At 58.2% G+C, this 461373-nt stretch carries 427 protein-coding genes, 1 tRNA gene, 5 pseudogenes and 1 riboswitch (2 of these 434 running past the window's edge); of the genes and pseudogenes, 243 read left to right on the top strand and 190 right to left on the bottom strand.

All coding sequences use genetic code 11. The annotated features are described in order from the left end of the window. The 3 genes from CLH62_RS10425 to CLH62_RS10415 form a co-directional block, all read left to right on the top strand. On the top strand, positions 1-715 hold the 3' portion of the coding sequence (locus CLH62_RS10425; protein ID WP_099618095.1) for a methionine ABC transporter ATP-binding protein. The gene continues 293 nt to the left of window position 1, outside the view; 715 of the gene's 1008 nt are visible here — the last part of the coding sequence; its start codon lies beyond the left edge, outside the window; its stop codon occupies positions 713-715. Further along, complete coding sequence (locus CLH62_RS10420) at positions 715-1380, top strand: methionine ABC transporter permease (RefSeq protein ID WP_099618094.1); 666 nt, start codon at positions 715-717, stop codon at positions 1378-1380. The genes CLH62_RS10425 and CLH62_RS10420 overlap by 1 nt, the downstream gene beginning before the upstream one ends. A gap of 181 nt (positions 1381-1561) precedes the next feature. After that, positions 1562-2344, top strand: coding sequence for a MetQ/NlpA family ABC transporter substrate-binding protein (locus CLH62_RS10415; RefSeq protein WP_099618093.1), 783 nt, complete (start codon positions 1562-1564; stop codon positions 2342-2344). A 160-nt stretch (positions 2345-2504) separates the two neighbouring features. On the opposite strand, the gene CLH62_RS10410 is transcribed toward CLH62_RS10415, so the two are convergent. Next, entirely contained in the window at positions 2505-3158 is a 654-nt protein-coding gene (locus CLH62_RS10410) for a peroxiredoxin (protein ID WP_099618092.1), read from the bottom strand. A gap of 125 nt (positions 3159-3283) precedes the next feature. Further along, entirely contained in the window at positions 3284-4645 is a 1362-nt protein-coding gene (locus CLH62_RS10405) for an alanine/glycine:cation symporter family protein (protein ID WP_099618091.1), read from the bottom strand. Positions 4646-4827: 182 nt separating this feature from the next. Between CLH62_RS10405 and CLH62_RS10400 the strand changes: the two genes are divergently transcribed. Together CLH62_RS10400 and fghA are read left to right on the top strand one after the other, a co-directional pair. Next, positions 4828-5259 (top strand): CBS domain-containing protein, encoded by a 432-nt coding sequence (locus CLH62_RS10400; protein ID WP_099618090.1) that lies wholly within the window; start codon positions 4828-4830, stop codon positions 5257-5259. 29 nt (positions 5260-5288) lie between these two features. Further along, positions 5289-6131 (top strand): S-formylglutathione hydrolase, encoded by an 843-nt coding sequence (gene fghA, locus CLH62_RS10395; protein WP_099618089.1) that lies wholly within the window; start codon positions 5289-5291, stop codon positions 6129-6131. Here the strand turns inward: fghA and CLH62_RS10390 are convergent. The 10 genes from CLH62_RS10390 to CLH62_RS10345 form a co-directional block, all read right to left on the bottom strand. Further along, positions 6126-7250 carry an HD-GYP domain-containing protein gene (locus CLH62_RS10390; protein ID WP_099618088.1) on the bottom strand — a complete coding sequence of 375 codons (1125 nt, stop codon included), beginning with the start codon at positions 7248-7250 and terminating at the stop codon, positions 6126-6128. The genes fghA and CLH62_RS10390 overlap by 6 nt on opposite strands. A 96-nt stretch (positions 7251-7346) precedes the next feature. Further along, entirely contained in the window at positions 7347-10211 is a 2865-nt protein-coding gene (locus CLH62_RS10385) for an EAL domain-containing protein (protein WP_099618087.1), read from the bottom strand. Continuing rightward, positions 10204-10671 (bottom strand): response regulator, encoded by a 468-nt coding sequence (locus tag CLH62_RS10380; protein WP_099618086.1) that lies wholly within the window; start codon positions 10669-10671, stop codon positions 10204-10206. The genes CLH62_RS10385 and CLH62_RS10380 overlap by 8 nt, the downstream gene beginning before the upstream one ends. After that, positions 10628-14305: a PAS domain S-box protein gene (locus CLH62_RS10375; protein ID WP_099618085.1), complete on the bottom strand. Its 3678-nt coding sequence runs from the start codon at positions 14303-14305 to the stop codon at positions 10628-10630. The genes CLH62_RS10380 and CLH62_RS10375 overlap by 44 nt, the downstream gene beginning before the upstream one ends. Next, on the bottom strand, positions 14298-16544 hold the full coding sequence (locus tag CLH62_RS10370) for an ATPase, T2SS/T4P/T4SS family (RefSeq protein WP_099618084.1): 2247 nt from the start codon (positions 16542-16544) through the stop codon (positions 14298-14300). The genes CLH62_RS10375 and CLH62_RS10370 overlap by 8 nt, the downstream gene beginning before the upstream one ends. A gap of 9 nt (positions 16545-16553) precedes the next feature. Then, positions 16554-17705, bottom strand: a complete 1152-nt coding sequence (locus CLH62_RS10365) for a sensor histidine kinase (RefSeq protein ID WP_099618083.1) — start codon at positions 17703-17705, stop codon at positions 16554-16556. After that, positions 17692-18366: a GTP-binding protein gene (locus tag CLH62_RS10360; protein WP_099618082.1), complete on the bottom strand. Its 675-nt coding sequence runs from the start codon at positions 18364-18366 to the stop codon at positions 17692-17694. The genes CLH62_RS10365 and CLH62_RS10360 overlap by 14 nt, the downstream gene beginning before the upstream one ends. A 14-nt stretch (positions 18367-18380) precedes the next feature. Further along, a complete protein-coding gene (locus CLH62_RS10355) occupies positions 18381-18908 on the bottom strand; it encodes a response regulator (protein WP_099618081.1) in 528 nt (175 codons plus the stop codon). Then, positions 18905-20278 (bottom strand): response regulator c-di-GMP phosphodiesterase, NosR family, encoded by a 1374-nt coding sequence (locus CLH62_RS10350; RefSeq protein ID WP_099618080.1) that lies wholly within the window; start codon positions 20276-20278, stop codon positions 18905-18907. Before CLH62_RS10350 ends, CLH62_RS10355 begins: the two co-directional genes overlap by 4 nt. Positions 20279-20280: 2 nt before the next feature. Next, positions 20281-21132, bottom strand: a complete 852-nt coding sequence (locus tag CLH62_RS10345) for an ATP-binding protein (protein ID WP_228152823.1) — start codon at positions 21130-21132, stop codon at positions 20281-20283. Positions 21133-21393: 261 nt separating this feature from the next. Between CLH62_RS10345 and CLH62_RS10340 the strand changes: the two genes are divergently transcribed. Continuing rightward, positions 21394-22098, top strand: coding sequence for a DUF6901 family protein (locus tag CLH62_RS10340; protein ID WP_211285728.1), 705 nt, complete (start codon positions 21394-21396; stop codon positions 22096-22098). Positions 22099-22203: 105 nt separating this feature from the next. Further along, on the top strand, positions 22204-23232 hold the full coding sequence (locus tag CLH62_RS10335) for a GGDEF domain-containing protein (RefSeq protein WP_099618078.1): 1029 nt from the start codon (positions 22204-22206) through the stop codon (positions 23230-23232). On the opposite strand, the gene CLH62_RS10330 is transcribed toward CLH62_RS10335, so the two are convergent. Further along, complete coding sequence (locus tag CLH62_RS10330; protein ID WP_099618077.1) at positions 23178-24599, bottom strand: MATE family efflux transporter; 1422 nt, start codon at positions 24597-24599, stop codon at positions 23178-23180. The genes CLH62_RS10335 and CLH62_RS10330 overlap by 55 nt on opposite strands. Positions 24600-24778: 179 nt before the next feature. Here CLH62_RS10330 and CLH62_RS10325 point away from each other — a divergent pair, with 179 nt between their 5' ends. From CLH62_RS10325 to CLH62_RS10315, 3 genes are all read left to right on the top strand, one after another. Beyond that, positions 24779-25651 carry a DMT family transporter gene (locus CLH62_RS10325; RefSeq protein WP_099618076.1) on the top strand — a complete coding sequence of 291 codons (873 nt, stop codon included), beginning with the start codon at positions 24779-24781 and terminating at the stop codon, positions 25649-25651. 154 nt (positions 25652-25805) lie between these two features. After that, on the top strand, positions 25806-27380 hold the full coding sequence (locus tag CLH62_RS10320) for a methyl-accepting chemotaxis protein (protein WP_099618075.1): 1575 nt from the start codon (positions 25806-25808) through the stop codon (positions 27378-27380). Positions 27381-27547: 167 nt separating this feature from the next. Beyond that, positions 27548-28945 carry a sodium-dependent transporter gene (locus tag CLH62_RS10315; protein ID WP_099618074.1) on the top strand — a complete coding sequence of 466 codons (1398 nt, stop codon included), beginning with the start codon at positions 27548-27550 and terminating at the stop codon, positions 28943-28945. Positions 28946-29034: 89 nt separating this feature from the next. Here the strand turns inward: CLH62_RS10315 and CLH62_RS10310 are convergent, their stop codons facing one another. The 6 genes from CLH62_RS10310 to CLH62_RS10285 all read right to left on the bottom strand — a co-directional run bounded on the left by CLH62_RS10310 (position 29035) and on the right by CLH62_RS10285 (position 36355). Further along, positions 29035-30609, bottom strand: a complete 1575-nt coding sequence (locus CLH62_RS10310; protein WP_099618073.1) for a methyl-accepting chemotaxis protein — start codon at positions 30607-30609, stop codon at positions 29035-29037. A 223-nt stretch (positions 30610-30832) separates the two neighbouring features. Further along, a complete protein-coding gene (locus CLH62_RS10305; RefSeq protein WP_099618072.1) occupies positions 30833-31423 on the bottom strand; it encodes a hypothetical protein in 591 nt (196 codons plus the stop codon). Positions 31424-31527: 104 nt separating this feature from the next. Beyond that, complete coding sequence (locus CLH62_RS10300; protein WP_099618071.1) at positions 31528-32838, bottom strand: TRAP transporter large permease; 1311 nt, start codon at positions 32836-32838, stop codon at positions 31528-31530. Beyond that, the gene (locus tag CLH62_RS10295) at positions 32835-33389 is read right to left on the bottom strand and encodes a TRAP transporter small permease subunit (RefSeq protein WP_099618070.1); all 555 of its coding nucleotides are present in this window, start codon (positions 33387-33389) and stop codon (positions 32835-32837) included. The genes CLH62_RS10300 and CLH62_RS10295 overlap by 4 nt, the downstream gene beginning before the upstream one ends. An 81-nt stretch (positions 33390-33470) precedes the next feature. After that, entirely contained in the window at positions 33471-34517 is a 1047-nt protein-coding gene (gene dctP / locus CLH62_RS10290; protein WP_099618069.1) for a TRAP transporter substrate-binding protein DctP, read from the bottom strand. 242 nt (positions 34518-34759) lie between these two features. After that, the gene (locus CLH62_RS10285) at positions 34760-36355 is read right to left on the bottom strand and encodes a class I adenylate-forming enzyme family protein (RefSeq protein ID WP_099618068.1); all 1596 of its coding nucleotides are present in this window, start codon (positions 36353-36355) and stop codon (positions 34760-34762) included. Positions 36356-36501: 146 nt separating this feature from the next. Between CLH62_RS10285 and CLH62_RS10280 the strand changes: the two genes are divergently transcribed. From CLH62_RS10280 to CLH62_RS10250, 7 genes are all read left to right on the top strand, one after another. After that, positions 36502-37302: an SDR family NAD(P)-dependent oxidoreductase gene (locus tag CLH62_RS10280; RefSeq protein WP_099618067.1), complete on the top strand. Its 801-nt coding sequence runs from the start codon at positions 36502-36504 to the stop codon at positions 37300-37302. Then, positions 37302-37742, top strand: coding sequence for a PaaI family thioesterase (locus tag CLH62_RS10275; protein ID WP_099618066.1), 441 nt, complete (start codon positions 37302-37304; stop codon positions 37740-37742). The genes CLH62_RS10280 and CLH62_RS10275 overlap by 1 nt, the downstream gene beginning before the upstream one ends. Before the next feature lie 47 nt (positions 37743-37789). Next, positions 37790-38992, top strand: a complete 1203-nt coding sequence (locus tag CLH62_RS10270) for an acyl-CoA dehydrogenase family protein (RefSeq protein WP_099618065.1) — start codon at positions 37790-37792, stop codon at positions 38990-38992. Positions 38993-39238: 246 nt separating this feature from the next. Further along, the gene (locus tag CLH62_RS10265; protein ID WP_099618064.1) at positions 39239-40006 is read left to right on the top strand and encodes an SDR family NAD(P)-dependent oxidoreductase; all 768 of its coding nucleotides are present in this window, start codon (positions 39239-39241) and stop codon (positions 40004-40006) included. 168 nt (positions 40007-40174) lie between these two features. Then, entirely contained in the window at positions 40175-41239 is a 1065-nt protein-coding gene (locus CLH62_RS10260) for a phosphotransferase (RefSeq protein ID WP_099618835.1), read from the top strand. Positions 41240-41253: 14 nt separating this feature from the next. Continuing rightward, on the top strand, positions 41254-42033 hold the full coding sequence (gene surE, locus CLH62_RS10255) for a 5'/3'-nucleotidase SurE (protein ID WP_099618834.1): 780 nt from the start codon (positions 41254-41256) through the stop codon (positions 42031-42033). A 22-nt stretch (positions 42034-42055) separates the two neighbouring features. Next, positions 42056-43723, top strand: coding sequence for a long-chain fatty acid--CoA ligase (locus CLH62_RS10250; RefSeq protein ID WP_099618063.1), 1668 nt, complete (start codon positions 42056-42058; stop codon positions 43721-43723). A 5-nt stretch (positions 43724-43728) separates the two neighbouring features. Here CLH62_RS10250 and CLH62_RS10245 read toward each other — a convergent pair whose 3' ends face one another. The 5 genes from CLH62_RS10245 to CLH62_RS10225 are packed head-to-tail and all read right to left on the bottom strand — an operon-like array spanning position 43729 to position 48553. Next, positions 43729-44187, bottom strand: coding sequence for a MaoC family dehydratase (locus tag CLH62_RS10245; protein WP_099618062.1), 459 nt, complete (start codon positions 44185-44187; stop codon positions 43729-43731). 22 nt (positions 44188-44209) lie between these two features. Beyond that, positions 44210-44968 (bottom strand): class II aldolase/adducin family protein, encoded by a 759-nt coding sequence (locus tag CLH62_RS10240; protein ID WP_099618061.1) that lies wholly within the window; start codon positions 44966-44968, stop codon positions 44210-44212. Between the two features lie 40 nt (positions 44969-45008). Beyond that, a complete protein-coding gene (locus CLH62_RS10235) occupies positions 45009-46145 on the bottom strand; it encodes an acyl-CoA dehydrogenase family protein (RefSeq protein ID WP_099618060.1) in 1137 nt (378 codons plus the stop codon). A gap of 10 nt (positions 46146-46155) precedes the next feature. Then, entirely contained in the window at positions 46156-47352 is a 1197-nt protein-coding gene (locus CLH62_RS10230) for an acyl-CoA dehydrogenase family protein (RefSeq protein WP_099618059.1), read from the bottom strand. A gap of 31 nt (positions 47353-47383) precedes the next feature. Beyond that, complete coding sequence (locus tag CLH62_RS10225) at positions 47384-48553, bottom strand: acyl-CoA dehydrogenase (protein ID WP_099618058.1); 1170 nt, start codon at positions 48551-48553, stop codon at positions 47384-47386. 183 nt (positions 48554-48736) lie between these two features. Between CLH62_RS10225 and CLH62_RS10220 the strand changes: the two genes are divergently transcribed. Further along, on the top strand, positions 48737-50098 hold the full coding sequence (locus tag CLH62_RS10220; protein WP_099618057.1) for a hypothetical protein: 1362 nt from the start codon (positions 48737-48739) through the stop codon (positions 50096-50098). Positions 50099-50150: 52 nt separating this feature from the next. Here CLH62_RS10220 and CLH62_RS10215 read toward each other — a convergent pair whose 3' ends face one another. Beyond that, positions 50151-51080 carry a 2-hydroxyacid dehydrogenase gene (locus tag CLH62_RS10215; protein WP_099618056.1) on the bottom strand — a complete coding sequence of 310 codons (930 nt, stop codon included), beginning with the start codon at positions 51078-51080 and terminating at the stop codon, positions 50151-50153. A 274-nt stretch (positions 51081-51354) separates the two neighbouring features. On the opposite strand from CLH62_RS10215, the gene CLH62_RS10210 reads away from it, so the two are divergent. The 5 genes from CLH62_RS10210 to CLH62_RS10190 all read left to right on the top strand — a co-directional run bounded on the left by CLH62_RS10210 (position 51355) and on the right by CLH62_RS10190 (position 58540). Next, positions 51355-52179 (top strand): IclR family transcriptional regulator, encoded by an 825-nt coding sequence (locus CLH62_RS10210; RefSeq protein ID WP_099618055.1) that lies wholly within the window; start codon positions 51355-51357, stop codon positions 52177-52179. Between the two features lie 372 nt (positions 52180-52551). Then, entirely contained in the window at positions 52552-54645 is a 2094-nt protein-coding gene (locus CLH62_RS10205; protein WP_099618054.1) for a 3-hydroxyacyl-CoA dehydrogenase NAD-binding domain-containing protein, read from the top strand. Between the two features lie 121 nt (positions 54646-54766). Then, positions 54767-55951 carry an acetyl-CoA C-acyltransferase gene (locus CLH62_RS10200; protein WP_099618053.1) on the top strand — a complete coding sequence of 395 codons (1185 nt, stop codon included), beginning with the start codon at positions 54767-54769 and terminating at the stop codon, positions 55949-55951. Between the two features lie 56 nt (positions 55952-56007). Then, a complete protein-coding gene (locus CLH62_RS10195) occupies positions 56008-57114 on the top strand; it encodes a zinc-binding dehydrogenase (protein WP_099618052.1) in 1107 nt (368 codons plus the stop codon). Positions 57115-57124: 10 nt separating this feature from the next. Next, positions 57125-58540 (top strand): aldehyde dehydrogenase family protein, encoded by a 1416-nt coding sequence (locus tag CLH62_RS10190; protein WP_099618051.1) that lies wholly within the window; start codon positions 57125-57127, stop codon positions 58538-58540. Positions 58541-58726: 186 nt separating this feature from the next. Here CLH62_RS10190 and CLH62_RS10185 read toward each other — a convergent pair whose 3' ends face one another. Next, positions 58727-59314, bottom strand: a complete 588-nt coding sequence (locus CLH62_RS10185; protein WP_099618050.1) for a QsdR family transcriptional regulator — start codon at positions 59312-59314, stop codon at positions 58727-58729. A gap of 160 nt (positions 59315-59474) precedes the next feature. Between CLH62_RS10185 and CLH62_RS10180 the strand changes: the two genes are divergently transcribed. The 3 genes from CLH62_RS10180 to msrB all read left to right on the top strand — a co-directional run bounded on the left by CLH62_RS10180 (position 59475) and on the right by msrB (position 62927). Beyond that, on the top strand, positions 59475-60176 hold the full coding sequence (locus CLH62_RS10180) for a response regulator transcription factor (RefSeq protein WP_099618049.1): 702 nt from the start codon (positions 59475-59477) through the stop codon (positions 60174-60176). Positions 60177-60178: 2 nt separating this feature from the next. Further along, positions 60179-61663 carry a sensor histidine kinase gene (locus CLH62_RS10175; protein ID WP_099618048.1) on the top strand — a complete coding sequence of 495 codons (1485 nt, stop codon included), beginning with the start codon at positions 60179-60181 and terminating at the stop codon, positions 61661-61663. Between the two features lie 94 nt (positions 61664-61757). Then, positions 61758-62927 carry a peptide-methionine (R)-S-oxide reductase MsrB gene (gene msrB / locus CLH62_RS10170; RefSeq protein ID WP_099618047.1) on the top strand — a complete coding sequence of 390 codons (1170 nt, stop codon included), beginning with the start codon at positions 61758-61760 and terminating at the stop codon, positions 62925-62927. Positions 62928-62965: 38 nt separating this feature from the next. Here msrB and CLH62_RS10165 read toward each other — a convergent pair whose 3' ends face one another. After that, complete coding sequence (locus CLH62_RS10165) at positions 62966-63694, bottom strand: 3'-5' exonuclease (protein WP_099618046.1); 729 nt, start codon at positions 63692-63694, stop codon at positions 62966-62968. After that, the gene (locus tag CLH62_RS10160) at positions 63687-65561 is read right to left on the bottom strand and encodes a DUF294 nucleotidyltransferase-like domain-containing protein (protein ID WP_099618045.1); all 1875 of its coding nucleotides are present in this window, start codon (positions 65559-65561) and stop codon (positions 63687-63689) included. The genes CLH62_RS10165 and CLH62_RS10160 overlap by 8 nt, the downstream gene beginning before the upstream one ends. Positions 65562-65681: 120 nt before the next feature. Then, positions 65682-65905, top strand: a riboswitch (cobalamin riboswitch). 137 nt (positions 65906-66042) lie between these two features. On the opposite strand from CLH62_RS10160, the gene CLH62_RS10155 reads away from it, so the two are divergent. The 7 genes and pseudogenes from CLH62_RS10155 (at position 66043) to CLH62_RS21110 (ending at position 72859) form a co-directional block, all read left to right on the top strand. After that, positions 66043-67884: a TonB-dependent receptor plug domain-containing protein gene (locus CLH62_RS10155; protein ID WP_099618044.1), complete on the top strand. Its 1842-nt coding sequence runs from the start codon at positions 66043-66045 to the stop codon at positions 67882-67884. A gap of 29 nt (positions 67885-67913) precedes the next feature. Continuing rightward, entirely contained in the window at positions 67914-68798 is an 885-nt protein-coding gene (locus CLH62_RS10150; protein WP_099618043.1) for a cobalamin-binding protein, read from the top strand. After that, the gene (locus CLH62_RS10145) at positions 68785-69759 is read left to right on the top strand and encodes a FecCD family ABC transporter permease (RefSeq protein WP_099618042.1); all 975 of its coding nucleotides are present in this window, start codon (positions 68785-68787) and stop codon (positions 69757-69759) included. Before CLH62_RS10150 ends, CLH62_RS10145 begins: the two co-directional genes overlap by 14 nt. After that, positions 69759-70522: pseudogene (locus CLH62_RS10140) on the top strand (ABC transporter ATP-binding protein). Before CLH62_RS10145 ends, CLH62_RS10140 begins: the two are co-directional and overlap by 1 nt. 108 nt (positions 70523-70630) lie before the next feature. Continuing rightward, positions 70631-72196: a mechanosensitive ion channel family protein gene (locus tag CLH62_RS10135; protein ID WP_211285726.1), complete on the top strand. Its 1566-nt coding sequence runs from the start codon at positions 70631-70633 to the stop codon at positions 72194-72196. A gap of 89 nt (positions 72197-72285) precedes the next feature. Beyond that, positions 72286-72495 (top strand): hypothetical protein, encoded by a 210-nt coding sequence (locus tag CLH62_RS10130; protein ID WP_099618040.1) that lies wholly within the window; start codon positions 72286-72288, stop codon positions 72493-72495. 202 nt (positions 72496-72697) lie between these two features. Then, on the top strand, positions 72698-72859 hold the full coding sequence (locus CLH62_RS21110; RefSeq protein ID WP_170005785.1) for a hypothetical protein: 162 nt from the start codon (positions 72698-72700) through the stop codon (positions 72857-72859). A gap of 132 nt (positions 72860-72991) precedes the next feature. On the opposite strand, the gene CLH62_RS10125 is transcribed toward CLH62_RS21110, so the two are convergent. Together CLH62_RS10125 and CLH62_RS10120 are read right to left on the bottom strand one after the other, a co-directional pair. Further along, positions 72992-73516 carry a cytochrome b gene (locus tag CLH62_RS10125; protein ID WP_099618039.1) on the bottom strand — a complete coding sequence of 175 codons (525 nt, stop codon included), beginning with the start codon at positions 73514-73516 and terminating at the stop codon, positions 72992-72994. A gap of 63 nt (positions 73517-73579) precedes the next feature. Continuing rightward, positions 73580-73924 (bottom strand): hypothetical protein, encoded by a 345-nt coding sequence (locus CLH62_RS10120; protein ID WP_099618038.1) that lies wholly within the window; start codon positions 73922-73924, stop codon positions 73580-73582. 218 nt (positions 73925-74142) lie between these two features. Here CLH62_RS10120 and CLH62_RS10115 point away from each other — a divergent pair, with 218 nt between their 5' ends. Together CLH62_RS10115 and CLH62_RS10110 are read left to right on the top strand one after the other, a co-directional pair. After that, positions 74143-74868 (top strand): response regulator, encoded by a 726-nt coding sequence (locus CLH62_RS10115; protein WP_099618037.1) that lies wholly within the window; start codon positions 74143-74145, stop codon positions 74866-74868. Next, positions 74865-76271, top strand: coding sequence for an ATP-binding protein (locus tag CLH62_RS10110; protein WP_099618036.1), 1407 nt, complete (start codon positions 74865-74867; stop codon positions 76269-76271). The genes CLH62_RS10115 and CLH62_RS10110 overlap by 4 nt, the downstream gene beginning before the upstream one ends. Positions 76272-76297: 26 nt before the next feature. Here the strand turns inward: CLH62_RS10110 and CLH62_RS10105 are convergent, their stop codons facing one another. The 12 genes from CLH62_RS10105 to CLH62_RS10050 all read right to left on the bottom strand — a co-directional run bounded on the left by CLH62_RS10105 (position 76298) and on the right by CLH62_RS10050 (position 87742). After that, a complete protein-coding gene (locus CLH62_RS10105; RefSeq protein ID WP_099618833.1) occupies positions 76298-76990 on the bottom strand; it encodes a VIT1/CCC1 transporter family protein in 693 nt (230 codons plus the stop codon). 50 nt (positions 76991-77040) lie between these two features. After that, positions 77041-77598, bottom strand: a complete 558-nt coding sequence (locus CLH62_RS10100; protein ID WP_099618035.1) for a DUF2231 domain-containing protein — start codon at positions 77596-77598, stop codon at positions 77041-77043. Next, positions 77595-78989, bottom strand: a complete 1395-nt coding sequence (locus CLH62_RS10095; protein ID WP_099618034.1) for an ethylbenzene dehydrogenase-related protein — start codon at positions 78987-78989, stop codon at positions 77595-77597. Before CLH62_RS10095 ends, CLH62_RS10100 begins: the two co-directional genes overlap by 4 nt. Before the next feature lie 126 nt (positions 78990-79115). Continuing rightward, positions 79116-79346, bottom strand: a complete 231-nt coding sequence (locus CLH62_RS10090; protein WP_099618033.1) for a hypothetical protein — start codon at positions 79344-79346, stop codon at positions 79116-79118. Between the two features lie 48 nt (positions 79347-79394). Then, entirely contained in the window at positions 79395-81143 is a 1749-nt protein-coding gene (locus CLH62_RS10085) for an ArnT family glycosyltransferase (RefSeq protein ID WP_099618032.1), read from the bottom strand. A 9-nt stretch (positions 81144-81152) separates the two neighbouring features. Next, positions 81153-81821 carry a TVP38/TMEM64 family protein gene (locus CLH62_RS10080; RefSeq protein WP_099618031.1) on the bottom strand — a complete coding sequence of 223 codons (669 nt, stop codon included), beginning with the start codon at positions 81819-81821 and terminating at the stop codon, positions 81153-81155. Position 81822: 1 nt separating this feature from the next. Continuing rightward, positions 81823-82605 (bottom strand): glycosyltransferase family 2 protein, encoded by a 783-nt coding sequence (locus CLH62_RS10075; protein ID WP_099618030.1) that lies wholly within the window; start codon positions 82603-82605, stop codon positions 81823-81825. 96 nt (positions 82606-82701) lie between these two features. Beyond that, positions 82702-84114 (bottom strand): ATP-binding protein, encoded by a 1413-nt coding sequence (locus CLH62_RS10070; RefSeq protein WP_099618029.1) that lies wholly within the window; start codon positions 84112-84114, stop codon positions 82702-82704. Next, entirely contained in the window at positions 84111-84797 is a 687-nt protein-coding gene (locus tag CLH62_RS10065; protein ID WP_099618028.1) for a response regulator transcription factor, read from the bottom strand. The genes CLH62_RS10070 and CLH62_RS10065 overlap by 4 nt, the downstream gene beginning before the upstream one ends. Positions 84798-84848: 51 nt before the next feature. Continuing rightward, the gene (locus tag CLH62_RS10060; RefSeq protein ID WP_099618027.1) at positions 84849-86366 is read right to left on the bottom strand and encodes an ArnT family glycosyltransferase; all 1518 of its coding nucleotides are present in this window, start codon (positions 86364-86366) and stop codon (positions 84849-84851) included. Next, entirely contained in the window at positions 86350-87342 is a 993-nt protein-coding gene (locus tag CLH62_RS10055) for a glycosyltransferase family 2 protein (protein ID WP_228152822.1), read from the bottom strand. Before CLH62_RS10055 ends, CLH62_RS10060 begins: the two co-directional genes overlap by 17 nt. Further along, the gene (locus CLH62_RS10050) at positions 87329-87742 is read right to left on the bottom strand and encodes a GtrA family protein (RefSeq protein ID WP_099618026.1); all 414 of its coding nucleotides are present in this window, start codon (positions 87740-87742) and stop codon (positions 87329-87331) included. The genes CLH62_RS10055 and CLH62_RS10050 overlap by 14 nt, the downstream gene beginning before the upstream one ends. Positions 87743-87969: 227 nt before the next feature. On the opposite strand from CLH62_RS10050, the gene CLH62_RS10045 reads away from it, so the two are divergent. The 8 genes from CLH62_RS10045 to CLH62_RS10010 all read left to right on the top strand — a co-directional run bounded on the left by CLH62_RS10045 (position 87970) and on the right by CLH62_RS10010 (position 97282). After that, positions 87970-88680 carry a thermostable hemolysin gene (locus tag CLH62_RS10045; RefSeq protein WP_211285724.1) on the top strand — a complete coding sequence of 237 codons (711 nt, stop codon included), beginning with the start codon at positions 87970-87972 and terminating at the stop codon, positions 88678-88680. Next, positions 88664-90850 carry an AMP-binding protein gene (locus tag CLH62_RS10040; RefSeq protein ID WP_099618024.1) on the top strand — a complete coding sequence of 729 codons (2187 nt, stop codon included), beginning with the start codon at positions 88664-88666 and terminating at the stop codon, positions 90848-90850. The genes CLH62_RS10045 and CLH62_RS10040 overlap by 17 nt, the downstream gene beginning before the upstream one ends. Further along, positions 90837-91619, top strand: coding sequence for an SDR family oxidoreductase (locus CLH62_RS10035; protein WP_099618023.1), 783 nt, complete (start codon positions 90837-90839; stop codon positions 91617-91619). Before CLH62_RS10040 ends, CLH62_RS10035 begins: the two co-directional genes overlap by 14 nt. Beyond that, the gene (locus CLH62_RS10030) at positions 91616-92236 is read left to right on the top strand and encodes a tetratricopeptide repeat protein (protein ID WP_099618022.1); all 621 of its coding nucleotides are present in this window, start codon (positions 91616-91618) and stop codon (positions 92234-92236) included. The genes CLH62_RS10035 and CLH62_RS10030 overlap by 4 nt, the downstream gene beginning before the upstream one ends. A 96-nt stretch (positions 92237-92332) precedes the next feature. Continuing rightward, the gene (locus CLH62_RS10025) at positions 92333-93847 is read left to right on the top strand and encodes a diguanylate cyclase (protein ID WP_099618021.1); all 1515 of its coding nucleotides are present in this window, start codon (positions 92333-92335) and stop codon (positions 93845-93847) included. 85 nt (positions 93848-93932) lie between these two features. After that, positions 93933-94799, top strand: a complete 867-nt coding sequence (locus tag CLH62_RS10020) for an MBL fold metallo-hydrolase (protein ID WP_099618020.1) — start codon at positions 93933-93935, stop codon at positions 94797-94799. Positions 94800-94807: 8 nt separating this feature from the next. After that, the gene (locus CLH62_RS10015) at positions 94808-96541 is read left to right on the top strand and encodes a SulP family inorganic anion transporter (RefSeq protein WP_099618019.1); all 1734 of its coding nucleotides are present in this window, start codon (positions 94808-94810) and stop codon (positions 96539-96541) included. Positions 96542-96622: 81 nt separating this feature from the next. Beyond that, complete coding sequence (locus tag CLH62_RS10010; RefSeq protein WP_099618018.1) at positions 96623-97282, top strand: energy-coupling factor ABC transporter permease; 660 nt, start codon at positions 96623-96625, stop codon at positions 97280-97282. Positions 97283-97294: 12 nt separating this feature from the next. Here the strand turns inward: CLH62_RS10010 and CLH62_RS10005 are convergent, their stop codons facing one another. The 5 genes from CLH62_RS10005 to gdhA all read right to left on the bottom strand — a co-directional run bounded on the left by CLH62_RS10005 (position 97295) and on the right by gdhA (position 105481). Next, positions 97295-99427: a GGDEF and EAL domain-containing protein gene (locus CLH62_RS10005; protein WP_099618017.1), complete on the bottom strand. Its 2133-nt coding sequence runs from the start codon at positions 99425-99427 to the stop codon at positions 97295-97297. A 255-nt stretch (positions 99428-99682) separates the two neighbouring features. Then, positions 99683-100216, bottom strand: coding sequence for a response regulator transcription factor (locus CLH62_RS10000; protein WP_099618016.1), 534 nt, complete (start codon positions 100214-100216; stop codon positions 99683-99685). Then, positions 100213-101484 (bottom strand): sensor histidine kinase, encoded by a 1272-nt coding sequence (locus CLH62_RS09995; protein ID WP_099618015.1) that lies wholly within the window; start codon positions 101482-101484, stop codon positions 100213-100215. Before CLH62_RS09995 ends, CLH62_RS10000 begins: the two co-directional genes overlap by 4 nt. A gap of 63 nt (positions 101485-101547) precedes the next feature. Beyond that, a complete protein-coding gene (locus tag CLH62_RS09990) occupies positions 101548-104124 on the bottom strand; it encodes a PEP/pyruvate-binding domain-containing protein (RefSeq protein ID WP_099618014.1) in 2577 nt (858 codons plus the stop codon). Between the two features lie 7 nt (positions 104125-104131). Continuing rightward, complete coding sequence (gdhA, locus tag CLH62_RS09985) at positions 104132-105481, bottom strand: NADP-specific glutamate dehydrogenase (RefSeq protein ID WP_099618013.1); 1350 nt, start codon at positions 105479-105481, stop codon at positions 104132-104134. A 231-nt stretch (positions 105482-105712) separates the two neighbouring features. On the opposite strand from gdhA, the gene CLH62_RS09980 reads away from it, so the two are divergent. The 16 genes from CLH62_RS09980 to CLH62_RS09905 all read left to right on the top strand — a co-directional run bounded on the left by CLH62_RS09980 (position 105713) and on the right by CLH62_RS09905 (position 123582). Continuing rightward, entirely contained in the window at positions 105713-107725 is a 2013-nt protein-coding gene (locus tag CLH62_RS09980) for a TonB-dependent receptor domain-containing protein (protein ID WP_170005784.1), read from the top strand. Positions 107726-107991: 266 nt separating this feature from the next. Beyond that, complete coding sequence (locus tag CLH62_RS09975) at positions 107992-109449, top strand: YfcC family protein (protein WP_099618012.1); 1458 nt, start codon at positions 107992-107994, stop codon at positions 109447-109449. Between the two features lie 36 nt (positions 109450-109485). Beyond that, positions 109486-110715 (top strand): arginine deiminase, encoded by a 1230-nt coding sequence (locus CLH62_RS09970; RefSeq protein WP_099618011.1) that lies wholly within the window; start codon positions 109486-109488, stop codon positions 110713-110715. Between the two features lie 18 nt (positions 110716-110733). Beyond that, the gene (locus CLH62_RS09965; RefSeq protein ID WP_099618010.1) at positions 110734-111735 is read left to right on the top strand and encodes an ornithine carbamoyltransferase; all 1002 of its coding nucleotides are present in this window, start codon (positions 110734-110736) and stop codon (positions 111733-111735) included. A gap of 1 nt (position 111736) precedes the next feature. Then, a complete protein-coding gene (arcC, locus tag CLH62_RS09960; protein ID WP_099618009.1) occupies positions 111737-112645 on the top strand; it encodes a carbamate kinase in 909 nt (302 codons plus the stop codon). A gap of 12 nt (positions 112646-112657) precedes the next feature. Beyond that, positions 112658-114046 carry a F0F1 ATP synthase subunit beta gene (gene atpD, locus CLH62_RS09955; RefSeq protein WP_099618008.1) on the top strand — a complete coding sequence of 463 codons (1389 nt, stop codon included), beginning with the start codon at positions 112658-112660 and terminating at the stop codon, positions 114044-114046. Next, positions 114043-114453, top strand: a complete 411-nt coding sequence (locus tag CLH62_RS09950; protein WP_099618007.1) for an ATPase — start codon at positions 114043-114045, stop codon at positions 114451-114453. The genes atpD and CLH62_RS09950 overlap by 4 nt, the downstream gene beginning before the upstream one ends. Further along, the gene (locus CLH62_RS09945) at positions 114450-114755 is read left to right on the top strand and encodes an AtpZ/AtpI family protein (RefSeq protein ID WP_099618006.1); all 306 of its coding nucleotides are present in this window, start codon (positions 114450-114452) and stop codon (positions 114753-114755) included. The genes CLH62_RS09950 and CLH62_RS09945 overlap by 4 nt, the downstream gene beginning before the upstream one ends. After that, positions 114742-115044: an N-ATPase subunit AtpR gene (locus CLH62_RS09940; protein ID WP_228152821.1), complete on the top strand. Its 303-nt coding sequence runs from the start codon at positions 114742-114744 to the stop codon at positions 115042-115044. Before CLH62_RS09945 ends, CLH62_RS09940 begins: the two co-directional genes overlap by 14 nt. Continuing rightward, positions 115044-115739 (top strand): F0F1 ATP synthase subunit A, encoded by a 696-nt coding sequence (locus CLH62_RS09935; protein ID WP_099618004.1) that lies wholly within the window; start codon positions 115044-115046, stop codon positions 115737-115739. Before CLH62_RS09940 ends, CLH62_RS09935 begins: the two co-directional genes overlap by 1 nt. Beyond that, a complete protein-coding gene (locus tag CLH62_RS09930) occupies positions 115736-116023 on the top strand; it encodes a F0F1 ATP synthase subunit C (protein ID WP_099618003.1) in 288 nt (95 codons plus the stop codon). The genes CLH62_RS09935 and CLH62_RS09930 overlap by 4 nt, the downstream gene beginning before the upstream one ends. Positions 116024-116026: 3 nt before the next feature. Continuing rightward, the gene (locus tag CLH62_RS09925; RefSeq protein ID WP_099618002.1) at positions 116027-116794 is read left to right on the top strand and encodes a F0F1 ATP synthase subunit B family protein; all 768 of its coding nucleotides are present in this window, start codon (positions 116027-116029) and stop codon (positions 116792-116794) included. Further along, positions 116787-118322, top strand: a complete 1536-nt coding sequence (locus CLH62_RS09920; protein ID WP_099618001.1) for a F0F1 ATP synthase subunit alpha — start codon at positions 116787-116789, stop codon at positions 118320-118322. Before CLH62_RS09925 ends, CLH62_RS09920 begins: the two co-directional genes overlap by 8 nt. Beyond that, positions 118306-119196 (top strand): F0F1 ATP synthase subunit gamma, encoded by an 891-nt coding sequence (locus CLH62_RS09915; protein WP_099618000.1) that lies wholly within the window; start codon positions 118306-118308, stop codon positions 119194-119196. The genes CLH62_RS09920 and CLH62_RS09915 overlap by 17 nt, the downstream gene beginning before the upstream one ends. 85 nt (positions 119197-119281) lie before the next feature. After that, the gene (locus tag CLH62_RS09910) at positions 119282-120355 is read left to right on the top strand and encodes an efflux RND transporter periplasmic adaptor subunit (RefSeq protein ID WP_099617999.1); all 1074 of its coding nucleotides are present in this window, start codon (positions 119282-119284) and stop codon (positions 120353-120355) included. Beyond that, positions 120352-123582, top strand: a complete 3231-nt coding sequence (locus CLH62_RS09905; protein ID WP_099617998.1) for an efflux RND transporter permease subunit — start codon at positions 120352-120354, stop codon at positions 123580-123582. Before CLH62_RS09910 ends, CLH62_RS09905 begins: the two co-directional genes overlap by 4 nt. Here the strand turns inward: CLH62_RS09905 and CLH62_RS09900 are convergent. After that, positions 123579-124028 (bottom strand): potassium channel family protein, encoded by a 450-nt coding sequence (locus tag CLH62_RS09900; protein ID WP_099617997.1) that lies wholly within the window; start codon positions 124026-124028, stop codon positions 123579-123581. The two genes, CLH62_RS09905 and CLH62_RS09900, sit on opposite strands and share 4 nt — an antisense overlap. A 153-nt stretch (positions 124029-124181) precedes the next feature. Between CLH62_RS09900 and CLH62_RS09895 the strand changes: the two genes are divergently transcribed. The 5 genes from CLH62_RS09895 to CLH62_RS09875 are packed head-to-tail and all read left to right on the top strand — an operon-like array spanning position 124182 to position 132652. Continuing rightward, positions 124182-125420, top strand: coding sequence for an efflux RND transporter periplasmic adaptor subunit (locus CLH62_RS09895; protein WP_099617996.1), 1239 nt, complete (start codon positions 124182-124184; stop codon positions 125418-125420). After that, entirely contained in the window at positions 125417-128584 is a 3168-nt protein-coding gene (locus CLH62_RS09890) for an efflux RND transporter permease subunit (protein ID WP_099617995.1), read from the top strand. The genes CLH62_RS09895 and CLH62_RS09890 overlap by 4 nt, the downstream gene beginning before the upstream one ends. A gap of 15 nt (positions 128585-128599) precedes the next feature. Next, positions 128600-129283, top strand: a complete 684-nt coding sequence (locus CLH62_RS09885; RefSeq protein WP_099617994.1) for an ABC transporter ATP-binding protein — start codon at positions 128600-128602, stop codon at positions 129281-129283. 7 nt (positions 129284-129290) lie between these two features. Beyond that, positions 129291-131576, top strand: a complete 2286-nt coding sequence (locus CLH62_RS09880; protein WP_099617993.1) for an FtsX-like permease family protein — start codon at positions 129291-129293, stop codon at positions 131574-131576. Beyond that, positions 131573-132652, top strand: coding sequence for a lipocalin-like domain-containing protein (locus tag CLH62_RS09875; RefSeq protein ID WP_099617992.1), 1080 nt, complete (start codon positions 131573-131575; stop codon positions 132650-132652). The genes CLH62_RS09880 and CLH62_RS09875 overlap by 4 nt, the downstream gene beginning before the upstream one ends. A gap of 12 nt (positions 132653-132664) precedes the next feature. On the opposite strand, the gene CLH62_RS09870 is transcribed toward CLH62_RS09875, so the two are convergent. The 11 genes from CLH62_RS09870 to CLH62_RS09820 all read right to left on the bottom strand — a co-directional run bounded on the left by CLH62_RS09870 (position 132665) and on the right by CLH62_RS09820 (position 143916). Beyond that, complete coding sequence (locus CLH62_RS09870) at positions 132665-133396, bottom strand: proteasome-type protease (protein ID WP_099617991.1); 732 nt, start codon at positions 133394-133396, stop codon at positions 132665-132667. A gap of 95 nt (positions 133397-133491) precedes the next feature. After that, positions 133492-134277: a transglutaminase family protein gene (locus CLH62_RS09865; RefSeq protein WP_099617990.1), complete on the bottom strand. Its 786-nt coding sequence runs from the start codon at positions 134275-134277 to the stop codon at positions 133492-133494. Beyond that, on the bottom strand, positions 134274-135212 hold the full coding sequence (locus CLH62_RS09860) for an alpha-E domain-containing protein (RefSeq protein ID WP_099617989.1): 939 nt from the start codon (positions 135210-135212) through the stop codon (positions 134274-134276). The genes CLH62_RS09865 and CLH62_RS09860 overlap by 4 nt, the downstream gene beginning before the upstream one ends. Beyond that, a complete protein-coding gene (locus tag CLH62_RS09855) occupies positions 135206-136639 on the bottom strand; it encodes a circularly permuted type 2 ATP-grasp protein (protein WP_099617988.1) in 1434 nt (477 codons plus the stop codon). Before CLH62_RS09855 ends, CLH62_RS09860 begins: the two co-directional genes overlap by 7 nt. A 93-nt stretch (positions 136640-136732) precedes the next feature. After that, positions 136733-137941, bottom strand: a complete 1209-nt coding sequence (locus CLH62_RS09850; RefSeq protein WP_099617987.1) for an ammonium transporter — start codon at positions 137939-137941, stop codon at positions 136733-136735. A 236-nt stretch (positions 137942-138177) separates the two neighbouring features. Beyond that, complete coding sequence (locus CLH62_RS09845) at positions 138178-139095, bottom strand: flagellar motor protein MotB (protein WP_099617986.1); 918 nt, start codon at positions 139093-139095, stop codon at positions 138178-138180. 2 nt (positions 139096-139097) lie between these two features. Next, complete coding sequence (pomA, locus tag CLH62_RS09840) at positions 139098-139868, bottom strand: flagellar motor protein PomA (RefSeq protein WP_099617985.1); 771 nt, start codon at positions 139866-139868, stop codon at positions 139098-139100. A 67-nt stretch (positions 139869-139935) separates the two neighbouring features. Further along, positions 139936-140355, bottom strand: coding sequence for a YkvA family protein (locus CLH62_RS09835; RefSeq protein WP_099617984.1), 420 nt, complete (start codon positions 140353-140355; stop codon positions 139936-139938). Positions 140356-140430: 75 nt separating this feature from the next. Beyond that, complete coding sequence (locus CLH62_RS09830) at positions 140431-142077, bottom strand: phytoene desaturase family protein (RefSeq protein WP_099617983.1); 1647 nt, start codon at positions 142075-142077, stop codon at positions 140431-140433. Beyond that, complete coding sequence (locus tag CLH62_RS09825) at positions 142068-142565, bottom strand: DUF6231 family protein (protein WP_228152820.1); 498 nt, start codon at positions 142563-142565, stop codon at positions 142068-142070. Before CLH62_RS09825 ends, CLH62_RS09830 begins: the two co-directional genes overlap by 10 nt. Positions 142566-142590: 25 nt before the next feature. Continuing rightward, on the bottom strand, positions 142591-143916 hold the full coding sequence (locus tag CLH62_RS09820) for a DASH family cryptochrome (RefSeq protein ID WP_099617981.1): 1326 nt from the start codon (positions 143914-143916) through the stop codon (positions 142591-142593). 168 nt (positions 143917-144084) lie between these two features. Between CLH62_RS09820 and CLH62_RS21660 the strand changes: the two are divergent. Then, positions 144085-144852 (top strand): annotated as a pseudogene (locus CLH62_RS21660) (PAS domain-containing protein); the annotation flags it as partial. A 6-nt stretch (positions 144853-144858) separates the two neighbouring features. Continuing rightward, a complete protein-coding gene (locus CLH62_RS21655; RefSeq protein WP_228152853.1) occupies positions 144859-145392 on the top strand; it encodes a methyl-accepting chemotaxis protein in 534 nt (177 codons plus the stop codon). A gap of 61 nt (positions 145393-145453) precedes the next feature. On the opposite strand, the gene CLH62_RS09810 is transcribed toward CLH62_RS21655, so the two are convergent. The 3 genes from CLH62_RS09810 to CLH62_RS09800 form a co-directional block, all read right to left on the bottom strand. Further along, positions 145454-146203 carry an SDR family oxidoreductase gene (locus CLH62_RS09810; protein WP_099617980.1) on the bottom strand — a complete coding sequence of 250 codons (750 nt, stop codon included), beginning with the start codon at positions 146201-146203 and terminating at the stop codon, positions 145454-145456. Between the two features lie 32 nt (positions 146204-146235). Continuing rightward, positions 146236-147357 carry an alkene reductase gene (locus CLH62_RS09805; RefSeq protein ID WP_099617979.1) on the bottom strand — a complete coding sequence of 374 codons (1122 nt, stop codon included), beginning with the start codon at positions 147355-147357 and terminating at the stop codon, positions 146236-146238. Positions 147358-147426: 69 nt separating this feature from the next. Further along, positions 147427-148014: a TetR/AcrR family transcriptional regulator gene (locus CLH62_RS09800; RefSeq protein WP_099617978.1), complete on the bottom strand. Its 588-nt coding sequence runs from the start codon at positions 148012-148014 to the stop codon at positions 147427-147429. 91 nt (positions 148015-148105) lie between these two features. Here CLH62_RS09800 and CLH62_RS09795 point away from each other — a divergent pair, with 91 nt between their 5' ends. Next, positions 148106-149218: an S-(hydroxymethyl)glutathione dehydrogenase/class III alcohol dehydrogenase gene (locus CLH62_RS09795; protein ID WP_099617977.1), complete on the top strand. Its 1113-nt coding sequence runs from the start codon at positions 148106-148108 to the stop codon at positions 149216-149218. A gap of 47 nt (positions 149219-149265) precedes the next feature. On the opposite strand, the gene CLH62_RS09790 is transcribed toward CLH62_RS09795, so the two are convergent. Next, a complete protein-coding gene (locus CLH62_RS09790) occupies positions 149266-150177 on the bottom strand; it encodes a LysR family transcriptional regulator (protein ID WP_099617976.1) in 912 nt (303 codons plus the stop codon). 129 nt (positions 150178-150306) lie between these two features. Here CLH62_RS09790 and CLH62_RS09785 point away from each other — a divergent pair, with 129 nt between their 5' ends. The 23 genes from CLH62_RS09785 to CLH62_RS09675 all read left to right on the top strand — a co-directional run bounded on the left by CLH62_RS09785 (position 150307) and on the right by CLH62_RS09675 (position 174749). Continuing rightward, a complete protein-coding gene (locus CLH62_RS09785; RefSeq protein ID WP_228152819.1) occupies positions 150307-151137 on the top strand; it encodes an SDR family NAD(P)-dependent oxidoreductase in 831 nt (276 codons plus the stop codon). Between the two features lie 11 nt (positions 151138-151148). Continuing rightward, positions 151149-151562, top strand: a complete 414-nt coding sequence (locus CLH62_RS09780; RefSeq protein ID WP_099617975.1) for a tautomerase family protein — start codon at positions 151149-151151, stop codon at positions 151560-151562. A gap of 34 nt (positions 151563-151596) precedes the next feature. Then, the gene (locus CLH62_RS09775; RefSeq protein WP_143752369.1) at positions 151597-153084 is read left to right on the top strand and encodes a methyl-accepting chemotaxis protein; all 1488 of its coding nucleotides are present in this window, start codon (positions 151597-151599) and stop codon (positions 153082-153084) included. A 270-nt stretch (positions 153085-153354) separates the two neighbouring features. Further along, complete coding sequence (locus CLH62_RS09770; protein WP_407657781.1) at positions 153355-154977, top strand: DUF1302 domain-containing protein; 1623 nt, start codon at positions 153355-153357, stop codon at positions 154975-154977. A gap of 36 nt (positions 154978-155013) precedes the next feature. Then, the gene (locus tag CLH62_RS09765; RefSeq protein ID WP_099617973.1) at positions 155014-156366 is read left to right on the top strand and encodes a DUF1329 domain-containing protein; all 1353 of its coding nucleotides are present in this window, start codon (positions 155014-155016) and stop codon (positions 156364-156366) included. A 179-nt stretch (positions 156367-156545) separates the two neighbouring features. After that, positions 156546-157535: a WD40/YVTN/BNR-like repeat-containing protein gene (locus tag CLH62_RS09760; protein WP_170005783.1), complete on the top strand. Its 990-nt coding sequence runs from the start codon at positions 156546-156548 to the stop codon at positions 157533-157535. A 4-nt stretch (positions 157536-157539) separates the two neighbouring features. Further along, on the top strand, positions 157540-159942 hold the full coding sequence (locus CLH62_RS09755) for an efflux RND transporter permease subunit (RefSeq protein ID WP_099617971.1): 2403 nt from the start codon (positions 157540-157542) through the stop codon (positions 159940-159942). Between the two features lie 142 nt (positions 159943-160084). After that, a complete protein-coding gene (locus CLH62_RS09750) occupies positions 160085-161758 on the top strand; it encodes a sigma-54-dependent Fis family transcriptional regulator (protein ID WP_099617970.1) in 1674 nt (557 codons plus the stop codon). A 514-nt stretch (positions 161759-162272) separates the two neighbouring features. Further along, a complete protein-coding gene (locus tag CLH62_RS09745) occupies positions 162273-162560 on the top strand; it encodes a phenol hydroxylase subunit (protein ID WP_099618827.1) in 288 nt (95 codons plus the stop codon). Between the two features lie 46 nt (positions 162561-162606). Next, entirely contained in the window at positions 162607-163599 is a 993-nt protein-coding gene (locus tag CLH62_RS09740) for an aromatic/alkene monooxygenase hydroxylase subunit beta (protein WP_099617969.1), read from the top strand. Between the two features lie 9 nt (positions 163600-163608). Further along, entirely contained in the window at positions 163609-163875 is a 267-nt protein-coding gene (locus CLH62_RS09735; protein ID WP_099617968.1) for an MmoB/DmpM family protein, read from the top strand. Positions 163876-163891: 16 nt separating this feature from the next. Continuing rightward, positions 163892-165409, top strand: a complete 1518-nt coding sequence (locus CLH62_RS09730; RefSeq protein WP_099617967.1) for a YHS domain-containing protein — start codon at positions 163892-163894, stop codon at positions 165407-165409. A gap of 73 nt (positions 165410-165482) precedes the next feature. Further along, positions 165483-165833 carry a phenol hydroxylase subunit P4 gene (locus CLH62_RS09725; RefSeq protein WP_099617966.1) on the top strand — a complete coding sequence of 117 codons (351 nt, stop codon included), beginning with the start codon at positions 165483-165485 and terminating at the stop codon, positions 165831-165833. 15 nt (positions 165834-165848) lie between these two features. After that, positions 165849-166910, top strand: coding sequence for an NADH:ubiquinone reductase (Na(+)-transporting) subunit F (locus CLH62_RS09720; protein ID WP_099617965.1), 1062 nt, complete (start codon positions 165849-165851; stop codon positions 166908-166910). A gap of 35 nt (positions 166911-166945) precedes the next feature. Next, positions 166946-167875, top strand: a complete 930-nt coding sequence (locus CLH62_RS09715) for a catechol 2,3-dioxygenase (protein WP_099617964.1) — start codon at positions 166946-166948, stop codon at positions 167873-167875. Between the two features lie 189 nt (positions 167876-168064). Beyond that, positions 168065-169525, top strand: coding sequence for a 2-hydroxymuconic semialdehyde dehydrogenase (locus CLH62_RS09710; RefSeq protein WP_099617963.1), 1461 nt, complete (start codon positions 168065-168067; stop codon positions 169523-169525). 7 nt (positions 169526-169532) lie between these two features. After that, positions 169533-170330: a 2-oxopent-4-enoate hydratase gene (gene dmpE, locus CLH62_RS09705; protein ID WP_099617962.1), complete on the top strand. Its 798-nt coding sequence runs from the start codon at positions 169533-169535 to the stop codon at positions 170328-170330. Further along, entirely contained in the window at positions 170327-171124 is a 798-nt protein-coding gene (gene dmpH / locus CLH62_RS09700) for a 2-oxo-3-hexenedioate decarboxylase (protein WP_099617961.1), read from the top strand. The genes dmpE (CLH62_RS09705) and dmpH (CLH62_RS09700) overlap by 4 nt, the downstream gene beginning before the upstream one ends. Before the next feature lie 15 nt (positions 171125-171139). After that, entirely contained in the window at positions 171140-171370 is a 231-nt protein-coding gene (locus CLH62_RS09695) for a tautomerase family protein (RefSeq protein WP_265734809.1), read from the top strand. Positions 171371-171373: 3 nt separating this feature from the next. Continuing rightward, positions 171374-172288 (top strand): acetaldehyde dehydrogenase (acetylating), encoded by a 915-nt coding sequence (locus CLH62_RS09690; protein ID WP_099617959.1) that lies wholly within the window; start codon positions 171374-171376, stop codon positions 172286-172288. After that, the gene (dmpG, locus tag CLH62_RS09685) at positions 172288-173352 is read left to right on the top strand and encodes a 4-hydroxy-2-oxovalerate aldolase (protein ID WP_228152818.1); all 1065 of its coding nucleotides are present in this window, start codon (positions 172288-172290) and stop codon (positions 173350-173352) included. The genes CLH62_RS09690 and dmpG (CLH62_RS09685) overlap by 1 nt, the downstream gene beginning before the upstream one ends. A gap of 68 nt (positions 173353-173420) precedes the next feature. After that, entirely contained in the window at positions 173421-174356 is a 936-nt protein-coding gene (locus CLH62_RS09680; protein WP_099617958.1) for a catechol 2,3-dioxygenase, read from the top strand. A gap of 81 nt (positions 174357-174437) precedes the next feature. Continuing rightward, positions 174438-174749 (top strand): 2Fe-2S iron-sulfur cluster-binding protein, encoded by a 312-nt coding sequence (locus CLH62_RS09675; RefSeq protein ID WP_099617957.1) that lies wholly within the window; start codon positions 174438-174440, stop codon positions 174747-174749. 151 nt (positions 174750-174900) lie between these two features. On the opposite strand, the gene CLH62_RS09670 is transcribed toward CLH62_RS09675, so the two are convergent. The 6 genes from CLH62_RS09670 to CLH62_RS09645 all read right to left on the bottom strand — a co-directional run bounded on the left by CLH62_RS09670 (position 174901) and on the right by CLH62_RS09645 (position 184311). Beyond that, positions 174901-175497, bottom strand: a complete 597-nt coding sequence (locus tag CLH62_RS09670; protein ID WP_099617956.1) for an antibiotic biosynthesis monooxygenase — start codon at positions 175495-175497, stop codon at positions 174901-174903. A gap of 75 nt (positions 175498-175572) precedes the next feature. After that, positions 175573-176901 (bottom strand): DUF1329 domain-containing protein, encoded by a 1329-nt coding sequence (locus tag CLH62_RS09665; protein WP_099617955.1) that lies wholly within the window; start codon positions 176899-176901, stop codon positions 175573-175575. A 15-nt stretch (positions 176902-176916) separates the two neighbouring features. After that, complete coding sequence (locus tag CLH62_RS09660; RefSeq protein ID WP_099617954.1) at positions 176917-178830, bottom strand: DUF1302 family protein; 1914 nt, start codon at positions 178828-178830, stop codon at positions 176917-176919. A 43-nt stretch (positions 178831-178873) separates the two neighbouring features. Further along, a complete protein-coding gene (locus tag CLH62_RS09655; RefSeq protein WP_099617953.1) occupies positions 178874-181339 on the bottom strand; it encodes an efflux RND transporter permease subunit in 2466 nt (821 codons plus the stop codon). 11 nt (positions 181340-181350) lie between these two features. Then, positions 181351-182343, bottom strand: a complete 993-nt coding sequence (locus CLH62_RS09650; protein ID WP_099617952.1) for a WD40/YVTN/BNR-like repeat-containing protein — start codon at positions 182341-182343, stop codon at positions 181351-181353. A gap of 261 nt (positions 182344-182604) precedes the next feature. After that, positions 182605-184311, bottom strand: coding sequence for a sigma-54-dependent Fis family transcriptional regulator (locus CLH62_RS09645; RefSeq protein ID WP_099617951.1), 1707 nt, complete (start codon positions 184309-184311; stop codon positions 182605-182607). A 384-nt stretch (positions 184312-184695) separates the two neighbouring features. On the opposite strand from CLH62_RS09645, the gene CLH62_RS09640 reads away from it, so the two are divergent. The 17 genes from CLH62_RS09640 to CLH62_RS09560 all read left to right on the top strand — a co-directional run bounded on the left by CLH62_RS09640 (position 184696) and on the right by CLH62_RS09560 (position 198499). Beyond that, positions 184696-184956 (top strand): phenol hydroxylase subunit, encoded by a 261-nt coding sequence (locus CLH62_RS09640; protein WP_099617950.1) that lies wholly within the window; start codon positions 184696-184698, stop codon positions 184954-184956. Between the two features lie 50 nt (positions 184957-185006). Continuing rightward, positions 185007-186008, top strand: coding sequence for an aromatic/alkene monooxygenase hydroxylase subunit beta (locus tag CLH62_RS09635; RefSeq protein ID WP_099617949.1), 1002 nt, complete (start codon positions 185007-185009; stop codon positions 186006-186008). Then, positions 186005-186274, top strand: a complete 270-nt coding sequence (locus CLH62_RS09630) for an MmoB/DmpM family protein (RefSeq protein WP_099617948.1) — start codon at positions 186005-186007, stop codon at positions 186272-186274. The genes CLH62_RS09635 and CLH62_RS09630 overlap by 4 nt, the downstream gene beginning before the upstream one ends. Positions 186275-186288: 14 nt before the next feature. Then, entirely contained in the window at positions 186289-187836 is a 1548-nt protein-coding gene (locus CLH62_RS09625) for an aromatic/alkene/methane monooxygenase hydroxylase/oxygenase subunit alpha (RefSeq protein WP_099617947.1), read from the top strand. A gap of 65 nt (positions 187837-187901) precedes the next feature. Beyond that, positions 187902-188261, top strand: coding sequence for a phenol hydroxylase subunit P4 (locus tag CLH62_RS09620; protein ID WP_099617946.1), 360 nt, complete (start codon positions 187902-187904; stop codon positions 188259-188261). A 10-nt stretch (positions 188262-188271) separates the two neighbouring features. Continuing rightward, a complete protein-coding gene (locus tag CLH62_RS09615) occupies positions 188272-189333 on the top strand; it encodes an NADH:ubiquinone reductase (Na(+)-transporting) subunit F (RefSeq protein ID WP_099617945.1) in 1062 nt (353 codons plus the stop codon). A 13-nt stretch (positions 189334-189346) separates the two neighbouring features. Then, positions 189347-189682: a 2Fe-2S iron-sulfur cluster-binding protein gene (locus CLH62_RS09610; protein ID WP_099617944.1), complete on the top strand. Its 336-nt coding sequence runs from the start codon at positions 189347-189349 to the stop codon at positions 189680-189682. 5 nt (positions 189683-189687) lie between these two features. Continuing rightward, positions 189688-190611, top strand: a complete 924-nt coding sequence (locus CLH62_RS09605) for a catechol 2,3-dioxygenase (RefSeq protein ID WP_099617943.1) — start codon at positions 189688-189690, stop codon at positions 190609-190611. A 31-nt stretch (positions 190612-190642) separates the two neighbouring features. Beyond that, the gene (locus tag CLH62_RS09600; protein WP_099617942.1) at positions 190643-192103 is read left to right on the top strand and encodes a 2-hydroxymuconic semialdehyde dehydrogenase; all 1461 of its coding nucleotides are present in this window, start codon (positions 190643-190645) and stop codon (positions 192101-192103) included. A gap of 7 nt (positions 192104-192110) precedes the next feature. Continuing rightward, positions 192111-192971 (top strand): alpha/beta fold hydrolase, encoded by an 861-nt coding sequence (locus CLH62_RS09595; protein ID WP_099617941.1) that lies wholly within the window; start codon positions 192111-192113, stop codon positions 192969-192971. Next, positions 192971-193756 (top strand): 2-oxopent-4-enoate hydratase, encoded by a 786-nt coding sequence (gene dmpE / locus CLH62_RS09590; RefSeq protein WP_099617940.1) that lies wholly within the window; start codon positions 192971-192973, stop codon positions 193754-193756. Before CLH62_RS09595 ends, dmpE (CLH62_RS09590) begins: the two co-directional genes overlap by 1 nt. Positions 193757-193782: 26 nt before the next feature. Next, on the top strand, positions 193783-194718 hold the full coding sequence (locus CLH62_RS09585; RefSeq protein ID WP_099617939.1) for an acetaldehyde dehydrogenase (acetylating): 936 nt from the start codon (positions 193783-193785) through the stop codon (positions 194716-194718). Positions 194719-194731: 13 nt separating this feature from the next. Then, a complete protein-coding gene (gene dmpG, locus CLH62_RS09580) occupies positions 194732-195769 on the top strand; it encodes a 4-hydroxy-2-oxovalerate aldolase (protein ID WP_099617938.1) in 1038 nt (345 codons plus the stop codon). Then, a complete protein-coding gene (gene dmpH / locus CLH62_RS09575) occupies positions 195766-196560 on the top strand; it encodes a 2-oxo-3-hexenedioate decarboxylase (RefSeq protein ID WP_099617937.1) in 795 nt (264 codons plus the stop codon). Before dmpG (CLH62_RS09580) ends, dmpH (CLH62_RS09575) begins: the two co-directional genes overlap by 4 nt. 9 nt (positions 196561-196569) lie before the next feature. Further along, a complete protein-coding gene (locus tag CLH62_RS09570; protein WP_099617936.1) occupies positions 196570-196761 on the top strand; it encodes a 2-hydroxymuconate tautomerase in 192 nt (63 codons plus the stop codon). Between the two features lie 255 nt (positions 196762-197016). After that, positions 197017-197511 (top strand): class III extradiol ring-cleavage dioxygenase family protein, encoded by a 495-nt coding sequence (locus CLH62_RS09565; protein ID WP_228152817.1) that lies wholly within the window; start codon positions 197017-197019, stop codon positions 197509-197511. Between the two features lie 28 nt (positions 197512-197539). Then, positions 197540-198499 carry a ketopantoate reductase family protein gene (locus CLH62_RS09560; protein WP_099617935.1) on the top strand — a complete coding sequence of 320 codons (960 nt, stop codon included), beginning with the start codon at positions 197540-197542 and terminating at the stop codon, positions 198497-198499. On the opposite strand, the gene CLH62_RS09555 is transcribed toward CLH62_RS09560, so the two are convergent. The 3 genes from CLH62_RS09555 to CLH62_RS09545 all read right to left on the bottom strand — a co-directional run bounded on the left by CLH62_RS09555 (position 198480) and on the right by CLH62_RS09545 (position 201029). Continuing rightward, positions 198480-199505 carry a peptidoglycan -binding protein gene (locus tag CLH62_RS09555; protein WP_099617934.1) on the bottom strand — a complete coding sequence of 342 codons (1026 nt, stop codon included), beginning with the start codon at positions 199503-199505 and terminating at the stop codon, positions 198480-198482. The two genes, CLH62_RS09560 and CLH62_RS09555, sit on opposite strands and share 20 nt — an antisense overlap. Continuing rightward, positions 199502-200230: a MotA/TolQ/ExbB proton channel family protein gene (locus CLH62_RS09550; RefSeq protein ID WP_099617933.1), complete on the bottom strand. Its 729-nt coding sequence runs from the start codon at positions 200228-200230 to the stop codon at positions 199502-199504. The genes CLH62_RS09555 and CLH62_RS09550 overlap by 4 nt, the downstream gene beginning before the upstream one ends. 115 nt (positions 200231-200345) lie before the next feature. Further along, positions 200346-201029, bottom strand: coding sequence for a type 1 glutamine amidotransferase domain-containing protein (locus tag CLH62_RS09545; protein ID WP_099617932.1), 684 nt, complete (start codon positions 201027-201029; stop codon positions 200346-200348). A 190-nt stretch (positions 201030-201219) separates the two neighbouring features. On the opposite strand from CLH62_RS09545, the gene CLH62_RS09540 reads away from it, so the two are divergent. The 4 genes from CLH62_RS09540 to CLH62_RS09525 all read left to right on the top strand — a co-directional run bounded on the left by CLH62_RS09540 (position 201220) and on the right by CLH62_RS09525 (position 204680). Then, positions 201220-201972 (top strand): substrate-binding periplasmic protein, encoded by a 753-nt coding sequence (locus CLH62_RS09540; protein WP_099617931.1) that lies wholly within the window; start codon positions 201220-201222, stop codon positions 201970-201972. Beyond that, positions 201969-203351, top strand: a complete 1383-nt coding sequence (locus tag CLH62_RS09535) for a ribonuclease J (RefSeq protein ID WP_099617930.1) — start codon at positions 201969-201971, stop codon at positions 203349-203351. Before CLH62_RS09540 ends, CLH62_RS09535 begins: the two co-directional genes overlap by 4 nt. A 4-nt stretch (positions 203352-203355) precedes the next feature. Beyond that, entirely contained in the window at positions 203356-204156 is an 801-nt protein-coding gene (locus CLH62_RS09530) for a substrate-binding periplasmic protein (RefSeq protein ID WP_099617929.1), read from the top strand. Between the two features lie 98 nt (positions 204157-204254). After that, complete coding sequence (locus CLH62_RS09525; RefSeq protein ID WP_099617928.1) at positions 204255-204680, top strand: hotdog fold thioesterase; 426 nt, start codon at positions 204255-204257, stop codon at positions 204678-204680. Between the two features lie 20 nt (positions 204681-204700). Here the strand turns inward: CLH62_RS09525 and CLH62_RS09520 are convergent, their stop codons facing one another. Next, positions 204701-205654, bottom strand: a complete 954-nt coding sequence (locus CLH62_RS09520; protein WP_099617927.1) for a GGDEF domain-containing protein — start codon at positions 205652-205654, stop codon at positions 204701-204703. Between the two features lie 76 nt (positions 205655-205730). Continuing rightward, positions 205731-207065 (bottom strand): cyclic di-GMP phosphodiesterase, encoded by a 1335-nt coding sequence (locus tag CLH62_RS09515; RefSeq protein WP_099617926.1) that lies wholly within the window; start codon positions 207063-207065, stop codon positions 205731-205733. Positions 207066-207227: 162 nt separating this feature from the next. Between CLH62_RS09515 and CLH62_RS09510 the strand changes: the two genes are divergently transcribed. Next, a complete protein-coding gene (locus CLH62_RS09510; protein ID WP_099617925.1) occupies positions 207228-207905 on the top strand; it encodes a hypothetical protein in 678 nt (225 codons plus the stop codon). Between the two features lie 4 nt (positions 207906-207909). On the opposite strand, the gene CLH62_RS09505 is transcribed toward CLH62_RS09510, so the two are convergent. Then, positions 207910-208641, bottom strand: coding sequence for a sulfite exporter TauE/SafE family protein (locus tag CLH62_RS09505; protein WP_099617924.1), 732 nt, complete (start codon positions 208639-208641; stop codon positions 207910-207912). Between the two features lie 98 nt (positions 208642-208739). Here CLH62_RS09505 and CLH62_RS09500 point away from each other — a divergent pair, with 98 nt between their 5' ends. Further along, positions 208740-209198, top strand: coding sequence for a YchJ family protein (locus tag CLH62_RS09500; RefSeq protein ID WP_099617923.1), 459 nt, complete (start codon positions 208740-208742; stop codon positions 209196-209198). Between the two features lie 7 nt (positions 209199-209205). Here the strand turns inward: CLH62_RS09500 and CLH62_RS09495 are convergent, their stop codons facing one another. Continuing rightward, a complete protein-coding gene (locus CLH62_RS09495; protein ID WP_099617922.1) occupies positions 209206-209586 on the bottom strand; it encodes a rhodanese-like domain-containing protein in 381 nt (126 codons plus the stop codon). Between the two features lie 337 nt (positions 209587-209923). Here CLH62_RS09495 and CLH62_RS09490 point away from each other — a divergent pair, with 337 nt between their 5' ends. The 3 genes from CLH62_RS09490 to CLH62_RS09480 all read left to right on the top strand — a co-directional run bounded on the left by CLH62_RS09490 (position 209924) and on the right by CLH62_RS09480 (position 212237). Next, positions 209924-210133, top strand: coding sequence for a DUF3565 domain-containing protein (locus CLH62_RS09490; protein WP_099617921.1), 210 nt, complete (start codon positions 209924-209926; stop codon positions 210131-210133). A gap of 49 nt (positions 210134-210182) precedes the next feature. Beyond that, a complete protein-coding gene (locus CLH62_RS09485) occupies positions 210183-211196 on the top strand; it encodes a DUF2235 domain-containing protein (protein ID WP_099617920.1) in 1014 nt (337 codons plus the stop codon). 102 nt (positions 211197-211298) lie between these two features. Beyond that, positions 211299-212237 (top strand): DMT family transporter, encoded by a 939-nt coding sequence (locus tag CLH62_RS09480; protein ID WP_099617919.1) that lies wholly within the window; start codon positions 211299-211301, stop codon positions 212235-212237. 5 nt (positions 212238-212242) lie between these two features. Here CLH62_RS09480 and CLH62_RS09475 read toward each other — a convergent pair whose 3' ends face one another. Further along, the gene (locus CLH62_RS09475) at positions 212243-212650 is read right to left on the bottom strand and encodes a thiol-disulfide oxidoreductase DCC family protein (RefSeq protein ID WP_099617918.1); all 408 of its coding nucleotides are present in this window, start codon (positions 212648-212650) and stop codon (positions 212243-212245) included. Then, positions 212634-213986 (bottom strand): CHAD domain-containing protein, encoded by a 1353-nt coding sequence (locus CLH62_RS09470; protein ID WP_099617917.1) that lies wholly within the window; start codon positions 213984-213986, stop codon positions 212634-212636. Before CLH62_RS09470 ends, CLH62_RS09475 begins: the two co-directional genes overlap by 17 nt. Positions 213987-214209: 223 nt before the next feature. Here CLH62_RS09470 and CLH62_RS09465 point away from each other — a divergent pair, with 223 nt between their 5' ends. The 13 genes and pseudogenes from CLH62_RS09465 to CLH62_RS09410 all read left to right on the top strand — a co-directional run bounded on the left by CLH62_RS09465 (position 214210) and on the right by CLH62_RS09410 (position 228145). After that, positions 214210-215886 carry a methyl-accepting chemotaxis protein gene (locus tag CLH62_RS09465; RefSeq protein WP_099618824.1) on the top strand — a complete coding sequence of 559 codons (1677 nt, stop codon included), beginning with the start codon at positions 214210-214212 and terminating at the stop codon, positions 215884-215886. A gap of 123 nt (positions 215887-216009) precedes the next feature. Continuing rightward, the gene (locus tag CLH62_RS09460; protein ID WP_211285719.1) at positions 216010-217077 is read left to right on the top strand and encodes a TRAP transporter substrate-binding protein; all 1068 of its coding nucleotides are present in this window, start codon (positions 216010-216012) and stop codon (positions 217075-217077) included. 136 nt (positions 217078-217213) lie between these two features. Then, positions 217214-218338 (top strand): spermidine/putrescine ABC transporter ATP-binding protein PotA, encoded by a 1125-nt coding sequence (potA, locus tag CLH62_RS09455; RefSeq protein WP_099617916.1) that lies wholly within the window; start codon positions 217214-217216, stop codon positions 218336-218338. Then, a complete protein-coding gene (gene potB, locus CLH62_RS09450; RefSeq protein ID WP_099617915.1) occupies positions 218331-219191 on the top strand; it encodes a spermidine/putrescine ABC transporter permease PotB in 861 nt (286 codons plus the stop codon). Before potA ends, potB begins: the two co-directional genes overlap by 8 nt. Continuing rightward, positions 219188-219958, top strand: a complete 771-nt coding sequence (potC, locus tag CLH62_RS09445; protein WP_099617914.1) for a spermidine/putrescine ABC transporter permease PotC — start codon at positions 219188-219190, stop codon at positions 219956-219958. Before potB ends, potC begins: the two co-directional genes overlap by 4 nt. Continuing rightward, positions 219955-220995 carry an extracellular solute-binding protein gene (locus CLH62_RS09440; RefSeq protein ID WP_099617913.1) on the top strand — a complete coding sequence of 347 codons (1041 nt, stop codon included), beginning with the start codon at positions 219955-219957 and terminating at the stop codon, positions 220993-220995. Before potC ends, CLH62_RS09440 begins: the two co-directional genes overlap by 4 nt. A 152-nt stretch (positions 220996-221147) precedes the next feature. Further along, positions 221148-222233 carry an extracellular solute-binding protein gene (locus CLH62_RS09435; protein ID WP_099617912.1) on the top strand — a complete coding sequence of 362 codons (1086 nt, stop codon included), beginning with the start codon at positions 221148-221150 and terminating at the stop codon, positions 222231-222233. 5 nt (positions 222234-222238) lie between these two features. Continuing rightward, positions 222239-223333 (top strand): ABC transporter ATP-binding protein, encoded by a 1095-nt coding sequence (locus CLH62_RS09430; protein WP_099617911.1) that lies wholly within the window; start codon positions 222239-222241, stop codon positions 223331-223333. Continuing rightward, positions 223330-224190 (top strand): ABC transporter permease, encoded by an 861-nt coding sequence (locus CLH62_RS09425; RefSeq protein WP_099617910.1) that lies wholly within the window; start codon positions 223330-223332, stop codon positions 224188-224190. Before CLH62_RS09430 ends, CLH62_RS09425 begins: the two co-directional genes overlap by 4 nt. 4 nt (positions 224191-224194) lie before the next feature. Then, complete coding sequence (locus CLH62_RS09420) at positions 224195-225064, top strand: ABC transporter permease (RefSeq protein WP_099617909.1); 870 nt, start codon at positions 224195-224197, stop codon at positions 225062-225064. A 63-nt stretch (positions 225065-225127) separates the two neighbouring features. Further along, positions 225128-225433: pseudogene (locus CLH62_RS21235) on the top strand (antibiotic biosynthesis monooxygenase family protein); the annotation flags it as partial. Next, the gene (locus tag CLH62_RS21230; protein ID WP_322868564.1) at positions 225425-225808 is read left to right on the top strand and encodes a thiol-disulfide oxidoreductase DCC family protein; all 384 of its coding nucleotides are present in this window, start codon (positions 225425-225427) and stop codon (positions 225806-225808) included. The pseudogene CLH62_RS21235 and the gene CLH62_RS21230, both read left to right, overlap by 9 nt. Before the next feature lie 75 nt (positions 225809-225883). Further along, on the top strand, positions 225884-228145 hold the full coding sequence (locus tag CLH62_RS09410) for a sensor domain-containing diguanylate cyclase (protein ID WP_099617907.1): 2262 nt from the start codon (positions 225884-225886) through the stop codon (positions 228143-228145). A gap of 4 nt (positions 228146-228149) precedes the next feature. Here CLH62_RS09410 and CLH62_RS09405 read toward each other — a convergent pair whose 3' ends face one another. The 7 genes from CLH62_RS09405 to CLH62_RS09375 all read right to left on the bottom strand — a co-directional run bounded on the left by CLH62_RS09405 (position 228150) and on the right by CLH62_RS09375 (position 234090). Beyond that, positions 228150-228590 (bottom strand): universal stress protein, encoded by a 441-nt coding sequence (locus CLH62_RS09405; protein WP_099617906.1) that lies wholly within the window; start codon positions 228588-228590, stop codon positions 228150-228152. 38 nt (positions 228591-228628) lie between these two features. Further along, positions 228629-229912, bottom strand: coding sequence for a TRAP transporter large permease (locus tag CLH62_RS09400; protein WP_099617905.1), 1284 nt, complete (start codon positions 229910-229912; stop codon positions 228629-228631). Between the two features lie 34 nt (positions 229913-229946). Then, positions 229947-230540, bottom strand: a complete 594-nt coding sequence (locus CLH62_RS09395) for a TRAP transporter small permease (protein WP_099617904.1) — start codon at positions 230538-230540, stop codon at positions 229947-229949. 108 nt (positions 230541-230648) lie between these two features. After that, complete coding sequence (locus tag CLH62_RS09390) at positions 230649-231677, bottom strand: TRAP transporter substrate-binding protein (protein WP_099617903.1); 1029 nt, start codon at positions 231675-231677, stop codon at positions 230649-230651. Positions 231678-231818: 141 nt separating this feature from the next. Beyond that, the gene (locus CLH62_RS09385; RefSeq protein WP_099617902.1) at positions 231819-232358 is read right to left on the bottom strand and encodes a YqiA/YcfP family alpha/beta fold hydrolase; all 540 of its coding nucleotides are present in this window, start codon (positions 232356-232358) and stop codon (positions 231819-231821) included. A gap of 19 nt (positions 232359-232377) precedes the next feature. Next, positions 232378-233376: an LLM class flavin-dependent oxidoreductase gene (locus tag CLH62_RS09380; RefSeq protein WP_099617901.1), complete on the bottom strand. Its 999-nt coding sequence runs from the start codon at positions 233374-233376 to the stop codon at positions 232378-232380. 84 nt (positions 233377-233460) lie between these two features. Continuing rightward, positions 233461-234090: a metallophosphatase domain-containing protein gene (locus CLH62_RS09375; protein WP_099618822.1), complete on the bottom strand. Its 630-nt coding sequence runs from the start codon at positions 234088-234090 to the stop codon at positions 233461-233463. Positions 234091-234279: 189 nt separating this feature from the next. On the opposite strand from CLH62_RS09375, the gene CLH62_RS09370 reads away from it, so the two are divergent. The 4 genes from CLH62_RS09370 to CLH62_RS09355 all read left to right on the top strand — a co-directional run bounded on the left by CLH62_RS09370 (position 234280) and on the right by CLH62_RS09355 (position 238258). Next, the gene (locus tag CLH62_RS09370) at positions 234280-235701 is read left to right on the top strand and encodes an ethanolamine ammonia-lyase subunit EutB (protein WP_228152816.1); all 1422 of its coding nucleotides are present in this window, start codon (positions 234280-234282) and stop codon (positions 235699-235701) included. Continuing rightward, entirely contained in the window at positions 235694-236515 is an 822-nt protein-coding gene (gene eutC / locus CLH62_RS09365) for an ethanolamine ammonia-lyase subunit EutC (RefSeq protein ID WP_099618821.1), read from the top strand. The genes CLH62_RS09370 and eutC overlap by 8 nt, the downstream gene beginning before the upstream one ends. A gap of 39 nt (positions 236516-236554) precedes the next feature. Continuing rightward, positions 236555-237310 carry a putative 4-mercaptohistidine N1-methyltransferase gene (locus tag CLH62_RS09360; protein ID WP_099617899.1) on the top strand — a complete coding sequence of 252 codons (756 nt, stop codon included), beginning with the start codon at positions 236555-236557 and terminating at the stop codon, positions 237308-237310. Between the two features lie 207 nt (positions 237311-237517). Continuing rightward, positions 237518-238258 (top strand): ParA family protein, encoded by a 741-nt coding sequence (locus tag CLH62_RS09355; RefSeq protein ID WP_099617898.1) that lies wholly within the window; start codon positions 237518-237520, stop codon positions 238256-238258. A gap of 2 nt (positions 238259-238260) precedes the next feature. Here the strand turns inward: CLH62_RS09355 and CLH62_RS09350 are convergent, their stop codons facing one another. Next, on the bottom strand, positions 238261-239037 hold the full coding sequence (locus tag CLH62_RS09350; protein WP_099617897.1) for a GntR family transcriptional regulator: 777 nt from the start codon (positions 239035-239037) through the stop codon (positions 238261-238263). A 225-nt stretch (positions 239038-239262) separates the two neighbouring features. Here CLH62_RS09350 and CLH62_RS09345 point away from each other — a divergent pair, with 225 nt between their 5' ends. Genes CLH62_RS09345 through CLH62_RS09330 form a run of 4 tightly spaced genes read left to right on the top strand, consistent with a single transcriptional unit; the run spans position 239263 to position 245031 of the window. After that, positions 239263-240102: a (Fe-S)-binding protein gene (locus CLH62_RS09345; protein ID WP_099617896.1), complete on the top strand. Its 840-nt coding sequence runs from the start codon at positions 239263-239265 to the stop codon at positions 240100-240102. Next, complete coding sequence (locus CLH62_RS09340; protein WP_099617895.1) at positions 240099-241550, top strand: LutB/LldF family L-lactate oxidation iron-sulfur protein; 1452 nt, start codon at positions 240099-240101, stop codon at positions 241548-241550. The genes CLH62_RS09345 and CLH62_RS09340 overlap by 4 nt, the downstream gene beginning before the upstream one ends. After that, positions 241547-242218, top strand: a complete 672-nt coding sequence (locus tag CLH62_RS09335; protein ID WP_099617894.1) for a LutC/YkgG family protein — start codon at positions 241547-241549, stop codon at positions 242216-242218. The genes CLH62_RS09340 and CLH62_RS09335 overlap by 4 nt, the downstream gene beginning before the upstream one ends. Beyond that, positions 242215-245031 (top strand): FAD-binding and (Fe-S)-binding domain-containing protein, encoded by a 2817-nt coding sequence (locus tag CLH62_RS09330; RefSeq protein WP_099617893.1) that lies wholly within the window; start codon positions 242215-242217, stop codon positions 245029-245031. Before CLH62_RS09335 ends, CLH62_RS09330 begins: the two co-directional genes overlap by 4 nt. A gap of 3 nt (positions 245032-245034) precedes the next feature. Here the strand turns inward: CLH62_RS09330 and nfsA are convergent, their stop codons facing one another. After that, positions 245035-245772, bottom strand: coding sequence for an oxygen-insensitive NADPH nitroreductase (gene nfsA, locus CLH62_RS09325; protein WP_099617892.1), 738 nt, complete (start codon positions 245770-245772; stop codon positions 245035-245037). A gap of 162 nt (positions 245773-245934) precedes the next feature. Between nfsA and CLH62_RS09320 the strand changes: the two genes are divergently transcribed. The 13 genes from CLH62_RS09320 (at position 245935) to CLH62_RS09260 (ending at position 259198) form a co-directional block, all read left to right on the top strand. Then, positions 245935-246735 carry an SDR family NAD(P)-dependent oxidoreductase gene (locus tag CLH62_RS09320; protein WP_099617891.1) on the top strand — a complete coding sequence of 267 codons (801 nt, stop codon included), beginning with the start codon at positions 245935-245937 and terminating at the stop codon, positions 246733-246735. Between the two features lie 10 nt (positions 246736-246745). Continuing rightward, positions 246746-247951 (top strand): acyl-CoA dehydrogenase family protein, encoded by a 1206-nt coding sequence (locus tag CLH62_RS09315; protein ID WP_099617890.1) that lies wholly within the window; start codon positions 246746-246748, stop codon positions 247949-247951. Next, positions 247951-248976, top strand: a complete 1026-nt coding sequence (locus tag CLH62_RS09310) for a phosphotransferase family protein (RefSeq protein ID WP_099617889.1) — start codon at positions 247951-247953, stop codon at positions 248974-248976. The genes CLH62_RS09315 and CLH62_RS09310 overlap by 1 nt, the downstream gene beginning before the upstream one ends. Next, entirely contained in the window at positions 248973-249338 is a 366-nt protein-coding gene (locus tag CLH62_RS09305) for a DUF6285 domain-containing protein (protein ID WP_099617888.1), read from the top strand. The genes CLH62_RS09310 and CLH62_RS09305 overlap by 4 nt, the downstream gene beginning before the upstream one ends. A gap of 3 nt (positions 249339-249341) precedes the next feature. After that, entirely contained in the window at positions 249342-250955 is a 1614-nt protein-coding gene (locus CLH62_RS09300) for a long-chain-fatty-acid--CoA ligase (protein ID WP_099617887.1), read from the top strand. A gap of 147 nt (positions 250956-251102) precedes the next feature. Continuing rightward, positions 251103-252326 (top strand): ABC transporter substrate-binding protein, encoded by a 1224-nt coding sequence (locus tag CLH62_RS09295; RefSeq protein ID WP_099617886.1) that lies wholly within the window; start codon positions 251103-251105, stop codon positions 252324-252326. 76 nt (positions 252327-252402) lie between these two features. Beyond that, positions 252403-253272, top strand: coding sequence for a branched-chain amino acid ABC transporter permease (locus tag CLH62_RS09290; protein WP_099617885.1), 870 nt, complete (start codon positions 252403-252405; stop codon positions 253270-253272). Beyond that, complete coding sequence (locus CLH62_RS09285; RefSeq protein WP_099617884.1) at positions 253269-254216, top strand: branched-chain amino acid ABC transporter permease; 948 nt, start codon at positions 253269-253271, stop codon at positions 254214-254216. The genes CLH62_RS09290 and CLH62_RS09285 overlap by 4 nt, the downstream gene beginning before the upstream one ends. Continuing rightward, the gene (locus CLH62_RS09280; protein WP_099617883.1) at positions 254213-254995 is read left to right on the top strand and encodes an ABC transporter ATP-binding protein; all 783 of its coding nucleotides are present in this window, start codon (positions 254213-254215) and stop codon (positions 254993-254995) included. Before CLH62_RS09285 ends, CLH62_RS09280 begins: the two co-directional genes overlap by 4 nt. After that, positions 254992-255696, top strand: coding sequence for an ABC transporter ATP-binding protein (locus CLH62_RS09275; RefSeq protein ID WP_099617882.1), 705 nt, complete (start codon positions 254992-254994; stop codon positions 255694-255696). Before CLH62_RS09280 ends, CLH62_RS09275 begins: the two co-directional genes overlap by 4 nt. Before the next feature lie 61 nt (positions 255697-255757). Continuing rightward, on the top strand, positions 255758-256441 hold the full coding sequence (locus CLH62_RS09270) for a TetR/AcrR family transcriptional regulator (protein WP_099617881.1): 684 nt from the start codon (positions 255758-255760) through the stop codon (positions 256439-256441). Between the two features lie 45 nt (positions 256442-256486). Next, positions 256487-257950 carry an NAD-dependent succinate-semialdehyde dehydrogenase gene (locus tag CLH62_RS09265; protein WP_099618820.1) on the top strand — a complete coding sequence of 488 codons (1464 nt, stop codon included), beginning with the start codon at positions 256487-256489 and terminating at the stop codon, positions 257948-257950. A gap of 24 nt (positions 257951-257974) precedes the next feature. Beyond that, entirely contained in the window at positions 257975-259198 is a 1224-nt protein-coding gene (locus CLH62_RS09260) for a CaiB/BaiF CoA transferase family protein (protein WP_099617880.1), read from the top strand. A 42-nt stretch (positions 259199-259240) separates the two neighbouring features. Here the strand turns inward: CLH62_RS09260 and CLH62_RS09255 are convergent, their stop codons facing one another. After that, on the bottom strand, positions 259241-260035 hold the full coding sequence (locus tag CLH62_RS09255; protein WP_099617879.1) for an enoyl-CoA hydratase/isomerase family protein: 795 nt from the start codon (positions 260033-260035) through the stop codon (positions 259241-259243). A gap of 251 nt (positions 260036-260286) precedes the next feature. On the opposite strand from CLH62_RS09255, the gene CLH62_RS09250 reads away from it, so the two are divergent. The 6 genes from CLH62_RS09250 to CLH62_RS09225 all read left to right on the top strand — a co-directional run bounded on the left by CLH62_RS09250 (position 260287) and on the right by CLH62_RS09225 (position 266922). After that, a complete protein-coding gene (locus tag CLH62_RS09250) occupies positions 260287-261102 on the top strand; it encodes an ABC transporter ATP-binding protein (RefSeq protein ID WP_099617878.1) in 816 nt (271 codons plus the stop codon). Further along, positions 261102-261980 (top strand): branched-chain amino acid ABC transporter permease, encoded by an 879-nt coding sequence (locus CLH62_RS09245; protein ID WP_099617877.1) that lies wholly within the window; start codon positions 261102-261104, stop codon positions 261978-261980. Before CLH62_RS09250 ends, CLH62_RS09245 begins: the two co-directional genes overlap by 1 nt. A gap of 1 nt (position 261981) precedes the next feature. Further along, a complete protein-coding gene (locus tag CLH62_RS09240) occupies positions 261982-263025 on the top strand; it encodes a branched-chain amino acid ABC transporter permease (protein ID WP_099617876.1) in 1044 nt (347 codons plus the stop codon). A gap of 71 nt (positions 263026-263096) precedes the next feature. Next, positions 263097-264305 carry an ABC transporter substrate-binding protein gene (locus CLH62_RS09235; protein ID WP_099617875.1) on the top strand — a complete coding sequence of 403 codons (1209 nt, stop codon included), beginning with the start codon at positions 263097-263099 and terminating at the stop codon, positions 264303-264305. An 8-nt stretch (positions 264306-264313) separates the two neighbouring features. Further along, entirely contained in the window at positions 264314-265123 is an 810-nt protein-coding gene (locus CLH62_RS09230; protein WP_099617874.1) for an ABC transporter ATP-binding protein, read from the top strand. Continuing rightward, positions 265120-266922 (top strand): AMP-dependent synthetase/ligase, encoded by a 1803-nt coding sequence (locus CLH62_RS09225; RefSeq protein ID WP_099617873.1) that lies wholly within the window; start codon positions 265120-265122, stop codon positions 266920-266922. The genes CLH62_RS09230 and CLH62_RS09225 overlap by 4 nt, the downstream gene beginning before the upstream one ends. On the opposite strand, the gene CLH62_RS09220 is transcribed toward CLH62_RS09225, so the two are convergent. From CLH62_RS09220 to CLH62_RS09205, 3 genes are all read right to left on the bottom strand, one after another. Beyond that, positions 266919-267239 (bottom strand): hypothetical protein, encoded by a 321-nt coding sequence (locus CLH62_RS09220; protein WP_099617872.1) that lies wholly within the window; start codon positions 267237-267239, stop codon positions 266919-266921. The genes CLH62_RS09225 and CLH62_RS09220 overlap by 4 nt on opposite strands. Before the next feature lie 257 nt (positions 267240-267496). Next, a complete protein-coding gene (locus tag CLH62_RS09210; protein ID WP_099617871.1) occupies positions 267497-268600 on the bottom strand; it encodes a PilT/PilU family type 4a pilus ATPase in 1104 nt (367 codons plus the stop codon). A 23-nt stretch (positions 268601-268623) separates the two neighbouring features. Beyond that, a complete protein-coding gene (locus CLH62_RS09205; protein ID WP_099617870.1) occupies positions 268624-270840 on the bottom strand; it encodes a GspE/PulE family protein in 2217 nt (738 codons plus the stop codon). A gap of 217 nt (positions 270841-271057) precedes the next feature. Here CLH62_RS09205 and CLH62_RS09200 point away from each other — a divergent pair, with 217 nt between their 5' ends. Next, positions 271058-273649 carry a bifunctional diguanylate cyclase/phosphodiesterase gene (locus CLH62_RS09200; protein ID WP_228152815.1) on the top strand — a complete coding sequence of 864 codons (2592 nt, stop codon included), beginning with the start codon at positions 271058-271060 and terminating at the stop codon, positions 273647-273649. A gap of 60 nt (positions 273650-273709) precedes the next feature. Here CLH62_RS09200 and CLH62_RS21650 read toward each other — a convergent pair whose 3' ends face one another. From CLH62_RS21650 to phnP, 17 genes are all read right to left on the bottom strand, one after another. Further along, positions 273710-274045, bottom strand: coding sequence for an amidohydrolase family protein (locus tag CLH62_RS21650; RefSeq protein WP_228152814.1), 336 nt, complete (start codon positions 274043-274045; stop codon positions 273710-273712). Then, positions 273981-274817, bottom strand: a complete 837-nt coding sequence (locus tag CLH62_RS21375; RefSeq protein ID WP_099617868.1) for a transglutaminase domain-containing protein — start codon at positions 274815-274817, stop codon at positions 273981-273983. Before CLH62_RS21375 ends, CLH62_RS21650 begins: the two co-directional genes overlap by 65 nt. After that, on the bottom strand, positions 274814-275239 hold the full coding sequence (locus tag CLH62_RS09185) for a hypothetical protein (protein ID WP_099617867.1): 426 nt from the start codon (positions 275237-275239) through the stop codon (positions 274814-274816). The genes CLH62_RS21375 and CLH62_RS09185 overlap by 4 nt, the downstream gene beginning before the upstream one ends. Positions 275240-275325: 86 nt before the next feature. Then, positions 275326-275952, bottom strand: coding sequence for a ribose 1,5-bisphosphokinase (gene phnN, locus CLH62_RS09180; RefSeq protein WP_099617866.1), 627 nt, complete (start codon positions 275950-275952; stop codon positions 275326-275328). 10 nt (positions 275953-275962) lie between these two features. Then, positions 275963-277150 carry an alpha-D-ribose 1-methylphosphonate 5-triphosphate diphosphatase gene (locus CLH62_RS09175; protein ID WP_099617865.1) on the bottom strand — a complete coding sequence of 396 codons (1188 nt, stop codon included), beginning with the start codon at positions 277148-277150 and terminating at the stop codon, positions 275963-275965. Then, the gene (phnL, locus tag CLH62_RS09170; RefSeq protein WP_099617864.1) at positions 277147-277851 is read right to left on the bottom strand and encodes a phosphonate C-P lyase system protein PhnL; all 705 of its coding nucleotides are present in this window, start codon (positions 277849-277851) and stop codon (positions 277147-277149) included. Before phnL ends, CLH62_RS09175 begins: the two co-directional genes overlap by 4 nt. A 31-nt stretch (positions 277852-277882) precedes the next feature. Continuing rightward, on the bottom strand, positions 277883-278692 hold the full coding sequence (gene phnK, locus CLH62_RS09165; protein ID WP_099617863.1) for a phosphonate C-P lyase system protein PhnK: 810 nt from the start codon (positions 278690-278692) through the stop codon (positions 277883-277885). Beyond that, positions 278689-279579 (bottom strand): alpha-D-ribose 1-methylphosphonate 5-phosphate C-P-lyase PhnJ, encoded by an 891-nt coding sequence (locus tag CLH62_RS09160; protein WP_099617862.1) that lies wholly within the window; start codon positions 279577-279579, stop codon positions 278689-278691. Before CLH62_RS09160 ends, phnK begins: the two co-directional genes overlap by 4 nt. Further along, positions 279576-280775, bottom strand: coding sequence for a carbon-phosphorus lyase complex subunit (locus CLH62_RS09155; protein WP_099617861.1), 1200 nt, complete (start codon positions 280773-280775; stop codon positions 279576-279578). The genes CLH62_RS09160 and CLH62_RS09155 overlap by 4 nt, the downstream gene beginning before the upstream one ends. A 2-nt stretch (positions 280776-280777) precedes the next feature. Beyond that, the gene (gene phnH / locus CLH62_RS09150; protein WP_099617860.1) at positions 280778-281407 is read right to left on the bottom strand and encodes a phosphonate C-P lyase system protein PhnH; all 630 of its coding nucleotides are present in this window, start codon (positions 281405-281407) and stop codon (positions 280778-280780) included. A gap of 3 nt (positions 281408-281410) precedes the next feature. Next, positions 281411-281887: a phosphonate C-P lyase system protein PhnG gene (phnG, locus tag CLH62_RS09145; RefSeq protein ID WP_099617859.1), complete on the bottom strand. Its 477-nt coding sequence runs from the start codon at positions 281885-281887 to the stop codon at positions 281411-281413. Continuing rightward, positions 281884-282615 (bottom strand): phosphonate metabolism transcriptional regulator PhnF, encoded by a 732-nt coding sequence (phnF, locus tag CLH62_RS09140; protein WP_099617858.1) that lies wholly within the window; start codon positions 282613-282615, stop codon positions 281884-281886. Before phnF ends, phnG begins: the two co-directional genes overlap by 4 nt. Before the next feature lie 93 nt (positions 282616-282708). Further along, positions 282709-283515, bottom strand: a complete 807-nt coding sequence (gene phnE, locus CLH62_RS09135; protein WP_099617857.1) for a phosphonate ABC transporter, permease protein PhnE — start codon at positions 283513-283515, stop codon at positions 282709-282711. Positions 283516-283606: 91 nt separating this feature from the next. Next, positions 283607-284617, bottom strand: coding sequence for a phosphonate ABC transporter substrate-binding protein (gene phnD, locus CLH62_RS09130; protein WP_099617856.1), 1011 nt, complete (start codon positions 284615-284617; stop codon positions 283607-283609). A gap of 54 nt (positions 284618-284671) precedes the next feature. Further along, entirely contained in the window at positions 284672-285520 is an 849-nt protein-coding gene (phnC, locus tag CLH62_RS09125; RefSeq protein ID WP_099617855.1) for a phosphonate ABC transporter ATP-binding protein, read from the bottom strand. A gap of 162 nt (positions 285521-285682) precedes the next feature. Beyond that, positions 285683-286537 carry an EamA family transporter gene (locus tag CLH62_RS09120; RefSeq protein ID WP_099617854.1) on the bottom strand — a complete coding sequence of 285 codons (855 nt, stop codon included), beginning with the start codon at positions 286535-286537 and terminating at the stop codon, positions 285683-285685. Continuing rightward, on the bottom strand, positions 286530-287312 hold the full coding sequence (gene phnP, locus CLH62_RS09115) for a phosphonate metabolism protein PhnP (RefSeq protein WP_099617853.1): 783 nt from the start codon (positions 287310-287312) through the stop codon (positions 286530-286532). Before phnP ends, CLH62_RS09120 begins: the two co-directional genes overlap by 8 nt. 110 nt (positions 287313-287422) lie before the next feature. Here phnP and CLH62_RS21645 point away from each other — a divergent pair. After that, positions 287423-287512 (top strand): annotated as a pseudogene (locus CLH62_RS21645) (DUF3565 domain-containing protein); the annotation flags it as partial. Between the two features lie 347 nt (positions 287513-287859). Continuing rightward, the gene (locus CLH62_RS09110; protein ID WP_099617852.1) at positions 287860-288399 is read left to right on the top strand and encodes a cytochrome b; all 540 of its coding nucleotides are present in this window, start codon (positions 287860-287862) and stop codon (positions 288397-288399) included. Between the two features lie 42 nt (positions 288400-288441). Here CLH62_RS09110 and CLH62_RS09105 read toward each other — a convergent pair whose 3' ends face one another. From CLH62_RS09105 to CLH62_RS09070, 9 genes are all read right to left on the bottom strand, one after another. Next, positions 288442-288663 (bottom strand): sulfurtransferase TusA family protein, encoded by a 222-nt coding sequence (locus tag CLH62_RS09105; protein WP_228152852.1) that lies wholly within the window; start codon positions 288661-288663, stop codon positions 288442-288444. 10 nt (positions 288664-288673) lie between these two features. Beyond that, positions 288674-288799: a hypothetical protein gene (locus CLH62_RS21530; RefSeq protein ID WP_265734811.1), complete on the bottom strand. Its 126-nt coding sequence runs from the start codon at positions 288797-288799 to the stop codon at positions 288674-288676. Beyond that, entirely contained in the window at positions 288796-289968 is a 1173-nt protein-coding gene (locus CLH62_RS09100; protein WP_099617850.1) for a formate dehydrogenase subunit gamma, read from the bottom strand. Before CLH62_RS09100 ends, CLH62_RS21530 begins: the two co-directional genes overlap by 4 nt. An 86-nt stretch (positions 289969-290054) precedes the next feature. After that, positions 290055-290663, bottom strand: a complete 609-nt coding sequence (gene fdh3B, locus CLH62_RS09095) for a formate dehydrogenase FDH3 subunit beta (RefSeq protein ID WP_099617849.1) — start codon at positions 290661-290663, stop codon at positions 290055-290057. Positions 290664-290678: 15 nt separating this feature from the next. Next, complete coding sequence (locus CLH62_RS09090; RefSeq protein WP_099617848.1) at positions 290679-293564, bottom strand: molybdopterin-dependent oxidoreductase; 2886 nt, start codon at positions 293562-293564, stop codon at positions 290679-290681. Positions 293565-293654: 90 nt separating this feature from the next. Beyond that, a complete protein-coding gene (locus CLH62_RS09085) occupies positions 293655-293846 on the bottom strand; it encodes a twin-arginine translocation signal domain-containing protein (RefSeq protein WP_008177284.1) in 192 nt (63 codons plus the stop codon). 41 nt (positions 293847-293887) lie between these two features. After that, complete coding sequence (locus CLH62_RS09080; protein ID WP_099617847.1) at positions 293888-294499, bottom strand: TorD/DmsD family molecular chaperone; 612 nt, start codon at positions 294497-294499, stop codon at positions 293888-293890. 107 nt (positions 294500-294606) lie between these two features. Further along, positions 294607-295233: a DUF3306 domain-containing protein gene (locus CLH62_RS09075; RefSeq protein WP_099617846.1), complete on the bottom strand. Its 627-nt coding sequence runs from the start codon at positions 295231-295233 to the stop codon at positions 294607-294609. Beyond that, positions 295233-295811 (bottom strand): DUF3305 domain-containing protein, encoded by a 579-nt coding sequence (locus CLH62_RS09070; RefSeq protein ID WP_099617845.1) that lies wholly within the window; start codon positions 295809-295811, stop codon positions 295233-295235. Before CLH62_RS09070 ends, CLH62_RS09075 begins: the two co-directional genes overlap by 1 nt. A 143-nt stretch (positions 295812-295954) precedes the next feature. Here CLH62_RS09070 and CLH62_RS09065 point away from each other — a divergent pair, with 143 nt between their 5' ends. From CLH62_RS09065 to CLH62_RS09050, 4 genes are read left to right on the top strand one after another with little or no spacing between them, the layout of a single operon-like run. Then, on the top strand, positions 295955-297934 hold the full coding sequence (locus CLH62_RS09065; RefSeq protein ID WP_099617844.1) for a 4Fe-4S binding protein: 1980 nt from the start codon (positions 295955-295957) through the stop codon (positions 297932-297934). Positions 297935-297951: 17 nt separating this feature from the next. Next, positions 297952-298800 carry an Mrp/NBP35 family ATP-binding protein gene (locus CLH62_RS09060; RefSeq protein ID WP_099617843.1) on the top strand — a complete coding sequence of 283 codons (849 nt, stop codon included), beginning with the start codon at positions 297952-297954 and terminating at the stop codon, positions 298798-298800. Further along, a complete protein-coding gene (locus CLH62_RS09055; RefSeq protein WP_099617842.1) occupies positions 298797-299501 on the top strand; it encodes a biotin/lipoate--protein ligase family protein in 705 nt (234 codons plus the stop codon). The genes CLH62_RS09060 and CLH62_RS09055 overlap by 4 nt, the downstream gene beginning before the upstream one ends. Further along, on the top strand, positions 299498-299974 hold the full coding sequence (locus tag CLH62_RS09050) for a DUF6505 family protein (RefSeq protein ID WP_099617841.1): 477 nt from the start codon (positions 299498-299500) through the stop codon (positions 299972-299974). Before CLH62_RS09055 ends, CLH62_RS09050 begins: the two co-directional genes overlap by 4 nt. Here the strand turns inward: CLH62_RS09050 and CLH62_RS09045 are convergent, their stop codons facing one another. The 7 genes from CLH62_RS09045 to CLH62_RS09015 all read right to left on the bottom strand — a co-directional run bounded on the left by CLH62_RS09045 (position 299975) and on the right by CLH62_RS09015 (position 305634). Beyond that, positions 299975-301222, bottom strand: coding sequence for a molybdopterin-binding protein (locus CLH62_RS09045; protein ID WP_099617840.1), 1248 nt, complete (start codon positions 301220-301222; stop codon positions 299975-299977). Then, complete coding sequence (gene mobB, locus CLH62_RS09040; RefSeq protein WP_099617839.1) at positions 301219-301725, bottom strand: molybdopterin-guanine dinucleotide biosynthesis protein B; 507 nt, start codon at positions 301723-301725, stop codon at positions 301219-301221. The genes CLH62_RS09045 and mobB overlap by 4 nt, the downstream gene beginning before the upstream one ends. Then, complete coding sequence (gene mobA / locus CLH62_RS09035) at positions 301722-302309, bottom strand: molybdenum cofactor guanylyltransferase MobA (protein WP_099617838.1); 588 nt, start codon at positions 302307-302309, stop codon at positions 301722-301724. Before mobA ends, mobB begins: the two co-directional genes overlap by 4 nt. Beyond that, positions 302302-303186 carry a formate dehydrogenase accessory sulfurtransferase FdhD gene (locus tag CLH62_RS09030; RefSeq protein WP_228152813.1) on the bottom strand — a complete coding sequence of 295 codons (885 nt, stop codon included), beginning with the start codon at positions 303184-303186 and terminating at the stop codon, positions 302302-302304. The genes mobA and CLH62_RS09030 overlap by 8 nt, the downstream gene beginning before the upstream one ends. 170 nt (positions 303187-303356) lie before the next feature. After that, positions 303357-304163 carry an ABC transporter substrate-binding protein gene (locus tag CLH62_RS09025; protein ID WP_099617837.1) on the bottom strand — a complete coding sequence of 269 codons (807 nt, stop codon included), beginning with the start codon at positions 304161-304163 and terminating at the stop codon, positions 303357-303359. A 32-nt stretch (positions 304164-304195) separates the two neighbouring features. Beyond that, positions 304196-304939 (bottom strand): ATP-binding cassette domain-containing protein, encoded by a 744-nt coding sequence (locus CLH62_RS09020; RefSeq protein ID WP_099617836.1) that lies wholly within the window; start codon positions 304937-304939, stop codon positions 304196-304198. Further along, positions 304936-305634, bottom strand: coding sequence for an ABC transporter permease (locus CLH62_RS09015; protein ID WP_099617835.1), 699 nt, complete (start codon positions 305632-305634; stop codon positions 304936-304938). The genes CLH62_RS09020 and CLH62_RS09015 overlap by 4 nt, the downstream gene beginning before the upstream one ends. Before the next feature lie 115 nt (positions 305635-305749). Here CLH62_RS09015 and CLH62_RS09010 point away from each other — a divergent pair, with 115 nt between their 5' ends. From CLH62_RS09010 to hppD, 3 genes are all read left to right on the top strand, one after another. Continuing rightward, the gene (locus tag CLH62_RS09010) at positions 305750-306634 is read left to right on the top strand and encodes a helix-turn-helix transcriptional regulator (RefSeq protein ID WP_099617834.1); all 885 of its coding nucleotides are present in this window, start codon (positions 305750-305752) and stop codon (positions 306632-306634) included. 38 nt (positions 306635-306672) lie between these two features. Next, positions 306673-307797, top strand: a complete 1125-nt coding sequence (locus CLH62_RS09005) for a molybdate transporter family protein (protein ID WP_099617833.1) — start codon at positions 306673-306675, stop codon at positions 307795-307797. Between the two features lie 357 nt (positions 307798-308154). Further along, complete coding sequence (gene hppD, locus CLH62_RS09000) at positions 308155-309228, top strand: 4-hydroxyphenylpyruvate dioxygenase (RefSeq protein WP_099617832.1); 1074 nt, start codon at positions 308155-308157, stop codon at positions 309226-309228. 82 nt (positions 309229-309310) lie between these two features. Here the strand turns inward: hppD and maiA are convergent, their stop codons facing one another. The 4 genes from maiA to CLH62_RS08980 form a co-directional block, all read right to left on the bottom strand. Next, the gene (maiA, locus tag CLH62_RS08995) at positions 309311-309952 is read right to left on the bottom strand and encodes a maleylacetoacetate isomerase (protein WP_099617831.1); all 642 of its coding nucleotides are present in this window, start codon (positions 309950-309952) and stop codon (positions 309311-309313) included. Then, positions 309949-310974, bottom strand: a complete 1026-nt coding sequence (locus tag CLH62_RS08990) for a fumarylacetoacetate hydrolase family protein (protein ID WP_099617830.1) — start codon at positions 310972-310974, stop codon at positions 309949-309951. Before CLH62_RS08990 ends, maiA begins: the two co-directional genes overlap by 4 nt. Positions 310975-310995: 21 nt before the next feature. After that, a complete protein-coding gene (hmgA, locus tag CLH62_RS08985; RefSeq protein ID WP_099617829.1) occupies positions 310996-312300 on the bottom strand; it encodes a homogentisate 1,2-dioxygenase in 1305 nt (434 codons plus the stop codon). Between the two features lie 165 nt (positions 312301-312465). Further along, entirely contained in the window at positions 312466-313140 is a 675-nt protein-coding gene (locus CLH62_RS08980; protein WP_099617828.1) for an IclR family transcriptional regulator, read from the bottom strand. Between the two features lie 100 nt (positions 313141-313240). On the opposite strand from CLH62_RS08980, the gene CLH62_RS08975 reads away from it, so the two are divergent. The 4 genes from CLH62_RS08975 to CLH62_RS08960 are packed head-to-tail and all read left to right on the top strand — an operon-like array spanning position 313241 to position 318483. Next, entirely contained in the window at positions 313241-315580 is a 2340-nt protein-coding gene (locus tag CLH62_RS08975; RefSeq protein ID WP_211285717.1) for a cytochrome P450/oxidoreductase, read from the top strand. Positions 315581-315622: 42 nt separating this feature from the next. Further along, positions 315623-316642, top strand: coding sequence for a TRAP transporter substrate-binding protein (locus tag CLH62_RS08970; protein ID WP_099617826.1), 1020 nt, complete (start codon positions 315623-315625; stop codon positions 316640-316642). Between the two features lie 58 nt (positions 316643-316700). Beyond that, on the top strand, positions 316701-317168 hold the full coding sequence (locus tag CLH62_RS08965) for a TRAP transporter small permease (RefSeq protein WP_170005780.1): 468 nt from the start codon (positions 316701-316703) through the stop codon (positions 317166-317168). Between the two features lie 13 nt (positions 317169-317181). Continuing rightward, the gene (locus tag CLH62_RS08960) at positions 317182-318483 is read left to right on the top strand and encodes a TRAP transporter large permease (RefSeq protein ID WP_099617824.1); all 1302 of its coding nucleotides are present in this window, start codon (positions 317182-317184) and stop codon (positions 318481-318483) included. A gap of 75 nt (positions 318484-318558) precedes the next feature. Here CLH62_RS08960 and CLH62_RS08955 read toward each other — a convergent pair whose 3' ends face one another. The 3 genes from CLH62_RS08955 to CLH62_RS08945 all read right to left on the bottom strand — a co-directional run bounded on the left by CLH62_RS08955 (position 318559) and on the right by CLH62_RS08945 (position 321193). Then, positions 318559-319308 (bottom strand): SDR family NAD(P)-dependent oxidoreductase, encoded by a 750-nt coding sequence (locus CLH62_RS08955; RefSeq protein WP_228152851.1) that lies wholly within the window; start codon positions 319306-319308, stop codon positions 318559-318561. 304 nt (positions 319309-319612) lie between these two features. Then, the gene (locus CLH62_RS21370; protein ID WP_228152850.1) at positions 319613-319756 is read right to left on the bottom strand and encodes a LysR substrate-binding domain-containing protein; all 144 of its coding nucleotides are present in this window, start codon (positions 319754-319756) and stop codon (positions 319613-319615) included. 525 nt (positions 319757-320281) lie between these two features. Then, on the bottom strand, positions 320282-321193 hold the full coding sequence (locus tag CLH62_RS08945) for a LysR family transcriptional regulator (protein WP_099617822.1): 912 nt from the start codon (positions 321191-321193) through the stop codon (positions 320282-320284). Positions 321194-321522: 329 nt separating this feature from the next. On the opposite strand from CLH62_RS08945, the gene torT reads away from it, so the two are divergent. The 9 genes and pseudogenes from torT to CLH62_RS20965 form a co-directional block, all read left to right on the top strand. Next, positions 321523-322596 carry a TMAO reductase system periplasmic protein TorT gene (gene torT / locus CLH62_RS08940; protein WP_099617821.1) on the top strand — a complete coding sequence of 358 codons (1074 nt, stop codon included), beginning with the start codon at positions 321523-321525 and terminating at the stop codon, positions 322594-322596. 3 nt (positions 322597-322599) lie between these two features. Then, positions 322600-324153, top strand: coding sequence for a sugar ABC transporter ATP-binding protein (locus CLH62_RS08935; protein ID WP_099617820.1), 1554 nt, complete (start codon positions 322600-322602; stop codon positions 324151-324153). Continuing rightward, complete coding sequence (locus CLH62_RS08930) at positions 324153-325187, top strand: ABC transporter permease (protein ID WP_099617819.1); 1035 nt, start codon at positions 324153-324155, stop codon at positions 325185-325187. Before CLH62_RS08935 ends, CLH62_RS08930 begins: the two co-directional genes overlap by 1 nt. 12 nt (positions 325188-325199) lie before the next feature. Beyond that, positions 325200-325919, top strand: a complete 720-nt coding sequence (locus tag CLH62_RS08925) for a LamB/YcsF family protein (RefSeq protein WP_099617818.1) — start codon at positions 325200-325202, stop codon at positions 325917-325919. 47 nt (positions 325920-325966) lie between these two features. Then, positions 325967-326206 carry an acetyl-CoA carboxylase gene (locus CLH62_RS08920; protein ID WP_099617817.1) on the top strand — a complete coding sequence of 80 codons (240 nt, stop codon included), beginning with the start codon at positions 325967-325969 and terminating at the stop codon, positions 326204-326206. Between the two features lie 7 nt (positions 326207-326213). Further along, on the top strand, positions 326214-327611 hold the full coding sequence (locus CLH62_RS08915; protein ID WP_099617816.1) for an acetyl-CoA carboxylase biotin carboxylase subunit: 1398 nt from the start codon (positions 326214-326216) through the stop codon (positions 327609-327611). Next, the gene (locus CLH62_RS08910; protein WP_099617815.1) at positions 327604-328479 is read left to right on the top strand and encodes a 5-oxoprolinase subunit B family protein; all 876 of its coding nucleotides are present in this window, start codon (positions 327604-327606) and stop codon (positions 328477-328479) included. Before CLH62_RS08915 ends, CLH62_RS08910 begins: the two co-directional genes overlap by 8 nt. Then, positions 328469-329443: a 5-oxoprolinase subunit C family protein gene (locus CLH62_RS08905; RefSeq protein ID WP_099617814.1), complete on the top strand. Its 975-nt coding sequence runs from the start codon at positions 328469-328471 to the stop codon at positions 329441-329443. Before CLH62_RS08910 ends, CLH62_RS08905 begins: the two co-directional genes overlap by 11 nt. Positions 329444-329679: 236 nt before the next feature. Beyond that, positions 329680-329792 (top strand): annotated as a pseudogene (locus tag CLH62_RS20965) (aldehyde dehydrogenase family protein); the annotation flags it as partial. A gap of 270 nt (positions 329793-330062) precedes the next feature. Here the strand turns inward: CLH62_RS20965 and CLH62_RS08900 are convergent. Continuing rightward, on the bottom strand, positions 330063-331649 hold the full coding sequence (locus CLH62_RS08900; RefSeq protein WP_099617813.1) for an OmpA family protein: 1587 nt from the start codon (positions 331647-331649) through the stop codon (positions 330063-330065). 350 nt (positions 331650-331999) lie between these two features. Between CLH62_RS08900 and CLH62_RS08895 the strand changes: the two genes are divergently transcribed. The 4 genes from CLH62_RS08895 to CLH62_RS21365 all read left to right on the top strand — a co-directional run bounded on the left by CLH62_RS08895 (position 332000) and on the right by CLH62_RS21365 (position 333940). After that, positions 332000-332242 (top strand): hypothetical protein, encoded by a 243-nt coding sequence (locus tag CLH62_RS08895; RefSeq protein WP_099617812.1) that lies wholly within the window; start codon positions 332000-332002, stop codon positions 332240-332242. A 192-nt stretch (positions 332243-332434) separates the two neighbouring features. Next, positions 332435-332692, top strand: coding sequence for a hypothetical protein (locus CLH62_RS08890; protein WP_099617811.1), 258 nt, complete (start codon positions 332435-332437; stop codon positions 332690-332692). A gap of 209 nt (positions 332693-332901) precedes the next feature. After that, positions 332902-333375: a hypothetical protein gene (locus CLH62_RS08885; protein ID WP_099617810.1), complete on the top strand. Its 474-nt coding sequence runs from the start codon at positions 332902-332904 to the stop codon at positions 333373-333375. Between the two features lie 424 nt (positions 333376-333799). After that, positions 333800-333940: a hypothetical protein gene (locus CLH62_RS21365; RefSeq protein ID WP_228152812.1), complete on the top strand. Its 141-nt coding sequence runs from the start codon at positions 333800-333802 to the stop codon at positions 333938-333940. 101 nt (positions 333941-334041) lie between these two features. Here CLH62_RS21365 and phbB read toward each other — a convergent pair whose 3' ends face one another. From phbB to CLH62_RS08865, 3 genes are all read right to left on the bottom strand, one after another. Continuing rightward, positions 334042-334800, bottom strand: a complete 759-nt coding sequence (gene phbB / locus CLH62_RS08875) for an acetoacetyl-CoA reductase (RefSeq protein ID WP_099617808.1) — start codon at positions 334798-334800, stop codon at positions 334042-334044. A gap of 52 nt (positions 334801-334852) precedes the next feature. Further along, entirely contained in the window at positions 334853-336181 is a 1329-nt protein-coding gene (locus CLH62_RS08870; protein ID WP_099617807.1) for an acetyl-CoA hydrolase/transferase family protein, read from the bottom strand. A gap of 84 nt (positions 336182-336265) precedes the next feature. After that, complete coding sequence (locus CLH62_RS08865; RefSeq protein WP_099617806.1) at positions 336266-338149, bottom strand: pyruvate kinase; 1884 nt, start codon at positions 338147-338149, stop codon at positions 336266-336268. 424 nt (positions 338150-338573) lie between these two features. On the opposite strand from CLH62_RS08865, the gene CLH62_RS08860 reads away from it, so the two are divergent. From CLH62_RS08860 to CLH62_RS08850, 3 genes are all read left to right on the top strand, one after another. After that, positions 338574-339911, top strand: a complete 1338-nt coding sequence (locus CLH62_RS08860) for a hypothetical protein (RefSeq protein ID WP_143752367.1) — start codon at positions 338574-338576, stop codon at positions 339909-339911. A gap of 73 nt (positions 339912-339984) precedes the next feature. After that, entirely contained in the window at positions 339985-340575 is a 591-nt protein-coding gene (locus CLH62_RS08855; protein ID WP_099617804.1) for a DUF6988 family protein, read from the top strand. A 128-nt stretch (positions 340576-340703) separates the two neighbouring features. Further along, positions 340704-342083, top strand: a complete 1380-nt coding sequence (locus CLH62_RS08850; RefSeq protein WP_170005779.1) for an AlbA family DNA-binding domain-containing protein — start codon at positions 340704-340706, stop codon at positions 342081-342083. 423 nt (positions 342084-342506) lie between these two features. Here the strand turns inward: CLH62_RS08850 and CLH62_RS08845 are convergent. The 6 genes from CLH62_RS08845 to CLH62_RS08820 all read right to left on the bottom strand — a co-directional run bounded on the left by CLH62_RS08845 (position 342507) and on the right by CLH62_RS08820 (position 349055). Further along, a tRNA-Arg gene (locus CLH62_RS08845) sits at positions 342507-342583 on the bottom strand. 100 nt (positions 342584-342683) lie between these two features. Further along, on the bottom strand, positions 342684-344528 hold the full coding sequence (locus tag CLH62_RS08840; protein ID WP_099617802.1) for a protein kinase domain-containing protein: 1845 nt from the start codon (positions 344526-344528) through the stop codon (positions 342684-342686). Positions 344529-344537: 9 nt separating this feature from the next. Further along, positions 344538-346142 carry a dihydrolipoyllysine-residue acetyltransferase gene (locus tag CLH62_RS08835; protein WP_099617801.1) on the bottom strand — a complete coding sequence of 535 codons (1605 nt, stop codon included), beginning with the start codon at positions 346140-346142 and terminating at the stop codon, positions 344538-344540. A gap of 26 nt (positions 346143-346168) precedes the next feature. Beyond that, positions 346169-347146: an alpha-ketoacid dehydrogenase subunit beta gene (locus CLH62_RS08830; RefSeq protein ID WP_099617800.1), complete on the bottom strand. Its 978-nt coding sequence runs from the start codon at positions 347144-347146 to the stop codon at positions 346169-346171. Next, a complete protein-coding gene (locus CLH62_RS08825) occupies positions 347143-348345 on the bottom strand; it encodes a thiamine pyrophosphate-dependent dehydrogenase E1 component subunit alpha (RefSeq protein WP_099617799.1) in 1203 nt (400 codons plus the stop codon). The genes CLH62_RS08830 and CLH62_RS08825 overlap by 4 nt, the downstream gene beginning before the upstream one ends. A gap of 167 nt (positions 348346-348512) precedes the next feature. Next, entirely contained in the window at positions 348513-349055 is a 543-nt protein-coding gene (locus CLH62_RS08820; protein WP_099617798.1) for a YaeQ family protein, read from the bottom strand. A 75-nt stretch (positions 349056-349130) separates the two neighbouring features. Between CLH62_RS08820 and CLH62_RS08815 the strand changes: the two genes are divergently transcribed. The 12 genes from CLH62_RS08815 (at position 349131) to CLH62_RS08760 (ending at position 360552) form a co-directional block, all read left to right on the top strand. Continuing rightward, positions 349131-349490 carry a CidA/LrgA family protein gene (locus CLH62_RS08815; protein ID WP_099617797.1) on the top strand — a complete coding sequence of 120 codons (360 nt, stop codon included), beginning with the start codon at positions 349131-349133 and terminating at the stop codon, positions 349488-349490. Next, positions 349480-350205: an LrgB family protein gene (locus CLH62_RS08810; protein ID WP_099617796.1), complete on the top strand. Its 726-nt coding sequence runs from the start codon at positions 349480-349482 to the stop codon at positions 350203-350205. Before CLH62_RS08815 ends, CLH62_RS08810 begins: the two co-directional genes overlap by 11 nt. A 156-nt stretch (positions 350206-350361) precedes the next feature. Next, positions 350362-351924: an ABC transporter substrate-binding protein gene (locus CLH62_RS08805; RefSeq protein ID WP_099617795.1), complete on the top strand. Its 1563-nt coding sequence runs from the start codon at positions 350362-350364 to the stop codon at positions 351922-351924. Between the two features lie 94 nt (positions 351925-352018). After that, positions 352019-353068 (top strand): ABC transporter permease, encoded by a 1050-nt coding sequence (locus CLH62_RS08800; RefSeq protein ID WP_099617794.1) that lies wholly within the window; start codon positions 352019-352021, stop codon positions 353066-353068. Continuing rightward, the gene (locus tag CLH62_RS08795) at positions 353065-353997 is read left to right on the top strand and encodes an ABC transporter permease (RefSeq protein WP_099617793.1); all 933 of its coding nucleotides are present in this window, start codon (positions 353065-353067) and stop codon (positions 353995-353997) included. The genes CLH62_RS08800 and CLH62_RS08795 overlap by 4 nt, the downstream gene beginning before the upstream one ends. Positions 353998-354001: 4 nt before the next feature. Then, positions 354002-355000 carry an ABC transporter ATP-binding protein gene (locus CLH62_RS08790; RefSeq protein ID WP_099617792.1) on the top strand — a complete coding sequence of 333 codons (999 nt, stop codon included), beginning with the start codon at positions 354002-354004 and terminating at the stop codon, positions 354998-355000. After that, the gene (locus CLH62_RS08785; protein ID WP_099617791.1) at positions 354997-356007 is read left to right on the top strand and encodes an ABC transporter ATP-binding protein; all 1011 of its coding nucleotides are present in this window, start codon (positions 354997-354999) and stop codon (positions 356005-356007) included. The genes CLH62_RS08790 and CLH62_RS08785 overlap by 4 nt, the downstream gene beginning before the upstream one ends. Before the next feature lie 88 nt (positions 356008-356095). Continuing rightward, positions 356096-357001, top strand: coding sequence for a LysR family transcriptional regulator (locus CLH62_RS08780; RefSeq protein WP_099617790.1), 906 nt, complete (start codon positions 356096-356098; stop codon positions 356999-357001). Position 357002: 1 nt separating this feature from the next. Further along, positions 357003-358289 (top strand): Xaa-Pro dipeptidase, encoded by a 1287-nt coding sequence (pepQ, locus tag CLH62_RS08775; protein ID WP_099617789.1) that lies wholly within the window; start codon positions 357003-357005, stop codon positions 358287-358289. A gap of 123 nt (positions 358290-358412) precedes the next feature. After that, positions 358413-358619 carry a bacterioferritin-associated ferredoxin gene (locus CLH62_RS08770; protein ID WP_099617788.1) on the top strand — a complete coding sequence of 69 codons (207 nt, stop codon included), beginning with the start codon at positions 358413-358415 and terminating at the stop codon, positions 358617-358619. 89 nt (positions 358620-358708) lie between these two features. Then, positions 358709-359185: a bacterioferritin gene (gene bfr, locus CLH62_RS08765; RefSeq protein WP_099617787.1), complete on the top strand. Its 477-nt coding sequence runs from the start codon at positions 358709-358711 to the stop codon at positions 359183-359185. Between the two features lie 8 nt (positions 359186-359193). After that, positions 359194-360552 (top strand): phosphohexomutase domain-containing protein, encoded by a 1359-nt coding sequence (locus tag CLH62_RS08760; protein ID WP_099617786.1) that lies wholly within the window; start codon positions 359194-359196, stop codon positions 360550-360552. 156 nt (positions 360553-360708) lie between these two features. Here the strand turns inward: CLH62_RS08760 and CLH62_RS08755 are convergent, their stop codons facing one another. Next, positions 360709-361824: a phospholipase A gene (locus tag CLH62_RS08755; protein ID WP_099617785.1), complete on the bottom strand. Its 1116-nt coding sequence runs from the start codon at positions 361822-361824 to the stop codon at positions 360709-360711. 14 nt (positions 361825-361838) lie between these two features. Then, positions 361839-362177, bottom strand: coding sequence for a hypothetical protein (locus tag CLH62_RS08750; RefSeq protein WP_099617784.1), 339 nt, complete (start codon positions 362175-362177; stop codon positions 361839-361841). A 202-nt stretch (positions 362178-362379) separates the two neighbouring features. On the opposite strand from CLH62_RS08750, the gene CLH62_RS08745 reads away from it, so the two are divergent. Beyond that, positions 362380-362793, top strand: coding sequence for a c-type cytochrome (locus CLH62_RS08745; RefSeq protein ID WP_099617783.1), 414 nt, complete (start codon positions 362380-362382; stop codon positions 362791-362793). Positions 362794-362858: 65 nt separating this feature from the next. Here CLH62_RS08745 and rep read toward each other — a convergent pair whose 3' ends face one another. Further along, positions 362859-364877 carry a DNA helicase Rep gene (gene rep, locus CLH62_RS08740; RefSeq protein WP_099617782.1) on the bottom strand — a complete coding sequence of 673 codons (2019 nt, stop codon included), beginning with the start codon at positions 364875-364877 and terminating at the stop codon, positions 362859-362861. A gap of 143 nt (positions 364878-365020) precedes the next feature. Here rep and CLH62_RS08735 point away from each other — a divergent pair, with 143 nt between their 5' ends. The 4 genes from CLH62_RS08735 (at position 365021) to rmf (ending at position 371107) form a co-directional block, all read left to right on the top strand. Further along, complete coding sequence (locus tag CLH62_RS08735) at positions 365021-366757, top strand: putative bifunctional diguanylate cyclase/phosphodiesterase (RefSeq protein ID WP_099617781.1); 1737 nt, start codon at positions 365021-365023, stop codon at positions 366755-366757. A 49-nt stretch (positions 366758-366806) separates the two neighbouring features. Continuing rightward, a complete protein-coding gene (locus CLH62_RS08730; RefSeq protein ID WP_099617780.1) occupies positions 366807-369149 on the top strand; it encodes a Tex family protein in 2343 nt (780 codons plus the stop codon). Positions 369150-369217: 68 nt separating this feature from the next. Beyond that, complete coding sequence (gene gshA / locus CLH62_RS08725) at positions 369218-370771, top strand: glutamate--cysteine ligase (RefSeq protein WP_099617779.1); 1554 nt, start codon at positions 369218-369220, stop codon at positions 370769-370771. A 120-nt stretch (positions 370772-370891) separates the two neighbouring features. Continuing rightward, a complete protein-coding gene (gene rmf, locus CLH62_RS08720; protein ID WP_099617778.1) occupies positions 370892-371107 on the top strand; it encodes a ribosome modulation factor in 216 nt (71 codons plus the stop codon). Between the two features lie 21 nt (positions 371108-371128). Here the strand turns inward: rmf and CLH62_RS08715 are convergent, their stop codons facing one another. Next, positions 371129-371578, bottom strand: a complete 450-nt coding sequence (locus CLH62_RS08715) for a flagellar basal body-associated FliL family protein (protein ID WP_099617777.1) — start codon at positions 371576-371578, stop codon at positions 371129-371131. Between the two features lie 122 nt (positions 371579-371700). On the opposite strand from CLH62_RS08715, the gene CLH62_RS08710 reads away from it, so the two are divergent. Together CLH62_RS08710 and rsd are read left to right on the top strand one after the other, a co-directional pair. Further along, a complete protein-coding gene (locus tag CLH62_RS08710; protein WP_211285715.1) occupies positions 371701-372207 on the top strand; it encodes a disulfide bond formation protein B in 507 nt (168 codons plus the stop codon). A 102-nt stretch (positions 372208-372309) separates the two neighbouring features. After that, entirely contained in the window at positions 372310-372789 is a 480-nt protein-coding gene (gene rsd, locus CLH62_RS08705) for a sigma D regulator (protein ID WP_099617775.1), read from the top strand. A 92-nt stretch (positions 372790-372881) separates the two neighbouring features. Here rsd and CLH62_RS08700 read toward each other — a convergent pair whose 3' ends face one another. From CLH62_RS08700 to CLH62_RS08690, 3 genes are all read right to left on the bottom strand, one after another. Continuing rightward, positions 372882-373598 carry a BamJ family beta-barrel-assembly machinery protein gene (locus CLH62_RS08700; RefSeq protein WP_099617774.1) on the bottom strand — a complete coding sequence of 239 codons (717 nt, stop codon included), beginning with the start codon at positions 373596-373598 and terminating at the stop codon, positions 372882-372884. A gap of 124 nt (positions 373599-373722) precedes the next feature. Beyond that, on the bottom strand, positions 373723-374109 hold the full coding sequence (locus CLH62_RS08695) for a DUF4124 domain-containing protein (RefSeq protein ID WP_099617773.1): 387 nt from the start codon (positions 374107-374109) through the stop codon (positions 373723-373725). Further along, a complete protein-coding gene (locus tag CLH62_RS08690) occupies positions 374106-374663 on the bottom strand; it encodes a TIGR02444 family protein (protein ID WP_099617772.1) in 558 nt (185 codons plus the stop codon). The genes CLH62_RS08695 and CLH62_RS08690 overlap by 4 nt, the downstream gene beginning before the upstream one ends. 46 nt (positions 374664-374709) lie before the next feature. On the opposite strand from CLH62_RS08690, the gene CLH62_RS08685 reads away from it, so the two are divergent. Further along, positions 374710-376653: an ATP-binding cassette domain-containing protein gene (locus CLH62_RS08685; RefSeq protein ID WP_170005778.1), complete on the top strand. Its 1944-nt coding sequence runs from the start codon at positions 374710-374712 to the stop codon at positions 376651-376653. A 6-nt stretch (positions 376654-376659) separates the two neighbouring features. On the opposite strand, the gene ppx is transcribed toward CLH62_RS08685, so the two are convergent. After that, on the bottom strand, positions 376660-378189 hold the full coding sequence (ppx, locus tag CLH62_RS08680) for an exopolyphosphatase (protein ID WP_099617771.1): 1530 nt from the start codon (positions 378187-378189) through the stop codon (positions 376660-376662). 307 nt (positions 378190-378496) lie between these two features. Between ppx and trxA the strand changes: the two genes are divergently transcribed. Beyond that, a complete protein-coding gene (gene trxA, locus CLH62_RS08675; RefSeq protein ID WP_008169901.1) occupies positions 378497-378823 on the top strand; it encodes a thioredoxin TrxA in 327 nt (108 codons plus the stop codon). 66 nt (positions 378824-378889) lie between these two features. Here trxA and CLH62_RS08670 read toward each other — a convergent pair whose 3' ends face one another. Genes CLH62_RS08670 through moaB form a run of 4 tightly spaced genes read right to left on the bottom strand, consistent with a single transcriptional unit; the run spans position 378890 to position 381422 of the window. Continuing rightward, a complete protein-coding gene (locus CLH62_RS08670; RefSeq protein WP_099617770.1) occupies positions 378890-379336 on the bottom strand; it encodes a molybdenum cofactor biosynthesis protein MoaE in 447 nt (148 codons plus the stop codon). Position 379337: 1 nt separating this feature from the next. After that, complete coding sequence (locus CLH62_RS08665) at positions 379338-379598, bottom strand: MoaD/ThiS family protein (protein WP_099617769.1); 261 nt, start codon at positions 379596-379598, stop codon at positions 379338-379340. Between the two features lie 2 nt (positions 379599-379600). Beyond that, a complete protein-coding gene (locus CLH62_RS08660; RefSeq protein ID WP_099617768.1) occupies positions 379601-380815 on the bottom strand; it encodes a molybdopterin molybdotransferase MoeA in 1215 nt (404 codons plus the stop codon). Between the two features lie 34 nt (positions 380816-380849). Further along, a complete protein-coding gene (moaB, locus tag CLH62_RS08655) occupies positions 380850-381422 on the bottom strand; it encodes a molybdenum cofactor biosynthesis protein B (RefSeq protein WP_099617767.1) in 573 nt (190 codons plus the stop codon). 361 nt (positions 381423-381783) lie between these two features. Between moaB and rho the strand changes: the two genes are divergently transcribed. The 3 genes from rho to CLH62_RS08640 all read left to right on the top strand — a co-directional run bounded on the left by rho (position 381784) and on the right by CLH62_RS08640 (position 385974). Further along, positions 381784-383046, top strand: coding sequence for a transcription termination factor Rho (gene rho / locus CLH62_RS08650; protein WP_099617766.1), 1263 nt, complete (start codon positions 381784-381786; stop codon positions 383044-383046). A 434-nt stretch (positions 383047-383480) separates the two neighbouring features. Beyond that, positions 383481-384968, top strand: a complete 1488-nt coding sequence (ubiD, locus tag CLH62_RS08645; RefSeq protein WP_099617765.1) for a 4-hydroxy-3-polyprenylbenzoate decarboxylase — start codon at positions 383481-383483, stop codon at positions 384966-384968. A 1-nt stretch (position 384969) separates the two neighbouring features. Beyond that, on the top strand, positions 384970-385974 hold the full coding sequence (locus CLH62_RS08640; RefSeq protein WP_099617764.1) for a 2Fe-2S iron-sulfur cluster-binding protein: 1005 nt from the start codon (positions 384970-384972) through the stop codon (positions 385972-385974). A 45-nt stretch (positions 385975-386019) separates the two neighbouring features. On the opposite strand, the gene CLH62_RS08635 is transcribed toward CLH62_RS08640, so the two are convergent. From CLH62_RS08635 to CLH62_RS08610, 6 genes are all read right to left on the bottom strand, one after another. Next, positions 386020-387261, bottom strand: coding sequence for a heme biosynthesis HemY N-terminal domain-containing protein (locus tag CLH62_RS08635; RefSeq protein ID WP_099617763.1), 1242 nt, complete (start codon positions 387259-387261; stop codon positions 386020-386022). Continuing rightward, positions 387258-388382 carry a uroporphyrinogen-III C-methyltransferase gene (locus CLH62_RS08630; RefSeq protein WP_099617762.1) on the bottom strand — a complete coding sequence of 375 codons (1125 nt, stop codon included), beginning with the start codon at positions 388380-388382 and terminating at the stop codon, positions 387258-387260. The genes CLH62_RS08635 and CLH62_RS08630 overlap by 4 nt, the downstream gene beginning before the upstream one ends. An 8-nt stretch (positions 388383-388390) precedes the next feature. Beyond that, positions 388391-389200, bottom strand: a complete 810-nt coding sequence (locus tag CLH62_RS08625) for a uroporphyrinogen-III synthase (protein ID WP_099617761.1) — start codon at positions 389198-389200, stop codon at positions 388391-388393. Continuing rightward, positions 389181-390122, bottom strand: coding sequence for a hydroxymethylbilane synthase (gene hemC, locus CLH62_RS08620; RefSeq protein ID WP_099617760.1), 942 nt, complete (start codon positions 390120-390122; stop codon positions 389181-389183). The genes CLH62_RS08625 and hemC overlap by 20 nt, the downstream gene beginning before the upstream one ends. Before the next feature lie 92 nt (positions 390123-390214). Continuing rightward, complete coding sequence (locus CLH62_RS08615; RefSeq protein WP_099617759.1) at positions 390215-390964, bottom strand: LytR/AlgR family response regulator transcription factor; 750 nt, start codon at positions 390962-390964, stop codon at positions 390215-390217. Beyond that, a complete protein-coding gene (locus CLH62_RS08610; RefSeq protein WP_099617758.1) occupies positions 390961-392034 on the bottom strand; it encodes a sensor histidine kinase in 1074 nt (357 codons plus the stop codon). The genes CLH62_RS08615 and CLH62_RS08610 overlap by 4 nt, the downstream gene beginning before the upstream one ends. A 119-nt stretch (positions 392035-392153) precedes the next feature. Between CLH62_RS08610 and argH the strand changes: the two genes are divergently transcribed. Continuing rightward, positions 392154-393566 (top strand): argininosuccinate lyase, encoded by a 1413-nt coding sequence (argH, locus tag CLH62_RS08605; RefSeq protein ID WP_099617757.1) that lies wholly within the window; start codon positions 392154-392156, stop codon positions 393564-393566. Positions 393567-393595: 29 nt separating this feature from the next. Here argH and CLH62_RS08600 read toward each other — a convergent pair whose 3' ends face one another. Continuing rightward, a complete protein-coding gene (locus CLH62_RS08600) occupies positions 393596-396040 on the bottom strand; it encodes an EAL domain-containing protein (RefSeq protein WP_099617756.1) in 2445 nt (814 codons plus the stop codon). A gap of 110 nt (positions 396041-396150) precedes the next feature. On the opposite strand from CLH62_RS08600, the gene CLH62_RS08595 reads away from it, so the two are divergent. The 7 genes from CLH62_RS08595 to CLH62_RS08565 all read left to right on the top strand — a co-directional run bounded on the left by CLH62_RS08595 (position 396151) and on the right by CLH62_RS08565 (position 404710). After that, complete coding sequence (locus CLH62_RS08595; RefSeq protein ID WP_099617755.1) at positions 396151-399009, top strand: class I adenylate cyclase; 2859 nt, start codon at positions 396151-396153, stop codon at positions 399007-399009. A gap of 62 nt (positions 399010-399071) precedes the next feature. Further along, positions 399072-399218: an LPS translocon maturation chaperone LptM gene (gene lptM / locus CLH62_RS08590; RefSeq protein ID WP_228152811.1), complete on the top strand. Its 147-nt coding sequence runs from the start codon at positions 399072-399074 to the stop codon at positions 399216-399218. Positions 399219-399259: 41 nt separating this feature from the next. Further along, positions 399260-400510 carry a diaminopimelate decarboxylase gene (gene lysA / locus CLH62_RS08585; protein ID WP_099617754.1) on the top strand — a complete coding sequence of 417 codons (1251 nt, stop codon included), beginning with the start codon at positions 399260-399262 and terminating at the stop codon, positions 400508-400510. 14 nt (positions 400511-400524) lie between these two features. Next, complete coding sequence (gene dapF / locus CLH62_RS08580; RefSeq protein WP_099618816.1) at positions 400525-401442, top strand: diaminopimelate epimerase; 918 nt, start codon at positions 400525-400527, stop codon at positions 401440-401442. Positions 401443-401458: 16 nt separating this feature from the next. After that, positions 401459-402205, top strand: a complete 747-nt coding sequence (locus CLH62_RS08575) for a DUF484 family protein (protein ID WP_099617753.1) — start codon at positions 401459-401461, stop codon at positions 402203-402205. A 40-nt stretch (positions 402206-402245) separates the two neighbouring features. After that, the gene (xerC, locus tag CLH62_RS08570) at positions 402246-403175 is read left to right on the top strand and encodes a tyrosine recombinase XerC (protein WP_407657780.1); all 930 of its coding nucleotides are present in this window, start codon (positions 402246-402248) and stop codon (positions 403173-403175) included. Between the two features lie 59 nt (positions 403176-403234). Beyond that, positions 403235-404710, top strand: coding sequence for a GGDEF domain-containing protein (locus tag CLH62_RS08565; RefSeq protein WP_099617752.1), 1476 nt, complete (start codon positions 403235-403237; stop codon positions 404708-404710). Here CLH62_RS08565 and CLH62_RS08560 read toward each other — a convergent pair. Then, positions 404707-404940, bottom strand: coding sequence for a DUF2789 domain-containing protein (locus CLH62_RS08560; protein WP_099618814.1), 234 nt, complete (start codon positions 404938-404940; stop codon positions 404707-404709). The genes CLH62_RS08565 and CLH62_RS08560 overlap by 4 nt on opposite strands. Before the next feature lie 96 nt (positions 404941-405036). Here CLH62_RS08560 and CLH62_RS08555 point away from each other — a divergent pair, with 96 nt between their 5' ends. Further along, complete coding sequence (locus CLH62_RS08555) at positions 405037-407838, top strand: ATP-binding protein (protein ID WP_099617751.1); 2802 nt, start codon at positions 405037-405039, stop codon at positions 407836-407838. Positions 407839-407855: 17 nt separating this feature from the next. On the opposite strand, the gene CLH62_RS08550 is transcribed toward CLH62_RS08555, so the two are convergent. Further along, positions 407856-408221 (bottom strand): hypothetical protein, encoded by a 366-nt coding sequence (locus CLH62_RS08550; RefSeq protein ID WP_099617750.1) that lies wholly within the window; start codon positions 408219-408221, stop codon positions 407856-407858. Positions 408222-408447: 226 nt separating this feature from the next. On the opposite strand from CLH62_RS08550, the gene CLH62_RS08545 reads away from it, so the two are divergent. Together CLH62_RS08545 and CLH62_RS08540 are read left to right on the top strand one after the other, a co-directional pair. Further along, a complete protein-coding gene (locus tag CLH62_RS08545) occupies positions 408448-409053 on the top strand; it encodes a hypothetical protein (RefSeq protein WP_099617749.1) in 606 nt (201 codons plus the stop codon). A gap of 142 nt (positions 409054-409195) precedes the next feature. Continuing rightward, positions 409196-411277 (top strand): patatin-like phospholipase family protein, encoded by a 2082-nt coding sequence (locus CLH62_RS08540; protein ID WP_407657779.1) that lies wholly within the window; start codon positions 409196-409198, stop codon positions 411275-411277. 6 nt (positions 411278-411283) lie between these two features. Here CLH62_RS08540 and CLH62_RS08535 read toward each other — a convergent pair whose 3' ends face one another. From CLH62_RS08535 to CLH62_RS08525, 3 genes are all read right to left on the bottom strand, one after another. Next, the gene (locus CLH62_RS08535) at positions 411284-411961 is read right to left on the bottom strand and encodes a GntR family transcriptional regulator (RefSeq protein WP_099617747.1); all 678 of its coding nucleotides are present in this window, start codon (positions 411959-411961) and stop codon (positions 411284-411286) included. Between the two features lie 85 nt (positions 411962-412046). Then, on the bottom strand, positions 412047-413477 hold the full coding sequence (gene cls, locus CLH62_RS08530; RefSeq protein WP_099617746.1) for a cardiolipin synthase: 1431 nt from the start codon (positions 413475-413477) through the stop codon (positions 412047-412049). Continuing rightward, a complete protein-coding gene (locus CLH62_RS08525; protein ID WP_099617745.1) occupies positions 413477-414559 on the bottom strand; it encodes an AraC family transcriptional regulator in 1083 nt (360 codons plus the stop codon). The genes cls and CLH62_RS08525 overlap by 1 nt, the downstream gene beginning before the upstream one ends. A 398-nt stretch (positions 414560-414957) precedes the next feature. On the opposite strand from CLH62_RS08525, the gene CLH62_RS08520 reads away from it, so the two are divergent. The 4 genes from CLH62_RS08520 (at position 414958) to CLH62_RS08505 (ending at position 418468) form a co-directional block, all read left to right on the top strand. Then, a complete protein-coding gene (locus CLH62_RS08520) occupies positions 414958-415755 on the top strand; it encodes an alpha/beta fold hydrolase (protein WP_099617744.1) in 798 nt (265 codons plus the stop codon). A 101-nt stretch (positions 415756-415856) separates the two neighbouring features. Then, positions 415857-416942 carry an SMP-30/gluconolactonase/LRE family protein gene (locus CLH62_RS08515; protein ID WP_099617743.1) on the top strand — a complete coding sequence of 362 codons (1086 nt, stop codon included), beginning with the start codon at positions 415857-415859 and terminating at the stop codon, positions 416940-416942. Then, complete coding sequence (locus tag CLH62_RS08510) at positions 416942-417403, top strand: acyl-CoA thioesterase (protein ID WP_099617742.1); 462 nt, start codon at positions 416942-416944, stop codon at positions 417401-417403. The genes CLH62_RS08515 and CLH62_RS08510 overlap by 1 nt, the downstream gene beginning before the upstream one ends. Positions 417404-417484: 81 nt before the next feature. After that, complete coding sequence (locus CLH62_RS08505) at positions 417485-418468, top strand: NADP-dependent oxidoreductase (protein ID WP_099617741.1); 984 nt, start codon at positions 417485-417487, stop codon at positions 418466-418468. On the opposite strand, the gene CLH62_RS08500 is transcribed toward CLH62_RS08505, so the two are convergent. The 3 genes from CLH62_RS08500 to CLH62_RS08490 form a co-directional block, all read right to left on the bottom strand. After that, a complete protein-coding gene (locus CLH62_RS08500) occupies positions 418454-420328 on the bottom strand; it encodes a cation:proton antiporter (RefSeq protein ID WP_099617740.1) in 1875 nt (624 codons plus the stop codon). The two genes, CLH62_RS08505 and CLH62_RS08500, sit on opposite strands and share 15 nt — an antisense overlap. A 21-nt stretch (positions 420329-420349) precedes the next feature. Next, positions 420350-421141 carry a tRNA cyclic N6-threonylcarbamoyladenosine(37) synthase TcdA gene (tcdA, locus tag CLH62_RS08495; RefSeq protein ID WP_211285713.1) on the bottom strand — a complete coding sequence of 264 codons (792 nt, stop codon included), beginning with the start codon at positions 421139-421141 and terminating at the stop codon, positions 420350-420352. Between the two features lie 277 nt (positions 421142-421418). Next, positions 421419-423194 carry an acyl-CoA dehydrogenase C-terminal domain-containing protein gene (locus CLH62_RS08490; protein WP_099617739.1) on the bottom strand — a complete coding sequence of 592 codons (1776 nt, stop codon included), beginning with the start codon at positions 423192-423194 and terminating at the stop codon, positions 421419-421421. A gap of 172 nt (positions 423195-423366) precedes the next feature. Between CLH62_RS08490 and CLH62_RS08485 the strand changes: the two genes are divergently transcribed. Further along, a complete protein-coding gene (locus CLH62_RS08485; protein WP_099617738.1) occupies positions 423367-424110 on the top strand; it encodes an SDR family oxidoreductase in 744 nt (247 codons plus the stop codon). Positions 424111-424189: 79 nt separating this feature from the next. On the opposite strand, the gene CLH62_RS08480 is transcribed toward CLH62_RS08485, so the two are convergent. Next, entirely contained in the window at positions 424190-424828 is a 639-nt protein-coding gene (locus CLH62_RS08480; RefSeq protein ID WP_099617737.1) for a ChrR family anti-sigma-E factor, read from the bottom strand. Next, a complete protein-coding gene (locus CLH62_RS08475; protein ID WP_099617736.1) occupies positions 424825-425424 on the bottom strand; it encodes a sigma-70 family RNA polymerase sigma factor in 600 nt (199 codons plus the stop codon). The genes CLH62_RS08480 and CLH62_RS08475 overlap by 4 nt, the downstream gene beginning before the upstream one ends. A 10-nt stretch (positions 425425-425434) precedes the next feature. On the opposite strand from CLH62_RS08475, the gene CLH62_RS20960 reads away from it, so the two are divergent. Together CLH62_RS20960 and CLH62_RS08470 are read left to right on the top strand one after the other, a co-directional pair. Continuing rightward, positions 425435-425623 (top strand): hypothetical protein, encoded by a 189-nt coding sequence (locus CLH62_RS20960; protein WP_143752366.1) that lies wholly within the window; start codon positions 425435-425437, stop codon positions 425621-425623. A gap of 18 nt (positions 425624-425641) precedes the next feature. After that, on the top strand, positions 425642-426706 hold the full coding sequence (locus CLH62_RS08470; RefSeq protein WP_228152809.1) for an AraC family transcriptional regulator: 1065 nt from the start codon (positions 425642-425644) through the stop codon (positions 426704-426706). Here CLH62_RS08470 and speA read toward each other — a convergent pair whose 3' ends face one another. Then, positions 426707-428617 (bottom strand): biosynthetic arginine decarboxylase, encoded by a 1911-nt coding sequence (gene speA / locus CLH62_RS08465; protein ID WP_099617735.1) that lies wholly within the window; start codon positions 428615-428617, stop codon positions 426707-426709. Positions 428618-428828: 211 nt separating this feature from the next. On the opposite strand from speA, the gene speE reads away from it, so the two are divergent. Continuing rightward, entirely contained in the window at positions 428829-429710 is an 882-nt protein-coding gene (gene speE / locus CLH62_RS08460) for a polyamine aminopropyltransferase (RefSeq protein ID WP_099617734.1), read from the top strand. Between the two features lie 69 nt (positions 429711-429779). Here the strand turns inward: speE and CLH62_RS08455 are convergent, their stop codons facing one another. Both CLH62_RS08455 and glnK read right to left on the bottom strand, forming a co-directional pair. After that, positions 429780-431051 (bottom strand): ammonium transporter, encoded by a 1272-nt coding sequence (locus tag CLH62_RS08455; RefSeq protein ID WP_099617733.1) that lies wholly within the window; start codon positions 431049-431051, stop codon positions 429780-429782. A gap of 73 nt (positions 431052-431124) precedes the next feature. After that, the gene (gene glnK / locus CLH62_RS08450) at positions 431125-431463 is read right to left on the bottom strand and encodes a P-II family nitrogen regulator (protein ID WP_004578958.1); all 339 of its coding nucleotides are present in this window, start codon (positions 431461-431463) and stop codon (positions 431125-431127) included. A gap of 381 nt (positions 431464-431844) precedes the next feature. Between glnK and CLH62_RS08445 the strand changes: the two genes are divergently transcribed. The 3 genes from CLH62_RS08445 to trmB all read left to right on the top strand — a co-directional run bounded on the left by CLH62_RS08445 (position 431845) and on the right by trmB (position 434499). Next, entirely contained in the window at positions 431845-432099 is a 255-nt protein-coding gene (locus tag CLH62_RS08445; protein ID WP_099617732.1) for an accessory factor UbiK family protein, read from the top strand. Positions 432100-432159: 60 nt separating this feature from the next. After that, complete coding sequence (locus CLH62_RS08440) at positions 432160-433692, top strand: YifB family Mg chelatase-like AAA ATPase (protein ID WP_099618811.1); 1533 nt, start codon at positions 432160-432162, stop codon at positions 433690-433692. 72 nt (positions 433693-433764) lie between these two features. Next, positions 433765-434499, top strand: coding sequence for a tRNA (guanosine(46)-N7)-methyltransferase TrmB (gene trmB, locus CLH62_RS08435; protein ID WP_099617731.1), 735 nt, complete (start codon positions 433765-433767; stop codon positions 434497-434499). Positions 434500-434526: 27 nt separating this feature from the next. On the opposite strand, the gene CLH62_RS08430 is transcribed toward trmB, so the two are convergent. From CLH62_RS08430 to CLH62_RS08380, 10 genes are all read right to left on the bottom strand, one after another. After that, the gene (locus CLH62_RS08430) at positions 434527-435060 is read right to left on the bottom strand and encodes a hypothetical protein (RefSeq protein WP_099617730.1); all 534 of its coding nucleotides are present in this window, start codon (positions 435058-435060) and stop codon (positions 434527-434529) included. Next, positions 435060-436226, bottom strand: a complete 1167-nt coding sequence (hemW, locus tag CLH62_RS08425; RefSeq protein ID WP_099617729.1) for a radical SAM family heme chaperone HemW — start codon at positions 436224-436226, stop codon at positions 435060-435062. The genes CLH62_RS08430 and hemW overlap by 1 nt, the downstream gene beginning before the upstream one ends. A 4-nt stretch (positions 436227-436230) precedes the next feature. After that, a complete protein-coding gene (gene rdgB / locus CLH62_RS08420) occupies positions 436231-436830 on the bottom strand; it encodes an RdgB/HAM1 family non-canonical purine NTP pyrophosphatase (protein WP_099617728.1) in 600 nt (199 codons plus the stop codon). A gap of 7 nt (positions 436831-436837) precedes the next feature. Next, on the bottom strand, positions 436838-437293 hold the full coding sequence (locus tag CLH62_RS08415; protein WP_099617727.1) for a DUF4426 domain-containing protein: 456 nt from the start codon (positions 437291-437293) through the stop codon (positions 436838-436840). Continuing rightward, a complete protein-coding gene (gene metW / locus CLH62_RS08410) occupies positions 437290-437895 on the bottom strand; it encodes a methionine biosynthesis protein MetW (protein ID WP_099617726.1) in 606 nt (201 codons plus the stop codon). The genes CLH62_RS08415 and metW overlap by 4 nt, the downstream gene beginning before the upstream one ends. Then, positions 437892-439040 (bottom strand): homoserine O-succinyltransferase MetX, encoded by a 1149-nt coding sequence (gene metX, locus CLH62_RS08405; RefSeq protein ID WP_099617725.1) that lies wholly within the window; start codon positions 439038-439040, stop codon positions 437892-437894. The genes metW and metX overlap by 4 nt, the downstream gene beginning before the upstream one ends. A 127-nt stretch (positions 439041-439167) precedes the next feature. Then, positions 439168-441132 (bottom strand): dynamin family protein, encoded by a 1965-nt coding sequence (locus tag CLH62_RS08400; RefSeq protein WP_099617724.1) that lies wholly within the window; start codon positions 441130-441132, stop codon positions 439168-439170. Positions 441133-441376: 244 nt separating this feature from the next. Next, positions 441377-441961, bottom strand: a complete 585-nt coding sequence (locus CLH62_RS08395; protein WP_099617723.1) for a YggT family protein — start codon at positions 441959-441961, stop codon at positions 441377-441379. A 22-nt stretch (positions 441962-441983) separates the two neighbouring features. Continuing rightward, entirely contained in the window at positions 441984-442817 is an 834-nt protein-coding gene (proC, locus tag CLH62_RS08390) for a pyrroline-5-carboxylate reductase (protein WP_099617722.1), read from the bottom strand. Between the two features lie 61 nt (positions 442818-442878). After that, positions 442879-443583 carry a YggS family pyridoxal phosphate-dependent enzyme gene (locus CLH62_RS08380; RefSeq protein WP_099617721.1) on the bottom strand — a complete coding sequence of 235 codons (705 nt, stop codon included), beginning with the start codon at positions 443581-443583 and terminating at the stop codon, positions 442879-442881. A gap of 140 nt (positions 443584-443723) precedes the next feature. On the opposite strand from CLH62_RS08380, the gene CLH62_RS08375 reads away from it, so the two are divergent. The 3 genes from CLH62_RS08375 (at position 443724) to CLH62_RS08365 (ending at position 447611) form a co-directional block, all read left to right on the top strand. Next, entirely contained in the window at positions 443724-444758 is a 1035-nt protein-coding gene (locus tag CLH62_RS08375) for a type IV pilus twitching motility protein PilT (protein ID WP_099617720.1), read from the top strand. A gap of 196 nt (positions 444759-444954) precedes the next feature. Beyond that, positions 444955-446076 carry a PilT/PilU family type 4a pilus ATPase gene (locus CLH62_RS08370; protein ID WP_099617719.1) on the top strand — a complete coding sequence of 374 codons (1122 nt, stop codon included), beginning with the start codon at positions 444955-444957 and terminating at the stop codon, positions 446074-446076. Positions 446077-446195: 119 nt separating this feature from the next. Beyond that, a complete protein-coding gene (locus CLH62_RS08365) occupies positions 446196-447611 on the top strand; it encodes an OmpP1/FadL family transporter (RefSeq protein WP_099617718.1) in 1416 nt (471 codons plus the stop codon). A 37-nt stretch (positions 447612-447648) separates the two neighbouring features. On the opposite strand, the gene CLH62_RS08360 is transcribed toward CLH62_RS08365, so the two are convergent. Together CLH62_RS08360 and polA are read right to left on the bottom strand one after the other, a co-directional pair. Then, a complete protein-coding gene (locus CLH62_RS08360; RefSeq protein ID WP_099618809.1) occupies positions 447649-448020 on the bottom strand; it encodes a hypothetical protein in 372 nt (123 codons plus the stop codon). Between the two features lie 237 nt (positions 448021-448257). Then, positions 448258-450987, bottom strand: coding sequence for a DNA polymerase I (polA, locus tag CLH62_RS08355; protein WP_099617717.1), 2730 nt, complete (start codon positions 450985-450987; stop codon positions 448258-448260). A gap of 87 nt (positions 450988-451074) precedes the next feature. Between polA and CLH62_RS08350 the strand changes: the two genes are divergently transcribed. Both CLH62_RS08350 and CLH62_RS08345 read left to right on the top strand, forming a co-directional pair. Next, the gene (locus CLH62_RS08350; protein ID WP_099618808.1) at positions 451075-451413 is read left to right on the top strand and encodes a DUF2782 domain-containing protein; all 339 of its coding nucleotides are present in this window, start codon (positions 451075-451077) and stop codon (positions 451411-451413) included. A gap of 151 nt (positions 451414-451564) precedes the next feature. Next, the gene (locus CLH62_RS08345) at positions 451565-452038 is read left to right on the top strand and encodes a hypothetical protein (protein WP_099617716.1); all 474 of its coding nucleotides are present in this window, start codon (positions 451565-451567) and stop codon (positions 452036-452038) included. A 106-nt stretch (positions 452039-452144) separates the two neighbouring features. On the opposite strand, the gene CLH62_RS08340 is transcribed toward CLH62_RS08345, so the two are convergent. Then, positions 452145-452798 (bottom strand): DUF4124 domain-containing protein, encoded by a 654-nt coding sequence (locus CLH62_RS08340; protein ID WP_099617715.1) that lies wholly within the window; start codon positions 452796-452798, stop codon positions 452145-452147. Positions 452799-452801: 3 nt separating this feature from the next. Continuing rightward, positions 452802-453440 (bottom strand): orotate phosphoribosyltransferase, encoded by a 639-nt coding sequence (gene pyrE / locus CLH62_RS08335; protein ID WP_099617714.1) that lies wholly within the window; start codon positions 453438-453440, stop codon positions 452802-452804. 81 nt (positions 453441-453521) lie between these two features. On the opposite strand from pyrE, the gene CLH62_RS08330 reads away from it, so the two are divergent. Next, complete coding sequence (locus CLH62_RS08330) at positions 453522-454328, top strand: exodeoxyribonuclease III (RefSeq protein WP_099617713.1); 807 nt, start codon at positions 453522-453524, stop codon at positions 454326-454328. A gap of 218 nt (positions 454329-454546) precedes the next feature. Here the strand turns inward: CLH62_RS08330 and rph are convergent, their stop codons facing one another. After that, on the bottom strand, positions 454547-455263 hold the full coding sequence (gene rph / locus CLH62_RS08325; RefSeq protein WP_099617712.1) for a ribonuclease PH: 717 nt from the start codon (positions 455261-455263) through the stop codon (positions 454547-454549). A 169-nt stretch (positions 455264-455432) separates the two neighbouring features. On the opposite strand from rph, the gene CLH62_RS08320 reads away from it, so the two are divergent. Further along, on the top strand, positions 455433-456299 hold the full coding sequence (locus CLH62_RS08320; protein WP_099617711.1) for a YicC/YloC family endoribonuclease: 867 nt from the start codon (positions 455433-455435) through the stop codon (positions 456297-456299). A gap of 7 nt (positions 456300-456306) precedes the next feature. Here CLH62_RS08320 and CLH62_RS08315 read toward each other — a convergent pair whose 3' ends face one another. Continuing rightward, positions 456307-457125: an RluA family pseudouridine synthase gene (locus CLH62_RS08315; RefSeq protein ID WP_099617710.1), complete on the bottom strand. Its 819-nt coding sequence runs from the start codon at positions 457123-457125 to the stop codon at positions 456307-456309. Positions 457126-457275: 150 nt separating this feature from the next. On the opposite strand from CLH62_RS08315, the gene gmk reads away from it, so the two are divergent. The 4 genes from gmk (at position 457276) to CLH62_RS08295 (ending at position 460987) form a co-directional block, all read left to right on the top strand. Next, on the top strand, positions 457276-457908 hold the full coding sequence (gene gmk / locus CLH62_RS08310) for a guanylate kinase (protein ID WP_099617709.1): 633 nt from the start codon (positions 457276-457278) through the stop codon (positions 457906-457908). Between the two features lie 86 nt (positions 457909-457994). Further along, a complete protein-coding gene (gene rpoZ, locus CLH62_RS08305) occupies positions 457995-458207 on the top strand; it encodes a DNA-directed RNA polymerase subunit omega (RefSeq protein ID WP_099617708.1) in 213 nt (70 codons plus the stop codon). 173 nt (positions 458208-458380) lie between these two features. Then, positions 458381-460522 carry a RelA/SpoT family protein gene (locus tag CLH62_RS08300; RefSeq protein WP_099617707.1) on the top strand — a complete coding sequence of 714 codons (2142 nt, stop codon included), beginning with the start codon at positions 458381-458383 and terminating at the stop codon, positions 460520-460522. 78 nt (positions 460523-460600) lie between these two features. Next, positions 460601-460987: a RidA family protein gene (locus CLH62_RS08295; protein WP_099617706.1), complete on the top strand. Its 387-nt coding sequence runs from the start codon at positions 460601-460603 to the stop codon at positions 460985-460987. A 65-nt stretch (positions 460988-461052) separates the two neighbouring features. Here the strand turns inward: CLH62_RS08295 and CLH62_RS08290 are convergent, their stop codons facing one another. After that, a protein-coding gene (locus CLH62_RS08290; RefSeq protein ID WP_099617705.1) for an NAD-dependent epimerase/dehydratase family protein crosses the window boundary here: on the bottom strand, positions 461053-461373 show its 3' end. The gene runs 546 nt beyond the window's last position; only the last 321 of its 867 coding nucleotides appear in the window; the start codon falls outside the window, past its right edge — the gene reads right to left on this strand; it ends in the stop codon at positions 461053-461055.

Raw genomic sequence — 461373 nt, 5'->3', positions numbered from 1 at the left:
CGTGGCGGACAACATTGCCTTTCCCATGAAGCTGGCGGGTATCTACTCGAAAACCGAGATCCGGGAGCGGGTTCAGGAGTTGTTGGCACGGGTGAGCCTGGTCGACCAGGCGAGCAAATACCCGTCGCAGCTTTCCGGCGGCCAGAAGCAGCGAGTGGGCATTGCCCGGGCTCTGGCTTGCCGCCCCACTATCTTGCTGTGCGACGAAGCCACCAGTGCCCTGGACCCGCAAACCACCCAGTCGGTACTGAAACTGCTGGCCGACATCAACCGGGAGCTGGGCCTGACCATTGTGCTGATTACCCATGAAATGGACGTGGTGCGCCGGGTCTGCGACCGGGTGGCTGTGATGGACGCCGGCCGGGTAGTGGAAATGGGCCCGGTCAGCGACGTGTTCCTGCATCCGAAGCACCCGACCACCCGGGATTTCGTGTTTGAGAGCGAGAGCATCGACAGCCAGGAATTGCAGGAAGACCTGCAGAGGGCAAATGGCCGGATTTTGCGCCTTACCTTCAAGGGGGATTCCACTTATAAACCTCTGCTCGGCAGTGTTGCCCGGGAATCCGGTGTCGACTTCAGTATCCTCTCCGGTCGCATTGATCACATCAAGGACACGCCCTACGGCCAGCTGACCCTGTCCCTGGTGGGCGGCGATCTGGACATTGCCATGGGGGCGTTTGAGGCGGCCGATGTTCATGTGGAGGTGCTGCGCTGATGGAAGCCCTGTTGAGCAATGTAGACTGGACTGAGATTGGCTGGGCAAGCTGGGATACCCTGATAATGGTGGGTCTGTCCCTCCTGTTCAGCGTGCTGATTGGTCTTCCCGTAGGTGTGCTGCTGTTCCTCTTTGGCAAACGCCAGCTACTCGAGCAACCGGTGGCCTACGCGGTGCTGTCGTTCGTGGTAAACGTGCTGCGTTCGGTACCGTTTATCATCCTGCTGATCGTGATGATCCCGTTCACCGTCATGCTGATCGGAACGTCCCTCGGCGTTGCCGGTGCGATTCCTCCACTGGTAGCCGGTGGTGCTCCGTTCTTCGCCCGTTTGGTGGAAACCTCCCTCCGGGAAGTCGACAGGGGCATCATCGAAGCCACCCAGGCCATGGGTGCCAGCGTGAGGCAGATCATTCTGGGTGCCTTGTTACCCGAGGCACTTCCCGGAATTATCGCCGGCATCACGGTTACTGCCATTACGCTGGTGTCCTACGCGGCTATGTCTGGCGTTATCGGTGGCGGGGGTCTCGGTGACCTGGCCATCCGCTTCGGTTATCAACGATTCCAGACCGATGTGATGGTCATTACAGTCGCGTTACTGGTTATTTTTGTCCAAGTCCTACAAATGGTTGGCGACCGCTTAGTTCTGTATTTCAGCCGAAAGTAAACAAAGCCCGGTATAGGCACGCGGTCGGAAACCCCTTCCGAAAACGTGGAGCGCCAGGGATGGCGCGACCGAGCCCTACAGGGACGTATTTACGGGCGTTTTTCGGAAGGGGTTTCCGACCGTGGGCCGTACTCCCAAACTGAATTCACTCGTTCGAGATGTTTAACAGGAGAATCGATTTATGAATCTGAAGAAAACATTCGTGGCACTGGCTGCCGCAGCCACTTTCTCAGGCGCCGTTGCGGCCGAAGAGCTGTCGGTTGCCGCTACTCCCGTACCTCATGCAGAGATCCTGGAATTCGTGAAGCCGAAGCTGGCCGAGCAGGGTGTTGAGCTGGACGTTAAGGTATTCACCGACTACATCCAGCCAAACATTCAGGTTGACCAGAAGCGAATGGATGCGAACTTCTTCCAGCACAAGCCGTACCTGGAGTCGTTCAACGAGGGCCGGGGTACCAACCTGGTCACCGTTACCGGTGTTCACGTTGAGCCGTTTGGCGCCTATTCCAGCAAGATTGATTCGCTGGACGAGCTGAAGGACGGTGCCGTGGTCGCTATTCCGAACGACCCGACCAACGGTGGCAGGGCGTTGCTGCTTCTGCAAAAGGCCGGTCTGATTACCCTGAAGGATGACAGCAAGATTACTGCGACACCTCGTGATATCGCAGACAATCCGAAAAACCTGGACTTCAAGGAACTGGAGGCAGCAACGCTGCCGCGGATTCTCAACCAGGTGGACCTGGCGCTGATCAATACCAACTACGCGCTGGAGGCGGGCCTGAACCCGACTGAGGACGCGCTTCTGATCGAAGGCTCTGACTCGCCCTATGTGAATATCCTGGTCTCACGCCCGGACAACAAGGACAGCGACGCCATGCAGAAGCTGGCTGACGCGCTTACCTCCGAGGAAGTGAAGAACTTCATCATGAAAAAGTATGAAGGTGCCGTGGTTCCGGCATTCTGATGTTCGGGATTTCCGGGACAGACCTCCGGGGTCAGATGAAAGCTTTCATCTGACCCCGTCCTCACAAAAAAGCCGGACAGCGTTAACTGTCCGGCTTTTTTGAATCTAATTTCCGGGGTCGGAAGAACGCCTTCTTCTGCCCCCAACTTCAGTTATCTGATCAATCACCGCTCCAATTGGCTTTCGGGTCCGGTGTCATACGGAGGTAAGACTTCACCGCCTTGTAACCCTTCGGGAAGCGCTGCTTGATCTCGTCCTCATCCTGCAGGGATGGAACGATAACCACATCGCCGCCACGCTCCCAGTTACCCGGGGTCGCGACCTTGTGCTCATCGGTCAGCTGCAGCGAGTCGATAACCCGCAGAACTTCGTTGAAGTTACGACCGGTGCTGGCCGGATAGGTGATGATCAGGCGTACCTTCTTGTTCGGGTCGATCACGAACAGGGAGCGTACGGTCAGGCTGCTGTCGGCATTGGGGTGAATCATGTCGTACAGCTCGGACACCTTGCGATCCTGGTCTGCGATGATCGGGAAATTTACCGCGCAGCCCTGGGTTTCGTTGATGTCCTTGATCCACTCCTGGTGGGAGTCCACCGGGTCCACACTCAGGGCGATAGCCTTGACGTTGCGCTTGGCGAATTCGTCCTTGAGCTTGGCGGTCAGGCCCAGTTCGGTGGTGCAGACCGGGGTAAAGTCGGCCGGGTGCGAGAACAATATGCCCCAACTGTCGCCCAGCCAGTCATGAAACGAAATTTTTCCTTCACTGGAATCCTGCTCGAAATCGGGTGCGGTATCTCCGAGACGTAAGCTCATGTGTACTCTCCTTTGATCATGGTTGTGACAATTTCGCTTGTTATTCCGGCCCGAAAATCGCCGGGACTGTTCTCTGAGTGTATACAACAAACTGTGGTGCCGGGTGGAGCAAATACAAGGGGGCCTCAGACCCCCATGGCCTTCTCTTTCTCAAAGTGCTCCCGGGTCAGCTTGAACACCACAGGGCTGAGCAACAACAGGGCGATCAGGTTGGGCAGCGCCATCATGGCATTCAGCGTGTCTGCCACCAGCCACACGAAGCCCAGGTTCAGGGTAGCCCCCACCGGAATGGCGAGAATCCAGGCGACCCGGTATGGAACGATGGCCTTTACGCCAAATAGAAATTCAATGCAGCGTTCACCATAGAACGACCAGCCCAGGATGGTGGTGAAGGCGAAGACCGCGAGCGCAATGGCCACAAGGTAGTTGCCAACGCCTGGCAGCGCGTCCTCGAATGCCATGGAGGTGAGGGCTGCGCCGGATTCCCCGGAAGTCCAGGTGCCCGATGTGATGATAACCAGGCCGGTGATGGTGCAGATGATGATGGTATCGATGAAGGTGCCAAGCATGGCTACCATGCCCTGGTTGATCGGGTTCCGGGTTTGCGCGGCAGCGTGGGCAATGGGGGCTGAGCCCAGACCGGCTTCGTTGGAGAAAATTCCCCGGGCAACACCGAACCGGAGTGCGGCCCAGACCGCAGCACCGGCAAAACCACCCTCTGCGGCTATGGGGCTGAAGGCATGTTTGAACACCAGGCCAAACGCTGCCGGAATATCAGTCGCGTTGATGGCCAACACCACAAGTCCCGCAATCAGGTAGGAAACCGCCATCAACGGCACCAGGGCACTGGCGACATGGCCAATCCGGCGGATACCGCCGATAAGCACCATGCCCACCAGAACCATCAGGATGAGTCCGGTGACCCAGTGTGGCAGGCCGAAACTCGTCTGCATGACATCGGCCACCGAGTTGGCCTGCACGGTATTGCCGATACCGAATCCGGCAATCGCCGCAAAAATGGCAAACAGTACGCCAAGCCAGGCCCATTTACTGCCCAGCCCGTTGCGGATGTAATACATGGGGCCGCCAACATGGTCGCCGCGCTCGTCCACTTCCCGGTAACGGACCGCCAGGACCGCCTCGGAGTATTTGGTGGCCATGCCCACCAGGGCAGTGAGCCACATCCAGAACAGGGCGCCCGGGCCGCCCAGGAACACGGCAGTGGCAACGCCGGCAATGTTGCCGGTGCCAACGGTAGCGGACAGCGCGGTCATCAGGGCCTGGAACGGGGGAATTTCACCCTCCGATTCGGCGCCTGCGGCGGTGCGGCCTTTCCACATCAGCTTGAAGCCGGCACCGAGTTTCAGTACCGGCATCAGCTTGAGACCGAGGCTGAGGAACAGCCCGACACCCAGAATCATGACCAGCATGGGTGCACCCCAGACCAGTCCGTTTATATCACCGATAACTTGTTCAATGGCTTCCATGGGGTCTCCCTGTGCGTGCCATGGATTGGTTTCAATAGTTGACCCTGAAAGGGTATAACTAATTGAGTTTAGTCAGATATTTTCCTGTGTAAACTGGTAGGGTGGTAAAAGTGGTGGATTCGGGTGTGATTGCCTATGCTCATATCAAAGGCGTCCATCCACAAACGAGAGGGATTGTGCCCATGCGTTCACTTAAAGTTTCAGATGTCATGTGGAATCACATCGAGCCGATCCGGTATGGTACGCCGCTCACCAAAGTGGTGAAAACCCTGCTGCACAATCACGTGACCGGACTACCGGTGGTTGATGAGCACCGCCATGTGCTCGGCTTTATTTCCGAGCAGGATTGCATTCACGCCCTGCTGGTCAGCAGTTATCACTGCGAAGGCGACCCGATTGTGGACGATGTCATGTTCCGTAAGCCTCTGACGATATCCCCCGAGATGTCGGTGGTTGATCTCGCCCAGAACCTCGGCGCGGGCAAGCCCAAGGTGTACCCTGTAGTAGACCACGGCAAACTGCTTGGTATCGTTACGCGTACAGCCATCCTGGCGGAACTGGCGCGCACCGGTTGTGGGCTTGAGTTGCCCCGGTACGCCAGCGCCGAAGACTGATTCACTTTCTTTTAAAGATTGAGGCCACTATGGAACTCTTATCCACGAACGTCAGTTTCGAAGGAGAGCACCGCCGTTACCGGCATACCTCGGCCACCCTCGAATGCGACATGGAGTTCGCGGTTTATCTGCCGCCTGCGGCGGTGGGCTCCAACCCGAAAAAAGTGCCGGTCCTGTATTGGCTCTCCGGGTTGACCTGTACCGACCAGAACTTCATGCAGAAAGCCGGCGCCCAGAAGCGGGCCGCGAAACTGGGCATGGCAATTGTATGCCCCGATACCAGTCCGCGCGGGCTGAACCTGCCCGGAGAAGACGACAGCTACGACTTTGGCTCCGGGGCCGGCTTTTACATCAATGCCACCCAGCAGCCCTGGGCGCCCCATTACCGGATGTACGACTACGTGGTAAAGGAATTGCCCCAGCTGGTCGAGAATGAGCTTCCGGTAACCGACAAGCGTTCCATCAGTGGTCATTCCATGGGTGGCCACGGCGCGCTGATCGCTGCCCTGAAAAACCCGGGCCGCTATGCCTCGGTGTCGGCTTTTGCGCCGATCGCCAACCCCACCGAATGTCCATGGGGCCAGAAGGCCTTCAAAGGGTATCTCGGTGAGGATACCCGCAGCTGGGAGGAATGGGATGCGACTCTGCTGATCCCGACGGCCCGGGAACGCTTGCCGTTACTGGTTGATCAAGGTACTTCTGATGAGTTTCTCGATAGCCAGCTGAACCCGGATGCCCTCGCAGATGCCTGTGAGAAGTTCCACCACCACATCAACCTGCGCATGCACAGGGGATACGACCACAGCTACTTCTTCATTGCCTCGTTCATCGATGACCACCTGGATCATCATGCCGAAGCATTGGGGTTATGAGCGGAATCCCCACATCAGGCTGAAGTCCATGGAGGGCATGACTTCGGGCTCCTCAAGGGCCCGGATGTTGAACTCCAGAATACTGGTGTCCCGCTCGAAGGTGCCGGTGTAACGATTACCCCGGGGTCCGAATATGGCCTTTACGAAGGGCCCTCGGGCCCTTACCGGGCGGCCGGAGACTACCCCAACCTCGTTGTTGTCCAGGCGTACAAGAATGCCCGGTGGAAATTCTCCCAGAACCTGCAGCAGGGCTTTCGGTATCGCCGGCCTAAACTTGCCATCGGCCAGATTGGCAATCAGTTTTCGGGCATCGACAATGTTCATACGCTGGCGGTAGGCCCGCCTGGTGATCATCGCCACGTATCGCTCGGCCAGGGCCAGAATCTCCGCTTCCGGGCGTATTTCGGTGCCACTCAGGCCTTTGGGGTAACCACTGCCGTCGGCCTGCTCATGATGCTGGGCAATGATGGTCAGCAGCAGTTTGTTGTTGATACCCGCCGCCTGCAGTGCCTGTATGCTGCGCTCCGGATGTTTGCGAATCACGCCTCGCTGTTCATTGCTCAGAATCTTGTTTGACGCGTTCAGTTTGTCTGCAATGGGCACCAACGCCAGGTTGGCGGTAAGCGCAGCAGCCGTGAGCACACTGATTCGTTTTTCTTCCAGACCGAACTGTCGGGCGACGAACTGGCACAGGATGGCGTAAAAAATGATCTGTTCGTGAATGGTCGGGCCGATGGAATACAGGTGTACCAGCGCCAGGCTGGCATCGGGCGACTCCGTGCAGGTGCGCTCGATCATCCGGGCGAGGCCGAGCACGCGCTTCTGCGCCGACGGGTCGGAGTCCGTGATGGCCTTCAGTGTTGCTTCGAGGGTGTGGAGCAGGTCCGGGTAGTCCGCAAACGGATTGCGTTCCCGGTTGTCCTCGAACACTTCTTCCTGGGGGCGCTCAATCTTGCGGGGCTTGAACCGGCCTCGCTCGAACAGCTGTTCCAGTTGGGAGTTGGTCTGAATCACATAACCCTGGCGCAGGAGTACATTGCCGTCCGAATCGTAGACGTTCCAGGGTAGGGGCCGGCCAATGGTCAGCGCGCCGGGTGCGATTCGAACAAGATCGGTCAAAACAAAGCTTCCTGAATACTGCTTATGATCGCGACAGTCTACCTCTGAATCCGGATTCAACTCCAGTTGAAGCAGTGGTTTACGTGAAGCCTTCCATCAACTCTGCATGGCTGCGTGGTAATGGAAGGCTTTTTGAATCTGCTCGCGAATCTGCTGGTCATCCCAGGGCTTGGTCAGAAACTTGTAGATTGCCCCTTCGTTGATGGCATCGGTAACGGATTTCAGGTCCGTGTAGCCGGACAGTACGATACGGACGGTCTCCGGGTGGATGGCTTTGACCTGACTGAAAAACTCGGTGCCGGACATTTCGGGCATTCTCTGGTCCGATATGATGACCTGAACCTCGTTTCCAGCCAGCAGTTCGAAAGCCTCGCTGATGCTGGTCGTCGAAAGTATCCGATAGCCATCCCGGCGAAAAACCCGTGTCAGGGCTCGAAGGATATTCTCTTCATCGTCAAGCAGTAACAGGGTTTTCCGGTTGGTCGTTTCGGTTTCGTTCCTGGTTGTTGCGCAGGCACCGTGGGTGTTCATGTAGTTTTTGATATCCTCGAAGGGCATCGGCCGGGCAAACACGAATCCCTGCAGCAGATCACACTGGTGCTTTCTCAGGAAGGCCGCATGTGCTTCTGTTTCCACGCCTTCGGCGACGACCTCCAGACCAAGGTGGTGCGCCATGGAAATAACCCCCTGGGTAATGGCGGCATCGCTGCGGTTCTGAATGACATCTTTGATAAAAGACCGATCGATCTTGATCTTGTTGGCCGGCATGAGCTTGATGTAGCTGAGGCTCGAGAAACCTGTGCCAAAGTCGTCGATTGCAAGGCGGACACCCAATTCCCGGAGCTCGTGAAGTGTCTTGATCACCTGGTCGGTGTCATTAAGAATCGCCGACTCAACCACTTCAAGCTCCAACGCTTCCGGCGGCAGGCCTGAGCTGGCCAAGGCCTCCTGAACGGTTCTGATAAAATCGTCCTTGCGAACCTGAATAGGGGACACATTCACCGCCACCGAGCACTCCCGGAATCCTGCCGCGTGCAGCTTGACCATATCCCTGCAGGCTTTGTTCAGTACCTGTTTGCCGAGAGCAATGATCTGGCCGGTGTCCTCCGCCAGCGGGATGAAGTCGCCAGGGGAAATCAGCCCTCTGGAGGGGTGCTCCCAGCGTACAAGGGCTTCGACAGAACGAGCGCGACCGGTTCTGGAATCAATGACGGGCTGGTAATAGACGGTGAGGCTGTCGTCTTCAATCGCATCCTGCAACTCATTGCGCAGCTTCACCCGGTAGTTTGCAGAGGTATTGAGCTCCTCTGAAAACCATTGATAGGTGTTGCGTCCTTGCTGTTTGGCGCTGAACATGGCCAGGTCCGCCTGCTGGATCAGTTCCATCGGATTCTCGATAGAACCATCTGTCAGGGAAATACCAATACTTGCCGTGAGGTGGAGGTTTTGCTCTGTCAGCCGGTAGGGCATGGAAAGCTCGGAGATGGCTTTCTCTACAATCATGATGATGTCGTTGGCGTGGGCCAGATCGGGCAGAACCAGGACAAATTCATCGCCACTCATTCTGGCGACCGTGTCTCCGGACCGAACCATCGCCTTTAGTCGGCGAGCCACCTCGATGAGTACCTGGTCACCCACTCTGTGGCCAAGGGAGTCATTTATCAGTTTGAAACCGTCCAGGTCGATGAACAACAGGCCGACGAGCCTTCCGTAGCGATGGGCAAATTGACTTGCCTGAATCAGCCGGTCTTCCAGAAGCGCCCGGTTGGGAAGACGGGTGAGAACATCGTGGCTGGTGTTATAGGCCAGTTCGCTCTCAACGGATTTGCGCTCGGAAATGTCGTTCTGTATTCCGACAAAGTGGGTAATCTGGTTCTTGTCGTTTCTGATCGGTGAGAGATAGAGATCGTTCCAGAACGGTGTCCCGTCTTTTCGGTGGTTTCTCAGAACCGCAGAGACATCGCGGCCATTTTTGAGAGCTTCCCGAATTTCGGATAATGCCTGTTTATTGTCCGAATCGTTTTCTTCGCTCTGAAGAAACCGGCAGTTGTGCCCCAGGGCCTCTTCCTTGGTATACCCGGTAACGCGCTCAAATGTCGGATTCACGTACACTATGGGCAGGTCAGGCTGCTGGGCATCACAAACTACAATGCCGTTGGAGCTGGATTCAATGCATCTCTGGAACAACCGGAGTTTTCGGTTGCTGGCAATCTGCGCTGTCATGTCCGTCAACATTCGCAGAATCATATTGTTATGATTGATAACGATTGATTCCGACAGGACTTCGATGAACAGATCGCGGCCATCCCGGCTCTGGTGGTGCTCTAGCGAACTGCCGTCCCGCAGAATAAGACCTTCGAGCGAGACTGATGGACTCTGAGTCTGTTTTTGCAGGCTTGCCCAGCTACGATTTATAAGCTCTCTCTCGGAGTATCCATACAGATTCTGAGCCGCGCGATTCATGGACTGTATATCGCCGCTCTCAGGGTTAACCAGGCACATGGGCGCGGGATTGTTCTCGTACAGAAGCCGGTAATGGGCTTCGCTGTTTGCCAGACTTTCCGTGGCCACTGCCCGATCAATGGCATACCGGATACTGCGTATCAGGGTATGGCTGTCGATATCCCCCTTGGTGAGATAGTCGGTCGCACCCAGCTCTACCGCCCGGGTATCCAGTTCATCATCCCCCTGGCCGGTGAGAAGAATGAAAGGGGTTGTGATGCCCCTATCCCGGGCTTGCTGAATCAGATCCAGGCCGGAATCCGGCCCGAGCCGAAGATCAATCAGTGCAACATCCACCTGAAGGCTTTGCAGCGCCTGGATACCGGCGTCAAAACTGTCTCGCCAGTTCAGTTGGGTTGCTACCGGACTCGCGTCTGACAGGAGGTCGCGGGTAATCAGATAATCGTCTTCATCATCCTCAACCAGAAGAATGCGAAGAATCGGGTCGGTATTACTCATAATCATCCGGTTTGTGCAATGAATCGGTGTTTTGTGTGAAGTAGGGCTTCAGAGACTCGACGACGTCGAGCAGCTCCATGTACCGGGAGGGTTTGACGATGTAAGAGTTCGCGCCATTCTGCTGGCAGAACAGCCTGTCCTCGTCGTTCTCGGATGTTGTCATGACAACGATTGGCATGGCAACGTAGAGCGGATTCGCCCTGACTTCAGCGAGCGCCTCGCGGCCATCCTTGAGCGGCATATTCAGGTCCAGCAGGAGGAGATCGGGAATCAGGCCGGTCCCGGATTGGTCTGTGCCTGGACGTTCTCCGGAAAGGAACTTCATCAGTTCCTCGCCATCCTGGACGAAATGAAGCCGACAATGGGGGCAACGCTCCCCGAAGGCTTCCTGAATCATCATGCGGTCATCCGGATCGTCATCGGCGATCAGTATGAAGGGTGCGGGACTGACTCTGTCCATGCTTTGCCTCACTATCCGGCTCTTCGTTCCTGAAACGGATTCGGAATGTGGTTCCTTCGCCCGGTGCACTCTCCGTGCGGATATCGGCGCCATGGCGATCAAGGATCTTCTTCACAATCGCCATTCCTATGCCCGTGCCGGCGTAGGTCTCGCGTTTGTGCAGGCGCTGGAACGGGTGGAAAACCTTTTCTGCGTATTTGAGATCGAAGCCAATTCCATTGTCGCTGACAACCAGTGTCCATGATCCTGGCGTTATATCTTCAGGGTAGATCATTATCGTCGGTGTTTGGTCCGGGTCATGGAATTTGATGGCATTGCTGATCAGGTTCTGGAATACCTGCCGCAGCTGGGTCGCATCCCCTTTCACCGGGGGAAGAGGGGTCAGTTCAATGTTTGCCTTCTCGGCGGTGATGGATGTTTCCATGTCTTGCAGCACATCGAGAACAATGCTCTGGGTATCGCAGGATTCTAAAGGCTTTGCCCGGGTGGTCACCCGGGAATAGGAGAGCAGGTCTTTAATCAGTGATTGCATCCTGGCAGCAGCGGACTGCATGCGGTTCAGATAGTCTTTTTCCTCAGGGCCGAACTGGTGGGACTTAACCAGCAGTCGGTCGGAAAAAGCCTGGATCTTCCGCAGAGGCTCCTGGAGGTCGTGAGAGGCGACAAACGCAAAGTCCTGAAGCTCTCTGTTGCTTCTCTCCAGCTCTTCCATGGTCGCTTCGAGCTTCCACTGAGCTTCCTTTCGTTCGCGGATGCTGCGGTAATAAACGGCCAGCCCCTCGTCAGACGGGTAAGCGCTCACCTCCAGCCACTCATTCAGGGGCGCGTAATAGGCCTCAAAGGAAACCGACTCGCCGGTTGTCATGGCGAGCCCATACATTTCATCAAATTCGCTTCCGATGGTGGCCGGAAACATCTCCCAGAGACTGTGGCCCAGCAACTCGTCCCGGGACCTGCGAAGAAGTTCCTCGGACCGGCGGTTCACATAGGTAAATCGCCATTCCCGGTCGACCGTGAAAAAGGCATCGGTAATGCTTTCGAAAATGGTCGCCTGTCGTTCGGCAAAGCGCTTGATCTGCTCCATGGCCTGACGAGAAACAGTGATGTCCTGGAAACCGCCTTGTAGCCCTATGATGTCCCCTTCATCGTTTTTGACGGCATGACCGATGACTCTTGCCCACCGAAGCCTCCTGTTGGCGGTTCGGAACTGAACATCCTCATCGAACGGAATTCCGGTTTCGCTACAGAGCTCAATCGCATCAGTCAGTATTTGACGGGATTCGTCTGTATAGAAGTTGAGGGCATTGTCCAGATCAGGCACTTCACCGGCTGGCAGTTCGAAGATATCAAACATGACGGCAGTCCAGGCAGTTTTGCCAGATGGAATCTCAACGGTCCAGCCACCGATCATGGCGGTTTGTTCCGCGATCCGGAGCAGGGTTTCGCTATGTTTTAATCGTTCCTGGGTCTTGAGGGCTTCGGTGATGTCCCGGGCGACAACGTAGATCAGGTCGTCCGCACTTAAAATTGCGTTGATCTGCAGCCAGTGTTCGTTCCCGGCTGTATCCAGAGCCCTGACGAACAGGTTCTGAACCTCCCCGCCATCCGTCAGGGTCTGCACCGCTTCAACAACTTTATCCTGGTCGTCGGAATGGAGCAGACCCATGTAGGAGGTGCCCAGCAGTTGCTCGCGCGTGTAGCCCAGCGTTTCAACAAATGTGTTGTTCACCTCGAAGAAGTGACTGTTCAGATCGACAATGCAGAACATGTCCGGCGAGAGCGAGAAGAACTGGTCGCGCTCCCGGGTCAGGGTTTCGGCGACCAGTTCACCACTGATGTCGCGGCCAACGCAAAACAGCGCGTTATCGTCCCGTGACCACTCCGCTGTCCAGGAAACCGTCACCGTGTGGCCATCCTTGTGGCGGAGTCGGTTTCGGAAGCCGGAGGTCTTGTCACTCTGACCGGTGGCAAGCTTGCGAACCTCCTCGGCGGTGGAGCCCCGGTCCTCTGGTAGTACAAGAATGTCATAGGGTTGGCCTTTCAGTTCTCCCGGGGCGTAGCCAAGAACTACTTCACTGGCGGGGCTTACGGTCAGGAATCGTCCGGAGGGGCTGATTGAGCAGAGAATATCCCGGGAAAACTCCATGATCTTTTCATTGATGTGTCGAAGCCCCCGCTCTTCCTCGAGATGGAAGTTCAGCACGTCATTGAATTCACCGAGAACCCTGGAGCGGCGTTCCGACTCGCGCCAGAAAAGGTGTGTCAGCATGACCAGAAAGCTGAGTCCCAGGCCAGTGAAAAGTATCATAGGGGGCAGGTACAGCTCGCCCGAGGGCAGGGAACCACGAGGCATGTAGACATCCATACGCCACTCACTGTCGTGATGGGCTTCAACAGTGGCGGTTGCGAGCAGAACCTTTTCAGATGCATCGAGTTCCGGTGACGTATCAAAGATCTTTTGAGCTTGGTGAAATACTGCCAGGTCCAGTGCCCCATCGTAATGCTGAATAAGGCCCTCATATACGCTCTGTAGATCAACCACCGCGATGACAGGCCAGGACAGCCCGGGTTCGGGTGTCACGGGCACGGCGATGACCGCATGGGCACGACCTTCCCGATCTGGCATTGGCTCGCTGAGGTGCGATGCCCTGGCGTCGATAATGTGTTGGAGCCAGGCTCCGGTATTATCGCTTTCCAGGAACCTGTCCAGCCAGGAACGATAGTCCAGAGTTCGTGATTCAACGCGCACTGGCCGCATGTCACGGTCGAGAATGGCGATCAGTCGCAGCTCGGGAAAATCTCGCAGGTAGCTGCTGACTTCCTGCTCCCAGAACAGGTTTGAGGGCAGGTCGTTCAAAAGTTCCCAGCGTTCAGCGAGTCGCCTGATCAAGGCCAGTTTGACGCTGTAGGCCGATGCGCTGGTGGCGGCCAGCTGGGTTGCCAGCGCCTCGGCCCGTCCAGTCAGGTTGTCACTGTACTGCAGGCGTATGATGTGCCAGCTGATGGTTGTCAACAGGATACCGAGTACGCCAACCAGGATGAGACTCCGGGAGTACACAGGAATATCCCGGTGATAAATCCTGTACAGGAAGGGCAGGGTCAGGCTGATCAGGATCAGCAGTGGGCTGACCACGATCGTGGACTCGGCAATACTGCCAACGCCGGCCATTTCAAAAGCGGGGTACCAGTGGGACAGCAGGGATAACAGACCTGTTGTGAACACGACAGGCGTGGCAATCCTGCCCACTACCCAGCCCCGCGACAGGTGTATGGCGGCAAGGGCGCTCAGGACAATGAATGCTATGGCCAGGAACAGAACAGGTTTGATTGCCAGGATCTGGAAACCGGCTCCCAACGGAAGAATCGGGACGGCCGCAAAGACTGTTGCCGTCACAAGAACCGACAGGCCAATCCCTGTGGCCAGTTTCTGCAGCTGAAACAACAGGGCAAGGAACATACAGCTGAGCAGGATGGCAAGGATGCCGCCGCCCGGGTGGAGGGAGATCCGCCCCGGAGTTTCCCCACCGCCAATGCAAAAATCATAGAGGATCACGCCACCCACAGATGCCAGCGAAATTGCCAGCGCCAGAGTGAGGCAAAACCAGAAAATTTCCCGATTCCGAGTGCTAACCATTCAGCACCTGTGGCCCAAGAAGCCTTAGCACTTCTTCCGCAGTGGTGACGCCTTCCCTGAGTTTCTCCAAGGCATCGTCCAGCAGAATCCTCATGCCCTGTTCCCGGGCTATGGTTTCGATCTGCATCGCGCTGGCTCCCTCCGTGATTGCGGTTCTGAGATCCTCGTTCATGGTCAGCACTTCATGAATGGCTGCTCTGCCTTTATAGCCTTTGTGGCATTTTTCGCAGCCTTTCCCCCGGTAAAAGGCAAACGGCGCTTCCAGGAACTGTGGACCCAGCTGGGCAAGAGCGTCGGCGGGACGTGAGATTTCCTCTCGGCAGTGGTTACATATTCGCCTGACCAGCCGCTGGGCGATAATGGCTTCCAGGGCCGATGCCAGCACAAAAGGCTTCAGGCCAAGATCCAGCAGACGGGCGACCGTGGCTGCTGCCGAGCTGGTGTGCAGGGTGGAATACACCAGGTGCCCTGTCATGGCGGCGTGGAAGGCAACGTCTGCGGTTTCCTCGTCCCGGATCTCGCCAAGCAGGATGACGTCCGGGTCCTGACGAAGGATGGCCCTGAGGACACTGGCGAAGCTCAGGCCGATGCGCTCTTTTACGGGCACCTGCCCGGCCATGTCGACATGGAACTCGACCGGATCTTCAATGGTGACGTAGTTTCGTTCCGACGAGGCGTTGTGTTGCAGCAGGGCATAAAGAGTGGTGGTCTTGCCGCTGCCGGTGGGGCCGGTTGCCAGAATAATGCCCTGGGGCTTTGCGACAACGTGCATGAGGCGTTTCATGTTGTGCTCGGAAAGCCCCATGTCAGCCAGGGACTGGGCCGAGGATTGGCGTTCGAGCACCCGCATCACGACTTTTTCACCATTGATGGTCGGCAGGGTGGAAATCCGAAGGTCCACGATGCGCATGGGCGTTTTCACGGTAATGCGGCCATCCTGGGGTTTGCGCCGTTCGGTAATATCCAGTTCGGCCATCACCTTGATGCGGGAAACCACCGACATCAAGAGGTTGGTGGGGATGTGAATCTTGTCCTGGAGCACGCCATCAATACGGTAACGAACAACCAGTGATTTTGTACGGGGGTGGACGTGGATGTCACTGGCGCCAAGCCTTAGTGCCTCCAGAATAATGGCATTCACCAGGCGGATGGCAGGTGGTTCCTCAGAGCTGCCCAGCAGCTGCTCCAGGGATTCCTGGTCTGACTCGTCGTCGAGTACGATTTCGATGCCCTCATAAGGGTCATCAGTACCGACACGGGTGGTAATGTCATCCAGATCGTTGGTTTCACCAAAAATCTCTGTCAGTTTCGCCTGCATCTGCGAGGTTTCGCACAGCAACGGATGAATGGTGTAGCCGGTCATGAACCCGAGTTCGTCGATCAGGTTGATGTCCATGGGGTCTACCATGGCAAGACGCAGGCGCTGACCACTGGCACGCAATGGCAGGACCAGCTGGCGGGTACAGATCTTCTGGGGTACCAGTGACAGCAGACTGGGATCCGGCTGGAATTCCCGCAGATCAATCTCTTCGAACAGCATGTCATCCCGGAGCATCTCGAACACCTTGCGGAAATCCACCCATTCGTGTTTCAGGAGCTGGCGGACTACCGGTGTTTTCTGGCTCTGCATTTCCCGGTGCAGCTGTTGAATCTGCTGTGGATTGAGCCAGCCTTTCTTGTGCAGCAGGATAGCGAGCTGGCTGCGGTTGGTGGCGGTCAGCTTGCTGATGGTTTCCAGATCACGGCTCTGCTTTTTGGTTTGCTGTTCCAGGGTACGGGTACGCTGGATGAGTTCATACTGTTCCAGTGCAAGAGCAATAGTCAGGCGGATATCATCATCGTTCCAGGGCTTCAGAATGAACCGGTAAACCGCGCCGTCTTTGATCGAACCCATAACCGCATCTGTGTTGGCGTGGCCGGTCAGCATTATGCGGATGGTCCGGGGCCACCGCTCGCGCACCTCCCGGAGCAGCTCGCTGCCGTTCATGCCTGGCATCATGAAATCGGTCATGATCAGCTCTACCGGCTGTTTCTCCAGAATGCGCAGGGCCTCTTCACCGTTGCGGGCAAACAGCAGTTCATAATTCTCGCGCTGAAAAACGCGACGCAGCGAAGCCAGGATGTTGGGCTCGTCGTCCACCAGCAGGAGTTTGTAGGGGGCCTTCTTTGCCTCCGGAGCTTCTTCCGGCTGGCTCCCTGACTCCTCACCGTGGAATAGTGATGCGTAGCGTTTTGCCATAGTGGGTCCCTAAGAGCCTTTTACCGGCAGGGTGAGTGTCACTCGGGTGCCTGTCCTCGGGTGGCTGTCGATCGTCACGTTGCCGTTGTGGGCTCGAACAGTATCTCGGGCCACGGTGAGCCCGAGTCCAGTGCCGGATCCAACGGGCCGCGTGGTAAAAAATGCGTCAAAAATCCGGGCGCGGCTTGCCTCGGGTATGCCGCAACCGTTGTCCTGGATAACGATCCGGACGGTGTCTCCCTGCACCTGTGACTGCACCAGAATGCGTCCGCTGGCATCGTCCGCTGCCTCATCCCTGAGCGCCTGGGCGGCATTGTCCAGGAGATTGAAAAAGGTCTGGGACAGCCGGGAAGGATGCCCGGAAACCTGCGGAAGTTCGTTCAGCCGCTCAATGATCTGCAGGCTGTGACTGTACTCCGTCTGGACCAGGTGGACGGCACTTTGCAACAGATCATTGACGTTGCATAGGGAGTAGTCTGCCTGGTCAATGCTGGAAAAGGTTTTCAGGTCAGCCACAATACTGGCAATCCGGCTGGTCCCGTCTATGGATTCGGTGAGCAGTTCCTGGAAGTCCTGGAGCAGATCCCGGTTGGCAGGCGTGTCGGGAGCGATCTCCTTCAGGTCTTCCACGTAATCCCGCGCCACTCGCAGGTTGCTGCTGATAAACCCGATGGGGTTATTGATTTCGTGGGCGACGCCAGCCGCCAGTTGGCCGACTGACCTAAGCCGGGCACTCTCGAACAGCTCCTGCTGGGTTTGCCGAATCACGTCAACCTGTTCGTCCACCGTCTGCTGAAGCTTCCCGGACAGTTCCCGGAAACGGGTTTCGGACGCCTTCAGCGCCTCGTTCTGGCGCTGGAGCTCAGCGTAGCTTGCTTCGGTTGTGTCGTGATGCAGGTTGGCGGCGAGCCGGTATTTGGCGACAAACATCATCAGAAACGACACCAGCTCTGCCGCTGCCAGCTGTTCGTCCCGGGAACCGCCGCCAGATAACCAGCCGACCCTCTCCAGGTTGAACTCCACGGGGACCGAATCACCGGCCTTGTGTTCGCTGAGGGTGACCGGCTCCTTGCACAGGCCGCTGAGGGCCCGGTTCAGTCGTTGGAGCTGGTCTGCACTGAGCAGTTCCTGCAGGGTGGGGTCATCCTCAAAGCTTCGCATGCTCAGCCTCATGACTGGCACTGAGGCCATCGATGAAAATGTGCCGGCTTATACCGTGTTGCTGCTCCAGGGTAAACTCTTCGTTGATGACTGTGTACAGGCGGTCAAGGAGTGTCCGGAAACTCTCGATAACCCCTCTGCCCTGAAGCGCTGACGCCATCACGAGCGGTGCCCATGGTGTGGAGGCCCAGCGATGTTGCAGCTCCTGTTCATCGACAACGCCGGGAATGTCGCGTTTGTTGAACTGAACGACCATGGGCAGGGTATCGATGTCGAGGCCCACTTTCTCAAGGTTTTCCTCAAGGTTTCCGAACGCTGTCGCGTTGTTGTCCTGCTGTGAGGGCTGGGAATCGGCCACGAATACCACGCCATCGGCCCTTGAAAGCACTGCCTTGCGGGTGCTGTCATGCTGCACCTGGCCGGGAACGGTATAAAGCTTCAAGCGCAGATCAAGACCCGAATTGCCGCGCAAGCCGATGGGCAGCATGTCGAAGAACAGGGTGCGGTCGTCCCGGGTTTCAAGCACCATCAACTCCCCCTTCCGCTCCGGATTCAGCAGGGAATGAAGCTGCATGAGGTTGGTGGTCTTGCCGCTGAGGGCGGGGCCGTAAAACACAACCTTCAGCGTCAGCTTGTTATCGTCTGCTTGGAAATCAGGCATTGGCGTTAACTTTTTCAGTCGTTGTTGGAAATCAACACCGATCCGTCGGCATCTCGCTGAACCCTGGTAATGCCGGGGTTTTCAGCTTCGAGTCTCAGCAGTTCCTGCTCCCGGGCCCTGAGCATGGCTTTCTGTGTGTCCACCTCGTTCTGCAATTGCCGGTTTTCCACCTTCAACTGGTACAGGTCGATAGCCGACTTGATGGTCGCAACCACTTCGTAGTCATTCCAGGGCTTTGACAGGTAACGGTAAACCTCGGCCTGGTTGATGGCCTTGATCATGGAGGTCCGGTCGCCGTGGGCACTCAAAACCAGACGCATGGCATCAGGCTGGCGTTGCTTGGCAAATTGCAGATAAGTTACGCCGTCTGCTGTGGGCATCTGGTAATCCGAAACAATAACGGCGTAGTTGTGTTCAAGCAGCCCACCCAGGGCAGATTCCACGTTGTCATACGTGTGCACTTCCCAGCCCTGGGGTTTCAGCAGTCGCCGCAGGGAACTGAGGATGTTGGGCTCATCGTCCACCAACTGGATTTTTATCATGGGTTTGTCTCCGTTGCCTCTTCAGGGCGGTGTACATACAAGGTGTAGCGGTGCCCATCCGGTTCGCCTTTTTCAAAGGCTGCGAGCTTGTCGATCAGAATTGATGTCAGTGCCTTGCCTTCATTCAGTAGCAGCATGCCAGAGGCGGCATACAGATTGCGGGCCAGTACCATGCCCGGTTCGAGGCGCAGGGTGTCCAGTACCAGAACGTCCGGGTCTTCATGGTCGATATCCGGCGCGACTTCGATCACCATTTCCAGAAACTGGTCGGCGATTTCCGGGTCGTACAACCGTTCCCGGTAGCGCTTGATCAGCTTGATGGCGTTATCTCTCGGTACTCTGCGTTCCAGAATCAGGCCGAACTGAAGTTCAATGAAGTCTACCGCCAGCCGAAGAATGCGCGCGCCAAGGGGAATGTCCTTGCCTTCCAGCCGGTCAGGAACGCCGTAGCCGTTCCACTTTTCTTGGTGGTGGCGGATGATTTTCGCGGTGTCTTTCAACGGCTCCAGAGCCATCAACAGTTGCTCGCCAGCTACCGGATACTTCATGTATTCCAGTCGCTGGTCCTTGCTGAGCAGATCCGAGGGCGCGGTAAACAGCTCATCCGGCCAACTGAGCTTGCCCAGATTGTAGAGGGCGGCCGCCATGGCGAGATTGCGGGCCAGCTCCTCATCCAGCTCATGGTAGTCGGCAAAGGCTTTGACCAGAGCGATCACCTTGGCGTTTGGCTGGCGATTGGCAGGCAGGCGCTTGTCAATCAGGGAAGAAAAAACCTCGGTTGTGGTCACATAGCTCTGGCGCAATTCCTGGTAGGCCAGGTCCAGCATATCCGTGGTTTCCCGGAGTTCTTCAGTGCGGGTGCGGACCTTCTGTTCCAGGGTTGCATTCAGCTCCTGAAGTTCCCGGTTCTGCTTGCGCGTCAGTTTTTCAAGTGCCAGCCGGCGACGTTCCGAGTGCTGAAAGGCCAGGGCCTGTCGAAGAACCAGGCGCAGTTCATCATCGTCCCAGGGTTTGCTGATGTAGCGGTAAATCTGGCCATCATTGATGGCGGAAATTGTCGAGTTGATGTCGGCATACCCCGTTAACAGGATCCGGATACACCAGGGGTAGCGTTTCTTGATGGTTGCCAGCAGGGTGGGTCCATCCATGCCCGGCATCCGGGCGTCGGAGATGACCAGATCAAAACGCCGGTCTTCCATCAACTGGATCGCTTCGTCGCCGGAGGTGGCCGTGGTCAGCTCATAGGGCTCCTTGCGCAGGACCCTTTTCAAGCTGCGCAGGATGTTCTCCTCATCATCCACCAGCAGCAGTCTCGCGCTCGTCGGAAGGGGTTCTTTGGTCGCCTCGGGTTGGGAAACAGAATCGCTCATGATCAACTGTCTTCAGGGGCCCGAGGCTGTTTGGCCGGGAGCGCGATTCGGAAGCAGGTGCCTTTGCCGAGGGCGCTCTCCACGTCAATACGGCCGTTATGCTTTTCAATGATGTTAAACGATAGCGACAGGCCGAGGCCGGTGCCTTTGCCTATGGGTTTGGTGGTGAAGAAAGGCTCGAAGATGCGGTTGATGTTGTCCTGTGAGATGCCCCGCCCCGTGTCTTCAATTTCAATGATAACCGTGTCGCCAGCTTCACGAGTCCGTATACGGATTTCACCGAAATCATCAATGGCGTGGGCAGCGTTGACCAGCAGGTTCATAACCACCTGATTGATCTGGGAGATAATGCATTCCACAGGCGGCAGATCGCCAAACTCCCGGGTTACTTCCGCTTTGTATTTGAGTTCGTTGTTTACAACATTGAGTGTGCTTTCAATGCCCCGCTGGATATCAGCCGGTTTGAATTCCTCCTCTTCAATGTGGGAGAAATCCTTCATGGCCGAGATGATGGTTTTTACCCTCTCAATACCTTCCCGGGATTCCGCCAGCAGGTCCTTGAGATCATGCCGGACAAACTCGTAATCAATGTTCTGTTTGATTGCCTTGAGACTGTCCAGGGAGTCCGCGGAGTCCACCGCATCGGTTAGCCGGAACAGGTCGGTCAGATAACTTTCGAGGCTCTGGAGGTTGGAGTAGACATAACCCACCGGGTTGTTAATCTCGTGGGCGACGCCAGCCGCCAGCTGGCCGATGGCGGCCAGCTTTTCCGATTGCAGTAGCTGCCGCCTGGCCTGCTCAAGCCGGGCGTTCATCATTTCCTGTTCTGACTGCGGGATAGCTGCCTTGGACATGGGCAATGCCTGCCTCGTCTCGATTGTATTGGTTAGCCGCGAAGCCTGCGGGTCATTTAAATTCATCCGCTATGAATTTTTATAGTTTTTGATCTGGCTCAAGTATAACGACTATGAAATTCTTGACTCGTTAACATTTGTATATTTGATAAGGAGTTAAGTTATGCAATACCTGCTGGCTATTGGAGCGTGGTTGCGTTAAAACAACCAGATTTGAGGTGTTCAGCCTGACATAGAACAATAAAATAAGGTTTATTCAGAATGAATCAATCAACGGTTGAGTATCATTTTCAGTTCCAGGACGGTACAACCTGGGCCTACCACATTGATGTGGAAGGCAAAGACCTGGTGCCGGAATTGCCGAAGACCGGGCCGGACTGGGCTCGCCTCGATTTCCACCGGTGCAGCCATTGCCCGCTCGCTGGCTCCGGGAAAACATACTGCCCTTATGCGCTCGCTCTCGTGGAGCCGGCGAGGAAAACTTCCCGGCTAGCCTCGCACGAACCTGTTGAGCTTACGGTTGTTAGCCGAGGCCGGCGTACCCAGGCCCAGACAACGCTTCAGCGCGCCATGAGCTCTCTGCTGGGGTTGATTGGCCCCTTTTCCGGCTGTCCGGTGACGGCCATTTTGCGGCCCATGGCTCGTTACCACCTGCCACTGAGCAGTGCTGATGAAACTCTCGCCCGGGTGTTCGGGACGTTTTTGGTTGGCCAGTATCTGAGAGGCCAGCACGGAAAAACGCCAGACTGGAACATGGACGGCCTACAGGGCATTTATCGTGATCTCCGGATCCTGAATCGTGCGATGAGCCAGCGTTTACAGGCGGGGCAGGACGAAGATGCGGGGGTAAACAGTTTTGTCTTGCTGGACGTGCTTGCTTCCGATGTTGGAGCGGTTCTTGAACAGTATGAGGGCGACTTGGATGAAGCTTTTCAGGAGTTTTTGGACCGGGAAGGCCAAACTTAGCCAACTATTTAAATATTGTAAAAAATCGTAGTTCCATAGCGACCATTCAAAATTCTTCAGCTACTCTGGGATCCTGAATGCCACTTTGTCGGACGATCACTCTGCATGCTCCATCGCCTCAAGACTGACTTTAGATTGTCGATTATTACCTTGCTAGGTGTCAGTGCGATCCTGGGCATTACTCCCTTCGCGGTGATGCGGTATTTTCAGGGTAACCTGCTGGCAGGGCTGGTCGACACGACGATTCTTTTGGGTATCACGGTAGTGCTGGTTTACGCTTGGGTAACCGGAGATACCCGCCGGAGCGGTCTGGTGCTTGCGTTCATTGCCTGCACCGGCGCGGTGGTGGTTGGTACTGTGGTAGGCGAGCCCGGGCTTTTCTGGCTCTATCCGTGCCTTGTGACGACATTCTTCCTGGCCAATCCCCGCATAGCCGTGTTCCTGAACGTCGCTTCGGTCGTTGCCCTGATGGTGCATGGTGGCGCCTTTCGGTCTGAGATCCAGATGTGGTCTTTCGCATCAACAGCCTTCGTGGTCAGCGCCTGCGCTTACGTGTTTGCACACAGGAACCATGACCAGCGGGAGCGTCTGGAACATCTGGCAACGATAGATCCGCTGACCGGCATCAAGAACCGGCGCTCAATGGATCAGGAGCTGGATCTGGCGGCGGCAAATGCCGAGCGGACAGGGTTGCCTTATGCCCTGGTGCTGCTGGATATCGATCATTTCAAGAAAATCAATGATGAGCACGGCCATGGTGTCGGCGATGACGTGCTCATTGAGATGGTTGAGCTGCTGCTGAAAAACACCCGAAAGTCAGACCAGTTGTTCCGTTTTGGCGGTGAGGAATTTGTACTGCTGTTGCCGGGGGTTGATGGCATCGGCCTGAAAGCGGTGATGAACAATCTTCAGCAGGTGCTGCGCAAGTATATGAAGCATCCCGGTGGTTCAGTGACCGCCTCATTTGGCGTGGCGCTACTTGAACATGGTGAGAGTGTCGACAGCTGGCTGGCCCGGGCGGATGCCGCGCTCTACGAGGCCAAGGAAACCGGCCGTGACCGGATCGTTTTTGCGGACCATCAGCGGGCGCCGGAATTGGCCGCAGCCACTGCCGGATCACCCTCTGGCGTGTAGAGGAACAGCCGCCAGCCGAGCAGGATACTTGCAGATATCAGTCCGCCGGTGAGACCTACCCAGAAGCCAGCCGCCCCCATCGCCGGTACCAGCCAGTTCGTGAAAGTCAGCAGGTAGCCCAGGGGCAGGCCCACGCCCCAGAATGAAAACAGCATGATGAACATCGGGAGGCGGGTATCCTTGTAGCCGCGCAAGGCGCTGATGCAGGTCACCTGAATGACATCGGCGATCTGGAAGATTGCGGCGAACACCAGCAGTCTTACGGTAACCGCCTGCACCTCCCTGTCGCTGGTATAAAGAGCGGAGATTTCCCGGGAAAATACGAACAGCAGAACCGCGAACACCAGCGCCGTTGCTGCCGCCAGAATCAGCGAACTTCTGGCAATCAGGCGTGCGGTATCCGGAGCATGGGCGCCCATCAGAAAACTGACCCGCAATGTCAGCGCCATGCCGATACTCAAGGGCAGCATGAACAATAGCGACACCACGTTCAGGGCAATCTGATGGCCCGCCACCACCACCGGGCCGAGCGGGGCCAGGAACAGGGCAATCACTGCGAACATGCTGGCCTCGACAAAAATAGTGAAGCCAATCGGAATGCCAATGCCCAGAATGTAGCGAATGCCCGCCAGGTCCGGTTTCACCCAGTCTGAAATCAGATGGAAATGCCGGTACACACGGCTGCGGTTGAGGTAAACCAGCAGCGCAATAGCCGCGACCCCGTTGGAAATCGAGGTGGCCCAGCCGCAGCCGATACCTCCCATGGCGGGCAGCCCGAGCTTGCCATAAATGAAGATGTAGTTCATGGGCAGGTTGATCAACGTACTGAGAATGGAAAACGCCATGATGACCCGGGTATGGCCGAGGCCATCGGTGAGCCCCCGAAGTGCCGTGATCAGCAGTAATGCCGGGACACCCCAGGCAAAGGCGTCCAGATAGCCCTGGGTGATGCGTGCCGTGTTGGCTTCCAGGTTGAGCATTGCCAGCACAGGGTGCACGTGGGTGAGCAGCAGGATCATGATGACGGAACCTACCGCCGCCAGATACAGGCCCTGCCAGGTGGCTGGCATGATTTTCTCAACCGCCCGGGCACCGTTGTAGCCGGAAATAATGGGTTGCAGAGCCCCGAGCATGCCCATGAAGAACAGGAACAGGGGCATCCACAGGCTGCTGCCAATACCCACGGCGGCCAGGTCTTCGGCACTGGCGTGCCCGGCCATGACCGTATCGATAACGCCGTTGGCCATCTGGGCAACCTGGGCGATCAGGATTGGCCCGCCAAGAATGGCCAGGGTTCGCCATTCTGTCAGTGTTCGGGCGACCAGTGGCTTGCGGGCTTCCGGTAAGGGCTGGTGGATTTCATCCATAGGGTGTTTTGTCCGGTCGTTCCTGGTTCGGGATTGCAAATATGTGGCTCAGCGCAGACCGGGCATGTTACCCGATTGGCCTGTATTGGCGCATCGGGGTTTGTCCTGCTCTCTGGCGCTGCAAGTTTCTCCCAAAACCGTTAAAGTACGCGCCTTGTTCACAACAGATGGCAGTGGCGATGGGACTTCTGGTTTTTGTTACGGTTCTGTGGGCGTTTTCCTTCAGCCTGATCGGCGAGTTTCTGGCCGGGCAGGTAGACAGCGACTTTGCGGTGCTCAGCCGTGTGCTGCTTGGTGCCTTGGTGTTTTTACCATTTACCCGCTGGCGGGGTGTGCCTTCCGGTCTGAAGCTGGGCATTCTGGCCACCGGGATGTTGCAGTTCGGTATTACCTACCTGTGCCTGTATCGCTCCTTCAGTTACCTGACCGTGCCGGAAGTGTTGCTGTTTACTATCTTCACTCCGTTATACGTGACCCTGCTTGACGATGCCCTGTTCCGCCGCTTCTCGCCGGTGGCACTGCTGGCGGCGGCCATTGCCACGGTGGGCGCTGGCATCATTCGCTATGACGGATTGAGTGAGGACTTCATTACCGGCTTTTTGCTGCTCCAGGTGGCAAACTTCACCTTCGCTGCCGGCCAGGTTGGCTATAAGCACGTGATGCAGCATTTCCCGACAGGAATACCGGCCTACCGGACCTTCGGCTATTTCTTCATTGGCGCGCTGGTCATTGCCTTGCCATCCTTCCTGATTTTCGGCAATGCCGACCGTTTGCCAACCACTTCCGTGCAGTGGGGTATTCTGGCCTGGCTGGGGCTCGCTGCTTCCGGTATGGGCCTGTTCCTGTGGAACCGCGGCGCCTGTGTTGTGGATGCCGGTACGCTGGCCATCATGAACAATGCGCTCGTGCCTGCGGGGCTGATCGTGAACCTGCTGATCTGGAATCGCGATGCAGACCTGTTGCGCCTCGCCCTTGGCGGTGGCGTTATTGCCTTTTCCCTCTGGGTAAACGCCCGCTTCCACCCACGGGCGCGGCTCGCCGTTTCGACATAAGTCTCTGCACGGATTAAGGTTCTCCGAATCTCTGCCGTTACACTCCTACACGCAGGGTAACCTTTGACGAATATCAATGATATTCATCCGGGGTTACCATTGCGTCCCTGTTTGTGCCCCTGTGGTCAGCCCTGAAGTCAGAAGGTCCCTTTATATGCGTAAGAATCTCCCGGTAACCCAGCGTGAAGTGAAAATGCGTAAAGGCGGGCGGCTGATTACCACCACGGACCCGAAAGGGGTGCTTACCTACTGCAACGACGAGTTTGTGGAAATCAGCGGCTTTTCCCGGGATGAGCTGATTGGCCAAGCCCATAACATTATCCGCCATCCGGACATGCCCCCGGCAGTATTCAAGGATATGTGGGAATATCTGAAGGCCGGCAAGGCCTGGATGGGGGTGGTCAAGAATCGGGCGAAAAACGGTGACCACTATTGGGTCAGTGCCTATGTGACTCCCATTCGCGAAAACGGTCAGATGGTAGGCTATGAATCGGTCCGGGTTGAGCCGGCACGGGATCAGATCGCCCGCGCCGAGCGGCTTTACGGGAAGATCTCCGCTGGGAATTTGTCCTCCTCGTTCAGAAATCGCGCCCTCTCGATGCTTCGTTCCGGCTGGCCGTTCCTGCTGTCGCTGGTCCTCAGCCTGGTGGCTCTGAAGGTCAACCAGCCGTGGCTGGCGGTGGGCCTCATTGTTGCGGGTCATGCCCTGGGATTCGGCCTGGTGTTCAGCTCTCTGTCTGCCCGCCTACGCAAATTGCTGGATCTCCGGCCGGATGCCTTCAGTGATCCGATCGTCGCCCGCACCTACAGCGACGAGCGCGGACTGTTCTCACAGCTCTCCCTGCTGCTGGTCAGTGAGGAGGCCCGGGTTCGTACCGCTTTGGCGCGAATTGATGATCAGGCAGAGCTGCTCTACGAACAGGCGAGGGCATCTCACGGCTATATCAGTGAAGGGGCATCTGCTATTGCCCGGCAGCGGGCGGAAACCGACCAGACCGCCTCGGCCATCAACGAGATGACGGCGTCGATCCAGGAGGTTGCCGAATCGGTTACCAGCAATGCCCGGGAGGCCGAGGAAGCCAATCGGCTGGCGGGTGTTGGCAGTGACCGCAGTGCCGAAGCGCTGGTTGCCATTGAAGAGCTGGTTTCCCGCGTCAACGGAATCGGTACAACCATCGGCAAGCTGGGTGAGTCCACCAAGAGTATTGGCGAGGCGGCCAACCTGATTTCCGAGATTGCCGATCAGACCAACCTGTTGGCGCTGAATGCGGCCATTGAAGCCGCCCGTGCGGGTGAGCAGGGTCGTGGCTTTGCCGTGGTGGCGGATGAAGTGCGCTCTCTGGCCCGTCGCACGAGGGACTCTACGGTCCATATCCAGGATGTAATCGACGACTTCAGGCAGCAGGTGGACTCGGCGGTTCAGGCAACCCGCGATGGTGAGGCCGTGGCCGGCCGTGGACTGGAAAAGGTCAGCGAAGCTGAGAGATCCCTGCGGGATATTGTTACTTCCATACAGACCATTTCAGACAGCTTTATCAATATGTCCGCAGCGTTTGAGGAACAAAGTCAGGTATCTGATGAAATAAACCGCCAGATCACCAATATTGCCGAGCTGGCCGATCACAGTGACGCTCAGGCCGTGTCGGCGAAACAGAGCAGTGACCGGCTCAGCGCCATGTCCCGTGGTCTGAAGGACCTGATTGGCAGGTTTATTAGTAAAAACGGCTAGTTAGGTTTCCCTTCCCCAGCCGGCGGACCGGATTGTTCCGGTTACGCCGGTTGCCAGCACTGGCATCGAAAAGCCAGTGCTGGCAGAATCCCGCCCCAATTGCCCCGGCAGCGCCGTGGCTCTCCCTTTTCAAAGACATTCCTCAGCCAAAAGCACAGGAACACAACATGACTCAGTCCAACTCGGTTTCGGGTAACGGTGCAGGGGCCGCTCGTGGTCTCTGGTCCTCCCGGTTGGCGTTTATTCTGGCGGCAACCGGCTCTGCCGTTGGTCTCGGTAATATCTGGAAATTTCCCTATGTCACCGGCGAAAACGGTGGTGGCGCCTTTGTACTGGTGTATCTGCTGTGTATAGCAGTCATCGGTATTCCGATCATGATGGCGGAGGTGTTCATCGGCCGGAATGGCCGCCATAACCCCATCACCAGCATGCGCCTGGTCGCCGAGCGCAATCTCAGTTCTCCGGGCTGGCGGATCTCCGCGATCATCGGGATGATCGCCGCGTTTGTTATTTTGTCCTTCTATTCCGTTATTGGCGGTTGGGCAGCGTCCTACGTAGGCCACGCCGCCATGGGCGATTTTACAGGCGGAACTGCTGAGTCCATCGGTGATCTGTTCGGTAATCTGCTGGCCAGTCCCGGCCAGTTGCTGCTTTGGCACACCCTCTTCATGGCACTGGTGATTCTGGTGGTTTCCCGGGGCCTCAAGAGTGGTCTGGAGCGGGCTGTGACCATTCTGATGCCGGCTCTGTTTGTGCTGCTGCTGGTCGCGGTTGGCTACGCCACCACGACTGGTCACTTTGGTGAGGCGGTGAGCTTCCTGTTCACCCCGAATTTCGGAGCGCTCTCGATTAACGGGGTTCTGATTGCTCTGGGTCATGCCTTCTTCACCCTCAGCCTGGGTATGGCGATCATGATGGCCTACGGCTCCTACCTCGGCCGGGACATTTCCATCGGCCGCACCGCCGTTAGTGTGGCGCTTATGGATACCGTGGTAGCGCTGCTGGCCGGCCTGGCGATTTTCCCGGTGGTGTTCGCCAATGGCCTGGAAGCCAGCGCCGGCCCTGGCCTGATCTTCCAGACCCTGCCGCTGGCCTTTGGCAACATGCCCATGGGCAGCCTGTTTGGCACGCTGTTTTTCGTCCTACTGCTGTTCGCCGCCTGGACCTCCGGTATCTCCCTGCTGGAGCCGGTGGTCGAGTGGGTGGAAGAGAAGACCAGCATGGCCCGCTCTGGTAGTGCCATCCTGGTTGGTGTACTTTGCTGGGCCCTCGGTATTGCCTCGATCCTGTCCCTGAACGTCTGGGCGGATATTACCCCGCTGGCGATGTTCGAGCGCTTCGAAGGCAAGACCATTTTCGATCTTCTGGACTTCTTTACCGCCAACGTATTGCTGCCACTGTCCGGTCTGCTGACTGCGGTGTTTGTCGGCTGGTTCGTTGCCAGGGAGTCGCTGAAAAAGGATCTGGCCCTGGAAGGCGGTGCCTTTACCCTTTGGTACAACCTGATCCGGTTTGCCACGCCCATCGCGGTTGCGGTTGTCTTTGTTTACAACCTGACGGCGTGAAGACTGCCTGAGCCGGCTTGCTGACCGGCGGTGCAGAAAAAAGCCCGGCGGGTTTTACCGTCGGGCTTTTTTGTCTTCGCGTGTCTGAATCAGACTTTGAATCGGGCTATCTGAGTGCTCAGGCCCTCTGCCAGCCTCGCAAGTTCTTCACTGGCTGCGGAAACCTGCTCTGTGGAAGCAGCGGACTGATCGCCGACATCCCGGATCTGGGTTACGTTCTGGTTGATGTCCTCAGCCACCGAACTTTGTTCTTCGGCAGCTGTGGCAATCTGGCTGTTGTACTGGCGGATTTCCTCAACTGCAGCTGCCATCTCCTGGATGGTGGTACCCGCAAGCTCCGCCCGTTCCAGTGTCTGTTCTGCAAGTGTGCTTCCTTTCTCCATGCTGGAAACCGATGTTGCCGCACTGGTGACAAGGTTGCTGATCAGGGTTTCAATCTCGGTTGCAGAGCTTTGGGTTCGTTGTGCCAGTGACCGGACTTCATCCGCCACTACGGCAAATCCCCGGCCCTGTTCTCCGGCGCGGGCAGCTTCAATGGCCGCATTCAACGCCAGCAGGTTGGTCTGTTCAGCAACCGATTTAATCACATCCAGCACGGTACCGATGTTGTTGGTTTCAGCCTGCAGGCTGTTGAGTTGCTTCGTCACCTCAGCGCTTTGTTTGTTCAGATCCGCAACAAACTCAAGGGTTTCCCTGACGGCCTTTTCACCACTTCCGGACTTCTCACTGGCATGGTTGGCAGCCTGGAAGGCGGCTTCGGCGCTCTTTGCCACTTCGTTGACGGTGGCCACCATCTCATTCATGGCAGTGGCGACCTGGTCAGTCTGGCTTTGTTGTTCTGCCACACCCTGGCTGGTCTGGTTGGTTACGGTGGACAGCTCCTCTGAGGACGAGGCAATACTGGATGCGCCGGTATCGATCTCGCGTACCAGTTCCCTGAGGTTGGTCACCATGGTCCCGAATGCAGCTAGTAACTGACCGAACTCGTCACCCCGCTGGCTGTGAATGTCCACGGTAAGGTCGCCCGAGGCCACCTTGTTGGCGATACCAACTGCTTCGTTAATGGGGCCAGTGATTGCCCGGGTGAGGATCCAAGCTACGGTGATGGCGATGAGGATCGCGACGACGGTCACTACAATGATTTCAGTCACTGTCAGATCGTATCGTTCTGCCATCAGCGTCTGTTCCCGCTTTTTCAGCTCCTCGGTCTGGTCAATGGCATTGCGGGCCGCGGCGAGCATTTGCTCTTCAATGGATGAAACGATTTCAGGCTGCGCGGAAATATTGGCTTCGTATTTTTGCAGAAGCACCTTGTAAGATCGGATGTCCGTCAATATCCGCTCTACCAGTTGGCGGTCTTCAGCTTCTTCGATCATTCCCATGAGCGGTGTCAGGGCTTTATCAGCCTTATCTGCAAGCTCAACGGCACGGTTGATAAACTGAGTGCCTCTTCGAAGCTGGAAATTCTTTTCCTCTGTTCGTGCGTCCAGCAGAGCAATTTCGACGGCATTGGCCTGTTCCACGATTAATGCCCGCTGATTGTATTCGTCGAGTGAAGAGATACTGACGGCGGAGATGATGATTAGAAGAAGGAGAAGAATGGTGAAACTCGCTGCGAGTTTTTTGCCCACGGCAAGATTTCCCAGGAAATTTCGTAACAACATTTGGCGCCCCTTTGAAAAAGTTAGCGAAGCAAGAAGTTTTATTCCTGACACTTATCCTACGGCACTAAAACCAGGAACTTTAGTTATTAGCCGCGTGTAAAGCCGCCGGTGAGGCAGGCTTTCCGGGGGAACGATAATCAATATGGGGGGAGGCGATTCAGAGAGTTCGAGAAAACCGACAACCCTTCAAGGAGCGTTATCGGTTTTAGATGTAACCCACTTATCAGTTTTGGTCGTCCGATAGGCGGCGCAATGCGTCAGCGTGAGGGCGGACCGCTTCCACATCTTCCGGAGGCGCGTTGCTTGCACTTTGCATTGCACCCATAGCGCTTTCCATCATCGCGCGCATCTGGGCTTTCTGTTCGGCGGTCATATCGGGGTTGTTTTCAATCTCCGCCAGGGCAGCGTTCATCTCCTGCCGGGCGGCCGGGTTCTGCTGTTCCATCTCAATGGCCATCCAGGCCTGGAAAACCCTGTCACCAGTGGATGCCCATTCCTCGAGGTTGCTGAAGCCATGATCCCGGGCGAGCTCTTCAAGGCGGCTGTAGGCCTCATGGCCTTTCAGCTCGTCCAGTGAATCCGAAAAGATGCGGGAGAAATCCGGCATAGTGCCGTCGTCTTCCCCATCCATTTCATCGCTGAGATCCTCGAACTCGGGCTCGAGTTTTTCTGCGGCTTTGAGGCTTTCAATAAAAGAAGAAATTTTTTGATCGGACAGGCTTTGGGCGTGGCTGCTGACGGAAAAAATTGTGAACAGGGCAAGCAACATTGCGATTGCGGCACTGCGGAGCAAAGCAGGTGATTGTTTGGGCATAAGCGTCTCTCCTTGTGGGGGAGCCTCCGGTTCCCTTGTTCCGGAGGCTCATTGAGATTAGCGCTTACTGATGTTGCCTGGCAACTCCCGGGTTTGTATCAGTCTCAGAAGAACTGATCCGGCAGCCAGGTGGCGATTTCCGGGAAGATCATGATGATGGCAATGGCCAGGATCTCGATCAGCACAAACGGAATCACCGAAGTGTAGATGTCCTTCATGGTAATGCCCGGTGGCACCACGCCCTTGAGGTAGAACAGGTTAAAGCCGAAGGGCGGGGTCTTGTAGCCGATTTCCATGTTGATCACGAACAGGATGCCGAACCAGATTGGGTCGAACCCCAGTGATTTCACGATGGGCATGAAGACCGGCAGGGTGATCAGCATGATACCTACCGGGTCCAGTACCATGGCCAGGAAGAAGATGATCACCATCATGGCAATGATGATGCCCCAGGGGCCGCCGGGGATATACTGGATCAGACCTTCAATCAGTGCTTGGGCGCCCATGCTTTGGTAGGCCGCACTGAAGGCGTGGGCGGCAAACAGGATCCACATGATCATACCGGTAAGTTTGAAGGTGCGGATGGCCGCGTCCTGCATGACCGACCACTTCAATTCCCCATAGACTGCCGCCGAGATCAGTGCACCGAGTACCCCCATGGCGGCGGCTTCCGTGGGCGTGGTAATACCGCCGATGATCGAGCCCAGCACCATTACCACAACACCGATTGGCAGCAATACGGCCCTCAGGGCGCGCAGTTTTTCCGGCCAGGTGCCCCGGTCTTCTTTGGGCAGGGCCGGAGCCAGGTGCGGCTGGAGATTGGCGCGCACAACAATGTAGATGGAGGTCAGCACCATCAACAACACTCCGGGCATAATGCCGGCGGCGAACATCTGGCCTACGGACACCCCGGTAATCAGGGCGTACAGGATCATCAGGATGCTGGGCGGGATCAGGATGCCCCAGCCGCCACCAGTGTTAATCACGCCAAGGGCCATCTTGCGATCGTAGCCCCGCTCCAGCATGGACGGCAGGGCAATGGTGCCCATGGCCACCACCGCCGCACCGCTGATACCCACCATGGCGGCAAAGACCGCACAGATGGCCAGGGTGCCCAGAGCCAGGCCACCCCGAAGGCCACCAAACCACAGGTGCATCATCCGGTAGAGGTCTTTTGCGACACCGGTGCGTTCCAGCACCATGGCCATGAACACGAACAGGGGAATGGCCACCAGGGTAAAGCTGGCCATTGTGCCCGAGATCTGCGAGACCACCATGTAAAAGGAATCGAAGCCCCAGGTGAAGTACAGGAACACCACCGATACGCCCCCGAGCACAAAGGCCAGGGGCAAACCCAGGAGCAGGAAGAACAGCAGCGAGCCGAAGAACAGCAGGGTCAGTATTTCAATGCTCACAGGTACTCTCCTTCGGAGTCTTCAGGCTCTTCCCGGGCCGGTTGGTAATAATCCAGGTTGAAGGCGATCGCGATGTCTTCCAGCAGTTTCACCAGACCCTGTAACACCAGCAGGCCGGTCCCGATCGGGATGGCCAGCTTGACGGGCCAGACCGGCGGGTTCCACGCGGAATAGGAGGTTTCCCAACTGGCAATGGATTCGCTGGCGACATCAATGCCGAACCAGAGCAGTGCCAGGGTAAAGATGAAAAAAACGACCGATGTAATAATGTCCATGACGGCGCGTTTTCTGGGAGCGAGGTGAGAGTGGAGCAGATCCACGTTCACGTGACCCCGGTGGGCCATGATGTAACCGCCAGACATGATGGCATAGACCCCGAACAGCATCTGAGAGAGTTCGTTGGTCCAGACCGTGGGCGAGTTGAGCAGGTAGCGGAAACCGACTTCCAGCAGCAGGAAGCCGAACATGGCAAACACCAGTAGCGCAATCCCGCGCCCGATAAAATCATTGAGACGGGTGACCCCTCTCATGAATGTTGTCAGCACACTCATGACACGCTCCGGCAAATCGTTGGTTTTCAGGGGAAAGAAAGCCGGGGCATGCCCCGGCTTGGTTTCAGCAGCTGACTGCTCTTACAGGTAACCCAGATCGGTCAGGAAACCTTTCAGCATTTCCAGTGCCTTCTCGGCCTTCTCGCCGCGCTTGCCTTCTTCATCCCACAGTTTCTGGGCGGTCTGGGCCAGCTTCTGCTGAACGTCCTGGGGCAGCGTATTCACCTCAACACCGAATTCCGCCTGGGCTTTCGCCAGTGCCAGCTGTTCCTTGTACTGGTATTCGTTGGTGCGCACCCAGAACTGCTCGGCAAGGGCATCCTTGACGATCTTCTGCATGTCTTCCGGCAGCTTGTCCAGGGCTTTCTGGCTGACAATGATCACGTCGGTACCGGCAATGTTGAGCGCGGGCTGAACGTGATACTTGGCCACCTCATAGAGGCCCATGCTGAGCGCGCCCTGTGCAGCGCCCCAGTGGGCTCCATCGACAATACCCGAATCCAGCGCGGAATAGAGCTCACTTCCCGGGATGTAGGAGGCGGCGGCACCAGCTTCGGTCAGAAAGGTCTGCAGGGCACCGGATGAGCGAATTTTCAGGCTGGTGAAGTCTTCCCAGCTTTTGATCGGCTTCTTGACCACCATTTCGGTGGGATAGACCTTGTCGGTCGCCCAGTAGACGCCGTATTGCGCCGCTTCTTCGCGCAGCATGGCTTCAAAGCCCATGTTCTGGTGGAAATAGGCAGCCTCCCAGACATTGCGGAAGGCAAACGGCAGGCCAGAGGCGATGCCGGCCAGGGAGATCTTGTCTTGGGCATAGGACGGTGAAATCGTGCCCATTTCCAGAATGCCGCGGCTGACGGCATTAAATGTGTCTGTTGCCTTGAACAGGGCGCCGGCCTCGAACAGCTGGAGCTTCAGGCGGCCATCGGTGCGCTCTTCCAGTACCCGTTTGAGTCTGCCCAGGCTGTCAGTATAAGAGCTGCTGGAACCGGGCCAGTGCGACTGGACCTTCCAGGTAACGGCATCCTGGGCGGCAGCGGGCGTGGCGACGAGGGCTGCCGACAGGCCAAGGGTCATTGCCGAGGCAAAGACGGTCAGTTTTCTTCGGGCGTTGGTAAACAAAGTCATGGTTGGCCTCATTCGTTGTTGTACTTGTGCATTAATGGCTTTTTGTTTATGACCAATGGGTCTTTCTTTGTTTCACTGTGCAGAACTAATGACTGCATGGTGAATTGGAGTTCTCTGAATCTAACACATGTCTTGTTTTTTGCAATAGCAGGTTGATCGGTCCCTCATTACGGAGTGTTAGTGAAGGATAGCCCAATGGCTGATACCAGGCAGAATCACGGGGCACCCTACCTTTCGTAGCCTCAGGTTCCGGCCCAGTAGGGCGCCCGAAGTTCGCGTTTCAGCACCTTGCCGATGGCGGAACGGGGCAGCGTGGTCCGGAATTCGATGGCCGCAAGGCGCTGGGATTTACCCAGCTGGCGGTTGGCCCACTCCAGGATCGCGGTTTCGGTTTCGTCCTGGCCGGGTCGGATGACCACCAGGCCCAATGGCGTCTCCCCCCATTGTTCGCTGGGAATGCCGATCACCGTGGCGTCGGCGACCGCCGGGTGCGCCAGCAGCACTTTTTCCAGGTCCACCGGGTAGACGTTAAAACCACCGGAGATGATCATGTCCTTCCGGCGATCGAGGATGTAAATAAAGCCGTCCTCGTCAATTCGCCCCATGTCACCGCTGCGGTAAAACACCTTGCCCTGCGGGCTCGTCCAGAGCATCTCCCGAGTCTGCTCGGGGCGATTCACATAGCCTCGCATCATGGAAATGGCACGGCCCACGATCTCACCGGTGGCGCCCCGGGGCAGCTCACGATCATCCTCGCCAATCACCCGTACCTCGGCGCCTTGGGTGGGCACTCCAACCGAGTCCCATTTGTCCGGGTGGGCAGCGCAATCAAGGCTGGTGGATATGCCACCTTCGGTGAGGCCGTAAACTTCCCGGAGATTGCCGGGCCAGCGCGCCATGGCGTCGGCAATCACCGCGGACCGCAACGGGGCACTGGTGCAGAGCTTGAGCTTGAAGCTGGAGAGGTCAAACCGGTCAAAATCCGGCTCCGCGAGAATTCGCTGGTACTGCACCGGTACCAGCATGGCGTGGGTTACCCGGTGGGTTTCAGCCAGCTCCAGGAAACGGCGGGCATCGAATTTCGCCATCAGCACCAGGGTGCCGCCGTGATAGAGCGTGGGCAACACCGAAACCAGGGTGGTGTTTGAGTAGAGGGGCGTTGACACAAGGTTGATCGCATCGCCGTCCAGCCCGTAGCGGCTCATCCTTACCATCTGCCGCTGGCGGAAGCGGTAATCGTGCAGGATGCCCTTGGGCGTGCCCGTGGTGCCGGAGCTGTAAATGATGTTGAACGGGTCATCCAGAGTGACCGGTTCGGGGTGGGCGGTGGTAGTGGCCGGCGCCAGCCAGTCAACAAGCTGGTAACCGGCTCCGTCCAGTGGGCCACCCAGACTGATAATGCGCTCCGTCGGTACGCTGGTGAGTTGGCCCCGCAAGGCGATGAGTAGCGCCTGATGGTGACCGGACACGAACAGGAAGCGTGCCTGGCAATCCGCCACCATCATGGCCAGCGCTTCGGCACTGGCCATGCCGGACAGCGGCACCATGCAGCCCCCGGCCACCAGTGTGCCCAGGTAAAGTGCGACATCGTCGCGGCCAGTACCGCACAATGCTGCCACCGACTCTCCCGGCTGCAGACCCGCCTCACGCAACCGGTTGGCAATGCGGTTGACCTGATCGACAAGGCCGCGCCAGTCCAGAGTGCCCTGTTCATCGATGATTGCCGGGTGGCTGCCCCGGGTTTGGGCGTAGTGCTGTATGCGATGTCCGATTGCGTCCATGGACTCACTGGGATCGATCGGCGCGTAGACCGGCATATCTGGCTTCCCGCTTTCCATTTTTTGCCTCTTCGGTGTTATCGTGTTTTATCTAGTGAAATTAACTTCCGAATATATTGACTCAAAACCGGAAGGCGTGACAAATTACCTGAACAGAAAGACCCCAACACCATCAACAATAATGAGACAGTCCGGGGAGCATGGGTATGGGACGGTTTGATCAACGGGTGGCCATTGTCACTGGCGCCGGCAGCGGCAGCGGCATCGGCCGGGCAACAGCCCTGCGGTTGGCCCGGGAGGGTGCCTCAGTGATCCTGGCAGACACCTCGGACGCAGGCCTGGTGGAAACCGAAAACCAGCTGCCCGAGGGCACCGATTGCCTGCGACGGCTGGTGGATGTGGCTGACGAAGCCCAGGTGGCAGCCCTGGTGAACGAGACCATGGCGACGTTCGGGCAGATCGACGTGCTCTGCAATATTGCCGGCATTGCCAGCACCGGCAAGGGTCACCCACCGGTTACCGGAAACGACCGTGCCGAGTGGGACCAGGTGTTGTCGGTGAATCTGGTGGGCACCATGCTGCTGATCAAACACGTGGCGCCGCACATGCAGGCCCGCAAGCTCGGTGCCATCGTCAACACCGCCTCGGTGGCGGGCATCCGGTCCGGCGCTGGCGGCAATGCCTACAGTGCCTCCAAAGCCGGCGTAATCAACCTGACCATGACCGCCGCCTGTGATCTGGGCAGCGACAACGTGCGGGTGAACGCGGTGTGTCCCGGCCTGGTGGAAACCGGCATGACCCGGGCGGTGTTCGACTACGCCCGAGCCAATGAAAAAGCCCATAAGCTCGGGGCCCGTTGCGAGCTGCGCCGGTATGGCAACCCCGAGGAAATCGCTGCGGCTATCCTGTTTCTTGCCAGCGACGATGCCAGCTACATCACCGGTCAGTCCCTGCCCGTGGACGGTGGTAATACCGCGTCCCTTAACCTGCCAGGAATGAAAGTGTAATGAGTGAGCAAGAGCCCCTGTTTACCGATGGAAAAGACCTGCCCGGCTTTCACAGCCTGCTGGGTTATCGTCAGGTGTCCTGGGAAGAGAATGAGGCGGTGCTGGAGCTGGAACTGCAACCCCGGCACCTGAATCTGGGTGGAGTGATCCACGGCGGTGTGCTCACCTCGCTGCTGGACATTGTGCTGGCCCAGGCGGGCACCCATTGCCCCTACCCCGGGCGGATGCGCAAAGCCATTACCCTGTCCCTGACCACCACCTTCACCGGGCAGTGTTCTGGCGGAACCATAAAGGTCACCGGTCGCAAGCGCGCCGGAGGCACTCGCATTTTCAACAGCACCGGCGAGGTTCATGACGACAAGGGCAACCTGCTGGCCATCGCCGAGGGCACTTTCCGGATTCGGTCCGGCAGCGACAAGCCAGAGGGCGTTCCTATCTGACGGAACGGTTACCGATTTAATGCCAACAACACCAAGAGGAAGCGGACATGTTTGAACTGTCTGACAAGGCGAAAAAGCTGCAGGCGCAGCTGAACGAGTTCATGGATGCCTATATCTACCCGAATGAGCATAAACACCATGAGCAGATTGAGCAGGCAGAGAACCGCTGGGCGCCGGTACCAATTATCGAGGAACTGAAAGTCAAGGCGAAAGCCGCCGGCCTGTGGAACCTGTTCCTGCCGGAAAGTGAATTCGGGGCCGGGCTGACCAACTACGAATACGCCCATTTGTGTGAAGTCATGGGCCGCTCCGCTATGGCGCCGGAGGTGTTCAACTGTTCCGCACCGGATACCGGCAACATGGAAACTATCGCCCGCTACGGTAATAAGGAGCAGCAGGAGAAGTGGCTGAAGCCGCTTCTGGCTGGCGAGATCCGCTCCTGCTTTTCCATGACTGAGCCGGATGTGGCTTCGTCCGATGCCACCAACATCGCCTGTGAAATCCGCCGCGACGGCGACGAGTATGTGATCAACGGGAAAAAGTGGTGGTCCTCTGGCGCCATGACCACCACCTCGAAAATCGCCATTGTCATGGGCAAGACCGACCCGAAGGCCGAGAAGCACCAGCAGCAGTCGATGATTCTGGTGCCCCTGGACGCGCCGGGCGTGAAGATGATTCGTTCGCTGACGGTGTTCGGCTACGACCATGCGCCCCACGGACATGCGGAGATTCACTACGAGAATGTGCGGGTGCCGGTGGAAAACATCCTGCTGGGTGAGGGCCGGGGTTTCGAAATCGCCCAGGGGCGCCTTGGGCCGGGCCGTATTCACCACTGCATGCGCACGATTGGTGTGGCCGAGCGGGCACTGGAACTGATGTGCAAGCGTGCCAATGCCCGTGAAGCCTTTGGCAAGCCCCTGTCCAGTTTCGATTCCATCCGCAAGGACATTGCCCGCAGCCGCATCGAGATTGAGCAGGCGCGGCTGTTGACGTTGAAAGCGGCGCACATGATGGACACCGTTGGTAACAAGGTGGCCCGTCAGGAGATTGCGATGATCAAGGTGATCGCCCCGAGCATGGCACTGAAGGTGCTGGACCGGGCTATTCAGGTGCACGGCGGCGCCGGTGTTTCCCAGGACACCTTCCTGGCGGAAGCCTGGGCCAAGGTGCGGACACTGCGTCTGGCGGACGGGCCCGATGAGGTGCATCTGGACTCTGTGGCCAAGATTGAGCTTCGTCAGTACCGCTAAAGATTTTCGGCCCGATTCGTCGGGCGCATGAACGACCGGGGAGGCACCTGCCGGGACACGCCGTGAATACCCCTCCGGGGTCCGGCCGGCAATCACAGATTGCCGTCGTCAGTTTGTCGCATGAAGCTTCGCTTCATAAACGCTCGAACTGACCCTTGTAGGCTTGAGCAAAACATCCATGTTTTGCACAGTCCCGGCAGGTTCCTCCCCGTTCGTTCCCCAAGCTTTGAGAATGAGGACGGAACGATGACTAACCCGCTTTTTGATATGACCGGCAAGGTTGCGGTGATCACCGGTTCCACCAAAGGCATCGGCCGCGCCATCGCCGAAGAAATGGCCCGCCTGGGTGCCAGGGTCGTGATCTCCAGCCGCAAGGCCGAGGCCTGTGAACAGGTGGCCAGTGAACTGAAAGCCCAGGGCTACGAAGCCATCGCCATTCCCTGCCATGTCGGTAAAAAAGACGAGCTGCAGAACCTGGTGGATAAAACCAACGAAGCCTGGGGCGCTATCGACGTGCTGGTGTGCAACGCCGCCACCAACCCGGTCTACGGAACCACTGCGGAAATGACCGACGACGCCTGGGACAAGATCATGGACACCAACGTCAAGGGCACCTTCTGGCTCACCAACATGGTGCTGCCGCAGATGGCCGAGAAAGGCGAAGGCGCGGTTGTGCTCCTGTCCAGCATCGCCGGTATCCGTGGCAATACCACCATCGGCACTTATGGCGTGTCCAAAGCTGCGGAAGCGGCTCTTGCCCGCAACCTGGCCGTGGAGTGGGGGCCGAAGGGCATCCGCGTTAACAGCATCGCTCCGGGCCTGATCAAGACCGACTTCGCCAAAGCCCTGTGGGAAGACCCGGTACGCGTCAAACGCGCGGAAGATAAAACGCCGTTGCGCCGAATTGGCGAACCGGTAGATATCGCCGGCCTCGCAGTGTTTTTGTCCACCAGGGCCAGCGCCTACATCACCGGCCAGGTCATCGTAGCCGATGGCGGCGAAACGATTTGTTAGCAAACCATTTGTTTGGGGTAGCCAAACAAAAGTATGCCGAGGCCGGTGGGTAGGGGTGGCCTTTCTGCAGGAAAAAAGATGTCTGAGCAAAGCGAGTTGCTTTTTTCCGGAAGAAAGGCCACCCCTGCCAGCCGGCCGCTGCCCCCAAAACGGAAGGCAAAACAAAACATGAGCATCACCCCAGAGCTGGTAGAAGTCCTCCCGGCCCACAAATTCGATGAAGCCAGCCTCCTGAGCTGGCTGCAGCAGACCATACCGGGCTTCGGCACAAGGCTGGATGTCCGGCAATTCCAGGGCGGCCAGTCCAACCCTACGTTCCTGCTGGACACCGACAGCGGCCAATACGTGCTGCGCAAAAAGCCGCCTGGCAAAACCCTTCCCTCTGCTCACATGATCGAGCGGGAGTACAAAGTCATGCGTGCCCTGTCCGAACACACCAGCGTCCCGGTGCCAACCACCCGGGCCCTGTGTGAAGACAGCAATGTCATCGGCACGCCGTTCTATGTCATGGACTACCTTGAGGGCCGCATCGTCAGCCACTCTGCCCTGAGGGCGCTGGATCGTCACGAACGGTTACCAGCCCATCACTCCGCCATCGACACCCTGGCGCAACTGCACTCGGTGGATGTGAATGCTGTTGGCCTCGGCGATTTTGGCCGCCCGGAAGGCTATGTTGCGCGGCAGGTTTCCCGTTGGAGTAAACAGTACCTGGCATCAAAAACCGACGAACTGCCGGCCATGGACAAACTCATGGCCTGGCTGCCGGAGAATCTGCCCTCCACCGATGAATGCGCTATCGCCCATGGCGATTACCGGTTTGGCAATCTGATGCTGGCGCCGGACAGTCCGGAAGTGATTGCCATCCTGGACTGGGAGCTTTCGACGCTGGGCCATCCATTGGCGGATCTGGCCTATTACTGTCTTCCTTATTACCTGCCATCGGATCTGGAAGGCATGAGAGGACTGCTGGGTGAGGATCTGGAGGCACTGGGTATTCCGGATGAGCAGGAAACCATTGCCCGATACTGCCGCCAGACCGGCCGGGATGGCATTGCCGACTGGCACGTGTTCCTGGCGTTTTCCCTGTTCCGGCTGGCGTCTATTCTTCAGGGCGTCTACAAGCGGGCGCTGGATGGCAATGCCGCCAATGCCAATGCCCTGGACGTGGGCAAGCGGGCGAGCCTGCTGGCAGATGTGGGTTGGAAAATTGCCAGTGAAGGAGACCGGTCATGAGCGAGTCTGAAGTCATGGGTGGCGCTATCGTCCGTCGCATCCTGATCACCAACGACGACGGCATCAACGCACCAGGCCTGAAAGTGCTCGAGCAGATCGCCCGCAACCTCGCCGAGGAAGTCTGGGTCGTCGCGCCGGAACATGATCGCAGCGGCGCCGGCCAGAGTATCTCCATTCATGACCCGTTACGGGTGTATGAGCAGGGCGACAAGCGCTTTGCGGTCTCCGGCACGCCGGCGGATTGCGTGCTGTATTCGCTGGCCCAGTGGTTTGGGGAAACGCCGCCGGACCTGGTGCTGTCCGGGGTGAATTGCGGCGCCAATATCAGCGACTCCGTGCAGTATTCCGGCACCGTCGGGGCGGTACTCAGTGCCGAGCATATGGGGATACCCGCCATGGCACTGAGCCAGGCTTTTCTGAGCCGGGAAGGAGTGGATTGGTCGCCGGTCTCCATCTTTGGGGAAACCGTTATCCGCCAGTTGTGGCAGCCGGGACAGAACCGGGCCTGGAACGTGAATTTCCCCGCCTGCGAGGTGGCGGCGATTAACCAGGCACGGTGGTGCAAGCAGTCCAACGGCTCGATCCAGAGCGCGCGCCTGCTGGCGGGTCAGGATGCCCGCAGCCTGCCGTACTGGTGGCTGGGTTTTGATCGCAGCTCCCGCCACATCGTGGCGCCCGATGAGGACGTCAGCGTGTTGCGAGACAACGCCATCGCCATCACACCATTGCGCCACCGGGAAGCTCTGCCCGGCGGCACCGACGTTTTTGATCTGGCCGCGACAGCGGCTCACTGAACCGAATAAGGGGATCACAACGATGACATTTACCCGCCATTACGCCGTCTGGCCGAGAGAACTGCCCAAGAGCATGGCGCTGCCCCGGACCAGCGTGTTTACCAACCTGGAAATTTCCGCGCGGCGTTATCCGGACCGTACCGCGATCATTTTTTACGATGCGCCGATGACCTACAGCCAGCTGTTCCGGGAAGTGGAGGCGATGGCCGGCTATCTGCAGGCTCAGGGCCTGGCAAAAGGCGACCGGGTGTTGCTGTATATGCAGAACTCACCCCAGTACGTGGTTGCCTATTACGCCATTCTGCGTGCGGATGCCGTAGTGATTCCCATCAACCCGATGAACCGGGCGGCCGAGCTGGAGCACTTCGTTGCGGATACCGGTGCCCATGTCTGCCTGGCGGGTCAGGAACTGGCCGGCTTTATCACTCCGTTATTGGAAACCACAGATCTTAACCAGATAGTGGTGGCCTCCTACAGCACGTACATTGCCCCGGACACCGATCTGGCTCTTCCTAACGAAGTCGCCGCCCCGGCCTGGTCGAGTGAGATGGCCGGTGTGGTTAGCTGGGAGCAGGCGCTGGCGGAAAATCATAGGCCGTCTGCCCATACCGCCGGCCCGGAAGATCTTGCCGTGATTCCCTACAGCTCCGGCACCACCGGCGCGCCCAAGGGCTGCATGCACACGCACCGCAGCGTGATGGCCACCGCCGTGCACCGGGCGTTCTGGAACCTCAGCACCGCCAACACGGTGCAACTGGCGACCCTGCCGTTCTTCCACGTCACCGGCATGACCGGCTCCATGAACAGCCCCATCTACAGCGGTTCCACCATAATCATCATGACCCGCTGGGACCGCACCACCGCGGCACGGCTGATCGAGCGGTACAAAGTCACCGGCTGGACCAACATTGTCACCATGGCGGTGGATTTTCTTTCCAACCCCGACATTGGCCAGTACGACCTGACCAGTCTCACCACCATCGGCGGTGGCGGGGCCGCCATGCCGGAGTCCGTGGCTGCCAAGCTCAAGACCATGACCGGTCTGGACTACATTGAGGGATACGGTCTGTCGGAAACCATGGCGGCCACCCACATCAATCCCTCGAATCGCCCAAAGCCCCAGTGCCTCGGTATTCCGGTATTTGATGTGGACAGCCGGATCATTGATGTCGACACCTTGCAGGAAAAAGGCCCCGGGGAGACCGGTGAAATCGTCTCCAATGGGCCTCAGGTCACCATTGGTTACTGGAATCGCCCTTCGGAAACCGAAGCCGCGTTTGTGGAGATTGATGGCAAGCGCTTTTTCCGGACCGGTGATCTGGGATACTACGATGAGGAGGGCTATTTCTTCATGGTGGACCGGGTCAAACGGATGATTAACGCGTCCGGTTACAAGGTCTGGCCATCAGAGGTCGAGGGCCTGATGTATCGCCATCCCGGGATCCACGAAGTCTGCATTATTTCCTCGCCGGATCCCAAGCGCGGTGAGACCGTGAAGGCCTGTATCGTGCTGACCCCGGAGGCGGAGGGCAAGACTTCGGCGGAGGATATTATCACCTGGTGCAAGGCGCAGATGGCGGCCTACAAGATTCCCACCCTGATCGAGTTTGTCGACCAATTGCCGAAGTCGCCCACTGGCAAGCTGATGTGGCGAGCGTTGCAGGAAGAGGAGTGGGAGGGCAAGTCCTGAGCGGGTCAGCTTCGCACGTACATGGCCAGATTCTCCACCACGCAGGCGGGCTTGTCCCCGCCGCGGATTTCCACCGTGGTGCGATAGGTGGCCAGCGTGCGTTGGTCGTCCACCCGGGACACGTCCAGCAGTTCCAGCTTGCTGCGGATCTGGGCGCCGGACTTCACGGCGGCGGGGAAGCGTAGCTTGTTCAGGCCGTAATTGATGCTGGCGCTTTTGCCCTGCACGTCAATGACCTGCTGATTCAGCAGTGGAATCAGGGAGGCGGTCAGATAACCATGGGCCACGGTGCTCTTCCAGGGCGACTCACGCCTTGCCCGTTCCACATCCAGATGAACCCACTGGTGGTCACCGGTGGCATCGGCGAAAGCCTGTATCATCTCCTGGGTGATGGTTTTCCAGGGGCTGTAGCCAATCACCGAGTTCTTGTGGCGGTCGAGGTTGTCCAGTTCCACTGTCAGCATATCGGCGCTCCTGGCAGCTAAGTCAGACCGCGTAGCCGGGGCTTTTACTGTCCAGAAGCCGAACCAGGGCCGGCCAGGTGAGGGCTGCGGCACCGCCGAGCGCCTGTGACTGGTCCGCCGTGGTCTGGATGGCCTGTTCCGATGGCATCCAGGTGGGGCCGCAGCTCTGGGCCTTGACCTGAATCTCACAGGCTTTCATCAGGAAATACAGATAGGTGAAGGTCTCCGGCACATCCTTGCCTGCGGTCAGTACGCCGTGATTGCGTAGCAGCATCATGGACTTGTCGCCCAGATCCCGGATCAGCCGTTCCCGTTCGTCCAGGTTCAGGGCCACGCCCTCGTAATCGTGGTAACTCAGGTGATTGAGGCACAGCATGGCGGTCTGGCTCAGGGGCAGCAGGCCGTCCCGGTGGGCGGATACTGCCACGCCATCGGGCGCGTGCAGATGCATTACCGCGCCGGCGTCTTCCCGGCCCATGTGCACCGCACTGTGAATGGTAAAGCCGGCCGGATTGACACGGCGAAGGCCGCCGGCCTCCACCACCTGGCCATCCCGGTCCACCTTCACCAGCGACGAGGCGGTGATTTCGTGGAACAGTAGCCCGTAAGGGTTGATCAGGAAGTGATGATCCGGCCCGGGCACCCGGGCCGACAGGTGGGTGAATACCAGGTCGTCCCAGCCGAACAGGGCCACCAGCCGGTAGGCGGCGGCCAGTTCGGTCCGGACTTTCCATTCGGCTTTTCTCAGATCCTGTTCAGTCGACTGTTCGTTTGTTGTCATTGTGATGTCCCCAATCCCCTGAATAACGGTTGTCTGCAGTTTACTGTAGCAGGGCAGCGTAACGCTCCAGGTGGAAGTCGTCGTCGCCGAGCTGATGGTTGATCATGATCAGGCGCTTGGCGTAATGGGCGAAGTTGTACTCCCAGGTCATGCCGATGCCACCGTGGGACTGGATGCCCTGCTCGGAAATGAACTGGCCACTGCGACCGATGACATTCTTGGCGGCTGCCAGGATCCGGCGCCGCTCGTCGCTTTGGGGTTCGTCGGCGACGCTGGCAGCCAGGATCGCCATGGAGCGGGCCTGTTCCAGTTCCGACATCATGTCCACCATCCGGTGCTGAAGCACCTGGAACTTGCCGATGGGTACACCAAACTGCTTGCGCTGTTTCAGGTACTCCAGGGTCAGGTCACAGGCCACTTCCATGGCGCCCACGGCCTCGCCGCACAGTGCGGCAATGGCACGGCCAGCCTGGTACTCAATAACCTCGGCGGCCTTGCCTTCCTCGCCCAGCAGGGCATTGGAGCTCAGCTTAACGTTGTTCAGGAACAGGTCGCAGCCCTTGGTGCCGTCAATGGTCGGGTAGATGCGGCGTTCCAGTCCTTCGGCGTCGGAGCTGATCAGGAACAGGCTGATGCCATTGGCATCCCGGCTGTCGCCCGAAGTGCGGGCAGACACCACCAGTACGTCGGCACAGTGACCGCCGATGACCACGGCCTTTCGACCATTCAGCACGTAACCGTTACCGGATTTCTCGGCCCGGGTTTCCACATCGTTCAGATCATAAAAGCTCTGGGGCTCCTGAAGGCCCACAGCCGCGCGCATTTCGCCGCTGGCGATGCCGCCAAGCCACTGTTCGTGTTGCTGGCCGTTGCCGGCCTGGCTGATCAGCCCACCGCCAAGGACGATAGATTGCAAGTAGGGCTCGATGCACAGGCCGCGACCCAGTTCGGTCATCACGCTCTGCACTTCAACGCCGCTGCCGCCAAAACCACCCAGCTCTTCGGGGAAGGGCACAGCCGTGAGGCCCAGCTCGCCCAGCTGTTTCCAGAAATCGGCGCTGAATCCCAGCTCCGATTCGCTGTATTCCAGGCGCTTTTCAAAACTGTATTCACCGCGCACCAGGCGGGCCACGGTGTCCTGCAGCATCTGCTGCTCTTCGTTGAGTCGGAAATCCATGGTCGCCTCCTTAAAGCCCGAGAATCATTTTCGACACGATGTTTTTCTGGATCTCGTTGGATCCGCCGAAAATCGAAAGCTTGCGGTTGTTGAAGTACTGGGCCGCCAGTGGCGCGGCGTTCTCGTCAGAGAGGAATTCGCCGTCGTAATTCAGGTCCAGCTCTTCTTCCACAAACGGGATTGCGTAGGGGCCAATGGCCCGGCGAGCCAGATCATTGATGGTCTGGCGAATTTCGGTGCCGCGGACCTTCAGCATGGAGCTTTCCGCACCCGGCATGCCGCCGCCTTCAACTGAGGCAATGATGCGAAGGTTGCTGATTCCGGCCGCCATCAGGTCTATTTCCACCTGGGCAATGCGCTGGCTGAAAGCGGCATCCTCGATCAGTGGCTTGCCGTTTTTCAGGCGACGGGAGGCCAGCTGCTTGAGGTGCGACAGGGCCGCCTTGGACAGGCCGATACCGGCGAGACCGGTGCGCTCATAAGTCAGCAGGTACTTGGCGTAGGTCCAGCCCTTGTCTTCCTCACCCACCAGGTTTTCCACGGGGACTTTGACGTCCTCGAAGAACACCTCATTCACCTCGTGCTCGCCATCAAGGGTGATGATCGGGCGCACGGTGATGCCCGGGTTGTTCATGTCGATCAGCAGGAAGGAAATGCCCTCCTGGGCTTTCACCTCGGTATTGGTGCGCACAAGGCAGAAAATCATGTTGGCGTGCTGGCCCAGGGTGGTCCAGGTTTTCTGACCGTTGACGATGTAATAATCACCCTCGCGCACGGCCCGGGTTTTCAGGGAGGCGAGATCCGAACCGGCGCCCGGCTCGGAGTAGCCCTGGCACCACCAGTCCTCACCGCTCAGGATCCTCGGCAGGTATTTCTGCTTCTGCTCCTCGTTACCGAACTTGATGATGACCGGTGCCACCATGTTCACCCCGAAAGGAACGGACCGCGGCACGCCATACCGGCAGGACTCTTCATCCCAGATGTGCTTCTGGACCGGCGTCCACTTCACGCCGCCGTATTCTTCCGGCCAGTGGGTGGCGTACCAGCCCTGAGCGCTCAAGATCTTCTGCCAACGCTGATGGTCCTCTTTGGACAGACGGCGGAACCCCTTTACCTTGGCGGCAATGTCCGCGGGCAGTTTGTTGTCCAGGAACGCGCGGACTTCATCACGGAAGGCGAGTTCCTCGGCGGTGTAGTTCAAGTTCATGGGATAACCTCGTTTGCGTGTGTGCAATAACTCAGCTGAACGCCGGGATGCCGGTCTGGCCACGGCCAAGAATCAGGGCGTGGACATCGTGGGTACCCTCGTAGGTGTTCACCGCTTCCAGGTTCATGACGTGTCGAATCACGTGATACTCATCGGAAATGCCGTTGCCGCCGTGCATGTCGCGGGCCACACGGGCGATGTCCAGGGCCTTGCCACAGTTATTGCGCTTGAGCAGCGAGATGGCGTCCGGCGTGGCGGTGCCAGCATCCATCATGCGGCCCAATTGCAGAACCGCCTGCAGGCCGATGGTGATCTCGGTTTGCATGTCCACCAGTTTCTTCTGGATCAACTGGTTGGCTGCCAGTGGCTTGCCGAACTGCTTGCGCTCCAGGGTGTAATTGCGGGCCGCGTGCCAGCAGAACTCAGCGGCACCCAGGGAGCCCCAGCTGATGCCAAAGCGGGCCTTGTTCAGGCAACTGAACGGACCTTTCAGGCCCTCGACGTCCAGCTTGTTTTCATCTGGCACGAACACGTCATCCATGAAGATGGAGCCGGTTTCAGAGGCGCGCAGGGAGAATTTGCCCGGGATCTTCGGGGTGTCGAGGCCTTTGGCACCGTCACGTTCGATCACGAAGCCGGTGACCTTGCCGTCAAGCTTGCCCCAGACTACGCAGATATCGGCGATCGGGGAGTTGGTGATCCAGGTTTTCGAGCCGCTCAGCAGGTATCCGCCGTCGACCTTTTTGGCGCGGGTTTCCATGCCAGCGGGATCTGAGCCGTGGTTGGGCTCGGTCAAACCGAAGCAGCCCACGTATTCACCGGACGCCAGCTTTGGCAGGATGCGTTTTTTCAGGGCTTCCTGACCATAGGAAAAGATCGGATACATGACCAGCGATGACTGGACGCTCAGCGCCGAGCGATAGGCCGAGTCCACCCGCTCCACTTCCCGGGCAATCAGGCCGTAGCAGACGTGGTTCAGGCCCGGCCCGCCATACTCTTCCGGAAGGGTGGCGCCAAGCATGCCCAGGTCGCCCATCTGATTGAAGATGGTGCGGTCGAACTTCTCATGCCGGTTAGCCTCGACAATACCGGGCATCAGTTGCTGGTCGCAGAAGCTGCGGATGCTGTCGCGGACCTGACGCTCGGTCTCGTCCAGTTGCGTGTCGAAACCCAGCAGGTCATTCCAGGGTGCGGAAGCCATTTATATTCTCCTGAAAGCGTTTATCGGGAAGCTCGATCATGGGGATTCCCGAGTAATTTGTGCTAAATTTGTGGTAACATCGTTTCGTTAAGCGAAACACAGTTTTGTAATTGCGTATTGAAAGACTAATCCGGGTATTAAGGAAATGCAAGCAGTGTTCAAACCTGATCGGCCGGGCCTGTCATGACCAGTATTCTGCAATGGCTCGTGTCCCTGGCCGTGGTGACAGAGCTGGTGGCCATCTGCCTCGGACACCGGGAGCTGAGCGCGCTCGCGGGGATCATGTTTGTCTCCGCGTTCCTGGCTGGTGCCGGGCGCTTGCAGGGTTATGCCCGGATGCTGCTGGTGATTGCTCTGGTTGTACTGGGCGCCCTGGCCGTGCGTGGAACACTGGATGCCGCGTTGTTGGTGAAGGCAGCGTCGGATGCGGCGTTCTATGCAGCCTTCCTGGGCAGCCTGGGGATGATGCAGTGCCTGGTGCGCCGATTCGAGGTGCTGCGCCGGATTCACGATGTACTGCTGGGCGGAAAACCCTTGCTGCTGTACCCCAAGTATGCGCTGGTCAGCTGTGGCATCGCGACGGTCCTGAGTTTTGGCATGATGAACCTGCTGTGCGGCACACTCTCGGAGACGCTGCGTGAGCGGGGCATTACCGGTGACTCCCGTTTGCAGTGGTTGCGCAGTGTCCTGATCAGTGCCCTGAGAGGGTTTGCTCTGGTGCCGCTGGTGGCGCCCACCAGTGTGGCCGTGGCTATTCTCACCCGGGAGTTGCCCCAGCTGAGCTGGTCGCAGTTACTGCCATTCGGATTGATCGCGGCGCTGTTGATGGTGCTGGTTGGCTGGGTGCTGGAGCAGCGCCGGTTTCGCAAAGTCAGTAGTGAGCGTATTGCCGTTGAGGGCTGGCTGCCGGGCACCGGGCGCCTGCTGGCGCTGATTCTGGTGGTGTTCGCGGTGATGGCGGGTCTGGTGGCGACGACCGGATTCAAGGTGTCGGTGGCGGCCATGCTGGCGGTGCCCACCGTGACGCTGCTTTACATGTTCTGGCAGGAACGCCGGCTGATGCCGGTTTTGCAGGAAGGCGTGGGCCAGGTGTGGACCATGCACAATGAAATGGCTATTTTCGCCGCCTCCGCGATCCTCGGGGTGGCCCTGTCTGCCGTGATCCCTGCCGATGCCCTGGCTGGCCTGGTGGCAACCGGTGGGGGTGTTTTCCTGGTGGCTATGCTGGGCATGCTGATGATGCCGATGTTCTCCATGATCGGGGTCATTCCCATCACGGTGCTGAGTGTTCAGGCCGGGTTATTGCCCCAACTGGTGGCGGAGGGAATGGACCTCTTGCCGGTCGCCGTGGCCCTGGTGATTGGTTTCTCCCTGGCCATGATGCTCTCGCCCTTCGGGCCCTCGGTGATGCTGCTCTCGAGGTTCGGGCAGATTTCCCGATGGGTGGTGGCGTTCCGCTGGAACGGCCTGTTCGTGCTGATCGCTCTGCCTCTGCTGCTGGTGCTGACAGCACTGGTGGCCTGGCTGGCACCGACCCCGGCCTGATTGGTGCCACTTTCTATCTTCTTTCTACCTCCTGCCTGACTTCCTGCGGAGATCAGTAACCCCGATCGGTATCCACGATCCCACTGATGGAGCGACCCTGGGCATGATCCCGGATCTTGCCGGTGATCTGTTCCAGGGTGGCATCCCGCAGGGTGCGGGCGGAGATGTGCGGCGTAATGGTGATTTCCTTCCGTTGCCAGAAGGGGTGCCCCTCGGGCAAAGGCTCCTTTCGGAACACGTCCAGGGATGCCCGTAGCAGCCTGCCCTCGTCCAGAGTCCGAAGCAGGTCTTCTTCCACAAGGTGCTCGCCCCGGCCAACGTTGATCAGCACCGCACCCGGCTGCAGTTGGCTCAGCAGTTCATAGTCGATAATGCCCCGGGTCTCGTCGGTCAGGGGCAGGGTATTGACCAGAACCCGGGTGGATTTCAGAAAATCGCCGAGCTGGTCCGGACCGGCATAGGTGCTTACACCTTCCAGGCTGTGTTCCCCTCGCGCCCAGCCACTCACCCGGTAATCCAGATCGGCCAGGGTGCGGACCACGCGCTTGCCGATATGTCCGAGCCCCATAACGCCCACCGGCCACTCGCTGCGCTTCATGGGCCGATGGATTTTCCAGACCCCCTGGCGTTGCTGCTCCCGGTAGGTTTCCATCTCACGATTAGCTTCGAGAAGCTGGTGCAACACGTACTCGGCCATCTGTGCAGACATGCCCGCGTCTTCCAGGCGCACCACGGTCAGGTCTCTCGGCAGGTTGGGAACCTTCAGCAACCCGTCAATGCCGGCTCCGAGGTTGAACACTGCCTTGAGGTTCTTCTCCCGTTCAAACAGCGCCGCCGGTGGTTGCCAGACGATGGCATAGTCGGCGTCAACGGCGGGGCCGTCGGGATCCCAGACGTATACCTCCGCATCCGGCACGAGTTGTCTGATGGGGACGGTCCAGCGTTCCGGTTTCGGGTCGCCTGCCACAAAAAGAATCTTCATTTTGCCTCCGGGGTCGCCACGGAATTCGTTGGCTGCTAATTTGTTTTGCAATGCAGAATAAAATATCGAATAAATCAGGTAAAGACGGTATCAGGTACCGCTCTGCGAGTCTTGTTTTGAAACATAACTCATGAGTGTTTCATATTTGGTACGAATTTTGAAAAGACTTTCTGGTACTTGATTTCTGCAGCGATTAAAATAGCGCATCTTTGATTATTCATCAGATTAATACCCCGGCACCGGAACAGGCGACGCGGTTGGAGGACGTCCCATTATGGCAAGAACAAAGCAGAGTTCACCGGAACTGAAAGTGGCATCCAGTGACGGTGAACCCGTGAAGCCGGAAAAGGATCGCAAGTTCGTCGAGGCCCTGTCCCGCGGCCTGGATGTGCTCCGTGCGTTCAGCCAGGGCTCGGTGATCCTGGGCAACCAGGACATTGCCCGTATCACGGGATTGCCTAAGCCGACCGTGTCCCGGATGACTTACACCCTCACCAAACTCGGTTACCTGAGCTACAACACCCAGCTGGAAAAATACCAGCTGAGTTCCGGTGTGCTGGCGCTGGGTTATGCCTATGTCTCCAACCTCAAGGTACGCCAGCTGGCCAAGCCTTACATGGACGAGTTCGCCCGGCAGACCAATATGTCGGTAGGCCTCACCTGCCGTGACCGTTTGCACATGATTTACGTGGAAAACCGGTTGCCGCCGGAAGCCTCCCTTTTGCGGATGGACATCGGCCTCAAACTGCCCATGGCCACCACTTCAGCCGGCCGGGCCTACTACTGTGCCATCAGCGACAAGGCACGCCTGGTTATTGATGATGCGATGGAGGCCAAGTACGGCAATGCCTGGCACGAAAAGAAAGAGGGCCTGGAACAGGCCATGAAAGACTACAAGGAACACGGCTTCTGCCTGTCCATCGGCGAATGGGATCGCAACATCAACTCCGCCGGTGTTCCCATCCACTTGCAGGATGGCACCATCATGGCACTGACCTGTGCTGCACCGTCTTACCTGGTGCCTGCTGAAAAGCTTCGCGGTTCCATTGCCCACCAGTTGGCGATGTTGGCAGGAGATATAGAGTCGCTGGGTGTTTAGCGTTTAAATGCCAAAGCTGAACGGGAGGCTGCGGGTAGGGGTCTTCCGAAACCTTGCGGAGCCATGGGTGAAGGGCGATAGCGCTTCACGGGCAGGCCAAGGACGGCCTGCCCAGGACCCTTGGGCGACGCAGGAGCAATAAGCGCAAGGGGCGGAGCAGAGCGTACAGGGACGTATTCACAGCGTGTTTCGGAAGACCCTACCCGTAGACTCCCAGACTCCAGGTTCGAAAAAAAACCGCAGAAGAAACCTCTGCGGTTTTTTTATACCTGTAGTTTAATGGGTGGTTGAAACCATCACGGAACTTGTATTAAATCGTACGCATGTTTCGCTAGTTAAAACCATATTCCAGAAAGAATGCGAGGAGAAATTATGTCTGAGGTCGTTAGCTATAACCGGGAAGGCAATATCGGCGTTATTACCGTGAATTACCCGCCGGTGAACGCCCTCGGCCAGGCTGTTCGCTCTGGCCTGCTCGCAGCCCTGGAACAGGGTCAGAAGGATGCAGAGGCCAAGGTGCTGCTGCTGGTCTGTGAAGGGCGCACCTTTATCGCCGGTGCCGATATCCGGGAATTCGGCAAACCGATGCAGGAGCCAACCCTGCCGACGCTGGTGAATACCTTTGAAAACAGCGACAAGCCGCTGGTTGCGGCAATCCATGGCACCGCCCTGGGTGGCGGCCTGGAAACGGCGCTGAGTTGCCATTACCGGGTCGCCGTCAGCAGTGCCAAGGTGGGGCTGCCGGAAGTGAAGCTGGGGCTGTTGCCCGGCGCTGGTGGTACCCAGCGGCTGCCGCGTCTGACTGGCGCTCAAAAGGCACTGGAGATGATCACTACCGGTGAATTCGTCGGTGCCAGGGATGCCCTGGCGCTGGGCATTCTGGATGCAGTGGAAGAGGGTAGCGATATCCGCGCCGTGGGCCTGGCTTACGCACAGAAGGTGGCTGATGAGGGCAAACCGGTGCGTCGGGTTCGGGACATTACTGACAAGATCGAGGCGGACAAGGGCAGTGATGTCTTTGATCAGTTCCGTGAAGAACTGAAGAAACGTGCGCGGGGCCTGTTCTCTCCGTTCAAGTGCGTCGATGCCGTGGAAGCTGCGTTCAACCTGCCGTTTGACGAGGGTATGAAGCGAGAGCGTGAACTGTTTATGGAGTGCATGGACTCGCCCCAGCGTGCCGGTCTGATTCACTCGTTTTTCGGTGAGCGCGAGGTTTCCAAGATCAAGGGTCTGCCCAAGGACACCCCGGTCCGTGACGTGAAGAGCGTCGGCATCATCGGTGCCGGTACCATGGGTGGTGGTATCGCCATGAACTTCGTCAACGTCGGCATTCCGGCCACCATCGTGGAAGTGAAGCAGGAGGCGCTGGACAAGGGTCTGGCCATTATCCGCCGCAATTACGAGAACTCCGCGAAGAAGGGCAAGCTGACCCAGGAACAGGTGGAACAGCGGATGGCGCTGATTACGCCGAGCCTGACCTATGATGACTTCCGCGATGTTGATCTGGTCATTGAGGCGGTGTTCGAGAACATGGCCATCAAGAAGGAGATCTTTGCCAAGCTGGATGAAGTCTGCAAACCCGGCGCGATCCTGGCCTCTAACACCTCCACCCTGGATATCGATGAAATTGCCTCCGCCACCAAGCGTCCGGAAGACGTCGTAGGCATGCATTTCTTCAGCCCCGCCAACGTCATGAAGTTGCTGGAGAATGTGCGCGGCAGCAAGACCTCTGACGAGGTGAAAGCCACCGTGATGGCAGTCGCCAAGAAGATCAAGAAAGTCGGTGTCATGGTCGGCAACTGCTACGGCTTTGTCGGTAACCGGATGCTGCACAAGCGCGGCACCGAGGCCATGGCTCTGGTAGATGAAGGCGCGACCCCGCAGCAGGTGGACAAGGTACTGACCGACCTGGGCTTCCCCATGGGCCAGTTCGCGATGTCCGATCTGGCCGGGATCGATGTGGGTTACCGCATCCGCGAAGAGCGCCGCAATGCCGGCCAGGACGTGCCTGCCAGCTGGATGGACAAGCTTGCCGAACAGGGCCGGCTTGGCCAGAAGACCCAGGCGGGTGTATACAAGTATGAAGAAGGCAGCCGCAAGCCGGTTCCGGATCCGGAAGTGGAACAGCTGATTGAAGCGTTCCGCAAGGAGCAGGGGATTACGCCACGGGAGATTACCGACCAGGAGATCCTTGAGCGCTGCATGTACGTGATGATCAACGAAGGTGCCAAGATCCTGGAAGAGGGCATCGCCGACCGGCCGCTGGATATCGACATCGTGTGGATCTATGGCTACGGCTTCCCGGCCTACCGCGGTGGCCCGATGTTCTGGGCTGATCAGGAAGGTCTCGATACCATCCTGGCTGCGGTGAAGAAATACCAGGACACCGTTGGCGGTGAGCAGTGGAAGCCGGCGGCTCTGCTTGAGAAGCTGGTCAGCGAGGGCAAGACGTTCGGCGACCTTTAAAACATAGCTTGGGGGCTTGGGGCTGGTCGCAGGGCGGGAAAGGCACCCCGCCCCGCGACCGACTTAGCTGAGTGCTTTGCGCCTAAGCGACCTACATATTCCAAAAATTGAGGGCATTGTTATGTCTGATGCAGTTATCGTCTCCACCGCCCGCACCGGCCTGGGCAAATCCTACCGGGGCTCCCTGAACAACACCCACAGCGTTGATATCGCAGGCCATGTGATCAAACACGCCGTCCAACGTGCCGGGATTGATCCGGCCATTGTTGAGGACGTCATCCTGGGCGTCGCTTTCCCGGAAGGTGCCCAGGGCAGGAACATCGCCCGTCTGGCGGCGATTCGGGCCGGACTTCCGGTCAGCACTGCGGGGCTGACCATCAACCGCTTCTGCAGTTCTGGCCTGCAGTCCATCGCCATGGCTGCCCAGCGCGTTGTGTCCGAAAAGGTTCCGGCCATGGTGGCCGGTGGTGTTGAGTCCATTTCCCTGGTGCAGAACGATAAGCTCAACAGCTTCCATGCCACCAATGAGTGGCTGATGAAACACAAGCCCGAGCTGTATCTGTCCATGATCGAGACGGCGGATATCGTCGCCCAGCGCTACAAGATCAGCCGGGAGTCCCAGGACGAATACGCCCTGATCTCCCAGCAGCGCACGGCGGCGGCCCAGCAAGCCGGCAAGTTTGATGATGAAATTGTGCCCTTCGACGCCACCATGCTGGTCAAGGACAAGGAAACCGGTGAAGTCAGTGAAAAGCAGGTGACCCTGACTGGTGACGAGTGCAACCGCCCGAACACCACGCTGGAAGGTTTGCAGGGGCTGGATCCGGTCCGGGGCGAAGGCAACTTTGTGACCGCCGGCAACGCCAGCCAGCTGTCCGATGGCGCATCTGTATGTACCGTGATGAACAGCACTTACGCCGAGAAGCACAACATCGAACCCATGGGTATATTCCGTGGTTTCGCGGTGGCCGGTTGTGAGCCGGACGAAATGGGCATCGGCCCGGTCTTTGCCATTCCCAGGCTGCTTGAGCGCGCCGGTCTGAAGATGGACGATATTGATCTGTGGGAGCTTAACGAAGCCTTTGCCTCCCAGGTGGTGTATTGCCGTGATCGCCTGGGTATCCCCATGGAAAAGCTGAACGTGAATGGTGGCTCCATCTCCATCGGCCATCCCTTTGGCGTTACCGGTTCCCGCCAGACAGGGCATGCCCTGATTGAAGGCAAACGTCGCGGTGCCAAATACGTGGTGATCACCATGTGCATCGGCGGCGGCCAGGGCGCCGCCGGCCTGTTTGAAGTAGTATGAATCCGGGGTCAGATGAACGCTTTCATCTGACCCCAACTTCAAAAAAGGGGAGCAATATGGACAGACAAGCCAAAGCCGTGGTCTGCCGGGAATGGGGCCAGCCCGTCCAGGTCGAGACCATCACTGTGGAAGGCCCCAGGCGGGGCGAAATCACCCTCAAGATCGCGGCCTGCGGTGTTTGTCACAGCGATCTGTCCGCCACCACCGGCAAGATACCCTATCCGCCTCCCCTGGTACTCGGCCACGAGGCTGCCGGGGTTGTTGTGGAAGTGGGTGAAGGGGTAACCGACTTCCAGGAAGGTGACCATGTGGTCAGTTCCTTTATCTCGATGTGTGGCAAGTGCCGGCAATGTGTCCGGGGCCGGCCGGTGCTGTGTGAGAATGCCCGCAAGGCCATGTTCAACCTGCCCGATGGCACCGTGCGTACCAAAGATGCCAACGGTGAGCCGCTGAATGTGTTTGGTGCCTGTGGCGTGATGGCCGAGTTTGCCACCATGCACGTGGACAATTGCGTCAAAGTGGACCAAACCGTGCCCATGCAGAACGCAGCTCTGGTTAGCTGCGCTGTGATGACCGGCGTCGGTGCTGTCTTCAATACCGCAAAGCTGGAGCCGGGCTCCCGGGCGGCCGTTTTCGGTATCGGCGGCGTTGGCCTCAACGCCATCCAGGGCTGTGCTACCGCAGGCGCCGAGATGATTGTGGCGGTCGACAACAACCCGGCGAAGCTGGAGATGGCGAAAGAATTTGGCGCCACTCATACCATCAACATCAACGACGTGGACGATGCCGCCAAGGCGGTAAAGAAACTGACTGGAGGCGTGGACTACGCCTTTGAATGCGTCGGCGCCGGCCCGGTCGTGGAACAGGCGTACAAGAGTCTGGGGCGTGGCGGTACTGCCGTGGTGGTGGGCGTGGCGGATCCGAAAGACAAGACTTCACTGACCACCCTGACGTTGCCTGCCGATGAGCGTACCCTGAAAGGCAGTTGGCTGGGCTCTGCCCGCCCCCAGCATGATTTCCCCCGAATCCTGGGGCTTTACAAGGCTGGTAAACTCAAGCTGGATGAACTCGTTACCCGAACCTACCCCATTGAAGAGGCCGCCCAGGCCTTCGATGATATGGTGGCAGGCAAGAACGCCCGGGGCGTAATCGTATTTGAGTAAGGTGAAGAATATGAAAGAACTGAGCAAGAACTACATCAACGGCGAATGGGTCAGCTGGAACGGCGAAATGATCGACGTTCACGAAGCGGGCACCGGTGAGGTCATTGCCAGGGTGCCAGCCTCCGGCCGGGATGAAATGGAGCAGGCCATCGCCGCGGCCGACGCCGCCTTCGACAGCTGGTCCGAGAGTACACTGGAACAGCGCATGAAGGTGCTGGAGCAGCTGCAGGCAGGACTGAAAGAACGGGCACCGGAAATAGCGGAAACCGTCACCCGGGAAGTGGGCATGCCCATCAAGCTGGCCACGCCCATTCAGGCTGGCATGCCGGCCGCCGTGACCAAGACCTATCTGAAGATGCTGCCCGACTTCCCGTTTACCGAACAGTCCGGAAACTCCGAAGTGCAGTACGCACCGGTGGGTGTGGTTGGCTGTATCACCCCCTGGAACTATCCGCTGCACCAGGTCATTTTGAAGATCGTTCCGGCTATCGCGGCCGGGTGCACGGTGGTGCTGAAGCCGTCGGAAATCGCACCGCAAACCGCTTATATCCTTGCGGAGATCCTGGACGGGACCGACCTGCCCAAGGGTGTCTTCAACATGGTGTGTGGCCACGGCCAGACCGTCGGCGATACCCTGATCAAGCACCCGGATGTGCGCATGGTGTCCTTCACCGGCTCCACCCGCACTGGCAACCTGATCGCCCATGCCGCAGCGGACGATTTCAAGCGTATCGCTCTGGAAATGGGTGGCAAATCCGCCTCCGTGATCCTCCCGGATGCCGACCTGGCGGCCGCCGTCAAAGGCACCGTGAACAACTGCCTGCTGAACTCCGGCCAGACCTGCACCGCACTCACTCGCATGCTGGTGCCGGCAGACAAACACGACGAAGCCTGCGAACTGGCTGCCGCTGCGGTCGCGAAAATGACCCCCGGCAACCCGCTGGAAGAAACCACCCGCCTCGGCCCACTGGCCTCCGCGCAGCAGCGTGACAAGGTGATTGATTACATCAAACTGGGCATCGAAGAAGGCGCCACGCTGATTGCCGGCGGTCCGGAAGCGCCGGAAGGCTGTGATAAAGGTTACTTCGTGAAGGCCACGGTGTTCGGCAACGTGAAACCGGACAGCCGCATCGCCCAGGAAGAAATCTTCGGGCCGGTGCTGTGTGTGATTCCCTACAACGATGAAGCCGAAGCCGTGCAGATCGCCAACGGCACCCAATACGGCCTTTCCGGTGCCGTCTGGTCCGCAGATGATGCCAAGGCCAAGAAAGTCGCCGGCAAACTGCGTACCGGCCAGGTGTTCGTTAACGGTGGCGCGTTCAACCCCATGGCGCCGTTCGGCGGCTTCGGCCATTCCGGCATCGGCCGCGAATTCGGCAAGTGGGGGCTGGAGGAGTTTCTGGAAATCCGGTCTTTGCAGTTGTAAGAGCCTGATGAACATGGGGTCAGATGAAGGCGTTCATCTGACCCCGCTTTCACCACAGAGGTATTCGAAAGTCAGATCGGTCACGGGGTGGGGTGTCTTTTCTGGCGGGAAAAAATGTCTGAGCGAAGCGAGTTGTTTTTCCCAGAAGAAAAGACACCCCACCTCGGGGCCAGCCATCAATGCCTGTCAGCCTCGAGCTTTCCCCCCAAGCAGAATCCGCACCGCCGTACAGGCATCCTCCAACTCCGCCTCTCTTGGTTCCCGCCCGGCGATGATGTCGCTATACAGGCAGGACTCTGCCAGGCGAATCATGAAGTAAGATAGGCTGAAAATATTCATCGGCGGCTTGATGTGTCCGGCCGCCACCTGATCCTTCAGCATCCGGGTGTTGGTCTCAACCGTCCGGGTATGCAGGATAGACTGGGACGAGGTGAGGATTTTCAGGGCGTATTCCGGGTCCTGGTTGATGAATCGCCGGAGCGGCTCGAAGTGCAGGATGGTGGAATTGGTGCGTCGGTACACGCCGACGATATAGTCCACGCCCACGCCGGGAGTTTCCGCCATGGCCTGGCGCCAGAGGGGTTCGTACAGGGACCAGAGAATCTCGCCGATCAGCAGATCCTTGTTGCCTACCCAGCGAAACAGGGTGGCGCGGCCAATTCCGAGCTCATCAGCCAGCGGTGCCAGGTGAATGCGTTCACCCTTGAGCCACATGCGACGTGCCCGCTTGAACGCGTCGGCGGGTGTTGCCCTGGTTACGGTCTTGTCTGCCACTGAAACCTCGTGCCGGAATTTGGATTCATTTTAACGACTAAACCCGGAGCCGGCTATGTGCGCGGTTTAGACGGCCTGTGATGGTTTTGTGAACTTTTCCGCCTACACTCTGCTCTGAAAGTAACGAAAGCCACAGGCGAAGGCAGTGAGCTCCCAGACGATGACGCGAACGGTACTGATTATCGAAGACAATCCTGGCATCGGTGAGCTGGTGCGTATGCAGGTGTCGGATCTGGGCATGAATGCCGTTCTTGTAGATCGGGGCGATACCGGTCTGGAGCGGTTTCGTGAGGGTGGTATCGATCTGGTGATTCTGGATCTGATGCTGCCCGGTCTTGATGGCCTGGCGGTGTGCCGGGAGATACGATCCTGCCCGGGTTATGTGCCCGTTCTGATGCTGACGGCGAAGAGCACAGAGCTGGATCGGGTTCTGGGCCTGGAAATGGGGGCGGACGATTACCTGACAAAGCCGTTCAGCGTGGCGGAACTTTCGGCCCGCATCAAAGCCCTTTTCCGCCGGGTGGACGCCCTCTCTCAAAGTTCGCCTTCGAGCAAGGTAGCCGATGAAATCGAGGTAGATGGGCTGCGAATTGATCCGGTTCGCCGGCGGGTATTTGTCGATGATCGCGAGGTGGATCTGACTGCCCGCGAGTTTGACCTGCTCTGGCACTTTGCCTCCCATCGGGGCCGGGTGTTCAGCCGGGCGCAACTGCTGGATGCGGTCTGGGGCTACAACCACGAGGGCTACGAGCATACCGTGAACACGCATATCAACCGTCTGCGCAACAAGATTGAAACCGACCCCGCCGCGCCCCGGTACGTGCAGACCGTCTGGGGCGTTGGTTACCGGTTTATGGATTGACCATGGCTCTGTCGGTATTCCGAACGCTCTATGCCCGGCTGGCCATTGGCCTGTTCCTCCTGCTGTTGGTAGTGGGTGGCCTGTTTACCTTCCTGAGCCTGGCTTCGGTCCGGGAGTATTCTGCGGCGGTGAACCAGCAGCTTAATCGCGATCTGGCCCGTAACCTGGTGTCAGACCGAAACCTGGTTACCGACGGCAAGCTCAATCGGGATGCCCTCAAGCAGCTGTTCGAACTGTACATGACCATCAATCCAAGTATTGAGATTTACCTGCTGGACAGGGAGGGGCGAATCCTTTCCTATTCCGCCGACCCGGACAAGATCAAGCGCAACCGGGTTTCCCTGGAGCCGATCAGGACTCTTCTGGAGAATCCGGACGACTATCCGCTGCCGGGTGACGATCCGCGCAGCCATGACCGACGCAAGGTCTTTTCCGTGACGCCCGTTCCCTCTGTCGAAGATCCCACCGGCTACCTGTATGTGGTGCTCCGGGGTGAGGAATACGATCTGGCCGAAAGCATGGTGCACAGCGACCGGTTGCTGCAATTGGGCGCTGGCGCACTGGCGGTGAGCCTGTTTGTCGGACTGCTGGCCGGCCTGGTGTTTTTCCGCCTGCTGACCCGCCGCTTGTCCCGATTGACTGAGCGGGTGGAGGCCTTTGAGAGCGGCATGCCTCCTGACCGCCCGCCCGCGCTCGACGGTAAAGGCGACGATATTGATTACCTGACTGCCCGGTTCGACCAGATGGCAGGGCGCATAGCGGCGCAACTGGACCAGTTGAAAGACAAGGACGCCCAGCGCCGCCAACTGGTGGCCCAGGTGTCTCACGACCTGCGTACCCCCCTGGCATCGATTCAGGGCTACATTGAGGCGCTGCGCCTGAAACAGGACAGCCTGAGTGGTGATGAGCGCGCCCGGTTTCTCGATGTGGCACTGGCGGAAACTCACCGGCTCGGACGCCTGGTGGAGGAACTGTTTGAGCTGGCGGCACTGGACGCCCGGGAAAAACAGCCCACGCCCGAGCCGTTCGTGGTTGCCGAACTGTTGCACGATGTGGTGCAGAAACACCGGCCCGAAGCCGAACAGGCCGGTGTGTCCCTGGCCATTGTCGAGGTCGCTCCCGTGCGAGTTCTGGCCGACATTGCCATGACCGAACGGGTCCTTGATAACCTGATTGGAAATGCTATCACCCACTCGCCCAGGGCCAGTGAGATAACCCTGAGCGTTGCTGCCAGGGAGGATGGCGCGGAGATTACCGTGGCGGATGCCGGCCCCGGTATTGATGCGGCCGATATGGACCACCTGTTCGAACCCTTCTATCAGGCCCCTGGCTCCTCGCGCATCGGCCACGCCGGGCTCGGCCTGGCCATTGCCCAGCGGATGGTATCCCTGCAGCAGGGCCGGCTCTCGGTCCGCAATGATAACGGGGCTGTCTTCTCGGTCTGGCTTCCGCTGGCGAATCAGATGAACGGTTCCGCTGGCAAATAATCCACGGCGTTATAGATTCGTAACAACTACTGAACGTTTTCGTGAATCCGGGACGGTACGCTGTCAGCATGTAATCACGTAAAGGAGAGTTATCATGAAACGCACGATTACGGGTATGTTGACCGCCCTGGCGCTGGTGTCGGCCGGTGGGCTTTATACGGCTTACGCGACCGCCGATAAGCACGATCGAAAAGACACAGAATTCGCTCCGGATGATCCCGGGCTGGCGGTGGCCACGTTCGCCGGCGGCTGCTTCTGGTGTGTCGAGGCTGGTTACGAAAAGATCCCCGGTGTGGTCGAAGCGGTCTCTGGTTATGCCGGCGGTGATGAGAAAAATCCGACTTACTCTCAGGTTTCCTCTGGCCGCACTGGCCATACCGAAGCGGTCCAGGTGTATTACGACCCTGAGAAGATGACCTACGAAGGGTTGCTGGCCGGCCTGTGGCGGATGATGAACCCGACCGACATCAAGGGTCAGTTCGTGGACCGTGGTCAGCAGTATCGCCCGGCAATCTTCTACCACAACGATGAACAGAAACGCCTGGCGGAAGCGGCCAAGCAGGAGCTTGAGGCATCAGGTATCTACGATAACCCGGTGCTGATTGAAATTGTGCCGTTGGAGAACTTCTATCCAGCGGAGAAGTATCACCAGGATTATTACAGGAAAAATCCGGTTCGCTATAACTTCTACACCTTCAACTCCGGCCGTTATCAGTTTATCGAGAAGGTGTATGGCGAGAACTACGAACTGGACTTTTCCCGGTTCAAACCGGCTGCCATGGAGACTGGCGAGGGGGGGGCGGGTTTTGATCCCCAGAGCTTTGTAAAGCCTGATCAGGAAACCCTGAAACAGCGGCTGACCGACATGCAGTATGAAGTGACTCAGGGAGACGGCACCGAGCCCGCGTTCGATAATCGTTACTGGGACAACAAACGCCCGGGCCTGTACGTGGATATTATCTCGGGTGAGCCCCTGTTTTCCTCCCGGGACAAATACAAATCAGGCACCGGCTGGCCCAGCTTTACCCGCCCCATCACTCCGGATGCGGTGGTTGAGCGGGAAGACAGTGCATTCTTCATGAGCCGGACGGAAATTCGCAGCCGCTACGCGGACTCCCACCTGGGCCATGTGTTCAACGATGGCCCGGCCCCCACGGGACTGCGTTACTGCATGAACTCCGCTGCAATGACATTCATTCCCCTGGAGAAAATGGAGGCAGCCGGTTACGGCGAGTGGATTGGCGATGTCCGGGAACCGGAGTAGGCGTAGGTGGATTAGCGCAGCGTAATCCGACAACCACGCTACAGCCAAAGATCGCCAACCGGGGTTTCCCGGCTGAAGTGGTGCAACACCTGGGCCTGCAGCAGCTCCGCCGTGGCAATGGCATCAATCAGCGCGTTATGGGCTGCGTAATGGGGCAGCCCATAACGCAGCCTGCTGTCCGCTAACCGGATCGACACCGGGCTTTTCCCCAGGAATCGCTGCCAGAGGGTCGGTTGGCGGTTCGGATGCAGGTGGGCCTCAATGGCCATGGTGTCGAGAACCGGAAAGCGAATGCCTTCTCCAAGCCGCCACTTCAGCGCCACATCCAGGAACGAGCGCTCGATATTCCGGTAATGAACCACGGGAACGCGGCCGCTCAGACAGGCAAACAGATCCTCGAGAATCTCTTCCAGATCCGGCGCCTTATCGATGTCGCTGTGGGTGATGCCGTGGATCGTGATGGAGGTCTGATGCAGGGGCAGTTTCGGGCGCACAATCCAGTGCCTGGCCTTGCACAGCTGGATACCGTCCAGCGTAAAGGGTACCAGGCCGATACTGACAATCGAGTTCTGGTTGGCATCGAGGCCTGTGGTCTCGAAGTCGATAGCCACCATCGGAACCTCTGACAGCGGTGTATCCGGTGATGCGCATCCGCTCTCGTAAAAGGCCTTCAGAAGCGGCGACTTGCTCTGGTTGGCCAGGGCCCGATATTGCTCCGGCCATGGCAGGCTGGTGACGGAATCTTCACTCTGTGTATTATCAGACATTCCTGGTCGCCTGGGCGTTGTACCGAAATCTCAGGAATTTCTGGGCATTGCTGACCACCTGGAAGGCATCCTTCAGGTGGCTGCGCTCAAAGGGTGACAGGTCTTCCGGCCGGACATTGTTATCCGGTTCCCGACCCGCCTCGATGGCCAGGGCCTGGTGTCGTATCCGGACAATTGAAATGAATTCCAGGGCGTCCCGAAGATTGCCGAGATCATCGTCCAGCAGCAGCTTGGTATTGCCGATGGCTTTCAACCGCTCAAAGGAATTCTGGGCCCGGGAGCCACAGGCCAGGGCGTGGACCCGGATCAGATCGGACAGCGGAGCGGTGCCCCGGCGTTTGAGGTTGAAGGTTTTTTGCTGTTTGCCGTCCTCTTCCAGCACAAAGGTGCGGAAAAAGCCGATGGGCGGCGTTCGGTTCAGGGCATTGCGGGCCAGCAGCGACAGGAATCGCTGGCTGTTGCTGGCCTTGTCGGCCACCAGGGTTTTCAGCTGCTCGGCAAATTCGGTCTGGCCATAGATGCCGTCCAGATCGAAGAAAATGTTGCTGTTGAGCAGGGCCTGGGCCTTCGGGTTGTCAATCCAGTCGGCGAAGTAGTCCTTCCAAACCCGCAGCGGCTGCCGCCACTTCTGGTTGGTGGCCATGATGTCACCGGTGCAGTAGGTGTATCCGCATTCGGCCAGGCCATCGCTGACAAATTTGGCCAGCGCCAGGAAATACTCATCGTGCTGCTCGGGAACAAAACTGTCGTCCAGGATCATGGCGTTGTCCTGGTCCGTCACCACCAGCTGTTCATCACGGGCCATGGAACCCAGGGCCATGAAACAGTAGGGAACCGGGGGCGGCCCGAGTTTCTCCTCGCCCAGTTCGAGCAGTCGCTGGGTAAAGCTGCGCCCGATACCCGCCATGGCGCTGCCAATCATGTGGGAGTTGGCGTCTTCGTTTACCATCCGCACAAAACTGTCGCGCACATCCCGGCTGATTTTTTTCAGTCCTTTAACATCCTGCTGGTGGTAGATGTTGCTGACCAGGTAAAGGCTGCTCTGGCTCTCGTATTTCACGATGTCGGACAACGCAACCACGCCCCGCACTTCGTCCCGATCCATCACCGGAAGGTGGTGTACATTGTTGTGAAGCATGGTGAGCATGGCTTCGAAAATGAACATGCTGGAGGGAATCGTGATCAGGCCTTCCGACATGATGTCGCTGATTGGCGTTTCCGAGGGCAGGGCTTCGCTGAGCGCGCGGGTACGCAGATCCCGGTCCGTAATAATGCCCTTGAGCAGCGGCTTTTCCCCACCCTCATCCATCAATAGCAGGGCGGAAACGCCATTGTCCGTCATGATCCGGGCGGCTTCCTGGAGTCGGACAGTGCAGGGCGCCGAGATCGGCTCCCGGGATACCAGCCGGATGACCTTGGAGGTCATCAGTTCGTTCGATTTTTCCCGCCGCGATAGGGCTGAACGCAGGCGGCTTCGATCTTCAATCTCGACAAAATCGGCGAAGTCTTCATCGTTTTCCCACAGATACTGGAAGATTTCATCCGGGATCTTGTAGATCAGTGTGTCTTCCAGGGCCTTGGCCGGAAACCGAACCTTCTTGTGCATCAGCAAACCGAACTGGCCGAAAATCCCCCCTTCACTGATCCGGTTGTACAGCTCGCCGGAGCGGCGATAGATCTCCACCGCTCCGCTACGCACGTAATAGAGCCAGATGTTCTGGTCGCCAAACTCCAGGATCTGGGTGCCGGCCTTGAAATACACCACCTCGATGCCGCCCACTACCTTGTCGAGCAACTCCTCGGTCATCTCGTCAAACGGCGGGTGCTGCGCCATGTGATTGCGGATGTCGATGAGTTCGGCCTGCATAAAACTCCCTGTTTTCGCGGGGGAAATTGGTTGTCAGATAGGGAATATAGCAGCGCGAAAGGCCGGCGGCCATGTAGACCTTTGATAGATCTCATTGACCACTTTGGCCGGTGTTGCTAGCCTTGAGCCAGTTTTTCAGGTGTCCGTCGCAAAGCGCGACGGGTGAAACGGGAAATCGGTGAGCCTGGCCATGCCAGTGCAAAACCGATGCTGCCCCCGCAACGGTAAGCAGGATAACGGCAATCTGATGCGCCACTGTGTCGGCATGACATGGGAAGGTGATTGCCCGGGAACCATAGGTTCCGCCTGCCAGCCCGGAGACCGGCCTGGAAAAACACCCGATGTTGCGGTGGGCGACCTGGGTGGGTGATAGTCCGGTTCCGCTTTCCCGCCGCCCGATGACCGCCTGCCCCTTTCTGTCCGTTTCGCAGCAAAAAACCTGATCTCCGTGCGGGCGAGCGCGGATTGCGGAGCGAAAAAAATGTCTTTGAGACCTTCCTTTCCTGCCCTGGTGGCAGCAGCGTCACTGTTAACACTGCCTGCCCTGGCATTGGGCCAGAGTGACAATGACACCGAAGCCCTTGATCCCATCGTCGTCACCGCGACCCTTGGCCCCAAAACTGTGGGTGAAAGCCTGTCGTCGGTGACGGTCATCGAAAAAGACGACATTCGTCGCCAGCAACCGGCCGAATTCCGGGACCTGCTGGACGCCCAGCCGGGCGTCAATGTGGTTTCCGATGGCAGTTACGGCAAGACCACCAGCGTATTCCTGCGCGGCGCCGGCAGTTCCGGTACGATTCTGCTGCTGGACGGTATTCGCCTGCGCTCAGCCACCGCGGGCATCCCGCCCTGGCAGTTTCTGCCGCCTGAGCTGATGGAGCGGGTTGAGCTGGTGCGCGGTGCGAAAAGTTCCCTCTATGGGGCTGATGCGGTGGGTGGTGTTATCCAGGCCTTTACCCTTGAGCCTGAAGCGGGCCGCCAGGGCTGGGTGGATCAGACAGGCGGCTCACACGAGACACTTAAAACCACGGCCGGTGTCGCGGGAAGGGAAGGCGAGTCGGCGTTTCTGGCCGGCGGGATTTATTCTGATACCGAGGGGACCAACCTGCGGACGGGTGGCGAGGACAAAGGGTTTCGCAATGCCGGTGGCTTGGCGAAGGTCAGCCATGAGTTTGATCAGGGCGGTGGTGCTGGTTTAACGGTGTTCCAGTCCGAGGGCAATACCGAATTCGAAGGCGGTGACACAGACTTCCAGATCCGTGCCATGGGGCTTTATCTGGAGGCCGTGGCCAGCGATTACTGGCGTACCCGCATTCAGTTTTCCGAATCCCGGGACGAACAGGAAACGTTCGGTTCCTATCCAAGCGTGTTTAACACCCTGTATCGATCCGCCCGTTGGGAAAATACCCTGACCGCCGGGGTGCATGAGTTCGTCATCGGCTCGGAAGTGATGGTGGACGAGGTCGAGGGCACCAGCCAGTTCACCGAAGACAGCCGCACCAACAGTGCGGTCTTTGGCCAGGCCCGCCTCAATTACGACGCCACCGACCTGATGCTCAGTGCCCGACTGGACGACAACGAAGCCTACGGCAAGGAGGAAACCGGGGGTATTGCCCTGGGCCACCAGTTCGACCGGACCCACCGACTGCGCCTGAGTTACGCCACCTCATTCCGGGCGCCCACCTTCAACGATCTGTACCTGACCGTGCCGTTTTACACCGGTAACCCGAACCTTGAGCCGGAAGAAGGCCAGATGGTGGAAGCCGGGGTGTCGGGACGCTACGATCAATGGTTCTGGGATATCGCCGTATACCAGAACGACGTGGAGGACCTGATTACCTTTGTGTCCGACCCGGTCACCTTCGAGGGTACGGTCGAAAACGTTGAATCCGCACGTATTCGTGGTGTTGAGCTGTCTTCCGGTTTTGAAGCCGGGAGCTGGGATGTGAATGCGGCGCTGACCTGGGCCGACAGCGAGAACCGCGATACCGGCACGCGTCTGCCCCGTCGGGCCGAAAAGAATCTGCGCCTGGATGTCGATCGGCTGTTTGACCAGTGGTCCGTGGGGGCTAGCTTCATCGCCGAAAGCGACCGCTACAACGACGCCGCCAATAAAAGTCTGTTGCCTGGCTATGGCACCGTGGATGTAAGGGCGGCCTGGAACTTTCTTCCGGGCTGGTCGGCCCGCTTCAAGGTGGATAACGTGCTGGACCGTCGCTACGCCACCAGTCTGGGCAACGACAGCGTGACCTTCGAGCCCTTTGACTACCTGGCGGCTGGCCGCACTTACATGGCCTCGGTGCGCTATGATTTTCGCCAGTAGTTCCACTCACTGGCCGGTGATGTAATCCCATGATCCAATACGGGCTTGTTCTGTTGCTAGCGCTTTGGGCACTAACGCCGGTATCGGCATCGGCCCAGCCGACCTGTGTGAGGGACGCCCTGGATCGTGAAATCTGCCTGGCGGCACCGGCCACGCGAATCGTCTCCCTCTCCCCCGGCGCCACCGAACTGCTCTTCTCCGCCGGCGCCGGAGACAGCGTGGTTGCCGTCAGTGCCTGGAGTGATTTCCCGGCCGAGGCTGCGGCGTTGCCTCAGGTGGGCGACAGCAACCGGCTGGATCTGGAGGCGATCGTCTCGCTGGCACCAGAACTGGTGGTGGCCTGGATTGATGGCAACTCCCGTAGCCAGCTGGAGCGGATCGCGGACCTTGGCATCCCGGTATTCTGGCTGGCCCCGCGCACCTTCGAGGATATTGCCCGGGCGGTTGAGGATCTTGCACTGTTAACCGGTCAGCCCGCCGAGGGGAAAGCACGGGCGGAATCGTTTCGTGAGGAAATTACCAGTCTGGAGTCCGCGTATGCCAGTGCGCAGGCGGTCCGGGTGTTTTATCAGATCTGGGGTCAACCGCTGATGACGGTGAACCGGGAGGAGCTGATCAGCAAGGCGATCGAGCTGTGCGGCGGCGTCAATGTTTTCGGGCATTTGCCGAGACTGGTTCCGCGAATCAGCCGGGAAGCGGTGCTGGCAGCCAATCCGGATGTCATTGTGACGGCCGGGCAGGACGGGAATATCCGGTGGCTTGAGGATTGGCGGCAATTCCCCGGCCTGACGGCAGTTACCGCCGGTAACCTGTTTCTGGAGCCGCCTGATCTGCTGGCGCGTCCCACGCTGCGCATTGTTGAAGGTGCCAGACACCTGTGCCAGACCCTGGAGCAGGCCCGTGCCAATCTCTAACCCCCTGAAACCCATTCTGGTCCTGGTGCTGGCGAGCCTGGTGGCGGGCTTGCTGTCGGTCAGCATTGGCAGCAGCGCCACCGGTATTGAGGACACCTTGAGGGTGCTGGCGGGCAGCGGAAGTGAGCTGCAGCAAACCCTGATTCTCGAATTGAGGCTGCCCCGAACCCTGAGCGCATTCGCCACCGGCGGTTTGCTGGCGGTGGCCGGCGCGCTGATGCAGGTGCTGCTGCGCAATCCGCTTGCAGACCCCTATGTGCTGGGGCTATCCGGGGGTGCCGCGGTCGGTGCCTTGCTGGCCATGCTGGCCGGACTTGCCGGTTTTCTGGTGTCCGGTTCGGCCTTTGCCGGCGCCATGCTGGCGACCCTGCTGGTCTTTGGTCTCGCCCACGGCAGCGGGAGCTGGACCCCCTCCCGTCTTCTGCTCACGGGTGTGGTGGTGGCCGCCGGCTGGGGCGCCGTCATCACCCTGATTCTGTCCATGACACCGGCAAGCCGGTTGCCTGGCATGCTGTACTGGCTGATGGGGGATCTTTCCCACGCGACCACGCCCTGGCCGGGCCTGATTATTCTGATTCTGGTCTGCCTGCTGGTGTTTCCACTGGGGCGGGCACTGAATGTTCTCGCCCGTGGCTCGTTGCAGGCCGCGGCCCTGGGTGTGTCGGTCCGGCCTCTGGAGTGGTTTATCTATCTGATGGCCAGCCTGCTCACGGCGACCGCCGTTACCATGGCCGGAGCGGTTGGCTTTGTCGGCCTGGTGGTGCCTCATATGCTCCGGCTGGTGTTGGGCAATGATCAGCGATTGATCCTGCCGTCCTGTGCCCTGGCCGGCGGTACCCTGCTGGTTCTGGCGGACACGCTGGCCCGGGTGGTGATCGCGCCGGAACAGTTACCGGTGGGTGTGATCACCGCGCTGATCGGTGTTCCGACCTTTCTGTACCTGCTCTACCGGAGTCGATGATGACAACACTGACCACCGAAGAGCTGATTATCGACATTCCCGGACGCACCCCGGGTGTGCCCCTGAACCTGTCCCTGCAGCCGGGCCAGGTCTGGGGCGTTCTAGGCCCCAACGGTGTGGGGAAAACCACACTGCTACACACGCTGGCGGGTCTCCGGGAGCCCCGTAGTGGAAGGCTCCTGCTGGACGGCAACCCGCTAATGGAACTCCGCCGTAAACCTGTCTCGCAACAGATGGGGTTGGTGTTCCAGGACCGGCAGGACGGTTTCCCGGCCACGGCACTGGAAACGGCCCTGATTGGTCGCCACCCCTGGTTGTCACCCTGGCAGATGGAAAGTGGCAAAGACCTGGCGATTGCAGAGCAGGCGCTGGAAACGCTTGATGTGATTCATCTGAGGGACCGACTGGTCAACACGCTTTCCGGGGGCGAGCGGCAGCGGGTGGCCATTGCCACGCTGATGACCCAGGCGCCGGGAATCTGGCTGCTGGACGAGCCGACCAACCATCTGGACCTGCAGCACCAGACCTCGGTGATGAAGCTGCTGCGTAACCAGGCCGCATCCGGCCGGGCGGTATTCATGTGCCTGCATGACCTGAATCTGGCAGCCCGTTGGTGTGATCAGATCCTGTTGATGTTTCCAGACGGCCAGGCCTGTTGGGGCCCGGCACGGGATATGCTGATTACAACAGCTCTTGAGAAGTTGTTGGCCAACGCCTGCTTTCTACCGAGCTGGATGGCTTCCCGGTTTTTGTGCCCGGCTAGTCTCCACAGCGATCACCTATACTGGTTTAGTTGTTCAAAGAGGTTTTCTGGTGGTATCCAAATGGTCTACTACTTAATGGGCGAATTCTTGTGTGTGCAGAGCCGAAGATGTCGGATAACCTCAGTTTCGCCATCAACCACTCGACCGATGGGCAAGTGATAATGGACGACACTTCTTGTCGAATGACCCGAGACAGCGGAGAGGATAGATCGCTTAGCGAATCTCCAGGAAAGCGCTCACGGACCGGTGCCTGGTCTCAATCTGCCCGACTCATTTGCGCCACGTTCCTGTGTTGTGCCGTCCTTTTATCCACCTCTGCTGCCGCCCAGCAGCAGTTGGACAGCAGCCAGAATACGCCGGTGTCGACGAAAGCGCCTGACGGCAATACCGATGCTCCGGACAGGGTCGAAATCAACCCTGTCGCCACGGATGACGAGATCAGGCAGCGACTCACAGAGATTCTACAAACGACTAGCTGGTTCGGTGAGCCCAAGGTCACTGTCCAGAAAGGGATCGTTAGACTCAACGGAACGACGGAAAACGATGAATCCAGGCAGTGGGCTGGAGATTTGGCGAAGAATACGGAAGGCGTGGTTGCCGTCGTCAATCAAATTGAGGTGGCCCCCACAAAAGTTTGGAATTTCGATCCAGCCTATCAGGAACTGAATGATCTGGTGCGCGGATTTGTTCAACTGCTGCCCCTGATCGTGGTGGCAGTGGTCGTAGTCTTTATTTCATGGATCCTCGCCAAGTTGACAATCTACGCACTGCGTCGCAGGCTTCTGGCTGGATCCGGCAGCCAGCTGTTGCGTGAAGTATCGGCCCGTGCCGGCGGCATCTTTGTAATGCTCGTTGGCTTTTACCTTGTGCTGCGTCTCGCAGGACTTACGCAACTCGCGCTCACGTTGGTGGGCGGCACAGGTCTGATTGGTTTGGTGCTGGGCATCGCCTTTCGCGACATCACCGAGAATTTTCTCGCCAGTCTCTTTCTGAGTTTGCAGCAACCGTTTCGCGAGGGTGATCTGATAGAGGTGGCGAGTGCCACCGGGTACGTTCAGCGGCTGACCTCTCGTACGACGGTTCTGATGACACTGGACGGCAATCAACTGCAAGTTCCCAATTCGACGATCTTCAAAAGCACGATCCGCAACTTCACAAGCAATCCCAATCGCCGCGATGATTTCATAGTGGGTATCGGCTACGAGGATTCCATTCCTTTCGCCCAGGAAGTCGCTTTGAAGGTGCTCGCTGACCATCCGGCCGTTTTGAGTGAGCCCGAACCCTTGGTGCTAGTGGAAAACCTTGGACCGTCCACGGTAAACCTGCGTGTTTATTTCTGGCTCGATGGTGGTAAACACAGCTGGTTGAAAGTGAAATCGTCCGTCATTCGCCTCGTTAAACGGGCCTTCCAGGATTCGGAAATCTCGCTGCCGGACGAAGCCCGTGAAGTCACCTTCCCTCAAGGAGTGCCTGTGCGCATGGTAGAGCGCGAGGGGACTGCGGAACCAGCCGGCCCAGCCCTTGCAGAGCGGGCCGGAGAACCTGAAGCAGTTGCGACCAAGGCAGAAGCTGGTTTGCAAAGCGAAGCCGGGGAAATCCAGGAGCAGGCTCGCAGATCCTGGACACCTGGGAAAAATCTATTAACTCCATCGTCGTCTGGGGATACCAGTTGAGAGTGCGTGGGAATCTCACCGATTCCACCGTGCGGGTTAGTTCGAGTATGGGAGAAACAATGTAATGTTAACCGGGAAACAAGCTTTTCATGGCAAATAAAGACTTTATTCTTCAGCGCATTTTCGTTTTTGCAAGGCAAGAGTTTGATCCCACTGTTGATAAACAAGTGGCGGAGGTTTTGCGGTCAAGATTTGATATCCGCTTGCCACAGAGAGCGTCACTAAACCAATCTCTGGCATCAGCGACAAGCGAGCATGAAATCATACGGCTCATTTTACAGTATCGAACAATGGCGTAGGGGCTGTGTGTCATACATTTATCAATCGGCTTTTGGGCTGGACTTGCGCCGCCTTCGTGACCGGGCCATTTCCACGATTTATTCAGGTAATGGTGATAGTGAGAACCTGATTTAATTATTCACTGCAACATTTTTTTCCTATTTCAGGCATAATAGCTTTCAGAAGTTGGCGAATAAGCCAACATTCAACCGGGAGAACACAATGAGCAAGAAACTCATAAAAGCTACAATTACTACCGCCACAATTGAGGAGCAAACGGCTGCTTTTTTAAAGTCTGGCGGGGCTGTTGAGTATGTAGGCAAGGGTAAAAGTGGACAAGTCGTCTCTGCAGGTTCGAAGCAGATTAACCTGAAAGGTCGCTGATAAGTTCGGTGCCTGGCACCGAAACACTCAAAAATTTATCAAAATCACATCGTTTGCTTTGGGGTGGCTTTGCCGCCACACCCCAAAACTCCGCCACACCGACAACGCCTTAAACCGACGAATCCCGAGCACTCACGCCATACGCTTCATGATCCGGTCACCGAGCAGGTACTGGTGTGCCAGCGCTGCAGCCACATGCAAGCCGATCATAAGCCACAGCACGTTTGCCAGGACCTCATGGACGTCTTCGCCGCTGTCTTCCAGCCATTCCATTTCCGGGCCGGAGGCAAAAACTGTCCACCCGAAGAAAGTGACAGTATCTCCTTCCCCAAGTGCCGTCGCCAGTCCTGACAAAGGCATCAGAATCATCAGCGCGTACAGGGCGAAATGCCCCAGCTTTGCCATGGTCGCCCAGTGCGCAGGCAGTTTAAGGCGCGACCGGTTCAGCCATCGCCACAAGCCACGAAACACCACCAGTGCGAACAGTGCCAGCCCCACACTCTGGTGCCAGGCCATCAAAGAGGCCTCCGAGAGGGTATCTTCCAGAGCCTCGAACCACACCTCGCTGCCGAGCATTGCCAGCAGCAGGATTGCCATAATCCAGTGCACACCCCGGGAAACGGCCCCGTAGCGGCTTTCAGCGTCCATCAATGTCATCGTCAATCTCCTTAGGGATGTTGGCGAGCGCCCCTCCAGGGCTCTCGCGCCGATTTGGGGATATCAGTTCTGGTGAGAGCCTCGAACCGGTGCGGCGTATTTGTTGAACTCCTGCTCCCGGATCAGGTTCTGTTCAGCGTCCCGTAGTTGCACCAGATAGGTACCGTCCTTTGTTTCATTCACAGTAACTTCCACCCCCGGACCGAATCGGCGTAGCGCCTGGCCATAAGCCATGATGCGCATTTCGTCAGTGCTGTATTGTTTGAGGTTGGCGTTCATGAGCTTGCTGTCAGTGCGGTGCTCATAACGGCTTTTTCCCCGGTCATCATCGTCCGCTGACACCAAAAGCGGCGCTGCGCCTAGCAAAGTGGCGGCCGACAAAGCTGCAATCGTGGTGGTTTTTTTCATGACAGAACTCCTTGTTGAATAAAACCCATGACGAAATGTCATTGCTGGTTGCGAGCTATTGCACCAGGAAAACGTCGCAGAATTGTCTCGGCTGGTAGTCGAATTTGTCGCAAATTGTCTCAACAGCCTGAATTGGGATGATTTTTGACAACCTCATGCCCATCTGCCGCGATGACTCCCCTATACTCGGGGCAATGAGCATCCAGACGGAGTAACAAGTGAGCACCTCTCCCACGATTCTGGTGGTCGACGACCACCGAGACATTCGCGACCTGGTCGGCCGTTATCTGCAGGAACACGGGTTGCGTGTGTACCTGGCCGATGGTGGGGATGCCATGAAACGACAGCTGAGAGACCACTCTGTCGACCTGGTTGTGTTGGACATCATGATGCCGGGAGACGATGGCCTGACTCTCTGCCGTTACCTGCGTGAACACACCGAGTTGCCGGTTATTCTGCTGACCGCCATGAGCGAGGAAACGGATCGCATCGTTGGCCTGGAAATGGGCGCCGACGACTACCTGACCAAACCTTTTAACCCGCGGGAGCTTCTGGCCCGCATCAAGGCGGTTCTGCGCCGCACAATCGCGCTACCGCCCCAACGCAGCCCGATGGCCGGGCAATGCCTGTCATTCGAGGGCTGGACCCTGGACGTCGACCGCCATCAACTGATCGATCCTGAAGGCGTCGAAGTGTCCCTCAGCACCGCCGAGTACAAGTTGCTGCTGGCGTTTCTGGAGCACGCCGGTCGGGTGCTGTCTCGGGATCAGCTCATGGATCTGACCCTGGGCCGGGAAGCGGATGCCTTCGATCGCAGTATCGACAACCATGTCAGCCGGCTAAGACGGAAAATCGATCCGGACCCCCGCAATCCCAGGCTGATCAAGACCATCTGGGGAGGCGGCTACCAATGGATTGCCAGCGTGGCAGGGGCAGGGCAATGAGGTTGTGGCCCCGGCGTTCCGGAGGACAGCTAGCACTGTTGCTGGTGCTGGTGCTGCTGGTGGCACAGATCATCACCATCGCGATTCTGGCCGGTGAGCGCCAGGGCGCCCTGCGCAGCGCAAGCCTTGGACATGTGCTGCAAAGGGTTACCGATGCCTACACCCTGCTCGACACCACAGACCCGGAGCGGCAGGAGCGCATATTACGGGCACTTTCCAGCCCCTCCCTGCAGCTTTCCATTGATCCGTCAGCTCGTCTCACCGACGACAGGTCCCCGGCGATGACTGGGCAACTGGCCATGGAGTTGGGTCTGACCCGGGAGCAGGTGCGAACCGCAATGAAAGCCGATGAGCAGGAATGTTTGCCGGGGCACGAATCGGATCAGGATGGGCATGACGAACGCGGGAAACACGACGACGATGACGAAGATCATGAAGACGAGGAACGACACGAGTGCCCGCCCATTCTAAGCGTTTCCCTGGCATTGCCCTCGGGGCAGTGGGTCAACGCCCGGGCTCAGCCGCCTGCACCCTCCTGGCTCTGGCTCAAGGCAACGCTCACCAGCGTAGGCATTACTGCCATACTGCTGATCCTCACGCTCCTGCTGGCTATCCGCCACATACTGCGGCCCGTGAATGAGCTGAGTAATGCCGCCCATGCCTTCGGGCGTGGTGAGAAGGTCGAGATTCCGGAGCGTGGCCCGGAAGATATTCGCGAAGTAACCCGCGCTTTCAACCAGATGCAACATCAGGTCAGCCGCGCGCAGGAAGACAGGGGGCGGCTGCTGGCCGCTCTAGCCCACGATCTGCGCACACCCATTACCTCGATGCGGCTACGGGTGGAGATGCTGCCTGAAGGCGAGGACAGGGATCGCCTGCTCGAGACCCTGCAGGAGATGCAGCACCTGGCCGAAGCCACCCTCGACTTCATCCGTGGCACCACCACCGAACAGCATCGCCGTTACGATCTGGCCACCCTGTTGGACAGCCTGTGTGGTGATCTGCAGGAAATGGGGCTGGCCGTAGATTACGAGGACAGCCCACGATGCGTCCTTCAGGGCCAGCCGGAAGCCGTCAAACGCGCCCTGCGCAATCTGATCGAGAATGCGGTGAACTACGGGCAGCGGGCAGAGGTGAAACTGGACACCACTGAGAACGAGGCCGTCATTACCATCACCGATCAGGGCCCGGGCATCCCTGAAGCGGAACGCGACCGGGTCTTCCAGCCCTTTTACCGCCTGGAACAATCCCGCAGTCGTGAGACTGGCGGCGCTGGTCTGGGGATGGCCATCGCACGCACCCTGATTCGTGGCATGGGCGGAGACATTCGGCTCGCTACCGGCCCTGAAGGCCAGGGTTTGCAGGTTTCGGTGACGCTGCCCAAAACGCCGGCTTCACGCTGACATCGGCAGCCTCATCAACCCTAATATCAACCAGCAACTACGCCGAATAGTGCTCCAACCCCGGCCGTTAGTGCCATTGCCAGGGCACCCCAGAAGGTCACTCGCCTGGCGCTCAAAAACACGGGTGCGCCGCCGGCCTTTGCTGAAAGGGCGCCCAGAAGTGCAAGGAATATCAGTGAACTGCCTGAGACCGCCCACATGACCATGGAGATCGGAAATAACACAACGATCAGCAATGGAAGGGCGGCGCCTACGGCAAAGGTGCCGGCCGAAGCAAATGCCGCCTGCACGGGGCGTGCGGCCAATGCTTCGGAAATGCCCAGCTCGTCCCGCGCATGTGCGCCGAGCGCATCGTGCTCCATTAACTGGCTGGCAACTGTGGAGGCCAGCTCCGCATCCAGCCCGCGTTTGACGTAGATCGCTGCCAATTCTGCGTGCTCGAATTCCGGATTATCTTCCAACTCCGTCCGCTCCCGAAACAAATCGGCACGCTCGGTGTCGGCCTGAGAACTGACCGAAACATACTCTCCGGCAGCCATCGACATGGCGCCGGCGACGAGTCCCGCGACTCCTGCGACCAGGATGCTCTCGGCGCTCGCCCCTGTAGCCGCGACCCCAAGAACAAGACTCGCGGTGGAGACAATGCCGTCGTTTGCACCCAGTACTGCCGCTCTGAGCCAACCCGTCCGGTGGGTTTTATGGTGTTCCGTATGTTTCATGAAAGCCCTATCCAGCATGGTCTCATCTCGGAGCGTTCTGAGACCTCGGGTCAGGTTGTGCTGTTTGAGCGTCGACTGAGCAGTCCGGCCACTGCGCACATCAAACCGATCAGAACGAGCAAGGCAACCACCCATATGGGTACATAAAAGGTGTTGTAAACATCCCAGCCAAACAGTTTTAGTACCTCTGAAAACTCTGTTGTAGCCCCAACCAGGTGTCCACCGATGGTACCGGTAGTGGCAAAGATGGACATGCCTGTGAGCGCCAGCACAACCAGCACCAAGCGACGCACACCATCAAAAGCGTTGCTTCCTGCGCGCCAGACCAGAATGGTCAGCATCACAAAGACGCCTAACGACCAGAGTGCTGTCAGAATATGGTTTCGGGCGAGAGGGCTGGAGAGGGCTGCCTCTACTGGCCACACGAGAAAACCACTGGCGATAGTGATTGCGGCGGCCAGGAGGCTGAGCACCAGGACCGGGAGCACAGCTTCCCGGCTGATTTCAGCAAGCCGGCCGTTGGAAAAACTGCCAACAAGGATCATCAATGAAGCCAGAGTCCAGAAGCCCAGTGGAAAGTGGACAAGCATGTGGTGAATGCCGCTCATGAGCGTTCTCCTTTTTGACGGGTGCTTCGGGTGGGGAACGCGGAAAGCAGCCCTATGGTAAGGCCAAACATGGTAAGTAGCCCTGCAATCAGGGTAAGGCGCCACTGACTGATGATTTCGTCGTTAAATTCCATCTCGATACCGTAGATGGCCAGTTGTCTTTCGCTGTGACGGGCCTGAACGGGTGTTCCCATTTCTATGTCTTCGGCACCAGCGTGGGCCTGGCTGATCAGCAGTGGCCAATTGACCTGGCCGGGATAGAACAGCGTCACCTCTTTCCAGTTATTGCCCCATTCGGGTTGTTCACCGCTAAACGCCACGGCCTGAAGATCCGCCTCCCGGCCCATACCGAGGGACACAGGCAGCGACACCAGGTGCCAGCGCCCACCGGTTGCGTTCCTGTGAATAGCAAAGGCTGCCGAATAAAGCCCCTGGTTTTCCAGGATCTTGTCTTCGGTGGGCGCGCCGGTATCAAGTTGCCGATAGAGCGTCACATCCCAGTAGCCGTCTTTCCAGGTGGCCTTGCTTTGCACTTTGATATCGCTACGGGAGCCTTCCGTCTGGCGAATATAGCGACGGGGTATGACATCACCGTTCTTCCATTCATGATCCGGATCAAAGGCGACGGCGGTATTGTCGGAAAGGTAGTAAGGGCTGTCGGGGCCGACCTGAGCGTCTGGAATCTCGTCAAGCCTAAGGGCGTACTGACCGGTTGTCTCCGGATTGAACATCCATTTGGGCGCATTTGCCTCTTTGTCCCAGTTGGTGGTGTAGGGACTGGTGCCGCTGTCCCCGCCCCTTTTTTCACCAATCCACTGATCGTCTGACAGGTTCAGGGGGTTTGAACGATGCCCCCGCCAGTGCCAGAGATCCAGGAAATAGCCTGCCTGGCGCTGTGCTTGCAGGGTTTCCGGGGACTTCACACTGGCCCAGTCGGTCACATCAATTCGTGTTCCGGGCAGTGACTTGGTGACTTCCTCCGGCGCTTCACTGGTAAAGCCGGCGACGCCGGCTCCAATGGCGATGTAACCTCCGTAACGACTGAAGCCGGGGACGCTGCCGTCATCAAGCATCATTGCTACCCGGTCTTCATGAAAGCCTTCCGGATTTGGCCCCGGCATGCCGCCGCCTTTTTTGATCCATTCACCGTCCTGGTAGACAAGCACATCATGAAGAACGTGTGGTCGGTTGGCTGGCCACCGGTAGCGAAAATACACATGAGTCTCGTTAAATGCCGCTTGCACCTGCATCGGAATGGTCAACTCATCGGGGATAGAGATGTTGCGGTCAGGGTCGTTTTGGATTACGCCATTTCCGTGGGTTATCCATGCCAAGCCCAGAGCCAGGGGAAGCCCCAGCACAAGCCAGGCAGCGCGGTTTTTTCTTTCCATGATGATCGTCCGTTGATTTAGTGGGTACTGCGATGTCAATGAATCTTCCCTAAACCGGTCTCATGCATGGAGCATGACCTTTTAAGGTTATTGTAATCCAGTTGTGATTAATCAAACCGGTTTCAGTTAAAACAGAACCTCTGCCCGTGCAAATCCCAGCGTATCCAGTTCGTCGACTGCCGCATCCAGAGTCGCATAGCTACACACCTGATCATCGTCAGAGATCAGGAAAAAGCTCTTTCCTTCAATCTCCTTAAAGAGCACGACCCATTCGCGTGCAGTTGAGGGGGATCGCACGATCTTCACTGAATCAACGCGGTTCTTTTCCCGAAGTACTGTAATCTCGTGTTTTTTCATCGCATTTTTTCTGTTAACGCCATCGGTCGGTCTTTATGCACTGCCAGCTCAGTCTTGCCAACCGCCAGGAGCCGGCGTGGTAAACCGTTTGATCTTGGCTGGCGGTGCGCAGCTGGGCTTCATCTGCTCATCACCGAGTAAAAGATAGTTGTCCCGGTGAGCAGTTCCCAAAGGTATAGCGCCCTCTTTTGTAAAGCATTGCAACTCAATTTGATCTGCAACGATGAGATAGCTGTCTGCAGTTTCCTTCATCCACAGCCAGGCGTTGCGATTTTCCTGTTCAAGGCCGGTGAAAAAGCTGAAGTGAGTGAAATCGAGCCTGGAGAACAGGATGAACTGTTCCCGGAAATCGATCATGCCAAGTTGCGCATTGGCGGGAACGTTCTGTTCCGCAGCCGCGAGGATATTACGAGGCGTGCGTAAAGGTTCCAGTACCCGGTAACCCCAGGTTGTGAAAAGCAGCCAGCTGATCATCATGGCCACGAACAGGCGTCCCAGCGCGTTTGAGCGCCAGAACACGGCAAGGCTGACCAGCCATGCCAGACCAACGCTGAATACCAGCGTCCCGGCCTCATGTAGCCGCGCCGGGTCCCGGCTGTAGTCCGCCACTTTTTCGACCAGTCTGGGATGATCGTTCCAGGCCATGACAGCAATGACTATCAGGGCTGTGGCCAGCAGAAAATGCAGTCCCGTCAGAACTGCCGGAAACCAGCGGGCCGGTTGCTGAGTGGTCAGTAGCGGCGCAAGACACAGGACGAACATGGGCAGTGCCGGCAGGATATACACCCCCCGCTTTCCGGGGCTGATGCTGAAAAACACCACAACCAGGGCTATCCAGATCAGCAGAACGGGAATGACCGGGTTTCTCCGGATGGCACCCGCAAGGGGGCGTACCAATGCGAGCAGCAGTAGCGGCAGCGGAAACCAGAGTGAGGGAATAGCATCGGTCAGGTAATAATACCAGGGCTGGATATGGCCCCAGGAGTCGGCATACCGCTCGCCGGTCTGTTTGAACAGAATATTGTTTTTGTAGGCAAGAGCTTCCTCCGTGCCCACGTTGTTGACGTAGAGCACCATGGGGATAAGCCAAGCGGCAACGACAGCTATCATGGCCAGCGGACCGAGCGCACAGCGCCAGGTGAGAGTGCCGGAAAAAAGCTGGCGGTCCCGGAGCCCAAGAATCAGGATCGGAATAAACATGAATGCAGGCAGGAAGCCGACACCCTTGGTGATAATGCCAAGGCCCATGAATGCCCAGGCCAAAAAGTACCAGCCCCAGGCCGGCCCGGTGAAAAAATGCCGGATCAGGCCGTAGCAGGCAACGGTAATCCAGCAGGCAACCATGGCATCAATCTGGGCCTTCTGGGCCTGAATAAGAAACTGTGGCGCAAGCATCAACAGCAACACGCCGATGGTGCCGGTGCGCTGGTTCCATAGCCGCGTGCCAAGATCAAAAACCAGCCCCAGGGTCAGCAGACTGCACAGCGCATTTGGCAACAGGAAGGCGATTTTCAGGTTGCCGGTTAACCAGTAGAACAGGGCGATACTCCACATGAAGACTGGCGGCTTGTCCGGATAGAACTCGCCCCCTCGCATGGGAATCAGCCATTGCCCGGAAGCCACCATTTCCCGGGCAACCTCGGCAAAGCGGGGTTCATCAGCCGGCCACGGGGATCGCAGGCCGATACCGGTGAAAATCATCACTGCGGCAAAGGCCAGCAGCACGAGCAGTAGCCGGTTCCGCGAAAGGTTGAAAAGGTAGTCGGGGAGATGGCGAACGAAAGGTGATGCGGGCATGGATTGGTCTCAGGGGTGATCGGAAACGGAATCGGCCAGGTTTCTGGCTCTTTGATTGTGGTAGAGCAACGCGCCAATCATGGAGGCCAGAATGAACAGCGCAACGCTCAGTATCAGTTGGTATTCGTCAGCCTTGCCAATGCCGGCGCCGGCCAGCGCAAAGACCAGCATCTGTGGCAGGTACCCGAGCGTGCTGCCGGCCAGGAAGGGCAAAAAACGGATACCGGAACACCCGGCAAAGAGGTTGGTCACCAGATTGCTGCCCACGGGCAACAAACGGACCATGAGCACCTTCAGCAGGGTTTGCTCCTGAAACAGCTCGTCAAACTGGCGCATACGCCGGCCGAATCGGCGGGTCAGGGATGCTCGCAGCAACCATCTTGCGGTGAAGAAGCACCCAGTGGCGCCAATAGTAGCTGCCAGCGTTGATACCAGGGTACCGTTGATGCCTCCAAGGGCAAAACCGAGCACAAAGGCAAGCAGCTGTCTGGGAGCGCCGATGCCGGTAAAGATCGCGCCGGCCAGGGTGATAGCCAGCAGGCCCTCAACCCCATGGCTGTGCAGGTAACTGGCTACCCGGGCCCTGTCTGCCATAAAATCGAGCCAGCCATTCTGGATTGCCAGATAGCCGACCAGCGCCAGCGCGGCAAATGCCAGCCAGCGGGACCAGTTGAACATATCAGGACTGCTCCGTTACCGATGCCCGGGTGTCGGAATCGACGGGGTTGGCGGTGACAGGGGTGGCAATGACAGGAATACGGGTCCGGTGCAGCAGCCATAATACGCCGAACAGATCGAGTATGCCGGCCCAGGCCCGGTTCCACGCGCTGTATTTGGAGGTACCGGCGGTACGTGGCCGGTGGTTTACTTCCACGACCGCAATCTCGCCACCAATGCCCCGCACCAATGCCGGGATAAATCGGTGTCCATGGTCAAACCAGGGCAGCTTGAGGAAGGTGGCGCGGGGGAGCAGCTTGAGGCCACACCCAGTGTCCGGCACGCCGTCGTGCAGCAGCGCATCGCGCACGCGATTGGCCAGCCGAGACTGGAACCGTTTCCAGGCCGTGTCCTTGCGGTTCTTTCGATAGCCCGCAATGCAGAAATCCGATGCCCGGATTGAGTTTGCTCTCTGCAGCAGAGCCGGAATGTCAGCGGGATCGTTCTGGCCATCACCATCCATCGTCACGATAAGGCGGCCGCGGGCGTGCCTGATGCCGGTGGCCAGCGCACCGCTCTGGCCGATGCTCTGCTCATGACGAACCGTGATCAGGCGGCCACCGAGGGACCGGGCCGTCCGGATAGCGGTATCCAGGGTCTGGTCCTGGCTGCCATCATCCACCAGAACAACCTCGAAGCCGGGATAATCCCGCATGACACCGAAGGCTTCTGTTAGAAGGTTGGCAATGTTGTCCTGTTCATCCTTGGCAGGGATAACCAGCGACAGGGTTCTTTCCTTGCCCATTTCAAGACGTCCTCGAAAGCAGAACTTGAATGGGGGCCATTGAATGCTCCCCATCAATACGAGCAAATATCGTACGCCTTTAACCTTAATTCAATCTTAAGAGCGGCTGTCTCGAGAGGAAGGTCGTGCGGGCAGCCAAATGCTGACGCACAGTCCGGGCTGCCCGTCTGCCCTTCCTGCGAGGGTAAGCTGGCCTCGGTGGAGTTCGGCAATGCGGCGGGCGATGGCGAGGCCGAGCCCGGCTCCGCCACCAAGTCGCTGGTCCAGTCTGACGAAACGGCTCAAAGCCCGCTCCCGTTCTTCCGTCGGGATGCCGGGGCCCTGATCACACACGGTTATGTGGTAGCCGTCTCCGGAAGGGGCGAGGTGTGTGGTAATCACGGTATGTTCGGGGCTGTACTGAATGGCATTGGCAAGCAGGGAGCGCATCAGGGTATTGATCAGCGCGCTGTGGCAGCACACCAGGGCCTGGCCTGCATCGTCTTCCAGCACCGGCTCAATATTCTTCTTCAGGGCCAGGGGGGCCACGTCGGCAATGCTTTGTTCAATAATCGCTGACAGGTTGTGGTACGCCGGCGCAAAATCGGTTCCTGCATCGACCCGGCTCAGCAACAACATTTGCTCAACAAGGTGCACCATGCGGTCCACCGACTGAATCAGGTCCTGGAACTGCTCCGGGTTGTTTGCACAGGCTTTCTCAAGATTCAGCCGCAACACCGCCAATGGTGTCCTTAGCTCGTGGGCGGCGTCGGCGGAAAACCGTCGCTCCCGTTCCAGGGCCTGGTTCAGCCTTCGCAGCAGACCATTCACCGCATTTACCAGCCCTGCGACCTCCCGAGGCGCCTGCCGATCATCCAGAGGGTGGATATTTTCCGGCGCCATATTGCGAACCGGCTTTTCCAGCTTGCGTAACGGCTGAAAACCCAACTGGATGGAGCCCACCACGGCAAGCGCCAGCAGGGGAAGTGCAACCAGGAAGGGCAGCACATTGCCAAGCGCAATTTCCTGACTGAGTTCGTTGCGGACGTCCTCCCGTTGGGCGGTCCTTATCCAGTAGCCAGTCACCGGATCTTTCAGGGTGAAGGTACGCCACTGATAGCCGCTGACTTCTTGCCAGCTGAATCCCGGATCCAGCCCCCGGGCGTCGTCGGCGCGCAGGGTATCCAGAATGGGTTGCTTGTCCGGGGACCACACCTCGAAAGCCAGCTTGCGTTCGTACTTGTGGCCGGCGCCATCAGGGAGAATCTCGTCCTCTTCCTCATCACCCCGGTATGCGCTTTCCGGTAGTTGGAGTGTTATGGAAAGCGTTTGTGAGAGCTGCTCGACCGACTGAGTTTCGGACAGGTGTTCTATCAGACCTTGAACAATCCGTGTGCTCTGGGCGAGTTCGGCATCGAACAGTTCCTCCAACTGGTGGTCGCTGACATAGTAACCCCAACCGGCAGCTATCAATGTGATGATAAAAACGGTACTTGTTACCAGCAGGGTGAGCTTGCGCGTCAGGCTCATTCCGATGGCTCCCGGCTGGCTGCCTCGCTGTCCAGAAGATAGCCCACGCCTCTGAGCGTGCGGATAGTGGATTTGCCAATCCTTCGGCGCAGGTGGTGAACATGTACTTCCAGGGCGTTGCTTTCGGCGCCTGGCTCCCAGCCATACAACTGTTCTTCCAGTCGGCGGCGGGTGGCGACCTGGTCCGGGTGGCGCATCAGGTAATGCAGGATCTGGAATTCGCTGCGGGGCAGTGCGACCTTGTCGCCATTGATCGAAAGACTCCCGGTATCCGGATGCAGGGTGAGGCGGCCCACACTTAGTCCGGCGGACGGACTGTCTGCCCGTCCGCGCCGGGTTACGGCTCTGATCCGGGCCTTGAGTTCGGCCATGGCAAAGGGCTTGGTGAGGTAATCGTCCGCACCAGCATCCAGGCCCTGCAGTTTCTCCTCCAGGTCGGCCCTGGCGGTCAGGATGATAATCGGGGTCTGGTTGCCCTCTTGCCGGCTGCGCCGGACGATATCGAGGCCGTCCACCCGGGGCAGTGTCAGATCCAGGATAGCGAGGTCAAAGTGCTCCTCTCCCAGCGCATTCAGCGCTTGCTGGCCGTCATCCAGCCAGTCCACGGTGTTCTGGTCTTCCCGCAGCATGTCCAGCATGGTGCGGGCAAGCAGGTGGTCGTCTTCTACCAGGAGTATGCGCATCGAACGGAATCCGTATCGGGAAAAGTGTTCAGAGTGAAAGTGTAAAGGATCTCAGCCGCTTTGCCGCTCTTTCTTCACGGTATCCGATTCGGCGGTGCGGGAGGCGTCCTGAATCAGTCGGAACAGGGTATAGCGCTGGCTGCCATCAACCGCTTCGGCCCGGGCCTGCAGCGTCTGGATCATGGATTTGTTGCGGTTATCCACCGCTAGCAGTAACGGTTTGTCCACGGTGCCCTGGGTGAGGCGGAGTGCGAGAGCCTCCTGCGACAGGATGCGGACATCCCCGTGGCTGTAAAAGCGTGCCGAGAAGGGTGCCCTGTCCAGATAAAACAGATCATCAGGAGAAACACCGGGGAGCGCATCCACCCGTGCCACCAGTTCACGCTCGGTTTTCAATTCGCCGGGATTCAGGGCATACCAGATGCCGGCTGCTGTCCCGATGACGGGAATGACCAAGACCATCGCCACTGCGTATTTGGGCAGGAACCGTCCGCCGGTACCGGAAAACAGGCCGGCTGTCAGTATTGCCAGGAACGGCAGGCCGGGCAGGACATAAGTCCACAGAATGTTACCGGAAAAGGTGAAGAACACTGCCGGACTCAAGGCCGCAGCCAGGATCAGGCCGGTGAGGCCAGGACTTTTCGGCTGCCATTGCTGGCGGTCGGAGCGGGTACCACGCCAGTGAGTTAGCCCCCAACCGATCAAGGCAACCAGACCCCAGGGGAAACTGGCCAACAACAGATAAAGCCAGATGGTGCCCCGGGTGAAGTCGTGGGCGTCTCCGTAAAGGTCGCCCGGCCAGTCGCTGACAATGAAACGCTTGATGTGTTCGCCCACGATGAAGTACTCAAGAAAACCGGGTGTCTTCAGTTCTGCCAGGATGTACCAGGGCAGTACCAGCGTGAGCATGAGTAATGTGCCGCGAAGCCACGGCAGGCATTGCCAGAGGGTTTGCCACTGTCGGGTCAGGGCAACCCAGACGAAGACTGGCAGGCCGGTCAGAACCAGCGCCAGCGGACCTTTAGCCAGAAGTCCCATGGCGAGGCCAATAAAGAACGCCCAGCCCCAAAGGGTCGAGCCTCCCTGCAACCGGATGATCAGGCTGGCGATCACGAGTGTCGTTGCCAGTACCAGGAAGGAGTCAGTCATCACGGTCCCGGCACTGATGAAGCCGAGTGCCGTGGTGCTGTATATGACCGCGGCCCACAGCCCGCTTACCCGGGCCACATCGGTATCGGCTCTGGCGTGCAGAGCTCTGGTCGTGGCGTACACCAGGTAAACGATGCCCGCATTGGCGAGCCAGGAGGGCAGCCGGCCCGCGAATTCGTTAATGCCGAATAGCTTGAAGGACAATGCCTGGGCCCAGAATGATAGTGGCGGTTTGCCCCAGAACGGCACGCCGTTATCAAACCAGGGCGTGATCCAGTCACCGGTCTCGGCCATGATTCGGGCGATTTCCGCGTACCGCGGTTCGGTGGTGTCGGCAAATGGCAGGATCGCGCCGAGTCCCAGCCTTATCGCCAGAACGGAGCACAAAAGCCATAGCAGGGTGTTAATTGTTCTGGTCATTGCCGGCTACCCGCAGGGTCGGTTGATAATCCTGGACATGGTCGTCGCTGTCCTCGGCGAGGATGAAAACCGGTCGTTGTTTGGTTTCCATATAGATTCGGCCGACGTATTCACCTAACAGGCCGACGCACAGCAGTTGGATCCCCGAGAGGAAGGTGATCATGGCGATCATGGAGGCGTAGCCAGGGGTGGAAACGCCAAGAACCAATGCCTTCAGCACTTCCCAGGTGCCGAACAGCCCGCCGGCCCCCGCGGCCAGCAGGCCCAGGATCAGGGCAATGCGAAGCGGACGGGTGGAAAATGAGGTGATGCCTTCCATGGCCAGGTGAACCAGTTTCAGGTAGTTCCACTTGGTTTTACCGGCTGCCCGGGGGTCGCGGTCAAATTCCAGGGTTACGGTGGGCATGCCAACCCAGGCAAACATGCCCTTGAGGTAGCGGTTGCGCTCCGGAAGACGGTTGAGAGCGTCCACGGTGCGCCGGCTCATCAGCCGGAAATCACCGGTGTCCACCGGAATGGGGGCGTCACTGATGCGATTGATCAGCCGGTAGAACACGGAGGCCGTTACCTGCTTGACCCAGCTCTCACCGGTGCGGCAGCGTCGTTTCATAAGCACCACATCGGCCCCTTTGCGCCACTCGTTCACCATGTCGGGAATCAGCTCCGGCGGATCCTGGAGGTCGGCGTCTATCAGGACCACGGCGTCGCCACGGGCGTGATTCAGGCCCGCGGTCACGGCGGCTTCCTTGCCAAAGTTTCGCGATAGTTGCAGTAACCGGATATCCGGGTACCGGCGCCGTGCTTTTAACAGCAGCGCGACAGAATTGTCGCTACTGCCGTCGTCCACGAACACCAGCTCAGTGGCAGTCCCCAGCTGGCGGCATACCCGGGCCAGGCGATTCAACAGCGTCGGAATCACGTCGGCCTCATTGTGAACCGGTATGACGATGCTGAGCATGGGGTCAGGGCGTGTCATTGGTCTGTTCCTCTTGGAAGACAAACTTCTCGGCAAGGAGATAGTTGGCCAGAGTCGCGACAGCTGTTGCGACAATCTGCGAAGCCATGGGCACGCCAGTGACGGCGTACACGGCGGAAAAACCTGCCAGGTTCAGGCCCCATCCCAGGCCCGCGCCGGCCAGGTAGCGGGAAAACGCCACCCGGTGCGGGAGGCCGGAGCGAAAGGTATAGCGGTACTGAGCAAGGTAATTGATGGCGAGCCCTACCGTGGCGCCGGTCGCTGTGGCCAGAACGGCGTCGGAGCCGGTCCGGATCAGCGCAAACATGACCGACCAGTGCATGAGTGTTGCGAAGCCGCCTCCAGTGAGGAACCGGAGCAGTCTTTTCCATCGGGCTGGCTGGATTACGGCTGATCTCATACAACGCTACTTCCTGATATCCGGTGTCCGGCAACTGCCACGGCACTTTACGCGGGCTTTCTTAAGCGAGCCTTAACCGGGAAGCCGGTAAAACCTTAAGGCCGGCTTAAGAAATCTATGGCTCGGGCTTAAGGCTCGATTAAGCCTCGCTCTCTATTCTGGCAGTCATCACCAAAGGGCATCGCGCCCTGACGCTGTTGGCCCTGATGCTGTTGGAGAGAGCGCCCATGACTGACCCGCTAACGATGTCCACCTGCTGCCTCCCGGATGGGCGGGATGTGGTCCCGGTTATCCGTTGTGCCGGTCGATGGTTCAGTCAGATTGCTCCAGAGACGGCCATGGCCGATACCGTTGCGGGCTTTATCCGCCGGCGGTTTTTGCAGGCTTACGGTGCTGATCCAGCCTTGCGGATTCCGGAGCTTCTGGCCCTGACCACCGCACAGGGCACCCTGCTGGCGGCGGTTGGAGTCAGGAATGCCAGCCAGGAGAGACTGTTTCTGGAGGATTATCTGGCTGTTCCGGTGGAAGCCGTGATGCCGGTCCCGGGTGTTGAGCGCCAAAAGGTTGCGGAGATTGCCCACCTGGCCGGCGTTGAAGCCGGTGTCAGCCGTTATCTGTTCGCCTCCCTGTCGGTCTGGCTGGACAGTGCCGGTTATGACTGGGTGGTGTGCACCGGCACTGATCAACTGCGCAACAGCTTCCATCGCTTGGGGATTGCCACTCAGGTCCTGGGCGATGCCGACCCTGCCCGGCTTCCTGACGGCGGTGCCGGATGGGGCCGGTACTACGATCATCACCCGGTGGTGATGGCGATCAAGGTGTCAGATGGGCTTGCCGCTCTTCGCCAGGCGGGCCTTTTGCGGTTTATTCAGCCGGTTGCTTCGGCTGTTGATGGCGGAGATGAGGTTCAGGAGGGTGCTTATGGCCGCCTTGCCTGAACTGCTCCAGCGCCAGGCGCTGGCTCACCCTTCCGACATTGCCCTGAAGGGGCCGGATTCGGAAATCAGTTATAGCCAGATGATGCAGGCTGCCGAAGCTCTGGCCGACCAGTTGCGACGGTTGGGAGTCGAACGTGTTGGTCTGTGCGGAGACAATTCCCTGGCCTGGATTCTGGCCGATCTCGCCTGCCTGCTGGCAGAGGTGGTGTGTGTCCCCGTGCCGGTTTTTTTCTCGAAATCCCAGGCCTCGCATCTGATCGAACGGGCCAGCCTCGACTGCCTGCTGTCCGGTGAGCAGGGTACCGGCAGTGAGCATCTGGGCCATGGTGTCTGGCTCCGGCATCTGCCGGTGACCGGAGCCGGGGCCTGGATGCCCGAAACCACCGCCAAGATTACTTTCACCTCCGGCAGCACCGGCACGCCCAAAGGCGTGTGCCTGTCCTCGGCTCAGATGACTTCAACCACACTGGCCCTGAAAGATCGGCTGGCGGGCGTACAGCTGCAACAGCACCTGTGCATCCTGCCGCTGGCCACGCTGCTGGAGAATATTGCGGGGGTGTACCTGCCCCTGTTGATGGGCGCCACAGTCACCGTGGCGCCCCTGCAGAGCCTGGGGATGACCGGCAGCAGCGGTCTTGACCTCGGCCGCCTGGTAGCGGGCATTAACCAGAGCCAGCCGCAGTCATTGATTCTGGTGCCGGAGTTGGCCCTGGCGCTGGTGGCGGCCGCCGAACAGGGCCAGCTGGAAAGCCAGTCGTTCCGGTTCCTTGCCGTTGGCGGTGGCCGGGTGTCTCCGGAGCTGCTGGCCCGCGGCCGTGCTGTCGGACTGCCGCTCTACGAGGGCTACGGCCTGTCGGAATGCAGTTCCGTGGTCGCCCTCAACGTACCCGGTGATGAATGCAAAGGCACCGTTGGCAAGCCGCTTCCCCACGTTGAAGTGATGGTGGGCCCGGACCACCACATTCTGGTCCGTGGCAATACCCATCTGGGCTATCTGGGCGATGAACCCGAAGGTGACGAGTGGCTGGATACCGGGGATCTGGGGTGTCTCAGTCCCGAAGGATTTCTGACGGTGAATGGCCGTGCCAAGAATCTTCTGATTACCAGTTTCGGCCGCAACATCAGCCCGGAATGGCTGGAGAGCGAGCTGATCCAGGCCCTGGGTGCCCAGCAGGCGGTGGTATTTGGCGACGGTGAGCCCAACCCCAGCGCGCTGGTGGTGATCCGGGATGGCCGTTCGCCGGACCAGTTACGTTCAGCGCTGACTGAACTCAATGCCGGACTGCCTGACTATGCCCGGTTGGAAGCACTCTACATTCGCCGGCAGCTCCTGACCCAGGCCGCCGGCCATCTGACCACGAACGGCAGGCCGGTACGCCACTGTATCCAGGCCGACCTTCCGACACTGATTTCGGACAGTTTTCAGATTTTCATCAACTTATCGGTTGCTGGTTCAACCTCATCCAACATGCCAGGAGAATTTCACATGGCTTTTTTTGACAGATTACAGCAGGAAACAGCAGAAGCCCGGGCGCACGTCACCGGCGCGCCGGTGGTCAAGGCGATTGCCGAGGGGCGTTTCAGTCTTGAGGCCTACACCTGGTTTCTGACCCAGGCCTTCCACCACGTCAAGCACACGGTTCCTCTGATGATGGCCTGCGGTGCCCGATTGCCTGAGCGGATGGAATTCGTCCGCAAGGCGCTGGTTGAGTACATCGACGAGGAGTATGGCCACCACGAGTGGATCCTGAATGATCTGGAAGCCTGCGGCGCCGACAAGGATCAGATTCGCACCGGCAAGCCGGACCTGTCCATCGAGCTCATGGTGTCGTACCTCTATGACCAGATTAACCGGGGCAATCCTGCGGCGTTCTTCGGGATGGTTCAGGTGCTTGAAGGCACGTCCATCGAACTGGCCACCCCGCTGGGCGAGCAGATCCAGAAGCTCCTTGGCCTTCCTGATGAGGCATTCAGCTACCTGTATTCCCATGGTGCCCTGGACCAGGAACACTTCGAGTTTTTCCGCAATCTGATGAATGACGTCACAGACCCGGACGACCAGCAGGCCATCATTGATGCTGCCCGCGTGGTTTACCGGCTCTATGGCGACATGTTGCACAACATACCGCTGCCGGCCAGCCGAAAGGAGCGGAATCATGAGGCTGCATGACCGGGTGTTCCTCCTGTTAGGTGGCACCGGAGGTATTGGCAAGGCGCTGGTGGATCCACTGGTGCGTGCCGGATCGAGGGTGATTGTAGCTTCCCGGCATCCGGAAAAGATCGGACACCGGGAAGGGGTGTCCGTGGTACATCTGGATCTGGCTGCCGCTGACCTCGACCAGCAGTTGCTGCGGTTGAGTGAAGCCTATCCGGATATTGACGGGGTGATCCACTGTGCCGGCCAGAATCGCTTCGCAGGACTCCCGGCCATGGCTGTCAGTGAACTGGACGCCCAGATCACCGTGAATCTTCGCTCTGCCATGCTGGTGGCCAGACATTTTACGCCCATATTCCAGAAGTCAGGGAGTGGTGCTCTGGTGTTTGTCGGGTCCACCTTCGGCAGTATAGGTTTCCCCGGCTATACCGCTTACTGCGCCACGAAATTCGGCCTTCGTGGCTTCACCGAGGCACTGCGCCGGGAGCTGGCGGATACCGCCGTTCAGGTGGTTTACGTGGCGCCCCGGGCCACCGCTACGGAAATGAATCCGGAGGAAGTGAACGAGCTTAACCGGGCCCTTGGCAACAGCGTCGATACACCGGAGTCGGTGGCATCCCAGATTCTGGAAGCCATGGAGAATGATGACCGCCGCCGGTTCCTTGGCTGGCCGGAGAAACTGTTCGTGGTCCTCAACGGAGTGCTCCCGCGCATTGTCGATAAAGCCATGCTCAAGCAACTGCCGATCATCCGGCGTTTTCTCAATTCAGGAGTATTGTCATGAAGTGGATGGTTCTGATGATGGCCTGGGTGGTCGCCACGCCACTCTGGGCCGCGGATCTCGAGACCGAACTGGCGGGAATTCAACAACGCTGGGCGGAAATTCAGTATCAGCTGCCGGAAAACCAGCGCGAAAAGGCCTTCGAGGGCCTCGCGACCGAGGTTGAAGCGTTTGTCGCCCGGTACCCCGATCGTGCTGAACCCCTGATCTGGCAGGGCATTGTGCTGAGCACCTACGCCGGCGCCAAGGGCGGACTCGGGGCCCTCGGGCTGGTCAAGGACGCCCGCAAATCATTGGAAGCCGCGCTGGCCATAGATGATGGTGCTCTCGACGGCTCTGCCTATACATCCCTCGGCAGTCTCTACTATCAGGTGCCCGGCTGGCCCCTGGGCTTCGGCGATGATGACAAAGCCCGGAGCTACCTCCGAAAGGCGCTGGCCATCAATCCGGACGGCATAGATGCCAATTATTTCTTCGGTGATTTTCTGCTGGACCAGGGTGAGCCTGAGCGTGCTCAAACGTACCTTCAAAAAGTTCTGCAAGCGCCCGGCAGGCCCGGTCGGGATGTTGCGGATGCCGGTCGCCGTAAAGAAGCCAAAGAGCGTCTGGACGCGCTCTGATCAGCGTGCTCCGACGGGGTTAGCCGCTTCTGTCAGGGTGGACTACACTTCTCTTACAAGATGAGGTGAACCCTCTATCAGGGAGACGTGCCGCCCATGGCGAACAGGTCCAATAACGGGCAGCAAGCCGTCATGTCTGCCCGGTTTTTCCAGAAGCTGGCTTCGGGCGTTCCTGGTGTCCTGTTTACCTATTGGCTGAGTGCTGACAGGCAGTCCCACCGCTACCCCTTCGTCAGCAATCAGGTGCAGACGCTATTTGGTGCCGATCCCTCGGTGCTGAATGAAAACGCCGATTCCGTGTTTTCGATGATACACCCCGATGATGCTGGTGCCGTCGTGGACAGCATTCAGGAATCGGCGCGCACTCTCAAACCCTGGCGCTATCGGGCCCGCCTTAAACTGAAAACTGGCAATTACGAATGGTTCGAGGCCCATTCCGAACCTGAACGCCAGCCCGATGGCAGCACCATCTGGTACGGGCAGTTTCACAATATCCAGCATTACAAGGAACTGGAGCAGAGCCTGCGCGATAGTGAAGCTGAGTTTTCGTTTCAGGCAGGTTTCCAGAAACTCATCGCCCGTCTCTCCACAGAGTTCATTAACCTTGGTTTCGGCACCATTGATCAGTGCATTGACGAACTCCTGACGTCCATCGGTGAATTCTTCGAGGTGGACCGCGCCTACCTGTACGGATTCTCTGAAGATTACTCAGTCATGATCAATACCCATGAGTGGTGCAGGGAGGGCGTGCCGGCCCTGATCGACACCCAGCAAGAGGTACCGATCGAAGATTTTCACTGGTGGCATGAACAGATCGACGGCATGGTGGCCGGCAACCGGGTGGTGTTTATTGAAGATGTGGACCGCTTGCCCCACGAAGCGGCAACTGAACGGGCACTGTTGCAGGAGCAGGGTGTGTCATCACTGTTTTGTGTGCCGATTCGGGTACGGGGCAAGGTAACCGGTTTTTTTGGTGTGGATTCCTTGCGCCGCCGTACCTGGCGTGAGGATCAGGCGGATTTGCTGATTATTGTTTCCGGCTTGCTGTCCGGGGCTCTTGAGCGTCATCGGCTGGAGGAAGAGCTGCTCAACCAGTCGATCCGGGACCCGCTGACCGGGCTGCATAACCGTCGGTACCTGATGCCAAGGCTGGACGAGATGTTGGGCCGGAGTAATCGGCGCGGTGAGAAATTTGCCCTGGCCATGTTCGATATTGACCACTTCAAGCGGATCAATGATTCCATCGGGCACCTCGGAGGCGACTATATCCTTCAGCGGTTTGCCGATATTCTGCTTCGCCAGACCCGATCCATGGATGTTGTATCGCGCTTTGGCGGAGAGGAGTTCATCGTTGTGTTCAGCGCTGTGGAACAAGGCGATGTACCTCAACTGGTGCTCAGGATCCTCGAAGCCGTCCATGATGAAAGGTTCGTGTTTGATGAACAGGCCATAGCCGTGACTGTCAGCGCTGGGGTGGCTGGAATTGATGAGTTCGCTGATAGCCCGGCAACCCCGGATGCCCTGATATCCCTGGCAGACCACCGGCTATACCTGGCCAAGCAGGCGGGCAGGGGCTGCCTGGTTGATGCATCAGGGACATTGCGGATATAAGAAAAGATCATTTCACCTCATATTACAAAATAGTATATCCTTAGAATCAAATCTCGAGATATCTAATCCGATAGAGGTGACAGTCATGAGCAACCCGATCGTTCAGCATTTCTTTGATGAACCCACCAATACCTTCAGTTATGTGGTGCGGGACCCGGAAAGCCAGGCCTGTGCCATTCTCGATTCGGTCCTGGATTTTGATTATGCCGCCGGCACTACCGATGTCCGGTCTGCTGACGAGATTATTGAGTTTATTCGCAGTAACGATCTGAAGGTTGAGTGGATTCTGGAGACCCACGTCCATGCCGACCACCTTTCTGCGGCGCCCTACCTGCATGAAAAACTGGGTGGCAAAACCGGTATTGGCGCGCATATCCGCGACGTTCAGGAGATTTTCGGCAAGGCGTTCAACGCCGGTACTGAATTCCAGCGCGACGGCAGCCAGTTTGACCAGCTTTTCCGCGACGGAGACACCTTTGCCATTGGCGGCCTTGAAGGGCGGGTATTGCACACGCCCGGTCATACACCTGCCTGCCTGACTTATGTCATTGGTGATGCCGCCTTTGTCGGCGATACCCTGTTCATGCCGGATTATGGCACTGCCCGTTGCGATTTCCCCGGTGGCGATGCTCGCGTTCTTTACCAGTCTATCCAGAAGGTGCTGTCGCTGCCCGGAGAAACCCGGATCTTCCTGTGCCACGATTACAAGGCGCCGGGGCGTGATGAATACCAGCACATGACCACTGTGGCTGAAGAGCGTAAAACCAACATCCATGTTCATGAGGGCATTTCCGAGGAAGAGTTTGTGAAAATGCGGACCGAGAGGGACGCGACTCTGGAAATGCCCCGGCTGATTCTGCCGTCGGTGCAGGTCAATATGCGGGCAGGGCACATGCCACCTGCCGAAGACAATGGGCAGGTTTACCTGAAAGTACCAATTAACCTGTTCTGAGATTCCCGATGAATCTTAAACGCTATTTGCCCATCCTTGATTGGGCACCAAAGTACGGGCACAGTCAGGCCACCAGCGATCTGGTGGCCGCGGTCATCGTGACCGTGATGCTGATTCCCCAGTCACTGGCTTATGCCCTGCTGGCGGGTTTGCCTGCCCAGGTGGGTTTGTACGCCAGTATCTTGCCCCTGGTGATCTACGCCGTGTTTGGCACCAGCCGCACCTTGTCCGTAGGACCGGTGGCGGTGGCTTCCCTGATGACAGCGGCTGCCCTGGCGCCGCTGGCGGAAGCAGGTACTCCGGAATACGTTGCCGGTGCGGTTCTGCTGGCGGTCATGTCGGGCCTGATGCTGACGCTGATGGGTATTTTACGGCTGGGCTTTCTGGCCAATTTCCTCAGCCATCCGGTGATTTCAGGCTTTATCACTGCCTCCGGAATTGTAATCGCTGCCAGCCAGTTCAAGCATATTTTCGGGATCCAGGCTTCCGGTCATAACCTGCTGGAAATTGGCCAATCGCTGTTCCTGTCGATTGGCGATACCAATCTGGCCACCCTGTCCGTTGGCGCCGGGGCGTTGTTGTTCCTGGTACTGGCACGCAAGCGCCTGAAGCCACTTCTTATGGGAGTGGGCCTGGCTCCGAGAACGGCGGATATACTGACCAAAACCGCCCCCATTCTGGCGGTTCTGGTGACCACCCTGGTGGCCTGGCAGTTCCAGCTTGATTCCCAGGGTGTGCGGCTGGTGGGTGATGTTCCCCGGGGGTTGCCGGAGCTGGCCTTGCCCAGCCTGGACATGGGGCTGTGGCAGCAGCTGGCGGTCAGCGCCCTGCTGATCAGCGTGGTCGGTTTTGTGGAATCGGTCTCTGTCGGTCAGACCCTGGCCGCCAAGCGCCGCCAGAGAATCGATCCTGACCAGGAACTGATTGGTCTGGGCACCGCTAACCTGGGTGCCGGATTTTCAGGCGGGATGCCGGTGACCGGTGGTTTCTCCCGCTCAGTAGTCAACTTTGATGCCGGGGCCGAAACGCCGGCCGCGGGCGCCTATGCGGCGGTGGGTATTGCCCTGGCAACCCTGTTCCTGACGCCAGCCATCGCGTATCTGCCCCAGGCGACTCTGGCGGCAACCATCATTGTCGCCGTCTCCACCCTGATCGACTTTCCGGCTCTGGGCCGCACCTGGCGTTACTCCCGGACGGATTTCGGTGCCATGCTTGCGACTATCGTGCTGACCCTGGTGCACAGTGTCGAGGCGGGCATCATTGCGGGTGTGGCCTTGTCCATCGGCCTGTTCCTTTATCGCACCAGCCGTCCCCACAGTGCGGTGGTTGGCCGGGTGCCCGGCACCGAGCATTTCCGGAATGTGCTCCGCCACGACGTGGAGCTGTGCCCCAAGGTCACCTTCCTGAGAGTGGATGAAAGCCTCTACTTCGCCAACGCCCGTTTCCTGGAGGAAACCGTGATGGATCTGCTGACCCGGGAACCGGAACTGAAAGACCTGGTGTTGGTGTGTCCGGCGGTCAACCTGGTGGACGCCTCGGCGCTGGAAAGCCTTGAAACCATCAATGAGCGCCTGAAAGATGCCGGGGTCCGATTGCATCTGTCCGAGGTCAAAGGGCCGGTGATGGACAGGCTGAAGGGCACGGAACTGCTTTCCCATCTGGGTGGCGAGGTATATTTGAGCACCTACGAAGCCTGGCAGCGTCTGACCGACCTTGGCAAGCTCGAAAGACAGATTGCCTGATTAATCAGGGACCGCTTGCGCCGGGGGTGGGGCCGGCCGTTATGATGTCATTCCCGACCTGGCTTCTGCGGTATTTTCGCTATGGGCATGACAGAAAACCTGCTATCGACCAGCCAGTGGATCATCACCCTTCTGGTTTTCCTGGTGATTCTGGTACAGGCATTGCGTTCGATTGACTGGCAGGCGCTCCGCAAGGATAGCGCTCTCCAGCATTCATTTTTCGGGGCGGCCGTGGTGCTGGGGTTTGTCTGGCAGCTGCGGGCGGGAATATCCCCCGGCCTGGCCATTCATATTTTCGGTATCACCGTCATAACGTTGATGCTGGGATGGGCTCTGGCGGTTCTTTCGGGGCTGCTGGCCCTGGTGATTACAGTGATTACCGGCCGAGAACCGTTGCTGATGTTTGCCGCCAACGGCCTGGTTACGGTGATGGTGCCGGCACTTGTCAGCCACTGGATCATGCTTTGGGAGCGTGGGCGGAATTTCCGGAATTTTTTCGCCTACATCTTTTTCTGCGGCTTTTTCGGCGCGGGCATTTCGGTGGCCGCTGCCGGCATCGTTATGTGCCTGATGCTATGGACCAGCGGCGTCTATACCCTTGATGAGCTGGTGCATGAATACCTGCGCTATCTCCCTCTGTTCATGATTCCGGAGGGTTTTGTGAATGGCACCTTCGTGACCGGTCTTATGGTGTTTCACCCCGATCGGCTGACGACACTCGATCAGAGGCGTTACCGATAAGGCCGTTATGGCTCAGATGCCTTCTCCGGACGCCAGAACCGGACTGAGCGCATCCCCGTGTTTGCCAGACTCCAGCCGTTCCTGCCACTGACGTGCCCAGCCCAGAACCTCGCTGGCGGGCATCGGACGGGCGATGCCATAGCCTTGCACAAAGTTGCAGCCCATGTGCCTGAGCGCCCGGGCATGCTCCATGGTTTCGACACCTTCTGCCAATACCGGGTGGGCGAAGCGTTGGGCCAGGAATATCACACTTTCCACAATGGCGTGGTCGTTGGCATCCTCGAGCATGTTCCGCACAAAACTCTGATCAATCTTGATGATGTCAACCGGCAGCGTGCGCAGGTAGGTGAGCGAAGAGAATCCGGTGCCGAAGTCATCCAGGGCAACCTGCAAGCCAAGGGTCTGGCATCGGGCCAGGACATTGCTCGCTCGCTTGGTATCTTCAAGGGCTGTTGATTCCAGCACTTCCAGGGTGATTTGCCCCGGATTCACCTCTGGATGGCTGTAGAGGTAACTTTCCAGATAATCGGCAAAACTCCGGTCCATCAGGTGTGGCGCGCTGATATTGATGCTGACAGCCAGATCTTCACCCGCTTCCTTCCAGGCGTGCATCTGATGAATGGCCTCCTTGAGCACCCACTGGCCCAGCGGGACTTCCAGATGACTGTTCTCGACGATGGGAAGGAACTCGCCAGGAGAGACCAGGCCCTTTGCGGGATGATTCCACCGGATCAGCGCCTCGAAGCCAAGCAACTGGCAATCAGTGATCCGGATCTGGGGCTGGAAATACAGCTCGAACTCCTCGTTTTCCAGGGCCCGGGTAATCTCCATCAGCTGATTCCGGCGATTCCGGCGATGCTCATCGAGGCCGGGGTCGAAGAAATGATACTGATTACGACCCTTTTCTTTCGCTGAGTACATGGCCTGGTCGGCGTGGCGGATCAGACCTTCGGCGTCTGCCCCGTCTTCCGGATAGCGGGTGATGCCCAGGCTCGCCGTCAGGGTAACGCTCTGGTCGCCCACTGGAACCGGATCGCCAATGGTGGCAAGAATACGCTGATAGACCGCGTCGTGGTTGTCGTCACCCTGCAGTAGCAGAACAAATTCGTCACCGCCGATCCTGGCCACGGTGTCGCCACTGCGCAATGCCCGGGTCAGTCGTTCAGACAGGGTTCGCAGTGTCCGGTCTCCGGCCGCATGCCCCAGCCGGTCATTGATGGCCTTGAAGCCGTCCAGGTCCAGGTAGCAGATCGAAAGGCTGCGACGTTGCCGGTCCGCATGTTTGCGGGCCGTGCGCAGGCGCTCTTCCAGGAGTTGTCTGTTCGGCAGCCCGGTCAGGTCATCGTAGTTGGCCGCCCGGTCCAGTTCCCTTGCGTGGTTCTTGAGGGCGGTAATATCGGAAAACGCCGCCACGTGGTAGAACTGCCCGGGCTCCTCCAGGTGAACACGGCTTATGGAGAGTAGTTCAATGTATTCCTCGCCGTTCTTCCGGCGGTTCCAGATTTCACCGCGCCAGTGGTCGGTTTTTTCAATCGACTGCCACATGGACCGGTAGTATTCCCCGGAATGCCGACCGGAACTGAGAATGGCGGGGTTGAGTCCCAGCACTTCGTCCCGGGCGTAGCCGGTAATCCGTGAAAATGCCGGATTTACATCCAGGATTCGATTCGACTGATCGGAGATCATGATGGCTTCATGACTGCGGTCAAATACGCTGGCAGCGATGCGCAGGCCGCGTTCGCTGTTCTTCCGGTCTGAAATATTGTTCTGGATGGCAATGAAGCCGGGCGCAATCCCTTGCTCACCGCCAATCGGGACGCAATAGGTATGAACCCAGTAAGGTGTGCCGCTCTTGGTGTAGTGAAGGATATCCTCTTCGATCACTTCACCACAGTGCAGCTTCTGGTTAATGCGCTTTACGGTTTCGGAGTCAGTGTTTTGTCCGTAAAGGATCTCCCTCGGGAAGCGCCCCCGGATTTCAGTCAGCGAATAACCGGTGTGTTGCTCAAAGCTGGGATTGACCCACTCGATACGTCCCGCTTCATCAAGCATGACCAGCAGGTTCGGTGTAGCTGATGCAACCAGGGCAAGGCGATTCGGGTCTATGTTTGAGGGAGGGTGTATCCTGGTCGGGGTTTTGGGCATGAGAGTCGTTTCTGTAATTCCGGCTGAAAAATTTACGAACTCTCCTCCCTGTGAGACCTGTGGCCAGTTTAGCAGCTGAGCTGATTTTAACCGTCCGTAATTTGCGTAACGGACTGGAAGTTCAGCCAGGCTTTATCCGGATTCTGCAATTGGTTGCGATGTAGAGGCATGCTACCGGAATGACACCGGAAAACCATGGGTGAATGGTCGAAGAAAATTGATGGATGTCAGTTTTTTCCCAGATTGTGTTTATGTTTACTGGCGCCAGCGCGAATGTTTCTGCAATTTCCGTTGCAGGGTCCGGCGATGCATGTTCAGGGCTCGGGCCGTGGCGGAGACATTGCCGTCGTTGTCATTGAGTATCCGCTGAATGTGTTCCCACTCCATTTCCTCCACCGAGGGTGGCGCATTCCGGAGGTCTGGCAGACCATCGAGCGGTTCAAACCCCGCCAGCAGCTGATTGACCGTCACCGGCTTGCACAGGTAGTTCACAGCACCCCGGCGCATGGCCTCGACGGCGGTAGCGATGCTGCCGTAACCGGTCAGTACGAGGACCTCCAGATCCGGACTCATGTCCAGCAGTTCCGGCAACAGTTGCAGACCGCTTTCACCCGCGAGGTTCAGGTCCAGAACGCAACGGTGAACGTTGCCAGCCACCAGTGCCTCTCTGGCCTCCTGGCGGCTCCGGGCCAGTCGGGATTCAATGCCCTGCCGACTCAGGGAACGCTGAAGTACCTGCAGGAAGGCGTCGTCGTCATCAATAAGCAGCCAGGCCCGGTGTTCGCTCACGTACTTCTCCCTTGATACCTGTTGCTATCCGTTGCGATCGGCAGATCAATAATCATGGTGGTACCCTCGGCGGTAACCCGGGCTTTCAGGGTGCCCCCGAGCCGCTGAATAGTTGCATTAGAAAGGAACAAGCCAACCCCGAGGCCATTTTCCGAACTCACAACCTGTTCGCCAAGAGCGCCCGCAAGGGTAGACTCCAGGCCATCACCGTGGTCCTCAACAATCATTTCCAGCCGCCCCCCGATTCCCTCTCGGGCGCTGATGGCAACCCAGGACGGGCTGGCGGTTACCGCGTTGGCAAGCAGGTTCAGGACTGCCTGATCAAGCGTGGCATCCACTGCCACCTGGCAGCCGGGAAATGGTTGTCGCCATTCAATAGCTGCACCGGGCCACAGCAGGGTGGAGGACTCACGCAACCGCATGATCCAGTCCCGGGCGGTCAGGGTTTCAAGTTGTGAGGTTTTGGCCTGCATGGCTGCCGTGGACAGTTGCTGCAGATGCCCGCTGCATAGCCCCAGCTGTTTTTCCATCAGTGAAAGGTCGTCCGCAAGATAGCTTTCCCCAGTCACTGTGGACTTCATCTCCTCCACCAGCAGGGTCATGGTATTCAGCGGTGTGCCCAACCGATGGGCTATGGCGGCAGCGGAAAGCCCCAGGGCGATGATTTGTTCATCCCGCAACCGTGTTTCCCTTATTTCTGCCAGCTGGGACTGCTGCTGGCGGAGACGGCGGGCGAGCGCGCCCACAACGAGAAGCAGAATGGCTGCGGTAATGGCAAAGGTTACCCACATGCCCACCAGATGCAACTGTGCCAGATTGGCGCTGTGGTGTTCGTGGGTAAGCGGCGTATGCCAGAGCACCAGGAAGGTGTAGATCGATACCCCGGCAACGGTTACCGCGATGCTCTGGCCCAGGGGCACCAGGATGATAGCCACGGCAATAGGCAGGAGCAATAAGGAGACGAGAGGGTTGGTGTAACCACCGGTCAGGTACAGCCAGGCGCCGATCAGCAGCAGGTCAAGGGTCAGAACCAGGGTGACCGCTGCAGTGGAGCGAGGTGGACGCCGGGTAAACCAGAGCCAGCTCAGTGTTGCCGCAACCGCATAGGTGAGGCATACAATCAGGGCCTCGGCCCGGTGCGCCAGTGTCACCATTGTTTCGGCAACGGCAATTGTCATCAGTTGAAGAACGACAAGCGTCAGCCGCATCCCCAGCAGGTAGCGGGCAGCCTGTTGAAAACCGGTCTGTGAGTGGGTGAGCCATTCCATGGCCCGGATTCTAGCAGCAGTCGCCGGGAATCGGTGGGAAATTGCGTGTCTGATTGCCGGGCGTCAATCCGGGAAGTAACAGACCAGTTGTTGGCGGACGATATCACCCCGCAACTGAAGTGGCCGGCCAGTGAGATCATGAACACGGACCGCAGCGCAGGGCGAAGGCGTCTGCGCTACTGGAGTCGACACTTCAGTGAGATGCTCCGGATAGTACTGGCAATGGTCGGTTTCAGGAAACAGGGCGGCGTAGGCGATGCCGGTTTCCACCAGATCCTGGAAGAAGTGTGAGCCATAGGACAGGTCCGGCACCATGTGGCCGGCTTTCTCCGACACTTCCACCAGAGCGGCTATACCGGCAATGTCTGAAAATCGCACGGGAACGCCCAGTTCCGGGCTGCTGGTTCCCCATCGACCGGGACCGATCAGCAGGACTGGGGTATTGGCGGATTTGACTTGTTCACTCACCAGCCGGGCGACCTCATAACGCTCGCTGGTATTGAGTCCGGCGTAAACGGCTGCATCCACACGGAGCACCCTCTGGATGGCCAGGTTAATGTTGCCGCCCATAAAGTGACCCTCTGTGCGGAACAGAATCCTGTCTTCCGGCAACTTGTCCGGAATGTTCACCGGGCCGGTTTCGCCCACGGTGGTCAGCGGTCGGCATTGCACGAGGTTGAAGGACGGGTCGCCCTGTTCATCCAGGTGCAGGGTGAACTCCACATCCACCGGATGACGGTAGCCGGCCTCAAGGGTTTGTAATAGGTTGGAAAGCCTTGAAATGAAGGCCCCCTTTTGCACCAGTGGCCGGAAGGTCAGGCGCCAGACCGGGCCTTCCAGCCCGATCTGTTCAGCCCGTGTGGTGGCCGCCCGGTCCACTTCCGCCAGGTGTGTCATGGGCAGATCGGTGGTGTTTTCCAACAGCTGGCTAAGGGGCCGGGTGTCCAGCGTGCCATCCTCCAGGTCCAGCAGGTCTACCAGGTGCTGGGAGAATCGGTAGGATTCGTCCTGGTTGCGAAAGGGTTGCCGGGTGGGTTGGTCCAGGGCCATGACGCAGGCATGATCACCCTCAATCCGGTCGACTGCCCGGGTGCCCAGCCCCATGACCAGTCGCACCATGCCGGCTTTCGGATCCATGGTGCTGTCCCAGGCAAATGTATTGCGGGAAACACCCACGCCCGCCGCATCCGGCAGGTAGTAGCGGCCATGAAAACGGCCATTGACCCGCTGGATCAGCAGGGCCATCGGCTCCTCTCGCTGGTCCAGCCCCCGCTGTTTGCGGTAGCGTAGGGCATCATCGCTCATAGATGAGGCATAGACCTCACGAATGGCATCTTCCAGAGCCGCCAGCCGGTGTTCCGGCGCGCCCTGGTTAACCAGAAACACGCTCTCATATTTCCCGGCGAAGGCATTGCCGAATCCATCTTCCTGCAGACTTGATGAGCGCACCAGGATGGGGTACTGGCCGTAATGATCGAGCAGTCGTGCAAGCTCGGCACGGATTTCATCGGGGAACTGGCCTGTCAGTATGCCTTTTCTCAGTGCCGGAGCCTCTGTCAGGTAACCGGCTTCTGAGCGCTGGCGCATGATCGCCGGCCAAAGCCCATTGTGAACCAGAAAGGCGTAGTAGGCATCGGTGCCGAGATAGCTGGAGTCGTGGGGTTCCAGGTACTGTTGCCACAGTTCCGGGGCTTCCTTCAGCAGCAGGTTCCGGGCAATCAGCATCCCGGTGGCCTTGCCGCCGATATAACCGCTGCCGATCATGCGGCTGCGGATACCCAGCAGGTCTTCCAGTGACAAATAGCGCCGTGCCAGTTCCAGAATCTGCGGGTCCCGGCTGATCAGTACCTGCAACACCTGCGCCTGCAGGTCGGCAATGCAGCCTTTATCCTGTTCGGAAAGCGCCCGGCTGGCCTCCTGGAACAGTCGATCCCAGTAATCCAGCAGTGGCTGGCGGTGCAGGTGTTCAAGTTCCAGGCTGGCCTGCAGGCGGGTGGCGTCACTGCTGTCGGTGATCGGCTGGAACTGGCCGTTCTGCTCCCGGTGAGGCAGGAACATGGTGGGCGATTGGCGGCGCCAGGCCTTGATGGGATGAATCTGGACGTTGGCGCCGTAGCGGTGTACGTCGATCATTACCTGGGTGGTCTCTCGGATGCGATCCAGGGTCATGCGGGAGTGCCGGTCCGGATGCAGGGCAAACCAGGCCACGGTATCCAGTTCAAACAGGAATGGACAAACCACCCGAAAGAAATTGCCCACCATGGCGTCGGTGGCCCAGGCATTCAGCAGTTCGCTGAGGCTGTCGCACACGTAGAATGCGCCTCGCCCATGCTGCTCAATCAGGTGCCATACCCGGCTGGTGAAACTCTCGAAGCCACCGAGGGCGTCGATCTCGATAGTGCGAACGGCGTGATGCTGTTCAATGATCGGGGGGTGTTCGCCAAAGCGAAGATAGATGATCTGCCGGCCAGCATCGGCGGCGGCGTCCAGAAAGGGATGCACGAACCGGCGATAGTCTTCGAGGTCGGAAACACGCCAGACCACATTGTCGCCGATTCGCAGGCCATCAAGAACCTCATCCAGCCCGGTCAGCCCAGTGGATACCCGGTCTTCAGGGTTGAGAGGCTCCTGGCTGGCCATGGCCGGATCAGATGACGCCCATGTCGTTCATCGCCCTGGCAACGCGCAGGAAACCATTAACGTTGGCACCCAGCACATAGTTGCCTTCCGCGCCAAACTCGGCGGCGGTTTCATAACAGTTCTTGTGGATATCAATCATGATCTCCTCAAGGCGTTTCTGGGTGTAATCAAAGGTCCAGGAGTCACGGCTGGCGTTTTGCTGCATTTCCAGTGCCGACGTGGCAACGCCGCCGGCGTTGGCGGCCTTGCCAGGGCCATAAGCCATATTGGCATTCTGGAATATATCGATGCCTTCCGGAGTGGTCGGCATGTTGGCGCCTTCGGCGACCGCGATGCAGCCATTTTCTACCAGCGTTTTTGCATCTTTACCGTTAAGTTCATTCTGGGTGGCGCATGGCAGGGCAACGTCACAGGGTATGGTCCAGATGTTGCCGCCTTCGACGTATCTCGCATCCTTGTGGAACTCAGTGTAGGCACTGATGCGACGGCGCTCCACTTCCTTGAGGCGTCTCAGTGTCTGCAGGTCGATGCCTTTCTCGTGCACGATCATACCGCCGGAGTCGGAGCATGCGATGACCTTGGCGCCCAGTTCGTGAGCCTTTGCGATGGCGTAGATGGCGACGTTACCGGAGCCTGAAACCACCACGGTTTTACCTTCCAGGGAGTCGCCACGGGCCTTGAGCATTTCGTGGGTAAAGAACACGGTGCCATAACCGGTGGCTTCGGTGCGGGCGCGGCTGCCGCCCCATTCCAGGCCCTTGCCGGTGAACACACCTGACTCGTAACGGTTGGTGATGCGTTTGTACTGGCCGAACAGGTAGCCCAGTTCGCGGCCGCCAACGCCGATGTCGCCGGCAGGAACATCGGTGTATTCGCCCAGGTGGCGATACAGTTCGGTCATCAGGCTCTGGCAGAAGCGCATGATTTCGTCATCGGATCGACCTTTGGGGTCGAAATCACTGCCGCCTTTGCCGCCGCCAATGGGCAGGCCGGTCAGGGCGTTCTTGAAGATCTGTTCGAAGCCCAGGAACTTGATGATGCCCAGGTAAACAGATGGGTGGAAACGCATGCCACCCTTGTAAGGCCCCAGGGCACTGTTGAACTCGACACGGAAGGCGCGGTTGATATGAATCTCACCAGTGTCATCCTGCCAGGGCACCCGGAAAATAATCTGGCGCTCTGGTTCGCAGATGCGCTGGATGATTTTCTTGTCGGCGAACTCCGGGTACTTCACCAGTACGGGGCCGAGGGTTTCCAGAACCTCGTGCACAGCCTGGTGGAATTCGCTCTCGCCCGGATTGCGATGCAGTACGTCCTGGAAGATCGGTTCCAGCTTCTCGTCGAGTTTTGCAGTCATGTCAGTCAGACCCTAGGGATACGCGTATCGAACGCCGCAGAAAAGCGGCTGCACAGAAAAAGGCCAATGATTGCACCACAGAGGTGCGCGTATTGGCAAGCGGAGCTCCCCGAGGGGATACCTCCGAGTGGGTGCGGCATTGTGTCTCAAGCCGGCGAATGGGTTTGTCATTATCATTAATGGCAGTTAATCCGACGTTCCCACCCCCGTGATGATAAGGAAACCGCAGGCATGACCGTAAAACCCCTGGCACGCCTTATCGGCCTGGTACTGGCCGGAAGTGTCACTGCACCCGCTTTTTCCCAGGTTCAGGATGATGACCAACTATTGATCCGTATCACCGAAGGCCAGTCCGCCGAGGCGGCCCGGTTGTCTGAAGCGGCACTGGCATCGGAGCCCGTCACCAGACTGGAGTCGAATCCCGCTGTATCGTTCTCCCGTCTCGGTGGACGAGGTCTGGACCCGGTGATTCGCGGACAGGGTCAGGAAAGGGTGGATGTCCTGCTTGATGGCATGCGGGTGGAAGGTGCCTGCCCCAACCGGATGGACCCGCCCACCAGCCGGTTGAGTTCCGCACTGCCACAGGTGTTGGAGGTCCGCACCAGCAACCGCACCCTGCGCTGGGGCCCCATTGCCGGTGGTCAGGTGGTGGCCACCACGGCGGCGCCGGAATTTGCTGATGGTAACAGGACCACTGGCCATCTCACCCTTGGCGGCTCCGATAACGGCGACGGCAAGCTGGTCAATGGCAGTGCCGCGGTGGGCGACCGTGACAATTACCTGCGCCTTTCCGCAGGCTATGAGGAAGCCGATGATTACGAGGATGGCGATGGCAATGAGGTCCGAAGCGCCTTCGAGAACACCGAGGGTCGCCTTGACAGTGCCTGGACAGCGGGCAACGGATTCTATGTAAAAGGCATGGTCAGCCGTCAGGAAGAACGGGATGTGAAGTATGCTTCCGGAATGGATGCACCGAAGACCGACACTGACATGGTCCGGCTTGAAGTCGGCGCGCCGGTAGCCAATGGCGGCTGGAACTTCATGACCTGGCAGGCTGACGTGGATCATGTCATGGATAACTTCAGCCTGCGTGAGCCCCCCGTGATGATGGGGATGCCCATGAAAATGCAGACCCTCTCGGAAACCCGGACCCGGGGCGCCCGGCTGACTCTGGACCAGACCATCAACTACACCAAAGACATTGCCGTCGGCGTGGATGTGGAGAGCAACACCTGGGACGCCACCATGTACAACGGCATGAACCTGACGAATGTGGGCTCATTCCTGTGGCCGGATGTTGAGCGTGATCGCGTAGGGGTGTTCTTCGAAGCATTTCACCGGATCCGCAGCGACATGCGCCTGGGCGCAGGTATTCGTTACGACCGGATAGAAATGGACGCCAACCGGGCCGATGAGACGTTCATCATGAAGCCCGGTGCGATGCCCATGTCGCCGGCATCAATCTACCAGGATGTCTACGGCGTTACCGATACCAGCGTGATCGATGACAACGTCAGTGGCTTCATGACCGGCGAGTGGCGTGTCTCACCGATGAATACGTTGGAGCTGACAGCCTCTCACAGTGTGCGCTCACCCGGTGTTAATGAACGCTATGTGGCCAGGGGTACCAGCTGGGTCGGTAATCCCGGCCTCGAGACCGAAAAGCATCACAAGCTGGAGCTGAGCCTGGCGGGGCAGAGTGATGGCTGGCACTGGCGCCCGGCCATCTGGGTCGATGAAGTGGATGATTTCGTGTTGCGCTATGAGCCTGCACCGGATGTCATTCGCTACAGGAATGTCGGTGCCCGTCTGCTGGGAATTGAAGGCGAGCTCGGCTGGAGCAATGGCACCTGGAGTGCGACCGGCAGGTTGGCGAGTGTCCGGGGGACCAACAACGACACGGACCAGGCGCTGCCGCAGATCCCGCCCGTGCAGTACATCCAGACTTTGGGCTGGCACCATATGGGCCACGTCATCCAGGCGCAATGGATGCTGGCGCGCCGACAGGACCGGATTGATGAAGCATCCGGGCTCGACCCGAGTACTTCCCCTGGTTACGGCGTGTTCAATCTCAATGGCAGCCACCCCCTGATGGACTACCTGACCCTGAGCTGGGCGGTGGACAATGTGTTCGACAAGACCTGGGCACCCCACGTCAGCCAGGAAGACTCGTTCACCGGCGAAGCCTATCGGATTAACGAGCCGGGCCGGACTTTCCGGGCCGCGCTGACCGCGCGCTGGTAAGCAACGAAATGGCGGTTACCCGCTTCTCATAGCCGGCGGGTGACTTTCTTGCCCCGGGTGGAACCAACTCCTCCACCCGGGGCTTTTTTGTGCCTGAATAAAATTTGCTCCACCGCAATTCCAGATCAGACTTCATGAACTATGCTGTTGTCATGCAGACCTGAACCAGTGCGCGCAGCGCCTGAGGACGTGTTCAGCCCCCCCCTCCCCCGGAGGTGCCCGGAGGGACCTGTCTGCACAATGCGATTAAGGACAGGAGACGCATCGTGACTGAAGACGAAAAGCCGCCAGCAAGCCCTGAAAGCCCTGAAAACGATCTTGCCTCGCGGTTCCCTACCGCCTACACCATTCTTTTCTGCCTGATTGTTCTGGTCGCTGCTCTGACCTGGATCATCCCGGCAGGGCAATATGAACGGACCATGAATGAAGAGGTTGGCCGTGAAGTGGCCGTGCCCGGCACCTATGAAACCGTGGACCCCAACCCCCAAGGCTTTGTTGATGTCATGCTGGCACCGACGGCCGGGTTCTACGACCCCGACAGTTACGCTGCCAATGCCATTGATGTCGCGCTGTTTATATTGTTTCTGGGGGGATTTCTGGGAGTGATGAATGCAACCGGTGCCATAGATACCGGTATTCGCAGCGCCATGCGCCATCTGGAAGGCCGTGAAATCTGGATGATTCCTATCCTGATGACACTGTTTGCCCTGGGCGGCACAACCTACGGCATGGCCGAGGAGACCCTGGCTTTCTATGCCATCCTGATTCCCGTCATCCTGGCGGCCGGCTACGACGCGGTGACCGGTGTCGCCATTATTCTGATCGGTGCCGGCATCGGCGTACTGGGCTCCACCATCAATCCCTTTGCCACCGTGATTGCGGCGAATGCGGCAGGTATACCGTTTACCGACGGTATCGTGCTGCGTTTTATTCTGCTGATTGGTGGCCTGCTGATCTGCATTGGCTATGTCATGCGCTATGCCCATCGCGTCAAGGCAGATCCGTCCCGCTCGGTGGTGGCAAAGCAGTGGCCCGCGCACCGCAAACTGTTCCTGAAGGGGCACGATGAAGAGATTCACAGCGCAAGTCTCACCAGGACCCAGATTATTTCTCTGGTTATTTTCGGGCTGACTTTCGTCGTGATGATCTGGGGCGTGTCGTCCCAGGGTTGGTGGATGGCGAGGATGGGGGCGTTGTTTTTCGGCGCCGCTATCGTGATTGGCATCATTGCCCGTCTTGGCGAAAAGAAACTCACCGGCAGCTTCGTCGATGGCGCCCGTGATCTTCTCGGGGTCGCACTGGTGGTTGGTCTTGCCCGTGGCATCGTGGTGATCATGGAGCAGGGCATGATTGCCGATACCATCCTGCACAGCGCTGAAACCTCCCTGGGCGGCCTGCCGGAGCTGGCATTTATCAACCTCATGTTCTGGATCGAGGTCGGCATGAGCTTCTTCGTGCCGTCGTCCTCCGGGCTGGCCGTTCTGTCCATGCCGATTCTGGCACCGCTGGCGGATTTCGCGAACGTTGGGCGTGATCTGGTGGTGACTGCCTACCAGTCTGCCAACGGTCTGGTAAATCTGATCAACCCCACCTTTGCGGTTGTGGTTGGAGGCCTGGCCATCGGGAGGGTGTCCTACGATCGCTGGCTCGCGTTTATCTGGCCTTTACTACTCATTCTTACCGTATTTATCAGCGTGATCATCAGCGTCGGGACACTGTTATGAACCCCGCTGTGAACCCTGGACAAAAGGAATTTTGCCATGTCTGAACAACACCTTGGAGTTCACTCTGAAACAGGAACCCTGCGCCAGGTCATTGTCTGCAGGCCTGGTCTGGCTCACCGGCGGTTAACGCCGTCGAACTGCGATGCCCTGCTGTTTGATGATGTGTTCTGGGTAAAGCAGGCCCAGAAAGACCACGATGTGTTTGCCGAGCTGATGCGGGGCCGGGGTACCGAGGTTCTGGATGTCAATGAGCTGCTGGCGGAAACCCTGGCGATTCCAGAAGGCCGGGCCTGGATTCTGGACCATCGGATCAACTGGAACCACATCGGCGTTGGCATGGTGTCGGACCTGCGGGCCTGGATGGACGAGCTGCCTGGAAAGGCGCTGGCGGAGTTTCTGATTGGTGGTCTCGAGGTTGGGGATCTGCCCTTCGATCCGGCCGGGCTGTTTGGCAATCACCTCGGCCACTTCGGGTTCGTGCTGCCTCCGCTGCCCAACTTCCTGTTCACCCGGGACAACAGTGCCTGGGTGTATGGCGGGGTAACGCTGAATCCGATGTACTGGACTGCCCGCAAACCGGAAACCCTGCTGATGACCGCCATCTATAAATTCCACCCGAAATTTGCAGGCAAGGTGACGGTGCATTGGGGCGATCCTTTGAAAGATCACGGCCTGGCCACCCTGGAGGGTGGGGATATCATGCCCCTGGGCAATCGCACGGTCCTGGTGGGCATGGGTGAGCGATCCTCACCCCAGGCCATTGGGCAGCTGTCAAAAGCCCTGTTCGATGGCGGTATGGTGGATCGGGTCATTGCCTGCCAGCTGCCCAAATCCCGTTCCGCCATGCACCTGGATACGGTCTTTACCTTCTGTGGCGGCAATGTGGTCACCGCCTTCAAGGAGGTGGCGGATGCCGTGGTCTGCTATGACCTGAGGCCCGGCGAGGGTGATAAGACACTGGCCTTCAAACAGGACTCACGTCACCTGTTTGAGGTGGTTGCGGAGGTTCTTGGATTCCCGGCACTTGAAGTTGTGCCCACCGGTGGTGATAGCCCGGAAGAGCGTGAACGGGAACAGTGGAACGACGGTAACAACGTGCTGGCGCTGAGCCCCGGGGTGGTGGTCGGTTATGACCGCAACGACGATACCAACGCGGCCCTGGAAGCAGCGGGCATCGAGGTTCTGACCATCCCCGGTGCCGAGCTGGGCCGGGGCCGGGGCGGCGGTCGGTGCATGAGCTGCCCAACCATCAGGGATGCTGTCTGACAGCGAAGGAGAAGGTCCATGGCTTTTAACCTCAAGAACCGACATTTTCTGACGCTGCGAGACTTCACGACACAGGAAATCAGTTTCCTGCTGAAGCTGTCCGCAGACCTCAAAACCGCCAAGTACGCCGGCACTGAGGTGCCGAAGCTGCAAGGCAAGGACATTGCGCTGATCTTCGAAAAGAATTCCACCCGAACCCGGGTCGGGTTCGAGGTTGCCGCCTATGATCAGGGCGCGAGAGTGACCTACCTGGGTCCTACCGGCACCCACATAGGGCACAAGGAGTCGGTGAAAGACACGGCGCGGGTGCTTGGCCGGGTCTACGATGCCATCGAGTACCGGGGCTTCGGGCAGTCGGTTGTGGAGGAGCTGGCGCAGTTCTCCGGCGTGCCGGTTTACAACGGGCTGACCAACGAGTTCCATCCGACCCAGATTCTGGCGGATTTCCTGACCATGCAGGAGCATGTGGAAAAGCCTCTGCGGGAGGTGGCCTACGTCTTCATCGGCGATGCCGCCAACAACATGGGCGACAGCCTGCTGATTGGTGGTGCCAAAATGGGTATGGACGTGCGCTTGTGCGCGCCTCAGGTCTGCTGGCCGAATCAGGCGGTGCAGGACGAGGCAAGAGCTCTGGCGGCGGAAACCGGTGCCCGCATCACAATCACTGATGACATTGATGCCGCCGTTGCCGGTGTCGACTTCGTCTATACCGATGTCTGGGTCTCGATGGGTGAGCCAAAAGAAAAGTGGGCCGAGCGCATCAAACTGCTGATGCCTTACCAGGTCAATGCGGAGCTGCTGGCGAAAACCGGCAATCCCCGGGTGCGGTTCATGCACTGTCTACCGGCCTTTCACAACACCGAGACCGTGGTGGGGAAAGAGATTCAGGAGACCCATGGCATTGATGCCATGGAGGTGACTGACGACGTGTTTGAAAGCCCGGCCTCCATTGTTTTCGACCAGGCCGAGAACCGGATGCACACCATCAAGGCCGTCCTCGTGGCGACCCTGGGAGGCTGACATGCTGGTGGTGGCAGCTTTGGGTGGTAACGCCCTTCTGAAACGCGGAGAGCCGCTGACAGCAGAGACTCAGCGTAACAACGTAAAAATCGCGGCGCAGTCGCTAGCAGAGATTGTCCGGGCCGGACACGACCTGGTGATTACCCATGGCAACGGCCCTCAGGTGGGGTTGCTGGCCTTGCAGGGGGCGTCCTACAAGCCGGATGAGGCTTACCCGCTGGATGTTTTGGGTGCGGAAACCGAGGGCATGATCGGCTACATGATCGAACAGGAGCTGGAGAATGCCCTGGAGCATGACCGGCCGGTCGCAACCCTGTTGACGCAAGTGGTGGTGGACCCGAAAGATCCGGCCTTTGCCAAACCAACCAAGTTTGTCGGGCCGGTCTATGAGCGCGAAGAGGCTGAGCGCCGGGCAGCAGGCGCAGGCTGGAGTATTGCGCCGGACGGTGACAAGTGGCGACGTGTAGTGCCCTCGCCAAAACCGCTGGAAATACCGGATCTGCGAGTGCTCCAGTTATTGCTGGAGCAGGGTGTGGTCGTGGTCTGCACCGGTGGTGGCGGGATACCGGTGCTGCGGCGGGAAGACGGCAGCATGATGGGCATTGAAGCGGTTATCGACAAGGACGCCGCCAGCGCGCTTCTGGCGAGACAGCTGGGCGCGGATGCGCTGCTCCTGTTGACCGATGTGGATGCGGTCTACCGGGATTTTGGGACTGATCAGGCTGCGCCGGTTTCCGAACTGACGGTGGCCCAGGCGCGGGCACTGGATATGCCCGCGGGCTCCATGGGCCCCAAGCTTCGGGCCGCCTGTGAATTTGCTGAAGCCGGTGGGCTCAGCGGCATTGGCCGGCTGCAGGACGCCGTCGCCATACTTGAAGGATCGGCAGGCACTCGCGTGTCTGCCGGGTAACAGGTCTCTGTTATGAGTCAGGAGAAGCGGGACACGTTGCCAGGGCCTGGCTCAGGTACCGTCGTTGCCATCCGGGGGGGCGTGGTGAGTGTCCGGTTTCCGGAGCCGGTACCCTATATTCGCGAGCTGTTGTATGCCGGCAAGATTGGCCTCGAGGTGGCCGCGCTGGAGGACGAGGGCGTGGTCCGTTGCATGGCATTGGCGCCGGTAAAGGGGTTGGGTCTGGGGATGCCGGTTCGGGCGACCGGTTCGTCGATCACCGTGCCGGTGGGTGATGCCATACTGGGGCGCATGCTGAATGTGTTTGGCGCGCCGGTGGATGACAAGCCGGTGCCGGCTACCAGTGAACGTCGTGCCATTCATCAGCTCCCGCCCTTGCTTGAAGACCGTGTGGTCCAAAGCCAGATTCTGGAAACCGGTATCAAAGCCATTGATCTGTTGTCGCCCATAGAGCGGGGCGGAAAGACCGGACTGTTCGGCGGCGCCGGTGTGGGAAAGACGGTTTTGATTACCGAACTGATCAATAACACCGTGCAGCATCACAAGGGCGTCAGCCTGTTTTGCGGCATTGGCGAACGGTCCCGGGAGGCGGAGGAGCTTTACCGGGAAATGGGCGAGGCCGGCGTGCTCGATAACACCGTCATGCTGTTCGGGCAGATGAACGAGGTTCCGGGTGTCCGGTTCCTGATCGGCAAGACCGCGCTGACCATGGCGGAATATTTCCGCGACGAACAGCACCAGGACGTGTTGTTGCTCATCGACAATATCTTCCGCTTCGTCCAGGCCGGCTCCGAGGTATCCGGGCTGCTGGGTCGCATGCCATCGAGAGTTGGCTATCAGCCGACACTGGCCACGGAGCTGGCCGAGCTGGAGGAGAGGATCACTTCGACCCGTAGCGCCGCGATTACTTCGGTTCAGGCCGTTTACGTGCCGGCGGACGATTTCACCGACCCTGCCGCCGCCCATATTTTCTCCCATTTGTCCGGTTCCGTGGTGCTGTCCCGCAAGCGCGCCAGCGAAGGCTTGTACCCGGCGATAGATCCCCTGGCGTCGTCTTCAGTCATGCTTACGCCCTCGGTGGTCGGGCAGAGGCATTACGACATTGCCCGGGCGGTACGCCGCACCCTCGCCGAATACGAAGAGCTACGGGACATCATCGCCATGCTGGGCATTGAGGAGCTGTCGGCGGCTGACCGATCCACGGTTGCCCGTGCCCGCCGCCTGGAAAGGTTTCTGACCCAGCCGTTTTTCACCACCGCGGCCTTTACCGGCACCGAAGGCAAGCGCGTGACCATCGAAGAGACACTCAATGGCTGTGAAACCATCCTGGAGCAGACTGAATTCGAGCAGAATGAAAGTGAGTACTACATGATTGGCGCACTGCCTGAGGTGGTGACATGACCGTGGCTGCGGAGATGGCAGTCTGCCTCCGGCTGCCGACCCGGGTGCTGTATCAGGGCAAGGCCCGCAAGCTGTTCGCCGTCGCGGAAAACGGAGCATTCGGGATGCTGCCCAATCACATTGATTTTGTCACCTCGCTGGTTCCGTCGGTGCTGATCCTGACCCTGGAACATGGCAGTGAGCAGATCTTCGGCATCGACGAGGGCATTCTGGTGAAAAAAGGCGACCAGGTCGATATCGCCATCCGGCGCGGTGTCCTGGGGAAGGATCTTGACTCGTTGCAGGACAGCGTCCGGAGGAACTTTATCGAGGTGGATGAAGATGAACGCGTTGCCCGATCCGCACTGTCCAGGCTGGAGGCCGGCATGGTGCGTCGGTTTGCCGACCTGCAGCGGCCCAAGCCATGAGCCAGCAGCGTCGATCACCGGAGGACGATATCGGTCGTCGGGCGCAGCGCCTGAAGAAGGCCCGGGAAAATGCTGGTATGAGTCCACTGCGTGGATTGGGCGCCTTCGGCATGATTGGTTGGTCCATTGCGGTTCCGACCGTCGGTGGTGCCTTTCTTGGATTATGGCTGGATCGCACCATGCCCCAGGATTTTCCCTGGGTCATTGCCCTGATTCTGGGTGGTGTGACCCTGGGAGGTTTCATTGCCTGGGCCTGGATCGGCAGGGAAAGCAGGGAAGAGGAGGATCATGATGATCGTTGACTGGCCGGACGCGCTGATGGGCTTTGGTGTCGGTGTGACCGTGAGTATTCTGTATTTTGCTGGTCTGGCAGTGAGCGTGCGCTTCGCACTGGGCTCTTCCCGGCCAACATCGATCCTTCTGCCCAGTGCCGTGGTGCGCATCGGATTGCTTCTGGCGGCGGGGTGGCTGGTGACTGACGGGGCCACTCTGGCTTGGGCCTTTGCAGGCTACGGGGTGGCGTTTTTTCTGGTGCGCTTCCTGGCGACTGTACTTGCTCGCATACCTCGACCTCGCCCGGAGGATGTCTGATGGAAATGACCCCCGATGAAACAACGCTGTTCACGGTCTGGGGAGTTGGTATCAATGAGACCGTGGGCTACACCTGGATCGTTATGATTTTGCTGACGGTCGCTTCCATGGTAATTACCCGCAACCTGCGGCCGGATGTGCCGCCGAATCGCTGGCGTACGACGCTTGAAGTGATTGTGACGGCCATCCAGAGCCAGATCGAGGAAATCTCACCGCGTGCCTCGCGCCATGTGCTGTATTTTTCCGGAACCTTGTTCCTGTTTATTGCGTTTTCGAACCTGCTGCTGGTTGTGCCGGGCTTTACGCCGCCCACGGCCTCGCTTTCCACGACCGCGGCCCTGGCTCTGTCGGTACTGATTGCAGTGCCCCTGTTCGGGATTACCCGGCAGGGCATCGGCGGTTATCTGAAAACCTACGTCCAGCCCTCTGTCGTTATGTTGCCGTTCAATATCATCAGCGAGTTCTCGCGCGGCATATCCCTGGCTATACGCCTGTATGGCAACGTCATGAGCGGTGCGGTTATCGCCGGTATCCTGCTGAGCATTGCACCTTTCTTTTTTCCCGTGGTGATGGACGTACTCGGGTTGCTGACGGGGCTGATCCAGGCCTACATATTCGCCATCCTGGCGACAGTTTATATCTCATCGGCAACAGCCACCGTTGGCAAGCCCTTGCACAAGGAGAAAGACAAATGACAGACCTTGCACTTATTGCCGCGGTCTCGATTCTGACCGCTGGCCTGTCTGTGGCCTTTGGTGCTATCGGACCTGCTCTGGGAGAGGGTAGGGCCGCAGCGGCAGCCCTTACGGCTATTGCTCAGCAGCCGGACTCGGCATCAACACTGTCGCGGACTCTTTTTGTCAGCCTGGCAATGATCGAGTCCACGGCAATCTACTGTTTTGTTGTATCGATGATCGTGCTGTTTGCCAATCCCTTCTGGGATCAGGCTCTGCAGGCCGCCCAGTCGGCGGCAGGTTGAACCATGTCTATTGACTGGGTCACGGTCGCTGCCCAGATCGGCAATTTTCTGGTGCTGGTCTGGCTGCTCAAACGCTTTCTGTACAAGCCCATCCTGAACGGAATCGATGCCCGTGAGGCCGAAATTGCAACGCAAATGGGTGAGGCGGAGGTTGCCCAAAAAAAGGCCGCCGCCGCCGAAGCCGAGTTTCTGGAACAGAAGCAGAGATTACTGGCCGATAACTCCGCCCATGCGGAGCGGATTCGCGAGCAAGCGGAGGAAGAGAAGGATGCCCTGCTGGCCGCCACCCGCGAGAAGCTGGAGCGTGAAAAACAGGACTGGCAGGCGCATCTTGAGGCTGAACGGGAAGCGTTCATCAGACAATTGCATCTGGCCAGCGCTGACACCCTCTATCAGCTGGTTCGCCGGGCGCTTCGTGATCTGGCGGATGAGGATCTGGAGGAGCACATTGCCCTGAATGTGATCGGCAAGCTGAAACCTTTGGCGGAGGAACTTACCTCTGCGGCTGGCCGTGCGGAACAGGCCATTGCTACGACCCATTCGCCCCTGCCCGAGAACACGCAGGAAAAGATGAGAGCCGCGCTGGAACGTCTGGCCCCCGGGCTTTCCTTGAGCTTTACCACGGATGCTCGTCAGGCTCCGGGCCTGATTCTTCGTATTGGCAGTGTCCAGGTGGCCTGGACAATTGATAGTTACACTGATGAGTTGGTCGGTCTGTTGACAGAACGGCTGGCCGCCGGTGGATCCGGCAGGGTAAACAATCATGGCTGAAGAACCCGCGCTGACTCCGGTAAAGAAGTTTATTGGTGCCCTTCTGGACAGCCCGACCCCTTCACTGGCACTGACCGAAGTGGGCACGGTGACGGAGGTGGGTGATGGTATTGCCGTGGTGTCTGGCCTGGCCCGGGCCCTGGCGGACGAGTTGCTGGTTTTTGCCTCGGGGGTCCGGGGTGTAGTGCTTGATCTGGAGCCAGACCGGCTCGGCGTTATCCTGCTTGGGCCCTCGCAGTTGGTCAGTTTTGGCGAGGATGTCTGGCGGACTCACAAGGTGTTCAGCGTGCCGGTCGGGCCGGGCCTGATTGGTCGGGTGGTCGATGCCACCGGAGAGCCCCGGGACGGAAAAGGCGGGGTGGCGGCCACCGCGGAAAGGCCGGTGGAGGCCAGTGCGCCGGGTATACTGAGCCGTGCCCCGGTCACCCGCCCCCTGGCCACGGGTATCAAGGCCATTGATGGCGCGGTACCGGTCGGGCTGGGCCAGCGGGAACTGATCATTGGTGACCGGCAAACCGGCAAAACGTCCATTGCTGTCGATACCATTCTCAACCAGGCACGCTCGGATGTCCTGAGTATCTATTGCGCCATCGGCCAGCGCGGAGACGCGGTGGCCCGGGTCATAGAAACCCTGCGGCAAAGCGGCCAGATAGCGAACACCATTGTGGTTGCGGCCGGCGATGAGGACACTCCTGGTCTGGCCTACATCGCTCCGTATGCGGCGATGACGATGGCTGAATACTTTTCAGACCAGGGACGGGACGTACTGGTTGTTCTCGACGACCTCACGCACCATGCCCGTTCCTATCGCGAATTGTCCCTGTTACTGCGCCGTCCTCCGGGCCGGGAAGCGTTCCCGGGTGACATATTCTATGTGCATGCAAGGCTGCTTGAGCGGGCCGGTCAGTTCACGCCGGAAGCCGGGGGTGGCTCCATCACCGCGTTACCCGTGGTAGAGACCCAGGCGGAAAACCTGTCCGCCTATATTCCGACCAATCTGATTTCGATTACCGACGGCCAGATCTATCTGTCGCCGAGGCTGGTGCGCAAAAACCAGTTTCCGGCGGTCGATATCGGGCTTTCGGTATCGCGGGTCGGGGGAAAGGCCCAGCACCGGGCATTCCGGGACGTGGCGGGCAATCTGCGCGTCACACTGTCCCAGTTTGAGGAGTTGGAGGATTTTGCCCGTTTTGGCACCCGCCTGGATGAAAACACCCGGGCCCGCCTGAGCCGCGGGGCTGCCGTGCGTGCTGCGTTGCGCCAGCCCGAGCGCGACCCGGTTCCGGCCGCCGAGCAGCTGCTGGTGCTGACGGCCGCGATGGAGGGACTGCTAGACGGACTGCCCGAAACCGAGGTGGTCGAGGCCATGGTCAGGATGCGCAAAGGCGTTGGCGATTCGCTTGATGACATTGCCGAAAGTATCGGGCAAAACCGTCCTCTGGACGACGATGAAAAGGCAACGCTCCTGCGGGTGGCCCGAACGGTTCTGAAATTGCCCGAAGGCGATAGCCATGACCCAGACACTTGAAGCCCTGTCCCGCCGCACGGCGACGCTGACCAGTATTCGCGGAATTGTTCACACCATGAAAACCATGTCCGCGATCAATGCGGTGCCTTACGAACATGCCGCCCGATCTGTTGAGTCCTATCACCAGACCGTGCTGAGTGGTCTCCGGGCATTTGTAGCCAAAACCGGCCCTATTGCGATGCCCGCCGCCGCAAACGCTGAGCGGATTCTGGTGGTGTTTGGCTCTGATCACGGCCTGTGTGGCAACTATAACGAAGTGCTTGCCGTGACGGCACGGACCGAGGCGTCCAGGGTGGATGGCGGCGCCCGGGTGTTGTGCGTCGGCGCCCGCATGAATGACGCCCTCAGTGATCAGGGGCTCAGCCCGGAAGTCACCCTCCTGCCTCCGGCGTCGGCCGATGGCATCGGACGTCTGGCGAGTGACCTTGTGACCCGGCTGGACGAGATCGGGGGCGGCGATGTCCATAACCGGATTGCCGTGACCCTGGTGTTCACCCGGCGGGCAGGGAAGGGGCAGCGGGAACCGGTAGTAAGCCCGTTGTTGCCATTGGCACCCTCGCTGCTTTCGGATCCCGGCAGGGTTGGCTGGCAGTCCCGATCCCTCCCCGACTATACGATGCGGGCAATGCCGCTGCTTGCGGCGTTGCTGCGTAACCATATCTTTGCCAGCGTTTTCCATGCTTCAGCGGAGGCGATGGTTACCGAGAACGCGGCCAGGCTTGCCTTGATGCAACAGGCGGAACAGGCGGTCGATGATCGGCTTGAGGAGGTAGGAGGGCAATTCAGGCTGGTACGCCAGGATGAGATTACCAGCGAGCTTATGGACATCATTATCGGGTTTGAGGCACTGAAAAAGAAATCATCGGCGCCGTGAGCCTCTCCTGCATGTTTTCAGAAGAGGATTGCTGATAATCTTAGCTTATTACCTAATAACCAACGCGTTATCCCGGAGGTGCTTAATGGGGCGGATTGCTGCTGCAGGTTTAACTATTGCCCTGGGGCTGTTGGCTTCGGTGGCGCAGGCACAGGGCAATGCCGACGCTGGAGCAGTGACGACGGCGGTTGCAGAACGCAGCAGCCTTCAGGAAACCGTCCATCTTGATGGAGTTATCGAAGCTGTTCAGCAGAGCACTGTCTCGGCTCAGACCAGTGGTACGGTTCAGAACCTGCCTTTCGATGTTGATGACTCGGTTGTCGCCGGTGATCTGATTGTCCAGCTGGAGGACAGTGAGCAGCGCTCCCGGTTGCGCCAGGCCCAGGCCGGGCTGGAAGAGGCTGAAGCGGCGTTTTCGGATGCGAGGCAACGCTTTGAACGAATTGAGGCGGTTCATGAGCGGGGGTTGGTATCGCGCCAGGAGTTTGATCAGGCCCGCAACAATCTTGCCGCCGCCAGAGCCAGGGTGGAGCGTGCCAGTGCGACGGTTTCCGAGGCACAGGAACAGCTGTCCTATACCCGGGTAGTGGCGCCCTATGGCGGCATCCTCACCGAGCGCCATGTGGAGTTGGGCGAGGCCGTGAGCCCTGGCCAGCCCCTGCTCAGCGGGTTGTCCCTGGAACAGCTTCGGGTCGTGGTTGATCTGCCACAGAAGTATGCAGAACTGGCGCGCAACGAGCGCCAGGCCCGGGTTACTCTGGCAGATGGCCGAGTGCTGGAAACCGGCGAGATGACGTTCTACCCCTACGCCGACCCGGCCACTCACACCTTCCGGTTGCGGATGCGGCTCAACGAGCCCAACGGCTCCCTGTTTCCCGGCATGCTGGTGAAAGTCGGCGTGCCGGTTGCCAGCCGCGAGGCACTCTGGGTGCCAGCCAGCAGCCTGATCCACCGCAGTGAGCTAAGGGCTGTGTTCGTGCTCGATGATCAGGATCGGCCGCGGCTGCGCCAGGTACGCACCGGGATCAGGGACAACGGCCGGCTTGAGATCCTCGCGGGCCTGAGCGAGGGCGAACGGGTGGTTACCAACCCTTCGGAGTTGGTTGGCAGTGATCGACTGAACCTGGTCACCGAGTCGGGCACGGAGGCGAAACCGTGAGTCGGGAACTGCCGCCTGTGGGTCCATCCGGCGCCATTGCCCGGGTTTTCCAGAACAATCATCTCACGCCATTGCTGGCCGTTCTGGCGATTATCCTTGGTGTTCTGGCTGTGGTGGTCACCCCGAAGGAGGAAGAACCCCAGATTGACGTCACCATGGCGGATATCATGGTGGCGTTTCCCGGAGCCAGCACCCGCGAGGTGGAAAGCGCCATCGCCACACCCGCCGAGCAGGTGATGAGCGAGATCCAGGGTGTGAAGCATGTCTATTCGGTGTCGCGACAGGGCCAGGCGGTCATCACTGTTCAGTTTGAAGTGGGTGTGCCCCGTCAGGAAGCGCTGGTGCGGTTGTACAACCAGGTCTATTCAAACCAGGACTGGTTGCCAACAAACCTGGGTGCGACTCAGCCGGTGATCAAACCAAAGGGCATTGATGATGTTCCGGTAATGACCCTGACCCTCTACGACCCGGTCAACGGACACACGGGCGAGGAACTTACCCGCCTGGCCCATATGCTGGAAGTCGCCCTGAAGCGGGTCCCCGGCACCCGGGATGTCTATACCACCGGTGGTATTCCTGACCGGGTCGATATCCGTTTTGATCCGGCGTTGCTGGCCGGCTTCAACCTGACTATCGACGATTTGCGTAACGCGCTGGCCGCTGCCAACACCAGCAGTCAGGAGGCCAGGGTTACGCGGGATAACCTGTCCATTCCGGTCCAGGCCGGAACCCTGCTGAAATCGGTAGAGGACGTTCGCCGTCTGGTGGTGGGCATGCATGCTGGCTCAGCGGTTTACCTTGAGGATGTGGCCGACATCAGCCGGGGCGGCACAGTGGCCGACCAGAGCGTGATGACCGGCTTCGGGCCGGCACAAGAGGCCGGGAAAGCAGGCCAGCCTGGCGACGTGTATCCCGCAGTCACCCTGGCTATCGCCAAGAAACCCGGTGAAAACGCCGTCAATATCACCACAGCCGTTGAAGAACGGCTGGAGCGATTGCGCAATCGGGCTTTGCCGGTGGGTGTGGAGGTGCTGGTTACCCGTGACTATGGCGCCACAGCCTCCCAGAAAGCCCGCAAGCTGATCACCGATCTGATTTCCGCCACCTTGTGCGTGGTGCTGCTGGTACTGGCAGCCATGGGCTGGCGCCAGGCCCTGATTGTCGGTCTTGCGGTTCTGATCACCCTGTTGCTGACCCTGGTGTTTTCCTGGGCCTGGGGTTTTACCCTCAACCGGGTATCCCTGTTTGCGTTGATCTTCTCCATCGGCATATTGGTGGATGACGGCATCGTGATCACCGAGAACATCAACCGCCGGATCCAGAACTCCCGGTGGCCGGTGAAGGACATCATTCCGGTGGCGGTAGACGAGGTAGGAACGCCCACTATTATGGCGAGCCTGACCATCATGGCAGCGCTGATTCCGATGGCGTTCGTCAGCGGTCTGATGGGACCCTACATGAGCCCGATTCCGATCAACGCCTCGGCGGGTATGGTGCTGTCCCAGATCGTGGCCTTTGTGGTCGCGCCCTGGCTGGCCTTCCGGTTACTGAAACACAAGAAGGGTGAATTGGCCGCTGAAGCCGATGAGGCTTCCAGTTCTGCTGACGGCGTCAGCCCGCTCTCCTTGCGCATTTTCCGCACAGTGCTGGGTCCTTTCCTGGGTGATCATCCCTGGCGACGTCGTCTGCTTGGGCTCGGCGTGGTCGGGCTTACCATTGCGGCTGCGTCATTGCCGGTATTCCTGGCTGTCATTCTGAAAATGCTGCCATTCGACAACAAATCCGAGCTGCAGGTGGTCGTGGACATGCCGGAGCGCACGCCAATGGAGCAGACCCAGCGGGTGTTGATGGAAATGGGCAGCTACCTGGAAACGGTCGACGAAGTGGCCAATTGGCAGAGCTATGCCGGCACGGCATCCCCCATCAACTTTAACGGCCTGGTGCGACAGTATTACCTGCGCAGCGACTCTTACCAGGGCGACATTCAGGTCAACCTCAGCCACGAGGAAAACCGGGATCGCCAGTCCCACGACATCGCCCAGTCCTTGCGGGCCCCTCTAACGGAGATTGGTGACAAGTACGGTGCCAGTGTGAAAATTGTGGAGGTGCCCCCGGGGCCGCCGGTGCTGTCCCCGGTGGTAGCCGAAATCTACGCCGTGGATGAATCCCGCCGGGCAGAGCTGGCTCGTAAGGTGGCGGAAGGCATGACGCAGGTAGACGGCCTGGTGGATATTGATACCACCCTGGAAGCGCCCACCAGGCAGTGGGAAGTGGTGGTGGACCGGGACCGTGCAGCAAGGCTGGGAGTCTCCCAGGCCCAGGTGGTTGGTACCTTGCAGACGGCCCTTGGCGGAACCAGCGTCAGCTTCCTGCACGATGACCACGCCAAGTATCCGGTGCCAATCCGGGTGATTCTGAGCGAAGGGGACAAGGCTCAGCCATCGGTGCTGCTGTCCCTTAATGTGCGAGGCCGCACCGGTAACCTGGTCCCGCTGGCAAGCATTGCCGAGGTTCGGGAAGCGGACTGGATGGGCGCGATCTACCACAAAGATCTGCTGCCGGTGACCTACGTAACAGCGGACATGGCCGGTGAGACCGATTCACCGTTGTACGGCATGTTTGCCATGGTGGACCTTCTGAACCAGCAAGAGGGTGCGCCGGAGCAATACTTTATCGGTCAGCCACCGTTGCCGGAGAAAGGTACTCTGAAATGGGATGGTGAGTGGCAGATTACCTATGAAACTTTCCGGGATATGGGCGCCGCCTACAGTGTGGGCATATTCATGATTTTTGTGTTGTTGGTGGCGCAATTCCGGTCTTATCTTCTGCCCCTGGTCATCATGGCGCCCATCCCGCTGACGCTGATCGGAATCATGCCCGGTCATGCTTTGTTGGGGCGCGAATTCACTGCAACCAGCATGATCGGTATGATCGCGCTGGCCGGGATCATCGTTCGTAATTCCATCCTGCTGGTGGTGTTTATTCAGCAATTGATAGAAGAAGGTGTAGAACTGGATGAGGCCGTGGTCCTGGCCGGGGCGGTGCGCATCAAACCCATTGCCCTGACGGCGATTTCGGCCATGGTTGGCGCTTACTTTATTCTGAACGATCCGATATTCAATGGTCTGGCGATATCGCTGGTTTTCGGCCTGGCCATGTCTACCTTGCTGACCGTTCTGGTGGTGCCTCTGCTTTACTACACGCTGGCCCGCTGCAAATGGGTTTAACGGGTAGGCCAGTAGCGCTGCATTTCGACGAACAGGAAGGATGCGCTCCAGGTGATCAGCACGAGGCCGGTAAGGCCCTCGATACCGGTCAGGAATCGGAGTACCCCGAGGGCTTCTATGTCGCCGTAGCCAAGAGTCGTGAAGGTTGTGAAGGAAAAGTAGACACAATCCAGGAAGCTGCCACTAAAATTGCCGGTCAGTTCACCCCAGGCCTCGGCATGGTGCATCAGGTAGTAGGCGCCGGCAAAAATCCAGACTTGCAGGGTGTGGGCGGCAAGGATGCCGAAAACGGCGGCAATCAGACGGAAATGATGGCTCTGACGCATCTTTGCCAGCAGGCCGCTCAGGCGAATAAGCACCTCATGGTGTATTAGCACAACCACCGCAACAATGAGTGCATTAATGAGACTCGCATTCAAGAGGCCAACATGCTCTTCTACCGTCAAGTTCGCTTTTCTCCGCTGGTACTGTGGGGCTGGTTTCTGCGTAAAAATGACGCACAGGGAAGAAATGCCCGATCCGAAAATGAACTGTGATTGTATAGTAGTCTGAATCTAACAGCCCTACGGGCCTTATCTACCATAGCTGGCCAGCAAGTAATGTCCAAACGACTCCTCCCCGTATTGATAATCGCCGTCGGTATCGCCGGCTTCCTGTTACTCAAGATGACCCGCCCGGAGCCTGCGGAAGTGAGCGCTACTGAACGGAGTTGGCGGGTTCAGGTTCAGGTTGTTGAGCCAGGTTTCCACACCCCTGTTTTACCTTTGTATGGCGAGGTCCTGGCTCCGGAGCAGCTTACTGTCACAGCCACGCTGGCTGGCCGGATTGGTGAGCGACCGGTCACCGAAGGGCAAAGGGTGAACGAGGGTGACCTGCTGGTGGCCCTGGATGATGCCGATATCCGGCCGGAGCTTGCCCAGGCCGAAGCGCAGGTGGCGGATTTGCAAGCCCAGCTTCGCTCGGAACAGGTGCGCTACCGGAACGATCAGTTGGCGTTGGCCAGTGAACAGGCGATTCTCGATAATGCCCGCCGGCAGCTTGAGCGCACCCGGTCGCTGTTAAGTCGTAACCTGGCTTCCCGTGAGGCACTGGAAGCTGCCACTGATGCCTCTGCCCGTGCGGAGCTGACCGTGAACACCCGGCAGCGGGCCATTGACGAGCATCCGGCCCGTCTGCAGAGCCTGGAGGCAAAGCTGGCCCAGGCTGAAGCCAACCTCGACAGCACCCGGCGGGATGCCGCCAGGGCCCGAATGACCGCCCCCTTTGACGGCATTGTGACCAGCATTCAAGTGGCCCGGGGTGACCAGGTCAGCCGGAACGAGCCCCTGCTCTCGCTGTATCCTGTCGAGGGCCTCGAGCTCAGGGCGCGGGTGCCGGAAATGTTTCGTGCCGAATTGCTGGATGCCCTGGAGCGGGGAGAGCCCCTCATGGCCTCCAGCGCGAGTGACGAACACTGGTTCCGGCTCGCCCGCTTCGCCGGCACCAGTGACCCATCCGGTACTGAGGCTATTCTGGAACTTGAGGGAGAACCGAAAGGTCTCCGCCCCGGGGCCCTGATGCCGGTGACCCTGGAACGGGCTGCAAGAGCCAACAGCGTCGCGATCCCTTTCAGCGCACTCTACGGCGCCGACAGCATTTATCTGCTGTCATCTGACGGCCGAATGGAAAGAGCGAAGATAGAGCGTATTGGCGAAGCCCGAGGCAATAATGGCGAGCGCTGGCTGCTGGTGTCCGGCGAGGCGCTTGTTTCCGGTGCCCGCCTGATTACCACTCATCTGCCAAACGCGGTCACCGGCCTGAAAGTTGATGCCGCTGACTCCGGAGCATCGGAGCAATGAGACGCAGAAAAGGCGTTATCGGGTTTTTCGTTCATCACCGGGTTGCCGCCAACCTCGTGATGCTGGTGATGCTGCTTGGCGGTGCACTGGCACTGAGCCGGATGAACATCCAGTTTTTTCCCACCTTTGCTCTGGATATCGTGAGCGTTCGTGTGGTCTGGAGCGGTGCTTCTGCCGAGGATGTCGAACAGGGCATTACCAACCCCCTGGAGCAGCGCCTACGCAGTGTGGATGGCCTGAAAAAGATGACCTCCACCTCGGCCCAGAGTGTTTCCTCCATCACCCTGGAGTTCGAGGAGGGCACCGATCCGATTCTGGCTCTGGATGATGTTCGCCAGCAGGTCGACGAATTCACCAACCTCCCCGCCGAGGCGGAAGAGCCCCAGGTGACCCGGATAGAACGGTACGAGCCTGTAGCCCGGTTGCTGGTTGTCGGTGACGTGGACCGGAGCGAATTACGGCAGTTGGCTTATCGCTTTGAGGATGAGTTGCTGCAGCGGGGCATTGACCGGGTGTCTATCCGCGGGCTGCCGGAGCAGCAGATCAGTATTGATGTGCCGGTTGAGCGGCTTGAAACCCTCGGGCTGTCACTGGACCAGGTGGCCGAGCGGGTTGCCGCCATTTCCCGGGATCTGCCGGCCGGTATGATGGCGCAGCAGGATGCGACCCGGGAACTGCGGGCCGTGGAACAGCGCCGGAGCCCTCAGGAGTTCGAGAACATCCCGGTTCTCAGCGGCGAGCGTATTCAGCTGAACCTCAGCGATATCGCCATCATCCGCCAGGAAGCCCGGGAGAGCCAGATCACCCTGGAGAAAGACGGCAAGCCGGCAGTTGAGCTTCAGTTGCAGCGATCGGAAAACGGCAACTCACTGGCAGCGGCGAAGGTTCTGGAAACCTGGCTGGCGGACACCCGGCCGGTGCTGCCGCCAACGATCGACCTGGAAGTTTACGACGAAACCTGGCAGTTGCTGGATGATCGTATCTCCCTGCTGGTGAATAACGGCCTGGGCGGTCTGGTGCTGGTGGTTTGTTTGCTCTACCTGTTCCTACCGGGCCGCGTTGCCATGTGGGTGGCGATTGGCATCCCGACGGCGTTCCTCGCCGCCATGGCAGTGCTCTGGCTGATCGGTGGCTCCATCAACATGATTTCCCTGTTTGCCCTGATCATGGCGCTGGGGGTGATCGTTGACGATGCCATTGTGGTCGGCGAGGACGCCGACGCCCACGCCCGCATGGGGGAAGAATCGATCTATGCCTCCGAGGGGGCCGCCAAACGGATGGTCTGGCCGGTGCTGGCGTCGTCCCTGACCACGGTCGCGGCCTTCATGCCCTTGCTGGTGGTGGGCGGCGTGATCGGTAATATTCTCGGCGATATTCCACTGGTAATGATCTGTGTGCTGGTGGCCTCCTTGCTGGAATGTTTCATCGTTCTGCCGGCACACCTGCGGCACGCCTTTGTTCCCCGCCGCAAGAAAAAAGCAGGGGAGGCGGTGTCTGAGCCGAAAAAACCAGGCCCGGTTGAGAGGTTCCGGCATGGCTTTGAGCAAAGCTTTGATCGGTTCCGGGAAGGCCGGTTTCGCCGGTTTTCCCGTTATAGCCTGGAGCACCGGGGTGCCACGGTTGCCAGCGCTATTGCCCTGGCCCTTGTGACCGTCGGGCTGCTGGCCGGTGGCCGGCTCGGCTTCAACTTTTTCCCGACGCCGGAGCCCTCGGTATTTTATGCCAACGCCAGCTTTGTCGCCGGCACCAATCAGGAAACGGTGGACGACTTCCTCGGCCAGATGCAGCGAACGCTGAACGAGACCGAAGCGGCCCTTGGCGGCGATTTCATTCTTCACGCAGTGACCACCCAGGGCGCAACTCTCGGGGCTGAAGGCAGCTCCCGCAGCGGTGACGAACTGGGGTCGATGATGATCGAGCTGGTGCCCTCGGACCGGCGCTCGGTACGCAACCCCGAGTTCATCAACGAGTGGCGCGGCCGGCTGGAGACACCGGCCGGGCTGGATAACCTGACCATTTCGGAGCGACAGGCCGGGCCGCCAGGCCGGGACGTTAACGTACGCCTGACCGGCGAAAACGCGGAGAATCTGAAACGGGCGGCGGATGAGCTGGGTCAGGCGCTCGCCACCCTGCCGGGGGTGCTGGATGTGGAAGACGATATGCCCTGGGGCAGGGAGCAGCTGATATATCAGGTCAGCCCTTACGGTGAGGCCCTGGGCCTGACCACTGCGGATCTTGGCAGTCAGCTGCGAGCGGCATTCGATGGCCGGATTGCCCAGATATACCAGGACGGTCGGGACGAGGTGGAAGTGCGCGTGCAGCTGCCCCGGGATCAGCGTGAACGTCTGTCGACCCTGTCCCGTATGACCGTGCGGGTTCCCGACGGGCGCTTCGTCCCGCTCAGTCAGGTGATGAATCTGGACCACCGCCAGGGCTTCCAGGCTCTGCGCCACGCTGATGGCAAACTGGCGGTTGAAGTGACCTCCGGCCTGAATACCCGGGTCAGTACCACAGACCAGATTCTGACAAGCCTGCAGGCGGAGGCACTGCCGGACATTGCCAATCGCTACAACGTGCGGTACAGCTTTGAGGGCCGCGCCGCGGACCAGCGGGAAACCATGGCGGACATGAAGACCGGCCTGATCATCGGGCTCGGGCTGATGTACGTGGTGCTGGCCTGGGTGTTTGCGTCCTGGAGCCTGCCACTGATCGTCATGGCCATCATCCCGTTTGCCCTGGTGGGTGCGCTGCTGGGGCACTGGCTGATGGGGTTGCAGCTGACCATACTGTCTCTTTTCGGGCTCTTCGGTCTATCTGGCATAGTGGTCAATAACGCCATTATTCTCGTAGCTTTCTATAATCAGCAGCGGCAGAAGGGGCTGGGTATTACCGATGCACTCAACGAGGCCGCCGTGCAACGAGTGAGGGCGGTATTGCTGACGTCCCTGACAACCATTGGTGGCCTTCTGCCATTGCTGTTTGAAACGTCCCTTCAGGCGCAGTTCCTGATTCCCATGGCCACGTCCATTGCTTTCGGACTGGGACTGTCGACGATTCTGGTATTGGTGGTTGTTCCGGCGCTGTTGTCCTGGCTGGAACAGTTCCGTGAGTGGCGGGCACTCCGGCAGGGTACTGTTGCCGAGCCCCTGGGGGCTCCCGAATAACCTGAACGGGAAATCATGGTGGATCTTTTGCTCGCGGTCCGAGGCCTGAATAAACAGTTCCGCAGCGGCACTCAGTCGGTGTCGGTGCTGAGCGATCTCTCCCTGCAACTGGGGCGGGGCGAGTCACTGGCGCTGACTGGCCGCTCGGGTTCGGGCAAAAGTACCTTGCTCAATATTCTGTGCGGTCTGGAAAAACCGGATGCAGGCAGAATTCAGGTGCTGGAGGAGGTTTTTGACAGCCGCAAACCTGCCGGGAGCAGACAGGCAGAGGCCCGGTGGGCAGCGCTGAGGCGGCGGCAGATTGGCGTGGTCTTCCAGGAAGCCAACCTGATGCCGGCCCTGTCGCTGCTGGACAATGTCCGCTTGCGGGCCCGGCTCGCCGGGCAGGCTGACGACAAGTGCGAGGACTGGATGGAGCGCCTCGGCATTGGCGAGCTCGCCGACCGCTATCCGGACCAGGTGTCCGGCGGCCAGCGTCAGCGTGCTGCCCTGGCCATGGTGTTTGCCATGAAACCGGCCCTGATCCTGGCGGATGAACCCACCGGTAGCCTGGACCGCCACACTGCCGAAGCGGTCACCCGGCAACTCTTCGATCTTCAGGCCCGTCATGGCTGCGGCCTGATTCTCGCAACCCACGATGCCGAACTGGCGACCCGATGCAATCACCACCTGGATCTCGGGCACCAGCCTGAAACCTGAGCCCCCCATGACCCTGTTGGCCGCCCTGTTCAGCCACTATCGCCGTCACCCACTACAATTGCTGGCGTTGGCCACCATGATTGTGCTGGCGACCATGCTATGGACCGGTGTTCATCACCTTACCAGCCAGGCCCGGGCCAGCCTTGATCAGAGTGAGTCGGCGGTGGCCGAGCGCCAGCAGGTGACACGGGCCGATGGTGAGCCGGTTTCCGTGCGGGACTTTGTCGCACTCAGGCGGGCCGGCCTGTGTGTCATGCCCTGGCTGGAAGTGGCATCGCCGGGGGCCGGACGTATAGTGGGTGTTGATCCCCTGGCGGCGGCCTGTTTTGACAGGTCCGCAAAGGATAACGAACCCTGGCGCGGTGAACTGGATGGCGCCCCTTTTGTGGATATCAGTGAGGCCGCCGGGCTGGCGATAGGGCAGAAAGGACAGAAAGACTCGCAGGGTGTGCTGTCGTTGCTGCTGTCCGGTCCTGACAGTGGTTCAGCCCTGCCGTCGGGTTACCGGATCGCTCCTTTCACCGTCGGGCCCGACACCGGAGAGCTGGGGGAAAGCTTCCTGCTGAATCTGGACGCGTTGGGCATGCTGGTGCTGCTGATTTCGGCCTTGCTGCTGCGCAGTGTCTACCTGCTGGGCCTGGCCCAGCGCCGTGACAGCTTTGCCCTGCTGCATCGGTTCGGAGTTCCCGGGCGCCAAATCAACCGGCTTTTGCTGCTTGAGATCATGGTGCTGGCGTTGGTGTGTATTGTCCCCGGCGTCTGGCTTGGCCGCTGGTTAGCGACAGGCCTCGGCAGCGGGTTTGGGCGGGCCCTGGAGGGACTTTTTGATACACCCTTGTACGCGGGGCAGGATGGCGGCTGGCTGGTGCCGGTTGCCACCATGCTGGCGGTCGTTCTTGTGGCCTGCCTGGCGGACGTGCTCCGGCCATTGGCCCGGCGGTTATCTGTGGCCGGCCGCGGGCAGAGCCTGCTACCGGCCCTGGTTTTGCTCGCAGGTATTGCCCTGTCGGTCTGGGCCTCTGCCCTGGCGTGGCTGTTCGTGGCTGTGGCCATGGTGTTTGTCGCGGCCGGCATTCTGGCGCCGTTTTTGATCGCCAGGTTGGCGGACTGGCGCGCCGGCGGTGAGGAGGATCCGCTCTCTCGTTGGCGCCACCGGGAATTATCCGTACTGGCCCGGCGTCTGGCTTTGCCCCTGGTGGCACTGCAGTTTGCCATGGCCATGGTGCTGGCGGTTCAGGCTCTGGTCACGACCTTCGAAAGCACCTTTGACCAGTGGCTGGTCCAGCGGCTGGAGGCAGACTATTACATTGAAGTCCCTGAAGGAGCAGATGCCAGCCTGGCTGTGGACTGGCTGTCGGGACAGCAAGAACTCGCAGCCGGGCTGTGGCATCGGGTGATCCGGGGTCAGGCCACGCTGATGAATTCTGTCGGTGAATCGGGTCCGGTGGTGGATGTATTTGCGCTGGGTCCCATCGGCCCGCTGGTGACCGGCTGGCAATTATTTGAATCGGTGGGTGCTCCCTGGCAGAGCCTGGCAGAAGGGCAGGGCCTGATGGTCAATGAACAGCTGGCACGCCGGCAGGGAGTGACGGTTGGCGATACGCTTTCCCTGAAGCTTGGGCATAAGGCTATCGATTTCCCGGTACTGGCGGTTTATCCGGATTATGGCCGGCCCGCCGGCGAGATTCTGATCCCTGCGTCGGCGCTCCCAACGGATTTCGAGACCGGTTTCCAGAGCCTGTCCATATCGCCGGGAACGCTGTCGATGGAGACCGTCACCAGTGGTCTGAAACAGATCTGGGATGTGGAGCAGCTGACAGTGCGGGACAACCGGGCGATCGAATCCCTTGCCTCTGCGATTTTTGATCAGACCTTCCTGCTGACCCGGGCCATGACGGTTCTGACCCTGATACTGGCGGCCATTGCCTTGCTGCTGATGGGCTGGGTGTTTTTCTCCACCCGCGCCTGGTACTTCCGGCTGCTGGTGGTCTGGGGACTGCCGCGCCGGCAGGCCGCCACCCAGCTCACCCGGCTGTCGCTGTCCCTGACCAGTGCTATTGCACTGCTCGCGTTGCCCCTGGGAGTCTGGCTGACCTGGATTCTGGTGCACCGCATCAACCCCCTGGCCTTCGGCTGGTCCCTGCCGATGGCGGTCTATCCCCGGTTCTGGCTTGAGCTTGGCGTGCTTAGTGTACTGGTGGGGCTCAGCATTGCCGTGCTGATGCGCCGGCAGCTGAACAGCCCGGCCTCGGCACCGGAGAGTGCCAGTGCCCTGTCCGGAGGTGAGCGATGAAGAGGTTGTTCTGGCTGGTGCTCCTGCCTGTTCTGGCTGGCTGTCCGGAGCAACAGGAACCGGCGGGCTTTGCAGGCCTGGCCGGCGTTGCGGACCCGGAAGCGGAGGTGCCATTCCTGCAGCCCGGCCCGGGTGACCGGCTGAGTTTCCCGGCGGATTTTGGCCCTCATCCCCAGCACCGGATCGAGTGGTGGTATCTGACCGCCAATCTGGAAACCGCCGAAGGTGACCCCCTGGGCCTGCAATGGACCCAGTTTCGGCAGGCCATCAAACCAAGACTGGCAGATGCTGTACCGCCCGATTCCGGAGGCTGGCCTCTGGAGGCGGCCTGGATGGCCCACGCCGCGGTCAGCTTTAATGGCCAGCACTACTTTGCCGAAAAGCTGGCCCGGGGTGATGTTGGCCATGCCGGTGCCAACGCAGAGCCCCCGGCTGTCTGGCTGGATGACTGGCAACTCAGCGAGTTGTCGGGAAACGGGACGTGGCGTTTGCAGGTGTCGGCGGACAACTGGTCCTACGATCTTTCCCTTCAGATCAACGGCGAGCCGGTGGCCCACGGTGATCAGGGCTTCAGTGCCAAATCCGCCAGTGGCGAAGGCTCCATGTACTTCAGTCTGGTGGATATTCAGATTGAGGGCACGGTTACCCTCGGCGACCGGACTCTGGCCGTTTCCGGAAAAGGCTGGTTTGACCGGGAATGGAGCAGCCAGTTTCTGAAGACCGGACAACAGGGCTGGGACTGGTTTGCCCTGCATCTGGAGTCGGGTGATAAGCTGATGGCCTTTCAACTGAGGGAGGAGGGTGGCGCTTTTCGGTCCGGCACCTGGATTCCCGCGCGGGGAGAACCGGTGGCGCTCACACCCGGTCAGCTCCGGATGACGCCCATTTCCGGGCCGGATAGCTACCCTCGCCAGTGGCAGTTGGAAGTGCCGGATTACGGGGTCAGCCTCAAGGTGTCTGCCCCTGCAGGGGACTACCGGAACACCGGGCTTTACCCATATTGGGAAAGCCCCGTTGCTGTCTCTGGCAGTCACTCTGGTGTGGGCTATATGGAACTCACGGGTTATGGCAATTAAGAACTATGGCAATTAACGGGTGCCAAGAACCGGCGGTTCCAGCTGATTGAACAGCACCTGAATGCCTTCGTGCCATTGCTGCCGGAGTTCATGGAAGTAGTTGCTGTTTTCCTCGACCCGCTCGGTAAAGCAGGGCTTGAGGGCATCCCGCTGGTAGATGGCGACATCAATGGGCATGCCGACCGAGAGGTTGCTCTTCATGGTGGAATCGAATGAGATCAGGGCGCACTGATAGGCGCGGTTCAGGGGTGTCCTGTAGCTGATGACCCGGTCCAGAATCGGTTTGCCGTACTTGGATTCGCCAATCTGGAAGAAGGGTGTCTCCTCCGTGGCCTCAATGAAGTTGCCTTCCGGGTAGATGTTGAAAAGTCTCGGATCCTCACCGCGAATCTGCCCCCCGAGAATCAGCGAGCAGCTGAAATCCACATGGCCGAGCTTGCCGTCCGGATTGTCGCGGCGGATCACTTCCCGCATGGTCTGGCCAACGATTTCCGCCGTCTCGAACATGGAGCCGGTACTCAAAACATTGTGCACATCGGTTCCGGTCCGGCGCTCCAGGAGGCTGATCACACTCTGGCTGGTGGCCAGATTGCCGGCAGAGAGCAGGACCAGTTCGCGCTCGCCCGGTTTCTCAAACACGTGCATCTTGCGAAAGGTGGAGATCTGGTCAAAGCCGGCGTTGGTCCGGGAGTCTGATGCGAACACCAGGCCATCGGCCAGCCGCATCGCGACGCAATAGGTCATGAAGCCCTCCTGCAAGGCTTGCTATCTTGCGCGTAGTCTAATCAACTCCTCGGGTTAAGTGTGAGCGCTTTATTGTGGTGTTTGCGGGCTTTTTGTTACTGGTTGCCTGCCGGGTTGGTTACCCAGGCCCGGGTTTCCATCTGCTCCATACCCCCGCCGGCCCGAACGCCACGCACTGGTGCGGCATCCCGGTAATCCAGTCCCACCGCCAGTTTTATGTGGCTCTCGGCCACGTTCAGGGTGTTAACCACATCAAAGGTTTGCCAGTTGCGGCCGATCCAGGCTTCGGCCCAGGCATGGGTGGCCACGTGGGCGTCGTTCGACGAGTGTATGTAGCCACTCACATAGCGGGCGGGCACGCCGATGTGCCGACAGCAGGCAAGGAACATGTGGGTGTGATCCTGGCACACGCCGGCTTTCAGTTTGAACGCCTCGCTGGCAGTATGGGTTACGGTGGTGGCCCCGGGCATGAACGCCACATGCTCCCGCAGGTGTTTCATCAGCCGGATCAGGCCCCTTTTATTGGAAGGGTACTGAACGGCCAGGGCCTTCAGGGCTTCGTCCGCTTCGGTGAGCGGGGTCTGGCGCAGGAAGACCTCCGGCGGGAACGGGGAATCGTCCCGGGTCAGTGGTTTTCCGGTGAGGTCGACAATACCTTCGGCGGTCAGAACAATCTCGTTGACTGCCTTGTCGAGGGACATCACCGTGACCGGGTTGCCGAAGCCGTCCACCATCTGGCTGGCTTCACCCGGCGCCTGCAGGTGCCAGTCATGGATACGTTGCTGAGGCGTGTTGCGGGGCGTCAGCCGGATATACTGGATGCTGTCACTCACCGGTGTTTCGTAGGTGTACCGTGTTTCATGCCGGATATGAAGTCTCATCCCTGCCACCCCATGTAGTCTTTCTGGATCTGGCCGCCAATGAGCTGGATACGGTCCAGGAAATCCACCAGATAATTGTGAAGGCCACGTTCGGCAATGTAGTCCCGGTCGCCGTGCCGGATATTGGCATAAAGGCTTGAGGCCAGGCGCCGCGACCCCCGCGCATCGCCACTTTCCACCTGTTCCAGCAAGCTGGCAATTTCCCGCAGGCAGCCATGCAGTGAGCGGGGAACGTCCGGCGCCAGGATCAGCAGTTCGGCAACGCTCATGGCATCAAGGTTATGGCCGTAGGTGTTCTGGTAGGCCTCAAAGGCGGCCAGGGAATGCAGCACGGCTGTCCACTCGAAAAATGCCTGGGTGGCGTGATCTTCCATGGCTTTCATGGCCATAACATGACGGATATCGAGGACGCGTGCTGTGGTTTCGGCCCGTTCAATAAAGGTTCCCAGCCGCAGGAAGTGAAAGGCATCATCTCTAAGCAGGGTGCCGTAGGCCGCGCCCCGGAACATGTGGGAGCGTTCCCGGATCCAGTCAAATACCGAACTGGCGTTGGACACTGTCACGCCCTTGCGTTGAAGTTCCTGCATTTCCAGCCAGGCCTGGTTGATACTCTCCCAGACGTCCGAAGACAGGTTGCCGCGGACGTGCAGGGCGTTGTCGCGGGCATTTCGGATAATGTTGAACACGCTGGCCGGGTGCCGCTCGTCGAGCAGCAGGAAGTCGATCAGGTTCTGGGGTGTGATCCCGGTATAGGAGTCGAGGAAGATCTCGCGGGTTCCGGATACCAGCAAGGGCACCGACAACTGTTCCGTGCGGTCTTCCGGCACATCAATCAGGGCCATTGTCAGGCTGACATCAAGGAGTCGGGCCTGGCTTTCCGCCCGCTCCAGGTAACGGGCCATCCAGAACAGGCTTGAGGCGGCACGGCTCAGCATCGGTCGTCCTCCAGTACCCAGGTGTCTTTGGTGCCACCACCCTGGGACGAGTTTACTACCAGCGACCCTTCTTCCAGCGCCACCCGCGTCAGGCCGCCCGGCACCATCTGGATTTTCTTTCCGGATAATACGAACGGGCGCAGATCCAGGTGTCTCGGTGCAACGCCCTCATCCACAAAGGTCGGACAGGTGGAAAGGCTCAGTGTCGGCTGCGCGATGTAGTCCTGGGGTCGTGCCTTGAGCAGGCTGCGGAAGGTGGCCAGTTCCTGTTTGCTCGCCTTCGGGCCAATCAGCATGCCGTAGCCACCGGCACCCTGGGCTTCTTTCACCACCAGCTCTGGCAGGTGATCCAGCACATACTGAAGGTCTGTCGGTTTGCGGCATTGCCAGGTCGGGACATTTTTCAGGATGGGTTCTTCGTCCAGGTAGAACCGGATCATGTCCGGCACATAGGGGTAGATGGACTTGTCATCGGCAACCCCTGTCCCCATGGCGTTGGTCAGAACCACGTTGCCGGTGCGGTAGGCGGCGTAGAGGCCGGCGACGCCGAGCATGGAGTCCGGATTGCCAGCCAGAGGGTCCAGGAAGTCGTCGTCCAGCCGCCGGTAGATCACATCCACCTGTTGCGGGCCCACCGTGGTTTTCATGTAAACCCTGTTCTGGGCCACGAACAGATCGGCCCCTTCCACCAGTTCCACGCCCATTTGCCGGGCCAGGAACGCATGCTCGAAGTAGGCGCTGTTGAACCGGCCCGGTGTGAGCACAACCACCGTCGGGTCGGGCTTGAGTGACGCCGCCCGTAGGGTTTCCCCCAGCAGGTTGGGGTAGTGTTCTACCGGCGCCACGGCGGAGTGGGTAAACAGTTCCGGGAACAGCCGCATCATCATCCGGCGGTTTTCCAGCATGTAGGACACACCGCTGGGGCAGCGGAGGTTGTCCTCAAGCACATAGAAATCGCCATCGCTGTGGCGGATCAGGTCGATGCCGGCGATATGGCAATACAGGTTGCGGGGCAGCTTAAGGTTCTGCATCCCCGGCTGGTACTGGGGGTTGGCAAACACCTGCTCGGCACTGATCACGCCGGCCTTGACGATGTCGTAGTCGTGATAGATGTCATGGAGGAAGCGGTTCAGGGCCTGGACCCGCTGCCGCAAACCGGTTTGCAGTGTATGCCAGTCGCTGGCGGAGATGACTCGCGGGATCAGGTCGAAGGGGATCAGGCGGTCCGCCCCCTTATCCTCACCATACACGTTGAAGGTGATGCCGAGCCGCTGGAACAGCACATCGGCTTCCCGGCGCTTTTCGGCAATCAGCTCCTCATTGGAGTTGAGGAGCCAGTTTTCGAGCATCCGGCATTGGGGACGCACCCGGTTGTCTTTATCGAACAATTCATCGTACAGGCCTTCGGCCGGCGTCTGGATCAGCATGATTCGGCACATCTCCCTGAATCGCGCCGTTCACAACAGCGCGTGATGACAAAATCAGCTGCAAGAGACGGGCCATCACCCTGTTTATCCGACTTATTCGTCCGCCGTTGCACCAATCCGGTGAATGCTCAGATCCGCACCATTGAACTCTTCTTCTTCGGTCAGACGCAGACCGGAGATCGCATTAATAACACTATAGACGATCAATCCGCCTGCAAAAGCGACAATTACGCCGGCCACGGAGCCGATGATCTGGGACATCAGGCTGACGCCGCCCAGGCCACCCAGAGACTGTTGACCGAAGATGCCGCAGGCGATAGCCCCCCAGAAACCACAAACCCCGTGGAGGGGCCAGACACCCAGCACATCGTCCAGACGCTCGATCTTCGCCTGGGCCCACTCAAACAGGTAGACAAAGATCGCGCCGGCCACCGCTCCGGTAACCAGTGCACCGACCGGGTGCATCAGGTCTGAACCGGCACACACTGCGACCAGCCCGGCCAGCGGACCGTTGTGAATAAAGCCCGGATCTTTCCGGCCCAGCAGCATTGACACCAGAATGCCGCCCACCATGGCCATCAGGCTGTTGACCGCCACCAGGCCGCTGATGCCATCCAGGGTCTGGGCAGACATCACGTTAAAACCGAACCAGCCGACGGTGAGAATCCAGGCGCCGAGCGCGAGAAACGGGATGTTGGAAGGGGCGAACGCCACCACTTTGCCGTTGCGATACCGACCTTTGCGGGCGCCAAGTACCAGCACGGCCGCCAGTGCGATCCAGCCACCGACGGCATGCACCACAACGGAGCCGGCGAAGTCGTGGAAGGATGCACCAAACTGGCTCTCAAGCCAGCCCTGGAAACCGTAATTGCCGTTCCAGATCAGACCTTCGAAGAAGGGGTATACGAAAGCCACGATCAGGCCGGAGGCAATCAGCAAAGGGTAGAACTTTGCCCGCTCGGCAATGCCGCCGGAAACGATGGCGGGAATTGCCGCGGCAAAGGTCATCAGGAAGAAAAATTTCACCAGATCATAGCCATTGGCAGCAGTGAGGTCGGCGGCACTATTCATGAAATGACTGCCGTAGGCGATGTAATAGCCGATAAAAAAGTAAGCCACGGCTGAGACGCCGAAGTCGGTCATGATCTTGACCAGTGCATTCACCTGGTTCTTGTGGCGAACAGTCCCCACTTCCAGGAAGGCAAAGCCCGCGTGCATGGCCAGCACCATAATGGCACCGATCAGGATAAACAGTGTGTTGGCGCTTTCGGTCAGGGTGTTTACTGCACTCGTGATGTCCACGGGTATTCGCTCCTGATGTTGTGTGTCCGGCCTCTGTCGGGCCGTTGTGCATGGAATAGGGCATTGAGGAATGCATTGATGAGGTGCAGCTTTAGCAAGAGCTGTTCCAAAACAATGCATTTCAAGAGCGGGAAGGGGGTTGCGGCAATAGCAAGAACAGCGGGCGGGGTGCGGCTGGCGTTTTTCGCACTATGGTTGTGCGTTTTCAGGGTGGATGCACCAATCTGGAGTGTTTTTTACCAGCTGATTTCGCCGGAAGACGGGCTGGCAGACTCGATCCCAATGATCGCTTCCTGATCTGCGGATTCGGACTCAATCAGCTCCCGTAGGCGAATTTCCTGTTCCTGCATGGGCTCGGAAAGATCAATGATGATCTCCACCCTGCGGTTTTTTGCGCGGTTCTCGGGGGAGGTATTCGACACTCTCGGCTCGGTATCCGCCAGCCCTGTAACGGCGAGTCTGGTCGGTTGCACGTAATCCCGGGCCAGCAACACATTGGCCACGGCCGCTGCTCGGGCCGCCGACAGGTCCCAGTTGCTGTAGAAGCGTTCTGTGCGGATAGGAACGTTGTCAGTATGGCCTTCAATGGTCAGGTTGCCGGGAATCGTGGCCAGAACCTCCGCCATCTCCAGCAGAAGGCCCTCGAACTCGTAGGTCAGCTGAGCGGAACCTGACGGAAACGAGCCTTTCTCTTCCACACGGATGACAATGCGCCGCTGGTCCTGACTGACATTGATGCGCCCGTCGGCAATCGCCGGCTCCAGGACCTGGAGAATCTGATCCATGGTCTCCCGCATCTGGTCGTCAATCGCCGCTTTGACGGCTACATCGGTGGGGCTTTTCAGGGTCTGAAGTTCTGGTTGCTCATCGGCGGTGGTTTGCTTGACCTGATTGACCACCGTGGGCTCTGGCGGGGCAGGTGAGAACTTGTCAAAAATGGGGCTGGTGCCCTGCGGTATTTCCAGGGCGGCGACTTCCCGCTGCACACCGAAAGCCTTGGAGAGTTCACCGGCAATCTGCTTGAACTTCTGGGCGTCAATCTCCGAGAAGGAGAGCAGCAATACGAAGAAGCACATCAACAGGGACATGAGGTCCGCAAAGGTGACGACCCAGGCCGGAATTCCCGGTTTTTCCTCTTCGGGTAACTCATCCATGATTAAGCGGCCTCGGCTTCAGCCTGTTTCTCACGCTCTTTGGGAGGAAGGTAGCTGGAGAGCATCTGTTCAATAATCCGGGGGTTGGTGCCTTCCTGGATGGCGACGAGAGCGTCGATGTACAGAGACTGCATGCGGGCCTCTTCGGTCATCCGCAGCGACAGCTTGTCGGCAATGGGCGTGGCAATCATGGTCGCAATCATGGCGCCGTATAATGTGGTCAGAAGGGCGACCGCCATGGCCGGCCCGATGGATTTCGGATCTTCCATGTTCGAGAGCATCTGAACCAGACCAATCAGGGTGCCGATCATGCCCATGGCTGGTGCAACATCTGCCATTGCGGTGAAGACTTTGGCGCCGGAGCGGTTGTGATCCAGTGTCATCAGGCGCTCCTTGCTCAGAAGCTGCTTGATGGTATTGCCATCCTGGCCATCAACCAGCATCTGGATGCCCTGGCTCAGGAACGGACTACTTACCTCGCGGCCCTCGATCCCCAGCACGCCTTCTTTCCGCGCTATGTTGGCGACTTCCACCAGCTCGTCGATGCTGGCCTGGGTTTCCGGGAGCTTGAACTTGAATGCTCGCAGGGCTGATTTGAAGGCCCAGAAGAACTGGGCAAAGCTGAACTTCGCCAGCACAACCAGCAGGGTACCGCCGACCACAATCAGCAAGGATGGGGGGTTGATGAATACCTCTGGAGAAACACCGAGAATAACGGCAGAGGCGATAAGCATTATGGCGCCAACAAGACCAATGAGAGTGGCGAAATCCACAGTTACTCCAGAAGCAGGTTGTGTATCTTGATAAGGTGGATGAGATTACCGTTAGTTCACAAATTAATCAATTCGCCTGAGGTGTACTTTTCAGCTCTTCCTGGTGCTCTTTCCAGGCGGCGTAACGATGCAGGTCCGATTCCACCAGTTTCAGGCACAGGGCAACCACACCGGCATCATCAAGGAAACCAATGCCGAGGATCAGGTCCGGAATAACATCTAACGGGTTCATCACATACAGTAATGCACCGGCGATGGCGGCAATGCTCTTCCAGGGTACGTTGCGGTAATTGCCATACCAGTAATCCCGGACCATTGAGAACATCAGCCGGATGTCTGCACCAAAACGCTTGAGCTTGCCACTGCCTTTCACTTTTTCTTCGATGGCGCGTTGCCGGTCCAGAAGCTTTTCGAGGTCTGCTTGATGGACCTTGCTGGCTTCAGCATTTAACTGTTTTTCGGCATTTTTCTCGCTGAACAGGGCCATGGACTGGTTCTCTTTCTTGCTTGAGGTGTTGGGCAGCCATGATCGCGCAACCTCGCCAGTATTGCCAATACGCGGTTATCCGACAAATATCCGCTTCGCCAGACCTGCTCCTCTCCAGCCCTGAATCGACAGGGTAGTGACCAGACCGCCGATCATGGCGCCCACCACACCGCAGGTGAGGATGTCCTGGCCGGTGAGGTAGAGCCCGGGAATATCGGTTTTGGGTTTCAGCCAGTCCTGTTCAAACCGTTCCGGATTATGATCCAGGCCATACAGCTCGCCCCGGCCATAACGGCAGAACCACGCGGTGGAGAGCGGTGTGGAGGTTTCCACATAATCCACCTTGCCCCGCAGCTGTGGCAGCTTTTTGTACATGACTTCCAGTAACTGGTCGGTGATCTTCTGTTTCAGGACTTCATAGTCATCGCCACGCTTGCCCCAGGTGGTGTCCTGCCAGGGCTCGAACATCTCCCAGGTGGTGGGGGCGACGATCTCGATGGTGGAAGTGCCCGGCCAGCGATTCTGGTAATCCGGGTCCTTGGCCGCCGGGAAAGAGATGTACACCACCGGGAAGTCCGTATGCTCAGGGTCTTTCAGAAACTGTTGTACGTTGCCATCGTGATCAGCACCGGGGTAAATCCAGAAATTGGTGCGGGGCAGCCCGAGCTGGTCCGGCCTGCCCTTCAGGCCAATGTAGAGGCCGATGTGGGGCATGGACGGAGTGATGTGTTCGCGTTTGCCTTGATAGCCGTTTTTTTCAGCCACATCGGCTGGCAGCAATTTTTCAAAGGTATTGATGACCCCGGCATTGCTGATTACCAGCGGTGCGCGGATTTCCTCGCCATCGGCCATGCGAACGCCTGCCACTTTGCCTTTCTCGATCAGGATGTCGGTGACATCGGCATAGGTGAACACCTCGCCGCCGGGCTTCTGAATCACCGGAATAATCGTTTTGGCGATTTCCGAGGCACCGCCGACGGGGTAAAACCCGCCATACAGGTAATGCTTGGCGATCAGCGCGTGGACCATGAAGCTCGACTGTTTCGGCGTGACCCCGCAATCGCCCCACTGGCCAGTGATGGCACCTATCAGTTCCCGGTTGTCGGTCAGCTCGCTCAGCACGTCCCAGGTGGTCTTATTGAAACACTCCGGCAGTGCCACACTCAGGCCCTTGTTAACGATGGGGCTGAGAATGCCCGGAGTCAGTTTGGAGAGGGTGTACCACTGCATGCCGTCGGCTACCTTGCCCAGCAGCTTCAGGTACTGGTCGATGGCGGCCTGCTCATCGGGAAAGGCGTTAAGCAGCGAGTGTCGCAAGCCTTCCTTGCCGGCGCGCAGGTTGACCACCCTGTCACCCAGGAAGAACCGGTCGTAGTTCTCGTCCATGGGTGCCCATTTCAGCTTGCCGTCGGTGATGTAATCGAACAGCCGGCGGCCGAGGGTGCGGGGTGAGCCCATGTCACCGATGTAGTGAACGCCCACATCCCACTCGTAACCGTTACGGGCATAGCTGTGGGTATAGCCACCAGCGGTGTAATGCTGTTCCAGCACCAGAACCTTCTTGCCGGCCTTCGCCAGGCACGCTGCGGTTGTCAGGCCGCCAATGCCGGAACCGATCACGACGGCGTCGTAGGGGCCTTTCAGGCGGTTGGCCCGGTACCTTGTGCCGATACGAATGGTGCTCGGTTTGAGTTTTTCTGAAGACGGACGGTTCACCACCATGCTTTTCCCCACATTTCCGGATTGGCCCAGTTCTCTGGATTGTTCCAGGCCCGTTTATGGTTGTAAGTATCCAGATCGTAGGTGTACAGCGTGAGTGCGCCGTTATCACTTTCCAGCTCGGCATGGCGTCGGAAGCCCAGGCCAATGAAATCGGTAAAGGCCCAGTCTGGCGTTTCACCCACCAGCACAGCGATCTGGTGGGTGCCGTAGTTCCTGAGCTGGCCCAGCAACAGTGCGCCTTCGTCGTGAGGCAGGTGTTCCAGGGTGTCGCTGATCAGCGCGAGATCCACAACGCGGTCCATTACCAGGCTGGCGTTGGGGTCGCTGGTGTCCAGGGTGTGCAGGTGGGTGTCTTCCCGGTGCTGTTGCCAGAACCGGGAAACCTCGGTGGCCAGAGCCCCGCAGCTTAGCAGTGTCCCCGGCGCCGTGGTGTCGATGATGCGGGCCAGGGTGTCCCGCGCTGTACTGGTGTTTCCGGTGTCCGTCATATCTGTCACGCCTGCCAAGCCTCTGTCACAACAGAGGCCAGTCTGCTGCATCCACTGTGTGTAATCCAACGGGCTGTTCCGCATCGCCGCCCCAGCGATCCACGAAGGTGCCCGTGGGATCATACTGTTGCGTCTGCTTCTCAAGGTTGAACTGCCTCAGGCCCCTGGGGTCGGCTCCCACGCCAGCGAGGTATTGCCAGTTGCCGTAGTTGCTTCCCACATCATAGTCGATCAATTGCTCCTCAAACCATGCTGCGCCGTAACGCCAGTCCATGCCCAGTTCGTTGATGAAGCAGCTGGCCACCAGTTGCCTTGCGCGGTTGCTCATGTAACCGGTTTCCCGCAACTGGTTCATGGCCGCGTTCACAATCGGGTACTCGGTGTTGCCCTGGCACCAGGCCTTGAACCGATGGCCGTAGAAGGTGCCGTGGCGGTGCTTGCGCTGGACGCCATCCCGGCGGAACAGGTTGGCACCGTGCTTCAGGGCATACCAGTAGAAGTATTCCCGCCAGAGCAACTCGAACCAGAGCCAGTAGGTGGATTCATTTTTGGTCTCACTGGTTTCGTATTCGCTGATGGTTTCTGCCGCTTCCCGCACCGACAGGCAGCCATTGGCAAGCCAGGGTGAGAACTTGGAGGAGGAGTCCCAGCTGTCGAGGGCGTTGCGGGCTTCCTTATAGCGGTCGATGCTGTGATTGCCAAACAGAAACTCTCGTAGCCGCTCCAGTCCGGCCGCTTCGCCGCCCATAAACTGTAAAGGGTGCATTGGCTCGCGGATGGGCGGGCAGTCGCCCCGGTTGTCTTCCGGGAAACCCGGAGGAGGCGGCAGGGCTGTGAGGGTGCGGATTCGCAGCCGCCCGGAACAGCGCTCACCGGTTCGCTCCACCTGTTTGCGGAACTGTGAAAAGGTATCCGGAAGATCCTGCAGGGCCATGGGCAGCGAGCCCTCGGTAAACAGGCTCAGGGTTTCGAATTGCTGGAACAGGGTGTCCGGCAGATTGCCCTTGATTGCCCGCCACTGGCTGGCCTCCCGGGTGCCTGGCAGGCGGGAACGAACAACCCGGGCAATGCGGTGAGCGTGCACCAGTTCCGGAATGACCGTTTCCGGTTCACCAAATGCGATGTGCAGTCGCTGCCCCAGGGGGCGCAGGCTCCGCTCCAGTGCCATCAGGCTCTGCCACAGAAAGAGCCAGCGGTGAGTCCCCATGGCCTTGCTCTGCAACGGCCCCGGGGCAAACCAGCGCGGGTCCACCACGTACACACACAACAACATGTCGGATTTCGACGCGGCCAGCAGGGCTGCGTTGTCATGCAGGCGAAGATCCCGTGTAAACCAGTAAAGCGTGCGCAACGTAATAGCTCCTCGAGCTTTTTGATTTTGCCTGTTAGATACGTTCCAGATTCAGAAAAGTTTTCGAGCGAAGAGCCCGCATCTGATTGTTGTGCGCTTCGCAAAGTCTCAGGTTACAGCCATAGAACAGGATGTCAGTGGTCAATTCATCAGGATCTGTTATAGAGAATGTCCATGTTCCTGACAAAAAAAAGAAAATCAGAAATGGTTGAGTGCCAGCAGCGCGCCAACCGCTGCGAAGCCATTCAAGACGCTATCACAAGCGCCATGGCAACCATCGAATTTACTCCCGACGGCCTGATCCTTGAAGCCAATGACCTGTTTCTTGAGGTAATCGGGTATCACCGGAATGAAGTGGTGGGCAAGCACCACAGCCTGTTCTGCGACCGCGAGTACAGCAACTCATCAGAATACAGAACCTTCTGGGATGTCCTGCGAAGTGGCCGCTCTCACTCCGGCACCTTTCCCCGGCGCAGCAAAAAGGGCGAGAAAATCTGGCTTGAAGCGACCTATTTCCCGGTGAAAAACCGCCAGGGGGAAGTCGAGCGGGTGATGAAAATCGCCGCAGATGTGACGCGGGAGCATGATCGCATGCGTGATCAGGAGGCCGCGTTCGAAGCTATCAATCGCTCCATGGCAACGATCGAATTCAAGCCTGATGGCACCATTATTAACGCCAATCAGAACTTTCTGGATGCGGTGGGTTACAGGCCGGAGGAAATCCGGGGTAAACACCATCGCATTTTCTGTGATGATTCCTTCTACCGTGAACATCCGGATTTCTGGGAGTCGCTATCACAAGGTGAGCTGAAAAGCGGTCAGTTCCGGCGCCGGAGATCCGATGGAACGGATCTATGGCTGGAGGCCACTTACAACCCGGTTTTTGATGAGAGGGGCCGGGTTGAAAAAGTCATCAAGTTTGCCAGTGACATTACCCCGAGGGTGGAGAAGGCTATACAAACCCAGGATGCCGCTGGTGTTGCATCGACGACGGCAACTCAAACCGCAGCCATCGCAGGGCGTGCACGAGAGGCGCTCCAGTACTCCCGATCTACCTCTGAACAGATCGAGGAAGGTGTCGACAAGGCGAAGGCGATTATCGCAGAGTTAAACGAACGTTCTCAGAGTATTGAGAGAATGGTGGATACCATTGCTGCTGTCGCTGATCAGACCAATCTTCTGGCGCTGAACGCCGCCATCGAGGCTGCCCGTGCCGGTGACCATGGCCGGGGCTTCGCGGTGGTGGCAGATGAAGTTCGGAAGTTGGCGGCCAATACAGGCGCGGCCACTCAGGAGATAGCTGACGTGATTCACACGATTCTGGAGTTGTCCGGAGGCGTTGAAAATCAGATCGGCAAGGTGTTGGAGAAAGCAGTTGAAGGCCGGAAACAGGTAGCCGAGGTAGAAAGCATTGTGGCCGAGATCCAGGACGGCGCCAGCGATGTGCTGGCGGCGATCGACCAGATTGGCCGTTGATCCTCCGCAACGCCGCTCCTGTCGGGCGGCGTTGCGGAGGATTTAACCAATTGCGAAGATCTTACAACTCCTGGGCTGTGGGCCGCAGGATGATTTCGTTGATATCGACGTCCGCGGGCTGTTCGATGGCATAGACAATGGCCCGGGCCACGGCGTCGGAATCAATCGCCACCTCGTAGAGCTCGTCCGCCGCCTTTTTGGCGTCCGGATCGGTGATGGTGCTGGTGAGCTCAGTCGCCACCGCACCCGGCGAGATGTTGGTGCTGCGGATCTCGTCACCGGCCTCCATGCGCAGTCCTTCGGACAGTGCGCGGACTGCGTATTTGGTGGCGCAGTAGACAGCAGCGCCCGGAAACACCTTGTGGCCGGCGACGGACGACAGGTTGATGACGTGTCCGCTGTGTTGTTCTCGCATGGTCGGCAACACCGCCGCGATGCCATACATCACGCCTTTGATGTTGACGTCCACCATCTGATCCCACTCATCGACCTTCAGGGCGTCCAGCGGCGCCAGAGGCATCAGGCCGGCGTTGTTGATCAGTACATCGATCCTGCCGAAGGCCTTTTTTGCCGCGGCGGCCAGGGATTCGACCTGGGCGCGGTCGGTCACATCGGTGACCTGCCAGATTGCCTCGGCGCCCCTGGATTTCAGGTCCTCGGCCAGGGCTTTCAGACGGTCTTCCCGGCGGGCGGCGAGCACCAGTCTGGCGCCCCGGTCGGCCAGGCGGCGGGCAGTGGCTTCACCGAGACCACTGCTGGCGCCGGTGATAATCACGACTTTGCTATTGATCGGGTCGTTGGTGTTGCTCATGGTTTGTCTCCTTTGAAATTGAAAGCGTCTGTTCAGGCGCTTTTTTCGAGTTCCTTCAGCGTCGGGTAGTCGGTGTAACCGTGTTCGTCACCGCCATAGAAAGTGCTGTCGTCCCACTCGTTCAGGGGCGCGTTCTGGCGGAAGCGCTCCGGCAGATCCGGGTTGGCGATAAACGGGCGACCGAAGGTCACCAGATCGCAGCGCCCTTCATTGATGCGCTTCCGGGCCTCTTCGGCGGTGTAGGCGCCGTTGGCAATGTAGGTGCCCCTGAAGCCGGTACGGATGGCGTCGATGACTTCTTCCGGGCGGCCGTTTGCGTGATTGCCCTGGAAGGAATCTTCCACAACTTCGATGTAGGCAATGCCCAGGTCGTTCAGGTGCCGGGCGAAGGTGCCGAAGGTCTCGACCGGGTTGTCGTCGTCCATGGCGTTGAAGCTGCCGGTGGGGCTGACGCGAACCCCGACTTTGTCCTTGCCCCAGACGTCGATAACAGCTTTGACCACCATCAGCGGCAGACGCAGGCGGTTTTCCACCGAGCCACCGTATTCGTCGGTGCGCTGGTTGCTGCCGCTTTTGATGAACTGGTCCAGCAGGTAGCCGTTGGCAGCATGGACTTCAACGCCGTCAAAGCCTGCTTCCTTTGCGTTCAGTGCGCCCTGGCGGTATTGCTCGACGATGTCGGCCATTTCCGCGGTTTCCAGGGCCCGGGGCTCCGGAATATCCACCATGCCGGAGTCGGCACTGATGAAGGTTTTGGCGCCTTCTGGCCTGATGGCAGACGGCGCAACGGGCTTTTCACCGTTCGGTTGCAGGTCCGGATGGGAAATCCGGCCCACGTGCCACAGCTGCATGTGGATTCGGCCGCCGGCCATGTGCACCGCCCCGGTTACCTTCTTCCAGCCTTCAACCTGTTCCGGCGAATGAATGCCGGGAGTAAAGGCATAGCCCTTGCCCTGTGGCGACACCTGGGTGGCTTCGCTGAGGATCAGGCCAGCGCTGGCACGCTGCTGATAGTAACGGGCGTTCATGTCGTTGGGGATATCCCCGGGCTGGCTTGAGCGGGAGCGTGTCAGTGGCGACATCAGAACCCGGTTGGGCAGGGCCAGTTCGCCCAGATGGTACGGTTGGAAAAGTGGATCGTTCTGGTTGCTCATCGGGCATCCTCCTTCAGGATTAAACGATATTAATTAGACCAGTCTACTAGTCGATGATCGAAAAAAATTTCAGCCGATGTTCAGGCACTGCTTGAAAAAGACTCGCACGAACCGCTCCATGGGTTCTGTGGACTTGAGGACCTTCGAGCGAAGAATGGCGCCTTCCCAGCCGGACAGCAGAAAACTGGCGGCGTCTGCCGGGTCGATATCGGCACTGATGTCCCCGGCCTGCTGGGCGTCACGAAGGCACTGCTCGAAGCGTTTTTCCCAACTGGCAAACACCGTGTCCAGCCGTTGTCGAAAGGCTTCGTTCTGCCCCGCCAACTCCTGGCCCAGGTTGCCGATCAGGCAGCCCCGGGTGTACTCACAGCTGGTCATGGTTTCAAAGCCGGTGTCGAAGTAGGCTCGCAGGCGGTCGACGCAGGAGCGGCTGGTGTCGTTGAGAATCCGATCCAGTTTGGCGTCGTATTCCTCCGCGAAAGTATCAATGACCGCCAGGCCGAAATCGTGCTTGCTGCTAAAGTAATGGTAGAACGACCCCTTGGGTACGCCGGCTGCCGTCAGCACGGCATTAATGCCCGTCGCGCCAAAGCCCTTGTGGCCGATCAGGTCTGCGCCGGTGTGGATAATGTGAGTGCGGGTGTCGTTCGAGGTCATGTTTGCTATAGTAGACCGGTCGTCTAGAATCCGTCAAACAACCGGGGTCCGCAATAGCCGAGACTCCCAATTGATCCAGAGGAGCCTGCCAGTGATTAAATCCCGAGCCGCGGTGGCGTTTGAAGCCAACAAGCCGCTGGAAATTGTTGAAGTTGATGTGGCCCCGCCGCAGGAAGGCGAGGTTCTGGTGCGCATCGTTGCTACCGGTGTTTGCCACACCGACGCTTACACCCTGTCTGGCGCAGATCCCGAAGGTCTGTTTCCCACCATTCTCGGCCATGAAGGCGGTGGTATTGTCGAAGCTGTCGGCCCGGGTGTGAAGGAGCTGCAAGTGGGCGACCACGTGATTCCGCTGTACACCGCTGAATGTGGCAAGTGTAAATTCTGTACCTCCGGCAAGACCAACCTGTGCAGTGCGGTGCGTGAAACCCAGGGTAAGGGTGTGATGCCGGATGGCACCTCCCGGTTCTCATACAAAGGCCAGCCGATTTACCACTACATGGGTTGCTCCACCTTCTCTGAATACACCGTGCTGCCGGAAATCTCCCTGGCCAAGATTCCCAAGGAAGCGCCCCTGGACAAGGTCTGTCTGCTGGGCTGTGGCGTAACCACTGGCATCGGTGCGGTGCTGAACACCGCCAAGGTTGAGGAAGGCGCGACTGTGGCCATCTTTGGTCTGGGTGGCATTGGTCTGGCCGCCATCATTGGCGCCAAGATGGCCAAGGCCGGCCGGATCATTGGTGTCGACATCAACCCGGGCAAGTTTGATATCGCCAAACAGCTGGGTGCCACCGATGTGGTCAACCCCAACGACTACGACAAGCCGATCCAGGAAGTGATTGTCGAGATGACCGACGGCGGCGCTGACTACACCTTTGAGTGTGTCGGTAACGTTAAATTGATGCGAGCGGCGCTTGAGGCCTGTCACAAGGGCTGGGGTGAATCGACCATCATCGGTGTGGCCGGAGCTGGCGAAGAAATCAGTACCCGCCCGTTCCAGCTGGTGACCGGTCGGGTCTGGCGCGGTTCAGCCTTCGGTGGTGTGAAAGGTCGTACCGAGCTGCCGGGTTATGTGGAAAAGGCCGAGAAGGGCGAGATTCCGCTGGATGTGTTTATTACCCATGAAATGCCGCTTGAGGACATCAACAAGGCGTTTGACCTGATGCATGAGGGTAAGAGTATTCGGACAGTTATTCATTTCTGATAAGCAGTAAAGCTTCAAGAGCCGCACCTTCCGGGTGCGGCCTGCCTTCACTCCACCTCCCCGATCATCTCCTCACGCTTGAAGTTCCGGAGAGTCTCCAGGAAGGATGTCAAGAGCCTGGAATCATCGCCCGACCTGAAGACGCATGAGAGGTCTATGGTCGCGTTTTCCGGCAGATCCGAAATCTCTCGATACACTACTCCGGGTAATGAGAGCGATGACGCCGATTTTGAAACCAGACACACGCCGAATCCACTGGCTACGAGCGAGACGCCCGTCACGACGTCACCAACCTCCTGAGTGATTTCGGGTGTGAAGCCTGCGGCATAGCAAAGTGACATCACTTTATCCACAAAGTTGGGACGTGAACTTGATGAGAACAGGACCATTGGGTAGTCCGCCAGCTCCCGAAATTTGATCACAGACTGTGTCGCAAGCGGACTGTTTTCGTTGACGGCAAGCAACAGTCTTTCCCTGTTGACGAGTTCACTAGTGAGATCGGGCAGGGGTTTTAACATTCTGTTGAAGCCCACCGTGATTCTGTGCTGCCTTAAAGCCTGAATCTGTTCTTCTTTCTCCATGGTATGAAGGACAACTTTTACTTCGGGATAATCCTGCTTGAAACGCAGTAACAGCCGGGGAATAGTATCAAGAACACCGGAACCGAATACTGCAATGTCCAGGCGTCCCAGCCGGCCCTGACTGGCTCTCTGGGTTTTTTCGGATGCCTGCTGTACGAGCGAGAAAATGTTCCGCGCTTCCTGGGCCAGCAACGTCCCGGCTTCCGTAAGTTCCATGCCTTTTGGCGTGCGGTTGAACAGCTGCACCCCAAGTTCCTGTTCAAGCTGATGGATCTGCCGGGTTAAAGGGGGCTGGGAGATGTGTAGCAGTGTGGCCGCGCGCCCAAGATTTCTTTCCTCGGCCACGGTCAGAAAATAGCGGAGTTTTCTCAGGTCCATGGCTTAAACGCCTCTGTCTTCATGCAGAAAAGGTATGGAGAAACCATCCAAATGGTATTAGACGGTATATTTTTCAGTTTCTAGACTCAAGTTCATTCAAACACCCCTGTCTCCGGACACCGTATTCGAGTGTCCCCTGCAACAACCGAGAGCAAGACGATTATGGGCCAGGACAATATGGTGAGTCATACAGAGGACCTGAAATGTGACGGAGCCGCCGGGATCGCCGTTGTTATTGGGGCCACAGGCGCCTTCGGTCGAGTCATTGCCTCGAAATTGTTGGGTCGAGGGCTGGATGTGCTCGCGGTTGCCCGAAACACGGGTGCTCTAGAGGCTCTTCAGCAGGAGTTGCCAGGCATCCGAATCTGTTGCGCTGATGTGTCCTCCGGAGAATCGACCGAGCTGATCGCCCGGGCCCTCACCGGCCCGGTCAGGGCCGTGGTACATGGACCGGGTGTCGGTGTTGCTGGCGGAATACTGGATGCTGACATCGAGATCCTCAACGAGGCCGTCAATATCAAGGTTGGCGGCCTGCTGCGAGTGGTTCGCGCCACGGAATCACACATGTCCAAAGGCTCGAGAATCATAGCGATTGGCGGCCACTACGGGTTGGAGCCGACCGCTTACGCCGCTTCTGCCGGCGTAGCGAACGCGGCTCTGGTTAATGTCGTGCGTCAGCTAAGCCTGGGTTATGGGCCCCGCGGTATTACGGCACACGTCGTTGCCCCGGGGCCTGCCGAGACAGAACGGTTGAGAGCGGTGGCTATTGCCCGGGCGGAGCAGGGTGGCATGTCCGTTCAGCAGGTGCTGGATCAAATGTTGTCGGAATCATCCATTTCGCAATTTACAACGCCTGAGCAGGTCGCCTGGGCAGTTTCACTCTTGTTGGATGAGGAGGCTGACGCCATGACAGGATCCACGTTGATGCTCGACTCCGGTCGTCGTCGCGGTTTGCCATAGGGAGAATTCTTATGCCAGTCGTCAAGTTTCATGTTTCGGGGTTGCGTCAACCGGATTCGGTTGTGGAGACGTTTCTGATCCGGGCTTCAGAGATCTACGCCAGGATTCTGGAATGTCCCTTGGATCGGGTCCGGGCCTTTTATGTGCCCCATGAAGACAATGCGGTTGCCACCAGTGGACAGGTGCCGGGCCCGCATTCGGTGTTCTTCGAGTTTATTGTGCTGGAAGGCCGGTCGCTTGAACAAAGGCAGAAGATCGCACGGGAATTCAGCGAGCTGATTGAGCGCGTCCTGGAAGTGGATGTTGATGTGGTGCGCGGGCGGTGCATCCGTGTTGAACCCGAGGACTGGTGCATTGGTGGGGTGTTTGCCAGCGAGCTCCGCAAATCAGAAATTGAACAGCGAAAAAATCCAGGCCGGCGCTGACCACCGGCCGGTAAGGATTAAGGCGGGGCGGGCTATGTCGAAACGGTTTTTGGGTTGTCTGGCGGGATTTTTTGTCACCGCCGTAGTAGGCATTTTTTCATTGTTTCTGGGGAATCCTTTGGTTGCGGCAGCCTTCTGGCTGGTCATTGCGGCTATGGTAGGGTTTTGGCTGTATCGAACCGGGTCCAATGCGGCTGAGGTCGGTGAGGTTATAGACGGTTTGCTCGGGCACTTTGTGCCGGAGGGCATTCCCCAGAAAACAGGCGTGCCAGATAAAATCCGGATGCTCTCACGTATTTTGGAAGGCAAGATTGAGTCGGCCGGAAAAATCAGCGCTACCTCTCGGGACTTAACGGTTGCGACGGGCACGATAGTGTCGGGTTTCACCACGATTGTGGGCTACACCCACCGGCAATCTGAACGGGCAAAGAGCGACATCGCGGCGTTTGAGGTTATTGCAAGGCAAATACGGCAGATAGCCGATTCGGCTTTGGCCACTTCCGAGTCAATGTCTCAGGTCTGCCGGCACGCCGAAAAAGGAGAAGAAACGGTTCTGCAAGTGAAAACTATTGCAGAGCGCCTCCAAGGCTCTGCAGAAAAATCAGAGCGACAGTTTCAGGAAGTCCAGGAGCATTTGGCAAAAATCGGTGGCATTGTCACTCTTATCGAAACGATATCCTCCCAAACCAACCTGCTGGCTCTGAATGCCGCCATTGAAGCCGCCCGGGCTGGTGAGTCAGGGCGAGGTTTCGCCGTGGTTGCCGATGAAGTGAGGCAGTTGGCGGCCAGAACCTCGGAAGCGACCACGAGTGTTGCCCAGATTATTCAATCGACTGATCAGTCAATCGATTCCCTGAAGTACGATTTACAGGAGACGGTGAAGGCCTCTCAGCAAGCGCTTGTTCAGTCGAACGAGGCCAGCGATGCCATCGCATCGATAGTATCCCAATCCCTGGACGTTTCAGGTTCGGTCCGGGAAATGTCGGAACGGGCGCTGGAGCAGGCGAGCGCTTCTGCAGAGGTAGCAGAGGCCAGCAACACCATTCGAGAGCTTGCCCGTGAAATTGATGGGAAGGTCCTGGGTTGTAATGACGACCTTCGAAAATTAATGCTCAGCCTGGTCGGGATGAAAGAGCTGGCAGGCAACCTTGATGTTCCCAAGGGGCCAGAACTCTCAATCATTGATGCCGTTGAAGAGATCCGGGCTCACAATATCATGGTTGTGAACTCCGAACGTTTGGAGACGGCGTTACCGCATATTGCTCGCATACATGAACTGGACAAGGTTGTCGACCAAGGTCTAGCCAATACCCAGAGTTCCACGAAACTGAGTCCCCAAAAGTCGAAGGCGTTATCGGCTTTGACGTCCGCCCTGACGAACTACCGGAAAGTTCGAGATGAAGTCCTGGCGGATGCCAGGCATGGAGACTTTTCAAAAGTTCGGGAAATCGGGGTTCATCGGGTGCGACCGGCATATCAGGAAGTCAGGCAATTCTGTGAAGCCCTTGTGGCTGCCGGCTAGCTAAGTCCTCCCCAAAACCTGAGGTAGACGGAGACGTTTCTGATCTCGAAGCCACGGGCCTTTTAATACTAAAAAGGTATCGAGAAGGCCACCATATAGTATTGGAAGGTAATTAGATGGGCGCTTACCTTTGAGTCAGTGGCGGATCTCAGAAAACGCTACACCACAAAAACAAAGACTCCCTAGCGTGAGGAGAACAGTATGACTGATAAGAACAATGTTCAAATGCCAGGCCGTTCGGTCGGCATTGGGTCGGGATCGGTGCTCCCGATGACTGCAGTTGTGGCCATGGCATTCTGTGGCAGCGTCAACGCTATGACCATCGATAGCGGCAACCGTGATATTCGAATGAGCTGGAACAACACGCTCAAGTACAGTGCAGCCTGGCGTGTCGAGGATCAGGATTCGGAAGTCGCCGATAACTCCATTGGCGTCCAGGCAAACACCAATGATGGTGACCTGAACTTTGACAAAGGCCTGATTTCAAACCGCGTCGATCTCCTCTCGGAATTCAACTTCAACTACAAGCGCCGTTACGGTTTCCGCGTGAGCGGTGCTGCCTGGTATGACTCTGTCTACAACACCGAGCATGACAATCCCGGAGCTCTGGGCGGAGCGCTGTATAACCCCCGCTCTGTGGATACCGATGAGTTCACCGATGAAACCGAAGAACTGCATGGGCGGGACGCCGAGCTTCTGGATGCGTTTGCTTTCGGTAACTTCTACCTCGGTCAGAAGAGTCTGAACGTCAAGGCTGGCCGATTTACCCAGCTCTATGGTGAAAGCCTGTTCTTTGGATCAAACGGAGTGGCAGCCGGGCAGACATCTCTGGATCTGGTTAAGGCACTTTCCGTTCCCAATTCCCGTTTCCAGGAAATTCTGCGACCGATCAACCAGTTCTCCGCCCAGTTACAGTTGAGCCCTGAAATATCCTTGGGAGCCTACTATCAGTTCGAGTGGCGAAAAACCAAGTTGCCGGCCTCCGGAAGCTATTTCAGTTTTGCCGATTTTGCGGACGAGGGTGGCGAAACCATCATTCTCGGACCAGGGCAATCAGTGTTTCGTGGCAGTGACCAGGAAGCCAGCGACAGCGGCCAGTTTGGTGCCCAGCTCAAGATGAAAGCCGGCGATTACGACCTCGGCCTATACGCAGCCCAATACCACGACAAAATGCCTCAGTTTTATGTTCGCCCTGGCGTGAACGTACAGCCGGGTAGCATTGGTGATTACCTCCTCACGTATGCGGAGGATATCAAGATGGTAGGTGCCAGCTTGAGCACGCTGATTGGCGAGGCGAACGTTGCTGCGGAAGTGTCATTCCGTGACGACATGCCATTGGTGGCTTCGGGCAACACCGTAATCCTGCCAGGGAATACAACGGCGGATAATGGAGACAACGCAGCCTACCCCGTTGGTAGGACCTTCCATGCAAACCTTTCGATGATCAACGTGTTCAACGAAAGTGCCCTTTGGGACGGTGCGTCCTTGCTCGCGGAGATGGCGTTCAACCGGCGCCTGAGTATTTCCGAAAACGCGGGTCAGCTGGACCCCAGTGCGACCCGGGACGCAACCGCTGTCCAATTCCTGTTCACGCCTGAATTTTTCCAGGTCGCCCCCGGTCTCGACCTGAAAGCTCCCATTGGCGCCAGCTACGGAGTTGACGGTCGTTCTTCTGTCAATGGGGCACTGTTTCCCTCAGAGCACGGCGGAAATGTGAGCCTCGGGATTACCGCGGATTACCAGAGGACCTGGCAGGCTGGCCTCAGCTATACGCATTACTACGGAGCGGCGGGTTCCATTATCAAATACAACACTGCCGTGCCCGAACTTTCCTATGAGAACTTTCACGGTGATCGGGACTTCGTTTCCCTCTCTATTCAACGCACATTCTGATGGTCGGTTACACGAAGGTGTAATGAGGAGTTTGTCATGAAAAAAAACAAGATCGCAGTAGTCATTGCCTCCGTCCTTGCTTTGGGAACAACAGGCGCTTTTGCAGCAGTTTCTGCGGAAAAGGCTGAGAGCCTGAAAAACGAGCTAACGCCGGTTGGCGCAGAACGTGCCGGCAATGCAGACGGAACCATTCCCGAATGGACCGGTGGCATTACCGACGCTCTCCCGGGCAAGCATATGGGAGATATTCCCGCCCAGATTTTTGAAGATGAAAAGCCTCTGTACAAAGTGACCAAATCCAATATGTCTGAGTACGGGGATGTGTTGTCGGAAGGTGTGAAAGCACTGCTGAACAAATATCCGGACACCTTTCACCTGAATGTCTATCCCACGCACCGGACGGGCGCACATCCCCAGTCCGTCTATGACAGTGCCTATGCCAACGCCACTCGCTGCGAGACCATTGATGGTGGATACTCTCTTGAAGGCTGTGCGGGTGGAACGCCTTTCCCCATCCCGCAATCGGGCGTTCAGGTGATGTGGAATTTCCTTCTCCGAACCGAGGCACCGTCCATTGAATATACCTTCAAGAATATCGTTGGTAACTCGGATGGCTCTCACACTCTGGCGACCCGTAACGAAATCGCGTTCCAGTATCCCCAATTCTATGAGGGTGTCACGCCGGAGAGCTGGAGTGGCGAGTACGCCATGTTCCGTTTCAACACCCTGGCGCCTCCCTTTAAAGCCGGTGAATCCCTCGTTATCCGCGACAGCATCGAGCAGGATAAATCCAGGCAGGCCTGGCAATACCTGGTAGGCCAGCGCCGGGTTCGGCAGGCCCCAACCGTCTCCTATGATACGCCGGATTTTGTCGCTTCGGGCGCAAACTACTTTGACGAGGTTCAGGGCTTTTTTGGCGCGCTGGATCGCTTTGATTGGAAGCTTGTACAAAAGCGCGAAATGCTTATTCCCTACAACAACAACGGCTTTATTGGTGCGAGCGTCGATGATGCCTACATGGCATACCACGCAAACCCCGAGAAAGTTCGTTGGGAACGTCATCGCGTCTGGGAGGTTGAAGCCACAGTACGCGACGGCATGCGCCATGCGGTTCCCAAGAGAAGGTATTTTCTCGATGAGGACACCTGGCTGATTGCTCTTGCCGATGGTTACGACTCAGAGGGAACCCTTTGGAGAGCCTCTATGACCACGCCGTTTGTTGTTCCCACCGTTCCGGCAACGATGCTGAAAACGACGCTGGTGTTCAACCTCCAGGCTAACACCTTGAGCATTATCCAGGCGTTGCAGGACGAATACCTGGACGTTGTTCCCACCAAACCTGAAACCTACTTTACCGGCGATGCTGTTGCCGCCGAAGCCATGCGCTGATCTGGACTGCAGGCACCCGATGGCGGGTGCCTGCATAAAAGGTTTGGCAACTGAGATGGTTAATATCGGGTGAAGTAACGATGAGAAAGACAGGTTCTGGGTTCGTAGCGTCAATAATGACGGGACTGATGCTGATGCAGACCCCTCTGGGTTTGCATGCGCAGGAGGTCAGAGAGGTTTTGCCTGACTTGACCGAATTGCCTGCAATGCGTGTTGAAGGTGCAGCCCATTCTGTCCAGTTGGCAGTGGCGAGGGCAGGGGACCGACTGGTGTCGGTCGGAGAGCAGGGCATCATTCTGTTGTCCGATGATGATGGCCAAAGCTGGTCTCAGGCTTCCGATGTTCCGGTCAGTGTGACCCTGACCGACGTGGAGTTCACCTCTGAAACAGAGGGCTGGGCCGTTGGCCATTTCGGCACTGTGCTGCGGACAGAAACGGCAGGTGATCAGTGGGTCAGGGTAATGACCGGCCAGGACGTCGTGGCGACCATCGGGGAGGCGGTCCAGTCGTTATCCGAGACTGAGCCCGGAGCTGCGGCAATCAAGCGAAATGCCAGCTATCTGACCGGAGACGAGCCCATTCTGGATATTCACTTTTCGGCGGCCGGCGAAGGTTGGCTGCTCGGCGCTTATGGCATTGCTCTTCACAGCCTTGATGGCGGCCAATCCTGGGCATCGGCCTTTTCAGCGACGGGTAACCCGAATTCCTACCACCTGTATCAGTATGTGCCTTCTCCTGGAAACGAAGCCCTCATTGTCGGGGAGCGAGGGCTGGTCTCGCGTTCACTGGGCAACGCCGACGTTTTCGAATCACTGCCCATCGACTATGAAGGCACGTTCTTTGGGGGCGTTGCGTCGGGTTCCCGGCAATTCCTTCTATTCGGGTTGCGGGGGAATGTCTGGATCGGTGACGGGAGTCACTGGGCACGGCTTCAGACAGGCTCGCAGGCCTCGTTCAGTGCCGGGGTTGCAACACCCATGGGTATTGTTCTGGGCGACGTGACCGGTCGATTGTTCGTCAAGCCCCGCGATAGCGAACACATCCGTGAGCTGGCTCAAGCTTCAGACGCCGCCATTACCGACCTGATCCTGAGTTCCGGCGGTGGCCTGGTGATGTCGACTGCCAGGGGACTGAAGCGTCTGGAACTTGATAATACGGAGTTCAAATAAGCCCATGAACATGAGCGCCCACAAGCATAGCCCCGACATCATTCGGCGGCTTGAGGATTTTGATACCCGCTCGGGAAATGTCGTTGAGAGGCTGCTGTTCAATAACCGCATGGCTGTCGTTCTGGTGTGCCTGGTGATTACCCTGTTACTGAGCTTCCAGGCTCGCGATCTCACCATGAATGCAGCCTTCCAGAAGATGATTCCGACGAACCACCCCTTTATCGTGAATTATCTCCAGAATCGCAGTGAGTTGGCTGGCATCGAGAACTCTCTGCGTATCGCGGTTGAGGCAAGGGAAGGCACAATTTTTGATCAGGCGTACCTGGAAACCTTGCGAAAGCTGAGTGAGGAAGTCTTCCTGCTGCCGGGCGTTGATCGGCCCTATATGAAGCACCTGTGGGCACCTGCCGTTCGCTGGTCCGGTGTTACGGAGGTGGGGCTGGATGGTGGCCCGGTCATTCCCTCTGACTATGACGGGTCGGCAGAAAGCATTGATCAGGTCCGCCAGAACGTTGAGCGATCCGGCGAGATTGGACAACTGGTCGCAGAGGACTATCGCTCCACAGTGATTTTCGTGCCGCTTCAGGAAACCAATGCGGTTACCGGCGAGAAAATCGACTATCACGAGCTTGGCCAGCAGCTGGAGGTGTTCCGGGACAAGTATGAGACCGCCGGTGTAAACGTGCACATCACCGGTTTTGCCAAAGTGACCGGCGATCTCATTAGTGGTATGCAGCAGGTACTGCTCTTTCTGGCGTTGACGATTGCAATCTGCACGCTGGTCCTGTTTTTCTATACCCGGTGTCTGCGCAGTACCGTCCTGGTTGTTGCCTGTTCCATGGTGGCTGTCGTGTGGCTGCTGGGGTTGCTGAGTGTTCTGGGCTATGGTCTGGATCCCTACTCGATCCTCGTCCCCTTCCTCGTCTTTGCGATCGGGATGAGTCACGGTGCCCAGAAAATGAATGGCATCATGCAAGACATCGGACGGGGAACGCACCGTTTGGTGGCGGCCCGGCATACTTTTAGGCGCCTTTTCGTTGCAGGGTTAACGGCTCTGGTTTCTGATGCGGTTGGCTTTGCGGTATTGATGGTTATTGATATTCCGGTCATTCAGGACCTGGCGGTTACGGCGAGTATTGGCGTGGCTGCACTGATATTTACCAACCTCATTCTGTTGCCAGTGTTGCTCTCATACACAGGTGTAAACGCGAAAGCTGCAGTTCGCAGTGTTCAGGCGGACATTGCAAACCTGAATGACAAGACTCATTCCAAGCATCCTGTCTGGGCGCTCCTGGATCGGTTTACGGAGCGGAAGGTTGCTGGCGTGACCATCCTGGTGTTTGCGCTCCTCGGTGGTGTGGGGCTATTCGTAGGGTCCAATGTGAAGATTGGCGATACCGGCATCGGTGCGCCAGAACTCAGGGCCAATTCACAGTACAACCTTGATAATAAATTCATGGTCAACAATTACGCCGCGAGCAGCGATGTGTACGTGGTCATGGTCAAAACCGAGCAGTATGCGTGCGCGCATTACGATACCCTGAGGGTTGTTGATGCCCTTGAGCGGCGGCTGAAACAACTACCGGGGGTGGAGTCGACGCAATCCCTCGCCGGGCTTGCAAAGGTTGCCAACGTCGGGATGAACGAGGGCAGCATGAAATGGTGGGGTATACCAAAATCCCAGGGCATGCTGAATGCAATTGTTACCCGTGCGCCCAGGGAAATGTTCAATCAGGAATGTGATTTGTTGACGGTATTCGCTTACCTAAAGGATCACAAGGCCGACACCCTGAGCAGCGTGGTCAAGGTCGCCGAAGAGTTTTCTCAGATGTACAGTACCGACAGCATCCAGTTCCTGAACGCAGCGGGTAACGCGGGGATTGAGGCTGCGACCAATATTGTGGTGGAAAAAGCCAATGTCCAGATGCTTGTACTGGTCTACGCAGCCGTTATCCTGTTGGCGCTTGTGACCTTTCGTTCCTGGCGTGCGGTGGTCTGTGCGGTTGTTCCTCTGATGATTACCTCGGCACTGTGTCAGGCGCTTATGGTGTGGATGGATATCGGGATCAAGGTGGCTACTCTACCGGTAATTGCTCTGGGTGTGGGCATCGGGGTCGACTATGCCCTTTATATCCTGTCGGTGACTCTGGCCAGGCTCAAGACCGGCGAGTCGCTTTCTGAGGCCTACTATGGGGCTCTGCTGTTTACCGGCAAAGTGGTGATACTGACCGGGGTCACTCTGGGTGTCGCCGTCATGACCTGGGGCTTTTCGCCGATCAAGTTCCAGGCGGATATGGGCTTCCTGCTGGCCTTTATGTTCATTTGGAACATGCTGGGCGCGCTCATTCTCCTGCCCGCACTTGCCCGCTTCCTGCTGGTGCCAAAAATGAAAGCGGTGACAAGCTGAAATCATCGGTATACATTGATTTTACTCAAAGGGCCGAAGGGAGATCGGCCCCTGCATTACAAAAACAGAAGTAACTCCCGCCAGAATCGCATTCAGACACGGAAGCTCGGCGAGGATTGATGCTTATGATCCAGGGGGCACCATGTCTGCTCAAAAACTCATGGAGCAGTTCAATCTGCGATCCCATCTTCGCTTTAATATTGACGAAGGCAATATCTGGCTGGATGAGAGCCGGATGTTGCTGCTGCACGCCTCGGCCCTGGGTGCGTTGCGCAAAGAGCTGATCCAGTCCCTGGGGGTACAGAGGGCGAAAGGTCTGCTGTTGAGAATGGGCTTTGAATCCGGGCAACGGGACGCCGATCTTGCCAGAAAGCTTACCGGTACTGGCGAGCCTTATGATGTCTTCCTGATTGGTCCGCAATTGCACGCCTTCGAGGGCCTGGTGAAGGCAACCATTACCGAGGCGGACATCGACTGGGACAATGGAACTTTTTTCGGAACGGTGGATTGGCAGGGATCATGGGAGGCGGAATCCCACATCCAGGCCTTCGGAGTAGGGGATCAAGCCGCGTGTTGGACGCTCGCCGGCTACGCCTCCGGATATGTAACGCGATTCTTCAACCGGTTTGTCGTTTTTCGGGAAGAGCAGTGCCTGTGCTGCGGCGATGACAAGTGTTCGATAGTCGGCAAGCCAGCTGAAGAATGGGACGATCAGGAATACGTCAAACTGTTCAGGCCGGACAACATCGATCGTGAAATTCAGGAACTGAGGGAAGAAGTATCCTCGCTGCGCGAGAGCCTGGGCCTTCAGCGTGGCAGAGGCGACCTGATTGGCGAGTCCCAGGCCTTCAGGAGTGCATTCAATCTTCTTGAGCGCGCTGCCGATAGCCCGATCAACGTGCTTTTACTCGGCGAAACCGGGGTTGGCAAGGAAGTTTTCGCTCATTGGCTCCACAAGCACAGTAGCCGGGCCGAGAAGCCTTTTATCGCGGTCAACTGTTCTGCCATTCCCCATGACTTGATCGAATCGGAGCTGTTCGGGGTTCGAAAAGGCGCATTCACCGGGGCGGAGGAGTCTCGCCGAGGCCGGTTTGAGCGTGCCGATGGTGGCACGCTGTTTCTTGATGAGATTGGCGACCTCTCGCTCTCTGCCCAGGTAAAGTTGTTGCGGGCTATCCAGACCGGTGAAGTGGAACGACTGGGCGACGACAAAACCATCAAGGTAAATGTCCGATTGGTCGCCGCGACCAATGTTAACCTGCAGGATGCCATCGCATCGGGAAAGTTCAGGTCCGACCTGTACTACCGTCTTTCAACCTATCCGGTCAATATCCCACCCTTGAGGGATCGCAAGTCCGACATTCCCTTGTTGGCGGAAGCCATGATCGCCAAATACGCGCCGGCCTATTCCAAGACCATTAAAGGCTTGTCCGACAAAGCGGCCCACGGCCTAATGGAATACGATTGGCCCGGCAACGTTCGTGAGCTTGAAAACCTGATTGAACGAGGCGTGTTGCTGGCTCCCAACGGCGGGTGTATTGAGCTGGATCACGTATTCATTTCCGGCGCTGAACGCCATGGCGAGGTCGCGGTGGGCAAAGAAGGAATTGTCAGTAGTCAGGCTTCGGAACAGGAAGTGCGCCTGGCTGAGAAACTGCTGGAAGATGGTTTTGATCTGGGCCGCCACGAACTGATGTTGATGGATATGGCGGTTCAGAAAGCCGATGGCAATCTTACCCATGCCGCGAAACTGCTGGGTGTCTCCAGGCGGCAGTTGGCCTACCGACTAAAAAACAGCGCCGAAAAATCCCCGTAGAGTTAGCGTTGGCTGGCATCTCATGGGGGCCTTTCGCAATCGTGTTTTCTCTATAGCGCTCTTCAACTTCACCCCTCTTCAACTTCTTATCGGGAGCCTTCCCCGGAGGGCTCTCCAGTACTTTCCAAAACTGAAAAAACCTATTCATGAAATGTTGAATCCTTTTCTGCATGTTTGGCTGTGTGGGAAAGCGCGAAGCCGATGCAGGCGATACCGCTGTTCAAATTTGTAAGGCAGCCTTGAATGACGTTCGAAAATGTAAGGCGCCACGGGTCCTATCTACTGCTTAATTCTTGAAAATGCTTATAAAACAAAGGGATGAGGACTTGGCACGCCAGGTGCAATAAAAAGTTGACGACGATCAAGTGCTGATTGTTCGAGTCAGTGCCAGCCGTTGGCGCCGACGTGAATAAACAAAAACAACATGACATCAAAAAGCCTCCCGCCCTGCACACCAGGGCAAATGATGTCACCAAACTTCCTGGCCCCGGTGCCAGCAGTTGAGGTGAAGCAAATGACAGATGCCAGTTTCCCGGCAGATATCACGCCTGCCCAGTTGGATACCGAGCGCCGCTTTGTCCGGATTACCGGTGAGCGCCCGGGTGGATTTATCGAGTTCGACTTTGCCGTCGGCGAGCCAGAGCTCTTTGTCGAAATGATTCTTTCCCGTCCCGCCTTTGAAGAATTCTGTGAAATGAACCAGGTGCAGACCATGGGGCCTGCCCAGGATTCAGGGCCGGAAGATCGAATGGCGGACTTTGCCTGGAGCCTTCGGGATGCCACCGGCAAACGCTTCAAGTAATACCTGATCACTCTCATGAAATCGGAACAGCAGAGGATAACAACAAATGCAGATTGACCTGAGAACAGTAAGTATTGAGCCGGTCAGAAAAACCTTTGATCATCTGGCTCGTCGATTCGGGGACAAGCCCGCATCACGCTACCAGGAGGGTAGTTACGATATCCAGGCCGCGGAAAACCTCCATTATCGCCCGACCTGGGATCCCGACCAGGAGCTTTACGATCCGAACCTTTCCCGTATCCGGATGAAAGATTGGTACGACCTGAAAGACCCGAGGCAGTTCTACTACAGCACCTACACGCTTGCCCGTTCTCGCCAGCAGGAAAATATGGAGGCAAATTTTGCCTTTGTTGAGGCCAGGGGCCTGCAGGACATGCTCCCCGTTGATCTTAAAGAGACTGCTCTGAATTTGCTGGTGCCGTTGCGCCATGCCGCCTGGGGCGCAAACCAGAACAACGCGTTGGTGTGTGGTTACGGCTTTGGCGTGGTCTTCACCCAGCCCTGCATGTACCACGCCATGGATAACCTGGGCATCTCCCAATACCTATCCCGCATTGGTTTGCTGCTTGGGGGAACCGAGGCGCTCGAGCAGGGCAAGGACACCTGGATGAACGACAGTGCCTGGCAATCACTGCGCCGATACGTGGAGGACACCATGGTCATCCGCGATCCGTTTGAAGTGTTTGTGGCCCAGAACGTGGTGCTGGACGGCTTGCTGTATCCCATCGTCTATGAGCGCCTGGTCGACACCTACCTGGCCTCGCAGGGTGGCCAGGCCGTGGCCATGCTGACCCAGTTCATGACCAACTGGTTTACCGAATCGAAAAAGTGGACCACCGGTGTGCTGAAGGTTGCGGCTGCTGAATCTCCGGAGAATGCCCAGGTTCTGGCTGAGTGGATCAATCTCTGGAGCGATCGGGCGGTCTCCGCACTGCTTCCCATAGTTAACACAGTCGTGGATGAGCGAGTTGATGAAATGGTGTCTGAAGAACTGGACGCCTTCCGCGCACGCATCGCCAAAACCGGCGTTCCGCTTTAAGGAGAGATCATGTCTACCGTTTTTATTGCCTTTCAGACCAACGAAGAAACGCGCCCGATTATCGAAGCTATTGAGCTCGATAACCCTTCAGCGACGGTGCACCAGGAGCCGGCCATGGTGAAGATTGACGCGCCGGATGAGCTGGTGATTCGCCGGGAAACCATTGAGGAACAGATCGGCCGGGAATACGACCTGCAGGAGCTGCAGGTCAACCTGATCACCATGTCTGGTCACCTCACCGAAGACGAAGACACGTTTACTCTGAGCTGGAAATAACGCCGAGGATAGAATTATGGATACGCCAGTAAACAAGAAAAAACTGAGCCTCAAAGAGAAGTACAGCTATCTGACCCGGGACCTGGCGTGGGAGCCGTCCTACCAAAGCAAAGAGGACCTGTTCCCCTACGCAACCTATGAAGGTATCAAGGTCCACGACTGGGAGAAGTGGGAAGACCCGTTCCGGCTGACCATGGATGCCTACTGGAAATACCAGGCCGAGAAAGAGCGCAAGTTTTACGCCATCATCGATGCGTTTGCCCAGAACAATGGCCACCTCAAGATTACCGATGCCCGCTATCTTTCGGCACTTAAGATTTTCCTGCAGGCCATCAGTCCGGGTGAGTACGCAGCCCACAAGGGATTTGCCAGGGCTGGCCGGGAATTCCCGGGTGTCGGGCCGCAGGTGGCCTGCCAGATGCAGGCGATCGACGAAATCCGTCATGCCCAGACCCAGATCCACGCCATGTCGAACTACAACAAGTTCTACAGCGGCTTCCATGCGTTTGCCGACCAGCGCGATCGTATCTGGTACACATCGGTGGCACGCTCCTTCTTCGACGACGCCATGTCGGCCGGGCCTTTTGAGTTCATGATCGCGATCGGATTCTCGTTCGAGTACGTGCTTACCAACCTGTTGTTTGTGCCGTTCATGTCGGGTGCTGCCTATAACGGGGACATGTCGACCGTGACCTTCGGGTTCTCCGCCCAGTCCGACGAGGCGCGTCACATGACCCTCGGCCTGGAGTGCATCAAGTTCATGCTTGAGCAGGATCCGGCCAACGTGCCCATTGTGCAGAAGTGGATCGACAAATGGTTCTGGCGTGGCTTCCGGGTGCTGGGTCTGGTCAGCACCATGATGGATTACATGCTGCCGAAGCGCGTGATGTCCTGGCGGGAAGCCTGGAATATCTACGGGGAAGAAAACGGGGGTGCGTTGTTCAATGATCTGGCCCGCTACGGCATCCGCCCCCCCAAAGGCTGGGCAGACGCTGGCGAAGCGGTCGATCACATGTCCCACCAGTTCATGCTGGCGCTCTACCAGTGGAACTTTGGTACCGCTTTCCATACCTGGATTCCCAGCGATGAGGATATGGAATGGCTGTCGAAGAAGTACCCGGACACTTTCGACAAGTACTACCGCCCCCGCTGGGAGCACATCAAGAAAATGGATGAGGCAGGGACGCCGTTCAACAACTTCGGACTGGCCAAACTGTGCCAGACCTGCCAGCTGCCGACCGTTTTTACCGAGCCGGGAGATCCTTCCACCCTGTGCCACCGGGAGACGGAATACAAAGGCGAGACCTACCAGTTCTGCTCCGACCACTGCTGCGACATTTTCAACGAAGAACCGGAGAAATACATCCAGGCCTGGTTGCCCATGCCGGCCCTGTTCCAGGACCCGCTGAATGGCGATCTGGAGGCGTGGATGAAGTGGGTCAGCCTGGAGAATGGATCTGATAATGGCGATTACCAAGGATCCCATGATCAGACCAGTTTCCAGAAGTGGCGCGCAATGACTACCTCGAACTGAGGTTGACGGGCCGGCCGGCGCCGGGTTTCTGGTGACCGGGCCGGCCTCGAAAACAAAAACAAGGAGATACACTATGTCTGTTGTTTCCAGAAAAGAATATACCGGGGTTCCTCGGGATCGCGTCGAGAACTTCAACGGCAATCAGCTGATCTATCTCGGCTGGGATAACCATCTGCTGTTCGCCTCGGCTTTCCTGTTATGTGCCTCGCCAGAGACCGTGTTCCGCGACCTGGTTCAGAACACTGTCACCCCGCTGCTCGCTGCCGACCCCGACGCCGAAAAAATCGATTGGGACACGGTGACATGGCTCAAAGGCAATCAGCCCTGGACGCCGGACTGGAATGGCACCCTGGCCGCCAATGGCATTGGACATAAGGCTCTGCTGCGTTTCAAGACGCCTTCCCTGAATACCATCTGTGGTTAACGGCTGGAGTGTGCGATGAGTTACGAACTGACGATTGAGCCCTTAGGCCAGACTGTTGAAATTGAGGATGGCCAGACCATACTCGACGCTGCTCTGCGGGCGGGAATCTACCTGCCCCACGCATGCTGCCATGGCCTGTGTGCGACCTGTAAGGTCCAGGTCGTCGACGGTGAGGTGGAGCACGGCGAGGTCTCTGACTTCGCGTTGATGGATTTCGAGCGTGAGGAACAGAAATGTCTGGCCTGCTGCGCCACCGCTGAGAGCGACCTGGTGATTGAGGCCGAGATTGAGGAAGATCCCGATGCCCGTAACCTGCCAGTGAAAGATTATCGCTGTGAGGTCACGCGGATTGAAGATCTCACGCCGACGATCAAGGGCATCTGGTTGCGTCCGGAATCCGGCGAGAACGTTGAGTTCCAGGCCGGCCAGTACATCAATCTGGAGTTGCCGGAAGACATCGGGCATCGGGCATTCTCAATTGCCAATGCTCCGTCTGTATCCGGAGAAATTGAACTGAACGTGCGGATCGTTCTTGGCGGTAAGGGCACCACTTACCTCCATGAACAGTTGCAAGAAGGCGACGTTCTGACATTGAGCGGGCCTTACGGCCGGTTCTTTGTGAAGAAATCCGCGCAGGTTCCGGTGATTTTCATGGCCGGTGGGTCCGGCCTTTCCAGCCCCAGATCGATGATTCTTGATCTTCTGGACGAAGGCTTTGATATGCCCATCACCCTTGTGTACGGCCAGCGTTCTCAGGAAGAGCTCTACTACCACAATGAGTTTCTCGAACTGGCAAGGCGGCATGAGAATTTTGCCTATGTGCCGGCCCTGTCGGATGAGCCCGAGGACTCATCCTGGGAAGGGTTCCGTGGTTATGTACACGATGCCGCAAAAGAACATTTTGGTAATGACTTCAGTGGCAACAAGGCCTACCTCTGTGGTCCCCCGAGAATGATCGATTCCTGCATCTCTACCCTGATGCAGGGGCGGCTTTACGAGCGCGACATCTACACGGAAAAGTTCATCTCCGCCGCAGACGCCCAACAGGTGCGCAGCCCGCTGTTCAAATCTATCTGATGACAACCACAACAATACAAGAGAGGTAACCCATCATGGCAATGACCGGAGTTTTACGCCCAGGACACGCCCAGGTTCGCGTACTTGAGCTCGAAAAAGCAGTCACCTTCTATCGCGATGTGCTCGGCCTGGTTGAGACCGGACGGGATGATCAGGGGCGCGTCTACTTTAAATGCTGGGATGAGCGCGACCATAACAGCTACATCCTTCGGGAATCCGATCAGGCCGGCCTCGACTTTTTCGGCTTCAAAGTGCTTGATGAGGCGACCCTGGACCAGCTGGAAAAAGACCTGAATGAGTACGGCATTAAAACGCGACGTCTTCCGGCCGGCGATCTGCTGGAGACCGGGGAGCGGGTCCGATTCACCCTGCCGTCCGGCCATGACATAGAGCTCTACGCCACCAAGACCGCCGTCGGTAATGGCATTCCGGCGATCAACCCGGGGCCTTGGTGTGCGGATTCCGAGCGAGGAATAGCGCCGGTGCGGCTGGATCATACGTTGCTGTATGGCCCTAACATCGCTGAAGTCAAAAAGATTTTTGTGGATGTGCTTGGTTTCTATCTGGTTGAACGGGTTCTCGGAGAGGACGGTGACAGCGAGGCAGCAATCTGGCTGTCCTGTTCCCACAAAGTGCACGACATAGCGATTGCCGAGTACCCGGAGCCGGGCAAACTCCACCACTGCTCGTTCCTGATGGAGAGCTGGGAGCGGGTACTCCGCGCCGGCGACATCATGTCGATGAATGAGGTGCCGGTAGACATCGGTCCGACCCGCCACGGGGTGACCCGTGGTTGCACCATCTACGCCTGGGATCCTTCCGGTAACCGTTTTGAAACCTTCATGGGTGGCTATCAGCCCTATCCGGATTACGAGCCACTGACTTGGACGTTTGACAATTTCGGTCAGGGCCTGGATTACCCTCAGCGCAAGTTGCACGAAACGTTTCTGACGGTTGTCAGCTGACCTTCGGGCGTGAGCCGGTGGTGTCCGGTCCGCGCCCGCCATCTCAATACCCAAAAGGTAATGCTAGACCCATAAAATGGTATTAGACGGTATATAAGTTCAATTCTAGACTCGAGACAGGTTGGTAATACCGGCTACCACGGATGTTTAAAAACAGGGCATCTGAAACAGGATCAAGCAGGAAATACTATGCGCCAGATAAACAACTTCATAAATGGCGAGTTTGTCGCTTCCGGCATCGGCAAACGGTTTGACAAGCGGTCCCCGGTGGATAACCAGGTCATCGCCAGCATCGCCGAAGCCGGCCAGGCCGAAGTCGATCAGGCGGTAAGCGCGGCCAAACATGCGCTGGCTGGCGAATGGGGCCAGCTGAGCACCAATGACCGGGTTGATCTGTTGTACGGGGTTGCCGATGAGATTACCCGGCGCTTTGATGATTTTGTTGCGGCCGAAATGGCCGATACCGGGCAGCCGCATCATGTCATGACCCACGCCTTTATTCCCCGGGGCGCGGCCAACTTCAAAGTCTTCGCAGACATCATCAAGAATGTGCCGACCGAATCCTTCCATATGGATACACCGGATGGACGCGGAGCGCTGAATTACGGTGTTCGTGTACCCAAGGGTGTGATTGGCGTGGTTGCGCCTTGGAACGCGCCATTTTTGCTGATGACCTGGAAAGTTGGGCCTGCCCTGGCCTGTGGCAACACCGTGGTGGTCAAGCCTTCGGAAGAGACACCTTTGACCGCCACCCTGTTGGGTGAAGTGATGAACAAGGTCGGCGTGCCCAAGGGCGTTTACAACGTGATCAATGGATTTGGTCCCGATTCAGCCGGGGAATTTCTGACCCGGCACAAAGACGTTGACGCTATTACCTTCACCGGTGAAACGCGCACCGGCTCGACGATCATGAAGGCAGCTTCCGACGGTATTCGAGACGTGTCGTTCGAGATGGGTGGAAAGAATGCCGGGATTGTCTTCGCCGATTGCGATCTGGACAACGCCGTCGATGGCATCTTCCGTTCCTCCTTTCTCAATACCGGACAGGTCTGCCTGGGTACAGAGCGAGTCTATGTGGAGCGCCCGATTTTCGACCGTTTCGTTACAGCGCTGAAGGAAAAAGCCGAAGGCGTCACCTTTGGGCGCCCGACCGACGCCGGTGTCAACTACGGCCCCCTGATCAGTCAGGAACACCGTGAAAAGGTGCTTTCCTACTACGCCAAAGCCAGAGCCGACGGTGCCACCATTGTGACCGGGGGTGGTGTACCGGACATGCCGGCAGATCTGGCGGAAGGTTCCTGGGTGCAGCCCACGATCTGGACCGATCTTCCAGAATCCTCCGCAGTCATTCAGGAAGAGATCTTTGGCCCTTGCTGCCATATCCGCCCGTTCGATTCCGAAGAGGAAGTCATTGAGCTGGCCAATGCCTCAGATTACGGCCTCGCGACCACAATCTGGACCGAAAACCTGACCCGCGCCCACCGTGTCGCCGGAAAAGTCGATGTTGGCATCACCTGGGTCAACAGCTGGTTCCTGAGGGACCTGCGCACCGCGTTTGGCGGTGCCAAACAGTCCGGTATCGGCCGGGAGGGTGGCGTTCACTCCCTGGAGTTCTACACCGAGATGCGCAACGTCTGCATCAAAATGTGAGACCACTATGAATCAGCAAAAGATTGACCAGTACGGTGATGAGCTTTACCAGGCGTTTCTGGACCGGAAAACCATTACGCCCTTCACGGAACGGGAGCCGGATATCACCCTGGAAGATGCCTACAAAATCCAGCTGCGGTTCATTCAGCGCCGCGTGGATGCCGGCGAACGCATTGTCGGCAAGAAAATCGGGGTCACCAGCAAGCCTGTGCAGGATTTTCTGGGGGTATTCCAGCCGGACTTTGGCCAGCTGACCTCCAGCATGGTGTATCAGGAAGGCGACGTCATCGACCTCGGTGGGTTGATCCAGCCGAAAGCCGAGGCTGAACTGGCATTTGTGCTGAAGGAAGACCTTCAGGGCCCGGGCGTGACCGCGATGGATGTGATTCGTGCCACCGAGTACGTGGCGCCCTGTTTCGAGATTGTCGATTCCCGGATCCGGGACTGGAAGATCCTGATTCAGGACACCGTGGCGGATAACGCGTCCTGCGGCGTGTACGTGATCGGATCCTGCAAGGCGGATCCTCGCGATGTCGATATCACCATGGCGGGCATGGTGCTGGAAAAGAACGGAGAGCTGTTCTCGACCGGCGTGGGCGCTGCCGTGCAGGGTTCTCCGGCCAACGCAGTGGCCTGGCTGGCAAATACCCTGGGCGAACTGGGTATTCCGTTCAAGGCGGGCGAAGTGATTCTGTCGGGTTCCCAGTCGAACCTGGTCCCGGTCGTTGATGGGGATGAATTGGTGTGTACGGTGGGCGGCATCGGTAGCTGCTCCGTTCGTTTTGCCGGGAGGAGTGCCGTATGAGCGTTACGCTGAGCCGAGAAGATATTGTTCGTCTGTGTGAGCGGGTTGAGGGTGCTCAGACCAGAGCCTACGCCATCCCCAAGCTGACCAACGAATACCCGGGCATGACCATTGAAGACGGCTATGCCGTGCAATCGGAATTGCGCCGCCGGTTTATCGAGCAGGGCCACACCCTGGTGGGCTGGAAGGCCGGCCTGACATCCAAGGCCAAGATGGAACAGATGGGGGTGAACGTGCCGTCGATCGGGTTCCTGACCGACAAGATGGCGCGGCCGGAAAATTCCGTGATCTCCACGTCGGATCTGGTGCACCCGCGGGTGGAATGCGAAGTCGCCTTCGTGACCAACAAGGATCTGGCGGGTCCGGGTGTCACCGCTGCTGACGTTATTGCAGCAACCGACTATGTGCTGCCCGCCATCGAGATCATCGATTCGCGGTTCTCAGGCTTCAAGTTCGATCTTGAGAGTGTGATTGCGGACAACGGGTCATCGGCGCGCTATGTCGGTGGGGGTCGTGCCCGGCACACGAAGGATATCGATCTGCGCACCCTCGGTGTGGTGATGGAGAAGAACGGCGAAGTGATTGGCATGGGTGCATCCGCGGCCGTGCTTGGCAATCCCGCGGAAGCCGTTGCCATGCTGGTCAACATTCTGCATGACCTGGGCGAAACCCTTCCCGCCGGCAGCTTCGTGATGAGTGGCGGCATAACCGAGGCCGTTGCCGTGCAGCCGGGGGACCACGTTATTGCCAGATATCAGGATCTCGGCAGTGTCTCCATCCGGTTTGGCGAATAACAAAAAAGGAGCAGGATCATGCCCATTATCGAAATGCATTTGCTGGAAGGTCGCACCACCGAGCAGAAATCGGGTGCGGCCAAGGCCATTACCGACGCGATCACGTCCAGCCTGGGCGTCCGTGCGGAGTCTGTCCGGATTCTGATCACGGAACATCGGAGCGCAGAATTCTATGTGGCGGGGGTTGCTCCGGCCCTCAAGGCACAGCAAGCCGCTGATGCGGAATTGAACAAGGCAGAGGATTGAATCATGAAAAAGATAAAGTGTGCCTTGATCGGTTCAGGAAACATTGGCACGGATCTGATTTACAAGATCCAGCGCAGTGAATACCTCGAACCGGTGTGGATGGTGGGTATTGATCCCGAATCGGAAGGACTGAAACGGGCTCAGGAGATGGGCCTGAAAACCACTGCGGAAGGCGTTGATGGTCTTCTGCCTCATGTCGAAGAAGACGGCATCCAGATCGCCTTTGATGCGACCAGTGCTTACGTCCATGCCGAAAACAGCCGAAAACTCAACGCACTGGGTGTGCTGATGATCGACCTGACGCCGGCGGCCATCGGTCCGTTGTGTGTGCCGCCGGTCAATCTCAAAGAGCATACCGACAAGTACGAAATGAATGTGAACATGATTTCCTGTGCAGGGCAGGCAACGATTCCCATCGTCAAAGCCGTGTCACAGGTGCAACCGGTGGACTATGCCGAGATCGTCGCCACTCTGGCTTCTCGCTCCATCGGTCCGGGCACCCGGGCCAACCTCGATGAGTTCACCTACACCACCTCCAACGCGTTGACCAAGGTGGGGGGTGCCCGCCGGGGCAAGGCCCTGGCAGTGATCAACCCGGCCGAGCCGCCGATGATCATGCGCAACACCATCTCCTGCCTCACCGACGAAATGCCGGAAAAGCAGTCCATCACCACATCGGTGCTGGCGATGATCAGGGAAGTACAGAAATACGTGCCCGGCTATCGGCTGGTTAATGGCCCGGTGTTCGAAGACAAACGAGTCACGGTGTTCATGGAGGTTGAGGGGCTGGGCGACTACCTGCCCAAGTACGCCGGCAATCTGGACATCATGACAGCTGCAGCAACCCGCACGGCGGAGATGTTCGCCCAGGAAATGATAGAGGGCACGTTCAAGCCCCAGCCCGTGGAGGTGGCGTAATGACCCATTCAATGATCCCCGGCGATCTGAAAGGCCGGAAAGTAATCCTGCACGACATGTGCCTTCGCGACGGCATGCACGCCAAGCGTGAGCAGATTTCGGTTGAACAGATGGTCAAGGTGGCAACCGCGATGGATGACGCGGGTGTGCCCTACCTGCAGGTCACCCATGGCGCAGGCCTGGGTGGTAACTCCTTGCAGCACGGTTTTGCGCTGGCGAGCAATGAGGAATATATCGGTGCCGTCTCCTCGCAGATGAAACAGGCGAAGGTGTCGGTATTGCTGATCCCGGGCCTGGGCACGATGGATGAGCTCAGGTCGGCCTATCAGGCCGGTGCCGGCAGTGTGCATGTGGCAACTCATTGCACTGAAGCTGACACCTCGCCGCAGCACATTGCCTGTGCCCGGGAACTCGGAATGGACACCACCGGCTTTCTGATGATGGCCCATCTCAACGACCCGAAAGGGCTGGCAGAGCAGGGCAAACTGATGGAATCCTACGGTGCCCAAACCGTATATATCACCGACTCCGCCGGCTATATGCTGCCGGCGGATGTTAAGGCCCGGGTAGAGGCGCTTCGGAATGTGCTCAAGCCGGAGACGGAGATCGGTTTCCATGGCCACCACAACCTTGGTTTGGGCATCGCCAACTCCATTGCCGCCATTGACGCCGGAGCGACACGCATCGACGGATCGGTGGCGGGACTGGGTGCCGGAGCGGGTAACACGCCGCTGGAAGTGTTTGCTGCGGTGTGTGAACGGATGGGCATCGAAACCGGCGTTGACGTCTTCAAGCTGACCGATGTGGCCGAGGAGATCATCGTTCCGATGATGGACCATATTGTCCGGGTTGACCGGGAATCCCTGGCCCTGGGTTACGCCGGCGTGTATTCAACGTTCCTGCTGCCAGCCAAACGTGCTGCTGAACGGTATGGCGTTCCGGCACGGGACATTCTGGTTGAACTGGGTCGCAAGAAAATGATCGGTGGCCAGGAAGACATGATCGACGATACCGCCATGACTATGGCGAAAGAACGCGGATTGCTTAAAGCGGTGGCAAGTTAAGAGCCTGAAACCAGGCTCTCTTTGTAGCCGATCTATCAACACTGAATCACAATAACAAGAGGTGGAACATGGCACTCAGAGGAATTCTGCGTCTCGGAGAAGTCTGCATACGCGTCCTCGACCTGGCTGCGGCCCGCACGCATTACGTGGATCGCATGGGCCTGATTGAGGTTATGAGTGATGAAGAAGACCGGAAAATCTACTGCAAGGCGTGGGATGAGCATGACCACCACTCCATTGTTCTGCGGGAGGCCGATGAAGCCGGTCTGGATTACGTGGCTTTCAAGGTCTATGACGATCAGACTCTGACCGATCTTGAACCGAGAATTCAGGCGTTCGGGCTGGACGTGTCCCGGATAGATGCCGGGGTTTACCCAAAGAGTGGTCGCCGGCTTGAGTTTTTCCTGCCCTCCGGACACCGGATGCAGCTTTATGCCGAGAAGGCGCAGATTGGTAATACCCTCGGTACCCGCAATCCGGGCGTTATGCCGGATGAGGGGGTTATCAGGGGATTCCGGATCAATCGCCTGGATCACTGCCTGCTTGGTGGGCCGAATATCGACGAGTGCGGCCGCCTGTTCCAGGAAGTCTTTGATTTCGACCTGAGTGAGCGGATTGAGGATGAAGAGAGCCGTGATTCACTCGCGATGTTCCTGACCTGCTCCACCAAACCCCACGACGTGGCGTTTGTGATCCAGCCGGAGCCCGGCCGATTCCACCACGTATCGTTCCTGCTTGAATCGGCCACGGATGTTATCCATGCCGCAGATATGATCGGGAAGTACCGGATACCGGTGGACGTGGGGCCCAATCGCCACGGCGTTACCCGAGGCAATACAATCTATTACTTCGATCCGTCAGGAAACCGCAATGAGGTTTTTTCCGGCGGTTACGTGCACTACCCGGATACCCCGACTCTGACCTGGGATACCTCCCAGATGGGCCCGGCTCAGTTCTCTCAGGACAACATTGCCAGGGAAAGCTTTCTGACCGTAGTAACCTGAGACATTGGCCCGGAAACAGGGGCACTTCAGAGGCGCCTGTTCCGGCCTTTGAGTACAACAATAACAGGAAGGAGGCTCGATATGCGGTATCGGGTACATCTTGAGGAACTGGAACTGGATTTTACCTGCCACCCAGGCCAAAACGTTCTGGAGTGCATGATTGGTGCGGGAAAAAAAGGCATTCAGGTTGGCTGTCGCGGTGGTGGTTGCGGGGTCTGCAAAGTGGAGGTTCTTGAGGGCGAGTTCACGGCACGGGCAATGAGCAAGGCCCACGTTGATGAAGAGTCTCTGGTGCGACGCCAGGTCCTCGCTTGTTGTATTACGCCTCGTAGTGACTTGTCGCTGAAAGTGATTGGCAAAATCGCGAAACCAATCCAGCGTCGGTGCCAATAGTAAGTGAACGCGTTGGTTTCATGCTTGAGCAAGAGTTGTGTTCGCACTGGTTGATAGGATAATCAGCTAACTGAGGCCACGGAAGGCGTTTTTTTAGCGCTCCCTGTACCTTGGAAATCGGGAGAGCTGCGCAGGCCAAGCCTTCAAAACGTTACCTGCTGCTTCGTTTCTTGTCAGGAAACAACCAGAACGCAAACCACCGGGTCATTCTCGGCATCAGCACATAACTCATCAGAACCATCACCACAACCGTCACCATCAGTGTCCTGATTAACAACGGTATCTGTGCCAGCCAGTCGCCAAACAGTATGAACACCAGAGTGACCGCCGGATAGAGCGCGAGCCAGCTGACGATGGTCATCTTCCATTTGGGTGGCGGCTTGACCGGGTTCTGGCCTGGCAATGTAAACCAGGTGACAATGCCCGAAGTGACTTCCCGCTCACTCGGTTGTACCAGCAGGCTCTCAATTTGCTCGAGCAACTCTGCTCTCTCTTCGGACGCTTCCCATGCCGCCAGTGCTTCCCGATCCCGGAACTTGAAAACGATGCGGTATTCCGGGTCGTCCGGCGAAGCGGGCCGAAACATGGCGGTACCGAGATACCCCGGAAAACGGGACGCCCGTTCGGTCATTTTACTGCTCAGAGCCTCAAAGGCTTCCTGATTGCCTTTTTTGACCCGCCGGGAGACGACAACCGTCAGGGGGTCCAATGAACTTTGCTCGCTGGTGGATGATGGGTTATCGGTCATGTTCGATATCCTCAGTAGTCCAAAAAAGGGGCCCGCAAAAGCGAGCCCAATAGAGGAGCAACGATGATCGCGGGATCAGCTTCCGGTTGCGCGGAGGTGCTGAACGTTGAACATCTGGGGTGGAGACAGCTCAGGATCAACCTGACCCTTGAACTGGCCGGTGGTGCAGTGGCTGGCCTGAACATCGATCATGCTGAAGCTGTCATCGATGGAAACACCGCTGCCTTTATTCTTCGGCAGGTGGTAGTCAGGGTGTGCCTGGCCAATGGTAAAGGTCTTCCACAAACTGCCTTTGCGGTCATAGGACACGGTGCGGGGAATAGTGAAAGTCTGGGCATCCATGTAGTGAACACGCTTTGACAGCGGATGACTCTCATCCACCGGAACAGCCTCAACCTCGTAAACCTTACGCAGCTGCCAGGTAATATCCGGGAAGCAACCGCCTTGGCCACTGAACGACACAACCTGGTAACCATCGCTGTCGCTGTGGGTTTCGGAATCGAGTGTCAGGTCATTGTGGTTGTAGAACGGCATCAGCATGTAGCGAGTACCTTTGTAGGTCCAGTTCATGTCTGAAATACGACCGTTATAGCCTTCGAAATCCTCGATCATCAGATCAGAGCCGAGGAACGCATCGGTGACCTGACCTGTGGCCAAACGGCGTACCCGGCGCTGGAAGCCCAGATAAAGCCAGGAGTTGTCCCGCTTGAGATCATCCGCCGCCCGGTGAATCAGCAACTGGGTATTACGCACATCGGCAGGGTCCAGAACCTGAACGTAAATAGCACGGAACAGGTCGGAGGGGTTCGGGGTGATTTCCGGTGTCGGTTCCTGGATTACACGGCCCTTGTAGTTCAGGAAGTGAAAGTTGAACTTGATGGTCCGCTCTACTTTGCCGGAGTCCATGTCCCGATACTTCCAGTAGAAGGGGTAGATGGCCGCGCTGTCGCCCCAGTTGTAGCCGTACTTGTAGTTCCAGGCCAGTTTTTCGCCGGCTCTGGGGTCGTTGGCGTCCGGTTCTTCGGGAAACGGTCGGCCAGCCTTCCAGCCGCTGATCTCACCTACGTCGTCGCCGAGCGCAACCTGGCCAAGGGAAGCACGGGATGCTTCAACGTAGTTGGGGTGCAGATCGAAGGAGGTGGTTTCGCCTACGGTGATGGTAGTCATGCCATTCTCGATAAAACCGTAGAATGCCGGATCAATGGCGTCTTTGAACTGGGCGACATTGTTTTGGTTAATCACCGTTCCGGCCGTCAGACCCTCGAAGCTCGGTGTTTCGCTGTTGTAGGGGAAGAACGAGTTGGTGATTACTGCCTCATCAGCCAGGGGAGCTGTCGACATCAGGCCGGCTGTACAGCCTGCTATCAGCAATCGAAAAACGGATTTCTTCTTTGTCGTAGTCATTTTGATTCCTCGTTATCAGAAGCTGTAACGTGCAGTCAGCTGGATTTCGTCTTCTTTCTGGGCCATGCCGATGGGGCCTGACTGGAAGCGGCCGAGTGGCTCATAACCGGACAGGCCGGCAGATTCGCCAGCAGGCTGGCCCGGGTAGACGGCGGTGAACGGGTCCCAGGGGTTACAGCTACGGCAATCGTCGAATTTGCGGGCACCATCGCCCACTTTGAAGTTCGCGCCGGCTGTGAGCTTGAAGTTGTCGTTGACCAGCCATTCGATTGACGGTGCAACCGCAGTTGCCTGGGCACGGACATCATGGGCGGTAATGATCTGCGGGCTCAGGCGGCCATTCATGTAGAAACCCTTGATCAGCAGGGTCGCAATCCAGTTCTGTTCCCAATCAGGAATGCCAGCTTCGCCCAGCAGGCGCTGCTCGCGCTCGTGATCAAGAATGTGCTGGCCGAAGATCTGTCCGGAGAACAGGAAGGCCTGATATTCGTTCAGGGCGGGAATGAAGATGTTCTTGTCGGCACCGACCACATAGCGCACAACATCGGACTCGGAGTACAGCTTCTCACGAAGGGTGTTGGCGAACTCCTCACCGGAGGTGTAAGCGGTTTCAACCCGGAACACGGTATCAATTCCCTGGGAGTAGTAGTCCACTGATCCACCCACCAGGTTGACCCGGGGGAAGTGGATATCGAAAGCGATCAGGCTTGGCCACACTGCGGTATCTCCAGTGAAGGCATTTTCAGCCGGAATACCGCCGCGCAGTGAAGGCAGCTGGGAGCGATAGGTCAGCGCGTTCAGGGAGAAACCCAGGTCACCGTAAACGCCTTCCAGCTTCAGGCCGAGCTGAGTGTTGGAAAGGCTCCAGCTTGGCATGTGGGCTTCGCGGATGCCGATCTGCCCCGGGCCAAAGTCGGTCGCAATGCTTCCGTTGGCGAAGTTGGCAACGGTACCGCCGTTCTCCCAGAGGTTGTTCATGCCGCGGAAGAAGCAGCCTGCGTCCAGGATTACGTTGGGCTGGCCACACTGGCCAATATCATGGGGGCGGAACTGATCGAAGTTCCAGACCACCTGAAAGTTCAAATCGTCGAATGCGAAGCCATCGAACACTTCGGTGGGGCCCATGCGATAGTCGGAACGGAGAATCCACATGGGAATACGGATATCTTCCAGCTCGTCATAGATATTATTGCGGGAAAAGTCCACCGGGTTGATAACATCCAGTACCCGGAACAGGTCTGTCCGTCCCCAGATGACCTGCTGTTTACCCAGTCGGGTACTCAGCACGTTGCCGCTGTCAAAGTTCAGATCGAAATCGACATAGAGCTCACGGATGAAGTCCGCCCGATCATTGAATTCCTGGAAGCGGAGCTCATTCAGGTCTTTATCCAGGTAGTCATCAATACAGCCCCGGTCGTCGACATCGCAGGGCCGAACCGGCACGCCGAAACCGACGCCGCCATCCTGGGAGTGCAGGTTTTCACCCAGCACGATCATGCCGTCGTTCGGATTTTGATTGATATCAAAACCGAAGTTTGGTGTGGGCACGATACCGCCGCCGTGAGGCACAAATTCCGCGGGGTTAGGCGCTGGCGCAGTATCTTCCAGCAGGATGGAGCCCCCGGCGGTGCGTCCGTATTCATCCTTGTTCAGATCGTAGACACCGTCATAGGTGCCGCGTAGGGTGCCGTTGACGGACACATTGCTGAAAATGCCAACGTCTCCCAGTTTCTTCTCGCCTTCCAGTTGCAGGGTGTTACGGAACTTGGAGAGGCCAACTCCCTCCCGGCCGTAGGTCGCATTCTCGTAAAAGCCGTTGACGCGGGTATCTTCCGCAGCAACTGCAGTGGTTATTGGTAACAGCGCCAGGCCGGCACTACCCGCAAGGGTGCAGCACCAGAATCTCAGGCCTTTTATTGTTGTTTGCATGGCATGTCCTCGTTACAGGTTTTAATGGGGCGATGTACCGGGTTCAGGCCTGGTACGGTGCTCCCGTCACAAACCCATCGTCCTGTCTTGCCGCCAAAACAGGGGATGGAGCTGATCTGGTTTCGTTTTGATCCGAATGCAGGATTCCGTCCTCATCGGCGTAAACGTCGGTGATAAAGCGGGGTCTAAAGGCAAGCACCCAGGACGGTACGAGCAACATGGCGGCTAAGCCGTTGATGACGATCATTACGCATAGCAGCAGTGCTGCATCGGACTGGAAGCGAAGATTTGAGAAGATGACCCACATGATGATGCCGGCCATCAGGGTCAGCGCGGTGAAACTGATAGCCATACCGGTGGTTGAGATTGCGCGACGGACTGATTCTCTCAGGTCTCCGCACTTGGCCATTTCTTCCCGGATTCTGTCCATCATGTAGATGGAGTAATCGATGCCCACACCGATGCCGACAGCTATAACGGGCACCGTGTTGATGTCGATGCTGAGACCGTTCAATCCCATGTAGGCATAGGTCAGCGTGGTCGCAAACAGCATGGCCAGCAGCATCATCAGCCCTGCATGCCAGGAGGTGTAGAACAGCATCACGAAGGCGAAGATGAGCAGGAATACCAGCGGCAAAACGATCACGTTGGTCTCGAATGCGGATTCGTTCATGGCTGCGGCGACACCAAGAGTACCGCCGGCCAGCCGGATGGTCAGGCCCTCGACGCTGTCCCCGTTCTCGGCAATCCACTCTTTGGCCATATGGATGGCGCGGCGGATGGTTTCACCCTGGCGATCCTTGTAATAGAACACCAGGTTGGCGACGCGATCGTCGGTGTCGTTGAACTCATCCAGAGCGCCGGGTACCGGGCTGGAGGCCATGTAGGTGAACATCAGTCCACCCACGTAGCCGGCATCGTGGGGAATCTGGTACCAGCGTGGGTCGTCGTTGTGCATCAGGCGATTCACCTGCTTGACCAGATCCGGCAGGCCTTTGCTGCCACCCACTTCGGGATCCAGCAGCATATGGGCCTGGAGGTCAGCGAGGGCTGTGAGGACCTCGGGACGCTTGAGGCCGCCTTTCTCACTGGTCTCAGCAACAATGTAGAGCTCTTCCGAACCGGGGAAACGATCATTCACCACCCTGGAGGAGATGTTGTAATCGTGGTCCGGGTATAGGATGGGGGAGCCTGGCTCTGAATCGCCGATCTGGACATTGGACGCGGCCAGCAACCCGCCAAGCATCGAGATAGCCGCAACTGCAAGAATGATCCGGGCAGCTCCGGGCCTGGTAACGGTACGGGAGCAGCTGGCGCCGATATGGCGCAACGCGGTTTCCCGAATCTCCGGGTTTGCGGGCGTTGGCAGAATGGAGAGCAGCAGAGGCACACCAATCAGGACAGTAAACACCACGGTGATTGCCCAGAGAGAGGCGTAGATGCCCAGATGGGTATTCAGGGGAATGGAGCCGATAGCGATCAGGGACAGGCCGATGGCATCGGAGACAACCCCCAGAGAGCCCGGCCGGAACAGGCTGTCGAAGGTGGCCTTTGCGGCCTTCGGGCCACTACCCAGCACCAGGGTTTCGGCATAGTAGCGCTCGACCAGTTGTACGCCATGACTCATGGCCCGCGCTGCAATTAAAAAGGGGATTACCAGACCCAGGGGGTCCAGGTTGTAGCCAAGTACACTGATAATCCCAAGTCCCCACACGGTGGAGATGAGAACGCCTCCAAGGGGGATAAGCACACCGTACGCTTTACGGAAGTGGAAGATGAGCAGTGCCAGCATGGTCAGCACTGTGAAGATAAAGATCTGGAGGATCTGGTCCATATAGGTATAGGCCCAGCCCACGAGAACCGGTTGCCCGGTGGCATAGATGGTTACGCCATCACCACCTTCTGCAGCCCGGAGTTCCTGAAGCTGGGCAAAGGTTGCCTCATAGTCCAGCTTGCCTTCGATGAGCTGCGCCTTGACCAGTGCCATCCTGAGATCTGGCGAAACCAGAGGACCATAAACTCGTGGGTTGGCGGCTACGTCAGCACGCATGGCATCCAGGGCCTGCTGCGAGTATTCGCCGCTGGTGGAGTCGTAGTAGGGCTCGGAGTTGATGCTGCCAACTTCCGTCAACCAGATTTTCCGGGAATTCCGGTGAGTGACACTGGAAACGAGGTTGTGGTTGACCCCGGGCAGGCTGTCCACCGCCTGGGTAATACGGTCGATTCGGGCGAGATTTTCATTGGTGAAAATGTCCCCTTCCTCGAACTCGACACCCACGACCAGAACGTTGGCCCCACCAAAGCTGTCCTTGATGCTGTTGTGAAGTTCAATGTACGGGTGTTGCTGGGGGAGCAGGTCTGCGAAATCCGTGTAGATCTTCAGGCCGGGGATCCGCAGGGCAAACGCCAGTGTCAGTATGAATATGACCGACAGTACCTTGCGGGGGTTGTTGAATATCCACACTTCCAGCAGATGCAGCAGGTGTGTGAAACGATGCAGTCCGGGCATGGTCGATATCCTCAGTCTTTGCTGGCCGCGAGGGCCATCGGAATTTCAAGGTTGAAAAGCAGGCCTCGGCCACCGGCCACCAGCAGTTTCTGGTCGGGGAGTAACAAGCCGGTGCGCAGATAGAGGGGCTGGTCGGATTCGGAGATTTTCTTCCAGGCGCTGCTCTGCAGTTCAAGAACGGTGGCGTTGTCAGCAAGGGCGTAGAGCGTGGCATCTCCGGGAATGAAGCCGAACACTGGCGCATTGGTTTCCGCTGGCATTTGTTCCCAGCTCTGGCCGCCGTCGGTGGTGTGGTAGATGAAGCCATTCAGGCCACCGACCCAACCCTCGTCCATGGAACGGAAGTAGCTGGTATGGGCGTAGAACTCCTCTGGCAGGTAGCCGGCGTAATCCCAGTTCAGGCCGCCATCGTCACTGCGAAGAATCATGCCGTACTCGCCGGTGGCAATCGCCTGGTCTTCATTAAGGAACTGGAGGTTGTTGATGATGGCGTCTTCGTCGAGGGAGCTTTCATCCCAGCTCTCGCCTTTATTGGTGCTGTACTGGATGGTGGTAAAACTGCCGGCCGTCCACCAGCTGCCATCCGGGGCGCAAGCGGCTGTCATCATTTGCTCCTGGCTTGGCAGGGTATGCGGTTGCCAGTTTCTTGCCTGAGCATCGCCATGCCAGATCTGGTTGTTGAACGTCAGCGCGATAAAAGAGTTGTCAGGGCAGGCATCCAGAGCCAGAAAGCTGGCCGTGGAATCCAGTGTCTGGCGATTCCAGGTGGTGCCGTTGTCTTCACTGGTAAGCAGAACGCCATCGTTACCTGAAACAACAATGACCTCCTGATTCCGGGCCATGGCCTGGTAGAAATCCGTACGCTTGGACGAGAGCTCGGAAACCTTTCGCACGGCTTCCAGGTCCAGGGGGGCCTCGCAGCCTGTAAGCAGTAATGAGAAGGTGCTGACTATGGCGATAGCCATGCCGACAGTGCGCCATGAGCGCAGAGGGGTATTTTGCATTTTCTGTCACCGTCTTTGTTTTTGTGAAAAAGCGACTGACGGTGAGTGAGCAACCGGTATGCCATCTCGCGATTAATGATTTCAAGTTGCTGAAAATAGTGGGTTAAATGGTTTTCATTGGGGGCAGATGCTGGCTGTATCCAGCCGATAGGAAAGGTTGATTTTAATCAAATGGTGAAGCGGGGAGGTCGTTTGCTTATTTCGTAAGGCGGAAGTGGGGCAACCGCAACATCCGTGTTGCGGAACTACCGTTTTCCCCTCTCAGGTTTCGGAAAGAATGCCGGATTTTTTCAGCCTGTAGGCAAGGGCCGGGCGTGTGAGTCCCAGTATTCGGGCTGCTCCGGAAACGTTCTGGCTGGCCTGCTCCATGGCCCTGCGCATAAGCGTTTCTTCCACTTCATCGAGGCTGATCGAATTTCCGAGAATTTGCTCCGCCCAGCCGCTGGCTTTGGACGAGGCGTGCTCCTGCACCACATGCCCCTCGTCATCAACGAACTCATGGGGTTTTTCGGAATGGTTATCCGGAAACACCGCGAACAGTGAGTCCTGGCTGATGGATTCGTTGTTGTCAGTAAGGATTACGCCCCGCTCGATTACGTTTTCAAGCTCCCGAATATTGCCTGGCCAGCGGTAATTCAGGCACAGGGCGAGGGCTTTGTCTGAAAGCCCCAGGGTCCGTTTATTGTATTCCGAGTGGAACTTGTTAAGAAAATGCTCAACCAGTAATGGCAGATCTTCGAGGCGCTCCCGCAATGGCGGAATCTTTACCGGAAAGACATTGAGCCGGTAGTAGAGGTCAGCGCGGAACTTGCCGGTCTCGACTGCCTCGGCAAGACTTTCGTTGGTTGCGGCAATCACCCGCACGTTCACTGATCGCGTGCGATTGTCGCCAACCCGTTCCAGTTCGCCTTCCTGAAGTACTCGCAGCAAGGTTGCCTGAGCTCGAGGTGTCAGTTCTACCACTTCGTCGAGGAAAATGGTGCCGCCATTGGCGCGTTCGAAACGCCCTGGCCGGGACTGGTTTGCGCCGGTATAGGCACCCTTCTCAACGCCAAACAGTTCCGCTTCAATCAGATCTGGCGGTATGGCCGCACAGTTGACGGCAACAAAGGGTTGTTCCGCCCGATCGCTGCGCAGATGAACGCTACGGGCAATAACCTCCTTGCCCACCCCGGTCTCTCCCAGCAAGAGGACGGAGACTTTGCCCAGTGCGGCCTTGTCGATCATTTTGCAGACCTTGTTGTACGACGCCGACTGGCCAATCCCGTAGTACTGTCCCTGCTGCTTCTCAAGACTGCTGCGGAGTGAGCTTACCTGCGACTGCAGATCGTAGAGCTCCTCGATCATAGGGTCTGCTTTGAAATACTGGATAAATTCTTCAGCGTCTTCCCATTCTTCGGCCGGTTTGCCCACGATGTGGCATTTCTCATCTCCGCAGCCGCGACAGGTAACTTCCTTGAAGATGATCTGTCGTCCCATGAACGACGACGTATAAGCGCATGCGTATCCCAGCAGGGACCAGCAGGCGGGCTCGTCCATCTGGCCAAGCTCCGTCTGGCAGATCTCCACCTCAAAGGAGTCAATCCAGTCCAGTTCGCCGTAAAAGCCACCCGTTTCCTGATCGATATCAATCTCGATGGGGACGGCTTTCACCATGCCCTTGAGAGAATGGAGCTGGGGCCCGGCCAGGAATATATCGAGCTCGCTGCAATGAGGGCGGAGCTTGCGGGCAAGCTCGGCATCTCGCAGGCCGGACTGGTAGCCGAGCCGCAGGAAGAAACCTTTTGCCCGCTCAATACCGATGGTGTTGACCATTTCCCGGCGAAACGCTGCCATGGCAGACACCTGCATCAAGAGCATGCGTTGTTCGCCAAACCAGATTTTGCCTTCCGTGCTTTGAAACCGAATCTGTTCCGTAAGATCCTGAAAATCCAAGTATTGCAGCTGTGGCTTATAGCTGATTGCCATGTCAGGAGCCCCGTTTGTTGTTGTATGGGGTGGGGTACGCCCGGAATAAAATTTCAGGGTACAGGCAACAAAAGTTGCTGCTCTATATAACACCTGATGAAAGTCAAAAATCAATCAAATGATGAAAAACTGGCCAATGGTCTGACGGTTTGATGGCAGCTGAGCATTTGCTGAGGTAGTCCTGGGAAGTTGATCAAATAGTAAAAAAGGCCTGGCCTCGCGCTGGCATATTCTTTCGAATGCTTCACTTTTTTCACCTTCCGCGAACAAAATAAATACTTGGAAAACAACAGCCTGAGATCATTCTGTTCGCCCCTCCTCTGAGTTTGGCACACCCGTTGCTCCTCCCCCCTCCAGCCAACAACAAACACAATGGGGCAACCAATGACGACCCAGACTGACGCCAAAACCTTCGATGAGCTGACCCGATACATCCGGGTACGCAGTGAGCCGGGTGACAGGTTCGTGGAATTCGACTTCGCCATTGGCTTTCCGGAGCTGTTCGTCGAGCTCGTCCTGCCGAGAGAAGCCTTCGAAATTTTCTGCAAGCACAACAAAGTTGTGCATATGGACTCCGACATGATCCGCAAAATTGATGAAGACATGGTCAAGTGGCGGTTCGGGGAGCGGGGGCAGCGTTACTAGGCAATATCCGTCAACGTCCAGTTTCACAACAACAAAACGGTAAGGTTGATATGAGTATCGAAATCAAAACCAATTCGGTGGAACCCATCCGCCATACCTATGGCCACATCGCCCGTCGCTTTGGTGACAAGCCGGCTACCCGTTACCAGGAGGCCAGCTACGACATTGAGGCAAAGACCAATTTCCATTACCGCCCGATGTGGGATTCCGAGCACACCCTGAATGATCCCGCGCGCACCGCTATCCGAATGGAGGACTGGTATGCCGTTACCGATCCGCGCCAGTTCTATTACGGCGCTTATGTCGGCAACCGGGCCAAGATGCAGGAAGCGACGGAGAGCAGCTTCGGTTTTTGCGAGAAGCGAAACCTGCTGACACGTCTTCCAGAAGAAACCCGGAAAAAGCTGCTGCGTCTGCTGGTCCCCCTGCGTCACGTTGAGCTCGGCGCCAACATGAATAACAGCAAAATTGCGGGCGACGCCACTGCTACAACCGTAGCGCAGATGCACATCTACACCGGAATGGATCGTCTGGGTATTGGCCAGTACCTGTCACGAATCGCACTGATGATTGATGGCAATACCGGTGCGGGTCTGGACGAGTCCAAGGGCTACTGGATGGATGACAATCTGTGGCAGCCCATGCGCAAACTGGTCGAAGACACCCTGGTTGTTGATGACTGGTTTGAGCTGACCCTCGTTCAGAACATTCTTATGGATGGCATTTTGTACCCACTGGTCTACGACAAGATGGATCAATGGCTGGAAGGGCAGGGTGCTGAAGATGTCTCCATGCTCACCGAATTCATGCGTGACTGGTACAAGGAGTCGCTGCGCTGGACCAACGCCATGGTGAAAGTCGTGGCCGGTGAAAGTGACGCCAACCGCGAAATGCTCCAGAAGTGGATCGATACCTGGGAGCCGCAGGTCTACGACGCCCTCAAACCACTGGCACAAGCCTCTGTTGGCATTGAAGCACTGGATGAAGCCCGCGCAGAACTTGCCGCCCGCCTTAAGAAATGCAGCCTGCAAAGCCAGGGAGTATCCGCATGAGTCAGCTCGTATTTATTGCTTTTCAGGACAACGACAACGCCCGCTATCTGGCGGAAGCCATCATGGAAGACAACCCGGAAGCCGAATTGCAGCACCAGCCGGCAATGATCCGGATCCAGGCAGAAAAGCGCCTGGTGATCAATCGGGAAACCATGGAAGAGAAGCTCGGCCGGGACTGGGATGTTCAGGAAATGCTCATTGATGTGATCAGTATCGGCGGCAACGTCGACGAAGACGATGACCACTTCATTCTTCAGTGGAAATAATCGGGAGAACTTTCATGGCTGTTAAAAACAAGAAATTGAATCTGAAAGACAAGTACCAGTATCTGACCCGGGACATGTCCTGGGAGCCGACCTATCAGAAAAAAGAAGATATCTACCCGGAAGAGCGGTTCGAGGGCATCAAGATTACTGATTGGGCCCAGTGGGAGGATCCGTTCCGCCTGACCATGGACGCCTACTGGAAATACCAGGCCGAGAAAGAGAAAAAGCTGTATGCCATTTTCGATGCCTTTGCCCAGAATAATGGCCACCAGAACATTTCAGACGCCCGTTACGTAAACGCGTTGAAGCTGTTCCTGAGTGGTGTGTCTCCCCTGGAGCATGCTGCTTTCCAGGGTTATGCGAAGGTGGGACGTCAGTTCAGTGGTGCCGGTGCCCGGGTGGCCTGCCAGATGCAGGCGATTGACGAGCTGCGTCATTCCCAGACCCAACAGCACGCCATGAGTCACTACAACAAGCATTTCAACGGTCTGCATGATGCTGCACACATGCACGACCGGGTGTGGTTCCTGTCTGTGCCCAAGTCTTTCTTCGACGATGCCCGCTCTGCTGGCCCGTTTGAGTTCCTGACGGCGATCTCATTCTCCTTCGAGTATGTGTTGACCAACCTCTTGTTTGTTCCGTTCATGTCCGGCGCCGCCTACAACGGCGACATGGCCACCGTTACCTTCGGCTTCTCGGCCCAGTCTGATGAAGCACGGCACATGACCCTTGGCCTTGAAGTCATCAAGTTCATCCTCGAACAGCATGAAGACAACGTGCCCATTGTCCAGAAGTGGATCGACAAGTGGTTCTGGCGCGGTTTCCGGCTGCTGAGCCTGGTGGGCATGATGATGGACTACATGCTGCCTAATCGGGTCATGTCCTGGGCCGAGGCCTGGGAGGTGTACTACGAGCAGAACGGCGGCGCCCTGTTCAAGGACCTGGAACGCTATGGCATTCGCCCGCCAAAGTACCAGGACATCGCCAACGATGCCAAGAACCATGTAAGCCACCAGGCCTGGGCCACCTTCTACCAGTATGGTCATGCCACCAACTTCCACACCTGGATGCCGGAGAAGGAAGAGCTGGACTGGCTGTCCGAGAAGTACCCGGACACCTTCGACAAATACTACCGTCCGCGCTTCGAGCACTGGGCGAAGGAGCATGCCGAAGGTCGCCGCTTCTACAACAACACGCTGCCACAGCTGTGTCAGGTCTGCCAGATCCCGACCATTTTCACGGAAAAGGATGATCCGACCATGCTCAGCCACCGCCAGATCGAGCACGAGGGTGAGCGCTATCACTTCTGCTCTGATGGTTGCTGCGACATCTTCAAGGACGAGCCGGAAAAGTATGTGCAGGCCTGGTTGCCGGTACACCAGATCTACCAGGGCAACTGTGAAGGTGGAGACGTTGAGACGGTGGTGCAGAAGTACTACCACATCAACATCGGCGAGGACAATTTCGAGTACATCGGGTCTCCGGATCACAAACGCTGGCTGTCGATCAAGGGCAAGTCAACTGATGAGAAGGCAGAAAACGCCAACAAAGACGCAGCCTGATCCGGGATGCGCCCGGTGTTACCTGCACCGGGCGTTTCACCCACAAAAACAACAAGGTGACCATTATGAGTGTTAACGCTTTATACGATTACAAGTTTGAACCCCGCGACAAGGTTGAGAACTTCCACGGCATGCAGCTGCTGTACCTCTACTGGCCTCATCACCTGATGTACTGCTCGCCGTTCGCTTTTCTGGTGCAGCCAGACATGACCTTCGGTGCCTTTATTGAAGAGGTTCTGAAGCCGGCGGTAGCGGCCCATCCGGAAGCGAACAAAGCCAGTTTCCTGGATGCACAGTGGCAATTGAATGGTGAGCCGTTCACCCCGGATGCGTCGGCCTCGCTCAAGGACAGCGGTATCGATCACAAGAGCATGCTGACCGTGACCACCCCTGAGCTGAACGGCATCGCCGGCTCTGCATCCTGAGGTAAGCGCCATGAGTCACACCGTTACTATCGAGCCCATTGGCGAACAGATCGAAGTGGAAGATGGCCAGACCATCCTTCAGGCGGCGCTTCGCCAGGGTGTCTGGCTGCCCTTTGCGTGCGGCCATGGCACCTGCGCGACCTGCAAGGTCCAGGTACTGGAGGGTGATGTTGAAATTGGTGATGCCTCGCCCTTTGCCCTGATGGATATCGAACGTGACGAGGGCAAGGTTCTGGCCTGCTGCGCCACGGTTGAAAGCGATGTCACCATTGAAGCGGACATTGATGTGGACCCGGATTTTGAGGGCTATCCGGTTGAGGACTATGCCGCCACCGTAACCGACATTGTCGAGCTGTCGCCAACCATCAAGGGATTGCATCTGAAGCTGGACCGGCCGATGACCTTCCAGGCGGGCCAGTACATCAACATCGAATTGCCCGGTGTGGATGGCGCCCGCGCTTTTTCTCTGGCCAATCCACCTGGCAAGGCAGACGAAGTGGAACTGCATGTGCGCATGGTTGAGGGCGGTGCTGCGACCACCTACATCCATGAACAGCTGAAAGCCGGCGATGAACTGAACCTGTCAGGCCCCTATGGCCAGTTCTTCGTGCGTAGTTCCCAACCCGGCGATCTGATTTTCATCGCCGGCGGATCCGGGCTTTCCAGTCCTCAGTCGATGATTCTGGACCTGCTGGAGCAGAACGATGATCGCAGGATTGTGCTGTTTCAGGGCGCCCGTAACCTGGCTGAGCTGTACAACCGGGAGCTGTTTGAAGCCCTTGACCGGGACCACGACAACTTCACCTACGTACCGGCACTGAGCCAGGCGGAGGACGACGCCGACTGGCAGGGCTTCCGTGGTTATGTCCATGAGGCGGCCAAAGAGTACTTCGACGGTCGATTCGCCGGTAACAAGGCTTACCTTTGCGGCCCCCCTCCCATGATCGATGCGGCTATCACCGCACTGATGCAAGGGCGGTTATTCGAGCGCGACATTTTCATGGAGAAGTTCCTGACAGCGGCAGACGGTGCTGAAGAAACGCAGCGCTCGGCCCTGTTCAAGAAGATCTGACCGGAGGTAGACCATGGGCAGAGGGTTCCAGGTAACCAACCGGACAACCGGGGACAGCTTTGCCTGCGGTGACGGGCAGAGTGTTCTCAAAGCCATGGAACAACAGGGCTTCAAGTGCGTGCCCGTGGGCTGCCGGGGCGGCGGCTGCGGCTACTGCAAGATCAAGGTGGTCGAGGGCGATTTCGAGTGCGGAAAGATGAGCAAGGCGCACGTTCCGCCCGAGGCCATCGAGCAGGGGGAAGTGCTGGCTTGCCGGATCTATCCCCTGACTGACCTGATTATTGAGTGTCTGCCGCAACCGGCGGCGGGCCTCGCGAGCAAGCAAACAACAACAAAAGCGTTGAGGTAACTGTCATGAAAAAAGGTGTAATGCGTCCCGGCCACGTTCAGATCCGTGTTCTCGATATGGATGAAGCCGTTAAACACTACACGGATCTTCTGGGTCTGATTGAAACCGACCGCGACGACCAGGGCCGTGTGTATCTGAAGGCCTGGACTGAGGTCGACAAATTCTCTGTGGTTCTGGTTCAGGCCGACGAGCCTGGCTGCGATTTCATGGGCTTCAAGGTGGTGGACGAAGCCGCCCTGAACCAGTTGGAAAAAGACCTTGTGGATTACGGTGTTGAGGTTGAGCAGGTACCGGCGGAAGAGCTGAAAGACTGCGGTCGTCGTGTTCGCTTTACTGTGCCCTCCGGTCATGCCTTTGAGCTTTATGCTGACAAGAAGTACACCGGCAAGTGGGGCGTATCCAGCGTCAACCCGGAAGCCTGGCCCCGTGGCCTGCAAGGCATGAAAGCCGTGCGTTTTGACCACTGCCTGTTCTACGGCCCTGAGTTGGCGGCCGTCTACGATATCTTTGTGAACGTATTGGGCTTCCATCTGGCGGAACAGGTGTTGGACCCTGAAGGCACTCGGGTAGCGCAGTTCCTGACTGTCTCAATGAAGGAACACGACGTGGCCTTCATTCATCACGAAGAGAAGGGCAAGTTCCACCACGCTTCCTTCTACCTGGACACCTGGGAAGCCGTACTGCGAGCGGCGGATCTGATCTCCATGACGGATACCTCCATCGATATTGGCCCGACCCGCCACGGTCTGACCCACGGGCAGACCATCTACTTTTTCGACCCGTCCGGTAACCGCAACGAAGTGTTCTGTGGCGGTGATTACCACTACCCGGACCATAAGCCGGTTACCTGGAAAGCGGAAGACCTCGGCAAAGCGATTTTCTACCACGATCGCGTGCTGAACGAACGCTTCCTGACGGTATTGACCTAACCCGACACTGGTTCAACAGGACTAAGCAGCAATGAAAGACATCAAGCACTACATCAACGGGCATTACGTTGGCTCAGCCAGTGGCAAGCTGTTCGATAACGTCAATCCCGCCAACGGCAAGGTGATCAGCAAGGTCCACGAAGCCGGAAGGGAAGAGGTTGACGCCGCAGTGCAGGCCGCCAAGGCCGCATTGCGGGGCCCCTGGGGCAAGATGACCCTGGAGCAGCGTACCGCCATTCTCCACAAGGTGGCGGATGGTATTAATGCCCGTTTTGATGAGTTCCTGGAAGCGGAATGCCTCGATACCGGCAAGCCGAAATCCCTGGCCAGCCACATCGACATTCCCCGGGGCGCCGCCAACTTCAAAGTGTTCGCGGACATGATCAAGAATGTTCCGACCGAATCTTTTGAAATGCCCACGCCGGATGGCACCGGTGCACTGAATTATGCCGTACGCCGTCCCAAGGGTGTGGTTGGCGTGATCAGCCCCTGGAACCTGCCACTGCTGCTGATGACCTGGAAGGTCGGGCCGGCCCTGGCCTGCGGCAATACGGTGGTGGTCAAACCTTCGGAAGAAACCCCGACCACCACCGCCCTTCTGGGCGAAGTGATGAAAGACGCCGGTGTTCCAGACGGTGTCTACAACGTGGTGCATGGTTTCGGTGGTGATTCCGCCGGTGCCTACCTCACCGAGCATCCACTGGTCGATGGTTTCACCTTTACCGGCGAAACCGGTACCGGTGAGGTCATTATGAAAGCGGCAGCCAAGGGCATCCGGGATATTTCCCTGGAGCTCGGTGGCAAGAATGCTGGCCTGGTGTTCGCGGACTGCGATATGGACAAGGCCATCGAGGGCACCATGCGTTCGGCCTTCGCCAACTGTGGCCAGGTGTGCCTGGGTACTGAGCGGGTTTACGTTGAGCGTTCGATCTTTGACGAGTTCGTCGGCCGACTGAAAGAAGCGGCGGAAGGCCTGAAAATCGGCCCGCCAGACGATGCGGAAGCCAATATGGGACCGCTGGTCAGCCTCAAGCATCGTGAAAAAGTCCTTTCCTACTACCAGAAAGCCGTGGATGACGGGGCAACTGTCGTGACCGGTGGCGGCGTTCCGGACATGCCGGCAGAACTGGCCGGCGGTGCCTGGGTTCAACCCACCATCTGGACCGGCCTGGCAGATGACTCGGCGGTGGTTACCGATGAGATATTCGGTCCCTGCTGCCATATCCGCCCCTTCGATACCGAAGAGGAAGCCATCCAGTTGGCTAACAGTCTGCCGTATGGCCTGGCCTCTGCGATCTGGAGTGAGAACATCACCCGGGCGCACCGGGTCGCAGGTCAGATTGAAGCCGGGATTATCTGGGTGAACAGCTGGTTCCTGAGGGACCTTCGCACCCCTTTCGGCGGCAGCAAACAGTCCGGCATCGGGCGTGAGGGTGGCGTTCACTCCCTGGAGTTCTACACCGAAATGAAGAACATCTGCATCAAATTGTGAGGTAGCCATGAATGCCACAGTAAACAGCCCGGAGATCGGGCGTGAGATTACCGCTGCCGGCTACCGGACCAATCTGCATGATCATGGTGAGGGCGGTTTTCCCCTGATGATGATCCACGGCTCCGGTCCGGGTGTGACTGCCTGGGCTAATTGGCGATTGGTAATTCCGGAGCTGGCGAAGCATCGCCGTGTGATCGCGCCGGATATGCTTGGCTTCGGTTACAGCGAGCGCCCGGAAGATCAAATCTACAACCGTGAGCGCTGGGTGAAGCATGCCATCGGTGTTCTTGATGAACTGGGGCTGGAGAAGGTTGACCTGGTTGGTAACTCCTTTGGTGGCGGTCTTGCCCTGGCACTTGCCATTGAGCACCCCCAGCGTGTGCGGCGGCTGGTTCTGATGGGGTCGGTGGGTGTCAGTTTCCCGATCACCAAAGGTCTGGATGAAGTCTGGGGCTATCAGCCCTCGCTGGAAACCATGCGCCGGTTGATGGATGTATTCGCGTTCAACAAAAGCCTGCTGACCGAGGAGCTGGCGGAAATGCGCTATCAGGCCAGTATCCGTCCGGGCTTCCAGGAATCGTTTGCCGCCATGTTCCCGGCACCGCGCCAGCGCTGGGTCGACAACCTGGCGAGCAATGAAGAAGACATCCGGGCACTGCCCCACGAGACCCTGATCCTCCATGGCCGCGAAGATGAAGTGATTCCCCTGGAGGCCTCACTCAAGCTGGCTGAGCTGATCGATCGTGCCCAGTTGCACGTGTTCGGCCGCTGCGGCCACTGGACCCAGATTGAACATGCCGACCGTTTCGCCCGGCTGGTCAACGACTTTCTGAACGAAGCCGATCAAGCGGCGGAAGGAGCAAAATAATGAAGAAGACACGAATTCAGGCGCTTGGTGATGAGCTTTATCAGGCTATGCTGAGCCGGGAGGCGGTAGAGCCGCTGACCAGCCGGGGAGAGGACATCAGCATCGACGATGCCTACCACATTTCCCTGCGCATGCTCGAACGACGTCTCGCAGACGGGGCTTCCATCATTGGCAAGAAGATCGGTGTTACCAGTAAAGCCGTGCAAAACATGCTCAACGTTCACCAGCCAGACTTCGGCTATCTGACCGACGACATGGTGTTCAACAGCGGCGAAGTCATGCCCATCAGCGATCGTCTGATTGCACCCAGAGCGGAGGGTGAAATCGCCTTCATTCTGAAGAAGGATCTGATCGGACCGGGCATCACCAACGCCGATGTACTGGCTGCCACGGAGTGCGTCATGCCCTGCTTCGAGATTGTCGATTCTCGCATCCGCGACTGGAAGATTGCCATTCAGGACACGGTGGCCGACAACGCCTCCTGCGGCCTGTTTGTACTGGGTGATCAGGCGGTGTCTCCCCGCAAGGTGGATCTGGTGACCTGCGGCATGGTGGTAGAGAAAAACGGCAGTGTACTCAGCGCCGGTGCCGGCGCGGCAGCGCTGGGCTCGCCAGTGAATTGCGTGACCTGGCTGGCCAACACGCTGGGTGAATTCGGCATTGCCCTGAAGGCGGGCGAGGTGATTCTGTCTGGCTCTCTGGTGCCGCTGGAGCCGGTCAAGGCGGGTGATTCCATGCGTGTTGATATCGGTGGCATCGGTAGCGCCTCGGTGCGTTTTGCCTGATCGAAAAGAACAGTGAGGAATAGGCTATGAGCAAAAAACTGAAAGCAGCCATCATTGGCTCGGGCAACATCGGCACCGACCTGATGATCAAGATCCTGCGCAATGGCAAGAACATAGAGATGGGTGCCATGGTGGGCATCGATCCTGAATCCGACGGCCTGGCCCGTGCCGCCCGCATGGGTGTGGCCACCACCCACGAAGGCGTGGACGGCCTGGTGAAAATGCCGGAATTCGCCGACATCGACATTGTCTTTGATGCCACCTCCGCCAAGGCCCATATGCATAATGAAGTGTTCCTGCGCGGCCACAAAGAGAACATCAAGATCATCGATATGACGCCGGCGGCCATTGGTCCCTACTGTGTGCCGGTGGTGAACCTGGAGCAACAGCTCCAGGAAGGCAACGTCAACATGGTCACCTGTGGCGGCCAGGCCACCATTCCCATGGTGGCGGCGGTTTCACGAGTGGCCAAGGCCCATTACGCCGAGATTGTGGCGTCGATCTCCAGCAAGTCGGCCGGCCCGGGCACCCGCGCCAACATTGACGAGTTTACCGAAACCACCTCCCGGGCCATCGAAGTGGTGGGCGGCGCCCAGAAGGGCAAGGCCATTATTATTCTGAACCCGGCCGAGCCACCGCTGCTGATGCGGGATACCGTCTACGTACTTTCGGATGCCGCAGACAAAGCGGAAGTGGAAGCGTCCGTCGAGGAGATGGTCAAGGCCGTGAACAGCTATGTGCCGGGCTACCGCCTGAAACAGAAAGTGCAGTTTGACGACATTCCGGCGGATCAGCCCATGAACGTCCCGGGCCTGGGCCGCTTCAGCGGCCTGAAGACCTCCATCTTCCTGGAAGTGGAAGGCGCCGCCCATTACCTCCCGGCCTACGCCGGCAACCTGGACATCATGACCTCTGCAGCACTGGGCACCGCCGAGCGCATTGCCGAATCGCTGGTCAACTGAGGAGGAACGAACAATGACTTTTAATCCCGGCAAGAAACTCTACATCTCCGACGTGACCCTGCGGGACGGCAGCCACGCCATCCGGCACCAGTACTCCATCAAGAACGTGCAGAACATTGCCCGTGCTCTGGACAAGGCCAGGGTGGACTCCATCGAAGTGGCCCACGGTGACGGCCTTCAGGGCTCCAGCTTCAACTACGGCTTCGGCGCCCACACCGATCTGGAATGGATTGAAGCCGTGGCCGAAGTGGTGACTCACGCCAAGATCGCTACCCTGCTGCTGCCGGGTATTGGTACCGTTCACGATCTGGACAACGCCTACAACGCGGGCGCCCGCATTGTACGGGTGGCCACCCATTGCACCGAGGCGGATGTGTCCAGGCAGCACATCGAACACGCAAGAAAACTGGGCATGGATACTGTGGGCTTCCTGATGATGAGTCACATGCAGACGCCACAGGGCCTGGCGGAACAGGCGAAGCTGATGGAAGACTACGGCGCCACCTGCCTGTACGTGGTGGACTCGGGCGGTGCCATGAACATGAACGACATCCGCGACCGCTTCCGGGCGCTCAAGGATGTGCTCAAGCCGGAAACCCAGACCGGCATGCACGCTCACCACAACCTCGCCCTGGGTGTGGCCAATTCCATTGTTGCCGTCGAAGAAGGCTGCGACCGGATTGATGCCTCGCTGGCGGGCATGGGTGCCGGTGCCGGTAATGCGCCGCTGGAAGTGTGTGTCGCCGCCTTCGACAAGATGGGCTGGGAACACGGCACTGACGTCTATGCCCTGATGGACGCCGCCGACGATATCGTTCGGCCCCTGCAGGATCGCCCGGTGCGGGTGGACCGCGAAACCCTGGCGCTGGGTTATGCCGGTGTTTACTCCAGCTTCCTGCGCCACTCTGAAGTGGCGGCGCAGAAGTACGGGCTAAAGACCGTGGATATTCTGGTTGAGCTTGGCCGCCGCCGCATGGTGGGTGGCCAGGAAGACATGATTGTGGATGTGGCGCTGGATCTGCTGGCCGCCCAGAAGGAGCAAAACGCATGAGTAAGACATTGAGCCGTGAGCAGATGCTGGCCCTGGCCGAACACGTGGAAAACGCCGAACTGCAGGCCCATGACATTACCAAGGTCACCAATGATTACCCGGATATGACCTTCGAGGATGCCTACGACGTTCAATGGGAAATTCGCCGCCGCAAGGAAGAACGGGGCAACAAGATCGTTGGCATGAAAATGGGGCTGACGTCCTGGGCCAAGATGGCCCAGATGGGCGTGGAGACGCCGATCTATGGCTTCCTGGCGGATTACTTCAGCGTCCCTGACGGTGGTGTGGTCAACACCAAAGAACTGATCCATCCGAAAATCGAAGCCGAGATTGCCTTTGTCACCAAGGCGCCTCTCAAAGGGCCGGGCTGCCACATCGGCCAGGTTCTGGCGGCGACTGACTTCGTTATACCGGCCGTCGAAGTGATCGATTCACGCTATGAGAACTTCAAGTTCGACCTGGTGAGTGTGGTAGCGGACAACGCCTCATCCACCCGGTTCATCACCGGCGGGCAGATGGCCGATGTTGCCGATGTGGACCTGAAAACCCTGGGTGTCGTGGTTGAGAAGAACGGCGAGGTTGTCGACGTGGGCGCCGGTGCAGCTGTGCTGGGCCATCCGGCCTCGAGTGTCGCCATGCTGGCAAACCTGCTGGCGGAGCGGGGTGAACACATTCCGGCTGGAACCTTCATCATGACCGGTGGTATTACCGCCGCAATTGCCGTTGAACCGGGTGACAACATCACTGTTCGTTACCAGGGCCTGGGCACAGTATCCGCCCGTTTTGAATAAGGAGGCTCTATGCCTGTTGCACAGATTAACATTCTGGAAGGCCGGTCTGATGAGCAGAAGGAAATGCTCATCAGAGAGGTAACTGATGCGATTTCACGCTCACTAAGTGCGCCTGCAGAAAACGTTCGGATCATCATCACAGAAATGCCCAGGCAACACTTCGGTATTGGTGGGCAGTCGGTCAAAAAACTGGGGCGATAGCGCCCCGTTCATTTGGCCGGTTATTTCCATTGCGGCCCGACGGGAGGCTTTGTGTCAAAATTGCCCGTGTTATACATCTCCTGTGACAGAGGCGCGCTCTCAGGCCCCCTACGCCAGCCTCGCCTCCGTCGTCTTATAGGACAGGATCTGCCTGTCGGCAGTGTTGCTTTCATAACATCGAGAGCGGGGGCGGAACAGCCTGAGATTTTCCATCAATGCGGTCAGGGGCTTCTTGCGGAGCGTTTGCAATTGCTTATGGCTGAGCGGGAATTTGACGTTGCCATTGCTGGCAGCCGTAGTCCCGCACTGCATGTGCTGGCAGAAAGCATGATAGGCCTGGCGCCGGACGAAGTTATCGAACTCAGGCTGAATACCGGGATGACCAGTGACAGCTATCGGCAGATTGGTCGTTGTCTGGAAGCGCTTCGGGATCAGGGGGTGTTGCTGATCTGCCTGGATCAGAAGGACACCGGGGCAGGGGAGATTACTCATCACCAGCCCCACGATGCCTCTATCCGAAATCTTATTCAGCAGTGGGAGCATGAACAGCTCTGGCTTCAGGCCATGTCACGATCCAATCTTGTTGGTCGCCGGAAAACACCGGTTCGGGATACCCCTGTGGCGGATCCAACCCTGTGCGTGCTGAACACGGCCTTCAGCCTCGGTGGTCTCAAGGCACCCCAGCGGGTATTCGGTTTTTCACTGAATGAAGGTCGCCAGTCACTCGCCGGTTACGGCTGGATGCAATAAACTGCGGAAAACACAAAGGGTTCCGTAGATGCTCAAATTTCTGATTGTAGGTGCCGGTGGCATAGGTGGTTACTACGCCGCCCGACTATTGCACGCCGGGCACGATGTGGTACTCACCGCCCGGGGCGCGCACCTGGCGGCCCTGCAGGAGCAGGGGCTGACCGTTCAGTACGGCGATGAAGTGTGGTCCTTCCCGGTTCAGGCCATGGATCATGCGGGCGTGGTTGCCCGGTACCGGCCGGATGATTTCGACGTGGTGGTGGTTACCCTCAAATCAACCGCCACCGAAACGATGCTGAAAGAACTGGGGCCTTGGCTTTTTCACGGCAAGGTACCGGTATTGTCACTTCAGAACGGCGTCGACAACGAACCGGAGCTGGCATCACTGCTGGGAGAACACAGAGTGCTGGGTGGTCTGGCCGTCAGGATCGGTGGTCACATCTTGCAGCCGGGGGTGGTTGAGGCCGAAGGTCCGGCGCAGGTTATCATGGGCGAATGGCCTGTCGCGGCGGAACCCGGTTCCCGTCGCGCCTTGCTGGAGCAATTACGGGACGAATTCGAGGCGGCCGGTATTCCCACAACGGTTTCCGACAACATCCGCTACGAGCTCTGGCGCAAACTGGTGATCAACAACGGAGTAAACCCACTCTCGGCGTTGACCGGTCTGGATACCCAAAGCCTTACGCATCACCCGGAATTCCAGAAAATAGTTCGCGGGATGATGGCGGAGACGGTGGCCGCCTCGAAAGCCGATGGCGTCAATCTCGGGTCAGCGGATCTTGCGGAGATGTTCGAGCTGATCAGCAACTTCAACGCCATCAAGACCTCCATGCTGGTGGACAAGGAAAAGGGCCGGCCACTGGAGCTCGACAGCATTGCCGGCGCGGTTCTGCGCCGTTGCTCGCAGATGGGTATCGACGCGCCTTACACTACGACCGTTAACGCCCTGTTAATGCACTCGCAAACCGCTAGCGATCAGTCAGCTTGAGCTCGATCCGCCGGTTCTTCTGTAGGGCTTCGGGCGAGGTGCCTTCCGCCACCGGGAAGAACTCGCCGAAGCCGGCGGCCACCATGCGCCTCTCAGGAACCCCCTGCGCTGCCAGGTAGCGGACCACTGCTACGGCGCGGGCGGTGGAAAGCTCCCAGTTGGAGGGGAATTTGGGGGTGTTGATAGGAACAACATCGGTATGGCCGTCGATTCGCAGAATCCAGTCCACGTCATCCGGAATCTTGTTGGCGACGTCCAGCAACAGCTTTGCCAGCTTGTCCAGTTCGCGCTTGCCCTCCTCACCCAGGTCTGCCGAACCCGAGGCAAACAACAATTCCGAGGGCAGCAGGAAACGATCGCCCACCACCCGGATGTTCTCGTTGCTGGCCAGGATATCCCGCAGCCGGCCAAAGAATTCGGACTGGTACTGCTCCAGCTGGTTCACCCGCTCGGCCAGCAACGTGTTGAGGCGGCGGCTGACTTCCGACAGCTCACTATCCTTCTCCGCTGTCCTCTCCTTCTGCAGTTTCAGGGCCGCGGTGATCTGGCTCAGTTGCGCCCGCAGTGACGCGATCTGGTTGGAAAGCCGGAGGATCATGTTTTGCTGGCTGGTGGAGAGTTCCTCTTTTTCACCCAGTGCTTCGTCCATGCTTTGCAGTCGTTGCGCCTGCGCTTCGGCGTTGGCGGTTTGTTGCATCAACCGTTCGCGGGTGCTCTCAAGTCGCGCCAGGCTGGCGCTGTAGGCATCCTGAACCGACGCCATTTCCTGTTCCAGGGCACGGGTTTTACTTTGCTCAAGGCCGAGCAATTCGGAAATTTCCGACAACCGCTGGTTCAGCCGGGCCAGTTCCGAGTTGCGGTCCGACAGGGTCTGGGACAGGTAGAGCTGGCTCACCACATACACCAGCAGCATGAAAATAATCAGCATCAGCAGGGCTGACAGGGCATCCACATAGCCTGGCCAGACGTTGACGGTGCTGCGGGTTCGACGCCGGGAACCGATCATGTCAGCTCTTTCTCGGCATCAACGCGGTCGACCAGATTGGTCACACTGGTCAGCCATTCTTCAAGACCGTCGTAAAAACGGTTCTGGGCATGGCCCGCCTGGATGTCCAGAAACCCGAGAATCAGAGAGCCGCCGAGGCCCAGCAGAGAGGAGCTGAAGGCGGTGCCCATGCCCTGCAGCGGCGTCAGCAGGCCGGCCTGCAAGTCTCCGAAGACCTTGCCAAAATCTTGCTGACTCATATCCAGGTTGGTGATGACCTCGCCAACGGCATTGATGGTACCGAGCAGGCCCCAGAAGGTGCCCAGCAACCCCAGGAAAATCAGCAGGCTGATGAAATAGCGGGTGATTTCCCGTTGCTCGTCCATCCGTGAGTGAATGCCATCGAGCACGGTGCGCAGCGACAGGGTCGACAGGGTAAAACGGTCCCGCTTGGCGTCTTCACCCAGTTGTCGTGCCAGGGGTTTGAGCAGGCGGGGTTCCTGCAGCACCGACAGGCCGGCGTTGCCGGTGCGGAACTGGGAAATCCAGCGCATTTCGGGGAACAATACAAAAACCTGCCGGTAGGTGAGCCCGATGCCGATCAGCAAAACAAAGACAATCAACAGGTTGAATACCCAGTTTGCCATGAAGGCTTCGATCAGGGGCCTGTGAATCAGCACGCCGACGACAGCCACAACGGCCAGGAAAAGCGTCATCCAGAAAAGGGTGTGTTTGGGATTGCTCATAGCGATGGCTAACCTTTTGAGATATTCCTCAAAACGTTAGCACAGATGGGAGAGGAAATTGGGGTCAGATGAAAATTTCATCTGACCCCAGCTTCGAGAGACCAACTTCAATTGATCAATTTTCCTGCAAGGCTTGCAGGACCGCTTTTGCCGCCCCTTCGGAAGAGGCCGGATTCTGGCCAGTAATCAGCTTACCATCCACCACGATGTGCGGGGCCCAGTCGTCACCCCGGGTATAGGTGGCCGTGTTTTCCTTCAGCATATCCTCCAGCAGGAAGGGCACCACGCCGCTCAGGCCCACGGCCTCTTCCTCGCTGTTGCTGAAGCCAGTCACTTCGCGGCCACCAACAATGTTCTGGCCGGGCTTCACTTCCACGTTCTTGAACACGGCCGGCGCGTGGCATACGGCACCGATCACCTTGTCCTGCTCGTACGCTGCCTTGATCAGGGCAACGGATTTGTCGTCATTGGCCAGGTCCCACATCGGTCCATGGCCACCCGGGTAGAAGATGGCGTCGTACTCGTTCATGTCCACGTCGCTCAGCTTCTTGGTGCTGGCCAGGGATTCCTTGGCGTGGGCATCCTGCTCGAAACGGCGGGTGGTGTCGGTCAGGGCCTCTTCCACCTCGCTGTTGGGATCCACCGGCGGCTGGCCGCCTTTTGGTGAGGCAATGGTGATGTCCGCGCCCGCATCCCGGAAAACATAGTAAGGTGCCGTGAACTCTTCGAGCCAGAAGCCGGTCTTATTGCCTGTATCGCCCATCTGGTCATGGGAGGTGAGAACCATCAGAATCTTCATGGTGTCGGTCCTTTTCGTTGACGAATGAATGACACTTATTGACTGCTCTGTGATAGAACCTTGTGCCGTCGGTGATTGAATTCAACCAGCGATACGTAAATCCCGCCCCCCCGGATCTTGAACCGTCTATACTTGAGACAGATCACCAGACCTGAAAGAACGCGAAAGCACCCAGGCAAGGACAACAGGAATGCGAGTATTCATAGCCGCCCTCATGATGGCGCTGGCGCTTCCCGCTGTGGCCCAACAGGGCACGGAAACGGTAGCAGCACTGACGGTGACCGTGGGTGCTAATCATGCTCCGCCATACCGGATTATCGAAGATGGCGAGAGAACCGGTCTCTACGTGGAAATATTCGAAGAAATCGCCGATCGCCTGGGCTGGAAAGTTCATTACCGGGAGGCACCTTTTCGCCGTGTGCTGAGAATGGTTCAGGAAGGGCAGGTTGATGTCATGCTCGGCCCTGTCGAGACTGACGAGCGTGCTGAATTGATGGAATTTGTGGCGCCAGCCTTCCCACCGGAACGAAGGCTGTTTTTCTATCTGAACAATGAACACAAGATCGAACGTTACTCAGACCTCTATGGCCGAGCCGTTGGTGTCCTGGAAGGCGCTTCCTATTTCCAGCGGTTCGACAATGATGAAAAACTGCTGAAAGAGCCCGCGCCGCGCTACGAAAACCTGATGTTGATGATGCAGAAGGGTCGGGTGGATGTCGTCATCGCGCCAGAGCTTGTGGGGCTTTATGTGATTGATAAGTTGGGTGTACAGGCGGATATTTCGCCATTTTTCGTACCGGGTGAGCGCTCCTACATCGCGGTGGCGAAAAACTCACCGGTGCTTCAATACGCGGATGATATCCGGGCAGCGCTGAAACTGATCGAAATGGAAGGCATACACGAGGATCTGGTGTTGAAGTACCTGGACCGAGCCGCCCAATGATTCCCGGACCGTCCGATCTCTGGTTTTTACCGCTGGGTGGTACCGGCGAAATTGGCATGAACCTCAACCTGTATGGCCACGATGGCGCCTGGTTGATGGTGGACTGTGGCGTCACCTTTCCAAAGCCCGGCCGTATTGCTGCCGACGGCACAGTGCACCATCGTGGCGAGCCTCCGGTGCAAATGGCGGACCCGGCGTTTATTGCCGATCGCCGCGACCGCCTGGCGGGACTCATCATTACCCATGCCCATGAAGATCACGTGGGGGCTGTGCCTTACCTCTGGCCCCTGCTGCAATGCCCCATCTACACCAGCCGGTTCACCGCCGAAATTCTGCGCCGGAAACTGGCCGAGTTTGACCTGCTGCATCGGGTTCCAATCATCGTAGTGGAAACCGGCCAGAGCAAGCAGATTGGCCCGTTCAGCGTGCAGTGGCTGGCACTGACTCACTCCATTCCGGATCCGAACGCCCTTATGATTCGCACTGGTGTTGGCAATATCTTCCACAGTGGTGACTGGAAACTGGACGAGCAGCCGCTGGTGGGTCATGGCTATTCCAGGAAAACCTTCACTGACCTGGCCGACGAGGGCGTGGCTGCCATGGTGTGCGATTCCACCAATGCCACCGTGCCCGGCCATTCTGTCTCCGAAGCCGCGTTGCATGCCGGACTATTGCAAGCCATCAGCTTGGCCGAGGGGCGTGTGGTCGTTACCTGTTTTGGCAGCAACATTGCCCGGTTGCACACCCTGGCTTCGATCGCCCGTGAGAGCGGGCGCTACATGGGATTGCTGGGCCGCTCCCTGATCAATATGAGCGGTGCGGCGAAAGCGGCAGGGCTATGGGATACGGCAGACCAGTTGATTACCCCTTCCCATCTCGGGTATCTGCCCCGAAATGAAGTGCTTGCCGTGGCCACTGGCAGCCAGGGCGAACCTCGGACGGCGCTGCGACGGCTGGCAGCTGGTAACCACCCGGATTTCGAGCTGGAGTCGGGCGACACGGTTATCTTCAGTGCCCGGGCGATTCCGGGAAACGAGGAGTCCATAGAAGCACTGATCAGCCGGCTCAAGGATATGGGAGTCAGGGTTATCACCGCCGAGGATGCGGATTTACCAATTCATGCTTCAGGTCATCCGGCCCAGGAAGAGCTGGAGTTAATGTATCAGTGGGTGAAACCGGCAATAGCCATTCCGGTCCATGGTGAGGCCGAACACATGGAAACCCACGCGGACATTGCCAAAGCAAAGGGAGTCCCCCGGGCCATGGTTGGCCGGAACGGCGATCTGTTCATGATACGGCCGGTGCCGGGTATCCGGCGCCAGATTGCGCAAACCGGTCGTCTGGGCTGGGAAAAAGAGGTACTTGTCAGAGTTGAGTAAACCGATGTTGAGAGTTTTCTCCCAATTGTGTGCTCTGTTAGCGACGCTGTTTTTGGGTGTTCCCGTCACTGCTTCTGATGATCCGCACTGCAAGACACTCACCGCCAGCGGCAACCCGGAATACCCCCCGCTGCTCTGGCGGGATCCCGGCATGCCCGATCAACTGACTGGCGCCGTGCCTGCCCTGCTGAGGGAAATTGTCGAGCCCATGGGGTTGGAGGTGCTTGTCAGGGATCTGGGGTCCTGGGCCCGGGCACAGCATGTGGCCCGGTCGGGTGAAATCGATATGGTGGCCGGTGCCTTTATCAACTCCGAGCGCATCCGCTACATGGATTACCTGCTTCCTCCGATTACCCATCTGCCAACGGCTGTTTGGGTGCCCAAGGGTGGCGAATTTGTCTACCGCCACTGGCCAGACTTGCTGGGCAAACGTGGCAGCACCCTGATCAATAACAGTTTTGGGCAGAATTTCGACCGCTACGCCGAAGAAAACCTCCGCATCGAAGGTGTAAGAACCATTGAACAATCCTTCCAGATGGCGTTGGCCGGCCGCGTGGATTACGTGCTTTACGAGGTGTTGCAGGGGCAGGTGAAGCTGGGAAAAATGGGAATCGGCGAGGATTTTGTGGCACTGGAAACGCCGATTAGCCGGGAAGCTCTCTTTTTTACCTTTTCCAAGGCGTCCCCCTGCAATTCCTTTGAGCTACGAGAGCGCATCGCCGACAGGTTGTTCGACCTGGTGAATTCTGGTCGTGTGGATGCGTTGATTGACGAGTACACCAAACTCTACACATCATCGCCTTGAACACAGGTAAAAGAGGGTTTGGTAGTTCGCATCCTATCTGTATAAACTGAATGCCCTGTTTCTAACTCTGTTCCTGATAAAAAGAGAGCGGCACCTGTATGGCAATCTGGACCCAAACCCCGAACCTTGAACACCTCGCCAAAGCCAGTGAAAACACGGCTGTCAGCTACATGGGCATTGAGTATCTGGAAATCGGCGATGACTACGTAAAAGGCCGCATGCCCGTTGATGAGCGTACCGTGCAACCCTTCGGCATTCTCCATGGTGGTGCTTCGGTATTGCTGGCCGAAACCCTTGGGAGTATGGCCGCCAACTGTTGCCTGAAAGATCCAGAGACTGTCGCCGTGGGGCTGGATATCAACGCGAACCATATCCGCCCGGTTACCAAGGGCTGGGTGTATGGCGCTGCAAAGCCCATTCATATCGGTAGCGCAACCCAGGTGTGGGAAATCCGGCTTGAGAACGAAGAAGGGAAAACCACCTGCATTTCCCGGCTGACCATGGCTGTGACCAAGCGACCATAACCGGTAGGCACGGGTGTTCGTCAGGCTTTGACGCGCACCCGGTTCCGGCCAGATGATTTGGACTCGTACATCGCCTCGTCGGCTCGGGCCAGAAGGCTTTCGAGGCTTTTCTCTCCGGGGCGGAGGGAGGAAACTCCGAAGCTGGCGGTTGATCCGATAGGCGCGTCGCGGAAGCAAACCGGAGTCTCGCGCATCAGATTCAACAAGCGGTCAGCCATCTCCTGAGCTTCGTCAGTTTCGGTCTCCGACAGGAGGATCGCAAACTCCTCGCCACCAATGCGTGCGGCAATATCGGATTCGCGAACTTTGCTTCCCAGTATTTTTCCGATCTGTCGAAGTACCTCATCGCCGGCCTCGTGGCCATGATTGTCGTTAATGTGCTTGAAGTGGTCCAGGTCGAACATGATGATCGCCAGGGGTGATTTGTGCCGCCGGGATTGTTTCAGCAGTTGGTTGCCGAACTCGAAAAAGGCCCGTCGGTTGTGCAGGCCGGTCAAGTGGTCTTCCAGCGCGGCTGCCCGGGCTTGCTCATGGGCTTCCTTGAGGGCCAGCTCCATTTCCTTGCGGTCGGTAATGTCCATAGCAATTTCGAGCCGGACCAGACGACCGTCGGTCCACGGAATTGCCTGGTCCCGGCACTGGTACCAGTGTTGGTCGATGGTATTCTGAAATTCCCATACGTGAGGGGCGCGAGCCAGGCCCTCGGCATCAATCAACAAGTGGTTGGTGCAAAAGGCGCAAGGGCCGTCGTTATTCTGCAGAACTTCCCAGCACTTCCTTCCCTGAATTGCCCCCCAGACACGCCGACCATAAGCGTTCATGTATAGAAGATCGTAGGTCTCGAAATCCGAGACATAAACCAGGGCGTCCAGATTATCAAGCACAGCCCTCAGACCGTCGGAAGGCGTGGCTTCCGATCTGTCATCATCAATAGGTGTAGCAGGGATATTGAGTGAGGGAATGCCGGAGTTCATCACTTGTCTGCCGGGGATTATTTTGCGAGCAGTATAGCAGCGTAAACCGTCGGGGGAAGTTACAGACTGCTCCGTGTTATTCCGTCTCGTCGGCCTTGAAAGGTTTGGTTACGATCAGGCCTTCGTCCACGAAGTCCTGCAACACAATATCGTAGGTGCCATCCGGGACTTCATGGGCAATGCGATAAGGGGCTCCTGCGGCGTCCTCGGGTGAGGCTTTCAGATCAAGAGTGCGGAAAGGCACCAGTGGGCTTTTGTCGATGTCTCTCACCAGCAGCACCCTGGGCTTGAGTTTTTGGCTGGGGTAACTCTCGACAACGATACCGACCTCCCCATTCACCATTTCAACAATCGAGCCCGGCGGATACACACCGATCATCTGGATAAAGGCAGCGGCCAGTTCCTCATCAAACTGTGTGCCACGGTGCTTGTGGATGATTTCCAGTGCCCGCATGGAGGCCCGTCCCTTGTCGTACACCCGGTTACTGGTAATGGCATCGTAGGTGTCCACCAACCCGATAATCTTGGCAAAGTAGGGAATCTGTTGTGCCTGAAGGCCCCGGGGATAGCCTGAACCATCCATCCGCTCATGGTGGCTGAACGCCACATCTACCGCAGTGTTCAGGGAGCTGCTGGTGCCCATCAGAATGGTGCGCCCGTGAGTCGTGTGCAGGCGCATCACGTCAAACTCCTGGGGTGTGAGAGCGCCCGGCTTGTTGAGGATTTCATCAGGAATCCGGGTTTTGCCCACGTCGTGCAGCAAACCGCACAGCGCCAGGTTGCGGATTTCGCCTTCCAGTAGACCCAGGTGCTTGCCAAACGCCGCCGCCAGAATGGCGACGTTAATGCAGTGCTCGGCGGTGTATTCGTCCTGGTGCTTGATCTTGGTGAGCATCAAGAGTGCGTTTTCATTGCGAAGCACGCTTTCAACACAGCTGTTGACCACCGTGCGGGCATTGTTCAGATCCAGCGTGCGGCCGACCCTGAGGCCCGACATGATCGACTTGGCGGTCTTTTGGGCCTCCTCAAAGCGGATAACCGCCGTTTCCATCTCCTTTCCCGCATCTACCTTGTTGATGTACGTGACACGCTTGCGCTGCGGCACGGTTTTGGCCGTGCTGTTGGCGGGCTCCGGAACGGTTTTTCGCTTGAACAGGCGCAACAGGCCCGACGGCTTCAGGCTGCTTTTCTCAGGCTTTGCCCGGGGCGTTCCGTCGACTCGCCCTTCAATCACTACAAAATCGCACTGGGCGCGCAGGGCGTCGATCTCGGACTGATCACGAATGACAAATCCCTGAAGCAGGAAGTTGGTGTCTTCCCAGGGGCGGTCCAGGCGGATGACATGCATGCCGATGGCGAGTTCCGATACATCGATCTGGCTTTCAACAATTTCCTGATGCGGTGCGCTCATAAACCAATCCTGACTCCCTGAGGCCCCATTCTGATGCAAAATCACCCCCACAGGATGGACCCGATTGCAAAATCTGGTCAAATAATGTTCATTCAGTATGTTAGCGACCGATTTCGTTGGGTTGACCTCCGTTCCGCGGAGATGCGCTGAGGACCTTCTGCCATGGCAGACCATCGTTCATTTCATCTCTGGTGGCTGGCACTTGCCGCCGGGCTTGTGCCTCTTCTGACCATCCATATCACCTTTGGGGTGTCGGTGCTGGAGGGGCATGTGGAATTGTGCATGCCTTATTGGGACAGCTGCACCAGCATCAGCCGAACAGGCCGGTATGGCACCTCTTATTTCATCTTCAAAGGCACCATGTTGCCTGCGGCTTTGCTGGGTATCCTGTTCTGGTGGCTGAACAGCCGTTGGCTGCGCCAGTTGGGCGTTCATTCAACAGGCGTTGCCTGGATTCCCTGGCTGGGGCTGGTGGCCAGCGTGTCCCTCGGCGCCTATACCCTCGCGCTGGGGCACGCCGGAGAAGGGTTTAACCTGACTCGCCGAATCGGCGTGGTTCTGTATTTCTCGCTCACGTTTATCTGTGAATTACTGGTCAGTGGTGGGTTGAGCAGCCACCCGCAATGGAGACACGCGGGCTCAAGGCTGATGAATCTCTGCCAACTGACCCTGGGTGTCGGCCTTCTTTCGGTGATACTCAATGGTGTGGCACCGGAGTTCTACAGCCGTAAAGACGATGCCTTTGAGTGGATTCTGGCGTTCCTGATCAACGCCCACGCACTCTGGCTGGCATTCCTGTGGCGCAAGAACCGATTTCGGGTCCGGCTCTGGGCGGGCTAGGTACTCACAGCGAGATCAGGCCGCGAATCAGGGCTGCGGTTCCTGCGATGGCCGCAATGGCCAGAATTACCGGGCGAAGCCCATCGAAGGGCATGCGGTTGACCAGTTTGCCGGATAACCAGAAACCCACCCCAACACCCGGAAAGGTCACCGCAAACAGAGCCAGCTCCCGGGTACCCAGGTAGCCGGAGGCAAACAGCGCGGCCAGGCTGAATACGCTCGCAACCAGAAAGAACGCGGACATGTTCGCGCGCACCAGTGGCCCTTTCTCGTTCTGGTAGATAAGCGCAATGGGCGGGCCGCCGACGGCCGTGATCGTGCCCATATAGGTCGAGGCGGCGCCCGCCATCACACTGTTTCGGGCGTTCAGGGCCGGTTTGAGCCCGCCAAGGCTGAGGGACACTCCGGCGAGAATCAGAACGCCGAAGATCAGCTCAAACCCCTTGGTGGAGATCACGAGCAAGGTCAGTGCCGCCAGAACCGCGCCGGCAACCCCACCCCCGACTGCAAAGCGCACCTCGCGAACCTGGAGGGCCCGACGGTTACGGGCCAGCATGAAGATGGTCAGCAGGGAAGCGTTCAGAGTGAGCGGCCCGGGCACGAACAGCGGGCTGATCAGGAACAGCAGCGGCGCCGCCAGGGTGCCAATGCCATAGCCGGCTACGCCCTGCAGGCAGGCGCCGGCGAGAACCGCCAGGTTGGCCAGAAGAATCTGTAACAGCGAGACATCCGTCAAAAGAAATCACCAGAGCGTTGAGGGTTAGGGCCAGGGCAGGGTCGGGTTGATGTTGATACACTGCCGGTACAGCAGCATAGCGGAAATCGTGACGCCCAATGACACAACAGCCTGAAAACACCGTCTGCCCCTGCGGCAGCGGAAAACCCTACAGAAAATGTTGCCAGCCCTTTCACCAGGGCGACGCAGCGCCATCGCCAGAAGCCCTGATGCGCTCCCGGTATGCCGCGTTCGTGCTGAATCTGCCCGATTATCTCCTGGCGACCTGGCACCAAAGCACCCGGCCACAGACGCTGACACTTGAGGGCTCCCCGGACTGGGCCTCACTGCAGATTCTGGGCAGCGCCCAATTCGGCAACACAGGAACCGTCCACTTCAGGGCGAATTACCGCCTTGGCGGCGGCTGGGGGTTTCTCGAAGAAAACTCCGACTTTGTTCAGGAAGACGGTCGCTGGTATTACCTGCGTGGAAGCACCAGTGAGGGCCAGCTGAAACCCGGCCGCAACGAACCCTGCCCCTGCGGTAGCGGGAAGAAATTCAAGGCCTGTTGCCGTTAACCGACCATCATTCGAACGACGGAAGCTCGGGCTTGGCCACCGGTTTTCCCGCTTCCTGCCAGGCATCAAATCCGCCGGCGATGGACTGCACGTGCATGTACCCCATTTCCTTCAGGGCTCTCGCGCTGAGAGCCGCCCGGCCGGATGTTTTGCAATAACACACGATGTTGAGATTCCGGCTTTCAAACGCAGGGTCATTGGTGAACTTGAACTCCAGCAGCCCCCGGGAAATGTTCACCGCCCCCGGAATATGTCCGGCCCGGTACTCATCGGCATCGCGCACATCCAGCAGCAGATCCGCATTCTTGATGGCATCGTCTGCCTTCTCAAGCGGAACTTCCTGAATCTCTTTCTTTGCAGCTTCTACGAGGTCGTGGGCTGTTTTCATGGGACGGCTCCTGCGGATAGTGGAGGAATAATGATATGCCTCAGGATAAGGGATTGGGCGGGCTGGCGTCATCCTTGAAAAGTTCAGATGGAAAAACCTTGAGTTTTGGCCAGAGGAAGCGATGTCATCTATGGTGAAAACCTGTTCCTAACGTTGGTGGCTGATCTGTGGCTCGCAAAAATTGGACTCGATTCGATCAGCTCGTTGTTCTTGGGCTGTTATTGTGAACTTCCTTTTGGCAAGTTTTACCAGAAAAATTTTCACCATCGAATGAGCTTTTGGCATGGCATCGGGACACACTATTTACTGGGTAATTGCTGCTCTCTGAGACCAATCTATGAAACAACCCATCACCGGCTATCACAAAGACGAAGAAAACCACTGGGTCGCCCAGCTGGCGTGTGGCCACAATCAGCATGTGCGCCACACGCCGCCCTGGGTGAACCGCCCTTGGGTGACATCGGCAGGAGGCCGGGAGTCCATGCTTGGGTTTGAGCTGGAGTGCCGGAAATGTGATGAGGGCGCGCCGCCGGATGACCGGCCCTGAGCTATAATGTGGTTAAATTCTGATCGCGTTATTGGCAAAGGAGTCTGCCATGGTGAAGCGTCTCGTTATCTGTGCCGATGGCACATGGAACCGTCCCGAAGAAGATCTTCAGAAAGATGTACCCACCAACGTTCTGAGACTGGCCAGGGCGATTCGCCCGCTGGCAGCCGATGGCCAACCCCAGCATGTGTTTTATGACTGGGGCATTGGGTCCTACCACAACGCTGTGATTGGCGGGGTTACCGGGCAGGGCATTCACAAGAACATCATGGATGCCTACCGCTATATTGTTCAGAACTTCACGCCCGGCACAGACATTTACCTGTTCGGCTTCAGTCGCGGCGCTTATACGGTTCGTTCCCTGTGCGGGCTGATTAACAACTGCGGCATTCTCAAACGGCCCGATGCGCGGCTGATCCAGCAGGCGTTTGATCATTACAAGAAAACCGGCGATGACTGGAAGCCCTCCGGAGCCAAATCCGTGGACTTTCGTAATGCCCATAGCCATGAATCCAGGGAGATCCGGTTTGTGGGTGCCTGGGATACAGTGGGTGCCCTCGGCGTGCCGTTCTCGCTGATGGGTCTGTTTGATCGCAAGGACGAGTTTTACGACACCAAGCTGGGAAACAACGTGCGCATTGCACGCCATGCCATGGCCATTGATGAGCGCAGGGAGGATTTTGAGCCCACACTCTGGGACCCCCGGGAAGGGCTGGATCTGAAACAGATGTGGTTTGCCGGTTCCCACAGCGACATCGGCGGTGGTTACCCGGCGGACGATCAGGGGCTGCTCGCCTCTGACAGCGCCCTGGAATGGATGGTGGAGCAGGCCAGGAATGCGGGTCTGGACATAGAAGAACACCTGCCCGCCGGAATTAACCCCAGTGCCAGTGCCAGATTGCACAATTCACGTCGCCATGTATTCCGGTTTGCAAGGCCTCTGATTCGTAACCTGAAACCGGACGATGTCGAGACCGCCATTCATCCGTCTGTGGCCGAGCGCTGGCGGGTGGATCCGGATTACCGGCCACCAAACCTGAAGCAGATAGGGTTTGCCCCTTAGGAAACGCGGATTTTATGATGGGTAAAGCCTGCGGTGGCCATGGCTTTGATTGTGCTCAATGGTGCCGGGTGCATTCTGGCGCTAAAAGGATGAGAGGGAAAGATGAAAACCTGGGTATTACTGGCTCTGATCACTATGTCAGAGGCAACCATCGGAGTGTTCGTCAAACTGACGGACGGCCGGGTTCCAGTTCAGACGCTGACTTTTTACGCTTTTGTCTTTGCCACCGCATTTCTGATGCTGGCCATGCCGTGGGCCAACAAAAAGCCTCTTGAGTTGCCCCGCGGCAACTGGAAGGACACGTTTCTGATCGGTGCGCTGATTGCGGCTCAGAGCGGCTTTTTCAACTACGCCATGACCCTGGTGCCCATTGCCAATGCGGTGATTTTCTGGAGCGTTGCGCCTTTCTTCACGTTTATCCTGTCCTGGCTTTTTCTCGGCGAGAAGGCGAAAAAGAGCTATATCCTCATTTTCGGGATCGCCTTGACGGGCATTGTCATTGCCAAACCGCTGCAGGAGGGCTACATGCTTGGCAATATGGTGGCGCTGGGCGTGGGTGCGATTTATGCGGCGATGATCACCTACATGCGCCATGAGGGAAAAACTGAAACCGGCAACGACATTGCGTGGTCTTTGATGTTTGCGGCGTTGATCATGTTGCCCGCGGTTTTCGTTGTGGGGCTTGGGGATATCACCGGCATGATTCGTTACGAGAGTCTCGGAGTGTCTCTACCTGTGATGCTCTGGGCAGCGGGGCTGGGGCTGATATCGATGGGGTTTGCCTATTTCGGTATCTCGATCGTGCTCAAGTCCATTAATGCCAATGTTTATTCGCTGATCGACATCATCGTCTCGCCTGCGGTCGCCACGATGTGGGGCTTTCTGATTTTCAATGAAGTTCCCGCGCCCAGCATTCTATACGGCGGGGTATTATTGCTCGGTGCCGGCGCCTGGCTGACGCGTGACATGTCCCGGGACGATCCGACTCGTCCCGTCCATGTCTGTCATTCGCAATGTGTACACGTATCGTCTCGTCCCTGAGCGCATTAAGGCTCCCGGACGATGTGCCCTGCAGAATCCGAAGTGGCCGTCGCGCTGCACACATCACAGGTGTATTTGCGCTCATAGCGCCTGTCTGCCCAGCGTCCGTAAATCCGCGAGGCAACCTGGAAGATGCCGGGCCAGAGCAGGGGTCTGAACAGAAAACCGAAGGGGGTATGAGACCAGGCGCGAACATTGGCGGGCAGGCCGGTCACCCATTCGCCGGTCCAGGTCATCATGTGCAGCCGCCTGAGCAGGGCTTCGTGGCTGGGGAGGTTGGTGCTGCCATCGCGTTGTTCGTGGATATCGGCGAAAATCAGGTTGCCGCGCTGGAGTTTGCGCAGGGTGCGGATCTCCCTGGCACAGAGTGGGCATTGTCCGTCGTAAAACAGGGTGTCATAACGGGGCTCCATCGAGTCCTCCAAGGGCCAGAATCTGTTTTCGGGCGTCCGCTTTGCGATCTTCCAGGGTTTGCCGCATGCCGGCCAGCGCAGCCGGAAGAACCTCCGGTGCTGCTTTCTGGAATTGTGCAAGCAGTTCAATCTGAACGTGCAGGTCCTGGAAGCGGCCATAGAGTTGTTGTCGTGCCTTTACGGTTTTCAGGCCGCTTTTCCAGGTTTTCGCATCCAGTTCCATCAGGTAGCGGATGCGTTTGAGCTGCTTGCGCAGACGGTGGATGTCTTCATCCGGCGAGGTGTGCATCAGCTCAGCGGTGTGCCTGTTGAACTCTTTGATACGACGCTCCACGGCCTTTTGGATGTCTTCGGGGCTGAGTGTTCCTGCCAGTTTGTGGAACTTACGGGAGTCGATCAGATTGCGCCAGTGGTCCATGCTGTCGTTGTAACGCTTGCTGCCCAGGCGCTTCACCAGTTTTTTGTGTTTGCCGGCGGCTTCTCCCTCGAACCAGACCTGCAAGGCAACCTGCATTTCACGGTTGTCGCCGCAAAGTCCCGGCAGGTCCTGCAGGAAGACATGCAAATCTCTTAACGGCCCGGTGGCGTTGGCGTGGCGCTTCAGGATCTTGACGGCTTTCGCCAGTGCCTTGTCGCCGGTCACTTCCTGAACCGATTCGGCGATGGCCCGGCTACGGCGAATGGCAATGCGGTATTGATGCAGGAATTCGTCATCCAGGCCCAGAATGACACCCGGTTCCAGCTGTCTCAGGCGTTTTAACTGGTGGTGGAGTGCGGCGGGAATGTCTTTCGCCGGGTCGTCACCCTTCGTTGTGGCTTTCTTTTTCAACTTCCGTGAGAAATGGGCGTAGCTGAAGTCCGGCGGCGTCAGCAGGGCCACGAGTTTGCCTTTGCCGCGGTCAAGCTGGTGCCAGCGTTCGATCGGTAAACGAATGTGTATAACGCTCGCGGTGGGCAACTGCTCTGGCGGTTGTTCCAGCAGCCACTGGGCTAGTTCCAATAAGGCGGGGTTATGCCCGACGAGCATGATTCGCGATTCCTCATCCCGGTGTTGCAGCCAGGAGAGCAAGCGTTGGTAGTCGAAGGTGTAGAGCTCGCTGTGGGTGTGGCGTCGTTCTGGCGGGATGTCGTCGGGCAGCACACCGTCCAGTGTGGCCAGGGCCCGCGCGGCGTCGCTGCTGACTATCTCGCCGTCGAAGGCGCTGGAAGATCGCAGTGCTTTACTCAACGGTGCGAGCTGGCTTTCACCTCGGGCATTGAGCGGGCGATCCCGGTCAGAAAGTCCCTCGTCGGCCCAGCTGGACTTGGCATGGCGTACAAGAAACAGGTGCTTCATTGGCCTACCTTCGTAGTGGTTCTTTAGTCTAAGAGTTCCTCAAGACATTCAGGTTACTGCCGATACCTTACTCACCTGAAAATACTTTGCGAGTAGCAGTTTAATCATGGCAACGGGGGCGGCGCCAAGAGTTCCTGCAACCTGTCTTAACAAACTGGAACAGATCTGCCTGAAGGGTCTGTGGATAATTCGCCCCAAGAAAAAATCCCTGGGAGTGGGCACGATGAAATTTCTGAGTCACCTGACAATACGAACGCGTTTGCTGGTAGCGGTATTAGTACCAGTACTGATTACGGCGGCCACCCTGGCCTGGATCACCGCACAACAGATTCAGGAAAACGGCGAAGAGGAGCTGAAGCGGCTCGAGAGCAGTCTTCTGGAGGCCCGGAAGGCTGGCCTTCAGAACATGATCGATGCCGCCAAAGCGGTCGTTCTGGAAGCCAAGAACGATCCGTCCTTGAATGAAGAGGAAGCCAAAGAGGCGGCTGCGGCTCGCCTGCGTTCAATCCGGTTCGACAAAACCAATTACGTGTTTGCCTACACCCGCGATGTTTACAACCTGGCCTATGCGCCGGACCCCTCCAAGGAGGGCCCGACCAATAACCCGACACTGAAACGGCTGGTGGGCGATCTGTTTGATGCCGCCGACGACGACGGTTTTTACGGTTATGACTGGATGAACCCGGCCTCCGGCAATGAAGAGCCCAAGATGTCCTATTCCACCCTTATTCCGGATTGGGACTGGATGATCGGTGCCGGCGTTTACATCACGGATATCGAGCGGGAGGTGGCAGCGGCTCGGCAGGAGATTGAGGCGGGCATGTCCGCAACCCTGGGTTTCATTCTGCTGGTCACGGTCGTGGTTGTGCTGATCTCACTGATCATCGGTGTCTTCGTTGGCCGCACCGTTACCGTGCCGCTGAAGAGTGTCAGCAACATGATGCAGGAAATTGCCGACGGCGAAGGTGATCTGCGCCAGCGCCTGCCGGATGAGGGCAAGGATGAGCTGGCCGAGCTGGGCCGACGGTTCAATGCCTTTGTGGTCAAGATCCAGAACACCATGCGGGAAGTGGGCGCTACTACCGATCAGGTTGCCTCGGCTGCCGAAGAGCTGAGCCGTGTGGCGAATGAAACCCGGGCATCGGTGCAGGAACAGGGCTCGGAGACAGATCAGATTGCTTCTGCCATCAATGAAATGGCGGCGACTATTCAGCAGATCTCCGGCAATGCCAACGAGGTCGAGAGTGCAGCGTCAGACGCGGACCGTATGGCCCGGGAAGGTGGTGAAACCATCAGTAGCGCCCAGGGTGCGGTAAATCAGCTGTCGGAAGAGATTCACGATACCGCGAAGAGCATTGATGCGCTTGCAGAAAAATCTGACGATATCCAGCAGGTTCTGGATGTTATTCACGCCGTCACCGAGCAGACCAACCTGCTGGCTCTGAACGCCGCTATTGAGGCCGCCCGGGCTGGTGAGCATGGCCGTGGTTTCTCGGTGGTTGCTGACGAAGTTCGCCAGCTTGCCAAGCGCAGTGCCGAATCTGCCGACCAGATCCGCGAGATGATTGATGGTTTCGTAACGGAATCGAAGGCATCAGTTGAGCGCATGAACAAGTCACGGAAGCGTTCAAGCGAGACCGTGGAAAGGATCAACCACGCTACTGATGCACTGAAAACGATCGAGACCTCTGTCGGTCAGATCCACGATCAGGTCACCCAGATTGCCACGGCGTCTGAGCAACAGAGCCAGGTCGCGGAAGAAATCAATCAGAACGTGGTCCGGATTGTGGATGCCGCACAGCGCAGCGATACTGGCGTGACCCAGACCAATGAAGCGAGCCACGAACTGGCACGCCTGGGCGAGAGCCTTCGTGAGCTGGTCGGGCAGTTCAAGGTCTGATATCTGCTCACGGTATTTCGCTGATTGGCGGCTTCGCTGTTTGGCGGAACACCCTGAGCAAGCTATGATGGACGCGTAACAGAAATACCTGTTTTCATACCAACAATAACGGAAGCCAATACAATGACAATCCGGAAAACACTGCTTGCGGCCGTCGCTGCCGCAGCCACCGTCTTCAGCGTGTCCTCGGTTGCCGAGGAAAACTTTACTTTGCGCCTTGCGCAAACCTGGGGCCCCAACTCTCCAATTCTGGGAGAGACTGTTCAGCACATGGCGGACATGGCTGAAACCATGTCGGATGGCCGCCTGCAAATCCGCATCGATCCCTCAAACAAGCACAAGGCGCCTTTCGGAATTTTCGACCTGGTGCGCAACGGCCAGTACGACATGGGGCATACCGCGTCCTATTATTATAAGGGCACTATCCCCAATGCCATGTACTTCACCACCATCCCGTTTGGGTTGATTGCGCCTGAGATGTACGCCTGGTTCTACCACGGTGGCGGCATGGAGCTTATGCAAAAAGTCTACGGGCCCTACGGCCTGATGTCGTTTCCGGGCGGAAACACCGGTAACCAGATGGGCGGCTGGTTCCGTGAGGAAATTAAATCACTGGAAGATCTGAAAGGCCTGAAGATGCGCACCCCGGGGTTCGCTGGCGAGGTGATGTCCGAGCTGGGTGTGGCGGTAACCAACATTCCGCCGGGAGAACTTTACAGCTCGCTTGAGCGTGGCACCATCGATGCAGTGGAGTGGGTTGGTCCGGCCCTGGATTTCCAGATGGGCTTCCACCAGATCGCCAAGTACTACTACTCGGGCTGGCAGGAGCCGGGTGCGGAAGTGCAGTTCCTGATTAACCAGGCGTCCTGGGACAAGCTTCCGAAAGATTTGCAGGAGATCCTGCGAGTTGCCATGCGCACCGCCGCGTATGACATGTATATCCAGAGCACCCACGAAAGCGGCGTGGCCTGGGATCGCATGAAGGAGAATTACCCGGACGTGACCCACAAGACCTTCCCGCCGGAAGTCATTGACGCCCTCCGCAAGACGACTGAAAAGTTGCTGGCCGAGGCCGCCGCGAAGGATGAGCTTGCGAAGGAAATCATCGAGTCCCAGCACGATTACCTCCAGCAGGTTCGGCAGTGGACCAACATCTCGGATAAGGCCTATCTCAACACCGTTGCTGAGTAGAGCCTGAACACAGTGGTGGCCAGCTGAACGGCCGCCAAGCTAAAAAGAGGGGCGCGGGGTTCGGATTACCTCGACGCCCCTTTCTGTTTGTGTCGCTTTCTGGAAAAATAGGCCGCTCATTCCCTGGGCAGCGCCGATGAAACAGACACTGCTATCCCTGAGCAATCTCTCCAAGCAATTCAGTGGCAAAACCGTTCTGGATGGGCTGGATCTGGAGATCCTCGACGGCGAGTTCATAACTCTGCTGGGGCCTTCCGGTTGCGGCAAAACCACGTTGCTGCGTCTGATGGCCGGCTTCGAGCATCCGGATAAAGGGTCCATTACCCTGGCGGGGCAGGACCTTACCCACACAACGCCGGAGAACCGCCCGCTCAATACCGTATTCCAGCATTATGCCCTGTTTCCTCACATGTCGGTGTTCGACAACGTGGCTTACGGCCTGAAAATGGAGAAGCGCCCGAAAGGCGAGATTCGCCAGCGTGTCGAGGATGTTCTCGCCATGGTTCAGCTGCAGGATTTCGCCCAGCGCAAACCGCATCAGCTTTCCGGTGGCCAGCAGCAGCGGGTTGCCATTGCCCGGGCGGTGGTCAAGCGGCCGCGGCTGTTGTTGCTGGATGAGCCACTTTCGGCACTGGATTTTAAACTGCGCCGCACCATGCAGGTTGAACTGAAACGCTTGCAGCGGGAACTGGGTATCACCTTTGTGTTCGTCACCCATGACCAGGAAGAAGCGCTGTCCATGTCTGATCGGGTCGTCGTGCTCAAGGACGGTCTGGTGCAGCAGCTTGGTACACCCCGGGAAGTCTACGAGCGACCGGCAAACCTGTTCACTGCCCGTTTCGTGGGTGAAACCAATTTCTTTCCTGGCACGGTGGATTCGGTCCACGACGGCTCAATCACCGTTGATGTGTTTGGCCTGAAGCGAACCCTGCGCCGTCCGGATTTCCCGGTTCGCGAGGGCCAGAAATTGCACGTTCTGCTGCGCCCGGAAGATATCCGTGTTCTGGATCCGGCAGATGAACACGGCGTGGCCGGCAAGATTGTCGAGCGTAATTACAAGGGCAGTACCCTGGATTCGGTGATTCACCTGACCGACGGCACCGAGGTTCTGGCCAGTGAGTTCTTCGATGAAGATGACCCCGCCTTCGATTATCGACTGGGCGAGCCGGTGAAGGTGAGCTGGGTCGATGGTTGGGAATGGCTGCTTCCTGAGGAAGTGGCTCCGGAACAGTCAGAAGAGGAATTCCCGGCCGATGCATAGTGTTATGCAGCAGCCGTTCAAAACCGCAGTTCTTATACTGGTCTGGGGCTGGCTTCTTTTCCTGGTGTTTGTTCCCAACCTCCTCGTGGTTGGCGCAAGCGTAATGACCCGGGATCCGGCCACGTTTCTGTCCCTGCCCCTGAATCTGGATGCCTATCGTCAGCTGTTCGACCCGCTGTACCTTGAGGTGTTCCTGCATTCGCTCTACATGGCAGCGATGACCACGCTGGTGTGCCTGCTGATCGGGTATCCGTTTGCCTGGGCATTGTCAAAAGTCGGAAAGCAGCGGCAGCTGGTGCTGATCTTCCTGCTGATCGTGCCGTTCTGGACCAATTCCCTGGTAAGGACTTATGCGCTCAAGCTGATTCTCGCCACCAACGGTTTGCTCAACAGCGCGCTGATGTCCATCGGGCTCATCGATGAACCGCTGCAGTTGCTCTACACCGAAGGTGCTGTGATCATCGGGCTGGTGTACCTGTTGCTGCCGTTCATGATCCTGCCCCTGTATTCGGTGTTCGAGGATCTGCGGCAGGAGTTGCTGCTGGCTTCCCACGATCTGGGCGCAGGCCGGTTGTCCACCTTCATTCACGTGATAGTGCCGCTCACCCTGCCTGGTGTTCTGGCAGGTGTGATGCTGGTGCTGTTGCCCGCAATGGGGCTGTTCTTTGTGCCGGACATTCTCGGCGGCTCCCGGAACCTGCTGGTGGGCAATGTCATCAAGAACCAGTTTCTTGATGCCCGTAATTGGCCCTTCGGCGCCGCCGCCAGCATCGTTCTGACCGTGACCATGGCCTTTCTCATGTTCGCTCACCGGCTCAGTAAGCGGCGCCTGGGTGAGGAGGGCGGCTCATGAGCCGGTGGTTACCCCGCATCTATCTGACTCTGGTTTACATTCTGATCTACGTGCCCATCGTGGTGCTGGTGGTGTTTTCGTTTAATGAATCCCGCACCGGGTATTCCTGGGGTGGGCTGGGCCTGCGCTGGTATGAGTCACTGTTCGACAACCGGGCCATGGTCGGTGCCATGTGGAATTCCCTCTGGCTGGCGCTGTCGGCGGCCACGGTTTCTACAGTAATCGGGGCGCTCACAGCCCTTGCCCTGCATCGTTACCGGTTTCGAGGCAAAAAATTGCTGAACGGCATGCTGTTTGTGGTGATGATGTCGCCGGAGATTGTGCTGGCGATTTCCCTGCTGGCGCTGTTTTTGCTGGTGGGATTGCAGCTGGGCTATGTATCCCTGTTACTGGCTCACGTTACCTTTTGCCTGCCTTTTGTGGTGATTACCGTGATGGCCCGGCTGAGCGGTTTTGATGAGAGCTTGCCGGAGGCCGCCCGGGATCTCGGTGCCTCCGATTTCACCATGACCCGCACGGTGTTGATTCCCGTAATCATGCCTGCATTACTGGCAGGCTGGCTGCTAGGGTTTACACTGTCCCTCGATGATGTGGTGGTCAGTACCTTTGTGAGCGGCCCCGGTTATGAAATTCTGCCTCTGCGCATTTACTCCATGGTGCGTGTGGGCCTGAAACCTGAGGTGAATGCCCTGGGCACACTGTTGCTGGTGTTTTCACTGGTTATGCTGATGTTGTCTCAATGGATTCTGATAAGGAGCAAACGATGAAGAAACTGGCACTGGCCGGCTTGCTGGCGGTGGGATTAATGGGTTGCAGTTCCGAGGAACCACAGGTTCTCAACCTCTACAACTGGTCTGAGTACATGCCCCAGGAAGTCCTCGACCGATTCACCGAGGAAACCGGCATCCCGGTGGTTTACACCACCTACGACAGCAATGAAGCCATGTACGCCAAGCTGAAACTGCTGGACGACAGTGCGGCCTATGATCTGGCGGTACCTTCGACTTATTATGTCAGCAAGATGCGCCAGGAAGATCTGCTGATGCCCATCGATCGCAGCAAGATTGAGGGCTTCGATAACCTGGATCCGGAACTCACCAATCTGGATATCGACCCGGACAACCAATACAGCGTGCCCTATCTCTGGGGCACCACCGGCCTGGCGGTGGATACGGCGGATATTGCCGGTGAGTCTGTAAACGCCTGGGAAGACCTGTGGGATGAGCGCTTCGAGGGCCGGGTGATGCTCACCAACGACATGCGCGAAGTATTCCACGTCGGTCTGCGGGTTCTGGGGTATTCCGGTAACAGCACCGATCCGGAAGAAATCGAGGCCGCCTACGAGAAGCTGTCTGAACTGATGCCCTCTGTTCGTACCTTCAACTCCGATGCGCCCCGCATGCCCTATCTGGAAGGGGAAACCGACGTGGGCATGATCTGGAACGGCGAAGCGGTGATGGGCAAGGAGGTTATGCCGAGCCTGGAATACGTCTATCCGGAGGAGGGCATCATCGCTTGGCTGGACAGCTTCGTGATTCCGAAGAACGCGAAGAACCCCGAAGCGGCGCACAAGTTCATCAGCTTTGTTCTGCAGCCTGAAATTTCCGCGCTGATCAGTGAGGAAATTGGTTACGCCACACCAAATCTGGCAGCGCGCGATCTTTTGCCGGACGAAGTGGCGAACAACCGGGCCAGCTACCCAACCGCTACCGACATGATCAATGCCGAGTTCCAGACCGACATTGGCGAGGAAGCCTTGCAGGTATACGCCAAATACTGGGAGATGCTGAAATCCGGTCAGTGAGCGGTACTGAGCCAGGTTGATCACGGTGAAACGGAGGCCCAAGCCTCCGTTTTTTTGTTCCGGGTTTCACAAAACTGCAATACATGGTCTATAACTTCCTGATAACAAATGGTTAGCAAACTTTCGAACTTACCATGAGAAAAGGAAACGTTATGGCCAGGTCCTCTCGTTCGACACGGAAGCACGCGGTGCTGTTGTCTGCCACTCTCGCCACCGGCGGTTTTGCCAACGCCACCGCAGCTGAAGAATTGCGTCTGATTACCTGGGGTGGCTATGCCCCGGATGATGTGGTTGCCCAGTTTGAGGAAGAAACCGGGATAGACGTTCAGGTGACGCTCTCCAATAACGAAGACATGATCTCCAAACTGCGGGCCACGGGCGGTGCCGGTTTTGATCTGGCGCAGCCAAGCCAGGACCGCATTGTCGGCGTGCAGCGCCAGTTCAATATCTACAAGCCCATCGATTTCAGCCGGGTTGATGCCGACCAGTTACAGCCGGCCATGGTCAAGGCCACACAGGACTCCACCGAGCTGGATGGCAAGTATTACGGCGTGCCGTCAGTCTGGGGCACCAGCGGTCTGATCGTGCACAACTCGGTGGCAGATGTGGTCACCGATTACACCGACCTGTGTGATCCGGCCGTGGCCGGTGAGGTGAGTTACCGGCTCAAGCGGCCGACCCTGATCGGCTTCGCCTTTGCGATGGGCATGGATCCGTTTGCGGCTTACGACAATCGCGAAGAGTACGAGTCCATCCTGGCGAAAGTTGAAGACAAGCTGATCGACTGCAAGAGCAATGTGAAGACCTACTGGACCGGCGGTGATCAGTTGCTGGCGCTGCTGCGCACCGGGGAAGTGACTGCGGCCATGGCCTGGGATGCCGGCGGCTGGAAACTCAATGCCGAGAACCCCGAGATCCGCTTCGTGGCTCCGGACTCTGGCGCCCTGGGCTGGATCGATACCTTCGCCATTCCCCGCCGTAGCGAAAACGAAGAGGCCGCTTACAAGTGGATCAACTTCGTGATGCAGCCGGAAATCGCCGCAAAGATTACTAACGAATCCGGTAACTTCACCGCCTCCAAAGGCGCGGACGAGTATGTAAAGGCAGAGCTGCGGGATGCCTATCGCGCCAGCTTCGATGACTCTGCCATCAACAATATCAAGTGGTACCCGCCGGTTCCGCCGGGGCTGGAAACCATGGAAGGTCAGGTGCTGGACACCGTCCAGGCCGCGAACTGACCACTATGGCAATGGATTCAGACCTTTTCTGTGAGGGTCTGGTCCGCCGCTTTGGCAGTAATGCCGCGGTGGACCATATCTCCCTGGACGTGCCCGCGGGCACGTTTTTCTCCATTCTGGGTCCTTCCGGCTGCGGCAAGACCACCTTGTTGCGGTTGCTGGCGGGCTTCGACAAACCCGATGAAGGCGATATCCACATCCGTGGCCAGCGCATGAACGATGTCCCGCCCAACCGCCGGCCGGTAAACATGGTGTTCCAGCATCTCGCCCTGTTCCCCGCCATGTCGGTGGGTGACAACATCGGTTACGGCCTGAAACGCCGCAAAGTGCCCGTCGCGGAAAGGCGCAAGCGTATTGCCGGGGTGCTGGAACAGGTGGGTTTGCCGGGGCTTGAATACCGTGACCCACAGGAACTCTCCGGCGGCCAGCGCCAGCGGGTGGCCCTGGCCCGTTGCCTGGTGCTGGAGCCGACACTCCTGCTGCTGGATGAACCTCTCGGTGCCCTGGATCTGAAACTTCGTGAGCAGATGAAGGTGGAGCTCAAACATCTTCAGAAACAATTCGGCACTACCTTCGTGTACATCACCCACGATCAGTCCGAAGCCATGGTGATGTCCGATCAGGTGGCGGTGATGCGGGAGGGCCGGTTCGACCAGGTGGCACCACCGGAGGAGCTTTACCGGGAGCCTGCGACGCCCTTTGTCGCGGGGTTTGTGGGCGACAACAATCGCCTGGCCGGGGAGTTGGTGGCCATTCGGGACAACCTGGCGGAAATACGCCTGGACGATGGCTCTCTGGTTCAGGGCAGGGTGGCCTCCGGTGATCTGGAAACCGGCAGGCGGGCGGAATTGTACATTCGGCCCGAATCGCTGGTGCTCTCCGGTGATGCCCTGAGTACCGGCTTTTCTGCCATGCAGGCGAAAGTGCGCACTACCCTGTTCGATGGCGCCAACAGCCGGGTGGAGGCGGAGAATGGCGGCCAGCCGGTGTATGCCCGGCTGCCTCAGGATGGCTCGGCGCCGAAGCTGTCAGCCGGTTCGGCAATCCGGCTGGCCTGGGACCCGGTGCTGGCCCGAGTCTTCGGAGCGGATAACCCGTGAGGTCGTCTGTCAGCCGTTTGTCACTCTGGTTATTGCTGACGCCGTTTCTGCTGTGGATCGTGTTGCTCGTGCTGCTGCCCCACCTGCAGATGCTGCGGGTGTCATTCCAGGTGCGGGAAAGCTGGGATACCCTGACCTGGGGCCTGCAGCAATATCAGAACTTCTTTACCGAGTCCTATTACTGGCGGACCTTCGTGCGCACCGGCGTCATGTCTCTGTTCACCACCTTTCTGACCCTGATTATTGCATTCCCGATTGCCTGGTACATTGCCCGGCTCGCCCGGGGCCGCTCCAAGGGCATTCTGTTCATGGCCTGCCTGATCCCATTTTGGGCCAGTGAGTTGGTGCGTACATACGGCTGGATGATTCTGCTGCGTGAAAGCGGGCTGTTCAGTTCCTGGCTGCAGGCGCTGGGCTGGGTGGATGGCCCGGTGGAAATGCTTTACAACGATGTGGCGGTGATTATCGGCCTGGTCTACAACGGCTTGCTGTTCATGGTGGTGCCGCTGGTGACGACACTGGATGGCATGGACGAGAACCTGGTGGAGGCGGGCTACGATCTGGGCGGTGGCCACGGTACCGTGTTGCGGGAGATTGTGGTGCCCTGGGCAATGCCCAGCATTGTCTCTGGCTGCATTGTGGTGTTCATGCTTACCCTCGGAAGCTATCTGACGCCGGTGCTGATGGGTGGCAAGGACAGTGCCTGGTTCACAGAGCAGATATTCACCCAGTTCATCACCCGGTTTAACTGGGAGCAGGGAGCGGCGCTTGGGGTCCTGCTGCTGGTGCTGTCGTCGGTCATCGTCTGGCTGGGCCTGAAAGTGTCCGGCCAGTCCCTGCGCAAGGTGATGGGGTGATGCGATGATTCGTTCCGTGCCTCGGTCCCGACTGTTCGATGGTCTATACCTGGCGTATCTGGTGGCGTTTTTTGTCTACCTGGCGCTGCCGCTGCTGGTGACGGCCGTCTTTGCCTTTAACGACGCCCCTTTTCCGTCGCTGCCCTGGAAAGGCTTCACTCTCGACTGGTATTTCGCCGATGGCTCCTATTCCGCTGATGGCTCCGCGGGGCGCACCGGGCTGTTCCACGATGATGGGCTGCTCAGGGCACTCTGGGTCAGCGCCAAAATTGCTTTCTGGGTCACCCTGGTGAGCGTGGCTCTGGGGTGTGTAAATGCGGTGCTGTTCGAGCGGCTGCATTTCCGGGGCAAGGAATTCCTGTATCTGCTTATGCTGCTGCCGCTGGTGATTCCGGGCGTTATCCTGGGGGTTTCCATTCTGGTGTTCTACAGCGGCATGGCCAACGATATTTCGGCGGCCTGGGGCATTGAGCTGGATGTGTTCCGGCCAGGGATGACCCTGGTGGTGATGGGTCAGGTGACGTTTATCGCAACCCTGAGCACCCTGGTCATTGCCGCCCGTTTGCGCAAGTTTGATCCCCAGCTTGAAGAGGCAGCCCTGAATCTGGGCGCCACGCCGTTGGTGGCCTGGTTTACCGTAACTTTGCCCTGGCTGCTGCCGTCCATCTTCGGGGCTGCTGCCATGGCCTTCCTGATGTCCTTTGAAAACTTCAACACCACCGTTATGCTGACCGGAAGTGACACGCCACTGACGGTAGCGTTGTTTAACCGTTTGCGGGAAGGGTCGACACCCGTACTGAATGCAGTGGCGCTGCTGTTGATGGTTGGCTCGGCACTCCTCGCTTTACTTGTGATGGGCCGTTCTTCACGTTAAGGCCTCTGCTGTTTCTGCGGGGAGAGGGTGACCGAGTCGGACAGGGAGCAACCGGGAGGTGCCATGAAGTTCATGTTTGAAGTGCATGTCCGGGAAGGCCACACCGCCGAGGAATACGCGGACGCCTGGGTCCGGGCCAGTAGAATCATCCAGCAGGCCCCGGGTGCCCGGGGCACCGAGCTGCACCGCAAGATCGGCGATCCCAACACCCTGATTGCGATTGCGTCCTGGGAGAGTAAAGAACAGCGGGACGCCATGGAGAACCAGCATAATCCGGAAGTGGCAGCCATCATTCGCTCCGCAGCGCCGTTTGTCGAGATCAGGCCCATCGGCGAGTTTGCCGACCCGGAATGGGTCGTGATGCCCCCAATGACAGAATCAGGCAACATCATTCGCGTTTTCTATGACGGCGCCTGTCCCAGTTGCCGCCGAGACCGGCGTCAGTATGAACGCCTGGCCGGCGGTGCCGCGGATCAGGTGGAATGGGTCGACATTACCGGGCGGGATGAGGAGTTGAAGGCCAAAGGGATCGACCCGAAAGCGGCGCTTCAGGAACTGCATGTGGAGGACCAGTACGGTGTTGTCCACAGTGAGCTGGACGCATATGCCCTGTTAATGTCCCGGGCGCCATTACTCAAACCCCTGGCCTGGCTGATCAGTCTGCCGCTGGTTCGACCGCTGCTAAGCCGGCTCTATCATCGCATGGTCGAAAGGCGTCTTGAGCGCACCGGCCGGATGCCCTGATATAGGCCTCTGGATTTTCCAGGGAGTAGTTTATAATCATGGCTGACCGCCAAACAACGCAGATTTGCCTTCCTGATGCCCCTGTTTAGCCTGCCACGACTGATCATCGTTCTGCTCCTGATTCTCACAATGCCTTCCCAGGCTGTGGCAGCATCACAGGCCGTAACTGAAGGCTGGGAATACCGCTGGGGAGACTCCCCGTTTACCCCGGAGGGTGTGCCCGAGTGGGTGCTGAATGATGAACCAGGCCAGTGGCAACGTATCGGTTTTCCTTCCAACCCCCCGGGCCGAAAAGGGGCTGAAAACGTCTGGTTCCGGGTCACTTTGCCTGAGGGGGAGTGGCAGGAGCCGGTGCTTTATATCTTCAGTGTTGATCTGATCGTCCAGGTTTGGGTCGACGGTGAGCAGATCTACCAGTACGGAAACTTCGATTCCCAGGGGAGGGGGCGGTTTGAAGGCTGGCCCTGGCACGAGATCGTGCTCCCTCAGGGCTACGAAGGCAAACCGGTGTATTTCCGGATCTTCTCCAACTACACGGATATTGGTTTGTGGGGGGAAGTCTCCATCATGGACCATCCGGATCTGGTGCTGTACATCCTGAAGAACTCGCTGGAAGCACTGGTTATCGCTGGTTTTGCTACGCTCATAGCCCTTCTTGCGATGATCTTTTCGCTCCTGCAGACGGAAAAGAGAACCTTTGCGAGCATCTCGTTGTTCACGCTTTCTTCCGCCCTGATGCTGGTCTCTGAGAGCCAGGCCAGCCTTTTGATCGCCTATAAGCCATTGATGTGGGATTACCTGGCCGCGGGTTCCTATTACATGCTGCCGGTAGCAATGGCACTGTTGCTGGAGCAGTGGCTGACCAACCATCGGCCCTGGGTGATCAACCTGATCTGGAAGATTCACCTTGTGTATCTGGTTGGCGCGCTGCTTGGTGCTCTGGCTGGCGTGTTTGACCTTTCCTCCACATTCCCTCCGTTTGACGCCCTGTTTCTGGTGTCTCTGGTTGTCATCTTTGCAGTGGTTGTTCGCCGCATCCGCTGGATGTTGAGGGAACAGCAGGTTCTTCTGCTGGCGTTTGGAATCTTTTGTGCCCTGCTGATTGTTGATATGGCGGTGGCCCACGGGGTGCTGCCCTGGGGCAGGGTACCTGTGAGCTACGGCATGCTACTGTTCTCTTTGGCAGTGGTCCTGATATCCCTCTGGCATTATGCGGGCACCCAGGAGGCCCTGACGCGGTTGAACGTCTCCCTTGAGGAAAAGGTGGCTGAACGTACCGCCAAGGCAGAGGCGCTTGCTCACCGGGAGCAGGCCAGGGTGCGAATGCTGACCTTCGAGAATGAAAAGAACCGGATTCTCGGTGATGTGATTGCCCAGCTGCAGGATTGTCCTGGCCTGAAGCAGGCCTTCGCGCTTCTGATCCGGACTTTTCCTGATCTCTGCAGCCCCCTCCAGGGGGCTTTTTATCAACGGGGTTCCGGCGAACGCTACGACCGGGTTGCCGTCTGGGGTTATGGTCGCCCGGCTCCGTTGCCGGTTGTGCTTGATGCCCGTAAAGGCCTGCCCAGGCCCTCAATATTGCCGGAGCTGAAACAGTCGCAGGAGTCCGGAGGATTGGGTGAGGATGGGAACAGTACAACCCTGTGCTTCTGGATCAATGTGGAATCAGCCAGCGCCGGTATCGTGACCGAGGGCATCCTGTTACTTGAGGGTGAGGGTGTTTTCGGAAAAGCGGAGAGTGAATACGGCTCAGCCCGGCTGTTCTCCGCCCTCGACCAGTCGATACAGAGAATTGGCATAACCCTTTCCAGCATTGCCCTGAGGGAGGAGCTTCAGAAATTCTCTTATGAGGATGCACTGACCGGACTCAAGAATCGCCGTTACTTCGATCAGCTGTTCGAGCATGAGAGCGCTGTGGCCCAGCGCAATGATCTGTCCCTTTCGCTTTTGGTCGTCGATATCGATCATTTCAAGCGCTTCAACGATACCCACGGGCATGAAGCCGGCGACCGCGCCCTGCAGAGGGTAGCAAGCATCCTTCAGAGGCAGTTCAGGGAAAGCGATATCGTCTGCCGGTACGGCGGCGAAGAGTTTGTGGTGATCATGCCGGGTGCGACTTCAGACGCTGCCAGAGATAAGGCCAATCAGCTGTGTGAGGCGGTAAGGGAAGAGCCTATCACCTACCAGGACCGGAATCTTGGCGTACTGACGGTCTCCGTGGGTGTTGCTAACTGGCCCGACAGCAGTGACAGACCTGAACAGATCCTGAATCGGGCCGACCAGGCGCTTTATCGCGCCAAGAAGGCCGGCCGTAATCGCGTGGAGGTATTCGGGTAGGCTTTTAAACCACCAGCACCGGGCATTTGGCGTGCGACGCCACCCGGTGGGATACACTGCCGAGGAACATGCCGTCCTTGTCGCTGTGAGTACCCCGGGTGCCAACTACAATCAGGTCCGCCTCTTTGTCCTTGGCAAATTCGATGATAACTCTTGATGGCTTGCCTGCCTTGACGAAGCCCCTCACATGGGTCGCACCGCGTTCCTTTGCCAGTTCCTTGGCGTGATTGACAACCCCCTTAGCGTATTCTGACAACACTTTATCGGGAATATCCATGCCTTCCGGGCGCCCGATCGATAGCGATGCCTCAAACAGGCTGTGATGCTTGTAGACGCAGAGCAGGTAGATCTCGGCGTCGGTCAGTTTCTGCAGCTCTATGGCCTTTGTCAGGGCATCGAACGACGTCATGGAGCCATCGACGGCAACCAGAATCCGTTTGAACATGTTGCTCTCCTATGTATTCACCCTTCAGGGTGATCAACTCACCTGAAGGCCAGGTCGCGCAGGAACAGGGCAATCTGGGGGAAGGCGATGAGCAATCCCGCGGCGGCCACCAGCATAAAGATAAACGGTGGAGTGCCCCGGATAACTTCAAGGTAGGGCCGCTTGAAGATGGCAATCGCCGTAAAGATGTCACAACCAAAGGGTGGCGTGGCCGACCCGATGGCCACCTGCAACGTAATAAGCACACCGACCAACACCGGATCCAGTCCCGTGGCTTCAATGGCGGGCGCGAAGATCGGCGTCAGAACGAGAATGACCACAATCGGGTCAACGAACATACAGGCAATAAAGAAGGCAATGCAGATGGTGATCATCACGCCAACCGGGCCCATATCGCTGACCCCGACCGAATCAAGAATGGCCTGGGGAATCTGGGCAAAGGAAATAATCCAGGAGAAGCCGGTGCCCACCGCAACCAGGATGAATACCACAGCGGTAATCAGGCCGGTAGACTTGGCAATGCGGTAGATGTCCGGCAGCTTGAGCGACCGGAACACCGCGAACTCGAGCAGGAAGGCATAGAGTACGCAGACTGCTGCCGCTTCGGTGGGGCTAAAAATGCCGCCATAGATGCCGCCGACAATAATGACCGGGAAAAACAGTGGCCATAAGGCGTCTCGCATGGCTGTGCCTCGTTGGCGCCACGTGGATTTTTCCTCGGTGGGAAGCTTGTTGACGTGGGCGTAGATCAGGCAATAGATCGAAAACATGACCAGAATCATTAGTCCGGGGCCAATACCGGCAATGAAGAGTTCGGCAATGGACGTCTCGGAGATAACCCCGTAAATAATGAAGCCAATACTGGGGGGGATTAGAAAAGCAATGTCACTGGAGTTGATGATCAGCGCGAGCGAGAACGAGTCGGAATAACCCGCTTTGAGCAGTTTTGGCCGCAAGGGCGAGCCAACCGCTACAACTGTTGCCTGGGTTGATCCGGACACGGCACCGAACAGGGTGCAGGAGGTGGCTGTACTGATGGCCAGGCCGCCTTTTACGTGGCCGATAAACGCCATAACCATGTTGATCAGCCGGTCAGCGGACTGGCCGCGTGTCATGATGTCTGCCGCCAGGATAAACATCGGAACCGCGATCAGCGATGCGGGGCGAATGCCCGCCATCATCTGCTGAATGAAGGTTCCCATCTGTCCGAAGCCATCGAACATCATTACGAAGCCAACAAGGGCACCGGCGATCAAAGGCACCATCATCGGGAAACCCAGCAGAAGCAGCCCGATCATGATCACCATCATTATAGTTGCCATGATTTTTTTCCTTTGTTAATGCAGCTTCAGAGGGTCAGACCTCGGACTCGGTATCTGCGTAGCCATCCACAACACCGGTGGACAGGTAAACATCCTCGCTGGTGAAGTTCTTGATAGCGGTGAGGAAATACTGAATGCCGGTAATGGCAAAGCCTACCGGTGCCCAGATGTATATCCACCAGATTTCAAACCCAAGCGCCGGCAGTATTCTGCCCCGGCTGTAAAGAGTTTCGATGTAGCCGTAGGAGTGATAGCACAGGAAAAACATCAACACCGAGGTGACCAGGGCAATGAAGATCATGAGTACTTTTCGGCCTTTTGGGGGAATAGCATCGTAGATGGCTGACATCCGGATATGCCGACCGTGGCGGGCTGCGTAGCCTATACCTGCGAACGTGATCAGAATGATCAGTATTCGGTTGATCTCACCGGAGAAGAAAAACCCTTCACCAAATACGAAGCGGGCAATGACATTAGCGCAGGTGTTAATAGCCATCAGGATCACGCCCATGGCGAGCATGAATGCTTCCAGTTTACTGATGAAGACATCGATGGTTCCCAGAAATCCGGGCAGGCCAGACTCAAAGGAACCGGTGTCGTCTTCAAGATCCGGGGAATTCTCGGACATGGGGTCTGCTCCAGAGCATGTCGCTCCCGGCCGGTAGGAATCCCCGGCGGGGCGGGGTTAGTACAGCTTCCCGCCGGCATGCGCCGGCGGGAATAGTTCCTCTGAGGTTCAGTCCTTCTGAACTTCTTTCAGGTCTTCCTTGAACTGGTTAAGCAGCTCTTTTCCGCTTTCACCAGTCATTTCGATGAATTTCTTCTCCACCTGAGGCGCGCGGGCCTTGAAGGCTTCGATCTGTTCATCAGTCAGACGGGTAACGGTAACCTCGTCACTGGCTTTCTTGATCTTGGCCAGTGCTTCGTCGGCGAGGCCGTCAATGTGCACAATGATTTTCTCAAAGGCGTAATCTGCTGCGTCCTGAACCAGCTTCTTGTCCTCGTCGGCGAGGCCGTCATAGAAGTTCTTGTTAGCCATCATTGCTGTGGTGAACCAGCCATGACTCGTGAATACCAGGTTTGGGGACACTTCATACAGTCCGCCGGACTCGATCCAGAAAATCGGGTTTTCCTGACCCTGGATCATATTGGTCTGCAGAGCGCCGTATACTTCACCCCAGGGTAGCGGGGTCGGGGTTGCACCGAAGGCGGAATAGGTTTCAGAAAGAAGTGGGTTGGTCATGACCCGGATCTTCTTGTTGTTGAAATCCTCGGGCTTGGTGACAGGCTCGTCGACTGTCACAACCATTTCACCTTCCGGGTACATCTGCAGGAGCTCCAGACCATTCTGGGCATACAGCTTCGGAAATGCTTCGTTGATCGCATCACTTTCCCGGAAGAACTGAATGACCGTATCCATGTTGGTGGGCATCAGGTAGGGAATGAAGAAGATCTGGGCTTCGGGAATCAGTGCGCCGGTGAAGCCGGGGGACTGGTTCACGAATTGGAGGATGCCGGCCTGGGTCTGCTCCATAATGTCGTCAGACTCACCCAGCTCACCAAACCGGTAAACCTGCACGGTGTGGTCAGAATTGTCTTCGATATATTCCTTGAAATCGTATGCGAACACATCCTGCACGTCACCTTCATACTCTTCGTGCGCATACCGCCAGTTAGCGGCGTTCACAGAGTTTGCTGCGGTCATGGCCGCGAAGGCGAAAGCTGAAAATCCAGCCAGTTTCTTAAACTTGCTCATGCTGCTCATCGGGTTGTCTCCGTTTGTTTTTTTGCTGAAATTTATTGTTACATTATTAAAGACTGGCAAAACAAAGCGGTTTTCGCAAGAAAATGGCCAAAACAATCATTTCAGCGGTGGCAGTTTTTCCGGTTTCGCAAGTTCATGAAATCACGGTCTATTCATATCTGAAAGACAGCTTTTAAGGAATTGATGGAACTCAATGACGACCCGGCCAACACTGTTCTCCAATCGGTGGCCATCGGGCAGAACCAGGATGGGTAGTGCCTGTTCCCGGGCCAGGTTGAGGACCGGCATAACCGGAACCACATGGTCATCCCAGCCATGAATGATCTGGCTGTAGCGGGCCCGGATTACCGGGCTGGACTGGGGGTATTTGGCCATCGCCAGTGCGGGCGCCAGGAGAAAGCAGCCAAGCACCGGTGTTTCCGAGCTGGTCTGGGCACACACCCAGCCACCCATACTGGAGCCCGCCAGAATGGTGTTCGCCGGCGTTGCGCCGCTACGGTTCATGGCTTCACGCATCTGCGCCAACCGGGTTGCCGGGTCTTTCGTGCCTCGGTGATCAATGGCGTGGGCCTGAACATTGTGAAAGGTCTCGGCCTCGGCTTTCATGGCCTGAATCTTGGTGCTACCCGGCCCGCTTTCCAGGCCATGGGAGAGGAAGACGTGGGTTGTGGCGTTTGTCATCGGGTTGGTGCTCCGGCAGCTATTTTTGCTTTTGCCTGGTGTTTGCGAGGATATCCAGTGCGTGACGGCGCTTCGCAGGGTCGTAAATGTCCACGGTGAACATTAATTCGTCCACTTCAACGGTCGACAAGAGCTGATTCAGTTGTTGCCCGATGGCTTCAGCATCGCCCAGCAGTTGTAACGCCAGGAAATCCTTAACACTTGCCTTCTCACCGGCATTCCACAGACCGTCCATGGAGTCCACCGGTGGCTTCATCCACAGGGGCTGGCCCCTGAACAGCGCAAGAATGCGCTGGTAGCTGGTGGTCGCCAGGTGTTGCGCCTCTTCCATCGAGTCAGCGGGAACTGCCGGAAGCGCCAGGATGGCGTAAGGCTCGTCGAGCTGTGCAGACGGTTGAAAGTTATCGCGATAGACCTTCAGGGCCTCCCGGTAGAGCCGGGGGGCAAAGTGCCCAGCAAAGGCGTAAGGCAGGCCGCGCATCGCCGCCAGCTGGGCACTGTAAAGACTTGAGCCCAGTAGCCAGATGGGCACGTTGGTGCCGGCACCGGGTATGGCTTTGACTGGCTGGCCGGGGTGCAGGGGGCCAAGCAGCGATTGCAGGCGCGCCACATCTTCGGGGAACTGTTCCGCGCCCAGTCCATCACGCCTCAGAGCTCGGGCGGTTACCGGATCGGTGCCTGGCGCACGACCTAATCCAAGATCAATCCGTCCCGGGTAGAGGCTTTCCAGAGTGCCAAACTGTTCGGCAATCACCAGTGGTGGGTGGTTTGGCAACATGACACCGCCAGAGCCGACCCGGATGCTGTCTGTTTTCCCCGCGATGTGGCCAATCAGAACCGAGGTGGCAGAGCTGCTGATACCTTCCATGTTGTGATGCTCGGCCAGCCAGAATCGTTTGAATCCCAGCTTCTCTGCCTTTTGGGCGTAGGCAACGCTGTTGGCCAGTGTGGTGCCCACCGAGTCGCCTTCGCGTACGGAGGCAAGTTCAAGCAGCGAGTATTCAGGACGTTCAGGCATGGAGCTCCCGGGGTGATAATGTAATTCCTAGGAATGAAACATGGCGCCCAGGAGTGCCTGTTTCAAGGTTAACCGAGCTTTGACTTACAGATCGACGATAATCGGAGGGTTAACCGGCTTGAAGCTGCCTGTGCAAGTGCTGGCGTTAACGTGCAGGCAGTCGCCGATCTGTTCCTGTCCGTGGTCCTCGTGGATGTGTCCGAACACATGTAGCTTCAGTGACAGCCTGGCCACCCGCTCGGCCAGATCATCACAGCCTGGGCGAATGGTTCCGGTCGGTGAACTGATCCTGTCCAGAATGCCGGCCGGTGGCCCGTGGGTGATCAGCACGTCGGTGTCATCGGGTATCTGGGCCCAGCGCTCAGCAATAGCCTCGCCCCGCTCCAGATTGAAGGCCCAGTTGAAGAACACCGGAGTCCAGGGGCTGCCCCAGAACTTGAGCCCCTCAAGCTCCAGTGGGCTGTCCTGCAGGTAATGGGCGTGGCGCACCAGTTCCCGGGCTTCGGCCGGTTCGTCCTGGAAGCACCAGTCGTGATTGCCGGCAATCAGAATCTTGTTTGGATGAGGCAATTCCGAGAACCACCGATCCAGGTCCGCAAGTTCGTCCAGGGTGCCTACGCCCAGGCAATCACCGGCGTGGATCAGCAGATCGCCGTCGGGCACCTCGATCTGGCGGTGCATGCTGTGGGTGTCGGAAATGCAGACAATTCTCATGGTGTGCTGGCCGTTGTTGTGTTGCTTTCGGGCATTCACTCAGGTTCCACGATAGCATTTGCCGCCGGTCATGCGTTCATGCTTTTTCCGGGCGCCTCCATGGGATCAATCCGGCGCCCTAAGAGCGTCTATTGAACCGCCTGCGTAATATTCACCTAAGATAGCTGTAGAGGGTTTCGCAGGGAGAGGATGATGTATCGGTTCAGTCTGGGTGATCGGCGCTGGCAATTCAGGACGCTGGCCGATTTGATGGCAAAGGCAACACCGGCGCGCTCGGGCGACCGTCTGGCCGGCATAATGGCGCATACCGCGGAGGAACGGGTGGTGGCACAGATGGCGCTGGCCGAACTGCCCCTGAAAACCTTCCTGAATGACGCACTGATTCCCTATGAACAGGATGAGGTTACCCGCCTGATTCTGGACGATCACGATGGGGCGGCGTTTGAGCCCATCTCTCATCTCACCGTGGGGGACTTCCGGAACTGGCTGTTGAGTGATCTGGCCACACCGGAGATGCTGGCGCGGATCCGGGCCGGGGTTACCCCGGAAATGGCGGCCGCAGTCTGCAAGATCATGCGCAACCAGGACCTGATTCTGGTGGCCGCCAAGTGCCGGGTAACGACCGCTTTTCGCAGTACCATCGGCTTGCCGGGGCGGATGTCGACCCGACTGCAGCCGAACCATCCCACCGATGACATTACCGGCATAGCGGCCAGCATTCTTGATGGCTTGCTCTACGGCAGTGGCGATGCTGTCCTGGGCATCAACCCGGCCACGGACAACGTTGCCCAGAGCGTCCGGTTGCTGCACCTGATGGATGAGGTGATCCGCAAATACGGGATTCCGACCCAGTCCTGCGTTCTGACTCACGTGACCAATACTCTGGAGGCCATCGAACAGAAGGCGCCGGTGGACCTGGTGTTCCAGTCCATTGGCGGTACCGAGGCCACCAACGAGAGCTTTGGCTTCAATCTGGCAACACTGGCGGAAGCCCGCGACGCGGCGCTGTCCCTCAAACGAGGCACCGTCGGCAACAACGTGATGTACTTCGAGACCGGACAGGGCAGTGCGCTGTCGGCCGATGCCCATCACGGGGTTGATCAGCAGACCTGTGAGGCACGGGCCTATGCTGTGGCCCGCAAATTTGATCCTCTGCTGGTTAACACCGTGGTGGGTTTTATCGGCCCGGAATACCTGTTTGACGGCAAGGAAATTACCCGGGCGGGACTGGAGGATCATTTCTGCGGCAAGCTACTGGGCCTGCCCATGGGTTGTGACATCTGCTACACCAATCATGCCGAGGCCGACCAGAACGACATGGACAACCTGCTGACGCTGCTGGGCGTGGCCGGTTGCAACTTCATCATGGGCATTCCCGGCTCTGACGACATCATGCTGAATTACCAGACCACCTCGTTCCACGATGCGCTCTACCTGCGTCGGGTTCTGGACAAGCGCCCGGCGCCTGAATTCGAGCAGTGGCTGACGAAGATGCAGATTTTCCGGGATACTGAAGGCAAGGAGCCGGCGGACGGCTTGCCGGAGGCCTTCCGGGCCAGTCTTGCTCATTTGCCAGGCGAACGGCCTGATGGAGAGCTGCCTGATGAGTAACAGTACTCCGATTGTCACCGACAACGCCTGGCGCCGACTTTCAGCCTGCACCGACGCCCGGATTGGCCTGGGCCGGGCGGGCATCAGTCTGCCGACCCGGGAAATGCTGGCATTCCAGCTGGCGCATGCCCAGGCCCGGGATGCGGTGCATCTGCATCTGGATACCGACCGGCTCATGGCTGAGCTGGCGGCGCTGGAAAGCCCTGTTCTGAAGCATGGTCCGGTTTATCTTGAGAGCCAGGCCACAGACCGGATGACCTATCTTCAGCGCCCGGACCTGGGGCGCAGGCTCAGTCAAAGGTCCTGCGACCGTCTTGATGAGCTCGGGCATACGGGTGACGCTCCGGTGGATCTGGCACTGGTGGTGGCGGACGGCTTGTCGTCCTATGGTGTGCAAAAGAACACCCTGCCGTTCCTGGACGCGCTTATGAATGAACTGGGCGCTGATGCCAATCACTGGGAACTGGCGCCAATCGTGGTTGTCTCTCAAGGTAGAGTGGCCATCGGTGATGACATCGGCCACCGGCTCAACGCCCGGTGCGTGGTGGTGCTGATTGGCGAGCGCCCGGGCCTGAGCTCGCCAGACAGCCTGGGGCTTTACCTGACCTGGGGCCCAAGGCCAGGACTGACCGATGCCAGCCGTAACTGTATCTCCAACATCCGCCCGGCGGGCCTGAAAGCCTCGGCTGCCAGCCAGCGGCTGGTGTATCTGCTCCGGGAGTCGCGTCGCCAGCAGGTCTCTGGGGTGCCGCTTAAGGATCGGTCGGAAGATTTGGTCATTGAGCAGGGAATAGAGAACTTTCTGTTACGCTAGAGCGTATTGAGCGGATAACAAGCCGAAGGAGAGCTCCCCGTGCAGCAAAGCGCGTTCTATGAAAACGATACCACTCTTGCCCAGTATCTGGAGTTTCATTTTGGCGAACGGTGGCACGGCGAGGCCAATTTCCCCAAGGCACTGGCCGATGCGGCCATGGATGCGATGGGTGGCCGGCCGCTGCAACGCGCACTGGATATTGGTTGTGCCTGTGGCAGAACCAGCTTTGAGCTGGCCCGCTATTTTCAGCACGTTGACGGCATCGATTTTTCCAACGCCTTCGTGGACAAATGCAAGGAGGTGGCCCGGGAAAAACGGGTGCGCTATGCCCGCCCGGAAGAGGGCGAGCTGGTGACCTACCAGGAGCAGACGCTGGCCTTCCTGGGGTTGGAAGAGGCCGCCAGTCGGGTGGCTTTCCATCAGGGCGATGCCTGTGATCTGAAGCCTGAGTTTACCGGTTACGATCTGGTGCTGGCGGGCAACCTGATTGACCGCCTGTATCAGCCTTCACTTTTTCTGACCACCATCCACGAGCGAATTAACGAACTCGGCTTGCTGGTCATTGCCTCGCCTTATACCTGGCTGGAGGAATACACCCCGAAGGAGCATTGGGTTGGCGGATTCAAAAAGAACGGTGAGGACTTCTCTACGTTCGATGGCCTGACCGAGATGCTGGCGCCCCATTTCCGTCTGCTGTTTGAGCCCTGGAGCCTGCCTTTTGTTATTCGGGAAACCCGGAACAAGTTCCAGCACAGCTTTTCTGAGCTGTCCGTCTGGGAAAAAGTGAGCCAGTGAAAGGGGGGGCGAGGGCAGGAGTAAGTAAAGGAGTAAGGAAAGAAACAAGGTTTTTCTGACGGCCACCAAGGCTGTCATCAAACTGTCACCCGGCAAGCGTATTCTGAGAACTTATCAGGACGACATGCATTGTGTTGTGCATCGTGTGAATGCTTTGACCGGGGACTTCCCCGGTTTTTTTATGCCTGAAAAAAAGGACATGGCAGGATGAGGACCATTGCGTTTTACAGTCTCAAGGGCGGCGTTGGAAAAACCGCAGCCGCGGTGAATATCGCTTATCTCGCCAGCCAGGCCGGCTACTCCACCCTGCTCTGGGATCTTGATCCGCAGGGGGCGTCCAGCTGGTATCTGGCTGGTGCCGACGAGGTGAAGGGGCACAAGCTTTCTCATCTGCTCAAGGGCAAAACCCCTATTGCCGAGTTTATCCACGAAAGCGAATACGCGAATCTGGACTTCATTCCCTCCCACACCAGTTTCCGTAATCTCGATGTAAAGCTGGATCAGGAAGACGGCAGCAACCTGATCAGGCAGTGGCTGGCGCCACTTTCGGAAGAAACCAGTCTGGTTATTCTCGACTGCCCGCCCTCACTGTCCAGGCTTTCCGAGCAGGTGCTCAAGGCGGCCGATGAGGTGTTTGTGCCGGTGATTCCGACCTGGCTTTCCCTCAACAGCTGGAAGCAGTTGCAGGAGTTCTCGAAGGACAAAAAGCTGAAGCCCTCCAAACTGCACCCGTTCTATTCCATGGCAGACCGGCGCAAGGGCCTGCACCGGGAGCTGATTGACGCCCAGGATGAGATTCTGCCCAAGGGCCTGAAGACCATCATCCCGAACGCCAGTGTGGTTGAGAAAATGGGCGAGGAAGGCACACCGGTGGAGTTGCTGGCACCCGGCTCGGTGGCGGCAGACGCCTATCGCAGGCTGTGGAAAGAGATCCGCCGCCTGCTCTGAATTCAGATCCGTGAAAGCTTGTCCCGGCGAAGAGACCGCTCAAGTCGCCGGTGATTCTCGCTTCGCTCCGAGAGAACTTTCTGCACATACTGGATGTGGGTGCCGGCCAATTCCCGGGCATCCTCGGCCCGGCCCTCCATGATTGCTTCAAACAGCATCCGGTGCTGGTCCACCAGGCCTTTCCGGGTTTCCACCTCTCTCTGATACATCCCGCCGATGTTGGTCACCACGTTGCTCTTGAGCATGTTGAACAGGTTGCGGATGGTGTGCAGCAGAATCACGTTGTGGCTGGCTTCGGCAATGGCCAGATGGAAGCGGGCGTCGGCCGCCCCTTCTTCTTCCAGATCCCGGTCAGTGTCGTTGGCATAGCAGGCCTGCAGGGCTTCGTAAGCGTTCTTCAGGTGAGCCCTGTCCACCTCGGTGGCTCTCAGTGCGGCGTAGTAGGCGCAGTCTGCTTCAAGCGTCCGTCGGAATTCCAGCAGGTCCCGTTGGGCCTCGGGCCGGTTTTCCAGCAAAGGAATCAACGGGTCACTGAAGCTGCCGCCCAGGGACTCGGTCACGAAATTTCCACCGCCCTGGCGGCTTATAAGAAGACCTTTTGCCGAGAGTTTCTGAACTGCCTCCCGCAGGGAGGGGCGAGAAACCCCGAACTGCTCCGCCAGAACCCGTTCCGGAGGCAGCCGCTCCCCCGGCTGCAGGGTGCCTTCCAGAATCATGGTTTCCAGTTGTTCCACGATGGTATCTGCGAGTCGGCGCGGGGCGATGTGTCCGATGTCCATGGGTAGCTGTCTCATTTTACGTCTTTCAATATTGGTCATACCAATACCACAAACCCCATCCGGCTACCAAGTCTTGACCTTAAATTCCCTGTATTACGACTGATGTCGTAGATAAATCCTTTGACAGCAGCGGGTGCTCTCAAATACTTTATAAAGTATTTGATGTCAATTGGTCTTACCAATTTATATAGCCCGCAGTCTGGAGTTCTACAGAGGCGTTAGTTAATGAGTGAACTGTTTTACGATGCCGCGCCGAATGCGACCCGCGTTGCGCCCGAGAGAGAGACCGATCGCCATTACCCGGATAAACCAGAGGCGGTCACGCTGTTTGGTACCTGCGTGGTGGACCTGTTCTTCCCGGAAGCGGGGCTGGACGCCATTCGCCTGCTGGAGCGGGAAGGTATCAGGGTGAATTTTCCACAGGCACAGAGCTGTTGCGGCCAACCCGCCTGGACCTCCGGTTACCGGAACGAAGCCCGGGCAGTGGCCCGCGCCCAGCTGGAAGTTCTGGACCGGCCAGGACTTCCGGTGGTGGTGCCCTCCGGCTCGTGCGCCGGCATGTTCCGGCATCATTACCGGGCGCTCTTTGCCGATGAGCCAGATACTCTGAAGCGGGTTGAAGCCCTTGCCGAGCGCACCTTCGAATTGACCGAATTCCTGCTTAAGGTCTGCCGGGTTCAGCTGTCCGATCAGGGCGAACCGAGTCAAATTGCCCTGCACACCTCCTGCTCCGCGCGTCGGGAGATGAACACCCACCTGCATGCCCGGGAGCTTTTGGGGCAATTGGACAAGGTGGAACGGGTGGACCATGACCATGAGAGCGAATGCTGTGGCTTCGGTGGCACCTTCTCGGTGCGGATGCCGGAAGTCTCCGGTGCCATGGTGAACGATAAAACCCGGTCACTGATCGATTCCGGGGCTGTCGAAATGGTTACCGCCGATGGCGGCTGTCTGATGAACATTAACGGCTCCCTGGAAAAACAGCGCGAGGCCTTTCGGGGCCGGCATCTGGCCAGCTTTCTCTGGGAGCGGATCAATGGCAGCGCTGCCGGGGAGGTCGCATGAGCCAGCGAATTCCGGCGACCGAACTGTCCGCCAATTTTCGGGGCCGCGCCGGGGAAGCGCTTGCCGACGGACAACTGAGCAGTAATTTCCGCACGGCGATGGATTCGCTGATGCAGAAGCGCGCCAACGCCTTCCCGGACGCCGACGAACGGGAAGGCTTGCGGGAGCTGGGTAACCGGATCAAGGCCCGTTCGCTCTCGAAGCTGCCGGATCTGCTGGAACAGCTGGAACAGAAGCTCACGGAAAACGGAGTGAAAGTTCACTGGGCAGAGACCGTCGAGGAGGCCAACACTCTGGTCCACAACATCATCGAGGCCCGGAAAGGGCGCCAGGTGGTGAAAGGCAAATCCATGGTCAGTGAAGAAATGGAGATGAACGACTACCTGGCGGAGCGGGGCATCGAATGCCTGGAATCCGACATGGGGGAGTACATCGTTCAGCTGGACGGTGAGAAACCCTCCCACATCATCATGCCCGCCATCCACAAGAACGCCCGTCAGGTATCAAAGCTGTTCCATGACAAGCTCGGCGAGCCGGAGACCGAAGATGTCAATCAGCTGATCCAGGTCGGCCGTCGGACTCTTCGGCAGAAATTCATGGAAGCGGATGTCGGTGTTTCCGGAGTGAACTTTGCCATCGCCGAAACCGGCACCTTGCTGTTGGTGGAGAACGAGGGCAACGGGCGGATGAGCACCACGGTGCCACCGGTTCACATTGCAGTGACGGGTATTGAAAAGGTGGTGGCGAACCTCCGGGATGTGGTGCCCCTGGTATCGCTGCTGACCCGCTCTGCCCTGGGCCAGCCCATCACTACCTATGTGAACCTGATTTCGGGCCCCCGCCAGCCGGACGAACTGGACGGACCGGAAGAGGTGCATCTGGTACTGCTGGATAATGGCCGCAGCGGAGCCTTTGCCGATGCCCAGATGCGCCAGACCCTCAACTGTATCCGCTGCGGCGCCTGTATGAACCATTGCCCGGTGTATACCCGCGTAGGCGGGCACACTTATGGTGAAGTCTATCCCGGCCCCATTGGCAAGATCATCACACCGCACATGGCGGGACTGCATAACGTGCCGGATCATCCGAGCGCCTCTTCCCTGTGCGGTGCCTGCGGCGACGTGTGCCCGGTGAAAATTCCGATCCCCGAGTTGTTGCAGCGCCTGCGCCAGGAAAATGTAAAGAACCCTGAAGAGCCGCAGCTGGTAAAGGGTGGCGGCGCCAAGTTTTCCCGAAAGGAACGGTGGATCTGGCGGAGCTGGCAGATGCTCAATACCCGCCCGGGGCTCTACCGGCTTTTCCTGTGGGCAGCAACCCGAATGCGCGCCTTGGCGCCGAGCAATGTCGGCCCCTGGACCGAGAATCACAGTGCCCCGGTTCCGGCCCGACGGTCCCTGCACGATCTGGCCGCGGCCCATCTAGACTCGAGTGGAGAAACGTCATCATGAGCGCCCGCGCGAACATCCTTGGAAAACTGCGGCGCAGCCTCGAAGGCACTATGCCGCGGCCCGATGAATTTAACGAGCGCCTGGTGACCGAACCCTGGTGGTATGCACCCGAAGACCGGATTGCGCGCCTGCGCAGCCTGATGGAAGCCGTCCATACCGAAGTGCACCCGTGCAGTTCCGGCAACTGGCCAGCGCTTGTGGCAGATCTGTTGGCCCGACGGAATCTCACCAACCTGCTGTGCGCCCCCGGCACCGACCATGGCCGGGAGCTGCATCAGCATGTTGGGGCCACCGAACAGCGGGTCAATTTGCTGGCCTATGATCAGCCGGTGGAGGCCTGGAAGGAAGAATTGTTCTGGAACGTGGATGCCAGCCTGACTGGCACCCTTGGCGCCATTGCGGCCACCGGTTCCCTGGTGCTGTGGCCTGATCGCCAGGAGCCGCGGCTTATGAGCCTGGTTCCGCCGGTCCATATCGCCCTGCTCAACGCCAGTGAGATTCATGACAATCTCTATGACATGATGGTAGCGCAGAACTGGGCGGCGGGGCTGCCCACCAATGTCTTGCTGGTGTCCGGCCCGTCCAAGACCGCGGATATCGAACAAGTGCTGGCCTATGGTGCCCACGGTCCCCGTGAGCTCATCGTGCTGGTTCTGGAGGATGCATGAGTTTTTCTTCAGCGGTGCTGGCGGAGATCCGGCAACGGATTCCGGACAATCGGGTTTTTGATGACCCGGTTTCCACCCTCGCGTTTGGTACGGACGCCAGCTTTTACCGGCTGATTCCCAGGGTCGTGGTACGCGTTCAGGATGAAGGTGAGGTCGTCGACCTGCTGGCACTGGCGCGCAAGCATCAAGTGCCGGTTACCTTTCGGGCGGCTGGCACCAGCCTTTCCGGGCAGGCAATCAGCGACTCGATTCTGATTGTCCTGGGCGACCAGTGGAATGGCCACGAGATTCGCGACAACGGCCGGCAGATTCGTTTGCAGCCGGGTGTCATTGGCGCCCAGGCCAACGCCTGGCTGGCGCCCCGGGGCTACAAGATCGGCCCGGACCCGGCGTCCATCAATGCCTGCAAAATTGGTGGCATCGTTGCCAACAATGCCAGTGGCATGTGTTGCGGCACCGCCCAGAACAGCTACCACACCCTCGCCGGCATGCGCCTGGTGCTGGTGGATGGAGCTGTCGTGGACACCGAAAATGCCGCGAGCGTGGCGGCCTTCCGCAACAGCCACGGTGAGTTGCTGGCGGCCCTGAAAAAACTGGCCATCAACACCCGGAACAATCGGGAGCTGGCAGACCGAATTCGCCACAAGTACCGCCTTAAAAACACCACCGGCCTGTCGCTCAACTCACTGGTCGATTTCTCCGACCCGCTGGAGATACTGACTCACCTGATGGTCGGCTCGGAGGGCATTCTGGGTTTTGTCAGCGCGGTCACCTACAACACCGTGCCTGAGTATCCGGACAAGGCCACTGCTTTGCTGGTGTTCCGGGATGTTGAAACGTGCTGCCGGGCGGCCTCTGTCCTGAAGACACAGCCGGTGGCAGCGGTGGAACTGCTGGACCGCCGTAGCCTCCGTTCGGTGCAGGACAAGCCCGGCCTGCCGGACTGGATTCATGGTTTGTCCGAAGGCGCCTGTGCGCTGCTGGTGGAAAGCCGTGCTCCCGGCCCCGATGTACTGGAGGAGCAATTGGCCCACATCCGTGAGGCACTGGCGGGCTTCCCACTGGAGCAGCAGGTGGATTTCACCCGGGATGCCGGGGTTTCCGGCCAGCTCTGGGCAATCCGCAAGGGCACCTTTCCGGCGGTGGGCGCGGTTCGACCCAACGGCACTACGGTCATTATCGAGGACGTCACCTTCCCCATTGATCAGCTTGCCGAAGGCGTTACCCGGCTTCAGCAGCTGTTTGTGAAGCACGGCTACAACGATGCCATCATCTTTGGCCATGCCCTTGAGGGCAACCTGCACTTCGTTTTCCCTCAAGGCTTTGGCGACCCGGCCGAGGTGGCCCGCTACGAGGCCTTTATGGCGGATGTGGCCCAGCTGGTGGCGGTGGAGTTTGGTGGTTCCCTGAAGGCCGAGCACGGCACCGGCCGCAACATGGCGCCGTTTGTGGAGCTGGAGTGGGGCCACGAGGCCTGGCAGCTGATGTGGCGGATCAAGCGCCTGCTGGACCCGGACAACCTGCTCAATCCCGATGTGGTGCTCTCGGAAGACCCCCGGATTCACCTGAAAAACCTCAAACCCCTGCCCGAAGCGGATCCGCTGGTGGATAAATGCATCGAGTGCGGATTCTGCGAGCCGGTGTGTCCCTCTGAAGGGCTTACCCTGTCTCCGCGCCAGCGCATCGTGATCTGGAGAGATATTCAGGCCCGTCGGCGTGCCGGCGAGGACACCCGTGAACTGGAAAAGTCCTGGCAGTACCACGGTCTGGATACCTGCGCTGCTACCGGTCTTTGTGCCCAGCGTTGCCCGGTGGGCATCAACACGGGAGATCTGGTTCGTAAGCTGCGAAGTGAAAAGGCCTCTGGACAGGCTGTGGCCAACCAACTGGCCAGACATTTTTCGGCGGCCCTTAAAGCGACCCGGTTTGTGCTGGCCGGTGCTTCAGGTGTGGAGCGGCTTCTGGGCGCGCCACTTCTGACCCGTCTCAGCGCCGGGGTACGCAAGGTGTCCGGTGACCGGGTGGCCCAGTGGGATCCGAGCATGCCCCAGCCAGTGCGATTTGTAATGCCGGTGCCCGGGTCCGCAGATGACCGCCGGCCCCGGGTGGTGTACCTGCCAGCCTGTGTGTCACGCACCATGGGCCCGGCCCGGGGCGACAAGGCCCAGGACTCGTTGATGGCGGTTACCAGAAGGCTGCTGGAGAAGGGTGGGTATCAGGTGGTCTTTCCGGACACCCCTGATAGCCTTTGCTGCGGCCAGCCGTTTGCCTCCAAGGGCTACCCGGAGCAGGCCGCCGGTAAAAAGGACGAGCTGATTGGTGCGTTGCTGCGTGCAAGCCGTAACGGGGTGGATCCGGTCTACTGCGACACCAGCCCGTGCACGCTTCAGATCCGGGAGGCGGCGGCCGAGGCCGGCCTGGCGTTGTTTGATCCGGTGAAGTTCATCCGGGAGCACCTGCTGGAGCGCCTTGCCTTCGAGCCGGAGCAAACGCCGCTGGCGGTGCACGTAACCTGCAGCACCCAGCACCTGGGTGAAGCGGAGGGGCTGATCGACATCGCCCGGCGTTGCAGCACGAAAGTGGTTGTACCCGAGGGTATTCACTGCTGCGGCTTTGCCGGTGACAAGGGCTTCAATGTGCCGGAGCTTAATGCCCACGCACTGCGCACCCTGCCGGAACAGACCGCTGGTTGTGCGGAAGGAATATCCACCAGCCGTACCTGCGAGATTGGCCTCAGCCGGCACAGCGGGCTGGATTACCACGGCCTGGTGTACCTGGTGGATCGGGTTACCAGTGCCCGCGCAACGCTGTAGCGTTTATTTCATCTCGAAGCCGCGTTTGCGCAGGAACTCGCGCATGTGCGGCCGCAGTTTGGTGGTGAACAGCGGCGCCAGTTCCTTGGACCAGCTGGATTCCTTGTTGCCACCCGTACGCTCCAGGTAGTACTGATGCATGGTGTCGTCAAAGGCGGCGACCTGGGTCTCGTCCTCGCGGTCGTCGTAGAAGTCTTCCTTGAGGATGCTGGCCAGCGGCAGCCGGGGCTTCACCTCCGGATCCTGGTCTGGGTACCCCAGACTCATGCCAAACACCGGGTAGACGTGTTCCGGCAGTTTCAGAATCTCAGCCACTTCCGCCGGGTTGTTCCGGATGCCTCCCACATAGCACAGACCCAGCCCTTCCGATTCTGCCGCAACGGCAACGTTCTGGGCCATCAGGGCCGCATCGACACTGGCGACAACAAGTTGTTCCGTCATGCCCCGCACAACCTCGGCCCCGGCCCGTTCGGCGGCTTCTGTGGAGCGCTTCATGTCGGCGCAGAACACCAGGAAATCAGAGGCTTCGGCGACATGGGCCTGGCCACCGGCCAGTTCAGCAATTTTTCGCCGATTCTCCGGGCTTACCACGTGAATCACCGAGTAGGCCTGCACATGGTTTGACGTGGCGGCGCACTGGCCGGCACTGATCAACTCCTCCAGCAGCTTCCGGGGGATTTTCCGGTCGGTGAACTTGCGGATGGAGCGGTGGGATTTCAAAAGTTCGATGGTCGGATTCATGGAGTCTCTCTTGAATACATTTCGGATAGCATGCGGTAAGCGGCCCGGAATGCCAAATCCCGGAAGATTCGCTCCGTCTTGACGAATTCATGTTTCCGATTTTAATTTCTTACTTGAATATTTCGAGCGCTCGTTCTATTTTTGGAGTCCGGAGGTCGAGATATGAACAATTCCAATAACACGAACCTTGGCAATACAAGCTGGTCCCTGCGCCTTGATGGCAAGACTGCACTGGTTACCGGAGCCGCCGGTGGCCTGGGCCACAGCTTCACCCGATGTCTGCTTGAGGCCGGTGCAACGGTCATTGTCAGTGGTCGCCGTCGCGAAGCACTGGAGTCCCTCAAGAGTGAGTTTGCCGAGCACGCCGATCGGATCCATGTCGTCACCATGGATGTCACCGACGAGGCCAGCGTCACTCAAGCATATGACACCATGGCGGAGGACATCGCCATCCCGGATGTGGTGGTTTCCAATGCCGGCGTTGCAACCAGCAAGAAGGCCCTGGACCTGACCGGTTCGGATTGGGACCGCGTGATCGACACCAATCTCAAGGGCTGCTGGCTGGTGTGCAATGAGGCCGCTCGTCGCCTCTCCGCGATCAACCAGGGCGGCAGCATCATCATGATTTCTTCCATCCTTGGTCATCGCGTGGCCGGCAACGTGGCGCCCTATGCCGCCGCCAAGGCCGGTGTCGAGCAGCTGACCCGTGCCCTTGCGCTGGAATGGGCCCGATACGGTATCCGCGTCAATGCACTGGCACCGGGTTACATCGAAACCGACCTTAACCGTGATTTCTTTGCCAGTGAACCTGGCCAGAAAATGATTCGCCGCATTCCCCAGCGTCGTCTGGGACAAGCTGATGATCTGAGTGGTCCGTTGCTGCTTCTGGCTTCAGGGCTTTCCGACTATATGACCGGCAGCACCCTCGTGGTGGATGGCGGCCATCTTCAATCCTCGCTGTAAGGAGTGGGCTGTGGACTTCAATCTGAACCCAAGGAACGAGTCTTATCGAAAACGCATCCGGGATTTTGTGGAACAGGAACTGTTGCCACTGGAGCAGAACCCGCAGGCATATGACGAGCATGAGAACATTGCGCTCGACCATCTTGAGCAGATGCGTGCCAAGGCAAAACAGCAGGGCCTGTGGTGCCTGCAGATTCCTGAGAATCTGGGTGGCCAGGGGCTCGATATCTCCGGAATGGCGGCCTGCTACGAGGAAATGAACCGCTCGATTTTCGGACCTGTGGTGTTCAATTCCGCGGCGCCGGACGATGGCAACATGATTGTTCTGGCGAAGGTGGCGACCAAGGCCCAGCAGGAGCGCTGGCTCAAGCCCATCGTTGAGGGCAAGGTCAGTTCATCGTTTGTCATGACCGAACCACCCCCCGGCTGCGGTTCGGATCCCGGCATGATGCAGACCACTGCAACGCGCAAGGGCGACCGGTGGGTCATCCACGGCCACAAGCACTACATTACCGGCGCCGCCGAAGCATCCCACTTCATCCTGATTGCCCGTACGTCTGACGACACCCGCAAAGGCCTGAGCGCCTTCCTGTTCCACAAGGATGATCCGGGCTGGGAGATCCTCCGGCGGATTCCGATCATGGGGCCGGAAGAGCACGGAGGCCATTGCGAGCTCCGGTTCGATGGCCTGGAAATCCCGGACGAGAACCGGTTGATGGAGGTCGGTGACGGCCTCAAGGTCACCCAGATCCGTCTGGGTACGGCCCGGCTTACCCACTGCATGCGCTGGCTCGGCCTGGCCCGCCGCTCTCTGGAAATTGCCACCGAGTATGTCGACACCCGGGAATCCTTCGGTCAAACCCTGTCCCAGCGCGAAGGTGTGCAGTGGCTGCTGGGCGAGGCGGCGATGGAGATCCAGATCGGCCGGCTGCTGACCATGCACGCCGCCTGGAAGCTGGACCAGGGTGACTTCGCCCGCAAGGAAGTTTCCATGGCCAAGGTAGCGGTGGCCGACACCCTGCACAAAGCGGTGGATACGGCCATTCAGCTGTGCGGTGCCCGGGGATATTCCAAGGATACCCCGCTTGAGTGGATCTACCGGTATGCCCGCCAGGCGCGCCTGGTCGATGGCGCCTCGGAAATACACAAGATGGTGTTCTCGAAGACCCTGCTGGCGGAGCGTGCAGACTTCTGGCACTGGGGAGTCAAGGCCTGATGTCTGCACTTGCCGACATCTTCAGCTCTTTCATTGCCGGACAAACCGGTGCCCGGAGTGCCCGGGTTATCGATTTCGACAAGCTCTCCGGAGGCGCCATCCAGGACAACTTCGGGTTGACCCTGGAGCTGGAGGGCGGCAGCCGGCCGGGTCGGCAGGAATTTGTGGTCCGGCAGGACGCACCCTCGGGAGTGGCGGAGAGCCTGTCCAGACCGGAGGAATTCCGGGTTCTTCAGGTTGCGTTCAAGGCCGGGGTTACGGTCCCGGAACCGCTCTGGCTATGCGAGGACTCTGAGGTCAGTGGGCAGGTGTTCTACGTCATGACCCGGGCGGCGGGGAGCGCGTCTCCCCGCAAACTGGTCAAGGCGGATTTTTCCGAAGACCAGCGTCGGAACCTTGTGCGCCGATTGGGTGCCGAGCTCGCCAGGTTGCACACCGTGCGGCCCCCTCAGGCGACGCTGGAATTCCTGGCGTTACCCGATCCGGGCAATCCGGCCCTGAGCCGCGTAGCGCTGTATCGGCGCTACCTGAAAGAAATCGGTGAACCCCATCCGGTGCTGGAGTGGGCTCTGAACTGGCTCGAGGACCGTGCTCCGGAGCCGGGCCCGACGGTGCTGTGCCACTGTGATTTCCGGACCGGCAACTACATGGTGGACGGTGACGAGCTGACCGCCGTCCTGGACTGGGAATTTGCCGCCTGGAGCGACCCCTGTGAGGACCTGGGCTGGCTCTGTTGTCGCAGCTGGCGGTTCGGGGGGGATGACCGGGAAGTCGGTGGGGTCGGCGACAAACAGGACCTTCTGGACGGTTACCGGGAAGCGAGTGGCATCGACCTTGATCCGGCGGCGGTGAGCTACTGGGAGATTATGGCCCTGGTGCGCTGGGCCCTGATTGCGCTGCAACAGGCGCGGCGGCACATGTCTGGAGAACAGCGCTCACTGGAGCTGGCACTGACCGGCCGCATGGTGGCCCAGATGGAATTCGACCTGCTGAACCAGATTCAGGAATTGGAGGATGGGCAATGATCAATCAACCGGGCACCCGTGATCTGCTTACCGAGGCCCGCCAGGTGTTGCTGGATTCGGTGGCCGCGGAGCTGACGGGGGAGCGCAAATATCAGGCCCTGATGGCTGCCAATGCCATGGGTATGGCAATCCGGGAGCTTGAACAGCGCGAGCAGGGCGAGCCGGCGCAAACCGACCGGACCGTGCGGGCGTTCCTGGCTGAGCGGTCCCTTGGTGACACTGCCGGTGAATCTGAGGCAGCCCTTGCTCAGGCTATTCGGGAGCGTCGTCTGGATGGAGCCGACCCGGCCCTGCGATCCGTGCTCCGGACTCTCACCGAGGCCCGGTTGCGGATCAATAACCCCGGCTTTCTGAAACGGTGAACCATGAATAAGTACAACAACCTCGACAAGACTGCTGCGAACCATTCTGCGCTGACACCGCTGAGTCTGCTTCAGCGCTCGGCGCAGGTCTACCCGGAAAAACGGGCAGTCATCGACGATGACCGGTCTCTGTCCTACCGGGAGCTCTACCAGCGTTGTCGCCAGATGGGCGATGCGCTTCGTCACCGGGGTATCAACCCCGGCGACACGGTGGCCATCCTGTGCCCGAACAGCCACGAGATGCTGGAATCCCACTACGCGGTGCCCATGGCCGGGGCCGTACTCAACTCTGTCAATATCCGCCTGGATGCGGCAACGCTTTCCTTCATTCTGGCCCATGGTGAAGCCCGGGTGTTGCTTTACGATACGCAGTGGGAAAACGAGGTACGGGCCGCCATCGCCGAGCTGGAGGTGTCGCCATTGTTGGTCGCCATCGAGCGCAAGGCGGGGGCGAGTGAGGGTCTGGCGGACCTGGATTACGAGAGTCTCCTGACCGAAGGCGATCCGGAGGCCTCCTGGCAACGTCCCTCCGATGAATGGGACGCCATCACTCTGAATTACACCTCCGGAACCACCGGCAATCCCAAAGGCGTGGTCTATCACCATCGCGGCGCTTACCTGGCGGCCATGACCAACGCCATGGTGTTCAATATGACCGCCGAGACCGTCTACCTGTGGACCCTGCCGATGTTCCACTGCAACGGCTGGGCCTATACCTGGGCGATCACCGCCGTGGGTGGCACCCACGTGTGCCTGCGGGAGGTAGACGCCATGGAAATCTACCGCCGGATCGAGGATTACGGTGTCACCCACATGTGCGGTGCGCCGATCGTGATGAACATGCTGCTGCAGGACCTGGGTCGCCAGGGCCTGACACTCTCGCGGCCCGCGCACTTTGCCCTGGGTGGCGCGGCGCCCCCCAGCAGCGTGATCCGCAAGGCAGAGGAGATCGGCTTCCAGATTACCCACCTTTATGGCCTGACCGAGACATTCGGGCCTTCGACACTGTGTGTGCCCCAGCCTGAATGGCAGCAATTGCCGCTGGAGGAACGGGCCGTAAAAATGTCCCGCCAGGGCGTTCCCACCCATGGCCTGGACGAGGTCGCGGTGCTGGATATTGTCAGCGGGGAGCCGGTACCCGCTGACGGCAAAACCATGGGCGAAATCTGTATCCGCGGCAATACCGTGATGAAGGGCTACCTGAAAAATGCAGAAGCCACCGGGAAGGCGTTCAGCCACGGCTGGTTCCACACCGGTGACCTCGCCGTCATGCACCCGGACCACTATGTTGAAATCCGGGACCGGGCCAAGGACGTGATCATCTCCGGTGGCGAGAACATCTCCAGCCTGGAAGTGGAGGAGGTTCTTTACCGGCACCCCAAAGTCTCCGAGGCGGCGGTGGTGGCAATGGCCGATGACAAATGGGGTGAAGTGCCCTGTGCCTTTGTCAATCCGGTCGACGACGGCGAGGAACTCACCCCCGAGGAGATTATTGATTTTTGTCGGCAGCACATGGCGCACTTCAAGGCGCCGCGCAAGGTGGTGCTTGGTGAACTGCCCAAGACCGCCACTGGCAAGATCCGCAAAAACATTCTCAGGGACTCCCTGTCACCATGACTGGGCTGTCCCGATGACTGGGCTGACCATGGTCAGCAGGAGGTTGCGATAACGGGAACAACGCATTCACAACAACGAAAACCGGGCCTGATCCTTGGGCCCTGAAAGTTCCAGTGACAACAAAGACAAGAACACAGGAGCACTACCATGAAAACAACAAGCATCAAGAAACTCATGGTCGCGATGACCGCAGCCGCGACCCTGGGTACCGCCGGTACCAGTCATGCCGAGGATCCGATCCGGATCGGGGGCCTCTACATTCTCTCCGGCAGTGCCGCCACTTACGGTGAGTTTGCCCAGAAGGGCATCAACCTGGCGGTGGAGGAAATCAACTCCTCTGGCGGCATCCTTGGTCGCCAGGTGGAAATGGTCTATGAGGACAGTCAGGGTAAGGCCTCGGTGGCCATCCAGGCTGCCCGGAAACTGGTTTACTCCGAGGGTGTCGACGCCCTGGTGGGTCTGGACAGCTCGGGAGTTGCCCAGGGTATGGTTCCGACCATGCCAGAGCTGCAGAAACCGCTGATCATTACCCACGCCGCCACGCCGGATGTCACCGGCAATCTGTGTAACCCCTTCACCTACCGCATCAGTGTGAACGTGGCCCAGAACATGAAGGCTGCCGCCCTGGTGGCTGCGGAAACCGATGCCACCAACTGGACCACCATCGGTCCGGACTACGCCTTCGGCCACCAGTCCTGGGAGTTCTTCGGCAACTACCTCAAGGACATCAAGCCGGATGTGAACCTGATGTCGGAGACCAACTTTCCGCGCTTCGGGGCCGAGGATTTCACCCCGTTCATTGACCGGGTAATGGACTCTGATGCCGAGGGTGTGCTGATCTCCGTCTGGGGTGGTGACCTCGTCAACTTTATCCGACAGGCCAACACCCGTGGGTTCTTCGAAAAGGACCTGGAGGTGATGTTTACCGTCGGTGCGGCGACCGAGGTGCTTTCCGCCCTGGGCGACGAAATGCCAGAGGGTGTGCATCTGTCCACGCGTTACTGGTATGAAGCCTATGACAACGCGGTGAACGATCGCTTCGTCAAGGCTTACATCGACGCCTACGGCACGCCCCCGAGCTACAACGCCGAAGGGGCCTATGCGGCTATCTATGCCTATAAAAAGGCCATGGAAACAGCCGGCACCACCGAAGGTCCTGCCGTCGCCAAGGCGCTTAGCGGCATGAGTCTGGAGGCACCGAACGGCACAGTGACTTTCCGCGAGGGTGATCACCAGGCGATGGTCAGTCCGAACTGGGGTGTTTCGGGCCCGATGCATCCGGAGCACGGTATCCGCACGCTGACCAATCTGCAGATCTTTGACGGCGAAAAAGTAGCCCGCACTATCGAAGAGACCGGCTGCAAGCTCTGACCTGACTTTTGTTTTACGCTTGCCGTGGCGTCCCCCGGGGCGCCACGAAACCGGCCCTAACCTAATGAGGTAATCCATGTCTGGCATCGGAGCGGCGTTGCTGAATAGTCTCGATATCGGCTTGCTGCTGTTCATTATCGCAGTGGGCCTGAACATCGTGTTCGGTGTGTTGAACATCATCAATTTTGCCCACGGGGCACTCTACATGCTCGGGGCCTACCTGGCCTTCACCCTGATTAATATTGCGGGAATGCCCTTCTGGGCGGCCCTGCTCCTGGCGCCGATTGGCGTTGCCATCCTGGCGGTGATCATCGACCGGGTCCTGTTACGTTTCATCTATTCCCGGGACGTGGCAGACAGCCTGCTACTGACCTTCGCCATTCTGCTGATCATCAACGAGAGTGTGCGAATGATCTGGGGTAGCGGCATCCATGTGGTCCAGCCGCCGCAGCTGCTGTCCGGCTCAGTGGAGCTGCTGGGCAGTTCCGTGGCCACCTACAGCCTGTTTGTGATCGTCATCGGTCTGCTCCTGCTGGCGGGGCTCTGGTACCTGTTCAACCGCACCCGCGTCGGCCGCATCATGCGGGCGGCCGCCCTGGACCGGGACATGGCCGAGGCGCTTTGCATCAACACCCGGATGGTGGTGACCGGCGTGTTTGCCTTTGGTGCCTGGCTGGCCGCCGTCGGTGGTGTGATGGCCGCGCCCATGCGTGCGCTGGACCCGGGCATGGGGGACAAGATCATTATCGAGTCGTTCATCGTCGTGGTGATCGGCGGCCTTGGCAGTTTCCCGGGTGCCTTGCTTGGCGCCATCATCCTGGGCCTGATTCACGGCTTCGGTGGCCGTTACCTGCCGGAAGTGAACCTGTTGTTGCCGTTCGTGGGCATGGCGCTGGTTCTGTTGTTCAAACCAAACGGCATTATGGGTAAGGGGGCAAGCGCATGAAGACCAAGGTTCTGATGGCCATTCTGGCTGTGGTGATCGCCGGGCTGATTGCGGTGCCCTGGATCGCTTCGTATTTCTATGTGTTTATCTTTACCGAAATCCTGATCCTGGGTCTGTTCGCGGCCAGCTTCAACCTGATTTTCGGTTATACCGGCATGTTGAGCTTCGGGCATGCGGCCTTCTTCGGTATCGGCTCTTATGCCACGGCCCTGGTACTGATCCACCTGGAGTGGCCGTTCCTGGCCTGCCTTCTTGTTTCCATGGGAGCGTCTGCACTGCTGGCGCTGATGATCGGCTTCCTGAGCGTCCGCCTCAATGAGGTGTACTTTGCCATGCTTACCCTGGCTTTTGGCATGATGGTCTTTGCGATCGCCTATCAATGGCGCTCGGTGACCAACGGCAGTGACGGTCTTGCAGGATTTACTCTGGGTTCTTTCGGGCTTGGTCTTGACCTGACCCTGGCGAATCCGTCGGTCTATTACCATGTGGTGTTGGCTATCGTGGCCATTGCCTCGGTGGTGCTCTACGTGATCTGCCGCAGCTCCTTCGGCATGATCCTCAGGGCCATCCGCCAGAATCCCGAGCGGGTATCCTTCGCCGGGCTGAACGTACGCACATACCGTTTGGTGGCTTTTGTTATTGCCGGCACTTTCGCGGGTCTGGCCGGTGGTCTGATCGCGCCGTTCCTGCGGGTGGCGAGCCCGGAACTTCTGCACTGGTCCATGTCCGCCGAACCTATCCTGATGGCCATCCTCGGTGGCACCGGGTATTTCCTGGGCCCCTTCATCGGTTCTGCGGCGTTCGTATTGCTGGAAACCTGGATTACCACGTATACAGAGTCCTGGATGCTGGTCCTGGGCATCATCCTGGCGATGATGGTGATCTTCTTCCGCAAGGGTCTGCTGGGTACCGCCATTGACTGGTGGATGGAGGTAAAGAAATGAGTAACCCGGTCCTTACCATTGCTAACCTGACCAAGCGTTTCGGCGGAGTCACTGCGGTCTCCGATATCAACCTGGAGGTCATGCCCAAGGAAACCATCGCGATTATCGGTCCCAACGGTGCCGGCAAGACAACCTTCTACAACATGGTGTCCGGCCGGATGCAGCCGACTGAAGGCAAGATCATGCTGGATGGCAAGGACATCACCGGCATGCCGCCTCACAAGATCAGCCGGCTGGGAGTATCCCGGTCGTTCCAGATCAATAACATCTTCCCGGAGATGACGGTGCAGGAGAACGTGGAGGTCGTGCTGTCGGCCTACCACGGCCACAGCCGCAAGCTGTTCAACATTGCCTCCCGCAATACCGGAATCCAGCAGGAGGCGGTCGAGTTTCTGAAGCGTCTGGGCATCGACAGCCTGAAGCAGCAGCGTGCGGAAGTCATCAGTTACGGCGACAAGCGATTGCTGGAAATCGCCATGGTGCTGGCAACTCAACCCAAGCTGGTATTGCTGGACGAGCCCACTGCCGGGATGACCCCGGATGAAACCCGGCGCACCACCCAGCTGATCAAGAAGCTTGCGGACAGCGGTGACTACACCTTCATGATCACCGAGCACGATATGGATGTGGTGTTCAACCTGGCGGACCGCATTCTGGTCATGCACCGTGGCGAAAAGCTGTTTGCCGGTACACCCGAGGAAGTGAAGAACCATCCCGAGGTTCGTGTCGCCTACCTGGGTGAAGAAGACGACGAGGCGGTCGAGGAGGCCAACCCATGATTCTTGATGTTCGCAATATCCAGACGTTCTATGGTGAGAGTCAGGCGCTCCAGGGTGTTACCCTTCAGCTCGAAGCCGGTGAGACGGTTTGCATCCTCGGCCGAAATGGTGCGGGAAAGAGTACCACTCTGAAAAGCATTATGGGGCTGACGCCGCCGCGATCCGGCGAGATCATCTATGACGGCAAGCCGGTGCAGGGCTGGCCCGCGCACCGGATTGCCCGCGCAGGTATCGGTTATGTGCCGGAAGACCGTCGGATCTTTCCCGGCCTGACGGTGCGGGACAATCTGGATGTGGCATCCTATCAACGCAAGGGCAGTACCGCGCGCTGGACGGTGGATGGCATCCTCAAGAAGTACGAAATGCTCGGTGAGCGGGCGGATCAGGACGGCGCCACCCTGTCCGGTGGCCAGCAGCAGATGCTGGCGGTGGCGCGCTCGCTGATGATTCAGCCGAGGCTGCTGTTACTGGACGAACCCAATGAAGGCCTGGCCCCGGTTATCGTGCAGCAGATCGGTGAGTTGATCGACGACCTCAGCCAGACGACAACCATCCTGTTCACCGACCAGAGCGTGCGGTTTGCTCTCAAGCATGCACAGAGAGCCTATATCCTTGAGAAGGGCCAGGTAGTACATGAGGCAACCAGTGACGAGTTACGCTCTGATCAGGCCACACAGGACCGGTTTCTCTCGGTGGCATAGTCTGTGGGTGGCATAATCTGGCTTATAATCACCGCCGCAGGAGCAGGCAGTCGTGGCACCTATGATTGAGAATTACGAAGCATTCCGAGGTGAACTCAGCATGTCCAAGGAGGACGTGATCCGTGATGTTTACCGCCAGAACAAGGAACGAATCAGCATCAAAAAGGAGGCGACGGCGGTCAAGAATCTGACCCGGATCATCGAGTCGACCCTGCGGCTGGCCAACTCCAAGGGGTTCCATGCCATGACGCTGAGGGACCTTTGCGGGGATTCCGGGATGAGCATGGGTGGGCTCTATGCCTATATCCGCAACAAGGAAGACCTGATCCACCTGATCCAGAGCCACGGATTCATTATCACGCGCCGGACCCTGCTCCATTACACCGGAGAGGTCGAGGACGTCCGGGACCGCCTGTTCGCCGCAATCAAGGCACACCTGTATCTGAGCGAGCTGATGCGGGCCTGGTTCTACTTTTCCTATATGGAAGCGAAGAGCCTGCCGGCTGAAGAAAAACGCGACGCCGTTGCCATTGAGCTGGAGATCGAGGAGATCTTTCTCGGGTTAATTGAAGACGGCATTGAGGCGGGGGTTTACCGCTCGAGAAATGCCCGTCTTGTTGCCTCGATGGTCAAGGCCTTGTTGCAGGACTGGTACCTGAAGCGCAGAAAATACCGGGATCAGAATGTTGCCGTTGACGACTATGCTGCCTTTGTCAGGGACGTGATTGAAAGCTATCTGCTCTGATGACATTGACTCCCTCTTTTGAGGGCCGTGAGGACTGTGATGACTATCCGATTGACGAATCCGGAACTTTTGCGCGCAAGCGCCTATATCAACGGGGAATGGGTCCAGGCCCGTTCCGGCAACCAGCTCCCGGTGACCAACCCGGCCAATGGTGAGCATCTGGCCGATGTGCCGGATATGGACGCAGAAGACACCCGGCAGGCCATCCGGGCGGCCGAGGCCGCATGGCCGGAATGGCGTGCCCGGCCGGCCAAGGAGCGAACGGGCATCCTGCGCCGGTGGTTCGATCTGGTGATGCAACATCAGGAAGACCTGGCCCGGCTGATGACCGCCGAACAGGGCAAGCCGCTGGCGGAAGCCCGCGGTGAGGTGGGGTACGGCGCCAGCTTCATTGAATGGTTTGCCGAGGAAGCCAAACGGGCCTATGGCGACGTGATTCCCGGCCATGGCCGGGACAAGCGGATCGTGGTTATCAAACAGCCCATCGGCGTGGTGGCGGCAATCACGCCCTGGAATTTTCCGGTGGCCATGATCACCCGCAAGGTAGCCCCGGCCCTGGCGGCCGGATGTCCGGTGGTGGTCAAGCCCGCAGAGGATACCCCGCTGTGTGCCCTGGCCCTGGCGGTGCTGGCGGAGGAGGCCGGTGTTCCCCCGGGAATCCTCAACATCATTACCTGCGCAAAGGCCCGGGCGCCGGAGGTGGGTGAGGAACTGAGTACCAACCCGGTGGTTCGCAAGGTGTCGTTCACCGGCTCCACGCCAGTGGGCAAACTGCTCATGCGTCAGGCCAGCGGCACGGTCAAGAAAGTCAGCCTGGAGCTGGGTGGCAATGCACCGTTCATCGTGTTTGACGATGCCGATCTGGATGCCGCGGTGACCGGACTGATGGCCTCCAAGTACCGCAATACCGGGCAGACCTGTGTGTGTGCCAACCGCATCTATGTGCAGACTGGCGTGTACGACGAATTTGTTGAAAAGCTGAAAGAGGCGGTCGGCAAGATGGTGGTGGGCCCCGGTCTCGAAGGCGAGACTCACCAGGGCCCGCTGATTAACCAGGCGGCCCTGGACAAAGTCAAACGGCACATCGCTGATGCCACCGGCAAGGGCGCAAACGTCGTCCTCGGAGGCCAGGCTCACGCACTGGGCGGCACGTTCTTCGAGCCCACCATCCTCACCGATGTCACCCAGGACATGCTCGTGGCCAGTGAGGAGACCTTTGGCCCGGTGGCGCCGCTGTTCCGGTTTGAAACCGAGGAGCAGGCGATCGCGATGGCCAATGACTCGGAATTCGGCCTGGCGGCCTACTTCTACAGCAATGACATCCGGCGCATCTGGCACGTGGCCGAGGCTCTCGAAACCGGCATGATCGGTATCAACGACGGGATCATTTCCACCGAGACGGCCCCCTTCGGTGGCGTCAAGGAAAGCGGCCTTGGCCGGGAAGGTTCCCGGTATGGGCTGGACGAGTTCATGGAACTCAAGTATCTCTGCCTCGGTGGCATGCGCTAAGAGTCCACCTCTATGGAGAATCGGATGTCAGGCTCTTTGTCTCACCTGCGTGTCCTGGATCTTTCACGGGTCCTGGCCGGCCCCTGGGCGGGTCAGATCCTCGGGGATCTGGGTGCGGAGGTCATCAAGATCGAGCGCCCTGGAACCGGTGACGACACGCGGTCCTGGGGACCGCCCTATCTTCAGGGGGCTGATGGCAGCGCCGAACTCTCGGCCTACTTCCTGAGCGCCAACCGGAACAAGCAGTCCCTGGCGGTTGATATCGCCCATCCGGAGGGGCAGGAACTGGTACGCAAGCTGGTGGCCGAATCGGATGTGGTACTGGAAAACTTCAAGGTGGGCGGCCTCAAACGCTATGGCCTGGATTACGACAGCCTGAAGGGCATCAACCCGAAACTCATTTACTGCTCGATTACCGGATTTGGCCAGGATGGCCCCTACGCGAACCGCCCCGGCTATGATTTCCTGATCCAGGCCATGGGCGGATTGATGAGCATCACCGGGCAGCCGGATGGCGAGCCCGGCGCGGGCCCGATGAAGGTGGGTGTGGCCCTGACGGACATCATGACCGGGCTCTACGCCACCATCGGCGTACTCGCCGCGCTCAGCCACCGGGACCGTACCGGGGAAGGTCAGTATGTGGAGGCCGCGCTGCTGGATGTGCAGGTGGCCTGCCTGGCCAATCAGGCCATGAATTACCTGACCACGGGCAAGGCACCGGTCAGGATGGGGAATGCCCATCCCAACATCGTGCCTTACCAGGATTTCCCTACGGCAGACGGCAATATGGTGCTGACAATCGGCAACGACCAGCAGTTCGCCCGGCTATGCGACGTGCTCGGCCACCCTGAGTGGGCGGGCGATGAGCGCTTCGTGACCAACCGCGCCCGGGTGGCCAACCGCAGGGAACTGATCCCGAAACTGAGGCAGGCCACCGTGATGCGCTCCACCCGGGAGTGGGTGGAAATCCTGGAGCGGGCCGGAGTGCCCTGCGGGCCGGTGAATACCCTGGATCAGGTATTTGACGATCCCCAGGTTCTGGCCCGGGGAATGAGACAGACTGTCCCCCATCCGGACCTGGGCGAGGTACCCACGGTCGGCAATCCGATCAAGCTGAAACTGACTCCGGTGACATACCGCACGGCACCGCCGTTGTTGGGGGAGCAGTCGGAGCGGGTCCTGCAGCAAGTTGCCGGCCTTTCTTCCGGGGAGATCAAGGCGCTGAGGGAGCGCGGAGTCATCTCTTGACCCCCGATCAGCCTGGCTAGCGCGGACGGTTACCAGCGCCTCTTACCGCCCCCGGAATTGTGCAGGCCGCTTGGCCAGAAACGCCGACACACCCTCGGCGAAATCGTCGGTCCGGGTCATATCAAGGAAGGCCGCCCGCTCCGCTTCCAGATGGGTGGCCAGCTGATCGCCGTTGGCCCGGTCGGTGAGCTGGCGGAATGCGCCAAACGCCCGGGTGGGTCCGTTGGCGACTTTTTCTATGATGCGGTTCAGCCGGTTTTCATAGTCGCTGTCCGGGGCGACGTCGGTGATCATGCCCCAGTCCTTCGCTTCCTGCGCGGTAAGGGTCCGCCCAAGCAGCATCAATTCCGCCGCCCGGCCGGCGCCGATCTTGTGCGCCAGAAACCAGCTGCCGCCGCAGTCGGGAACAGCGCCGATGCCGTTGTAGGCCACCAGAAATCTGGTGTCCTCATGGGCCACGACCAGGTCCGCCATCAATGCCAGGCTAAGCCCCGCGCCGGCGGCGACGCCCTTCACCGCTGCGATTACCGGGGCATCCATGCTGCGTAACAGCAGAATGGCGGGGTTGACCGCATCCAGAATGGCGCTGATCGCGCTACCTGCCTGTTCCGGTGTGCCAGACATGCTGGAAACGTCACCGCCCGCCATAAAGGCGCGTCCCGCGCCGGTGAGGACTATGCAGCGCACGCCGGGTTGTGCTTTCAGCTCCCGGACGGCAGCGAGAAAGGCTTCCGCCAGGGGTACATTGATCGCGTTCAGCGCTTCTGGCCGGTTAAAGGTAAGCATTGCCACACCGGTTCCGGCGTCAAAGCCGGTGGTTACCAGTCTGTCTGTCATTGTTGCTTGCTCTCACGTTGCAGCAGGTCTGAAGGCCGGTTCCCTGCGTAACTGTTGGTATTATCTGTCAGGTAACAGGATAGAAGGGATTGCCTAATGTTGCCTGAATGGACTACTTTAAATCTTGATCGGGGGCTAACCCCGGCGACCAGAAAAAACAAAAATTACAATCATCTTTAGGCGCGAGTTGGGTATAAATGAGGCGTGTTCGCGTGCCTGTTTACCCGGCGCCAAGGGTGCCGGGAGGTAAAGTGAGCATCCTCGAGATCAGCAACCTGTCTCTGTCTTTTGGTGGTGTGAAGGCCCTGCAGGATGTCAGTTTCCGGGTGCCTGAGAACACTGTCACCACGATAATCGGCCCTAATGGTGCCGGCAAGACCTCCCTGTTCAACTGCATTTCCGGGTTCTACAAGCCCCAGCAGGGCACGATCAGCTATGAAGGGCAGGTGCTTTCAAGCGGTATCAAGCCTCCGCGACGGGCCGCGCTGGGTCTGGCCCGAACCTTCCAGAATATTGCCCTGTTCCGGGGTATGACCGTCCTCGACAACATCAAGCTGGGCGCCCACGTGCACATGAAAAGCGGCTTGCTCAGCGCACTGGCCTATTTTGGTCCTGCCCGTCGGGAGGAGATGTCAGTGCGCAAAGATGTGGAGCAACGGATCATCGACTTTCTCGAAATCGACCACATCCGCCGCCAGCCGGTGGCGAGCCTGTCCTACGGCTTACAGAAGCGGGTGGAACTGGCCCGGGCCCTGGCCATGCAGCCGAAAGTGCTGATGCTGGATGAGCCGGTGGCCGGCATGAACCGGGAAGAAAAAGAGGATATGGCCCGCTTCATACTGGACATCCGGGAAGAGTGGGGCATTACCGTGCTGATGGTGGAGCACGACATGGGCATGGTCATGGATATTTCCGACCACATTGCGGTGCTCAATTTTGGCCAGGTCATTACCGAGGGTCTGCCTTCGGATGTCCAGAAAAACCCCGAGGTGATCAGGGCCTACCTGGGCAACAGTGACATCGACAGCCTGCGCAGGAAGCTCAATCCGGAAGAGGAGGCGGCCTGATGGACTGGTTGTTCTTCGGCGAAATCAGCCTGGCCGGCCTGGCGATGGGCGGGCTTTATGCCCTGATTGCCCTCGGTTTTGTGATCATCTACAAGGCCACCCGGGTGATCAACTTTGCCATCGGCGAAATCATGATGTTTGCCGCCTACCTGTTCCTGGCCTTTGCCGGTGGCATGGAGCTCTCCGCATGGATCGCGCTGCCGATGGCCGTTATTGGTGGCAGCATCCTGGGCGGGGTAATCGAGAAGACCATGATCCGGCCAATGCTGGGTGAATCCCCGATCTCGGTGGTGATGGTGACAATCGGCATCGCCAGTATCCTGGTGGGCCTGGTGGAGTTCATCTGGACCGCCAACCCGCAGCTGCTGCCCAGTTTTCTGCCCCGGGAGCCGGTGTTTATCGGCCCGCTTTATCTCGCGCCCAAAATTGCCTACGGCTTCCTGATCGGTTCCGCCCTGCTGATTATTTACCTGCTCTATTTCCGCTTCTCCCGGGGCGGCGTTGCGTTGAGGGCAACAGCGTCGGATCAGGCCGCCGCCTATTCCATGGGCATCAATGTGCGCCGGGTGTTCAACATGGCCTGGGTGTTCGGTTCACTGGCGGCGTCACTGGCTGGTGTACTGGTGGCTGCCACCGGTGGCCTCAGCCCCCAGTTCGGGATTATCGGGCTGAGTGTTCTGGTGGTGGTGATTGTTGGTGGCCTGGACAGCATTCTGGGTGCCCTGGTAGCCGGCGTGTTCATTGGCTGGCTGGAAACCGTGGCCGGCGCCTACCTGGGTGGTGAGTACAGGATGCCGGCGACCTTCCTGGTGCTGGCCGTGATTCTGGTGATCCGTCCTTATGGCCTTTTTGGCACCCACGAAATAGAGCGAGTGTAAGATGCGCATCGGTGACGCAAAACAGAGTTACGAAGCCGATGAGGCGATCTGGACCAGCCACACCCAAAAACTGTGGTTCGGGCTATTCCTGCTGATTCTTCTGCTGTTCCCGTTCATGGCCGATTCATACTTGCTCTATCTGGGATGCCTTGTAGGCATTGCCGTGATCAGTACTACCGGCCTGAACATCCTGACCGGATTTACCGGCCTCATTTCCCTCGGCCAGGCAGGGTTCATGGGTGTGGGCGCCTACACCGTCGCCTGGCTCTCTCTCAACACCGGCCTGCCGTTCCCGGTAACCCTGGTGCTGGCGGGACTGATGGCCGCCGCAGTAGGCATCCTGGTGGGCCTGCCCTCGCTGCGGGTCAAGGGACTTTATTTGGCAATCGCCACCCTGGCGGCCAGTGTGTTCCTGCATTTCATCTTCGCCGAGTGGGAGTCGGTCACCGGCGGCATGGGCGGCCTGAGCCTCGAGCCTGCGCACCTGTTCGGGTGGAGCTTCCAGAGTGACTTCATGATGTATTTCATCATCGTGCCGCTGGCGGTACTGATGGTATTTGCTGCCCGCAACGTGTTCCGGACCCGGATTGGCCGGGCGTTTATCGCCATTCGGGACCGGGATATCTCCGCCGAGATTCTCGGTATTGACCTTTTGCACTACAAGCTGATGTCCTTCGCTCTCAGCTCTTTTTACGCCGGGGTGGCCGGTGGCCTGTTTGCCTATTTTTTCCGGGTAGTGACGCCGGAGAGTTTCCCGCTGTCGATGTCGATTTTCTATCTGGCGGCAGTGATCGTCGGCGGCATGGGTAACCTGCTGGGAGGCATACTCGGTGCGGCTTTCATGACACTGGTGCCGGAAGCCCTGAAGCTGATCACCGCCGCCCTGACCCCGTTCTACCCGGACGCCCCGGTGTTCATGTCGCCGATGCTGGAGATAATCTTCGGCGCCCTGATTGTGGGCTTCCTGATCTTTGAACCCCATGGCCTCGCGGAAATATGGCATCGCATTCGCCGTTTTTTCCGCCTGTGGCCGTTCCGGAATTAATCGTGTTTCAACGGGCTGGTTGTCGAAAGCCCGAGCAATACCAACAACAAGAAGCAGCAAGGAGAAGAAACATGTTCAGAAACATCCTCAAAAAAGGGCGCCGGCTCGCCGGGCTTGGCAGTCTGGTCGCTGCGTTAACCGTAGCCGCTCCGGCGATGGCCCAGGACAAGGAACCCATCGTCTTCGGTGGCTCCATACCACTGTCCGGTGTGTTTGCCTTTGCCGGCATTCACATCCATGCCGGTCTTACCGACTACACCGACTGGATCAACAACCAGGGCGGCATCAACGGCCATCCGGTGAAGTATGTGATGGAAGATACCGCCTATGAAGTGGACCGTTCGGTGGCTGCCTTCAAGAAAATCTCCGGCAGTGATTCCCCAGCCACCTATTACGGTGACAGCACCGGCTTCATGAAGACCATCGCCTCGGAGCTGAACAGCCAGGGCGATACCCTGATGAGTGGTGCGTCCTTTGCCACGGCATTGACTGATAACGAGCAGTATCCCTATCAGTTCATTCCGGGACCCAACTACAGCCAGATGTTCGGAATCATCCTGGAGTACATTGCAGACCAGGGTAAGGACGGCGATATGCCGACGGTTGCCTTCGTGTACAGCGATACCGAGTTTGGCAAGGATCCGATTGAAAACGGCAAGGCCCGGGCCGCCGAGCTGGGCATTGAAGTGGTTGAGAATATTGTCACCAAGCCCGGCAGCGTGGATGTGTCGGCGGAAGTCCTGAAGCTGCGTCGCGTTCGCCCGGATTTTGTGGTGTTCCACGGCTACGTACTGTCGCCGATCAACGAGTTCATGGTGCAGATGCGCCAGATGGGCCTGGATACGCAGTTCATGGGCACCTTCTGGTCCTCGGACAAGCTGATCATCGACAAGATGGGAGCGGACGCCGATGGCTACATGGGCGTGATGCCCTACAACTACTACGACAGTGAGGAAAGCGGGCCGATGCTGGATGCGCTCCGGGCCCAGGCCGAGAAGAGCGATCCCGAAGCCGGCTACCGCCCCACCGGCTACATGCAGGCCTGGTTCAACGCCATGGTGTGGACCGAAGTGGTCAAACGCACCCTGGATGCGGGCAAAGATCTCACGGCTGAGAATATGGCCGCCTCCCTGGCGTCGATTGAGGACTGGGACACCGGTGGCATCATCGGTATTCCGGTCACCGTGAAGGATATGTCGTTCCCGGTCGGTCGTATCTGGCGGGTGAATGCCGAGGCAGGCCGTTACGAGCCGGTATCGGACTGGATTCACCTCGACTGAGGGGCTGTATGGAAGCCTTACTGGAAATCGATAACATCGAGGTGGTTTACAACAAGGCAGTGCAGGTCCTTCGGGGCCTGTCACTGCGGGTTCCGGAGGGCGCCATCGTGGCGCTCCTCGGTTCCAACGGTGCCGGCAAATCCACCACATTGAAAAGCGTTTCCGGCCTGTTGACCCTGGAAGACGGTGAGGTGACCGCCGGAGAAGTCCGGTTCCAGGGCAAGGATGTAAAAGGCACGCCACCGGAGAAACTGGTGCGCAACGGGTTGTTCCATGTGATGGAAGGCCGCCGCGTGTTTGAGGACCTGACAGTGGAAGAGAACCTCGTTGCCGCCACCTACGCGCTCAGTGGCAACAAGCCCACCCTGAGCGACAGCTATGAGCTGGTTTACAACTACTTCCCGCGCCTGAAGGAGCGTCGCAAACAGCTGGCGGGGTATCTGTCTGGCGGTGAACAGCAGATGCTGGCCCTGGGCCGGGCTCTGATTGCCCAGCCGAAGCTGATCATGCTGGACGAGCCGTCACTGGGTCTGGCGCCGTTGCTGGTGGAAGAAATCTTCACCATTGTGGCGCGGATCAACCGGGAGCAGGGCACCGCTATTCTGCTGGTGGAACAGAATGCCGCCGTTTCTCTGGCGATCGCCTCTTATGGCTACATCATGGAGAACGGCAAGATCGTAATCGACGGGCCGGCGGATAAACTCACCGCCAACGAGGATGTCCGGGAGTTTTACCTGGGAGTTGGCGGCAAGGAAGGCGAGGCTCGCAGTTACCGAGACATCAAGCACTACAAACGCCGTAAACGGTGGCTTTCATGACAACACCTTCGATACCCGATCTTACCCTGACGCAGATGTTGCGGGCCCACGCCCAAGGCCGGCCTGAATCGCTGGCCCTGCGCCAGAAAGACTTCGGTATCTGGCAGGCCTATTCCTGGCGGGATTACTACGAGCGTGCCCGGCATTTCGGGCTGGGGCTCCGTGCCCTCGGCCTTGATGAGGGCGGCCATGTGGCGATCATCTCTGAGAACCGGGTGGAGTGGGTCATCGCCCAGATGGGCATCGGCATGGTCCGGGGTATCTGTGTTGGTGTTTATCCGACCAGCCCGTGGAATGAGGTGGCCTACGTTCTTGAGCACAGCGATGCGGAATTTGTGGTGTGCGAGGATCAGGAGCAGACCGATAAGGTGCTGGAAGCCTGGCCAAACCTGCCGAAACTCAAACACTGCATTGCGATCGATATGAAGGGCCTTCGTTATTATCCTGAGCCTCCCGCAGCGTTCGATGACATCGAAGCCCGTGGTCGGAAGTATGAAAAAGAACACCCCGGCCTGGTGGATGAATTGCTGGACGGCCAGAAGATGGACGACACCGCCCTGATGATCTACACCTCCGGTTCCACCGGCCGCCCCAAAGGGGCCATGATCAGCTGGGGAAATCTCCACGACGCGGCGCCTGGGCTGATTGAGCTGCTTAAGGCCGATGAGCATGGCTCCAGTCTGTCCTACCTGCCGCTATGCCACGTGGCCGAGCAGGCGTTTACCAACATTGCGCCAGTCTACGTGGGTAGTACGGTCAGCTTTGGCGAAAGCCTGCGAACAATTCAGGAAGACTTGCGGGAAATTGCGCCAACCTTTTTCCTGGGCGTGCCCAGGATCTGGGAGAAGCTGCATTCCTCCATTTACATCAAGATTCAGGAAACCGGCCGGTTCAGGAAAGGGCTGTTCAACTGGGCCATTCGGGTCTGCTCGCCGATGGCTACCAAGCCCCGGGCGCAGTGGAGCCTGAAAGAAAAGTGTCTGTACGGTCTCAGTTATTTTCTGGTGCTGCGGGCGCTACAGAACTTTATCGGCCTGCGCCAATGCACCATTGCGTTGACGGGGGCAGCCCCCATCTCCACGGGAATTCTGGAGTTTTTCCGGACCATCGGCATCCCCCTGGTGGAAGTCTATGGCCAGACGGAAAGCACCGGCGTTGCCACGGCCCAGCCGGTGGATGATGTGCACCTTGGAACCGTGGGGGTCGCCGTTTCCGGCGTCGAGGTGAAACTCGGTGAGCATAACGAAATCATCATGCGCGGCGGCAGCGTGTTCAAGGGCTATTACAAGAACGACGAGGCGACGGCCTCAACCCTGATGGACGGCTGGCTGCACACGGGCGATGTCGGGGAATGGCGGGATGGCCAACTCAAAATTGTCGATCGCCTCAAGGACATCATGATTACCGCGGGGGGTAAGAACCTCTCGCCGACGGAGATCGAGAACACCATCAAGGCCAGTCCCTATATCAAGGAGTGTATTGTGATTGGCGAGGCCCGGAAGTACGTTTCCGCACTGATCCAGATCGATTTCGAGACGGTGGCCAAATGGGCGGAGCAGGAACGGATTGCCTACACCACCTTCCGGAGCCTGACCGAACAGGAGCGGGTGAATGAGCTGATTCAGGCCGAGGTGAACAAGGGCAATGAACAGCTGCCGCAGGTGGCGCAGATAAAGCGCTTCCATCTGCTGACCAAAGAGCTGGACCACGACGATGACGAAGTGACCGCCACCATGAAGGTGCGCCGGAGCAATATCTACGAAAAATACACCGACGTAATCGAGTCGCTTTACGCCTAGAAGCGGGCGCCTTCTTCGATGTTGGCCCGCTCCAGATAGTGGGTCAGCACTACATTGACCACTGCCAATACGAGGAACAGCAGAATGCCCTTGGGCACCATGGCATGAATGTCAGGATTGGGCGCGGTGCTGGCCGTGACCAGGATCAGGCCGAGGATGTTGCGGGCCAGGCGCATGGTCAGCATGGCGCACAGATAGCCGGACTTGAACGCCGATTCGGCGACTCGCAAACAGCGGCCAAATGCAGGCATCAGGTGGACGGTGTTGAGCAACAGTATGGAAAAAATAACGAGCTGAATAATGCTGAAAATGGTCATGGCCAGAGACTACCAAAAAGACACTGCTGGTTAAAAAACGGCTAAAGCCAATTGTGGTCAGTAAGCCCCACCAATGAGATCAATACCCGGTGTTAAAACCTCACGCCAGGCTGCATCAAGCTCCCTGGTGTATCGGTATTGGTCATTTGCAATAACTGTCCTTGCCTGATGCTCACTGATTTGGGTGAGGCGCGATGATACTCAGAATGACCTGTTGATTCAGTTGAGTTTTGTTAATTATTAGGCAGAACCCGTCCTCAGCTCTGGTCGATACTGAACTGATTGCCGCCTGTGTCCAGGTTGCCGTGCTCCAACCGGATTTTCACTTCGAGATTGTGGCGGGAATCTGCATTAGCCAGAGCTTCTTCCTGACTGATCTTGCCCTGGTGATAAAGCTCCAGAATGGCCTGGTCAAAGGTTTTCATGCCCTGTTCCGGGCTCTTCTCCATGATTTCTCCAATGCCATCGATTTCACCCTTGTTGATCAGATCCTTGATGTAGGGGCTGGCCAGCATCACCTCAATGGCTGCAGAGCGTTTGCCGTCTTTGCCCTTGAGCAAACGTTGGGAAACGACCGCTTTCAGATGCATGCTCAGATCCATGAACAGCTCCCGATGGGTGTTCTCAGGGAAAAAGTTAACGATCCGCCGCATGGTCTGGTCCACGTTGCTTGCATGCAGTGTGGCAATGCAGAGATGGCCGGTTTCGGCGTAGGTGAGGGCCTGCTTCATGGTTTCCCTATCGCGTATTTCACCGATCATGATGACATCCGGGGCTTCCCGCATGGCCCTGCGCAGCGCCTCGGCGTAGGAATGGGTGTCCACTCCGACTTCCCTCTGGTTAACCACACTGTGCTTATGGTGGTGGGTGTACTCGATCGGATCCTCGATGGTGAGGATGTGCCCTGTTCTGTGGCTGTTGCGATGGTCGATCATGGCCGCCAGCGTGGTGGATTTGCCCGACCCGGTTGCGCCAACGACCAGGATCAGCCCCCTGGGTTCCATGATCAGTTGCTCCAGGATGCTCGGAAGACCGAGCGCCTCAATGGTGGGTATCTCGGTTTTCAGGTGGCGAATGACCATGGCCACCTCGCCCCGTTGCCAGAAAACGTTCACGCGGAATCGACCTATCTGGTTGACCCCGACCGCCATGTCCAATTCCAGATTCTTTTCGAATTCGGAGCGCTGCTTATCGTTCATCACCGAGTATGCCAAGTCCTTTACGGCACCTGCCGGTAAAGGTTTCTGGGTGATAGGCCCGGTTTTACCTTCGATCTTGAGCATCACCGGAGCGCCGGTGGAGAGATAAAGATCAGAGGCGCCTTTGTCGGCCATGACCTTGAGATATGCGGGCAATTCCATAAAAACTCCTTGAGTCATCCAGATCAGGAAAGGCGGATGCGGTAAACCTCTGCGACGGAAATGCTGCCATCCCGGGCTTTGCTCAGTGCGTGACTGGTCAAGGGTGTCATTCCGGAAGCAAGGGCCTGCTTTTCCAGTCCATCCACTGAGGTCCCCGCCACAATCATGTTCCTCAGTTCCGGGGTGAGAACCATCAGTTCGTAAACCGCCAGCCTGCCAGAAAACCCGGTGTCGTGGCATGCGTGGCAGCCTTTACCCTTGTAGAAAACCTCATCGCTGCCGATGCCGAGGGTTTCGCGCACCCATGGATCCACGACTTCCTCAGCGATGCAATGGGCGCAATTGCGCCGCACCAGTCGCTGGGCGAGAACACCGTTGAGTGTCCCGCTGATAAGGTAGTCCTCGATGCCCATGTCGATCATGCGCATTACGGTACTGGCTGCGCTGTTGGTGTGTAGCGTGCTTAACACAAGGTGGCCAGTAAGTGCACTCTGAACAGCAATCTGGCCGGTTTCCCGGTCTCTTATCTCGCCAACCATAATGATGTCGGGGTCATGACGAAGCATGTTCCGAAGCGCACTGGCAAAGGTGAAGCCTGCCGGTTCATTCACCTGCATCTGTTCGATGCCCTCCATGTGGTACTCGACGGGATTCTCCACCGTCAGGATGTTCACGCTTTTGGATCGCAATTCGTGCAGGGCTGCGTACAGCGTTGTGCTTTTTCCCGACCCTGTTGGCCCGGTAATGAGTAACATGCCCTGGTTGCGATGAATCAGGTCAACAAATTTCTTCCGGTCAATCTCTGAGAAACCCAGGTCATTAACCGATTTGAGTCCCTGCTGGGTATTCAGAATCCGGATGACGACGCTCTCGCCCTGGATGGTAGGCATCACCGAAATCCGGAGATCCACATCGTGCTTGTCCCAACGCACTGAGGCACGCCCGTCCTGAGGTGTCCGGCGCTCAGTAATATCCATACCACCAATAATCTTGATCCGGCTTACGGCGGCTGCCAGCATGCCTTTATTGAATCGTTTGATGGGAATCATGTCGCCGTTCAGCCGGTATAGAAGCTGAACATAATCTTCTCTCGGGCTAAGGTGGATATCGGACGCATTCTGGCGGATAGCATCCCGGATGACTGAATTCACAAACCGGATGACTGGCTTCTCCTGGCCCAGCTTCTCGATAGCCTGCCGGTTGGGCTGATCGGACGGCGTTTCTACCAGTTCCATCTCCAGCTCTTCAGCCGCCTCCTGACTCTCGGCAGCGCCGTAATAACGATCGATTTCGCGGGCCAGTTCGGATTTCGGCGCCAGGGCGTATTTGACGGGATAGCCGGCCAGGAAGTTCAGGATGTTGAGCGCTTCGGCATCGGATGGATTGCTCAGGGCGACGACAAGATGACGCTCGTGGAACATGAGTGGCAGAACGCTCAGCCTGGCAGCGGTGGTCGCAGGGATAAACTTGATGGCCTTGGGATCTATGTCGAACTCGCCCAGACAAACAAAAGGGACCCCGAGTTTGTAGGCCAGGGCACGCTGAACAGTGTCTTCCGAGACAAGGCCCATGTCGACCAGGATCTGGCCGATCGGGCGCGTGGGCTCCGATCGTTTGCGGTGCAACGCAACGTTCAGTTGCTCACTGTCAAGAACTCCGGACTGGACAAGAATGTCGCCGATGGTTGTTCTGAGGGTTCTGTCGTAACCGGTCTGATCAATCGTTTTGCCGCGCTCCAGCGCCTCAGACAGCTGCCGGGCGTTGACCACTTCCAGAAGGCCTAACGAGAGTGGCGAGTCGTTGTTTTCGGTCGTGGTGGCCGAATCATCTATTGGAGCTGGGGGAGGATTGTTGCCTGAGTCCGGTCCGGTTTGAACCGGAACATGGCCGAGCCTGTAGGTTTTGATTGCCTGCCATGGAACAAACCGTTCGACCAGGTGGACCGTGTCCGAAGCATGCCACACTTCAACGCCGTTGGGGGTGACCACGGCGGACATCATGGTGCCGCTGAGTGTCTGGCCATTGACGAGGTTAACAACGTAGTTCTGGAATTCCTGGCGATTTCCCACCTGGCTGGCGTGCAGAGGGCGGTCTATGTGAGCAATCAGTGGCCATTGGATCGCTATAGGACTATTGTCTTCTGCTGATAGGAGGTCAATTCGACCAGAATTGGGCTTCCAGGCGGAGACGGTGCCTACGCGCTGGTGGCCGTCCAGATAATAGATAGTTGCCTGAACCACGGAAATTCCTCATCAGCAGATTGATAGCTTTGCTACAGTGTAGGGGTGACAAGCTTGGTCTGTCGCCAAGTGCTCGAAAAATAACAGGTTGTGAGCCGTTTTAATGACAGAACCAGAAAACCAGATCAGACTGGGTGTGAGTACAGCTTACCGTCTTCCCCTTTTATTGTATGTTTTTGCTCTGATCGTCCTCGTTTTGTCAGCGAGCTACGTTGCATTGAGTAACTATGACCAGGCTACAAAAACGGCGAGTAGTCGGTCTGCAGCCCGCGCCGATCTGGCGGCCGAACTGGTCGCCAACAAACTTCTGTCCACCCGATATGGTTTACGAACCCTGGCGGGATTTCTCCAGCCCCTGATTTATCAGGCCAACATTCTCCCGGCCTCCGGTCTTGAGAGCATTGAGCAGTTGCTCGACGACAAGCTGTCCGGTCTGGAGTTTGTTGACGAGCTGTTTGTGGCAGATCTGGCAGGTAATGTCATCCACTCCTCATCAAAAAAGGATGCGGGAAGGATCCCTGGCTGGTCGTTCCTCAAACGGCGATTTGATGAAAGCTCGGGCGATGATCTGGTTACACCACTGTATACCGATCCTGACAGTGGAGAGCTCTGGATCTGGGGAATGAGGAAGTTGCGTGCTGGTACGGGTGAGTTCGTTGCTGTTATTGCCGCGCCCCAATCACCGGCGGTAATTGCCGACTCCCTGGCAGGGCTGTCTTTATCTGAAGGTCAGAGTATTGCGATTATCGACGAATCTTTGAGGCTGGTTGCCCGACTGCCGGCGGTTGTGGAGGGTCCGGGGCGCCAGGGGGCTCTCATCAATGAGCTGTATACCCGTCGATTTGTCGAAAGTGGCTCCGACAGCGAACAGGCTATTCTCAAGTCTCCAATTGATGGCGAGAAACGGTTTTACGCCTTTCAACGGGTTCTGGATGCTCCCTATATAGTGGTTGTCGGGGAGAAAACATCGGTTGCTTTGCAGGGCTGGCGACACAGTCTCTGGGCTTCAGGTGCAGGGGTTCTGTCGGTTGCCGTTGTTGGCCTGTTCTTTCTGAGACAGTTTTACCGAAGGGTATCGGTGGAAAAAGAACTGGTTCAAGAAAATCGTGAGCGGAAAAGTCTGCAATTCGAGGCTCAGGCCAATGAAGCTGAGCTGCGAATTGCCTCCACCGCATTCGAGACACACCTCGGTATCATGATCACCGACGAGAATGGGTTGATACTTCGCGCTAACAGGGCGTTTTCACGTATTACCGGCTATGACGAACATGAAGTCGTGGGTAAAAGCCCGCGTATTCTCCAGTCGGGTCTGCAAGATGCTGAATTCTATAATCATCTCTGGTCCCGGGTCCGGGAAACGGGCTCGTGGGAGGGTGAAATCTGGAACCGCCGCAAGACTGGCGAAGTCTATGCTGAATGGCTCACGATCACCGCGATTTATGGAGGGTCTGGCGCTGTCCAGAACTACGTGGGTACCTTTCACGACATTACCAAACGCAAAGAAGCCGAGCGGGAAGCCCACCGACTGGCGTTCTATGATTCGCTGACAGGGCTTGCAAACCGGGCACTGCTTGAAGAGCGGATTTCCGAGGTATGCAAAGCGAATACCCGGCAGAACACCCATGCTGCGCTCTTGTATCTCGATATTGAACAGTTCCGGGCCGTGAATGATGCCAGGGGCTACGGAGTGGGAGATCTGGTTTTGAAGTCCCTCGCCGGGAAGCTCGTTCGTGTGGTGCGCGAGAGTGATACCCTGGCCCGAATCGGAGGTGACGAATTTGCTGTCCTGCTGGTCAATCTCGATTCCTCCCAAGAGGTTGCGGCCCGATCGGTAGAGGGTGTTGCCGAGAAAATTCTTCAGGTGTTCTCCAGTCCGATCGACGTTCTGGACTACAGGATACAAGTAGAGATCAGCATTGGCATTACCCTGATGGATGGGCGGAATACACGGCCTGATCAGCAGGTTCAGAGAGCTGAGCAGGCTACCCAGCAGGCAAAAGAGCGGGCGAGACTGCGGGGCGAGAAACGCATCGCTTTTTTCAATCCCGATATCCAGGAAAAGATTGTTCAGCACGTCCTAATCGAGGAAGAGTTGCGCAATGCCCTGGCCGAGGAGCAGCTGGTTGTGTTTTTCCAGCCCCAGATCCGGAATCCGGACCAGCTGCTTGGGTACGAAGTACTTTTGCGCTGGCGGCACCCGGAACGGGGAATGATATCGCCTGTTGTTTTCATACCGATAGCTGAACAAAGCCGGCTGATCCTGCCGATTGGACTGTGGGTTCTGGAACAGGCCTGTGAGAGGCTCGCGGCCTGGCAGAGAGACCCGGCAAGATCGGGGCTCAGTCTTGCCGTCAACGTCAGTATCGTCCAGTTTCAGAGTGATAGTTTTACAGCGCAGCTGGGGCAGATCCTTGAGAAGACCGGCGCCCCGCCACACTTGTTGAAGCTTGAGGTGACTGAAAGCCTGTTGATGGATGACCCGGAGCGGATCACAGAAATAATGATGGGTCTCCGCTCTTTGGGGATTCGTTTTTCACTGGATGACTTCGGCACGGGTTATTCGTCCATGAGCTACCTGAAGCGGCTGCCGCTGGATCAGATCAAGATCGACCAATCCTTTGTGCAAGAGGTTACAACCAACCTCGCAAGTTCGGCGATTGTGGAATCCATTGTCGGATTGGCCAAAGGCCTGGGGTTGGAAGTGATCGCCGAGGGGGTCGAGACGGAAGAGCAGAGAAAGTGGCTGGTTGAGCATGGGTGCCTGAATTTTCAGGGTTACCTGTTTGGTCGACCGGGAGAAGAGGTCTGACCGCCCTGGTGCGGCCACCAACCGGGACTGTACCAGTGTCAAACAAACTCGACCTGTCCGTTAGCCTCCCCCCACAGTGCTGGTCCCGCCACTCTGGAAAACCGGCGTCCCAGCCACCAGTGTGGCCTGCAGTGACAGCGGCGAGCAATCGAGTTCGCTTAACAGCAGGAGATCGGCGTCAAAGCCGGGCGCTATAAGCCCTTTGCTGGTGCCCAGCAGGCCGGCGGCTTTTGCCGGGTTCTCGCTGACCATTTTCCAGGCCTGGTCGAGCGGCAGCAGGCCATACTCTGCTGCGACAAAAGGCGCGCGGAACAGTCTGGGGTAAAGGTAATCACTTGTTTGTTGAGAAGGCTCGCAGCTGACACTTGTCCCAGGTGCCAGCGTCCGAACGCGCAAGAGGTCCAGCCAGCAGCTTGAGCTCAACCTGCTGGCCTTGGCCCGTCGTGTAGCTGTGCCCGAGAGAATGGCCGAAAGCCACTCTATGTCCCGGCCGGGGGTTCAGGCCAGGGCGGGTTTTACCCAATCCCGCTTTCATGTGGTGAGCGACGTCCCACTCCAGTATTTCGCCTTTGTGCCTCGTGATCACCCAGCAATGCATGTCGTTGGTCAGGCCGCCACGTTCCAGGGAGAAGAAATAACCGTAAACGTAACCTGCTTCAAACCCCGCGGCTCGAAGGCTGGCGACCAGGTAAGTGTGGATATCGATACAGGAGCCCGGCGTCAGCCCGCAGGAAAGGTAGGGAACCCTTTCTGTCCCATCGTTGAACCGTATTTCCGGATGCGCGTAGGTGAACCGGGACTCCGCCTCAGCCACAAGCGCCTTGATGCCCGCGAGGCCACCACCGGCTGTGGCCGCGATTTCACGGCTGGCAAACGCCAGCTCGTCCGACGCCTCGGTGTAGCGATTGCGGCGAGGTGCAAACGCTGATTCGGGATAGGCCGCCGTTGGCGGGGCCGGAGAAACCCGATGAGCAAGCTGGACAGATTCGCTCTCTGCCTCAAGAAGCAGCGCGCCTAACCCCAGCTCGGGCTCCATCAACACGTTCACAATTCGCGCGCCTTTTACGTTGGCCGAATTTACCGTGTCGTGACAGGTCGTTATGCCGACTGGCGCCATCACCAAAGAGCCTGGTATTACATTCAAAACATCGATAGTGATAGCCGTCATGTCATGCTCCAAAGCTGGAAGGTAATCCCTGAAAGAAAGGCGCCGATGAGCGCCAGTGCGATATAGAGGCCAAAAACCCGGGGTTTTACCAGCGCCCAGACTGCAAGAGCTGCAGGAAGCGATGTCACCCCGCCGGAGCAGAAGGGCGAGATGCCACCGGCTATCGCCGCCAGCAGGATCACCATCCCGGGCGCACCGGTGAAGGCGCGTGCAATAAGGTTGTCTGCGCCTGTTGCTGAAGCCCAGGCGGCAATGGCAATGGAAAGCACCAGGAAAGGGGCTGTCTCAAGAAGCGCATTGGTCGCAAAAAGTACGCTCTCCAGTGCCTGCTCCGGATCGAGAATGGCCAGCAGCATGATGATTGCCGCCGAGGCCAGCCAAACCCGGAAGTCTTTCCAGAGCCGGCTCAGCCCTTGGCCCATGGCCCATGGAGAGCGCGGGATTAATATCTTGCATAACGTTAGACCCAGTTTTGTAAATGTCTATTGTTGCCTATTTTCAGTCGCGGTTATGGGCACTTGTGGAGTTCGCAAGGCGTGCGGTTGGTTTGTGTCTCAGCAATTACGGTCAACAGCCTCGACACGGCCGCTTCAACGGTGCCATTGTTCTCGATCACAAGGCAGTCCGGAGGAAGCTGTTGCTCCAGTTCCCGGGCGCGGCGGATCCGGGCTTCGATTTCCTCTGCGCACTCCCGTCCCCTCAGCGTAAGGCGGCGTTGCAGCCGGTGCGGATCGACGCTGATCAGTACTGGAATAAGCATGCTGCCATAACGTGACCGCGCCTCATCGAGATAGCCGCGGGAGCCATTAACCAGCACCTGGCCACCCTCGGCCAGCCAATGGTCGACCTCCCGACCGATGCCATAGCGAAAACCATTGGCAGACCAGTGCATGGCGAAGGCATTCATTGTTACCCGTTGCTCGAACTCGGCGTCCGAAAGCCAGACATGACTTTCGGTGCCGCCATCCGGCTCCCGGGTAATATAGCGGTGGGCCACAAGCGGGCTGAACCCGTTGTCGGCGCAATCCCTGCAGCCTTTCAGAAGCGTGTCTTTGCCGGCGCCTGATGCTCCCATTATGTAAAACAGGCGACCGGAGCCGGCGTCGATGGTCTGTTGACCGGTTGATCCTGACATCTTCAGCTCCTCAGTAGACCCGCTCGCCACTTCGCCAGACGTTGTGAATGACCGGCAACTGACCTCTTGGCTCCACCAGCACAAGGTCTGCCCGTTTGCCAGGCTCGATCAGGCCGCGGTCATGGAGATTGGCGGATCGTGCCGGGGTTGCCGTGACCGTGGCAATGGCCCGGGCCAGGTCGTAATTGTTGTCTTCCATGGCGGCAAGGCGAAAAGCCGCGTCCAGCATGCTGGCGGGATAGTAATCCGACGACAGGATGTCGAGCACTCCGGCGGCGGCCAGATCGGCGGCTGCAATGTTGCCGGAGTGGGAGCCGCCTCGAACAATATTGGGCGCACCCATCAATACCCGCAATCCCTGGTCATGGGAAGCTTTTGCCGCTTCCAGGGTGGTGGGAAACTCCGCAATACGCATACCGAACTCCGCTGATTCCATAACGTGGTCCAGGGTTGCATCATCATGGCTGGCCAGCGGGATTCCCCGGGCCTGGCAGATGGCAACGATGGCCTTGCGGTTACGGTCGCTGTGCAGGAGGGCGGATTCCTTGCGTTTGCGGGTAAAGGTATCCATTTCAGAATCACTGAGGCCGTGCTTGCCCTGATAATACTGCCGATACTTGTCTTCTCGCACAAACTGACGCTGCCCGGGCGTGTGATCCATGACCGAGACAAGCTGGAGCAGGGGGTGATCGACCAGGTCTTCGAACAGTTTCAGGGTCTCGCCAAAACTGACTTCGCAGCGCAGGTGTAACAGGTGATCAGCCCGCAACATCCCCGCCTTCCGGGTTTCGGCAAGGGCGTCAATGAGGGTTCTCAGATGAGCCAGGCGATTGCTGTCATCGACAACATCACCGACAGACAGCGCGTCGAACACGGTGGTAATGCCGGACGATACAATATGGGCATCGTGGGTCAGCACGGCCGGATGGCTGGGCCAGATCACACCCGGCCGCGGCGAAAAATGCTTTTCCAGGTTGTCGGTATGCAGCTCCACCAGTCCCGGGATCAGGTAGGCCCCCTGGCAGTCGCGGGCTCCGGTTATGGAAGTGTTGCCCCGCTCCAGAGTACTGATCAGCCCATTCCGGACCTTGAGGGTGCCGGTAAAGACCTCGTTTTCCGTTGCGATGCGGGCATTGGTGAGCAGCAATTCATTGCTCTCGAGTTGCGGCCGCTCAAGGGTCAGGTCCATGGCGCTCATGCGGCTTCCTCCTTTGCAGGGCTGGTCAGGGGTATCCGGCGGTCAGCGAGGTGGTCGCGGAGCCCGGCATCGTGGAAGATTCCGACAATGGCTGCGCCGCGCTCCCGGGCCTGCCGGATAAGCGACACCACCACGGCGCAGTTATCCGCGTCCAGTGAGGCAGTGGGTTCATCCAGCAGCAGGATGGGGTAGTCAACGACGAAACCCCGGGCGATATTGACCCGCTGCTGCTCCCCCCCGGAAAAGGTTGAGGGAGCGAGGTGCCAGAGCGTTTCGGGTATGTTCAGCTGGCGCAGCAACCCAGCGGCTTTTTCACGGCAGCTATCCCTGTCTACGCCCAGAGCTCGCAATGGTTCCATGACCACTTCGAGGGTCGATACCCGGGGAATAACCCGCAGGAACTGGCTGACATACCCCAGGGTTTGCCGCCGGATGGTGAGGATCTGCCTTGGTGTTGCCGTTACCAGGTCCACAAGCTCACCCTGGTGCCGAATATGGAGCTGGCCGGACTGGGGCTTGTAATTGGCGTAAAGCGAGCGCAAGAGAGTGCTCTTGCCGGAGCCCGAGCGCCCATCAAGTACCACGCATTCACCAGCGTTGACGTCGAAGGACACATCGGTGAGGACAGGGTAGGAAACACCACCCTGATTGTGCAGGGTAAAACGCTTGTTCAGGTCGTTAACCTGGATCATGACAGTCATTGCAGTTCTCCGGTTCGATCAGAGTGCGGTATCACGGGGTCAACACCGAAGACACCAGCAGTTGGCTGTAAGGATGTTGCGGGTCATCCAGGATCTGGTCGGTAAGACCCTGCTCAACCACCTTGCCGCCACGCATGACCATGAGTCGGTGTGACAACAATCGGGCGACGGCAAGGTCATGAGTGACCAGCACCACTGACAGGCCCAGGTCCACCACCAGGTTGCGAAGCATGTCCAGCAGGCGGGCCTGAACCGAGACATCCAGACCGCCGGTGGGCTCATCCATGAAGACCAGCCGCGGCTGGGTCACCAGATTGCGGGCAATCTGCAGGCGCTGCTGCATGCCGCCGGAAAAAGTGCGAGGCAGGTCATCGATGCGGGCGATGTCGATCTCCACTTCACGCAACCAGGTTTCTCCCGTTGAGCGCAGGGTGCCGTAATGACGCTCGCCGATGGCCATCAGCCGCTCACCAATGTTGGCGCCGGCACTGACGCCCATGCGCAGGCCATCCCGGGGATGCTGGTGAACGACCCCCCACTCCGTTCGGAGCAGAAGCCGCCTCTGGCTCTCGGTAATATCGTAGATGTCGAGTTTGTCGCCCTGCTTGCCGGTGTATTCGATCCGCCCGGAGTCCGGCGTCTGCATGCCGGAGAGACACTGCAGAAGTGTGGTCTTGCCAGACCCGGACTCGCCGACGATGCCCAGAACTTCGCCAGGCCAGAGTTCGAAGTCAACGCCGTCAACACCCTTGCCGGGGGCATAGAGTTTGCGCAGGTTGCTCACTTTCAGCAGCGGCTCGGCCGGGGCCTCGTGAGATGCCGCCAATACGGTGTTGGTCATACGACCTCCATACTCGCGCCAGTATTGAGGCGCTGGTTGCAATAGTCGGTATCAGAGCAGATGAAAATGCGCCCGCCTTCATCGTCGGTGACAACTTCATCGAGAAAGGAGTGGTCCGAACCGCAGAACTCGCAGGTCTGATCCCAACCCTGGATCTCGAAGGGGTGATCCTCGAAGTCCAGACTCTCGACCCGGGTAAACGGCGGGATAGCGTAGATGCGTTTCTCCCGGCCGGCGCCGAACAGTTGCAGTGCTGGACTGCCGTGCATCTTGGGGTTGTCGAACTTGGGTATGGGTGAGGGGTCCATCACATAATGCCCGTTGACCTTGACCGGGTAGGCATAGGTAGTGGCTATATGGCCGAAACGGGCGATGTCCTCATACAGTTTGACGTGCATCACCCCGTATTCCTGCAGGGCATGCATCTTCCGGGTCTCGGTTTCCCTCGGTTCAATGAAGCGCAGGGGCTCCGGAATCGGTACCTGGTAGACCAGGATCTGCCCCCGGGTGAGCGGCGTTTCCGGAATCCGGTGACGGGTCTGGATAACACTGGCCTCGGGGGTTGATTCGGTGGTGGCGACGCCGGCTGTGCGGGCAAAAAAGCGCCGAATGCTGACCGCATTGGTGGTGTCGTCTGCGCCCTGGTCAATGACTTTGAGTACATCGTTCTCACCGATCACTGTGGCGGTGACCTGCATGCCACCGGTGCCCCAGCCATAAGGTAAAGGCATCTCGCGGCCGCCGAAAGGTACCTGATAGCCGGGCACGGCCACGGCCTTCAACAGGCACCTGCGAATCATGCGCTTGGTCTGCTCATCCAGGTAAGCGAAGTTGTAGCCGTTCTCCGCCTGGGTGTCAGTGGTTTGTTTAAGGGATGCGGTGGTCATACCTGGTTCGCCTCCCGGCGTTGCTGGGTGTTCACGGTTGGTTCGTCATTGAGATCGGGTGCAGTTGTCGGTTCAACTTGTGGGCTCTGGCCGCCTGATTTGCGCTCTTCGAACTCTTTGCGTAGCCGTCGCAGCAACACCAGCTCGGACTGGAAATCGACGTAGTGGGGTAGTTTCAGGTGAGACACAAAACCCGAGGAGTCCAGGTTGTCGCAGTGAGCGAGTACGAATTCCTCATCTTGTGCCGGCGATACCACATCCTCGCCGAGCTCCCGTGCCCGCAGTGCCCGATCTACAAGCGCCATGGCCAGAGCCTTGCGCTCGGAGTTGCCAAACGCCAGGCCGTAGCCACGGGTGAAACGAGGGGCTTCGGTTTCCGTGCCGCTGAACTGGTTGATCATGTCGCATTCGGTAACCAGGATATCCCCGGCGATAATGGGGAAGCCCAGTTCCTCCGGTACGATTTCCACAACCACTTCGCCCTGGCGGATCTCACCGGCAAAGGGGTGGTTGCGGCCGTAACCGCGCTGGGTGGAGTAGGCCAGTGCCAGTAGGAATCCCTCGTCTCCCCGAGCCAGGGCCTGCAGGCGCAGATCCCGGTCAGCGGGGTAATCCAGCGGCTGGCGGGTCAGATCCGCGGGCGCTTCGGGTTCTGATGGGTTGCCTGACTGTTTCTGGTCGCTTTTCGCCAGCGGGCTTTCAATCAGCCCCTCGTTGTTGAGGAAATCCAGCACCCGCGGGCAGTCTTCCACCGACTCCTCCGCCGGCTGCGTCGTCGATCGCTCGCCATTGGCCAACAGGGTAAAGTCCAGCAACCGATGGGTGTAATCGTAGGTGGGGCCCAGTACCTGGCCGCCGGGAAGATCCTTGTAGGCGGCGGAAATACGGCGTCGGATGGCCATCTTGTTGGTTTCCACCGGACGGGACGCCAGAAATCGCGGCAGCGTGGTGCGGTAAGCCCGCAGAAGGAATATGGCTTCAATAACATCGCCGCTGGCCTGCTTGAGCGCCAGCGCGGCGAGTTCCGGATCGTAAAGAGAGCCTTCGGTCATAACCCGGTCCACGGCCAGCCCCATCTGTTCGCGAATCTGGGCAACGCTCAGCTCTGGCAGTGAGGTGTCGCCGCGACGTGTTTCGTCGAGCCAGCTATGGGCCTGGTCGATGGCTTTCTCGCCACCTTTGACAGCTACGTACATGGTTAAACCTCCACTCGGGTGGTGCGTGGCAGACCCATCAGGCCAGTTCCGGCGGTGAACAGAAGGTCAACACCACAAGGAAAACGACGGCGATTATCGGCCAGCATGCCCGGCCAACGAGGGTCCAGGCCGGCGATGCGGACCTTGCGCACGCCCTCAATCCCGGGGCCGCTCAGGGTCCAGTCGCCAGCTGATTCCAGGCTTTCGACCTGGACGATCAGTGTGGTGGACCGGTCAGGATATTCATGGCTACCTTGGGCAAACCGGGTCAGGTCGCCATCGAAATCGGGTAGTGTCAGGGCAAACTCGGCCAGCCCCGGCGTGTCCACAATCCGGCAGCCACAGTGAAAGCGCAGCGCACTCACCAGGGCATCGGTCCGCAGTGGTGGGGCAATCCACAAGGGGGTTTCCGCATCCAGCAGTGCCAGGCACAGCTGATAGGAGGCGGTGTTTATGCCCGTGGGCGTGTCGCTCACGGGAACGGTTTGCAGCGTCCCGGGCTCTGAGAGCGCGGTGAGTGCGCGACGAAACACCTGTTGAGACTGCTGTACCGGATCGTCGAACCCGGCGCAGAGCCCGGCCAGTGAGAGGGGTGGCGTCACAGATGGACGACTCTCTTTGTTCGTAGTCATTGGCTAGCTCCCTCTGACCATGGTCATGAAGTTCACTTTGGTGGCGGCGGCTTTGCGGGAGACCTGATCACGGCGGCCCAGCCATTTCTTGTGCAGCGGCTGGATCAAGGCAGGACCGTGTTGGCTGCTGTCTTCCTGCATCAGGCCGTCGAACAGTGCTGCCAGTTCAGCATGACGCCGGCTGCGGCCAGTGACATAGCCAAAGCCCTGAACGCCGGCATCCAGCTCCACCACACATCGGGTTAGCGTGACTTCGCCCAGGTTAAACGGCGAACCTGTGCCGCCGGCACGGCCACGCACCATGGCCATACCGATTTCCGGTTTACGCAGGTGGCGGTACTCAGGGCGGTCTGAGAGATTTTGCCAGTATGATTCAAGATCACTCAGATCAGCCCTTGCCAGGACTGACATCCAGAATTGACGGTCGGTGAATTCCGGAGTCGCATCGGTGGACGACGAAAACGCATGGGCGTCGGTCATGGGGTGGTTTCTCCCGTAGGTAAATCGGTGATCCGGGGCTGGACCCTGAACTCGAAACAGTCGGCGCGGCCGCGGGAGATGCTGTATTCGAGCACCTCGTCTGTGCCGGCACGAACATTGTTGGACTTCACTACCAGCACAGGCATGTGTCTGGGATATTGCAGAAAATCGGCTTCCCTCCGGCTGGGCAGGGTGGTGCTGATCAGAGCCTGTTTGCGAAGCAGCTTGATGCCATGGTGGTGTTCAATGTGGGCATGCAGTGAGCCGCCGCGATAGTCGACTTCCAGGCCGGGAAAGGCCTCGCGCCGCAGGTAGTGGCTGATCAGATTGACTGGCTTTCCATTCACGCTGCGCAGGGTGTCCACCTGCAGGACCGGCGTGCCAGCGGGAATCCCGCTTGCACGGGAAAAACGCTCTTCTGCCACCAATACCCGGCGCCCGATGACTTCGCTGACAGACGTATGCCCCATGGCTTCCATCGCTTCACTGAAGCGTGCCCGCGCGCCGATGTTGTACTCCAGGGCGTGCTCGACCACGAGGGTTCCCTTGCCCTGCTGGCGCAGCAGCATGCCGGCGTCTACCAGCTGGTCCACTGCCCGGCGCAGGGTGTGGCGGTTGATCGAGAAGCGCTTCGCCAGCTCAGCCTCGGATGGCAGGTAATCTCCGCAAGCCAGGTTTTGACGGATCTCCTGCTCCAGGGTCTGTGCAACGTCTTCGTATAGGGCCATCGGTTTTCCTCTTGTCTAGACAACTTGGCCGATTAAAAAACCCGCATGGGCGGGTTCCCGGTTGTACCAGGCCGGGTCAGAAACAGCGCAACCTCAGATAAAGCGCTTGCGGATCCACTGAGACGCGATATCAAGTGAGGTCACAACCAGGATGATGATGATCATCACCGCGCAGGTTTGGGCGAACTGGAAGCCGCGCATGCTCTCCCAGAGGATTACGCCGATGCCGCCGGCACCCACCATGCCGACCACGGTGGCAGAGCGGACATTGGATTCGAACCGGTACAGCGAGTAGGAGATCCACAACGGCAGTACCTGAGGAATGACGCCGTAAATAACTTCCTGAAGCCCGCTGGCGCCAGTGGCGCGCACGCCTTCTACTGGCCCTGGGTCAATGGCCTCCACGGCTTCGGAGAACAGTTTTGCCAGAACCCCGGTGGTGTGAATGAACAGCGCCATGACCCCGGCAAAAGGGCCCAGCCCCACGGCCACCACGAACAGCATGGCGAAGACCATCTCGTTAATGGCGCGGAACGAATCCATCAGCCGGCGGACCGGCTGGCAGACCCACCAGGGCACCAGGTTTTCCGATGACATAATTCCGAAGGGAATGGCCAGAATGACTGCCATCACCGTGCCCCAGATAGCAATCTGGACGGTGGTTACCATCTCGCTCAGGTAAAGACGCCAATCATGAAAATTGGGCGGGAAAAAATCGGCGGCGAACACGGCCATGTTATTACCATCGGCAAACAGGGCAACCGGATTCATTTCGGCGCCCCCCCAGGACCATGCCAGAATGGCGCAGGCGATACCCCAACCCAGCAAGCTGGTCCAGTTCCGCGACAGCAGGTTGTCTTGATCGCCGGAAAGGTTTGAATGTGTCGATGCACTATGCATGAGAGTTGCCTGTCGCTTTTACGTCTTGAGTTGTCGGAATCGCCCGAAGCACGAAAAGGGCTGGTGTTTCAAGCCAGCCCCCCAAGGCTTATCAGTTGGACTCTTCGCGGGCAGCGTCGAGAGCCGCCAGGCGACGCTCCAGGCTGGCGAGCTGGGCATCAATTTCAGCCAGCTTCTGTGCCTTTTCCTGATCTGAATAGTTCTCGTCGTTCTGGATCGCCGCTTTCTGCTTGAAAAGCTCAAGCTGACGAATAGGAATCAGCTGATCGTTGCTGGAGGCGCGGAATGGTGCCCACTGCAGGTCTTTAAGCACTTCAATCTCGTGCTTGTCGCCGGTGGTGCCGTAGGTCATCAGAAAATCGTAGACTTTCTGTTTAGTTTCAGAGGGAAGATTCTTGCGCCATACCAGTGGGTCGGCGGGAATCAGCGGTGACTTCCAGATCACTTTTAGATTGTCAGCTTTTTCAGGGAAGTTGATTTGCAGTCGCTCCATGCTCTCTGTGTTGAACGTGGCAACGTCTACCTGTTTGTTGGCAACTGCCAGGGCATTTGTTTCATGGCCGGAGTTAAGAGTGCGCTTGAAGGCTTCTTTGGGGTCGATGCCATTTTTCGCGAAAATGTAATAGCTGGGCACCAGGTAGCCAGACGTGGAATTCGGATCGCCATTGCCGAAAGTTAGGTCTTTGGCGTTGGCGAGGACATCCTCAACGCTGTTCAGATGCTTGCTGTCCTTGTGGACGATCATCAGGCTCCAATAGCCCGGCGAACCGTCGGCTGCGACCGTCTGCACCACAACCTCACCACCAGCGCGGTCGACAGCTTCCATGGCGGACTTGTTGCCGTACCAGGCGATGTCAACCTTGTCGAAGCGCATGCCCTGGATGATGCCGGCGTAATCTGGCGCGAAGAAGCCTTTTACTTCCATGCCCAGTTTCGCTGACATGTCTTCGAGGAAAGGATTCCAGACGTCTTTCAGATTGCTGGATGATTCGGTCGAGATGATGCCGAAGTTGAGGGTTTTCTGTTCTTCTGCCTGAAGGCCCGTGGCGCCGACGGTAACTGCGGCGGCCAGGGTCAGCCGGCTAATCCATTGTTTGATCATCGTTATTTCCTCTGGTTTGTGATTTTGGGTAAGAGTGTATGAACAGATTCACGATCAACTGGCGGGTGCCAGTGCAAACCCTTTTGCGGGCTCGCGGGTTTTTCTTCTTTTAACGGGTTCGCCGTCTACATCGAACGAGGTAGTGCCGTAAATGCTGGCGAGCAAGGAGGGGGTCAGTTCTTCTGACGGCCCGTCGAACACAACTTCACCGGCTCGGAGGGCAATGGCACGGCGGCAGAACTCACGGGCGTAATCCACTTGATGCAGGGTGACTACCACGGTGCGGCCGTCCTGGCTGTTAATGTCGGCAAGAATTTCCATGACCCGACGGGCCGATTCAGGATCGAGAGAAGCGATGGGTTCGTCAGCAAGAATCACTTCGGCTTTCTGAGTGAGGGTGCGGGCAATGGCAACGCGCTGCTGCTGGCCACCAGAAAGGCAGGAGGCCCGCTGATTCGCCCAGGCATCCATGCCTACCCGGTTCAGGCATTTCAGAGCCAGGGCTTTTTCCTCGGCGTTGAACAGACCCAGGCAGCCGCGCCAGCCGGGCACACGACCGAGGGCGCCGGTGAGCACGTTGGTCATTACCTTCATGCGGCCCACTAGGTTGAACTGTTGAAAGATGTAACCTATCCGTGCCCGAGTTTTGCGAATATCCCGGGACAGTCGTCCTTTACACTGGACGGATTGCCCCAGAACGCGGATCTCGCCGCTGTCCGCATCACCGCAGCTCAGTCCGGCCAGGTGGCGAAGGAGTGTGGATTTTCCGGAGCCGGAAGGGCCGATGAGCGCCACTATCTCACCGGATTCGATAGTCAGGTTGATGTCTTTAAGGGCTTTTCCGCTGTTCTTTTTCTTGCCAAACGTCTTGGACAAACCTTGAATCTGAATCTCGGGCTCCATAGGTCGCCTCCCATCCTGTGTTTTTAACTTGTATAGACAGTGTCGTATCCAGCTGTGACGGTTCGGTGTCGCTCAGGTGACAGGCAGTTGAAGGTTTTAAGACGGGAGTGTGAAACGGGGGAGAGCATGCAGGTACTTAAATGGGACACCAGGCGTGTTGAACTATTGTGCCAGCCGCACCAGTACCAGCCCCGAGAGGATGATGCCGGCGCCGAACAGGCGGCGCTGCCAGCAATGGCGCTCACGGAAGATGAAAATCGAAGCAAGGCAGGCCAGAACGATCCCTGCATTGGTATAGGCCACCGCTTCCGCGGCGGGCATAAACCGCATGGCGTGAATCACGAGCGCATAGGCCAGTCCCACGCACAGGCCGCCGGTCAGTATTATGTACCAGGCGGGTCGAGCTGCCGGGATCCAGCGACCGGTATTCCGGTGGTGCTCCACGCTCAGGAATAACCAGGCGGTCAGATAGCCGACGCTGACAAAGCCCACCAGGCCGCGGAAACTGTCAATTGAGACTGTCGCAGCTTTATCACTGATCGAATACGCACTGGTGGCAAGCATGGCCAAAAGAGCCCATGGCAGTGCTTTCCCTTCCTCGCCACGATTGTCGCCACTGGCCATGAGCAGCAGGCCGGCGACGCTGACCGCAATCCCGGCCCACACCATCACTGAGAGACTGTCGCCAAATAACAGCATGCCCCAGACAGCGATCAGCAATGGTGAGCTACGGACGACCGGGTAGACCAGGGCTACCGGCGCATGGCTGTAGGCATGGCGCAAGGCCATGAAATAAAGGCCATTGGCTGCGGCGGACGTAGCCAGCAGGGCTGCAAACTCTGGTGTCCAGTGTACGTCTTTAATCAGTGAGGGAAGGCCCCAGGCGCCCAGTATTAACAGGTGAGCACCAAGGGCCCACCACAGGGCGAAGGTATTGGCAGGCTGGTGTCGTGCCAGCATGTTCCAGACCACGTGCATGACCACCGAGGCGGCGAGCGCCAGGGCTGCTTCATTCATGACCGGGTTTTACGGTGCCTGGTGTCAGATCGACCCGATCACCATCCTGGGCAACCCTGATGTGAGCTGGCAATTCGGGGTTGGTGCTCAGCCGCCAGTTATCCAGATCGTGGCTGATGTGTATAAGCCATGCCCGGGCCGGTCCTACGGCTTTGATGCAATCCAGAGCCAGGGCCCAGTCGTTATGGCCCTTTGGTTGATTGGAAGGTGGGAAAGAGCAGTCTATCGCCAGTCCCTCAGGTTTCATTGTTTGTAAAAAGTCCCGGGTTTCACGCGGTAGGCCGCGGGTATCCGTCAGGTAGGCAAAAGCGGGTCCGCCTGCCGGTTCAAAGACGTAGCCAAAGGTGGGCTTCGAGTGAATCAGCGGTACAGGCGTGACCTTTAACGGCCCGATTTCAAATGCGGTAAATGCCTCCTGGGGGCTGAAATCCAGCATGCCGGGATGGCGGAAAAGATCGGCGCAGCCATCAGGATCGGGAGGTATGAGTACCGGGATACTTGGCCCCTTGCCCCAGCGCAGGTGAAACAGCCCTTGTACATGGTCGGGGTGAAAGTGCGTCAGCAGGATGGCGTCCAGCTCGCCCGGGGCGAAGCGTTTGTGCAGATCCATCAGGCCGCCATCAATCAGAATGCGGTTGGCTCCGGATTCAATGAGGGCGGAGCAGGGCTCTCGTGAAAAGACTGAGTACTTTTTGGCGTTTGCACAGGCGGCGCATTCGCAGCCAAAAAGTGGTACGCCACCGGCAGCTCCTGTTCCGAGGAAGGTGATGCGCATGGGTTGCTTCCAGTAAGTGTGCCATCCCGCTATGTTTCAGAGGCTTGCACGGAATTGTATTCGCACCTTAACTGGCTAGGATTAAGCCAATGTGACAGTACAGAAGCTACCATAAAGGTAAACAAAACCACTGGTTTACTCAATTGGCGTGTGGCCACAATCAGCATGTGAGTCCTACGCTGCCGGACGACAGGCCGTGATCATTTCACCCTCGCGACCGAAAGCGGCTGGAGGTAACCTTGCGCGTTGCCCTTTCCGATCAATTGAACCGCAGCCTGGATCAGGCAATGCGATGCCTGGGGGAGATGGAGCGGCTGGGCCAGCACGAGTTCAATGTAATTGCCGGCGAACAACGCCGGTTTATCTGGTCTTCATGGCAGGATCCGGAGTCACTCAGGCAATGGCTTGATGCGGGAGCTGAGGGAATCGCATCGGGGGATATTTATGCACGACTCGTCACCTCAATACCGCTCTTGCGGAGTAGTCGAATAAATTCGATGATGGACTTAGCACCGAAGCGATAGGGAATGACGTGGAGGGGGAGCGTATGTCTCAGGTTCAGAAATACCCCGCAGGGTGGCGGGTACTGCATTGGGTAATCGCGCTGATGGTTCTGACGCTGATACCCGTTGGGCTCTGGATGGCTTCACGCGCGGAAGCAGACATCTGGGGAGCGCTAACGAATACCTTGTACAGTTTGCACAAGGCAATTGGCTTCAGTGTGCTGTTACTTATGATCCTGAGGATCGTGGTGAAAGTCCGGTTAAAGGGCCCGCCTTACCCGGATGAAATGCCACGCAAATTGCAGATTGCCGCCAAGAGCTTACATCACCTGATGTATATAATGTTGGTGATAACACCGTTGTTTGGCTGGGCCGGTGTGACGGCGTATCCGGCTCTGGTCATACTGGGCGATTTCCGTCTGCCTGCCATGCCTTTTGTGCCAGAGGATGAAGAGCTGGCTGGGCGCCTGTTTTATATACATGGGTGGCTTGCCATAACCCTGGGTGTACTGATCGCCGGCCATGTCGCGGCTGCTTTGCGCCATTTGCTCCGCAAAGACGGTATTTTCCACCGGATGGTTTGAACAAAATGTAATAGCTGAAACCGGGTTTTTCTGGCGTGACAACTACGCTAAACAGATCCGATATCGGAGGACGCCTGCGTCCTCCTCCCGGATCCATTCAATCCGGTGGCCGGTTATCTCACACAGCGCCTGTAAGTCCCGACGGCCGCTGGGGTCATCGGCCAGAAACTCGACTTGCGTCCCGCTCGGCAGACCCTGAGTGCGCTTTTTAAAGCGTAAGATTGGGAGAGGGCACACCAAACCGATGGCATCGATCTGGTGCACCTCTGACTGATCAGTCAAGACGAACGCTCTCAGTCGTGGTTTGCTCGGCTGAGGACCAGCCGAACTGGTTCAGGACCACTGGCGCAAGAGCGGCAATCACCAGAGCTGCGACAAATGCGGAAATCATCACTTTCACTGTGACTCTCCTTTGCCTTGTTTGGCCTCGACCTCGGCGACCCACAGATCGTGGTGCTGGCGGGCCCATTCCACATCAACCTGGCCGTTACCCATGGCATCGTACGCGCCTTCCATGCCGACCGTGCCGATATAGATATGGGCGATGATGGCCAGCATCATTACGAACGCCACAATCGAGTGCCAGATATTCGCATACTGCATCTCTTCGTGCGGTGTGAGGTCAGTCGGGAAACTGGTGGCCAGGACGCTGTTAATCACACCAAAGGTATCGGCAAACATTGGCATCTGGAACGGGAACAGCAGCGACAGCCCAGACAGGGACACGGAGACGCCCAGGATCATTACTGTCCAGAAAATGATCTTCTGGCCCGCGTTGAATTTCTTCGCCGAAGGGTGCCCCTTGGTAAAGATACCGCCGCCAGCCTTAAGCCACTGCCAGTCCAGCTTGTTGGGGATGTTGTGGGCCACCCACATGACGAACGTCATCACCAGTCCCAGCATAAAGGCCCAGGCCACGTTGTTGTGTAGCCACTTGGATCCGGCAGCGAGAGTCGCAAAGGCCTCGGGCCCAATGACAGGGATCAGGAAGCTGCGCCCCATCAAGGTAATCAGTCCCGTTAGACCCAGTGCGATAAACGAGCCTGCCAACAGCCAGTGGCCAAACCGTTCTACGGCTTTGAATCGCTCAATGGTGGTGCCCGCAGGGCCGCCATCAATCCTGATTCTGCCGCGAACAAAGTAAAACACTGCGAGCAACACTATGAAACCCAGGATGGCGCCGCCGCCATAGGTGATGATGGGGCCTTCACGAAGCTTGTACCACGGCATGCCTCCGTCCTGAATCAGGACGTCCGCCGCAGGTCCCCGCACCTGTGTGCTGGGGTCAATCTCGTTGTAGCGAATGGCGCGCCAGCCCTCGGAATCGGAAACCCCGCCCCGGGTGCCCAGTGGATCCGTGGTTGGTGCTGCGTTGGCCGGGTTGCCCAGGTTCTCGGAGCGGAAACTATCATCCCGTTCCAACTGTTTCTGACGAGCCATGATGTCTTCCAGGGTTTGTGCGCCCCCGGTAGCCGTGCGATCAACCTCCTGAGCCTCTTGTGCCCAGACAGGGTTGAACAGAAGTGTCGCCATTACCAAAACGGCGGCACCCAATAGTTTTTTGTTCATTCGAGCACTCCAACGGAAAAACAAGAAGAATTCGTTGCCTCAATGCATGCCGGGGCCCCGAAGGACCCCGGAACACTCAGGCCAGTTTATGCTCCCTTCTTCTCGTAGGCTGTGCCCCATCCCCAGGCGCCTGAACCGAAACCACGGTTCACCACACGCTGGCGATAGATGTCCGCCACCTCGTTGCCGTCACCGGCCAGCAGGGCTTTGGTCGAGCACATTTCCGCACAGATCGGCAGCTTGCCCTCCGCAATACGGTTGCGACCGTACTTGGAGAACTCGGCCGTGGAGTTGTCTTCTTCAGGACCACCTGCACAGAACGTACATTTGTCCATCTTGCCACGGCTACCAAAGTTACCCGCCTGGGGAAACTGGGGCGCGCCGAAGGGGCAGGCATAAAAACAATACCCACAACCAATACACAGATCCTTGGAGTGCAACACGATGCCGTCTTCAGTCTGGTAGAAGCAGTCCACGGGACAAACGGCCATGCAAGGCGCGTCTGAACAGTGCATGCAAGCTACCGATATCGATCGTTCGCCAGGCTTGCCATCTTCGATGGTGACTACGCGTCGACGGTTGATGCCCCAGGGGACTTCATGCTCATTCTTACAGGCCGTTACGCAAGCATTGCATTCGATGCAGCGTTCGGCATCGCAAAGGAATTTTGCGCGTGCTTGTCCTTCAAGTGCCATGGTCTACACCTCTTGTTATGCCGGCATAATCGAACACAGGGTGGCTTTGGTCTCTTGCATCTGCGTGACCGAGTCATACCCATATGTTTGAACAACGTTTGTAGATTCACCCAGAACATAGGGGTCAGAGCCCTTGGGATACTTATCCCTCAGAGACTTACCCTCCAGGTGCCCGCCGAAGTGGAACGGCATAAAGGCTACGCCCTCACCGACACGCTCCGTCACCATGGCCTTGACTTTGATTCGACCGCCTTCAGGGCCGGCCACCCAGACGTCATTGCCATCCCGGATGTTCAGGTTGTTCGCATCACGCGGATTCACCTCAATGAACATGTCCTGCTGGAGCTCCGCCAGCCAGGGATTTGAACGGGTCTCATCACCGCCACCTTCGTACTCAACCAGACGGCCGGAGGTCAGGATGATGGGGAAGTCCTTGCTGAAATCCTTCTGCTGAATGGACTCATACAGGGTCGGGACGCGCCAGAAGGTCTTGTCTTCATAGGTCGGGTAATCTTTGACCAGATCGCGACGTGTGGTGTAGAGCGGCTCACGGTGAAGCGGCACCGGATCCGGGAAGTTCCAGACCACAGTCCGAGCCTTGGCGTTACCAAAGGGTGCACACTCGTGCTTGATGGCAACACGCTGGATACCGCCTGAAAGGTCGGTCTTCCAGTTGGTCTCGGGACCTGCCACCGCGTCTATGCTGGCACGTTCTTCAGCCGTAAGGTCACCATCCCAGCCCAAATCCATCAGCATCTGCATGGTGAACTCCGGATAACCATCCTTGATCTCCGAGTCTTTAGAGTACACACCTTCGGCCAGCAGGTTTTCGCCGTCGCGCTCGACGCCGAAGCGGGCACGGAAGGTGAGACCGCCCTTGGACACCGGCAACGACATGTCGTACAGGTTCGGTGTTCCCGGGTGGTTCATTTCCGCTGTGCCCCAGCAAGGCCACGGCATGCCGTAGATATCACCATCGCAGGGCCCGCCCACTGCTCGCAGGGTGGTCTTGTCGAAGTGGTGCTGGTACTGCATGTGTTTCTTGAGACGCTCAGGCGATTGACCTGTGTAGCCGATGGTCCACATACCGCGGTTGAACTCGCGGGTGATGTCCTCAATCGACGGTTCGTCGCCGTCAATGGCGATGTTGCGGAACATGCGATCGGTGAAACCGAACTTGTCGGCAAACAGCTTCATGATCTCGTGGTCGACCTTGGAGTCGAACAGCGGCTCGACAACCTTTTCACGCCACTGGAGCGACCGGTTCGAAGCGGTAACTGAACCATAAGTCTCGAACTGGGTGGTTGTCGGCAGCAGGTAGGCGCCCTCTTTACGATCGTGCAGCACGGCTGAAACGGTCGGGAAGGGGTCCACTACGACCAGCAGGTCCAGCTTCTCCATGGCTTCTTTCATTTCGAGCATTCGAGTCTGCGAGTTGGGCGCATGGCCCCACAGAACCATGGCCCGGGTGTTATCCGGCTGCTCCAGGTTCTCCTTGGCTTCCAGAACACCATCGATCCAGCGGGATACGGGGATGCCCTTCTCGTTCATCATGGCTTTGGTTTTGCCGTTCTTGTCCCACATGGCAAACCGGCCTTTCAGCCAATCCAGGTCTTCCTCCCAGACGCGAGCCCAGTGAGCCCAGGAACCAGCAGCCAGGCCATAGTAGCCAGGCAGGGTGTCGGCCAACACACCCAGGTCCGTGGCACCCTGAACGTTGTCGTGTCCGCGGAAGATGTTGGTGCCGCCACCGGAAACGCCCATGTTGCCCAGCGCCAACTGCAGTATGCAGTATGCGCGTGTATTGTTGTTGCCATTGGTATGCTGGGTACCACCCATGCACCAGATGACAGTACCCGGGCGGTTATTAGCCAGGGTGCGAGCGACGCGTTCAAGCTGTGCGCCTGGCGCACCGGTGACACGCTCAACTTCTTCCGGGTTCCAGCGCTTTACCTCTTCACGGATGTCGTCCATGCCGTACACCCGGGTGCGGATAAACTCCTTGTCTTCCCAGTTGTTCTCGAAGATATGCCAGAGAATACCCCAGACCAGTGCCACGTCCGAGCCCGGGCGGAAACGAACGAACTCGTCAGCATGAGCCGCAGTCCGTGTAAAGCGCGGGTCACACACGATGAGTGGTGCGTTGTTTTCTTCCTTGGCTTTCAGGATGTGCAGGAGAGACACCGGGTGCGCTTCGGCAGGGTTGCCGCCGATCAGGAAGATCGCCTTGGAGTTGTGGATGTCGTTGTACGAGTTGGTCATCGCACCGTAGCCCCAGGTGTTGGCTACGCCGGCAACGGTTGTCGAGTGACAGATCCGGGCCTGGTGATCGACGTTATTGGTGCCCCAGTAGGCGGCAAATTTACGGTAGAGATAGGCCTGTTCGTTGTTGAACTTGGCGCTGCCCAGCCAGTAGACCGAATCGGGGCCGCTCTCCTCACGGATCTGCAGCATCTTGTCGCCGATTTCGTTGATCGCCTGGTCCCAGGGAATCTTCTGCCACTGGCCGTTGACCATTTTCATGGGGGACTTGAGACGACGCTCGCCGTGGGCATGCTCGCGCACTGAAGCGCCTTTGGCGCAGTGAGCACCCATATTGAACGGGCTGTCCCACCCCGGCTCTTGCCCAATCCAGGTGCCATTCTGTACTTCCGCCTCCACGGTGCAGCCTACCGAACAGTGCGTACACACGGATTTTTTGCGAATGACTTCGCCCCCTTCAGTCGATGGGGTTGCAGCTTCAACCCGTCCCGACGTCAGCGACAGAGCCGCCATGCCACCCACTGCGACACCGGAAGCCGTCAAAAACTGACGACGGTCCAGAGTCTTGGCAGCGAGAGATGAAAGCAAAGAGCCTGCACGGGGGCCTTTCGCAACCCCGTTGGTCTTCTTCCTTAACATGTCTCATACCTCTCTCATTTTTATTCTCGTTTTTTACTGGAGGTGTGAACATCCAAGAGCATCACGCAACCTTGAATGATTCACGCTTCCTCAAAAGCGAGCCGATTCGAAATATTTACGTGTGTGTTCAGTGTCACGCAGTCCGCGGCTTTTTGGCGCGTCTTGTCTGACGACCTCTGCTGCGGCGTTCGGTGCAACCGTCATTGCAACAGCAGCTGGAGCTGCGGCTGCTGCCATTTGCAGGAAACGGCGGCGGCTGTTTTCACGCTTAGGGTTGTCCATAGGACACCTCCCCCTGGGTTAAGGGATCGTTCAGATCCCGGTTACTGAATTGCAAAGGCATCAGCCTCTATGGTCATGAAAGCCCGCCCAAGCGAGCCCACAGGCGCATAGAAGATGGCGCTTTGCGCTTCTTCCAAATCAGTAAAAAACAAGCCCGCCCACTTTGCCAGGTGCGCGTCAAAAAAAGCTTTTTGCGAGGACAGGCCACTGTCACAGGGAAATTCGCCGGTAATGATGCCTGCCATGATTTCACACAGCGTACCGATGTGATCTTCAGGCTCCTTGACCTCGCTACGGGCTTTAATGCCCCGGGCCATCAGGTCGGTGCGCAATTCCGCAAGGGGCTTCTCGTTCAGAAAACCGGTGAGGTAATAACTGGCGTAGGGCAGGAGTTCGCCACGGCCTAGACCAACAAACAGGTTGTTGTATTCCCGTTCGGCATCATAGGGATTGGTGCGTTCCGCAAGGACTGCCAGGTTTTTCGAGGCCGCGCCCAGAGGGGTCTCGTCACCTTGCAGGGAAGCAAGCCCTTTCAGTAGCTCAGTGGAAGGTGGGCTGGCAAGCAAAACGCCCAGCAGCTGATAGATTTGGGCTCGGGCGCGATCTTCGTCGGTGATCGAACGCGGGCACTGGATTTCCGCAGTGTTGCTCACTTCGTGTTCCTTCTAATTATTATTTGCGGTCTGTCACAATTCTAGTACATATAAACGAATAGTGGGGCAACCGGGCTTACATTCGCTAATAGCTGAAATCTATTCCATTAATAGTCAAAACGCATCCGGGGTCGGAACCGGGGTGCGTGGTCCTCATCCGATTGTTTTGGTTCAGGTTCATGATGGCGAACCACCACAGGTTCGGCCTGGCCAGATGCGGCGTCGGTTTCGGGAAGCCGATTCATTTCCCGATTTTCGGCCACCTCCGGGGGCGTAACCTGCTCCGGAATGCCCGCACGATCTTCAGCCAGGTCCTCAATCTGCCCCTGGACCTTTTTGGTTCTATCAATCAGACCCTGGCCCACCTTGTAGAGGGTCTTTGCGCCTTTTATCGTGGCGCCGGCGTCAGTGAAGTCTTCGTCGTAGTCATTCAGGCCATCCAGCACCGCCAGCACCGGGTTGGATTTCCAAAGCGCCCTGAGGGCCTTGCGGCGCAGAAAATCGGGAATCTCTTTACGCATGAACCCGGTGACGTCGGTACCCAGTTCGATGGCGTCCGGATCAGGCAGGCCGTATTTCTCCAGCAACTCGTGTTCAGGCAATGCCTCGTTGATGGCAAGCTCTTGCTCTTCCGGTGCCGGTTCTGACTCAACAGCCGGAGATGGGGACTGCTCTGCCTGCTTGCCGGCTTCAGCTTTTCTGCGCGCCCAGCGCTGTAGACGTGACTCGGTCATTACTGAATTCTCGGCTTTTTGATGTTGGCGGGAGCACGGAAAACATCGCTTTGCTGGCGTATGCGGGGATCGCCTTTGGCGTCCTCAACGCCATCGACACGGATCTCGTCTCGGCGGCGTTTCTTGAATGGCTCTTCGATATAGTGCTTGTCGATAAACTCCTTGATCCAGGCCGCCAGGGACTCGGGAATCGGGACCGCCTCGACAATGCTTTCGCCACTGTCCAGAGCGTCCAATGCTTCATGGGCACTGGCTGTGATGGTGCTGACAACCCACCCGGATGGCGACTGGCTGGTTATATCTTTGTCCATGACGATCCAGATGGAGGGAACGGCCATATTCAGGGAAACCAGGTAACCCTCAACATCGGCACGGAACAGTTCCATCGTGACGGTCCCCGCGTGATAGTCGACCACGTTGCCCTCCCGAACCATTTCTCGCCAAAAGGCTTCGGGTGCCCCCGGTATCACGGCAACGGGCGTCCAGATAGTTTTTGCCCAGCGAGTTACCCCTGGTGAGCGGCGAACGACGGCGCCGACCTGTAATTCACGTCTCCAATCTTCGGTCCGACTACTCATGGCAACTCTCTTTTTTTGTTATAGCGTAAAACTAGCACTACCCAAACGATTATCCAATTGTCCAAAAGTAAATAGCTGTGGCATGCTCGAAAAGCGATACAGTTACGTATACGTACAAAAACAACGAAAGAGTCAAACTCCTGATGACGGCATACAAGACCCTTCTGTTATGTAGCTGTGACAAATCACAGTCTTTCAATCCCGAGGCGCTGAAAAAAGCCGCCGCGGCCGAGCAGGTGATCGCGGTCGATCAGCTTTGCGGCATGGAAATGGGTATTGCCGCCGAGCATCTGGGCGCCAGTAACGACGTGCTCATTGCCTGCGGCCAGCAGGCCGCTTTGTTCGAGCGCCTCGCCGAGGACGTTTATTCCGAGATTCAGCATTCCGCGCCGCTGCAAACCATTGATATACGGGATCGCGCCGGCTGGAGTGCTCCGAACGCGAAGCCCGAGCGCCTGCACGCCAAGCAGGCAGCCCTGATTGCTGCGGCTCAGCTGCCCGCACCCATAGCGCCGGCGAAAACCATTCAGTCCAGCGGGGTGTGCTGCATCGTCGGCCCTACCGAGCCGGCCATAAGGATGGCGGAGCTGGTGCAGGACGAGCTGGGGGTCACCTGTATTGTGAATGATGCCGGCCCCATACAGTTGCCGTCGGCCGCATACGATGTGTCCAAAGGACAACTGACGGGGGCCTACGGGGCGCTGGGCAACTTCAAGCTGGAATTCGCCCACCTCCAGGCCCTGCATCCGGCCGGTCGGGGTGAGCTGGGTTATGAGGCGGCCAAGCCCACCGCCCGCAGTGAGTGCGATGTATTTATCGACCTTCGGGGCGGCGCCCCGGCATTTCCCAGCCACGAAAAACGCAACGGCTATTTCTGGGCTGACCCGAAGAAGACCGGCGAGCTGGAGCGTATTGCCCTGACCGCCCGGGAGCGGGTGGGCGAGTTTGAGAAAACCGTGTATTTCAGGCTGGAAGAATCCCTGTGCGCGCACTCCCGGGCGAACAAACCCGGCTGTACCCGCTGCCTGGATGTCTGCCCCACCGAGGCCATTTTTTCCTTTGGGGACCATGTCCAGATTGATTCGGATATTTGCGCCGGCTGCGGCTCCTGTGCCGCGGTCTGTCCCACCTCTGCCGTAACCATGAACGAAACCCCGTTCGAGGCCCTGACCAAGGCCGTGGAGGTCATGGCCAAGGTCTATCGTGAGCATACCCATGAATCTCCTCGTCTGGTTTTCCACACTCTGGGGGCGGGTACTGAAGCCATCGCCAATCTGGCCCGGTACGACGATGGCTTGGCGGACGATCTGATTCCGATGGCTCTGGAGCACGTAGACCGGATTGGTCACGCCGAGATCATGGCCGCCTTCGGCGCCGGCTACGCCGAAGTGCTGATCCTTGCCGACAACGAGATAGACCGCCGGGCGGTGACCTCGGAAGTCGAGCTGGCCCAGGCCCTGCTCAAAGGTGCCCATAACTCGCCGAGCCGGGTGCGGGTGATTTCCGCCATCGAACTCTGCGATGCCGGTGACAACGCCGGACGTGTGAGCGATCCGGTCTTGCTGGTCGGTGGTCGCCGGGACATCACGCGGGTAACGGTCGCCGCCATGTCGGACAAGATCGAAGAGCCGATTCCACTCCCTGCTGGCGCACCTTATGGCGCCATCGAAATCGATTCCGATAAATGCACGCTCTGTCTGGCTTGTGTATCACTATGCCCGACCGGCGCCCTTGGTGATCATCCGGACCGACCGGAGGTCCAGTTCACGGAAAACGCCTGTGTCCAGTGCGGCATCTGCGACAGCACATGCCCTGAGACCGCCATCACCCTGAAGCCTCAACTGGATGTGTCCAAGGCGGCATTGAGTGCCCGGGCATTGCATGGTGAAGAGCCGTTCGAGTGCATCAAGTGCGGAACGCCATTTGGCGTTGCCAGCACCATTAACCGAATTGTCGAGAAACTGGAAAACCAGCACTGGATGTACAAGAACTCTGATAACGTGCAGCTCATCAAGATGTGTGACGACTGCCGGGTCAAGTCCCAGTTCCATGGGGACACCGCGCCCATGGCCGGCGGCGACCGCCCCCGGGTCCGCACCAGTGACGATTATCTGGATAGCTGAAAACAACAGGACACACCATGGTTGAGTACACCGAAGTAGGGAAAAAGCCGAACCTGATTGGAACTGATGCCCCCCGGCCTCAGGACAAAAACCCCAGGGGCGTTGATAGGATCATCGCCATCGCCTCGGGCAAGGGTGGTGTTGGCAAGTCCACCGTGTCGTCGAACCTGGCCGTTGCCCTGGCCTCGAAAGGCCTCAAGGTCGGCCTGCTGGATGCCGATGTCTACGGCCCCAGTCAGCCCCGCATGCTGGGTGTTTCCGGTCGTCCGTCGAGCCCGGATGGCAGTACCATCCTGCCTTTGCGGAATCACGGCGTAACACTCATGTCCCTGGGCCTGATGGCGCCGGAGGATGAGGCCATTGTCTGGCGCGGACCCATGCTGATGGGCGCCCTGCAACAGATGATGAACCAGGTGGAATGGGGCCGGCTGGATGTGCTGCTGGTGGATCTGCCGCCGGGCACGGGCGATGTCCAGATGACCCTGAGCCAGAAGTTCTTCGTTGCAGGAGCGGTCATCGTCTCGACGCCCCAGGACATCGCCCTGATGGATGCCCGCAAGGGTATTGATATGTTCAAGCGGATGGATGTGCCGCTGTTCGGTTTGATCGAAAACATGGCCTCTTTCATCTGCGATGGTTGCGGTAAAGAGCACCATCCCTTCGGCCACGGCGGCGCCAGGGCGGAGGCCGAGAAGCTTGGCGCGCCCTTCCTGGGTGAGATCCCGCTGGATCTGGATATCCGTATCGGTTCGGACGGCGGGGTCCCGATCGTGGTGTCAAAGCCGGACAGCCCGCAGGCGCAGGCCTTCCAGCGCATCGCCGACGAAATTGTTGCCTCTGACGTCTACGCCCGGGCCATCCAATGATCGAGTCACCCCAATTCCCGCCGTTACTGACCGGAGAAGTGGTGCCCAGGCACACGGACCCTTTTGACAAGGCTGTCAGCCGGGCCATCGCGGGTGTCGACTCGGGCACGGTGTTCTACTCCGAGGCGAGCGACACCTTGCATGCCGCCCTGGTACTGGCGCCGGAAACGCCCCTGGAAGAGGCCATTCAGGCTGTCTATGTTGCGCAGATAGGCCTGGCCGAGAGTCTGGGCGCCCTGGCTCCACCGGAAGTGCCTGTGCATTTCCAGTGGCCTGATCGCATCAAGGTCAACGGCGCCATCTGCGGCAGCGTTCGTTTCGCAGCGGATGTTTCTGACCCGAAGGCGTATCCCAATTGGCTGGTCATTGGCATTGAGGTGCCTTTCATCCCGATGACTGACCAGCCGGGAGAAAATCCGAACGAAACCTGTCTGTACGAGGAAGGCTGTGTCGATATTTCGCCCATGGCATTGTTGGAAAGCTGGTCCAAGCACACGTTGTTGTGGCTGACCTACTATATGGACAGTGGCTTCGAGCGGGTGCACAACGAGTGGCGGCCCCGCTGTGACACGCTGGGCAAGATGATCGAACGGCCCCGGCCGGGCATCTTTGTTGGTCTGGATGAAAAGGGCCGAATGCTGTTGCGTCAGGATGTGATGACCGAGACGTTGAGTTTGATTGAATTCGCGGAGCACGTATGAAGCTGGCCCGAACCCTGCAATTGGACATATCGGACGAAAACGTATTTGAAAAGCCTGCGCCCAGCGGCGAATGGGCGATTTCCGGTGGCTTCGAGTTTTCCAACTGGAACGAAGCAGACCTGAAGGGGAAAGCCCGCCAGGCGTTCACTAATGGCTGGTACAGCATTGAGTCAGGCGGGCGAGCCAGTTTCGTTGGTGTGTGCAACATCACCGAGCCGGAACTCGAGCAGGTGCGCCGTACCCTGGCACAGACGTTTGTTGACCATTATGGCGCGCCGAATATTGACGCCGCCTATCCGGTTGCCTGTGAAGAGATCGACCAGATGCGCAACATGTGTGAGGATTTCGAGGACAACACCCTGCTGATGGTCAGCCGTACGCTGACCGAGCTGGGTGTTGAGGAAACCTATCGCTCCCGGGCCCCGCAGGATGCCTCACTGGAGGCGTTTGCGGTGCATGGCAGCGTCGACTGATTACAACCCGAAGCTGCCGTAGGGGATAAACCGCACGGGGGTTCCCGGTTCTATCTGCTGTGCGCTCTCATCCAGCTCCACCATACCCTCGGACCAGGCCAGACCGGTAACCCGCCCCGAGCCTTCAGAGCCGAATACTTCAACCTGCCCATCACGGACCCGGGCGCGCAACATCTCGCTGCGCCCCGGCTTCTTGTTCTTCGAAAAATTAGCGGGCACAACAAAGCTCTGGGGTTCGAACCATTCAGCACCGGCCAGCAGCGCCATTGCCGGCGCGCCAAAGCGCAGTGCGCAAACCCAGGCGGCAACCGGGTTTCCTGGCAAACCGACCACGGGGGTCCCCTGAAACATGGCGAGCGCCAGGGGTCGGCCCGGCTTGATCGCGATGCGCCAGTTGCTGATGTCACCGTGTGCTTTCAGCGTTTTCGAGACGTGGTCTTCGTCGCCAGCAGAAACACCTCCGCTGGTCAGGATCAGATCGCATTGTTCCGCTCCCCGCTCCAGCGCTGCTTTGACCTCTTCGGCCCGGTCAAGCACATGGCCAAGGTCCACCAGCTCGTAACCAAGTTGCGCGACCAGGGCACTGAGCATCGGACGGTTGGCATCATAGATTTGCCAGTCGGTGACTGTGGCTCCAACTGGTTTTACCTCATCACCGGTAGAAAGAACCCCGACCCGCAGCCGCTGATAAATGTCGACGGATTCCACGCCCACGCTGGCAAGTACGGATATTTGAGTAGGGCTAAGCCGGGTTCCGGCAGTCAGGATCCTGTCCTGGGCCTTGATGTCCTCGCCGGCTTTTCGTGAATTGGCTCCCGCTTTTAACGTGCCGTTCAAATGTAGGTGACCATCCACGACCTCGCAGTCCTCTTCCAGGACCACCGTATCAGTGCCTGCCGGGATCACCGCGCCGGTCAGGATCCGGATAGCATGGCCCTCAGGGACATGCCCCATGTACGGCTCACCGGCGGCACTGCGGCCATCAACCAGGGGCAGGGCGCAGGGCACCTCGGTTAAAGGCCCTGCAAACGCATAGCCATCGACTGCGGAATTGTTACTTGGGGGATGAGCGCGAGGCGCATAAACATCGCTCGCCAGGATCCTGCCATTCAACTGTGACAGGGGAACGGAGTGCTCTACGCCCACCACAGGGTGCAAGCGTGAACGCAACCGCTCCAACGCCTCTTCTACCGGCGTCCAATTCACGCCGGGGGGCAGGGCAAAACAGTCGTTACGAAGCGGTTTCATTGATCTTCCGTTCCTGGTTTTTCACGGCTCAGAATAAAGTCAGCGATGGCGGGTACATCGTTCAGGTCGAAAACGGCGCCCGTGAAGTCGGCAGCGTAATCCGCTGCCACAGCAACAATGCTGGCATCTTCCAGATACAGGGGCGACCGCGAACTGTCCCGCCTGTGCACCTCGATTTTGGGATGCGGGTGTGTTTTGAACCCTTCCACCACGACCCAGTCGCAGGGCCCCAGCCGGGCCAGCAACTCATCCAGTGTCGGCTCTTGGGCGCCCCTCAGTTCGTGCATGATGGCAAAGCGCTGACCGCCGGCCAGGATGACTTCCCTGGCGCCGGCATCCCGGTGTTTGTAGCTGTCGGTCCCGGGCTGATCCACATCCACCATGTGGTGGGCATGCTTGATCGAGTTGACGGTTAACCCTCTGTTGCATAACTCACGAATCAATGCGCTGGCCAGAGTCGTCTTGCCTGAATTTTTCCAGCCCACAATACCTATAACATTCACGTCAGATGCTGCTCCGCCCAGGCCAGGTCCTCTGGCGTATTAATGTTGAAAAAGTCGCCCTCATCAAAAACCACCAGCGTTTCCCCCTGGGCCTGTGTCCACTGGCGAATCTTGCGGACGCCATCGCTCAGGGCGGCTCGCAGATCATGCCGCAAGGCGACCTGCCAGCGGCCAAAGGTTGGCTGGGGCAGTCGGCCGCGCTCGGGATCCGGCGTGGCCGCCAGCACCACCGGGGTATCGTATCCGGACAATCGTTCGACCAGGTCCAGAGGGAACGACGGGGTGTCGGCAGCAACACTGATCAGCCATTCATGGCCCTGTTCGGCTGCCCAGTCCATGCCCGCGAGTATACCGGCCAGCGGGCCCGGAAAATCTCCGATAGAGTCTGCCACCACGGGCAAACCAAGGTCATCAAAGCGGCTCGGATCGCCGTTGGCGTTCAGCACCACGGCGTCAACTTGCGGCGTGATCCGATCGATGACCCGTTCAATCAGCGACTGGTCGCCCAGCATCAACCGCCCTTTATCGCCGCCGCCCATGCGGCTTGCCTGGCCACCCGCCAGAATGACAGCGCACTCAGTCATGCTCGGCCCCTTTTCGCCGCATTTTCCTGTCTTCATCGGGCACCTGCGACAGGTCCTGGTCAAACACCAGGCGGTGCTGGCCGCTGAGGCAGGTGAATTTCTTGCCTCGCATCCGCCCGATCAGTGTTAACCCGACCTGCTGGGCAATATCGACACCCCAGGCGGTAAAGCCCGACCGGCTGATCAGGGTCGGGATCCCCATCAGGGACGTTTTGATCACCATTTCAGAGGTCAGTCGCCCCGTGGTGTAAAGAACCTTATCGGCCGCCGGGATGGCATTCAAATGCATCCAGCCTGCAATCTTGTCGACTGCGTTGTGGCGCCCGACATCTTCCATGTAGGCCAGGATTTCGCGGCCCTGGCACAGGGCAGTACCATGAATGGCGCCGGTTTCCATATACAGGCTGGGCGTGTGGTTGATCTGGTAGGACAGGTCGTAAAAGGTGCTGGTGTGGACCGGCGTATCCGGCAGCGACAGACCTTCCAGCCCCGCCATCATGTCACCAAACACGGTGCCCACGGCGCAGCCGGAGGTCCGGGTTTTCTTCTCCAGCTTGGCCTCGACATCGGTAACACCGGCGGTACGGACCACCGCGACTTCCAGTTCTTCATCGTAATCGATTCTGGTGACCTCGTCGCTCGGCTTCAGCATGCCCTGGTTCAGGAGAAAGCCAAGCGCCAGATACTCCGGGTGGTCCCCGATGGTCATGGCCGTCACGATCTCCTGACTGTTCAGGTAGATGGTCAGGGGGCGCTCTTCAATCACGCTGATCGATTTCGGCTGGCCGGTTTCATCAATGCCCTCGACTGTGCGAGACAGGCGGGGGTCCTTGGGGTCGGGAAGCAGGGGGTCGATCGTCATTGTTGTTACAGCCATTTCAGGGACGCCGGAGAATTTAATAGTTACGGAGATTGGAGGAGATTAGCCTATTTACCATTCGGGAAAAACAGCTGCTTGCCGCCAATAAAAAAACCTCAGCATCGCTGAGGTCTTTTAATTTGCCAGGGGTAGGCAGGGCGGGGTCAGTGATCACTCACCCGGGCGGCCTACTTCGCGTTAGGGAAAAACAGCTGTTGTCCATCAACCTTGAAGTCGGCAATGGCCTGTTGACCATCCTTTGAAATCAGCCAGTTGTGCCATTGCCTGGCCAGATCATGCTTGAGGTCGGGGTGTTTCTCTTCAGAGAGCAACAGGCTGCCGTACTGGTTGAACATGGCCTTGTCGCCGGAATAGAGCAGTTCCAGGTTCTGAGGATTTTTAAAGGCCACCCAGGTGGCGCGATCCGACATTACGTAGGCATCCATGGCCGCCGCGGTGTTGAGCGTAGCGCCCATGCCGCTGCCCAGTTCCCGGTACCAGTCGCCGCTGGGTTCAATGCCGGCGCTTTTCCAGAGGCGCAGTTCGGCGCGATTGGTGCCGCTATCATCGCCCCGCGAGGCGAATGGCGCTTCTGCCTTGGCAATCGCCGCGAAAGCTTCTGCGGCGCTGTCTGCCTCACTGATATTGGCGGGGTCATCGGCAGGGCCAATCAGTACGAAGTCGTTGTACATCACACCGGCCCGCTCGCTGGCGTAGCCGTTTTCGACAAAGCGCTTTTCGCCGGCGGTGTCGTGCACCAGCAGGCTGTCGGCATCGCCGCGGCGGGCGATTTCAAAAGCCTGGCCGGTGCCCACGGCCACTACCCGAACGTCAATGCCGGTGTCTGCTTTGAACTTGGGCAGGATAGAATCGAACAGTCCCGAGTTTTCCGTGGAGGTTGTCGAAGCCAGGGTTATGTAGTCCTCAGCGTGAGCGCTGAAGGCCAGGCCGAGGCTGGTTACGCCCGCAAGTACCAGGTTGAGCGTCTTATTCATATTGTTTTCTCCTGTTGCAGATGAGAGTCGGACTATTCGACCAGTTCTCCAGCAATAAACGCCTGCGCCTCTGGCGAGACGGGCGCGTCAAAAAACACGTCAGCAGGGGTATGTTCGCGGACCTTTCCCCCGGATAAAAAAAGCACATCGCCGGCAAGACGCCTGGCCTGATGGATATCGTGGGTGGTCATTACGATGCGCGTTCCGCGCTGATGAAACTCCCGCACCGCAGCCTCCACGGCTTTAATGGCCGCCGGGTCGAGCGCGGATGTGGGTTCATCCAGAAACAGCACCTGGGGAGACAGCACCCAGGCGCGCGCCAGGGCCAGGCGCTGTTGCTGGCCACCGGAGAGTACGCGAGCAGGCGTTTTGGCGCAGGCGGTCAGGCCAAAACGCTCGAGCGCGTCATACGCGAGCTTCGCACGTTCCCGGCGCGGGACGTTATTCACCGCCAGTGCGTGGATGAGATTGGCCACGGCCGAGCGGCGCAAAAGCACCGGCTGCTGGAATACCATCGCCTGGCGGGGTTTCCGGTCGCTTGACCAGGTTACCCGTCCCTCCGTAGGGAAGAGCAAACCATGGGCCAGTCGGAGCAGCAGGCTTTTGCCTGCCCCGTTAGGCCCCATCACCAGCGTGGGGCCGATACCATCCAGAGTGAATGAGCAAGGTCCCAGCAGTAACCTCTCCTCGTGGCTGTAGGCGACGCCATCAAAACCCAGCGCCGGTGGCGAAAGAAGGGCGGACGAGGCGAGTAGCGGCGCATTCATCGAAGTCATCCTGTTCGCCTCCTGCTAAATTCGCCCACCAGGTACGCGCCGGCGTTAATCAGCATGACCAGCGTCAGCAGCACAATGCCAAGCCCCAGAGCCAGGGGCAGGTTGCCCTTGCCGGTTTCCAGTACGATGGAGGTTGTCATTACCCGTGTGACACCCGCAATATTGCCGCCCACCATCATCACCGCACCCACTTCGGCACTGGCACGGCCAAAGCCGGCAAGCAGAACGGTTAACAGGGCAAATCGCGCGTCCCACAACAGGGTGGGCATCATGCGTGCCCGTGACATGCCCAGTGAGACGAACTGATCCCGGTACTCATCCAGCATTTCTTCGACTTTCTGACGCGAGAGTGCAGCCAGAATTGGAAGCACCAGTACCACCTGCGCGATGACCATGGCACCCGGCGTGAACAGCAGGCCCCATTCACCCAGTGGACCGGCACGAGAGAGCAGTAAATACACCACGAGCCCGGCCACCACCGGAGGCAGACCCATCAGCGCATTAAGTACGACAATCACTCCGCCGCGTCCGCGAAAGCGCCAGAGCGCTACGGCAGCGCCAAGTGGAAACCCCAGCACCGCTGCGATCAGTACCGCGAAAAGCGAAACCTGAAGCGAAAGCGCCACGATCTGATAGAGCGGGGCGTCGAAATTCAAAAGTAGCGACAGCGCTACATAAAACGCATTATTTTCCACGGCTGCGTCTCCTTGATATTGAGCATCGTGGCGTTTATGGCTACGCTTTGCACAGCATGCTGAAAAATATGCAGCTTTAAACAGTCTTTTGCTTTACGGATAGCAGGATAGACCGATGCCCCTTCCTACTTACCTCACCACGGCCGAAGTCGCCGAGTATCTGCGCCTGAAAGAGCGCAAAGTCTACGATCTGGTCAGCCAGGGTGTTATTCCCTGTGTGCGGGTGACAGGAAAGCTTTTGTTTCCGCGTCAGCGTATAGATCTGTGGTTGATGAACCACCTGGAGGGTGACGACGCCGTCGGCTCGCCGATTCCACCGGTCCTGGCGGGTAGTCAGGATCCGCTGTTGGAGTGGGCGGTTAAGGAGAGCAGCGCGGAGCTGGCGTTACTGTGTCAGGGAAGCGGTGATGGCGTACAAAGATTAATCGATGGGCGCGCGATGCTCGCCGGGATGCATATCTGGCACGCTGAAAGCCAGCGTTACAATGACCCTGCCACGTTAGGGCTGAGCGGGATGCGCGACCTGGTGCTGATTCGGTGGGCAAAGCGCCAGCAGGGGCTTCTTCTGGCCTCAGATAACCCTCATCGACTCGCGCGACTTGAGGATATTGCCCGCCCTGGTATTCGGGTTGCGCATCGCCAGCCCGATGCCGGTGTCAGCCATTTGCTGCAGAGTTTGCTGGCTCGCTACCGCATCGATACCAGTCACCTCACGTGGGCCCCTCATCCGTCACTCAGCGAGGACGATCTCGCTTTGGCCATTCGCCAGGGCGAAGCAGATATAGGCGTGGGAATCGAAGCTGCGGCGCGGCGTCAGGGGCTGGCTTTTATTCCTCTGCAACAGGAACATTTTGACCTGGCCATGCGCCGGCGTCACTACTTTGAGCCGGCACTGCAACGTTTGCTGGCGTTTGCCGGTAGCGAGCGCTTCGTACAGCGCGCCGAGGCACTGGGTGGTTACGATATCAGTGAACTGGGACAAGTCGTGTATAACGCTTGAGAGACAATAATAAAGCGGCGAATCAATCAGGAGCCTGCATGCCTTCAGTCCAAAAAGAATTGATGAAGGATGCCAGCGGGGCGCTGGGTGACATTGGTACCCTGATTCCACTGGGTCTGGGGGCTATCGGGGTGGCAGGATTGGCTCCGATACCCGTACTGCTGGGGTTTGCCACGTTCTATATCGCGACGGGGCTGTATTATCGTCTGCCGATACCAGTGCAGCCTATGAAGGCTGTTACTGCGTTGTTGCTTACTACCCAGGTGAGTTCCCAGAGCCTGGTCGCCACTGGCGTGCTGATAGGGGCGATATTGTTGTTGCTTGGCTCAACCGGCTTGGTTAACTGGGCGGCCCGTCTTATACCAAGATCAGTGTTAAGCGGCCTTCAATTGGGACTGGGGTTGATGCTGGCCAGCATGAGTATGGGGTTGATGGCCACTTCCTTGCCGTTGGGCGTGTTCACGTTGGCGATACTGGTCCTTACCCTGAAGATGTTGCCGAACTGGCCGGCAGCGCTGATAGGACTTTTTGGCTCTATAGCAATCGGTACGGTGCTGGGGGCACCGGGACTCACACTTCCTGTGGTGGATTCGGTTGCACTCTCATTGCCTGAGTTACCGAGCATTGACGATTGGCAGAAAGCGATTTCCATGCTGGTGTTACCCCAATTGGCCCTTACGTTCACCAATGCCATCGTACTTACTGCTCTAGTGGTTGAGGATTACTTCGGCGAGCAATCGCATCGCGTTTCGCCAGCCCGGCTGTCGGTGACTACCGGTCTGGCCAATCTATTCATGGTGCCGTTCGGTGCATTACCTATGTGTCATGGTGCGGGTGGCGTGGCGGCGCACTATCGCTTCGGCGCCCGGACCGGTATGGCTCCCATACTGCTGGGAATAAGTTTGCTCATGGTCGCGTTCATACCGGGCGGACTTTCAGTTATTGCGACAATTCCAACGGCTGGCCTTGGGGCCTTATTGTTGTTGGCTGCATTTGAGCTTGCCTTGTCCAAGCGTCTCTGGACAGCCAAACCGTCCTGCTGGCCTGTCATCGCAATAACAGCACTGGTTACCGTCTGGGCCGACCCATTTTTCGGGCTTCTGGCCGGGTTGGCTTCGGAAACTGTCCGGGCTGCCTGGGTGCGTGGACAAGAGGTTGCCTAGCGCCGATCGTCAAGATCCTGAAAGAGGTTGAAGGTAGTCGGCTGGTCAAGGAGGTGTTTCGGGAGTTCATTGAATTCCAGGTTGGAAATGCCTGGATGAAGAAATTGAACTGTTACTTTGCCCGCATATCCACTAACTTGGAGATTACTTAATTCAGACAAGATTTTTGCAATTTATGGAATATCTCCATCGGCAGGATAAACGCTGGAAGGGAAACGCTACGGCTACAGTAGCTCCTGCGATCCCCAAGCTAATCATGGGTAGTCACTTGGCCCGCAGTATACGAGGAGTATCCTGCGCGCCGCCTCCTAACGATTAAGGCATAGCAAAAATATCTAATATTTTGGAGGTATCACAGTGACTGATCTTTTAAAAAATCCGATGGGCCTAGATGGCTTCGAGTTCGTTGAGTTTGCCTCACCAATCCCGGGTGTGCTCGAGCCTATTTTTGAGTCAATGGGCTTCGTTAAAGTCGCCCGGCACCGTTCTAAAGATGTGCTTCTCTATCGCCAGAACGGCATCAACATTATTATCAATCGAGAGACTACTGGGCCGGTGCCCTATTTTGCCAAGGAACATGGCCCTTGCGCATGTGGCATGGCGTTTCGTGTCCGGGATGCTCACCAAGCCTATGACCGGGCCCTTGAACTCGGAGCCGAGCCTATTGAAATTCCAACTGGCCCGATGGAATTGCGTTTACCCGCAATTAAAGGAATTGGCGGAGCGCCGCTTTATCTGATCGATCGTTACGGTGACAAGGGGTCAATTTACGATATCGACTTCGAATATCTGGTCGAGGATCGATACCCTGAAGGTGCCGGGCTGAAGCTTATCGATCACCTCACGCATAATGTGTATCGCGGACGAATGAATCACTGGGCCGAGTTCTACGAACGCCTCTTCAACTTCCGGGAGATGCGGTTTTTCGACATCAAGGGCGAGTATACAGGGCTTACCTCGAAGGCAATGACAGCCCCCGACGGTATGATTCGTATTCCGTTGAATGAGGAGTCATCCAGGGGGGCGGGACAGATCGAAGAGTTCCTGTTGGAATTCAAGGGTGAAGGAATACAGCATGTGGCATTCCTCAGCGACGACCTGATTGCCACCTGGGATAAGTTGAAGTCCCTGGGGGTGCCGTTCATGGATCCGCCGCCGGATACCTATTACGAGATGCTTGATGAGCGTCTGCCGAATCATGGCGAGCCGGTCGAAGAGCTTAAGACCCGGGGCCTGTTGTTGGACGGTACAACTGATGGCAACAAACGATTATTGGTACAAATTTTCTCTAAAGCACAGTTAGGCCCGGTGTTTTTTGAGTTTATCCAGCGCAAAGGGGATGACGGTTTCGGCGAAGGGAATTTCAAAGCGCTCTTTGAGTCGATCGAGAAAGACCAGATCCGTCGCGGAGTGCTTGAAACAGGCGGGTAATCTCTAGTCAAACTCCGCCTCTGCAAGGTAGAGGCGGGTCGAAAATCCGGCGCGCGGCAGGGTCGCCGTGATCCCGCGCGCCTTAGCCGGCATCCGGTTGTGCGTCCGGATGGGCACGAGCGAAGGCTGGCAGTTCGTTACAGGCGGCGTGGATGCGCCGGATGGTGGGATACGACTCAAGATCGCAGCCGAAGCGCTCGGCGTTGTAGACCTGGGGCACCAGGCAAGCGTCCGCCAGCCCCGGCTGGTCGCCGTGACAATAGCGGCCGGTGCGTGGGTCACCGGCGAGCATTGCCTCCAGCGCATCGAAGCCCTCGGCGATCCAGTGGCGATACCAGCCGAGCTTGGTTTCCTCGTTGATACCCAGTTCTCCGGTAAGATACTTGAGCACCCGCAGGTTGTTGAGCGGATGAATCTCGATCGCCAGCAGGCCTACAATGGCCCGGACACGCGCGCGGTCGACGGCGTTCGCTGGCAGCAGCGACGGCTCGGGGTAACGTTCCTCCAGGTATTCGCAGATCGCCAGCGACTGGGTTAGCTGTTCGCCCTCGTCAGTCTCCAGGGCAGGCACCAGGCCCTGTGGGTTCAGTTGCCGGTAGGGTCCTTCCCGGTGCTCGCCCTGGAGCAGGTTCACCGGCTGCTGCCGGTAGTCCAGCTCCTTGAGATTGAGCGCGATCCGCACCCGGTAGGAGGTCGACGAGCGGTAGTAGCCGTACAGCTTCATGACGCCCCCTCGTAGCGCACCACCTCCTGGTCGATGGCGCCGAAGATGCTCTTGCCCTCGCCATCGAACATCTCGATGCGCACCCGATCGCCAAAACGCATGAACGGGCTCTTGATCTCGCCGTGGAGGATCTTTTCCACCATGCGTATCTCCGCCAGGCAGCTGTAGCCGACTCCGCCGTCGGCCACCGGTCTGCCCGGGCCGCCCTCGGTGTCCGGGTTAGACACCGTGCCAGAGCCTACGATGGCCCCGGCCCCGAGGTAGCGGGTCTTGGCAGCATGGGCGACCAACTCCGGGAAGCTGAAGATCATGTCCGGTCCGGCCTGGGGCTCACCGAACTTCTCACCGTTCAGATGTACCGTCAGCGGCAGATGCACGCGCCCTTCCTGCCAGGCGTCGCCCAGCTCGTCCGGGGTAACGGCAATCGGCGAGAAGCTGGAGGCCGGCTTGGACTGGAAGAAGCCGAAGCCCTTGGCCAGCTCGCCTGGGATCAGGCCACGCAGGCTGACGTCGTTGACCAGCATCAGCAGTTTGATGTGCCCGGCGGCCTGCTCGGGGCTCACCCCCATGGGCACGTCATCGGTGACTACAGCGATCTCGCCTTCGAAATCGATGCCCCAGTCCTCACTGCCGGCTTCCACCGGGTCGTAGGGCCCGATGAAACGATCGGAGGCGCCCTGGTACATGAGTGGGTCGGTCCAGAAGGTTTCTGGCATCTCCGCACCGCGGGCCTGGCGCACCAGCTGCACGTGATTGAGATAGGCTGAGCCGTCGGCCCACTGGTAGGCCCGTGGCAGCGGCGAGTGCAGGGCTTTGAGGTCCAGTTCGAAGGCTCCCTCCACTTTGCCCTCACTGAGAGCGTGGTAGACCTCCTCCAGGCGCGGCGCGAGGGTGTCCCAATCTTCGATGGCAGCCTGCAAGGTCGGGGCGATCTGCGGCACCCTGGCGGCACGGGCATGGTCCCGGGAGACCACGATCAACTGCCCGTCGCGGGTATCGGTCTTGAGTGTTGCAAGTTTCATAGCCGGAATCCTTTGAGTCGTTTAGTGCGCGTCTGGCTTGAAGTGCGAGTGTAGCCCATGCCACACATCCACGTAGTCGTGCTGGCGGAAACCGGCGGACAGCGCCGACGGGGTGGGGTTGAAAACGTAGCGGCTCTCGAACATGAAGGCTAGCGTATTCCCCTGATATTGCGGCATGAGCTCCTCGGAGGAAGCCTTGTCGAAGGTATTTGCGTCGGGCCCGTGGGGCGACATGCAATTGTGCAGGCTGGAGCCCCCGGGCACGAAGCCTTCGGCCTTGGCATCGTAGGTCCCGTGGATCAGGCCCATATACTCGCTCATGATGTTGCGGTGGAAGTAGGGCGGTCGGAAGGTGTGCTCGGCCACCATCCAGCGCGGAGGAAAAATAACGAAGTCGATATTGGCCATGCCTGCGGTGTCCGAGGGCGAGGTCAGGACGGTGAAGATCGACGGGTCCGGGTGGTCGAAGCTCACCGTGTTGATGGTGTTGAAGCGCGCCAGATCGTATTTGTAGGGCGCGTAGTTGCCGTGCCACGCAACCACGTCCAGCGGCGAGTGATCAAGCTCGGCCGCCCAGAGCTTGCCGCCAAACTTGGCGATGAGTTCGAACTCGCCCTGTGTATCTTCGTAGTAGGCCGTGGGAGTGAGAAAGTCGCGAGGGTTGGCCAAGCCATTGGCGCCGATTGGGCCCAGCCCGGGCAGTTCGAAGGGGCTGGCGTAGTTCTCGCAGATGTAGCCGCGGGCGGCGTCGGTGCCGGCGGCGCGGCGGACCTGGAACTTGAGGCCGCGCGGCAGCACGGCGATCTCGCCTGGGGCGACCTCGAGCAGGCCCTGTTCGGTGCGCAGCACCAGTGTGCCCAGTTGGGGCACCACCAGCAGTTCGCCGTCGGCATCGTAGAAGAAACTCTCGGTCATGTCGGCGTTGAGCGTGTAGAGGTGAATCCCGCAGCCGATCTGAGTGCCGGCGTCACCGTTGGTGGCCATGGTGAACAGGCCGTCGATGAAGTTGGTGGCCGCCTGCGGCATCGGCAGCGGATCCCAGCGCATCTGGTTCGGGTCTGCCGCTACCTCCGAGTCCGGCGCCGTGGATAACTGCCCGACCTCAAACGGACGGTAGGCCGACTGCGCGGCTGAGGGGCGGATGCGGTATAGCCAGCTGCGCAGGTTATGGCTACGCGGCGCGGTGAAGGCGCTGCCACTGAACTGCTCGGCATAGAGGCCATAGGGGCAGCGCTGCGGCGCGTTCTGCCCCTCGGGTAGCGCCCCGGGCAGGGCCTCGGTGGCGAATTGATTGCGAAAACCGCTTTGGTACTCAAAATCGCTCATGACTCTTCCCCAGGGTACGCACCGAGCGCCTGCCAGGCTCGGATTTTGGTTGTCAGTAACAACTTGATTTCTCAGATAAGCACAGCCTTACCGGGATTTCAACAACCCAAACCTCCCGGCACCGGATCTGGATCGCAAGCGCCATGGCGCCACACCGCATCCGCTTTACTCCATTCGTCTTACCAGTCGCCCCGCGCAGTCGACGGTCGCCGCAGTGGCGGCCTCCACATCCAGATCCTGCAGCGCCACCACACCGACGCAGCCTTCGAAGCGGAAGTGGCTGTCAACGGGATACACCAGCGGCGCGGCCACGCCGACGGCCCCGGCCTGAAGCTGCCCCCGGGTGACGCTATAGCCATCGCGCCGGGCCTGGCGCAACGCTTCGGAATCCTCGGAACGCTCCGGTCGCAGGGCGGCTACGGCGATGCCCGCTGCGCCCCGCTCGAGCGGATGGCGGCTGCCCACACGGTAGGAGACCCGCAGCAACAGCGTCTCCGGTTCCGCTACCTCGATGGCGACGCACTCCTCCCCGTGACCGACGCACAAAAACGCCGTCGCCTGGGTGCGTTCGGCCAGCTCCTGCAGCAAGGGGCGGGCCATGGCCCGCAGCTGCGGTTCGACCCGTGATGCCAGCGCCACTACCCCGCCCCCGAGGCAGATCCGGCCATCGCGGCTCCGGGTCACCAGACCATGGCCCTCCAGAGTCGAGACCAACCGATAGACGATCGCCCGGTGCACGCCCATGGCCTCCGCCAGCTCGGCTATCGCCAGGCCGTTTTCCTTTTGGGCCACCAGTTCCAGGGCGGTCAGCCCCCGGGACAAGGTCTGCAAGGAACTCATGCGATGTATCTCCCTCCAGTGTTTGACGAACCGCTAAACCGGTTCTATTCTCAAATAATGCACGATGTGTGCGTTATTTGTAAATGATATGGAGGAGGCCGTGACAAGCCAGAGCGCGGACAAGCAGCAGAACCATCCCGCCATGGGGTGCCCCGTCACTGGAACCGCCGCTGATGGCTGCCCGGTCTCGCACCAGGCGGCGGAGTTCGACCCCTTTGGCAGCGACTATCAGCTGGATCCGGCGGAGGCGTTGCGCTGGTCACGGGATCAGGCGCCGGTATTTTATAGCCCCAAGCTCGACTACTGGGTGATTAGCCGCTACGACGACATCAAGGCGGCGTTCCGCGATAACATCACCTTCTCCCCCGCGATAGCCCTGGAGAAAATCACACCGGTGTCCCAGGAGGCGCAGGACGTGCTGCGCGGCTACGACTACGCCATGAACCGCACCCTGGTGAACGAGGATGAACCTCAGCACACCGAGCGGCGCCGGGTCCTGATGGAGCACTTCACGCCGGAGAACCTGGAAGGGCACAAGCCGATGGTGCGGCGTCTTACCCGGGAGGCTCTGGACCGAATCATCGACCAGGGTGAAGCGGACCTGGTCGATGAAATGCTCTGGGAGATCCCCCTGACGGTGGCCCTGCACTTCCTGGGTGTGCCGGAGGAGGACATGGACAAGCTGCGCGAATACTCCATCGCGCACACCGTGAATACCTGGGGCCGGCCCTCCAAAGACGAACAGATCAAGGTGGCCCATGCCGTGGGCAACTTCTGGCAGTACGCCGGCAAGGTGCTGGAGAAGATGCGGGCCACCCCGGACGGCCCGGGCTGGATGCGCTACGCCATTCGCCAGCAGGCGAGCTACCCGGAGGTCGTCACCGACAGCTATCTGCACTCGATGATGATGGCCATCATCGTCGCTGCCCACGAGACCACCGCACACGCCTCGGCCAATATGTTCCGTCGGTTGCTGGAGCAGCGTGAGTTGTGGGAGGAGGTCTGCCGTAAGCCGCGGCTGATACCCAATGCCGTCGAGGAATGCCTGCGCCATACCGGATCCGTTGTCGCCTGGCGGCGCATCACCACCCGCCCGGTGACCGTTGGTGATGTGCAGCTTCCGGAGGGCGCGCGGCTTCTGATGGTCACCGCCTCCGGCAACCACGACGAGCGCCACTTCGAGAACCCCGACGAGCTGGACCTCTACCGCGACAACGCGGTGGAACACCTGACCTTCGGTTATGGCAGTCATCAGTGCATGGGCAAGAACATCGCCCGGATGGAAATGCGGATCTTCCTTGAGGAGTTCACGCGTCGGCTGCCCCACATGGAGCTGGTGCCGGATCAGCAGTTCACCTACCTGCCCAACACTTCTTTCCGCGGCCCGGACCACCTCCGGGTGCGCTGGGATCCGGTAAACAACCCCGAGCGGCGTTCGGACCAGGCCCGCGAGCCGCGCATGGACTTCGATATCGGCGCGCCGTCGGTCAAGGACCTTGCCCGCACTGTGCGTCTGGCGGACAAGCGCGTGCTGGCGAAGGACATTGTCGGCCTGAGCCTGGAAGATCCCCATGGGCGGCCCTTGCCGAACTGGACGCCCGGAGCCCACGTCGAGCTGCTGCTGGATGAGATGGGGCGGCACTATTCCCTGTGCGGCGATCCGGCTCATCCCGAGCGACTGGAGCTCGCGGTATTGCGCGAGCCGGCGAGCCGCGGAGGCTCGATTTACGTCCACGATCGTTTGCAGGTGGGCGACGAGATTGGCATCCGCGGGCCCAAGAACCACTTCCGCCTGGACGAGCGCGCCGAGGAATATGTCCTCATCGCCGGCGGTATCGGCGTCACCCCCATCATTACCATGGCCGATCGGCTCAAGCGCCTGGGCAAGCCGTATACACTGCACTACGCCGGACGCTCGCGTCGGACCATGGCATTCCTGGATCGACTGGCGGCGGAGCACGGGGAGCGGCTGCACCTTTACCCCAGCGACGAAGGTGTGAGGCTGCGGATTGACGCCGCCATTGGCGAGCCGTCCGAGGGACGCCAGATATACGCCTGTGGCCCCGAGCGACTGCTCGAGGCTCTGGAGCTGGCTACTGACGGCTGGCCCGCCGGTATGCTGCACGTAGAACACTTCGGCGCGGCCGGCGCCTTGCTGGATCCAGGCAAGGAAGAGGCCTTCGACGTGGTCCTGGAAGACAGTGGCTTAACCGTGCGGGTGGCACCGGATCAGACCCTGCTGGAGGCCCTGCGCGCGGCCGGTATTGATGTGGCCAGCGACTGCGAGGAAGGTCTGTGCGGCACCTGTGAGGTGACGGTGACCTCGGGTGAGGACATCGACCATCGCGATCGGGTGCTCAGTCGGGAGGAGCGCGGCGAGGGCAACCGCATGATGGCGTGTTGCTCGCGGGCGAGGGGCAAGATTAGCCTCGCTCTATAAAATAAAACCAAAAACCAAGATAGCCAACGAGGAGAGAAGCCAATGTTCCAACGAAGCCTGATTGCCGGGGTTGCCCTGGCTGCGATGACGGCGCTGCCGGCCGCCGCCGAGCAGAAGATCACCCTGAAACTGAGCCACTTCCTGCCGCCGGTGCACGGCATCCACACCGACTTCATCGAGCCCTGGGCCGAGGACCTGAAGCAGTGCACCGACGGTCAGGTGGAGGTGCAGATCTACCCCGGCGGCACGCAGATGGGCGGGGTCGCCAGCCAGCAGGAGCAGGTGATGGCTGGCGTAGTCGATATCGCCCACGGCCTGACCGGTATCCCGCGCGGGCGCTTCCCGCGTACCTCAATCATCGACATCCCATTCCTGGTAGCGGATGCCGGCGTCGCCAGCCGCACCCTCTGGAAGCTTTATCCGGAGTACCTGAAGCCGGAATACCGGGGCCTGAAGGTGCTGGCGCTGCATGCCCACAACGGTGGCGTGATCCATACCCGCGATACCAAGGTCACCTCCATGGAGGATCTGGAAGGCCTGCGTATCCGCACCCCCAGCCCGGCCGTCTCCATGATGCTTGATGAACTTGGTGCCGAGCCGGTGGGCATGCCCCCCGGACAGGTTTACGAAAGCCTGCAGAAGGGCGTGATCGACGGCACCGTGTTCCCCTGGGACCCGGTGAAATCTTTCCGGCTCGACGAAGTGCTGGACTACCATCTGGACGGTGGCGTCTACACGGTCTCCTTCTTCTTCGTGATGAATCAGCGCAAGTATGACTCGCTGCCCAAGGATGTCCGCGGCTGCATCGACAGCCTCTCCGGCGACGCGCTGATGGCCAGGTTCGGCGACTGGTGGGACAAGTGGGACCAGGCCGGCCTGGACGCCGTCAAGGCACAGGGCAACGAGATCACCGAGCTGAGCGACGCGGAGCGTGCTCGCTGGCGCGAGGAACTGCAGCCCATGATCAACCGTTATCTCGAATCGCTTAAGGATCAGGGTGTCGAGAATCCACGGGAGATTTATGAGGCGGCGCAGAAGTATGTCTCTGAGTTTACCAACTAAGCCAGACGGGAAAGGGGCCGGTGACCCCGGCCACCGCCCGGGGCTCTGGTCCCGGGCTGTGGCTCTGGTCTTTCGTGCCACGGCCCTGTTCGGTGTCGCCTGCCTGCTGGGTGCCGCCGTGGTTACGGTGGTGGATATCGGACTGCGCTTCTTCGACACAGCCATTCCCGGCGTGGTGGACATCGTTCAGCTGTTGATCCTGGCCACCGGGTTCGCGGCCATCCCCTTCGCCTTCCACCGCGACGCCCACGTCAGCGTCGACCTGCTCAGCCAGCTTCTCCCCCGACGCATCCAGTCGCTGCTTGCCGCCCTTGCCTCGTTGGGCGGGGTAGTGCTGATGGGGCTGATCCTCTACTACGGCTGGGAGGCGGCGAAGATGCAGATGATGTTTGGTGACGTCTCGCAGAACATTCGCATCCCCATGATCTGGTACTGGGTGCCGCTGCTGGTTGGCTCCGCCTTGTCGGTGCTCGCCGCAGTGCTGGCGACGTTACAAGCCCTCGCCGGTCTGCTCAGATCCTCTTGAAAGAGCGAGCGATATGACGCCCCCCGTGATTGGCCTTCTGGGCTTTGTCGTTACCGTGATCCTGATTTTTTTCCGGGTGCCGGTTGCAGTGGCGATGTCTCTGACCGGCATTGGCGGCTTCACCCTGCTGAACAGTTGGAGCGGCACCGCCTTTGTGCTCGGGGCGGCACCCTTTGGGGCGGTATTCCCCTACAATCTGTCGGTGGTTCCGTTGTTCATCCTGATGGGCATTTTCGCCGCACAGGCGGGGCTGTCCCGCAGTCTTTATGATGCCGTCAACGCCTTTACCGGCCACTTGCGGGGCGGACTGGCCATGGCCACCATCGGTGCCTGCGCCCTGTTCGGCGCCATATGTGGATCATCCCTTGCCACCAGCGCCACCATGTGTGGCGTGGCGCTGCCGGAGATGCGGCGACACGGCTACGACGATCGCCTGGCGACGGCCTCCATCGCTGCCGGCGGGACGCTCGGCGTGCTGATTCCGCCTTCGATCATCCTGGTCATATACGGGCTGCTGACTGGGACCTCCATAGGCCAGTTGTTCATCGGCGCCCTCATCCCCGGGCTGGTCGCTATGCTGCTTTACATGGCCGCCGCCTGGCTCTGGGTACGGCTGAAGCCGGAACTGGGGCCGCCGGCGGAACGTCACAGCTGGCGTGAGCGCCTGAGCGTACTCGGCCGGGTGTGGACCGTGCTGGGTCTTTTCCTGCTGGTGATCGGCGGCATGTATCTGGGCTGGTTCTCACCCACCGAGGCGGCGGCCGTCGGAGCCCTGGGCGCCTTCCTAATCGCTCTGGTTTCGGGTTCCCTGACCCGCTCGGCGTTCCTCGCCAGCGTCTGGCAGGCCGCCGAGGTCACCGGCATGATCTTTTTGATCCTGATCGGTGCCGCCCTGTTCAACTACTTCATTGAGACCTCGAACCTGCCGTTCTACCTGGTGGACCTGATCGAGGGGGCGGGACTGACGCCGGTCATGACACTGCTCCTCATCGTCGCCTTCTATCTGCTGCTGGGCTGCGTCATGGATGCCCTGTCCATGGTCCTGCTGACCATCCCGTTCATCTTTCCCATTGTCGCGAGCCTGGGCTTCGACCCCGTCTGGTTCGGCATCGTGGTGGTCACCGTCGCCGAGATCGGGTTGATCACGCCGCCGGTGGGCATGAACCTGTTCGTGATCCAGGGCGCGGCTGGCGACGTTCGGCAGTCGACCATCTTCCGCGGCATCGTGCCGTTCCTGATGGCGGACCTGGTGCGCATCGCCCTGCTGCTGCTGTTCCCGGCACTGGTGCTTTGGCTTCCGGGCAAGATGTTCTGAGGCGTCATGGCGCGTGGTGCCTGCAGAAATCACCAATCCGGGGGAGGGGGCCATACAGGTCGTCCGTGGCTAACCTTACATATTGGACCGGTGCTGGGCGCCGTCTACAGGAATGCAGGCTCCAGTGACCCAACTGGCGGCGTTGGAGGCCAGGAAGACCGCTACATTAGCCACTTCCTCCGGGCGACCGAAGCGGCCCCAGGGGATTCTTTTCAGGGTATTGTGGTAGCGATCGGAGCCGGCCTTCTCTGCCTTGTCCCAGACGCCGCCGGGGAATTTTATGGAGCCCGGGGCAATGCTGTTGACGCGGATGCCATCGGGGCCATGGTCGACCGCCAGTGATTTGGCATAGCTGATCAGAGCCGCCTTGGTGGCTGCATAGGGTTGGGAGGTTCCCACCTCGATACCGGAGATGGACGACAGGATAATGATGTTGCCGCTGCCGGCTTCCTTCATCCAGGGCAGCACCTTGTCCACCGCCCGGACCGTCGACAGCAGATCCAGGGTGATATTGGCATCCCAGGCCTTCAGATTGTTGCCCGCACCCAGTGCGGAGACGTTGCACACCAGGATATCCACACTGCCAAGGGTGCCTTTCACGTTATCCAGAAAGGCGTCCAGACGGTGCTTGTCGCCAACATCGCAGACCTCCCGGTAGCCCTTTACGCCCAGCGCCTCAATCTCCGTCAGGGTGTCATCCAGTGGCCCCTCACTGCGGGCACAAATTGCCACGTTAACACCCTCGGCCGCCAACGCCAGCGCGATGGAACGGCCAATACCCTTGCTACCGCCGGTGACTACGGCATTCTTGCCTTTCAGGCCCATTTCCACGGAGAGACCCTCCTTATAAAGTGTGTTTGGCCACGGACTCTCACAGACGAGAGATTGTTGAAAGTGGACATACCCCGGCGTACTGCTGACCGACCTCGTCACCAGCATTTCCCGACACGAAGGTGGGTTGCAGGGCAATTCCGGCTCCGGTAACAGCCGCTGCTACAAGTACGTCGCCGTTGTTGCTGATCATCCCTCTGGTGGCTTCGCGACCGTTGCCATGCTGTCATTTCTGTAGCGAATGGCCGGGATCCATGTTCATGTAACTGTAGCGCAGATACTGGTGGCCGCTGAGATCTTACGGGCGCTTCGGTGTGCCGTATTGCTCAAGGTAGTCCGGTGACGCGCACAGAACCAGTCGTACCGTAGCAAGCCGTTTGGCGATCAGGGAGGAACCTTTCAGGTGGCCGATCCGTAGCGCGATGTCGAACCCTTCTTCAATGATGTCTGGATTCAGTGTCGTAGTTTGACCAAGTTGACCGTTGCCCTACCTCCTATTTAAACCAGCTTGGATTCGTAGCAGACCGTTTGCAAAGCCTGAAAATATGTCCGGCTTGAGGTGTCTTTGATCGAACAGAATGCTTGGTTTACAGGCTCATATTTCGTTGGCGCGGTTGGGGCTAAAGCTCAATCTCACGCCCTTGTTTCGTCCTTAAGGAGATCGTTCACCTATCACGGGTATTCATTGGTAGTGGACAATAAGACTGAGTGAACAACCCGAGGTTCAGTTTGGCAAGTCTCTGATATTCATGACACCGATAATGGCATTAGCGACCCTTTGCTCAGTGGGGATGAACCGCCCGCGGAATCAGGTATCCACAGATACAGCGACTGAAGTGACAACGACGTTCAGAACTATTGTTTTTCGATAGGCCGAAATAATGCTTCAGCCGTCATGACGGCGTGCTCGATTTCAGTCGGTGTTTTCGCCCCAAGCCTGAAAAAGTGTAACTAGTTGATGATGTATTCACCGCACGTCAGGCTCTTCGCCAACATGCATAAATTCACGGAAAGCGGAAACGGCCGTGTTTTGCTCGACATTGGTTGCCCAGGCGAGACCGACATCCATTGTCGGTATCCGGTCGGCCAGTGAGATGACCTCGACGCGGCGCCCATCGAGCGACCATGGCCGATAGATCATGTCAGACAGGATCGTGACCCCCATGCCGCTGGCAACCATTGAGCGCACGGCTTCAACTGAACTCGTTCTGAAAATTGTATGTGGTCGATAGTTCGTGCGATTCCAGTAGCGCTGCGCGGTGTTACTGGCTTCGTCGACCGTCAGCATGATGTAGGGCTGGGCAGCAACATCGGCCAGGGTGATCGATGGCAGTTCCAGAAGGGGGTGGTTCGACGACAACCACAGCCTGCGGCGTGATTGCAGCAGTGTTTCGTAGGTTATTCCCTCCTGATCGACGATATTAGAGGTCAACATCACTGCGAGATCAAATATCCCCGACGCAAGCCCGTCTTCGATCGAAGTTCGCGAAGATTCGGTCAACTGCAGGTCCACGCCGGGGAAGACGCGAAGGAACCGCTCGATATAAGTTGGAATATAGTAGCCAGCAACCGTGTAGGTCATTGCCAAACGAAGAGTGCCCTTTACGTCATCGCGCAAGCGGCGCGGCGACCTGACTGCCTCCTCCACCACAGCCATTATTCGTCGGGCGTGATCAAGAAAAATATTGCCCTCGTAGGTCAGTGCCACCCCACCAGCATGCCTTGCGAGCAGCGGGGTTCCGACAATTTCTTCGAGCTGTTTTACAGCCGTTGTCACTGCAGATTGGGAGACATTAAGCTCCAGGGCCGCGCGTGAAATCTGCCCTAAATTCGCTACGGCAATGAAGTAACGGATCTGGCGAATCGTAGGTATATTCATAATTTTTATAATGACTATTGATTAAACAGAGTGAAAAATAATGTCGGATTGCACTGAGGTCACTAGTTACCTCGTCATGCAGTCTCGGTACCTTTTCAATTTTCCTTTTATTTCATAATTATAGAAATATATCAGTGGCATTAAAGTCAGTGTGCCATGTCGGCATTGGCCGTGACAGGACAATAATCAACATATCAGTTTATAAGATATTGGGTCACTGAAAATCGTATTATACAAATTTACTGTCCCATCCTATGATTTTCTTAGCGCCTTTCCAAAGGGACTGGCGCTGGGGCAGAGCAGCTCCTTTCACAACAGGAGAAACAATAATGAAAAAAATTCTCAGCGCGTCCACCGCGACCGTGGCAATGGCATTTGCACTATCCAGCAGCGCAATGGCTGCAGAATGGTACCCCTATCCCGTCGAAGTCTGGACCCAGCCGTTCAACATGGAGAGTCCACGCAGCAAGGTGGATTACGAACCACTCGACGAAGCCTCGAAGAAGTGGAATCTCTGCGTTTCTTTTCCGCACATGAAGGATGCCTACTGGCTTGGCGTCAACTACGGCATCACCGAAGAAGCCAAGCGGCTAGGTGTGGCAGCCACTGTGACTGACGCCGGTGGTTACACCAACCTCAACACTCAGATCTCGCAGATCGAGGATTGCGTTTCCGCAGGTGCTGATGCCGTTATTATCGGCGCCATCGCCTATGACGGGCTTAACAACCTGGTAGCCGAGATCAGTGAGAACGGCATCCCGGTCATCGACGTTATCAACGGTATGTCGTCCGACCAGCTCTCGGCCAAGTCGCTGGTATCCTTTGGCGAAATGGGCGCCAAGGCCGGTGAATTCCTGGCCGACCTGCATCCTGCCGGTGGTGAGTCAGCGAAAGTAGCCTGGTTCCCGGGTCCCGCCGGTGCTGGCTGGGTCGAAGCGGGTAATGCCGGCTTTCTGGGCGCGGTAGAGGGTTCGGCGATCAAGATGGTAGAAACGAAATACGGCGACACCGGTAAGGAAGCCCAGGCAAGGCTCGTCGAGGATACCCTCCAGACCTATCCGGATCTTGACTACATTGTCGGCACTGCGGTCACAGCAGAAGCGGCCATTCCAATCCTGCGTTCACGGGGTCTGACGGACAAAGTAAAGGTAGTTTCATATTATTATGCTCCGGGTGTTGATCGAGGTATCGCGCGTGGCCAGATCCTTGCTGCGCCAACCGATTCCACCGTCATCCAGGGTCGTATCGCTGTCGACCAGGCGGTGCGGATACTGGAAGGCAAGGATTATCTCAAGCACGTCGGCCCTGAGCTCTACGTGGTAACACAGGAAAACTACGACGAGTTCGACCCGGCTTCGACCCTGGCACCAGACGGCTTCCGCCCAGTCTTCTCGGTAAAATAAGTCATGTTGAATTCAATCAACAAACAGCAGGGTCGTGAGGAGGCGGGGGTAACTCCGCTCCCACTCCTCCAGACCCAGGCCATTACCAAGGACTATCCTGGAGTCCGGGCGCTCGATGGCGTGGATTTCGAACTGCTTGCCGGCGAAGTGCATGTTCTGTTCGGTGAGAATGGAGCAGGAAAGTCGACCCTGATTTCCATCCTGGCTGGTGCCAACCAGCCGAGCAGCGGTCAAATCTCCTATAAAGGTATGCCGGTGACACTGGCTTCGGTTCACGACGCTCGCTCCCTGGGAATTTCGGCGGTTTTCCAGGAATTTTCACTGATCTCTCAAATGACTGTGGAGGAGAACCTGTTCCTTGGCGCCGAGCCCAGGCGCGCCGGATTACTCGACCGCGCCCGCATCAGCCGCGAGGCAAAGGAGACGCTTGATGAGCTTGGCTTCGCGTTGAGGCCCGACCAGCGGGTGGATCAACTCACCCGTGCAGAACAGCAGATGGTTGAGATCGCCAAGGCATTTCGTTCTGAACTGCAGGTTTTGATTCTTGATGAACCTACGGCCTCTCTCACCACGCATGAGACTGACCAGTTGTTCGAATTGATCGGCGGTTTGAAGAAACGCGGGGTCGGAGTCATCTACATCACTCACCGAATGGCCGAGATTCGCCGCATCGCTGATCGTATCACTGTTCTTCGCGATGGCCGCTATATCGAAACTGTCGAGGCGGCGGACGCAACGGAAGATGATCTGGTGCAGCTCATGACCGGACGCGTGGTCGGCGCCATCTTTCCGGAGCTGAACCTGAATGCGCCGGGCGACGTAGTGCTCGACGCCAGGAATGTAACAACAAACGACGGCTTGGTGGTTGACGCGTCGCTGACTGTCCGGGCGGGTGAGATTGTCGGCATGGCCGGCCTGGTTGGGTCGGGAAAATCGGAGATGATGCAGGCCTGTTTCGGTGCACTGGCAATCCGCTCCGGGACGGTCACGCTGAATAGCCAAGGCATCACTGGCCACACACCAAAACGCAATATACGCGATGGTTTCCTCTACTTACCCGCCGATAGGCGCCATGAGGGCCTGATGATGATGCGCTCGGTGCGCGAGAATGTTGCACTCGCTTCACTCGACATCGAGCCATTCTCAAAAGGTATATTCATCAATCGTGGTGGCGAAAAAAGGGCAGTCGAAGCACTTACCACACGGCTCAACCTGTCGCCGCCGCTGATTGAACGTACGGTTGAGCACTTTTCCGGTGGCAACCAGCAAAAGGTGATGCTCGCCCGGGCCCTGACCCGCAACTATGACCTGATCGTCTTCGACGAACCAACGGTCGGCGTAGATGTCGGCACACGCGCTTCCATTTACGAGTTTATTGTTGAGCTCGCACGCGGTGGCGTGGCCATCGTCATTATCTCGTCCGACCTGCCTGAAATACTTCATCTTACGACCCGCGCCTACGTTTTTTACCAGGGACGGACTCAGGCCGAACTGCAGGCCGATCAACTCACTGAAGAGAAGGTGCTTGCCCATTTCTTCGAAAAGGAGGCCTGTTAATGGCTGAGCAATCTGTTACTGCGCCGAACGCACCGGCGATCGGCGGCATTGGGAACTTAACCAAGCGCCTGTTCGTGAAGCTCGGCATTCTGCCATTTCTTCTGTTCATCGCCATGGTGGTGTTCTCGCTGTTGTCGGAAAACTTCCTCACGCTGCAAAACCTGATGAACGTGCTTCGCCAATCGGTCTACCTCATGATTGTTGCACTCGGCCAGATGATGGCTCTGCTCACCGGGGGCTTTGACCTGTCAGTTGGCACTGCTCTGGCACTGAGCTCAGTGGTCGGGGCCATGGTTATGGCTGCCATCTTCGCCATTGCCCCCGACATGGTCTGGTTGGCCATCGCGCTCGGCTGTTTGTCCGGCATTCTGGCAGGGGTCACGATCGGTATCGTTAACGGTGCGGGCGTCGCCTTCTTCAACGTGTCGCCTTTCATGGTGTCGCTCGGTATGGCATCGGTCGGTTTCGGTGTCGCACTCTACCTGACCGGTGGCGTACCTGTTTACGGCATGCCTCGGGCCTTCAGTGACACCTTTGGTTATGGTGCCCTGCTCGGTATACCCGCACCGGTCTTCGTCGCTGCATTGCTGGCCATCGCCCTATACGTGTTCCTCTACCGCACGCCTCAGGGCCGGTATTTTTATGCAGTTGGCGGCAACCCGAAGGCTGCATCACTGTCCGGCATCAACACCAAAGCCACGTTGTTCTACACCTATGTGCTGAGCGCTTTTTTTGCCGCCGTCGCGGGTATGCTTTTGACGGCCCGTATTGATACCGGTGAGGCCAACATTGGTGCTTCGATGCCATTGGAGTCAATTGCCGCCTGCGTCATCGCCGGGGTCAGTCTGCGAGGTGGTGTGGGGCGTCTGGAAAGCGTCGTCCTGGGTGCCCTGTTCATCGGCCTGATTCAGAACGGCATGAACCTGGCGCAAATCGAATCCTACTTACAAACCGTCGTGCTCGGCATTCTGCTGATACTGGCGGTCATCGCAGACCAGATCAGGCTTCGGTACGTTGCCTCTCTCAAGAATTAAGGAGCACAAACGATGCATGTAGATGTGAATTGTGACATGGGCGAAAGCTTCGGCCTTTACAAGATGGGTGACGACGAAGGCATGATGCCGTACATCACCCAGGCCAACATAGCCTGCGGTTTTCACGGCTCCGATCCTAACCACATGCGCAGCACCGTAGAACTGGCGCGCAGGAATAACGTCAAAATCGGCGCACATTTCTCGCTTCCCGATCTGGCGGGATTCGGCCGGCGCGAAATGAAGATTGACCGTGAGGAAATGGCCAATATCATCCTCTATCAGATCGGCGCGCTGAAGGGCTTTCTCGACGCCAGCGGTGTCGCCCTGTCCCACCTCAAACCACACGGCGCACTCTATGGCATGGCAGCGCGCATGGAGCACATCGCTCATGCCGTCGCCGATGCCGCCGAAGTCTATGGTGTGCCTGTGCTTGGCCTGGCTGGTACCCAGCACGAAATGGTTTACAAGGAACGCGGCATCCCCTTCCTGGCAGAGTTCTATGCCGATCTGGAATATGATGACAACGGAAGGCTGATCATCACACGGTCGCACGGCGAGGTTGACCCCGGATACGCGGCATCGCGCGTTCTCGACGCCATGCGCAATGGCAAAGTGGACAGCGTCAACGGAAAGTCACTGCCCGTGCGCGCCGAGACCGTTTGTGTCCACTCTGACACACCCAATGCCATTGACATCGCCAAGGCGGTCAATGAAGCAATCAACCAGCTTTAAACGGCCTGAGACAGCGCCAGAACAACAACAATCAGGAGACATTACCGATGGCTAAGCATGACGTGAAATCACCCATCCCAGGAACGTTTTACCGTAAACCGGCGCCGGACCAGGCCAGCTACTTTGAAATTGGCGATACCGTCGCCAAAGGCGACACTCTTGGTCTTGTCGAGGTTATGAAAACCTTCCATGAAGTTAAAGCGGATGCCGATGGAACGATTGCCGACTTTCCGGTCAGTGACGGTGAACCCGTTATGGCAGGGCAGATTATTGCCGAATTGAGCTGAGGTAATCATGAAAAACCCAGGCATTAAAAAACTGCTGATTGCCAACCGGGGTGAAATAGCAGTCCGAATCATCCGCGCCGCACGCGATCTCGGCATCGCTACTGTGGTCGTGCACAGCGACGCTGACACTGAAAGTCGAGCTGTGCAGATGGCGGATGAAACGGTCAACATCGGCCCGCCGCAAGCGGCAAAATCCTATCTCTGTATCGACGCGATCCTTAGGGCGGCGAAGGAAACCGGTGCCGACGCTGTCCATCCGGGTTATGGTTTTCTCGCCGAAAATGCAGACTTTGCAGACGCCGTAGCCGCCGCAGGCCTCCTTTTCGTCGGTCCGGACGGCGACACCATCCGCCTGATGGGCGATAAGGCGGCTGCGCGGAGTGAGGCGAAGAAGGCGAATGTACCAACGGTGCCAGGCAGTGATGGTGTCATAGAGGACATGGAGGCCGCGGCGAAAATAGCAGAGAAAATTGGCTTCCCAGTAATGATCAAGGCGGCCGCCGGAGGCGGCGGGCGCGGTATCCGTGTTGCCCATGATGCTGATCAGTTCCGGGAGCTTGCTCCCCAGGCTTCCTCGGAGGCCGCGGCAACGTTCGGTGACGGAGGCGTCTATATAGAGAAAGTCATTGAGCGTGCGCGGCATATCGAGGTCCAGATACTGGGTGATGGCGAAAACGTCGTACATTTCTTTGAGCGTGAGTGCTCTTTGCAGCGCCGCCGCCAGAAGGTGTGGGAAGAAGCGCCGTCGGTCGCCCTGGATGATCGGGTTCGCGACGAGCTGTACCGCTCGGCCGTCGCGCTGGCAAAGGCTGTCTATTATAAAGGCGCCGGCACCATCGAGTATCTCTACGACGACGAGACAGGAAACTTCTATTTCATCGAGATGAACACCCGCATCCAGGTGGAGCATCCTGTGACCGAAATGATCTGCGGCTTCGACCTGGTTGCCGAGATGATCTTGATCGCTGGCGGCACAAAGATGCGTGTTACACAGGAGACGATACGCAGAACCGGGCACGCCATCGAAGTGAGGTTAAACGCAGAGGATCCGGCCAATAATTTCATGCCGTTTCCCGGCATCGTCGGCAACTTGCTCACCCCGGACGGGCCGGGTGTGCGTTTCGATCACATGCTCTATCCAGGCTATGCCGTTCCGCCTTTCTACGATTCGCTGTTGGGCAAACTGATTGTATGGGCCGAAGACCGCGACCGTGCACTGTTGCGACTCAAACGCGCCCTGGACGAGCTTCATATCGACGGGCTGCCCACCACCGCGCCGCTGTTCCAGGCTTTGCTCGAGAGTGAAGAGCTGAAGCAAAGTGCTGTCCACACCCGTTGGCTGGAGCCGTGGCTGGAAAACAACCTCGATCTCATCAAACAAAAAGGGGCTCAAACTCATGAGTAGTCGATACACATTTGGCGGCGATGAGCACATTTTCGTAGAAGTCGACGAAGAAATGTCGCTTGAGGCATTCTTTGTCTCACTGTCCATGACCAACGCAGTGCGCAATGCCAACATCAAGGGCGTCACCGAAATATGTCCGGCCAACGCTTCGTTCCAGATCAAATTCGATCCGGATGTGATTCACCCCGATGACATGATGAAGGAATTGAAACGACTGGAAGCACAGGCGGAACAGGGCGAAAACGTTCTGGAAACACGGATTATCGAAGTTCCGGTCTATTACCAGGATCCGTGGACCTACGATACCCTGATGCGGTTTCGCGAACGCCACCAGGACCCCAGCGCGACCGACATCGAATACGCAGCATCGATCAATGGCTATGACAGTGTAGAGAAGTTCATTGAGGCGCATTCCGGAGCACCTTGGTTCGTATCCATGGTCGGGTTTGTCTCCGGCCTGCCGTTTCTCTATCAGATGGTTGACCGGTCGCGTCAGATCCAGGTGCCAAAATACCTCCGCCCGCGCACCGACACACCGCGGCAGACGGTTGGCTACGGGGGCAGCTTTTCCTGCATCTACTCCGTGCGCGGCGCGGGCGGGTACCAGATGTTCGGTATCACCCCCATGCCGATCTATGATCCAGAGCAAAGTGTTCCCTACCTGAAAGACTTCATGGTTTTCTTTAAGCCGGGGGATATCGTCAGATTTAAACCAATCAATCGCGAAGAGTATGATGCCGCGATTGCCCAGGTGCAGGCCGGCGAATACATGCCCCGTATCAGAAACGTTCGTTTTTCGCTAAGCGAGTTCAATGCCGATATGGACGGTACCAACGCCAAGCTGATGGAGGCCCTTTATGACCGTTAATGTAATCTCAGCCGGTATTGCCACCACGATCCAGGACCTGGGACGGCCGGGCTATTATCATCTTGGTATTCCCATGGGTGGGGCCATGGATCGCCTGGCACTCAAAACAGCGAATCTGCTTGTTGGCAACGATGAGGGAGCGGCCGGGCTCGAATCCGTATTCGTCGGGCCGGAACTTGAATTCACACGGGATGTAACCGTCGCGGTCTGCGGCGCAGAACTGCCGCCGAAAGTGGATGGTGAGCCCCGTGATACCTGGACCGCCTTCACCGTGAAAGCCGGCCAGGTGTTGTCCTTCGACTTTCTGAAATCCGGCGCGCGAATCTACATTGCTATTTCCGGCGGCATTACCACGCCCGTTCACCTTGGCAGCCGTTCGACCTATGCCATCGGTGCGCTCGGTGGTGTTAACGGCCGCCCTGTGCAGCCGGGCGATTCGCTGCCACTCGGCAAAAGCAGCAAAACTGTTAAGGATGGGATCTCGGTACCTGTGGCGTTGCGGCGCGGTCCGTCCAATCCGGCCGAGCTTCGTGTGCTGCCCGGGCTATACTGGCATCGAATTACTGAGCAGTCCCAGGACAGTTTTTTCGAGGATACCTGGAAAGTCGCCAACGAAGCCGACCGCATGGGTTATCGCTTTCAGGGCGGACGCAAACTTGAGTTCGTCGAACGCGAACAGCCGTTCAGTGCCGGCGCGGATCCGTCCAACATCACCGATGCGTGTTATCCCTACGGCTCCATTCAGGTACCGAGCGGCTCAGAGCCAATCGTACTGCACCGCGATGCAGTGTCTGGTGGGGGGTATTTCATGCTGGGTTGCGTTATTTCGGCTGACATGGACCTGATTGGTCAGTTACAGCCGAACATGCCGGTCCGGTTCGTGAAAGTGGATATGGAGGCTGCCCTTGCCGCGCGCAAAGAGCAGGCGGCAATCATGGATGAGATTCGCGAACTACTGAGCTAAGGGCGACAGGAACAAGCTCATGATAACCACTGAATCCAGCGGATCCTCCCGCACACCCAACAATCGTGCAGAGGAATCCACTGTGTTAAATGCAACACTGGATGAGCGTCGCAACGGCGCTGTTGCGGCCTTCGGGCCGCATTGGCAGTGAATGGATCAACGCCACCTATGCGGCGCAAAAACGGTGGGCGCTTTTTGCCGATAAAGAGCGCGCCGCAGTGCTTAACGCGCTGTTACCGGACGGCGTCGCGGGCCTGATCACCCCGTGGAATTTCCCCAATGCCATGCTGGCGCGCAAGATGGCGCCAGCATGGCGGCAGGCTGTGCCGTCGTCGCCAAGCCTGCCGAACGTGAGGATTCGAACCTCTGACCTCTGCCTCCAGAGGGCGGTGCTACTACCTGATGGCAAGCTGGTTTTTGGCCTTGGTGATGCGTAGTTTACGCTCTCATGGTTTGTCCACAACTGTTAGGTAAAGAGTGTCGGGATCGATTTAGCCGACTGGCCACCTTCAAAGCCTTTGCGGCGCTCAAACCGCCGGACGCCAGAAAACACACCTCACTCACATGCTGGCAATGATAGTTGCAGATACCGACCAGGCCTGATCTGTTCCCAGCGGTGTTAGTGCGTTGTTAGGCCGGAGTAGGCTTTGACAGTGAACCGGTCTGGATAAAGCAGCACCTCGATGCGACGATTCATGCGCCGGCTGGCTGCGTCAGTCTCCTCCACCAGCGGGCGGGTATAGGCGTAGCCCACCGCCTGCATGCGCTCAGGGGCTATGCCGTTGTCCCGCAGTACCCGCACCGCCGAGGCGGCGCGGGCGGCAGATAACTCCCAGTTGGTGAAATACCGGTCCTGCAGGCTGGGGGATATGGGGCGGCTATCACTGTGGCCCTGAACGCTGATCAGGTGGTCGGGAAAGCTTTCCAGGGCAGTAGCAAGCAGTTTCAGGGTCTCACGACCGGGCTTCCCTATGCGGGCGGAGCCGGAATCAAACACGATATCTTCCGGCAGCTTGATGACCGTGGTTCCGTCTTCAAGTCGTGATACCAATGTCTGTTTCTCGTTGCTCAAGGCCTGCAGACGGGTCTGCAGGTTGTTCATGGCGGAGCGCTCACGCTGCAAGCGGGCCTCCAGTTCCTTGATAGTCTCGCTGGCACTGCGGCTCCGGGCCTGCTGCAGGGCCAGCTGCTCCCGCGTGTCCCGGTACTTTTCAGCGACCGACAGCCGTTCCTCCGCCACTTCCTCCAGAGTGCTTTCTTTCTGTGCCAGCTGATTCCGGGCCTGAGCAAGAGCGGCCCGGGTGGCTTCCAGCTCCTCTGAGAGTTCATCAGCTTGGGCTTCGGTCCGGGCCTGTTGCTCTCTGGCTGTGGCCACGGAGTTTTCCATTTCCTGGCGACCGGTATCCAGCCTGGCAATCCGGATTTCCAGTTCCGCGATCCGGGCTTCCCGCTGTGCCTTTTGCTTGCGGGCTTGTTTAAGGTCGTTCTGTATGGAATCCAGCTCTTCCGTTAGCGTATCAGCCTGGGCCGTAGTCACGCTCTGCTCCTCTTTGGCCCTGGTCAAAGAAGCTGCCAGATCCTCGCGGCTAATGTTCAGGTCGGCGACCCGGGCCTCGCTTTGTGCCAGCTGCTGACGGGCCTGTGCGAGGGCGTCCCGGGTGTTGTCCAGCTCCTGCGATAGCTCATCGGTTTGGACTCCGGTCAGGGTCTGTTTCTCCCTGGCTGCAGCGAGCGAGACTTCCAGTTTTTCACTGCTGGTAAGCAGTTCTGTAATCTGGGCTTTGCGTTGTGTGAGTTGCTCATTGAGTTCGTCGATCCGGGCTTGGCTCTGAACCAGCTGGTCGCCGCGGGCACTGGCAAGCGTCTGGCTGGCTGACAAGTTTGCCTCCAGTTCATCAACACGATCTTCCAGAGTTTCAATCTGACTCCGCAATGCTTCCAGCTCACTGGCGGCATTGGTCAGGGATTGTTGCGTTTCATTGAGGCGGGCCTCTAGCCGGTCCGCACTGGTGCTGCGCTGGGTCAGGCGTTGGCGGGCCTGAGAAAGCTTTTGTTGCAAACGTTTGGCCTCAGACAGGGCTTCCTCATGGGCGCTCTCAAGTTGTTTCAGGTCCGAGTAAAGGGATTGATAGAAATAGACACCGGCGCCGGCCGCTATTACTAGCAGAATGATCAATGTCGTGGAAACCCAACCTCGTTGCGCCATTGTGATGCCTATATGTTTTTATTAGATACACATTAAATTTTAGTCAGCCTAGCAGTTTTTTAACTCAGGAGTTGGTCATACAAATCGCTATTTCCAGATAACCTGCAGAGAACCGGGCGGTGCGACCGTCCAGCAACACCCGGCCATCGTTTTCAAATGCCCAATGATGGGCTTGATACTGTTTCACCGGTGTTACTGGTCGGGATGCGTCTTGCCACACCGCCTTTGCTTGCCGGTACTGAGGTGGTGTAGCAGATGTCTATTTTCCGGCATACGTCTGGGCCCGGGCATTCATCAAATCGTTATAAATGTCAGGTAAAAATGGTGACTAAACACAGAGGATTGAAGCCTTGGCCGATCACTCAAGAGTTAAAGAGCTTGTTGGTTACTCATTCCTGATTGTCTTTGCCCGCGATCACATTCTAGACACCAAGGAACTTGTCATGTTGGAGACGCTCGCGCTCGAAGATGGCAAGGTCGATGAAAAAGAAAAAGAAGTGCTTCGGAACCTTCTCGATAGTCTTGAGGAAAAGGACGTGTCTCGGGAAGTTCGGAGTGAGATTGAGCAATTTCGAGAGGCGAATAACATATAGGGCTCCACTTTAATTTGCTGCACTATGAAGCGATCTATCTCTTGTAAGCAATGTCGTCGCGCGCTATTAGCTGGTCAATTTTCATACGAAAAGAGTCTTGAGACATGTCAAACCATCGTTTGAGGTTTGGGATACACTTAGTAACCTTCTTGAGTCAGACTCACGATTTTGTGCCTAATACGGAGTTTCCTAATGAATTCTGACCTTCTCGCCCTCGCCCTGCTAAACGACATGAACTTTACGCTCCAGGAAGTCAATAACGAAGATGCCGGCGAGGCGCCAATAGACCTTACCAAGACGACGTCTTTTGAAATTCTCTCGGAGCAAGGTGAAGTGATCGGGTTTATTAAAACGTGGCATGACGAAGATGACTATGCAGGCTTCGTGCATTTTGATTCTGAGGGAAATATCGTCGACTGGAAAGCGTTTAGCAAAAGCTCCTCCCATTAACCGGAACTTGAAACACTACTGCAATGCCTTTCTGATATCGTAGCTATGTTGATGAAAGGCATCATCGTGATTTCTCTTAGTGGAATTGCACTGCCGGGAGAGCCCCTCCCGTTTTTTTCGCCAACTCTCTCGTCCTTTGAGGTGCCATCCCAGAGGTTTCATGCACCTCTAACAGGCCTCGTCGAATGCCGCATTAGGGAGCGGGTGCAATGAGTGATAGGGAAGGCCACCATCGGGCTTTACAAGCTTTGTATTTCTCCTCAACAGCTGATGGCTGGATTCGTCCAAGTCTCCACCTTGAGTACGGATTCTGCTCTGTTTCAGTCCGACTCACTCCCTTTGCCTCAACGTCTTGGGGAACCGTAAGAGACACCGTCATCTTTCAGCTTCTTTGGGATGCGGCAGCATTGGCTGCGAACACCCAGGAAACCTCGCTCCTGGCAAAGTGCGATAAGTTCGAGTTTTCTCCCTTTCAGCCGCTTTACCAGTGCCGCGTTGTTTCGGTGGCCAGAGTGCTTCATTCCGACCTGCATCAGTGGACGATTGAATCGACACTGTACGACGAAGCTGACAACGAAATTGCATGGGGGCGCAGCTGGTTCTCAAGGTCCAATGTATTGCTGGAGTCGATCGCACCCTACAAAAACCAGCTTTTGAAATCGCGTCAGGACTGGAGTGCGTAGTCCGACAGCTAAATCAATAAACCCTCAATGCTGCGGCCCCTGCAATTCAGTCAATGCTTCGAGATTGCCGAGTTTGCCCTTAAGTCAACTCCTGGGATAGTATTTTTGGTTCGGTTTGGGTCTTATATGAAAACCTACAGACGATTCTCAGCTCTTTTCTTCATCAATTTCTGTGCTGTGTCATTTAACAGACCAGCAATAATTTAATGGTGTAATGGCGTCGCCGTTGAGATAAGCCGTATCTCACATCCCACCGGGGTGTGGTGCTCAGGATGAGCCCTCTGTTGCTGCAATCGGTTGCAACGAAGTTATAAGGGGGCAGATCATGTCAATTATGATGAAAGCGATTGAGGGGACCGAAGCTCGCGTCCTTTGGTCGTGCCGAACAAGATGTATTGAGTTGTTGGAGTTGGGTGTCCAGGAAATGAATGGTTATTTCCGCCCGTTCCGTTACGAAGTTCATATTTCCGGTGAATCCGTACTCTACAAATCGAAGAGCGAGCACGCGGCCATGCAGTACCTGGAAATGCTTTTGGGCTCAGCGCCAGGCGAGCTAGAGCTTTGAAACACTGTTGTCCGGGGCTTCTTTCGCAAACTTCCTTCTGTTTTGAGTTGCCTTGCCAATGCCTGATAAAAGGATGGCGTTTCTTGGGGGTGGTCCTCCGGTCAGTGCATGAACATGCCACCGTTAATGGAGAAATCGGCACCGGTAATGAACGAAGATTGCTCGTTCGCGAGAAAGGCCACCAGTCGGGCAATTTCTTCGGGCTGGCCGAAACGACCTACCGGAATCTGGGCTTTGATCTGTTCCCGGATCTTCTCATCAATGGCCATTATCATGTCGGTTTCCACGTAGCCCGGAGAGATCGTGTTTACTGTGATGCCTTTACGGGCGGTTTCCTGGGCCAGCGCTTTGGTGAAGCCATGAATACCCGCTTTTGCCGCCGAATAGTTCACCTGACCAAACTGGCCTTTCTGGGCATTGATAGACGAAATATTGATGATGCGGCCATAGTGCTGTGCGAGGAAGGTGTCTAAAAAACAGCGTGTAACATTGAATACGCCATCAAGATTGGTGTGAATGACCTCTTGCCAGGCTTCAATCGGCATTTTTTTCATTACTGAATCCCGGGTAATGCCGGCGTTGTTTACCAGTACATCAAGTCGCCCATAACGCTGCAGCAGTTCGTCAGCGGCGATCTCACAGCTTCGCATATCGGAGACATCCATTTTCACCAGGTCGATTTCCAGGCCATCGTCTGCCATGCGGCTTTGCCACTCCCGCGCCTGGCGCTCACGCTCTTTGTTCCTGAACGTCGTGACCACCTGATAGCCCTCGCCAGAAAACATTTTGCAGATGGCTTCTCCGATTCCTCTGGTGCCGCCTGTAACCAAAGCAATGCCTGATTGTTTCTGAGCTGTCATTTCCTACCTTCCTTGCTGTCAAAGATTGTACTAATTTCTCGTTTTACCCGGTTTACACCAGCCCCATAGATGTTGCTTCGCTCTCTAACTGTTCTCTGAATTCCGGGGCCGCGATATCGATAAGTGCCCGGGCTCGTTGGGGGATCGAGAGACCTTTGAGATTCACGCAGCCATACTCCGTAACCACGAAGTGGACGTCGTTTCTGGGGTCAGTGACGGTCCCTCCCAGGAGTCGGGGCACGATTCGGCTGACCCTGCCAGACTGCGCCGTCGACCGGAGGGCCACGAACGAACGGCCGTTCCGGGCGGAATAGGCCCCTCGAACGAAATCCAATTGCCCGCCGCTCCCGGAGAAGGGCCGGTCACCAAGTTGCTCGGAGTTGATCTGGCCGGTGAGGTCGATCTCAAGTGCAGAGTTCACGGAGACCATGTTGTCATTGAGTCGAATGATGTCCGGGTTGTTCACCCAGGAGGCCGGGTATCCGACAATCGAGGGGTTGTCGTCCAGAAAGTCGTAGAGAGCCTGATCCCCGAGTGCAAAGGTGAACACGTGCTTGTGTTGCATCCAGGTTTTACGTCGACCGTTCATTACCCCGGTCTGAATGAGCGGCATCATGGCCGGAGAAAGCAGCTCGCTGTGCAAGCCCAGGTTCTGGTGATTCGTCAGCCCGGCTAGGACGGCATTGGGAACACCGCCAACGCCTATCTGCAGTGTGTCGCCATCATTAATCCGCTGGACGATCTGCTCGGCAATCTTTGTGTCCACCGGGGTAGGCGGGTTAGGTATAGCTTCAATCAGCGGCTCGTCGTGTTCCACCAGGTGATCGATTTCGGAGATGTGAACGGAACATTCGCCGAATGTTCTGGGCATGTAGCGATTGACCTCGACAATGACCTTTTTTGCTTTTCGGATGACCGACGCGCCGTAATCGGCGTTGGTGCCGAGACTGAAGTAGCCATGGCGGTCCATGGGTGACACCGTTACGAAAAAGCACTCGGGGTCAATGTGCTCGGTTAGCAGGCGTCCGGCTTGGTGCAGCATGGCGGGCACAAACTCTATCCAGCTTTGGGAACCGGATTGGGCAATTGCGGCTCTGTCGGAATGGCTCAGAAACAGAGGGCGAGGGGTGATGCGGTCTGCTAATTCCGGAGCCAACAGACTGCGTCGCAGGCTTTCTGTGCCATGCAGGTAATAGAGTGCCAGTGGACCAATAAGCCGGTCTTTCAAAGCGTCGGCGGTTGCCGCCATAAGTGCGGGCGGTTGCGCGGCGCTCATGCCGAGAATCAGATTCTTGCAGCCGGCGATCGTCTGAACAGCTTCGTGAGGGAGCAGCCGCCGATCCAGGTAAAGTGCTTTAAGATCCGGGTCCACCTCATCCATTTGCCACCAACCTGACTTTCAGTGTTTCAAGTAAAATGATAATGCTGGAATAGTGTGACCATCATGTGAACGGTTTTCTTACGCTCAAGGTTTCATGTGCGCCAACCTAAGCTCCCTCAGCATGGCGCGCTTTTTCCTTTGGTGGTTTTGCATCCGCTTCAGAATATTGTCCAGGACTTCCACAGCTTCAATGATGTGCGGGCCCTTGTTGAGCATGACGCATTCTGCCCGATGGGCCATGACGACATCGGAAATTTCCGCCCTCGATGGCATGCCCTTTTGGGCCAGGTTCTCAAGCACTTGTGTCGCCCAGATCACGGGCACATGGGCTGCTTCACAGACCCAGAGTATTTCTTCCTGAACTTCTGCCAAACGTTCGTATCCGCATTCCACCGCCAGGTCGCCCCTGGCGATCATCACACCACAGCTGGGCCATCGCATGGCGGCCAGGAGCATTGAGGGGAGGTTCTCAAAACCTTCCAGAGTCTCTATTTTCAGTATGATGGCAGGCTTATTGGCGTTGATAGCCTCCAGGCTCTTTTCGAGCAACCGGACATCTTGTGCCGAGTTTGCGAAGGACATCTCGACTGCGTCGGCGTGTTCTGCAATAAAAGCGAGATTGTCGACGTCTTCCGATGTGATTGCGGCAATGTTCAATTCGCTGTCTGGGAGATTGATTCCTTTACCGCCACGAAGCTTGCTCCCGCCTGGATGCGCATGCTGGATTTTTACCAGGAAACTGGCCTCTTCCACTTTTTCAATTACGCCACCAATCTTGCCATCGTCGAACCAGATTGTTTCCCCCGGCCGGACCTGAGAGGCGATCTCCGGCATGGTGCAGCTTATGGTTGCGGGCGTGAGAATTTTCCCCTTGCTGTCCCGGATTTCGGAGTGCCCCGATACAGGTTGCGCGGTAACGATCAGTGAATCATCTCTGTTAAGCAGGACGAAGCCGGGGTGTGGCGGGAAATCACCGATCGTACTGCATACCTTTTCAGGTTCTCCGTTTCGTAGGTGTAGCTTCGTGCCAGGCACCACATAGCATGCCTTGATGCTTTCGACGCAGCAGCCCGAATCGGATATCTCCACCACTGTCCATTTACGGGACTTTTTCCTGGCATCCTCCAGCGTGATTTCGTCGAAACGATTCAGGCATTTAAGAAAACTCTCGGAAACCCGAAACTCGGCCTCACAGTCACCGGGAGCATCAGATGGGGATTCCTCTGGAGCAAGCCAGATTCTGGCGGGTATCACCGTAATGCCATACTCAGTTCGTTTGGGCCGTATATGAACAACCTTTGGCCCTGGTTGAATCTCGCTAGTTCGTATCTTGGGCCCGCCCAGGTCCATGAAAATACGACAATCAATGCCAGTGGCTTCTGTCGCTTTACGTAAATTGCTGATCATCGCCTTCCAGGTTTCGGGGGCGTCATGGGCGCAGTTGATCCGCATGCAGTTCATACCCTTGGCCAGGAGGCTGTGAATGATGCTTTCATCGTGGGCCGCTTCCGTCGGCATGGTGACCATGATCCGAACATTCCGTTCGTTTGTGGCGGATCCGAGCAACTGATCCGTATGTTCGGTGAGTAACCTCGGACCGTCCTGGATACCCACTCTCTGAATGGTTTCGGTTTCTGGATCGGGGAGTGGGTGACCGAGGAGCGCTGCCAGTGTGCGAATGACGGCATCCAGGGTGGCAAGGACGCAGGACTCGGAACGGCCCAGTGATGAAAGCCCCAGCGATGCAAGGCGCTGCTGAGTCGGCCGAATGTCATGCCGCCGAAGAGACAAATAATAGAGCAGGTTTTCGGCGCTGAGCTGATAAGCAGGATTAATGTCGTTCAGGTTAACCCGGTGCTCCGCAGTTTCCCGAATCAGGGTTTCACGCAGTTTCTTCAGGTCTTCCAGCAAGCTGCCGACTTCCTCAAGTTCGGAAGGTGCCAGCGTTGCTTTCGGTATTTCGTCCATGCTTCACTTCCTGGGTCTTGCTTGTCTTTTATAGCGCTGGGGTCTTGCTGTGGTGCTGTGCAAAATTCATACGATACTTAACTATCGGGGAGGGCTATTTCAGTTGTGTGACGCTTTTATTGCGCATGTCAGGAATTGTTTGCTTTTAAACAAAAGTGAACATTCGACCCAGGGCTCCTCCAGAGCCTCCAAGCTAATCACAATCATTTCATCCAGTATGATGGGCTGAGCAAATTGCAGACGCTGAATGATTACATGGCAGAGATGGCATTGCTCAGCTAAGCTGTTGTTTTATCGATTTATGTGCAGCGTGATTGATGGTGCAAGGTCAGTAATAATGAAGCAGTCAAAGTTTTGCAGTCACTGAAACGTCGGTCTAATTGCTGTTAGGGCTTTAAACTACTCATGACCAATCGAGGTTGAGATGGAAATAACTCCTTATAAGAATGGAATACACTCTTTAGCAATTGGATTAAAAAATCTTAATGATTTTCTAGAAACTGGTGAAGATCCTTACTTAATGAAAGAGGTTATCATTAAGGTTCATCACGGCCTGGAAACCCTTTTCAAAGATCTACTTTTTCAGAAAAACCCTATATTTATTCTCGACGATAAGACCACAATGAAGGAAATTCTTTCCTACTATCAAGGTTTTTTTGATGGTAAGAATAGCTATCTTTTTGATGAGGCTAAAACAATAAGCCCAACGGAAACAATTCAAAGGCTTGTTTCTCTCAAAATAATAAATGGGTTAAAGAAAAAGGATCTAAATCAATTGACCTCGTCATTTGATGTCCTGAATAGTGTTAGGAATCAACTCCAACACTTTGCAATAAAGGCGAATCCTGATTCGCTAGTCAGAGTAATGGGTAACTTAATACCTCGGTCGGTTTCAGTGTTAAAAGCCTGCTATGCATCAGCAAATAATCTTCCGCGCCAGTTGCGAGCCAATGTTGTTCCACATAGTCCGCTCCCCGGGATGGAAGGGTTGTTCGGTCATTCCAGAAATATTGATGTGGACTTGAACGGCATATACGAAAAAGCCACAGAAGTTCTTAGTGATTTAGAGCATCGTTATGATGCTTTACTGAATGAAGCTATTCAAAGATTTAAGTCAAGCACGGTAAAGCAACTTCCACTAAGCATAAAAGTGCGGGATCACGGACACTGTGGAGCGCCACCCTACATGCCGGAGATTACCCTACAAGGATGGTTGAATGAGAACTTTACGCCACATAGAAATAGTAGCGAAAATAGGTTTCCCTTTGAAAAAGAGCCAGTTTTGGCGATATATGAGGCAACCACAAATATTGATCAGCCTGAAATATTAGAAGATGCACATGATCAGCATGGATATACCAAATGTCGAACAAAAATAAGGATCACCGCGAAGGTGTCAGTATTAAGCGCAGAAGGCTTTTTCAATATTCCTGAGTACGAGGATTATGTTCCTTTCATAAAGATGCCTGAAGTAAGTCTATTATTAGAAATTGAGTGTGAATCAGAAGGGTTATTCAATGAACACCATTTTGATATTTCCCGAGTAAGTAGTCTAAACGGTAAGCTAACGATAGACATGAGTTCGATGGTTTTTGGTGATACTGATCAGATTCCGTCGATTAGTGCAACTCAGGAATTTCAATTGAACTCTAACAATACATCTTTGCGACTCCATTCTTTTGTGGAATCGAATAGAAAGCTCAGAGACAACTATTCTCTTGAAATCGGGATTGAAGAAAATGAAGATCTTGTCTTTTCCTAGCCCTAACAAAACGCTGCTAGGGACAAACCTACGCTTCGCTCCGGTTTGCCCCAGAGCGTGGCGTTAGAGCGATATGACTCAAAAAATAGTGCCCAAGTCTTTTGAATTGCATGAATGGATCGCCGAGCGTTTAGATGGGCTAGAGATGCCCGGAGGAACCCGAGCATCGTTGTCCATATCATGTCATGACCTAGTCATAGAGCATCATCTTGGTATTGCTGTTCTGGCCCGAGGCAAAATCTACGGCTCAGCTTTTGCGTTGGTTCGTTCAGTATTCGAAGCTTTTGTCAGAGGCGTATGGCTGAGGCACTGTGCTACGGATTCGGAAATTCTGAAGTATCAATCCGACAAACTGAATTTGAATTTCGGTCATCTAGTAACGGCTGTCGAGGCTGTTCCAGGGTTTGGCGACGGGGTTCTCTCAGGGCTCAAGGCAAACTCTTGGAGCGCAATGAACAGCTACACCCATGGTGGAGCGCTTCAGTCAGGCCGGAGATTTTCGGGAAACAGCGTTGAACCCAATTATGAAGCTGAGGAAATAGAGGAAGTTATACGTCTCTCTGGTACTTTTGCACTTATGGCTTTCCAGCAAATTGCAATTGAGGCCGGGCGCATCGATTTGGCCGACGAGGCGATCAAGAGACTTTCGCCTGCCAAGCCTTAAGGGGTATCAACGTTCAAATAAATTGTTCCAGTTCGTTCCGGGCCTGGCAGCCCTCCACCGGACAGCCTTGTAACCGCTACGCTCTGCCAAGGCTGCCGCTGAACAATCATTCGTTAGGGAGTAGAGCTTTGCTAGATTATTCGTACTACCCTTTTAAGAACAACTTGGAAAATATCGGTGCCGACGATTTGTTACGTCTTAAATCCGTTTCAGAAGGTTGGTACATTGATTACAAAGTGCAGGGCCTCAAAATTCCTGACTTTGCTAAGCATTTGTCTGGCTTTGCAAACCAGTATGGCGGCTGGTTATTCATCGGGGTAGAGGAAGGTTCCGACGGAACACGAACCGCTTCAAGATTTCCTGGGATACCGAATGATCAGTTAGAAAAGGTATCGAGAGACATCAGGGAAGCTGCCGCCGCACATGTGAATCCAGAGGTTTTGTATGAAGAGCGTATAATCAGCGGACCCATTGAGGAAATAGGGTTGGCTAACGGTTACTGTATCCTTATCGTTGGGATACCCATGAGCCTAAACACTCCACATATCCATTCTTCGGGAAGGATTTATCGTCGGTTGGCTGATCAATCCAAACCGAAAGAAGAAACTGACCGATTTATTCTTGACGAACTCTGGAGACGGGGAACAAACCACCAAGAAAAGGTAACTCATTTCTTAGGAACCATTCCCGATCTTCCAGATGCTCAATCAGATATGGCTTGGGCTCACATCTACCTTAGACCTGCGCAACATCAAGTAGGGCCGGAGAGAAAGTTTTCCTTTGATGATTTCTCAAGAATTATCAAGAATAAAGACGTTAGTGCACTTGGTGTTTGGTGTCCTATGCAGGCCCTTCAAACCACGGCAGACGGGTATTTAGCAAGACAAATCGACGGCAATGACCCCAGCTTGGCTACATTGAGCTTCAGGTGGTGGCATGATGGTACTGCCCGCCTGGATATCCCTTTGAATTCGTATGATTTTGATTCCTTTTCGGAAGTACGTGATAAGCATAAGTACGTTGATGACTTTTGCGAACTAGCTCGACTTCAAGGTTACTCAAATATAAAAATTGTAGATTACTCTTTGCTGGCTCAGGCTTTGGCTTCCCTTGCAAACTTTTATCTTCAGATTTTGAATTTTAAAGGTGATAAGAGAAATACATATTCGTGCTTTACATTGAGAAACGTATTTTTCACCTCTCCTTATGTGGATTCCGAGGTGTTTTTGGAGAGAATCCGAGAAAACTCTATTCCCATCACAGCCGATAATGTGATTTCAGTTCCAAGTGAGCCGAAAGAAGAAAACATGTTTATACATAATTTTTCCGTAAGGGATGTCGATTTTACCTCACAAGAAAAGTACCAACCGATTCCTTACTTATATTCTGCACCTATTTTTTATAACATCTTCCATTCGGTTGGAATAGTTTCCAGTCCAGAAGAGTTCACCAAAGATACAGAAGCGTGGGGATTCGATAAGATTAACTCTTACACACAAGATCCCTAACAAGTGCGGTCAAGGGACGCTCCTTTCGTCGCGCCCCTGCCGCTGGCGTTATTGCCAAACCTGAATGTTCGCTTTGCGACCAAAGCGCAGTCTGGCAGCTAGACTCCTTCCGCGCCATTGCTACTTCCGCCTGCTGAGCATCCTGCGGAGCGGTGAGGGTGTGAACCTGGCCCCGTTTTAGGTCCACCCGGAGTTGGAAAAATCCGGCTTGCTAACCACTCGACATAGGGTTGCATTACGTTAGTTGGTGGGGTTAGGCAAGGCTAGGGAAACTGTGCCCAAATCGCGCAAACGGCAAAGGAGGGCAAAGGTCGATAAAAAAATTGGAGGTTAATCTCTGAAAAATGATAGGCACTGTCAGGGCACCATTTGGGCACAGGCCAAAAAAAGGACCTGCGTTTTCACGCAAGTCCCTGATAAATATGGCGCGCCCGAGAGGATTCGAACCTCTGACCTCTGCCTCCGGAGGGCAGCGCTCTATCCAGCTGAGCTACGGGCGCTTGAAATTATTGCTGTTGCATCAATTTCGAGTGCGCAATCTTACGTGTGATGGCGTGCCCTGTCCAGTCCTGTTGGTGCTGGTTTAGCTCGTAATAACGATCAGGCGGAATCGGTCTCCGCTCTGGGGTTTCGTGGGTAGTAGCGTTCGGGCAGGCGTTCGATGTGGGGGAAGAAGCGGGTGTCCTTGTAGGGCATTTTCATGAAGCCGGACACGCCCAGGCCGGTGATCTGGTCCACGGCGGAGAGGATTTCATCGAGCAGTCCGGAAAACTCTCCCTCTCGGTCCGGGTCCAGCAAGCGGTAGTGGCTGTGGATCTTGAGGTGGCGGGGCAGGGCTTCGAAGATGATCATGCCGGTGTGATGGATATCGTTCAGGGACTCCAGCGCGGTGATGATGGTTTGCGGCAGCACCAGGAATTCCTCCGGGTCCGGCCCGTCCTCGAAATAGGAATGCACCCGGGATTCGTCTTCCACTTCGGGTGCCGCACTGACCTCGTAGCGCAGTTGCATGCCCGGCTCGATCACGAACGGCTGGTCCGGTTCGGCGCGGTCGATGTGCAGGGTGTTGCGGGCGTTGAACAGGCAGCTTTTGAAGATACCCTGGCGATAAATGGCCTGGGCCAGGTAGACCATGTTGTTGACGGCCCTGATGAAGGCGGTCTTGAGGCTGGGGTCGTGCAGGTTCAGTGAGGTGTCAATGTAGACCCCATCGGTCTCCCAGCGCACGGCGAGGCCGCCTTCGACGGGGTATCGTCCCAGTCGGCTGACGGCGGCCAGGAAGGCCTTTTCCGTTTCACCCATGCCCTGCATGAAGTTCTTGTAGTAGCGGTCCAGCTGAACGTCGTTAACATCGTTGAGCGTTTCCGGAGCACCTTCCTGCCGAAGGAAGGATTTGCGGGAGCTGTACACCACGGTGTCGATGTCGTGTTCGGAAGGCCGTGTCCACACTGGTACCAATGGATTTGCCGGGGGCTCCGGCAGATCAATCATCACCGTGCGCGCCATTCTTGGCATTTCATTCAGATAGTAATCACCGGCCCGCCGGCGAGTCTCTGGATCCGGGGCCAGCATGCCGTCCAGCATGCGGGCGAACTCCATGGGCAGCCCCAGGGAGGTGGCGGGAATCGCCTGGTGGCCAAAACGGCATGACTGGCCGGAAGCCAGTGCATAGAGCGTCCCGGCAGCGCCCTGTTCATCAAAACGCGGTGACGACAGGCCGCCGTTGAGCTGCTCCTCGCCAATGAAGTAGACATCCCCCAGCCGGGCATTGGTCTGTTGCAGGTTATCGGACATCAGTTCCATGACATTGGTGGTGAGGAACTGCTGGTTGGCATCGAGCTGTGCGAACACCGAGGAGCCCCAGTCGATCAGGGCGATGTTTTCAGTGCTGGCGTCGAAGACCAGGTTTGATGGCTTGATGTCACCATGCACGATGGGTCGTCCGGCGGGACCGTTCTCACGGCGCAGGTTGCGTAGAATGTCCGCAAGCTGGTCGGCGATGCGCATCACCACCCGGGGTTTGAGGCGGCCCTCACGCAACGAGACTTCTTCCAGGTTAAGACCTGCGGCCCGCTCCATCACCAGAATGGGCTGGTTGTGGGCCCGCTGATAGGCGATCAGCCGGGGCACTCTTGGGTGCCGGACCTGCTCGAGGATGTAGGCTTCGTCTTCCAGGCGGTCCTGCAGGTGCTGGGGCAGGTTTATGCGGGTGAATTTGAAGACGTGTTCGGGGCCGGTGTTGTCCGGGCTTGGAAGGCGGCCCGCGAACACGAACCCGTAGGCGCCCTTGCCAATCAGCTCAATGTCCAGGTAACCCAGTTGGCGGAGCTGAGCGGCGCAAAGCGCCACCCAGTCCTTGAGCTTCTTGGCATCATCATGACTGAGCAGGTAGATCGACTGCTCTTCAGGTATGTAGAACTGCTGCAGTTGCGTGTTCTGCGCCATGATGCCCCGTCAGCCCAGATGCAACAACATCGATTGCGGCGATTCCATGTATCCTTTCCAGCGATTGCAGAAACGCGCAATGGTGCCACCATCAATGATGCGATGGTCCCCCGCCCAGCTCACGGTCATGATGGCCCGTTCCACCACCTGGCCGTTGCCGTCGAAGCGAGGCAGTTTTTGGGTCCGCCCCAGCGCAACAATCGCCACTTCCGGGGCATTGATGATGGGGGAGGCATAGGTGCCGCCCAGTGCGCCAATGTTGGAGATGGTGATGGTGCCGCCCTTGAGGTCCTCCTGGCTTACCCTGCCCGAGCGGGCCGCCTCGGTCAGACGGGCCACTTCATCGGCAATGCCCAGCAGGGTCAGGCTCTCAACACCTTTGACATTGGGAACCATCAGCCCGGCCTTGCCGTCCACCGCCATGCCGATATTGCAATTGGGCAGGTAGTGAATCTCGGTAACGTCGTCGTTAACACGGCTGTTGAGCACCGGGAACTCCTGAACCGCCAGGGCCATGGCCTTCATGACGAATGGCATCAGTGTCAGCCGTGAGCCCCTGGCTTCGGCTTCCGGTTTGAGCTGCTCCCGCAGTTTCAGCAGGTCGGTAACGTCGATGTCTTCGCTGTAGATGAAGTGCGGGATGGTGGTTGCCGACTTGACCATGCTGCGGGCCATCGCCGCTTTCATACCCTTGATCGGTTCTATCCGGACTTCCTGCTCGCGATCAGGCATCCTGCGTCCACCGCCTGCACTTGCCGGCTGTGATTCGCCGGGGCGTTCCTGGCTTTGCGCAGGCGCAGTGGGCTTGTCGAGGTGGGCGAGCACATCGGCCTTCAGTACCCGGCCATCCTTACCGGAACCGGCGATGTCCGACAGGTTCAGGTTGTGCTCCCGCACCAGGCGGCGCACGGCGGGGCTGGCGGGAATCCGCTGCCGGTTTCCTGTTGAAGCAGGTTTTGCGGTAGCCGGGGAGGGTTCCGGTGCCGGCTTCGATGCGGCTTTTACTTCGGTGGGCTCGTCACGGTCACGGGGAATAAACGCAAACAGCGGGGAATGCACCCGGGCCATCTCCTGCTGCTTATGGTAAAGCTTCGTGACGCGGCCAGCCTTGGGCGCGGTAATCTCGACCATGGCCTTGTCGGTCATGACATCCACTACCGGCTGGTCTTCCTCGATTTCGTCACCCTCGGCCACTCGCCATTCCACCACTTCACATTCGACGATACCTTCGCCGATATCGGGGAGGATAAAGTCTTCGGTCTCATCGTCATTGGTTGTGGTGGTGCCAGTGGTTTCCTGCACAGGCTCTGCTTCCTTGGGGTCAGCTCCGGCTTCTGTCGCTGGTGTTTGAGGTGCTACGTCCTGTTCGCTGTCGCTGCCCTCTTCCACCAGTTCGAACAGCGGAGCGTGAACCTTCGCAATGTCGCCTTCCTTGTGATACAGGCGGGTTACCTTGCCCTTGTAAGGCGCGGGAATTTCCACCAGCGCCTTGTCGGTCATCACCTCGGCAACCGGCTGGTCCTCTTCAATGATGTCCCCTTCGCTGACCAGCCATTTGACCAGTTCGCACTCCACGATACCTTCGCCGATATCGGGCAGTATAAAATCACTCATGATTGCTCTCCTGTCCTGATATCAACCTAGAAATCCACGCTCGACCTGATGGCCTCATAGACCTTCAGGTGATTGGGCAGATGCTCTTTTTCCAGCACCAGCGGGAAGGGTGTGTCCATCCCGGTCACCCGAGCGATCGGGGACTCCAGGTACAGGAAGCAACGCTCCTGTATGGTCGCCGCAATTTCGCCGGCGAAACCGCCGGTCAGCGGGGCTTCGTGGGTAACCACCAGGCGCCCGGTCTTGAACACCGAGTTGGCGACGGTTTCCACATCCCATGGCAGGATGGTTCTCAGGTCGATGACTTCACAGGAAATGCCCTCTTTTTCCGCCATTTCGACGGCGTGTTCAATCACTTCCATTTGTGCACCCCAGCCCAGTACGGTGACATCCGTGCCTTCTTTGAGCACTTCGGCTTCGCCCAGTGGCAGCCGGTAATCTTCATCCGGCACGTCACCGACGGAGGCGCGGTAGAGCCGTTTTGGCTCGAAGAACAGGGTAGGGTTCTGGTCGTGGATGGCAGCAAGCAGCAGGCCTTTGGCCTGGTGCGGGTTGCGCGGTACCACAATCTTGAGGCCCGGTGTGTGGGCAAAATAGGCCTCCGGCGATTGCGAGTGGTAGAGCCCCCCGGCAATGCCGCCACCGTAGGGTGCACGAATGGTGAGTCCGCCCACATTGAACAGGTTGCCCGAGCGGTAACGGAACTTGGCCGACTCGTTCACGATCTGGTCAAAGGCCGGGAAGATGTAATCGGCAAACTGTATCTCGGCGACCGGCACGGAACCCTGGGCCGCGAGGCCGTTGGCAAAGCCGATGATGCCTTGCTCTACCAGTGGCGTATTAAAACAGCGCGACTTGCCGTATTTCTGTTGCAGGTTGCTGGTGGCCCGGAAAACGCCACCGAAGATGCCCACGTCCTCACCGAAACACAGCACCCGTTCGTCGGCGGCCATGGCGGTATCAAGGGCGTTGTTAATGGCCTGGAGCATATTCATCTGTGTCATTTCAGGCCTCCCTCTTTGGCCGTTCCCTTCGCGTGTTCAGCACTCTTCGGGTACGCATCCGGATGGCGGCGGATGTGGGCCTTGAGTTTATCGAACTGTTCAGCCAGGGCTGGCGGCACCTCGTCGTAAACATCACTGACCAGGGTATCCAGCGCCGGTGGCGGCCGCTTCTGGGCCCGCTTCATGGTTTCGAGCACTTCGCGACGCATGTTCTCCTGCAGCTGCTTCTCGTCGTCTTCAGTCCACCATTTCTTGCGCTCAAGCCAGAGACGCATGCGCAGGATCGGGTCTTTCTCGCGCCATACGGCTTCCTCGTCCTTGCTGCGATAGCCGGATGGATCGTCGGACGACGAGTGCGCGGCCAGTCGATAGGTCATGGCTTCAATCAGTACCGGGCGATTGTGCTCCACGGCCAGGCGGCGTGCCGCTTTGGTGGCCTCGTGCATGGCGAGAATATCGTTACCATCGACACGGATCACGTCCATTTTGTAGCCGTAGGCCCGCGGTGCAACGCCATCGGCGGCGAACTGCTCGGTGGCCGGCGTGGATATGGCGTAGCCGTTGTTGCGGCACAGGAAAATCACCGGAACGCGATGGACCGCGGCCATATTGAGGGCGGCGTGGAAGTCGCCTTCCGAGGCGGCGCCTTCGCCAAAGTAGGTAATGGTGCAGTGGCCGTCGCCCGCCAATTTCTGGCCGTAGGCATAACCGGTGGCTTGGGGAATCTGCGTGGCCAGCGGCGATGAAATGGTCATGTAGTTCAGCTTGCTGGAGCCATAGTGAACGGGCATCTGGCGACCTTTGCCATAGTCCAGTTCATTGCCGAACAGCTGGTTCATGAATTCATCAATGGAGAAGCCGCGATAGGCCAGGGCGCCCTGTTCCCGGTACTGCGCCATAATCATGTCGGCGTCGTCCAGTGCTGCGGCGCTGCCGATTACGGCCGCTTCCTCACCGGTGCACTGCATGTAGAAGCTGAGACGCCCCTGTCGCTGGGCGGCGAGCATGCGTTCATCGAGAATCCGGGTGGTGACCATTGCACGGTAAATGCGCAGGGCCTTCTCTTTATCCAGATCCGGCGCTTTGGCGCCCTTAAAAAGGGAACCGTCCTGTTTCAGTAGTTTAAAGGTGGGAATCCGGAATTCCGCACCGTCGGTAAAGACCGGGGAGTAAACAACTTTGGCTTTTGTTGTTGTCATAATCCTCTTCCTGGGGTAGTGGCCTGAGGAACAAAACACCCCTTGTGAGGGTGTCGTTGGCTTTAGTATAGCCAAGCTGACGGGACCTGGTGTGGCCCTCGTCAATACCGGCTAAAGTTTACCTTAACGTAAACTGCGACGCTCTGGTAGGGCCGGAGCGCAGTTTTTTAATCGGGGTAGAGTGGTTCAGGTGTCAGGCTGACGAGGGTGTCTTCGTTGCCGATATTCACAGTTCCGTCCTGGATGGTGCACTGCAAATTCATACCACGCTCTGCCAGGTCGGCAAGTGGCTCCGTGGCTTCCGGTGGCAGGTTGATGATGGTGAGGTTGTTGAAGCGGGTCAGTTTGCCCTGGTGCTTTTCCCACCACAGGGGCACGGCACGGCCGCCGTAGGTGTACAGGATAACCCGGTCTGCCCGGTTGCAGGCCTTGCGCAGACGGCTTTCGTCCGGCAGGCCCAGCTCGACCCAGAGTTCGATCTCTCCACTCAGACTTTTTTGCCAGAGCTCCGGCTCGTCGTCCGTGCTCAAACCCCGGGTGAATTCCAGGTGTTCACTGGCATTAAGGATAAACGCGAGCAGCCGGATCATCATTCGGTCATCGGTTTCCGACGGGTGCCGGGCGATGGTCAGGTGATGGTCCGCGTAATAGTGCCGGTCCATATCGGCGATGTTGAGAGTCGCCTTGAAGATGGTTGCTTTGAGCGCCATGGGCTTCCTGCATTGGTATCGGGGTGTCGGTTTGAGCTAGTGTAATGCAATTCTTCCGTGGCTGAGTGTGAACGCATGTCGATGTTGCGTGGTTTTCTGGTCCTGGTGCTGTTTTTTATCCTTGGTGAGTCCATGCGGGTGCTCTTCGCATTGCCGGTCAGTGGCGGCGTTCTCGGAATGGTCGTCATTACCTTCACCCTGATGGTGAAAGGCAACGTGAGCGATGAGCTGGCCTCGGCCAGCCAGGGGCTGATCTCGGTACTGGTGCTGCTGATCATGCCGGGTGTTGTGGGGGTGTTCTTCACCGCCGATCAGTTCTCCGGGCAGTGGCTGGCGGTTGCGACGGCTTTGCTCGTTGGCACCTTTCTGAGTGTTCTCACCACGTTGTTGTTGATGCAACTGGTGACAGCCAGGGGGGATGGCGATGGTGAATGAGATTCTCGCCCGACTCCAGGCGCTGCCGGACATTCTCGCAGCCACGCCGATTCTCGCCATTGGCTTAACCCTGGGAGCCTTCTTTGCTGGCAATTGGTTGTTCTCCCGCGTGGGGCGGCCTTTATGGCTGCCGCCCGTGGTGTTGTCGGCACTACTTCTGGCCGGGGTGATCGCTTTTCTGGCAGTGGATTACCAGAGCTACCAGCAGGGCGCTCGCTGGCTTTCGGTTCTGCTGGGTCCCGCCACGGTTGCCCTGGGCATTCCCCTGTACCAGCAGATGCACCATATCCGTGCCATGTGGCGCCCGATCGTGGTGACCTTGCCGATCGCCGCTACCATGGCGGCGGTTTACGCCGTGGTGATTGGCTGGGCTCTGGGTGCCACGCCGGAGGTGCTGGCGTCGCTGGCGCCAAAGTCGGTGACGGCACCGATTGCCATCGGGATCACCGAACAGCTGGGTGGTTCTGTTCCCCTGATGATGGGTGGCCTGCTGATTACCGGCGTGGTCGCAACCCTCTTCGTTGACCTGCTCGCGCGCCTGTTGCCGGTAAAGGATGAACGAATCCTGGGCTTTGCCCTGGGTCTGAACGGCCATGCCGTCGGAACGGCGCGGGCGTTTGAGATCAGCCATACTGCCGGTGCATTTGCCTCCCTGGGCATGGGCCTCACTGGCGTGTTCACCGCGCTGATTCTGCCACTGGTTTTCCGCCTGTAGGGCTGCGCCAAATCAGGTCATTCACCTGGCGAATAACGCCATGTCGCAATTTCGATTGCCGTAAGGGTTTTCCGAGACTAGCTTGTTGCTCAGGCATTCGGCGTCCTTCTGCGCCGATGTTCCGTGAAAATTCCTAAAACAGCGACGGAAAACGCGATGAAAAAACTGATTACAGCATTTGTCGGTTCCATGGTCCTGACGGCGGCACCGGTAGCCCTGTCTGCCGAGGCGACCAAGGAACTGAAGATGGCGTATGACGCCGATCCCGTGACCCTTGATATTCATGAGCAGCTCTCTGGTGGCATGTTGCAGCTCAGCCACATGACATTCGATCCGCTGGTGCGCTGGACGTCCGATCTGAAGTTCGAGCCGCGCCTGGCCAAAAGCTGGGAGCGCATCGATGAAAACACCATGCGGTTCGAACTCAGGGAAGGGGTGAAATTCCACTCTGGCAACCAACTGACCTCCAAGGATGTGAAGTTCACCTTGGAGCGTCTCAAGCAGAGCCCGGATTACAAGGCGATTTTCCAGCCGTTCAGCGAGCTGAAAGTGATCGACGATTACACCTTCGAGTTGGTCACTAAAGAGCCCTACCCGCTGCTGCTGAATACCGCGACTTACATCTTTCCGATGGACAGCGAGTTTTACTCTGGCAAGACCGAGAGTGGCGAAAGCAAGAGCGCTATCACCAAGCATGGCAACTCCTTCGCATCAGAGAACATGTCTGGTACGGGTCCTTACATCATCAGGGATCGTCAGCAGGGCGTGCGTGTAGAGTTTGAGCGGTTCGATGATTACTGGGACACCGAATCCCCGGGCAACGTCGGCAAGATCACGCTGACGCCGATCAAGGAGAATAATACCCGTGTTTCGGCCCTGCTTTCCGGTGGTGTGGATTTCATTGCGCCGGTACCGCCCACGGATCTCGAGCGGATCAAGCGGGATGAAGACTCCAGCCTGGTCACCATGAGCGGTACCCGCATCATCCTGTTTCACATGAACCAGGAGCGGGTGGAAGCCTTCAAGAACCCGAAGGTTCGCCAGGCGATCGCCTATGCCATCAACCAGGAAGGTATTGCCGCCAAGATCATGAAGGGCTTTGCCACTCCTGCCGCCCAGATGTCACCCCGGGGCTACCAGGGTTTTAACGAATCACTCACGCCTCGTTTCGATGTGGCCAAGGCCCAGGCGCTGATGAAGGAGGCCGGATATGAGGACGGCTTCACCATCACCATGATGGCGCCCAACAACCGTTATGTGAACGATGACAAGATCGCACAGGCGGTGGCCGCGATGCTGGCCCGCATCAACATCAAGGTGGATCTGAAAACTCTGCCCAAGGCACAGTACTGGCCGGAGTATGACAACCGCGCCGCAGACATGATGATGATCGGCTGGCATGCGGATACTGAGGATTCCGCCAACTTCTTCGAATTTCTGACCTTCTGTCCGAACGCTGAGACCGGTGCTGGCCAGTACAATGCCGGTAAATACTGCAACCCGGAGCTTGATGCGCTGGTTAACCAGGCCAACGTGGAGACCGATAGGGACAAGCGGGCAGCCATGTTGCAGGAAGTCGAGCAGCGCCTTTACGAGGACGCCGCCTTTATTCCGCTGCACTGGCAGGACCTGGCCTGGGCGTCGAAGGAGAACGTGAAGATTGAGCCGGTGCTCAATGTCATGAACTTCCCGTACCTGGGAGACCTGGTCGTTGAATAAACGGGGCTCGTGACTCTTTGTTACCCCCTCTCTCCAAACCTCTCTCCCGCCAGGGGAGAGAGGCTTTCAGAAATTCACTACCGGTAAAACCTTCATGTTAGCGTTTTTGGTTCAGCGGATTTCCCAGGCGTTTCTGGTCATGTTCGTGATCAGCGTGATCGCCTTTGCCATTCAGGATGGCCTTGGTGATCCGCTTCAGCAGATGGTGGGCATGTCTGTCTCCCAGGAAGAGCGTGAGGCCCTTCGGGACGAGCTCGGGCTCAACGATTCGGTTGTGGTGCAGTACCTGCGCTTTGCGGGTAACGCGCTTCAGGGTGATCTGGGCAATTCCTATTTCTACAGCAAGCCGACCCTGGAAGTGATCGCGGAGCATCTGCCGGCGACCCTGGAACTGGTGATCGGCGCCAGTCTGATCATTGTCGTGTTTTCGGTTCCCATCGGGGTTTACTCTGCCATCCGGCCCCAGGCCTGGCTGTCAAAATTTTTCATGGGTATCAGCACCGTCGGTATATCCATCCCGGTGTTCCTGACGGCCATCATGCTGATCCAGCTGTTTTCCATCGGTGTCACAGTGAGTGCATTCCCGGAGGACACCGGATGGGGGCAGTGGCTGAACGACTTTTTCTCCACCGAGGGTGGACTGCCTTCCTATGGCCGTGGCGATGAACTGACACACCTATTCGGCACCTGGGAATCCGGTTTCTTCAGCGAAAGCGGCCTGATGCACCTGGTCCTGCCGTCGGTCTCGCTGGCGTCGATCATGCTGCCGCTGTTTATCCGCCTGATTCGTGCCGAGATGATGGAAGTGCTGCAAAGCGACTACATCCGCTACGCCCGGGCCAAAGGTCTGAGCGCTGGCCGCATCAACTTTTTGCACGCCCTCAAGAACACCATGCTGCCGGTGATCACCGTGGGTGGGGTGCAGATCGGCATCATGGTGGCCTACACCATTCTCACCGAGACAGTGTTTCAGTGGCCGGGGGTGGGCCTGATGTTTCTCGAAGCCATCACTCGCAGCGACATCCCGCTGATCGTGGCTTACCTGATGGTGGTGGGTCTGATTTTTGTGATCACCAACACGCTGGTGGACCTGATCTACGGTCTCGTTAACCCCACCGTCAAACTGACAGGTAAGAAAGCATGACAACGGCAACGGTTTCCCGCTGGGACCGCTTCCGCGAGTCCTTCCTCTGGTACAGCTTCAAACGCGACAAAGTGGCTATTGTCAGCTTCGTGGTATTGATGCTGATGGTGCTGGCTGCGGTGTTTGCACCCCTGCTGGCGCCTGCTGACCCCTATGATCTGGCACAGATCAACATCATGAACTCGGAGCTGCCGCCGGCCGGGCTGGCGGGGTCCGATCCTGCCTTCCCTTTGGGCACTGACGCCCAGGGCCGGGATATGCTCTCAACCATTCTCTACGGCACACAGGTGTCACTGATGATCGGCTTCGGTGCAGTAGTGTTGCAGGCGGCGCTTGGCATCCTGTTTGGCCTGCTGGCGGGTTACCTGGGTGGCCGGGTGGACGCCGTTCTGATGCGCATTGCCGACGTGCAGTTGTCCTTTTCCACGCTGATGGTGGCGATCATTGTCGGCGCCGTCTTCAAGGCCAGTTTCGGCAACCTGATGTTTGGAGAAATCGCCATCTACATGCTGATCTTTATCATCGGTGTGTCGGAATGGCCACAGATTGCCCGCACCGTGCGCGCCTCGGTGCTGGCGGAGAAGAAAAAAGAGTACGTGGACGCCGCCAAGGTAATGGGCTTCAGCACGCCCCGGATCATGTTCCGGCACATCCTCCCCAATACCCTGTCGCCCATCTTCGTGATCGCCACGGTCCAGATCGCCAACGCCATTATCTCCGAGGCGGCGTTGTCCTTCCTGGGCCTGGGCATGCCGGAAACCCAGCCGTCCCTGGGCTCGCTGATCAAGTCCGGTTTCGACTATATCCAGAGCGGTTCCTGGTGGATCACGCTGCTCCCGGGCCTGGTGCTGGTGGTGCTGGTGCTGGTCATCAATCTGTTGGGTGACTGGTTGCGGGATGTAATGAACCCACGGCTGTACAAGGGGTAACACCATGGCACTGTTGGAAGTAAGAGATCTTGATGTCCGCTTTGCGGTGCGTGGTGGCGACCTGACGGCGCTCCGGGGTATCAGCTTCAGCCTTGATAAAGGCGAGCGGCTGGGCCTGGTGGGCGAATCCGGCGCCGGTAAATCCGTGGCGGCGTTTTCCATCCTCAACCTGATCGCTAAACCCGGCTACATCGCCGGCGGTCAGATCCTGTTCGAGGGCCGGGACCTGGCTGCCATGAGTGAGCGGGAGCTGCGGAAGATCCGGGGCAACCGCATCGCCATGATTTTCCAGGACCCGATGATGACACTGAATCCGGTACTGACCATCGGTACCCAGATGGTGGAGGCCATACTGGCACACCGGAAAATCAGCAAGAAGGAAGCCCGGGCGATCGCCCTGGACCGGCTGCAGAAAGTGCAGATTCCGTCCCCGGGCAAACGCCTTGATCAGTATCCCCACGAGCTGTCCGGCGGTATGCGCCAGCGGGTGATCATTGCAATCGCGCTGCTGCTGGATCCGGAGATCATCGTTGCCGACGAGCCCACCACAGCCCTGGATGTGACCATTCAGGCGGAAATCATGGATCTGCTGCTGGACTTGTGTGAGCAGGAGAACGTGGCGCTGATGCTGATCACCCATGATCTCGGCGTGGTTTCCCAGGTAACCCAGCGCATGCTGGTGATGTATTCCGGTCGCATCATTGAGCAGGGCCCGACCCGGGAAATTATCAATGATGCCCAGCACCCCTACACCCAGGGGCTGATTAATGCTCTACCCCAGCTGGGCGAGCCGGGCGCGCGGCTGTTCCAGATTCCCGGCTCCATGCCGTCCCTGAAAAATGTGCCCACGGGCTGCCCGTTCCATCCCCGCTGCAACTTCGCCACTGAACAGTGTAAGCACTCGATGCCGGACTATGTCCGCTCGGGCAATGTGGATGTGGCCTGTTACGAAGTCGCCAACCTGATTGAGCAGGAGAAACACATGCAGGAGGCCGAATCATGACCTCCCCGTTGGTAAGTATTCGCGGGCTGGAAAAACGCTTTGACCTCTCCGGCAGCTTGCTGGAACAGATAACCTTCGAGGGTGGCCGCTTCCGCCGCAAAAAGGAAGCGGTGCACGCCATTAACGGCGTCGACCTGGAAGTACAGAGGGGCGAGGCTCTGTGTGTGGTGGGCGAATCCGGCTGTGGCAAGTCCACTATAGCTCGCACCGTGATGGGTCTGCTTTCTCCCAGCGCCGGGGAGATCCACTATGACGGCCAGCGCATCGACAACCTGGAACGCAAGGCTTCGCTGCCGTACCGGCGAAAGATGCAGATGATCTTCCAGAATCCCTATGCGTCCCTGAATCCGCGTATGACCATTCAGCAGACCCTGGAAGAGCCCATCCGCTTTCATCATCCGGACTGGTCGCCAATCCAGGTGCGGGACAAGATTCATGAAGTGATGCATTCGGTGGGCATCGATCCGGACTGGGGCAGTCGCTTCGGCCATGAGTTCTCCGGTGGCCAGCGCCAGCGGATAGCCATAGCCCGGGCTTTGGCGGTGGATCCGGAGTTCATCGTCGCGGACGAGCCGATTTCCGCCCTGGACGTGTCCATCCAGGCCCAGGTGCTGAATCTGTTGATGGATGCCCAGGAGAGCCGGGGACTTACCTATCTGTTCATCACCCACGATCTGGCGGTGGTGGAGCATTTCGGCACCCGGGTGGCGGTGATGTACCTGGGCCGGGTATGTGAGCTGGCGGACACCAAAACTTTGTTTGCGACACCCCGGCATCCTTATACCCAGGCGCTGTTGTCCGCCATTCCCAAGCTCGAGGACGACCGGCCCAACCACATCCGCCTGAAAGGCGAGGTGCCCACGCCGGTGAACCTGCCTTCAGGGTGTGTGTTTCACGGCCGCTGCCCCTACGCCAACGAACGTTGCCGGCAGGAAGTGCCCGGGTTGATCACCACCGATGGTGGCAATCAGGTGGCCTGCCACGCGGTGGAAGAGGGGCGGTTGTAACGGGTGTGCTGCGATAGGCTATGATGCCAGCAGTCAAGCCCGGATCGATACAACCACTTAGCCTTTCCACCTGACCCCGGGGGATTTCATGGAAGTACGCTGGCTGGAAGATTTCCTGGCGCTGGCCCGCACGCGTCATTTCTCACGTGCTGCTGAAATGCAGCACGTGAGCCAGCCTACGTTCAGCCGCCGGATCAGGCTGCTGGAAGAGTCCATGGGCAGCATACTGGTCAACCGGCAGACCCTGCCGTTGTCGCTGACGCCGGCAGGTGAACTGTTCCTGGAATTCTGTGAACGGATTACCCGGGATGTGCGGGACACGAAGGATCGAATCGCCGCCCTTGAAGCAGAGGCGTCATCGCGGATCAGTGTCGGCTCTACCCAGGGACTGTTCTCCCATTTCTATCAGGGCTGGGCCAGGGATGCCGGCATAGCCGGGCGCCTCCAGCTCAACCTGAAAGCCACTAGCTGGGTCGGCGAACAGTTTCTGGATGCCCTGGAAAATGGTGAATGCGATCTTGTGTTGTGTTACTGGCATCCGGACCTCCCCTGGGGTGGCCGGCTGATCGAGGACAGGTTTGAGTGGCTGGTTCTGGCCCGGGAATCCCTGGTGCCAGTCAGTGTGGTGGACGAACAGGGCCATCCCCGTTTCGCTCTGCCGGGCAGTCAGGAGCAGCCGGTACCATTGATTGCCTATCACAACCGGGGGTTTCTCCAATCCGCGATTGAGGGGCATCTGGCGAGGCAAAAACTGACCGCACACCTGTTGCCCCTGAACGAGAATACCCAGTCTGCCAGTATCAAGGCCCTGGTCAAACAGGGCTTTGGTATGGGCTGGCTGCCAAAACGCATGACGGAAAAAAGCGAACAATTCGGCAGCCTGGTGCGCGCCGGCGACAAACTCTGGGATGTGCCCCTGGAAATTCGCCTGATCCGCCTGCGGGATGCCCGCTCGGATGACCTGATAACCCTCTGGAAACAATTGGAAATCTGATATGCCTGATGATGCCCTGCTGTCGTTACAGCTTGATCACCTGAAAGAGCTGCAGGTCCGGTATGAATCGGCCCTGGCAGATCATGGCTTCGATAGCCTGCTGGTCGCCTCCGGCGCCGCACCATATCGCTATGGTGACGATCAGGCCTGGCATTTCCAGGGCTATGGCCCATTCCTGCACTGGACCGGGCTGACCGGCCGAGAACACTGCTGGCTGTGGGTCCGGACCGGTCAAAAGCCGGTGTTGTGGCTTCACGAGCCGGTGGATTTCTGGCACGCCAACCAGCCGTTGCCGGAAGAGCCCTGGCAGGCCTTTATTGAAGTTCGCAGCAGCCAGTCGCCTGAGGCGCCATTGCTCGATGATCCGGGTACCCTGGCGGTGATCGGTGATCCGGCCCTGCTTGGTACCGCGGCGGGTAAACAAAATCCGGAAGGCCTGCTCAAAGCTCTGGACGAAACCCGGGTGCGCAAGACCGCTTACGAGATTGAATGCCTGGCCCAGGCCAATCGCATGGCACTGGCGGGGCATCGGGCTGCCCGGGATGCTTTTGTCAATGGCGAGAGCGAGTTTGGCATCAGCCTCGCCTATCAGCAGGCTACCCGGCAGAGGGAAGCCGATGCGCCGTACCACAGCATCATCGGCCAGAACGGGCATGCGGGCACTTTGCACTATCAGTATTACGACACCCAGCCTCCGGGCCATCCCCGCAGCTTGTTGATCGATGCCGGTGTCCGGTTTCGGGGCTACTGCTCCGACATCACCCGCACCACGGCCGGGCCGGGCGAGTCCCACTTCGCCGCCGTGATTCACGGACTCGAGAGGCTCCAGCTTCGGCTTTGTGACATGGTGGCGCCCGGTGTGGACTACATTGATATCCACCGCAAGGCCCACCAGGGCATTGCCGCATTACTGTCAGCCACCGGTCTGGTGACTGGTCTGGACGATCAGAGCATCGTGGAGCAGGGCATTACCCGGGCTTTCTTTCCCCACGGTATTGGCCACTTTCTCGGTGTCCAGGTCCATGACGTTGCCGGCAAGCCGGCACCTGCGCCGGAGGATGCACCATTCCTGCGCCTGACTCGCCAACTCGAGCCCGGGATGGTGGTAACCATCGAGCCTGGCCTCTATTTCATCCCGTCGTTACTGGAATCCTTGCTGGCAGGGGAGTCAGGACAGTATCTGAACCGGGAGTTGCTGAGCCGGTTGCGAGGCTGTGGTGGCATTCGCATTGAGGACAACGTGGTGGTCACCGGGACAGGAAGCCGGAATCTGACCCGGGCCCCGTAAGTCGTAAACACTTCCTGGCCCGGGACACTCGGTTGCACAAATTTAAGCCAAATGGGGTTGCATTTTGGGATGCTAATGACAATAATTATCACTAACCTTTAACGTCATTGGTGAGTCATTACTATGTATGTTTGCCTGTGCCACGGGGTAACCGACCGGGAAATTCGCGAAGCCGCCGATAACGGTGTCTCTTCCATGCGTCAGCTGGGAAAAGAACTGGGTGTTGGTACCCAATGCGGCCGCTGTGCCTGCACCGCCCGGGAAATCCTGAGGGAGAGTCGCTCACCGGACTACCTGGCACTGGCCAACCTGCTCGCCCAGCCGGCCTGACCGTCTCGATTGCCAGACTGTATTTTTCTCTTGTCCGATAAGGGGCTATCCTAAAAGGCTGATTCACCCGGCCATCAGGGAGCCGCAGCATGAAAGGCGACAAGAAAGTCATTCAGTATCTCAACAAGGTCCTCGCCAACGAGCTGACCGCCATCAACCAGTATTTTCTCCATTCCCGCATGTACAAGGATTGGGGCATCACCAAGCTGGCCGCCAAGGAATACGAAGAATCCATCGATGAAATGAAGCATGCGGACCAGCTCATTGAGCGGATCCTGTTTCTCGAAGGATTGCCGAACCTCCAGGACCTGAACAAGCTGCTTATTGGCGAGAATGTCGAGGAAATGATCTCCTGCGACCTCAAGCTGGAGCAGATCGCCCATACTGACCTGAAAGAAGCCATTCTCTATTGCGAGCAGGTTCAGGACTTTACCAGCCGCGAGCTGTTCCGCAGTATCCTGGACAGTGAAGAAGAGCACATCGACTGGCTGGAAACCCAGCTGGAAATGATCACCCAGATGGGCATTCAGAACTATATTCAGCTTCAATCATCCGCTTCGGAGTAAACCAGACAATGGACCTGTCCTGTTTCAAAGCTTACGACTTGCGTGGCCGCGTGCCGGATCAACTGAATCCGGCACTGGCCGAAAAAATCGGACGCGCCTACGTGGAAATCACCGGCGCAAAAAAAGTGATCGTCGGCTACGACATCCGCCTGTCCAGCCCGGACATCACCGAAGCCCTCAGCTCGGGCCTGATGGCCGCCGGGGCGGATGTGTTTGATATTGGCCTGTGTGGCACCGAGCAGGTGTACTTTGCCACCAGCCACTACAAGATGGACGGCGGCATTATGGTCACCGCCAGCCACAACCCCAAAGACCACAACGGCATGAAAATGGTCGGCCCCGAATCCCGGCCCATCAGCTCCGACAACGGCCTCAACGACATCCGCGATCGCGTTCTGGAACCGTTTGCCGATGCACCGCAGCAGGGCAGTTACGAGCCTTTGGAAGTGATGAGCGCCTACATCGACCACCTGCTGGGTTACGTCGATGCCGGTTCACTCAGCCCCATGACCATCGTGGTTAACGCCGGCAACGGCGGCGCCGGCCTGGTCATCGACGAACTCGAGCAGCATCTTCCCTTCGAATTCGTGAAAGTGCACCACCAGCCGGATGGCCATTTTCCAAACGGCGTGCCCAACCCGATCCTCCCGGAAAACCGCGCGGCCACCGCCGACGCTGTTATCGAACAGGGCGCCGCCATGGGCATCGCCTGGGATGGCGACTACGACCGCTGCTTCTTCTTCGACGAAAACGGCCGCTTCATCGAGGGTTATTACATCGTCGGCTTGCTGGCCGACCAGTTCCTGCGCAAAACCGGCGGCGGCAAAGTCATCCACGACCCACGGTTGATCTGGAATACCATAGAGCTGGTCAAGGCCGCAGGTGGTGAACCCATCGAAAGCAAAACCGGCCACGCCTTCATCAAACAGAGAATGCGCGACGAAGACGCCGTCTACGGCGGCGAAATGAGCGCCCACCACTACTTCCGGGATTTCGCCTACTGCGACAGCGGCATGATCCCCTGGCTGCTGATCGCCGAACGCCTCTGCCAGTCCGGTCAGCCGTTCTCATCCCTCATCGACGCCCGAATCGAAGCCTACCCGGCCAGCGGCGAAATCAATCGCACCATCGCCGATCCCCCGAAAGTGATCGCCGCGATCGAAGCCAAATACAGCGTCGGCGCCAAAAACGTCAGTCACGTCGATGGCGTGAGCATCGAATTCGACGACTGGCGCTTTAACCTCCGGATGTCCAACACCGAGCCGGTTGTGCGCCTGAACGTGGAATCGAGGGCGGATATTCCGTTGATGGAAGCAAAGACGGAAGAGCTGTTACAAGAAATGCAGAGGCTGAACGAAGAAGGCTGACTCCGGATTTCGGGGCCGACTGGTGCGATCCCCTCTCCTGAAACTGTGCGGAGCCATGGATGGCGGAGCCCAAGCGCCACATGGATGTGCCGCAAGGAGCGTGTTTCAGGAGAGGGGATCGCACCAGTCGGTCTTGCACCGAAAGCCTGGGATAACTCAGAACCAGTCGTTCAGCATAACCCCGATACCAAACCGTTGAATCCGGTGGTTATAGTCAATCAGACTCTCCCCATACCCGTTGTAGTACTGGAAAAACCCCTTAACCGTATCCCCCATCGGAAAACTGTACCCGAACTCCACCGACGTCTTGTTATCCGACCTCAGATTATTCATCAGTCGAAGCGAAAACGTACGGTCCTCCGTCAGCTTGTAAACTGCCTGATAATTGGCATGCCCCAGATACCGCTCAATATCCGCATTATCATCGTTGCTGCCGTCTGGAAGCCGGTACCAGGGCTGCACCATGAAAAGCCAGCGGTCATAGCTGTAGGCTGCGGTAGCAATGATCCGGTTCCAGCTCCGTGACCGAGGTTCAGCCTGCCCGTTCGACTGGTGATTGATGCCGAGTGTTACCCCGTTCAATCGGCCAGGGCCGATATCCCAATCGATCTGATAACGCACAAAGATCTCCGGCTCGTAGTTGGTTTCCCGGAAAGGCGCAGAATCGTCCTGATTATAGACCTGCCAGAAGGACTGCTGGGTGTAGCCGAACCACATGGTGGTGCGGTCGTCCAGAAAGCCGGTCAACAAAGGAACCTTGAAACTGATCTGATACTTTGCTTCTTCCCGCGCCAGTTCGTAATCGTAGCCGATGGAACCCAGTTTGGGGCTGGTCGGAGTCGAGTTCGGATCCTCCACCCAGGTCACCGGCAGGATATAGGTGGGCCGGTGCCCGACAAAACTGCCGGAAAATGAAAATACCGCTTTCTCGGCAGCGACATAACGGTCCATGAGGGCGGACATTACGCCAGTGTCCGAATCCTCTTCCAGGCCATTACCGCCAGCTTGCTTCAGCGCATCTCCATCTGGAGCGAGACTACCAAGGCTGCTGCGGGCTTCTTCTTTCTCTGCCTCGGTAGCCTGTGCCTGCGCTTTCTCCGAGTTGAAAATGCTGTCGAAGCACGCGAGCCTCTGGATACCGTCTTCGATCAACGCACATTGCTCAGGCAAATCGATCGGAATTTCCGGCGTGGATTCTGCCTGGACGGCGGCGGGCAGCACACAGGCCAGAATGAACGGGGTTCCGGCCAATAAGGCACGAGAGCACGTCATGAGCAATGATTCTCCTAGCTGGCGTTCAGGCTTACCCAGGTATTGGCTATGCCGTAGATCCAGATGCCGATCAGGGTAACCGCCAAAAGCGAGAAAATGACCTTGTGGCGAAACCGGTTGGCGCTGTCGGCGGATGCCACCCAGCGTAGGTACATCAGCCCGATGAAACTCAGGAAGACGCCCAGGCTCGCCAGAGCGGGGATCAACAGCCAGGCCGCACTGATGGTCTGGCCGTCGCCGGTCTGGCTGGAAAACCACCCCATGGAAGCCAGTAACACCGCTAGTGCAGCGAATTCGGCAATCAGCAGCGGTTTGCGCAGCGGGTGAGGCGAAGTTGGTTCCGTATTGGTCATGGAAACAGGTCCTGAATCGTTAAACATCGTCGAACACCATGGTAACCGGATTGTCCGCGAAACACCCTCCGACTTACGAAATCGCAATTAAAATGGTTGAAATCAATTTATGATTTTGCTGTTTGGTTTTTTTGCCAGGTTTCAGTCGCTATAATGCGGCGACCGAAGATTATAACGCTCAAATGCGAGGTGCATTGTGAAGATGAAGAGAGTCCTGGTTGCTGTACTGGTCGTTCTTGGCCTGACAGCCGGCGCTGTAATGGCGAGTGTTGAAGACGAAATTCGCGCGCGGATCGAGCCGGTTGGCGAAGTATGTCTTGAGGGTGAGCAGTGCGGTGCCGCCGCGGCTCCGACCCAGTCTGCCAGTTCTGGTCCCCGCTCAGGAAGCGAAGTTTACGACGCCGTGTGTATGGCCTGTCATACCACTGGTGCTGCCGGCGCTCCGGTCATTGGTAATGCAGAAGCCTGGGCTCCGCGGATCGACCAGGGCATGGAAACCTTGATCAGTCACGCAATTAACGGCTTCAATGCCATGCCTGCCAAGGGTGGCTGTGCAAGCTGCCCCGACGAGGAAATTCAGGCGGCCGTTGAGTACCTTGTCGAACAAGGCCAGTAACTGAACAGGCCTTGCGGTGTCTTGAAGCCCCCTCGTGGGGCTTTTTGCATTCCGGGGGGGCTAGGCTAGAGGCCAAGATCCCCCAGCAGGGCGCTGAGAGTCGCTTTGCCTTTTTTGTGATTGGCTTCCACGTCAAGGTCGCCCAGACCTTCCCACTTCAGATCCTCCTCCGGCAGTTCATCCAGAAACCGGCTGGGGATGGTTTCCAGTTTTTCGCCGTACTGTTTCCGGGCTGCCGCGTAGGTCAGGGTCAGTGTTTCCCGGGCCCGGGTGATGCCCACGTACATCAGCCGCCGTTCTTCCTCAATGTTGCCCTCTTCAATGCTGCTCCGGTGGGGAAGAATTTCTTCCTCCAGGCCCATAATGAACACATGGGGAAACTCAAGGCCCTTGGAGGCGTGGAGAGTCAGCAGCTGAACCTTGTCGCTGTCGTCCTCTTCTTCCCTTTGCTCCATCATGTCCCGGAGGATCAGCTTGGTGATGGCGTCCTCGATACCCAGTTCGTCGGCGGTGCCCTTGCCATCATCCAGCATGCGCTGAATGGACTCCACCAGATACCAGATGTTCTCCATCCGACGCTCGGCCTGTTTGGGAGTGCCAGAGTGCTGGTGCAGCCATTCCTCGTACTCGATGTCGGTAAACAGTTGCTTGATTACGGGGACCGGGTTTTCGCTGTGTAACCGCTCGCAGGTGGCATCTACCCAGTGGGCAAATCGTCGCAGGCGGTCCAGACCCTTCTCGGTAACATGAGTTTCCGCTCCCATATCGCCCAGGGCCTTGAACAGGCTGACGTTCCTGGAGCGGGCGTAATGGCTCAGCTGCTCGAGCGTGCGCGGACCGATTTCCCGGCGGGGTACGTTAACCACCCGCAGGAAAGCGGCGTTGTCATCGGGGTTGATCATCAGGCGCAGATACGACATGGCATCCTTGATCTCGTTCTTGGAAAAGAACGACTGGCCACCGGAGATGCGATAGGGAATCTGGTAGCCCTGGAGTTTGATCTCCAGCAGGCGGGCCTGGTGGTTACCCCGGTAAAGCACGGCAAAATCCCGGAAATCGAGGCCTTTTTTCAGTTTCTGGTCGAGAATCTCGGTAGCAACCCGCTCGGTTTCCGCGTCTTCGTTGCGGCATCGGACAATCCGGATCTCTTCACCGATGGTGTGGTCACTCCAAAGCGCCTTTTCGAAGACGTGGGGATTGTTGGCGATCACCATGTTTGCGCTGCGAAGGATTCGGGCCGTGGAGCGGTAGTTCTGCTCCAGTTTGACGATCTTCAGGCTGGGAAAGTCCTCCTTGAGCTGCTCCAGGTTTTCCGGGCGGGCACCGCGCCAGGCGTAGATCGACTGGTCATCATCCCCGACCACCGTGAAAGCCGCCCTTTCGGCTACCAGCAGTTTGACCAGTTCGTACTGGCATACGTTGGTGTCCTGATATTCGTCTACCAGCATGTAGCGAATCTTCCGGCGCCATTTCGCGAGCACGTCCGGGTGTGACCGGAACAACTGCACCGGAAGCAGGATCAGGTCATCAAAATCTACGGCGTTATAGGCCTTCAGGTACTCGTTGTACTGCTTGTAAATGATCGCGATCCGCTGCTCCCGTTCGTCCGCCGCCTTGCTCAAGGCTTCGGCCGGCGCGCGCATGGCGTTTTTCCAGGACGAGATGGTCATCTGGACATCGCTGAGTTCGTCGCCGGCTTCGGCACTGGCTTCCCGGAGCATCAGATCCTGTAACAAAGCTTTGGCATCCTCGGCATCAAATATGGAAAAACCGGGGTGGTAGCCGAGGTGGGTGTGCTCTTCCCGGATCATATTGAGGCCAAGATTATGAAAAGTGGATACAATCAGACCCCGGGTCAACTTCCGGTCGACAATCCGGCCAACCCGCTCCTTCATTTCCCGCGCGGCCTTGTTGGTAAAGGTCACGGCAGCAATGTGACGACCAGGGATGCCCAACTGCTCGATCAGGTAGGCGATCTTGCGGGTAATCACGCTGGTTTTGCCGCTGCCGGCACCAGCCAATACCAGCAGGGGGCCGTCTGAATAGCGGACTGCTTCGCTTTGTCTCGGATTGAGCTTGTTCACAAATTAGTTGCCAGAATGGAACGAAATGGGGAAAACGGACGTGGGGTTATTCTACACGAGCGGGCGTTCCTGTACCTTGACGATCTATCGACTATGATTGGTAGAACGGACTCGGTTGTTCACGCATAAATGGATTCTGCTTGATGACACTGCCACTGGAAACCATGAGGCCCGGACAGCTACGCCTCTTGGTTCTGACACCAGATTATGCTGATTTTCTCTGGCTGAACGATCTTCTGGCGGGTGACGTCGAAATCAGTGCGGACGCCACCTGGTGCCCGGATCTGGTGGATTGTGACGACCTGATCCGTAACGCCAGTTTCGATGTCATTGTCTGGAACTGTATCTTCCATGGCGGTTCTGAGGCTTCTTTTCTTCAATACCTGGCGGTTGGCAGCAATGATAAGCCTGTCCTTGCCCTCAGTGCCGAGTTGCCGGAACTGCGGGCTCCGGAACTGCTGGCCGCCGGCGCCGCTGATTATCTCTGCCGCCAGAATCTGGATCACTGGAATTTCCGCCGGGCTGTGAAATGCCTCTGGTACCGGGAGCAGTTGTCCGATTCGGCCCACGGCCAGCTGGGGCGGGAGGTCGCCACCGGTTTCATCAACCGGGATCTCTTCTTTGATCGTCTCCAGCAGGCGCTGTTGCGTGCCGAACGGGCCAGCCACCGGCTGGCGCTTCTGCACCTCAATATCGACGACTTCCGTAGTATCAATGAATCGTTCGGTTATCAGAAAAGCGACCAGTTGATGATGAAGCTGGCAGAGCGTCTCCGGCAGTCCCTGAGGCGGGTGGATTCCCTGATGCGCATCGGCGGCGACGAATTGGCCATTATCATCGAGAAGGTGGAAGACTCCCTCGACATCACCCAGATTATCCGCAAGGTGGTCAGCGCCCTGGATGAGCCGGTCACGATCGACGGCCAAAGTGTGGTGGTCAGCGCCAGCCTCGGTGTTGCCACCTACCCCGAAGCCGGTGACAGCGCCGAGAATCTTTTGCGCCGGGCCAATCGGGCCATGTTCGAGGCCAAGCGGGATCCCGGTACCAGTTATCGCTTCTACGACCGGCAGCTACATATCTCCGCCGGCTATCAGCTTCGGCTCGAGGCCGACCTGCGCAATGCCCTGAGGGGCAAGGAACTGGAGCTTTACTACCAGCCCCGGATTGATCTGGCCACGGAAGAGGTCCGTGGTGTCGAGTGCCTGTTGCGCTGGAACCACCCGGAGCGGGGGTTGGTGGGGCCGGATGAGTTCATTCCGGTTGCGGAGCGCAGCGGTCTGATCGTGCCCATCGGATACTGGGTTATCGAGCAGGCCTGTAAACGCTTGCAGGAGTCTGCCGAGCTGGGGTTCCCGGGCCTGGTGTTTGCCGTTAACCTTTCGTTCCGGCAGTTCCACGATCGCAAGATGACCGAGACCATTTTCCGGATTATTTTCAACGCCAATGTGGATACCAGCCTGCTGGAGCTGGAGCTCACGGAAAGCGCCATGATGCACGATCCGGAATACGCCCAGCGTTGCCTGCGGGAGCTGAATCAGCTGGGGATCAGCTTTGCCCTTGATGACTTCGGGACCGGTTTTTCCTCCTTGAGCAATCTCCAGCATTTGCCCATTTCCCTGGTCAAAATCGATAAATCCTTCGTGCAGGAGTTGGGGCACTCGGCAGACGCAGAGCACATTATCCGGGCGATAATCAGCCTCGCCCACAGCCTGCAGATCAGCGTGGTTGCGGAAGGGGTGGAAACCGAAGGTCAGTTGGAGTTCCTGCGCCAGCAGCACTGCGATGAAATTCAGGGTTATTATTACGCCCGCCCTATGCCCTGGGCCGATCTTGTGCAATTCCTGAACAAGCGTGGTCAGTCCGCTTGCCTGCAACAGTAAGCCGCTGTACCTTTGCTGCTTTATTGGCAAAGCATCAAACAGAGGTTGCATGAACAGTATTTCCAGGCGCATCGCCGACGAGCTCGGTGTCCGCGAGCAACAGGTTAATGCCACCGTCGCCCTGCTCGACGAGGGCTCCACCGTTCCGTTTATCGCACGTTATCGCAAAGAGGTAACCGGCTCGCTGGACGACAGCCAGCTGAGGACCCTGGAGGAGCGCCTGCGCTATCTGCGGGAACTGGAAGACCGTCGCGCCACCATCCTCAAAAGTATTGAGGAGCAGGGTAAGCTGACCGATGAACTCAAGGCCAGCATTAACGAGGCGGATGCCAAGAACCGCCTGGAAGATCTCTATCTGCCCTATAAGCCCAAGCGCCGGACCAAGGCCCAGATTGCCCGGGAAGCCGGCCTGGAGCCCCTGGCGGATGCCTTGTATGACGACCCGACTCTGGATCCGGAAACGACGGCCCAGGGCTATCTCAACAAGGAAGCCGGGGTGGAAGACACCAAGGCGGCTCTGGATGGCGCCCGCTACATCCTGATGGAGCGCTTTGCCGAGGACGCCGAGTTGCTGGGCAGTCTGCGGGACTTCATCTGGCAGGAAGGCCAGCTGAGAGTGACTGTGGTGGCAGGCAAGGAAAACGAAGGCGCCAAGTTCCGGGATTATTTTGACCACGTTGAACCACTGAAAAAGGTACCGTCCCATCGCGCCCTGGCCATTCTGCGCGGTCGCAACGAAGGCATCCTCGCCTACAGTATCGTGGTTGGCGATGCCGATGACGACCGCCGTACGCCCCATCCGGCGGAGCAGCGGATTGCCGCCCGCTGGAACATCCGGGATAACGGCCGTGCCGCCGACAAGTGGCTGTCGGAAGTGGTGCGCTGGACCTGGCGGGTCAAGCTCTCCACCCAGATTGAAACCGATCTCATGGCCCAGGTCCGCGAAGCCGCCGAGACCGAAGCCATTAACGTTTTCGCCGCCAACCTCAAGGATCTTCTGTTGCTGGCACCGGCCGGCCCGCGCCCGACACTGGGGCTGGATCCCGGGCTGCGTACCGGAGTGAAGGTGGCCGTTATCGACGGTACCGGGCAGGTAGTGGGCCATGGTGCCATTTACCCCCACGCACCCAAGAACCAGTGGGACCGCTCCATCGAGCAGCTGGCGGCCTGGTGCCGCGAGTATAAAATCGAGCTGGTGGCTATTGGCAACGGTACTGCGTCCCGGGAAACCGAGAAGCTGGTGGGCGACCTGAGCAAGCGTTACCCCGAACTCAAACTGGCCCGGATCGTGGTCAGTGAATCCGGTGCCTCCATATACTCGGCGTCCGAATTTGCCTCCAAAGAGCTGCCGGATCTGGATGTCACCATTCGTGGTGCCGTGTCCATCGCCCGTCGGCTGCAGGACCCGCTGGCGGAACTGGTGAAGATCGAGCCGAAATCCATCGGGGTAGGGCAGTACCAGCACGATGTATCCCAGGTCCAGTTGTCCCGTAGCCTTGATGCGGTGGTGGAAGACTGTGTGAACGGTGTGGGCGTGGATCTGAACACCGCCTCGGCACCGCTGCTGTCGCGGGTGTCCGGTCTGAACCACACCATCGCCCAGAATATCATCGAATACCGCAACCAGAACGGCATGTTCCGCAACCGCAAGCAACTGCTGAAGGTCACCCGGCTCGGGGACCGGACCTTTGAGCAGGCGGCGGGCTTCCTGCGGATCGCCGGCGGCGAGAACCCGCTGGACCGGTCTTCCGTGCACCCGGAAGCCTACGGCGTGGTGGAAGCCATTGCCAAGCGCAACAACCGCAGGGTCGATGATATTGTCGGGGATTCCTCGTTTCTGCGTGGTCTGAATCCCAAGGATTACGTAACTGAACTGTTCGGGTTGCCCACCATCAAGGACATCATCTCCGAGCTGGAGAAGCCGGGCCGGGATCCGCGTCCGGAATTCCGGTTTGCCAGTTTTGAGGAGGGCGTTGAAACCCTCAATGACCTCAAGCCGGGCATGGTGCTGGAAGGATCGGTAACCAACGTGACCAACTTCGGCGCGTTTGTGGACATCGGCGTCCATCAGGATGGGCTGGTGCATATTTCGGCGCTGTCCAACACCTTCATCAAGGATCCACGGGAAGTTGTCAAAGCCGGGGACATCGTCAAGGTGAAGGTTCTGGATGTGGACATTCCGCGCAAGCGAATTGCCCTGACCATGCGCATGGAGGACCAGCCTGGCGAGAAAAATGATGGTAAGCCAATGGCTGGAAACCGCGCCGGTGCCAGCCAGAAGTCAGGTAATAGAAACAGCCGTAGCTCCGGCGCCAGCGAGAAATCCGGCCAGGGCGCCATGGCTGGTGCACTGGCCCAGGCGCTGGCTTCGGCCCGCAAGGACAGCCGTTAACAGGTTTTCAATCTTTTCACCGGCTGGTCCCGCTCAAGAGTAGGGGTCAGCCGCAGCAGGAGTCGACCATGGCTGAATCCCGCCATTCCGTATTTCGTCAGTTCGCAGCCAGCGACTGGGATGGTTTTCTGAAGGGTGTCGAGAAAGAGGGCTTGCGGGTGGACCGCAACGGGTTCATCGCCCAGACCCCGCATCCGGAGGTCCTGGGTTCGGCGTTAACCCACCCCAGGATCACCACCGATTACTCTGAAGCCCTGCTGGAATTGATCACGCCTGTGTTCAATAGCACTGGTGGAATGCTCAAATCCCTGAGGGACATTCACACGTTTGTGCAAGAGAACCTCGGTGATGAAGTGTTCTGGGCAGCGAGCATGCCCTGTGAACTGGATGGCGATGAAAGCATCCCCATTGCCGAATATGGCAGCTCCAATATTGGCCGTCTCAAACACGTGTACCGCCAGGGCCTGGCTGTCCGCTATGGCCGGATGATGCAGAGCATCGCGGGCGCCCACTACAACCTGTCACTGCCGGACAGTTTCTGGCGGAAATGGCAGGAGTCTCTGGGGAGCCAGCAAAGCCTGAAGGACTTCAAATCAGACCAGTATTTCTGGCTGATCCGGAATTTCCGGCGCCGGAGCTGGCTGCTGATGCTGCTGTTTGGTGCTTCTCCGGCACTGGATGCGAGCTTTGTTGCCGATATCCGCCACGATCTGAGCCAGTTTGATGAGCACACCTGGTACGGTGAATACGCCACCTCCCTGCGCATGGGTGACCTGGGCTACCACAACAACGCCCAGGCTTCCCTGAACATCTGTTTCAACGAGCTCAGCACCTACACCCGGACTCTGGACAGGGCCATCCACACCAACTGGCCAGCGTACGAAGCTATCGGTACTCGCCGGGGCGATCAGTTCATCCAGATCAATACCAGTGTCCTGCAGATTGAGAACGAGTATTACAGTGCCGTGCGGCCCAAGCGCACGACTGAACGGCAAGAAAAACCCATTCAGGCCCTTGAAGCACGGGGCGTGGAGTACATCGAGGTGCGCTGCCTGGATCTGGATCCGTTCTCTCCGGTTGGCGTGAACGAGGCCCAGATCGATTTCCTGGATCTGTTCCTGCTGGACTGCCTGCTGTCAGACTCCCCTCGTATTAGCGACGCCGAGTGTGAGCGGCTGGACGATAACTACAAGGATGTGGTGGCCCGCGGACGCTATCGTGAACTGACCCTGTGCCGTGGCGGGCAACGCACGCCGGTACCAGAGGCCGCGACCGATCTGCTTGAACAGCTGGAACCCCTGGCGGAGCTGCTGGATAGCTGGCAGGGGGGAGACACCTACTGCAAGGCCCTGGCGACCCAGCGTGAGGTGTTGTCTGGCGAGAGGGCCGTACCCTCGGCCAGGGTGCTTGACGCCATGCGTTCGTCTGGCCTGGGGCACCGGGAATGGGGTATGGAAATGGCGCGCCAGCATCAACAAACCCTGAGGCAGGAAGGCCTGGATGCCGACGTTCGCAAAGCCTTTGAAGCCATGTCCGCCGATTCCCTGACGGATCAGCAGAAAATGGAACAGGCCGACACCCTGACGTTTGACGAGTTTCTGCAGCACTACCTGCGCTCCTGATCCGCCGGCCGGGTCCATATCTCATTTGTCTGCGGACTTGACGCACAGAAACTGAACAAAGATTTGTCACCCTCCGGCCTGCCTGTTAATTTTTGTAACATCAGGATCGGAGGAGTCGGCATGGCAAGGGACATCAAACTTGGCTGGGATGTGGAAGCACTGAACAAGGCTTACCGCCAGGGATACATGGCAGCCACCATGAATATGGACAAGTCACGCTGCCCCTACCGGGGAGATGTCGTCATCGCGGCCTGGGAGGCCGGATGGGATGATGCCGACCAGGTTGCCCGTGAAAGCCGGGGCAAGGGCGACGACCTGCTTTCACAAATCGCCTGAGTACCCTGGCCTCGTTCCGCTCTATTTCTGCACGACGAATTCCGTAAACAGCACACCGGCAATGCTCTCGCCGGTCTGCTGCTCTTCAAGCACCGCATTGATCCGTTGTTCTGCTTCCTCTCGCAGTGCCTGCTGGCCTTCCATAGAGGTCAGGCGGTCGGTATCTGTCTGCTCACCGAACAGCATCACCAGTTCATGGCGCAGCCGTGGCATGTGGGCTTCCAGTGCCGGTCTGGTACTTGCGCTCCGGGCCCGGAGGCTGACGGCTGCCTTGAGATAGGTTGGCTTGTTGTCTGCAGCACCAACATGGGTGACAAAAGCCGGATCCATGCTGATGTAGTCGGTGAAACCACTGTCTTCCTGAACCACCTCCTCTTCTGTGGTTTCCTCATCCTGGGAGACCGCCGGCAAGGAGACCAGTGAAAGCAACAGGAAGAACATCGTGAGAACAGGTTTTAGCTGGTGTGTCATAGGCTTGAAGTTGATCGTGGTTTAGGGTTTAGTGACGAGTCGAGGGCGATAGCGCCGGTAGCACCGAGAATAGCAGGCCCGGCGCGAGGTTGCAGTTTCAATTCACAATTCGAGGTGTTCTTTTGACCAGCAGATGGGTTTTCGGGCTTATTTTCCTAGTGTGTGCCGCACTTCTGGGTGTCGCGTTTTATATGGAACATGTGATGGGCCTCGAACCTTGCCCGTTATGCTGGCTACAGCGTTTCGGGTTCATGGGGGCCGGCCTGGTCAGCTTTCTGGCCTTGCTGCAGGGGCCTACCGGATTCGGGGTTCGTATTTATGGGTTCCTGCTGGTACTGACCGCTGGTGCCGGGCTGGGTGTGGCCAGTCGGCAGTTGTGGCTGCAGAGCCTGCCGGCGGATCAGGTGCCCGCCTGTGGCCCTTCCGTCGACTACATGCTGGAGGTGTTGCCATGGTTTGAGGTCCTTTCCACCGCCCTGAAAGGCACCGGGGATTGTGCTGAAGTGGTGTGGCGGTTCCTGGGGCTGAGTATTCCAGGCTGGACAGCAGTGTTCTTTTCTCTGCTGATAATTACCGGTCTGATTCTGATGTTTCGTCGGCAGAAGTCCGGGGAATGGTTTCGGAGCTGAAACGGTTGCGGGGGACCACAGGCATGGGGTAACTTGACCCAAACCTGAGAAAAATCAGAACCGAAACAGAAGTACCGGGATACCAAGCGGAGAACAGGCGTCATGTTGGAAAATTGCCGAAATGCCAGGGAGCGTTGGGGTGGCGTCAGCGAACTGATTGATCGCTGGCTCAAAGAGCGTCAGGAGCTGCTGGTTCATTACTGCGATCTGTCCGGAGAGAATGATTTTACACAGACAGAAGCGCTGAAAGAGAAGTTCGTGCGCCTGTGCGAGGTGCTTGTTGATTATGTCTCAACTGGCCATTTCGAAATCTATGAGCAGTTGGTCAGCGAGGCCCGTGAATTTAATGATGGTGGCCTGGAACTGGCTGCTAAGGTTTATCCCCGGATTGAGCAGACTACCGAGGTCGCCCTCAACTTCAATGACCGTCTTGATGGCAGAGAGTTGTCAGAGGAGGACGTGAAAGAGTTGTTTGGCGAGCTGTCGAAGCTCGGCGAAACCCTCGAGACCCGGTTCGAGATGGAAGATTTCCTGATTGAGCACCTTCACAATGCCCATGCGGGTAAAGTAGCGCCTGCCTGACGAGCGCCTGATACAAAAAGCCCCAGTTCGGTGTTGCCGACCTGGGGCTTTTTTGTGGCCGCAATTTCAGAAAATGCGGCCGGATCGGGCTCTTACTCTCCGGTTTCCGGATTGACGTCCAGAAGCTCGACGTCGAATACCAGGGTCTCGTTAGGACCGATGGCGCGGTTGCCACCCGGGCCGTAGGCCAGGTCAGACGGAATGTAGAGCTTGTAACGGGCGCCTTCGCTCATCAGCTGCAGGCCCTCTGTCCAGCCCGGAATGACCTGGTTCAGGGCAAAGGTTACCGGCTCGCCGCGCTCGCGGGAGCTGTCAAAGACTTCGCCGGACAGAAGTTCACCGGTGTAGTGTACTTTGACGGTATCGGTTTCCGCAGGCTTTTCGCCTTCGCCTTTCTCCAGCACTTCGTATTGCAGGCCGGATTCAGTGGTTTCTACACCTTCCCGATTGGCATTCTCCGCCAGGAACGTTTTGCCGGCCTCAAGGTTCTTGTTGGCCAGCTCTTCCGTCTGCTTCGTCTGCTCGTCCTGAAGCTGCTGCTGATAGGCCATCAGCGCTTGCTGGATTTCCTCTCGGCTCATGCGCTTGGCTTCTTCATCGCCAGCGTGGCCATGCTGAATACCTTCAAGGAACTGGTCCATCTGAAGATTCGGCAGATCGTTGCTCATGCGCTCACCGAGAACCAGGCCCATGCCATAGCTGACCTTCTGGTCGGTTGATTCCAGTTTGGCTTGTTCCGGAGCCTCGGGCGGTGTTGAACAGCCGGCAACGAGGCCGGTCACTGCCAGTGCAAGGAGCGTCTTTTTCATTGCTTCATCCTTTAACGTCTGTGCATGGGGCAGCGCCCCGCGTTGTGTTTGTCAGAACGGAGAAGGTAACGGGTTCCGGCGCCGGATGCCACTGAACATGTGTTAAGAATCCGGACGTGTCAGATCAACTGCCGTTGTTGCCGGCCGCTGAGGGGGCCAGGGAAAATGGCGCGGTGTAAGGGGACTGCCAGTCGGTCTCCGATTCCGGAGTCCGGCTGAGGGGCGAAGCCTTGTCCTGCCGCTCTATGGCCAGCGTATACCAAGGCCCCCGTTTCGGGGGCTGGTCGGCATAATGCCAGTTGCCATCGGTGTCCTGCCATTTGAACACGATTTCCGGACCCTCGGTTGGAATCGGGGACGGTACCAGGCCTTCAAAGGCCGGGATTTCCGGCTGTTCCTCGTCTGCAACCGGTTCGGATACCTGCTCCGGATCATTGAGTCCGAAGAAAATCAGCAATAACAGTAACCCGAGGGCGGGAAACGAGAGCCTTATGAGCCATTTCATCATCATGGCTGGTGGTCTCCCTTTGGGAAATTGGCCAGGGCTGTGGCCAGTGCATTCAGCGGGGGGCCGGCACGGTCATCGATTCGCGATGTCGGTGCCGCCGCAGCAAGATTGGTTCTGATCAGCGTATCGCGTCCATGCATGTCAGATGGTTCCGGATTGTTGGTTATTAACGTTCGCCAGGCCAGGGCCAGTTCTATCTGTTCGGCTTCGAGTTCCAGGCCGGCGATGCCGGTGCGAAGCTGGTTATACCTGCCGGTCGTGCCTGGCAGCGATTTTCTCGCGGCGCGCAGCGCACCGGTTACACGGTCGCGCCACTCTGTTACCGTAGCGTCCTCGACCCCGGTGAAGGCCCTGCCAGTCAGTGCGAGCCAGCCTGCGCATAGAATCCGCGTTACGCTCCAGCCCTGTTTTTGAAGGGCCAGGCAAGTGTCCTGAACCCCGGGCTGTTTCCAGAATGCCAGAGCAAAACGCCAGAGCGGGCTTTCCGGTTCCAGATCTGCCGGTAATTCCAGAGGCGGTGTCGATAAATCCGGGATAGTAGCCGAGTTTACCGGCATATGCGCTGAGCCTTTCCTGAACACTTTACGTTGATAAAATGAAAGTATGTTAACGATCACTGATCTCAGTTTACAACGGGGCGGCGTCTGGTTGCTAGAATCGGTCAGCCTCACGGTCCAGCCCGGCCAGCGAGTGGCTATTGTCGGCGCCAATGGTGCTGGAAAATCGAGCCTTTTCCAGCTGTTGCTGGGCCAGTTGGCTCAGGAACAGGGCACGGTTTCACTGCCCGGGGGTTGCCGCATTGCCCACATGGCCCAGGAGGTCAGAGCCTCAGGGCGCAGTGCGCGGGATTTCGTTCTTGATGGCGATCTCGATCTGCGCCGCCTGGAACGGGAGCTGGAGCAGGCCGAAGCCGTCGGTGATGACCATGCCATTGCCCGCATCCACGGTGAGCTGGATGTGCACGAGGCATGGTCCGCGGCCCGTCGCGCAGAGGCGCTGATCAGGGGGCTGGGCTTCTCGGACGAGGACGCAGACCGGCCGGTATCGGCGTTTTCCGGCGGCTGGCGAATCCGCCTGAACCTGGCACAGGCCCTGATGCGACCGTCAGACCTGTTGCTGCTGGATGAGCCAACCAACCACCTGGATCTGGATGCCTGTTTATGGCTGGAAAACTGGCTGCGCCGGTACCAGGGCACCCTGCTGTTCATTTCCCACGACCGTGATTTCATGGACCGTGTCGCCACCCATGTGGTGCATTTCGACCGAAGGAAGCTGGAGCTTTATACGGGTAATTACTCAGCCTTTGAAGGTCAGCGCAGCGAGCGTCTGGCCCAGCAGCAGGCCGGTTTCGAGCGCCAGCAAGCCAGGATTGCCGAGATTCAGCGTTTTATCGACCGCTTCAAGGCGCAAGCGACCAAGGCCCGTCAGGCCCAGAGCCGGGTGAAGGCCCTGGAACGTATGGAGCGCATTGCCCCGGCCCATATTGATTCTCCCTTCAGCTTCGAGTTTCCGGTGGCGGAGAAAGTGTCCAATCCCCTGTTAGGGATCCGCAACGGCAAGGCCGGACACGGCAGCACCACAATCCTCGACGGCATCAATCTGACCCTGCTACCCGGCAGTCGCATCGGTCTTCTGGGCCCCAATGGTGCTGGTAAATCCACTCTGATGGATGCGCTCAGGGGGGAAAGCACCCTGTTGTCCGGAGAACGCACCTGTGGCGAGCATTTAGCCATTGGCTACTTTGCCCAGCATCAGCTGGAATCTCTGGACCTGGATGCCAGCCCGTTCCTGCATTTGCAGCGGCTGGCACCGAAAGCCTCGGAACAGAGCATCCGGAACTTTCTCGGAGGCTTTGATTTTCATGGCGATGAGGCTCTGAGCCCGATCCGTTCATTCTCCGGTGGCGAAAAGGCCAGGGTGGCACTGGCGGTTATTGCATGGCAGAAACCGAATCTGCTCCTGCTGGACGAGCCGACCAACCACCTGGACCTGGAAATGCGCCAGGCCCTGACCATGGCCCTGCAGAATTTTGAGGGTGCTATTGTGGTGGTTTCCCACGACCGACACCTGCTAAGAAACACGGTAGACGAATTCTGGCTGGTGAACGATGGCCGGTTTGTTGAGTATGAGGGTGATCTTGAAGACTACGAGCGCTGGCTGGCAGACCGTCGCAAGGATGAAACCGAAGCACCGAAGCGATCGCAGTCTGGTCAGCAAGACTCGGCGGAATCGGCGGTTGGAACCGGCGAAAGCGCCGATGACCGGAAGGCCCGCAAGCGCGCGGAGGCAGCCCTCCGGCAAAAGCTCAGCCCCTATCGCAAGCAGCAGGTGTCCCTGGAAAAGGAAATGGATCGGCTGAACCAGAGACTGGTGGTGCTGGAGGGAGAACTCGCGGACCCGGAGCTGTATGAAGAGAGCGGTAAGGTCCGGATGAAAGGGTTGCTTGGCGAGCAGGCAACTGCAAAAGCCCGCCTCGAAGAGGTCGAGGCGCAATGGCTTGAGGTCAGTGAAGCTGTCGAATCGCTGGAGGCGGAGCTGGCGGACTGACCGCCCTCAGCCTCCACTGATCTCCAGAGTGAAATTCTGCTTGGTGAGATAATCACGTTCGTTTTCAAGATCGGCCAGGGTCAGCGGCCGGTCATCCAGCCAGCCGGCTGGAAACTCCAGTACCAGCTTGTTCTTGTGGGGATTCAGGGTGAACTCCGGCGCCGGCTCCATATTGCGGGGATGCTGAAGGAGGACGGCCAGACGCACCAGGACGCAGAGATAGCGAAGCCGGATAATATCTTCCGGGTCCAGCCCCTCGAAGATGGCCGAGGAGAACTTGCGCCGGTGGCCGCGAACCAGCGTGGCCAGGTCCCGCTGGAATTGCTGGCTGAAGCCGGGAAGGTCCGAGTATCGCAACAGGTAGGCACCGTGCTTGTGGTACTGACTGTGGGAGATCGTCAGACCGATTTCGTGCAGACGGCAGGCCCAGCGCAGAACCTCTTCATCGGCCGCTGTGTGCAGCGCCCAGGCGTCCGCCACCTGCTCCCAGGCGGCAACGGCGGTCGCTTCGACTGCCGCGCCGTGCTCCTGATCAACGTGATAACGTTCCTGCAGGGCGGAAATTGTCCGCTCCCGCACATCCTCGTGCTGGATCCGCCCGACGATGTCGTAGAGCAGGCCTTCCCGCAGGGCGCCGTCAGCAAACGACATTTCGGTGATACCGAGGGACTGGAACGCTCCCATCAGAATGGCAAAGCCGGCAGGGAAAATGCTCTGGCGGTCCGAGCGCACACCCAGATCAGCCAGTTTTTCCGTTTTACCCATATCCACCAAGCGCTTGCGCAGTTCCTGCATGGCGGGGAGGGTGATGGTGCCATCGGTAATTTTCAGGGATGACAGGACACTGGCAATCGCCTTGATCGAGCCGGATGAACCGACGGCGCTCTGCCATCCCACGGAGCGGTAATGCTGGCGGATATTCAGCAGTTCCTGTTCGGCGTGGGTCACCGCCTTGTCCATCTGTCGCCGGGTAATCTTGCCATCCGGGAAATACCGGTTCCGGAAGGAAACACAGCCCATGTGCAGGCTTTCAAGCTCCTGGGGTTCGAAACGCTGGCCGATAATGAACTCGGTACTGCCGCCGCCGATATCGATTACCAGCCGGCGCCCGATATCGTCAGACAGGGTATGGGATACACCCAGGTAGATCAGCCGCGCTTCCTCGCGCCCGGCAATGATCTCCACCGGATAGCCGAGAACCTCCTCCGCGCGGGCCATGAATTCATGGGCGTTGCGAGCCACCCTGAGGGCGTTGGTGCCGACAATCTGCACAGCCTTCGGTGGCATCCCCTGGAGACGCTGAGCAAAGCGGCCGAGACAGGTCAGGGCGCGCTCCTGCGCCTCTTCAGTCAGTCGGTTGTACTGATCCAGTCCTGCGCCAAGCTGTACTTTTTCCCCCATCTTCTCGAGGGTCCGGATTTCCCCATGCACTAGTCTGGCAACCACCATGTGGAAGCTGTTCGAGCCCATGTCGATGGCTGCAAGCACCTCTGGCGAGGACGCAGCGTTTTCGGCGGTGGAGGCGGCGGCCGTCACGTGGTCGAAATCCTTTTGGAATGAACTTGCGGGGTACTATAAGCGAAATCCCTCAGGCCTGTCAGTAACCGGCAGACGCGGGGATTTGACCGGGGTCAGGCCCGGATCGATTCATAGAGGTGGATCTACTGCTTCACATCCGAGTGATCAATCGCGTAAAGTATTGTGTATCGCCAATTGGGTGAAGGGTTGCCGTGCAGACCGTGGCAGCCTTCAGCAACAGTCATCAGCACCTGTGCCCGGTATCGGAACTCTCGCAGATCCGGCCGCCGGCGTTTCACAGTGGTGCAAGAATCAGGAAAAAGTAATGAGCGGAAATATCGTAAATGTAACCGACGCGTCTTTTGAGCAGGATGTACTCCAGTCCGACGTCCCCGTGCTGGTGGACTACTGGGCAGAATGGTGTGGTCCCTGCAAGATGATCGCGCCGGTGCTTGAAGAGATTGCCGACGAATACGACGGCAAATTGAAAGTCTGCAAGCTTAACATTGACGAAAACGAGCAGACCCCGCCGAAGTTCAACATCCGTGGTATTCCGACCCTGATGCTGTTCAAGAACGGCAACGTGGACGCCACCAAAGTCGGCGCACTCTCCAAATCCCAACTGGCGGCTTTTCTGGACAGCAATCTCTGATTGCAGCCCAGCCGCGAAAAAAAACCGCCCCTGAGCTGAGGTTCACGGGCGGTTTTTTATCGCCATTCAGTCCCAGTTCTGAGATCGCGCCAGATCCGATTCCTTCTGTTCCACCCAGTGCTCGCGGTCCCCGGTAATCTCCTTCTTCCAGAACGGCGCAGAAGTCTTCAAAGCGTCCATGATGAACTCACAGGCCGCAAACGCATCTCCGCGATGGGCACTGCACACCCCCACGAACACAATCTGATCCCGCAGGGCTAACCGCCCAACCCGATGAATCACCCGGGCCTCACGGACATCCCAGCGTTTCGAAGCCTCATCAATCAGCCCCTGTATCACCTGCTCGGTCATCCCCGGATAATGCTCCAGGTAAAGCCCCGTCACACCCTGCAAATCGCCGCTGTCTCGCACCAGCCCGGTAAACGTCGCAATGGCGCCAGTTCCGGCACCGCTGTCCCGCAACGCGTCATACTCGGCGGCAGCATCAAAATCCCCGGACTGAATCGTAATCACCTTAACCTCCGGTCACTGGCGGGAAAAATGCCAGCTCGTCGCCACCCTGAACCGAAGAGCCGGCCTTTGCCATGGTCTGGTTGATCGCAATCATGACAGGCTGGTCCCCCTGCAACTGGGCCCATCGACCGCCCCGGCTCGCCAATTCGGCCAGCACATCGCCGGCGGTGAGTCCCGGCAGGGCCTCAACGTTCAGCTCCTCTGTTTCCAGCTCTTCCCGCAGGCGGGCAAAAAAACGAACCGTAATCGTGTTATCACTCATGCTCAGCTCAACAATTCCGAAAATGAATAATAGGTTAGCAGGTCTCCGGGGCTCACCGTGGTGTTTTCCGGCACCACCGCCAGGCCATCGGCCCAGCAGGCAGCGCTCAGAACGCCGGAGCTCTGATTGGGAAATGCGGCGACCACCACCCCGGATTCCCGGGTCTCTTTCCTTGCCCGGACAAACTCCCTGCGCACCGAGGTTGATGACATGGTAAAGGCCGCCGGTACCTTCTCGCCGATGGGTGCTGTACGTTTCCGTCCCTGGCATTTTCGAATGTAGGGCATGCCCACAACCAGGAAGGTCACCAGCACAGAGGCCGGGTTGCCGGGCAATCCCAGCACTGGTGTGCCGCCGATGGCGCCAAAGGCCAAAGGCTTTCCGGGCTTGATGGCCATGCGCCAGAGCGACAGGCTGCCGTATTCTTCCAGCACTGCCCGCACGTGGTCCTCTTCGCCTACGGAAACCCCGCCGCTGGTAATGATCAGATCCGACGACTCCGCCGCGCGGAGCAGAGTTTCCCGGGTTGCTTCACGTTTGTCCCGCAGCGTTTCACACAGCACCACCTCGCAGCCGGCCTGGGCGAGCAGGCCAAGCAGCGTGAAGCGATTGCTGTTGTAGATTTGCCCGGGGGCCAGGGGCGTTCCGGGGTCTACCAGCTCGTCGCCGGTGGAGAGAATGGCGACCTTCAGCCGTGCCAGAACGGGAACCCTGGCAATACCCATGGAAGCCAGCAGGCCCATTTCGTGCGGACGAACCTGCGTACCTTTCGCCAGGGCAAGGTCGCCCCTGGTCAGATCCTGGCCCCGGCGACGAATGTTCTGCCCCTCGGTCACCTCTGCCTGGACAACAATCCCGGCGTCGGTCACCTCCACGCGTTCCTGCATCACCACCGCGTCTGCGCCCTCGGGAATCTCCGAGCCGGTGAAAATTCGGGCGGCGGTACCCGGCGCCAGAGCTTTCGGCGCTTCACCGGCGGGAATCCGGGCCGAGACCGGTATCGCCTGGTCCTGGCGAAGATCCTGTTTGCGCAGGGCGTAACCGTCTACCGCACTGTTGTCCGCCGGCGGCACGTCGGCCGGGACATAATGATTCTCGGCAAGCACCCGGCCCAGTGAGTCGGCGAGAGGCACCGTTTCTACCCCGGTGACCACGGGTGCTGCTGATAACAGGCGAGCAAGGGCGTCTTCCAGCGGCGTCAGGTTTGGGTTGGCCATCAATTCTGAACTCCGGTTCGGGTTACTATTCGCCTCAGCGTTGGGCGCGTTGGCCAATGACTTCATTGATCCGCTGCATCGGCTTGTCCGGCTTGCGCAAGACCAGGGCCGAGAAGTTACACGGGCCGTGCCGGCTGTCCAGCTGGCTGCTGAGAATGCCGTTCCATCCGGTGCGGCAGGCGCCGGTGGAGCCGGGCAGACAGAATATCACCGTATGGTTTGCCATGCCTCCGAGCGCCCGCGACTGGACGGTAGAAGAGCCGATTTCAGAGGCAGACAGGCGCCGGAACTCCTCACCGAAACCATCAATGGTTTTATCAAACAGAGGGCCGACCGCCTCCGGGGTGCTGTCCCGTTCAAGGAGACCAGTGCCACCGGTGATAATTACCACGTGCACCTCCGGGTCGGCAATCCAGCCAGACATCAGCGCCCGCACCAGGTAGACATCATCGGGCAGAATGCGACGGGCGACCAGATGGTGTCCGGCCTCGATAACGCTGTCCTCGAGAAACTGTCCAGACGTATCTTCCTCCGGCCCGCGAGTGTCGGATACGGTCAGCAGGGCAATGTTCAGGGGTTTCAGTTCACTACTTGGTTTACTGCTCATGGCTGGCACTCCAGAATCGTTGAAAAGTTCTTATACGCCAGTATCGCCATCACGGGCTACCAATGGAAGGGAGTAACCCATCAGGGGGAGGCGTTGACAGCTGGATGCCCGGGTTGCAGGATAATTGGCGTTATTTTGTGCGGTACACTTGACATTCGCCAGTCAGGTGGCCGATGATCCGTCTTGCCCGGCGAACGGTTGTTCCCACTCTCTGGCTTCAGTACTTTAATCCCGGACTTCATCTACACCGGTTGCTCCATCTGGCCAGCATCAGTTTCAGCGTTTATTCGATCAATACGTTCTGTGGCACCCCTGTCATTCCAATATTCGTTTACTTCCATTCCTGAAAATCCAATAAACTATGAATCTTACTGAACTCAAGCAGAATTCCATGCCCGAATTGCTCGATATTGCGCAAGAGATGGGCCTCGATAACCTGGCTCGTTCGCGCAAACAGGATGTGATCTTCACCATCCTGAAGAAGCATGCCAAGAGCGGCGAAGACATCTACGGTGACGGCGTACTGGAAATTCTGCAGGACGGATTCGGCTTCCTCCGTTCTGCTGATGCCTCCTATCTGGCAGGACCTGACGACATCTACGTCTCCCCCAGCCAGATTCGTCGGTTCAACCTGCGGACTGGCGACACAGTTGCCGGCAAGATCCGCCCGCCGAAAGACGGTGAGCGCTATTTCGCCCTGTTGAAGGTCAGCGAGATCAACTTCGACAAGCCGGATAACGCCCGTAACAAGATCCTGTTCGAGAACCTAACACCGCTGTTTCCTGACGAGCGCCTGATGCTCGAGGCAGGTAACGGCAGCACCGAGGATCTCTCGTCCCGCGTGCTGGACCTGGTGGCACCCATCGGCAAGGGCCAGCGCGGCCTGATCGTTTCGCCGCCCAAGGCCGGTAAAACGCTGCTGATGCAGAGCATTGCCCAGTCCATCACCCGTAACAATCCCGAGTGCCATGTGATGGTACTGCTGATTGACGAGCGGCCGGAGGAAGTGACCGAGATGCAGCGCACGGTGCGCGGCGAAGTCATCGCCTCCACCTTCGATGAGCCCCCGGCCCGTCACGTTCAGGTGGCCGAGATGGTGATCGAAAAGGCCAAGCGCCTGGTCGAGCACAAGAAGGATGTGGTTATCCTGCTGGACTCTATCACCCGTCTGGCTCGCGCCTACAACACGGTGATTCCGTCTTCCGGTAAGGTCCTGACCGGTGGTGTGGACGCCCACGCCCTGGAAAAACCGAAGCGTTTCTTCGGTGCGGCCCGTAACGTGGAGGAGGGCGGCAGCCTGACCATCCTGGCGACGGCGCTGGTGGATACCGGTTCCAAGATGGACGAGGTTATCTACGAGGAGTTCAAGGGCACCGGTAACATGGAAATTCACCTGGACCGCAAGATCGCCGAGAAGCGCGTCTACCCGGCCATCAATATTCGCCGGTCCGGTACCCGCCGTGAAGATCTGCTGATGAGCGAAGCAGATATCCAGCGTGTCTGGATTCTGCGCAAGCTGCTGCACTCCATGGACGACGATACCGCTTCTCTTGAGTTCCTGCTGGACAAGCTGCGGGATACCAAGACCAACGACGAGTTCTTCCAGTCCATGAAGCGTCGGTGATTTCTGGCCTGACGCGTTTTTTTAGACGAGCACCTGAGGTTTTGGGGGCGGGCAGAGCCGGGGCAAACCTCCCCGGACACGCCGTGAACCCATCCCTGGGGGCTCGGCATTGCCATCCCTGGCAATGCACGGTCCGGGGAGGCTTGCCCCGGCTCCGCCGTTCAAGCCATGTGCGCGCATCTGATTGTTTGGGAATGGGTGTTTCAGAAAACCAAAGTGACGATCATTGCGTTGCGAACAACTGGCGATCTGCAGAACGAGGTGGGGACCTGCTTTCCCAGACTGTGTCTTGCCATGGATGGCAAGACCAAGCCCCCAGGGATGGGTTCACGGCGTGTCTGGGAAAGCAGGTCCCCACCTCGTTCAGGCTCCCAACAAGCAGTCCAGAGACCACCATACTCCGTAGTACTGGCAGATAATGAACGGAGCAACCGATGAAATACAACGACCTGCGAGACTTCATTGGCCAGCTGGAAAAGCTGGGCGAGCTGAAACGGATCACCGTTGAAGTCGACCCCCACCTGGAAATGACCGAAATCTGCGATCGCACTCTGCGGGCAGGTGGTCCTGCGCTGTTGTTCGAGAATCCCAAGGGCTATGACATGCCAGTACTGGCCAACCTGTTCGGGACACCCAAGCGGGTCGCGCTGGGCATGGGGCAGGACAGCGTGACCGCGCTTCGTGATATCGGCAAGCTGCTGGCCTTTCTGAAGGAACCGGATCCCCCCAAAGGTTTCCGGGATGCCATCGAGAAGCTGCCATTGTTCCGGCAGGTGATGCGTATGAGCCCCAAAGTGCTTCGCTCTGCGCCCTGCCAGGACGTGGTGATCGAAAAAGACCAGGTGGATCTGTACCAGATTCCAGTGCAGCACTGCTGGCCGGGGGATGCCGGGCCGCTGGTGACCTGGCCGCTGGTGATTACTCGAGGGCCCCACAAGGAACGGCAGAACCTGGGGATTTACCGGCAGCAGGTGATAGGCCGTAACCGGCTGATCATGCGCTGGCTCAGCCATCGGGGTGGTGCGCTGGATTTCCGGGAATTTCAGAAGGCCAACCCGGGTAAGCCCTATCCGGTGGCTGTGGCTTTGGGGGCGGACCCGGCGACCATTCTGGGGGCGGTCACACCGGTGCCGGACACCTTGTCGGAATATGCCTTTGCGGGCCTGCTGCGAGGCGGTCGTACCGAGTTGGTGCAGTGTGGCCTGAGTGACCTTCAGGTGCCGGCCAGCGCCGAGATTGTGCTCGAAGGCTTTATCTATCCGGACGATATGGCCCCGGAAGGGCCGTTCGGGGATCACACCGGTTATTACAACGAAGTGGACCAGTTCCCGGTGTTTACCGTAGAACGGATGACCCATCGCAAGGACCCGATCTATCACAGCACCTACACCGGTCGCCCGCCTGATGAGCCGGCGATTCTGGGGGTAGCGCTGAATGAGGTGTTCATTCCGATTTTACAGAAGCAGTTTCCGGAGATTGTCGATTTCTACCTGCCTCCGGAAGGCTGTTCCTATCGGCTTGCTATCGTGACCATGAAGAAACAGTACCCCGGCCATGCCAAACGGGTGATGATGGGGGTATGGTCTTTCCTGCGGCAGTTCATGTACACCAAGTTTGTGATTGTCACCGACGATGATGTGAACGCCCGCAACTGGGAAGACGTGATCTGGGCAATAACTACCCGGATGGATCCGGTGCGTGACACCACCCTGGTGGAGAACACGCCCATCGATTATCTGGACTTTGCCTCGCCAGTGTCGGGGCTCGGATCCAAGATGGGGATGGATGCCACCAATAAATGGCCGGGCGAAACCAGCCGGGAGTGGGGCGAGCCCATCGCCATGACTGACGAGGTCAAACAGCGGGTGGATGAGCTCTGGGACAGCCTGGGCATTGAAAATTCGGCGTCCCGACCCGACTGATATGGGCAATGAAGATTGGCGAGTGATGCTTCTGCCCTCCGGTATTGCGTTTAACGCTGCCCGGGATAGCGATTTACTCAGTGCCGCCGCCAGCGCAGGCGTTGATGTGCCTGCGGCCTGTCGAAACGGGGTGTGTGAAATCTGTGAGGCGCGGCTGATCGCAGGCCTCGCGCTTAACACCCGAAACCAACAGACTATTGAGGTCGGCGAGCGGCTGATGATGTGCAGAACCACAGCGCTTACGGACCTGGACTTGGAGATATCCGCCGTTATGGCAGCCGGAAACAATCAGCCTGGCAAGTACCAGGCGAAAGTCGTGGACGTTCGTTCCATCAGTCACGATGTCTATCGCGTTGAGCTGCAGCTTCCTCGGCGTCGGGAACTTTCGTTTCACGCCGGGCAGTATCTCTCGGTCAACCTGCCGGGCGCAGAGCCCTGTTACTTTTCCATTGCCAGCAGCCCTTCGGCCCAGAACATCGAACTTCACATCCAGGCGACGCCGGAATGGGTGTCGGCACAGAAAGTCATTGATGCCCTGACCTCAGGCGGCGAGGTGACCGTGGAATTACCCCATGGCAAGGCCTGCCTGGCATCTGCGCCGGCGAAGCCGCTGCTGTTGGTGGCGGCCGGTACGGGGTTTGCGCAGATGAAAAGCCTGGTGGATTATCTCCGGGAAACGTCTTACAACCAGCCGGTCAAACTGTACTGGGGGGTTCGCCGTCATGAAGACATGTACCTCCGGTCCCTGGCCCAGCAATGGCAGGAGGAATGGCCGCCATTCACCTTCCTGCCGGTGGTGGGTGATGATGAAGACAATGATTGGAGTGGCCACCATGACCAGCTGGTGCGTGCGGTTCTGGCCTCGGGGATGGACTGGGGGAAGGTGGAAGTGCACGCCAGTGGTTCGCCGACCATGGTGTACACGTTGATGGATGCGCTTGTCGAGGCGGGCCTGCCTGAAGCCGCTTTCTTCTCGGATGTGCTGGAGTACGCCCCCAGGGGCTGAAATCATGAAAGTGGGGGCAGATGAAATTTTCATCTGACCCCATGTTCAGGCCCTTGGCATCGGTAAATCCGGTAGCCCGCTGTCTTTCTCCAGGCCCTGCATCAGCAGTTTGACGCTGGCCTCGCCCTCGCCCATGTGGGCATTCAGTCGACTCAGCTCTGCCAGTGCTTCCCGGTTGCGTTTCAGTCGCAGGCTGGTTTCGAAGTATTCCCGGGCCTTGCCCCAGAGCTCATTGCGCAGGCTAAGCCGGCCCAGGGCCAGCAGAAGCTCTGCGTTGTTGGGCCGGTCTTTGAGCCACTGCTCTGCCAACAACAGCTGCTCGTCAGGCTTCTGGCCTTTTACCCGGCCATAGATGTTGATCAGTTCGTCACTCCAGTGATTGCGCAGCACCTTGCGTAACAGGGTTTCGGTCTGTACTTCGTCGCCAAGGCCCGCAAGCAGGCGGGCGTAATCCCGGATGGTGTATTCGTCGCGACGGAGGAAGCCGGGTAGCTCATCCCAAAGCCGGGTTAGCGGCTCCAGAGAAGCGTCCGGGTCCTGTTTCTGCAGGCGACGGCAATCTTCCGCGGCTCGCTCAAGGAGGTTGTGCCAGACCTGACGTTCCAGGTCGTTCAGTTCTGCCTCCGGCAACACGCTGCGCTTACGCAGCTCCGGTACCAGCTTCGATAGTTCCCGCCAGTCTTCCAGGCGCAGGTAGGTGTTTTTCAGCAGCTTCAGCACGAAGGGATGGTGTGGTGACTGCTTCCGCAGCCGAACCAGGGTAGCCAGCGCCTGCTCAAGCCGGTTGCCGGCCAGTTGCAGCTGGGCCTGGGTGATGCCGACGGCCATATCCGACCCCGGGGTGCTGTCGAAGGCCTTGCGCAGCAGGTCATCCACCGCCTCATGATCACCGGATTCGAAAGCCGCCTGGGCGGCTGCAAGATAGTTAATCAGCGGAGTGTCCGCATGGCCTGCCGAGGCGGTTAATAGTTTGCGGGCCCTGGGCCAGTTGCCCTCCGCCAGAGCCAGCAGGCCCTGGGTAGTCCGGCGGCGCGCCCTGCGTTCATTGCTCCGGGCAATCCAGCCTGCGACCAGACCGGTACTTTTTCCGAGCCGGCGGGCGAAGTTGATGATCAGTACGGTCAGGACAACAACGGCCACCAGAAGGCCCATCCCCACCCAGAAGTTGGTTTCGATCAGGTAGTGACCAAGGCTGATCCGGATATAGCCCAGATCATACTGCAGTCCCAGCGAGAGCCCGGTGCCGATTATCAGTGCCAGCAGGATAATGAATAACAGGCGAATCATGAATCACCGCCTCCATCAGCCTGGCTGGCGGTGTCCTCGCCATCACCGTTACTGGCATTCAGGCGGCCGGCCAGCCGCTCCTTGAGCAGGTTCAGGGACTGGCTGATATCCGGCAGTTTGGGGTCCACATTTCTCTGGGCCAGTTCGGCAAGGGTTTCGGTGAGTGCTTTGACCCGTGGATTGCTGGCGTCGTACCAGGCGTCGATGGTTGTGCGGGCTTTGGTCAGCGCCCGTTCATACAGCGCCTGGTTACCCCGCAACACGGCCATTTCCGCTTCTTCCAGCATCAGCTGAAGATTGAGGCGGGCGTAGGCACTCTGGTCCGGTGACAGCATCGGTTTGACCGGTTCGTCCAGCCTGCGAACCACGACCACCTGCATCATAGTCGATTTCACCTTGTTCCAGGCTCGTGCGAGAGGGCCAGGCTCACCGGTGGTTTCAGCCTCCGCAGCTGAGCCGGAGCCGGCAAGAAAACCGGGGGCATTTTCGTGGACGAGCGCCTGGTCGGTCAGCTGGTTAATGCTGTCGATGGCGGCTTCGAGTTTCAGATAAAGCCCGGTCCGGTCGACACCGGTAAGGCCCTTCAGCGCCAGGATTTCACGGGCGAGCTGCTGACGAACGGGATAGACACCGATGTCGTCAGACTCGTTCAGCACTTCGTCGACCGCTTCCAGTGCCGACAGGGCGCCGCGGATGTCTTTTTCGATCATCAGCCGCTGGTTGGCGATTCTCAGCAGATACTCCGCCTCGGCCAGTAGCCAGTCGGTCCGGGTCCGGTTACCGGCTTCCAGAAGCTCCCTGGCGTTGTGGTCGATCTGGCGCTGCTGGGTGGCGATCAGCTCGCGCTGGCTAGCCAGTTTTTCTTCCAGGGATTGCAGACGCTGACTTTGTTGGCTGCCCCGGTCGCCATATTGGTTTTCGAGCTGGGCAGTGTCCTGCTGCAAGGTCTGCAGGGACTGCATGACGGCCTGATGGTTGTTCCACTGCTGCCAGCTCCAGAGTGCCAGGGCAACAGCAAGAATCAGGGCAATGAGGGCTACCAGCCATACCGGCCACAGTTTCTGACGGGCAGGTGGTTCCTTGGCAATGGGTGCGGGAAGTTGATTCGTTGTATCTGTCACGGGCGTCCTTACTTGGCTTTTCCGGAGCCACCTTCCCGGCCGCCGAGTTGCGCTGCAACCGTGGCCACGATGTCGTTATCGGCAAGGCTTCCTGGTATACACGGATTTCTGAATCCCGCCTCACGGGCCTGTTCGGCAACCCGATCTGCGGGAACAATCAATAACCTATCGTATAGATTATGGCTGCTATTCGCACATAGTGCGATGAGATTGTTCAAGGTTTCTCCAGAGAGCGTGATGATGGCCTCCGGAGCGAAGGTTTCAAGCGTCTCCTGAGTCTGTTCCGGCGAATATTCCGGACAGAAGCGCCGGTACAGGGGTAGGGGAGTAACTCTGGCGCCCCGGGCCTCCAGGGTTTCCCGGATCAGCTCGCGGCCGTTTTCTCCGCGGGCCAGCAACACCCGTTCGCCCTGAAAGTCCTTCAGTGAGGGCAGCGAAAGAAGTGCTTCGCTGGTCCAGCCTTCCGGCGGTTTTAGGGGGTTAAGACCGTATTCTTCGAGCACCGCTGCCGTGCCGGCGCCGACACCATACCAGCGGATGCCCATGGGAACCTGGGGCCACCAGGTGTCCACCTCATCGAGCAGAAGACGGGCGGCGAAAGGGCTGACTGCAATGACGTGGGAGTACTCATCCAGACTGAGAATTAAGGTGCGACGTTCCGCGGTTTCCGGCAGAGGTTCCCGGTCAATCAGTGGCAGGATGCGCACATCGGCACCCGCTGCCTGAAAACGGTTGGCGAGCCGGGATGCTTCCGGTTCGGGCCGGCAGATCAGGATCCGCCGGCCGTTCAGTTCTGGCTCAGCGTGGGGTGTGGCCATAGATTTCAGCCAGTACCTTGTCGGCCCCCAGGGCCAGTAGGTCCTCGGCCAGTTCCCGGCCCAGGCGTTCGCCCTCGGCCCGGGGAGCCCGGCCTTCCACGCGGAAGATCTGAGTGCCGTCCACGGCCCCCACCAGGCCGCGCAGCCAGAGGGTGTCTTCGTCCTCAAGCAGGGCGTAGGCGGCAATGGGCACCTGGCAACCGCCTTCGAGGCGACGGTTCAGGGCCCGCTCGGCCCTGACGCGATCGGACGAGTCTTTGTGATTAAGCGGCTCAAGCATGGCCAGCAGCTCGTTATCATCGACCCGGCACTCAATGCCAAGGGCGCCCTGGCCGACCGCCGGGAGGGAGACGGTGTCTGGCAGGCCGTAGCGGATGCGCTCATGGAAGCCCAGGCGTTTCAGGCCGGAGCTGGCCAGTACGATGGCGTCATATTCTCCGGCGTCGAGTTTGGCCAACCGGGTGTTGACGTTGCCGCGCAGAACGCGAATCTGCAGGTCCGGGCGGTAGGCCCGAAGCTGGGACTCCCGGCGCAGGCTGGCGGTGCCAACCACGGCGCCATCGGGCAGGGCGTCGACATTGTCAAACTGGTTGCTGACGAAGGCATCGGTGGGGTCTTCCCGTTCACAGATGGCCACCAGCCCCAGTCCCTCCGGAAACTCCATGGGCACGTCTTTCATGGAGTGCACCGCCAGATCCGCACGACCGTCCAGCATGGCCTCTTCGAGCTCTTTAACGAACAGACCCTTGCCGCCGATCTTGGCCAGAGGCACATCCAGAATCTTGTCGCCCTGGGTCTTGATCTTGACCAGCTCCACGGCGATGTTGTCGTGCAGCCTTTCCAGTTCAGCCTTGATGAATTCCGCCTGCCACAGCGCCAGTGCGCTGCTGCGGGTTGCAATGCGAAGGGTACGTTTGGACATGACACTCACTGTCGGTTCGGAAAATGTCCGCCAAGGTTACCTTGTGACGGCAGAAAAGTCCCGTAGCTACCACCTTTGAATCGGGCGCCGCCTCAGCCCGGCTGGCGCTCCTGGAGCCACTGGCGAACGTTGCTGGCATGCCTGCGGCTGACCGGAAGTTCGCCCTGGCTGTCCCTGAGTACAACCAGGTTCTGTCCGTCGGGTGTCCGTTTCAGCCTCTGGACGAAGCGCGCACCCACAAGTGTGTGCCGGTGGGTCCTGAGCAAGTCGCGGGGGTAGCTGTTTTCCAGCTCCTTGAGGGTATAGTCGCAGACGGTTTCACCGCGGCTATGGTGAATGGTGACGTATTTCTGGTCTGCCTCGCAGTAGAGAATTTCGGACAGGTCAATCAGCTCGGTACCGCGATGGGTGCGCACAGCCAGCTGTTCAGCGCTCTGGCTGGCCTGACCGCTCAGGGTTTGTAGTTGCACCCGATTGACCCTGCCGGCCCTCGCTAGTGCCTCAGCGAGTGCCTCCTTGCGCACGGGCTTGAGCAGGTAGGCAATGGCCTGCACGTCGAACGCCTGTATGGCGTAATGCTCGTAGGCGGTGCAGAAAATCAGGGCCGGCGGGTTGGGCAGCTGGCTCAGGCGGTTGGCCGCTTCCATACCGTCCATGCCGGGCATGCGGATGTCCAGCAGCAAAATGTCCGGCTCGAGTTCCGCCACCTGTTTCAGGGTACTGTCGCCGTCCGCCGATTCACCGCACACCCGGTACCCGGGGAGTGCCTCCACCAGGCGGCGAATGCGTTCCCGGGCCAGGGGTTCGTCATCGGTGATCAGGACGCTGCGGGTATCACTCATGGCTGATCTAAGTTTCCTTGGTTTTCAGTTCTCTTATTGTGGGTTTTCTGTTCGCTAACCTTCTGGCGCGGCAGTCGCAGGGTGACGGTATAGACATCGTTATGATGGCTATGCTTGAGAACGGCTGGTTCCCCGAACAGGGCCTGGAGCCGGGACTTGATGTTGACCAGCGCCATGCGGTTGCCGTCATGCTGATGGGTGTTCTGGTCCGGTTTCGGGTTCTGCACCAGCAGATAGACGAAGTTGCCTTTGGCTTCGGCCTCAATTCGCACTGTGCCACCCTCGGGCCTGGGCTGGATGCCGTGGTAAATGGCGTTTTCGACCAGGGGTTGCAGGGTGAGGGGTGGAATTGCCTGTTGCTCAAGGCCGGTTTCAATATGCCATTCGAGCTTAAGCCGGTCACCCAGCCGAAGTGCCTCGATGGCCAGATAGCGTTGGCACAGTTCCAGCTCCCGCGACAGGGGAATCAACTGGTCGACGGTGCGAAGGCTGGCGCGGAACAGTTCCGACAGGTCCAGCACCGCTTCTTCGGCTTTGTCCGGATTGACCGCAATCAGACTCGCGATGGTGTTCATACTATTAAACAGGAAGTGGGGCTGGATGCGGGCCTGGAGCGACGCCAGGTGGGCCTGCATTTCCGCTTCCCGCTGCTGCTGCCACTGGTGCTGCAGGTAAAAGTAGCGCAGCACCATCAATACAATCAGCAGCGCCAGCAACATCTTTTTGGCGACGCCCTGCCAGACCGCCACGCCGTCCTGGGGGTGCAGGACACTGTCGGCAAACAGGCTGAACGCCAGCACATCCAGCAGCACGATGGCGACGATTATGGCCGTGGCACCGGAAACGGACATCCGGGCGAGCCTGGCCCGAAGGAGACAGATCAGTGCGGCGCTGGTAAGGGTCGTCCACTGCACGAAAAGGGACAGCAGCCCGAAGTAGTTCCAGTCAATCCAGCCCTGTGTGGCCTGCACGATGGCGAGCACCAGAACCAGCAGCTCGCTGGTTACCAGCAACAGGAACACGGCCCGGACCCGGCACAGGTCCGGTACGTAGAACTCGTTAGTTGTCACAGCTTTGTCCCCGTTACGGGGTATCTCCTTTACCCGGGTCAGAATGGTATACTCCTGCCACGTTCAATGTACCCAGTTCCCGCCAGATGATGCCGGGCTGTCAGCAGGAAAGATAGACCATGACGGATCAGAAAAAGTCTGACCAGACCACAAGCTCTGAAAAACCCTGGGGCGGACGCTTCAGTGAACCTACCGATGCCTTCGTTGAGAAATTTACCGCATCCGTGGGTTTTGACCAGCGCCTGTACCACCATGACATTACCGGCTCCATTGCCCACGCTACCATGCTGGCGGAAGTTGGCGTGCTTACCAACGACGAGCGGGACCAGATTGTTGAGGGCCTGAAGGGCGTCAAGGCAGACATTGAATCCGGTAATTTCCAGTGGTCTGTCAGTCTTGAAGACGTGCATATGAATATTGAAGCGCGCCTGACCGACCGTATCGGCATTACCGGCAAGAAACTGCACACCGGCCGTAGCCGCAACGATCAGGTGGCCACCGATATCCGTCTGTACCTGCGGGACGAGATTGATGTCATTGCCGAGGAACTGAAACGCCTGCAAGCGGGCCTGCTGGACCTGGCCGAGCGCGAGGCGGAGACCATCATGCCCGGCTTCACCCATCTTCAGACCGCCCAGCCGGTAACCTTCGGGCACCACCTGCTGGCCTGGTACGAAATGCTGGTCCGGGATGCCGAACGCCTGCAGGATTGCCGCAAGCGGGTGAACGTAATGCCCCTGGGTGCGGCGGCACTTGCCGGAACCACCTATCCCATCGATCGGGCGCTGACAGCCAGGTTGCTGGGTTTCGACCGGCCCACAGAAAACTCCCTGGACTCGGTCAGCGACCGGGATTTTGCCATTGAGTTCTGCAGCTTTTCCGCGCTCCTGATGACGCATCTGTCGCGGTTCAGTGAGGAGCTGGTGCTCTGGACCTCCGCCCAGTTTGATTTCATTGACCTGCCGGACCGATTCTGCACCGGCTCGTCCATCATGCCCCAGAAAAAGAATCCGGATGTTCCGGAACTGGTCCGGGGCAAGACTGGGCGGGTTAATGGTCACCTGGTGAGTCTGCTGACCCTGATGAAGAGTCAGCCACTGGCCTACAACAAGGACAATCAGGAAGACAAGGAGCCGCTTTTCGACACCGTCGATACCATCAAGGGCTGCCTGAAGGCGTACGCCGACATGATTCCGGCAATTCGTTCAAAGGCCGATAACATGCGCGTAGCAGCCAAGCGCGGTTTCTCCACTGCTACCGATCTGGCGGATTACCTGGTGAAAAAAGGCGTGCCTTTCCGGGATGCTCATGAAATCGTGGGTAAGTCAGTCGCTTTTGGTGTGGCCGAAGGTCGAGATCTTTCGGATATGACCCTGGAAGAGCTTAAGCAGTTTTCCGACCACATTGGCGAGGACGTGTTTGATGTGCTGACCCTGGAGGGGTCTGTTCAGGCCCGCAATCACCTGGGCGGCACGGCGCCGGATCAGGTACGTGCGGCCATTGGCCGGGCGCGCGGCAGCCAGCTGGACTGAACCGCGCCCAACGGCTCCGGGATGGACGGTTAGCCGCCGATCCTTCCCGTGGTCAGATCAACCGCCGCCGGCGTCAACTGTTCCAGGGGCTGTGGGCGGAACAACCGGTAGCCCTGGCCATAATGAATGCCGAGTGTTCTGACTTTCCGGAGGGCATCATCGCTCTCGATAAACGTGGCCACGGTAACCTTGCCGGCGGCCTCGGCAATCCGGTGCAGGGCCTCGAGCATCACCTGCTGCACCGGATCCTCTTCCAGTTGTTGCACCATCCGCCGATCCAGTTTGATTATGTCCACCGGTAGTTTTGCCGCCAGGCTGTAGCTTTCCACCGACGCACCGGCGCCATCAAGGGCAACCCGGCAACCTGCCCGATGCAATGCATCGCAAAGCACGGCGACATCGTCCGGATACTGGGTGGCGTGGGCTTCGCGAATCTCCAGACAGAAGCAGCTCGGGTCAAACGGCGATTCACTCAGGGCCCGGGCCATAAAGTCCGGGAAGGTGTCATCCAGTACGCTGGCCAGTGACAGGTTAAAGCCGCAGTACTTTAACCGGGGTTCCAGCAAAGGCTGTTTGCCGAGCCAGGCCAGTGTTTGCCGGATCACCTGTCGGTCCAGGCGTTTGGCCAGGTCAAAACGCTCGGCGATGGGCAGGAAGTCGTCGGGCTTGAGCACAGTCTCGCCATCGGGCGTTGCCGGGATTCGGCAAAGGATTTCAATGTGATCGCCCCAGGTGGGGCTGGCAACCGGTCTCATGGCCTGATATTCGAGAATCAGATGATTGCCATCCAATGCCTCGCGGATCTGCTCAACCCGCTTGCTGGCGGTCGAGTCGTCGGCCTGATGGGTGACGGCTCTGGCCGCATGGATACGGTTGCGACCGGAGGTTTTGGCAGTGTGACACAGGTCCGCAGCCTGGCTGAGTAACTGTTCCGGGTCACGGGGAATGTCTCTGTCCATGACCAGCAGGCCGCCGGAGGCTGTGGTCTGTAGCTTGTGGCCCTGCCACTGGAAGACGAATTCACCGATCAGATCCAGGGCTTCCTGGGCAATCTTTCGGGCCCGGGCCTCCGGGCAGTTCTCGATCAGCAGGGCGAAGGTGTCGCCGGCCAGACGTGCCAGGGCGTCACGCTGGCGTACCCGCACGCCGAGATTGCCGGCCAGCTCCCGCAGGTAGCGGTCACAAGTGCCGCTACCGGCCAACTCGTTGAAACGTTCAAAGTCATCAAGATCCAGATATAACAGGCTGTCACAGGAGTTTCGATGGGTTTTCTGTTCCAGAGTCCGGAGCATCCGGGCGATGAACTCCTTGCGGTTCATCAGGCCTGTGACCGGATCGTGCCGGATCCGGTACTCGCCACTTGAAGCTTGGCTGATACGGTTTTCGATGCGTCTTGCCACATGGACCGCGCCGGTCACCTCGCCAAGTTCGTTGGTCAGGCGCTGGTAGTGGAATTCATGCACTGGCAGCTCCCGGGACTGCTGGGCCATGGCCATCTCAACAACGAAGCTGTCCCGCTCAAAGGCCCGGTGCCAGAGGCGTTCCATCAGCATGCGTTCATTCGGAAATTCCTGCAGAAGTTCACTCAGGTTATCGCCGCGCCCGGGATTCACGCCAAATGTTTCCGCGAACTGGCTGGCCCAGGCATCATTGAAATGTTGCAGATTGAATGATGCGTCCACCGCCACCACGAGATCGGGCGTCGCCCGGGTCGTCGCCGCGAGCATCTGGTCCGCATGCTGACGGGCCTTGGTGAGCGCCAACTCCGCGGTTCGGTCCACCATAGTGCCCCCGAGCCGCTGGATCCTGCCGCCCTGTTTCAGTGCCCGACCGTTAAGGGTGATCCTGCGCTGATTCTGCCCGGAGGTAAGAATGTCGAGGTCGAGGGCAAAGCCCTCCCCAGTCCGCATGCAACGCCGGAACATGGCCCGGACCTTTGCCTGCCCGGTCTGGCAGTAGAATAGTGCCTGTTCCGGGGTGATCTCGCTGCCAGGCCTCAGCTCAAGGAGCTGGAACATACCCTCCGTCCAGGCCATTTCATTGGTTCGGGTGTCGAGTTCCCAAATCCCGAAACTCGCGCTGCTCTCCGCCGATCGCAACAGCCGAGGGTCCCTGGTGGAGCTGTCGCACAGCGTGATGGTCGCGCTGGCGGCCTTGTCTGAATCTCGCATATCCAGGCGCAGGCTCAGGCAGGCGGTGTAGAAGAAACCTTCCTTATGCCGGAATGTCACCAGAACGTTCTGGCCCCGTTCAATCCGGTGGCGGTTCGCAGGGGCGAAAGGATCGTCCTCGCGCGATGCCAGAATCCGGTGCACGGGATGGCCTTCCAGTTCACCGCTGTCGTAACCAAGGATCGCTTCGGCCTGATGATCGGCAAACAGCACTTTGCCTTCATCATCAATACGCACTACGGTATGGCGCTCCGGTGTCGGGGACTGCTCCGAGCGGTAGCGGCGAATAATGAATTCTTTCACGACGGGTGAGCCTCGGGTTTTCTATAGCTTTTATTTTTTTGTCGGTTTTGCCACGATGCCTCCATCATACTCATACTGTCACTGAAAAGAACCTCTCCCCCGGAGCCGCCTTGAGCACCCACGTTGCCCCGATTGCCCTTGATTTTGAGGAGGGTATAGACCGCAAGACTCTCCGTCGCCTGAGGGACCGGTTTCTCGTGGTCAACCAGCAGCGCTGGGACCGTGCCCACTCGGCGTTGTCCTACCGCCAGCAGATGGTGCTGGAGGTTCTGCCGCTGGTGTTTCACCTCAATCATCCCGCCCTGCCGGGGTACCTGGATAGCGACTGCCCTTACGGGCTGAGTCACTACCAACCGTCAGATGCGACGATTAACGCGGCGAGGCGACTGGCCCGCACCTTCTCGTTGAAGGATGAAGGCAAGCGCAAGCCGGATCTGGATGCCATGTTCCTGATGGGAAGTCCGGGCACTTTAGGACATTCCGTGGCCAGTGATCTTGATGTCTGGCTCTGCCATCGCAACGATTTGCCGGAGCGGGGTATACACTGTCTTGAGCGCAAGGCGGAGAAGCTGGCCCGGTGGGCCGAATCCTTCGGCGTGGAGCTCCATGTGTTTGTGTTCTGTGCAGCGGACTGGCGGGCCGGGCGACAGCGGGCAGAGGTGACGGGGGAGAACTGTGGCAGTGCCCAGCACTTCCTGTTGCTCGATGAGTTCTACCGGACCAGCATCCACCTGGGTGGTGCGTGGCCGATGTGGTGGTTGATACCAGCCGAGCAGGAAGCCTGCTATGACCAGTGCATGCGAAAGCTGGTGGATTGCCGGTTTGTACGGGCCGATGAGTACATCGATTTCGGCCCGGTCCCTTCGATACCGGAAGCAGAATTTCTGGGCGCCGGGGTCTGGCAGCTTTACAAGGGCATTGATTCCCCCTGGAAGTCCATTCTCAAGCTGCTGCTGATCGAATGCTACGCCCGTACGGCCGGGCAGGCGTTGCTATCCAGCGAGTTCAAACGGGCCGTCTTCAGGGGTGAAACCGACGCTGACACTCTGGACCCCTATGTCATGCTTTATGACCGACTGGAAAGCTGGCTCTCCGGGCCGGAGGTGGCGTCACGGCTTGACCTGGTTCGCCGCAGCCTGTACCTGAAAGCCGGCCTGCCACTGACCCGTTCTGAGGTGTCCTCGGAGCAGTGGCGGGCCCATCTGCTGAGGCAGCTGGTGGAACGCTGGGGCTGGCCAGAGAGTACACTGGCAGAGCTGGATGAGCGCCAGCGCTGGCGGGCTGAGGACGTCACCACCCTGCGCCGTACGATCGTGAATGAGCTTACCCACAGCTACCGCCTGCTCTCGAAAATGGCCAGAGAACACGGCCAGCGGGCCGCTATCAGTGACAGCGATATCAACCTGTTGGGTCGCAAGCTGTACGCAGCATTTCAGCGCAAGGCCGGCAAGATCGAACAAATCAATCCGGGCCTGGCGCCGTCGCTGGTGGAGGAGAATCTCGCCTTTCACCACCAGTCGGAGCAGGGTGGCGACGGGGAAGGCTGGTTGCTTTACCGGGACCTGGAAGATCCGGCCGATGCCTTCTGGCAGCCGGTTATCCGACGCTCTGGTAATCTGGCCGAGCTGATGGTCTGGTGTTACTGCAACGGCCTGCTGACCCGCTCGACCCGGCTGAATGTTCGCGCGGGGACGAGCATTGCTTCGGTGAGCGAATTGCGGGAAATTCTGGATGCCCTTTCCGGGTTCCTGCCATTCCCGATTGCGCCTGCGCCACGGGAGAGCCTGTCCCGGGGTGTCCGGCCCCTGAGAAATCTGTTGCTGGTCAATGTCGGCGTGGACCCACAGGCTCATCTCACCGACAAGGGGCTTCACAAGCTCAGCGCCCGGCACGATTCCCTCGGATTCAGTGGTGGCCGGGAAAACCTGGTTATCAGTATCGATCAGATCACCTTCAACAGCTGGCACGAAGTCAGCCTCCAGCACTACGCTGCGGGTGACACGTTGATCCAGTGCCTGAAAAACGTTCTGGCGTCGGTGGCTGCCAACCCATCCGAACTGCCCGGTATCCAGGTGCACTGCCATAACCTGGGGCACGGCTCGGCTATTGCCCGCCGGGTTCAGGAGTTGTTTGCCGATGTCCTCAGGCCCTTCTTCGCCGGCGGTGCAGGTCCCCACCCGTTGCGCTACGTCATCGAAATGGATCGCCGTTATTTCCTGCTGCAGTTCAATGGCCTGGAGCCGGGTTTCGTGGCGCTGGAGAGCTTTGATGCCCTGATGGAACACCTGGCGTTGCCCCAGGAGCGATATCTGCCGGTGGTATTCGATCGTTACGCACTTCAGGACGAGCCTGCCTTGCGGGCCGTTTGTCAGGCCAGTGAACCGGACAATATCCAGGTCTTTTTCAGGGTTCAGGGTGGTCAGGCGCGGCTCTGGGTCGTTGATGAGCTCGGCTCGGTGTTCAGCTGGGAGCAGGCTGTAAACAGCCGTCGGCATCTGCTGGTGCCGGTGTTGCGGTTTCTGGATAACCTGATCGAGCGGCGGCTGCTCCGCCATACCGATTCGCCCGGCGTTGTTGCCGGGGTGCAATGCTACGAGATTGTCCGGCGGGACGGAGTTTGGCGCGCAGAATACCGCCCGGAATCGGATTCGGGTGCCCCGTTGCCCGGGCTTGAGGTGCAGGCTGTCGGAATTCATGAAGGGGACAGCCGGCTGCGCTTTGATATTTTCTGTGGCGAGCAGGAATTTACCGTGCAGGAATACGGCGACCAGCTGATTCCCGCCGTGGCCCACTACATCCGTTCCCTGCGACTGAGCAGCGAGGTTTACCCAGTGTACCTGACCGATGTCCATCTGCCCCACGACATTGACCCCAGGGTCTATCAGCAGGATATCCAGACCAGCCAGTACCTGTATTACCGGTCGTTGCTCGAGGATTCCCTGAATCGGCAGCTTGCCAGAGGTCGCTGACCTCGCCGCGCGGTGTGGGTCTCAGGTATACTGCGGCCATAGTGAACTCAGGGGTAGCAGGTATGCGTGCGTGGACTCTGCCGATCATGGTGCTGGTGCTGGCGATCGCAACGAGCGGATGCGGTCAGAAAGGACCTTTGTACCGGGATAGTCAGGACATTTCGGCCAAGGCTGCGGCCGAGGCATCCGATAAAGATAATCGCGACTAACGCTCCATTCGTTCCGCCCCGTTAAACGAATCAGGAAACTCATGGATCATTTCAACTATCGCAACGGCGAACTTTACGCCGAGGACGTGCCTGTCTCTGTCATAGCCGAGCGCTTTGGCACGCCAGCGTACGTCTATTCCCGGGCGACCCTTGAACGCCACTATCGCGCCTACGATGAAGCTCTCAAAGACCATCCACATCTGGTGTGCTATGCGGTAAAAGCCAACAGCAACCTGGCCGTGCTGAACGTTCTGGCCCGGCTGGGCGCCGGTTTTGATATTGTTTCGGCGGGCGAGCTGGAGCGGGTGCTGCGGGCCGGCGGCGACCCGGCAAGGGTGGTGTTTTCCGGCGTTGGCAAGCAGGAATGGGAAATGAGGCGGGCACTTGAGGTAGGCGTGCGCTGTTTCAATGTTGAGTCCGATACCGAGCTGGACCGGCTGAATGCCGTGGCCGGCGAGCTTGGCGTCAAGGCGCCAGTCTCCCTGCGGGTGAACCCGGATGTTGACGCCGGTACCCATCCCTACATTTCCACGGGTCTGAAAGAGAACAAGTTCGGGATCGACATTGCTGAAGCGCCGGACGTTTACACCCGAGCTTCGAGCCTTCCGAACCTGGAGATCAAGGGCGTGGATTGCCACATTGGCTCCCAGCTGACCACCGTGTCTCCGTTCCTGGATGCCCTGGACCGGGTGCTGGCACTGATCGACACCCTGGCTGGCCGCGGCATTCGTATCCATCACCTGGATATGGGGGGCGGTCTTGGCGTTACTTACAATCAGGAGCAGCCTCCGCAGCCCTCGGATTATGTCCGGGCGCTGGCCGAGCGTCTGGGTGACCGGAAGCTGGAGCTGATCCTTGAACCCGGGCGTTCCATTGCCGCCAATGCCGGCATTCTGGTTACCCGGGTGGAGTTCCTGAAGTGCACGGAGCACCGGAACTTCGCCATCATCGATGCTGCCATGAATGATCTGATCCGCCCTGCTCTTTACAGTGCCTGGCAGGCGATCATCCCGGTCACGCCGCATCAGGACGGTGAGGAAAAAGCCTGGGATCTGGTTGGGCCAGTCTGCGAAACCGGGGACTTTCTGGGTAAGGACCGTCACCTTCGCCTTCAGGCCGGGGATCTGCTGGCGGTGCGTTCTGCCGGCGCCTATGGCTTTGTCATGAGCTCCAACTACAACACCCGCAATCGGCCCCCGGAACTGATGGTCGATGGCGAGCAGGTGCATGTAGTCCGTCGCCGCGAAACCCTTGAAGACCAGCTCGCGCCCGAGAGCTGCCTTCCGGAATGAGCGGGGGCGAGGAAATGAATCAGCAGCGCCGTAGCCAGGGCCCCTTACTTCGATTCACCAAGATGCACGGGCTGGGCAACGATTTCATGGTGGTGGATGCCATCAGTCAGCCTTTCCGCCTGCGCCCGGACATGATCCGGGACCTGGCCAACCGGAATTTCGGCATCGGGTTTGACCAGCTACTGGTTGTGGAACCGCCGGGATTGCCCGACGTGGACTTCCGTTACCGCATTTTTAATGCAGACGGTACCGAGGTGGAACAGTGCGGCAATGGCGCCCGTTGTTTCGCCCGGTTTGTCCGCGACCAGCGTCTGACCAACAAAAAAGTGATACGGGTCCAGACCGCCAAGGGTGTGATCGAACTGCGCGTTGGTCGGGATGGCATGGTCATGGTCAATATGGGCGTGCCCGAGCTGAATCCGCCGGCTATTCCGTTTGCCGCGGATCGCCGCAAGGACGTCTACACCGTGGATGTGGATGGGCAAACCGTGGAGCTCAGTGCGGTGTCTATGGGCAACCCTCATGGCGTGCTGGTGGTGGATGACGTAGACACAGCGCCCGTGGGTACTCTGGGACCAAAGCTGGAGCGGCACCCCCGTTTCCCGGCCCGGGCCAACATCGGCTTTCTGCAGATACTGGATCGCAGCCACGCCCGCCTCCGGGTGTTCGAGCGAGGTGCCGGCGAAACCCTGGCCTGCGGCAGCGGAGCCTGTGCCGCAGTTGTCGCTGGCTGTTTGCGGGGCCTGCTGGATCACCGGGTCGAAGTGGAGTTGCGCGGCGGCAAGCTGGTCATTGAATGGCAGGGTGAAGGGACCCCTGTTATGATGGAAGGGCCTGCAACCAGCGTTTTTGAAGGGCAGTTAAGGCTGCCGGGTGATTCTGGCAGTCGCCGCCGAAAGGGCAGTGGCCGCCCCCACAAACAACGATCCTGACAGCCAGGAGTACACCATGACAGAACAAACGGCCCGCCAGAAGGCCGGTGACCTCACCCGGGAAGACGTGGCGGAGTACTTGCGAGCCAACCCCGATTTTTTTGTCGACCAGGACGAACTGCTGCGCAGTCTGACCCTGCCGCACGACAGCGGTCGCGCCATTTCCCTGGTCGAGCGCCAGGTACACCTGTTCCGTGAACAGCGCGATACGCTGCGCAGGGAGCTGGTGGAGCTGGTGTCCATTGCCCGCCACAACGATCGCCTGTTTGAAAAGAGCAAGCGGCTGTTGATGCAGGTGATTGAAGCCCGGACCCTCAACGATATGGCCTCGGCCATTGATGACAGCATCCGTGGCGATTTCGGCCTCGACGCTGCCTCGGTGCTCCTGTTTACCGACGCTGAACTACCGGAGGCCTCCCAGGGTGCCCTCCATGTGGTGAGTCCGGCCGTGGCTCGTGAACGGTTGGGCAGCCTGCTCGAAGGCGAACGGGCGATATGTGGTCAGTTCCGAGAGAGCGAACGGGAGTTCCTGTTCCCGGATCGGGAGGAGGCGATTGCTTCTGTCGCCCTGGTGCCCTTGCGTCTTGATGAACTGGTGGGCGTATTTGCCGTTGGTAGCTGCCAGCCGGGTTATTTTGACCAGAGCATGGGCTCGCTGTTTCTCAGTTACATCAGCGACACCCTGAGCCGGCTTCTGCCGCCCATGGTTCAGCGCCATACCATGGCCGCCCCGGTTACTGACATGGCGACGGAGTCGCGCTGAGGTGCCAGAGATTCCGGCGTCGTCGGTGGTGCCCGATGATCTGTGCGGGCCTTTAACCGATTTCATCCGGCACCTGGCTTCCGAGAAGCGTCATTCACCCAGAACCTGCGACAGCTACCAGCGGGACCTCTTGCGTCTCGCCCGGTGGGTGGCCGTTAGTGGATTACCTGCCTGGCAACGTGTTACCAACCATGATCTTCGCCGCTATGTGGCCACTCTCAGCAGGGAAGGCCTTTCGGGCCGCAGTATTGCCCGGCATCTTTCGGCAACCCGCCGTTTTTACCAGTTTCTGCTCAGGGAAAAGCTGGCGTCCGATAACCCGGCCCTGGACATCCGCGCGCCGAAGAGTGGCCGGCACCTGCCCCGGGTGGCCGACGTCGACCAGCTGAGTCACCTGTTGGACAGCCAGCCCGACGACCCCCTGGAAGTTCGTGATCTGTGCATGTTTGAGCTGATGTATTCCTCCGGGCTGCGGCTGGCGGAACTGGCGAGCCTGGACCTGGATACCGTTGACCTCCGAAGTGGCGAGGTCCGGGTGCTGGGCAAGGGTGGTAAAGAGCGGCTGTTGCCTGTCGGAAAAAAAGCGGTGGAGGCGATCCAGGCCTGGCTGCCTCAGAGAACGGGGCTGGCCAGTGAAGGTGAATCAGCTCTGTTTGTCAGCCAGCGCGGAGAGCGGCTCAGTCACCGGAGCGTTCAGGCCCGGCTGAGTCGCTGGGGCATCACCAGGGGCGCTGACCAGAAACTTCATCCCCACCTTTTGCGACACTCCTTTGCCAGCCACATGCTCGAATCCAGCGGCGACCTTCGCGCCGTACAGGAATTGCTGGGCCACGCCGACATCGCCACGACCCAAGTCTATACTCACCTTGATTTTCAACATTTGGCCCGGGTTTATGACCAGAGTCATCCCAGAGCACGCCGGGATAAGTACCATGGTAGAAACAAAGATGAAAATTCCTCCGGCCAGTAACCGGCATGCGGGTCTTTTCCAATCAGAAACCGTACAGCAAGGATAAACGGGAGCGATCAATGGCATCGGATCAGTCCTGGAAGGAGAAATACCTTCAGGAACTCGAATCTGCAGATAACCGGGAAAAGCAGTGGAAGGCAGAGCGTAATACCCTTGAGCGTATGCTGGTGCGCACCAGCCTCGCATCCGAGGGTCAGACTCCGGAGCTTGATCGGTTGCTGGTCCGTATCCGGAAGGACCTCCGGAAAAGCAGGGTGGATGTGGATGCCTGGAAGGAACTGCAGGACCAGATTGACCGCCAGGTAGCCCTGCTGGATGAACACCAGGCCTCCGGTGACAAGAAGCGTTCGTTTTTCTCCCGCAAAGAACGGGAGCCAGAGCCAAAGAACGGGCAAGAGCCGATACCAAAGCCTGAAACCGCCTCAGAAGCAGATAATACGCCGGGCAATGACCAGGATATTGAAGACAATGCCCAGCGGCTGCGTATTGCCCGCCGGGTTGGCCAGCTGCTGGGCCAGATGCTTGCTCAGGTGTCCCTGGAGCCGGTCGCCGAGGCACGGGCCAGAGCCCTTCAGCAATCCCTGTTGGCAAGTAATGACTGGGACGAGCTGCGGGAGGGCCTGAACCATGTGGCGGAACTGGTCATTGCCGCGGTTACCCGGAGCAAACGTGAGTTCGAAGCCTTTCTAAAGCGTCTGGATGAGCGACTAGAGATCTTGCGGGAACATTTCTCGGCCCAGTCCTCGGCCCAGTCCGGTCGCCTGGACGCGTCAGAAAATCTCGACCGGGAGATCCGCGAGGAGATCGAGCGGGTCGGGCTGCATTTGGAGGCCAGTGACAACCTCGAGGACCTGAAGAACTCTGTCAGCCGGCATCTGGCATCCATAGGTCAGGCGGTTGGCCGGTTCCGTACCCAGGAGTCAGAGCGTGAACGGGTGCTGTCCGAGCAGCTTGAAGCGATGCACGAAAAAGTGGCTGCCATGGAGGCCCATTCCGAACAGATGCAGGAACAGGTCCGCAAGGAGCGTCTGCGCGCCATGACCGATCTGCTCACGGAACTGCCCAACCGGGAGGCCTGGCAGGAGCGGCTGGCTTTCGAATACAACCGCTGGCAGCGCTACAGCCACCCGCTGACCGTCGGTGTTCTCGATATTGACCTGTTCAAACGGGTCAACGATTCCTATGGCCACAAGGCCGGGGATCGGGTGTTGCAGTTGGTCGCGAGGGAGTTCAGGGAGCGGTTGCGCACCACCGATTTTGTGGCCCGCTTCGGGGGTGAGGAGTTCGTGGTGCTGTTTCCGGAAACCGGGCCGGCGGATGCCCGGACTGTTGTCGACAAGCTGCGGGAGCACGTAAGCAAGCTGCCGTTTCATTTTCGTGGCGAGCCGGTCACCGTTACTTTCTCAGCGGGGCTGGCGGGCTTTGTTCCAGGGGACACTGAAGAATCAGTGTTTGACCGGGCAGACCGCGCCCTGTATCAGGCCAAGGGCGCGGGCCGCGACCGCGTTATCACAAGTGCGGAAGAGGCTCCCTAGTGACGCATTTGCGCGTCCAGCTCATCAATGACCTCCGCCCAGTCACTGTCTTCTTCCAGCCCTTCTTCAAGGAAGTGGGACTGGCTCTCTGACCAGAAGGGTGCGTCCTGGATCGCAACCTCGCTTGAAAGGGGCGAGTACCTGGCCACAAAATCCTCGATGTCTTTGGCGCCGGAAGGCAGACCAAGTTGCTCGAACAGAGTACTGAGGTTGTGTTTGCTGGTGTCCATGTACATTCATCTCCTGTTGGCGGTTCGCCTGAATGAAATCGCTGGCGATTGCAGGTATTGTTCCCTGAAATGTAGCGGAACCCTTGAGGATATCCAGTGAAGGTTAGCCTTCCCCTTTTACTATGCTGCCTGCTGGCACTGTTTCAATCCCCTGCCTGGGCAGACCCGCCGCAAACGTCGCCAGCGCCGGTGCTTGGCAAGCAGGAGCTGAACTGGCTGGCAGACCAGAAGCGCTTCCGGATAGGCCTTCGCAGTGATCAGGTGCCACTGGTTTTTGATACCGGCGAAGGCGCTCTGGCCGGAATATATGTCGATTATCTGGCCCGGTTATCGGAAAAGCTGGATGTCGCCATCGAACCCGTGATCCTTCAGTCGGAGAAAAACCGTGGCCCGGTTCAGCGCGAATCGGAGACCGACGCTATTCTGACCACCCGGATGCCGGGTATGCCTGTGGTGCCCGGTAAACGATTCACCGATCCGCTGATGTCCCTGACCTACGGCCTTTTTGTCAGTGCTGGTGATGCCGCCATTCGAGCTCTGACGGATCTGGAAGGCAGCCGGATTGCTGTTATCGACGGTGACCCGAACCAATACCCCATCCTCGACCCGGTGGAGGCGTTCACACCGGTTCCGGTGGCCAGTGTCAGTGAAGCCGTGGGGCATGTCCTCTCTGGCAAGGCCGAAGCGTTTCTGGCGCCGGTGCCGGTGGTCTCGGATTACCTGCAGTCGGCGATGGTGAACGGCATTGGTCTATCGGATTTGCTTGATGACAACCCGGTGGATGTGGTGTTGCAGGTGGATGCCGGCAACGATCGTCTTTTTCAGGTGCTGAACAAGGCTGTTTCAGCTATCAGCCACAACGAACACCGGGTGATTCGCCAGTCCTGGCTGCAATCGGGGCAACCTGTGCTGGAGCGAACCGGCATTGAGCTATCGGCTTCCGACCTTGACTGGCTTAAGCGCCACCCCGATCTCCAAGTGGCCTTCCGCTCGGATTGGCCGCCGTTTGAATATTCCCAGGATGGCCGGCCGACAGGCCTGGTTCCGGATCTGCTGACCCGTCTCGAAGAGCAGCTGAACATTCGGTTCAGCCGTACGGTGGCCGGGAGCCGGATGGACGCCGAAGACCAGCTCCGGTCCGGCGAGGTCGATATACTTCCAGGATTGTCCCGTACGCCGCGCACAGAAGACGATTTTCTGTTTACCCGGGCCTACCTGACTGTGCCCATAGCCCTCGCTATCCGGGATGACGGGCGCTTTATCGGAGATCTCCGGGAGCTTCGCACTGAACGGGTGGGGGTGGTGAATCGGCACGCGGCCCACGACTATCTGCTGATCAATCATCCCAATCTGGACCTTTACCCGGTGGCCACTGTAGAGGAGGGGCTTCTGGCACTCTCCAATGGTGATCTGGACGTGATGGTGACCCACATTCCGGCCGTCAGCTACACCGTTGCCCGGCTGGGGTTGTCGAACCTCAGAATCACCAGTATCACCCCCTACCAGTACGATCTCAGGCTAGCGGTGCGTAAAGACAATCCGGAGCTGCAGCGGGTGCTGAACAAGGCCCTGGGTAGCCTCGAGGCAAGTGAGACTGAGTCAATCTACAACCGCTGGATTCATCTCGATATTGAGCAGGAAGCCGACTACACAGTGGTGCGCCGGGTGGTGCTCATTGCCATCGTCGTCGTTCTTATTTTTCTGTACTGGAACCGGAAACTGTCCCGGGAAGTGGACGAACGGATCCGTTCGGAAAATGCCCTTCGCCGCAGCGAGGACGAGTTGCGGGCTGCCAAACTTGAAGCCGAACGCCTCGCCCGGGAGGCAGAGGCCGCCAGCCTCGCCAAAAGCGAGTTCCTGGCAAACATGTCCCACGAGATACGGACACCGATGAACGCCGTGATCGGCTACAGCGATCTACTCAGCAACAGCGTGACGGATCCTCAGCAGCGAAATTACCTGGATGCCATCCGGGCTGGAAGCCGCAGCCTGCTAATGCTGATTAACGACATTCTGGATCTGTCCCGCATTGAAGCGGGGAAAATGCGGCTGGACTATTCTGCCGTGTCGGTGCGGCGACTGCTCGACGATGTCCGCCATATTTTTGATCTCCGGGCCCGGGAGCAGGGCATCACCCTGGAAGTGAGTGTTGATTCCAAGATGCCGGCGGCCATGATGCTGGACGAAACCCGCCTGAGGCAGGTTCTGTTCAATCTGGTAGGCAATGCCATCAAATTCACCCATGACGGTGGCGTTACTGTCCGCGCTACAGCGAAGCCCCTGAAGGCCCGGGGAAAGGATGAAAGCCCGGGCCCCGGGGCGCCGGAACGCCAGTTCTACAAGCTGGTGGTGACCGTTAAGGATACCGGTATTGGTATCGCGCAGGATCAGCTTGACCGGATTTTTGATGCCTTCGAGCAGCAGGAGGGGCAGAACACCCGGCGCTATGGTGGTACCGGCCTCGGCCTGGCAATCAGCCGAAAGCTGGCCCGGATGATGGGCGGAGAGCTGGAAGTTGAGAGTGAGTCAGGAACCGGCTCGGTGTTCACTGTGACCTTGCCGCGAGTTGAGGCGACCGTGGAACAGGCGGAAGACGAGGGCGCCCCGAAAGAATCGGATCGGCTGCTGGCCCAGACACTCAGCATGCAGGAGCGGGGCTGGCTGAGAGAACAGCTGGCTGCAGATTTTGGTGACGAGTGGGAAACAGTCAGGGAAAGCGGAGATCCGGAACAGATGAAAGATTTTGCCCGGCGGGTGCTGGCGTGGGGCCAACGATTCCGGTCCCGTTCGGTGACCGGTTACGGGGAAAAACTGCTTGCCGATGTGGAAGCATTCAACCTTGACGCCGTCAACAGTGCTCTCGAGGCGTTTCCGAAACTGCTGGGCCGCGAAGACTGATCAACCCGGCCCCGGTATTACAGACAGTCAAACTGGGAGCGGCGATCGAAAGCGACTGATACCATGTCGTAACCGGAATCCGACAGATGCCGAATCAGTTCGCGGTCTTTCAACAGCGCCATGCAGACTTTGTGAACACTGGCCTGAAGCTGTTCTGAGGGTAGCTGGCTGGAGGCCAGGCGAAAATCTACAATGAGGTATTTGCGCTCGACCGGGGCGCTGGCCGGGATTTCCTCCCGCTCAACGCTTTCGTAACCGATGTAGGTTGCCTGGGCTTGTGGAAAAACCTGGCTCATCAGTACGTCGAGGTTTTCACCATGGGCAAGCGGTGCCGAGAACAGAAATGTTGCGGCAGCGATGCGTAGTGATTGTGTGATCGTCATTGGAGACCACTCCCTGGTGATATTCCGGTTAATCTGTAACCAATTGTAAAGTTTGGTTACCGTGGATTATTGCAGAGTCTGTCGCATTTTGCGCGATATGTGACATTAATTTTTCAATTGTTTGCAGTCTGGACACAGTGGCAGCATGGTTCGCGGACTCCCGCTCCCGGAGCGCCGCGCGATCAACTATGATGTAAGTAAAGACGGACGTTAAAGAGGAAGACGCATGTTTCAGCTTGTCTTTAAAGGGGAATGCGTTCCCGGAACCGATCTGGAAGCTGCGCGCAACAATGCCCGCTCCTTGTTCAAGGCTTCGCTCGAGCAGGTCGACCGCATGTTCAGCGGTCAGCCGGTGGTTATACGCAACAAGCTGGAAGAGGTGCAGGCCGAAAAGTACCGTGCTGTGCTGAAAAAACACGGCATGGTGGCATACGTTCAGCCCATGGCCAATGCCCGGCCCGCCGCAAGCCCGCCGCCGAAGCCGGAGGCGCCGGCAGGGCAGGCGAGTCAGCAACCGGCTGCGCCGGCCGTTTCCGCTCCTGCCCCAGAGAAGAAGGGCACGATTCCTCAAACCGAGCCTGGTGACCGGCTGCCGGTGGCGGGTGAAAAGGTGGACGACATTCTCTCTGGCTCCGGCCTGAGCCTGGACCCGGTTGGGGTCACCCTGGCAGAGCAATCGGAGGTAGAGCCACCGATGTTCCAGCACCTGGATGAATGGAGCCTGGCACCGGCTGGCAGTGATCTTGGCGTTGAGCGCAACCTTCCTCCCCCGGTGGTGCCGGATGTGTCCCATCTGTCGCTGGCGGACGACGATTCCTCTGACAGAAAATGATGCCACTGTGAGTTTGCAATACCTCGGGGCGCGGCAAGTGCCATGGCTGCTGACCGCGCTCCTGTTGTTTCTTCCACCCGTGGCCCTGGCTGAAGAACGGCCCCGTGTAGGTCTGGTTCTCAGTGGCGGTGGCGCCAAGGGCATGGCCCATGTTGGCGTTCTGCGGGTTCTGGAAGAAATGCGGATTCCGGTTGATCTTGTGGTTGGCACCAGTGCCGGTTCTGCTGTTGGAGCCCTCTACGCCAGCGGTATGCCGGTCACTGAGATTGAACGTCGTTTTATGCGGTTGGACTGGCTCTCCAGCTTCCGGGATGACCCTGGCCGGGCCTACAAGCCGGTGCGCCGAAAGCGGGACGATTGGCGGTTTCCGGTGGTTCCCGGCATCGGGGTCCGCGCCGATGGGCTGCATGTCGGTGGCGGGCTTATCGCCGGCCAGAACCTGGGGCTCATCCTCAACGAGCTGACCCGAAACGCCGCCCTGGTTGAGGATTTCGACCGACTTCCGATTCCCTTTCGCGCTGTTGCCACGGATCTTGAGAGCGGTGAGCAGGTGATCATCGACAAGGGCAACCTGTCGGAAGCTATTCGTGCCAGCATGAGTATTCCCGGTGTTTACGCGCCCGTTGAATGGCAGGGCCGGCTGTTGGTGGATGGTGGCGTGGCCAATAACCTGCCGGTCAGTGTCGCCCGGGATCTGGGCGCCGACATTGTTATTGCGGTTGATATTACCGACAACCTGATGGAAACGGATGAACTGCGGGAGGCCTTCTCCGTGGTTGGCCAGCTCACTACCATCATGACCCGACGAAATACCGATCAGCAGCTGGAGTTAATAAAGGACAGGGATGTTTTGATACGTCCCGACCTGGAAGGCTACACCTCCGCTGATTTCTACGATGCTCCAATCCTGTTTGAGCTCGGTGCCAGCACCGCCCGGGAGCACGGTGTCGAGCTTCGTCCGCTTTCGGTGTCGCGGGCAGACTGGAATGCCTGGCGAGCGAGGGTTGGCGTGCGGGCATCTGAGTCTGAACCGGTTGCCCGGATAGAGATCGAGGACAGTCGACGGCTTGCCAGCGACTTTCTGAAAGAGCGAATCCGGCAGAAGCCCGGGGAGCCGTTGGATACCGAGAAGCTCGAGGTAGATCTCAAGCGCATTTATGGCTTGGGCTACTACGAGATTGTGTCCTATTCCACGTCCCGCTCCCCGGAAGGTACGATCCTGACCATACGGGTTCAGGAAAAGAGTTGGGGGCCGAATTACCTGTCGTTCGGTCTCAACTACGAAGATAATTTTGACGGCGAAACCCGCTTTAATATCGCGTCCTCGCTTCGTATGACCGAGCTTAACGCGCTGGGTGGTGAGTGGCAGACCGGCGTCCAGCTCGGTACCGAGCCGTGGGTCCGAAGCCAGTGGTATCAGCCGCTGGATTACGGCTATGAGCGATTCCTGGTTTTGGGCGGTGAGTATTCCCGGGACAGCCTCAGCCTCTTCGATAACACGGGAACGCGCATTGCCGAAGTAGATGTAACTTTTCGCAAGGCAGACCTTGCTCTTGGTATGGAGATCGGAGGCAATGCCGAAGTCCGTCTGACCTATTCGCGGGGCTATGCGACCGTAGATGAACAGATCGGCCAGCCGGTGGCGCCGGAGGATTCCGTGCATCAGGGTGGCATTGCACTGCAGCTGGTTCACGACTCGTTGGATGACACGTTTTTCCCGAGCACGGGCGGTTTCGCCGGGCTTCGGGGGCGCTTCGAGCGGGATGGCCTGGGTTCCGATCGCCAGTTTGACTCGGTGACCGGCATGGCGCTGGGAACGGAGAGCTGGAGGGGGCTGACCCTGACCGGGTTGTTGTATGCCCATGCGGTCACACGGGGCACGCCGGGCATCGAAAATGCCGTCCGCCTGGGCGGTTTTCGACGGTTGTCGGCCTATGCGCCGGGTGAAATTACCGGCGACAATGCCCTGATGGCCTCTGTGTATGCCAGCCAGACTTTTGGTGGGCCGCTAATGCCGTGGTTTGTCGGTATGGGGTTTGAGGCGGGGAACGCCTGGCCGTCACTGGATTCGGCGAGCTGGGCCAGCTCGGTGAAATCCTCAAGCGTATTTGCCGGGGTGGATACCTTTTTGGGCCCGGTGCAACTGGCGGCGGCTTACAACAACGCGGATAACTGGACCGCCTACCTGAATATCGGCTTCTCGTTCACCCAGCTCTTCTATTGAAACCCGTTATCCGGCCTTGCCGTTGTTATTGGCAATCGCCTCCAGAACCTGTTGGCATTGCTGCAGGGCATAGCGGTGCAGAATATTCGCCAGACGCTCCTCATCCCGGTCCTTGATGGCGCGGATGGATTCCTGCATGTGGGCCAGGTTGTCTTCAAGCACCTGGTTGCCACCCTGCTGGAAGGCTACGAAGGCACAGCGCTTCGCCGACGGCCAAAGATCGCCAATGGCGGAGACAATAAAATAGTTATCGGCATAAGCGAGCGATGCCTTGGTGTACTCGATGCCCAGTTCCAGGAAGGCCATCAGATCATTCTTTTCGAAGCAGGCTTTCATCTGTTCGTACAGCGATTCGAGCCGGGCCATGTCATCCGGTTGCCAGTTGCGGACCAGCTTGCGCCCGGTGTGGGTGAGGTAAAGTTCCAGAGTCTCATACAGGCTGCGAACGAAGTAATCGTCCAGCGGCGTGACAAACGCGCCCTTTCGGGGAACATTGCGGACCAGGTGTCGCTTTTCCAGCAACAAGAGCCCCTCTCGAATCGAACCATGACTGACATCCATCTCTTTGGCCATGGCGCCTTCGTAGATACGCTCTCCGGACCGGAGCTGGCCAAAGGCAATGAGATTTTCTATGTGGCGGGCCACCTGTTCGGTCAATGTTTCTCTGGGTTTGAACACGTTCATGATGATCTGTCGCTAATGCATACTGGCGGATTCGTGCTGGCATAGTCGCACATTCCGGCGTACCGGAGCCAGTAGCCGCGGAAGGTCAGAGCAAGGGCGCCAGCAGCCGGACCGCCCGGCAACCCAGCCGGAACAGGATGGAGCGTTCCTGGTAGTCGCTTTCGGTCATCAGGCGGGAGCTGTCCAGATCCTCCTCCAGCATGGATTCGACACTGCGGATAAAGTGGCCTGCCGTGGTGATAGCGGTAATCTCGAAATTGAGCCGCATGGACCGGTTGTCCATGTTGGACGTTCCGACGGCGGCATAGCGGTCATCCACCAAAATGACCTTCTGATGCATGAAGCCCGGTTGGTAGCGATAGATTCCGATACCCGTCTTGCAGGCCTGAACCAGGTAGGAATAGGCCGCTATCCCGATCAGGCGGCTGTCTGATTTTTCCGGGATCAGGATCCGGACATCCACGCCCCGAAGGGCTGCCAGCTGCAGGGCATTCATGATTTGGAAATCAGGCACGAAATAGGGGGAAGCAATCCACAGCCGGGTGCGGGCATTGTTGATGCAGTTCAGAAAGAACAGGGTACAGGTTTCCCAGGTGTCCGCCGGCCCCGTCGGGAGTATCAGCACCTCATCGTCCCCTGGCCGGTTCTCCACCGGGGCCCAGTCCAGGTTCGGGAAATCATTGCTGGCCCAGTTCCAGTCTTCCAGCCAGGCCAGCTGCAGACCAATGACCGCCGGGCCTTCTATGCGGCAGTGGGTGTCCCGCCAGGGCTCCTGGTCCATGGCAGTGCCAAGGTATTCATCTCCCAGGTTGATGCCACCGACAAATCCGATTCTGCCGTCGCAGACCAGTAACTTCCGGTGATTGCGGAAATTGATCTGGAACCGCCGCCTACGAATATTGCCATCGCCGAATGACGCCACCCGGGCGCCGGCTGCAGCGAGCTGGTTGAGGTAGGTTCGTGGCAGCCAGACGCTGCCGACATTGTCGTACAGAAACCAGACCTCAACGCCCTGGGCCAGCTTGCGTTCGAGGATGGACTTTATCTGGCGGCCGACCCGGTCTGAGCGGATGATGTAGAACTCCAGGAGGATATAGCTGGTGGCATCCTCCATGGCTTCAAACAGAGCGTCAAAGGTGGCCTCCCCGTCCCGCAGAAGGGTGCACCGGTTGCCATCGGTAAATGGCTGTCGGCCCAGCCTGCACAAGACCTGAAGCTCGTCAGTGAAGCGGTCGTTGGCCAGTGGAGCTATAGACGTTGTCTGTTGCTCAAACCGGTTCAGCAGGTCGGTCAGGGATTCGTCGCCCAGCCGCCGGGCCTTGACGTAGCCACCGAACCGGTATCGCCCGAAAAGCACAAACATGGGTACGGCAAGATAGGGCAGGCCGAGCAGGCCAATGATCCAGGCGATAGCACCCTGGGTTGTGCGATAGGTCAGCAGAATGCGGTAGATACAGGCCAATGCGCCGAGGTAGATCAGGCCTACCGCAATGGCAACCAGCGGCAGCTCGTCCATCAGTGCCCCCTGTTGCCGGCAATCGGCGCATTTTCGTCTGTTTCCGGTGGAGCAAGATGCTTTGCCCGGTATTCAGCGGGGGATGTACCGGTCCAGCGCTTGAATGCGCGGCTGAAAGCGCTGAGTTCGGAGAACCCCAGTAAGAAGGCGATTTCGCCAAGGGCGTAGTGGTCGGCTGCAACGTAACGCAGAGCCTTGTCCTGGCGAACCTGCTCCACCAGTCCATGGAAACTGAGGCCTTCCTTTTTCAGTTTTCGGTAAAGAGTCTGGCGGCTCATATGGCACTGCCGGGCCAGGGTATCGGCGTCGATTTTCTCAGTCGCCATCTGCTTGGAAATCAGACGTCGAATCTTGCGCCCGAAAGTGCGGCGGGTCTGCAACCTGGCCAGCAGTGAGTTGACCTGTTGCAGCATGGCCGAATAGACATAGGGGTTGCGGCGCGGAATCGGATGCCCAAGGTGTCGGCTGTTGAAGGCCAGACGGGTCATGCCACAGTCAAACCGGATCGGGCCACCCAGGAGTTTCTCGTACTCATGGGCGTAAGCGGGCGCGGGATGGGCAATGTCCGCCCACTCGGCACGGATACCCGGATGGATGAAATGCCGGGTCCGTGTGATGGCGGCGGCGAGGGTTCTGTCCATATCCTGCCGGCAATAATGCTCGGCCAAGTCGGGTTGCCAGCAAAGTATGGCCTGGTCTCCGGTCTGCTCAACGCTCAGGAATACCGATTCATTGATCAGTCGGTGCAGGCGCACGTATTGGGTAACCGCTTCTCCCAGGGTGTCGCAATTGAAAAACACATGCCCCACCAGCCCCATCCGTTCCGGATCCACCACCTGGCCGGCATGAAGTCCGACGCCCGGGTCGCCTGTTACCTGTTCAGCATGTTCCCAGAGGCGGTAATGAGCATCGGCCGGTACCCGCCGGTCCGGATCCCTGAGTTCCGACATGCCCAGTCCGGTGAGCTGTTCAACACGGGACGGGTTCAGTACGCCCTGGCGCTCAAGGTAGTGCACCAGCGCAAGGGTGCTTGACGCCGCGACTAACGGTGCGCTGGTAGTGCCTGGCTGAGTTGATGTCACATTATCCGGCCTGATAGTTAACAACCCGTCATGATTGCTGGTACAAAATGTCAAGTGTATGCAACCGCCTGTCAACGGTTACGTTTGTTCCTAACGATAGCATTAACGTATCAGGTTGAAGCAATGGAAAGGCAATCAGGAGGTGTTTTATGGAACAGCGGATCTTCGTACCCCATACCGAGGTTGAGCGTAAAAATGTGATTGAGCTCGCCGAGTACCTGAACAGCATCTTTTATTGCTGATCTCTCAGGCGTAACGTCTATGACCTTGATGCCGGGCTTTGCCCGGCTTTTTTTCGCCTTCGGAAAATGACAGCCAACACTGGCACTTGCTCGCGAGACTGTCAGTGGTAATGTATCCGCCTTGACACCGCAGACCTATCCGGAGACTGATTACCCATGAGTGTTGCGCTGAATCACCGCATTACCGGCGAAGGCTCGCCCCTGATCCTGCTGCACGGCTTGTTCGGATCCCTGGAAAACCTTGGCGGTATCGCCCGGCGCCTTGAGGATCAGTGGCAGATCCACGCACTGGATGAGCGCAATCATGGCAGCTCTCCCCACACCGAAGTCATGGACTATCCGGCTATGGCTGAGGACGTAATTGCCTACATGGACGCTCAGGGAATAGAGAAGGCCAGCCTTCTGGGCCACTCCATGGGCGGTAAGGTGGCGATGCAGGTTGCGCTCCAGGCGCCCGAGCGGGTGGATAAACTTATCGTGGCCGATATTGCCCCGGTCAGCTACAAGCCTCGCCATGATGCCATTCTTGAGGGTCTCACCAGCATTGATCTGACCGGTGTGCGCTCCCGCCAGGACGCCGACAAGCTGATGGCAGAGTTTGTTGATACCCCGGGCGTGCGGCAATTCCTTTTGAAAAACCTGGAGCGTATTCCCCGGGAGCAGCAGGAAGAGGGAGGGCCGATGTTTCGCTGGCGACTGAACCTGCCGGTAATCGACGCCTGCTACGAGAACCTCGCCAGGGCACCGGAAGGCGAGAGGCCGTTCCCCGGCCCGGTACTGTTTCTCAAGGGTGCAGATTCCGCCTACATCCAGGAAAAGCACCGGGACGATATCCAGCGTCTGTTTCCCCAGGCCCAGTTGCGGATTATCCAGGACACCGGCCACTGGCTGCACGCCGAAAAAGCCGACACCTTTGCCGCATTGTGCCGCCGTTTCCTCAGCGCTGACAGCTGAACGGCGTCGAAGATCGGCATTTTCATGCTCACCGGCCTGTCTGCTAAGGTAAAGCAATCGCTGATATACGGAATGTACATAACAACAGGCGGGCAGAGTGTATGAAATGGCTGATGGTGGGGTTGCTGGTTGTTGTCCTGCTGCTTGGCAGTTTCCTGCTGACTCCCTCACCCGTCGACAGCAAGGCCTGGAACCCTCCCGCTCCCCCGCCCTTGACCGGGCTGCTGGTGCCGAACGAGCGCCTGCGGCTGGCAGATCTGTTGGCCCGGGGCCAGGTTTATGGCCCCGAAGACACCACGATGGGGCCCGATGGCGTGCTGTACGCTGGTAGCCAGGACGGTTTTATCGTTCGGGTGTTCCCGGATGGCCGGGTGGAAAACTGGCTGTCGACCGGTGGCCGGCCTCTGGGCATGGTGTTTGACCACCAGGGCAATCTGATCGTGGCGGATGCCTGGAAAGGTCTGCTATCTATTAGCCCCGCTGGTGAGATCACGGTACTGGCCAGGGAAGCCGAGGGTACTCCGTTCCGGTTCACGGATGATGTCGATATTGCCGATGACGGTCGTATCTATTTCACCGATGCCAGTTCCCGCTTCGAGCAGCCAGACTATCTTCTGGACCTGCTTGAAATGCGGCCCCACGGTCGTCTGCTTCGTTATTCCCGGAAGGCAGGTAAGGCCGAGGTCCTGCTGGGTAACCTTCATTTCGCCAATGGAGTTGCGGTATCTCCGGACGGCGATTCCGTGCTCGTTAACGAGACCTGGAAATACCGTATTCTGCGGTACTGGATCCGAGGCCCCAGGGCCGGGCAGGCGGAAGTGTTTGCCGACAACCTGCCGGGCTTCCCCGACAATCTGGCGGTGGATGACGAGGGTCGCTACTGGGTCGCGTTTCCGACCCTGCGCAATCCTCAGGTGGACACCATGCACCGGCACCCCTGGCTAAAGGACCTGGTGGCCAAGCTGCCGGACAGCCTGAAGCCGGCTCCCCAGGAGTACGGACTGGTCATAGCCTTTAACCGAAACGGCGAGGTCATCACCAGCCTCCACGATACCCGGGGCACGCATCTGCAGGAGATCACCTCGGTGAATCCCCATGGTGATTACCTGTACTTTGGTTCACTTCACAATGATCGCATTGGCCGGCTACCGTTTGAGGCCATTCCAGGCCTCGGAGACAATGAATAATGCCTCACACTGACATTATCTGGGACCTGCCGGATCCGTTCACCATCGACATCACCGTGCGGGACGAGGATACCGACCGGCTAGGCCACGCCAACAATGTGGTCTATGTGCGCTGGCTCGAAGATGTCAGCTGGGCGCATATTGAAAGCCTGGGTATGACCTGGTCGTTGCACGAACAGACCGGCAAGGCGATGGCCATCACCCGTACGGAAATCGACTACCTTGCCGCTGCGAACGCCGACGATCATCTGGTGCTGGGTACCTGGTTGACCGGTTACGACGGCCGGTTCCGATCGTCCCGGCAGTTCCAGCTGGTAAGGCCTTCTGATGGTAAAACCCTGGTCAGAGCCGTCTCCACCCACGCCTGTGTCGATATGAAAACCCAGCGCCCGTCCCGGGCACCAAAAGAGTTTGCCGAGATTCTCGGAGCCGCTGTTGTTACAGGAGGCAAGGAGCTGTAGGTTTCCTGGGCCCTTTTGTGCTTAACTTCTGATAGTCTGAACCAAAGCCAACCCCGTTTAACCTGTTGTCCGGAGATCTTCATGGAAACGAACGCTGATCAGAATGCCGAATCCAGGATGCGCCATGTGGTCTACGACCGATTTGGTGAGCGTGATGTGCTGCAGGTCGTTCAATCCGATGTGCCTGCGCCTGCGGAAGGGCAGGTGCTGGTCAGGGTGCATGGTGCCGGGCTTAATCCCATCGACTGGAAAACCCGCAAGGGCCTGGGCTTTGCGGCCCGGCAAATCGAAAATTCCCTGCCCTGGACCCCGGGCTATGACGTCGCCGGAGAAGTAGTGGCCGTTGGTGCTGATGTCACCACGCTGGCCCCGGGCGACCGGGTGATGGGTATGGTTGGTTTTCCCGCTGGAGGTGGCGGCTACTCGGAGTACGCGTTGGCGGCGGCAGATGAGCTCGCCATCGTGCCGGAGGAACTGGACCTGGTGACTGCAGGCGCTTTGCCACTCGCGGCGCTGACCGCCTGGCAGGCCCTGTTTGAAGTGGCCAAGCTGGAGTCTGGCCAGAAGATCCTGATCCACGCGGGTGCCGGAGGCGTGGGGCACTTTGCGGTGCAGTTCGCGCTGGAGCGGGGCGCTCATGTGATTGCCACGGCTTCTGCCGGCAACCGGGATTTCCTGGCAGAGCTTGGGGTCCATGAAGTGATCGATTACCACACCACCGATATTGGTGAAGAATGTTATGGCCTGGATGTGGTGCTGGACCTGGTTGGTGGCGACACTGGCAAGCGTTCGCTGCACACCCTGGGGGAGCATGGCGTTCTGGTGACGATTCCGACTGTTACTGCCGACGAGATTATCAGTGCTGCTGAAGAGCTGGGCTTGCGTGCCCACGGCATGACCGTTCGCCCGGATGTTTTTCACCTGGATGAAATCGCCGAGTTGATCGAAGACGGTGATGTTAAGGTCCACATTGAAAAGGCCTTCCCGCTGGAAGACGTCGCGCAGGCCCATGAGCTTCTTGAAGGTGGGCACGTGCGCGGCAAGTTGGTGTTAGATTGTCGCTGAAGGCTCCTTGGCCGCTGAAGGCGCCATACCGGCTTCTGCCCCGCCATCTTTCTCTTTGCGTTCCTTTCTGGCCTGGGGTGGTACCAGGCTGATCAGGATCCAGTCGTCTTCCGGTTTCAGGTCTTCCATGCTGCAAACCGGGGCGACGTGTTCCTTGCTGTCGAAGGTGAAAAGCACCAAAGCCTGATTCTGGTATTTTTTCAGGAAGTCCTCGTAACTGAATTCCTCACTGAGCTGGGTGGTTTTGATGGTGTAGCCCTGGCTCACCAGGCTGGCCAGTTTGGCGTAGCTGACGCCGTCAAAGAGCCCACGTGTCATCTGGATTTTTTCGGCGGTCTGATGTCGTGCTTTCTGATCCTGGTCGCCCTCGGCCAGGCTGTACACACACTTATCCCCGAACCAGTCCAGGAAGTGATAGGTGGCCAGGGAATTCATGTGTTTATAGGGCGAGATCACCAGCAACTTGCCGATTCCCGTCAGGTCCAGGTGGGTAGAGGCGTGCTCTGATACCGGATTGCCGAAGTACACCTGCAGGTTGTCCATGCGGGCCTGGCGTACGTTTTCCCAGTTGGTGTCCGCCAGGGTTACCGGCACCTCGTATTTTTTCAGCGCGCCGCCGATCATCCGGGCCACCGGATTGGCACCGAGAATCAGAAAGCCGTATTCCGCCGGCTCAGCAACCTTCAGCAGTCGAGCCACCGGTCTTGCTGTAATGCTCTGCAGGGTGACGGTAGCAATAATCAGCATGAAAATCAGCGGCACCAGAGCGCCGGCACTCTCATAGCCGAGCTTCTGAAGCTGGAAGGCGAACAGGGCAGAAACCGCTGCAGCAACAATGCCTCGGGGCGCGATCCAGCTGAGAAAAAGCTTCTCCCGCCAGTTCAGGTTGGTGCCGATGGCGGAAAGGAAGATGCTCAGGGGACGGGCGACCAGCATCAGGAGCGCCAGCACTACCACCAGGCCCCAGCCGAGTTCAGCGATGGCGGAAAACTCCACCCGGGCCGCCAGAATGATGAACAACGCCGAAATCAGCAGAACACTGAGGGATTCCTTGAATTCGAGGATGCTGTCAATCGGCACCTGCTTCATGTTGGCCATCCAGATGCCCATTACGGTGACGGTCAGCAGGCCGGACTCGTGGGCGAGTTCGTTGGAAATGGCATACACGCCGAGCATGAAGGTCAGGGTGCCGGCGTTATGGAGGTATTGGGGCATCCAGTGCTTGCGCAACACAATGCCATTGAGGTAGCCGGCAACGGCACCAATCAGAAAGCCCACCGCCAGGGTCTTGCCAAAAATGTACAGGGAGTGCCCGAACACATTGCCCTGGCCCCAGGAAACAATGCCCTCGAACACCAGAACGGCGAGCAGCGCGCCCAGGGGATCAATAATGATGCCTTCCCAGCGCAGGATGTTGGCCAGTTTTGAATCCGGCCGCACGGATCGGAGTAAGGGTGCGATCACGGTGGGGCCGGTGACAATGGAAATAGCGCCAAAAAGCAGGGCGACGGCCCAGGAAACGTCAAGGACCCAACGTGCCGCCAGAGTACCGATGATGCAGGTGACAATGGAGCCCACCGGAATCAGGTTGCGGACCATCTTGCCGTGGCCGCGTATTTCCGCAAAGCGCAGGGTCAGGCTGCCTTCAAACAGAATAATGGCGACGGCCAGTGAAATGACCGGAAACAGCAGATCGCCGAAAACGGCCTCGGGTGCCAGGAACCCCAGTACCGGCCCCGCAGCGATACCGCCCGCCAGAAGAAAAAGGATTGCCGGCATTCGGACACGCCAGGCTAGCCACTGGCACAACAATGAGATAACGCCAATGCTGGCAAGAAGCAGGACAGTGCTGACAGGCATAGTGGTTTCAGGTCCTTTGAGTTATTGGTTGGCGCGCCGTGCAATGCGGTTCAGCAGCCGGGACGCCGCAAAGAACCCGAAGCTGGCGGTCACCGGGCTGGCGGCACCAAAGCCGGAAGCGCAGTCGAGCCGGACCGGGCCATCAGTGACCGGTTTCTGCAGGCAGACTTCCCCGTCTCCGGCAGGATACGTCAGCTGCTCGAGGGAGTACACGGCCTCAATGCCGAAGCGCCGTTTCGGGTTGCGGGAAAAACCGTATTCTCGCCGCAGAAGATTACGCACCTTCGCCAACAGCGGATCCTGGGTGGTTTTGCTGAGGTCGGCCACCTGAATCTGGGTCGGGTCGATCTGCCCGCCGGCACCACCGGCACAGACCAGGGGAATTTTCCGGCGCTGGCAGTGGGCAATCAGCGCCGCCTTGGGCTTGACGCTGTCGATGGCGTCGACCACGCCGGTCATGTCAGCCGTGATAAGTTCATTGATGTTTTTGGTAGTCAGGAAGCCGAAGTGTACGCGGATGTCCGCCGCCGGATTGATGGCTCTGAGGCGTTCAGCCATGGCATCCGTTTTGGTCCGCCCGTACTGCCCTTCAAGGGCATGGAGCTGACGGTTGGTGTTAGAGACGCAGACATCGTCCATGTCGATCAGAGTGATGGTGCCAATACCACTTCGGGCCAGAGCTTCTGCCGCCCAGGAGCCGACACCGCCCAGCCCGACCACCGCAATATGGGCGTGGCGAAAGGCCTCCAGGCCCCGGCGACCGTAAAGTCGTTCGATGCCGCCGAAGCGGAATGCGTAATCGTCGGCGTTCATGGCGTCCCCGTGCTGGTCCGGCGTGAAGCCGGACGAAACCAAAGAGCGCAATTGTAACCCAGTGGTGGCGCAGACAAAAAAGCGGCCATAAAAAAAGCCACGCAGAACGTGGCTTTCAAGAAAACACCCAGTCCGACGGGGAGCTGGGCAGGACTAGTTCAGAGACACTAATCAACGTGATCATTATCAATTTCTGACTGGTTCACCTGAAGGTCACAAGCTGTCATTGATCGGTCATTTGCGGCCAGAGCGGATCCTGCTCCGGCCATTTGCCATATCACGCCGCCCAGTGATCATCCGAGAAGGCCATCAGGCTGTCCTTGCCACTCTGGATGTCGCTCAGCAACCAGTGCACCTCCGGCAGCAGTTTCTGGAAGTAGAAACGGGCGCAGACCACTTTGCTCTCCAGTAGCGGCTTGTTGCCTCCTCTGGACTCAAGTTGCTGGTTGGCGACGTTTGCCATCCGGGACCAGAGGTAGCCGATGACGGTCAGAGCCATCAGGCGCAGGTAGGGTGTTGCTGCGGCGCCGGCCTGTTCCGGGTCTTTCGGCGCGTTGGTGGCGAGCCACATCGTGGCGGTTTCCAGGGCTTTTATGGCGTCTTTGAGCTCTTCCCGGTGCGGGGCCTCGGGATTGTCCTTCAGGTATCCGCTCAGGGTGCCGAACAGGGTGCGCACCAGCTGACCACCTTTCAGGCTCAGTTTGCGGCCCACCAGGTCCATGGCCTGAATGCCGTTGGTGCCCTCGTAGATCCGGGCAATCCGGCCGTCCCGTACCAGCTGTTCCAGCGGCCAGTCGGTGGTGAAGCCGGAGCCACCCAGAACCTGCAGGCCAGTGTTGGCGTTATTGAAGCCTTCGTCAGTCAGGAAGGACTTCACCACCGGAGTCAGTAGCTGAACCAGGTCATCCGCGGATTCCCGTACCGCTTCATCCGGGTGGGCGACGGACAGATCCAGCTGGTGACCGGCAAACAGGGCCATAGCCCGCATGCCTTCATTCAGGACCTTCTGGCGCATCAGCATACGGCGCACATCCGGATGCACGATGATCGGGTCAGCGGGGCCATCCGGGTTCTTCGGGCCGCTCAATGAACGGCTTTGCAGGCGCTCCCGGGCGAAGCCGAGGCTTTCCTGGTAGGCCATTTCGGCCAGACCCAGGCCTTGCATGCCCACCATCAGACGGGCTTCGTTCATCATGGTGAACATTGCGCGCATGCCATCGTTGGGTTCGCCCACGAGCCAGCCTTTGGCGCCCTCGAAGTTCATCACGCAGGTGGCCGAGCCCTTGATGCCCATCTTGTGTTCGAGGCCGCCACAAAAGGCCGCGTTGCGCTCGCCGGAATCCGGCAGCAACTTGGGAACCACAAACAGCGAAATGCCCTTGGTGGTATCCGGGGCGCCGGGCAGTTTGGCCAGGACCAGGTGAATGATGTTGTCGACCAGGTCGTGCTCGCCACCGGTGATCCAGATCTTGGTACCTTCAAGGGCGTAACTGCCATCGTCGTTCGGGGTGGCGCGGGTGCGAATCAGGCCCAGATCGGTGCCGCACTGGGGCTCGGTCAGGCACATGGTGCCAGTCCATTCGCCGGAGATCAGTTTCTCGAGATAGGTCTTTTTCAGTTCGTCGGAGCCGTGGGCGTGCAGGGCGCTGATAGCACCGTGAGTCAGGCCCGGGTACATGCCCAGGGACAGGTTGGTGGAGCATACCATCTCGTCGACCACGAACTTCAGGGTATGGGGAAGGCCCTGGCCGCCGAATTCCAGCGGCGCGTCCAGTGCCGTCCAGCCACCTGCAACAAAGGTTTTATAGGCCTCCTTGAAGCAGCCCGGTGTTTTTACCGAACGGGTCTCAGGGTCATAAGTGCAGCCTTCCCGGTCGCCAGCCTGATTGGTGGGCTGAATGACTTCGGTCGCCAGTTTGCCGGCTTCGTCGATAACCGCGGAAATCAAATCCGGGGTCGCGTCGGCGTATTTTTCCAGCTCGTGGAGCCGGTCCACGCCCAATACATCAAACAACAGAAAGCGAAGGTCATTCGCCGGAGCCTGGTATTGCATGGATACTCTCCTTGATGCGTTTTTTTGGTCTGGGACACCGGCTCTGATCGCGGCACTCCAGAAGGGGTTTGAATGTAAGATTCATACGCCCGTTTAAATTCCCTGGTTCACCGATCGGTGCAGTCCGGACGACAAATATTTCGTATCTCCTGGTGAACCAGAGGGGCATGCAATGAAACGAATAGTGATAGCCGGTGTATCCGGGGCAATCGGCGGGGCTCTCGCCACGGCCTTTATTGAGAAGGACCCGGAAGCAACGGTGATCGGGCTGTGCCGGAATCCGATGCAGGCACCGGAAGCCTTGCGTGCCCATGCGAGGGGTGGGGTGCTCGCCTGGGATGCCGGGGACAGTGCATCGCCGGCCAGTGTGGCAGAAGCGCTGGAACCGTTACTGGCAAAAGACGAGGGCATCGACACCTTCATTTATGCCGCCGGACTGCTTCATGGTTCCGGGATGTTTCCCGAAAAGCGTCTTGAGGACCTGGATTCCGAGAGCATGGCACGGGCTTTTGCGGTTAATTCAACCGGCTTCGGATTGCTGGTACAGGCTCTGCTCCCCTGGTTACGTCACCGGGAGTTCAAACGTATCGCTGCCATTTCCGCCAAGGTGGGCTCCATCGGTGACAACCGGTTTGGTGGCTGGTATGCCTACCGTAGCTCCAAGTCGGCGTTGAACATGCTGGTGCGCAACCTGTCGGTTGAGTTGCCCCGCCGCTGCAAACCGGTTACCTGTCTGTCGCTGCATCCCGGCACAACCGAGTCGGCCCTGAGCGAGCCATTCAGCCAGTCATTGGCGAAACTGGAGGTGCATACACCGGCTGAGACCGCTGCCAACCTGATCTCGGTCCTTGAGGGTGTGGACAAGGAGGACAATGGGCGTTTCCTGAGCTGGGATGGCTCGGAGCTGCCCTGGTAGTCATGGCATTGGGACAGTGGCCAGCCACAAAAAAGGGGCGATTAGCGATCGCCCCTTCAGAATTACCCGAACCGAAATCTCAGCGGATAAACGGGTTCAGCATCCGGGTAAACGTACCGGTCAGCTTGACCGGCGCGCTCAGCACCGACAAGGTAATGCAGTCTTCACAGCCCACTGCTACTGGCTTGTGTTCATCCTGATCGGTCAGTACGACGAAGTCCCACTGATTGAACACGCCTTTCTGATCGGCAAAGGCGCCTTGCAGAACGATGGTCGTCTCCTCACCCCGGTGGGTATGGGCCGGTGCCTTGCCTCCAGCAGCCAGTTTCTGCAGCACAACCTGCTCTTTCTGCCCGGGGAACCGATCGGTAATATCCAGCACACTGACATCACCAAGTTGTCGCTTCCAGGGCAGACTGTTGAGGTCGTCGCCCAGCAGCTTCTGAAGGGCGCCGATCCTGGGGGCGGGCGGCATCGCGGGTTGGTCAGTGGGTTCGCTGTCTATCTTGGCCAGTATGCTGTCGAACATGCTTTCCGAGACGCTCACCTTCGGCTGCTGCTCCATCATCACAGCGCCAAGACTGTCCAGGGTGTCCACACGGCTGCGGCAATGCGAGCATTTGTCCAGATGCAGTCGGATGCAAAGGGCATGGGGCTCGCTCAGGTTACCTGCGCTGTACTCCATCAGGCTCAGGCTGTCGGGATGGTGCCGTGTCATACGTTCTGATCCTGCAATATCACTTTTAGTTTATTCAATGCCAGGCGTACCCGGCTTTTCACGGTGCCAAGGGGAATGTTCAACTCATCGGCCACCATCTGGTGCGACTTGTTTTCCATGTAAACCTTGGCAATTACCGTTGTCTGTTCTTCCGGAAGGTGACTCAGGGACTCGCGAATCCGCCGTTCCGACATCAGACGGTGCAGGGAAGTGACCGGCTCATTGTCGTTTTCGCCCGGGATCTGCCAGAGATCTTCGGTTTCGACCTGCATCTCAGCACTGGTGCGTTGCATCTTCCGTAACATATCAATGCGCTGGTTCCTGGCTATAGTGAAGATCCATGTGGACGCGGCAGCTTTACGCCAGTCATAAAGGCAGGAGCGTCTCCAGATAGACACGAACACTTCCTGAACCAGTTCTTCAGCATGACTAGCCAGGCCGTTAGCCATGGCGTAGTACTTGATCTGCGGGCCAAAATGCTCGAACAGCGCGTGGTATGCCTCGCGGTCCTGGCTTTTGCCCACTTTCTGCAGCATCTGGCTCCAGGGATCTTTGCGACCCTCGGAACTGGCTGGCTTCTGATCCAGTGTGGTCACCGGACGCTCCTTGACAGTCGCATGGTTTAAGCTTGTTCTGGTCATCATTCTATGCACTCGCCCCGGGTTTGTCAGTTGCAGTATTTACGGACCGCTCCACGGGGTGGATCAGCAGATCCGGGAAATTACCCAAGGCTGGCAGCAGCGCCGGTTCCGGGGCGGCGCCCAGGTGATTGCCGGAACCTGCAGAGCGGTCTAGTCTGAGCAACAAACTGACATGAAAAAGACAGCCAGTCTGATGAATGCACCCGGCATTACCGGAAACCTGCCCGTTATCCGGGCACACTATGCGGATATCCTCTGCCAACTGGCGGAGGACCGGGCTTTGCAGCGGGCCCGGTTGCTGTCGGCCTCGGGCATCCGTCCTTCCATGCTTGGTCATCCTGACAACTTCATCACCGTTGACCAGTTCAGTGCCCTGTGCCGGGCAGCCCTTGAGCAAAGCGGAGATCTGGCTTTGGGGCTGGAGTTTGGCAAACGCCTGAAATTCACTACCCATGGTTCCCTGGCCCAGGCGGCGATCAGCTGTGACACCCTGGAGCAAGCGCTCTCAGTCCTGATCAAGTACTTCCAGATCCGTTTCGTCTATATGCGCCTGTCTTTTTTTGTGGAGGGTGACGAGGCGGTGATACAGCTGGATCTCTCCCACGATGTAGCGGACCTGTACCGGTTTAACGTCGATGTGGTTATGGCCTCGCTGATGGATGTCAATCTTCTGCTTTTCGGCAGCCGGCTCCTTGATGGTGGTCGCTGTCTGCTGGATTTTCCGGAACCGGGGGATGTCTTGCCTTATCGCCAGCTCTTCGGTAACCGGATCAGCTTTGGCAGCGGCGTCAACCAGCTACGGTTCAAGCGGGATTTCCTGGATTCATCCATGTCGCTGTCCAACCCGGTTACCCGTCGGATTGCAGAGGCCCAGTGTGAAGACGAAATGCGGTTCATTGAGGGGGCAACCTCGGTGACTACCCGGGTGGCACGTTTGCTGGAGTCGGTGCACAGCCGCCGGTTGCCGGCGCTGGAGGAAGTGGCCGAAAAGTTGAGGGTGTCGCCCCGAACCCTTCGGCGGCAACTGGCAGCGGAGGGCCTCCGGTTTCAGCAACTTCAGGATTCGCTGCGACATCGGCGGGCGCTGGACCTTCTTCGCCGAAATGAGCTCACCATTGATGAGATTGCCGATGCCCTCGGTTATAGCGACCCCTCCAATTTCGGCCGGGCCTTCCGGAAATGGGAAGGTATGGCCCCCAGCGTCTGGCGCCGAGAGCATCAGAAAAGTGGCGGTTGATTACTCTTCCAGATAGGTGTAACCCTGCAGCCCGGCGGAGAGCTCGGCCAGCAGTGCCGACTGGGTTTCCGGTGTCAGCCCGGACGCTGTGAACTTTTGCCGGTACGCTTCCAGCAGGACTTCCGGTTCAAAGTTTACGTAACGAAGGACTTTCGCCACGGTATCTCCGGTGATCGGTTCGCCGATGTCATACCCGCCTTCTGTCGTCAGGCGAACATCCACGGAATGGGTGTCGCCGAACAGGTTGTGCATGTCGCCCAGGATTTCCTGGTAGGCGCCGGTCATGAAAAAGCCCATAAGCAGGGGTTCTCCAGGATTGTCTTCCGGCAAGGGCAGGGTGGTTTCGATGCCCTGGCCATCGACATAGCGATCAATCCGGCCATCGGAATCGCAGGTGATGTCCTGGATGACGGCACGCCGGTTCAGGGGACGGTTCAGGCCATTAACCGGCATGACCGGGAAAATCTGATCAATACCCCAGACATCGGGCAGTGACTGGAACAGGGAAAAGTTCACGAACAGCTTTTCTGCCAGTTTTTCGTGGAGCTCGTCGATGATTTCCCGGTGGGCCCGGTTACTGCTGTCCAGCTGGTTTCGAAGCAGGCGGCAGCAGCGGGTGTAAAGTGTTTCCGCATCCGCCCGCTCCGGCAGAGAGAGCAGGCCGTGGGCAAACTGGGCATGCACGTCAGCCATGGCATGCAGCACATCGTGGTAGATCTCAGCCAGTGAGCGCGGGGAGCCAGTATCTTCCAGACTCTCCAGGTCGCGCCAGAGATCGTGCAGGGGAGCGGGTGCCTCGTTGCCCGGTTGCCTCGGAGTGCGGTTCTCTGGCGCTTCGCGATCAATCACGTTGGTCACCAGCACCGAATGGTGGGCAGTGAGGGCCCGCCCGGATTCGCTGATGAGGTCCGGGTGAGGGATGCCCCGGCGATCACACTCCGCCTGCAGGACATGAATCACGTTATAGGCATATTCGTAAACGCTGTAGTTCATGGAGCAGCTGCTGCGGGAGCGGGTACCCTCATAATCGACACCCAGACCGCCGCCGATATCGATCGTCCCGATTGGGGCGTCCATCTGGCGCAGTTCACTGTAAAACCGTGCGCATTCCCTGAGGCCGGTCTGGATGTCCCGGATATTGGCAATCTGGGAGCCGAGATGGAAGTGCAGCAGTTGCAGTGTATCCAGCGCATCAGCCTCGCGCAGGCTGTTTACCACATCAAGCACTTGGCTGGCGGACAGGCCGAACTTGGATTTTTCACCGCCAGTATTCTGCCAGTTGCCCTTGCCAATGGTGGCCAATCGGGCACGGACGCCAATCAGCGGCGATACCCCCAGGTTTTTGGCTTCCTCCAGAATCAGTGGCAGCTCCGATTTTTTCTCCACCACAATGAATACCCGGTGGCCCAGGGTCTGGCCAATCAGGGCGAGGCGAATGTATTCCCGGTCCTTGTAGCCGTTGCAGACGATCACCGAGCCCGGTTGCCGGGACATGGCCAGAACCGCCATCAGCTCGGGCTTGCTGCCCGCTTCGAGCCCGATCTGTCCCTTTGAGGCGGCAGGCTCCGCAGCCAGCAACTCCTCAACCACCCGTCGCTGCTGATTCACCTTGATCGGGTAGACCGCTGTGTAACCGCCGCGGTACGCCTGCTCATCTGCGACCTTGTTGAAGGCATTGCACAGTTTGTTGACCCGGTCGTGCAGGATATCGACAAAGCGGATGAGAACCGGAAGCTGGAGCCCGGATTCGGTCAGTGTGCGGGTCAGCTCCGGCAGATTGATCTGGGCCGGGGTGTGGCCGCGATTCGGCCGGATCATCACCTGGCCCTCGGCGTTGACGCCGATGTAGCCATCACTCCAGTGGGCAATATTGTAAACCTTGTGGGCCGGGGTGGCGCTGGCTTCGCTCATGCTTGCTATCCTGTCAGGAAACCGGAGCCGGCGGTCGTTCGGTCAGGGGCCGGCCTATGGCCGCCATTGTATGGATTCCCCCCCCCGGCTAAAAGAACCGGGTGCGTAAAATATGTGGCCGGTAACCACGATTATCGCTTTAGCTCACGGTGGGGCACCCCTACAATACGCCCTTTTAATACAGCCCATGGCCCACAGCGGGAGGCAAAACATGACAGCATTGAATGACGGCTGGTTTACCGAGGTATTCCAGGATCAGGGAACGGCGTTCTCCCTGCAGGTGAAAAAGAAACTTCACGAAGAGCAGACACCGTTCCAGAAGCTGGAGATTTACGAAACCGAAACCTTCGGCAACCTGATGGTGCTGGATGGCTGCGTGATGCTGACCACCCGAGATAACTTCCTGTACCACGAGATGATGACCCATCCAGCCCTGTTTACCCACCGTGATCCCAGGAAGGTGGTGATTGTCGGTGGTGGCGATTGCGGCACTCTGAAAGAAGTGCTCAAGCACCCGGGTGTGCAGGAAGCCTGGCAGGTGGAAATTGATGAACGGGTCACCCGCATGTCAGAGAAATATTTCCCGGAGCTGTGCGAGGCCAATAGCGACCCGCGCGCCAATTTTTTCTTCGGTGACGGCATCCAGTGGATGCGCGACATAGAGCCGCGCAGTGTAGATCTCATCATTATTGACAGCACGGATCCGGTTGGCCCGGCAGAGGGCCTGTTTGCCCTGGATTTCTACCGCGACGCCCTGCTGGCGCTGCGTGAGGGTGGAATCATTGTCCAGCAGAGCGAGTCTCCTCTGCTCCACACCAATACCATCATCAAGGACATTCACAATGACATGCGCAAGGCGGGCTTTGAACATGTCCAGACCCTGCCATTCCCGCAACCGGTGTATCCGACAGGCTGGTGGAGTTGCACGATGGCCAGCAAGGAGAATCCGGTAAAATATTTCCGTGAGGATGATGCCAATAACCGGCCGTTCGTGACCCGCTATTACAATGCCGGAATACATCATGGGGCACTGGCGATGCCGCAGTTTATGGTTGACGCGCTGGAGGACGAAGTCCAGCCGGGAGAAGGTTGAGCCGATAGAAGAGAGGGGCGCCATCTGGCGCCCCTCTCTGGTGTTGCACTGGCTTTTCGTTATCAGCGTTTACTGCTTGCCGCTGACAAACTCCGGATAGGCTTCCATGCCACACTCGGACAGGTCCACACCTTCGTACTCGTCTTCTTCGCTCACTCTCAGGCCCATTACCGCCTTCAAGATGCCCCAGACGATCAGGCTGGCAACGAATACCCAGACGAAGATGGTGATCGCACCGATGATCTGGCCGCTAAAGCTGACGTCGCTGTTGGTGATTGGTACCAACAGCAGGCCCAACAGACCACAGACACCGTGAACCGAGATGGCGCCGACCGGATCGTCGATCCGCAGCTTGTCCATGGTCACGATGCTCAGGACCACCAGCACACCGCCGAAGGCGCCGAAAATGGTCGCAGTCAGGGCGCTCGGAGTGGACGGCTCAGCGGTGATCGTTACCAGGCCTGCCAGTGCACCGTTCAGCAACATGGTCAGGTCAGCCTTGCCGAACATCAGGCGGGCGGTGATCAGGGCGGCAACGGCGCCACCGGCTGCTGCGGTGTTGGTGTTCAGGAAGACCATGGCCACGGAATTGGCGCTGGCAATATCACCAAGCTTTAGAACTGAGCCACCGTTGAAGCCGAACCAGCCCATCCACAGGATGAAGGTACCGAGCGTGGCCAGCGGCAGGTTGGCACCCGGGAAGGCGCGGATCTCGCCGTTCGGGCCATATTTGCCCTTACGGGCGCCGAGCAGGATTACACCGGCCAGCGCGGCTGCTGCACCCGCCATGTGAACGATACCGGAGCCGGCGAAGTCACTGAAACCCAGGTCACCCAGGGTGTACATGCCGAAAACGGAAGCTCCGCCCCAGGTCCAGGCTCCTTCCATCGGGTAGATGAAACCGGTCATGAAGACTGCAAATACCAGGAAGGCCCAGAGTTTCATGCGCTCTGCCACAGCACCGGAGACGATGGACATGGCGGTCGCGACAAAAACAACCTGGAAGAAGAAGTCAGAAGCGCCGGAGTAGATGGATCCACCCTCAAAGCCGTCTTCACGGCCGGCGAAGTCGCCCAGAACAGCGGCAGTGTCGACGTCAGCAATTCCGGACAGGAAGATGTTGCCGCCGTACATGATGGCGTAACCGCATACCAGGTACATGATGCAGGAAATGGCAAACAGGGCCACGTTCTTGGTCAGGATTTCCGTGGTGTTCTTGGCGCGTACCAGCCCGGATTCCAGCATGGCGAAGCCAGCTGCCATCCACATGACTAATGCACCGCACACCAGAAAATAAAAAGTATCTATAGCGTACTGCAGGTGAAAAATATTGCTTTCCATATGAAGCCCTCCGCACGAGGCTTTTCAGGTTATAAGTTTTTTTGCGTTGGCTGATCGAAAAATCAGAGCTGGTTCAGACCGCTTCTTCGCCGGTTTCGCCTGTCCGGATCCGGATGGCCTGTTCCAGTTCAGTCACAAAGATCTTGCCGTCACCGATCTTGCCGGTGTTGGCTGCCTTGGTAATGGATTCGATGACCTGGTCCAGCAGATTGTCGCCTATGGCAACTTCCACTTTGACCTTGGGCAGAAAATCCACCACGTATTCCGCGCCACGATAAAGTTCTGTGTGGCCCTTTTGCCGACCGAAGCCTTTGACTTCAGTGACGGTTACGCCTTGTACGCCAATTTCGGATAGTGCCTCACGGACATCATCCAATTTGAAAGGCTTGATGATCGCTGTCACAAGTTTCATTGCTTTCTCCTTGGTAAAGCCGTCCCAACAGTGAGAGCCCGTCGGCCAATTGTTGAGTTCGGGATGCTGCCACCTCGCACACCAATTGTGCGGATTGCGTACGAGGGCTTTAGCATCGGGTGTGCCAACGCAAAAAAATACAATTAAAACAATAATCTACAATATACCCGTACCAGAATGGCGCAAAGATGCGCACCAAAATGGAGCGGGTAGTCCGCCAGTGAGCCAAATTGGAGCGGACTCACTGTCCGTTCGCCCATAATTATAAGGCCGACCGGGCACAGTATGGCAGGGGCGGCGGTGTGATACACTCCCGCAAACCGGTGAGAGCCTCTCTCCTTTAGTCGAAACCGAACATTTCTGGAATCAGTGAGGTGTTGTGTGAAAGGTCCCCAGGATATTTTTGCCCAGTTACAGGGCCAGTTTGGTCAGTTCGTTCCCGATATGGCCCGCGCCGCCCGCGAAGATTTCGAAACCCAGGCCCGGGCAACGGTGATGTCGGTCCTTTCCCGTCTGGAGCTGGTTACCCGTGAAGAATTCGATGCCCAGCAGGCAGTATTGCTGAAGACTCGCGAAAAGGTGGAGGCGCTCGAAAAGCGGGTCGCCGAGCTGGAAAAATCCCTGCAGGAAAAATAAACTCCGGATCAGCCCGGCAGGACGCCGGGTATGGTTTTCCGGTCACCATGGAAGGTTGTCATGCTTGCTGTTGTTCATTCCCGCGCCATCGTTGGCGTGTCTGCACCCCCCGTTACAGTTGAAGTCCACCTCTCCGGAGGATTGCCCGCACTCTCGATTGTCGGTCTCCCTGAAACCGGTGTCCGAGAGAGCAGGGAGCGGGTTCGCAGTGCTCTTCTGAATGCCGGGTTCGACTTCCCCGCCCGGCGCATTACGATCAACCTCGCTCCCGCTGACCTGCCCAAAGAAGGTGGCCGCTTTGATCTGCCCATTGCCCTGGGAATCCTGGCCGCTTCGGGCCAGATTCCACCGGAGAGCCTTGCCGATTGCGAGTTTCTCGGCGAGCTATCCCTTGATGGTGCACTGAGGCCTCTGAAGGGTGTTCTTCCGGCGGTGCTTGCCGCCCGGCAAGATCAGAGGGCCTTGCTGGTTCCCCATGCCAATGCCGATGAGGCGGCCCTGGCCAGCCAGGGTGACGTGCTGGCGGCGGGTCACCTGTTGACAGTGTGTGAACACCTCAGCGGACGGGCCAGGCTGGTTCCGGTGCCGAAATCGCCATTGGAGCGGACGCCAGGCAACCACAGCGAGAGTCCCGATCTGTCTGATGTCCGGGGCCAGCGGGTCCCGCGCCGGGCACTGGAGGTTGCCGCCGCCGGTGGCCACAACCTGCTGTTCTTCGGGCCTCCCGGCACCGGCAAGAGTATGCTGGCCAGCCGCCTGCCCGGAATTCTTCCGGCGCTGACAGACGATGCGGCCATGGAAGTTGCCAGCGTTCACTCAGTTGCCGGGCTTTCAATAAGAGAAGGTGGGTGGCGCCAACCGCCGTTCCGGGCGCCGCATCACACCGCCTCTGCAGTGGCTCTGGTCGGTGGAGGCAGCAGCCCGCGACCGGGGGAAATCTCCCTCGCTCATCGCGGCGTACTGTTTCTTGATGAATTGCCAGAGTTTGAGCGTCGGGTCCTGGAAGTGCTCCGGGAGCCCATGGAAACCGGACACATCTCGATCAGTCGTGCCGCGCGTCAGGTGAATTTTCCGGCTAGATTTCAAGTCGTCGGCGCTATGAACCCGTGCCCCTGTGGTTACAGCGGTCACCCGACCATCGAGTGTCAGTGCACACCGCAGCAGGTGATGCGCTATCGGTCGAAGATTTCCGGGCCTTTGCTGGACCGGTTTGATCTGCATGTGGAAGTTCCGGTTCAGGGTGGCGACGTACTGATGCAGCAGGGTGGGGATGGCGAAACCAGTGCCAATGTTCGGGCGCGGGTTATTGCGGCCCGGGAGAAACAGTCGGAGCGGGGCTGTATGAATGCGGGCCTGGCAGGGCGCGAACTGTATGCCGCCTGCCGTCTGGATCGTCAGGGTGAGCAATTGCTCTCCGGCGCCATGGAGAAGCTGGGGCTGTCGGCCCGGGCGCTGCATCGGATATTGCGGGTGGCCCGCACTCTCGCGGACCTGGAGGGCTGCGATGAGCTCTGTCAGAGCCATCTGGTTGAAGCGCTCGGTTACCGGCAACTGGACCGTCAACAGGGGGGCAACTCGGTGGTATCCGCCTGAACCTCGTCACTCTGGTAAACTGTATTCAATGTCCGTTAAACAAGACCCGCTGCCTGCGGTTAAGGATTGCAGATGACTGACCAGAAAGAGCCGCAAGATCCGAATGACATGGCTACGCCCTCACCGGTAACGACCCGCCGTGGCGTGCGCAGCTTCGTGCTGCGCCAGGGCCGCATGACCGAAGGCCAGAAAAAGGCGTTTGAGCGTAGCTGGCCGAAATATGGCCTTACCCGGGAGGATGGAATGATCGATCCGCGCCAGGTGTTCGGCCGGGACGCCATGCTGAACCTGGAAGTCGGTTTTGGCATGGGCAAATCCCTGGCGGAGATGGCGGAAGCGGCGCCGGAACAGGATTTTATCGGAGTTGAGGTTCATCAGCCTGGTGTTGGCGCGCTGCTCAAGGAAATTGAGGACCGCGGCCTGGAAAATGTCCGGATCTACAGTATTGACGCCAATGACGTGATTGATCTGTGCCTGCCGGATGCCTGTCTGGACCGGGTGATGGTGTTCTTTCCGGATCCCTGGCACAAGAAAAGGCACCACAAGCGCCGGCTGGTCCAGCACGAGTTCGTTCAGCGCGTTCGCCACAAGCTCCGGGTGGGCGGTATTCTTCATCTGGCGACAGACTGGGAGAATTACGCCGAACATATGATGGAAGTAATGAATGGGTCCGAGGGGTTTGCCAACACCCAGGAATCCGGAGGATATTCACCTCGACCAGCAGATCGCCCGATCACCAAATTTGAAAAGCGGGGCGAAAATCTCGGACACGGTGTGTGGGATCTGTTGTTTTATCGAACCAACTAGTGTCCCCGGCAGGAATGTTCGGAGGCTTCAGTGGTGCGCCAGCGGATGGCGCCGGGAAGCCCGGAGAATTACCAGCCCGGCAATGCCCAGGGTCAGCGCGGTAAATTTGATCAGGGCGCAGAGGGTAGCTGACAGGCTCATCGCATCGGTGGGCGGAGTGAAATTATTCAGAAGCAGGATATTCTCGGCTACATCGCTGAGGCCGGCGGCCACGAATAGCGCCCGGATCCATCTGGCCACCATGCGTTCACGGACTCCGGGCCGATCCCGGGTGAAGTGATGGGTCAGTAGAATCAGGGCGATTGTGTAGGCGGGAATAAACAGGAAATCCAGCCATAAGGAAACTTTGGCCCAGAGAACGCCTTCACTGCGCCAGCTACGAAAGATGGCGTGCGCCTGATCAGCCGTGCCGGCGAGCTGGTAACTTATGATGCCCTGGGGCGCTGAAGCGGTCTGCAATGGCTGATTGATCAGCAGCAGGGAAAACAGCAACACCGCAGCCACGACCAGGCTGACTTTCAGGCCTTTTGGAAAGGCTGCCGATCCGTGTGCAGGGTCCATTACAGAAAACGCTCCAACAGGCTATTCAGGTATCGCTGGCCCAGTGCTGTGGCCTGCAGCCGGTCCTTAACCAGCAGTTTTTCATCACGTGCTGTTTTAAGTTTTACCCCAACTGACGACAGGGGTAAACCCGTTCGCTCGCAAAAAAGGCGTTCACTTACCCCCTCTGTGAGCCGCAGGGCGTTCATCAGGAACTCCAGGGGCAGGTCTTCAGGGGCAATAATGTCAGTGCCTGCCGTCCGGCTGCCAATCCGGTTCAGGTAGGCCTCGGGCTGACGGGTTTTCCAGTATCGCCGGATGCTTCCATCGGCCAGGCTGATCTTGCCGTGGGCTCCGGCACCGAGCGCCAGGTAATCACCAAAGGTCCAATAATTCAGGTTGTGGCGTGACGCCCTGCCGTCTCGACTCCAGGCCGAGACTTCGTAATCCCTGAATCCCTGTCGATGCAGAAACTCGGAACCCTGGCGATAGATGTCCCATAGGTGATCGTCGTCCGGCAAATCCGGTGGCCGGCTGTAAAACTCAGTGTTTGGCTCCAGGGTCAGCTGGTACCAGGACAGATGCGGAGGCTGGTAATCGAGAGCGGTTCTGAGATCCTCCAGGGCCTGCTCTGGTGTCTGGCCTGGTAACCCGTGCATCAGATCTATGTTGAAGTTGTCGAACCCGGCCTGCCGGGCGGCACTGATGGCGCGGTGGGCGGCCTCGCTGTCGTGGATGCGCCCCAGCGCTTTCAGGTGGCCGGAGTTGAAGCTCTGAACCCCGATCGAAAGCCGGTTGATACCGGCTTTCCGAAAGGCCTCGAAGCGGCCGGTTTCCAGTGTGCCCGGATTGGCTTCCAGAGTAATTTCGGCATCAGTTGCGATGTTGAGTTTTGTCCGCAAGTGGACAATCAGACGGTCATAGAAATCACCACTCATCAGTGACGGTGTGCCGCCGCCGATAAAGATGGTTTCTATGGGGCGCCCGGTAGCGAAGGCCAAGTCCTGCTCGAGGTCTTCAACCAGGGCATCAAGGTAGGCGGATTCGGGAATTGCGCCTGTTGTGGCGTGTGAGTTGAAATCACAGTATGGGCACTTGCGAACACACCAGGGTATATGGATATACAGGCTCAGCGGCGGGCAAACCGCCTTTGGTTGGTTACTGTCGCCCGGCTCACGGCTGTCCACCGGCTCAGGACTCCGCCCTGAGCTGTTCTGCCAGTAGTCTCAGGGCCCGGCCCCGGTGGCTGATGCGACTTTTCTCGGCGCGGGACAGCTCTGCTGCGCTGCAACCCTGTTCCGGTACCAGGAACACCGGATCATACCCAAAACCGCCGTCTCCCCGGGGGGCTCGGAGTATCGATCCGGGCCAGCGACCGTGGCAGATCAGCGGAGTGGGGTCATCGGCGTGGCGAAGGTACACCAGTACACAGTGGAACTGGGCCCCCCGCTGTTCATCCGGGACGTCGGCCAGGGCTTCGAGCAGGGCGTTCACATTGTCCTGATCAGTTGCATTTTCGCCGGCAAAGCGCGCAGAGCGAACACCAGGCTGGCCTCCAAGGGCATCAACGGCCAGCCCGCTGTCGTCGGCGAGGGCAGGGAGGCCGGTTTCCCTTGCTGCATGCCGAGCCTTGAGAATCGCGTTCTCGACAAAAGTAACGGCGGGTTCCTCGGCCTCACCCACGCCAAGCTCTCCCTGGGCAATCGGGGCCATACCCAGGGGCGCCAGCAACTCAGTCAACTCGGCAATTTTGCCTTTGTTGTTACTGGCTATAACGAGTTTTTCGGTCATAACGGGCTCAATCGCTGAACAGTGTGTGGGCAAACCGTATCGCCAGGTCCTGCTGATGGCCGGTGGGGCGCGCGGTGATGTTGAAGGTCATCAGCTCACCGGAGGAGTACTGGTACTCGGCGATAAAGTAGACCGAATCACCTTCCTGAATCCGGCGGAAGGCCAGAAATCGCACCTGCTGGATATCGTTGGACACCTTGCCTTCCACCTGGCCGCTTACCGGAGACATGGAGCCGTCCTCGTTTTCCTCCATGATGGCAATGTTCACAATGCCAATGCCCTTACTGCGCTGGAGGTCGTTGGCCTGGGCAATCTCAGGGGCCAGGAAGGTGCTGGGCAGCACGCTCCAGAGTACGGTGTAGTCACCGAAATCATTAGAGCCAGCGTGGGCCTGGAGGCTGAACAGGCCGATAAACACAGCAATTAACAGACTGCGGAATGTGGACAGGGCTTTTGCGATCATTGCTCGGTCTCCCGTGTAATTCGGTAAATGGCAATTTCACCCAACAGGTTTGGCCAGAGGCGAGCCAGCCAGCTGTTCTGATGCTGGCCATCCACCACTCGCCGGCTTTTGATTCTGATGCCTTTCTGTCGGCACAGAGCTTCAAAATCCTTGAAGGTGCAGAGCCGTATGTTGGGCGTGTTATACCATTTATACGGCAGTGCCTCGGATTCGGGCATACGTCCGCTGAGAGTCAGTCCCCAGCGCAGGCGCCAGTGGGCAAAGTTCGGGAAGGTGACGATGCCCTCACTGCCTACCCGCAGCATCTCGTCCAGAACCTTGTCCGGTCGCCGGACCGCCTGCAGCGCCTGGGTCATCAGAACGATATCGAAACTACCATTGTCAAAATTACCCAGACCCTGGGTGTCCAGGTTCTGCTCGATGACCGCGACACCACGCCCCATGCACGTTGTGATGTGGTCGGGGTTAATCTCCAGGCCAAATCCGCTGGCGCCGCGTTCCCGCTGGAGAAAGTCTAGCAGGGTGCCGTCACCACAGCCCAGATCAAGTACATGATGGCCAGGCTGGACCCATTGCTGAATGATTTCGAGATCCGGTCTCATGCGCCGACCTCCCTTGCCACGCGGTCCATGTAGGCGTTGAAAATATCAGTATAACGTGGTGTGGGAATCAAAAAGGCGTCGTGCCCCCAAGGCGCATCCACTTCGGCATAGCTGACTTTTCGCCGGGCCGCGATCATGGCGTTGACCATCTCTTCCGAGCGGGCCGGAGTGAAGCGCCAGTCGGTACTGAAGGAAACCACCAGGTATTCGCAAGTCGCGGCGGCGAGGGCCTTTGACAGGTCGCCACCGAACTCATAGGCCGGATCGAAGTAATCCAGGGCCCGGGTCATCAACAGGTAGGTGTTGGCGTCAAAGGATTCGGAGAATCGCTCCCCTTGGTAACGCAGGTAGCTTTCCACCTGGAATTCGGCGTCGTAGCCGAATTTGTAGGCCTGGTCCCTCAGTTCCCGGCCAAATTTTTCGCCCATGGAAGCATCGGACAGGTAGGTGATGTGCCCGACCATTCGCGCCAACATGAGGCCTCTGCGGGGCAGGGTGCCAAAGTCGTAATAGCGGCCGTCGTGGAATTCCCGGTCTGAGGTGATGGCCTGGCGGGCCACCTCATTGAAGGCGATGTTCTGGGCTGTCAGCCGGGGTGTGGACGCAATAGTCACTGCATGCCTCAGGCGGTCCGGATAATCCAGGCTCCATTGCAGTGCCTGCATGCCGCCCAGGGAGCCACCGACAACCGCGGCCCAGCAGTCAATACCAAGCCGGTCCGCCAACAGGGCCTGGCTTTTCACCCAGTCGCCGACGGTAATGACCGGGAACTCGGGGCCGTAAGGCTTGCCGGTCGAGGGGTTGGTGCTGCTCGGGCCGGTGCTGCCGTGGCAGCCACCGAGGTTGTTCAGGCTGACGACAAAAAACCGGTCGGTATCGATGGGTTTTCCCGGCCCGATGCAGCTGTCCCACCAGCCTGGCTTGCGGTCTTCGGCGGAATGATAGCCAGCGGCGTGGTGATGCCCGCTCAATGCGTGGCAGATGAGCACGGCGTTGCTCGCATCCCCGTTCAGCTTGCCGTAGGTCTCGACCACAAGGTCATAGTTTTCCAGGGTCTGGCCACAGGCCAGATCGATGGGAGCGTCGAAATGATAGGTCTGCGGGGTGATTATCCCAACAGAATCCGCAGGCAGGGAATCGGGCATCGGCGCGACAGGTTCCTGGTTCGATCCGTAAGTGGCTGAAACAGCAACGGCGCAGCCGTCGCCAGCCCAGCAGTTTAAAGCCGGGGCGTGATGGCTGCAACCGCCTGCGGTCTCGCGGGAACGGGGCTTATATCGCCCCGGAGATATTGACGACTTTCTGCTGGATCAGGGTAGGGGCCGGCTTGCGTATCTGGCGCTGCATGGCATCGGCCAGTTCGAGTTGCCGACGGAGATCGGCGATGGTGTGGTTCAGGCGCTGGCGCTCGGCCCGGCTGTCCCGGTCATTGCGGACCATGTCGCGAAGGCGCCGGATCTGGTGCTCCAGCAACTGCTTCTGCTCCATTGAGAACTGCATGATGGGCAGCAGCGCTTCCGACGGCCAGCGCTCGACGTCCTGACGCACCCGGGCATGCAGTGTGCGGGCTTCGCCAACCATGACATTGAAAAAGCGGCGTACCAGAACAGACTGTTCCGTGAGCAGGTTCTTCGGGCTGATGCGGAAACGGCGAGCCTTCTTGCGTAGCTCCCGGATGGCGATGACATGGCGACCGGCCCGAAGCGGTATGGGTTCCAGATGGCGGGCTCGGTTGTCCTCATTGTAGCGCCGGTAAATCGCACCCACCATTTTCTCGGCGAGATGGCCTTCACTGAGCAGATTGGTCAGGTCACTTTCGAGCAGTTCGAAGAACTGATCCATGGCGCGGTTCATGCCGGCTGTGGTCCAACTTTTCGACATGGTATTGCGGACGCGCTCTGCATGGCCTTCAAAGCGCTCTTCGCTAACCAGTTTCTTCAACAGGTCACCCTGGGAGTCCATCAGGCGCCGGCTGGAGCGCAGGGTGATCAGCTTTTTGTAATAGTAGTCGTAGTCTTTCTGGGCGCGCTCGGCCAGACGGCCCAATGCCGCCTTGTCCATGGTCACACCGGCGCAGGCATCGAGTTCTTCTTCCAGGGATTCCAGGCGATATTGCATCGCCGCCTGGCTGTTCTGGAGCATGCCCAGGAGGTCGTTGATCAGGCTCTGGGTGATCAGTTGCTCCTTGTGCATCAGGATGCGCTGTATAATCAGTTGTTCAAGCTGACCAATATTGGAGCGGTCGAACAGTTCATTGTTCTTTCTGACTCTTGCCACCAGGCCCTGCTTGGCCGAGACGGGGATGACGTCATGCTGGCGCATCCCCAGATGGTCGGCGGTATAGCTGCGCACCCGCTCGATGGCCTCCTGGGTGTGGCGCTCTCCCTGCAGGTCGTCCCAGAGCACATCGATTTTGTTCAGAACCGCAAAGCGACCGGCGCGATGGTCTGCATGCCGGGTGTCGATATGCTCTTTCCAGATGGTCATGTCACTGGCCGTTACGCCGGTGTCCGCGCTGAGTACGAAGATGATGGCATGGGCCCGGGGCAGCATGCTGATGGTCAGTTCAGGCTCGGAACCCAGGGCGTTCAGGCCGGGGGTGTCCAGGATGCGGAGCCCCCGCTCGAACAGCGGATGGCGGAGGCTGATCTGGGCGTTTCGCCATGCCGGCACCAGAACATTGCCCGGGTTGTTACGGTCCTGCTCCAACATGTCTTCATCAAAGCCCAGGCCTCGCGCCTCTTCCGGCGGCACACTTTTGACCCTGGCTACCTCGGCCAGGACTTCGCGCATAATGTCGGGGTCTCGTTCGTCCAGTTCATGCTTGACCCAGCGCTCCGGCTGCTTGCGCAGTTGCTGCAGGGACAAGTCGCCATTGCGGGTCTCTATTGGCAGCAGAAGCAGGTAATTCTCGTTGGCACTGCGATCGAAAAACAGCTCGGTGGGGCACATGGTGGTACGCCCGGCCTGGGACGGCAGCATGCGCTGACCGTATTCGGAGAAGAACAGGGCGTTAATAAGCTCGGTCTTGCCGCGGGAGTACTCCCCGACAAAGGCAATGGTCAGCTCGTCCTCAATAAGCAATTCGAGCCCGTGGCGAATGCGGGTGCTGATATCGTCGGAAAACAGATTGTTATCCTGCAGCCATAACCGGTAACGACCGATCTGGCGGATCAACTCTTTTTTCCAGTTGTGGTAAGCCTCAACCTGCTGCGACAGAGTTCCCTGTGGGGTCATCGGATTTTCCTTCTGCGCGACTTCCGGGTATCCCGGGCAAACCTGGGTGCTCACGGGTGACGGATTAATTACCGGTAATACTATCCTGTTCTTGCAATTTTTGTGGCTGAGCTGGGGGTGTAAGGTTGAATGATTTTGACGAGGTCATCATAAAAAAGGCCGCAGAATCAGTGTCCTGAAGCTGCAGCCTTGCAAGTATGATTTTCGTGGTTAAGTGTTACAAACTGTATATTTGAGACGAGGTTTACATACCGAGTCCGATGGCTCCCAGTCCTACAGCCACTTTCATATGTTCGATTACCACCGAAATGACATTCAGGATCAGGAAAACAATAATTGGTGACAGATCCAGGCCGCCCATGGAGGGCATGATGTTACGCACGGGGCGCATCACCGGCTCGGTGATCTGGGCAACCAGCTGAATCGCCGGATGGCCGCTGCCGGGAGCTATCCAGCTGACAACCACCACAGCAATGACTGACCAGAAGTAGATCTTCACGATAAGGTCCAGTACGTTCAGTACCGCCCAGACCAGCAGGGTAAGCGGGTTTATGGCGGGAATGCCGCCACTCAGGGCGATCAGTATCAGGAAGAAGGTGATGGCCTGAATAATGACCGCCAGAACCAGTGCAGCGCCGTCAATCCCGCCCCACCCGGGAATAAAACGCCGGAGCGGCCGTAGCAGGGGGTTGGTGGCCTTGACCACAAACTGGGTAATCGGGTTGTAGAAATCCGCCCTGGCGAGCTGAAGCAGGAACCGCAACAGGACAATTGTCAGATAAAAGGTGGATGCGATCAGCAGGATGGTAATCAGAATGTCTGCCAGCATGAAGCCGTGTCTCCGTTATCGGTTACTGTTTGCCAGCCAGTTCTTTGGCCATTTCTTCCGAGCGTTTGAACGCCGCGTTGTAGGCCTTGCGGACCAGATCCCGCATGCCACCGTCTTCAAATGTATTAATGGCCTGTTCCGTGGTGCCCCCGGGGGACATCACATTACGCTTGAGCTGGCCGGGATCCTGTTCACTGCGGGCGGCCATCTCGGCAGCTCCTGCCATGGTCTGGATGGCGAGTTCCCGGGCGGTGCCAGCTGCGATACCGGCTTCCGTAGCCACTTCCTCAAGTGCTTCGAGCATCAGGAAGAAATAGGCCGGACCGCTGCCCGAAAGGGCGGTAACGCCATGCAAAAGGTTCTCATCATCGACCCAGAGCGCAGAACCGATGCTCTCGAATACCGACTCCACCATCTTCTTCTGGTTATCTTTCACTTCTTTGTTGGCAAACAGGCCCGCGGCCCCTTTGCCTACCAGAGACGGCGTGTTGGGCATCACTCTGACCAGAGGTAGCCCGCCACCAAGCCAGCCATCCAGCGTATCGACTGTCAGGCCGGCGGCAATGGAAACCATTAATGGTCGGGTGTTCTGCACCACGGGAGCAATATCGCGACAGACATCGGCCATCACCTGGGGTTTGACCGCAAGGACCACCATGTCAGCCTGTTGGGCGCAGTAGCGATTGTCGGTCGTGACGCTTACTCCGAAACGCTTGCGGATGGATTGCAGGTGTGCGTCATCCGGTGCACTGACCCAGATGTCGCCGGCCTTGTAGCCGTTGTCCAGCATACCGCCAATGATGGCGCTGGCCATGTTGCCGGCGCCAATAAAAGAAATCGTTGGTGATGTGCTCAAGGTTCACTCCCCGGTTGATCGTTTAAACGTCTGGCCCTGATGATAGCAGGAACCGACCGCTTCAGCTCTTCACTGGCCTTTTGCCAAACACTGCAGTGCCCACTCTTACCCAGGTGGCGCCTTCAGCGATGGCCAATTCCAGATCGCCGGACATGCCCATGGACAGTGTGTCCAGCGGGCCGGCGTCCGGATAATCTGTTTTCAGTCGCTTCAGGGTGTTGGCCAGTTTCCGGAAGCTTGCCCTCAGGTCCGCCTCGGGCTGGTCCGGGTCCGGAATGGCCATAAGGCCTCTCAATTCTAGGTTTGGCAGCTCGCCGATGGCTGCCGCCAGCTCTGGAAGCTCCGTGATCCTGCTACCCGATTTGCTGTCTTCCTCATTAATATTAACCTGAAGGCAGATATTCAATGGGGGCAGGCTTTGGTCCCGTTGCTCGCTGAGCCGGCGGGCAATCTTGAGGCGATCGACACTGTGGACCCAGGAAAAGGCAGAGGCGACTTGCCGGGTCTTGTTGGATTGTATCGGGCCAATGAAATGCCACTCGATGCCCTCGAGATCCGCCAACGCTTCGATCTTCTCGAGGGCTTCCTGAAGGTAGTTTTCACCGAACGCCCGCTGTCCGGCGGCGAAGGCCTCCCGCAGATCCTCAGGCGGTCGCGTCTTGCTTACGGCAAGCAGATGCACAGCCCCTGGCTGGCGGCCTGCCAGCAATGTTGCTTTTTGTATGCGTCGGGTTACGCTCCCGATGTTGTCTGCTATGCTGCTCATAGTTTGAAATTGCCACGCTCGGTCTGTCACTTGTTCGGTGACACGTTACCCGCAGGTCACTGAAATGCCAAGTGAACCTCGTCGGGGCCTCGCCGGGCGGAAGTGACCGGGATAAAAGAAAAAGCCTTCCGAGGATTCCTATGGATATTACTGAACTGCTTGCCTTTTCGGCCAAACAGGGTGCGTCTGACTTGCACCTGTCTGCCGGCCTGCCACCAATGATTCGCGTTGATGGTGATGTTCGTCGCATCAATCTGCCGCCCATGGAGCACAAAGAAGTCCACGGGCTGATCTACGACATCATGAACGACAAGCAGCGCAAGGACTACGAAGAATTCCTGGAAACCGACTTTTCCTTTGAAGTGCCGGGTGTCGCCCGTTTCCGTGTTAACGCCTTCAACCAGAACCGCGGTGCCGGTGCGGTATTCCGGACCATCCCCTCCAAGGTCCTGACCATGGAAGATCTGGGCATGGGTCAGGTCTTCAAGGACGTGTCCTCGGTGCCCCGTGGGCTTGTACTGGTGACCGGCCCGACCGGTTCCGGTAAATCCACCACGCTGGCGGCGATGATCGACTACATCAACGATACCCGTTATGAACATGTCCTCACTATCGAGGACCCCATCGAATTCGTGCATGACTCCAAGAAATGCCTGGTGAACCAGCGCGAAGTGCACCGGGACACCCTGGGCTTTAACGAAGCGTTGCGTTCGGCACTGCGGGAAGATCCAGACATTATCCTGGTCGGTGAGCTTCGGGATCTTGAGACCATTCGCCTGGCCCTCACCGCTGCAGAAACCGGCCACCTGGTGTTCGGCACCCTGCACACCACCTCTGCAGCCAAGACCATCGACCGGGTGGTTGACGTGTTTCCGGCCGAGGAAAAGTCCATGGTGCGTTCGATGTTGTCCGAATCCCTGCAGGCGGTTGTTTCCCAGACCCTGATGAAAAAGATGGGTGGCGGCCGGATCGCGGCTCACGAAATCATGATTGGTACCTCGGCGATCCGAAACCTGATCCGTGAGGATAAAATCGCCCAGATGTACTCGTCGATCCAGACCGGTGGCTCCCTCGGTATGCAGACTCTCGATCAGTGCCTGGAGAAGTTGTTGCAAAAAGGATTGATATCGCGCGAAGCAGCGCGGGCGAAGGCGAAAATGCCGGATAACTTCTAACTCTCTTGCTCTCTGGCCTCATTTCGGGTGCAGGGAGCAGGGCGGGTGGCCTTCCCGGGACACGCTGTGAATACGTCCCTGTACGCTTGACTGCAGCATCCATGCTGCAGACAGTCCCGGGAAGGCCACCCGCCCAGCTCCTCGGACAATGTTCGGGGAGTCTACGAAGCGTCGACAAAAGAGCATAGGTAGCAAAATGGAATTCGAAAAGCTGTTGCGGCTGATGGTTGAAAAGGGCGGTTCCGACCTGTTTATTACGGCAGGTGTGCCACCGAGCATGAAGGTGAACGGAAAAGTGCTTCCGGTCACCAAGAACGCGCTGACGCCGGAGCAGACCAGGGAATTTGTCTACGGCTCCATGAATGACAAGCAGCGTGCCGAGTTTGACGAATCCCACGAGTGTAACTTTGCGATCAGTGCCCGGGGCATCGGCCGTTTCCGTGTCAGCGCATTCTTCCAGCGCAACCTGTGCGGCATGGTGCTGCGCCGGATCGAGGTGAAGATTCCTCAAATTGACGACCTGGCTCTGCCAGGGGTGATCAAGGATCTGGCCATGACCAAGCGGGGCCTGATCATGTTCGTGGGTGCTACCGGTACCGGTAAATCCACCTCGCTGGCGGCCATGCTGGGGCACCGTAACCGGAACAGTCGCGGCCACATTATCTCTATCGAGGATCCGATCGAATTCGTGCACCAGCACCAGGGCTGTATCGTGACCCAGCGGGAAGTGGGTATTGATACAGAGAGCTTTGAAGTGGCTCTGAAAAACACCCTGCGTCAGGCGCCGGACGTTATTCTTATTGGTGAGGTGCGTACCCGCCAGACTATGGAATACTCGGTGCAGTTCGCCGAAACCGGCCATTTGTGCCTGGCGACATTGCACGCGAACAACGCCAACCAGGCTCTGGACCGGATCATTCAGTTTTTCCCGCCGGAACAGCATAACCAGATCTGGATGGACCTGTCCTTGAACCTCAAGGCCATCGTAGCCCAACAGCTGATACCCACGCCGGACGGTAAGGGGCGGAAGGCGGTTATTGAGGTTCTGATTAATACGCCTCTGGTTTCGGATTTGATCCGCAAGGGCGAGGTGCACCGCCTCAAGGAGCTGATGGCCAAATCCAATGAGTCCGGCATGCAGACCTTCGACCAGGCGCTTTACCAGCTGTATGCAGAGGGCTCTATTACCTACGAAGATGCCCTGGCTCATGCAGATTCTGCCAACGACTTGCGCCTGATGATCAAGCTGGGTACCGATGCCCAGGGAGCGGACAAGTTGTCGTCTTCGGTGGACAAGCTCACGATTCAGGACGATTAGAGCCTGTTGTTTTGTTAGACTTTAGTTGTAGGTAGTTAGGGTCCCGAACCATTAGGGATGGCATTTGAGGCCATCCGTTGCAGCTGCGTATACTCCGCGCAAGTCCATAAGGAGATACTATGCACAACAATTCCTCAATGCTTGCACGAGCGGTTCGTCTAACCACCCTTGCGGCTTTCGCCGCGCCTGCCAGCACCCTTGCAGGCGGTTTTTCCCTGAATGAGCAGAGCGCCAGTGCCATGGGCACTGCCAACGCCGGAGCCGCCGCCAATCCCGAGAATGCCACTACGGTTCTGTTTAACCCTGCCGGTATGAGCCAGTTGTCTGGCACCAATATTTCCTTTGGTGCCGCGGTTCTGGATATTGATGCGGAGGCGAAGGGCGACAGTGTGCAGGCAGTCAATCAGGTTGGCCAGCCTGTCCCGGGCGATGGCGGCGGAGACGTTGCCGATCCTGCTGTGCTGCCGAATTTCTACCTCACCCACGAAGTCAGTGATTCCATTGACGTTGGCTTTGGTGTTCATGCGCCTTATGGATTGGCGGCAGATTACGAAAATGATTTCGCAGGTCGCTATTTCGCTGACGAAACGGAATTGACGGCGATTGCCTTCACTCCGTCGATATCCGTTAATAACGGCCAAGGACTGTCCATGGGCGCCGGGATTAACCTGATCTACGCTGAAGGGAAGCTGACGAGATTTCTGGACAACTCGGCGGCGAGTGCTGCAGTTACCGGAGGCGCTGCCCCCGGATTCTACGAAGAAGGGTATGCGGATGTTGAAGGGGATGATATCGGCATGACCTTTCGGGTCGGTTTTCTGTACGAGATGTCCGAAAGAACTCAATTTGGCTTATCGGCCCAAACCGGTACCGAACTGAACCTCAAGGGTGATGCCAAGCTGACCAATTTCGTTGATCCGGCTAACGGTGTGTTTGTCCCTACAACAGCTACTGAGCGTGTGGAAGTGCCTTTGGCAATTCCCGAGAGCGTGTCTTTCGGAGCCCGACATGGGCTGACAGGCACGGTGACGGTTCTGGCGGGAGTAACCTATGCCAAGTGGAGCCGTTTCGAGGAGCTGGATATCGTAAGCCGGGAGGCAGGTGGCGAAATAACACAGGCTCCACAGCAAGGGGCCATTCTCAGTCACATCACCGAGAAGTGGCAGAATACCTGGCAGTTTAACCTGGGGGCGATCTGGCAGGCTACACCCGAGTGGGCCTTCAAAACGGGCTATGCTTTCGACGAGTCACCAGTGAGCGAGAACTTTGCAACCGCCAGGATTCCGTCCAATGATCGCCATTGGTTAACCCTTGGCGCCCAATGGTCGGATGCCCATAGTGGCTGGACCGTTGACGTTGCGGCGGGCACACTGATTTTCGATGGTGATGCGCAAGTGAATGAGCGCATTTACCAGCACGAGAATCCTACGCAAGTTGCAGAGCTGCAGCCCGGTCAGGAAGATCCGAGCAATTATCGGGGCACTTACGATCTCACCGCCTGGAGTGCCGCTCTTCAGGTAAGCAAGGCATTCTGAAGCCTCAGTGCCTCCAGCTGATCAGAAATTTGGCGGATCAGCCAACCACCTGGCCACGGTAGATCACCTTTTTCTTCCGTGGCGGGTGGGCTTCCCCTTCCTCGTGATCATTGGCCGAAGCGGGTGGTGCATCCGCAATCACCTGTCCCCGATAGTTGCGTCTCAAGCCGTCATCCTCCTCAGGTTCAATGTTCAGTTGCGGAACCTGTTCCTTCAATGTTTGCCAGGTCCGGATCAGGTGACCTGAGCGGGTTTTTCGGGCGTAATCGGACAGTTGTTGTTCCAGGTGCTCTTCCGTGAGATGCAGCTTGACGCCGAATTCGGAGTGGATCAGGCGGCGGCACTGGTGAACCAGTTTCAGCACGCTGGGGTCCAGCAGCCAGCTACGTTCAGATGCCAGAGAAGTCATGGTTTGAGCCTCGGAAAAATGTGTCACAACATGGCGTTGCCCCGGTGTTCCCGGTGCAGGCAAGGCGCCGACCCTGTGGCTGAAGCGAATTTCATGCCGCATCGTGGTGGGATCGGTGTCAGGAGGCACCTGTTGCGCCTTGACGTGAAACCATGACAGAAACTGTCGGCTTCGTATCCTGAGTTTCTGGCGCATTTCAGTGCATTGGCGGGCGTCCATGCCCTGTTTTGGGGTGGGTCAGTGGGCTTGGTCCCAGTTGTCGCCGACTCCGGCTTCCACAAGCAGTGGTACATCCAGCTCTGCGGCTGCCGACATGCGTTTTACCAGTCCCTTACGGATTTTCTCCAGGGCCGATTCCTTCACTTCCAGAATCAGTTCATCGTGAACCTGCATGGTCATCCGGGCTTCGTCGGCATGCTCGGTGAGCAGCCAGTTTTCTACATCCACCATGGCCCGCTTGATAATGTCTGCTGCGGTGCCCTGCATAGGCGCGTTGATGGCGGTCCGCTCGGCAGCCTGTTGCAGCTGTTTGTTTCGGGCGTTGATTTCAGGTAGATACAGGCGACGACCAAACAGAGTTTCTACAAAGCCGTCGTCGTGGGCCTGTTTGCGGATGTTGTCCATGTATTTCAGTACGCCCGGGTAACGCTCGAAGTAGCGGTCTATGTATTGCTGGGCGAGCTTGCGTTCAACGTCAAGTTGCCGCGACAGGCCAAAGGCGGACATGCCATAGATCAAGCCAAAGTTGATGGCCTTGGCGCTCCGGCGCTGGTCCGACGAAACGTCGTCCAGGCTTACACCGAAAACTTCGGCGGCGGTTGCCTTGTGAATGTCTTCCCCATGTTCAAAAGCCGTGAGGAGTCCTTTGTCGCCGGAGAGGTGGGCCATGATCCGCAGTTCAATCTGGGAGTAATCTGCCGCCACCAGTTTGTAACCTTCCTGAGCGATAAACGCCTGACGTATCCGCCTCCCCTGCTCGCTGCGGATAGGGATGTTCTGCAGGTTGGGCTCGGAGGACGACAGCCGACCCGTCGCGGTGACTGCCTGGTGGTAAGAGGTGTGCACCCGGCCGGTCCGATGGTGAATCAGCTCCGGCAGGGTGTCGGTGTAGGTGGACTTGAGCTTGCTCAGGCTCCGGTGTTCGAGGATCAGTCGCGGCAGTTCGTAGTCGTGAGCGAGTTCCTGTAACACCGGCTCGGCGGTTGAGGGTGCGCCCTTGGGAGTCTTCTTGACGACCGGCAAGCCCATTTTCTCGTAGAAAATCGCCTGGAGTTGCTTGGTGGAGCCCAGATTAAAGGTCTCGCCTGCGACGTCGTGGGCTTCCTTTTCCAGTTCGGCCAGGCGCTCGGCCAGCTCCTGGCTATGCTGGCGCAGTGTGCTCGCGCTGATCAGGGTTCCGCGCTGTTCCATGCGTGAGAGCACCGGAACCAGCGGCAGGTCGATTTCCTCGTAAACAGACGCCAGCCTGCCGGTTTCCAGCAGCTTTGGTCTCAGGACGTCGTGCAGGCGCAGAGTGATGTCCGCATCTTCGGCGGCATAAGGTGCAGCTTTTTCCAGCTCGATCTGGTTGAACGTGAGTTGCTTGGCGCCCTTGCCGGCGATGGACTCGAAGCTGATGGTTTTCTCGCCCAGGTAGTACATGGCCAGACTATCCATATCATGCCGGGTGCCCACGGAATTGAGAACGTAGGATTCCAGCATGGTGTCTTCGGCAATCCCCTCAAGGCAAATGCCGTGATTGGCCAGCACATTTTTGTCGTACTTGAGGTTCTGTCCGACCTTGGCCAGGCCCGGGTCTTCGAGCAGCGGCTTGAGCTGTTCCAGTACCGCATCTCGGTCGAGCTGGTCCGGAGCGCCCATGTAATCATGACCCAGGGGAACGTACGCTGCTTCACCGGGTTTGATGGCGAAGGACACGCCAACGATCTCGGCGTCCATATAACGAAGGCTCGTGGTTTCGGTATCAAAGGCAAACAGGTCGGCGGATGTCAGACGTTGCAGCCAGCGGTCAAGATCGCTCTGATCGGTGATAACACTGTAGTTTCTGACGATCTCTGATGTCGGATTTTCATTGGCAGGTTTGGCGGCTGCTGTTGCCGAGTCTCCGTTGTTTTCCAGCTCCGCAATCCAGCTCCGAAGTTCGTATTCCCGAAACAGTTCAAGCAGCTTCTTGTCGTCCTGCTCGCGCAGTTTCAGGTCTTCCAGTCCAAAATCCAGCTCCACATCGGTACGGATGGTGGCAAGTTCCCGGCTCAACGGCAAGGTTTCAGTGGCCTCCCTGAGATACTCCCCAATCTTGCCCTTGATCTCGTCGGCGTGCTCAATCAGATTGTCCAGGTTCTCGTATGTCTGCAGCCACTTCACGGCGGTTTTCGGTCCGCACTTGTTAACCCCGGGGATGTTATCCACCTTGTCGCCCACCAGGGCGAGGTAGTCAACGATTTGCTCGGGTGTGACGCCGAATTTCTCCACCACGCCATCACGGTCCATACGGGTTTCGGTCATGGTGTTGATCAGCGTGACATGGTCGCTGACCAGCTGTGCCATGTCCTTGTCGCCGGTGGACACCACCACATCAATGCCTTTACTGGTGGCCTCATCGGCCAGGGTGCCGATGACGTCGTCGGCTTCCACGCCGGTTACGATCAGCAGGGGCAGGCCCATGGCCTTCACCATTTCGTGGATGGGCTTGATCTGGCAGCCTAGTTCATCTGGCATCGGCGGGCGGTTTGCCTTGTACTCTTCATAAAGGTCGTGCCGGAAGGTTTTACCCTTGGCATCGAAAACCACCACCATCTTTGAACCGGGGAAATCCTGCTCAAGACGCCGGATCATGCTGATCACACCCTTGATAGCCCCAGTGGGATGGTTTTTGCTGGTGGTCAGCGGTGGAAGTGCATGATAAGCACGGAAAAGATAGGACGATCCGTCCACAAGAACCACTGGTGGGGTGTTTTTGCTGGTCATGTCAAAACAGGTCCGGATTCTGATTGAAGCGTGGGTTGGCTTATGCAACTCTGTACTGAAATCGATGGACGAAAGGGTATCACGAAAATGAAACGAATCGCCTGCCCGGCATTGTTGCTCGTCTGCTTGCCGTTGGCTGTTCTGGCCCAGGAAGAGGGCGCGCTGAATGAGACGCCGGTGGAAACACCGAAGGAGCCCGTTGTGGTTTCCGATTATCAGCCTGCCGGCGACGGCCCGCAAATTGTTATTCGCCCCGGCGAGAACGAGGTCTTCTATGAGTACCGGGTGAATGGCCAGTTAATGGAAATCAAGGTTGTACCTGAAGTCGGGCCGGAATATTACCTGGTACCTGCTGATGGTGGCGGCTGGATCCGGGAAACCGAATCCGACATGCTGGTGCCCAGCTGGGTAATTTTTCGCTGGTAATTGATAAGGCCAGATCGAATCAGGTCATTCCCGCGTTTAGTATGAACATTCTAATTTTTGGGCGTAACTTGATTCCTGAGATCGAAGAAAGGCTCTCGTTGCAGCGGTATTTGCAGAGCCTTGTAACTATCAGGAATCAAGGAGATTCGATATGGGTAAACTCAAGTCATACCAGCAGCAGCTTCAGGGAATCGTGGACAAAGGCATCAATGCGGCGGAAGAGCAGCAGAAGAAGCTGAGTGCGAAGCCATTCAATTACGCCGAAAAGCTTGAGAGTGAGTTGCGCGAGTACAGCGTGAAGACTCTTCGCCAGCGTTACTATGGCTATAGTGATGAGGTCTTCGACCAGCTGCGCAGCCTGAACAGCCGCTTCAGCAACTTCGCCGGTGACCTGGTCGCCAAGCTGGAGAGGGAAGCTGCGCAAGGCGCCGATGCAGTCTCCGAAGCTGCCGGGGATGCTTCCAAAGCCATCTCAAAAGCCACTGGGGAAGTCTCGGAGGCTGCCGATGAAGCTGCCTCTGAAGTATCTGGCGCAGCCCAGGAAGCCAAAAAGTCTGCTGGACTGAAGAAGTCGGCAGCCCGGAAAACGACTTCTACTGCCAAGAACAGCACTGCTTCTGCCTGAAAACGGTGAAGCATCTCGCTTGATCAGTAAGTGAAATGAAAGAAGGGCCTTCGGTTGATAGAAGGCCCTTCTTTTTTATGACAGGTTTGACGACTGCCCGCGGTTCTCAGTCTGTTTCTTTGGTGGGCTCAAGCGGCAGTGTCCGGGCCTCGCCCGTGACTTCTTCCAGGCGTTCTATATCGGCTTCGAAGGCCTTCTGCAGTGTCTCGATCTCCTGGGATTGCGAGGCAATCTCCCGCTCAATATCCCCAATCTGTGACTCCAGCCTCCGGATTTTCTCAAGGGTGGCTTCCGGGATGTCGCGCCCGGCCCGTTCCATATCGGCCGCGCGGCTCTGTTCGTTGTCCAGCTGGCTGGATATTACCGAGATGTTGCCCTGCTTGAGCTGGATGAGGCCCTTGAGCTCCCGGATCTTTCGATGCATCGCTTTCACCGCCTGATCCGGATGACTGAAGCGTTTCAGCAATTGCCTGTCTTGCTCACGCTGTTCGGCGAGTTCTTTCTGGCGCTGCTTTTCGGCTTCCCGGGCGGCAATTTCTTCTTCCGTGGGAGCGGGAGGAATGGTCTCGATCACGCGGCCATTGTTGCCCAGAATATCGTAGCCTCGTTTGGTGGCTTCCTGGGGAATAGTGCTACTGATCACTACCTGGCCGTTCTCATCCATGTAACGGTACATGTTGGCTGCGGCGTGGGTCGCAATGCCCAGCATAAGCGCACACGCACAAGCCCTGGCTGAAAATGCGGTCAGACGATTGGCCATTAATCAGACTCCGTAACGATCCCGATAACTGGCGACCTTCTCGGCATGCCCGGCGAAGTCCGGGTTGGCCTTGAGGTAGTCCAGAACCTGTTCGAGGCGAATGATGCTCACCACCGGAATGCCAAACTCCTTTTCCACTTCCTGAATGGCGGACAGCTCGCTATTGCCTTTTTCCTGGCGGTCCAGCGCTATAAGCACACCGGCCGGTTCGGCACCGGCGGCCCGGATAATGTCGATGGATTCACGGATCGCGGTGCCCGCAGTAATAACATCATCGACGATCAGCACTTTGCCCTGCAGTGGTGCGCCAACAATATTGCCACCTTCACCGTGATCTTTCTTTTCCTTACGGTTAAACGCAAAAGGTTTGCTGTTACCGTCTGTAGCCAGGGCCATTGCTGTTACCGTGGCCAACGGAATGCCCTTATAGGCAGGGCCGAAAATGATGTCATAATCCAGCCCGCTGCGTGTTATCGCAGCGGCATAGGCCTTGCTTAACTGAACCAGGTCGTCCCCAGTATTGAACAAACCTGCATTGAAGAAGTAGGGGCTGGTTCGACCCGATTTGAGCGTGAACTCACCAAAGCGCAGTACGTTCCGGCGGATGGCAAATTCAATAAATTTTTGCTGATAGTCGTGCATGACAAGGCTTCTGGCGGGTGTTGATCTTTAATTAGCGCGTAAAAACGGTATCATACACACAAACCGAATCAGGGAACACGTATGCGGGTAGTATCAATCAGCGTCAATGGCCTCGCCCAGGCTGTTGAAAAGGGCTTTTTCGACTGGCTGGCGCAGCAGGATGCCGACGTAGTCTGCGTTCAGGATCATCGCATGCGGGCCTACGAGATTGAGGACTACAACCTGATTCCGGAAGGTTACGAGGCCTATTTTATTGATGGCGAGAAGAACGAGGATGGTGGGGTGGGCATTTACACCCGCCACTTTCCAAAGGCCATCATGTACGGCTTCGCTAATGAGCAGGCGGACCGGGAGGGCCGGTTTATTCAGGCCGATTTTGACAAGGTTTCCGTGGCCTGTGTGCTCGCTCCCTGTGCCCTTGCCCGGGAAGAAGAACTGATCGGTGAAGACGACCTGACGGTCCTTGACCACAAGGACGAGTTCATGGAGTCTTTCGGTCTGCATATGCAGAAGACGCTTCGCAAGCGTCGGCAGTTTATTTTCTGCGCCAATCTCCAGACGGCCCATCACGTAACCGACGCCAGCCCGCTGTACCACAAGCTGGATTTTTCAGGATTCCTGCCCCACGAGCGCGCCTGGCTTGATCGCCTGTTTGATGAAATGGGCTGTATCGACGGATTCCGTGAGGTGAACAAGCAGAGCAATCAGTTCACCTGGTGGCCGGAGCAGGCGGAGGGTTCCCGCAAGAATGCCGGTATCCGGGTCGATTATCAGCTGCTGACGCCGGGGATTCGCAAGACCATCGAGGATGGCTGGATTGATAGCTCAACCCGGTTCTCGGACCATGCGCCGGTGATCATGGACTACGATATCGAAATCGGCTTTTAAGCTTCTGCTTCGGGTGTAAGCGTTAGCGTCGGACTTTCTGCCCAGACACGCTGCGAGTACATCCATGTACGCTTGTTTCCGGCCATCCATGGCCTCCAACAGTCTGGGCAGAGAGCCCGACGCCAACGCCCAGGCTGCAGTGTTTTCCGTCGGGGCGGATTGGCAGCGTGGGTCGGATTAGGCGAAAGCCGTAATCCGACACTCAAACAGCCGCGAAATTACCCTTCCAGCGCCGCCTTCTGAATCTCAAACAACTGCTCAATACCCTGTTTTGCCAGTACCAGCATGCTGTCCAGCTCTTCCTGAACGAACGGCGCGCCTTCTGCCGTGCCCTGAATTTCGATGAAGCCACCCTGGTCGGTCATGATGACATTCATATCGGTTTCCGCTTCGGAGTCTTCCGGGTAGTCCAGATCCACCACCGGAGAGCCTTTATAAACGCCAACGGAAAGTGCGGCGATCATTTGCTTGAGTGGTGATTTTTTCAGGCGTTTTTCGGCGACGAGGTGGTTCAGGGCGTCGACCAGCGCCACACAACCGCCGGTGATGGCAGCAGTGCGGGTGCCGCCGTCGGCCTGGATGACGTCACAGTCTACGGTGATGGTGTGCTCGCCGAGGGCGGAGAGGTCTACGGCGGCGCGCAGAGAGCGGCCGATCAGGCGCTGGATTTCGACGGTGCGTCCGCCCTGCTTGCCGCGGGCGGCTTCCCGGCCCATGCGGCTGCCGGTGGAGCGGGGAAGCATGCCGTATTCGGCGGTGATCCAGCCTTTACCTTCGCCCCTCATGAACGGGGGAACCTTGTTTTCGACGGAGGCGGTACAGATAACTTTCGTATCCCCGAATTCCACCAGCACGGAGCCTTCGGCGTGGCGGGTGTAGTTGCGGGTAATTCGAACATCTCTCGGTTGCTCTGGCGTTCTGCCGCTTGGACGCATAGTGTTTCCTGAAGTCAGTATTGGGTGTCCGGGCGCATGACCCGGTCGATCGATTGTCGAAAAGGGCGAGGAGTATAACACGTTGGCCCGGGCCTTTTGTTTGGTTCGCCGTGGGTGTTAAGAGCCTGTTAGACTCGGAGTGTTTCCATTAACCATAAGCGGAGCCGACATGATCCGAAGTATGACCGCATTTGCCCGGAAGGACGCTCAGGGAGACTGGGGTACGCTGACCTGCGAGATCCGGACGGTGAACCACCGATATCTGGAGCCTTCGTTCCGTCTGCCAGAAGCTTTCCGGGAACTTGAGAACCGGTTTCGCGAGGAGCTTCGGAATCAGCTGAAACGAGGTAAGGTGGATGTGTCCATGCGGCTTCAGTCCGCCGACAATGTGACCCAGAGCTTTGAGGTCAGCGAAGAGATGGCTCAAGCGGTCAATGAGGCTGCGAATCACATCAACCGGATGCTGGACAACCCCGCCCACATCAACGCCCTGGATATTCTTCGCTGGCCTGGTGTGCTTTCGGTGCCGGAACAGGACTACGGCCCGGCGAAAGAGGCAGCGACAGGCCTGTTTGAACAGACTGTTGCAGAACTGGCGTCAGTACGGGAGCGTGAAGGAGAGCGGTTGCGACCCTTGTTCGAAGATCGTCTGAGTACCATGGCTGAGTTGGTCTCGGAAGTGCGCACTCGCATGCCGGAGTTGCTTGAGGCTCAGGAGAAGTCGCTTCGGGAGCGGTTTGAAAAAGCGAAGGTGGAGCTGGATCCTGATCGGATTACCCAGGAAATGGTGATGCTGGCCCAGAAAAGCGATGTGGCCGAGGAGCTGGACCGGCTGGATGCCCATATCGGTGAGGTGGCGGATACCCTGAAAAGTGAGGATGCCATCGGTCGCCGGCTGGATTTCCTGATGCAGGAACTCAACCGCGAGGCCAATACGCTGAGCAGCAAAAGTATCGACGCCGGAGTGACCCGCATTGCCGTGGATCTGAAAGTGCTGATTGAGCAGATGCGGGAGCAGGTGCAGAACCTGGAGTAAGCCCGGATCAAGGCTGTTTCAGGCTGTCCAATTGGTCCGGCAGCCTGAACGTGACCCGTTGCTTGCTCAGCGGGCAGTCGAATTCCAGGTAGAATGCCAGCAGTTGCAAAGGAACCGGAGCGGGTCGTCCATAGAGGCGGTCGCCGACGATCGGGTGCCCCAGGCCGGCCAAGTGGCGGCGGATCTGGTGTTTTCGTCCGGTTTCGATGCTTACTTGCACCAGGGAGGTCTGGTCGGTCTCGCTGGCACTCAGTGTTGTCACCCGGCTGGTTGCCGGTTTGCCCTCCACCGGAGCGTTAACGAGCTGATCCTGGGCGTTGATCACCCCGGTCACTCTGGCTCGGTAGTGTTTGGTCATGGTTCGGGCCGCAAAGCACTGGGAGAGGGCGCCCGCTGCTTTCGGGTCGTGGGCGATCAGCATCAATCCGGCGGCATCGGCGTCCAGGCGGTGAATGAGGTGACATGGTCGGTCGAGGCGAATTTCTGCCATCCTCAACAGGCTGCAATGGTCGCCCCACTGTGAGCCCTGGGCGAGCATGCCGTGGGGTTTGAACCAGACGGTGTAGCGCCCGTTGTCCTCCAGCAGAACCGGGTCTTCAGGCTTTCTGGCCAGTACCTTCTCGTCATAATACAGCTGCAGCCGCACGCCGGCCCTGAGCTCTTTCGTCGCTCTTCGTAGTCTTAACTGTTTGCCCTTGTGCGTCCACCAGCATGCGCCCTTGGTCATGGCGTCCTTGATTTTCTGGCGTGAGAGCTCCGATGCCTCACTCAGTGCATCAACGGCTTTCCGGGGTTCCTGAAGAGTGATGTCTATGGTCGTTCGCATAGGGTGTGCCAGTTGATAAAAAGGGCAATTAGACAAATGGTATCAGGTGGCGCCCTGTCGGGGTGCGGTGGTTTGCCAAAGTCCGTATAATTCCGTGTTTTACCGGCCGGAGTATGCGGTCGCCAGATCCAGGTTTGGAGTTCTCGGGTTATGAGTCAGGCAGTTGAGCAGGGTACCCTGTATGTAATATCTGCGCCATCCGGTGCCGGCAAGACAAGCCTTGTGGCGGGCATGCTCCGCAACGACGACAAACTTGGCGTCTCCGTGTCCCATACCACTCGCGCCATGCGCGAAGGTGAGCAGGATGGTGTGAACTACCACTTTGCCACCCGCGCCGAATTTGAAGCGATGATCTCCCAGGGCGATTTTCTGGAACACGCGGATGTCTTTGGCAACTACTACGGCACCTCTCAGGTCTGGGTGCGGGAGACGCTGGCCAGGGGGCGGGATGTTATTCTTGAAATTGACTGGCAGGGTGCCAGCCAGGTGCGACGTCTGATTCCCGAGTGCGTCAGTATTTTTATTGTGCCGCCGTCCCCGGAAGTGCTCCGAGAGCGGTTGGTGGGGCGTGGTACCGATGCCCCCGGGGTGGTGGAGCGCCGGTTGGCCGAGGCTACAGAAGAGTGCCGACACGCTGTTGAATTTGATTTTCTGGTGGTCAATGACGACTTCGATATCGCCCTCGCGGACCTGCTGGCCATCGTCCGGGCCCAGCGTCTGCGCATGGGAGCGCAGCAGCCACGGCACCGGAGGCTTCTGGCAGAGTTGTCTGGCCCGGCCTGATACGGGCTTTTGCTGTATACAAATTGAGCCGGCCACAGTAGACTACTCGGTCTGCTGAATCAGTCATTTTATTTGTCGGGGAATTTATGGCACGAGTTACCGTTGAAGATTGTCTGGAACACGTTGATAACCGCTTCCAGCTGGTCATGCTGGCTACCAAGCGTGCCCGCCAGCTCGCTACCAAAGGTGCCGAGCCGATGGTGCCGGAAGAGAATGATAAGCCGACGGTCATTGCCCTGCGCGAAATTGCCGAAGGAAAGATTTCTCGTGATCTGCTCAAGGAAGAAGACGACGAGTAAGTTATTCGCGGATATCCGGTAATAAGTACCTATCCGCAAGTGAGAAGCATTGAAATCTGTCCCCGCGGTTTTATAGTGTATCTATAGAGCGTTGCTGGAAGGACTAAGGAAGGACCCGGATGCGTGCATTCGGGTTTTTTTGTCCCTGAGTTTCATGAAGTTGTGGAGGCGCGGTGTCGGCAGAGGCTACGGTTGAAGGGCTGGCGAGAGAGCTCAGCTCCTATCTGGATACCAATCGCATCAATCAGGTGCGACGTGCCTACTATTATGCCGAGCAGGCCCATGAGGGCCAGATGCGCAAAAGCGGCGACCGGTATATTACCCATCCCCTTGCCGTTGCCCACATCCTCGCCGATCTCAGGCTGGACCATCAGAGCCTGATGGCCGCGATGCTTCACGATGTCATTGAAGACACCGGGATCCCGAAGGATGCCCTGTCGGAGCAGTTCGGTGAGGATGTCGCCGAACTGGTGGATGGCGTCAGCAAGCTGACCCAGATTGAATTCCGTTCCCGGGCCGAGGCCCAGGCCGAGAATTTCCAGAAGATGACCCTGGCCATGGCGCGGGACATACGGGTCATCCTGGTGAAGCTGGCGGACCGACTGCACAACATGCGCACCCTCGGCCCCATGCCCTACGAGAAACGCCAGCGCATTGCCACTGAAACCCTCGATATCTATGCCCCGATCGCCAACCGCCTTGGTATGCACTCGATCTGCACCGAACTGGAGGATCTGGGTTTCTCCTCCCTGTACCCGATGCGATCGAAGTACATCTCAAAAGCGGTGGACAAGCTTCGGGGCAGTCACCGGGAAATCATTGAGGACATCCGTGGCAAGTTGCAGGAAAAGCTGGAAGAACGCGGCCTGCCCGGGCGGATTCTCGGCCGGGAAAAGCACCTGAACAGCATCTACAACAAGATGAAGTTCAAGCAGAAATCCTTCCATGAAATCATGGATGTGTACGCCTTCCGGATTATTACCGATACCGAGGATGACTGTTACCGCATTCTTGGTGCCGTGCACAGCCTGTACAAGCCCCTGCCGGGCCGGTTCAAGGACTACATTGCCATGCCCAAGGCCAATGGCTACCAGTCCATTCATACGACCCTGTTCGGCATGCATGTGAATATTGAGATCCAGATCCGCACCGAGGAAATGGAGCACATTGCCAACAACGGTATTGCGGCTCACTGGATGTACAAGAACGAGCCCAGCAGCGTTACCAGTGCGAACCAGGCAAGGGTTGATCGCTGGGTGAAAGGCCTGATGGAAATGCGGGAGCGGGCCGATGACTCCATGGAATTCATCGAGCATGTAAAAGTGGATCTGTTCCCGGACGAGATCTACGTTTTCACGCCCAAGGGCCGCATCATGGAGCTTCCCAGCGGGGCGACACCGGTGGATTTTGCCTACGCGATCCACACCGATATCGGTAATGCCACCGTGGCCTGCCGGATCAACCGTAACCTCGGCTCCCTGAGTCAGCCCCTCCAAAGCGGACAGACCGTTGAAGTCATTACCGCACCTGGTGCCCGGCCCAATCCGGCCTGGCTCAGTTTTGTGGTCACCGGCAAGGCAAGAAGCAGCATCCGGCATGTTCTGAAGAGCCAGAAGCGGGCGGAATCCCTGGAGTTGGGACGGACCCTGTTGAAGAAGTCGCTGAAAGGCTTTGGTGCCAAACTGTCGGACATCAGCGATGCCCAGAAACAGGCGGTGGTGAACCACAATCAGGTGAACAGTTTTGACGACCTGATCAGTGACATCGGTCTTGGCAACCGGATGGCCTATCTGGTTGCCCGTCAGCTCGTAAGCGGTGCCGAAGGGCCGGACTCCGGTGAGGGGGCCCGGGATATCGAGGGTGGCAATCACAGCCCGGTGACCATTCGTGGTACCGAGGGACTGCTGGTCCGGTTTGCCAGCTGTTGCAAGCCGATTCCCGGTGACCCGGTGGTGGGAGTTATGGATTCCGGCAAAGGCATGGTGATTCATTCAGATACCTGCTCTCGCTTGCCGGAAGACGACGAAGGCCGTGCCCGCCTGACCCATCTCAAGTGGGCCAAGGACATTACCGATGAGTTTTCTGTGGAGTTGCGGGTAGAGCTTGAGCGTCAGCGCGGTGTGATTGCCGAGATGGCAAACGCCGTGGCTATGACCGACGGCAACATCGAACGCATCAATGTGGAGGAGCAGAATGCCCGCTTCGGTGTCGTCAGCCTGGTGGTGCATGTCCATGGGCGCCGGCATTTGGCCCGGGTTATGCGGCGTATTCGCAATATTCGGGCAATTACCCACATCAGCCGGGTACGGCACTGAACCAGACCAAAGCCCGGTTGACAGTCGCGCCGCAGAGGGGCGAGGATTGGCGTTTTGGAAGAGAGGAAAATAAGGGTCATGACCAACAAATCCGTAATTCAGACCGAGAAGGCGCCCCAGGCCATTGGTACCTACTCCCAGGCGGTGAAAGCCGGAGACACGGTATACCTGTCTGGCCAGATTCCACTGGTGCCGGAGACCATGGAAGTGGTAGCCGGAGATTTTGCCGCCAAGACCCGCCAGGTGTTTGATAACCTCAAGGCCGTATGTGAGGCGGGCGGTGGTGAGCTCAAGGATATTGTGAAGCTCAATATCTACATGACCGACCTGGCAAACTTCGCCACGGTAAACGAGATCATGGCTACCTATTTCCAGGAGCCGTATCCCGCCAGGGCGGCAGTCGGCGTGGCTGCTTTGCCAAAAGGTGTGCCCATCGAAATGGAAGCGGTGATGGTTCTGAGCTGAGGCTCAGCACAAACCGGACTACTGCAGATAAGGCGGCCTTGGCCGCCTTATCTGGTTTTACAGGGTCAGTTTTTGTTGATCATGGCCCGGTAGCCAGCCCGGAAATCCGGGTACCGGAACTGGAAGCCGGTGGCCAGCAGCCTTTCGTTATTGCAGCGTTTACTGCCGGCTCGGCCGCCCTTGCGGGCGTCCGGTACCGGATCGGCGCAGGGCATCTGGTGTCGCACCCAGTCCACCACCTCATCAAGCCGGACCGGCTCGCAATCGCTGGCGATGTAGCAGGGTTCCAGTGGCGTCCCGGAAAGTGCAAGCCGAGCCAGGTGAGCAGCTGCTCCTGCAGCATCTTCTTCATGGATCCGGTTACTGAACGGCGCCGGTGACTGCGG

The organism is Marinobacter guineae, assembly GCF_002744735.1.
Taxonomy (GTDB): domain Bacteria; phylum Pseudomonadota; class Gammaproteobacteria; order Pseudomonadales; family Oleiphilaceae; genus Marinobacter; species Marinobacter guineae.
The sequence above is the reverse complement of the archived record's forward strand: the minus strand, read 5'-3'. Positions and strand labels throughout refer to the sequence as shown.

Coding starts and splice junctions, on each gene's coding strand:
- CLH62_RS09310 (WP_099617889.1), top strand. CDS start 247,951: ATGTCTGCACTTGCCGACATCTTCAGCTCTTTCATTGCCGGACAAACC.
- CLH62_RS08505 (WP_099617741.1), top strand. CDS start 417,485: ATGGAAACGAACGCTGATCAGAATGCCGAATCCAGGATGCGCCATGTG.
- dctP (WP_099618069.1), bottom strand. CDS start 34,517: ATGACTTTGTTTACCAACGCCCGAAGAAAACTGACCGTCTTTGCCTCG.
- phnN (WP_099617866.1), bottom strand. CDS start 275,952: ATGTCAGGATCAACCGGTCAACAGACCATCGACGCCGGCTCCGGTCGC.
- CLH62_RS08480 (WP_099617737.1), bottom strand. CDS start 424,828: ATGACACGGCACCATCCCGACAGCCTGAGCCTGATGGAGTACAGCGCA.
- nfsA (WP_099617892.1), bottom strand. CDS start 245,772: ATGAATCCGACCATCGAACTTTTGAAATCCCACCGCTCCATCCGCAAG.
- CLH62_RS10240 (WP_099618061.1), bottom strand. CDS start 44,968: ATGACAACAAACGAACAGTCGACTGAACAGGATCTGAGAAAAGCCGAA.
- CLH62_RS09980 (WP_170005784.1), top strand. CDS start 105,713: ATGACCGTAAAACCCCTGGCACGCCTTATCGGCCTGGTACTGGCCGGA.
- CLH62_RS08760 (WP_099617786.1), top strand. CDS start 359,194: ATGGACCTGTCCTGTTTCAAAGCTTACGACTTGCGTGGCCGCGTGCCG.
- CLH62_RS09545 (WP_099617932.1), bottom strand. CDS start 201,029: ATGAAGATTCTGATGGTTCTCACCTCCCATGACCAGATGGGCGATACA.
- CLH62_RS08885 (WP_099617810.1), top strand. CDS start 332,902: ATGAGTGATAGGGAAGGCCACCATCGGGCTTTACAAGCTTTGTATTTC.
- CLH62_RS09290 (WP_099617885.1), top strand. CDS start 252,403: ATGTCTGGCATCGGAGCGGCGTTGCTGAATAGTCTCGATATCGGCTTG.
- arcC (WP_099618009.1), top strand. CDS start 111,737: ATGCTGGTGGTGGCAGCTTTGGGTGGTAACGCCCTTCTGAAACGCGGA.
- trmB (WP_099617731.1), top strand. CDS start 433,765: ATGACTGACCAGAAAGAGCCGCAAGATCCGAATGACATGGCTACGCCC.
- CLH62_RS10315 (WP_099618074.1), top strand. CDS start 27,548: ATGACTCAGTCCAACTCGGTTTCGGGTAACGGTGCAGGGGCCGCTCGT.
- CLH62_RS09585 (WP_099617939.1), top strand. CDS start 193,783: ATGAGCAAAAAACTGAAAGCAGCCATCATTGGCTCGGGCAACATCGGC.
- phnC (WP_099617855.1), bottom strand. CDS start 285,520: ATGGAGCCCGAGATTCAGATTCAAGGTTTGTCCAAGACGTTTGGCAAG.
- CLH62_RS09710 (WP_099617963.1), top strand. CDS start 168,065: ATGCGCCAGATAAACAACTTCATAAATGGCGAGTTTGTCGCTTCCGGC.
- CLH62_RS09485 (WP_099617920.1), top strand. CDS start 210,183: ATGGTGAAGCGTCTCGTTATCTGTGCCGATGGCACATGGAACCGTCCC.
- CLH62_RS09155 (WP_099617861.1), bottom strand. CDS start 280,775: ATGTACGTAGCTGTCAAAGGTGGCGAGAAAGCCATCGACCAGGCCCAT.
- CLH62_RS09880 (WP_099617993.1), top strand. CDS start 129,291: ATGACCCTGTTGGCCGCCCTGTTCAGCCACTATCGCCGTCACCCACTA.
- CLH62_RS09375 (WP_099618822.1), bottom strand. CDS start 234,090: ATGAGAATTGTCTGCATTTCCGACACCCACAGCATGCACCGCCAGATC.
- CLH62_RS08855 (WP_099617804.1), top strand. CDS start 339,985: ATGACTCAAAAAATAGTGCCCAAGTCTTTTGAATTGCATGAATGGATC.
- lysA (WP_099617754.1), top strand. CDS start 399,260: ATGGATCATTTCAACTATCGCAACGGCGAACTTTACGCCGAGGACGTG.
- CLH62_RS09535 (WP_099617930.1), top strand. CDS start 201,969: ATGATTCCCGGACCGTCCGATCTCTGGTTTTTACCGCTGGGTGGTACC.
- CLH62_RS08565 (WP_099617752.1), top strand. CDS start 403,235: ATGGCATCGGATCAGTCCTGGAAGGAGAAATACCTTCAGGAACTCGAA.
- CLH62_RS10365 (WP_099618083.1), bottom strand. CDS start 17,705: ATGCGAAGCTTTGAGGATGACCCCACCCTGCAGGAACTGCTCAGTGCA.
- pepQ (WP_099617789.1), top strand. CDS start 357,003: ATGCCTGATGATGCCCTGCTGTCGTTACAGCTTGATCACCTGAAAGAG.
- CLH62_RS10320 (WP_099618075.1), top strand. CDS start 25,806: ATGCGTAAGAATCTCCCGGTAACCCAGCGTGAAGTGAAAATGCGTAAA.
- msrB (WP_099618047.1), top strand. CDS start 61,758: ATGAAACGCACGATTACGGGTATGTTGACCGCCCTGGCGCTGGTGTCG.
- CLH62_RS09565 (WP_228152817.1), top strand. CDS start 197,017: ATGGCTGAGCGGGAATTTGACGTTGCCATTGCTGGCAGCCGTAGTCCC.
- CLH62_RS09745 (WP_099618827.1), top strand. CDS start 162,273: ATGACAGATGCCAGTTTCCCGGCAGATATCACGCCTGCCCAGTTGGAT.
- CLH62_RS09390 (WP_099617903.1), bottom strand. CDS start 231,677: ATGAGCAGCATGAGCAAGTTTAAGAAACTGGCTGGATTTTCAGCTTTC.
- CLH62_RS09465 (WP_099618824.1), top strand. CDS start 214,210: ATGAAATTTCTGAGTCACCTGACAATACGAACGCGTTTGCTGGTAGCG.
- CLH62_RS08755 (WP_099617785.1), bottom strand. CDS start 361,824: ATGACGTGCTCTCGTGCCTTATTGGCCGGAACCCCGTTCATTCTGGCC.
- CLH62_RS08890 (WP_099617811.1), top strand. CDS start 332,435: ATGAATTCTGACCTTCTCGCCCTCGCCCTGCTAAACGACATGAACTTT.
- CLH62_RS10035 (WP_099618023.1), top strand. CDS start 90,837: ATGAGGCTGCATGACCGGGTGTTCCTCCTGTTAGGTGGCACCGGAGGT.
- CLH62_RS09655 (WP_099617953.1), bottom strand. CDS start 181,339: ATGCCCGGACTGCATCGTTTCACACACCTGCTGCATCTGCTGGAAGTG.
- CLH62_RS09910 (WP_099617999.1), top strand. CDS start 119,282: ATGGGGCGGATTGCTGCTGCAGGTTTAACTATTGCCCTGGGGCTGTTG.
- CLH62_RS09495 (WP_099617922.1), bottom strand. CDS start 209,586: ATGAAAACAGCCCACGACCTCGTAGAAGCTGCAAAGAAAGAGATTCAG.
- dmpG (WP_099617938.1), top strand. CDS start 194,732: ATGACTTTTAATCCCGGCAAGAAACTCTACATCTCCGACGTGACCCTG.
- CLH62_RS08375 (WP_099617720.1), top strand. CDS start 443,724: ATGGATATTACTGAACTGCTTGCCTTTTCGGCCAAACAGGGTGCGTCT.
- CLH62_RS08955 (WP_228152851.1), bottom strand. CDS start 319,308: ATGGGCCTGAAAGGCAAGAATGCCGTAGTCACCGGCGGTAGCAAGGGT.
- phnE (WP_099617857.1), bottom strand. CDS start 283,515: ATGCATAGTGCATCGACACATTCAAACCTTTCCGGCGATCAAGACAAC.
- CLH62_RS08455 (WP_099617733.1), bottom strand. CDS start 431,051: ATGGAAAGCAATATTTTTCACCTGCAGTACGCTATAGATACTTTTTAT.
- CLH62_RS09470 (WP_099617917.1), bottom strand. CDS start 213,986: ATGAAGCACCTGTTTCTTGTACGCCATGCCAAGTCCAGCTGGGCCGAC.
- CLH62_RS10100 (WP_099618035.1), bottom strand. CDS start 77,598: ATGAGCGGCATTCACCACATGCTTGTCCACTTTCCACTGGGCTTCTGG.
- CLH62_RS10250 (WP_099618063.1), top strand. CDS start 42,056: ATGACATTTACCCGCCATTACGCCGTCTGGCCGAGAGAACTGCCCAAG.
- CLH62_RS09555 (WP_099617934.1), bottom strand. CDS start 199,505: ATGATCGGTTCCCGGCGTCGAACCCGCAGCACCGTCAACGTCTGGCCA.
- CLH62_RS09395 (WP_099617904.1), bottom strand. CDS start 230,540: ATGTCCGAGAATTCCCCGGATCTTGAAGACGACACCGGTTCCTTTGAG.
- CLH62_RS09970 (WP_099618011.1), top strand. CDS start 109,486: ATGTCTGAACAACACCTTGGAGTTCACTCTGAAACAGGAACCCTGCGC.
- CLH62_RS09270 (WP_099617881.1), top strand. CDS start 255,758: ATGATTGAGAATTACGAAGCATTCCGAGGTGAACTCAGCATGTCCAAG.
- CLH62_RS09620 (WP_099617946.1), top strand. CDS start 187,902: ATGAGTGTTAACGCTTTATACGATTACAAGTTTGAACCCCGCGACAAG.
- CLH62_RS09530 (WP_099617929.1), top strand. CDS start 203,356: ATGTTGAGAGTTTTCTCCCAATTGTGTGCTCTGTTAGCGACGCTGTTT.
- CLH62_RS09930 (WP_099618003.1), top strand. CDS start 115,736: ATGACAGACCTTGCACTTATTGCCGCGGTCTCGATTCTGACCGCTGGC.
- CLH62_RS09225 (WP_099617873.1), top strand. CDS start 265,120: ATGACAACACCTTCGATACCCGATCTTACCCTGACGCAGATGTTGCGG.
- CLH62_RS10260 (WP_099618835.1), top strand. CDS start 40,175: ATGAGCATCACCCCAGAGCTGGTAGAAGTCCTCCCGGCCCACAAATTC.
- CLH62_RS09305 (WP_099617888.1), top strand. CDS start 248,973: ATGATCAATCAACCGGGCACCCGTGATCTGCTTACCGAGGCCCGCCAG.
- ubiD (WP_099617765.1), top strand. CDS start 383,481: ATGAAATACAACGACCTGCGAGACTTCATTGGCCAGCTGGAAAAGCTG.
- CLH62_RS08415 (WP_099617727.1), bottom strand. CDS start 437,293: ATGATCGCAAAAGCCCTGTCCACATTCCGCAGTCTGTTAATTGCTGTG.
- CLH62_RS09025 (WP_099617837.1), bottom strand. CDS start 304,163: ATGAATAAGACGCTCAACCTGGTACTTGCGGGCGTAACCAGCCTCGGC.
- CLH62_RS10030 (WP_099618022.1), top strand. CDS start 91,616: ATGAAGTGGATGGTTCTGATGATGGCCTGGGTGGTCGCCACGCCACTC.
- CLH62_RS08550 (WP_099617750.1), bottom strand. CDS start 408,221: ATGACGATCACACAATCACTACGCATCGCTGCCGCAACATTTCTGTTC.
- CLH62_RS09275 (WP_099617882.1), top strand. CDS start 254,992: ATGATTCTTGATGTTCGCAATATCCAGACGTTCTATGGTGAGAGTCAG.
- torT (WP_099617821.1), top strand. CDS start 321,523: ATGAAAAAAATTCTCAGCGCGTCCACCGCGACCGTGGCAATGGCATTT.
- CLH62_RS10085 (WP_099618032.1), bottom strand. CDS start 81,143: ATGCCCGCATCACCTTTCGTTCGCCATCTCCCCGACTACCTTTTCAAC.
- CLH62_RS08785 (WP_099617791.1), top strand. CDS start 354,997: ATGACCTCCCCGTTGGTAAGTATTCGCGGGCTGGAAAAACGCTTTGAC.
- CLH62_RS09385 (WP_099617902.1), bottom strand. CDS start 232,358: ATGACAAACGCCACAACCCACGTCTTCCTCTCCCATGGCCTGGAAAGC.
- phnF (WP_099617858.1), bottom strand. CDS start 282,615: ATGGCCCTATACGAAGACGTTGCACAGACCCTGGAGCAGGAGATCCGT.
- rpoZ (WP_099617708.1), top strand. CDS start 457,995: ATGGCACGAGTTACCGTTGAAGATTGTCTGGAACACGTTGATAACCGC.
- CLH62_RS08825 (WP_099617799.1), bottom strand. CDS start 348,345: ATGACAACAACAAAAGCCAAAGTTGTTTACTCCCCGGTCTTTACCGAC.
- CLH62_RS08730 (WP_099617780.1), top strand. CDS start 366,807: ATGAACAGTATTTCCAGGCGCATCGCCGACGAGCTCGGTGTCCGCGAG.
- CLH62_RS09260 (WP_099617880.1), top strand. CDS start 257,975: ATGTCAGGCTCTTTGTCTCACCTGCGTGTCCTGGATCTTTCACGGGTC.
- CLH62_RS09285 (WP_099617884.1), top strand. CDS start 253,269: ATGAAGACCAAGGTTCTGATGGCCATTCTGGCTGTGGTGATCGCCGGG.
- CLH62_RS09020 (WP_099617836.1), bottom strand. CDS start 304,939: ATGACTTCGATGAATGCGCCGCTACTCGCCTCGTCCGCCCTTCTTTCG.
- CLH62_RS08920 (WP_099617817.1), top strand. CDS start 325,967: ATGGCTAAGCATGACGTGAAATCACCCATCCCAGGAACGTTTTACCGT.
- argH (WP_099617757.1), top strand. CDS start 392,154: ATGACGGATCAGAAAAAGTCTGACCAGACCACAAGCTCTGAAAAACCC.
- CLH62_RS08945 (WP_099617822.1), bottom strand. CDS start 321,193: ATGAATATACCTACGATTCGCCAGATCCGTTACTTCATTGCCGTAGCG.
- CLH62_RS09860 (WP_099617989.1), bottom strand. CDS start 135,212: ATGCTGAGCCGTGCCGCCTCAAGCCTGTTCTGGATGGCCCGTTACCTG.
- CLH62_RS10165 (WP_099618046.1), bottom strand. CDS start 63,694: ATGTCTGATAATACACAGAGTGAAGATTCCGTCACCAGCCTGCCATGG.
- CLH62_RS09355 (WP_099617898.1), top strand. CDS start 237,518: ATGAGGACCATTGCGTTTTACAGTCTCAAGGGCGGCGTTGGAAAAACC.
- CLH62_RS09845 (WP_099617986.1), bottom strand. CDS start 139,095: ATGGATGAGTTACCCGAAGAGGAAAAACCGGGAATTCCGGCCTGGGTC.
- CLH62_RS10245 (WP_099618062.1), bottom strand. CDS start 44,187: ATGCTGACAGTGGAACTGGACAACCTCGACCGCCACAAGAACTCGGTG.
- CLH62_RS09240 (WP_099617876.1), top strand. CDS start 261,982: ATGCGCATCGGTGACGCAAAACAGAGTTACGAAGCCGATGAGGCGATC.
- potC (WP_099617914.1), top strand. CDS start 219,188: ATGAGCCGGTGGTTACCCCGCATCTATCTGACTCTGGTTTACATTCTG.
- CLH62_RS09070 (WP_099617845.1), bottom strand. CDS start 295,811: ATGAGTAGTCGGACCGAAGATTGGAGACGTGAATTACAGGTCGGCGCC.
- CLH62_RS09230 (WP_099617874.1), top strand. CDS start 264,314: ATGGAAGCCTTACTGGAAATCGATAACATCGAGGTGGTTTACAACAAG.
- CLH62_RS09335 (WP_099617894.1), top strand. CDS start 241,547: ATGAGCGCCCGCGCGAACATCCTTGGAAAACTGCGGCGCAGCCTCGAA.
- CLH62_RS08910 (WP_099617815.1), top strand. CDS start 327,604: ATGAGTAGTCGATACACATTTGGCGGCGATGAGCACATTTTCGTAGAA.
- CLH62_RS09430 (WP_099617911.1), top strand. CDS start 222,239: ATGGCAATGGATTCAGACCTTTTCTGTGAGGGTCTGGTCCGCCGCTTT.
- CLH62_RS09255 (WP_099617879.1), bottom strand. CDS start 260,035: ATGACAGACAGACTGGTAACCACCGGCTTTGACGCCGGAACCGGTGTG.
- CLH62_RS09400 (WP_099617905.1), bottom strand. CDS start 229,912: ATGGCAACTATAATGATGGTGATCATGATCGGGCTGCTTCTGCTGGGT.
- CLH62_RS10125 (WP_099618039.1), bottom strand. CDS start 73,516: ATGACATTGATGGACGCTGAAAGCCGCTACGGGGCCGTTTCCCGGGGT.
- surE (WP_099618834.1), top strand. CDS start 41,254: ATGGGTGGCGCTATCGTCCGTCGCATCCTGATCACCAACGACGACGGC.
- CLH62_RS10270 (WP_099618065.1), top strand. CDS start 37,790: ATGTTTGAACTGTCTGACAAGGCGAAAAAGCTGCAGGCGCAGCTGAAC.
- metX (WP_099617725.1), bottom strand. CDS start 439,040: ATGCCCGATTCCCTGCCTGCGGATTCTGTTGGGATAATCACCCCGCAG.
- CLH62_RS08905 (WP_099617814.1), top strand. CDS start 328,469: ATGACCGTTAATGTAATCTCAGCCGGTATTGCCACCACGATCCAGGAC.
- CLH62_RS08540 (WP_407657779.1), top strand. CDS start 409,196: ATGGCCCATGTTGGCGTTCTGCGGGTTCTGGAAGAAATGCGGATTCCG.
- CLH62_RS09005 (WP_099617833.1), top strand. CDS start 306,673: ATGCCTTCAGTCCAAAAAGAATTGATGAAGGATGCCAGCGGGGCGCTG.
- CLH62_RS09665 (WP_099617955.1), bottom strand. CDS start 176,901: ATGACTACGACAAAGAAGAAATCCGTTTTTCGATTGCTGATAGCAGGC.
- CLH62_RS08320 (WP_099617711.1), top strand. CDS start 455,433: ATGATCCGAAGTATGACCGCATTTGCCCGGAAGGACGCTCAGGGAGAC.
- CLH62_RS09855 (WP_099617988.1), bottom strand. CDS start 136,639: ATGCTGATCCAGACGCCGGCCGAAGGCCTGTACGATGAATTGTTCGAT.
- CLH62_RS08625 (WP_099617761.1), bottom strand. CDS start 389,200: ATGGCCACACCCCACGCTGAGCCAGAACTGAACGGCCGGCGGATCCTG.
- CLH62_RS10080 (WP_099618031.1), bottom strand. CDS start 81,821: ATGTTCAACTGGTCCCGCTGGCTGGCATTTGCCGCGCTGGCGCTGGTC.
- CLH62_RS08295 (WP_099617706.1), top strand. CDS start 460,601: ATGACCAACAAATCCGTAATTCAGACCGAGAAGGCGCCCCAGGCCATT.
- CLH62_RS09690 (WP_099617959.1), top strand. CDS start 171,374: ATGAAAAAGATAAAGTGTGCCTTGATCGGTTCAGGAAACATTGGCACG.
- CLH62_RS09630 (WP_099617948.1), top strand. CDS start 186,005: ATGAGTCAGCTCGTATTTATTGCTTTTCAGGACAACGACAACGCCCGC.
- CLH62_RS08340 (WP_099617715.1), bottom strand. CDS start 452,798: ATGGCCAATCGTCTGACCGCATTTTCAGCCAGGGCTTGTGCGTGTGCG.
- gmk (WP_099617709.1), top strand. CDS start 457,276: ATGAGTCAGGCAGTTGAGCAGGGTACCCTGTATGTAATATCTGCGCCA.
- CLH62_RS09605 (WP_099617943.1), top strand. CDS start 189,688: ATGAAAAAAGGTGTAATGCGTCCCGGCCACGTTCAGATCCGTGTTCTC.
- CLH62_RS09675 (WP_099617957.1), top strand. CDS start 174,438: ATGCGGTATCGGGTACATCTTGAGGAACTGGAACTGGATTTTACCTGC.
- CLH62_RS09725 (WP_099617966.1), top strand. CDS start 165,483: ATGTCTGTTGTTTCCAGAAAAGAATATACCGGGGTTCCTCGGGATCGC.
- CLH62_RS08430 (WP_099617730.1), bottom strand. CDS start 435,060: ATGGACCCTGCACACGGATCGGCAGCCTTTCCAAAAGGCCTGAAAGTC.
- glnK (WP_004578958.1), bottom strand. CDS start 431,463: ATGAAACTTGTGACAGCGATCATCAAGCCTTTCAAATTGGATGATGTC.
- CLH62_RS10370 (WP_099618084.1), bottom strand. CDS start 16,544: ATGGCAAAACGCTACGCATCACTATTCCACGGTGAGGAGTCAGGGAGC.
- speA (WP_099617735.1), bottom strand. CDS start 428,617: ATGAGCGAAGCCAGCGCCACCCCGGCCCACAAGGTTTACAATATTGCC.
- potB (WP_099617915.1), top strand. CDS start 218,331: ATGCATAGTGTTATGCAGCAGCCGTTCAAAACCGCAGTTCTTATACTG.
- phbB (WP_099617808.1), bottom strand. CDS start 334,800: ATGACAGCTCAGAAACAATCAGGCATTGCTTTGGTTACAGGCGGCACC.
- CLH62_RS10345 (WP_228152823.1), bottom strand. CDS start 21,132: ATGTCCAAGGCAGCTATCCCGCAGTCAGAACAGGAAATGATGAACGCC.
- CLH62_RS09730 (WP_099617967.1), top strand. CDS start 163,892: ATGGATACGCCAGTAAACAAGAAAAAACTGAGCCTCAAAGAGAAGTAC.
- tcdA (WP_211285713.1), bottom strand. CDS start 421,141: ATGAACGCCGACGATTACGCATTCCGCTTCGGCGGCATCGAACGACTT.
- CLH62_RS08700 (WP_099617774.1), bottom strand. CDS start 373,598: ATGAAAAAGACGCTCCTTGCACTGGCAGTGACCGGCCTCGTTGCCGGC.
- CLH62_RS08745 (WP_099617783.1), top strand. CDS start 362,380: ATGAAGAGAGTCCTGGTTGCTGTACTGGTCGTTCTTGGCCTGACAGCC.
- CLH62_RS08515 (WP_099617743.1), top strand. CDS start 415,857: ATGAAATGGCTGATGGTGGGGTTGCTGGTTGTTGTCCTGCTGCTTGGC.
- CLH62_RS08800 (WP_099617794.1), top strand. CDS start 352,019: ATGTTAGCGTTTTTGGTTCAGCGGATTTCCCAGGCGTTTCTGGTCATG.
- CLH62_RS09045 (WP_099617840.1), bottom strand. CDS start 301,222: ATGAAACCGCTTCGTAACGACTGTTTTGCCCTGCCCCCCGGCGTGAAT.
- CLH62_RS08485 (WP_099617738.1), top strand. CDS start 423,367: ATGAAACGAATAGTGATAGCCGGTGTATCCGGGGCAATCGGCGGGGCT.
- CLH62_RS09475 (WP_099617918.1), bottom strand. CDS start 212,650: ATGGAGCCCCGTTATGACACCCTGTTTTACGACGGACAATGCCCACTC.
- CLH62_RS08350 (WP_099618808.1), top strand. CDS start 451,075: ATGAAACGAATCGCCTGCCCGGCATTGTTGCTCGTCTGCTTGCCGTTG.
- CLH62_RS08635 (WP_099617763.1), bottom strand. CDS start 387,261: ATGATTCGCCTGTTATTCATTATCCTGCTGGCACTGATAATCGGCACC.
- CLH62_RS10020 (WP_099618020.1), top strand. CDS start 93,933: ATGAGCAACCCGATCGTTCAGCATTTCTTTGATGAACCCACCAATACC.
- CLH62_RS10065 (WP_099618028.1), bottom strand. CDS start 84,797: ATGCGCATACTCCTGGTAGAAGACGACCACCTGCTTGCCCGCACCATG.
- CLH62_RS09420 (WP_099617909.1), top strand. CDS start 224,195: ATGATTCGTTCCGTGCCTCGGTCCCGACTGTTCGATGGTCTATACCTG.
- CLH62_RS09120 (WP_099617854.1), bottom strand. CDS start 286,537: ATGAATGAAGCAGCCCTGGCGCTCGCCGCCTCGGTGGTCATGCACGTG.
- CLH62_RS10195 (WP_099618052.1), top strand. CDS start 56,008: ATGGACAGACAAGCCAAAGCCGTGGTCTGCCGGGAATGGGGCCAGCCC.
- CLH62_RS10375 (WP_099618085.1), bottom strand. CDS start 14,305: ATGGTTAGCACTCGGAATCGGGAAATTTTCTGGTTTTGCCTCACTCTG.
- CLH62_RS09735 (WP_099617968.1), top strand. CDS start 163,609: ATGTCTACCGTTTTTATTGCCTTTCAGACCAACGAAGAAACGCGCCCG.
- CLH62_RS08790 (WP_099617792.1), top strand. CDS start 354,002: ATGGCACTGTTGGAAGTAAGAGATCTTGATGTCCGCTTTGCGGTGCGT.
- CLH62_RS08990 (WP_099617830.1), bottom strand. CDS start 310,974: ATGAAACTTGCAACACTCAAGACCGATACCCGCGACGGGCAGTTGATC.
- phnP (WP_099617853.1), bottom strand. CDS start 287,312: ATGCGCATCACCTTCCTCGGAACAGGAGCTGCCGGTGGCGTACCACTT.
- CLH62_RS09940 (WP_228152821.1), top strand. CDS start 114,742: ATGATGATCGTTGACTGGCCGGACGCGCTGATGGGCTTTGGTGTCGGT.
- CLH62_RS09210 (WP_099617871.1), bottom strand. CDS start 268,600: ATGGAATTGCCCGCATATCTCAAGGTCATGGCCGACAAAGGCGCCTCT.
- CLH62_RS09300 (WP_099617887.1), top strand. CDS start 249,342: ATGAATAAGTACAACAACCTCGACAAGACTGCTGCGAACCATTCTGCG.
- lptM (WP_228152811.1), top strand. CDS start 399,072: ATGCGTGCGTGGACTCTGCCGATCATGGTGCTGGTGCTGGCGATCGCA.
- CLH62_RS09060 (WP_099617843.1), top strand. CDS start 297,952: ATGGTTGAGTACACCGAAGTAGGGAAAAAGCCGAACCTGATTGGAACT.
- phnH (WP_099617860.1), bottom strand. CDS start 281,407: ATGACTACGAACAAAGAGAGTCGTCCATCTGTGACGCCACCCCTCTCA.
- CLH62_RS09865 (WP_099617990.1), bottom strand. CDS start 134,277: ATGAGACTTCATATCCGGCATGAAACACGGTACACCTACGAAACACCG.
- CLH62_RS09595 (WP_099617941.1), top strand. CDS start 192,111: ATGAATGCCACAGTAAACAGCCCGGAGATCGGGCGTGAGATTACCGCT.
- CLH62_RS09920 (WP_099618001.1), top strand. CDS start 116,787: ATGGCTGAAGAACCCGCGCTGACTCCGGTAAAGAAGTTTATTGGTGCC.
- CLH62_RS08815 (WP_099617797.1), top strand. CDS start 349,131: ATGTCGATGTTGCGTGGTTTTCTGGTCCTGGTGCTGTTTTTTATCCTT.
- CLH62_RS09610 (WP_099617944.1), top strand. CDS start 189,347: ATGGGCAGAGGGTTCCAGGTAACCAACCGGACAACCGGGGACAGCTTT.
- CLH62_RS08695 (WP_099617773.1), bottom strand. CDS start 374,109: ATGATGATGAAATGGCTCATAAGGCTCTCGTTTCCCGCCCTCGGGTTA.
- CLH62_RS09100 (WP_099617850.1), bottom strand. CDS start 289,968: ATGAACAAAAAACTATTGGGTGCCGCCGTTTTGGTAATGGCGACACTT.
- CLH62_RS08440 (WP_099618811.1), top strand. CDS start 432,160: ATGCTTGCTGTTGTTCATTCCCGCGCCATCGTTGGCGTGTCTGCACCC.
- dmpH (WP_099617961.1), top strand. CDS start 170,327: ATGAGCGTTACGCTGAGCCGAGAAGATATTGTTCGTCTGTGTGAGCGG.
- CLH62_RS09405 (WP_099617906.1), bottom strand. CDS start 228,590: ATGTTCAAACGGATTCTGGTTGCCGTCGATGGCTCCATGACGTCGTTC.
- CLH62_RS09220 (WP_099617872.1), bottom strand. CDS start 267,239: ATGACCATTTTCAGCATTATTCAGCTCGTTATTTTTTCCATACTGTTG.
- CLH62_RS08865 (WP_099617806.1), bottom strand. CDS start 338,149: ATGGACGAAATACCGAAAGCAACGCTGGCACCTTCCGAACTTGAGGAA.
- CLH62_RS10275 (WP_099618066.1), top strand. CDS start 37,302: ATGAGTGAGCAAGAGCCCCTGTTTACCGATGGAAAAGACCTGCCCGGC.
- CLH62_RS08860 (WP_143752367.1), top strand. CDS start 338,574: ATGGAAATAACTCCTTATAAGAATGGAATACACTCTTTAGCAATTGGA.
- CLH62_RS09235 (WP_099617875.1), top strand. CDS start 263,097: ATGTTCAGAAACATCCTCAAAAAAGGGCGCCGGCTCGCCGGGCTTGGC.
- CLH62_RS10135 (WP_211285726.1), top strand. CDS start 70,631: ATGTCGGATAACCTCAGTTTCGCCATCAACCACTCGACCGATGGGCAA.
- CLH62_RS10295 (WP_099618070.1), bottom strand. CDS start 33,389: ATGAGTGTGCTGACAACATTCATGAGAGGGGTCACCCGTCTCAATGAT.
- rho (WP_099617766.1), top strand. CDS start 381,784: ATGAATCTTACTGAACTCAAGCAGAATTCCATGCCCGAATTGCTCGAT.
- CLH62_RS21365 (WP_228152812.1), top strand. CDS start 333,800: ATGAATGGTTATTTCCGCCCGTTCCGTTACGAAGTTCATATTTCCGGT.
- CLH62_RS08470 (WP_228152809.1), top strand. CDS start 425,642: ATGAAAAAGACAGCCAGTCTGATGAATGCACCCGGCATTACCGGAAAC.
- CLH62_RS10040 (WP_099618024.1), top strand. CDS start 88,664: ATGGCCGCCTTGCCTGAACTGCTCCAGCGCCAGGCGCTGGCTCACCCT.
- atpD (WP_099618008.1), top strand. CDS start 112,658: ATGAGTCAGGAGAAGCGGGACACGTTGCCAGGGCCTGGCTCAGGTACC.
- CLH62_RS09635 (WP_099617949.1), top strand. CDS start 185,007: ATGAGTATCGAAATCAAAACCAATTCGGTGGAACCCATCCGCCATACC.
- CLH62_RS09175 (WP_099617865.1), bottom strand. CDS start 277,150: ATGAGCGCCATGGACCTGACCCTTGAGCGGCCGCAACTCGAGAGCAAT.
- CLH62_RS08560 (WP_099618814.1), bottom strand. CDS start 404,940: ATGGACACCAGCAAACACAACCTCAGTACTCTGTTCGAGCAACTTGGT.
- hemC (WP_099617760.1), bottom strand. CDS start 390,122: ATGTCCAAACGTACCCTTCGCATTGCAACCCGCAGCAGCGCACTGGCG.
- CLH62_RS09870 (WP_099617991.1), bottom strand. CDS start 133,396: ATGACCTATTGCGTCGCGATGCGGCTGGCCGATGGCCTGGTGTTCGCA.
- CLH62_RS09500 (WP_099617923.1), top strand. CDS start 208,740: ATGACACAACAGCCTGAAAACACCGTCTGCCCCTGCGGCAGCGGAAAA.
- CLH62_RS09515 (WP_099617926.1), bottom strand. CDS start 207,065: ATGAGCGCACCGCATCAGGAAATTGTTGAAAGCCAGATCGATGTATCG.
- CLH62_RS09030 (WP_228152813.1), bottom strand. CDS start 303,186: ATGGCTGTAACAACAATGACGATCGACCCCCTGCTTCCCGACCCCAAG.
- CLH62_RS10150 (WP_099618043.1), top strand. CDS start 67,914: ATGATCCAATACGGGCTTGTTCTGTTGCTAGCGCTTTGGGCACTAACG.
- CLH62_RS09925 (WP_099618002.1), top strand. CDS start 116,027: ATGTCTATTGACTGGGTCACGGTCGCTGCCCAGATCGGCAATTTTCTG.
- CLH62_RS10230 (WP_099618059.1), bottom strand. CDS start 47,352: ATGAACTTGAACTACACCGCCGAGGAACTCGCCTTCCGTGATGAAGTC.
- CLH62_RS08810 (WP_099617796.1), top strand. CDS start 349,480: ATGGTGAATGAGATTCTCGCCCGACTCCAGGCGCTGCCGGACATTCTC.
- CLH62_RS09460 (WP_211285719.1), top strand. CDS start 216,010: ATGACAATCCGGAAAACACTGCTTGCGGCCGTCGCTGCCGCAGCCACC.
- CLH62_RS09380 (WP_099617901.1), bottom strand. CDS start 233,376: ATGCCTGAACGTCCTGAATACTCGCTGCTTGAACTTGCCTCCGTACGC.
- hmgA (WP_099617829.1), bottom strand. CDS start 312,300: ATGAGCGATTTTGAGTACCAAAGCGGTTTTCGCAATCAATTCGCCACC.
- CLH62_RS09510 (WP_099617925.1), top strand. CDS start 207,228: ATGGCAGACCATCGTTCATTTCATCTCTGGTGGCTGGCACTTGCCGCC.
- CLH62_RS09090 (WP_099617848.1), bottom strand. CDS start 293,564: ATGTTAAGGAAGAAGACCAACGGGGTTGCGAAAGGCCCCCGTGCAGGC.
- CLH62_RS09600 (WP_099617942.1), top strand. CDS start 190,643: ATGAAAGACATCAAGCACTACATCAACGGGCATTACGTTGGCTCAGCC.
- gshA (WP_099617779.1), top strand. CDS start 369,218: ATGGCTGAATCCCGCCATTCCGTATTTCGTCAGTTCGCAGCCAGCGAC.
- CLH62_RS08770 (WP_099617788.1), top strand. CDS start 358,413: ATGTATGTTTGCCTGTGCCACGGGGTAACCGACCGGGAAATTCGCGAA.
- CLH62_RS09010 (WP_099617834.1), top strand. CDS start 305,750: ATGCCCCTTCCTACTTACCTCACCACGGCCGAAGTCGCCGAGTATCTG.
- CLH62_RS08500 (WP_099617740.1), bottom strand. CDS start 420,328: ATGCCTGTCAGCACTGTCCTGCTTCTTGCCAGCATTGGCGTTATCTCA.
- CLH62_RS10105 (WP_099618833.1), bottom strand. CDS start 76,990: ATGAAACATACGGAACACCATAAAACCCACCGGACGGGTTGGCTCAGA.
- CLH62_RS10110 (WP_099618036.1), top strand. CDS start 74,865: ATGAGGTTGTGGCCCCGGCGTTCCGGAGGACAGCTAGCACTGTTGCTG.
- CLH62_RS09570 (WP_099617936.1), top strand. CDS start 196,570: ATGCCTGTTGCACAGATTAACATTCTGGAAGGCCGGTCTGATGAGCAG.
- CLH62_RS09830 (WP_099617983.1), bottom strand. CDS start 142,077: ATGGTGGTGAACCGTCCGTCTTCAGAAAAACTCAAACCGAGCACCATT.
- CLH62_RS09825 (WP_228152820.1), bottom strand. CDS start 142,565: ATGACGGACACCGGAAACACCAGTACAGCGCGGGACACCCTGGCCCGC.
- CLH62_RS08535 (WP_099617747.1), bottom strand. CDS start 411,961: ATGAACGTGTTCAAACCCAGAGAAACATTGACCGAACAGGTGGCCCGC.
- CLH62_RS09295 (WP_099617886.1), top strand. CDS start 251,103: ATGAAAACAACAAGCATCAAGAAACTCATGGTCGCGATGACCGCAGCC.
- CLH62_RS10380 (WP_099618086.1), bottom strand. CDS start 10,671: ATGGACAGAGTCAGTCCCGCACCCTTCATACTGATCGCCGATGACGAT.
- CLH62_RS10205 (WP_099618054.1), top strand. CDS start 52,552: ATGTCTGAGGTCGTTAGCTATAACCGGGAAGGCAATATCGGCGTTATT.
- CLH62_RS08830 (WP_099617800.1), bottom strand. CDS start 347,146: ATGACACAGATGAATATGCTCCAGGCCATTAACAACGCCCTTGATACC.
- CLH62_RS09615 (WP_099617945.1), top strand. CDS start 188,272: ATGAGTCACACCGTTACTATCGAGCCCATTGGCGAACAGATCGAAGTG.
- CLH62_RS10215 (WP_099618056.1), bottom strand. CDS start 51,080: ATGAAGATTCTTTTTGTGGCAGGCGACCCGAAACCGGAACGCTGGACC.
- CLH62_RS10180 (WP_099618049.1), top strand. CDS start 59,475: ATGACGCGAACGGTACTGATTATCGAAGACAATCCTGGCATCGGTGAG.
- CLH62_RS10045 (WP_211285724.1), top strand. CDS start 87,970: ATGACTGACCCGCTAACGATGTCCACCTGCTGCCTCCCGGATGGGCGG.
- CLH62_RS10235 (WP_099618060.1), bottom strand. CDS start 46,145: ATGGATTTCCGACTCAACGAAGAGCAGCAGATGCTGCAGGACACCGTG.
- CLH62_RS09280 (WP_099617883.1), top strand. CDS start 254,213: ATGAGTAACCCGGTCCTTACCATTGCTAACCTGACCAAGCGTTTCGGC.
- CLH62_RS08365 (WP_099617718.1), top strand. CDS start 446,196: ATGCACAACAATTCCTCAATGCTTGCACGAGCGGTTCGTCTAACCACC.
- CLH62_RS08780 (WP_099617790.1), top strand. CDS start 356,096: ATGGAAGTACGCTGGCTGGAAGATTTCCTGGCGCTGGCCCGCACGCGT.
- CLH62_RS10010 (WP_099618018.1), top strand. CDS start 96,623: ATGGGCATGACAGAAAACCTGCTATCGACCAGCCAGTGGATCATCACC.
- CLH62_RS10210 (WP_099618055.1), top strand. CDS start 51,355: ATGGCAAGAACAAAGCAGAGTTCACCGGAACTGAAAGTGGCATCCAGT.
- polA (WP_099617717.1), bottom strand. CDS start 450,987: ATGACCAGCAAAAACACCCCACCAGTGGTTCTTGTGGACGGATCGTCC.
- CLH62_RS08735 (WP_099617781.1), top strand. CDS start 365,021: ATGACACTGCCACTGGAAACCATGAGGCCCGGACAGCTACGCCTCTTG.
- CLH62_RS10405 (WP_099618091.1), bottom strand. CDS start 4,645: ATGGAAGCCATTGAACAAGTTATCGGTGATATAAACGGACTGGTCTGG.
- phnD (WP_099617856.1), bottom strand. CDS start 284,617: ATGATCAAACAATGGATTAGCCGGCTGACCCTGGCCGCCGCAGTTACC.
- CLH62_RS09075 (WP_099617846.1), bottom strand. CDS start 295,233: ATGACCGAGTCACGTCTACAGCGCTGGGCGCGCAGAAAAGCTGAAGCC.
- CLH62_RS09645 (WP_099617951.1), bottom strand. CDS start 184,311: ATGGCAATCAGCTATAAGCCACAGCTGCAATACTTGGATTTTCAGGAT.
- CLH62_RS10050 (WP_099618026.1), bottom strand. CDS start 87,742: ATGAGATCAGCCGTAATCCAGCCAGCCCGATGGAAAAGACTGCTCCGG.
- CLH62_RS10415 (WP_099618093.1), top strand. CDS start 1,562: ATGAATCTGAAGAAAACATTCGTGGCACTGGCTGCCGCAGCCACTTTC.
- CLH62_RS09065 (WP_099617844.1), top strand. CDS start 295,955: ATGACGGCATACAAGACCCTTCTGTTATGTAGCTGTGACAAATCACAG.
- CLH62_RS10175 (WP_099618048.1), top strand. CDS start 60,179: ATGGCTCTGTCGGTATTCCGAACGCTCTATGCCCGGCTGGCCATTGGC.
- fghA (WP_099618089.1), top strand. CDS start 5,289: ATGGAACTCTTATCCACGAACGTCAGTTTCGAAGGAGAGCACCGCCGT.
- CLH62_RS08315 (WP_099617710.1), bottom strand. CDS start 457,125: ATGCGAACGACCATAGACATCACTCTTCAGGAACCCCGGAAAGCCGTT.
- CLH62_RS08795 (WP_099617793.1), top strand. CDS start 353,065: ATGACAACGGCAACGGTTTCCCGCTGGGACCGCTTCCGCGAGTCCTTC.
- CLH62_RS08490 (WP_099617739.1), bottom strand. CDS start 423,194: ATGCAATACCAGGCTCCGGCGAATGACCTTCGCTTTCTGTTGTTTGAT.
- CLH62_RS09525 (WP_099617928.1), top strand. CDS start 204,255: ATGGCAATCTGGACCCAAACCCCGAACCTTGAACACCTCGCCAAAGCC.
- gdhA (WP_099618013.1), bottom strand. CDS start 105,481: ATGACTGCAAAACTCGACGAGAAGCTGGAACCGATCTTCCAGGACGTA.
- CLH62_RS09935 (WP_099618004.1), top strand. CDS start 115,044: ATGGAAATGACCCCCGATGAAACAACGCTGTTCACGGTCTGGGGAGTT.
- CLH62_RS09755 (WP_099617971.1), top strand. CDS start 157,540: ATGAACATGAGCGCCCACAAGCATAGCCCCGACATCATTCGGCGGCTT.
- CLH62_RS08400 (WP_099617724.1), bottom strand. CDS start 441,132: ATGACCCCACAGGGAACTCTGTCGCAGCAGGTTGAGGCTTACCACAAC.
- CLH62_RS09720 (WP_099617965.1), top strand. CDS start 165,849: ATGAGTTACGAACTGACGATTGAGCCCTTAGGCCAGACTGTTGAAATT.
- CLH62_RS21230 (WP_322868564.1), top strand. CDS start 225,425: ATGCCCCCAATGACAGAATCAGGCAACATCATTCGCGTTTTCTATGAC.
- CLH62_RS08370 (WP_099617719.1), top strand. CDS start 444,955: ATGGAATTCGAAAAGCTGTTGCGGCTGATGGTTGAAAAGGGCGGTTCC.
- CLH62_RS08395 (WP_099617723.1), bottom strand. CDS start 441,961: ATGCTGGCAGACATTCTGATTACCATCCTGCTGATCGCATCCACCTTT.
- CLH62_RS09740 (WP_099617969.1), top strand. CDS start 162,607: ATGCAGATTGACCTGAGAACAGTAAGTATTGAGCCGGTCAGAAAAACC.
- CLH62_RS09875 (WP_099617992.1), top strand. CDS start 131,573: ATGAAGAGGTTGTTCTGGCTGGTGCTCCTGCCTGTTCTGGCTGGCTGT.
- CLH62_RS09185 (WP_099617867.1), bottom strand. CDS start 275,239: ATGGGCCAAGGGCTGAGCCGGCTCTGGAAAGACTTCCGGGTTTGGCTG.
- CLH62_RS09640 (WP_099617950.1), top strand. CDS start 184,696: ATGACGACCCAGACTGACGCCAAAACCTTCGATGAGCTGACCCGATAC.
- CLH62_RS10055 (WP_228152822.1), bottom strand. CDS start 87,342: ATGACACGCCCTGACCCCATGCTCAGCATCGTCATACCGGTTCACAAT.
- rdgB (WP_099617728.1), bottom strand. CDS start 436,830: ATGACCGAAAAACTCGTTATAGCCAGTAACAACAAAGGCAAAATTGCC.
- CLH62_RS10330 (WP_099618077.1), bottom strand. CDS start 24,599: ATGGATGAAATCCACCAGCCCTTACCGGAAGCCCGCAAGCCACTGGTC.
- CLH62_RS10355 (WP_099618081.1), bottom strand. CDS start 18,908: ATGATAAAAATCCAGTTGGTGGACGATGAGCCCAACATCCTCAGTTCC.
- CLH62_RS09370 (WP_228152816.1), top strand. CDS start 234,280: ATGATGTATCGGTTCAGTCTGGGTGATCGGCGCTGGCAATTCAGGACG.
- cls (WP_099617746.1), bottom strand. CDS start 413,477: ATGGACGAGCTGCCGCTGGTTGCCATTGCGGTAGGCCTGATCTACCTC.
- CLH62_RS10265 (WP_099618064.1), top strand. CDS start 39,239: ATGACTAACCCGCTTTTTGATATGACCGGCAAGGTTGCGGTGATCACC.
- metW (WP_099617726.1), bottom strand. CDS start 437,895: ATGAGACCGGATCTCGAAATCATTCAGCAATGGGTCCAGCCTGGCCAT.
- CLH62_RS09110 (WP_099617852.1), top strand. CDS start 287,860: ATGTCTCAGGTTCAGAAATACCCCGCAGGGTGGCGGGTACTGCATTGG.
- CLH62_RS09895 (WP_099617996.1), top strand. CDS start 124,182: ATGTCCAAACGACTCCTCCCCGTATTGATAATCGCCGTCGGTATCGCC.
- CLH62_RS09990 (WP_099618014.1), bottom strand. CDS start 104,124: ATGGCCAGCCAGGAGCCTCTCAACCCTGAAGACCGGGTATCCACTGGG.
- CLH62_RS09670 (WP_099617956.1), bottom strand. CDS start 175,497: ATGACCGATAACCCATCATCCACCAGCGAGCAAAGTTCATTGGACCCC.
- CLH62_RS08690 (WP_099617772.1), bottom strand. CDS start 374,663: ATGCCGGTAAACTCGGCTACTATCCCGGATTTATCGACACCGCCTCTG.
- CLH62_RS09550 (WP_099617933.1), bottom strand. CDS start 200,230: ATGAGCAATCCCAAACACACCCTTTTCTGGATGACGCTTTTCCTGGCC.
- CLH62_RS10335 (WP_099618078.1), top strand. CDS start 22,204: ATGCTCCATCGCCTCAAGACTGACTTTAGATTGTCGATTATTACCTTG.
- CLH62_RS10310 (WP_099618073.1), bottom strand. CDS start 30,609: ATGTTGTTACGAAATTTCCTGGGAAATCTTGCCGTGGGCAAAAAACTC.
- CLH62_RS10285 (WP_099618068.1), bottom strand. CDS start 36,355: ATGGAAAGCGGGAAGCCAGATATGCCGGTCTACGCGCCGATCGATCCC.
- CLH62_RS08545 (WP_099617749.1), top strand. CDS start 408,448: ATGTTTCAGCTTGTCTTTAAAGGGGAATGCGTTCCCGGAACCGATCTG.
- pyrE (WP_099617714.1), bottom strand. CDS start 453,440: ATGCACGACTATCAGCAAAAATTTATTGAATTTGCCATCCGCCGGAAC.
- CLH62_RS10360 (WP_099618082.1), bottom strand. CDS start 18,366: ATGCCTGATTTCCAAGCAGACGATAACAAGCTGACGCTGAAGGTTGTG.
- dmpG (WP_228152818.1), top strand. CDS start 172,288: ATGACCCATTCAATGATCCCCGGCGATCTGAAAGGCCGGAAAGTAATC.
- CLH62_RS09995 (WP_099618015.1), bottom strand. CDS start 101,484: ATGGAATGGCTCACCCACTCACAGACCGGTTTTCAACAGGCTGCCCGC.
- CLH62_RS10060 (WP_099618027.1), bottom strand. CDS start 86,366: ATGACCAGAACAATTAACACCCTGCTATGGCTTTTGTGCTCCGTTCTG.
- CLH62_RS09650 (WP_099617952.1), bottom strand. CDS start 182,343: ATGCAAAATACCCCTCTGCGCTCATGGCGCACTGTCGGCATGGCTATC.
- CLH62_RS10385 (WP_099618087.1), bottom strand. CDS start 10,211: ATGAGTAATACCGACCCGATTCTTCGCATTCTTCTGGTTGAGGATGAT.
- CLH62_RS10005 (WP_099618017.1), bottom strand. CDS start 99,427: ATGCCCAAAACCCCGACCAGGATACACCCTCCCTCAAACATAGACCCG.
- CLH62_RS09750 (WP_099617970.1), top strand. CDS start 160,085: ATGTCTGCTCAAAAACTCATGGAGCAGTTCAATCTGCGATCCCATCTT.
- CLH62_RS10340 (WP_211285728.1), top strand. CDS start 21,394: ATGAATCAATCAACGGTTGAGTATCATTTTCAGTTCCAGGACGGTACA.
- CLH62_RS08835 (WP_099617801.1), bottom strand. CDS start 346,142: ATGAGTGATTTTATACTGCCCGATATCGGCGAAGGTATCGTGGAGTGC.
- CLH62_RS08715 (WP_099617777.1), bottom strand. CDS start 371,578: ATGACACACCAGCTAAAACCTGTTCTCACGATGTTCTTCCTGTTGCTT.
- CLH62_RS08915 (WP_099617816.1), top strand. CDS start 326,214: ATGAAAAACCCAGGCATTAAAAAACTGCTGATTGCCAACCGGGGTGAA.
- CLH62_RS08685 (WP_170005778.1), top strand. CDS start 374,710: ATGTTAACGATCACTGATCTCAGTTTACAACGGGGCGGCGTCTGGTTG.
- CLH62_RS10075 (WP_099618030.1), bottom strand. CDS start 82,605: ATGGGCAAGGAAAGAACCCTGTCGCTGGTTATCCCTGCCAAGGATGAA.
- dmpE (WP_099617962.1), top strand. CDS start 169,533: ATGAATCAGCAAAAGATTGACCAGTACGGTGATGAGCTTTACCAGGCG.
- CLH62_RS08925 (WP_099617818.1), top strand. CDS start 325,200: ATGCATGTAGATGTGAATTGTGACATGGGCGAAAGCTTCGGCCTTTAC.
- rmf (WP_099617778.1), top strand. CDS start 370,892: ATGGCAAGGGACATCAAACTTGGCTGGGATGTGGAAGCACTGAACAAG.
- CLH62_RS09560 (WP_099617935.1), top strand. CDS start 197,540: ATGCTCAAATTTCTGATTGTAGGTGCCGGTGGCATAGGTGGTTACTAC.
- CLH62_RS10410 (WP_099618092.1), bottom strand. CDS start 3,158: ATGAGCTTACGTCTCGGAGATACCGCACCCGATTTCGAGCAGGATTCC.
- CLH62_RS09625 (WP_099617947.1), top strand. CDS start 186,289: ATGGCTGTTAAAAACAAGAAATTGAATCTGAAAGACAAGTACCAGTAT.
- CLH62_RS09660 (WP_099617954.1), bottom strand. CDS start 178,830: ATGCAAACAACAATAAAAGGCCTGAGATTCTGGTGCTGCACCCTTGCG.
- CLH62_RS08575 (WP_099617753.1), top strand. CDS start 401,459: ATGACAGAACAAACGGCCCGCCAGAAGGCCGGTGACCTCACCCGGGAA.
- CLH62_RS21375 (WP_099617868.1), bottom strand. CDS start 274,817: ATGACGGCTATCACTATCGATGTTTTGAATGTAATACCAGGCTCTTTG.
- CLH62_RS08660 (WP_099617768.1), bottom strand. CDS start 380,815: ATGGCCAACCCAAACCTGACGCCGCTGGAAGACGCCCTTGCTCGCCTG.
- CLH62_RS09160 (WP_099617862.1), bottom strand. CDS start 279,579: ATGACCACCGCATCCCTTAAACAAACCACTGACACCCAGGCGGAGAAC.
- CLH62_RS09885 (WP_099617994.1), top strand. CDS start 128,600: ATGGTGGATCTTTTGCTCGCGGTCCGAGGCCTGAATAAACAGTTCCGC.
- CLH62_RS08840 (WP_099617802.1), bottom strand. CDS start 344,528: ATGGCGCAGAACACGCAACTGCAGCAGTTCTACATACCTGAAGAGCAG.
- CLH62_RS10070 (WP_099618029.1), bottom strand. CDS start 84,114: ATGAGCCTGACGCGCAAGCTCACCCTGCTGGTAACAAGTACCGTTTTT.
- CLH62_RS09245 (WP_099617877.1), top strand. CDS start 261,102: ATGGACTGGTTGTTCTTCGGCGAAATCAGCCTGGCCGGCCTGGCGATG.
- CLH62_RS08360 (WP_099618809.1), bottom strand. CDS start 448,020: ATGACTTCTCTGGCATCTGAACGTAGCTGGCTGCTGGACCCCAGCGTG.
- CLH62_RS09915 (WP_099618000.1), top strand. CDS start 118,306: ATGACCCAGACACTTGAAGCCCTGTCCCGCCGCACGGCGACGCTGACC.
- phnG (WP_099617859.1), bottom strand. CDS start 281,887: ATGACCGACGCCCATGCGTTTTCGTCGTCCACCGATGCGACTCCGGAA.
- CLH62_RS09345 (WP_099617896.1), top strand. CDS start 239,263: ATGAGTGAACTGTTTTACGATGCCGCGCCGAATGCGACCCGCGTTGCG.
- CLH62_RS10015 (WP_099618019.1), top strand. CDS start 94,808: ATGAATCTTAAACGCTATTTGCCCATCCTTGATTGGGCACCAAAGTAC.
- trxA (WP_008169901.1), top strand. CDS start 378,497: ATGAGCGGAAATATCGTAAATGTAACCGACGCGTCTTTTGAGCAGGAT.
- CLH62_RS09890 (WP_099617995.1), top strand. CDS start 125,417: ATGAGACGCAGAAAAGGCGTTATCGGGTTTTTCGTTCATCACCGGGTT.
- CLH62_RS10025 (WP_099618021.1), top strand. CDS start 92,333: ATGGCGAACAGGTCCAATAACGGGCAGCAAGCCGTCATGTCTGCCCGG.
- dmpH (WP_099617937.1), top strand. CDS start 195,766: ATGAGTAAGACATTGAGCCGTGAGCAGATGCTGGCCCTGGCCGAACAC.
- CLH62_RS09835 (WP_099617984.1), bottom strand. CDS start 140,355: ATGGCCCTGTTCAGCGAGAAAAATGCCGAAAAACAGTTAAATGCTGAA.
- CLH62_RS10280 (WP_099618067.1), top strand. CDS start 36,502: ATGGGACGGTTTGATCAACGGGTGGCCATTGTCACTGGCGCCGGCAGC.
- CLH62_RS09800 (WP_099617978.1), bottom strand. CDS start 148,014: ATGACCTCGAACGACACCCGCACTCACATTATCCACACCGGCGCAGAC.
- CLH62_RS08330 (WP_099617713.1), top strand. CDS start 453,522: ATGCGGGTAGTATCAATCAGCGTCAATGGCCTCGCCCAGGCTGTTGAA.
- CLH62_RS08930 (WP_099617819.1), top strand. CDS start 324,153: ATGGCTGAGCAATCTGTTACTGCGCCGAACGCACCGGCGATCGGCGGC.
- maiA (WP_099617831.1), bottom strand. CDS start 309,952: ATGAAGCTGTACGGCTACTACCGCTCGTCGACCTCCTACCGGGTGCGG.
- CLH62_RS08750 (WP_099617784.1), bottom strand. CDS start 362,177: ATGACCAATACGGAACCAACTTCGCCTCACCCGCTGCGCAAACCGCTG.
- CLH62_RS09765 (WP_099617973.1), top strand. CDS start 155,014: ATGAAAAAAAACAAGATCGCAGTAGTCATTGCCTCCGTCCTTGCTTTG.
- CLH62_RS08900 (WP_099617813.1), bottom strand. CDS start 331,649: ATGGCGCAACGAGGTTGGGTTTCCACGACATTGATCATTCTGCTAGTA.
- CLH62_RS09055 (WP_099617842.1), top strand. CDS start 298,797: ATGATCGAGTCACCCCAATTCCCGCCGTTACTGACCGGAGAAGTGGTG.
- CLH62_RS09480 (WP_099617919.1), top strand. CDS start 211,299: ATGAAAACCTGGGTATTACTGGCTCTGATCACTATGTCAGAGGCAACC.
- CLH62_RS08805 (WP_099617795.1), top strand. CDS start 350,362: ATGAAAAAACTGATTACAGCATTTGTCGGTTCCATGGTCCTGACGGCG.
- CLH62_RS09965 (WP_099618010.1), top strand. CDS start 110,734: ATGGCTTTTAACCTCAAGAACCGACATTTTCTGACGCTGCGAGACTTC.
- CLH62_RS09490 (WP_099617921.1), top strand. CDS start 209,924: ATGAAACAACCCATCACCGGCTATCACAAAGACGAAGAAAACCACTGG.
- CLH62_RS09440 (WP_099617913.1), top strand. CDS start 219,955: ATGAAGAAACTGGCACTGGCCGGCTTGCTGGCGGTGGGATTAATGGGT.
- potA (WP_099617916.1), top strand. CDS start 217,214: ATGAAACAGACACTGCTATCCCTGAGCAATCTCTCCAAGCAATTCAGT.
- CLH62_RS09085 (WP_008177284.1), bottom strand. CDS start 293,846: ATGGACAACCCTAAGCGTGAAAACAGCCGCCGCCGTTTCCTGCAAATG.
- CLH62_RS08980 (WP_099617828.1), bottom strand. CDS start 313,140: ATGAGTTCCTTGCAGACCTTGTCCCGGGGGCTGACCGCCCTGGAACTG.
- CLH62_RS10095 (WP_099618034.1), bottom strand. CDS start 78,989: ATGGAAAGAAAAAACCGCGCTGCCTGGCTTGTGCTGGGGCTTCCCCTG.
- CLH62_RS21110 (WP_170005785.1), top strand. CDS start 72,698: ATGAGCAAGAAACTCATAAAAGCTACAATTACTACCGCCACAATTGAG.
- CLH62_RS08970 (WP_099617826.1), top strand. CDS start 315,623: ATGTTCCAACGAAGCCTGATTGCCGGGGTTGCCCTGGCTGCGATGACG.
- bfr (WP_099617787.1), top strand. CDS start 358,709: ATGAAAGGCGACAAGAAAGTCATTCAGTATCTCAACAAGGTCCTCGCC.
- fdh3B (WP_099617849.1), bottom strand. CDS start 290,663: ATGGCACTTGAAGGACAAGCACGCGCAAAATTCCTTTGCGATGCCGAA.
- CLH62_RS09790 (WP_099617976.1), bottom strand. CDS start 150,177: ATGGACCTGAGAAAACTCCGCTATTTTCTGACCGTGGCCGAGGAAAGA.
- CLH62_RS09805 (WP_099617979.1), bottom strand. CDS start 147,357: ATGAGCAACCAGAACGATCCACTTTTCCAACCGTACCATCTGGGCGAA.
- CLH62_RS09410 (WP_099617907.1), top strand. CDS start 225,884: ATGCCCCTGTTTAGCCTGCCACGACTGATCATCGTTCTGCTCCTGATT.
- CLH62_RS10420 (WP_099618094.1), top strand. CDS start 715: ATGGAAGCCCTGTTGAGCAATGTAGACTGGACTGAGATTGGCTGGGCA.
- CLH62_RS10220 (WP_099618057.1), top strand. CDS start 48,737: ATGACCAGTATTCTGCAATGGCTCGTGTCCCTGGCCGTGGTGACAGAG.
- CLH62_RS08510 (WP_099617742.1), top strand. CDS start 416,942: ATGCCTCACACTGACATTATCTGGGACCTGCCGGATCCGTTCACCATC.
- moaB (WP_099617767.1), bottom strand. CDS start 381,422: ATGAGCAGTAAACCAAGTAGTGAACTGAAACCCCTGAACATTGCCCTG.
- CLH62_RS10305 (WP_099618072.1), bottom strand. CDS start 31,423: ATGCCCAAACAATCACCTGCTTTGCTCCGCAGTGCCGCAATCGCAATG.
- CLH62_RS09340 (WP_099617895.1), top strand. CDS start 240,099: ATGAGCCAGCGAATTCCGGCGACCGAACTGTCCGCCAATTTTCGGGGC.
- CLH62_RS08665 (WP_099617769.1), bottom strand. CDS start 379,598: ATGAGTGATAACACGATTACGGTTCGTTTTTTTGCCCGCCTGCGGGAA.
- CLH62_RS09050 (WP_099617841.1), top strand. CDS start 299,498: ATGAAGCTGGCCCGAACCCTGCAATTGGACATATCGGACGAAAACGTA.
- CLH62_RS09350 (WP_099617897.1), bottom strand. CDS start 239,037: ATGGACATCGGACACATCGCCCCGCGCCGACTCGCAGATACCATCGTG.
- rph (WP_099617712.1), bottom strand. CDS start 455,263: ATGCGTCCAAGCGGCAGAACGCCAGAGCAACCGAGAGATGTTCGAATT.
- CLH62_RS08870 (WP_099617807.1), bottom strand. CDS start 336,181: ATGGATGAGGTGGACCCGGATCTTAAAGCACTTTACCTGGATCGGCGG.
- CLH62_RS10130 (WP_099618040.1), top strand. CDS start 72,286: ATGGCAAATAAAGACTTTATTCTTCAGCGCATTTTCGTTTTTGCAAGG.
- speE (WP_099617734.1), top strand. CDS start 428,829: ATGACAGCATTGAATGACGGCTGGTTTACCGAGGTATTCCAGGATCAG.
- CLH62_RS08345 (WP_099617716.1), top strand. CDS start 451,565: ATGGGTAAACTCAAGTCATACCAGCAGCAGCTTCAGGGAATCGTGGAC.
- CLH62_RS08380 (WP_099617721.1), bottom strand. CDS start 443,583: ATGAGCAGCATAGCAGACAACATCGGGAGCGTAACCCGACGCATACAA.
- dmpE (WP_099617940.1), top strand. CDS start 192,971: ATGAAGAAGACACGAATTCAGGCGCTTGGTGATGAGCTTTATCAGGCT.
- CLH62_RS09775 (WP_143752369.1), top strand. CDS start 151,597: ATGTCGAAACGGTTTTTGGGTTGTCTGGCGGGATTTTTTGTCACCGCC.
- mobA (WP_099617838.1), bottom strand. CDS start 302,309: ATGACTGAGTGCGCTGTCATTCTGGCGGGTGGCCAGGCAAGCCGCATG.
- CLH62_RS09945 (WP_099618006.1), top strand. CDS start 114,450: ATGAGCCAGCAGCGTCGATCACCGGAGGACGATATCGGTCGTCGGGCG.
- CLH62_RS08640 (WP_099617764.1), top strand. CDS start 384,970: ATGGGCAATGAAGATTGGCGAGTGATGCTTCTGCCCTCCGGTATTGCG.
- CLH62_RS10090 (WP_099618033.1), bottom strand. CDS start 79,346: ATGAAAAAACACGAGATTACAGTACTTCGGGAAAAGAACCGCGTTGAT.
- CLH62_RS10190 (WP_099618051.1), top strand. CDS start 57,125: ATGAAAGAACTGAGCAAGAACTACATCAACGGCGAATGGGTCAGCTGG.
- CLH62_RS09810 (WP_099617980.1), bottom strand. CDS start 146,203: ATGAGCAACACCAACGACCCGATCAATAGCAAAGTCGTGATTATCACC.
- CLH62_RS09320 (WP_099617891.1), top strand. CDS start 245,935: ATGAACAATTCCAATAACACGAACCTTGGCAATACAAGCTGGTCCCTG.
- CLH62_RS10120 (WP_099618038.1), bottom strand. CDS start 73,924: ATGAAAAAAACCACCACGATTGCAGCTTTGTCGGCCGCCACTTTGCTA.
- CLH62_RS10200 (WP_099618053.1), top strand. CDS start 54,767: ATGTCTGATGCAGTTATCGTCTCCACCGCCCGCACCGGCCTGGGCAAA.
- rsd (WP_099617775.1), top strand. CDS start 372,310: ATGTTGGAAAATTGCCGAAATGCCAGGGAGCGTTGGGGTGGCGTCAGC.
- CLH62_RS08935 (WP_099617820.1), top strand. CDS start 322,600: ATGTTGAATTCAATCAACAAACAGCAGGGTCGTGAGGAGGCGGGGGTA.
- CLH62_RS09330 (WP_099617893.1), top strand. CDS start 242,215: ATGAGTTTTTCTTCAGCGGTGCTGGCGGAGATCCGGCAACGGATTCCG.
- phnL (WP_099617864.1), bottom strand. CDS start 277,851: ATGACTGTCATGATCCAGGTTAACGACCTGAACAAGCGTTTTACCCTG.
- CLH62_RS09780 (WP_099617975.1), top strand. CDS start 151,149: ATGCCAGTCGTCAAGTTTCATGTTTCGGGGTTGCGTCAACCGGATTCG.
- dapF (WP_099618816.1), top strand. CDS start 400,525: ATGAATCAGCAGCGCCGTAGCCAGGGCCCCTTACTTCGATTCACCAAG.
- CLH62_RS08520 (WP_099617744.1), top strand. CDS start 414,958: ATGAGTGTTGCGCTGAATCACCGCATTACCGGCGAAGGCTCGCCCCTG.
- CLH62_RS10155 (WP_099618044.1), top strand. CDS start 66,043: ATGTCTTTGAGACCTTCCTTTCCTGCCCTGGTGGCAGCAGCGTCACTG.
- CLH62_RS10225 (WP_099618058.1), bottom strand. CDS start 48,553: ATGGCTTCCGCACCCTGGAATGACCTGCTGGGTTTCGACACGCAACTG.
- CLH62_RS09715 (WP_099617964.1), top strand. CDS start 166,946: ATGGCAATGACCGGAGTTTTACGCCCAGGACACGCCCAGGTTCGCGTA.
- CLH62_RS08960 (WP_099617824.1), top strand. CDS start 317,182: ATGACGCCCCCCGTGATTGGCCTTCTGGGCTTTGTCGTTACCGTGATC.
- CLH62_RS10160 (WP_099618045.1), bottom strand. CDS start 65,561: ATGCAGGCCGAACTCATCGACATCCGCAATCACATGGCGCAGCACCCG.
- CLH62_RS10400 (WP_099618090.1), top strand. CDS start 4,828: ATGCGTTCACTTAAAGTTTCAGATGTCATGTGGAATCACATCGAGCCG.
- CLH62_RS10325 (WP_099618076.1), top strand. CDS start 24,779: ATGGGACTTCTGGTTTTTGTTACGGTTCTGTGGGCGTTTTCCTTCAGC.
- CLH62_RS08820 (WP_099617798.1), bottom strand. CDS start 349,055: ATGGCGCTCAAAGCAACCATCTTCAAGGCGACTCTCAACATCGCCGAT.
- CLH62_RS10350 (WP_099618080.1), bottom strand. CDS start 20,278: ATGAGCGATTCTGTTTCCCAACCCGAGGCGACCAAAGAACCCCTTCCG.
- CLH62_RS09520 (WP_099617927.1), bottom strand. CDS start 205,654: ATGAACTCCGGCATTCCCTCACTCAATATCCCTGCTACACCTATTGAT.
- CLH62_RS09770 (WP_407657781.1), top strand. CDS start 153,355: ATGACTGCAGTTGTGGCCATGGCATTCTGTGGCAGCGTCAACGCTATG.
- CLH62_RS09680 (WP_099617958.1), top strand. CDS start 173,421: ATGGCACTCAGAGGAATTCTGCGTCTCGGAGAAGTCTGCATACGCGTC.
- CLH62_RS08615 (WP_099617759.1), bottom strand. CDS start 390,964: ATGAGTGATACCCGCAGCGTCCTGATCACCGATGACGAACCCCTGGCC.
- CLH62_RS09435 (WP_099617912.1), top strand. CDS start 221,148: ATGGCCAGGTCCTCTCGTTCGACACGGAAGCACGCGGTGCTGTTGTCT.
- CLH62_RS09540 (WP_099617931.1), top strand. CDS start 201,220: ATGCGAGTATTCATAGCCGCCCTCATGATGGCGCTGGCGCTTCCCGCT.
- CLH62_RS09950 (WP_099618007.1), top strand. CDS start 114,043: ATGACCGTGGCTGCGGAGATGGCAGTCTGCCTCCGGCTGCCGACCCGG.
- eutC (WP_099618821.1), top strand. CDS start 235,694: ATGAGTAACAGTACTCCGATTGTCACCGACAACGCCTGGCGCCGACTT.
- phnK (WP_099617863.1), bottom strand. CDS start 278,692: ATGACCAACACCGTATTGGCGGCATCTCACGAGGCCCCGGCCGAGCCG.